This is a genomic window from Vibrio breoganii (assembly GCF_024346795.1).
Classification (GTDB): domain Bacteria; phylum Pseudomonadota; class Gammaproteobacteria; order Enterobacterales; family Vibrionaceae; genus Vibrio; species Vibrio breoganii.
In genome coordinates this window covers 749,726-1,211,098 of sequence record NZ_AP024864.1, presented here as the reverse complement: position 1 = coordinate 1,211,098, position 461,373 = coordinate 749,726, and the positions used below count along the sequence as shown (strand labels likewise).

At 45.9% G+C, this 461,373-nt stretch carries 426 protein-coding genes, 3 tRNA genes, 3 pseudogenes and 3 riboswitches (2 of these 435 only partly in view); of the genes and pseudogenes, 156 read left to right on the top strand and 276 right to left on the bottom strand.

Annotation, left to right across the window (positions count from 1 at the left end; translation table 11 throughout):
• The 5 genes from OCU35_RS05710 to OCU35_RS05690 all read right to left on the bottom strand — a co-directional run.
• Positions 1–164: the 5' end (the start) of a propionyl-CoA synthetase gene (locus OCU35_RS05710; RefSeq protein ID WP_017242735.1), read on the bottom strand. It extends 1,714 nt beyond the left edge of the window; only the first 164 of its 1,878 coding nucleotides appear in the window; its start codon is at positions 162–164; its stop codon lies off the left edge, out of view.
• Between the two features lie 13 nt (positions 165–177).
• Positions 178–1,629 carry a bifunctional 2-methylcitrate dehydratase/aconitate hydratase gene (locus tag OCU35_RS05705; protein ID WP_017030500.1) on the bottom strand — a complete coding sequence of 484 codons (1,452 nt, stop codon included), beginning with the start codon at positions 1,627–1,629 and terminating at the stop codon, positions 178–180.
• A 12-nt stretch (positions 1,630–1,641) separates the two neighbouring features.
• Positions 1,642–2,781, bottom strand: a complete 1,140-nt coding sequence (gene prpC / locus OCU35_RS05700) for a bifunctional 2-methylcitrate synthase/citrate synthase (RefSeq protein ID WP_261825820.1) — start codon at positions 2,779–2,781, stop codon at positions 1,642–1,644.
• Between the two features lie 77 nt (positions 2,782–2,858).
• Positions 2,859–3,746: a methylisocitrate lyase gene (prpB, locus tag OCU35_RS05695; protein WP_261825819.1), complete on the bottom strand. Its 888-nt coding sequence runs from the start codon at positions 3,744–3,746 to the stop codon at positions 2,859–2,861.
• 18 nt (positions 3,747–3,764) lie between these two features.
• On the bottom strand, positions 3,765–4,430 hold the full coding sequence (locus OCU35_RS05690) for a GntR family transcriptional regulator (RefSeq protein ID WP_017030498.1): 666 nt from the start codon (positions 4,428–4,430) through the stop codon (positions 3,765–3,767).
• A gap of 347 nt (positions 4,431–4,777) precedes the next feature.
• Here OCU35_RS05690 and pepT point away from each other — a divergent pair, with 347 nt between their 5' ends.
• From pepT to OCU35_RS05675, 3 genes are all read left to right on the top strand, one after another.
• Positions 4,778–6,007: a peptidase T gene (gene pepT / locus OCU35_RS05685; protein ID WP_261825818.1), complete on the top strand. Its 1,230-nt coding sequence runs from the start codon at positions 4,778–4,780 to the stop codon at positions 6,005–6,007.
• A gap of 134 nt (positions 6,008–6,141) precedes the next feature.
• Positions 6,142–6,684, top strand: coding sequence for a hypothetical protein (locus OCU35_RS05680; RefSeq protein ID WP_261825817.1), 543 nt, complete (start codon positions 6,142–6,144; stop codon positions 6,682–6,684).
• Between the two features lie 127 nt (positions 6,685–6,811).
• On the top strand, positions 6,812–7,075 hold the full coding sequence (locus tag OCU35_RS05675; protein WP_102381094.1) for a hypothetical protein: 264 nt from the start codon (positions 6,812–6,814) through the stop codon (positions 7,073–7,075).
• A 53-nt stretch (positions 7,076–7,128) separates the two neighbouring features.
• Here OCU35_RS05675 and OCU35_RS05670 read toward each other — a convergent pair whose 3' ends face one another.
• A complete protein-coding gene (locus OCU35_RS05670; protein ID WP_261825816.1) occupies positions 7,129–8,820 on the bottom strand; it encodes a class I SAM-dependent methyltransferase in 1,692 nt (563 codons plus the stop codon).
• A gap of 136 nt (positions 8,821–8,956) precedes the next feature.
• On the opposite strand from OCU35_RS05670, the gene arfB reads away from it, so the two are divergent.
• On the top strand, positions 8,957–9,367 hold the full coding sequence (gene arfB, locus OCU35_RS05665) for an alternative ribosome rescue aminoacyl-tRNA hydrolase ArfB (RefSeq protein WP_026012662.1): 411 nt from the start codon (positions 8,957–8,959) through the stop codon (positions 9,365–9,367).
• A gap of 85 nt (positions 9,368–9,452) precedes the next feature.
• Here arfB and OCU35_RS05660 read toward each other — a convergent pair whose 3' ends face one another.
• The 10 genes from OCU35_RS05660 to trhA all read right to left on the bottom strand — a co-directional run bounded on the left by OCU35_RS05660 (position 9,453) and on the right by trhA (position 19,413).
• Entirely contained in the window at positions 9,453–10,526 is a 1,074-nt protein-coding gene (locus tag OCU35_RS05660; RefSeq protein WP_261825815.1) for a saccharopine dehydrogenase, read from the bottom strand.
• 16 nt (positions 10,527–10,542) lie between these two features.
• Entirely contained in the window at positions 10,543–12,042 is a 1,500-nt protein-coding gene (locus OCU35_RS05655) for a Na+/H+ antiporter NhaC family protein (RefSeq protein WP_261825814.1), read from the bottom strand.
• A 111-nt stretch (positions 12,043–12,153) separates the two neighbouring features.
• A riboswitch (Lysine riboswitch) is annotated at positions 12,154–12,332 on the bottom strand.
• A 264-nt stretch (positions 12,333–12,596) separates the two neighbouring features.
• On the bottom strand, positions 12,597–13,007 hold the full coding sequence (locus OCU35_RS05650; RefSeq protein ID WP_017026933.1) for a VF530 family protein: 411 nt from the start codon (positions 13,005–13,007) through the stop codon (positions 12,597–12,599).
• Positions 13,008–13,301: 294 nt separating this feature from the next.
• Complete coding sequence (locus OCU35_RS05645) at positions 13,302–14,612, bottom strand: rhodanese-like domain-containing protein (protein ID WP_261825813.1); 1,311 nt, start codon at positions 14,610–14,612, stop codon at positions 13,302–13,304.
• Positions 14,613–14,632: 20 nt separating this feature from the next.
• The gene (locus OCU35_RS05640; RefSeq protein WP_102323014.1) at positions 14,633–14,959 is read right to left on the bottom strand and encodes a hypothetical protein; all 327 of its coding nucleotides are present in this window, start codon (positions 14,957–14,959) and stop codon (positions 14,633–14,635) included.
• A 38-nt stretch (positions 14,960–14,997) separates the two neighbouring features.
• Positions 14,998–15,582 carry a cytochrome b/b6 domain-containing protein gene (locus OCU35_RS05635; RefSeq protein ID WP_261825812.1) on the bottom strand — a complete coding sequence of 195 codons (585 nt, stop codon included), beginning with the start codon at positions 15,580–15,582 and terminating at the stop codon, positions 14,998–15,000.
• A 2-nt stretch (positions 15,583–15,584) separates the two neighbouring features.
• Positions 15,585–17,207, bottom strand: a complete 1,623-nt coding sequence (locus OCU35_RS05630; RefSeq protein WP_102547270.1) for a tetrathionate reductase family octaheme c-type cytochrome — start codon at positions 17,205–17,207, stop codon at positions 15,585–15,587.
• Between the two features lie 253 nt (positions 17,208–17,460).
• Positions 17,461–18,015 (bottom strand): DUF2301 domain-containing membrane protein, encoded by a 555-nt coding sequence (locus OCU35_RS05625; RefSeq protein ID WP_261825905.1) that lies wholly within the window; start codon positions 18,013–18,015, stop codon positions 17,461–17,463.
• 17 nt (positions 18,016–18,032) lie between these two features.
• A complete protein-coding gene (locus OCU35_RS05620; protein ID WP_065209966.1) occupies positions 18,033–18,710 on the bottom strand; it encodes a hypothetical protein in 678 nt (225 codons plus the stop codon).
• Positions 18,711–18,771: 61 nt separating this feature from the next.
• Positions 18,772–19,413, bottom strand: a complete 642-nt coding sequence (gene trhA, locus OCU35_RS05615) for a PAQR family membrane homeostasis protein TrhA (RefSeq protein ID WP_170961726.1) — start codon at positions 19,411–19,413, stop codon at positions 18,772–18,774.
• A 530-nt stretch (positions 19,414–19,943) separates the two neighbouring features.
• Here trhA and OCU35_RS05610 point away from each other — a divergent pair.
• On the top strand, positions 19,944–20,105 hold the full coding sequence (locus OCU35_RS05610; protein ID WP_017026944.1) for a hypothetical protein: 162 nt from the start codon (positions 19,944–19,946) through the stop codon (positions 20,103–20,105).
• Between the two features lie 63 nt (positions 20,106–20,168).
• Here the strand turns inward: OCU35_RS05610 and phnE (OCU35_RS05605) are convergent, their stop codons facing one another.
• The 4 genes from phnE (OCU35_RS05605) to phnD form a co-directional block, all read right to left on the bottom strand.
• The gene (phnE, locus tag OCU35_RS05605) at positions 20,169–20,981 is read right to left on the bottom strand and encodes a phosphonate ABC transporter, permease protein PhnE (protein WP_261825811.1); all 813 of its coding nucleotides are present in this window, start codon (positions 20,979–20,981) and stop codon (positions 20,169–20,171) included.
• 11 nt (positions 20,982–20,992) lie between these two features.
• Positions 20,993–21,793, bottom strand: a complete 801-nt coding sequence (phnE, locus tag OCU35_RS05600) for a phosphonate ABC transporter, permease protein PhnE (RefSeq protein ID WP_102481262.1) — start codon at positions 21,791–21,793, stop codon at positions 20,993–20,995.
• Positions 21,790–22,605 carry a phosphonate ABC transporter ATP-binding protein gene (gene phnC / locus OCU35_RS05595; protein ID WP_261825810.1) on the bottom strand — a complete coding sequence of 272 codons (816 nt, stop codon included), beginning with the start codon at positions 22,603–22,605 and terminating at the stop codon, positions 21,790–21,792. Before phnC ends, phnE (OCU35_RS05600) begins: the two co-directional genes overlap by 4 nt.
• Positions 22,606–22,753: 148 nt before the next feature.
• Positions 22,754–23,692 carry a phosphate/phosphite/phosphonate ABC transporter substrate-binding protein gene (gene phnD / locus OCU35_RS05590; protein ID WP_261825809.1) on the bottom strand — a complete coding sequence of 313 codons (939 nt, stop codon included), beginning with the start codon at positions 23,690–23,692 and terminating at the stop codon, positions 22,754–22,756.
• Between the two features lie 679 nt (positions 23,693–24,371).
• Here phnD and OCU35_RS05585 point away from each other — a divergent pair.
• The gene (locus tag OCU35_RS05585) at positions 24,372–24,890 is read left to right on the top strand and encodes an opioid growth factor receptor-related protein (protein WP_017026949.1); all 519 of its coding nucleotides are present in this window, start codon (positions 24,372–24,374) and stop codon (positions 24,888–24,890) included.
• Here the strand turns inward: OCU35_RS05585 and OCU35_RS05580 are convergent.
• Both OCU35_RS05580 and OCU35_RS05575 read right to left on the bottom strand, forming a co-directional pair.
• Positions 24,880–25,881, bottom strand: coding sequence for a succinylglutamate desuccinylase/aspartoacylase family protein (locus tag OCU35_RS05580; protein ID WP_261825808.1), 1,002 nt, complete (start codon positions 25,879–25,881; stop codon positions 24,880–24,882). The genes OCU35_RS05585 and OCU35_RS05580 overlap by 11 nt on opposite strands.
• Positions 25,882–25,912: 31 nt before the next feature.
• Positions 25,913–27,640 carry an SgrR family transcriptional regulator gene (locus OCU35_RS05575; RefSeq protein WP_261825807.1) on the bottom strand — a complete coding sequence of 576 codons (1,728 nt, stop codon included), beginning with the start codon at positions 27,638–27,640 and terminating at the stop codon, positions 25,913–25,915.
• 583 nt (positions 27,641–28,223) lie between these two features.
• On the opposite strand from OCU35_RS05575, the gene ptsG (OCU35_RS05570) reads away from it, so the two are divergent.
• From ptsG (OCU35_RS05570) to OCU35_RS05560, 3 genes are all read left to right on the top strand, one after another.
• Positions 28,224–29,633 (top strand): PTS glucose transporter subunit IIBC, encoded by a 1,410-nt coding sequence (ptsG, locus tag OCU35_RS05570; protein ID WP_017026952.1) that lies wholly within the window; start codon positions 28,224–28,226, stop codon positions 29,631–29,633.
• Positions 29,634–29,974: 341 nt separating this feature from the next.
• Positions 29,975–31,363 (top strand): SLC13 family permease, encoded by a 1,389-nt coding sequence (locus tag OCU35_RS05565; RefSeq protein ID WP_261825806.1) that lies wholly within the window; start codon positions 29,975–29,977, stop codon positions 31,361–31,363.
• Between the two features lie 174 nt (positions 31,364–31,537).
• On the top strand, positions 31,538–32,866 hold the full coding sequence (locus OCU35_RS05560) for a BamA/TamA family outer membrane protein (RefSeq protein WP_261825805.1): 1,329 nt from the start codon (positions 31,538–31,540) through the stop codon (positions 32,864–32,866).
• On the opposite strand, the gene OCU35_RS05555 is transcribed toward OCU35_RS05560, so the two are convergent.
• From OCU35_RS05555 to OCU35_RS05540, 4 genes are all read right to left on the bottom strand, one after another.
• Positions 32,850–33,296: a hypothetical protein gene (locus tag OCU35_RS05555; RefSeq protein ID WP_261825804.1), complete on the bottom strand. Its 447-nt coding sequence runs from the start codon at positions 33,294–33,296 to the stop codon at positions 32,850–32,852. The two genes, OCU35_RS05560 and OCU35_RS05555, sit on opposite strands and share 17 nt — an antisense overlap.
• Positions 33,297–33,306: 10 nt before the next feature.
• Entirely contained in the window at positions 33,307–34,647 is a 1,341-nt protein-coding gene (locus OCU35_RS05550; protein ID WP_017026956.1) for a hypothetical protein, read from the bottom strand.
• A gap of 210 nt (positions 34,648–34,857) precedes the next feature.
• Positions 34,858–37,572 carry a heavy metal translocating P-type ATPase gene (locus OCU35_RS05545; RefSeq protein WP_261825803.1) on the bottom strand — a complete coding sequence of 905 codons (2,715 nt, stop codon included), beginning with the start codon at positions 37,570–37,572 and terminating at the stop codon, positions 34,858–34,860.
• Positions 37,572–37,985, bottom strand: coding sequence for a MerR family transcriptional regulator (locus tag OCU35_RS05540; RefSeq protein ID WP_017026958.1), 414 nt, complete (start codon positions 37,983–37,985; stop codon positions 37,572–37,574). The genes OCU35_RS05545 and OCU35_RS05540 overlap by 1 nt, the downstream gene beginning before the upstream one ends.
• Positions 37,986–38,354: 369 nt before the next feature.
• Between OCU35_RS05540 and OCU35_RS05535 the strand changes: the two genes are divergently transcribed.
• Together OCU35_RS05535 and OCU35_RS05530 are read left to right on the top strand one after the other, a co-directional pair.
• Positions 38,355–38,708 carry a hypothetical protein gene (locus OCU35_RS05535; protein WP_261825802.1) on the top strand — a complete coding sequence of 118 codons (354 nt, stop codon included), beginning with the start codon at positions 38,355–38,357 and terminating at the stop codon, positions 38,706–38,708.
• A 94-nt stretch (positions 38,709–38,802) separates the two neighbouring features.
• On the top strand, positions 38,803–39,243 hold the full coding sequence (locus OCU35_RS05530) for a DUF411 domain-containing protein (protein ID WP_261825801.1): 441 nt from the start codon (positions 38,803–38,805) through the stop codon (positions 39,241–39,243).
• A gap of 649 nt (positions 39,244–39,892) precedes the next feature.
• On the opposite strand, the gene OCU35_RS05525 is transcribed toward OCU35_RS05530, so the two are convergent.
• The gene (locus OCU35_RS05525; RefSeq protein ID WP_261825800.1) at positions 39,893–40,813 is read right to left on the bottom strand and encodes a ParB/Srx family N-terminal domain-containing protein; all 921 of its coding nucleotides are present in this window, start codon (positions 40,811–40,813) and stop codon (positions 39,893–39,895) included.
• Positions 40,814–41,111: 298 nt separating this feature from the next.
• Between OCU35_RS05525 and OCU35_RS05520 the strand changes: the two genes are divergently transcribed.
• The 6 genes from OCU35_RS05520 to OCU35_RS05495 all read left to right on the top strand — a co-directional run bounded on the left by OCU35_RS05520 (position 41,112) and on the right by OCU35_RS05495 (position 47,163).
• Positions 41,112–41,411: a hypothetical protein gene (locus OCU35_RS05520; RefSeq protein ID WP_241902172.1), complete on the top strand. Its 300-nt coding sequence runs from the start codon at positions 41,112–41,114 to the stop codon at positions 41,409–41,411.
• A 49-nt stretch (positions 41,412–41,460) separates the two neighbouring features.
• Complete coding sequence (locus tag OCU35_RS05515) at positions 41,461–43,572, top strand: protein-disulfide reductase DsbD family protein (protein ID WP_261825799.1); 2,112 nt, start codon at positions 41,461–41,463, stop codon at positions 43,570–43,572.
• Positions 43,572–44,066 (top strand): protein disulfide oxidoreductase, encoded by a 495-nt coding sequence (locus OCU35_RS05510; protein WP_261825798.1) that lies wholly within the window; start codon positions 43,572–43,574, stop codon positions 44,064–44,066. Before OCU35_RS05515 ends, OCU35_RS05510 begins: the two co-directional genes overlap by 1 nt.
• An 8-nt stretch (positions 44,067–44,074) precedes the next feature.
• On the top strand, positions 44,075–44,800 hold the full coding sequence (locus OCU35_RS05505; protein WP_261825797.1) for a DsbA family protein: 726 nt from the start codon (positions 44,075–44,077) through the stop codon (positions 44,798–44,800).
• Positions 44,801–44,870: 70 nt separating this feature from the next.
• Positions 44,871–45,725 carry a DMT family transporter gene (locus OCU35_RS05500; RefSeq protein WP_261825796.1) on the top strand — a complete coding sequence of 285 codons (855 nt, stop codon included), beginning with the start codon at positions 44,871–44,873 and terminating at the stop codon, positions 45,723–45,725.
• Between the two features lie 169 nt (positions 45,726–45,894).
• Positions 45,895–47,163: an NRAMP family divalent metal transporter gene (locus OCU35_RS05495; protein WP_261825904.1), complete on the top strand. Its 1,269-nt coding sequence runs from the start codon at positions 45,895–45,897 to the stop codon at positions 47,161–47,163.
• A gap of 63 nt (positions 47,164–47,226) precedes the next feature.
• Here OCU35_RS05495 and OCU35_RS05490 read toward each other — a convergent pair whose 3' ends face one another.
• Positions 47,227–47,559, bottom strand: a complete 333-nt coding sequence (locus OCU35_RS05490; protein WP_261825795.1) for a DOPA 4,5-dioxygenase family protein — start codon at positions 47,557–47,559, stop codon at positions 47,227–47,229.
• A gap of 35 nt (positions 47,560–47,594) precedes the next feature.
• A complete protein-coding gene (locus tag OCU35_RS05485; RefSeq protein WP_261825794.1) occupies positions 47,595–49,592 on the bottom strand; it encodes a peptidase U32 family protein in 1,998 nt (665 codons plus the stop codon).
• Positions 49,593–49,820: 228 nt separating this feature from the next.
• Here OCU35_RS05485 and OCU35_RS05480 point away from each other — a divergent pair, with 228 nt between their 5' ends.
• Both OCU35_RS05480 and OCU35_RS05475 read left to right on the top strand, forming a co-directional pair.
• Positions 49,821–50,777, top strand: a complete 957-nt coding sequence (locus tag OCU35_RS05480) for an AEC family transporter (protein ID WP_017027581.1) — start codon at positions 49,821–49,823, stop codon at positions 50,775–50,777.
• A 729-nt stretch (positions 50,778–51,506) separates the two neighbouring features.
• Positions 51,507–52,379, top strand: a complete 873-nt coding sequence (locus tag OCU35_RS05475) for an aspartate/glutamate racemase family protein (protein ID WP_017027582.1) — start codon at positions 51,507–51,509, stop codon at positions 52,377–52,379.
• 382 nt (positions 52,380–52,761) lie between these two features.
• Here OCU35_RS05475 and OCU35_RS05470 read toward each other — a convergent pair whose 3' ends face one another.
• The 6 genes from OCU35_RS05470 to OCU35_RS05445 all read right to left on the bottom strand — a co-directional run bounded on the left by OCU35_RS05470 (position 52,762) and on the right by OCU35_RS05445 (position 58,178).
• The gene (locus tag OCU35_RS05470) at positions 52,762–53,613 is read right to left on the bottom strand and encodes an SDR family oxidoreductase (RefSeq protein WP_261825793.1); all 852 of its coding nucleotides are present in this window, start codon (positions 53,611–53,613) and stop codon (positions 52,762–52,764) included.
• Positions 53,614–53,700: 87 nt separating this feature from the next.
• Positions 53,701–54,006 carry a DUF3861 domain-containing protein gene (locus tag OCU35_RS05465; RefSeq protein ID WP_017027584.1) on the bottom strand — a complete coding sequence of 102 codons (306 nt, stop codon included), beginning with the start codon at positions 54,004–54,006 and terminating at the stop codon, positions 53,701–53,703.
• A 30-nt stretch (positions 54,007–54,036) separates the two neighbouring features.
• Positions 54,037–54,528 (bottom strand): DUF2798 domain-containing protein, encoded by a 492-nt coding sequence (locus OCU35_RS05460; protein WP_017030450.1) that lies wholly within the window; start codon positions 54,526–54,528, stop codon positions 54,037–54,039.
• 143 nt (positions 54,529–54,671) lie between these two features.
• The gene (locus OCU35_RS05455; protein WP_261825792.1) at positions 54,672–56,588 is read right to left on the bottom strand and encodes a TRAP transporter permease; all 1,917 of its coding nucleotides are present in this window, start codon (positions 56,586–56,588) and stop codon (positions 54,672–54,674) included.
• A gap of 81 nt (positions 56,589–56,669) precedes the next feature.
• Positions 56,670–57,602: a TAXI family TRAP transporter solute-binding subunit gene (locus OCU35_RS05450; RefSeq protein WP_065209985.1), complete on the bottom strand. Its 933-nt coding sequence runs from the start codon at positions 57,600–57,602 to the stop codon at positions 56,670–56,672.
• 162 nt (positions 57,603–57,764) lie between these two features.
• A complete protein-coding gene (locus tag OCU35_RS05445; protein WP_017027588.1) occupies positions 57,765–58,178 on the bottom strand; it encodes a GNAT family N-acetyltransferase in 414 nt (137 codons plus the stop codon).
• Between the two features lie 156 nt (positions 58,179–58,334).
• Here OCU35_RS05445 and OCU35_RS05440 point away from each other — a divergent pair, with 156 nt between their 5' ends.
• Positions 58,335–58,811: a YehS family protein gene (locus tag OCU35_RS05440; protein ID WP_017027589.1), complete on the top strand. Its 477-nt coding sequence runs from the start codon at positions 58,335–58,337 to the stop codon at positions 58,809–58,811.
• A gap of 2 nt (positions 58,812–58,813) precedes the next feature.
• Entirely contained in the window at positions 58,814–60,040 is a 1,227-nt protein-coding gene (locus OCU35_RS05435; RefSeq protein WP_261825791.1) for a DEAD/DEAH box helicase, read from the top strand.
• A gap of 566 nt (positions 60,041–60,606) precedes the next feature.
• Here OCU35_RS05435 and OCU35_RS05430 read toward each other — a convergent pair.
• The 9 genes from OCU35_RS05430 to OCU35_RS05390 all read right to left on the bottom strand — a co-directional run bounded on the left by OCU35_RS05430 (position 60,607) and on the right by OCU35_RS05390 (position 69,299).
• Positions 60,607–61,035: a hypothetical protein gene (locus OCU35_RS05430; RefSeq protein WP_261825790.1), complete on the bottom strand. Its 429-nt coding sequence runs from the start codon at positions 61,033–61,035 to the stop codon at positions 60,607–60,609.
• Positions 61,028–62,008, bottom strand: coding sequence for a formate dehydrogenase subunit gamma (locus OCU35_RS05425; protein ID WP_237334515.1), 981 nt, complete (start codon positions 62,006–62,008; stop codon positions 61,028–61,030). Before OCU35_RS05425 ends, OCU35_RS05430 begins: the two co-directional genes overlap by 8 nt.
• 75 nt (positions 62,009–62,083) lie before the next feature.
• Positions 62,084–62,692, bottom strand: coding sequence for a formate dehydrogenase FDH3 subunit beta (gene fdh3B, locus OCU35_RS05420; protein WP_017027593.1), 609 nt, complete (start codon positions 62,690–62,692; stop codon positions 62,084–62,086).
• 13 nt (positions 62,693–62,705) lie between these two features.
• The gene (locus OCU35_RS05415) at positions 62,706–65,561 is read right to left on the bottom strand and encodes a formate dehydrogenase subunit alpha (RefSeq protein ID WP_261825789.1); all 2,856 of its coding nucleotides are present in this window, start codon (positions 65,559–65,561) and stop codon (positions 62,706–62,708) included.
• 12 nt (positions 65,562–65,573) lie between these two features.
• Positions 65,574–65,774, bottom strand: a complete 201-nt coding sequence (locus OCU35_RS05410; protein ID WP_017027595.1) for a hypothetical protein — start codon at positions 65,772–65,774, stop codon at positions 65,574–65,576.
• A 15-nt stretch (positions 65,775–65,789) separates the two neighbouring features.
• Positions 65,790–66,389: a TorD/DmsD family molecular chaperone gene (locus OCU35_RS05405; RefSeq protein WP_261825788.1), complete on the bottom strand. Its 600-nt coding sequence runs from the start codon at positions 66,387–66,389 to the stop codon at positions 65,790–65,792.
• 8 nt (positions 66,390–66,397) lie between these two features.
• Positions 66,398–68,068 (bottom strand): 4Fe-4S binding protein, encoded by a 1,671-nt coding sequence (locus OCU35_RS05400; RefSeq protein ID WP_261825787.1) that lies wholly within the window; start codon positions 68,066–68,068, stop codon positions 66,398–66,400.
• A 130-nt stretch (positions 68,069–68,198) separates the two neighbouring features.
• Positions 68,199–68,852: a DUF3306 domain-containing protein gene (locus OCU35_RS05395; protein ID WP_261825786.1), complete on the bottom strand. Its 654-nt coding sequence runs from the start codon at positions 68,850–68,852 to the stop codon at positions 68,199–68,201.
• A 21-nt stretch (positions 68,853–68,873) separates the two neighbouring features.
• A complete protein-coding gene (locus OCU35_RS05390; RefSeq protein WP_017027599.1) occupies positions 68,874–69,299 on the bottom strand; it encodes a DUF3305 domain-containing protein in 426 nt (141 codons plus the stop codon).
• 131 nt (positions 69,300–69,430) lie between these two features.
• Between OCU35_RS05390 and OCU35_RS05385 the strand changes: the two genes are divergently transcribed.
• The 10 genes from OCU35_RS05385 to OCU35_RS05340 all read left to right on the top strand — a co-directional run bounded on the left by OCU35_RS05385 (position 69,431) and on the right by OCU35_RS05340 (position 77,948).
• A complete protein-coding gene (locus OCU35_RS05385; protein WP_261825785.1) occupies positions 69,431–70,282 on the top strand; it encodes a formate dehydrogenase accessory sulfurtransferase FdhD in 852 nt (283 codons plus the stop codon).
• A gap of 5 nt (positions 70,283–70,287) precedes the next feature.
• A complete protein-coding gene (locus tag OCU35_RS05380) occupies positions 70,288–71,151 on the top strand; it encodes a substrate-binding domain-containing protein (RefSeq protein ID WP_261825784.1) in 864 nt (287 codons plus the stop codon).
• Entirely contained in the window at positions 71,151–71,849 is a 699-nt protein-coding gene (locus OCU35_RS05375) for an ABC transporter permease (protein WP_017027602.1), read from the top strand. Before OCU35_RS05380 ends, OCU35_RS05375 begins: the two co-directional genes overlap by 1 nt.
• A 12-nt stretch (positions 71,850–71,861) precedes the next feature.
• A complete protein-coding gene (locus OCU35_RS05370) occupies positions 71,862–72,584 on the top strand; it encodes an ABC transporter ATP-binding protein (RefSeq protein WP_017027603.1) in 723 nt (240 codons plus the stop codon).
• Position 72,585: 1 nt separating this feature from the next.
• Entirely contained in the window at positions 72,586–73,155 is a 570-nt protein-coding gene (mobA, locus tag OCU35_RS05365; protein ID WP_017027604.1) for a molybdenum cofactor guanylyltransferase MobA, read from the top strand.
• A gap of 3 nt (positions 73,156–73,158) precedes the next feature.
• Positions 73,159–74,949, top strand: coding sequence for a bifunctional molybdopterin-guanine dinucleotide biosynthesis adaptor protein MobB/molybdopterin molybdotransferase MoeA (locus OCU35_RS05360; protein WP_261825783.1), 1,791 nt, complete (start codon positions 73,159–73,161; stop codon positions 74,947–74,949).
• Positions 74,950–75,135: 186 nt separating this feature from the next.
• Entirely contained in the window at positions 75,136–75,519 is a 384-nt protein-coding gene (gene gloA / locus OCU35_RS05355; RefSeq protein ID WP_065209997.1) for a lactoylglutathione lyase, read from the top strand.
• An 18-nt stretch (positions 75,520–75,537) separates the two neighbouring features.
• Positions 75,538–76,635, top strand: coding sequence for an alkene reductase (locus tag OCU35_RS05350; protein WP_102377214.1), 1,098 nt, complete (start codon positions 75,538–75,540; stop codon positions 76,633–76,635).
• A 74-nt stretch (positions 76,636–76,709) separates the two neighbouring features.
• On the top strand, positions 76,710–77,573 hold the full coding sequence (locus OCU35_RS05345; protein WP_102377213.1) for a DMT family transporter: 864 nt from the start codon (positions 76,710–76,712) through the stop codon (positions 77,571–77,573).
• A gap of 138 nt (positions 77,574–77,711) precedes the next feature.
• Positions 77,712–77,948 carry a hypothetical protein gene (locus OCU35_RS05340; protein WP_261825782.1) on the top strand — a complete coding sequence of 79 codons (237 nt, stop codon included), beginning with the start codon at positions 77,712–77,714 and terminating at the stop codon, positions 77,946–77,948.
• A 120-nt stretch (positions 77,949–78,068) separates the two neighbouring features.
• Here the strand turns inward: OCU35_RS05340 and OCU35_RS05335 are convergent, their stop codons facing one another.
• Positions 78,069–78,872 carry a crotonase/enoyl-CoA hydratase family protein gene (locus OCU35_RS05335; RefSeq protein WP_261825781.1) on the bottom strand — a complete coding sequence of 268 codons (804 nt, stop codon included), beginning with the start codon at positions 78,870–78,872 and terminating at the stop codon, positions 78,069–78,071.
• A 367-nt stretch (positions 78,873–79,239) separates the two neighbouring features.
• Between OCU35_RS05335 and OCU35_RS05330 the strand changes: the two genes are divergently transcribed.
• On the top strand, positions 79,240–79,479 hold the full coding sequence (locus OCU35_RS05330; RefSeq protein ID WP_261825780.1) for a hypothetical protein: 240 nt from the start codon (positions 79,240–79,242) through the stop codon (positions 79,477–79,479).
• Between the two features lie 80 nt (positions 79,480–79,559).
• Here the strand turns inward: OCU35_RS05330 and OCU35_RS05325 are convergent, their stop codons facing one another.
• The 4 genes from OCU35_RS05325 to OCU35_RS05310 form a co-directional block, all read right to left on the bottom strand.
• A complete protein-coding gene (locus OCU35_RS05325; RefSeq protein ID WP_261825779.1) occupies positions 79,560–82,301 on the bottom strand; it encodes a sulfide/dihydroorotate dehydrogenase-like FAD/NAD-binding protein in 2,742 nt (913 codons plus the stop codon).
• A 1-nt stretch (position 82,302) separates the two neighbouring features.
• Positions 82,303–87,279, bottom strand: coding sequence for a 2-oxoacid:acceptor oxidoreductase family protein (locus tag OCU35_RS05320; protein ID WP_261825778.1), 4,977 nt, complete (start codon positions 87,277–87,279; stop codon positions 82,303–82,305).
• A 248-nt stretch (positions 87,280–87,527) separates the two neighbouring features.
• Positions 87,528–88,559, bottom strand: coding sequence for an HlyD family secretion protein (locus tag OCU35_RS05315; RefSeq protein WP_017243388.1), 1,032 nt, complete (start codon positions 88,557–88,559; stop codon positions 87,528–87,530).
• Positions 88,559–89,020 (bottom strand): hypothetical protein, encoded by a 462-nt coding sequence (locus tag OCU35_RS05310; protein WP_017243389.1) that lies wholly within the window; start codon positions 89,018–89,020, stop codon positions 88,559–88,561. Before OCU35_RS05310 ends, OCU35_RS05315 begins: the two co-directional genes overlap by 1 nt.
• Positions 89,021–89,310: 290 nt before the next feature.
• Between OCU35_RS05310 and OCU35_RS05305 the strand changes: the two genes are divergently transcribed.
• Positions 89,311–91,011 (top strand): RluA family pseudouridine synthase, encoded by a 1,701-nt coding sequence (locus OCU35_RS05305; RefSeq protein WP_261825777.1) that lies wholly within the window; start codon positions 89,311–89,313, stop codon positions 91,009–91,011.
• Positions 91,012–91,014: 3 nt separating this feature from the next.
• Here OCU35_RS05305 and recQ read toward each other — a convergent pair whose 3' ends face one another.
• From recQ to OCU35_RS05290, 3 genes are all read right to left on the bottom strand, one after another.
• A complete protein-coding gene (gene recQ, locus OCU35_RS05300) occupies positions 91,015–93,177 on the bottom strand; it encodes a DNA helicase RecQ (protein WP_102329677.1) in 2,163 nt (720 codons plus the stop codon).
• 85 nt (positions 93,178–93,262) lie between these two features.
• Positions 93,263–93,634: a rhodanese-like domain-containing protein gene (locus tag OCU35_RS05295; RefSeq protein ID WP_102478100.1), complete on the bottom strand. Its 372-nt coding sequence runs from the start codon at positions 93,632–93,634 to the stop codon at positions 93,263–93,265.
• Positions 93,635–93,704: 70 nt separating this feature from the next.
• Positions 93,705–93,998, bottom strand: a complete 294-nt coding sequence (locus OCU35_RS05290) for a hypothetical protein (RefSeq protein ID WP_017027619.1) — start codon at positions 93,996–93,998, stop codon at positions 93,705–93,707.
• 203 nt (positions 93,999–94,201) lie between these two features.
• Here OCU35_RS05290 and OCU35_RS05285 point away from each other — a divergent pair, with 203 nt between their 5' ends.
• Entirely contained in the window at positions 94,202–95,866 is a 1,665-nt protein-coding gene (locus OCU35_RS05285) for an AMP-binding protein (protein ID WP_261825776.1), read from the top strand.
• 65 nt (positions 95,867–95,931) lie between these two features.
• On the opposite strand, the gene gltS is transcribed toward OCU35_RS05285, so the two are convergent.
• The 3 genes from gltS to OCU35_RS05270 all read right to left on the bottom strand — a co-directional run bounded on the left by gltS (position 95,932) and on the right by OCU35_RS05270 (position 98,550).
• Positions 95,932–97,146 carry a sodium/glutamate symporter gene (gltS, locus tag OCU35_RS05280; protein WP_017027621.1) on the bottom strand — a complete coding sequence of 405 codons (1,215 nt, stop codon included), beginning with the start codon at positions 97,144–97,146 and terminating at the stop codon, positions 95,932–95,934.
• A 294-nt stretch (positions 97,147–97,440) separates the two neighbouring features.
• On the bottom strand, positions 97,441–98,265 hold the full coding sequence (locus OCU35_RS05275) for a YeeE/YedE family protein (RefSeq protein ID WP_261825903.1): 825 nt from the start codon (positions 98,263–98,265) through the stop codon (positions 97,441–97,443).
• Positions 98,266–98,462: 197 nt separating this feature from the next.
• Positions 98,463–98,550: transfer RNA gene (locus OCU35_RS05270), tRNA-Ser, on the bottom strand.
• A gap of 217 nt (positions 98,551–98,767) precedes the next feature.
• Between OCU35_RS05270 and OCU35_RS05265 the strand changes: the two genes are divergently transcribed.
• The gene (locus tag OCU35_RS05265; protein ID WP_261825775.1) at positions 98,768–99,337 is read left to right on the top strand and encodes a UPF0149 family protein; all 570 of its coding nucleotides are present in this window, start codon (positions 98,768–98,770) and stop codon (positions 99,335–99,337) included.
• Between the two features lie 92 nt (positions 99,338–99,429).
• Here the strand turns inward: OCU35_RS05265 and nadA are convergent, their stop codons facing one another.
• From nadA to ybgC, 8 genes are all read right to left on the bottom strand, one after another.
• On the bottom strand, positions 99,430–100,491 hold the full coding sequence (gene nadA, locus OCU35_RS05260) for a quinolinate synthase NadA (RefSeq protein ID WP_017027633.1): 1,062 nt from the start codon (positions 100,489–100,491) through the stop codon (positions 99,430–99,432).
• Between the two features lie 116 nt (positions 100,492–100,607).
• Positions 100,608–101,387, bottom strand: a complete 780-nt coding sequence (gene ybgF, locus OCU35_RS05255; RefSeq protein ID WP_065210031.1) for a tol-pal system protein YbgF — start codon at positions 101,385–101,387, stop codon at positions 100,608–100,610.
• 15 nt (positions 101,388–101,402) lie between these two features.
• The gene (gene pal / locus OCU35_RS05250) at positions 101,403–101,951 is read right to left on the bottom strand and encodes a peptidoglycan-associated lipoprotein Pal (RefSeq protein WP_017027635.1); all 549 of its coding nucleotides are present in this window, start codon (positions 101,949–101,951) and stop codon (positions 101,403–101,405) included.
• A 35-nt stretch (positions 101,952–101,986) separates the two neighbouring features.
• Positions 101,987–103,336, bottom strand: a complete 1,350-nt coding sequence (gene tolB / locus OCU35_RS05245) for a Tol-Pal system beta propeller repeat protein TolB (protein ID WP_017027636.1) — start codon at positions 103,334–103,336, stop codon at positions 101,987–101,989.
• Between the two features lie 13 nt (positions 103,337–103,349).
• The gene (tolA, locus tag OCU35_RS05240) at positions 103,350–104,381 is read right to left on the bottom strand and encodes a cell envelope integrity protein TolA (protein ID WP_017027637.1); all 1,032 of its coding nucleotides are present in this window, start codon (positions 104,379–104,381) and stop codon (positions 103,350–103,352) included.
• A 13-nt stretch (positions 104,382–104,394) separates the two neighbouring features.
• Positions 104,395–104,838 carry an ExbD/TolR family protein gene (locus OCU35_RS05235; protein WP_017243395.1) on the bottom strand — a complete coding sequence of 148 codons (444 nt, stop codon included), beginning with the start codon at positions 104,836–104,838 and terminating at the stop codon, positions 104,395–104,397.
• 3 nt (positions 104,839–104,841) lie between these two features.
• Entirely contained in the window at positions 104,842–105,525 is a 684-nt protein-coding gene (gene tolQ, locus OCU35_RS05230; protein ID WP_017027639.1) for a protein TolQ, read from the bottom strand.
• Between the two features lies 1 nt (position 105,526).
• The gene (gene ybgC, locus OCU35_RS05225; protein ID WP_065210032.1) at positions 105,527–105,937 is read right to left on the bottom strand and encodes a tol-pal system-associated acyl-CoA thioesterase; all 411 of its coding nucleotides are present in this window, start codon (positions 105,935–105,937) and stop codon (positions 105,527–105,529) included.
• 259 nt (positions 105,938–106,196) lie between these two features.
• On the opposite strand from ybgC, the gene OCU35_RS05220 reads away from it, so the two are divergent.
• Positions 106,197–106,505 carry a hypothetical protein gene (locus OCU35_RS05220; protein ID WP_261825774.1) on the top strand — a complete coding sequence of 103 codons (309 nt, stop codon included), beginning with the start codon at positions 106,197–106,199 and terminating at the stop codon, positions 106,503–106,505.
• Between the two features lie 570 nt (positions 106,506–107,075).
• Here the strand turns inward: OCU35_RS05220 and cydX are convergent.
• The 6 genes from cydX to OCU35_RS05190 form a co-directional block, all read right to left on the bottom strand.
• The gene (gene cydX / locus OCU35_RS05215; RefSeq protein ID WP_017027641.1) at positions 107,076–107,186 is read right to left on the bottom strand and encodes a cytochrome bd-I oxidase subunit CydX; all 111 of its coding nucleotides are present in this window, start codon (positions 107,184–107,186) and stop codon (positions 107,076–107,078) included.
• A 13-nt stretch (positions 107,187–107,199) separates the two neighbouring features.
• Complete coding sequence (gene cydB / locus OCU35_RS05210; RefSeq protein ID WP_261825773.1) at positions 107,200–108,336, bottom strand: cytochrome d ubiquinol oxidase subunit II; 1,137 nt, start codon at positions 108,334–108,336, stop codon at positions 107,200–107,202.
• A 15-nt stretch (positions 108,337–108,351) separates the two neighbouring features.
• Complete coding sequence (gene cydA / locus OCU35_RS05205; RefSeq protein WP_017027643.1) at positions 108,352–109,941, bottom strand: cytochrome ubiquinol oxidase subunit I; 1,590 nt, start codon at positions 109,939–109,941, stop codon at positions 108,352–108,354.
• A gap of 342 nt (positions 109,942–110,283) precedes the next feature.
• Complete coding sequence (gene ruvB / locus OCU35_RS05200) at positions 110,284–111,294, bottom strand: Holliday junction branch migration DNA helicase RuvB (RefSeq protein WP_017027644.1); 1,011 nt, start codon at positions 111,292–111,294, stop codon at positions 110,284–110,286.
• A gap of 3 nt (positions 111,295–111,297) precedes the next feature.
• A complete protein-coding gene (ruvA, locus tag OCU35_RS05195; protein ID WP_017027645.1) occupies positions 111,298–111,912 on the bottom strand; it encodes a Holliday junction branch migration protein RuvA in 615 nt (204 codons plus the stop codon).
• 512 nt (positions 111,913–112,424) lie between these two features.
• Positions 112,425–113,828 carry an IS4 family transposase gene (locus tag OCU35_RS05190; RefSeq protein WP_261825357.1) on the bottom strand — a complete coding sequence of 468 codons (1,404 nt, stop codon included), beginning with the start codon at positions 113,826–113,828 and terminating at the stop codon, positions 112,425–112,427.
• Positions 113,829–113,957: 129 nt separating this feature from the next.
• Here OCU35_RS05190 and OCU35_RS05185 point away from each other — a divergent pair.
• Positions 113,958–115,129 (top strand): IS3 family transposase gene (locus tag OCU35_RS05185; RefSeq protein WP_261825059.1). Its coding sequence is split into 2 segments (ribosomal slippage): positions 113,958–114,228 and positions 114,228–115,129, totalling 1,173 coding nucleotides; the frame shifts between segments, so codons are not numbered across the junction.
• 79 nt (positions 115,130–115,208) lie between these two features.
• On the opposite strand, the gene ruvC is transcribed toward OCU35_RS05185, so the two are convergent.
• Positions 115,209–115,730, bottom strand: a complete 522-nt coding sequence (ruvC, locus tag OCU35_RS05180; RefSeq protein ID WP_017027646.1) for a crossover junction endodeoxyribonuclease RuvC — start codon at positions 115,728–115,730, stop codon at positions 115,209–115,211.
• A 71-nt stretch (positions 115,731–115,801) separates the two neighbouring features.
• The gene (gene aspS / locus OCU35_RS05175) at positions 115,802–117,577 is read right to left on the bottom strand and encodes an aspartate--tRNA ligase (protein ID WP_261825772.1); all 1,776 of its coding nucleotides are present in this window, start codon (positions 117,575–117,577) and stop codon (positions 115,802–115,804) included.
• A gap of 267 nt (positions 117,578–117,844) precedes the next feature.
• Between aspS and cmoA the strand changes: the two genes are divergently transcribed.
• Together cmoA and OCU35_RS05165 are read left to right on the top strand one after the other, a co-directional pair.
• Positions 117,845–118,570, top strand: a complete 726-nt coding sequence (cmoA, locus tag OCU35_RS05170) for a carboxy-S-adenosyl-L-methionine synthase CmoA (protein WP_017027648.1) — start codon at positions 117,845–117,847, stop codon at positions 118,568–118,570.
• Between the two features lie 61 nt (positions 118,571–118,631).
• Entirely contained in the window at positions 118,632–119,627 is a 996-nt protein-coding gene (locus OCU35_RS05165; RefSeq protein WP_017027649.1) for a ligand-gated ion channel, read from the top strand.
• 432 nt (positions 119,628–120,059) lie between these two features.
• Here the strand turns inward: OCU35_RS05165 and torA are convergent, their stop codons facing one another.
• From torA to torE, 3 genes are read right to left on the bottom strand one after another with little or no spacing between them, the layout of a single operon-like run.
• Positions 120,060–122,525, bottom strand: a complete 2,466-nt coding sequence (gene torA / locus OCU35_RS05160; protein ID WP_261825771.1) for a trimethylamine-N-oxide reductase TorA — start codon at positions 122,523–122,525, stop codon at positions 120,060–120,062.
• Between the two features lie 19 nt (positions 122,526–122,544).
• Entirely contained in the window at positions 122,545–123,729 is a 1,185-nt protein-coding gene (gene torC / locus OCU35_RS05155) for a pentaheme c-type cytochrome TorC (protein ID WP_026026095.1), read from the bottom strand.
• Positions 123,730–123,771: 42 nt separating this feature from the next.
• A complete protein-coding gene (torE, locus tag OCU35_RS05150) occupies positions 123,772–123,948 on the bottom strand; it encodes a trimethylamine N-oxide reductase system protein TorE (RefSeq protein WP_017027652.1) in 177 nt (58 codons plus the stop codon).
• Between the two features lie 530 nt (positions 123,949–124,478).
• On the opposite strand from torE, the gene OCU35_RS05145 reads away from it, so the two are divergent.
• The gene (locus OCU35_RS05145; protein WP_017027653.1) at positions 124,479–124,712 is read left to right on the top strand and encodes a TIGR02647 family protein; all 234 of its coding nucleotides are present in this window, start codon (positions 124,479–124,481) and stop codon (positions 124,710–124,712) included.
• A gap of 2 nt (positions 124,713–124,714) precedes the next feature.
• Positions 124,715–125,548, top strand: a complete 834-nt coding sequence (locus tag OCU35_RS05140) for an NAD-dependent epimerase/dehydratase family protein (protein WP_261825770.1) — start codon at positions 124,715–124,717, stop codon at positions 125,546–125,548.
• A gap of 261 nt (positions 125,549–125,809) precedes the next feature.
• Here OCU35_RS05140 and OCU35_RS05135 read toward each other — a convergent pair whose 3' ends face one another.
• From OCU35_RS05135 to cmoM, 6 genes are all read right to left on the bottom strand, one after another.
• The gene (locus tag OCU35_RS05135) at positions 125,810–126,844 is read right to left on the bottom strand and encodes an IS110 family RNA-guided transposase (protein WP_261825648.1); all 1,035 of its coding nucleotides are present in this window, start codon (positions 126,842–126,844) and stop codon (positions 125,810–125,812) included.
• 109 nt (positions 126,845–126,953) lie between these two features.
• Complete coding sequence (locus OCU35_RS05130) at positions 126,954–127,142, bottom strand: hypothetical protein (RefSeq protein ID WP_261825769.1); 189 nt, start codon at positions 127,140–127,142, stop codon at positions 126,954–126,956.
• 115 nt (positions 127,143–127,257) lie between these two features.
• Entirely contained in the window at positions 127,258–131,712 is a 4,455-nt protein-coding gene (gene mukB, locus OCU35_RS05125) for a chromosome partition protein MukB (protein ID WP_261825768.1), read from the bottom strand.
• Positions 131,709–132,401, bottom strand: a complete 693-nt coding sequence (mukE, locus tag OCU35_RS05120) for a chromosome partition protein MukE (protein WP_261825767.1) — start codon at positions 132,399–132,401, stop codon at positions 131,709–131,711. Before mukE ends, mukB begins: the two co-directional genes overlap by 4 nt.
• Entirely contained in the window at positions 132,382–133,734 is a 1,353-nt protein-coding gene (gene mukF / locus OCU35_RS05115; protein ID WP_261825766.1) for a chromosome partition protein MukF, read from the bottom strand. The genes mukE and mukF overlap by 20 nt, the downstream gene beginning before the upstream one ends.
• A gap of 8 nt (positions 133,735–133,742) precedes the next feature.
• Entirely contained in the window at positions 133,743–134,528 is a 786-nt protein-coding gene (cmoM, locus tag OCU35_RS05110; RefSeq protein ID WP_198588993.1) for a tRNA uridine 5-oxyacetic acid(34) methyltransferase CmoM, read from the bottom strand.
• A gap of 179 nt (positions 134,529–134,707) precedes the next feature.
• Between cmoM and elyC the strand changes: the two genes are divergently transcribed.
• The 5 genes from elyC to OCU35_RS05085 all read left to right on the top strand — a co-directional run bounded on the left by elyC (position 134,708) and on the right by OCU35_RS05085 (position 139,225).
• Positions 134,708–135,475 carry an envelope biogenesis factor ElyC gene (gene elyC, locus OCU35_RS05105; protein WP_017030405.1) on the top strand — a complete coding sequence of 256 codons (768 nt, stop codon included), beginning with the start codon at positions 134,708–134,710 and terminating at the stop codon, positions 135,473–135,475.
• Between the two features lie 88 nt (positions 135,476–135,563).
• A complete protein-coding gene (gene torD / locus OCU35_RS05100; RefSeq protein ID WP_261825765.1) occupies positions 135,564–136,211 on the top strand; it encodes a molecular chaperone TorD in 648 nt (215 codons plus the stop codon).
• A 151-nt stretch (positions 136,212–136,362) separates the two neighbouring features.
• A complete protein-coding gene (gene purR / locus OCU35_RS05095; RefSeq protein ID WP_017027661.1) occupies positions 136,363–137,379 on the top strand; it encodes an HTH-type transcriptional repressor PurR in 1,017 nt (338 codons plus the stop codon).
• An 832-nt stretch (positions 137,380–138,211) separates the two neighbouring features.
• The gene (locus OCU35_RS05090; protein ID WP_017027662.1) at positions 138,212–138,898 is read left to right on the top strand and encodes a TVP38/TMEM64 family protein; all 687 of its coding nucleotides are present in this window, start codon (positions 138,212–138,214) and stop codon (positions 138,896–138,898) included.
• A gap of 12 nt (positions 138,899–138,910) precedes the next feature.
• On the top strand, positions 138,911–139,225 hold the full coding sequence (locus OCU35_RS05085; protein ID WP_102426916.1) for a DUF7577 domain-containing protein: 315 nt from the start codon (positions 138,911–138,913) through the stop codon (positions 139,223–139,225).
• A 30-nt stretch (positions 139,226–139,255) separates the two neighbouring features.
• Here OCU35_RS05085 and OCU35_RS05080 read toward each other — a convergent pair whose 3' ends face one another.
• The 10 genes from OCU35_RS05080 to htpX all read right to left on the bottom strand — a co-directional run bounded on the left by OCU35_RS05080 (position 139,256) and on the right by htpX (position 147,328).
• On the bottom strand, positions 139,256–140,080 hold the full coding sequence (locus OCU35_RS05080; RefSeq protein ID WP_017030400.1) for an alpha/beta fold hydrolase: 825 nt from the start codon (positions 140,078–140,080) through the stop codon (positions 139,256–139,258).
• A gap of 115 nt (positions 140,081–140,195) precedes the next feature.
• Positions 140,196–140,732, bottom strand: a complete 537-nt coding sequence (locus OCU35_RS05075; RefSeq protein WP_102359429.1) for a DUF3833 domain-containing protein — start codon at positions 140,730–140,732, stop codon at positions 140,196–140,198.
• Entirely contained in the window at positions 140,729–141,301 is a 573-nt protein-coding gene (locus OCU35_RS05070) for a chalcone isomerase family protein (RefSeq protein WP_102539158.1), read from the bottom strand. Before OCU35_RS05070 ends, OCU35_RS05075 begins: the two co-directional genes overlap by 4 nt.
• Complete coding sequence (locus tag OCU35_RS05065; RefSeq protein WP_261825764.1) at positions 141,282–141,815, bottom strand: DUF2878 domain-containing protein; 534 nt, start codon at positions 141,813–141,815, stop codon at positions 141,282–141,284. The genes OCU35_RS05070 and OCU35_RS05065 overlap by 20 nt, the downstream gene beginning before the upstream one ends.
• A gap of 3 nt (positions 141,816–141,818) precedes the next feature.
• Positions 141,819–143,063, bottom strand: a complete 1,245-nt coding sequence (locus tag OCU35_RS05060; RefSeq protein ID WP_261825763.1) for an SAM-dependent methyltransferase — start codon at positions 143,061–143,063, stop codon at positions 141,819–141,821.
• Between the two features lie 24 nt (positions 143,064–143,087).
• Positions 143,088–143,822: a DUF1365 domain-containing protein gene (locus OCU35_RS05055; RefSeq protein WP_017030395.1), complete on the bottom strand. Its 735-nt coding sequence runs from the start codon at positions 143,820–143,822 to the stop codon at positions 143,088–143,090.
• The gene (locus tag OCU35_RS05050) at positions 143,819–145,102 is read right to left on the bottom strand and encodes an NAD(P)/FAD-dependent oxidoreductase (protein ID WP_261825762.1); all 1,284 of its coding nucleotides are present in this window, start codon (positions 145,100–145,102) and stop codon (positions 143,819–143,821) included. Before OCU35_RS05050 ends, OCU35_RS05055 begins: the two co-directional genes overlap by 4 nt.
• Positions 145,102–145,833 carry an SDR family NAD(P)-dependent oxidoreductase gene (locus OCU35_RS05045; protein WP_261825761.1) on the bottom strand — a complete coding sequence of 244 codons (732 nt, stop codon included), beginning with the start codon at positions 145,831–145,833 and terminating at the stop codon, positions 145,102–145,104. The genes OCU35_RS05050 and OCU35_RS05045 overlap by 1 nt, the downstream gene beginning before the upstream one ends.
• Positions 145,830–146,252: a nuclear transport factor 2 family protein gene (locus tag OCU35_RS05040; protein WP_261825760.1), complete on the bottom strand. Its 423-nt coding sequence runs from the start codon at positions 146,250–146,252 to the stop codon at positions 145,830–145,832. Before OCU35_RS05040 ends, OCU35_RS05045 begins: the two co-directional genes overlap by 4 nt.
• A 200-nt stretch (positions 146,253–146,452) precedes the next feature.
• A complete protein-coding gene (htpX, locus tag OCU35_RS05035) occupies positions 146,453–147,328 on the bottom strand; it encodes a protease HtpX (protein WP_102382451.1) in 876 nt (291 codons plus the stop codon).
• A gap of 310 nt (positions 147,329–147,638) precedes the next feature.
• Here htpX and OCU35_RS05030 point away from each other — a divergent pair, with 310 nt between their 5' ends.
• On the top strand, positions 147,639–147,800 hold the full coding sequence (locus OCU35_RS05030) for a hypothetical protein (RefSeq protein ID WP_017027674.1): 162 nt from the start codon (positions 147,639–147,641) through the stop codon (positions 147,798–147,800).
• A gap of 69 nt (positions 147,801–147,869) precedes the next feature.
• On the opposite strand, the gene bioD is transcribed toward OCU35_RS05030, so the two are convergent.
• The 4 genes from bioD to bioB are packed head-to-tail and all read right to left on the bottom strand — an operon-like array spanning position 147,870 to position 151,546.
• Complete coding sequence (gene bioD, locus OCU35_RS05025; RefSeq protein ID WP_261825759.1) at positions 147,870–148,547, bottom strand: dethiobiotin synthase; 678 nt, start codon at positions 148,545–148,547, stop codon at positions 147,870–147,872.
• Entirely contained in the window at positions 148,544–149,338 is a 795-nt protein-coding gene (gene bioC, locus OCU35_RS05020) for a malonyl-ACP O-methyltransferase BioC (protein ID WP_102321526.1), read from the bottom strand. The genes bioD and bioC overlap by 4 nt, the downstream gene beginning before the upstream one ends.
• 2 nt (positions 149,339–149,340) lie before the next feature.
• Positions 149,341–150,507, bottom strand: a complete 1,167-nt coding sequence (locus tag OCU35_RS05015; protein WP_261825902.1) for an 8-amino-7-oxononanoate synthase — start codon at positions 150,505–150,507, stop codon at positions 149,341–149,343.
• Positions 150,494–151,546 (bottom strand): biotin synthase BioB, encoded by a 1,053-nt coding sequence (gene bioB, locus OCU35_RS05010; protein ID WP_102321524.1) that lies wholly within the window; start codon positions 151,544–151,546, stop codon positions 150,494–150,496. The genes OCU35_RS05015 and bioB overlap by 14 nt, the downstream gene beginning before the upstream one ends.
• Before the next feature lie 150 nt (positions 151,547–151,696).
• On the opposite strand from bioB, the gene bioA reads away from it, so the two are divergent.
• Positions 151,697–152,974: an adenosylmethionine--8-amino-7-oxononanoate transaminase gene (gene bioA, locus OCU35_RS05005; protein ID WP_102464075.1), complete on the top strand. Its 1,278-nt coding sequence runs from the start codon at positions 151,697–151,699 to the stop codon at positions 152,972–152,974.
• A 136-nt stretch (positions 152,975–153,110) separates the two neighbouring features.
• Here the strand turns inward: bioA and OCU35_RS05000 are convergent, their stop codons facing one another.
• The 6 genes from OCU35_RS05000 to lrp all read right to left on the bottom strand — a co-directional run bounded on the left by OCU35_RS05000 (position 153,111) and on the right by lrp (position 160,606).
• The gene (locus OCU35_RS05000; protein ID WP_102481358.1) at positions 153,111–153,563 is read right to left on the bottom strand and encodes a hypothetical protein; all 453 of its coding nucleotides are present in this window, start codon (positions 153,561–153,563) and stop codon (positions 153,111–153,113) included.
• Between the two features lie 148 nt (positions 153,564–153,711).
• Positions 153,712–155,019: a serine--tRNA ligase gene (serS, locus tag OCU35_RS04995; RefSeq protein WP_102430045.1), complete on the bottom strand. Its 1,308-nt coding sequence runs from the start codon at positions 155,017–155,019 to the stop codon at positions 153,712–153,714.
• A gap of 84 nt (positions 155,020–155,103) precedes the next feature.
• Positions 155,104–156,450 (bottom strand): replication-associated recombination protein A, encoded by a 1,347-nt coding sequence (locus OCU35_RS04990; protein WP_261825758.1) that lies wholly within the window; start codon positions 156,448–156,450, stop codon positions 155,104–155,106.
• 9 nt (positions 156,451–156,459) lie between these two features.
• On the bottom strand, positions 156,460–157,062 hold the full coding sequence (lolA, locus tag OCU35_RS04985; RefSeq protein ID WP_261825757.1) for an outer membrane lipoprotein chaperone LolA: 603 nt from the start codon (positions 157,060–157,062) through the stop codon (positions 156,460–156,462).
• Positions 157,063–157,095: 33 nt separating this feature from the next.
• A complete protein-coding gene (locus OCU35_RS04980) occupies positions 157,096–159,999 on the bottom strand; it encodes a DNA translocase FtsK (RefSeq protein WP_390208875.1) in 2,904 nt (967 codons plus the stop codon).
• Between the two features lie 115 nt (positions 160,000–160,114).
• Entirely contained in the window at positions 160,115–160,606 is a 492-nt protein-coding gene (gene lrp, locus OCU35_RS04975; RefSeq protein ID WP_017027685.1) for a leucine-responsive transcriptional regulator Lrp, read from the bottom strand.
• A gap of 157 nt (positions 160,607–160,763) precedes the next feature.
• On the opposite strand from lrp, the gene ald reads away from it, so the two are divergent.
• The gene (ald, locus tag OCU35_RS04970) at positions 160,764–161,888 is read left to right on the top strand and encodes an alanine dehydrogenase (protein WP_017027686.1); all 1,125 of its coding nucleotides are present in this window, start codon (positions 160,764–160,766) and stop codon (positions 161,886–161,888) included.
• Between the two features lie 211 nt (positions 161,889–162,099).
• On the opposite strand, the gene OCU35_RS04965 is transcribed toward ald, so the two are convergent.
• Complete coding sequence (locus OCU35_RS04965) at positions 162,100–163,284, bottom strand: methyltransferase (protein ID WP_261825756.1); 1,185 nt, start codon at positions 163,282–163,284, stop codon at positions 162,100–162,102.
• 51 nt (positions 163,285–163,335) lie between these two features.
• Positions 163,336–164,310, bottom strand: coding sequence for an HTH-type transcriptional regulator CysB (gene cysB, locus OCU35_RS04960; protein WP_017027688.1), 975 nt, complete (start codon positions 164,308–164,310; stop codon positions 163,336–163,338).
• Positions 164,311–164,468: 158 nt separating this feature from the next.
• On the opposite strand from cysB, the gene miaE reads away from it, so the two are divergent.
• Positions 164,469–165,224 carry a tRNA isopentenyl-2-thiomethyl-A-37 hydroxylase MiaE gene (miaE, locus tag OCU35_RS04955; RefSeq protein WP_261825755.1) on the top strand — a complete coding sequence of 252 codons (756 nt, stop codon included), beginning with the start codon at positions 164,469–164,471 and terminating at the stop codon, positions 165,222–165,224.
• Between the two features lie 1,146 nt (positions 165,225–166,370).
• On the opposite strand, the gene pyrF is transcribed toward miaE, so the two are convergent.
• The 6 genes from pyrF to cmk all read right to left on the bottom strand — a co-directional run bounded on the left by pyrF (position 166,371) and on the right by cmk (position 171,840).
• Positions 166,371–167,063, bottom strand: coding sequence for an orotidine-5'-phosphate decarboxylase (gene pyrF / locus OCU35_RS04950; RefSeq protein ID WP_017027844.1), 693 nt, complete (start codon positions 167,061–167,063; stop codon positions 166,371–166,373).
• 249 nt (positions 167,064–167,312) lie between these two features.
• Complete coding sequence (gene lapB / locus OCU35_RS04945) at positions 167,313–168,482, bottom strand: lipopolysaccharide assembly protein LapB (RefSeq protein ID WP_017027843.1); 1,170 nt, start codon at positions 168,480–168,482, stop codon at positions 167,313–167,315.
• Positions 168,483–168,491: 9 nt separating this feature from the next.
• Positions 168,492–168,800 (bottom strand): LapA family protein, encoded by a 309-nt coding sequence (locus tag OCU35_RS04940; protein ID WP_026026115.1) that lies wholly within the window; start codon positions 168,798–168,800, stop codon positions 168,492–168,494.
• A 206-nt stretch (positions 168,801–169,006) separates the two neighbouring features.
• Positions 169,007–169,291, bottom strand: a complete 285-nt coding sequence (gene ihfB / locus OCU35_RS04935; RefSeq protein WP_017027841.1) for an integration host factor subunit beta — start codon at positions 169,289–169,291, stop codon at positions 169,007–169,009.
• A gap of 78 nt (positions 169,292–169,369) precedes the next feature.
• Entirely contained in the window at positions 169,370–171,040 is a 1,671-nt protein-coding gene (gene rpsA, locus OCU35_RS04930) for a 30S ribosomal protein S1 (RefSeq protein WP_017027840.1), read from the bottom strand.
• Between the two features lie 122 nt (positions 171,041–171,162).
• Entirely contained in the window at positions 171,163–171,840 is a 678-nt protein-coding gene (gene cmk / locus OCU35_RS04925) for a (d)CMP kinase (protein WP_017027839.1), read from the bottom strand.
• 200 nt (positions 171,841–172,040) lie between these two features.
• Here cmk and OCU35_RS04920 point away from each other — a divergent pair, with 200 nt between their 5' ends.
• Positions 172,041–172,355, top strand: coding sequence for a cupin domain-containing protein (locus OCU35_RS04920; protein ID WP_261825754.1), 315 nt, complete (start codon positions 172,041–172,043; stop codon positions 172,353–172,355).
• Between the two features lie 35 nt (positions 172,356–172,390).
• Here OCU35_RS04920 and sohB read toward each other — a convergent pair whose 3' ends face one another.
• Complete coding sequence (gene sohB / locus OCU35_RS04915) at positions 172,391–173,449, bottom strand: protease SohB (protein ID WP_017027837.1); 1,059 nt, start codon at positions 173,447–173,449, stop codon at positions 172,391–172,393.
• Between the two features lie 88 nt (positions 173,450–173,537).
• Between sohB and OCU35_RS04910 the strand changes: the two genes are divergently transcribed.
• On the top strand, positions 173,538–174,278 hold the full coding sequence (locus OCU35_RS04910; protein WP_017032443.1) for a YciK family oxidoreductase: 741 nt from the start codon (positions 173,538–173,540) through the stop codon (positions 174,276–174,278).
• A 100-nt stretch (positions 174,279–174,378) separates the two neighbouring features.
• Positions 174,379–175,065 carry an SDR family oxidoreductase gene (locus OCU35_RS04905; RefSeq protein WP_261825753.1) on the top strand — a complete coding sequence of 229 codons (687 nt, stop codon included), beginning with the start codon at positions 174,379–174,381 and terminating at the stop codon, positions 175,063–175,065.
• A 34-nt stretch (positions 175,066–175,099) separates the two neighbouring features.
• Here OCU35_RS04905 and OCU35_RS04900 read toward each other — a convergent pair whose 3' ends face one another.
• The 3 genes from OCU35_RS04900 to OCU35_RS04890 all read right to left on the bottom strand — a co-directional run bounded on the left by OCU35_RS04900 (position 175,100) and on the right by OCU35_RS04890 (position 179,765).
• Complete coding sequence (locus OCU35_RS04900; protein ID WP_261825752.1) at positions 175,100–177,046, bottom strand: DNA topoisomerase III; 1,947 nt, start codon at positions 177,044–177,046, stop codon at positions 175,100–175,102.
• A 106-nt stretch (positions 177,047–177,152) separates the two neighbouring features.
• Positions 177,153–177,701 (bottom strand): NAD(P)H nitroreductase, encoded by a 549-nt coding sequence (locus OCU35_RS04895; protein WP_017027833.1) that lies wholly within the window; start codon positions 177,699–177,701, stop codon positions 177,153–177,155.
• 60 nt (positions 177,702–177,761) lie between these two features.
• Positions 177,762–179,765, bottom strand: a complete 2,004-nt coding sequence (locus OCU35_RS04890) for an NADPH-dependent 2,4-dienoyl-CoA reductase (RefSeq protein WP_261825751.1) — start codon at positions 179,763–179,765, stop codon at positions 177,762–177,764.
• Between the two features lie 304 nt (positions 179,766–180,069).
• Here OCU35_RS04890 and sppA point away from each other — a divergent pair, with 304 nt between their 5' ends.
• The 3 genes from sppA (at position 180,070) to OCU35_RS04875 (ending at position 183,956) form a co-directional block, all read left to right on the top strand.
• On the top strand, positions 180,070–181,929 hold the full coding sequence (gene sppA, locus OCU35_RS04885) for a signal peptide peptidase SppA (RefSeq protein ID WP_261825750.1): 1,860 nt from the start codon (positions 180,070–180,072) through the stop codon (positions 181,927–181,929).
• 141 nt (positions 181,930–182,070) lie between these two features.
• Positions 182,071–183,096, top strand: a complete 1,026-nt coding sequence (gene ansA, locus OCU35_RS04880; protein ID WP_261825749.1) for an asparaginase — start codon at positions 182,071–182,073, stop codon at positions 183,094–183,096.
• 176 nt (positions 183,097–183,272) lie between these two features.
• The gene (locus OCU35_RS04875) at positions 183,273–183,956 is read left to right on the top strand and encodes a haloacid dehalogenase type II (RefSeq protein ID WP_102483573.1); all 684 of its coding nucleotides are present in this window, start codon (positions 183,273–183,275) and stop codon (positions 183,954–183,956) included.
• Between the two features lie 14 nt (positions 183,957–183,970).
• Here the strand turns inward: OCU35_RS04875 and OCU35_RS04870 are convergent, their stop codons facing one another.
• Positions 183,971–184,261, bottom strand: coding sequence for a YeaC family protein (locus OCU35_RS04870; RefSeq protein ID WP_017027828.1), 291 nt, complete (start codon positions 184,259–184,261; stop codon positions 183,971–183,973).
• Between the two features lie 48 nt (positions 184,262–184,309).
• Positions 184,310–184,714 (bottom strand): peptide-methionine (R)-S-oxide reductase MsrB, encoded by a 405-nt coding sequence (gene msrB, locus OCU35_RS04865; RefSeq protein ID WP_102483571.1) that lies wholly within the window; start codon positions 184,712–184,714, stop codon positions 184,310–184,312.
• A 348-nt stretch (positions 184,715–185,062) separates the two neighbouring features.
• Here msrB and gap point away from each other — a divergent pair, with 348 nt between their 5' ends.
• The 4 genes from gap (at position 185,063) to OCU35_RS04845 (ending at position 188,965) form a co-directional block, all read left to right on the top strand.
• Positions 185,063–186,058 carry a type I glyceraldehyde-3-phosphate dehydrogenase gene (gene gap / locus OCU35_RS04860; RefSeq protein ID WP_017027825.1) on the top strand — a complete coding sequence of 332 codons (996 nt, stop codon included), beginning with the start codon at positions 185,063–185,065 and terminating at the stop codon, positions 186,056–186,058.
• A 130-nt stretch (positions 186,059–186,188) separates the two neighbouring features.
• Complete coding sequence (locus OCU35_RS04855) at positions 186,189–187,073, top strand: D-hexose-6-phosphate mutarotase (RefSeq protein ID WP_261825748.1); 885 nt, start codon at positions 186,189–186,191, stop codon at positions 187,071–187,073.
• 108 nt (positions 187,074–187,181) lie between these two features.
• Positions 187,182–187,994, top strand: a complete 813-nt coding sequence (gene rlmA, locus OCU35_RS04850) for a 23S rRNA (guanine(745)-N(1))-methyltransferase (protein WP_261825747.1) — start codon at positions 187,182–187,184, stop codon at positions 187,992–187,994.
• A gap of 23 nt (positions 187,995–188,017) precedes the next feature.
• Entirely contained in the window at positions 188,018–188,965 is a 948-nt protein-coding gene (locus OCU35_RS04845) for a ChaN family lipoprotein (RefSeq protein WP_261825746.1), read from the top strand.
• Here OCU35_RS04845 and OCU35_RS04840 read toward each other — a convergent pair whose 3' ends face one another.
• Positions 188,966–189,406 carry a YcgN family cysteine cluster protein gene (locus OCU35_RS04840; protein ID WP_017032457.1) on the bottom strand — a complete coding sequence of 147 codons (441 nt, stop codon included), beginning with the start codon at positions 189,404–189,406 and terminating at the stop codon, positions 188,966–188,968.
• 178 nt (positions 189,407–189,584) lie between these two features.
• Between OCU35_RS04840 and OCU35_RS04835 the strand changes: the two genes are divergently transcribed.
• The gene (locus OCU35_RS04835) at positions 189,585–189,836 is read left to right on the top strand and encodes a YkgJ family cysteine cluster protein (protein WP_261825745.1); all 252 of its coding nucleotides are present in this window, start codon (positions 189,585–189,587) and stop codon (positions 189,834–189,836) included.
• A gap of 107 nt (positions 189,837–189,943) precedes the next feature.
• The gene (gene aqpZ, locus OCU35_RS04830) at positions 189,944–190,627 is read left to right on the top strand and encodes an aquaporin Z (RefSeq protein ID WP_119010860.1); all 684 of its coding nucleotides are present in this window, start codon (positions 189,944–189,946) and stop codon (positions 190,625–190,627) included.
• A 78-nt stretch (positions 190,628–190,705) separates the two neighbouring features.
• On the opposite strand, the gene recR is transcribed toward aqpZ, so the two are convergent.
• The 6 genes from recR to OCU35_RS04800 all read right to left on the bottom strand — a co-directional run bounded on the left by recR (position 190,706) and on the right by OCU35_RS04800 (position 196,285).
• Positions 190,706–191,305: a recombination mediator RecR gene (gene recR / locus OCU35_RS04825; RefSeq protein ID WP_017027818.1), complete on the bottom strand. Its 600-nt coding sequence runs from the start codon at positions 191,303–191,305 to the stop codon at positions 190,706–190,708.
• A 16-nt stretch (positions 191,306–191,321) separates the two neighbouring features.
• Positions 191,322–191,651: a YbaB/EbfC family nucleoid-associated protein gene (locus tag OCU35_RS04820; RefSeq protein WP_017027817.1), complete on the bottom strand. Its 330-nt coding sequence runs from the start codon at positions 191,649–191,651 to the stop codon at positions 191,322–191,324.
• Positions 191,652–191,722: 71 nt separating this feature from the next.
• Positions 191,723–193,903 (bottom strand): DNA polymerase III subunit gamma/tau, encoded by a 2,181-nt coding sequence (dnaX, locus tag OCU35_RS04815; protein WP_261825744.1) that lies wholly within the window; start codon positions 193,901–193,903, stop codon positions 191,723–191,725.
• 25 nt (positions 193,904–193,928) lie between these two features.
• Positions 193,929–194,474, bottom strand: a complete 546-nt coding sequence (apt, locus tag OCU35_RS04810; RefSeq protein WP_017027815.1) for an adenine phosphoribosyltransferase — start codon at positions 194,472–194,474, stop codon at positions 193,929–193,931.
• A 281-nt stretch (positions 194,475–194,755) separates the two neighbouring features.
• Complete coding sequence (locus tag OCU35_RS04805; RefSeq protein WP_102498929.1) at positions 194,756–195,106, bottom strand: YbaN family protein; 351 nt, start codon at positions 195,104–195,106, stop codon at positions 194,756–194,758.
• 117 nt (positions 195,107–195,223) lie between these two features.
• A complete protein-coding gene (locus OCU35_RS04800) occupies positions 195,224–196,285 on the bottom strand; it encodes a response regulator (RefSeq protein ID WP_241794175.1) in 1,062 nt (353 codons plus the stop codon).
• Between the two features lie 221 nt (positions 196,286–196,506).
• Between OCU35_RS04800 and OCU35_RS04795 the strand changes: the two genes are divergently transcribed.
• On the top strand, positions 196,507–197,382 hold the full coding sequence (locus OCU35_RS04795; protein WP_026012760.1) for a LysR family transcriptional regulator: 876 nt from the start codon (positions 196,507–196,509) through the stop codon (positions 197,380–197,382).
• Between the two features lie 76 nt (positions 197,383–197,458).
• On the opposite strand, the pseudogene OCU35_RS04790 reads toward OCU35_RS04795, so the two are convergent.
• From OCU35_RS04790 to fabB, 12 genes and pseudogenes are all read right to left on the bottom strand, one after another.
• Positions 197,459–198,295 (bottom strand): annotated as a pseudogene (locus OCU35_RS04790) (IS3 family transposase); the annotation flags it as partial.
• A 2-nt stretch (positions 198,296–198,297) separates the two neighbouring features.
• Positions 198,298–198,804: a helix-turn-helix domain-containing protein gene (locus tag OCU35_RS04785; RefSeq protein WP_261825025.1), complete on the bottom strand. Its 507-nt coding sequence runs from the start codon at positions 198,802–198,804 to the stop codon at positions 198,298–198,300.
• 81 nt (positions 198,805–198,885) lie between these two features.
• Positions 198,886–200,403, bottom strand: a complete 1,518-nt coding sequence (purF, locus tag OCU35_RS04780; protein ID WP_017032462.1) for an amidophosphoribosyltransferase — start codon at positions 200,401–200,403, stop codon at positions 198,886–198,888.
• Between the two features lie 31 nt (positions 200,404–200,434).
• Positions 200,435–200,926 carry a CvpA family protein gene (locus OCU35_RS04775; protein ID WP_261825743.1) on the bottom strand — a complete coding sequence of 164 codons (492 nt, stop codon included), beginning with the start codon at positions 200,924–200,926 and terminating at the stop codon, positions 200,435–200,437.
• Between the two features lie 63 nt (positions 200,927–200,989).
• Positions 200,990–201,580: an SPOR domain-containing protein gene (locus OCU35_RS04770; protein WP_017032464.1), complete on the bottom strand. Its 591-nt coding sequence runs from the start codon at positions 201,578–201,580 to the stop codon at positions 200,990–200,992.
• Complete coding sequence (folC, locus tag OCU35_RS04765) at positions 201,570–202,844, bottom strand: bifunctional tetrahydrofolate synthase/dihydrofolate synthase (protein WP_261825742.1); 1,275 nt, start codon at positions 202,842–202,844, stop codon at positions 201,570–201,572. The genes OCU35_RS04770 and folC overlap by 11 nt, the downstream gene beginning before the upstream one ends.
• 43 nt (positions 202,845–202,887) lie before the next feature.
• On the bottom strand, positions 202,888–203,811 hold the full coding sequence (gene accD, locus OCU35_RS04760; RefSeq protein ID WP_017032466.1) for an acetyl-CoA carboxylase, carboxyltransferase subunit beta: 924 nt from the start codon (positions 203,809–203,811) through the stop codon (positions 202,888–202,890).
• A 168-nt stretch (positions 203,812–203,979) separates the two neighbouring features.
• Positions 203,980–204,771 (bottom strand): tRNA pseudouridine(38-40) synthase TruA, encoded by a 792-nt coding sequence (gene truA / locus OCU35_RS04755; protein WP_102490001.1) that lies wholly within the window; start codon positions 204,769–204,771, stop codon positions 203,980–203,982.
• 67 nt (positions 204,772–204,838) lie between these two features.
• Positions 204,839–206,533, bottom strand: coding sequence for a FimV/HubP family polar landmark protein (locus tag OCU35_RS04750; RefSeq protein WP_241902097.1), 1,695 nt, complete (start codon positions 206,531–206,533; stop codon positions 204,839–204,841).
• A 215-nt stretch (positions 206,534–206,748) separates the two neighbouring features.
• A complete protein-coding gene (locus OCU35_RS04745) occupies positions 206,749–207,762 on the bottom strand; it encodes an aspartate-semialdehyde dehydrogenase (protein WP_017032469.1) in 1,014 nt (337 codons plus the stop codon).
• A complete protein-coding gene (locus tag OCU35_RS04740; protein WP_261825741.1) occupies positions 207,759–208,892 on the bottom strand; it encodes a 4-phosphoerythronate dehydrogenase in 1,134 nt (377 codons plus the stop codon). The genes OCU35_RS04745 and OCU35_RS04740 overlap by 4 nt, the downstream gene beginning before the upstream one ends.
• A gap of 167 nt (positions 208,893–209,059) precedes the next feature.
• Positions 209,060–210,271, bottom strand: coding sequence for a beta-ketoacyl-ACP synthase I (gene fabB, locus OCU35_RS04735; RefSeq protein ID WP_065210066.1), 1,212 nt, complete (start codon positions 210,269–210,271; stop codon positions 209,060–209,062).
• Positions 210,272–210,390: 119 nt separating this feature from the next.
• Between fabB and mnmC the strand changes: the two genes are divergently transcribed.
• Complete coding sequence (gene mnmC / locus OCU35_RS04730; protein WP_261825740.1) at positions 210,391–212,418, top strand: bifunctional tRNA (5-methylaminomethyl-2-thiouridine)(34)-methyltransferase MnmD/FAD-dependent 5-carboxymethylaminomethyl-2-thiouridine(34) oxidoreductase MnmC; 2,028 nt, start codon at positions 210,391–210,393, stop codon at positions 212,416–212,418.
• A gap of 94 nt (positions 212,419–212,512) precedes the next feature.
• Here mnmC and OCU35_RS04725 read toward each other — a convergent pair whose 3' ends face one another.
• From OCU35_RS04725 to OCU35_RS04715, 3 genes are all read right to left on the bottom strand, one after another.
• Positions 212,513–213,049 (bottom strand): NADPH-dependent FMN reductase, encoded by a 537-nt coding sequence (locus OCU35_RS04725; protein WP_017032472.1) that lies wholly within the window; start codon positions 213,047–213,049, stop codon positions 212,513–212,515.
• Positions 213,050–213,177: 128 nt separating this feature from the next.
• A complete protein-coding gene (locus tag OCU35_RS04720) occupies positions 213,178–213,444 on the bottom strand; it encodes a YfcL family protein (RefSeq protein ID WP_017027799.1) in 267 nt (88 codons plus the stop codon).
• Between the two features lie 3 nt (positions 213,445–213,447).
• Entirely contained in the window at positions 213,448–213,978 is a 531-nt protein-coding gene (locus tag OCU35_RS04715; RefSeq protein WP_261825739.1) for an elongation factor P hydroxylase, read from the bottom strand.
• Between the two features lie 216 nt (positions 213,979–214,194).
• Here OCU35_RS04715 and OCU35_RS04710 point away from each other — a divergent pair, with 216 nt between their 5' ends.
• Positions 214,195–214,818, top strand: coding sequence for a trimeric intracellular cation channel family protein (locus tag OCU35_RS04710; RefSeq protein WP_102367159.1), 624 nt, complete (start codon positions 214,195–214,197; stop codon positions 214,816–214,818).
• A 365-nt stretch (positions 214,819–215,183) separates the two neighbouring features.
• On the opposite strand, the gene aroC is transcribed toward OCU35_RS04710, so the two are convergent.
• Complete coding sequence (gene aroC / locus OCU35_RS04705; protein WP_065599515.1) at positions 215,184–216,269, bottom strand: chorismate synthase; 1,086 nt, start codon at positions 216,267–216,269, stop codon at positions 215,184–215,186.
• Positions 216,270–216,403: 134 nt separating this feature from the next.
• Complete coding sequence (prmB, locus tag OCU35_RS04700) at positions 216,404–217,336, bottom strand: 50S ribosomal protein L3 N(5)-glutamine methyltransferase (protein WP_017032476.1); 933 nt, start codon at positions 217,334–217,336, stop codon at positions 216,404–216,406.
• A 61-nt stretch (positions 217,337–217,397) separates the two neighbouring features.
• Between prmB and smrB the strand changes: the two genes are divergently transcribed.
• Positions 217,398–217,928, top strand: coding sequence for an endonuclease SmrB (gene smrB / locus OCU35_RS04695; protein WP_017027794.1), 531 nt, complete (start codon positions 217,398–217,400; stop codon positions 217,926–217,928).
• An 86-nt stretch (positions 217,929–218,014) separates the two neighbouring features.
• Positions 218,015–218,512 carry a fasciclin domain-containing protein gene (locus OCU35_RS04690; protein ID WP_017027793.1) on the top strand — a complete coding sequence of 166 codons (498 nt, stop codon included), beginning with the start codon at positions 218,015–218,017 and terminating at the stop codon, positions 218,510–218,512.
• A gap of 66 nt (positions 218,513–218,578) precedes the next feature.
• Here the strand turns inward: OCU35_RS04690 and sixA are convergent, their stop codons facing one another.
• A complete protein-coding gene (gene sixA / locus OCU35_RS04685; RefSeq protein ID WP_261825738.1) occupies positions 218,579–219,043 on the bottom strand; it encodes a phosphohistidine phosphatase SixA in 465 nt (154 codons plus the stop codon).
• Between the two features lie 204 nt (positions 219,044–219,247).
• Between sixA and OCU35_RS04680 the strand changes: the two genes are divergently transcribed.
• Both OCU35_RS04680 and OCU35_RS04675 read left to right on the top strand, forming a co-directional pair.
• Complete coding sequence (locus tag OCU35_RS04680; RefSeq protein ID WP_102381799.1) at positions 219,248–222,025, top strand: insulinase family protein; 2,778 nt, start codon at positions 219,248–219,250, stop codon at positions 222,023–222,025.
• Between the two features lie 127 nt (positions 222,026–222,152).
• Entirely contained in the window at positions 222,153–223,316 is a 1,164-nt protein-coding gene (locus tag OCU35_RS04675) for a threonine/serine exporter family protein (RefSeq protein ID WP_102329817.1), read from the top strand.
• Between the two features lie 221 nt (positions 223,317–223,537).
• Here OCU35_RS04675 and fadJ read toward each other — a convergent pair whose 3' ends face one another.
• Both fadJ and fadI read right to left on the bottom strand, forming a co-directional pair.
• A complete protein-coding gene (gene fadJ, locus OCU35_RS04670; protein ID WP_261825737.1) occupies positions 223,538–225,649 on the bottom strand; it encodes a fatty acid oxidation complex subunit alpha FadJ in 2,112 nt (703 codons plus the stop codon).
• On the bottom strand, positions 225,649–226,956 hold the full coding sequence (fadI, locus tag OCU35_RS04665) for an acetyl-CoA C-acyltransferase FadI (protein ID WP_261825736.1): 1,308 nt from the start codon (positions 226,954–226,956) through the stop codon (positions 225,649–225,651). Before fadI ends, fadJ begins: the two co-directional genes overlap by 1 nt.
• 413 nt (positions 226,957–227,369) lie before the next feature.
• On the opposite strand from fadI, the gene OCU35_RS04660 reads away from it, so the two are divergent.
• The 3 genes from OCU35_RS04660 (at position 227,370) to OCU35_RS04650 (ending at position 230,200) form a co-directional block, all read left to right on the top strand.
• Positions 227,370–227,951, top strand: a complete 582-nt coding sequence (locus tag OCU35_RS04660; RefSeq protein ID WP_017032484.1) for a sigma-70 family RNA polymerase sigma factor — start codon at positions 227,370–227,372, stop codon at positions 227,949–227,951.
• Positions 227,944–228,666 (top strand): DUF3379 family protein, encoded by a 723-nt coding sequence (locus OCU35_RS04655; RefSeq protein ID WP_102460789.1) that lies wholly within the window; start codon positions 227,944–227,946, stop codon positions 228,664–228,666. Before OCU35_RS04660 ends, OCU35_RS04655 begins: the two co-directional genes overlap by 8 nt.
• A gap of 283 nt (positions 228,667–228,949) precedes the next feature.
• Positions 228,950–230,200, top strand: a complete 1,251-nt coding sequence (locus tag OCU35_RS04650) for an outer membrane protein transport protein (RefSeq protein WP_102443233.1) — start codon at positions 228,950–228,952, stop codon at positions 230,198–230,200.
• A 417-nt stretch (positions 230,201–230,617) separates the two neighbouring features.
• Here OCU35_RS04650 and OCU35_RS04645 read toward each other — a convergent pair whose 3' ends face one another.
• On the bottom strand, positions 230,618–231,304 hold the full coding sequence (locus tag OCU35_RS04645; protein WP_261825735.1) for a DNA-3-methyladenine glycosylase I: 687 nt from the start codon (positions 231,302–231,304) through the stop codon (positions 230,618–230,620).
• 96 nt (positions 231,305–231,400) lie between these two features.
• A complete protein-coding gene (locus tag OCU35_RS04640; protein ID WP_261825734.1) occupies positions 231,401–233,536 on the bottom strand; it encodes a metallophosphoesterase family protein in 2,136 nt (711 codons plus the stop codon).
• Positions 233,537–233,772: 236 nt separating this feature from the next.
• On the opposite strand from OCU35_RS04640, the gene OCU35_RS04635 reads away from it, so the two are divergent.
• A protein-coding gene (locus OCU35_RS04635) for an IS3 family transposase (RefSeq protein WP_261825059.1) occupies positions 233,773–234,944 on the top strand; the annotation gives its coding sequence in 2 pieces (ribosomal slippage) (positions 233,773–234,043 and positions 234,043–234,944; 1,173 coding nt in all).
• 80 nt (positions 234,945–235,024) lie between these two features.
• Here OCU35_RS04635 and OCU35_RS04630 read toward each other — a convergent pair.
• The 17 genes from OCU35_RS04630 to OCU35_RS04550 form a co-directional block, all read right to left on the bottom strand.
• Positions 235,025–235,774 carry an MlaA family lipoprotein gene (locus tag OCU35_RS04630; protein WP_261825733.1) on the bottom strand — a complete coding sequence of 250 codons (750 nt, stop codon included), beginning with the start codon at positions 235,772–235,774 and terminating at the stop codon, positions 235,025–235,027.
• Positions 235,775–235,848: 74 nt separating this feature from the next.
• Positions 235,849–237,069: a c-type cytochrome biogenesis protein CcmI gene (gene ccmI, locus OCU35_RS04625; protein ID WP_261825732.1), complete on the bottom strand. Its 1,221-nt coding sequence runs from the start codon at positions 237,067–237,069 to the stop codon at positions 235,849–235,851.
• Complete coding sequence (locus OCU35_RS04620) at positions 237,069–237,545, bottom strand: cytochrome c-type biogenesis protein (protein WP_017027780.1); 477 nt, start codon at positions 237,543–237,545, stop codon at positions 237,069–237,071. Before OCU35_RS04620 ends, ccmI begins: the two co-directional genes overlap by 1 nt.
• On the bottom strand, positions 237,542–238,096 hold the full coding sequence (locus OCU35_RS04615; protein ID WP_017027779.1) for a DsbE family thiol:disulfide interchange protein: 555 nt from the start codon (positions 238,094–238,096) through the stop codon (positions 237,542–237,544). Before OCU35_RS04615 ends, OCU35_RS04620 begins: the two co-directional genes overlap by 4 nt.
• Positions 238,096–240,054, bottom strand: a complete 1,959-nt coding sequence (locus tag OCU35_RS04610) for a heme lyase CcmF/NrfE family subunit (RefSeq protein ID WP_017027778.1) — start codon at positions 240,052–240,054, stop codon at positions 238,096–238,098. The genes OCU35_RS04615 and OCU35_RS04610 overlap by 1 nt, the downstream gene beginning before the upstream one ends.
• A complete protein-coding gene (gene ccmE / locus OCU35_RS04605; protein WP_065210079.1) occupies positions 240,051–240,536 on the bottom strand; it encodes a cytochrome c maturation protein CcmE in 486 nt (161 codons plus the stop codon). The genes OCU35_RS04610 and ccmE overlap by 4 nt, the downstream gene beginning before the upstream one ends.
• Positions 240,533–240,739: a heme exporter protein CcmD gene (ccmD, locus tag OCU35_RS04600; RefSeq protein WP_017027776.1), complete on the bottom strand. Its 207-nt coding sequence runs from the start codon at positions 240,737–240,739 to the stop codon at positions 240,533–240,535. The genes ccmE and ccmD overlap by 4 nt, the downstream gene beginning before the upstream one ends.
• Before the next feature lie 3 nt (positions 240,740–240,742).
• On the bottom strand, positions 240,743–241,492 hold the full coding sequence (locus tag OCU35_RS04595) for a heme ABC transporter permease (protein ID WP_017027775.1): 750 nt from the start codon (positions 241,490–241,492) through the stop codon (positions 240,743–240,745).
• 27 nt (positions 241,493–241,519) lie between these two features.
• The gene (ccmB, locus tag OCU35_RS04590) at positions 241,520–242,188 is read right to left on the bottom strand and encodes a heme exporter protein CcmB (protein ID WP_261825731.1); all 669 of its coding nucleotides are present in this window, start codon (positions 242,186–242,188) and stop codon (positions 241,520–241,522) included.
• Positions 242,188–242,805, bottom strand: coding sequence for a cytochrome c biogenesis heme-transporting ATPase CcmA (gene ccmA / locus OCU35_RS04585; RefSeq protein ID WP_017032495.1), 618 nt, complete (start codon positions 242,803–242,805; stop codon positions 242,188–242,190). The genes ccmB and ccmA overlap by 1 nt, the downstream gene beginning before the upstream one ends.
• A gap of 154 nt (positions 242,806–242,959) precedes the next feature.
• Complete coding sequence (locus OCU35_RS04580) at positions 242,960–243,904, bottom strand: hypothetical protein (RefSeq protein ID WP_261825730.1); 945 nt, start codon at positions 243,902–243,904, stop codon at positions 242,960–242,962.
• A gap of 2 nt (positions 243,905–243,906) precedes the next feature.
• On the bottom strand, positions 243,907–245,046 hold the full coding sequence (locus tag OCU35_RS04575; RefSeq protein ID WP_261825729.1) for an outer membrane protein assembly factor: 1,140 nt from the start codon (positions 245,044–245,046) through the stop codon (positions 243,907–243,909).
• Between the two features lie 191 nt (positions 245,047–245,237).
• Positions 245,238–246,191, bottom strand: coding sequence for a transcriptional regulator LeuO (gene leuO / locus OCU35_RS04570; protein ID WP_261825728.1), 954 nt, complete (start codon positions 246,189–246,191; stop codon positions 245,238–245,240).
• 301 nt (positions 246,192–246,492) lie between these two features.
• A complete protein-coding gene (locus OCU35_RS04565; protein WP_261825727.1) occupies positions 246,493–248,631 on the bottom strand; it encodes a bifunctional 2',3'-cyclic-nucleotide 2'-phosphodiesterase/3'-nucleotidase in 2,139 nt (712 codons plus the stop codon).
• A gap of 328 nt (positions 248,632–248,959) precedes the next feature.
• Positions 248,960–249,035 (bottom strand) — tRNA-Arg (locus tag OCU35_RS04560).
• Positions 249,036–249,114: 79 nt separating this feature from the next.
• Positions 249,115–249,669 (bottom strand): RNA polymerase sigma factor SigZ, encoded by a 555-nt coding sequence (gene sigZ / locus OCU35_RS04555; protein WP_261825726.1) that lies wholly within the window; start codon positions 249,667–249,669, stop codon positions 249,115–249,117.
• Positions 249,670–249,723: 54 nt separating this feature from the next.
• Positions 249,724–250,422 carry a glutathione S-transferase family protein gene (locus tag OCU35_RS04550; protein WP_261825725.1) on the bottom strand — a complete coding sequence of 233 codons (699 nt, stop codon included), beginning with the start codon at positions 250,420–250,422 and terminating at the stop codon, positions 249,724–249,726.
• A 238-nt stretch (positions 250,423–250,660) separates the two neighbouring features.
• Between OCU35_RS04550 and OCU35_RS04545 the strand changes: the two genes are divergently transcribed.
• Positions 250,661–251,248: a YhgN family NAAT transporter gene (locus OCU35_RS04545; protein WP_017027760.1), complete on the top strand. Its 588-nt coding sequence runs from the start codon at positions 250,661–250,663 to the stop codon at positions 251,246–251,248.
• Between the two features lie 120 nt (positions 251,249–251,368).
• Entirely contained in the window at positions 251,369–252,472 is a 1,104-nt protein-coding gene (locus OCU35_RS04540; protein WP_261825724.1) for an alkene reductase, read from the top strand.
• A gap of 66 nt (positions 252,473–252,538) precedes the next feature.
• Here OCU35_RS04540 and OCU35_RS04535 read toward each other — a convergent pair whose 3' ends face one another.
• The 3 genes from OCU35_RS04535 to OCU35_RS04525 form a co-directional block, all read right to left on the bottom strand.
• The gene (locus OCU35_RS04535; RefSeq protein WP_261825723.1) at positions 252,539–253,663 is read right to left on the bottom strand and encodes a M20 family metallopeptidase; all 1,125 of its coding nucleotides are present in this window, start codon (positions 253,661–253,663) and stop codon (positions 252,539–252,541) included.
• Between the two features lie 66 nt (positions 253,664–253,729).
• Positions 253,730–255,097, bottom strand: a complete 1,368-nt coding sequence (gene dcuC / locus OCU35_RS04530; protein WP_017027757.1) for an anaerobic C4-dicarboxylate transporter DcuC — start codon at positions 255,095–255,097, stop codon at positions 253,730–253,732.
• A 270-nt stretch (positions 255,098–255,367) separates the two neighbouring features.
• Positions 255,368–255,814 (bottom strand): low molecular weight protein-tyrosine-phosphatase, encoded by a 447-nt coding sequence (locus OCU35_RS04525; protein ID WP_261825722.1) that lies wholly within the window; start codon positions 255,812–255,814, stop codon positions 255,368–255,370.
• 170 nt (positions 255,815–255,984) lie between these two features.
• Here OCU35_RS04525 and cobO point away from each other — a divergent pair, with 170 nt between their 5' ends.
• Positions 255,985–256,581, top strand: coding sequence for a cob(I)yrinic acid a,c-diamide adenosyltransferase (cobO, locus tag OCU35_RS04520; RefSeq protein ID WP_065598480.1), 597 nt, complete (start codon positions 255,985–255,987; stop codon positions 256,579–256,581).
• 31 nt (positions 256,582–256,612) lie between these two features.
• Here cobO and OCU35_RS04515 read toward each other — a convergent pair whose 3' ends face one another.
• From OCU35_RS04515 to apbC, 4 genes are all read right to left on the bottom strand, one after another.
• Positions 256,613–257,302 (bottom strand): aspartate/glutamate racemase family protein, encoded by a 690-nt coding sequence (locus tag OCU35_RS04515; RefSeq protein WP_261825721.1) that lies wholly within the window; start codon positions 257,300–257,302, stop codon positions 256,613–256,615.
• A 15-nt stretch (positions 257,303–257,317) separates the two neighbouring features.
• Positions 257,318–259,651, bottom strand: a complete 2,334-nt coding sequence (locus OCU35_RS04510) for an AsmA family protein (protein ID WP_261825720.1) — start codon at positions 259,649–259,651, stop codon at positions 257,318–257,320.
• A gap of 209 nt (positions 259,652–259,860) precedes the next feature.
• Positions 259,861–260,502 carry a uridine kinase gene (gene udk, locus OCU35_RS04505; protein WP_017027752.1) on the bottom strand — a complete coding sequence of 214 codons (642 nt, stop codon included), beginning with the start codon at positions 260,500–260,502 and terminating at the stop codon, positions 259,861–259,863.
• A gap of 143 nt (positions 260,503–260,645) precedes the next feature.
• Positions 260,646–261,719, bottom strand: coding sequence for an iron-sulfur cluster carrier protein ApbC (gene apbC, locus OCU35_RS04500; protein WP_261825719.1), 1,074 nt, complete (start codon positions 261,717–261,719; stop codon positions 260,646–260,648).
• Between the two features lie 239 nt (positions 261,720–261,958).
• On the opposite strand from apbC, the gene metG reads away from it, so the two are divergent.
• Both metG and OCU35_RS04490 read left to right on the top strand, forming a co-directional pair.
• Entirely contained in the window at positions 261,959–264,010 is a 2,052-nt protein-coding gene (metG, locus tag OCU35_RS04495; protein WP_026012843.1) for a methionine--tRNA ligase, read from the top strand.
• Positions 264,011–264,226: 216 nt separating this feature from the next.
• Positions 264,227–265,042, top strand: a complete 816-nt coding sequence (locus OCU35_RS04490; protein WP_261825718.1) for a hypothetical protein — start codon at positions 264,227–264,229, stop codon at positions 265,040–265,042.
• Here the strand turns inward: OCU35_RS04490 and mlc are convergent.
• The 3 genes from mlc to cydH form a co-directional block, all read right to left on the bottom strand.
• Positions 265,039–266,253 carry a sugar metabolism global transcriptional regulator Mlc gene (gene mlc / locus OCU35_RS04485; protein ID WP_261825717.1) on the bottom strand — a complete coding sequence of 405 codons (1,215 nt, stop codon included), beginning with the start codon at positions 266,251–266,253 and terminating at the stop codon, positions 265,039–265,041. The two genes, OCU35_RS04490 and mlc, sit on opposite strands and share 4 nt — an antisense overlap.
• Positions 266,254–266,351: 98 nt before the next feature.
• Positions 266,352–267,521, bottom strand: coding sequence for a patatin-like phospholipase family protein (locus OCU35_RS04480; protein WP_261825716.1), 1,170 nt, complete (start codon positions 267,519–267,521; stop codon positions 266,352–266,354).
• Between the two features lie 17 nt (positions 267,522–267,538).
• Positions 267,539–267,628: a cytochrome bd-I oxidase subunit CydH gene (gene cydH / locus OCU35_RS19210; protein ID WP_107504252.1), complete on the bottom strand. Its 90-nt coding sequence runs from the start codon at positions 267,626–267,628 to the stop codon at positions 267,539–267,541.
• A gap of 225 nt (positions 267,629–267,853) precedes the next feature.
• Here cydH and OCU35_RS04475 point away from each other — a divergent pair, with 225 nt between their 5' ends.
• The 3 genes from OCU35_RS04475 to OCU35_RS04465 all read left to right on the top strand — a co-directional run bounded on the left by OCU35_RS04475 (position 267,854) and on the right by OCU35_RS04465 (position 270,461).
• Complete coding sequence (locus tag OCU35_RS04475) at positions 267,854–268,441, top strand: outer membrane beta-barrel protein (RefSeq protein ID WP_017027746.1); 588 nt, start codon at positions 267,854–267,856, stop codon at positions 268,439–268,441.
• Between the two features lie 455 nt (positions 268,442–268,896).
• Positions 268,897–270,366, top strand: a complete 1,470-nt coding sequence (locus OCU35_RS04470) for a sodium-dependent transporter (RefSeq protein WP_017027745.1) — start codon at positions 268,897–268,899, stop codon at positions 270,364–270,366.
• A gap of 2 nt (positions 270,367–270,368) precedes the next feature.
• On the top strand, positions 270,369–270,461 hold the full coding sequence (locus OCU35_RS04465; RefSeq protein WP_261825715.1) for a MetS family NSS transporter small subunit: 93 nt from the start codon (positions 270,369–270,371) through the stop codon (positions 270,459–270,461).
• Between the two features lie 100 nt (positions 270,462–270,561).
• On the opposite strand, the gene OCU35_RS04460 is transcribed toward OCU35_RS04465, so the two are convergent.
• The 15 genes from OCU35_RS04460 to yceD form a co-directional block, all read right to left on the bottom strand.
• On the bottom strand, positions 270,562–270,981 hold the full coding sequence (locus OCU35_RS04460; RefSeq protein ID WP_017027743.1) for a hypothetical protein: 420 nt from the start codon (positions 270,979–270,981) through the stop codon (positions 270,562–270,564).
• A 227-nt stretch (positions 270,982–271,208) separates the two neighbouring features.
• The gene (gene ptsG / locus OCU35_RS04455; RefSeq protein ID WP_261825714.1) at positions 271,209–272,642 is read right to left on the bottom strand and encodes a PTS glucose transporter subunit IIBC; all 1,434 of its coding nucleotides are present in this window, start codon (positions 272,640–272,642) and stop codon (positions 271,209–271,211) included.
• A 441-nt stretch (positions 272,643–273,083) separates the two neighbouring features.
• Positions 273,084–273,854, bottom strand: a complete 771-nt coding sequence (locus tag OCU35_RS04450) for a TatD family hydrolase (protein ID WP_102367144.1) — start codon at positions 273,852–273,854, stop codon at positions 273,084–273,086.
• A 67-nt stretch (positions 273,855–273,921) separates the two neighbouring features.
• Positions 273,922–274,884, bottom strand: a complete 963-nt coding sequence (holB, locus tag OCU35_RS04445; RefSeq protein ID WP_261825713.1) for a DNA polymerase III subunit delta' — start codon at positions 274,882–274,884, stop codon at positions 273,922–273,924.
• Entirely contained in the window at positions 274,884–275,519 is a 636-nt protein-coding gene (gene tmk, locus OCU35_RS04440; RefSeq protein ID WP_261825712.1) for a dTMP kinase, read from the bottom strand. The genes holB and tmk overlap by 1 nt, the downstream gene beginning before the upstream one ends.
• Entirely contained in the window at positions 275,520–276,536 is a 1,017-nt protein-coding gene (gene mltG / locus OCU35_RS04435) for an endolytic transglycosylase MltG (protein ID WP_017027738.1), read from the bottom strand. It abuts the gene before it with no gap.
• Entirely contained in the window at positions 276,529–277,335 is an 807-nt protein-coding gene (gene pabC, locus OCU35_RS04430; RefSeq protein ID WP_017027737.1) for an aminodeoxychorismate lyase, read from the bottom strand. Before pabC ends, mltG begins: the two co-directional genes overlap by 8 nt.
• 112 nt (positions 277,336–277,447) lie before the next feature.
• Positions 277,448–278,698: a beta-ketoacyl-ACP synthase II gene (gene fabF / locus OCU35_RS04425; RefSeq protein WP_017027736.1), complete on the bottom strand. Its 1,251-nt coding sequence runs from the start codon at positions 278,696–278,698 to the stop codon at positions 277,448–277,450.
• Positions 278,699–278,795: 97 nt separating this feature from the next.
• Positions 278,796–279,029: an acyl carrier protein gene (gene acpP, locus OCU35_RS04420; RefSeq protein WP_017027735.1), complete on the bottom strand. Its 234-nt coding sequence runs from the start codon at positions 279,027–279,029 to the stop codon at positions 278,796–278,798.
• Between the two features lie 161 nt (positions 279,030–279,190).
• The gene (gene fabG / locus OCU35_RS04415; RefSeq protein ID WP_017027734.1) at positions 279,191–279,925 is read right to left on the bottom strand and encodes a 3-oxoacyl-ACP reductase FabG; all 735 of its coding nucleotides are present in this window, start codon (positions 279,923–279,925) and stop codon (positions 279,191–279,193) included.
• A gap of 24 nt (positions 279,926–279,949) precedes the next feature.
• Positions 279,950–280,873: an ACP S-malonyltransferase gene (fabD, locus tag OCU35_RS04410; RefSeq protein ID WP_065598733.1), complete on the bottom strand. Its 924-nt coding sequence runs from the start codon at positions 280,871–280,873 to the stop codon at positions 279,950–279,952.
• A gap of 78 nt (positions 280,874–280,951) precedes the next feature.
• The gene (locus OCU35_RS04405; protein ID WP_017032535.1) at positions 280,952–281,902 is read right to left on the bottom strand and encodes a beta-ketoacyl-ACP synthase III; all 951 of its coding nucleotides are present in this window, start codon (positions 281,900–281,902) and stop codon (positions 280,952–280,954) included.
• Between the two features lie 5 nt (positions 281,903–281,907).
• Positions 281,908–282,933, bottom strand: a complete 1,026-nt coding sequence (plsX, locus tag OCU35_RS04400; RefSeq protein ID WP_017027731.1) for a phosphate acyltransferase PlsX — start codon at positions 282,931–282,933, stop codon at positions 281,908–281,910.
• Positions 282,934–282,942: 9 nt separating this feature from the next.
• Positions 282,943–283,113 (bottom strand): 50S ribosomal protein L32, encoded by a 171-nt coding sequence (gene rpmF / locus OCU35_RS04395; protein WP_017027730.1) that lies wholly within the window; start codon positions 283,111–283,113, stop codon positions 282,943–282,945.
• A gap of 5 nt (positions 283,114–283,118) precedes the next feature.
• Positions 283,119–283,655, bottom strand: a complete 537-nt coding sequence (gene yceD / locus OCU35_RS04390) for a 23S rRNA accumulation protein YceD (protein WP_017027729.1) — start codon at positions 283,653–283,655, stop codon at positions 283,119–283,121.
• Between the two features lie 117 nt (positions 283,656–283,772).
• On the opposite strand from yceD, the gene OCU35_RS04385 reads away from it, so the two are divergent.
• Positions 283,773–284,372, top strand: coding sequence for a Maf family protein (locus tag OCU35_RS04385; protein ID WP_261825711.1), 600 nt, complete (start codon positions 283,773–283,775; stop codon positions 284,370–284,372).
• Here the strand turns inward: OCU35_RS04385 and rluC are convergent.
• A complete protein-coding gene (gene rluC, locus OCU35_RS04380) occupies positions 284,365–285,309 on the bottom strand; it encodes a 23S rRNA pseudouridine(955/2504/2580) synthase RluC (RefSeq protein ID WP_017027727.1) in 945 nt (314 codons plus the stop codon). The two genes, OCU35_RS04385 and rluC, sit on opposite strands and share 8 nt — an antisense overlap.
• Before the next feature lie 602 nt (positions 285,310–285,911).
• Here rluC and rne point away from each other — a divergent pair.
• The gene (rne, locus tag OCU35_RS04375; RefSeq protein ID WP_261825710.1) at positions 285,912–289,028 is read left to right on the top strand and encodes a ribonuclease E; all 3,117 of its coding nucleotides are present in this window, start codon (positions 285,912–285,914) and stop codon (positions 289,026–289,028) included.
• A gap of 239 nt (positions 289,029–289,267) precedes the next feature.
• Positions 289,268–290,827: a SulP family inorganic anion transporter gene (locus tag OCU35_RS04370; RefSeq protein WP_017027725.1), complete on the top strand. Its 1,560-nt coding sequence runs from the start codon at positions 289,268–289,270 to the stop codon at positions 290,825–290,827.
• Between the two features lie 66 nt (positions 290,828–290,893).
• Here the strand turns inward: OCU35_RS04370 and OCU35_RS04365 are convergent, their stop codons facing one another.
• The 4 genes from OCU35_RS04365 to OCU35_RS04350 form a co-directional block, all read right to left on the bottom strand.
• Positions 290,894–292,348 (bottom strand): MATE family efflux transporter, encoded by a 1,455-nt coding sequence (locus OCU35_RS04365; protein ID WP_261825709.1) that lies wholly within the window; start codon positions 292,346–292,348, stop codon positions 290,894–290,896.
• Positions 292,349–292,391: 43 nt separating this feature from the next.
• Positions 292,392–292,988, bottom strand: coding sequence for a LysE/ArgO family amino acid transporter (locus OCU35_RS04360; RefSeq protein ID WP_017032543.1), 597 nt, complete (start codon positions 292,986–292,988; stop codon positions 292,392–292,394).
• Positions 292,989–293,482: 494 nt separating this feature from the next.
• Positions 293,483–294,484 (bottom strand): GGGtGRT protein, encoded by a 1,002-nt coding sequence (locus tag OCU35_RS04355; RefSeq protein WP_261825708.1) that lies wholly within the window; start codon positions 294,482–294,484, stop codon positions 293,483–293,485.
• 17 nt (positions 294,485–294,501) lie between these two features.
• Positions 294,502–295,194 carry an iron-sulfur cluster assembly scaffold protein gene (locus OCU35_RS04350; RefSeq protein WP_017027721.1) on the bottom strand — a complete coding sequence of 231 codons (693 nt, stop codon included), beginning with the start codon at positions 295,192–295,194 and terminating at the stop codon, positions 294,502–294,504.
• Between the two features lie 147 nt (positions 295,195–295,341).
• Positions 295,342–295,409, bottom strand: a riboswitch (Fluoride riboswitch).
• Between the two features lie 188 nt (positions 295,410–295,597).
• On the opposite strand from OCU35_RS04350, the gene OCU35_RS04345 reads away from it, so the two are divergent.
• Positions 295,598–296,419, top strand: coding sequence for a MaoC/PaaZ C-terminal domain-containing protein (locus OCU35_RS04345; RefSeq protein ID WP_017243488.1), 822 nt, complete (start codon positions 295,598–295,600; stop codon positions 296,417–296,419).
• 1 nt (position 296,420) lies between these two features.
• Here the strand turns inward: OCU35_RS04345 and OCU35_RS04340 are convergent, their stop codons facing one another.
• A complete protein-coding gene (locus tag OCU35_RS04340; RefSeq protein WP_017027719.1) occupies positions 296,421–297,359 on the bottom strand; it encodes an endonuclease/exonuclease/phosphatase family protein in 939 nt (312 codons plus the stop codon).
• A 101-nt stretch (positions 297,360–297,460) separates the two neighbouring features.
• Here OCU35_RS04340 and OCU35_RS04335 point away from each other — a divergent pair, with 101 nt between their 5' ends.
• Positions 297,461–298,513 (top strand): aldo/keto reductase, encoded by a 1,053-nt coding sequence (locus tag OCU35_RS04335; protein ID WP_017027718.1) that lies wholly within the window; start codon positions 297,461–297,463, stop codon positions 298,511–298,513.
• A gap of 24 nt (positions 298,514–298,537) precedes the next feature.
• Positions 298,538–299,431, top strand: coding sequence for a hypothetical protein (locus OCU35_RS04330; protein WP_017027717.1), 894 nt, complete (start codon positions 298,538–298,540; stop codon positions 299,429–299,431).
• 45 nt (positions 299,432–299,476) lie between these two features.
• Here OCU35_RS04330 and OCU35_RS04325 read toward each other — a convergent pair whose 3' ends face one another.
• Positions 299,477–299,950 carry a DM13 domain-containing protein gene (locus OCU35_RS04325; protein WP_102329015.1) on the bottom strand — a complete coding sequence of 158 codons (474 nt, stop codon included), beginning with the start codon at positions 299,948–299,950 and terminating at the stop codon, positions 299,477–299,479.
• Between the two features lie 37 nt (positions 299,951–299,987).
• The gene (locus OCU35_RS04320) at positions 299,988–301,184 is read right to left on the bottom strand and encodes a benzoate/H(+) symporter BenE family transporter (RefSeq protein ID WP_261825707.1); all 1,197 of its coding nucleotides are present in this window, start codon (positions 301,182–301,184) and stop codon (positions 299,988–299,990) included.
• 138 nt (positions 301,185–301,322) lie between these two features.
• Between OCU35_RS04320 and OCU35_RS04315 the strand changes: the two genes are divergently transcribed.
• Positions 301,323–301,859 carry a helix-turn-helix domain-containing protein gene (locus tag OCU35_RS04315; protein ID WP_017027714.1) on the top strand — a complete coding sequence of 179 codons (537 nt, stop codon included), beginning with the start codon at positions 301,323–301,325 and terminating at the stop codon, positions 301,857–301,859.
• Positions 301,860–301,878: 19 nt separating this feature from the next.
• Here OCU35_RS04315 and OCU35_RS04310 read toward each other — a convergent pair whose 3' ends face one another.
• On the bottom strand, positions 301,879–302,769 hold the full coding sequence (locus OCU35_RS04310) for a DMT family transporter (protein WP_017027713.1): 891 nt from the start codon (positions 302,767–302,769) through the stop codon (positions 301,879–301,881).
• A 163-nt stretch (positions 302,770–302,932) separates the two neighbouring features.
• Here OCU35_RS04310 and rlmF point away from each other — a divergent pair, with 163 nt between their 5' ends.
• Positions 302,933–303,883: a 23S rRNA (adenine(1618)-N(6))-methyltransferase RlmF gene (gene rlmF, locus OCU35_RS04305; protein ID WP_261825706.1), complete on the top strand. Its 951-nt coding sequence runs from the start codon at positions 302,933–302,935 to the stop codon at positions 303,881–303,883.
• 85 nt (positions 303,884–303,968) lie between these two features.
• Here rlmF and ribB read toward each other — a convergent pair whose 3' ends face one another.
• Genes ribB through rpiB form a run of 11 tightly spaced genes read right to left on the bottom strand, consistent with a single transcriptional unit; the run spans position 303,969 to position 313,721 of the window.
• On the bottom strand, positions 303,969–305,075 hold the full coding sequence (ribB, locus tag OCU35_RS04300; RefSeq protein WP_261825705.1) for a 3,4-dihydroxy-2-butanone-4-phosphate synthase: 1,107 nt from the start codon (positions 305,073–305,075) through the stop codon (positions 303,969–303,971).
• 30 nt (positions 305,076–305,105) lie between these two features.
• Positions 305,106–305,948 (bottom strand): sugar phosphate isomerase/epimerase family protein, encoded by an 843-nt coding sequence (locus tag OCU35_RS04295; protein WP_017027710.1) that lies wholly within the window; start codon positions 305,946–305,948, stop codon positions 305,106–305,108.
• A 24-nt stretch (positions 305,949–305,972) separates the two neighbouring features.
• On the bottom strand, positions 305,973–306,884 hold the full coding sequence (locus OCU35_RS04290) for an AEC family transporter (RefSeq protein ID WP_038132834.1): 912 nt from the start codon (positions 306,882–306,884) through the stop codon (positions 305,973–305,975).
• 5 nt (positions 306,885–306,889) lie between these two features.
• Positions 306,890–307,663 (bottom strand): triose-phosphate isomerase, encoded by a 774-nt coding sequence (locus OCU35_RS04285; RefSeq protein WP_017027708.1) that lies wholly within the window; start codon positions 307,661–307,663, stop codon positions 306,890–306,892.
• Positions 307,660–308,295 (bottom strand): dihydroxyacetone kinase subunit DhaL, encoded by a 636-nt coding sequence (gene dhaL, locus OCU35_RS04280; protein WP_017027707.1) that lies wholly within the window; start codon positions 308,293–308,295, stop codon positions 307,660–307,662. Before dhaL ends, OCU35_RS04285 begins: the two co-directional genes overlap by 4 nt.
• 4 nt (positions 308,296–308,299) lie before the next feature.
• Positions 308,300–309,301 carry a dihydroxyacetone kinase subunit DhaK gene (locus tag OCU35_RS04275; RefSeq protein ID WP_102489740.1) on the bottom strand — a complete coding sequence of 334 codons (1,002 nt, stop codon included), beginning with the start codon at positions 309,299–309,301 and terminating at the stop codon, positions 308,300–308,302.
• Positions 309,302–309,311: 10 nt separating this feature from the next.
• Entirely contained in the window at positions 309,312–310,322 is a 1,011-nt protein-coding gene (locus tag OCU35_RS04270) for a 4-hydroxythreonine-4-phosphate dehydrogenase PdxA (protein WP_017027705.1), read from the bottom strand.
• Positions 310,323–310,340: 18 nt separating this feature from the next.
• Complete coding sequence (locus tag OCU35_RS04265; RefSeq protein ID WP_017027704.1) at positions 310,341–311,624, bottom strand: TRAP transporter large permease; 1,284 nt, start codon at positions 311,622–311,624, stop codon at positions 310,341–310,343.
• A complete protein-coding gene (locus OCU35_RS04260) occupies positions 311,621–312,193 on the bottom strand; it encodes a TRAP transporter small permease (protein WP_017027703.1) in 573 nt (190 codons plus the stop codon). Before OCU35_RS04260 ends, OCU35_RS04265 begins: the two co-directional genes overlap by 4 nt.
• A 56-nt stretch (positions 312,194–312,249) precedes the next feature.
• On the bottom strand, positions 312,250–313,233 hold the full coding sequence (locus OCU35_RS04255; protein ID WP_017027702.1) for a TRAP transporter substrate-binding protein: 984 nt from the start codon (positions 313,231–313,233) through the stop codon (positions 312,250–312,252).
• A gap of 38 nt (positions 313,234–313,271) precedes the next feature.
• Positions 313,272–313,721 (bottom strand): ribose 5-phosphate isomerase B, encoded by a 450-nt coding sequence (rpiB, locus tag OCU35_RS04250; protein WP_102430418.1) that lies wholly within the window; start codon positions 313,719–313,721, stop codon positions 313,272–313,274.
• A 419-nt stretch (positions 313,722–314,140) separates the two neighbouring features.
• Here rpiB and glpX point away from each other — a divergent pair, with 419 nt between their 5' ends.
• Entirely contained in the window at positions 314,141–315,148 is a 1,008-nt protein-coding gene (gene glpX / locus OCU35_RS04245; RefSeq protein WP_261825704.1) for a class II fructose-bisphosphatase, read from the top strand.
• Between the two features lie 97 nt (positions 315,149–315,245).
• Positions 315,246–316,220, top strand: a complete 975-nt coding sequence (locus tag OCU35_RS04240; RefSeq protein WP_026026198.1) for a sugar-binding transcriptional regulator — start codon at positions 315,246–315,248, stop codon at positions 316,218–316,220.
• 47 nt (positions 316,221–316,267) lie between these two features.
• Here the strand turns inward: OCU35_RS04240 and OCU35_RS04235 are convergent, their stop codons facing one another.
• Entirely contained in the window at positions 316,268–316,414 is a 147-nt protein-coding gene (locus OCU35_RS04235) for a hypothetical protein (RefSeq protein ID WP_017028962.1), read from the bottom strand.
• A 247-nt stretch (positions 316,415–316,661) separates the two neighbouring features.
• Between OCU35_RS04235 and OCU35_RS04230 the strand changes: the two genes are divergently transcribed.
• The 3 genes from OCU35_RS04230 to OCU35_RS04220 all read left to right on the top strand — a co-directional run bounded on the left by OCU35_RS04230 (position 316,662) and on the right by OCU35_RS04220 (position 321,442).
• On the top strand, positions 316,662–317,012 hold the full coding sequence (locus OCU35_RS04230) for a DUF3147 family protein (protein WP_261825703.1): 351 nt from the start codon (positions 316,662–316,664) through the stop codon (positions 317,010–317,012).
• A 302-nt stretch (positions 317,013–317,314) separates the two neighbouring features.
• Positions 317,315–320,548, top strand: coding sequence for a glycoside hydrolase family 3 protein (locus OCU35_RS04225; RefSeq protein WP_241794190.1), 3,234 nt, complete (start codon positions 317,315–317,317; stop codon positions 320,546–320,548).
• A 264-nt stretch (positions 320,549–320,812) separates the two neighbouring features.
• Positions 320,813–321,442, top strand: a complete 630-nt coding sequence (locus tag OCU35_RS04220) for a CAP domain-containing protein (protein WP_017032556.1) — start codon at positions 320,813–320,815, stop codon at positions 321,440–321,442.
• A gap of 146 nt (positions 321,443–321,588) precedes the next feature.
• Here OCU35_RS04220 and OCU35_RS04215 read toward each other — a convergent pair whose 3' ends face one another.
• Positions 321,589–322,656 carry a DUF1214 domain-containing protein gene (locus OCU35_RS04215; protein WP_261825702.1) on the bottom strand — a complete coding sequence of 356 codons (1,068 nt, stop codon included), beginning with the start codon at positions 322,654–322,656 and terminating at the stop codon, positions 321,589–321,591.
• A gap of 141 nt (positions 322,657–322,797) precedes the next feature.
• Here OCU35_RS04215 and OCU35_RS04210 point away from each other — a divergent pair, with 141 nt between their 5' ends.
• Positions 322,798–323,721 carry a LysR family transcriptional regulator gene (locus tag OCU35_RS04210; RefSeq protein WP_261825701.1) on the top strand — a complete coding sequence of 308 codons (924 nt, stop codon included), beginning with the start codon at positions 322,798–322,800 and terminating at the stop codon, positions 323,719–323,721.
• A gap of 198 nt (positions 323,722–323,919) precedes the next feature.
• On the opposite strand, the gene OCU35_RS04205 is transcribed toward OCU35_RS04210, so the two are convergent.
• Positions 323,920–323,996 (bottom strand) — tRNA-Arg (locus OCU35_RS04205).
• Between the two features lie 200 nt (positions 323,997–324,196).
• On the opposite strand from OCU35_RS04205, the gene folD reads away from it, so the two are divergent.
• Positions 324,197–325,051 (top strand): bifunctional methylenetetrahydrofolate dehydrogenase/methenyltetrahydrofolate cyclohydrolase FolD, encoded by an 855-nt coding sequence (gene folD / locus OCU35_RS04200; protein ID WP_017029469.1) that lies wholly within the window; start codon positions 324,197–324,199, stop codon positions 325,049–325,051.
• 60 nt (positions 325,052–325,111) lie between these two features.
• On the opposite strand, the gene OCU35_RS04195 is transcribed toward folD, so the two are convergent.
• Both OCU35_RS04195 and OCU35_RS04190 read right to left on the bottom strand, forming a co-directional pair.
• Positions 325,112–326,110, bottom strand: coding sequence for a lytic murein transglycosylase (locus OCU35_RS04195; RefSeq protein ID WP_261825900.1), 999 nt, complete (start codon positions 326,108–326,110; stop codon positions 325,112–325,114).
• 33 nt (positions 326,111–326,143) lie between these two features.
• Positions 326,144–326,431, bottom strand: a complete 288-nt coding sequence (locus OCU35_RS04190) for a YcgL domain-containing protein (RefSeq protein ID WP_017242502.1) — start codon at positions 326,429–326,431, stop codon at positions 326,144–326,146.
• A 177-nt stretch (positions 326,432–326,608) separates the two neighbouring features.
• Between OCU35_RS04190 and minC the strand changes: the two genes are divergently transcribed.
• Genes minC through minE form a run of 3 tightly spaced genes read left to right on the top strand, consistent with a single transcriptional unit; the run spans position 326,609 to position 328,363 of the window.
• Positions 326,609–327,271, top strand: coding sequence for a septum site-determining protein MinC (gene minC / locus OCU35_RS04185; protein ID WP_261825700.1), 663 nt, complete (start codon positions 326,609–326,611; stop codon positions 327,269–327,271).
• An 11-nt stretch (positions 327,272–327,282) separates the two neighbouring features.
• Positions 327,283–328,095, top strand: coding sequence for a septum site-determining protein MinD (minD, locus tag OCU35_RS04180; protein ID WP_017029473.1), 813 nt, complete (start codon positions 327,283–327,285; stop codon positions 328,093–328,095).
• A 7-nt stretch (positions 328,096–328,102) separates the two neighbouring features.
• On the top strand, positions 328,103–328,363 hold the full coding sequence (minE, locus tag OCU35_RS04175; RefSeq protein ID WP_017029474.1) for a cell division topological specificity factor MinE: 261 nt from the start codon (positions 328,103–328,105) through the stop codon (positions 328,361–328,363).
• 51 nt (positions 328,364–328,414) lie between these two features.
• On the opposite strand, the gene rnd is transcribed toward minE, so the two are convergent.
• From rnd to OCU35_RS04145, 6 genes are all read right to left on the bottom strand, one after another.
• A complete protein-coding gene (rnd, locus tag OCU35_RS04170) occupies positions 328,415–329,533 on the bottom strand; it encodes a ribonuclease D (protein ID WP_102498875.1) in 1,119 nt (372 codons plus the stop codon).
• Positions 329,534–329,630: 97 nt separating this feature from the next.
• Positions 329,631–331,313 (bottom strand): long-chain-fatty-acid--CoA ligase FadD, encoded by a 1,683-nt coding sequence (fadD, locus tag OCU35_RS04165; protein WP_102489753.1) that lies wholly within the window; start codon positions 331,311–331,313, stop codon positions 329,631–329,633.
• Positions 331,314–331,443: 130 nt separating this feature from the next.
• Complete coding sequence (locus OCU35_RS04160) at positions 331,444–332,292, bottom strand: alpha/beta hydrolase (RefSeq protein WP_261825699.1); 849 nt, start codon at positions 332,290–332,292, stop codon at positions 331,444–331,446.
• A gap of 2 nt (positions 332,293–332,294) precedes the next feature.
• Positions 332,295–332,840: a Slp family lipoprotein gene (locus OCU35_RS04155; RefSeq protein ID WP_017032563.1), complete on the bottom strand. Its 546-nt coding sequence runs from the start codon at positions 332,838–332,840 to the stop codon at positions 332,295–332,297.
• A 36-nt stretch (positions 332,841–332,876) separates the two neighbouring features.
• Complete coding sequence (gene tsaB / locus OCU35_RS04150; protein WP_261825698.1) at positions 332,877–333,578, bottom strand: tRNA (adenosine(37)-N6)-threonylcarbamoyltransferase complex dimerization subunit type 1 TsaB; 702 nt, start codon at positions 333,576–333,578, stop codon at positions 332,877–332,879.
• 23 nt (positions 333,579–333,601) lie between these two features.
• Positions 333,602–335,539 carry an ATP-dependent DNA helicase gene (locus tag OCU35_RS04145; RefSeq protein WP_102376673.1) on the bottom strand — a complete coding sequence of 646 codons (1,938 nt, stop codon included), beginning with the start codon at positions 335,537–335,539 and terminating at the stop codon, positions 333,602–333,604.
• A 173-nt stretch (positions 335,540–335,712) separates the two neighbouring features.
• Here OCU35_RS04145 and purU point away from each other — a divergent pair, with 173 nt between their 5' ends.
• Positions 335,713–336,546 (top strand): formyltetrahydrofolate deformylase, encoded by an 834-nt coding sequence (purU, locus tag OCU35_RS04140; RefSeq protein WP_017029481.1) that lies wholly within the window; start codon positions 335,713–335,715, stop codon positions 336,544–336,546.
• Between the two features lie 44 nt (positions 336,547–336,590).
• Here the strand turns inward: purU and OCU35_RS04135 are convergent, their stop codons facing one another.
• On the bottom strand, positions 336,591–337,166 hold the full coding sequence (locus tag OCU35_RS04135) for a VOC family protein (protein WP_017029482.1): 576 nt from the start codon (positions 337,164–337,166) through the stop codon (positions 336,591–336,593).
• Positions 337,167–337,374: 208 nt separating this feature from the next.
• Between OCU35_RS04135 and argS the strand changes: the two genes are divergently transcribed.
• The 8 genes and pseudogenes from argS (at position 337,375) to OCU35_RS04095 (ending at position 344,744) form a co-directional block, all read left to right on the top strand.
• The gene (gene argS, locus OCU35_RS04130) at positions 337,375–339,108 is read left to right on the top strand and encodes an arginine--tRNA ligase (RefSeq protein ID WP_017032568.1); all 1,734 of its coding nucleotides are present in this window, start codon (positions 337,375–337,377) and stop codon (positions 339,106–339,108) included.
• A 117-nt stretch (positions 339,109–339,225) separates the two neighbouring features.
• Positions 339,226–339,732: a helix-turn-helix domain-containing protein gene (locus tag OCU35_RS04125; protein WP_026026311.1), complete on the top strand. Its 507-nt coding sequence runs from the start codon at positions 339,226–339,228 to the stop codon at positions 339,730–339,732.
• 2 nt (positions 339,733–339,734) lie between these two features.
• Positions 339,735–340,571 (top strand): annotated as a pseudogene (locus OCU35_RS04120) (IS3 family transposase); the annotation flags it as partial.
• A 174-nt stretch (positions 340,572–340,745) separates the two neighbouring features.
• Complete coding sequence (locus OCU35_RS04115; RefSeq protein WP_261825697.1) at positions 340,746–341,759, top strand: manganese-dependent inorganic pyrophosphatase; 1,014 nt, start codon at positions 340,746–340,748, stop codon at positions 341,757–341,759.
• Between the two features lie 417 nt (positions 341,760–342,176).
• Positions 342,177–342,827 carry a hypothetical protein gene (locus OCU35_RS04110; RefSeq protein ID WP_261825696.1) on the top strand — a complete coding sequence of 217 codons (651 nt, stop codon included), beginning with the start codon at positions 342,177–342,179 and terminating at the stop codon, positions 342,825–342,827.
• Positions 342,828–342,901: 74 nt separating this feature from the next.
• Positions 342,902–343,876, top strand: coding sequence for a helix-turn-helix transcriptional regulator (locus OCU35_RS04105; protein ID WP_261825695.1), 975 nt, complete (start codon positions 342,902–342,904; stop codon positions 343,874–343,876).
• A gap of 74 nt (positions 343,877–343,950) precedes the next feature.
• Entirely contained in the window at positions 343,951–344,178 is a 228-nt protein-coding gene (locus OCU35_RS04100) for a hypothetical protein (protein ID WP_261825694.1), read from the top strand.
• Between the two features lie 218 nt (positions 344,179–344,396).
• Positions 344,397–344,744 (top strand): hypothetical protein, encoded by a 348-nt coding sequence (locus OCU35_RS04095; protein ID WP_261825693.1) that lies wholly within the window; start codon positions 344,397–344,399, stop codon positions 344,742–344,744.
• A 204-nt stretch (positions 344,745–344,948) separates the two neighbouring features.
• Here the strand turns inward: OCU35_RS04095 and OCU35_RS04090 are convergent, their stop codons facing one another.
• The 5 genes and pseudogenes from OCU35_RS04090 to OCU35_RS04070 form a co-directional block, all read right to left on the bottom strand.
• On the bottom strand, positions 344,949–346,469 hold the full coding sequence (locus OCU35_RS04090) for an ISNCY family transposase (protein WP_261825472.1): 1,521 nt from the start codon (positions 346,467–346,469) through the stop codon (positions 344,949–344,951).
• 326 nt (positions 346,470–346,795) lie between these two features.
• Positions 346,796–347,224: a bleomycin resistance protein gene (locus OCU35_RS04085; RefSeq protein WP_261825692.1), complete on the bottom strand. Its 429-nt coding sequence runs from the start codon at positions 347,222–347,224 to the stop codon at positions 346,796–346,798.
• Between the two features lie 1,004 nt (positions 347,225–348,228).
• Positions 348,229–348,328 (bottom strand): annotated as a pseudogene (locus OCU35_RS19205) (type IV pilin protein); the annotation flags it as partial.
• Between the two features lie 346 nt (positions 348,329–348,674).
• On the bottom strand, positions 348,675–348,935 hold the full coding sequence (locus OCU35_RS04075; RefSeq protein ID WP_017029606.1) for a DUF5062 family protein: 261 nt from the start codon (positions 348,933–348,935) through the stop codon (positions 348,675–348,677).
• Positions 348,936–349,026: 91 nt separating this feature from the next.
• On the bottom strand, positions 349,027–350,373 hold the full coding sequence (locus OCU35_RS04070; protein ID WP_261825691.1) for an MATE family efflux transporter: 1,347 nt from the start codon (positions 350,371–350,373) through the stop codon (positions 349,027–349,029).
• 98 nt (positions 350,374–350,471) lie between these two features.
• Here OCU35_RS04070 and OCU35_RS04065 point away from each other — a divergent pair, with 98 nt between their 5' ends.
• The 4 genes from OCU35_RS04065 (at position 350,472) to OCU35_RS04050 (ending at position 355,143) form a co-directional block, all read left to right on the top strand.
• Positions 350,472–351,413, top strand: coding sequence for a LysR family transcriptional regulator (locus OCU35_RS04065; RefSeq protein WP_017029608.1), 942 nt, complete (start codon positions 350,472–350,474; stop codon positions 351,411–351,413).
• Positions 351,414–351,822: 409 nt separating this feature from the next.
• Positions 351,823–353,253 (top strand): sodium-dependent transporter, encoded by a 1,431-nt coding sequence (locus OCU35_RS04060; protein WP_102546969.1) that lies wholly within the window; start codon positions 351,823–351,825, stop codon positions 353,251–353,253.
• Positions 353,254–353,437: 184 nt separating this feature from the next.
• Positions 353,438–353,580: riboswitch (FMN riboswitch) on the top strand.
• Positions 353,581–353,768: 188 nt separating this feature from the next.
• Positions 353,769–354,698, top strand: a complete 930-nt coding sequence (locus OCU35_RS04055) for a DMT family transporter (RefSeq protein ID WP_261825690.1) — start codon at positions 353,769–353,771, stop codon at positions 354,696–354,698.
• 16 nt (positions 354,699–354,714) lie between these two features.
• Entirely contained in the window at positions 354,715–355,143 is a 429-nt protein-coding gene (locus tag OCU35_RS04050; RefSeq protein ID WP_261825689.1) for an HIT domain-containing protein, read from the top strand.
• Between the two features lie 25 nt (positions 355,144–355,168).
• Here OCU35_RS04050 and OCU35_RS04045 read toward each other — a convergent pair whose 3' ends face one another.
• From OCU35_RS04045 to znuA, 4 genes are all read right to left on the bottom strand, one after another.
• Entirely contained in the window at positions 355,169–355,390 is a 222-nt protein-coding gene (locus OCU35_RS04045) for a FeoC-like transcriptional regulator (protein ID WP_017029612.1), read from the bottom strand.
• A 6-nt stretch (positions 355,391–355,396) separates the two neighbouring features.
• Entirely contained in the window at positions 355,397–357,670 is a 2,274-nt protein-coding gene (feoB, locus tag OCU35_RS04040) for a Fe(2+) transporter permease subunit FeoB (protein WP_261825688.1), read from the bottom strand.
• Positions 357,670–357,897 carry a FeoA family protein gene (locus OCU35_RS04035; protein ID WP_017029614.1) on the bottom strand — a complete coding sequence of 76 codons (228 nt, stop codon included), beginning with the start codon at positions 357,895–357,897 and terminating at the stop codon, positions 357,670–357,672. Before OCU35_RS04035 ends, feoB begins: the two co-directional genes overlap by 1 nt.
• 123 nt (positions 357,898–358,020) lie before the next feature.
• The gene (gene znuA, locus OCU35_RS04030) at positions 358,021–358,893 is read right to left on the bottom strand and encodes a zinc ABC transporter substrate-binding protein ZnuA (RefSeq protein ID WP_017029615.1); all 873 of its coding nucleotides are present in this window, start codon (positions 358,891–358,893) and stop codon (positions 358,021–358,023) included.
• Positions 358,894–359,062: 169 nt separating this feature from the next.
• Here znuA and znuC point away from each other — a divergent pair, with 169 nt between their 5' ends.
• The gene (znuC, locus tag OCU35_RS04025) at positions 359,063–359,848 is read left to right on the top strand and encodes a zinc ABC transporter ATP-binding protein ZnuC (protein ID WP_017029616.1); all 786 of its coding nucleotides are present in this window, start codon (positions 359,063–359,065) and stop codon (positions 359,846–359,848) included.
• Positions 359,841–360,626, top strand: a complete 786-nt coding sequence (gene znuB, locus OCU35_RS04020) for a zinc ABC transporter permease subunit ZnuB (protein WP_261825687.1) — start codon at positions 359,841–359,843, stop codon at positions 360,624–360,626. The genes znuC and znuB overlap by 8 nt, the downstream gene beginning before the upstream one ends.
• 348 nt (positions 360,627–360,974) lie before the next feature.
• Here znuB and sucD read toward each other — a convergent pair whose 3' ends face one another.
• From sucD to sdhC, 8 genes are all read right to left on the bottom strand, one after another.
• Entirely contained in the window at positions 360,975–361,847 is an 873-nt protein-coding gene (sucD, locus tag OCU35_RS04015) for a succinate--CoA ligase subunit alpha (protein WP_261825686.1), read from the bottom strand.
• Complete coding sequence (gene sucC / locus OCU35_RS04010; protein ID WP_102366783.1) at positions 361,847–363,013, bottom strand: ADP-forming succinate--CoA ligase subunit beta; 1,167 nt, start codon at positions 363,011–363,013, stop codon at positions 361,847–361,849. The genes sucD and sucC overlap by 1 nt, the downstream gene beginning before the upstream one ends.
• Positions 363,014–363,164: 151 nt before the next feature.
• Positions 363,165–364,379, bottom strand: coding sequence for a 2-oxoglutarate dehydrogenase complex dihydrolipoyllysine-residue succinyltransferase (odhB, locus tag OCU35_RS04005; RefSeq protein ID WP_102443020.1), 1,215 nt, complete (start codon positions 364,377–364,379; stop codon positions 363,165–363,167).
• Between the two features lie 13 nt (positions 364,380–364,392).
• The gene (sucA, locus tag OCU35_RS04000; protein ID WP_017026743.1) at positions 364,393–367,218 is read right to left on the bottom strand and encodes a 2-oxoglutarate dehydrogenase E1 component; all 2,826 of its coding nucleotides are present in this window, start codon (positions 367,216–367,218) and stop codon (positions 364,393–364,395) included.
• Positions 367,219–367,342: 124 nt separating this feature from the next.
• The gene (locus OCU35_RS03995; RefSeq protein WP_017026744.1) at positions 367,343–368,053 is read right to left on the bottom strand and encodes a succinate dehydrogenase iron-sulfur subunit; all 711 of its coding nucleotides are present in this window, start codon (positions 368,051–368,053) and stop codon (positions 367,343–367,345) included.
• A gap of 11 nt (positions 368,054–368,064) precedes the next feature.
• Positions 368,065–369,831, bottom strand: coding sequence for a succinate dehydrogenase flavoprotein subunit (gene sdhA / locus OCU35_RS03990; RefSeq protein WP_017026745.1), 1,767 nt, complete (start codon positions 369,829–369,831; stop codon positions 368,065–368,067).
• On the bottom strand, positions 369,832–370,179 hold the full coding sequence (gene sdhD, locus OCU35_RS03985) for a succinate dehydrogenase, hydrophobic membrane anchor protein (protein WP_017026746.1): 348 nt from the start codon (positions 370,177–370,179) through the stop codon (positions 369,832–369,834).
• Positions 370,173–370,553: a succinate dehydrogenase cytochrome b556 subunit gene (gene sdhC / locus OCU35_RS03980; protein WP_017026747.1), complete on the bottom strand. Its 381-nt coding sequence runs from the start codon at positions 370,551–370,553 to the stop codon at positions 370,173–370,175. The genes sdhD and sdhC overlap by 7 nt, the downstream gene beginning before the upstream one ends.
• A gap of 404 nt (positions 370,554–370,957) precedes the next feature.
• On the opposite strand from sdhC, the gene OCU35_RS03975 reads away from it, so the two are divergent.
• Entirely contained in the window at positions 370,958–372,247 is a 1,290-nt protein-coding gene (locus OCU35_RS03975) for a citrate synthase (protein ID WP_017026748.1), read from the top strand.
• Positions 372,248–372,606: 359 nt separating this feature from the next.
• Here OCU35_RS03975 and OCU35_RS03970 read toward each other — a convergent pair whose 3' ends face one another.
• From OCU35_RS03970 to OCU35_RS03945, 6 genes are all read right to left on the bottom strand, one after another.
• Positions 372,607–373,980 carry a carbohydrate porin gene (locus OCU35_RS03970; RefSeq protein WP_017026749.1) on the bottom strand — a complete coding sequence of 458 codons (1,374 nt, stop codon included), beginning with the start codon at positions 373,978–373,980 and terminating at the stop codon, positions 372,607–372,609.
• Between the two features lie 97 nt (positions 373,981–374,077).
• A complete protein-coding gene (locus OCU35_RS03965; protein WP_017032597.1) occupies positions 374,078–375,655 on the bottom strand; it encodes a glycoside hydrolase family 16 protein in 1,578 nt (525 codons plus the stop codon).
• A gap of 496 nt (positions 375,656–376,151) precedes the next feature.
• Entirely contained in the window at positions 376,152–378,281 is a 2,130-nt protein-coding gene (locus OCU35_RS03960; protein ID WP_017243836.1) for a carboxypeptidase-like regulatory domain-containing protein, read from the bottom strand.
• Positions 378,282–378,296: 15 nt separating this feature from the next.
• A complete protein-coding gene (locus OCU35_RS03955) occupies positions 378,297–379,643 on the bottom strand; it encodes a glycoside hydrolase family 16 protein (RefSeq protein ID WP_017032599.1) in 1,347 nt (448 codons plus the stop codon).
• Positions 379,644–379,786: 143 nt separating this feature from the next.
• A complete protein-coding gene (locus OCU35_RS03950; RefSeq protein WP_065210114.1) occupies positions 379,787–381,691 on the bottom strand; it encodes a glycoside hydrolase family 17 protein in 1,905 nt (634 codons plus the stop codon).
• Positions 381,692–381,784: 93 nt separating this feature from the next.
• Positions 381,785–384,544 (bottom strand): carbohydrate binding domain-containing protein, encoded by a 2,760-nt coding sequence (locus tag OCU35_RS03945; RefSeq protein WP_261825685.1) that lies wholly within the window; start codon positions 384,542–384,544, stop codon positions 381,785–381,787.
• 484 nt (positions 384,545–385,028) lie between these two features.
• Between OCU35_RS03945 and OCU35_RS03940 the strand changes: the two genes are divergently transcribed.
• Entirely contained in the window at positions 385,029–386,027 is a 999-nt protein-coding gene (locus OCU35_RS03940; RefSeq protein ID WP_261825684.1) for a LacI family DNA-binding transcriptional regulator, read from the top strand.
• A 49-nt stretch (positions 386,028–386,076) separates the two neighbouring features.
• On the opposite strand, the gene OCU35_RS03935 is transcribed toward OCU35_RS03940, so the two are convergent.
• Complete coding sequence (locus tag OCU35_RS03935) at positions 386,077–386,835, bottom strand: Nif3-like dinuclear metal center hexameric protein (protein WP_261825683.1); 759 nt, start codon at positions 386,833–386,835, stop codon at positions 386,077–386,079.
• 90 nt (positions 386,836–386,925) lie between these two features.
• Here OCU35_RS03935 and OCU35_RS03930 point away from each other — a divergent pair, with 90 nt between their 5' ends.
• Positions 386,926–387,702: a DUF1853 family protein gene (locus OCU35_RS03930; protein ID WP_261825682.1), complete on the top strand. Its 777-nt coding sequence runs from the start codon at positions 386,926–386,928 to the stop codon at positions 387,700–387,702.
• Positions 387,703–388,128: 426 nt separating this feature from the next.
• Here the strand turns inward: OCU35_RS03930 and pgm are convergent, their stop codons facing one another.
• Both pgm and seqA read right to left on the bottom strand, forming a co-directional pair.
• The gene (pgm, locus tag OCU35_RS03925) at positions 388,129–389,775 is read right to left on the bottom strand and encodes a phosphoglucomutase (alpha-D-glucose-1,6-bisphosphate-dependent) (RefSeq protein WP_017032607.1); all 1,647 of its coding nucleotides are present in this window, start codon (positions 389,773–389,775) and stop codon (positions 388,129–388,131) included.
• An 84-nt stretch (positions 389,776–389,859) separates the two neighbouring features.
• Entirely contained in the window at positions 389,860–390,420 is a 561-nt protein-coding gene (gene seqA / locus OCU35_RS03920; RefSeq protein WP_102321776.1) for a replication initiation negative regulator SeqA, read from the bottom strand.
• A 92-nt stretch (positions 390,421–390,512) separates the two neighbouring features.
• Between seqA and OCU35_RS03915 the strand changes: the two genes are divergently transcribed.
• From OCU35_RS03915 to OCU35_RS03895, 5 genes are all read left to right on the top strand, one after another.
• Complete coding sequence (locus OCU35_RS03915) at positions 390,513–391,283, top strand: alpha/beta fold hydrolase (RefSeq protein ID WP_102382368.1); 771 nt, start codon at positions 390,513–390,515, stop codon at positions 391,281–391,283.
• Positions 391,284–391,353: 70 nt separating this feature from the next.
• Positions 391,354–391,572 (top strand): DUF2788 domain-containing protein, encoded by a 219-nt coding sequence (locus OCU35_RS03910; RefSeq protein ID WP_017026761.1) that lies wholly within the window; start codon positions 391,354–391,356, stop codon positions 391,570–391,572.
• Positions 391,573–391,627: 55 nt separating this feature from the next.
• Positions 391,628–392,155 (top strand): flavodoxin FldA, encoded by a 528-nt coding sequence (gene fldA, locus OCU35_RS03905; protein ID WP_017032610.1) that lies wholly within the window; start codon positions 391,628–391,630, stop codon positions 392,153–392,155.
• A 223-nt stretch (positions 392,156–392,378) separates the two neighbouring features.
• Positions 392,379–392,825 carry a ferric iron uptake transcriptional regulator gene (fur, locus tag OCU35_RS03900; RefSeq protein WP_017026763.1) on the top strand — a complete coding sequence of 149 codons (447 nt, stop codon included), beginning with the start codon at positions 392,379–392,381 and terminating at the stop codon, positions 392,823–392,825.
• A 16-nt stretch (positions 392,826–392,841) separates the two neighbouring features.
• The gene (locus OCU35_RS03895) at positions 392,842–393,444 is read left to right on the top strand and encodes a prepilin-type N-terminal cleavage/methylation domain-containing protein (protein WP_102382369.1); all 603 of its coding nucleotides are present in this window, start codon (positions 392,842–392,844) and stop codon (positions 393,442–393,444) included.
• A 79-nt stretch (positions 393,445–393,523) separates the two neighbouring features.
• On the opposite strand, the gene glnS is transcribed toward OCU35_RS03895, so the two are convergent.
• Positions 393,524–395,188, bottom strand: a complete 1,665-nt coding sequence (glnS, locus tag OCU35_RS03890) for a glutamine--tRNA ligase (protein WP_102429293.1) — start codon at positions 395,186–395,188, stop codon at positions 393,524–393,526.
• Positions 395,189–395,335: 147 nt separating this feature from the next.
• Positions 395,336–396,829 carry an N-acetylglucosamine-specific PTS transporter subunit IIBC gene (nagE, locus tag OCU35_RS03885; RefSeq protein WP_026012907.1) on the bottom strand — a complete coding sequence of 498 codons (1,494 nt, stop codon included), beginning with the start codon at positions 396,827–396,829 and terminating at the stop codon, positions 395,336–395,338.
• A 261-nt stretch (positions 396,830–397,090) separates the two neighbouring features.
• Between nagE and nagB the strand changes: the two genes are divergently transcribed.
• The 6 genes from nagB to asnB all read left to right on the top strand — a co-directional run bounded on the left by nagB (position 397,091) and on the right by asnB (position 405,058).
• The gene (nagB, locus tag OCU35_RS03880; RefSeq protein ID WP_017026767.1) at positions 397,091–397,891 is read left to right on the top strand and encodes a glucosamine-6-phosphate deaminase; all 801 of its coding nucleotides are present in this window, start codon (positions 397,091–397,093) and stop codon (positions 397,889–397,891) included.
• A gap of 15 nt (positions 397,892–397,906) precedes the next feature.
• Positions 397,907–399,043 (top strand): N-acetylglucosamine-6-phosphate deacetylase, encoded by a 1,137-nt coding sequence (nagA, locus tag OCU35_RS03875; protein ID WP_261825681.1) that lies wholly within the window; start codon positions 397,907–397,909, stop codon positions 399,041–399,043.
• Between the two features lie 2 nt (positions 399,044–399,045).
• A complete protein-coding gene (nagC, locus tag OCU35_RS03870) occupies positions 399,046–400,266 on the top strand; it encodes a DNA-binding transcriptional regulator NagC (protein WP_017026769.1) in 1,221 nt (406 codons plus the stop codon).
• Positions 400,267–400,336: 70 nt separating this feature from the next.
• Positions 400,337–401,926, top strand: a complete 1,590-nt coding sequence (locus OCU35_RS03865; protein WP_065598327.1) for a cation:proton antiporter family protein — start codon at positions 400,337–400,339, stop codon at positions 401,924–401,926.
• Between the two features lie 121 nt (positions 401,927–402,047).
• Positions 402,048–403,205 (top strand): GGDEF domain-containing protein, encoded by a 1,158-nt coding sequence (locus OCU35_RS03860; protein WP_261825680.1) that lies wholly within the window; start codon positions 402,048–402,050, stop codon positions 403,203–403,205.
• Between the two features lie 188 nt (positions 403,206–403,393).
• Positions 403,394–405,058 carry an asparagine synthase B gene (gene asnB / locus OCU35_RS03855; RefSeq protein WP_017026772.1) on the top strand — a complete coding sequence of 555 codons (1,665 nt, stop codon included), beginning with the start codon at positions 403,394–403,396 and terminating at the stop codon, positions 405,056–405,058.
• Positions 405,059–405,125: 67 nt separating this feature from the next.
• On the opposite strand, the gene rfaH is transcribed toward asnB, so the two are convergent.
• The 4 genes from rfaH to htpG form a co-directional block, all read right to left on the bottom strand.
• Complete coding sequence (gene rfaH / locus OCU35_RS03850) at positions 405,126–405,629, bottom strand: transcription/translation regulatory transformer protein RfaH (protein ID WP_261825679.1); 504 nt, start codon at positions 405,627–405,629, stop codon at positions 405,126–405,128.
• A gap of 101 nt (positions 405,630–405,730) precedes the next feature.
• A complete protein-coding gene (gene hemH, locus OCU35_RS03845; protein ID WP_261825678.1) occupies positions 405,731–406,705 on the bottom strand; it encodes a ferrochelatase in 975 nt (324 codons plus the stop codon).
• A gap of 84 nt (positions 406,706–406,789) precedes the next feature.
• The gene (gene adk, locus OCU35_RS03840) at positions 406,790–407,434 is read right to left on the bottom strand and encodes an adenylate kinase (RefSeq protein ID WP_017029273.1); all 645 of its coding nucleotides are present in this window, start codon (positions 407,432–407,434) and stop codon (positions 406,790–406,792) included.
• A 178-nt stretch (positions 407,435–407,612) separates the two neighbouring features.
• Positions 407,613–409,514 carry a molecular chaperone HtpG gene (gene htpG / locus OCU35_RS03835; protein ID WP_102498731.1) on the bottom strand — a complete coding sequence of 634 codons (1,902 nt, stop codon included), beginning with the start codon at positions 409,512–409,514 and terminating at the stop codon, positions 407,613–407,615.
• A gap of 255 nt (positions 409,515–409,769) precedes the next feature.
• On the opposite strand from htpG, the gene OCU35_RS03830 reads away from it, so the two are divergent.
• Positions 409,770–410,615 carry a winged helix-turn-helix domain-containing protein gene (locus tag OCU35_RS03830; RefSeq protein WP_017029271.1) on the top strand — a complete coding sequence of 282 codons (846 nt, stop codon included), beginning with the start codon at positions 409,770–409,772 and terminating at the stop codon, positions 410,613–410,615.
• Entirely contained in the window at positions 410,615–411,139 is a 525-nt protein-coding gene (locus OCU35_RS03825) for a regulatory protein ToxS (RefSeq protein ID WP_017243841.1), read from the top strand. The genes OCU35_RS03830 and OCU35_RS03825 overlap by 1 nt, the downstream gene beginning before the upstream one ends.
• Before the next feature lie 81 nt (positions 411,140–411,220).
• Here OCU35_RS03825 and yfcE read toward each other — a convergent pair whose 3' ends face one another.
• The 5 genes from yfcE to OCU35_RS03800 all read right to left on the bottom strand — a co-directional run bounded on the left by yfcE (position 411,221) and on the right by OCU35_RS03800 (position 414,163).
• Positions 411,221–411,766: a phosphodiesterase gene (yfcE, locus tag OCU35_RS03820; RefSeq protein ID WP_261825677.1), complete on the bottom strand. Its 546-nt coding sequence runs from the start codon at positions 411,764–411,766 to the stop codon at positions 411,221–411,223.
• Positions 411,767–411,894: 128 nt separating this feature from the next.
• Complete coding sequence (locus OCU35_RS03815; RefSeq protein ID WP_065210124.1) at positions 411,895–412,305, bottom strand: CBS domain-containing protein; 411 nt, start codon at positions 412,303–412,305, stop codon at positions 411,895–411,897.
• Between the two features lies 1 nt (position 412,306).
• Positions 412,307–412,657 carry a P-II family nitrogen regulator gene (locus OCU35_RS03810; RefSeq protein ID WP_017029267.1) on the bottom strand — a complete coding sequence of 117 codons (351 nt, stop codon included), beginning with the start codon at positions 412,655–412,657 and terminating at the stop codon, positions 412,307–412,309.
• Positions 412,647–413,441, bottom strand: coding sequence for a DUF1538 domain-containing protein (locus tag OCU35_RS03805; RefSeq protein ID WP_261825676.1), 795 nt, complete (start codon positions 413,439–413,441; stop codon positions 412,647–412,649). The genes OCU35_RS03810 and OCU35_RS03805 overlap by 11 nt, the downstream gene beginning before the upstream one ends.
• On the bottom strand, positions 413,438–414,163 hold the full coding sequence (locus tag OCU35_RS03800) for a DUF1538 domain-containing protein (protein WP_261825675.1): 726 nt from the start codon (positions 414,161–414,163) through the stop codon (positions 413,438–413,440). The genes OCU35_RS03805 and OCU35_RS03800 overlap by 4 nt, the downstream gene beginning before the upstream one ends.
• Before the next feature lie 192 nt (positions 414,164–414,355).
• Between OCU35_RS03800 and OCU35_RS03795 the strand changes: the two genes are divergently transcribed.
• From OCU35_RS03795 to OCU35_RS03780, 4 genes are all read left to right on the top strand, one after another.
• Complete coding sequence (locus tag OCU35_RS03795) at positions 414,356–415,264, top strand: TIGR01777 family oxidoreductase (protein WP_261825674.1); 909 nt, start codon at positions 414,356–414,358, stop codon at positions 415,262–415,264.
• A 336-nt stretch (positions 415,265–415,600) separates the two neighbouring features.
• On the top strand, positions 415,601–416,455 hold the full coding sequence (locus OCU35_RS03790) for a co-chaperone YbbN (protein ID WP_017032621.1): 855 nt from the start codon (positions 415,601–415,603) through the stop codon (positions 416,453–416,455).
• A 136-nt stretch (positions 416,456–416,591) separates the two neighbouring features.
• Positions 416,592–417,515, top strand: a complete 924-nt coding sequence (locus OCU35_RS03785) for an SPFH domain-containing protein (RefSeq protein ID WP_017032622.1) — start codon at positions 416,592–416,594, stop codon at positions 417,513–417,515.
• A complete protein-coding gene (locus OCU35_RS03780; RefSeq protein WP_017032623.1) occupies positions 417,512–417,964 on the top strand; it encodes an NfeD family protein in 453 nt (150 codons plus the stop codon). Before OCU35_RS03785 ends, OCU35_RS03780 begins: the two co-directional genes overlap by 4 nt.
• 92 nt (positions 417,965–418,056) lie before the next feature.
• Here the strand turns inward: OCU35_RS03780 and ligA are convergent, their stop codons facing one another.
• Positions 418,057–420,084 (bottom strand): NAD-dependent DNA ligase LigA, encoded by a 2,028-nt coding sequence (gene ligA, locus OCU35_RS03775; protein WP_261825673.1) that lies wholly within the window; start codon positions 420,082–420,084, stop codon positions 418,057–418,059.
• A 77-nt stretch (positions 420,085–420,161) separates the two neighbouring features.
• On the bottom strand, positions 420,162–421,154 hold the full coding sequence (zipA, locus tag OCU35_RS03770) for a cell division protein ZipA (RefSeq protein ID WP_261825672.1): 993 nt from the start codon (positions 421,152–421,154) through the stop codon (positions 420,162–420,164).
• A gap of 180 nt (positions 421,155–421,334) precedes the next feature.
• On the opposite strand from zipA, the gene cysZ reads away from it, so the two are divergent.
• From cysZ to crr, 5 genes are all read left to right on the top strand, one after another.
• Positions 421,335–422,090, top strand: coding sequence for a sulfate transporter CysZ (gene cysZ / locus OCU35_RS03765; RefSeq protein ID WP_017029257.1), 756 nt, complete (start codon positions 421,335–421,337; stop codon positions 422,088–422,090).
• Positions 422,091–422,223: 133 nt separating this feature from the next.
• Positions 422,224–423,192, top strand: coding sequence for a cysteine synthase A (gene cysK / locus OCU35_RS03760; protein WP_017243846.1), 969 nt, complete (start codon positions 422,224–422,226; stop codon positions 423,190–423,192).
• Positions 423,193–423,443: 251 nt separating this feature from the next.
• Entirely contained in the window at positions 423,444–423,701 is a 258-nt protein-coding gene (locus OCU35_RS03755) for an HPr family phosphocarrier protein (RefSeq protein WP_017029255.1), read from the top strand.
• Between the two features lie 125 nt (positions 423,702–423,826).
• The gene (ptsI, locus tag OCU35_RS03750) at positions 423,827–425,551 is read left to right on the top strand and encodes a phosphoenolpyruvate-protein phosphotransferase PtsI (protein ID WP_017032626.1); all 1,725 of its coding nucleotides are present in this window, start codon (positions 423,827–423,829) and stop codon (positions 425,549–425,551) included.
• 40 nt (positions 425,552–425,591) lie between these two features.
• Positions 425,592–426,101: a PTS glucose transporter subunit IIA gene (crr, locus tag OCU35_RS03745; RefSeq protein ID WP_017029253.1), complete on the top strand. Its 510-nt coding sequence runs from the start codon at positions 425,592–425,594 to the stop codon at positions 426,099–426,101.
• Between the two features lie 107 nt (positions 426,102–426,208).
• Here the strand turns inward: crr and OCU35_RS03740 are convergent, their stop codons facing one another.
• Positions 426,209–427,114 carry a Dyp-type peroxidase gene (locus OCU35_RS03740; protein WP_017029252.1) on the bottom strand — a complete coding sequence of 302 codons (906 nt, stop codon included), beginning with the start codon at positions 427,112–427,114 and terminating at the stop codon, positions 426,209–426,211.
• A 15-nt stretch (positions 427,115–427,129) separates the two neighbouring features.
• Entirely contained in the window at positions 427,130–427,588 is a 459-nt protein-coding gene (locus OCU35_RS03735; protein WP_017029251.1) for a DUF2919 domain-containing protein, read from the bottom strand.
• A gap of 77 nt (positions 427,589–427,665) precedes the next feature.
• On the opposite strand from OCU35_RS03735, the gene OCU35_RS03730 reads away from it, so the two are divergent.
• Positions 427,666–428,007 carry a DUF2956 domain-containing protein gene (locus OCU35_RS03730; RefSeq protein WP_261825671.1) on the top strand — a complete coding sequence of 114 codons (342 nt, stop codon included), beginning with the start codon at positions 427,666–427,668 and terminating at the stop codon, positions 428,005–428,007.
• 4 nt (positions 428,008–428,011) lie between these two features.
• On the opposite strand, the gene OCU35_RS03725 is transcribed toward OCU35_RS03730, so the two are convergent.
• Positions 428,012–428,290 (bottom strand): winged helix-turn-helix domain-containing protein, encoded by a 279-nt coding sequence (locus OCU35_RS03725; protein WP_017029249.1) that lies wholly within the window; start codon positions 428,288–428,290, stop codon positions 428,012–428,014.
• 212 nt (positions 428,291–428,502) lie between these two features.
• On the opposite strand from OCU35_RS03725, the gene OCU35_RS03720 reads away from it, so the two are divergent.
• Genes OCU35_RS03720 through OCU35_RS03705 form a run of 4 tightly spaced genes read left to right on the top strand, consistent with a single transcriptional unit; the run spans position 428,503 to position 430,954 of the window.
• Positions 428,503–428,853, top strand: a complete 351-nt coding sequence (locus OCU35_RS03720) for an ArsC family reductase (RefSeq protein WP_261825670.1) — start codon at positions 428,503–428,505, stop codon at positions 428,851–428,853.
• Positions 428,854–428,862: 9 nt separating this feature from the next.
• A complete protein-coding gene (gene dapE / locus OCU35_RS03715; protein WP_261825669.1) occupies positions 428,863–429,999 on the top strand; it encodes a succinyl-diaminopimelate desuccinylase in 1,137 nt (378 codons plus the stop codon).
• Position 430,000: 1 nt separating this feature from the next.
• On the top strand, positions 430,001–430,696 hold the full coding sequence (locus OCU35_RS03710) for a M15 family metallopeptidase (RefSeq protein ID WP_102329376.1): 696 nt from the start codon (positions 430,001–430,003) through the stop codon (positions 430,694–430,696).
• 12 nt (positions 430,697–430,708) lie between these two features.
• Complete coding sequence (locus OCU35_RS03705; RefSeq protein ID WP_017032631.1) at positions 430,709–430,954, top strand: DUF2897 family protein; 246 nt, start codon at positions 430,709–430,711, stop codon at positions 430,952–430,954.
• Between the two features lie 72 nt (positions 430,955–431,026).
• Here the strand turns inward: OCU35_RS03705 and bamC are convergent, their stop codons facing one another.
• Complete coding sequence (gene bamC / locus OCU35_RS03700; RefSeq protein ID WP_017032632.1) at positions 431,027–432,073, bottom strand: outer membrane protein assembly factor BamC; 1,047 nt, start codon at positions 432,071–432,073, stop codon at positions 431,027–431,029.
• 54 nt (positions 432,074–432,127) lie between these two features.
• Positions 432,128–433,006 carry a 4-hydroxy-tetrahydrodipicolinate synthase gene (gene dapA / locus OCU35_RS03695; protein WP_017029243.1) on the bottom strand — a complete coding sequence of 293 codons (879 nt, stop codon included), beginning with the start codon at positions 433,004–433,006 and terminating at the stop codon, positions 432,128–432,130.
• 234 nt (positions 433,007–433,240) lie between these two features.
• Here dapA and OCU35_RS03690 point away from each other — a divergent pair, with 234 nt between their 5' ends.
• Positions 433,241–433,780: a glycine cleavage system protein R gene (locus OCU35_RS03690; protein WP_017029242.1), complete on the top strand. Its 540-nt coding sequence runs from the start codon at positions 433,241–433,243 to the stop codon at positions 433,778–433,780.
• 16 nt (positions 433,781–433,796) lie between these two features.
• Positions 433,797–434,264, top strand: coding sequence for a thioredoxin-dependent thiol peroxidase (gene bcp / locus OCU35_RS03685; RefSeq protein ID WP_017029241.1), 468 nt, complete (start codon positions 433,797–433,799; stop codon positions 434,262–434,264).
• A gap of 62 nt (positions 434,265–434,326) precedes the next feature.
• Here the strand turns inward: bcp and OCU35_RS03680 are convergent, their stop codons facing one another.
• Together OCU35_RS03680 and OCU35_RS03675 are read right to left on the bottom strand one after the other, a co-directional pair.
• On the bottom strand, positions 434,327–435,391 hold the full coding sequence (locus tag OCU35_RS03680) for an AI-2E family transporter (protein WP_017029240.1): 1,065 nt from the start codon (positions 435,389–435,391) through the stop codon (positions 434,327–434,329).
• 5 nt (positions 435,392–435,396) lie between these two features.
• Positions 435,397–435,612 carry a sulfurtransferase TusA family protein gene (locus OCU35_RS03675; protein WP_257744216.1) on the bottom strand — a complete coding sequence of 72 codons (216 nt, stop codon included), beginning with the start codon at positions 435,610–435,612 and terminating at the stop codon, positions 435,397–435,399.
• Between the two features lie 219 nt (positions 435,613–435,831).
• Between OCU35_RS03675 and bepA the strand changes: the two genes are divergently transcribed.
• The 3 genes from bepA to OCU35_RS03660 are packed head-to-tail and all read left to right on the top strand — an operon-like array spanning position 435,832 to position 438,096.
• Positions 435,832–437,289, top strand: coding sequence for a beta-barrel assembly-enhancing protease (gene bepA / locus OCU35_RS03670; protein WP_026012909.1), 1,458 nt, complete (start codon positions 435,832–435,834; stop codon positions 437,287–437,289).
• A 13-nt stretch (positions 437,290–437,302) separates the two neighbouring features.
• The gene (arsC, locus tag OCU35_RS03665; protein WP_261825668.1) at positions 437,303–437,653 is read left to right on the top strand and encodes an arsenate reductase (glutaredoxin); all 351 of its coding nucleotides are present in this window, start codon (positions 437,303–437,305) and stop codon (positions 437,651–437,653) included.
• Positions 437,653–438,096, top strand: a complete 444-nt coding sequence (locus OCU35_RS03660) for a DUF2069 domain-containing protein (protein WP_102366841.1) — start codon at positions 437,653–437,655, stop codon at positions 438,094–438,096. Before arsC ends, OCU35_RS03660 begins: the two co-directional genes overlap by 1 nt.
• Positions 438,097–438,170: 74 nt before the next feature.
• Here the strand turns inward: OCU35_RS03660 and OCU35_RS03655 are convergent, their stop codons facing one another.
• The 3 genes from OCU35_RS03655 to upp form a co-directional block, all read right to left on the bottom strand.
• Positions 438,171–439,790: a glycoside hydrolase family 43 protein gene (locus tag OCU35_RS03655; RefSeq protein WP_261825667.1), complete on the bottom strand. Its 1,620-nt coding sequence runs from the start codon at positions 439,788–439,790 to the stop codon at positions 438,171–438,173.
• 282 nt (positions 439,791–440,072) lie between these two features.
• The gene (locus OCU35_RS03650; protein WP_102430403.1) at positions 440,073–441,281 is read right to left on the bottom strand and encodes a DUF2066 domain-containing protein; all 1,209 of its coding nucleotides are present in this window, start codon (positions 441,279–441,281) and stop codon (positions 440,073–440,075) included.
• Positions 441,282–441,386: 105 nt separating this feature from the next.
• Positions 441,387–442,013 (bottom strand): uracil phosphoribosyltransferase, encoded by a 627-nt coding sequence (gene upp, locus OCU35_RS03645; RefSeq protein ID WP_017029233.1) that lies wholly within the window; start codon positions 442,011–442,013, stop codon positions 441,387–441,389.
• 303 nt (positions 442,014–442,316) lie between these two features.
• Here upp and purM point away from each other — a divergent pair, with 303 nt between their 5' ends.
• Positions 442,317–443,357: a phosphoribosylformylglycinamidine cyclo-ligase gene (purM, locus tag OCU35_RS03640; protein ID WP_102460853.1), complete on the top strand. Its 1,041-nt coding sequence runs from the start codon at positions 442,317–442,319 to the stop codon at positions 443,355–443,357.
• Positions 443,358–443,359: 2 nt separating this feature from the next.
• Positions 443,360–443,944: a phosphoribosylglycinamide formyltransferase gene (gene purN, locus OCU35_RS03635; protein WP_261825666.1), complete on the top strand. Its 585-nt coding sequence runs from the start codon at positions 443,360–443,362 to the stop codon at positions 443,942–443,944.
• 90 nt (positions 443,945–444,034) lie between these two features.
• Here purN and OCU35_RS03630 read toward each other — a convergent pair whose 3' ends face one another.
• Complete coding sequence (locus OCU35_RS03630) at positions 444,035–444,883, bottom strand: class II glutamine amidotransferase (protein ID WP_017029230.1); 849 nt, start codon at positions 444,881–444,883, stop codon at positions 444,035–444,037.
• A gap of 32 nt (positions 444,884–444,915) precedes the next feature.
• Positions 444,916–445,497, bottom strand: a complete 582-nt coding sequence (gene lpcA, locus OCU35_RS03625) for a D-sedoheptulose 7-phosphate isomerase (protein ID WP_261825665.1) — start codon at positions 445,495–445,497, stop codon at positions 444,916–444,918.
• A 278-nt stretch (positions 445,498–445,775) separates the two neighbouring features.
• On the opposite strand from lpcA, the gene fadE reads away from it, so the two are divergent.
• Entirely contained in the window at positions 445,776–448,241 is a 2,466-nt protein-coding gene (gene fadE, locus OCU35_RS03620) for an acyl-CoA dehydrogenase FadE (protein WP_261825664.1), read from the top strand.
• A 25-nt stretch (positions 448,242–448,266) separates the two neighbouring features.
• A protein-coding gene (locus OCU35_RS03615; RefSeq protein WP_261825663.1) for an IS3 family transposase occupies positions 448,267–449,438 on the top strand; the annotation gives its coding sequence in 2 pieces (ribosomal slippage) (positions 448,267–448,540 and positions 448,540–449,438; 1,173 coding nt in all).
• Between the two features lie 96 nt (positions 449,439–449,534).
• On the opposite strand, the gene dnaQ is transcribed toward OCU35_RS03615, so the two are convergent.
• Complete coding sequence (gene dnaQ, locus OCU35_RS03610) at positions 449,535–450,257, bottom strand: DNA polymerase III subunit epsilon (RefSeq protein ID WP_102334096.1); 723 nt, start codon at positions 450,255–450,257, stop codon at positions 449,535–449,537.
• Between the two features lie 57 nt (positions 450,258–450,314).
• Between dnaQ and rnhA the strand changes: the two genes are divergently transcribed.
• Positions 450,315–450,779, top strand: a complete 465-nt coding sequence (gene rnhA / locus OCU35_RS03605; protein ID WP_017029226.1) for a ribonuclease HI — start codon at positions 450,315–450,317, stop codon at positions 450,777–450,779.
• 15 nt (positions 450,780–450,794) lie between these two features.
• Here rnhA and OCU35_RS03600 read toward each other — a convergent pair whose 3' ends face one another.
• Positions 450,795–451,526, bottom strand: a complete 732-nt coding sequence (locus tag OCU35_RS03600; RefSeq protein ID WP_017029225.1) for a class I SAM-dependent methyltransferase — start codon at positions 451,524–451,526, stop codon at positions 450,795–450,797.
• Between the two features lie 38 nt (positions 451,527–451,564).
• Here OCU35_RS03600 and gloB point away from each other — a divergent pair, with 38 nt between their 5' ends.
• Both gloB and OCU35_RS03590 read left to right on the top strand, forming a co-directional pair.
• Positions 451,565–452,323, top strand: coding sequence for a hydroxyacylglutathione hydrolase (gene gloB, locus OCU35_RS03595; protein ID WP_017029224.1), 759 nt, complete (start codon positions 451,565–451,567; stop codon positions 452,321–452,323).
• 53 nt (positions 452,324–452,376) lie between these two features.
• A complete protein-coding gene (locus tag OCU35_RS03590; RefSeq protein ID WP_261825662.1) occupies positions 452,377–453,963 on the top strand; it encodes a LysM peptidoglycan-binding domain-containing protein in 1,587 nt (528 codons plus the stop codon).
• Here the strand turns inward: OCU35_RS03590 and OCU35_RS03585 are convergent.
• The 6 genes from OCU35_RS03585 to dnaE all read right to left on the bottom strand — a co-directional run.
• A complete protein-coding gene (locus OCU35_RS03585; protein ID WP_017029222.1) occupies positions 453,953–454,834 on the bottom strand; it encodes an endonuclease/exonuclease/phosphatase family protein in 882 nt (293 codons plus the stop codon). The two genes, OCU35_RS03590 and OCU35_RS03585, sit on opposite strands and share 11 nt — an antisense overlap.
• 125 nt (positions 454,835–454,959) lie before the next feature.
• Positions 454,960–455,298, bottom strand: a complete 339-nt coding sequence (gene glnB / locus OCU35_RS03580) for a nitrogen regulatory protein P-II (RefSeq protein ID WP_017029221.1) — start codon at positions 455,296–455,298, stop codon at positions 454,960–454,962.
• Positions 455,299–455,415: 117 nt separating this feature from the next.
• Positions 455,416–455,727, bottom strand: a complete 312-nt coding sequence (locus tag OCU35_RS03575; protein ID WP_261825661.1) for a c-type cytochrome — start codon at positions 455,725–455,727, stop codon at positions 455,416–455,418.
• 12 nt (positions 455,728–455,739) lie between these two features.
• A complete protein-coding gene (tilS, locus tag OCU35_RS03570) occupies positions 455,740–457,065 on the bottom strand; it encodes a tRNA lysidine(34) synthetase TilS (protein WP_261825660.1) in 1,326 nt (441 codons plus the stop codon).
• Positions 457,066–457,163: 98 nt separating this feature from the next.
• The gene (gene accA / locus OCU35_RS03565; protein ID WP_017029218.1) at positions 457,164–458,123 is read right to left on the bottom strand and encodes an acetyl-CoA carboxylase carboxyl transferase subunit alpha; all 960 of its coding nucleotides are present in this window, start codon (positions 458,121–458,123) and stop codon (positions 457,164–457,166) included.
• Between the two features lie 46 nt (positions 458,124–458,169).
• Positions 458,170–461,373, bottom strand: the 3' portion of a protein-coding gene (gene dnaE, locus OCU35_RS03560) for a DNA polymerase III subunit alpha (protein ID WP_261825659.1). 276 nt of this gene lie beyond the right edge of the window; the window shows 3,204 of its 3,480 coding nt (coding positions 277–3,480); its start codon lies off the right edge, out of view; the stop codon is at positions 458,170–458,172.

The window sequence follows — 461,373 nt, the reverse complement described above, 5'->3', positions numbered from 1 at the left end:
CAGGTATTCAGCTCGCCGTCAGCAAACCAGCGCTCAATGCCATTTTCATCATCAGATAAAATCTGAGTAGGAAACGTAAACCAATCTATCTGCTGAGCCTGTTCTTTCCAAAACTGCTGAGGGTTAGTCGCAGCATTGTTATATTCATCCTGATAGTTCGACATAGCCTGTCTCCAATTAGTTGATGACCAACAGATTCATGAACTCTTGAACTGGGGTTTGCTCTAAACGGTCAGCATCCTTACATAGTGCAAAGACTTTCTGACAGCTAGCTTCTGGGTAACGGGTACGCAGACTGCTCAAGAACTTCTGCTCAAGAACAGGGATGCCTTCTTCTCTGCGGCGACGGTGACCAATTGGGTATTCAACCTCAATTTTTTGCGTTGAGCTCCCATCTTTAAAGAACACCTGAATGGCGTTGGCAATAGAGCGCTTCTCAGGGTCAAGATACTCTTGGGTATAACGAGAGTCTTCTACAATGCTCATCTTCGAGCGAAGCTCATCTATGCGTGGATCGCCCTTATGGAAGCTATCCTCATAATGCTCTGCAATTAGGTCACCATGAATCATTGGCACAGCAATCATGTATTGCAGGCAGTGGTCTCTATCTGCAGGGTTTGCCAGCTCGCCCACCTTAGAAATAATGCGAATGGCCGATTCATGAGTGGTCACTTCAATACGCTCAATCTCATCAAGGCGCTCTTTTACCTCACTGTGCAAGGTCACCGCGGCCTCTACCGCCGTTTGAGAGTGGAACTCAGCAGGGAAAGAGATCTTGAACAGAACATTTTCCATCACGTAGCTGTTAAACGGCTGATTCACCTTAAACTGCTCACCCTTAAACAGAACATCAAAGTAACCCCAGCCTGGCGCAGACAACACAGTGGGAATGCCCATCTCACCCTTCATGGTGATCATCGCAAGGCGCACCGCACGCGAGGTAGCATCACCTGCAGCCCAAGACTTACGAGAGCCCGCATTAGGCGCGTGACGATAGGTACGCAATGCTCCGCCATCCGCCCATGCATGGGACAACGCATCAATGACTTGGTCACGATTACCGCCCAGCATTTTGGTCACCACGGCAGTTGAGGCAACGCGCACCAAGAGTACGTGATCAAGACCAACACGGTTAAAGCTGTTCTCTAACGCTAGAACGCCCTGGATCTCGTGCGCTTTGATCATTGCGGTTAGCACATCGCGCATGGTCAAAGGGGCTTTGCCCTCAGATATTGCTACCTGGCTTAAATAATCCGCCACTGCCAAGATTGCGCCAAGGTTATCCGATGGATGCCCCCATTCAGCAGCGAGCCATGTATCGTTAAAATCAAGCCAGCGCACAATACAGCCGATATTAAAGGCGGCAGTAATTGGGTCTAGCACATGAGAAGTACCCGGTACGCGCGCACCATTGGCAACCTGCATTCCCGGCACCACTGCGCCTAGATGCTTGGTACACTCAGGGAAGCGAAGCGCAAGCAAGCCACACCCAATGGTATCCATTAAGCAGTTTCGCGCGGTATCGTAGGCTTCACTGGACTCAATTTCGGTGTTCATTACATAGTCGGCAATGGTCACCAACAGTTCATCAGGGGCTTGGCGCTCATTAATATCTACATTGTTACTCATAATAAATTCCTTTTATTTACGCTTCTCAATAGGTAACCAGTCTTGATGCTCAGGGCCGGTATAATCTGCACTTGGTCTAATGATTCGGTTATTCTCACGCTGCTCGTAAACGTGCGCCGCCCAGCCCGTCAGTCGGCTTATCACAAAGATTGGCGTGAACAGCTTGGTGGGAATATCCATAAAGTGATAGGCCGAGGCATGGAAGAAATCGGCATTACAGAACAAGCCTTTCTCTCGCTTCATCACCGATTCAACGCGCTCCGACACAGCATAAAGGCTGGTATCACCCACGGATTCAGACAATACCTTTGACCAATGCTTAATCAGTGCATTTCGCGGGTCTGACTCGCGATAAACCGCATGACCAAAGCCCATGATCTTGTCTTTCGCTTCTAGCATTTGCAGGATTTTTTGCTCTGCTTCTTCCGCGCTTTTCCAGTCTTGAATCATCTCCATCGCCGCTTCATTTGCTCCGCCATGCAAAGGGCCACGTAAAGTACCAATGGCCGCCGTAATACAAGAATGAATATCAGAAAGGGTTGAGGCGCACACGCGAGCGGCAAAGGTTGAGGCATTGAACTCATGCTCTGCATACAAAATTAACGAACAGTGCATCACTTGCTTATGAAGCTCTGAGGGGGATTTGTCTGTGAGCAGCTTTAAGAAGTAACCACCAATACAAGACTCAGACTGATCTTCGGTGTCTACTCGCACGCCATCATGGCTAAAGCGATACCAGTAACAAATCATCGCCGGAAACAGCGCTAACATTCGCTCTGTGGCTTGTTGTTGCTGTGAGAAGTCTTGCTCTTGTTCAAGGTTACCCAATACCGAACAACCGGTTCGCATCACATCCATCGGGTGCGCCGTCCCAGGAATCAGCTCAAGGGCTTTCTTTAATGCATCCGGCAGACCGCGCTGCGCCACTAAGGCTGTTTTGTACTGATCAAGCTCGGTTTGGTTAGGCAGATGTCCGCGCAATAGCAGATGGGCTACCTCTTCAAATTCCGCATGCTTGGCTAAATCTGAAATATCGTACCCTCGGTAGGTAAGGCCCGTACCCGATTTACCCACGGTACATAATGACGTAACACCGGCCGATTGGCCTCGCAGTCCTGCGCCTCCAATTGGCGCGGTAGTTGTTAATGGCATAATCACTCCTTGTATCCCGTCTGCGCATTTACTGCTGTTCTATCACTACGCGCTTCAGGCTTTTCATTAATCCGGTATCACGATTGGCGAAATAGCTTATCCAGCTTGTCTTCAAAGTCGTGATAATTTAGGTAGTCGTACAGCTCTGCTCGCGTCTGCATATCCCCAAGCAGGGCTTCTTGGTTTCGTTGCTCTAACAAATGCATGTAGGTCATTTCTGCCGCTTTGTTCATCGCGCGGAACGCCGACAATGGATACAGCACCATGTCCACACCCACCTCTGCTAACTCGTCGCAGTGATACAGTGGCGTTTGACCAAACTCAGTGATGTTGGCCAAGATAGGCACTGCCTTTCCCGTTGCTGACTGCAGAGCCTTAGAGAAGGCTTGATACTGACCCAGTTCATTCATGGCCTCAGGGAAGATCATGTCTGCTCCCGCTTCAACACAGGCAATGGCACGCTCAATGGCTTTGTCCATGCCCTCTACTGCCAGTGCATCGGTGCGAGCCATAATCACAAAGTCAGGGTCGATGCGCGCATCAACGCAGGCTTTAACCCTATCCACCATCTCTTGCTGAGTAACGATTTCCTTATTTGGTCGATGACCACAACGCTTCTGCGCCACCTGATCTTCAATGTGTACCGCCCCTGCACCGGCTTTTTCTATGGATTTAATGCATCGGGCGATATTGAACGCCCCGCCAAACCCCGTATCTATGTCCACCAGCAAGGGTAAGTCACAGGCATTGGTCACACGCTCCACATCCACCAGCACATCGTTAAGGTCGGTAATGCCTAAATCCGGTAAACCGTAAGAGGCGTTGGCAATACCGCCACCCGACAGATAGATCGCTTGATGCCCCACCTGCTTTGCCATCAACGCACAATACGCATTAATGGTGCCGACGATCTGTAATGGATGGTTGTCCGACACCGCCTGTCTAAACTTCTTTCCTTGGCTCATTATCTTGTCCTCAATGGCTCAATCAATTTCAGATTCGAGTAGACGACGGCTACCAGAGATATGACGACGCATCAGTATCTCGGCCAGTTCCTCATCGCGGTTTCGAATCGCTTCTAAGATAAATTGGTGTTCTAGTAGCGCTTTGTGCGGATCGTTATGTCTTCTAGGAGACTGGTAACGATACATTCGAATTAAGTGATACAGCTCGCCGCACAACAGCTTTATCAAGTGCGAATTACGGCTGGCGTGAATGATTTGATGATGAAAATCGAAATCCCCTTGCTGCAGGGCATAGGACTCCCCATCTCGATTGGCAAGGTGATCGCCGTGCGCTTCAAGTAGCAGAGTTAATCGCTCTAGTTCTGGCTCGGTAATGTGCTTGGCGGCCAACCTTGCTGCCATGCCCTCTAACGACTCGCGAACACAATACAGTTCCACCAAGTGCTGCTTAGACACGCTAATAACTCGAGCGCCCACATGCGGGATGCGCTCAATCAGCCCTACCCCTTCTAAACGCATCAAGGCTTCACGTAATGGACCGCGGCTCACTTCAAAGCGCTTGGCGAGCTCTGGTTCTGAGATCTTACTGCCCTCAGCTAAGTCACCACTGACCACAGCTTCAATAAGAAACTCGGTAAGATTCTCTGATTTGGTTGAGTCTTTTACTAATTGGGGAATATTCATTTCCACTTCACATTGTCGACAATCTGTAATTTATGGTTAAAAAATAGGCTCATTAATCACTAATTACAATCAAATTGTTTACAATTTAGACTAAAGGCTAATATGAAACGCCTTGGACAATGCGCCAGATCACACTACTAGGTCAGGAACGTCTAGGCATTGCATGAGAGGTTTGAAGGGCCGCTTTATTGGATAATGGTTGTTCTAATGGGCAAAGACTGGATTGAATCCATCAACACCTTGCTTGTTAATTTTTCAAAACTTACTGAAAACTGATATATCGCAACTCAATTTGCCGCCACTAGCCTGATACTGTTGGGCTAAAGAACGAATAAGGTAGTAGAACAATGGACAACTTAGTTGAGCGCTTCTTGCGCTATGTAAGCTTTGATACTCAATCGAATGGTGCAAACGAGCAGTGCCCAAGCACGGAGGGACAGCGCGTTCTGGCACAGCAGATAGAAAGCGAACTGCGCGAGCTTGGCCTTAGTGATGTGCTTCTCGATGACAATGGCTACATTTCGGCTCGCCTTCCTTCTAATGTCGATTTTGATGTCCCTGCCATTGGCTTTGTTGCCCACATGGACACCGCGCCAGACGCTTCAGGTAAAGATGTAAAGCCGCAGGTTGTCGACAACTATCAAGGTGGCAAGATTGTACTGGGCGATTCAGGAGAGGTACTCACTCCGTCTCAATACCCTGATCTCGACAAACTGCATGGTCAAAGCCTGATCACGACTGACGGTACCACCCTACTGGGGGCAGACAACAAAGCAGGCATAGCCGAAATCATCACAGCAATGGCTTACCTTAAGGCCAACCCACAGATACAACATGGCGACATCTGCATTGGTTTCACTCCAGACGAAGAGATTGGTCGCGGAGCCAACTTATTTGATGTAGAAAGATTCGGCGCCGAGTGGGCCTACACCATAGACGGCGGCCCTGTTGGCGAACTTGAGTATGAGAACTTTAATGCGGCATCGGCAAAAGTGATTTGTCACGGTGTTAACGTCCACCCAGGCACCGCAAAGAATAAAATGGTTAATGCCATCAACATGGCAGCGCAATTTCAAATGCTGATGCCTAGTGAAGAAACACCAGAATGCACTGAAGGCTACGAAGGCTTCTATCACCTTAATTCAATGACTGGCGCTGTGGCTAAGGCTGAGCTTTCTTATATCATCCGTGACTTTGACCGTGATGGACTAGCAAGCCGTAAAGCCTTCATGCAAGCACAAGCTGACAAGCTCAATAGCCAACTCACTAACGGGCATGTTGAACTCGAGATTAGCGATAGCTACTACAACATGCGTGAGATGGTAGAGCCATACCCGCACATCATCGATATTGCCAAGCAAGCGATGATTGATTGCGATGTCGAGCCAAACATCAAGCCTATTCGCGGTGGTACTGACGGCGCTCGCTTATCCTTTATGGGCTTGCCGTGTCCAAACATCTTTACCGGCGGCTATAACTTCCATGGCATTCATGAATTCGTCAGCATTGATGGCATGAAACAAGCGGTGAAGGTGATTGTGAAGATTGCAGAGAATACGGCTAAACGCCCGCAGTAGAGTGCCTATCAGGTCACAGCACTCAAAAGTGCCCAGTTTTCGCTGGGCACTTTTCCATGCACTGTACATAAAAGACACTCTAGGTCGCTTTTAACGCTAATCTATCTGTATTCAATCACTAATCGCATCACTCTATGAACCACCCACTCTACAATAAGCTCATCCATTGGCATCAGCAGGCTCACCCAGAATATGTTGGTGACAATGCACCAAACCCCGACTCTAAACTAAGCCTAGAGCAACTGGCCTCTCAGATACTCGTTCCCATTGAAGCGCAGCTTGGCGAAGTCACTATCTCGTATGGCTTTAACAGCAGTGAACTAAACCGCTATATACAGCGCATGAGTCCTCGTGATACTGGCCCGAAAGAAGATCAGCACGCTGCAAGTGAGCTTAACCTAGCAGGGAATAGAATCTGCACTCGAGACGGCGCAGCCTGTGATTTGTGGGTAAAGGGCTTTGAAGACAAGATGCATTTGGTCGCGAAATTCATCACCGAGCACCTGCCCTTTGACCGTCTCTACTATTACGGTTCAGATAGGCCAATACACATTAGCTTTGGCCCAGAGCACAGTCGCTACATTCAATACCGCCGTACACGTGAAGATGGTAAACGTGTATTAGGTAAAGTGATTAAGTTCACAGAATCTGGCGATTATTTTGCAAGCTTAGATTGAGCAGTTTTCGTTCCAAAGTGGCGTGTAGTGGTAAGCATAAAATGGAACTCTTAGGTATTATATCTATCAAATAAACATGCCTGCGAATCCGCAGTGTCATGCTTTCAGATTGATAGAGAGGTTCATTATGTTTTCAGTAACGTTACTCCCAAGGGACTACAACTCTCAGCTTTGTTCGGAACTAAAGCGCACGCTATCTCAAAAGCTTCACGACTACTTCGACGCTTCTAGCGTGAAATTTTGGGAATCAAACGCAGAACAAATTATCTTCATTGAAGATGCAAAAGAAACCCCATGGGGCATCACCATCAACGCCAACAACCGCGTAGTGATTGAAGAGTTCCTAGACAATATGGAAAGCCCGGTTGAGTTTGAAGTACTAGAGGCGTAAGTGCTCATCTAGTGTTGATAAAGCCAAGGTTTGAAAATGCCTTGGCTTTCTGACTACCAATCTGAAATCAACAGCCTACTTTTAACGCCTTTAATTTGAAGGCTCATTGCTTCAAAGACTTCCTCGAAATCCCTGCAGGCAACAGGAATATTTGGTAAAGAGAGCGAAGCCTCGGTAAAAAAACGGCTCTGATCCTGCTCCGTCCCCCAAGCTAGTTCCCACCAGTTAAGTATTCTACCTCTAGACTGACTAAGACGAGTTGCACTAGGTACCCTATCACTTTTACTACGGTTCTCTTTCGCTAGCACTGGAAACAAATTCCACCTGTCATTATTAGGCCAATACGCAAATGGCAGACAATGATCGATATGATAATCACCAACTAACTTCCTTCCGCTCCAGATACTTTCAACCATATTAATATCTTGGTTTAACTCTTCGACTCTCTTTCTCACTAATTTTGTATCGTGTCCTTTGTCGTTCCACACTAAATATTCATGATACTTTTCAAGTGATATGTTTCTGTCCTTGTTTAGTTGGAAACTTCGCATCTCTGATACCCACTGGTTAACCACCAATGGTTCAATCCATGAATGGTATAAGCGTAAACACTCCCATAAACTTTCATCGAGAGAAAATGTCCCAAAACTAGCAAAATAATCTGAATCAAGAACCACCTGTTCTACTTTTTTCTTCCTATTACGTTCAATCTGAAAGTACCGATTAGAGGTATCCCCTTGGTACGTATGTTTTACCGGCCCTGCATTAATAGTATCGATACTATCTGAAATTGCATTACTTAATGCTATAGCTTCCTTCCCAAAAAACATTGAGCCTATAGATAAATCATCAGCAACCAAGTGAGTAATTTTCCTCCATCCATCATCTTTTACAAAAGCCAAATTCTTTTCTGAACTTTTCAGTTGTTGAATATTTGGCTTATCTATTAATCGCTTAAACTGGCGTATCCAATACAAAGCAACCAATCCGACAGGAATAAGTACCTTACCATCATGCCTATCCATCACTGCTCCTGGATGAGCGTCGGCGATCCTGAGTAAGGTACGCAATAGTGCTAACTTATATGTGGCTGTTTTTTTGTCGTTGACAATAATATGTCTAATCTTGGTTAAGTCGCCAGTTCCATCATCTGGCAATGAAAAAACGGCTGTTTGCCATTGAACATCAGCCCTTTTCAATGTGTCATTTTCAATATCAGAAGCGAATACCATTAATAGAGCAGAGCTTTTAGCAAATTGTTCTAGCTCTGTAATAGAAACAGGATAGGACATTCGACCATCTGAAAAATCACCATGTCTTAGTGAAATAATCAGCTTACCGTTCGGAGCCAACAAATTAGACAGTTTTCGAAAAGCCCTAGCACGAGAGGATTGGGGGACGTGCATCCACACACCACTTAGTAGAATCACATCAAATCGAACTCCAAGATTCACAATCTTTGTTAAACTCGGCAGAGAATCAGAGATCCACGTGACTTTGCTACCAGTATGCGCCTCTCCAAGTTTTCTCATCTCTTTTGACGGCTCTAAAGCATAGACATCACATCCAGTTTCACTCATATATAAGGCATCACGGCCTATACCGGCCCCAACATCTAGCACTTTATCTCCAGACATAGGCCAATAATGACGCCAACTATCGTGAACTTCTTCAAAAGTTGTTGTGGTATACTGTTCAAAGAATTTCTGGGCGAACTTATCGTAAATAGATGATTTATCAGACATAACTTTACTCTTTTCAACACTACTACCATTAAAGAGCAAAATCAGGACTGTTCCAATAGTTATTCCAAATTCTTCACGTAATTTCTATTAATTCTAACGAATTCATCTTTAACGCCTTACCAGCAGAGATAGCCATATGCTCCAGATCTCCAACACCGTATCCCTAGCCGATTGGGAAATCGAAATGACTGCCATTCGCGCTATGGGTGCAGGTGGTCAGAACGTTAATAAGACTTCGTCGGCAATACATCTGCGCTTTGATATCAATCGCTCTACCCTGCCTGCTGTGTATAAGGAGCGATTGCTTGCCCTATCGGACAGTCGCATTACCAGTGAAGGTGTGGTGGTGATCAAGGCTCAGGCGTATCGAACCCAAGAGTTGAACAAACAAGATGCGCTCAATCGTCTTCAAGAATTGATTAAGAGTGTCACTGTGGTGCAGAAAAAACGTCGACCAACTAAGCCAACCAAGGCTTCTCAAAGACGACGTATCGATTCGAAGAAGAAAAAAGGACAGACCAAGTCTTTGCGTGGTCGCATAGTCTAACCACGTTCATGCCGTATATGAAAAAAGAGGTAGATGCATTAGCACCTACCTCTTTCTCTATCTTAGTTAAGCTATAGAAACTTACTTACGCTTCAGCCAACACCGACTTCTCAGCAGAGCAATAGAACTCTTGTGCTCTAGCCCAGATACCTTCTGGATCTTTACCTTGGGTAAGGTCAATCAAGTGCGGTAGCAGTTGGCCTGCAAAATCTTCACTGCTCTCTTTTGGTAGAACCGTTGGCAGGTGGTCAACGGCTTGTACGCGAACACCGTCAACTACTGAGTCAATGATTGGCTTAGTGAGCTTAGTGCACTGGTTGTAGATCCTGATTGGGTTATCAGGGTTGTTTGGATCGCAGCTTACGTCACTGATCATGCTTAGGCGTGGTGATTCGCCTAGGCTCTCTTTAGTGAGGAATGGAGGCGTACCTTCTGCAAGGTAGGCGCAGTTCACTAAGATATCGTAGTCATTGATTGCGGTGAATGGACCACCCGCTTTAGTTTCTTCGATATCCCAGCCTTGTGCTTGAAGGCCAAGGTCTGTGAACAGATCCATTGCGCCTTTACCGCAGCGGCCGAACTGACCAATAACCAATACCTTCGGTGCTTGCTCGGCGCTCTTTAACTGCTCACTCAGTACTGCTAGATACTCAGAGCGGTCGGCATAGCTTTCAACGGCTGGGTAAACGTCACTGCTTTGTGTGTGATGAACATAGCCTGAAAGACCGATTGCCGCACCCACATAACCGGCCCAGTAGCCAAATGCACATACACGGCGACCTTGTGCATCACGCAAGAACTCAAGGTCTAGAACCTGACCACTGCCCTCTTTAAAACGAGAAAGGATCTGAACGGCTTCGTCTTGTCCTTTAAAGGCGTGAGCAAAATAGATGTGCTTGTGCTTTAGGGCAAAGCTTTCTTCTGCTAGCTCTTTTAGACCAAGAATATAAGCGTGCTCTGGCGCATCTACCCAAGAGTGTGTTTCCACCAGCTGACAGCCTACATCGGCGTAAGCTTGGTCTGGGAAAATGCGCGTTTCACTGTGTTCAACCGCAATCTCGGCACCTGCATCAATCAATGCTTTGGCGCCAGAGGGAGTCAGTGCAGTGCGACGTTCTCCTGGTTTTACTTCATCGCGAAGCCAAAATAGTGTTTTCATTTATTAAAATTCCTTCTTATACAGCAGGCACGACGCGCTGGATTCTACCCTGTCGACGTACCATAAAGGTAATGAGTGCAACCTGAAGAATTGCAATAGCTAGGATCGTGTATGGGCTACGAGTTATCTCTGCTAGCATAAAGCCAACTGACGCTGTAACACCAGTCAAAATTGCATACGGGAACTGAGTTCGTACGTGAGAGACGTGATCACAACCTGTCGACATCGAGCTCAGAATGGTCGTATCAGAGATAGGCGACGTATGGTCACCTAGCATACCACCACTTAGAGCTGCGCCAATACAGATGATTGGGTCAGCGCCTAGTGCGGAAGCCACTGGTACAGCAATTGGGATCAAGATAGCAAATGTGCCCCACGATGAACCTGTCGCGACCGAGATAAAGCTACCGATAATAAAGATGATCGCAGGCAACAAGAATACAGGCAGACGGTCGTTCATCACTTGGCTGATGTAATCACCGGTACCTAGTGTTTTACAGATATCGCCGAGTGTCCAAGCCAGTAGCAATATCATCAGGATCAACATGATGCGCTGCATGCCCGCAACAAAGGTATTGAACGCTGTAGAAGCGGTCATTGTCTTGGTGTAGGCGTAGTAGCCAATCGCTGTAATGGACGCAATCAAGTAACTCGTACCAAGGCTTGCACGAATTACTGGACCATTAATGGTGCCATGCAGATGGTAGTTGTAAGTAAATAACGCAATCAAAGAGCCAAACAACACCCCTAGCGGAAGAATAATCAACGTCATCGATGCTGACTTACCTTCTGTGCTTTTCGGCTGTACTTCTTCGACATCAGCAGACAAACGTGCTTTGGCTTCCGCCTCCGCCATTGGGCCCCAGTCTTTTTTCAGCATCGCATACACAGGCACACTGAACAACGCCAATAAGGCATAAAGCTGGTACGGAATCACTTGTAAGAAGGTGGTAAAGCCATCTACTTGCTGACCCATGTTGCTGTAGGCATTCTCAATCAAACCCTGCGAGTATACGCCCCAGCTAATGATAGGGATTAGTACGCACACCGGTGATGAGGTGGAGTCGATAATAAAGGCCAGCTTCTCACGGCTTAGCTTTAGCTTGCTAAAGATTGGCGAGAACATTGGACCTAAGATAAGTGAGTTACCAGAGTCGGTAAAGAACACACCGATACCCGTTGCCCACGTCGCCACCTGCGCCTTTAATGGCGATGAAATATAGCGTGTCGCCATAGTGGAGAACGCGGTCATCCCGCCGCTTTGCTCTACAAGGTAGATAAAGCCAGAGATGATGGTAATAACAATAATGATTTGCGCATTAGTGGTTTGAGCAAGTTGGGCAAACGGACCGTCCGTCAAAAACATCAATGCGGTGTCTACAGGGTTACCCTGAGTGATGATCAACATACCACTTATCACGGCAACGCCGAGGGCCAAAACAACATGGCGCGTGGTGAACGCCAGAATCAATGCCAATATAGCGGGAACGATGGATAGCAATCCATAATCAGCCATTCGTAAAATACTCCAAAAATGAAAAAATAATCGAATTAGAGGAAGGCTGTATTAGTGAGCACTGATAGACAATAGACTGGCGTTAAAGCAATAGAAAAGATGCAAGCGCATGACTGTTGTAGCTCCCCATCCCGACAGAGTCGAAGATGACAGTGTTATTCTTATTTAGAACAACCCCAGCAATGCGAGTGACCATCTACACTGCTTCGGCATCGACTCCTTTCGTTAAGCTTCAATGGGGTGTCAACCTCCACTTAACTACTCTTAGGCGATGCGCCTCTACGTATCATCGAAGAACAATATTCTTCGAGACCGCAGAATAAAAACATATTTTATAGGGCAACAAATATTTTAAACTGGCAAACGTGCGATGGATCACACAATCATTCCGCGTTCGCATATGGATTAATCAATATAGGCAAACGATTGCTTTAGCAGATTGAGATAGGACAAATTATCAGAGTGAATTACAGATACAAAAATAGCACCCTAATGAGTGCTATTTTGTGGTTACTCTCAGACATCTCTATTGAGTGCTTGTAGCACTACATCGCTTATCTGCGAGAGCGGTTTCTGCGCTCTTGTGCTTTTTTCTCTTTGAACGCTGATGCCGCTTTAGCTTGTGATGCCAAGATAGAATCGACAGTCAATTCCATTGGCTCTCTAGGCTCAATACCGTTTGCGAAGGTACGCATTCTTGGCGGCATTTCTTTCTCTTCTTCCGTTGGACGCGGCATGCGCTTGAAGCGAGACAGGTAAAACGCCTCTAGCTTCTCTCTTGCCCATTCACTTTTGCGAAGATACTTAACGCTACTGGCGACAGAGGGGTTAGTATGAAAGCAGTTAAAGCGCATCGCAGTATCAAGAATGTTCCAACCGTAATGGTCAACCAACTCTTGAACCATGTCTTCCAGTTTAAGACCGTGTAGTGGATTGTTTTGTAGTTCTTCTCTGTTAATGCTCATGTGCTGCTTACTCTGTTTGGTTTGGCTGGATTATAGCAATGAGTGAGGGTTGTTGTTAGGGAAATATGTGGGAGGTTCATAGGATAATGAGTGCGCTCTAAGATCCCACTGGGCTGGCAATCCAGATAAGCTATCGCTTTCTGGGATGACGAGATTCGGGATTGTGCGTTTAAAACACACACCCTCACAACGTCATTCCGGAAACCCGATAGGGTTATCCGGAATCTTAGGTTCCTCATAAGATGGCACGAGGAAAAACCTGTGGCTTGTGGCTTGTGGCTTATGACTTAAAACTCACAACAAACTAATGCCGTTGTCCACCACCACCCCTTTAAACGAGTCATTCAAGTACTTCACATTGGTGTAGCCTTTTTTACTCAGCAATGTATACCCCAATGCCGCTCTTGCGCCTGCTTCACAGTGCAGTATCACTAGGCCATCTTTTGGTACTTTGGCCAGTTGTTCATCAAGCTCTGATAATGGGATATTAATCGAACCTTTAATGTGACCATTTGCCACTTCATCAGGGTTGCGCACATCTATGATGGTGGCATTGCCTTTTTTGGCTGCGGTAACGAACACCGACTCTTCCACGGCGCCTGGTAGCATTTTTTTCTCGTAGACGAGCTCTGTAGGCAAGCCTTCAGTTTGAAGTGGGCGCTTGGCTAGAGTCCATTCTTGCATGCCACCTTGTAAGATCACGGCATTTTTATACTTCCAGAACGTTAAGATCTCGAAGGCTTCTATCGCCTCATCGCTGTCATCGTTATCCGCCACAATAATCACGGGTGCTTTCTTATCACGAAGGCCAAGTACGGTGCGTTTTGCCACTTCGAACTTGTCGGCATTCCACTTAGCATGCTGCTCGACAAGTTGGCTTGCAGGCATGTGCACAGCGCCTTTAACGCTTGAGGTTGGGTTTTCGCGCACATCTAAGATGACATGATGAATATCTAGGTTTTTCTCCATCCATTCTGGGTTTACGTGAGCAGGATACACATCCGCTTTCCACGCAGGGAAGCCTTCAACATACGCTTTAACATTGGTGTGCCCCGCCGCAACGGCAATCTTCAGCGCTGCAGGACTTAGCGGACAAGTCACACCGCCACAGTAAAACACCAACAACATCTCTTTATCACTAGGTAGCCAATCTAAATGGTCTTTTAGTTGGTTGGATGGCGTCGCCTTCGCAGTAGGCAAGTGGCCCGCGTTATACACGGATAACGGACGCGCATCGCCGATAAATACTGGCTTACCCTCATCCATTAGATCAGCTAAGGCATCGGTATCAATTACTTGTTCAGGTGGCAGCTTCACCAGCACTCTTTTAATTTGAGTCGCAACGTTGTCGTCATCAACCACCGCTTTAAACTTGGTGTTCACCGTAAGGTCTTTAAATGAATCAGCCTCCAACAATGTAGTCTCGTCGGTGTATTTTAATACCTTCACTTCTTTGGTTTTAGGGTTTAAATATTGGATCACCTTTGATGAGTGAATAATGGATTGGATCTTGCCCGTTACTTCGGCCGCGCTAGTTGCTATGGATACAGTCAGCAAAGGCACAGCCAATAGCAGCGAGGCAACCATTCGATTTGTAGTTAACATAGTCAATTCCCTCTTTTGCGTTAATCACAGGCAGCAAGTTCACCGCTGTCTGCTGCATATTTCATGGCAAAGTCTGCTACATCTGGTGCAATCTCTTGGAACTTGGCGCTGTTTAAGAACTCACTAGCCTCTGGATGTTTGCTACTGTATTTCTTGATGAACCGCGCTGCGTCTTTTTTAAAGTAACGCTTCCATTCCACCTTTAAGTGCTGGCTTGCAAAATCTTGACCGTTATAGCCAAACAACGGCCGAAGGTATTCAAGATAGGCCTCCTGCCCCTTTGCTGCGTCCGCTTGCACGCCACAGGAGAGCAAGCCAATCATTAGACCTAATATGAGCTTTTTCATTGTCATTACCTCTTATCACTTTATCTATTGTCTTTGGCTTACTCTTTCCCTGTGATCATGGCCTTTAGGTGGCTTGTTAATTTCTCACCTAGTGTGATCAGGTAAAGGTGCACAATAAGGAACGCCATCACGCTATAGGCACAAAATGTATGGACTATCGCGACTAGCTCAATGCTGTTCAAAATCCCTGCCGCTCTTAGCTCAGGGTAAAAAAAGAAGATAATGCCCGTTAGGATCTGCAAAGGCACAAGGACAAAAAGCACCAACAAATACGCCACTCGTTGCAAGGGATTAAACTTATCTTTGGCCGACATATGATGTGGGTGCTTATCTCCTTTAAATATTCCGAATAAATAAAAACGCACTACGCCTTCGATGCCTTTGTGCTCTGGCATAAACTGACGCCACTCTCCTGTGGTAAAAATCCAGGTAAATATCAGGATCACGAGTGCACCCCAAATAAACCCAGTCCAATGATGATATTCAGACGCGTTGCCCCAACCAAAAACTGATACTAAGCCGTGCAACTCTAAGCCAGAGACGATGAGTGTGAGAACCAGCAACGCCTGTGCCCAATGCCAAAACCGCTCGAACCGTTTAAATATGACTAAGGAATTACTCATAATTACTCTCCGAACTCTTTGTCAGCCTGCGCTTTGCGTCGGCGTATGCTTATTAATCGAACCATTAGGTGCAAGCCCACTCCTGCCAAACCGCCCCAAATAGCGATAGCCCCAAACCACTCAACGAATGTGCTTCTATCACGGCCAACTAGGTAGAAGTCATTTAACCCATTTAAACGGCTATCTCTGCTGTGACATTCTGAGCAGCGAACGGATTGCTCTGCCGGTGCAACCATGTGTTTGATTGGCCAGTAGCCCAGCGTCTCGATAAAGCCATAATCACCACTGAAATCCACCTCGTTTAATTTAGCTCCGGCTACCAAGGCTTTGTCCCAATCAAATTCGGTCCAAAAAGCGCCTGAACCTTTACGGCCGTAGAGTTTAATGGGCAACATCTTATTGTTCTGGGTATCAAAAGGCTGTTTGCCTTGATGGATCTTAAATGGCCAGATACGCGCGTCGGGGTCATCGTAATTACCGGTTGGCGGGTTAATATCTATAGGAGCCATTGACGGGTCAAAGGTATCTTGGAAGGTCATTTGCTCTAGTTCACCTTTATACCAACGGTATTCAGGAACCACATTTTTTCCCCAGGTAAAGGTCCCTTTTTTGCTCATATAAGCATGGTGTTCGACACCGTCAAATTCGGCATCAATCACATAGGGTTTTCCGTCTTTCAGGTCTCCTGCGGTTGACCAATCCCAAGACAATTTAGTGAGATAAGGCCCACGAGCCATTTCGGGAATATGGCATGAGGTGCAGGCAACTTTAGCGGTATGGTTATCAATTTCTCGGTTATCGTGAGGGGTGGCGCTATGACAGCTTTCACACGAAACATTATTGCCCATGCGATCTTCACGGCCCATGTTTAACTCATGGTCAATAAAGGCTTTGCGGTCATTGTAGCGACCAGAGATTTTATGGTCGTTGGTGGTGTGGCAATCTTGGCAGGCGAAGTCCAGCTTTTCACTGCTCATATGAACATCTAGCCCGAAGCTAGGGTCAATTAACGAAAGATCTGTGTCGCCGTGTTTTACGCCGTTACCGCCGCCTCCTAATGCATGGCACGCTAGGCAATTATCACGATCTGGCTTACCCACATTTTGTGCGACAAAGGCTAGGTCGACCGCTTTTTGTAGCTTTCCTCCTAGCATTTTATCTTCGTAGTAAGGGTGTCCAGATGAGGCGGCCGATTTCTTATAGGTTCCTGTGGTGTCATGACACACTAAGCAGTCCACATTCTCTGGCGCATCTAATTCAAAGTCGTCATTACGCCAGCCATAACCTGTGTGGCACTGAGTGCAGCTTTGGTTTCCACGTGCAGAGACACAGTAGTTATTGAAAGCGTTCTTTGCTTTGCCCACCATAATGCCATCCACTTTCTTCGCCCAGTTCCAGTGGAACGTTTCCTGCATCTGCTTAGACGCTTCGGTGTGACACTCCAAGCAGGCTTCAGTGACATCTGGGGCATAGTCGAATTCTTGATGAAGGCTTTCAAAGGTTGAATGATCAGCGGTGCTGGTCGTGGCTAAGTTTTCTTTAGGGGGGGCTTGCTGTGCTTCAGAGAAGGCACTGAAGGCAGGAAGAGAAAATACGATAAGAAGCAAAAACCATAACTTGTTCATAGGCCACAATACCTTTTGTGGGCCAGCTTCATGGGCAATTAATCTCTGTTGTGTTGCGTTATTCTTTATCTGCTTGAGAGATTAGATTGAGTATGAATAAGCCCGACTTACTTGCTACACCAAACACTAAATTAACTAATGCTAATGTAATAAATATACTACTGGATACTTATGTACGTACTCACATTGGTGGGTTTATGAACAGTTAGTTGATCTGCATCAACTAGGGTAATAATTACACAATACCGAGGTCTCAAATATCGTAATTAGCTTTGTTGCCAATATCAAAGTGCAATGGCATCTTCCATTTTGCTATTGCTAATACGGCAAAGATAAAACCGCTAAGACCGACTAATGGTGCAAGTATCGTTGGCTCTTTCATCCACAGTACTAACACCGAAGAGATTAACAGCAGAGGCACTAGGTTTAACCCTTTAACCTTAAAGCAGTAGGACTCTTTTAAGGCGATTCCAGAAAAGGTAATGAACATGAAGCCAATGTACAGCCATTCTTTGGTGGGCAGAACAATAAACAAAGCCAACCCGAGCCAACTCGACCATGCAATGAGGGCGCGAACTTTCTTGTCATAGACATGGATATTAGCGGCACTAAGAGCGGCCGAAACAGCAATGCACTTGATGCTCCACTCCCTCAGCAGTGGAGCCGTCTCCATTTCAAGCACACACAACAACTCGGCGCTAAACAAAGCAAGAAGCGACAATGCAAACAGCGTAATGCCCGATCTGTAGGACACTACGCTGATCTTATCTAACCCATCCAGGTGTTCTTTGTGTTCAGGATTCGCCATCAGTTTTTCTGTGTGATTCATTCCTTACTAAAAAAGATATCACTTGTTAGCGTATTTACCTTAACTACAAACACACTATCGGGATCGGATTCACGCTTAAACTGAAACCTGAACTGATCTATAGGGGTAAAAATGGGAAGGTCGGTACGTTCTGTTAGCTCGTAGCCACCGTCAAGATAGAGATCGCTTTGTATTGCAAGGTCATGTGCCCTTCTCTTTCTTGCGTCGCGGTTAAAGATGGGTTGAGTGGAAGCATTGCTTGGATATGACTCACCATCGTACTTTAATAAGCGCAGAGCTCCATCGCTCCATACCGTTATGTTTTTCCAGCCGTTAGTATCAGTATGAGAAATCAATACCGGCTTTTTGACCACGGTGAAGGTGTTCATTTTTTCAAACGAAGAATTGAACAGGTATGCAGAGCAACCGCCTGTACCGCAGAAGTATGGGTCTTGCATTAGCACAAAGACCTCGTCCTCGGTGTCACCATTGAGGTCGGCATAACCGTAATCAAACGGATAGCTTCTGTCCGTCAATCCCTCTGGTTCCAGTATCTGTTCAAATACCATTTTTTGTATGGGATCGCTGGGCGCTTCCATCGCCGTTAGCTGCTCCGGATCGGACTGACAGCCTGCCAACAAAGCAATAATGGAAAGCGTTGCAAACGCTGATATGGTGTTCATAGCTTTAGGCATAGTGTTTCCCCCTGTTTAAAAACTAGGATAAAACACTATATTGATCAACAAGGTATGAGTTTTAAACCGGCTGAACGTAGAAGTAAATGGCTAAGAAGTGGCACACCGCCCCACCCAATACAAAACAGTGCCAAATCGCATGGTTGAAAGGGATGCGTTTGTTGACATAAAAGATAATGCCGAGCGAGTAGATCAGGCCACCCGCCGCCAGTAGTGCCACCCCACCAGAATGAAGCGTTATCGCCAGTTGATACACCACTATGAGCGATAACCAGCCCATGACGATATAGCTGATTAAAGAGAAGCGCTTAAAGCGATAAACAAAGGCCAGCTTCATTACAATGCCCAGAATCGCAATACTCCAAATGACAACCATTAACCCAATGGCCAAAGGCGTTCGCAGACCTACTAATAAGAAAGGTGTGTAACTCCCTGCAATCAGTAAATAAATGGCACTATGATCAAAGGTTTTTAGCCATCGCTTGGCGCGTGGGTAAGGCACTGCATGGTATAGCGTAGAGGCGAGAAACAGCACTATCATACTCGAGCCGTAGATAGCCATGCTCGCGATAGTCATTGTATCCGCATCATGAGACAGCGCTTTTTGCAGTAGCAAGACTAGCGCGACAATGCCAAAGATCATCCCTACACCATGAGTAACGGAATTGGCGATCTCTTCATTCTTACTGTACTGATTGCTGATTACAATTGACATAACACAACACTGGTTAACTTCTCGGCTAATGAGTATGCCACTTTTAGCGTACACGTGTAAGCTTAAATGTTAGTTATCGGAAAATGAGGGAAATGTTCGTGTATACAGAAAAACCTAGTACGCCATCTCCGAGTTTTTTGTTGGAGATCTAAGGGTGTGCATGAGCTAGAAGCTGTCAGCCATCAGCAGTCAGAGGTGTCATCTCAAAGATTATTTGAAGTATAATCGATGCCTAAATTATCCCCGATACAGTCATCCTGGGCTTGATCCAGGATCTTAGTAAGCACAAGGCTGAAATATTACACACCCATAACACTTAACAAACACTTCGTACTTTACAGTACAAGAAGGACTTTTGAGTTCTAAGATCTAGGGAAAACAAATCTTGCAGCTTGCGGCTGACGGCTGACGGCTGACGGCTAAAAAAGGCAAATCCTAAACCTTTGTTTTCATATGAGGTTATTAGAAAAGTTTGGGCTATCCTTAAAACAGATTTCATATAAAGACGGATTAACTACATGAAAAAACTCATCATTGTCGCAGCGGTAATCATTGTTGGCGGGCTGTTCATCTGGAATAACGATACTGCATTGGCAAAAGTGTGCTCATCCATTGATGCGGTACAAAACCAATTCCCAGCAGATTGTACTAAGGCTCGTGCGCTGTCAGTGTTTGAGTAACAGCAATTCAAAAAGGGGCCGCTTATTAAAGCTGCCCCTTTTCTATATCAGCCTTGTTTAACTCTAGATCAAAGCATGTCTCGCCTTAGCAGAGATCCACTCCGATACGATTACCGTAACCAAGATAGCGCAGAAGATGACGGTTACCTGTGGCCAGGCTAGTACTGCCATTGATTCTTGAAGCTTCAAACCAATACCACCTGCGCCCACCAGTCCTAATACCGTTGATTCTCGAATATTGATATCCCAGCGAAACAGACTCGTGCCGATAAAGCTTGGCATTACTTGAGGTAGCACGCCGTAATCAAGTACTTGTAGCGACGAAGCACCCGTTGCTCGGATAGCAGACACTTGGGTGTCGTTCACCTCTTCTATTGCCTCGTACATCAACTTAGACACAAAGCCAATAGAGCGAAGTGCAATAGCGATGATACCTGCCAGTAAACCTGGTCCAAGAATCGCCACAAGTAATAATGCCCAAATAAGCGAGTTGATTGAGCGACTTGCGGCAATGATAAACAGCGCAATAGGTCTGACAAAAACCACGCTTGGTGTTGTATTTCGTGCGGCCATAAAGGCAACAGGGAACGCGAGCACTATGCCTAGTAAGGTGCCAAGGGTTGCGATGTTAAGGGTGTCCCATAGCGGTAGCCAAAGTTGCTCTAAGTAACTCCATCTTGGCGGCCACATGCGAGAGCCGATATCTGCGATTTGATTTGGTGAGTCAGTGACAAAGTACCAGATGGTATCTTGGTTCATTACCTGCCAAGCAAATACCACTAAGGCAACAAATGCCAGCCAACACACCCATTGGGTGAGGGTTTGTTTCTGATCGTATTTTTGCCACGCAGTAGGCATAGATTGTAAATTGTTCATCGTATTATCCCCTACTGTACGCGCTGACGAATGATGGTTGAGACGTATTCACACACCATTACGATGCCTATGATGATCAACAAAATGGCGGCGGCTGCGCTGTATTCATAGCGATCCATGGCCGTATTGAGCGTTGCGCCAATACCACCAGCGCCTACGATACCTATCACGGCTGATTCTCTAAAATTGATGTCCAAACGATACATGGATAAACCAATAAAGCGCGGCATTACTTGCGCTTGAACCGCATAGTTGACCTGTTGTAGCCAGCTAGCGCCGGTTGCACGCATAGCGGTCAAAGGTGCGGGGTCTATGGCTTCGATTTCGTCAGCAAACAGCTTAGCTAGAAAGCCGATGGTGGCAAACGTGAGGGTGACAAAGCCGGCAAAGGTGCCAAAGCCGAACAGGGCGACACACAAGATAGCGACGATGATCTCTTGAAAGCTTCGCGCAATCGCCACAAATCCGCGGCAAAAGAAATACACTGGCTTTGGTGCTAGGTTCTTGGCAGCGCCCAGCCCAAAAGGAATCGATAAGAGCACACCCGCTACCGTAGAGGTTAGCGTCATGGTTAAGCTTTCTACTAAGCCCTGCCAAATATTGTCCCAACGCCCTGCAAAGTCAGGGTTCATGAATGCAACGATAAAGCGCCAGCCTCTCTCGCTTCCCTCATAAATGCGCATCCAGTTAATGCTGATGGATTGGGTGGCAAGATAGAGGTAAATAACCACCATGGCAGTAATGCCATAACGAACCCAAGCACTTGAGATCAGCGGCGGCTTCTTCCACTGATTAGGGTAACTGCCACTCATGCTAACGCCTCGGTGAATGTCGCGTTAGCCATAGAAGGCTCAGCGTTTTCTTCCGTTGTTTCATTCCAGTCTTCTTGACCATAGATATTGGTCAATACGTTTTCATCAAGCTCACTTGGCTTGCCATCAAAGACTACTTCACCCGCATTAAGACCCACGATGCGCTGAACAAAGCGCTTGGCGAGTTCAACATCATGAATATTGATGATGGCTGGAAGCTGCTGCTCTTCGCAGATCTCACTGATCAAACGCATGATCTGACGGGCAGTTCTTGGATCAAGCGCTGCGGTAGGTTCGTCAATCAGCAATAACTTAGGCTTTTGAGCTAACGCTCTTGCAATTCCAACCCTTTGTCGCTGTCCACCAGAAAGCGCATCGGCGCGTTTATTGGCGTGCTCCAACAAGCCTACACGGTCCAGTAATGCGTAAGCCGCTTGTATATCTTCGCTTGGATAGCGACGAGTAAAGCTGCGCCAAAAACTTACATAACCTAAGCGGCCTGATAGCACATTCTCCATAACCGTCAAACGCTCAATCAAGGCGTACTCTTGGAATATCATCCCAATTTCTCGGCGAGCTTGCCTTAGGTTCGATGTTGAGAGTTTGACCAAATCTCTCTCCGAAAACAGCACTTGTCCGTCGGTGGGTTCAGTAAGGCGGTTGATACAACGAATCAGTGTAGATTTACCCGCGCCTGATGGGCCAATTAGACCCACTACCTCACCGGGTTCAACGGTAAGATTGACATTGGTAAGCGCCTTATCCGATGAAGAATAATGCTTGGTTAAGCCTTTTAGAGTTAATGTAGACATGACCTTCCTTTGGGGAGGTGATATCAATCGCACTAAATAACCGATCAAACTCGCTGATCACTGACTTAGTGTGATTGGTATTAAATAATGATGATGTGAAGCAAGGCCCAAACTCTATTTCGGGCCTTTTAGTGAGTGGTATTTCTGGTTAGCTACAGGTATAAGAAACCTGATTTGCCGTATCGATAGTGCGAATCACTTCCCAGTGCTCTTGGTAGGTAATTGGCACAAATTGCGCCTCGCCATTGCGTTCAAACTCTTCTTGCAATTTAGTCCCTTGCCAATCGAAAGTGAAAAACGCTTGCTGAATCTTTTCTTGAAGCTCTGGCGCTAGGTTATGCGCTGTTCCGTACGCTGTGGTAGGAAACGTCTGTGATTTATAAATCGATTTGATTTGCTGCTCATTCACCACGTCGCGCGACAACATACGATTTAATACAGAGTTAGCAATCGCTGCTGCGTCATAGTCTTTATGAGCCACTCCTAAGATAGAATTGTCATGGGCGCCAGAGAACGCTGGCTTAAAGTCCGCATCCGGCTTCAAACCATACTCTGCATCCAAGATAGCGGATGGCGCTTTAAAGCCAGAGTTAGACGTTTGCGAGGTGAATGCTAAATTCTTACCTTTAAGGTCTTCCACTTTCTCAATGCCTGAATCAGGGTGAGTAATGATTTCCATCTCATAACCAAACGAGCCGTCTTCCGCTGCCATCATGGTAAAGGGCGCGAAACCTGCACAGTTAACCGCTAACGGCGTTGAACCTGTGTTAAAGCCTGCAATATGTAGACGGCCAAAGCGCATTGCCTCAATTTGGGCTGCATTATTCTGTACTGGGAAAAAGCGAACATTTTTGCCCGTCTCTTTTTCTAGATGCTCAAGAAACTCGCTCCATACATCAGCATAAACCGCTGGGTCTTCAACCGGGGTATAAGCAAAGATAAGAGTAGAAGGGTTTACCCATTCGGCTTCATTTTGTGGAACGTCCGCAACTAGGTTGCCAGTGCGGTCTTGATAGCGTGAGTCCATTGCTGAAACCGCTGCAGAGAACATTAATGCAGTAGCTACTGCAGTCTTAACTAGTTTCATTGTACTTTCCTGTTGGCTAATAAACTTCGAAGAAAGTTAATCAATTTAGATGACAGTTAGGCGGAAACTAGATGAAAGATTTATTTATTAAATGAATCTTTCATGACTGATTAATCCATTTATTTTCAGAAGGTTACATTGACATATTTTATTACAAATAGTTTATGAATAGATGCATTTTTAAATAGCAGTGCAAAGAACGGTATTTCATTTTGCATATTTTATTACTTAACTAGAGAATTTACTCAATAAAACAGAAAGTGTTTCTTTACTTATTAGCTTCAATTATCTGCATATCGTTCCAATTCCAAACGGCCAATACACATCTCTAGTCACCCTCTGCAACACAAGGCTACTCTCTCCTGCCGTAGGTTTATCATTGAATCTCAAAAGGTCATCGACTGACATCTTGTAAGGCTTCATCAGAGCAGAACTGTTTATAGAGTGTCGTACGATATTAATTCACATCGTCATAATAATGATGGATAGAGAATTCTGTATACTATTTAACACACAAAATGAAACCGGTTTCATAGTAGGTAAATACCTTTTTGTAAATAGTTATTATTGATCTGCCTTATGAATAGATATTCTAATCTACAACGTTTAGCATTGACGCAATTCATTTATTTTGCGCTACGCTCTAAGTAGCTATTTTACATGGTAGTTTTAGTAAACAATGAAGACTGTTTGTCAGTTCATGCTCGGGTTGAAGTCCGATCATAAAGGAAGAAGAATTGAGCAAATCTGGGCATTGGACTCATTTTGGTTAGAATACGACCATGAGTATATTCAGTGGCTATTTCCTATTGATACCCCTAGCCGCTTTCACTCCCACAGTCCTATCGCCTGTCAGTCAACTCAGGATTACTTTTGTGCCTGTGAAGTATTACGTGAGGCGCAGCTTCATTCATTAGGCATGATGTTAGACTTTTTTGGAATGCGATTTTTTGGTAACTCTATTGTGCCCAAAGAGGACCTCAATATGCAGGACCACACATGGTTAAAGCCCATGGACCACAATCATTTGAGAATCACTCGAATCATTCGCAGTCTTGCACTGTTAGGCCAAGCAGAACTCAGTCAAACCTTCCAAATGGCGATGCTGAAAACCGCTCGTGAGCAAGGTGAAGTCAATGAAGAGACGCTCGGCTTTTGGCGCCAAGCGAATCTCATAAAAGAATTGGTTAGTGAATAAGACGCACAATCAGAGCCCCGGTTGCTCTCATTGGTTCAACATTAAAGCTCAACACGACGCCTGCTCTTGGCGCATAGTACCGTTTAACCTCTTTGCCGAACGAATCTGTTTGCACGGATAAGAGATCCCCTTCTTTCACTGGTTCAAGTAACTCCACCTGAGGCTGATAAAATCCACCAGTTTCAGCGCGAATGCTAGTCAGCTCTTTACCTTCAACAAACGGTGGTTCCGCTTCCAACGCTTCACCTTCTGTTAATACCTCATAATCGCGCAACACATTGAGCACTCCTTTTGTAGAGCGCTCCACCAATGGGTAATCACTGTAACGCCCCACCCCTACCTCTACGGTAATAGAGGGGATGTTATGTTCATTCCAAACTGTCTCCAAAATACCGGGGTCACCGGGATCGTCAAAAATGACATCTGGGTTCATTAAGCGCGCCATGTTGAGCGCATCATTAAGGCGATAGTCGGCAAATACGTACAAGGGATAGATGGTGCCACTGGTTTGTGTATGAAGATCTATGGCGAGATCGGCATTGGGCTTGAGTAAATTTTCCCACAGCTGATAGACATAGCGCTGCGCCTCATTGCCATTTTTATTTCCAGGGAAGAAACGATTGAGGTTGGCTGTAGAATGGTCAGGATCGTTTGAACTGTAATCTCGGCTATGACTAAGCATACCGGAAAGGTTCACTGTAGGGACAATCACCACCGAGCCTGAGAACTCAGCAGAGGCTAATTGAGATGCGACCTTTTGTGCCACCAGCACGCCATTATATTCATCACCGTGCACACCAGCGGTTATCATGAAACGCTTGCCTGGCTTAGAGCCCTTGTAGACCATTACAGGTAAATGTAACCATTGGCCTAAAGCATTGCTGCAGATCCGAAACCAAAAGGTGTGCTCTCCTGCGCTGAGATCTGACACATCTAAGCTCTGAATCACCTTTTTACCGTCAATAACATCTGCTAAGTATTCTGTTGCCATAATCTTCGTTATTTCCTTTTTGCTTGGTACTTTACTCTTCTAACCAAATTTGTTGAATGTCAGGCCAGCCCCAAGGGGTCATGTCAACGCCATGAAACAGCTCCTGAAAGCTCATCGACTGCAGGTGATGGAATAGTGGTTTAGCTATCGCTTCACTGATCAGGTAATTGCCAATTGGCTCTAATCGTTCAAGGTAATGTGGGGACTGAACGTCAGCGCATAGCTTACCTAAGCTCAAGTCTAGCCATTCGCTCGTTTTAGCGTCCATACAGCTTCTAAGTGCAATATCACTTTGAAACGCCAACAATGCTGATGTCGGCAGATTGTCGTCCAATAGTAGATTCATTAAGACGATATCTTGAGTAAACCCATCACTCATAGCGAGTTTGGCATACGCCTCTATGGACATTTCTTCGATTTCAACCTCAATGCCGTGTCTCTCAAGCACGTTGCTGATAGCCTGTGCACATACCCTAAGCCCGAAGTGGTTGTAGATAAGAATCGATAAACGCTGCACCTCTGTAGATTGCGCTCCCGCTATTGAATCCCATGGCTTCCAAAACGGGTAGAAATTTTCCGCTGGCACAAGATTAATAGGCACTTTGTTGTTCGTTATGTCTTTCCAAAGTGCTTCACCTTGTATCACATGACTTAACCAGCGACGTGTTTCTGTAGGCAATTTCTGAGTGGCATTTTGATTGAATACGGCAAGCAAGCAGCCATCTTCTATGCTCAACTGTTTTGTGGGCTCTAGAATTGGATCGGCATCATCTTCGCCTTGCTGAGACAGCAACTTATGACTGTACGACTCACCGCCATTTGTGGATTGCACATGCCAAATTGTCAGTTCATCGGTCAATGATCGATAGCCATGAAATGCCTCGTAAGCCCTTAGTTTCAGCCACTTATCACTTTGTTCAAGCAAAGTAAAAGGGCCAGAGCCAATCACAGCCTTCTGCTTTGCAATACTCTTGGTCACTTGTGTAGCCGGTTGGATGGAATACTTCACATCCGCCAACTTTGAAGCAAAGTCGATATCTCTAGCATTTAAGTAGAATTTGACCACTCTAGATTGAGGTGACTCTATTCGGGTCAGGTGCGATAGATCCTTCTTGTACCCATGTAACTTCCGATACGCATTGAAAAGATCGACAATCGCTTGCCCGTGTATAGGGCTGCCATCATGAAACTGCACCTTGGGCCTTAGATAAAATGACCAGATCTTGCCGTCTTCACTCATCTGCCAATGGTGGGCAATGTCAGCCGAAGTGATTCCTTTAGCGTCCTGTTTTACTAAGCAAGAATAAAGCTGGCGTACAAAGAATCGTTCGCTGTTTCGTAGAATGTTGTGAGGATAAAGCGCGCTAAAGGTGCGATTATAGGTCAGTTGCACATGCAGCAAGCCGTTGTGTAAGCCTGCGCCTGAAGATTGCTTCAGTAATTCGCCAAACAACTGCTGATTATCCTGCAGTACCTCTAAAGCCTCTTCAAACTGCTTCTGAGAGATAAAATCTATGGCGATTTGACGGCGAATATCGGCTTCAGAATAGAGTTTTTTTAGAATTGAACGCTGATTTCTTCCGGTTTTTGGTGTCCATTGTAGCCAGCCGTTTTTTTGCATGTCACCTAGCAAAGTCCGTGCATAACGCGTTGTTGTATATAGCATTTCTGAGACTTCATCCAGTAGCACCGCATTCTCTTCATGCACTGCGTAAGGCTCAAGTCGAGCAAAAAACCTCACCAATTTTACCGGCTTCATAGCACTCCTATTATTTTCTATTCCTTATTTAACCTAAAAATAGCCTATTCGACATAAAAATGAAGTGATAAATGCAATATCAGGAACATTTTCCTATCTTCCTAGCTGTTTTAATAACCTTAAAAATAGCGATACTGAATGTGTTCACTAACAAGACAACTCTTTAGAGGCGACGGTTATGAAAGCGACTTCACAACATATTTGCACTTTCAGCATTAGCACTCGGTTAATCGCAATGACAAAGAGTGAGATTCAAGTAGCTAAACCGTCCAAATCAATCAGCCCACTTCATAGCGGCTAACCCGTTTAAGGTGATACTTAATTTATCTGTGTTTTATGCTCCATCCCCCCCTTATAAACACAGATAGGCTAATTATCACCGCCCTTTTCAGAGCTTGGTTCTTCTTCAAGGATTGAAGATAACCGGCTCTTCTCGAGTTAAACACCAAAAGTTCACTCTCACAAATAAGCAACTACAAGCATATAAAAATCAGAGAGTTAGTTTTCACTAATACGTTTTGAGTAATGGTATTGAAAGCGTTATTTTTCGATGCCTAAAAATATAAAATAGAAGGGTAATCACATGTTCAGTAACTTTTTCGCCAGCCTGTCCAAGGTTGGTAAGGCACTTATGCTGCCTATAGCATCCATGCCAGCGGCCGGTATATTACTTGGTATTGGCTCAGCTAACTTTGCCATCATTCCACCCATTGTGTCACAGCTTATGGCTGAAGCTGGCGGCGCCGTATTTGGTAACCTGCCGCTTATTTTTGCTCTGGGTGTCGCCATCTCCTTTACCGATAACGACGGTGTAGGTGCCGTAGCGGCAGGTATTGGCTACTACGTTCTGATCGCAACCTTAAAGGTAATGGCAGGCGTATTAGGGGTCGATCACATCGATATGGGCGTATTGGGCGGTATCATTTCCGGTGCTGTTGGTGCGTACATGTTTAATCGCTTTTATACCATTAAGATGCCAGCGTATCTGGGCTTCTTTGCGGGGAAACGATTCGTTCCTATTATTACTTCCTTTGCGATGCTATTACTCGGTATTGTTCTTGCCTTTATCTGGCAGCCAATCGGCTTAGGCATTGACGCCTTTGGTCATTGGGCAACAGAGCAAAACCCAGTAATGGCATTTTGGGCTTACGGCACCGCAGAGCGTGCACTGATCCCATTTGGTTTACACCACGTTATTAACGTTATCATTCAACTGCAAGCGGGTGATTTCACCAATGCGGCAGGTCAAGTATTCCACGGCGAGATCCCTCGATTCTTCGCTGGCGACCCTAATTCCGGTAACCTTGCAGGCGGTTATCTGTTTAAGATGTTTGGCCTTCCTGCTGCTGCTATTGCTATTGGCCGTGCGTCTAAACCAGAGAACCGCGTCAAGGTTATGGGAATCATGGTATCGGCTGCGCTTACTTCGTTCCTAACGGGTATCACAGAGCCAGTTGAATTTGCATTCTTGTTTATCTCCCCTGCTCTATATGCAATCCACGCTATCTTGGCAGGGCTAGCTTACCCGCTTTGCATCATTCTTGGTGTTAAACACGGTTATAGCTTTAGTGCGGGTCTTATCGATTACGTCACCTTCTACGGTATCTCAACCAAAGGATGGATGATCATTCCTCTTGGCCTAGCCTATGCCGCGGTTTACTACGTGGTGTTTACTTGGTTCATCAAGCACTTCGACCTTAAAACACCGGGTCGCGAAGACACTACCGAAGAAGCGCAAGACGTTTTAGAGGGCGATGAGTTCACAAAAGAACTAGTGGCAGCCTTTGGCGGTAAGGGAAACATTGTTTCTGCTGATGCGTGTATCACTCGCTTGCGAATGCAGGTGAAGGATCAAGACCAAGTGGACGATGCCAGACTAAAAGCATTGGGCGCCGCTGGCGTGGTGCGTGTCGGTACAGGCGTACAAGCCATCTTTGGCGGCAACAGTGATGTCTTTAAAACACAAATGCTCGACTATATGAAAAACAACTAAATCGAGTTAATCAACTGAGTTAACAGTTTGTCCGTTTGGAGTGGAAGCTTGTAGGTGACCACTCCTTTTTTATGGCTAGATGCCTGTACTCCTTGATAGTGCATCTCTCTCAATTTGCAATCAATTCAGCTTGTTACACATCAATTGTGATGCCAATCTGATGTAGCACAATAAAATAACCACACTATTGATGCGGTTAACATTTCAGCAATACCTTCATTTCAAATCATCATAAAACGTGTGACCATTTATTAACCCAAAAGTGGTAGTCCCTACTCTTCGTTCTACAACCAATTCTTGATCATAAATACAACAAGAATGAGCTATTGAGGAATAATAATATGAACAGAAATGATAGTGTCCCTCTCCCCACTAACACCAGAGAGTGGTTTTTTAACCGTAATAGTCTGATTATCCTTGCCGATATCGTACTCTTCTTTGCCCTATATAAGTCTTTACCCTTTGAGCCTCAAGTGGTGCTCGGCATCAGTATTTTGGTATTTATCGCCGTGCTTTGGCTAACCGAAGCCTTGCACGTCACCATTACCGCCATTCTTGTGCCTATACTCGCCGTTGTATTCGATATCTTCGATACACAAACCGCGCTGAGTAACTTCTCCAACCCCATTATATTTCTATTCCTAGGAGGCTTTGCTCTCGCCGCTGCTATGCATGTGCAAGGCTTAGATAAGGTGATCGCTGATAAGGTTCTGATCTTGGCAAAAGGCAAGATGAGCGCGGCTGTGTTTATGCTGTTTGGTGTCACCGCCGGCTTATCCATGTGGATCAGTAATACCGCCACTGCAGCCATGATGTTGCCCCTAGTATTGGGCGTGCTTAGTAAGGTTGATGCCGATAAAGAGCGTAAGACCTACGTGTTTGTTCTGCTTGGTGTGGCATACAGTGCCAGTATTGGTGGTATCGCAACGATAGTGGGTTCGCCTCCTAATGCGATTGCCGCGGCTGAAGTTGGACTGACTTTTACCGAGTGGATGGCATTTGGTATCCCGGCGGCGGTTATCATGCTGCCATTAGCGGTTGCTACCCTGTACTTTGTCCTCAAGCCTAACCTGGAAGGCACCTTTGAGCTTAATAAAGAGCCAGTAAACTGGGACAAAGGCAAGATCGTGACACTGGCTATCTTCTCTTTAACCGTGTTCTGCTGGATCTTCAGTAAGCCTATCAACTCTATGCTTGGCGGTATTTCTAAGTTCGATACCATAGTGGCTCTTGCTGCCATAGTTTTGGTGAGCTTTGCACGAGTCGTTCATTGGAAAAACATTGAAAAAACCGCTGACTGGGGCGTACTTATCTTATTTGGCGGTGGTATCTGCCTAAGTAACGTACTTAAAGCGACCGGTACCAGTGTGTTCTTAGCAAACTCACTGAGTAGCTTGATTTCAGACTTTGGGATCTTGTTCATCATCGCCATCATCGCACTGTTTGTAGTGTTCTTAACCGAATTCGCCAGTAATACCGCCAGTGCGGCGCTGCTAATCCCCATCTTTGCCACAGTGGCAGAAGTGTTTGGTATGTCACCGGTCGTGCTTTCGGTGCTTATCGCCGTCGCAGCATCTTGTGCATTTATGCTGCCGGTTGCGACACCGCCAAATGCCATCGTGTTTGGTTCTGGTCATATCAAGCAACAAGAAATGATGCGGGTGGGTATTGTTCTTAACATTGCTTGTATTGGCGCACTTACCTTTATTGCTTCATTATTCTGGATATAAGCTTTTCGAAATTGAGGGGCGATCACTGAGATCGCTTCTCTTTTATTCGAAAACGCGCAAAAACTCTTCGTTTAACCACACTCTGTTGATACATTTCTTTAACGTTTAATGAATTCTTTGTAAGCTAGCATTAATACGATAATTTCCATTCAGAGCAGGATGCTCAGCCAATTGATGTCAAAGCCTTTCTTAAAACGCGTACCTAATATTGCGACTCAGTCACTGCTTGCGCTCGGTGTTTTTTCTAGCTGTGCCTACTCCGCTACGCCGGTGGGTATGAAATACACTATCCACCGAGCAGAAAACGCTGATAACACTAAGAATGCCATGGTTCTTCCCTACGCTTTCTCCACTGAGTCTATGGGACTCAATGTCGGTATCGGCGGCGTTGTACAGGGCGTTGGACAAGAGCAGATGGTCATTGGTGGTACTGGCTGGGCTGGCGCCGATAGCTATGGACTCTCAGGTGGACTATGGAACTATCGACCTTGGTTTGCAAAGCGGGCATTTATTTCCCTAGCTGGCATGTATGCCTACTTTCCAGAACAAAGAGCCTATACCAATGGCAACATAGCGTTTGAAGACCCTAGATGGGGCAGTTCTGGTTCAAGTCAGGATGACTACATTCAAGGTGATGGTTATTCCAACTGGTTAGATATAAAGGTTGAATACGTGTTGCCACTAGGCTCCGCGAAAGAAAGAGCCACTGTCGATTACTACTTGAGAAACGGTATGTTGGTCGATGGCCCAAAAAGTACCTATTGGAACCCGTTAGAAACCGGTACGACTATCTTACTCATGCGTCAGTTCAATCGTTATCAATCTTATGAAGATGATGCAGGGATTGAGCGAGAAGGTGACATGAGTGCATTCGAGTTTGGTATTCAATACGACAACACCGATTTTGCTCCAAACCCTTCCATGGGTAGTCGCCAATATTTGGGGTACTCCTATGAAGGAAGCATTGTCTCTCCCGACAATACTTGGAATTTTGTAGAGCTTGATGTCAGCAAATACCTTTCTATCGGTGAAAGTGATTGGGCTCGCCAACGCATCTTCGCTTTCAACTTTTGGACAGGATATTCACCCTCTTGGAATATTGTTGACGTAGACGGCCAGAGAAAAACTGTTGAAGATGGCGCTCCCTACAACGAGGGGGCAACGTTAGGTGGGCACGCTCGAATGCGCGGCTACGACTCAAATCGTTTCCATGATAAAGCAAGCCTATACGCAACCGCTGAATATCGTTACACCCTGCGTTATAACCCGATTAAGGAAGTCTCTTGGTTGAGGTTCTTGAACATCGATTGGTTCCAATTGGTAGCATTTGCCGAAGCCGGTCAAGTTGCACCAGAGTATGATTTGGGTGAATTGACCCAAGACATGAAACTCGATGCAGGTGTCGCGGTTAGGGCATTGGCGGCAGGTGTGGTGGTACGATTTGACTACGCAGTGTCAGAAGAAGGCAGTTACATGTGGTTTATGGTTAATCAACCCTTCTAAAGGCTTCTTTTTCGCTGGCACCAAAATGCAGCCAGCTGACCCAAAACAGGGGCAGTAAATAGATTGTCGTAGATACCATATCTAGATAGGTATGGTACTCCTGATGATTCATCAATTGCAGATAGGCCAGCAGAGAACCCACGGCGACCAACCTGCCCCACACTCCAACCTTTATGACTATGTGTACCACCAAGGCCAATGCCACTGCGGTATGCGTGCTGTAATCCGAATGAAACGCCGGCCAAATTCCTAGCCATTCATCGATAAATCTCGACCCGTACACAATACAAATGGTCACCATCAAAGCGGTGCAGCTTGCCTTGCGCTGTGGTGTAGGCTCTTGACGCAATAAAACTACACTCCATAGCGCAAGCAATGGTGTGTAGATATCGGCGATAAGCGCCCACTGTTGAAAGGTCAGGTTTAGCATGAGTCCTTGGTTACTGCAGAGGTTCTAGCTTGATGATCTTAGTGCGATCGAAAGTGACGCGGTAACGTGCCGTTCTTTCCTTAACACCACCTGGCTCCGTCTTTTTCTCATGGATCTTCACTTCAATGCGTCCACGACGAGAAATACTCACCTTGCGAGATTTGTTACCCGTTGAATACACATACATATCTCGGTTTTCACTTGGAAAGCATCGCATGATGGGACCAAGATCAATGCTGGTGTTGGTCTTGATCTTCTTAAAACCGTTGTACTCAAAGTTCTTCAGACTTACTGTTTCTCTAAAGAACAGCGATATGTTCTCACGGTTCGCAATAGCGACCTTAGAGTTGGGCTGAGAGTTAAACCATGTCTCGCCAGTTCCAATGCCTGTCTTTTTGTCTGGCATACCAAACCAAGAGACAACGCGGGGTTTATTGCGAATGATCTTCTCAAACACCCAGGCTTTAATGCTTTCCTTAAACACATCTCGCACAACATAAAGAGCGGCAAATGCCAACACAAACTGCAAATCGGTATCCAGACCCATTAAGCGAAACTGGAAGATCACCACACTAAAACCCAACATGATTAAACCGGTTGCGATAGCAAGAGAGAGGTAGCGCTCTTTCTCCCCCACTCGCTTGCTGCTGCTGTGCACGCGAAGAGGAAGCTCTAGCAGCTTCTTTTGTAGATCTGTTTGGTTAAATACTCGCGTCAGCTTCTCTTGGTCTTCTGGCTCTACACTTTTAACCGAGTAGATACCTTCATACATTTGAGTCACGCGGTATTCATCTTCTGCCATTGACAGCTGTGCTAGGTAATCCCTAGCAGCTGTTGCCCCTTTGATGTTTTGCAAAGTCGCAGTCTGGCGAAGCAGGTACTGCTCAAATTCGTAGGAAAGAATCGCATCCACTTTGCGAAAACGCTCAAATTTCTGGTCATCTTCAAGTGAGAAGCGACGAAACGAGGTCAAGATATTTGAGTGGCCTTTTGCCTTCTCGATGATCTCTTCTACTGCCTGCTCTTCTTTTTCTTGATTGGTTTTAAATGAACGGATGTCGTTGATAAATAAGTAGGCAAAAAGGCTAATTGAGGTCTTATAAGACTCGTATGGCAATTGCTCTTTTTCTAGGATCTTGATGTAAAGCAACATCAAGCTGATGCTTTTGCCTTTATGGAAGCGGCGAGTCTGAGTAAATGATTTATCGAAGAAATCTCCAGCCGAAAAGGTATCGCCCAGATCTATACTGCTGGGTATGACAAACTCTACCTTAGTTTCAGACTGTGAATCGGCGGCGAGCGTTTGCTGAAGTTCAATGCTCTTCTTTGCCGTTACCTTCAGATCCAACATTTATGCACACCATCCTTATTATGACACTTTTATTACAGGCCATTGTATCACTGTTCCCTCCACAAAGAGTATGTCAATTTTCAACAATAGGCACTTGAAATTGCTAATAAAAAAAAGCTGACACTGTCAGCTTTGATGATTATTTTGCGATTGGACTATTTTAGCCAAAACCACCACACAATAAAGGCGATAAGTAGTATGCCGATAATATTAATCATGATGAATACCTGCTGATGATTTTGGTGAGAACAATCTTAGTCGGTTAGCATTACTGACCACCGTAATGGAAGAGAGCGACATTGCCACGCCAGCTACGATAGGGCTAAGCAACATGCCTGTCAGTGGAAATAGCACACCGGCTGCAATAGGGATCCCTAGGGAGTTGTAGATAAACGCGCCCCACAGGTTTTGCTTGATGTTCTTCATCGTGGCCTTACTCACTTCGATCACTTGAGACACACCAAACAGTGACCCTCTCACTAAGGTGATATCCGCGCTTTCGATAGCCACATCGGTGCCATGCCCAATGGCAAAGCCCACATCAGATTGTGCTAGCGCTGGCGCATCATTGATACCATCACCCACCATGGCCACAACCAAGCCTTGCTGTTGAAGCTTAGTCACCCACTCTAGCTTATCCTGAGGTAAAAGCTGCGCATGGACCTCATCCACACCCGTCTCAGCGGCTACCGCTTGCGCGGTGTGTTCATTATCTCCAGTCAGCATTACCACCTTAATACCTAAAGATTTCAAGGCTGCAATCGCGGGTTTAGATTCTTTCTTTATAGGGTCGCTAATCGCTAACACAGTGGTCAGCTGATTATCGATGGCAAAATACACCACGGTCTGCGCCTGACGCTCCCATTCATCGGCAAGAGAAAGAGCACTATCGATAGCAATGCTGTGCTCGGCCATCAACCTTTCGTTGCCAAGTAGCACTGTATGGCCGTCAATTTCCGCTCGCACACCTAGACCATTCAATGACTGGAATCCCACTACATTATGGCTGTCCAGTTGTTGTGCGTTTTCACGGCAGTAATGAACAATAGCCGACGCCAACGGATGCGTAGAGCCCTGCTCAATGGCGTTTAAGTACCCCAATGTTGCCTCGCTTTCTTGAACCGTTCTAACCTTCACCACACTCGGCTTACCTTGTGTGATAGTGCCGGTTTTATCCAGCACCACAACATCGATAGCACTGGCTTTTTGCAAGGCATCACCGTTGCGAATAAGGCCCCCAAATTCTGCCGATTTTCCAATACCTATCATGGTAGAGATAGGCGTTGCGAGGCCAAGGGCGCAAGGACAAGCAATGATCAGCACTGAGGTTGCGGTGACTAGCATATTAATCACCGTTGGCGCTGGCCCAAAGTTGTACCACATCAAGGCTGTGACAATAGACAGTATCATCACGGTAGGCACAAATACGCTGGAAACGCGGTCCGCTAAATGGCTGATTGATGGCTTAGAGTTTTGAGCGTTAGACACCATCTCAATGATCTGAGCGAGCATGGTATCGCTACCAATCTTAGTCGCGACTATGGTGAGGTTTTGATCGCCATTGATGGTGCCTGCAGACACGGTATCGTCTACTGATTTGATTACCGGAATAGGCTCACCGGTTAGCATAGATTCATCGATAGACGATTCACCATCAATTACTTTGCCGTCGACAGGTACTTTTTCTCCAGCGCGAATCAGCAATGTATCTCCAATGATCACCTCTTCCACTGGCAAGGTAAGAGCTTTCCCATCTCGAATCACCACCGCCGTTTTGGTTCTCAAATCCAAAAGGCGCTTGATTGCTTGAGAGGTTCTGCCCCTTGCTTTTAGCTCCAAGGCTTGCCCTAGGTTTATCAAACCAATGATCATAGCCGAGGCTTCAAAGTAGAGATGACGAGCACTCTCGGGGAGCAAAGCTGGCATGACTACAACTATAATAGAGTACAGCCACGCTGAGCCTGTGCCCAATGCAATGAGCGTATCCATATTCGCGCTGCGATTAACAAAGGCTTTGCTCGCGCCAACAAAGTAGTGTCGACCGCTAAAATAGAGCACGGCTAGGGTCAATAAACCCACAATCAACCAAATGAACTGCTCACTGGGCGTATTCACCGTCATTGATCCGCCAAGCAAGCCATACAACATTAGGGGAACACCTAAGCCAAGGCCCAAAATGGTATGGCGAATCTTATCGCGATATTCTTGCTGCTCGGCCTGTTCACGCTCTTGTTCTGCTTGGGTTTCATCTAAGATGAGTGACGCGCCGTAGCCTGCTCCTTCGACTGTTTGAATCAAGCTATCTGCAGGCAAGCTCGAATAAATACTTGCGGTTCGATTGGCAAAGTTGATATTCACCGAATCCACGCCTTGCTTACTTGTTAATGCTTTTTCTATGGTCGCAACACAACTGGCACAGGTGACACCTGATAGGTTAAGGCGAGTTAGACTAGCCTCATCAACATCAATAACCTTCGCATCGGCTTTTTCAGATACTGGGTTATTTTCTTCTGTTGGCGCATCAGCTACAAGGGCATAACCTAAGCTTTGCAATGAAGATTGCACCTGCTCACTAGACAATAGGCTTTTCACCTCAATAGTTTGAGCTTCAATATCGACAGCAACGACCGCGTCTTTATCAAGCTCAACAAGTGCGTTGGTGATCTTCTTCACGCAGCCTTGGCAAGATACGTTCGCTACCCTGCTGTTAATCTGCGGCAAAGGTTTCTCGCTCGCTTTGTAACCTAGGTTTGCTATCACAGCTAAGATGCCTGCAATATCTAGCGTTGTGCCCACACGCGCCCATTTTTTATCTTCACTGCTGTCGATAGTGAATTGGCTGTCTAGTTCAAGGGCCGCTCGTTTTATCTTATTGATACAGCCGCCACAAGAGACACCTTCGAGCTGAAGGTTAAACTGGTTCATTACTTCTTCTCCTCAGTCCAAGACTCTATCAAACAACAAATGGAATCACCGGTTGGCAAGCTATCCGGTAGCTCTCCCCATTGTTCAAAAGTCTCTTTTAGCATGGTGACATGTTGTTGCAGTCTGAGGATCTGCGCCTCTGTCTCTACAATCTTATCCGCCATCATTGTTCGCACCTTAGGGCACGGTGAGCTGCCGTCTTCGGTGGAAGCCAATATGTCCTCAATCTCTTTCAGCCCAAAACCAAGATCCCTTGCTTGATGGATAAACTTCAGCCTCTGTAGCGCGTTTAGATCGTACTCTTTGTATCCATTGTCAGGATTTCGAGTCGCCGTGATCAATCCACGCTTGGTGTAATAGCGCACAGTATCGGGTGAGACATTGGCTGATTTAGCAAGTTTTGAGGTAATCATTGGCCATTTCCTAGTGTTCGATTTTCTAACTATAACCTTAGTGTAAAACCTAGGAGCTACACATAGGTCAAGAGTTTAATTTGTAAATAAGGCAAGAACAAAAATAACCGCGAATAATAGCCCCACTAATTTAAGCAATGGCCCTAGCGAACGCGTGCCACCCTCAGGTGCTTTGTTGCAACATCCCATGTGATGTCTCCTCGTTAAAGTAAGTTCCGCACCAGTCTAAAACCTGTGAGCAGGTCACAGGTCAAACTATTTAAGACGTTGATTTATGGTTGTTTAAGTTTCATCACTGAAACGAACATTTGTATTGACGAGAAAATTTAATATGAGCTATAACGAATAGGAACTTTACGGATACTGACCATGCTTAAACGATTTCACTCACACAGCATAATTGCAATAACACTGATACTGGCTCTGCTAGTAGCAGGTGTTTTTCCGTCAGTATCTCAAGTCCAGCCTATCGAGCATCACAACGCAGCAGCGCAAACATCAACGGATGCCGATTACTGTGAGGAGTCACACCAACAAGCCACAACTGGGTGTACTAGCGCCACGCATCAGTGTTGTGAGCAGGCTTGTGGCAGTTTAATTAGTTTGCCTTCATCCGCCCTATTGTTATCCAGTACTAGCCTTGATGAGACCAGCTACTCTTTAGCTTCTTCAGATATTCTGCCACCCTATAAGCAAGCCGTATTGCGGCCTCCTATTGTTTAATTCGCTATTCATCTAATCGAATTATCAGAGTGTCTTACACTTATCTAAACAATATTTAATTGCCCAGCGAGTCGCTTGGCAATGGAGCAATACAATGAAAACAGTTAACAAAGCAATCCTTACCGCATCTCTTCTATTCAGTGGCCTAAGCTTCGCGAGTAACAACATCGAGATGTACAAATCTCCAAGCTGTGGATGCTGTACGCAGTGGGCAGAAATCATGGAGCAGAAAGGGTATCAAGTGGATATCCAACAGCAAAAGGATTGGACTAACGTCAAGCGTGAGTTTGGCATGCCAGCCAAATTGCAATCTTGCCATACGGCGATTATTGATGGTTATTTAATTGAAGGACACGTGCCAGAAAAAGACGTAGCCCGCCTTCTTAAAGAGCGCCCACAAGGCATCAAAGGACTAGCAGCACCAGGCATGCCAATGCACTCACCAGGCATGGCAAAGCCGGGGGATGAGTACAAAGGCTTCGATGTTATCGCGTTTCATGCTGATGGCACGACGAGTGTGTATGCGGAGTATTGATTGGGGTTGTGTCCGTCATCCTAGAATTTGCGAAGCAAATATCTAGGATCTTGGGGGGCACGTTGCTGGCTTTGGTAGTCAATCAGATTCCAGCTAAAAGACTGCTGGAATGACGATAATTAGAGCTCAGGACATTGGGTTCTGGGTTCTGGGTTCTGGGTTCTGGGTTCTGGAGCATCGTCATCCTAGAATTTGCATGGCAAATATCTAGGATCTTAGGGTGCACATTGCTGGCTTGGGCACTACCTAAGATTCCAGCTAAAAGACTGCTGGAATGACGATAATTGGAGCTCAGGACATTGGGTTCTGGGTTCTGGGTTCTGGGTTCTGGGTTCTGGGTTCTGGGTTCTGGGTTCTGGGTTCTGGGTTCTGGGTTCTGGAGTATCGTCATCCTAGAATTTGCATGGCAAATATCTAGGATCTTAGGGTGCACATTGCTGGCTTGCGTAGTACCTAAGATTCCAGCTAAAAGACTGCTGGAATGACGGTGGTTAAGGTTCGGGACTTTCGGCTCTGGGCTCTGGGTTAGAGGCTTTAAACTTGAGGCTTGGAGCTCGCGGCTAGAAGCTTGGATAACCGTCATGGTCGAGCGCTCCTATCGACCATCTCTCCATATACCCACACCCCAGAACCCAGCCCCCACAGAACCTTACAACCCCTGCTTATACCCCAACATATAATTAAGCTTGCTCGTCTTGCGAGTCATCTTCTGAAAGCTTTTCTCATCGAAGCTGTCAAACTGCCCCATTGCCTTAGCAGACAAACCCGAACCGCCTAGGTTTTCGGTGTCTAAAGACAAAATGACGTCACCCGCTTCTTTCACCGCTTTCATGTAGCCTTGCTCAGTTGTCAGGTCATATTGGTTTAGGTCAAACACAGGCTTTAGCTCTTTAGCCCAGTAGAACTCAAGAAATGGCACGGGCTGCTTTGGCTTATTCCAGCTGACGTCGCGTGAGTAGTACATCAAGGCGCGGTATGGGTCATTGGCGAAATTGCTGATACCCATTTGCTGTGGTAATTCATCGTGGGTAATGGCTTTATTGTTTAGGTCATACAACCAGGCATTTTTGTCGGCTTCAAGTTCTGCCCAAAACGCCTGCATGTTTTCTAGGTGGCGATAGTCTTTATCAACAATCACGTGCACCTTGAAGTCACTGCCACCGCCTGACATATGCCAGAAGGTGTTGAAAGTGTGGTGGCCATCGGTTAGATAAATTTCGTTGTTAGGTGCAAGCACTATGGTTTTCATGTCTTTGCGCTTTTCACCTATGCCTTGCTCACAAACAAAGGACTCTGGGTTTGAAGGTACTGACTTTTCATCAAAAGATGTTAAGCCCTTCTGACCATTGGCCTCACAGATTTCATCAAACTGCTTTTTCACATCGTGTTGATAGCGGCCTAGCTTGTAGTAAATCTGATCGTAGCCCACAGATGGCTGTGTCGGCTTAAGCTCAGACAAGGTGACTTGGTAGACATCCCCCTCTTTTACCGAGGTGAGATCCTGAGCCCATACTGACGTTGCGCTTATCAACGTAGTCAGTGCAATAAGAGACTTGTTCAGACAATTCATTGTGTACCTTTGTGTTTGTGCCCACGTAGCTATGGAAGTGCTGTTATGGAAGTGTTGTTGTGCAAGTACCCTAAAATCAAAGCATTACGAACTTATGACAGACAAGTTGCATTTACATTATGCCAGTAAGCGCACCTACTATTAACTGATAAGCATTTGTATTTCATTGCCTGCCTAGAGTGTGTTAAGTTACGCCTAACGGACTCAATCAAGACTCTATAACGATATCGTGAAGCCCAAGCAGAAAAGGCACCTAACCGCAAAATACTCCCTACTATTGGTATGGTGGGTAATATTGGTGTGTCTGGCAAAAAATGTTGGCTTTATCAGTCTTTGTACCATTTCTCCCGAACAAATTGCCTCAACAGAGATCAGCCAACAAAGCAGTTCGTCATTAACTGAAACACCCTGCTCACTATCGGAAAAACTGTTAAGTTTTCATCAAGTCAGCATGGAAGACCTTGCTGTTGCATTATTATTAATTGCTCTGATTGGCATCTTCACCGTCACCAGCTCTTTTAAACCTGTGCGTCTCTTTACCGAGCCAACAGGACCTCCGCCGCGACTCTATCTCAGGCTTTGTGTATTTCGTGAATAAACAAAAGATGGTTATACACAACTATCACTTTGTTATTTATGGAAAAACTATGCTTAAAACTAAATTTATGACTAGCACTCTACTCAAGCCTTTGTTGAGGGGCTTGCTATTTCTATGGCTAATCAGCTTAACGCAGATAGTCTCCGCGACCGAGGTCAGTTCGGGTTGGATTACCTCTGCCGATCATCCCCCCGTTCAGGTACGTTTTGATCTCACAGGCCAAACTAACAGGGACACTCACACTGTTGAAGGCTTGCTAGAGGTTAAGCTCGATGATGGCTGGAAAACCTATTGGCGCACGGCAGGCGAAGCCGGTGTCGCGCCAAGTATCGACTATGCCGCATCAACGAATATTGAATCCCTAGAATGGCACTGGCCATTTCCAGAGCGTTTTTCGCTACTGGGAATAGAGACCTTGGGCTATCAATCCGATGTGATCTTTCCTATCACTTTGCATTTAAATGAGCTATCACAACCTGCAACATTGAATGCGACACTGACGCTTCCGTCCTGCACGACTATTTGCGTCCTCACCGACTACCCCATCACGCTTTCGTTTGTAGCCAATGACCTCACAACAAACGATAAGGCAATGCTCAGTTACGCCAAGGCCGTTAGCTCTGTGCCAAAGGATTCTCCTTTACTGAGCAACCTAGAAGCAAAATGGGACGAGGCAAGCTCTAAGCTAGAAGTTAGCGTAACCAAGACAACCCCTTGGCACTCCCCGGATGTGCTTGTGGATGGCAAAGCCGAGAATGTAGAAGATGCCAGCTTTAAGAAGCCGAGCATTACGCTAGAGGGCAACACACTGCATGCGGTGTTTGAGGTAACCAGTTGGCTAGGAGCACCGTCGCTTGAGAACGAAACCGTTTCGGTCTCCTTCTCAGATTCAGACTTTCTCGCCGAAGAACACATTGCGGTCAGCACTGGAGCGGTAAATTCTATTACTCCAAGTCTATGGCAGATGTTTATGTTCGCGGTTATTGGCGGCCTTATTCTTAATATTATGCCGTGTGTACTGCCTGTTTTAGGGTTGAAGCTTGGCTCCATTGTCAGTATGCAAGGCCAAGAAAAGCGTCAGATTCGATGGCAATTTATCGCATCAGCCCTTGGCATTCTGGCCTCGTTCTGGTTGATCGCGCTGTTTTTGGCCATCGTCAAACTAACGGGTGGCGCCTTAGGCTGGGGCATTCAGTTCCAAAGCCCATGGTTTTTAGGCTTCTTATTTGTGGTCACCGCGCTGTTTGCCATGAATATGTTGGGTTTGATGGAGGTACGCTTGCCTTCTGGTATTTCCACTTGGCTCGCAGGCAAGGGAGATAACTCCTACTCCGGACACTTTGTTCAGGGCATGTTTGCCACCCTACTCGCCACGCCCTGCACAGCGCCCTTTTTGGGAACCGCTGTAGCCTTTGCCCTAGGTGCTGACATAAGCACACTGTTTGTGATTTTCTCAGCCCTTGCTTTAGGTATGGCTCTTCCGTGGCTGCTCGTCGCGACTTTCCCGTCAATCGCAACGAAATTGCCTAAGCCCGGCGCATGGATGAACAAGGTGAAAATCGTGTTTGGTTTGATGATGCTAGTAACCAGTATCTGGCTGCTTTCGTTATTAGGCAATCATGTATCACTGCTATGGCTTATCGTCATAGGACTTAGCCTGTTTTGCCTGCTTATCGTTAAGTCTAAATCGGCCTACGGGAAAAACGTTGCAGCAGTCGTTGGCGTTGTTGGCATCATGACTGTGGGCGGAGGCTTAATTACGGCAAGTGTGACTGCCGATAGTTGGGCGACTCCCCTACCTAAAGTGCGCCAATGGCATCAACTCTCCACTCAAGATATAGAGCAATACGTTGCTGACAATAAAGTCGTGTTTGTGGATGTGACCGCGGATTGGTGCATTACCTGTAAAGCCAATAAGATAGGGGTGTTGCTACAAGAGCCAGTCTACTCGACTCTCGATAACAGCAATGTCATTCGAATGAAGGGAGATTGGACGCGACCGAGTGACAGAGTGACGGGGTTCTTAAGAAGTTATAACCGCTATGGCGTGCCATTTAATATCGTATATGGCCCAAATGCCCCGCAAGGCATTGCGTTGCCGACGGTTCTGAGCAGTGAAGCTGTACTCAAGGCTATAGAGCAAGCCGGAGGAAAGCTGTGATGAAGAAAGTGTTAAGCACCTTTAAAAAAGCACTGCTGTATATCCTGCTGTTTACTGTAATATCCGTTGCAGTGGATCTGTGGCGCACTCGAGATTTTACCTCTAGCGAGAGCCCAACGACGCACGCTACAGCGCTTTCAGGGAACACCATAGACTTAGACGTTCTTAGTCAAGATAAGCCCGTGGTCGTGTACTTTTGGGCAACCTGGTGCGGGGCGTGTAAGTTTGTGACGCCCACCATCAATTGGCTAAGCCAATACTATGACGTTGTCGCCATCAGCGCCTCATCCGGTGAAGCACGTCGCGTACAGGCTTACCTCAATAGTCATGATTATCAGTTTGAGAACATTAATGACCCTAGAAGTCAGATAAGTTCACGCTGGAACCTCAAAGTGACCCCGACCATAGCCATTGTTGAAAATGGCGAGATTAAAAACATTACTACTGGAATTACAACGCCTATCGGTCTACTCGCTAGACTGTGGCTTCTTTAAGGCATCTCATGAACATTAAAAATCTATTTATTGGCCTATTCGCTTCACTGCTTGTTTTTGTGGCACCAGTGAACGCCAATCAAGATACAACGTCACAAAAAATACAAGACATTGCAGACATGTTGCAATCACACCCTGAGTTGGTGGATAGCCTTCATGGCAACCTGCAGGCGTACATTGAGCAACAAGGTCAGCTAAAAGTGGTGCTAACTCAAAATCACGACTATCTCTACAATAACGACCTTCAGCCATCCATAGGGAATAAAGAAGCGCCCATAACACTGGTCGTATTTACGGACTACAGTTGCCCTTGGTGTAAGAAGTTTGATCCAGAGCTCTACAAGCTTGTGGAGAACAACCCAGATACGGTTCGTGTGATTAACCTCTATGTTCCCCTTAAGGAGCAAAGTAGCGTGAACTCGGCCTCTTTCGCATTGAACGTATGGCGTGAGAAGCGCAGCAGTTATGAAGAGGTTCACCAGTTGATGGTGGCAAAACCCGGCGCTCACAACCTCAACTCCATCAGCAAGGTAGCAAAGAACACCGACACTACGGCATTGATGAATGCGTCGATGAAAAGCGATGAACTCATCAATAAGAACCTAGAGCTTTTCCGTGCTCTAGGCATGCGAGGTACTCCTGCAATGCTCATCGGCGATGAGATGGTAAGCGGTTATCTTGATTACGATAAACTGCAAGCCATCGTTGACGACAAACTGTCGAAGCTTAACTAAGGTTACTGATATTAAGGGCTCATTGAGCCCTTTTTGTTATTACGAGAGACATAAGGAAAAGGAATACTAAGTGCGAATACTCTTTTTGACCGGACTTGCGATGATGGCGTTTGCTGCCAACTCTTTGCTTTCGCGCTTAGCACTGGTTGATGGAGCCATATCCGCAGAGGCCTTTACTCTCGTTCGCATCGTCTCTGGGGCCCTGACGCTCAGTGCAATATTGTTACTATCACAGGGAGCAAAGGGCTTCTATCATCAATGGCGCATCGGCCTCTATTCAGGCATATGCCTGTTCCTCTACGCTTTGCTTTTCTCGCTGGCCTATACCGAGCTCACAACGGGCATTGGCGCTCTCATTTTGTTCGGCTCTGTACAATTTTCTTTACTAGGTATGCACCTCTTTCAAGGACACCGCTTTAGCACTCTAGAATGGCTAGGGATTCTAGTCTCTTTTACTGGCTTTGTTTGGCTGGTAAACCCGTCTTCTTCAACACTTGTTATCTGGCCTATGCTAGCCATGTTGTTGTCGGGAATCAGTTGGGCTGGGTTCACTCTTCTAGGCAAACAAACGGGAGCCGCGCTGCCAGCAACCACCAAAGGCTTTATTGTTGCCTCGGTGATATCTATAGGCCTAATCCCTTGGGCGTTTGATACCCATACTATAAGCTCACAAGGCCTTATGTACGCTGTGATCTCCGGCGCTATCACTTCTGGGCTCGGCTATGTACTTTGGTATGCGGTGGTACCCAAGATATCGCTATTGAACGCGTCACTGTCACAACTCTTAGTCCCAGCCATCGCTATGATCATGGGCGTCTTATTCCTTCGCGAATCCTTAACCACTGAAAACCTAGTGAGCATGGGACTTATTTTAGGTGGTATCGCCCTCACCCTCTATCAACAGCATCGCCATTCAGGTGATTAACTCTTAGCTAACTGGCACACTAATTCTGCAACGATCGTACATTTAAGGAGCGCTTAATCCGCTAAAGTGCACATATCTCATTAATGGTGTATCTAATTATTGACACCTTAAGGTTATATGATATTTATAGTCGGTATTGACAATGGAAAATAACAACACGGACGTAGTAATGGAAAACGCAATACCCTCTCAACCCTCTCCATCTAGATTAGGCACATTAGCTCGCTCATTAGGCCCAGGTGTAATGGCTGCAGCCGCCGCTGTTGGTGGCTCTCACCTTGTTGCTTCAACCAAGGCCGGTGCTATCTATGGATGGCAACTCGCTATTTTGATTCTGTTGGTGAACCTTTTTAAATACCCGTTTTTTAAAGCTGGCGTTCAATATACGGTGGGTACAAAGACGAGCCTTGTTGAAGGGTATTCAAACCTAGGTAAGCCTTATTTGGTTTCGTTTGCGTTACTCAGTGTGATCTCGGCAATCGTTAACACAGCGGCGCTGTTGATGTTCAGTGCAAGCTTGCTGGCCTACTTCATCCCAGTTGATCTTTCTATGCCTGTGCTGTGTGTGATTGTACTGGTAACCTGCCTGACTATTTTGTTTGTGGGGCACTACAAGGCGCTGGATACCTTGTCTAAAGCGATCATGGCAGTGCTGACCGTGACAACTCTTGTTGCAGTAGCCATTGCCTTTGGTAACCCAGTTGAACCACAGCCAGATTTTGTATCACCGTCTCCTTGGACACTTGCTGCTATTGGCTTCATCGTTGTGACTATGGGTTGGATGCCCGCTCCTATTGAGATCTCAAGCTTGACCTCAATGTGGCTGAAGAGTCAGTGCCGCGAGCAAGAAGTGACAGCTAAGTCGGCTTTGTTTGATTTTAACGTTGGTTACATTGGCACTGCTGTATTGGCGATGGTGTTTGTGGCTCTAGGCGCGCTAATGCTTCACGGTTCTGGTGTGCAGCTTCAGGCGTCGGGCGTGGGTTTCTCGCACCAGTTAATCAACCTTTATGCGGCAACTATCGGTGAGTGGTCTCGCTACCTTGTGGCGGTGATTGCCTTCTTCTGTATCTTTGGTAGCACCATTACGGTTATCGATGGCTACTCTCGCGTAATCACAGAGTCTCAGCGTTTACTTCGCAAGAAAAAGACGATTCACCCGGCAGTGAATCAAGCATGGATGTTGATCGTCTCTTTATCGGCGCTGTTTATTGTGGTGTTCCTAGCAAAAGCACTGCTGCCTATGCTCGACTTTGCAATGGTTCTGGCCTTCATCACAACGCCATTCTTTGCGCTACTTAACTACATCCTAGTAACGCGTACCCAGCTGCCTGCTGAGTTAGCGGTAGGGCCAAAACTAAAAGCCCTATCTATCGTTGGATTGGTGTACTTGTTCGGTTTCTTAGCACTGTTCGTGTGGTGGAAGTGGTTCATGTAATCTAAACGCTCCCAAACAAAAAAGAGAACCACTATTGGTTCTCTTTTTTTATAGGTGTCTACATTAACTCAGGTTAAGCTCAACTGGCTCACCAAGCCAGCCGGCTCGCTCAGTGTGATCGATAACAAAGCTGCCCGCTTCAGGATGCAGAAGTACCGTTAGGCCTTGTCTGTGAGCATCTAGCCAAGTAATGATCTCATCGAACTCGTCATGAGAAAACAAGATTTGGTAGCTCCAACAAGGGTGCGGTCCTACCGGCTTGGTGTGTACTCGGCCAAGCTCAATATTGAACTTACTTGCAACAGGCTCGCGCAAACTCGTTGCTATCTCTAGGCTCGTTTCGTCAAAGTACACATGTGCATGGTAACGCTCAAACTCGCGACTCGGTAGCATCATTTCTTTTGATATCCTTATCTAGTTTAGTGAAGCAATTATACACCCTTGTGATATTGCTTATTGCCCGTTGGCGCAACTTTGCTATGAATAAACTGTGACGCGTCTGAGTCTGTCATTTTACTCTGCAGAGCTTGCTCGAACAGTGCCACTAACTCTTCTTTACCCACCAGCAATTGCGTCTCGGTTTGAATGTCTCGCAAATCAATGAGCACATCGGTAAACAGTTCGGGATAGTCTGATAGCAACTCAAGGTTAAGTACATTGTGTTCACTGTAGATGCTGTTGTGACTACCTTTGTGTTTTTGAACCACATAAGGGTTGTCTTTTAGATTGATGATTGAGGTACGTTTCTCACACTTTCTTAAACAGCCCTTGTTCACCTTTATTTTCTTACACCCTTCTGTTTGTTGGAACAAACATTGACGACTGGTGAGCAGCGTATTGGGATGATAGATACTGTAGAAGGTTCTGAAGTTTTCTGGTCTCTTAATATGACGAATCTGCTTCTTGCTTAATTCGTTAGAGATAAAAGCGCCAGAGGCTGCAAACTCTTGCTGCTGGCAATACATTGCAAACGAGTTGGTGGTGTTCATGTGAGGGCCGGCAACCCAACCAAGACCCAGTTGTTTAGCCTGATAGGCAACACCTGAGTTATTGGTGATCAGTAGCTCAGGTCGAACCGCTTCTAAAAACTCGATGGCCGCAGCAAAGTCATCACCAATCAATATTGCAGGAAAACACGGCTTCAGCCTTGGGTTTTCAGTGAACAGCTCAATCAAGCTCGCAAGCTCAGCCTTCATTCCCATTGGCAGCTGGAAATAGAAATCGGCATTATCGTTGCTGAGCAGCGCCAAGTCTTCTTCAGAAGAAAGCAATACAGACAGCTTAGGGGCCGCCATCTCTGGTCGATGATGGGACAACTTTTCAATCTGCGGTGTGTCGATAGCGCCTTTCAGGCTCGAGCCGTTGTGGGTAAAACCTGAAATATCAAAATCAGCGGTTTCTTTGGCGACGCGCTGAATAATCTCGGTCTTATCATCGTAAAGCTTGGTTTTCACCTGCTTTAGTTGCTCTTCAGATGTCACGCCATACACCTTAGAGAAGTGCGTTACTGCATTGTCTCTAGGGTTATCGATGTACATATTCTTGCCAAAGTCGGCCTGCAAAAACGCATTGGAGAAGTCGCGGTTAAACACGGTATACAGCTCAGTGGTATCACTAGATAGTGCTTCACCGTCACACAACCTATCGATTTGCTTGCGCCAATTATCCACCACAGTAAACACGTAATGAGACTTCTTAATACGCCCTTCCACTTTAAGTGAATACACCCCAGCATCCACGAGCGCTTCTAGATCACCAAACGCAGAGTTGTCTTTTAGATTAAGCGGGTAATCATTGCCCGTTTGCGTCGTTTCATACTGCTCACGACAAGGCTGGCTGCAACGGCCACGGTTGCCAGAGGCGCCATTGCGCGCAGAGCTGATGTAACACAAGCCAGAAAAGCCGATACAATAAGAGCCGTGTACAAACACTTCCATGAATACATCGTGCTTTAGACCAAACTGAGCTAGGTGCTTAATTTCTTTGATGTTCAGCTCACGTGAAAGGTTCACCCTGCTTGCACCCAACTGGTTTAAGAACAGTATTTGCCCTTCGTTGTGTGTGTTTAGCTGGGTCGACGCATGCACATCTAGTGCTGGAAAGTGGTGCTTGAGTAGATACGCCAATCCCATATCTTGCACAATTACACCATCAATCTTAGTGGTATTCAGCTGACTAAGCAGGCGCACTATGGCAGGGATCTCGCTCTCTAGGATAAGAACGTTGAGCGTCAGGAAGATCTTACATTGATGCTGATGAGCGAGTTCAAGTACCCCATTAAGATTATCTAGAGTCAGGTTAGTGGCTCTATTGCGCGCATTGAAGCGGTCAAGACCACAATATATTGCGTCTGCGCCCGCAGCGATTGCCGCCTTAATCGAGTCTAGATCGCCACCTGGTGCTAATAACTCAAACTGTTCTCTTTTCACATTGTCTTCCCGAGAAAAATCAGGCGCACATCTTACGTGATTAAAAACAAAAAGTAACCTTAGGTGATGAAATAGTAATCAACGATTATTGCGCTTTTGACCTCACTTCCTCGGATTTCACTTTGCCAAGCATGTGAAAAACATGGCATTATAGGCATCACTGCTTATTTGTATTACAAATTAACAGTAAACAGGTGCTCTCTTAAAATTTTATCTATGTAGGCTGTTATGGGACTTATTGACCAACTCGCTTTCTCTATTTCTGTTACCGGACCCATCTGTCTGATCTTGGTGATGGGAGTGGTCCTTAAGAAAATCGGCATAATTAATGACGCCTTCATCGAAAGTGCCTCTAACCTGGTATTCAAGGTTACCCTACCGACAATGCTGTTCTTAAGCTTAGTTGAAGCCGATCACGACTTTGCCACCAGCGCGTCACTGGTTGGGTTTAGCGTGGGAAGTAATGTGCTGTTCTTTGCATTTTGCACCGCTTTGGTAGGTGTACTGCTTAAGGGTAACGAAGACAAAGGCGTGGTGGTACAAGGGGCATTTCGTGCCAACACGGGCATCATCGCCTTAGCCTATGTCGCCAATATGTATGGCACAGAAGGGCTCGCAACCGCGGCTATCTATGTTGCCGCAACCACCCTACTTTATAATGTTCTTGCCGTAATCTCCCTGACACCTAAGGGCGCGCAAACGGGCGCCAGCGCACTGAAAACCATGACCAAGAGCATTACCAGCAATCCATTGATCATTTCAATTATGGCTGGCTTTGCTTACTCATTTATTGGCCTTCCCGTGCCTAAGGTCGCCTCTGATGCAGGGCACTACTTTGCCAGCATGACGCTCCCTCTGGCACTCTTGTGTACCGGCGGTTCGCTAAATCTTAACTCCCTAAAACATGAAATCACGCCAACCTGGATTGCCACAACGTTAAAGCTGATTGCAGCGCCTATCGTCAGCTGTCTATTAGCCTACGTACTTGGTTTTCGCGGCGAAGCGCTCGGTATCATCTTCTTCATGACCGCCTCGCCTACTGCAGCTGCAAGCTACGTGATGGCACGCTCTATGGGCGGTAACTCGACGTTAGCGGCGAATATCATTGCCCTTACTACGATATTATCGGTTGTGACTACCACCATTGGCTTGGTGATTCTAAATAGCTTGAATTTGTTGTATTGATGTTTGGTGGGTGGTCTAAGTCAGTAATATGCTCTCTACTCTCCCGTGTCATTCCGGCAGTCTTTAAGCCGGATTGCCGGCCCAGCGGATTGCCGGCCCAGCGGATTGCCGCCCAGCGGATTCTTAGAGAGAGCCCAATCCAGCAATGTGCTCTCTAAGATCCTAGATATTTACTGCGTAAATTCTAGGATGACGTTCGTGTTGTGTTTTGCACATTAATTATCGATCCTCAGACTCCCCTACGTAGCAAAATCTCGCACTCCTTTTTCGTACACGCCCCCTTCACCCGTCATTCCGGAATTTGCAGAGCAAATATCCGGGTTGCCGGCCCAGCGGAATCTTGGAGACTACTGAACCCAGCAATGTGCTCACCTAGATCCTGGATATTTACTCCGTAAATTCCAGGATGACAGTTTGTGTTGTGTTTGGTAATTAATTGTCGCGCCTCAAGCTCTCCACATGCGTCAGACATTCCCACTCATCAATATTGCACCATCTTTTTCGTACAATTGCCCTCTCACTCGTCATTCCGGAATTTGCAAAGCAAATATCCGGAATCTTAGAAACTACTTAACCCAGCAATGTGCACCCCAAGGTCCTGGATATTTACTTCGTAAATTCCAGGATGACGACTTCCAGCCTTTAGATGATTAGATCCTTCAAACGAGATTTATACGATTGCTTTTATCACCATAAACTACTCCGTATTCAGACGTTGGAGTAAAGAAGATGAAAAAATTATTATTCGGTGTCATCGGTAACATGGGTCCAGAGGCGGATGCATTGTTTCAGGATATCGTAGCGAAGAAAGAGATGGAGCATGGCGCTCTTAAAGATCAGGACCATATGGGTATGCTTGTGGTGAAAAACCCAGATATCCCAGATCGCTCTGAAGCCATCAATGAGGGCGGTGAAGACCCTGTACGTGAGCTGCTTAAATCTGCGCAACTGCTTGAGCGCAACAACGTGCGTTTTGCGGTAATGACTTGTAACACTGCGCACTACTTTAGAGAGCGCGTTCAGCAATGCACAGGCGTGTATATTGTCGATATGCTGAAAACCACGGTAGACACCATCAAAGCACAAGACCCTGAGTCTATTGTCGGCATTCTGTGTACTAACGGCACATACAACTCAGGTATCTACGACCAGTATCTAGAAGATGCGCACCTTGTGTTCGTTAAGCCAGACAGCTACGCACAAGAGCACTATGTGCACAGTGCTATTTACGGTGAAGTGACTGGTGAGAAAACACAATGCGGTCAAGACATTCGCATAAAGAATGGCATTAAATCTGGTGTATTTGAGCGCAATGCTGAGCTATTAGCAAAAGCGGTTCAACCTCTTGCTGACAAGGGTGTATCAACAGTGATTTTAGGTTGCACAGAGTTACCGCTAGTGCGTAACTTGTTGCAAAAACAGTTCCCAGACATCCACTTCATTGACCCTATGGAAGCGGTTGCTGACCGTGTTGTTAGCATCTACAACACCGCTGAAGAGCGCATGAAATCAAACTACATTCCAAAGGTTGGTTTGAACCCAGAGAAAATCAGCACCGATGAAGAGATTATCAACTATATCTTGAGCCACATCTCTTACTAAGCGGTAAAAACAAAAAGCCCCAGCTATCTCAATTTATGAGGCTGGGGCTTTTTAGTATCCAAATTGTGGTTACGAGTTATCACAACCGCAACGGGAGCAAACGCAGGGACGCTTCATCAAGCCTCTCCATAACCAGATAATGCCCCACAGACCACCGGTAAAAATGGTCATGATGAGGTGAATCCAATGCATAGGATGTGATGTTTCATGGGTTGTGCCCTCGTTACATGCAGGGCAAAACTTGGTTACTAGCGCCACTAATACTCTCCCAAAGTGTCAAATCATTAGCTATATATACCGCAAGTAGTGGGTATATCGCCATATTAAACTCGTTTACAAGGGCAATTTTGTCGCATTAATGGCCTGTAAGCGCACGATTTTGTTATCTAGACCCTTTCAAAGCACTAAAATAACCAGTCCAACTTATATGAGGTCTGCCTGCAGCGCGTTCATAATGGCTTGGGTTGTCCGCCTTACCCTCGCTGATCCCTTGGTAAATGCCCGCAATGACGGTTCCAATAAATTCACCAAGCTCCGCTATTCTGTCTTCTCGATACTCTGCTACTGACATAGGTTGGTACTCTAACTGGGTATCAAACGCGGTGCTGATGAAATCTGCCAGTTGGTATTGAGATAGGGATTCACCGTTAAGGTTGTAGGTCTGGCCGTTGTGTTTATCTTCTGTCAGCATCTTGGCGTAGGCATAGGCTAGCTCATCTCGCGTGGTGTAACCGCACTTGCCGTTGCCCGCACAATTGACAATGACGCCGAGTTTTTTATAGCTCTCTACATACTCAATGTCCGGTTCAATATAGATACCGTTGCGACCAATAACCCACTCTAAACCCGACTCTCTGACATCTTGCTCTGTCTGACGATTACTTTGAATAACCGGCGAAAAAGCAGTGCCCTGCTCTGCACCTTGCACACTGGTATATACAATCTTCTTCACACCGGCCTCTTTAGCCGCTGAGATAACATTGCGGTGCTGATCTATACGCTTATCGGGGGCATCCATCCCTGAGACGATGAGCAGTGTATCGACAGATTGTAGTGAGGCTTGCAACTCGGCTCGGTTTTCATAATCACCACGACGAACCTCAACGCCTAGATGTTTGGCTTTTTCTGGAGTGCGCGCCAGGGCGACGGCGTTCTCTTTTGAGATAAGAGTGACCAGTGCATAAACAATCGCACCACCGAGTTGACCGCTTGCTGCTGTTACCGCTATTTTCATATTAATTACCCGCCCGTCGATAGTAATTTTAATCCTAGTAGAAAAAGGCAAGGCACTGCTCATTCACAGTGCCTTGCCTATTGGTTTCTATGCACTAACCGAAGCCTTGATGGTGCTTTTCAAGTTCTGCATAAAGTTTTTGAAATGGGGCATAAAGTCCGCAAACAAAGGATGCTTTCTGTTTTGCATCATTACCGGCCCTAGCAAGCGAAGCGCTACTGCCACTCTGGTGGCTTCTTCTTTGGGTAGTTCACTGCCTTTATTAATCATTTCAACAACTTTGAACATATCTTCACGGTCTTGAAACTCAAATTGCAGTGTTTTGCTTTCTTCTTGCGTTACTTCTTCAATAGTAATGCGGTAGTTGTGATCTTGTCTGGTGATACGAGTCATAGGGTTACCTCATTGTTTTAATTAATATTTCTAGCTTTTTAAAAAACGTTCAACTTTCGGTTTGAGCGTGACCGATACCACGGCCATTAACAGCAATGCTAAAGGCAGGGCTCTTACTAAGGTGTCTAGCCAGGTACTCATCAGCATCGATGTATCAGCAATACCCACGCTATTTACCGCAGTGCTAAATGCCATTCCCGATTCCATAACCAATGCCATAATCAAGCCAATGGATATGTTGCGTACTTTCTCACTAGAGCTAGGAAGGAGGCGCTCAGCGAGCTTGGTCAGTAGCGCCATAAACGCAAAACCCAAAGGCATCACAGTCACCGCTGCGGTAAGAAAAGCTCGTATCCATTGAGCATAAAACAGTTCGCTATAGCCTTGATTTAGGTAAGTCATCAATCCGGTTATTGAACCGCCCATTAATGTCATCATCCCCATCATTGCGAGCACCTTCAAAAACAAAGGTGTGCGCTTTTCTTCTGAGCTTGTCATTGGCATTACAGCAATTGCATTCATGGATAATTCGCCCTCTCATTTAGTTGATATATGCAACTATAATTATTTAAGTTGATAGTGTCAACTAAATTTTATGACGACAATAAAAAGCCCCGACTCTAAGAGCCGGGGCTAGGTACTGTTTTGTTGGTCGCTATTAGATGCTAGCTAGCGTTTACCGCCTTATGGGAACGCCACTGAACCACCGCAATCCCAACAATGATCACTGCGCCCAATACCCCGACATTAAACGGGTTAAGAAGCAGTAATGGTATAGCGACAGCAGCTGCAATACGCTCCACCTTGTTGAGCGTTCCTAGTAAGTACCCCTCAATGGTGATGGCGATAGCCACGATAATGGCCAGGGTCTGCCCTACTGAAAGCATTAGCGCGACTATGCCTTCATTAGGATTGACCAAGTTAGTGTATGCCATCATGATCGGGATAATGAACAAGCCCCCTGCCAACTTAAAGGCTTCCACTGAAGACTTCATAGGATTGGCATTGGCCACGCCGGCCCCAGCAAACGCCGCTAGTGCGATTGGCGGAGTAACATTTGAGGTTTGCGATAGCCAGAATACAATCAAGTGAGCGGTCAGTATCGGCAATCCAAAGTCAGTCAACATAGGCACCGCCATAACGGCCAATACGATATACGCTGCCGTTACAGGTAAACCCATGCCTAAGATCAGCGCCACAATACTGATAAGTCCAAGGGCGATAATCATGTAACCGCCAGAGAAATCCATCACAAATTGAGTAAACTGAAGTCCAATACCGGTTTGTCCCACCACCCCAACAATAATACCTGCTGCACCACACGCCGCAGAAATTGGCAACGCTAGCAACGCACCGTTCTTCATACCCTCAAAAAACTTCTTTAGGCCGATTCGGCTATGCTTACGCATGCTTGCCACCACTAAGATAGCCGCACATCCTGCGACACCTACCAAAAGTGGTGAATACGCCATCATGAGTAGCGTAGTGATTAATACCAGCGGGATAAGATGATGAGCACCATGCTTCATTACCGCGATCACCGCCTCTGTTTTACTCACTGCCTGCAGGTTCAATTTACACGCCATAAGATGTACATAAAGCAAGGTACAGAAGAAGTACAAAATCGCCGGTGCGATGGAAGCAAACATGATCTCGCTATAAGGCACGCCAGTAAATTGCGCCATAACAAACGCACCTGCCCCCATAATAGGTGGCATGATTTGTCCGCCAGTCGACGCCGCTGCTTCAATTCCTGCTGCTTGTTCCGATTTATAGCCAAGCTTTTTCATCATCGGAATGGTGATTGAGCCTGTGGTTACTGTGTTGGCGATCGCTGAACCTGAGATTGACCCCAGCCCCGCCGAAGCCAATACTGCCGCTTTTGCAGGACCACCTCGGTACTTACCAGCAATGGCAAACGCAAGGTCGATAAAGAACTTACCTGCGCCCGTCACCTCTAAAAACGCGCCAAATAGCACAAAGATAAATACGGTCGTTGCCGCGATGCCCAGTGCTGAGCCAAACACGCCGTTAGCCGAGAATATTTGGAACTGTATCAGCTCTTGTAGGGAATAGGTTTTAATTGAGATGGCACTTGGCAGCATGTCACCAAACATGCTGTAGCTAAGAAATAGCACAGCGATAAGCACCATCACCCAACCCACGGTGCGGCGACAGCCTTCCATTAGTAAGGCAATTAATGCGCCGCCGGCAAACATGTCGGCTGGCTGTAACCCATAGAAGAGGTAATTGATATCGTTGTAGTCAAAAATTGACATACGGTAGCCCGCGAACACAACAACCGCACAGAGAACCAGGTCAATACAGCGACCCGCCAAGTAAAACTTGCTTCGGCGATTACTGATTAACGGGAAGTGCAAAAAGATAAGCACCAGCACCCAGCATAGGTGTATTGGTCTAAAATAAGTGGCTGAAATAGTTGAGCTTATTCCCTGCCAGATTTGAAACACTGATAACGCAACAGCAATCAGTAATATTGAATAGCCAAAGAATGTTGTCACTCTTTCATAGGGCAAGTTAGCACTAAGATCTTGGTTATTTTCGTTATTAGTTACATCCATAACGGCGCCTGAAAGAAAAAATAGATAAGAATTAGAAGCACAAAAAAGCAAGCATCACGCTTGCTTTTTTGTTGGGTGGTTTTACTTAGAAACAGAGTCTAGGTATTTCTTCGCACCTGGGTGTAGAGGTACACCTTGCAGGCGAGAAGCGTTCTCTGGAGTAGTCATTTCAGCCATCTTAACCACCTTACGAATGTCACCCATATTCTCATAGGCAGCCTTGGTTAGGTTGAAAGCCATGTCATCGTCCATATTCGCGTTCACCACCAATACGTTCCAAACACTTAGCGTAGAGACTTCGCCAACGTTGTTGTACACATCCGCTGGGATATCATAAGAGCTGTATGCTGGGTTAGCCGTTACAAACGCTTGGCTTTCTGCATCAGAGATAGAAAGGACTTTGATTTTATGCGTTAGTGCAACTTGCGTTACTGCACCAACACCTTGACCACCTACGATGAAACCCGCATCTACTTGGCCATTAGCCAATGCGTTAGTGGTTTCTGAGTAGTTTAGGTATACCGCCTTGATGTCTTTCTCAACATCAATACCGATAGACTCAAGAAGTGCTGCTGAGGTTACCGCTGTACCACTGCCTGGAGCACCTAAAGAAACACGCTTACCTTTTAGATCAGATAACGAGTTAATGCCTGACTTCTCTAAAGTAAGGGTATGAACTAAGTTTGGGTAAAGCGCAAAAAGCGTCTTTACTGGCATTTTTGAAGGGAATTTACCCTGACCATTGTAGGCATCTAACACAACGTTACCCATTGCAATCCCTGCAATCATGTCGCCACGTACAACCTTAATCGTATTTTCTACAGAAGCAGCTGTTACCTCTGCTTTTGCATTTACTTCAGGCACATGTTCAGACCAGACTTTCGCCAGTGCGCCACCGAATGGATAGTAGATACCGCTTTGACCACCGGTACCAATTGAATAGTTTTCAGCACTTACTGATAGGGGAAGTAAACACACTAAAGCCAACATTAAGTTTCGTTTAAACACAACCATCTCCTTGATTATTAGTCCAAAACGATTGGGTTATTGTTATTCAAATTTACCCATATCGTCGCATATACCTTACTAGTGGACTAACACAAGTCAAAATATTGATTGGCTGAATGTGACGCTAGTTTTACTAAATGTGGCTTTAGACAGTTTATGGAGAATATTTCAGTTCAGGCTAAGCTGCATAGTTTGATGCTCTATGCCCACCTCTTCATAGCGCTCACCTATGGGTTCGAATCCCAGTTTTTGATAAAAATCTAGCGCATGTACCTGAGCGCCCAAGTAGACTCTCGAAAAGCTTCTAAGGCGAGCTTCATCCACCAAAGCCTCCATGATGCTAGTGCCTAATCCCTTGCCTCTGTGGCTGATAAGTACGGCAATGCGGCCAATATGACCATCTTCGAGCATGCGCCCCGTTGCGATAGGTTCATCATTGTCATAAACCAGCGCATGTACCGCCTCTTCATCTAGACCATCAAAGTCTAGGTTAGTATCTATGCCCTGCTCTGCGGTAAACACGGTATTTCGAACAAGAAAAATCTCATCTTTTGATTGCCAATCTACAATCTCTACTCGCATTATTTAGTTACCTCTTTAACGTCGATTTCTCATTACAAGTTATTAGCGTTTTTTCCACAATAACCAGAATCACAAACTAATATTTATATACATTCATTTGTCTGTGTTATGGTGCACGCCATTTGCACCCTTCACTTAACTCCATTAGGAACTATTTTGACTAATAACGATATTTTGCGCCGTATCCGCTACACCTTCGACTTCAACGATAATGAAATGATCGAGGTGTTTAACGCCGCTGATCTTACTGTTTCCCGTGAACAGGTTATTAATTGGCTCAAGAAAGAAGAAGATGACTCTTTTTGCAAAATCATCGACAAAGAATTAGCTCAATTTCTTAATGGCCTGATCAATCAAAAACGCGGTAAGCGCGAAGGTGCTCAACCTGAGCCAGAGTCACGCCTTACCAACAACATGATCTTCATGAAGCTTCGTATCGCTATGAATATGAAGGCTGAAGACATTCTTGATACATTGAAGCTTGTCGACTTTAGACTGAGCAAACACGAACTAAGTGCCTTTTTCAGAAAGCCTGACAACAAGCATTACCGTGAGTGCCAAGACCAGATCCTTCGTAATTTCTTAATGGGTCTTCAACTTCACCTACGCCCGAACAGCACCACCCAAGATTGATTATGCCGTTTTCACAGTTAACCCTATGTTCTGAGCTAAGCGAGACTCTGCAGGCCAATTTTACGACGCCTACCGAGGTTCAAAGCCAAGCTATTCCTGCAATCCTAGGACGCAAAGATGTGCTCGCTATTGCTCAAACAGGCAGTGGTAAAACACTGGCGTATGGCCTTGCGATACTCGAACAAGTCAGGCTGCAGCCTTGTAGCACCCAAGCCATCATTCTTGTTCCGACCAGAGAACTGGCTACTCAGGTGTGCGACACTCTAGAACCGTATGCCAACACCGTCGATATCACCGCGCTATCTCTGTGTGGTGGCATTGATAAAGAGTGGCAAAAAGAGCAGCTGCTCTTAACCCCTGAAATACTGGTTGCGACTCCGGGAAGACTGCTGGATCTGTTAAAAGATCAGTCAATAGACGTCAGCAGACTTAGCGCGTTCGTGCTTGATGAAGCAGACAGATTACTAGATATGGGCTTTTGGCCAGATATTCAAGAGATTGTTTCTCTTCTTCCGCCAAAGCGTCAAACCTTGATGTTCTCTGCTACCTTCTCAGAAAAGCTAGAGACTCAAGCAAAGGAATTACTGCATTCGCCAAAGCGAATTCAAACCAGCGTCGCCAATAGTGTGGTCGGGGGCATTGAAGAAACGCTGTACTTGGTAAATAAGGGCAGCAAAACCAATGCCTTGATTGCCCAGCTGAAACAGCATAACTGGTCGCAAGTCCTTGTGTTTATTGGCGCTAAGGATAACGCGGATGCTTTGTGCAAAAAGCTGACTAAAGCGGGCATTTCAGTCGCCGCTTTGCATGGCAATAAATCTCAGCAAGAGCGCGAAGAAACACTAGAGCAGTTTAAACAGCGTAAGGTGAATGTACTCATTGCGACCGACCTTCTGGCTCGCGGTATCCATGTGCAGAGCCTACCTGTTGTGATTAACTTTGAGCTGCCATCAAACGCTGAGATCTATGTGCACCGCGTCGGACGCACAGCACGCGCCGGTGAGCAAGGCGTGGCTATCTCTTTAGTGTGTCATGGTGAAACAGAGTACTTAAGCGCTATTCGCCAGCTGACGCTTCGCGAGCTTCCTCTTGAAGAGCTTGAAGGGTTTCCTGTTACCGATAAGCCCTCTTCTGGGCAAAGTAAACGTGCCCCAAGAGATAAAAAGGCGAATCGTCGTACGAATAGTAAGAAGAGCGTTAAGCAGTTTCAGGGGAAGGGTAAGAGATAATTTTTCCAGTTATTTCGGACTCAAGCTGTACGATTGGATTAGTCGGCATTGTGCGCACTAAGATCCCAGATAAGCTCCGCTTTCTGGGATGACGCTTATTACTTCTAGTGGCTACAGTTCATAACACTGCACTCCTGACGTCATTCCAGCAGTCTTTCAGCTGGAATCTAAGAAGCTACATAGCTCAGCCTTGTGCAACCTAAGATCCTAGATATTTACTTCGTAAACTCTAGGATGACGACTTTTGTTTCTTGTGCATCCAGTTCATAGCACTACACTCCTGCCGTCATTCCAGCAGTCTTTTAGCTGGAATCTAAGAAGCTAAATTGCTCAACTTTGTGCAACCCAAGATCCTAGATATTTGCGATGCAAATTCTAGGATGACGACTGTTGTTTCGAGCTGGCGTAGTACATAAAGGCACAAACCCCACGTCATTCCGGAATTTGCAACGCAAATATCCGGAATCCTAGAGAGTGCCTTCGTGGGCCATTCACACCCAATAATCATAAAAACACACCAGTGCATCACACTGGTGTTTCTGATTTCAAGCGTTATCAATTCAGCACTAAGTCTGAGAAAACTGATGCAGCGATTTTGCTTGAACCACAGGCTTGTTCTCTTTCAATAGGCGCATGCCTTTGAACATTCGAACGAACCACACCGCAATGGCTATGGCGGAAATGATGCCACCGGCAATAGGGATAAAGTGTGCAATCTCAACTAATGCGCTGTTACGTGCCCAATAATCGTTAATCCCAATAAGCACACCGTTTGAGGTCGCGACCGTCACTATCAGCACTACAAAGAAAGTCAAAAACAGGAAGAAGCTTCTGATCAAGCTGTAGTAATGAGAAATCACTACATCACTGTCTTCGTCCTTATCTAAGCGATACCCTGCATACACGATGGCAATGACGCCCGACAGCAACAAGGTGAATGGAGTAAGAATACTGCCTATATAGGCATACCAAATGCCTTTATGATGATCATTCATTGCTCACCCCATCCTTTTTGTTTGCTCCCTTAACTGGAGCTTCTTCCAATTGATCTTTTACCTCTTCAAACCATTGGTCATGGTGCTCTTTAGCCCAGGTTTCGTCTACCTTACCGGTGACCATACCTTCTAGCGCACCTTCCATGCCAAACAAGCCGATATAGATATGGAATACAAAGCCACAGATCAATACAAGAGCCGAGATCATGTGTACTAGGTTTGCAATCTCCATATCACGTCTGGTCTGGTCAAAGATAGGGAAGTCAAGGATGACCCCACTGGTTGCGGCAACCGCTCCGACCACTATCAGCATCCAATAAATGATCTTTTCACCACCATTGGAGAATCCTGCTGATGGATGTGAGCCTTTATGCTTGCCGAACATGCCACCCATCTTCATAAACCATTGCATATCGGTTTTGTTGAAAATAGATTTACGCCACCATTTCACTAAAATGAAGATAAGCAGGATATAGAAGATTGGTCCTATGTAGTTATGGTATTGCTTGGCCGTCATAATGACTAAGCCCCATAGCTCGCTCGGGATAAACGGCTTCAAGAAGTGCTTACCATAAACCAACATCAACCCACTAAAGGCAAGAGTCAAAAAGGTAAAGGCCATTGTCCAGTGAAGCGCCCTATCCATTCGAGACCAGCGATTGAGCTTTCTGCCAGTGCGCGGCTTACTGAGCATGAGTGGTCCAACTAAGAAGTAGGCCAATACCACCATCATGATACTGCCAAAGATAGCGACCGCGGCCGCTGGAGACATCCACTTCTCTTTTAGAATGAACCACGTTTGTCCAGGCACACTAATTAACACACCGTGCTCAGGAGATTTTGAGGTTGTCGTACCCTCAACGCCTCCTTTCACATCTCGCCAATAGTCTGCACCAGCCAGTTGCACCATTTCTTTTTCTGCTGCGGTGTTCGCCTTTTGTTCTTCTGCGTAGCTTGATGTACTCACTAACATCAAAACACTGGCGAAAACCGTTAACAGCAACAAAGTCCATTGTTTCGCTAACTGCATCTGAATTGCTCCCTCTAACTAGCTTTTGGTCGCATCAAACGCTATATCTTCACCATCGCTCCATCCAGCGCCTTTAGCTCCGCGCTCAACAACGCGCTGACGGAAGATATCGGAGACCACTTCAGCATCACCCGCAAGCAGTGCCTTGGTAGAACATAGCTCAGCACACATAGGCAGTTTGCCTTCTGCGATACGGTTAGCACCGTATTTTGCGCGCTCTTCTTCAGAGCCGTTCTCTGTTTCAGGTCCACCAGCACAGAAGGTACATTTGTCCATCTTACCGCGCTCACCAAAGGCTGAGGTATGAGGGAATTGCGGTGCGCCAAATGGGCAGGCAAATAGACAGTAGCCACAACCAATACATAGGTCTTTATTGTGCAGCACTATGCCATCTTCGGTGTACTCAAAGCAGTCTGCAGGACACACCGCCATACACGGCGCATCGGTACAGTGCATACACGCTACAGAGATTGAGCTTTCGCCCGGTTCACCGTCGTTTAGTGTGACTACGCGGCGACGTTGGATACCCCATTCCAAGGCATCATCGTTTTCGTTCTTACATGCAGTGACACAACCGTTACATTCGATACAACGCTTGGTATCACATAGAAATTTCATTCTAGCCATAATTTAGGTTTCCTTACGCTTTTCGAATATTACACAGAGTTACTTTGGTTTCTTGCATCTGAGTAACTGGGTCATAACCATAGGTGGTTGCAGTGTTTGCTGCTTCACCTATGACATAAGGAACCGTGCCTTCTGGGTAACGTTCGGTAAGGTCTTCACCCTGGAACTTACCACCGAAGTGGAATGGCATAAACGCCAGCCCTGGAGTGACTCGTCGGGTCACCATAGCTTTCACATGCACTTTACCTTTCTCGGCACCCTCAACCCAAACCATGTCACCATCTCTGATGCCGAGGTCATTCGCGTCTTTAGGGTTCACCTCAACAAACATTTCTTGTTGAAGCTCAGCTAGCCATGGGCTAGAACGTGTTTCTTCACCACCACCTTCGTACTCAACCAAGCGGCCTGAGGTAAGAACAATGGGATACTCTTTCGATTTGTCGACATCCTGAATACTCTTATACAAGGTCGGTAGTCGATAAATAGACTCGCTGTCGTCCCACGTTGGATAATCCTTCACAAGGTCTCGGCGCGGCGTATACAGTGGCTCACGGTGCAAAGGCACTCTATCAGGGAATGTCCATACAATGGCGCGCGCCTTAGCGTTACCAAATGGGATACAGCCGTGCTTGATGGCGACTCGCTGAATACCACCTGACAAATCTGTTTTCCAGTTTTTACCCTCAGCAGCCGCTTTTTCTTCTGCTGTCAGATCATCCCACCAGCCTAAGCTTTTAAGTAGCTTATCGCTAAACTCAGGGAAGCCATCTTGCAGCTCACAATCTTTCGAATAGCTGTCTTCTGCCAGAAGGTTTTCACCCTCAAACTCAACCCCGAAGCGCGCGCGGAAGTTACCACCGCCTTCGGCTACTGGTTTAGATGTGTCATACAGGATATGGGTACCTGGATGCTTCATGTCTGCTGTACCCCAACAAGGCCAAGGCAGTCCATAGGTTTCACCGTTTGCAGGACCACCTTCGGCGGCCAGCGTGGTTTTATGGAAGGTATGCCAGTTTTGTTGGTGCTCTTTAAGGCGCTCAGGACTTTGACCTGTGTAGCCAATCGTCCACATACCCTTATTAAATTCGCGAGTAATGTCTTCAATGGACGGCTCGTTACCCTCAACGGCAATGTTTTTGAACAGCTGTTCTGAGAAACCTAGCTTTTTCGTCAACAAGTACATGATTTCGTGGTCAGGTTTCGACTCAAACAAAGGCTCAACGACTTTGTCACGCCATTGCAGCGAACGGTTTGATGCGGTCACAGAACCATGAGTTTCAAACTGAGTAGTCGCCGGTAACAGATAAACACCATCTGTTCGGTCGTTCATCACACCCGCAACTGTTGGGTATGGGTCAACGATGACCATCATATCCAGCTTCTTCATTGCAGTACGCATTTCAGGACCACGAGTCTGCGAGTTAACCGCATGCCCCCAGTAGAACATGGCGCGAATATTATCGTTCTGCTCAATGTTCTCTTTGTTTTCCAGTACGCCATCTATCCAACGAGAAACAGGAATACCCATGTTATTCATTGGTAGCTTGCCGCGATATTTGTTCTGGTCGAAACGCTCTTGTACCCAGGTGTACTCAAGATCCCACACCTTGGCCCAATGTTTCCATGAGCCAGGTGCCAAACCGTAATAGCCTGGTAGAGTGTGTGATAGTACGCCAAGGTCAGTTGCGCCCTGCACATTATCGTGACCACGGAAGATGTTTGCACCGCCACCTGATTTACCCATGTTACCTAGAGCAAGCTCTAACACACAGTAAGCGCGAGTGTTGTTGTTACCTGTGGTGTGCTGAGTTCCCCCCATACACCAAACAATACAACCAGGGCGGTTGTCCGCTAGGATCTTCGCGGTTTTGTACATTTGGTCTTCAGAAGCACCCGTTACACGCTCAACTTTATCCGGCGTCCAGTTCGCTACCTCTTTGCGGATTTCTTCCATACCAAACACACGTTGGCGGATGAACTCTTGGTCTTCCCATTTGTTTTGGAAGATATGCCATAGCAAGCCCCAAATAAAGGCAACATCAGTACCCGGGCGAAGTGAAATATAGTGATTGGCTTTAGCGGCCGTGCGTGTACGTCTTGGGTCGGCAACCACTATCTGACAGTTGTTTTTTTCTTTTGCTATCAAGATGTGCTGCATGGCGACGGGGTGCGCCTCTGCAGGGTTTGAGCCTATGAATAGCATCGACTTACAGTTGTGCATATCGTTGAAAGAGTTGGTCATCGCACCATAACCCCAGGTATTGGCTACCCCAGATACTGTGGTGGAGTGACAGATACGTGCTTGGTGGTCAACGTTGTTGGTTCCCCACAGCGACGCCATCTTTCTAAACATGTAGGCTTGTTCGTTGTTGTGCTTGGCACTACCCAACCAATACACCGAATCTGGGCCTGATTCTTTACGAATTTGCAGGGCTTTGTCGCCTATCTCATTGATGGCTTCATCCCAGCTCATTTTCTTCCACTTACCACCTTCAAGTTTCATTGGGTACTTGAGGCGTTTCTCACCGCGACCATGCTCACGAAGCGCTGCCCCTTTAGCGCAGTGCCCGCCAAGGTTAAATGGATGATCGAACGCAGGTTCTTGTCCTGTCCATACGCCGTTTTTCACTTCGGCATAGATACCACAGCCAACAGAGCAGTGAGAACAGATGGTACGCTTGATTTCGACGTTAACGTCTTTGTTTTCAGTGTTGGCTTGTGCCTTTTTCATCATACCGGGAGCAAAGATCCCCGCTCCCACCACGGCACCACTAGCGGCCAGAGATGAGTTTTTCATGAAGGTACGACGGCTAACACCGAACTTTTGATTAGGAGTTGAGGTGCTGTCAGAGCGCTTGGTTAGTTTCATAGTCTTAGGCTCCTAGAGTGAATCATAATAGTCGCGGATGTGCTGGGTTTCTTTGTAACCCTGCTCATCTTTCGATTGTTCGTTATTCACATCAATCGGGTTCGCCTGAGCTGTTGTTGTCGCCGTGCTAAGTACTGCACCTGCTACAACGCCGCCCCCTAAAGCCTTTAACGCTTTACGACGATGACTATCAATTTCTTTGTTGTTTTTCATGACTCCATCCTCAACCTAATCCAGTTCACTCGAACGAACAGCAATGCTCTGCTCACTCAATGCTACGGCTTCCAGCTCCAAAAAGGAGGCAAGAAGGCTTGCTACAACCACGTAAAACCCAGCCGCGTTTGCGCTCTGGATTTGCTTAACTAAATCTTTATACCAAGTGCCAATGTGCCGATTAAAAAACACCCCTTGTTGCGGAGAGTTCTCTTCTACCAACATCGCCATCACCTCGCAGATGGCTGCAATGTGATCCTCCGGCTCTTTCACGCTGTCGTTTCTCTCAAAACCCAGCGCGGTAAGATCTTGCCTTAGGGCTATTAAGGGTTTCTCCATCAAGGCACCACTGAGATGCCAAGAAGCGAAGGGCATGACCTCCCCTCTTCCAACCCCTATAAATAAATCTTGGTATTCTTCTTCTAATTCTTGTTGCGTCGCTTGGCTTGCTGCTTGCTTCAGTGCCTGCCAATCGGCACTCATTTGACTATTACTGTCTTCCGTTTCTATTTCAGCTAACCACTTAAGCAAATCGCTGTTTGGAGGCTGTCTGAACAAGGTAGCAAGTAACAAATAAATATCGGCGCGCGGTGCCTGTAGTGCTTCTTGATTCATGCTTACCCCTAATATTTTAGCTGTTTTGTAGGATCTTTCGCCATTTCTTCAAAAACATCCGCAACTCGGCAGTCTTCACACATGGCAATTCGACGGATCGCATTGTCATCAGAGAAGTGAGAGTGACCCTTTAATTTCCCTTGAAGCATGGTAATCATTGACTTAGGAGCGAATGGCTTTTGACAACGTAAACAGAGCGCTGGCTCATCTTGGTGTAATACGGTGACATTGGTGCGTTGCTCCTGATCCCAGTTCATTCTAGGGGTCAAAGCGAGTGCATCCTCAGGACATGCTCCCTCACACAATCCGCATTGAACACAATCTTGCTCGATAAAATTGAGTAAAGGCAGCTTGCCTTCGTTATGGATAGCCGTGGTTGGGCAAACCGCTACACACGCCATACACAAGGTGCACTTATCTGTATCGCACTCAACGGTGCCATAAGGCGCTCCTGCTGGAAGTGCGACTTGCTGCTGAAGTGGCGAGAAAGATTTCGCCAATCCATCTAATGCTTGAAATAGTCTCGAACGCTTGTCGCCCTCAAGCTCGCCAACGGCAACGCCTAACGGTTGCTCAATCAAGTTAGGAGCTTGGCTTCTCAAATCTTCTAGGTACAAGATATCAACGCAACCGGCGTTAATACCCAGTTGCCTTAACAGGGTTTGCGCCACAGCCACTTCTTCACCCAACACTCTAATAATAGTGGCTGGCATTCGACGACTGGCGGCGAACAATACCTGAGTCGCGCCGTTGGAAAGAGCCGCAAACCAAGTATCTATGCCCACAGAAGGGAGCTCATTCACCACAATGGGGATGACATTCTCAGGCAGTGCTCTAAGCGCCATGAGGTTATAGGTTTCATGCTCTTCACTGCAAAACAGGATAATAGGCGACTCGCCACCTTGCTGTTGGTAGTTCTGCAGCGTTCGCTCTATGTAGCCCTGAGTTTCTTGAGGGTACGGAAGTGCGTATTCAATCGCGCCGGTGGGACAAGAGGTAGCACAGGTTCCAACCCCTTGGCAGAGGTATGGATTGATCTCTATTCTATGCCCAATCTCATCGCTCCCCTCGCTGGTCAAAGCACCAGCAGGACAGGACAAGATACAGCGTTCGCACCCTTTAACACCGCGTGAGCTGTGCGCGCACTTATCGGTATCTAAACGGAAAAATTTGGGCTTATCAAAGGTGCCAACCAAAGCATTAATTTCTTCTGCGGCATCTTCAAGTTTGGGATAGCCTCTTCCCACAGGGAAATAACCCACAGGAGGCACTTCATTATCAATCAAGGCTTGCGGGCTCAAATCTAAAATCAGATCAAAGTACTGCTGCCCAATTGCAACGGGCGCAAGGTCTACCTCAGATAATGAGTTGGGTTGTGATAGGTAAATTGAAAAACGCCCCATATACCCGCTAAGAGACGCTGACGAGAAGTAATAAGGGGTTATGTCACCTTGCACAGGTGAGTTTGCTGGGGTGGCGAAAGTCACCGAACTTAACCCAGAAAATTGCAGCTGAAGTGATTCAAGGTCTTCAGCGGCCGCAATAACCAATAAAGCACCGTGACTTTCATAACTGACGGTGGGTGGAATAAGGTTTGAGAGCTCTAACGTATTGTTAAAGGCGTAGTTTCGCGCTTGGCCATTGCTTGAGGTCGATTGAGCCAAAAATTCCTTTAGCATTCGCATCCTGTGAGTTAGTGAATAAGCTCAGCTTACTGTTGTGAATAGTTTGCTTAAGGATTGCAGATATTTTGTAGAATAATATTAAACCCATAGAAATTTTGAGGCATTACGCAGGAAAATTTATTAACTATGTGATTTTCTTGGCAATTTTATTTGCATCCTCTCTAATTAGTGCAGATTCACCCTCATCGGAGTTGTTATCGAGACCTGAATGTGTTTCTTTTTTGTTAACTAACTGACTCTCTACAGTCTCAATTTCAGCATCACTTTCTTCAAGCTTGCGCTCTTGGCTTTGCTCGTCAGTAGTGAGCAATTGCGACTCCTCGGTAGGCTCAAGGTCTTCCGCTAACTCCTCGAGCTGCTCCACTTTCTCGCGCGTCCAATTACGAAGTTTACTGGCGACATCGGCAGATAGCGGTTTTATCTGACTAAAGTCTTGGGCGTAGTCATTGAGTTCGTCAACCTCACTAAATTGCCCGCTGAAAAAGAGGCTACGCAACGCTCGCTTCTTTAACTCTGGGGCGACATCTGAAGCCAACAGCGCAGACATGGCATTGCCCTTTTTCTGTTCTTCTGTGACTTCTGTTTCATCGTCTGATGTCGGTTCTTGCTGTGCTAGCTCGCTCGAATCTATGGACTCCAAATTGGCTTCGTCGAGCTCTAGTTGCTCTTCAACGATCGCCTCAGATTCCACCTCAAGCTGAGGATTGTCTATTTCTTCCTCAAGCTCGGCAGGCGCTGAATGCTTATGCAGCAGTCTTTCAAACAATCCACGGCTCATACTGACACTCCTGATCTTCCACTATCGACTGGCACGGCCCGCACCTTTACGTTTCTTGCGTTTGTGCTCAATCAATTCTCCATGACGAGCAAGATAGGCCTCCATCCACGCCTGCACCGCCAATGGCAAATCTAACGATAGCACCAGATAGTCGCCATCAAGAAAACTGCCTGCTACGCTTTGTGACACAGTAACTGAAACAAGGCTTAGCGATTCGGTATCGTTTTCCAACACCACGAACAATTTGGGGTTTTGTGAATTTAGGTTAAAACGGTAATCGGTTCTCTCATCTCTAAACAGTTGGATTTCAGCATCGATACCCGTCTCACTCTTCGAAGGGTCTAAAAATATCTCTTCGATGTTCCAATTGCTGGTTTGCCACTTAGAGTTTTGTGTTTGATGTAGAATAATCTGACATCTAATGGGCCAATTATCTTCCGTTTTCATTGGTACCTCGTTAAGCTAAGTCATTATTATTTAAATAGTTCTACCCGAGCCAGCTCGAGTAACTGAAAGATGGGCTTTGCCCCCTCACCTTTCTACACAACACTGTTCTAGTATAGAAAAAGGAATTCTGGATGCCTAAAGCGCCCCATTTTGTTGCCGTTGGCCAGCCCCCGTCTCAAACCCAGAGCGTGACTGTTTTTGATGAATATGGAGAGCCACTGAGCAAAGATATTGCTTGCGAGTGTCCCTTAACCGTTCTGCTCAACTGGCGAGAGATAGTGACACTAATGACCCTTGGGTCTCACCCTGGTGCTCTGGTGCTAGGTTATCTTAAAAATCAAAGCTTTATATCAGACCCTACCCAACTTGATTCCGTGTTGATAGATTGGGAGACAAACAGTGTGGCAGTGGTCACCAAAGAAAATACAGACTTCCTAGAAAAAGCCTTAAAAAAGAAAACCGTCACCTCGGGCTGTGGACAGGGCACCATGTACGGCAACGTCATGAAGAGCCTAGAGAACTATCAAGTGCCACAAACAAAAATCAAACAAAGTGCCCTTTATTCTACGCTGATGGCGCTGACCCATTACAACGATACCTACAAAAAGGCCGGTGCCGTTCATGGCTGCGCCGTGTGCAGAGAAGGAGAAGTGGTTTCCTTTGTGGAAGATGTCGGCCGCCACAATGCGGTGGATACGCTAGCGGGTGAGATGTGGCTTAACCAAGATACGGGTGACGATAAGATTTTCTACACCACAGGTCGACTCACTTCAGAAATGGTCATCAAAGTCGCTCAGATGGGTATCCCTACCCTGCTTTCTCGCTCTGGCGTTACTCAAATGGGTCTGGAATTGGCAAAGCGATTTGGCATCACTATCATCGCCAGAGCCAAGGGACTGCGCTTTCAGGTCTACCACGGGGTAGAAAAAATCGAATTCGACGGCAAGCATGCTGATAATGAAGACATCAACAAGGATCGATAAGACTCATGTTTCTCAAACCTTTATTTCAACGCATTCAAAAGCTCCAACACACTCAAAAAAGGGCAGCGTTGCTGGCTGCGCTATCTTCATTAATCCTTGTTACTGCTCCAGCACATGCAGACTCACAATCGCTGCGCATGGCAACCACCACCAGCACCTATCACTCAGGTCTGCTGGATTATCTGCTGCCTACCTTTACCAAGGACACTGGGTACGAGGTTCAATTATTGGTGACGGGATCAGGTAAAGCATTAAAAATGGGAGAGATGGGGGATGTCGATATCGTTCTTACCCACTCACCAAAGGCCGAAAAAGCCTTCTTGGATGCAGAATTTGGTGTCGATGCTCGCTCGGTCATGTACAACGATTTTGTCTTGGTCGGCCCTAAAGATAACCCAGCTAAGCTTAGCGAAACGGATACAGCAGCCAGCGGCTTAACTAAGATTGCCGACAGCAAGTCGGTCTTTATTTCTCGTGGCGATGACTCTGGCACGCACAAAAAAGAGCTGTCACTGTGGGAAGCGGGCAACGGTACGCACGAGTGGGATAACTACCGCTCTATCGGTCAAGGCATGGGGCCGACATTGAACATGAGTTCGGAATTACAAGGCTATACTTTGACTGACAGAGGCACTTGGCTTGCTTATCAAGAAGCGCTCGATCTTGCGATTTGGGTGCAAGGCGACCCTGCCCTATTCAATCAATACCAAATTATTCGCGTTAACCCGAAGCGCTATCCTGACCTAAACATTGACGGTGCTAAAGCGCTCAGTGATTGGATCGTTAGCGACAAGGCTCAAGACTTGATTGACCAATTTCAGGTCAAGGGGGAGAAACTGTTTACTGCTGATGCGAAAACGTCCAACTAATGAATATTGGTGACACTACAATAGAAGCCATTAAGCTGCTTCTTAGCCTCGACCCCGCGCTGTGGAAGGTAGTTTCTATCTCCTTCAGTGTGTCGTTGTTCGCCCTCAGTTTATCCTTACTGCCTGCCATCGCTATTGCACTACTACTGGCCTATGCCCCTTTTCCTGGGCGAAATATTGTCACTTCAATAGTTAACACACTGCAGGCGGTGCCGACCGTGGTCATCGGCTTATTGCTGTATATGACACTGTCTCGCTCCGGCCCCATGGGCGACTGGCAATGGCTGTTCACACAAAAAGCGATGATACTTGGACAGATACTCATCGCAATGCCTATTCTTATCTCTATGCTCCAAGCAGGGTTTCAAAGCGTCGATATGCGCAACGTCGAAACCTCCATTACCTTAGGGAAGTCCTATCCTCAGGTATTTAGAGCACTGTTATGGGAAACACGGTTTGCGTTAATTGCTGCCATTGTGACCGCATTTTCACGAATAGTCACAGAGGTCGGATGTTCCATGATGGTCGGGGGTAATATCCTAGGTCATACACGTAACATACCCACAGCAATTGCCTTAGAGAGTTCAAGAGGTGCATTTTCACAGGGTGTGGCGTTGGGTATAGTGTTGCTACTGCTAGCACTGATACTCAATTTTGTCTTAACGTCTTTGCGCGGGCAAAGTCATCTTCGAGTCTAGAGGCGAGAATCAATGTCAATACAACTAAGAGCCCAAGATTTGTCTAAGCGCTATGATGATCGGGTTCTGTTTCACATCCCTAGTCTAACTCTGGGCCCTAGCGATGCCATCTATTTAAAAGGCCACAATGGCGTTGGTAAAACAACCTTACTGAAGATTCTTGCCGGTTTGACAACCCCAAGCAGTGGCACGATAAATGGCAATGAGATTTCGACATTCCATCGATTATTCAAACGAAAACTGTTCAGAGATGTGGTGTATCTGCATCAGTCGCCTTATATGTTTGATGCAAGCTTGGTGGATAACATTCGCTACGCCCTGCCCCTTACGTCACAACAAGGTTTAAACAGTCGAACTCGAGCGATTCACGCCTTGAGGCAAGTAGGCTTAGAGTCCTTGGCAGACGAACACTGCTCGGTGCTTTCTGGGGGTGAAAAACAACGCCTTGCCATGGCGAGAGCTTGGATTGTCAACCCGTCTATATTGTTGATGGACGAGCCCAGTGCGTCATTGGATTTGGAGTCTACGCAAGGCATAGTTTCTCTTGCCAAAGACCTGCTAGATCGAGGCTCAAGTATTGTTATCACCAGTCATCAGCAAAACGGGCTAACCAATCTCTGTGATACTCAATGGAGCATAGAGAATCAGGGCCTCACAGTGACTCCTCATCTTCGAATTATCGATGAAGAAATCAAACACATCGAACCCATTTCCCACAATATTTCAGGAAACTAATATGAATTCAATAAGCTGGGTCGTCCTAGCCGGAGGCCAAGCCACTCGTATGCAAGGTCAAGACAAAGGGTTAGTGGAACTCAATAATAAACCACTGATCGAATACGTTCTTGAGGTTCTCAAATCCCATAGCGACTCTGTTTACATCAATGCCAACCGCAGCCAAGAGCGTTATCAAGAATATGCGCCGGTTTTTGCCGATCAATACCAAGGGTTTGTTGGCCCAATGGGCGGAATTCACGCTGGGTTAACCCATGTAGACAGTGAATGGGTGGGTTTTGTACCATGCGATTGCCCCCAAATTTCTCCCACTTTGATTCAGCGTATGCAGCAAGAAATAAACGAGGAAGACGAGATATTAGTGGCCCATGATGGTGACTTTATACAGCCCGTCTTCACTGTGTTCCGTCGTAGCGTATTAGAGCGACTGCAGCAGTTCCTTGATGATGGTGAGCGTAAGATCATCCTCTTCTACGATCGCTGCAACACAAGACAGATCGACTTTAGCGACATCAAAGAAAGCTTTGTGAATCTTAACTCGAAGCAAGAATTACTTAAATTTAAGCAGTAACCCATGAAAATGATTCGTAACACGCCAATTCTTGGCTTTGCCGCGTTTAGCGGTACGGGGAAAACTACCCTACTTGAGCAGCTTATTCCTTTGCTCACTAGCGCAGGTCTTAAGCTTGGCGTTCTTAAGCATGCCCATCACAATTTCGATATCGATCAAGAAGGCAAAGACAGTTATCGCTTGCGAAAGGCTGGCGCGACGCAGATGTACATCAGCTCGCGTTATCGCAACGCCATGATCACTGAAACCCCTGACGAAGAGGCAAGCTTCGAACACCTTTTAATGCAATTTAAGCATGATGAACTCGACTTGATCCTCATCGAAGGATTTAAGAGTCAATCGTTTCCAAAGATTGAATTGCGCCGTGAGGCTTTGCACAACCCGTGGATGTATCCAAGTGATGACAACATCATCGCGGTTGCCACCGATATCGTTTTAGATTGCCCACTGCCGAAGTTTGACATCAACGACCTGGAAGCTATCGCAGAGTTTATCGCCGCTAGAGTGAAATCTGGCGACAAAGTAAACAAGAAGCAAAGTGAAGAGAGTGTTGCTGCGTGTTGCGATACCCTCTCACCCGCGTTTCTTTCTGTAGAGCAAGGAATAGAGCGTATATTGGATGCCGTCTCTGAGATAGAGGGACATACCCGCGTAGAAGTGGATCACGCCCTGCAGCATATCTTGGCCGAAGATGTAGTATCGAGTATCAACGTTCCGCAACACACTAATTCAGCAATGGATGGCTTTGCGATTCGCGATGAAGATGTGTCTGTTGAGCGCTTTAAGCTCGTTGCCGAAGTGATGGCAGGTCAAAGCTATCCGCATCCATTGCAAGCAGGCGAAGCGGTTAAGATCATGACTGGCGCGCCAGTGCCTAGTAATGGCACCACCGTTGTTATGCGTGAGCAATCCGACACCTTCACTGAACAAGGTACTGATTTTGTCACCTTCAATGGCGCAACAATCAAGCCAGGGCAAAATGTTCGCTCCGCTGGAGAAGACCTTGCCGAAGGACAAAGTGTCTTTGAGAAGGGTTGCAAAATAGGCGCAGCTGAAATGGGCATGATTGCCTCGCTAGGCATCAACCAATGCTTGGTTAAGCGTAAGCTCAAGGTGGCCATATTCTCCACCGGTGATGAGGTGCAACACCCAAGTCAGCCGCAAAGAGAAAACTGCATCTACGATTCAAACCGTTATGCCCTGATTGGCCTGCTCACACAACTGAACTGTGAAATCTTAGACCTTGGGATCCTTGAAGATGACCATCATCAAATCGAAAAGGCCGTCTCAGAGGCGGCGCAGAGTGCCGATCTAGTGCTGACCACAGGTGGCGTCTCTGTAGGTGATGCTGATTACATCAAGGACGTGCTGGAGCAAAACGGTAATATCGACTTTTGGCGCATCAATATGCGACCAGGCAGACCGCTCGCCTTTGGTAAGATTGGTGAGACGCCATTCTTTGGTCTTCCGGGTAATCCTGTTGCGACTATGGTTTCGTTCATTAACTTTGTCGAGCCGGCTATTCGCAAAATGCAAGGCGATCAGAAATGGGCACCCACTAAACTTCGCGCATTAGCGAGTGAGTCATTGCGCTCTCGTCATGGGCGTACTGAGTTTACGCGAGGTGTTTACAGCCTAAATGAGCAAGGCCAACTGGTGGTTCGCTCCACCGGTAAACAAGGTTCAGGAATACTGCGCTCAATGAGTGAAGCTAACTGCTTGATTGAGATTGAGCCTTTGTATGCCAAAGTTGAACAAGGTGAATTGGTTACCATCATTCCTCTGACTGTCTAATTCTCTTCCTTCAAAGGATTTCATAAGGGTTTCGATTTATCGAAACCCTTTTTATTATAAATTTTCATTATAGTTTGGATAATCAATGATAATTTCTTATCTTTAATTCCCTTAGGTATAGTGAGCTTAATCGAATTCCACTCATACCAAGCATTGGTCAAATACCGATGCCAACGAGGATAAGTCATGAAATTTCTACACACTATGCTTCGAGTTGCCGACCTAGATAAATCCATCGAGTTCTACACTAAGGTTCTAGGCATGAAGGAGCTTGAGCGTCACGAAAACACAGAGTATCGCTACACGCTAGTGTTTGTTGGCTTTGATGACAAATCAAGCTCAACCACTATTGAGCTTACCTATAACTGGGATACTGACGCGTACGACCACGGCAATGCATTCGGTCATATCGCTCTTGGTGCTGACGATATCTACGCAGCATGCGATAAAATCAAAGCGCTGGGTGGCAATGTCTCTCGTGAACCAGGTCCAGTAAAAGGCGGCGAGACTCACATCGCTTTCGTTAAAGACCCTGATGGCTACGCAATCGAACTGATCCAACTAGGCTAAGTTGAGAGGAAAATAATAATGACTAACGCACTATTCCAACCGATTCAACTGGGTCCACTTTCTCTCAAGAATCGCATTGTAATGCCACCAATGACTCGCTCTCGCGCAAGTCAGCCAGGTAACATTGCTAACGACATGATGGCTCAATACTACGCACAACGTGCAGAAGCGGGCCTTATCGTTGCTGAAGGCACGCAAATCTCAGCATTGGGACAAGGCTATGCTTGGACTCCTGGTATCTACACTGAAACGCAAATTGCTGGCTGGAAAAAAGTCACTGACGCTGTACATGCGAACGATGGCAAAATCTTCGCTCAGTTATGGCACGTAGGCCGCGTAACGCACCCTGACAACATCGGTGGCGAGCAGCCTATCTCATCTTCTGCGCTGAAAGCAGAAAATGTAAAGGTGTTCATCGACAATGGTACTGATGCACCGGGTTTTGTTGACGTTGTTGAACCACGTGAGATGACAAAAGCGGATATCGAAATGGTGGTTGAGCAATACCGTCAAGCAGCCCTTAACGCTATCGAAGCGGGCTTTGATGGTATCGAACTGCACGCAGCAAACGGCTACTTAATCAACCAGTTCATTGACTCAGAAGCAAATAACCGCACTGATGAGTACGGCGGCTCAATTGAAAACCGTCTGCGCTTCCTTGGTGAAGTGGTAACTGCAATGTCTGAAGCCATTGGTTGTGATCGCGTTGGTGTACGTCTAGCGCCATTTACTTCATTAAACGGCACTGTTGATGCAACACCGGTTGAGACTTACGTTGCAGCGGCAGCGCTTCTAGACAAGCTGAACGTCGTTTACGTGCACATTGCCGAAGTCGATTGGGAAGATGCGCCAGAAACACCAAAAGAGTTCAAAACTGCCGTTCGTGAAGCGTACAAAGGCGTGCTAATTTACGCGGGTCGTTACGATGCTGAAAAAGGTGCTGAAGCTATCCAAGAAAACACTACCGACATGGTTGGTTTTGGTCGCCCGTTTATTTCAAACCCAGACCTTCCTAACCGTATCAAGAAGGGTTATCCTCTAGCTTCTCATAACCCAGAAACGTTATTTGGTGGTGCAGAGCAAGGCTTAACCGACTACCCCGTCTACCAAGCTTAATCATCGCTCAACACAATCAAAAACCCTGCGCTCTCGCAGGGTTTTATCGTTTTTAAGCCTACATTAGGATAACCATGAATCTTAAGGCCCTCAAAGGCGAGTTGTTTCTTGTATTGGCAACTATTCTAGCCGCAATAGGTTGGATAGCCTCTAAACTCGTTATTCTCGAAGTTCCCGGCGAAGTGTTCATTACCAGTCGTTTCCTGCTAGCGAGCTTAATTCTCTTTCCCTTCTGCTATAAAAAAGTTCTCGCACTCAAGCTAAAACAGATTATCTCTTTGCTTGGTGTAGGCTTCGTCCTAGCGCTGTCTATTCAAGTTTGGGTTTACGCAGTCTCTATCTCAACCACGCTTGCTGAAGGTGCCTTTATCATGAGTCTTGCCATGATAATTGCCCCATTCGTATCCTTGATATTATTTCGAGTTAAACCCAATCGAGCCTTTTGGGTTGCCTTACCTATCGCTATCTTAGGCATGGCTCTGCTGACCCTTGCCAACGGTTGGCAAGTGGATAGAAGCCAATGGTATTTCTTATTGGCTTCGGGGCTGCTGTCGCTGCACTTTGTTTTAAACAAGCGTGTGATCACCAATCTCAACCCATTGACTTCTATCTGTGTGCAACTGTTTGCGGTTGGATTAATTGGCGCCATCTCGGTGGGCATTACTCAGCCAGAGGCTTTCGAACTGAATCGACATGTCTTATTTTGGTTTGCGGTATCGACACTCATTGCCACCTCGATTCGTTATCTAGCACAAACGGTCGGCCAGTTCTCAGTCAAGATGGAAACAGCATCACTGATCATGATTTTAGAGCCCGTTTGGACACTGATGCTGAGTATCAGCATGCTAGGAGAAGTCGTAGGTACGCAAAAGATGATAGGTGGAGGCGTTATCTTCTTGTCGCTTCTGGTGTATATCAAGCTTTCGAAGAAGGGATAAGTGCCGTTTTACACGGCACACTGATTAGAACTGTCATTTTCCCGCGCCCTTGCTGGTAATTTTGCTAGTTCAATGATCAAGGCCTCAAGACTAAAGTTACCTTACTAACAGCAGGCAATGATATCTTGAGACCAAGCAATGAGCAGTTCATCTATCGCACTTTATGCAATGCACAGCAATGGCAGTCTGACCCTAGCCGATACCTTTATGGGTTCGTATGGTAAATGTGCCTCTCTTTTCTCTCAGATGAGCAGTGAATATGCTGAGGAAGGCAGAAATAGCTATCAAGTGCTATTACTCGACGACAATGAGTTAGTCGTATCGGCAAAGTTACTGCGTAACGTGAGTGACGGCACTGTGCTGCTATTCGCTTGAACTTGAACTTGAACTTGAACTTGAGCTTAAGTTGCACGCCCTAAACGTCATTCTGGAAATTACACAGTAATTATCCAGAATCTTAGAGACTCCTTTCCCCTACAAAATAAAAACACTGCCTTATTTGAACTTCCTCGGCAAGTAATCCGGCTTATCATCAGGATTACGCTCTCGCTTACCCGCAATGACTCTGTTCTTCCCCATCCCAACCTTAATCTGATACCAAGTCTCGAGCAGTAGCGCCTTGCCTTGACTCGACCACCAGGTGTTATGGTAGAGCTTCTTATTCGCGGCTAATACATCTGGAGAACGGTTAATGCACTCCAAGGCTAGTTGATAGGCACACGTATAGGGATCGTCTGCGATCTTAGTGACTAGCCCGTACTCTTTCGCCGTTTGGCTGTCGATCTCTTTGGCGGTCATGGCCATCTCTAGGGTATGGTCTTTACGCATTAACTCCCGAAAGGCGATAGCCCCGCCCATATCAGGAATGAGTCCCCACTTGGCTTCCATGATAGAAAAGGTAGCATCGGGACTCGCTATACGAAAATCCCCTCCACTAGCTAACTGCAACCCGCCCCCCCAACAACGACCATGGATAGAAAATATCACCGGACACGGGATATCGCGCCAGCCCAAGGAAAAGCGCTGAGCATCATTGGCACGAGTTGGCCACCACTTTAAGAGCAAAGAAAGCGCACCGCTTTTACTGGTTAATAAAGACTTCACATCAAGCCCAGAGCAAAAATCACTGCCTTCGCCTCTAACGATCACTGCCCTCACCCGTTTATCGTTTTTCAACTCGCGCGTTATGGCATTCACCGCTTTGAACATCTCCATATCAATGGCGTTGAGTTTATCAGGACGATTAAGGCTGACTATTGCAATCTGATTATCATCAATAGTGCAGGTCACTCGAGACATATCGCTTCACCTTACATAGTGGTCAAACCACTAAGTTATACAAATTATTAACATTTTGAAAGGCGTGTATATTAATTTTCATACATAAGGCATTAGTTTTATATGCTTTTTCCTTTCAAAAGCACCGCCCCTACAACCCTACTCACTCTCAAATACTACACAGCATTTACAATACGATTACTTTTTCAGCATGTAGCGTGATCCACTCTAAAGATAAAGAATTCCGCCCTATTCATCATGATGTTATGTGATGAGAAAAACACATAAACCCGATGAATAAAGAGATAATCCCTACCAGAGTTTTCCAAAAAACCACACAACACCATGGTCCTTTTGATTGTGCTCTAGATTAGCAGAGGTAATTAAAATGAAGATTTTCTACGAAACAAAACGGGGCAAACACAAAGGGCTTATACAACAGCCCCATCGACATAGAAATGGCAAGTTTGCGGTCAGCAAGGCAAGGTTTGATGAAGGTTATACCTATGTCGAAAGCACTGAAGATATCTATAAATACTTGCGACAGGGCTACAAAGTAAAAGTGAGTAGTGTTGAACCTCTTACCGCGCCAAGTCTGGTTGGCCTAGCCTCCCTTACTATCGAATAGATCATCATTTTTATCTCACCGTAAACAAAGCCGCCCCTAGCAGTCATCCTATTTAGGGGCGGCTTGTTTTCTACTGCCTATCACTCCGGATCTATTAGCTTGTGGTCAATCTGACTTTGATACTCTTGCGGCTTAAACTGATTAAACCTTGGCAAGAACTTGTCCCAATCAATAATGTGACTGTCGATTTCAGGGCCATCAATACACGCATGTTTACGCACTAATTTTCCATCGAGCATCACCGGCACCATACAAGCGCCGCACATGCCAGTCGCGTCAACCATAATTGAATTAAGACTCGCCACACAGGGCACAGAAAAATCCTTAGTGAGCTCACTCACCGCGCGCATCATCATAGGCGGGCCAATGGTGATCACCTCTGAAACCTTAGCTTTCGTGGTGCCTTTATGGGCAAGCATCATCTGCTCAAGCGGTGTGGTGACAAAGCCTTTGATGCCAAGACTGCCGTCATTACTGGCATAGACAATTTTTAGGTGCTCGGGATAGCGCTCACGCAATCTCTCTAATCGACCACCAGGCTCTGTCCAAAAGCTGTGCGACTTGCCCCTAAAACCAGAGATCAGCGTCACCTGATTACCTATCTCTAGATGGGCCCTCAAGATAGGAAATACCGCAGGTAAACCTACCCCACCCGCGGTGAAAACCACTCTTCCCGAGTGTTCTGTGACCTTACTGGCTTGACCTAAAGGGCCCGCCACTGCGCAGAAGCTGTTGCCAACCTGCATCTTATTGATCAGTTTAGAGCTGCTTCCTAGTCCCTGAATAACAAGGTCAATAGTTCCTTCAGCCGCGTTCCAATCAGCTAATGTAAGCGGTATCAACTCACCTTTTTCATCACTCAATACTCGTACAAACTGCCCCGCCCTAGCGGACTGTGCAATCAAAGGCGCTTTAATGGTGAACTCGACAATCTCTTCGGTTAACTGTTTCCGCTTAACGATCTTGGCTGGCGTCTGACCCAATTCGGTATAACGGCTGGCACTCTCAACGAGACCTTGCAACTCTTGAGTATTGAAGTCCAAATTTGCCATTATCTCGCGAGCAGCGGCCTGCCCATCACCTGCCGCCTTGATGGCCGTTGAACCGCCCCTTGTAGCATCACCGCCGCTATACACCCCCTCTATTGAGGTTTGCTGCGAGTCTTTGTTCAGCAGTAAGGTTCCCCATTTTGAGGTGTTGAGATCAGGGTTGGCGTCTTTCACAATAGGGTTAGAGCTATTGCCTAAGGCCATAATGGCAAAGTCCACCTTGATGAGCTCTTGCTTGCCTGTCACTTGAGGGCGACGGCGACCTGACGCATCAGGCTCACCTAATTCCATCACATCTAACGTGGCACTGCTGAGTACATGATTTTTATCACCATGAAACTCACACGGCGCACGCAACTCTTTAAGTTGTATCCCCTCTTCTAGGGCGTGATGAAGCTCCTCAACTCTAGCGGGCATCTCTTGCTCAGTTCGACGATAGACGATGGTGACATTAGCCCCTAATCGACATGCCGTGCGCGCGGCATCCATTGCGGTATTGCCGCCACCGAGAATCATCACCTCTTTATTTTTCATCTCAGGTAGCGGTGTTTCGTAGTCCACTAGGTTGGCATGCATAAGATTGACGCGGGTCAGAAACTCATTGGCTGACATTATATTAAGTAGGTGTTCGCCGGGGACATTCATAAACCTTGGCAAACCGGCGCCGGTTCCCACGAAGATCCGCACAAATCCCGCTTTTTTTAGATCGCTTAAAGCCGCGGTTTTACCCACGATATAGTTTGTGACAAATCGCCCGCCAAGGGCCTTGATCTTATCAACCACATCGTCAATCAATTGGTTGGGCAATCGAAACTCGGGAATGCCATATCGAAGTACCCCGCCCAAGGCATGGAAGGCCTCAAACACAGTGACAGGATGACCTTCCTTAGCCAGCAAGTAGGCATTAATAAGGCCCGATGGCCCAGAGCCCACAATAGCGATGGGCGGCTTGGTGGCCATGACCCAAGGGTTGTTGGTTATTTCCCCTGTGCCGCCTGCATCTTTGAGCTCGCGTTCACGCTGAGGCAAGAACCACTCTAGTTGACCGATCTCAATGGGCTTATCGTTGTGTGTACAAACCCCTTGGCATTGCAATTCTTGTGGGCACACTCGCCCAGTGACGTTAGGTAGAGGATTCGCATCTCGAATCAGCTCAAAGGCTTCTTTCAACCGGCCCTCTCCCATCAAATTGAGTACCTGCGGAATATGGATCTTAACAGGACAGCCGCCTTCGACTTCCGCTTTAGGAGCGCCTTGCTGGTCGCATTGAAGCACGCCGATTTCACATGGGCGGTCTTCACATTGCTTGTCTCTCAGTACCTCAAGCCAAACAAATAGCTCAACCTCACGCAGGCTATAACCCAGCCCCATATAGCCAAGGTAACCCTGACTGACTAAGTCAAAATCCTTACGTCTTTCTTCGGCAGGACGCACATAAGGGGGAATATTATTACTGCCAGGCCACCCCTTTGATAAGCCCTCAAACATGGGATACCGAGCACTAAGGTGTCGGTCGATGCCTCGCACAAATGCGCGTTTTTGTTTAAGAGGCACTCGCCATAAATAGCGCTGCAACGTGATACTGAGTTCGTCATCTATGAGCAGCAGCTCCCACAGCTTTTCTACAAATGAAGCCGAGAGTTCTCCATACTTCAGCGCCGCTTGAATTGCCTGCATGCTCTCATCAATCACCATTTGCTGAAAGCGCTTGGGGTCTTTGCGCATTCGCTGCTCTAGCAGCGTTTGTTGCGCCTTACTGATTGTCGAAACCATGCTACACCTCCGAAGTCTGCGAGACATTAACGTGAATGATCTCGGCGTCACACTCATCAGCAATGCGCGAGGCTCGCTCAATAAGCTCGTTGGTAATCATCAGACTATCAAAGACGTTGGGAATCACTCGGCTGACTATCTTTGCCTTACCCTCTTCGATGATAGTGGTCTTTTCAAACAATTCCGGAAGCTGTTGATAGCAAGTTTTACAGTCCGTACAACTTGCCATATCGGATTTGGCAATACTCACTAATCTATCCACTGCCCCTTTTACAGCAGGCGTTGTATCCGTTGACTCGATTTGCGTCACCGGAATTTGCACCTCGTTATCTACGGTAAGTGCCAACTCTGCCAATCCGTTAGCTATGGTGTCTATAGTTTGCTCATTGCGCTCAACCGCTTGTTCATAGCGCGCTTTCCACTGGGCAATCTCTGCTTGGTGCTCTGCCTGCACCTTAGCTATTTGCTGTCCGCTCAGATACTGCAGCATGTGCCAGTTATTTAACCGCTCTTCGGTGAGTGCGACAATGGAGCTTGATACCGTGAGTTGGATTAGATGCTGCGAGCTATCTACAGACCAGATAAACGGCGTTTTATCTGCGCGCTCACTCACGCTCATGCCAACGTAATCGGCCAGTTCAATGAGGTTTCGCTCACTGGTAGCAAGAGAGAAATGCTTTTTAAAGCGTCCCTCAAACAAGGCAAAATCTGCAGGAGTGAGCGCCGTTTCTAGAAGCTGAGTCATTCCATCATCATCTAGATAGGTGATCATCTGCTGAGTCCAGTCTTGCTGGATATCGGGATTACCCTCTAGCGAAAGCCGTTCAGCCAATGTTTCTCCCTTGCGTGGATCGTGCACAAATATTGGGTTCATTCGGCTCTCAACGGCAAAGCGTGAATGCCTAGTGCTGGCGTCATCGGCGATTCCGTGCTCGCCCATGCAAGGGGTATACACATCAAACAAAGCAGGGGCATCTTGATAATTGAGATACTCCACTAGGTTAGACATAAAGTGCCCCTGTATGGCTGTCGAGGTTTGCACCACCAAGACCTGTGGATGGAACATCGCGATGATACCTAACTCTTTTCGCGCCTCTTGCTTACCACTATGTGCGCTGCCCACTCGGCTCAAGTCTGAGTCTTGAGCAGTAAAGCTTGCGGTTGAGGCTTGTCCTCCCGTATTGGAGTAACTCCCCGTATTAAGCACTAACACCTTAATTGGCGTAGAGGTTGTCAGCAGTCGAGATAGCGCGCCAAAACCAATGTCGTAGGTGGCACCATCCCCGCCGATGCTGAACACTGTGGGCAGTAGATTGAGTTCATCACTAGAGAGCTGTTGCCATTCTAAATAGTTAAGCTGCTTATCGTGGATGCTAGGATCATACAGGTCTTCCACTTCCAACTTGGCACAGCGTAGCGCTTTAATCTGCTCTAGCTGATTGGCAACCTCGCCCTCAAATAAGCCTTTTGCGAGTGCTGGCGTATCTTGGAACAAGCTGTTTACCCAAGGCACCTTATAAGGATTGGATGGGAAGGTGGACGCATACACACTGCTACAGCCGGTGGCATTGGCAATCAGCGCATCGGCCGGTCCGTCACCTGTAGGTCCATGTTCAAACTCATACAGGCGTCGCTCCAATACCTTAACCGTATCTTCAATTCGCTGAGCACGATCAGGCTGCTGCTCGGTTTCAAACAGCTGACGATGCTTACTCTCTAGCCTATCCAATAAGCTTTCTAGTTGTGCACGGTGTGCCTTATTGCGACGCTCTGCCATGGCTCGGTTGATTGAGGTTACCAAGCGAAGGGCTGTGACTTCCCCGCAGCCACGGCACGCGCCGTGACCGGCGCTCATTGCATAGTAATTGTCTCTATCCAGTAATAAGCGCTTAGGCTCTTGGCCATCGATAAATCGAATCGGCGTGTTTGGAAGCGCTGCAAGCGTTTCGAAGCTGTGATGGAGTTGCTCATTGAGCTCAGTGGTTTGACGCACCTTTTGCAGCGCGTTAGGACCGCACACATCCACACACTCCATACAACCACTGCACTTACTCGAATCTATAGCAACCGAATACAATCCTCCGCTACCGGGCATGGCTTTTTCCATAGCATCAAAGAAGGGCTTAGTACGCGCCACTGGCATAGATTCTAATGCGATACACACACTCGCAAATTGCTGTTGAACCTTGCCATCATTGAAGGTCATGCTATCAAGCATTGATGCAATGGCTTTATGCAGAGGAAGAGATTCCTCTTTAGAGTGAGTGCGATAGTAATGTCTTACTGCATCACTCAGTTTAGGTACCTCGGCTTTCAGGGCTGAGATTTGCGCTGGAGGAACAGCAAGGGTCTCTATCGCATTATTGATAAGGTCATGCACCTCATGCACCGCATTCGGTATTGCGCTATCTGGACAGGCGATGGTGCACTCCATACAACCCGTACACTTATCAGGATCAAACAAAGGCACATTCAAACGGAACAATCCCTTGTTCTTGGTTTTTGCGCTAGAAGGCGGCATAAACATGCCCGAGCCCGGGATAACCGGCGCTTCAGCAATACTGCCATCGGCATAGTGTTTACCTGCAATGCTATCAAAGTAATCTTGGTCAAACAGACAGCTGCTGGCACGAGTTGTTTTATCATCTAGAGTGACTTGGGCGCTGTTTTCGCGACTAGGAACGAACTCCTCGTAATCTTGATAGCAGACCTGTTTAGTGGCATGCATACCCTCGCGAATCACAGCCATGTTGCTACTGACCACTGCTTGGCCTTTGCTGGCAAACTTCTTGGCTATTTGCTGCTCGATTCGGTTTAGCATTGCCTCTTCATCAGCACTGCCTATCACTTGGCGAGCATGCCCACACAGCGCGCCAATGAAGGCGATACCCATCATACGGATCTCAAGATCTCGGCTAGGGGCTTGCTCTTTGGCTACCTTAAAGGCATCCACAATAAAGAAGTCGATATTGTTCTGGCGAATGTACTGTCTGGCGGCTTCTGGGATCTCTTTCCATACTTGCTCTGGAGTATGGTGTGTTTGCAGAATAAAGGTGCCGTTTTGGGTCAAACCCGCTAACGGGTTGGTATGCATAAAGACCTTGTGATCAGGGGATAGAACCACCTCTACCTCTTGCAGTTCCGCATTAGTGATCTTTATCGGCTCTGGTGACAAGGTAATGAAGAAGTTGGTAGGCGCGCCGCTCTTTTCTGAACCGTATTTAGGCATGGACTTAGAGTGCAGCTCTAATGCGCCAGCAAGGATATCGGTTAATAACTTGCCCGTAGCAATAGTGCCGTAGCCACCCACTGAGTGAAAACGCGTACGTATCGCCTCAAATGGAAGCAATTGGGGATTCTCGTCGGTGGACAATGCCATCAACTCAGTCTCTGGATAGGCGTCCTTGAGTCTTCTTTGTATGACCTGTAATTGCTCAGAGGCTTGGTTATCAAAAAACTGACTGCCAAGGTAGAAGAAAGGCTTACTTTGCACCGCTTGCATATTTGCAAATGCCGCAACGAGGTGACGAGGCTGCAGATCGTGGCCACCTAGCCCAAAAACGCCAGTGCTGATTTGCGGTAGCTCACGAAGAAACGGAATGTTCTCATGGCGATGACTGTCAGCGTTTTCTCTTGCTTTAAATAAGGCTCGAGTGACGCGCTCAGTTAATTTGGTTTCATCACAACGCTCTAATATGGTCACGGCTTTCTTGCCAGTTAATACCTCTATGAGCTGCGCTTCAGGGAAAGGTTGCAGCTGCTTAATACTGACCACCCCTACTTTTTCGCCCTTACCTCGAAGATACTCGGCCACCGCTTCAGCATCGTCTGTCACTGAGCCCAGACCTAAGATCACATAATCTGCATCTTCACATTGGTATTGCATGACAGGGGAATATTGTCTGCCGGTAAGCTGGGCAAACTCGCGCATCGCTTGCTTGATAAACTTAGGCACATCCGATTGAAAGTGGACCCTATGATCAACAATCCCGGCTTGATAATCGGGCTGATTTTGCACACCACCAGTCAGCCCAGGGTTATGGGTATCCATTAGCGCCGGCACTCGTTGACGACTGCCCTTTTCATAGCTGTTAACCCACACTCGTCGCCATTTTTTGTGCAGCTCTGCTGGGATAAAGTCCAATGTATGGGCGATTAACCGGCCTTCTTTATCTTGCTCTAGCTGCGCTTCATTGGCCTTTAGATAATCTTTGATATCCCGCAATTTATCGGGCCAGAAGTCATCTTGATGCTTGTCTAAAAAGACATTGAGTTGCCAAATACGCCCCTTAGCACCATACAGCATCTGCTGTGCTACGGTTGGCGCTTGAATGCGCTCTGAAGGATCGCCTAGGTAGGTTTTTAACAGCTCAGGCTCAGGTAGCCGTACTTCGCTTTGAATATGACTGGTGGCAAATCCATCCATGCAGTTGGCAACCGGTATTAGCGAGAGCGCACTGACTCGATAAGAGATGGCGGCAAGATCGGCCGCTTCTTGAGCATTACTGGCAAACAAAGTGGTGTAGCCCGCAGACAGCAGCGCATAGACATCATCGTGTCCCGCCATCACATTCAAAGAGTGTCTGGAGACTGAGCGCGCTGCCACATGCAGTACGAAGCCTGCGGCCTTTTTACCTACCGTGACATAGTGGGATTCCAAGCCATACAAGATACCTTGGCTTGAAGAGGCATTTGAGATGTATTTGCCACCTGTAAGCGCAGCACCCAATGCGCCACTTTGCGCAGAATGCTCCCCCTCAGGCTCGAAGAAGAACGGATGCTGTCCCCATACATTCATTCCGCCTTGAGCGCGAAACGCTTCATACAGCTCTGAGATTTCAGTTGAGGGGGTGATGGGGTAACCAATAACGCCGCCGCAAACATAATCCATAACGTGAGCAACCGCTCCGTTGCCATGAATGACGGCAGGTGTACCGGGATAAGATGGGTATTCGATGGTCTTTGATAACAAGGACATGCGCTGTTTCTCCTAAACAGGTGGACAAACAGACCGCACAGAATTGCGGTGTTATTTACCCACAAACTAAGTCAAGATCACGCATTTCGCCTCAAATTTTCTTCCACATACGACAAAGGCACATTTGCGTGCTGATTAAATTCTACACCGCAAATATGCCTTATGCTGTCTATTCACTCACAAATTGTAGGGTTTTATTTGATACTCAACAAAAACTCTCTATTTATTGATTGAATATTCTACTTTCACTATAGCGCGCTAAGGTAAGCCTTCAATGATTTCAGCCTAACTGTTGCCCCGCCAATGATATCCATGAACCCTAGAATTGGGTGCGGTTTAGTGGCAGAAATCCACGCTGAACCCGTTGCACCAATGGGGATGTTGTAGCCTTCTGGCTCTTCAAATTCAATGATGACAGTACGGCCATGAGCACCCGCGTTATTTCCTACGTGTTGCTTTACATTCTGCGCGCCGTTTTTCACTGACACTGTCGCCTCGCCAGTACCGCTGGTAATACTGTGTACCTTGCCTCGGAATACTTCACCAGGGTGAGAGTTAACATAAAACTCGGCAAACTGACCCTCTTTGATGTAGCGATAGGTTTGGTCGCTGACACGCATCTCCATAAACTTCTTGCTGGTGTCATAGATGTGCATGTTACCCGTGCGAGTGCCTTTCGAGATATTGACAACACCAATCTGACCATCAAATGGAGCAACTACTTGGTTCATTTCATTAAGCCATTGGTTCTCTTTGATCTGGGCGTTAATGGTTGCAATCTCAGCGCGCAGCTCTGACAGGCGTGAATAACCTTGCATGATGGCGTTTCTTACGTCATCACGCTCTGCTTGGCTGCTGTACTCTTCAAGCTTCATCAGACGTGCCATTGTGGTTTCGTCTGTTTTGATCTGGGTTTCGGTTGCAGATATTTGATGCTTAATCGCTTGGATCTGAGCCTCAAGACCTTTGATTTCTTCAACAGAATCTGTGGCTTCAAGGGTGTAAAGCAACTCGCCCTTCTCGACCACTTGGTTATGGTTAACCATAACGTTTTCCACTTTTTGACCCACTAAAGGACTTAATACCGCGTGCGGCGCTTTAACGGTACTGCTGTCTGTCAAATCAACAGGCGCCCAGAAACGACTCACGGTAAACAGTGTCATTGCTAAGAAGGCACCAAATGCAGTGATCATGGTTGCATTGCGCAGGTTCCACTTAATAACTCCGGCTTTAACCAGAATCCACATAATGAATACATAGGGAAGCATGATCTCTTTCATTATTTAGTCTCCTCAGCTGACAGGTTGCCTTTTTCTACACCACGACGAATCACACCACTCAATGAGTTACCAATGATGTCCCAGCGAGTAAACGCAATCACAATCGCCAATACCCACCAAGTCTTGCTAATAAACAAACCACACAAAGATAAAGCAAATACCACATTGGTATGTGCGCTGTTGCGATGCTCACTCTCGTGAACTGCAACCTCGTGCAATTGCCATAGCAAATAAGCGACGTAAGCAAAGATAGAGATGGTCACAACGAAGATGAGACCCATGAAGATTTCAGAATTGAGGAGTTTAATGATGGAAGGATTACCATCGACAAACTCGCTGGCCGGCATAGATTTACCGTGAATGTTGGATAAGGTAGAGAAAAATAGGGAAGTTGCAACAGCAGCACTGAGTACTCCAATTGCCTTCATTAGCCACTTTAAAACACCGAACAATCTTTTCATTACTCACTCTCACTTTAGTTGGGCTCTAAAAATACGTATGGTAGTGACTACGTATGGCGCCCTAACTTCAAAGAGTGTTGGCCATCTCCCTATTCCGTAATCCCCACAACACAGTCACAATAAATAACCTTGAGGATTACCTCCAATTATTCATTTCTATACCTGATATGCATGAGGAGTATATTGAATAGAAAAACGCGCTATGCTGGTAGATGAGGCCGGTATTCAATACAATCTGCCCATCGGCTCTATATCCAGCCTCCGTTTCGCATTAAGGTACCGTTAAACCCATGAGCATCGACCCGCTTTTCACCCAATTTGAACAAGCCTCCTCTTCACTACCGATGCCGGAGCGATTCACCTTTCCCTTTTATTATGATCCGAACCCGCTGACGATCATCGCCTGCGAACGGCTACAAAAGAGCCTGAGTTCAAATGCTCGATTTAATGAGCTTTTTTGCCTGCAAGACGATCAGAGCCTAAATACAGAACTAAGTCCTTCTGCTAGGGGCAAGATGTTTGGTGTGTTGGTGGTAAAAAACAGTGCAGGAGAGCTAGGGTTTCTCAGCGCTTTTTCTGGCAAAATTGATGATACGAACCATCATCAAGGGTTCGTACCGCCGGTGTACGATATGCTGGATGATGACGGGTTTTATAGGGATGAGTTAGAAAAGGTCAACGAGGTTTCCAAAGAGCTAAAAGCCTTTGTAAGCACCTGCAATATCGAGCCCCTAAAACAGCGGCTTTCATCGCTGATTGAAGAAGAGTCTTCTCAAATAAAGGGGCTGCAAGCTGATATCGCAGACAGTCGAAAGCGTCGCAAAATCGAGCGCACCCAAGCGCAAAGCACCCTATCAGAGCTGGAGTATCAAGAGCTTGAGAAAAGCTTAGCTAAGCAGAGTGTGGCGCAAAAGAATCAGTTAAAGTGGCTCAAGCAAGAGTGGGCAGATAAGCGAACGGCACTGACTGAGACAATCACTCACATTGAGCAAGCCATCGCGGATTTAAAAGCCCAACGCGCAGCTTTGTCTAACCAACTTCAGCACAAGATCTTCGCCTATTATTCTTTCTTAAATGCCGACGGACAACGTCAAGATCTGAACCAAATATTTGCCCAAACCGCCTATAAAGTGCCACCAGCGGGAGCCGGAGAATGCGCCGCGCCCAAGCTAATGCAATACGCCTATCTTAATGATTACACGCCAATCGCTATGGCGGAATTTTGGTGGGGTCACTCACCTAAATCTGAGATTCGTCAGCACAAACAGTTTTATCCTTCGTGCATGAGTAAGTGTCACCCGATCCTCTCGCACATGTTACAGGGCTTAGAAGTCGACCCTAATCCGCTGCTAGAAAATCCTGCACAAGATAAGCCTTTGCCTATCCTCTATGAAGATGAGCACATTGTGGTGGTGAATAAGCCTGAAGGGTTTCTTTCTGTGCCTGGTCGACACATTCAAGACTCAGCGTTTTACCGCATACAGCAAATGTATCCCGATGCCGAAGGCCCCTTTGCCCTGCACCGCTTAGACATGGCAACCTCAGGTTTGTTGGTGTTTGCCCTCACTAAGCGTGCGAACAAATCCCTGCAAAAGCAGTTCATCTCTCGTGAAGTAAAAAAACGCTACGCGGCCTTAATTGATGGGGAACTACAGGAAAAAGAAGGGGATATTAGGCTGCCTTTATGTGGTGACCCTTATGACAGGCCAAGGCAAATGGTGTCGTATGAGGAAGGCAAGCCTGCGCACACTCGCTATCAACTTCTAGAAACCATTGATGGACACAGCAAGGTCATGCTGTATCCAGAAACAGGTCGCACCCACCAGCTACGAGTTCATTGTGCTCACGCCGAGGGGCTTAACATGCCCATCATTGGCGATACCTTATATGGCCGCAAAGACAAAAGATTGTATCTGCATGCACAGCAGCTCAGCTTCACCCACCCCGTTACTAAAGAGTGGGTCACCTTTGAGGCCGATATTCCGTTCTAGCGACTAACTCGCTAGCGTAGCCAGCTGCTGCTGGTAAGCAAAGTGGCCGACGACACAGCGCAAAGTGCCGTAATCGTATTTGGCATCAAAGTGCTCAAACAGCGGCTTTAGCTTTGCCTCAGTGAGACTATTGAGCTGCTTAATGGCAGCGTCAAATTCTTCTAGTTCAAAGGGTTCAATATCAATCACTTGTTGCAGTTGGCATGCCCCAAGCTCTATGGCTGATGCTAGATGACTCATCACGGTGTTGAGTGCAATTGCGCGCTCTTTTGCCACCAATTCGGCATCTTTCAACGATTGAAATAACTCAAGGGTGGTTTGCTCTGTGGCGCTTAATGTAGGGAGTTGTTTAGGCTGCTGATTCATCAGTGTGATAATCGGCTCGCCATACTTAGCAACCTTGGCTTCACCAAAACCTGATATCTCACCTAGCGCATCCAATGTGGTGGGTCTCTTTAGGGCAATATCAGCCAAGCTGGCATCGTGACAAATCACATAGGCTGGGACGTTTTGTTCCTTGGCGAGGCTTGCACGAAGCTCTCTTAGCTTCTCAAACACCTCAGCATCTTGAGCAGAAAGCGCACTGCTTTTTTTCGGCCCACTGGATTTTTTCTTTTTAGCCTTGCGAAGTTCACGTAGCTCTATGCTTTGCTCACCCTTTAGCACTGCGCGGCACTGCTCGGTCAGCCTTAGATTGTTATACATACCCTCAACAGTCAGGTAATTCATTGCAATGAGCTGTCTAAATACCCCCTTCCACTGCTCAGCGGTAAGCTCAGTGCCAATACCAAAGGTAGATAGGGTGTCGTGACCAAAGCGCTGGATCTTGTCATCACTTTTACCAAGTAGCACATTCACTAGATGCGTCACACCAAAGCGCTGACCTGAGCGATACACAGTAGAAAGCGCCTTTTGCGCCGCCTGAGTACCATCCCATGTTTTAGGTGGGTTTAAGCAGTTGTCGCAATTGCCACACGCCTGCTCTAGTGGCTCACCAAAGTAACCTAACAAGGTCTGACGGCGACAAGCACTCAGCTCGCAATATCCAAGCAATGAATTGAGCTTGCCCACCTGCACTTGCTTGTATTCTTGATTGCCATCAGAGTTTTCCACCATCTGCTTTTGCATAACAAGGTCTTGCAAACCATAAGCCATCCACGCGTTTGCTGGCATTCCATCACGCCCCGCACGCCCAGTTTCCTGGTAGTAAGACTCGATACTTTTTGGCAGGCTAAGGTGCGCGACAAATCGCACATCGGGCTTATCTATACCCATACCAAATGCAATGGTCGCCACAATGATGACGCCGTCTTCTCGTAAGAAGCGCTGTTGGTTTTGATTCTTTTGCTCGACAGACATGCCCGCATGATAAGGCAAAGCCACGCGCCCCATATCAGAAAGCCAGGTTGCGGTTTCCTCGACCTTTTTGCGTGATAGGCAGTAAATGACTCCCGCATCTTGGGCATGATTGTTCTCAATAAAATCCCATAATTCATGCTTCGCGTTGGCTTTTTCACTGACATGATAACGAATATTAGGGCGGTCAAAACTATGCACGAATACCTTGGCATCAGCGAGATGCAGCTGTGCGATAATTTCTTGTTTGGTGCGCTCATCGGCCGTTGCGGTTAAGGCGATGCGAGGCACATTAGGAAAGCGCTGCGGTAAGATGGACAGTTTTTGATATTCAGGTCGAAAATCGTGTCCCCATTGACTTACACAGTGCGCTTCATCAATGGCAAATAACGATAAGCTCGATTGCTCAAGAAGGTTAAGAGTGCGCTCCATAAGCAGACGCTCTGGAGAAACATAAAGCAGTTGTATCTCACCACGCATTACCGAGGCTTCAACTTCCAGCTGCTCATATTGATCTTGAGTGGAGTTTAGAAAGGCGCACGCCACGCCCACTTGTCTTAGGGCGTCCACTTGATCTTTCATCAAGGCAATCAGTGGCGATACAACCACACCGACACCCGAACGCACCATTGCTGGGATCTGGTAACAGATAGATTTACCGCCACCAGTAGGCATCAGGGTCAGAACATCTTGTCCGTGCACCACGCTCTCGACTATGGCTTGTTGTTGGTGACGAAAGCTGTCGTAACCAAAAACAGAATTTAGTACATCTATAGGCTGGGGTTTAGTGGCGTGCTCGAACTGACTCAATGCTGAAGATCCTGAGGGTTAAATGAATAAAAAGGATAGCGAAGAGTCAGCCAAAAAGCTGTGGGTAATAGTATTAAATCACCTTCTATTCAGAAGACGATTCTTGCTTCACTGACAACATCATTTGCAATCCGCCGCCATTATGCACGTGTTTATACCCTTTCGTCAGTAGTATTTGTTTAGCATTACCTGAGCGGTTGCCGCTACGGCAATACACTACGATATGATCATCCCTATCCACAAAAGAGAGATCGGCTCTCGATAGATCAGCGACGGGGATATTCACAGCATTGTCGAGATGCCCGCCGTTGAACTCTTGCGGCGTTCTCACATCAATCACGGCTGCGCCAGAGTCAATCCACTCCCACGCCTGCTCTGCACGCTCTGTGGCGAAAGCCCCTGTGGCAAAGATCATGCTAGGGATAAGTAGCGACAGCGCCATTAATCTCTTGATCATAAAGCTCTCCTGCTTCGCTTTAGGAAAATAAGCTCCAATCTACTCTAGATTCCACCCATTCCGATGAAATCTAGTAGATCTCCATCACCCAAGAGCCCAGTTTTTTTTCCTGCCAAAGCTCGATAATCATAGGTTCTAGTGCCGCAATCACGCGTTTCAGGTCTTCAGGCGTTTTGCTGTCGTTAAACCACCCATTGATTGAATCTAAATTGAAGGCAAGCTGCTTCAAATTACCAGAATTGGTGAGCAGTTCTTCACCATTAGTAGCTTGTTCTTGTTCGGATAACTGTATACGAGATTCAAAATACTGATCCCCTGCCCTGTACAGGTTCCAACCGTCTTCTCGTGTGGCTAAAAGTCGCATATTTGATTCCCTATCTTTTTCTCATAATAAGCATAATCACAACACACCTATCTTGCTAATCAAAGGATGTACTTCACACACTGGTGGTTTGAGAGATGAAAATTCTCGATGTCTTTACCGAGCGCAAGTTTATGAGGTAAAACAACAAAAAAGAGCAAGAAGTTAGGTAAAATAGAAGCTTATCAACATCAATAATTCGCACTATGACAACATCGAACAAACCTTGGTTAAACACCTACCCTCAAGACGTACCAGAATTCATCAATATCGACCAATATGCCAATATCAACAAAATGTTCAAAAAGCCATTTGAACAATTTGCTGACAACACCGCATTCGTCAATATGGGACACTCTCTTACCTACCAGCAGCTGAATGACAAAAGTGATGCATTTGCGGCCTACCTGCAATCAGAATTGAAGGCAAAGAAAGGCGACAGAATCGCGCTAATGATGCCCAACCTACTGCAATACCCTATTTGTATTTTAGGTGCACTCAAAGCAGGGCTGGTCGTGGTAAACGTCAACCCCCTCTACACGCCTCGTGAGCTTGAACATCAACTGCGAGATTCTGGCGCCACCATAATAGTGGCGGTGACGAACTTTGGTGACAGCTTGCAGCAAGTCATCAGTCGCACTAGCTTAAAGCATGTCATTCTTACCAGCATTGGTGATGAATTAGCGCCTCATAAGCGAACTTTGGTTAATTTTGTAGTGAAATACGTAAAGAAGATGGTACCTAAGTACCACCTTCCAAGCGCTATTTCACTGAGACGAGCACTAACCCATGGCAAACGCCTAGACTTTAATCCGCCAAAGATTGAGCAAAGCGACCTTGCTTATTTGCAATATACTGGTGGAACCACAGGCCTTGCCAAAGGCGCAATGCTCACACACAAGAACGTGATGGCCAATGTGCTGCAGGTGTTCGGACACTTCGGGCCACGCACAGCAAAAGACAAAGAACACGCCGTCACACCCCTGCCGCTTTACCATATCTTCGCAAACTCAGTGAGCATGATGCTGATGATGTATATGGGGGGCAGCAATCTGTTGATCACTAACCCTAGGGATTTAAACACCTTTGTTAATGATCTCAGTAAGTACCCGTTTACCATGATATTTGGCCTGAATACCCTCTTCGCAGCCCTAATTAATCATGCAAAATTTAAAGAGCTCGACTTCTCTAACGCTGAGTTCACTATTGCTGGCGGCATGGCGACACAAAAACACATCGCCGATGAATGGCAAGCCATCACTGGGATGCCAATTATTGAGGGCTACGGCTTGACCGAGTGTTCGCCAGTAGTTGCCGGTGGCGTCCATACTCAGCAGCAATTTGTACCGGCCATCGGAGTCCCTCTACCTAGCACAGAAATGAGAATCGTAGATGATGGCGGAAATCCTTTACCCACCAACCAAGTAGGTGAGATTCAAATCCGCGGTGACCAAGTCATGGCTGGGTATTGGAAACAAGACGCGGAAACCAAGGCTGTGCTCACAGAGGATGGCTGGCTAAACTCCGGCGATATCGGTCGCATGGATGAAGACGGCGTTTTCTATATTGAGGATCGCAAGAAAGACATGATTCTAGTGTCGGGCTTCAACGTATTCCCAACAGAAGTTGAAGAAGTTGCCACACTGCACCCGAAGATCATTGAAGCGGCTGCCGTTGGCGTGCCTGATGACGTTGCCGGAGAACGCGTTAAGCTTATCGTGGTCACTAACGGCTCGGTTTCTGTAGACGATATTAAGAAACACTGTCGCCAGCATCTAACCGGTTACAAGATCCCGAAGGTCATCGAGTTTAGAGAAGAGTTACCAAAAACCAATGTAGGCAAGATTTTGCGCCGAGAGCTGCGCGACTGATTGCCAAAGAAATGTCATTAACAGCTAGAACGCAGGCCTAGCTCTCTAGGCCTGCATTTGACTGTTTACAAACCTACGAAGAAGCTGATCACTAGCGCATTCACAATATCGATAAAGAAACCACACACCAATGGCACCACGATAAAGGCCTGCGGACTCGCACCATAACGACTGGTTACCGCGGTCATATTCACAATCGCAGTCGCGGTAGAGCCAAGGGTAATACCCCCAAAGCCTGAACAGATAACCACCGAGTCGTAGTTTCTGCCCATCAAGTAGTAAACCACTAGGATAGTGAATAGTAGAGATAGCAGAATTTGAGCTGACATAATCACGGAAATGTAGCCAAACATGCCGTCTAGATCCCAGATATGAAGCCCCATCAACGCCATAGTTAAGAACATACCAAGACAGATATCAGAGATCATAGCGAGCCCTTTACGACCATCTTCGATCTTCTCTTTAGTTTGACGTTTCTGGAAAAGAGCCCTTCCTATATTACCGATCAAAATACCGGCAATTAGGCAACTCACAAATAACGGTAATTTATAGCCAGCCGCTTCAATAGACTCACCGATAGTGTAACCTAACATCAAAGTGACATTTAAAAATAACCAAGCCCGTAGCACACCGTAGTGACTCAGTTCTATAGTTGCTTGTTTGTCTTGAAACGCACCCACAGCAACGTCTTCTGAATTTGACGGGCTCACCTTGTGCTTATTCAGCAGATAGTTAGCGATAGGGCCACCAATAACACAGGCTGCGATTAGGCCAACGGTGTTTGAAGCTACGCCTAACTCCATTGCATTACTGATGCCGTACTCTTCAACAAATGTTGGCGCCCAAGCGAGAGTCGTACCAACGCCACCAATCAGACTAACCGAGCCAGACAACAAGCCTGCCTTCGGATCCAAACCAAACGCTGTGGCTACCGACATACCAACAACGTTCTGCAGTACGATAAAGGTGCCAGCAAGCACCAACAAGATGAACAGCGGTCGTCCACCCTTGATAAGGGTTTTCAGGTCCGCTTGTAGGCCAATGCCTGCAAAGAAGTACAACAACAAAAAGTCTCGAACTTCTAAAGTAAACGTGACTTGAATGTCAAAGACATAATAAAGAACAGCAACGGTTGCCGCACACACAAACCCGCCGATAACCGGTTCAGGTAGGGAATATTTCTTCAATACCTCTGAGCGCTCAATAATCGCTTTACCAATAAACAGCAATGCAATGGCGATGGTAAAGGAGACGAGCGGTGGTACTAATACTTCTGACATAAATTAATCTGTTCCTTGGCAATGAATGCAATGACATATGAAATACAACGATAAGCTACAAGTGTAATGTAAACCTCAAGAAAATCCTTAACTTATCTATATCAATTGCTCAAAAGAGAAACTAAAGAAGAATATATAACTGAGATTTCTCTAGGGTTAGTCGCGCGAATTTTAAGCAAATATCAATGCTTCATATATAAAAGGAAATTGCGTTCACATATAAACGTGGATGATGGGTTTGACAGCAAAGTAGCTAGGCTGTCTGTAACTGAGTAAACGGCAGTTGCCAACAGCCTACCGTTTAAGCAAAGTGCCAGTATAAATACCAACGATAATAGACAGTACGGCTACGACTCCCGCTGGAGATAGCGCAGGGAGAGCGACAAGCAGTTGTGTATCATTACCGCCTCCCGCCAATACCGCCCCAAAACCCATTAAACAGCCTGAGCCCAAATGCCATAAGTAACGCTTCATCTTCGCGGTTTGTAAACGAAACGACTGAGTCGCGATAGCAGCGATTAACATGCCTAATACCAAGCATGCTATAAGCATAAATCGCTCTGCGCTTGGCCAAAGATGTTCTGCGTCATTCCACACGTAAAAACTCACATCTTTAAGCAGACCACTTGGCGTCCAATGGGGTTCGAAGACAAAAATGCAGCCAGCCATAAAACCGATAGCCAACATCGACAGCCACAGTATTTGACTCGCTTTATTCAATCGAAATATAAACAACCCAAGCAGTATCGAGCCAACAATGAGAGCGCTGTATTGCATCGCCACCGGCATCTCGTATCTATTGGGCTTGATATCAACCATCAAAGTAGAAAAAACAATCCAAGCCACAATCCACCCTGCGATGGTCGCGAGCATAACCAGTTGTCCGCGAGCCAAACGACTGATCGTAGACACCCCACACCCTTGATTAAGAGCTGCACCCAAACCAAACAGAAAACCACCCACGGCAAAGTGCCAAGTAGGGAGATAAGTAGTAAATAGGTTTTGTTCAGTAACAACGTAGATAAGGCCAATGGAAAGCCACGAGAATGTGCCACTAAAGATAATAGCGATGAGAAACATCGGATTGCCATCACGAGCTTCTTTAACACCGCGCACCATGCAAAGCCCTGTAGTCTGAGCTAGGTATCCCAGTATTCCAATCAGTATTAAGGACAGGTATAGCAAGAATGCTCCGATATCTATAGAAGGCGATTTGATTAAGATAACTATAGTAGAGAGGAGAGGATAAAATAGAGAGGTGTTTTTTGAAGCGTCAGAAACGAAAAAAGGCCTAATAAATCAGACCTCTTCGAATGTGGCGGTGAGTGAGAGATTCGAACTCTCGATACGTTGCCGTATACACACTTTCCAGGCGTGCGCCTTCAGCCACTCGGCCAACTCACCGTATTTGATTGGTTGACTGCGTCAGTCAACGAGGCGCTAATTTAATGATTTGTCGGCGGTTGGTCAAGTAGAATTCAGGGCTTTTTGTTTAGTTTGCGGTTGTTTGGACAATTATTGTGTAGTTCGATGAAAATTGAGGCATTTAGGGCAATTTAGCAGTGCAGTTGGATTTAAAGGCTTGCTACACTATGCAAAACCTTTTTTACGGATAGCCATTTTGGATTTAGCACAAATTATTGCTCAGCCTGAGCTGGAAGATCGTCTTCTTCCTTATCATCAAACCCTTGGATTTATAACTGCAATGGCGGCTGCACCGAACGTGCTTGATCCAGCTGAATGGATTGCCTACCTATGGGGTGGCGAAGAGAGCGCTCCGTTTACCGATGGTGAGCAGCTAGAGTCATACCTGGAGTCAGTCATCAATGCTTGGAATGCGGCGCGTCCTGCTCTATTTGAAGGCACATGGCAATGGCCGGTGGAATGTGACCTTAGCGATAAAGAGATCGTAACTGAAGCGACCAAAGAGTTCTGTGAAGGCTTGCTACAAGGCTGGCAATTGGCTCAGGATGATTGGCAGACGCTGATGCCTCAAGATAGCCAAGATAATGCCCTTTTAGGCGGTGTATTGCTGTCAATTAGCATGCTTTATGATCCAGAGACCTCACTTGCTACGCTTTCTGAGGAAGGTATGAATGGTCTTGACCAGTTTGCTGAGATCTTCAATGCTATGCCTGCGATGCTGTGCGGGTTGACGCAGCGCGGTGCTAGTTTGGCGGAAGTGCAATAAAATATTAGCTGTCAGCTGCAAGCTATCAGCTGTCAGAAATAAAAAACCTCGGCAATTGCCGAGGTTTTTTTTTTTTGAGCGTCACATTTTGGTTAGGCGTTGCCTTTTACCTTGATGTTTAACTGCTCTGCAAAATCTAGCATGCGATTTAGCGGGATAAGAGACTTCACACGCACGGCTTCGTCTACGAAGATCTCGTGCTCTGCACCGCCCTCTTTTAATGCTGATTCAACCGCTTTAAGACCATTCATTGCCATCCAAGGGCAATGGGCACAGCTGCGGCATGTTGCACCTGCACCTGCTGTGGGTGCTTCGATAAGCTCTTTCTCTGGCACCAACTGCTGCATCTTAAAGAAGATGCCTTTGTCGGTGGCTACAATCAGCTGCTTGTTAGGGAGCTCTTTTGCGGCTTTGATTAACTGGCTTGTTGAACCAACCGCATCAGCTAGCTCGACAACACTTGCAGGAGACTCAGGGTGCACCAAAATAGCAGCGTCTGAATAGACTGCCTTCATGTCTCTTAGTGCTTTTGCTGAGAACTCATCGTGAACCACACATTCGCCATTCCACAGCAGCATTTCTGCGCCTGTTTGGTTGGCGATGTAAGAACCAAGGTGACGGTCTGGGCCCCAAATAATTGGCGTGCCTTCAGCGTCTAGGTGCTCAACGATCTCTAGTGCAATACTTGATGTTACTACCCAGTCAGCGCGTGCTTTAACCGCCGCAGAGGTGTTAGCGTATACCACTACTGTATGGTCAGGGTGCTCATCACAGAACTTAGAGAATGCGTCTTCTGGACAACCTAAATCTAGAGAACATTCTGCTTCTAGTGTTGGCATCAGGATGGTTTTCTCTGGGGTCAGAATTTTCGCTGACTCACCCATAAAGCGTACACCCGCAATGATCAAAGTCTTTGCTGAATGACGGTTACCAAACTTAGCCATCTCTAGAGAATCGCCTACAAAACCGCCGGTTTCTTCGGCTAGGGCTTGGATCTCAGGATCGGTGTAGTAATGGGCAATCAATACCGCATCTTTCTCTTGAAGAAGGGTTTTGATGCTCTCCTTGTACGCCTGCTTCTGATCTTCGTTCAGAGGTACTGGTTTAGGAGGAAATGGGTAAATTGTTGGTGCTGTTTCTAATATTTGGCTCATTGCAATGCTCGGGCAACTTCCTTTAACTTCGGGCATTGTACACTGCTTTGAGTGTGCTTGCCAAAAGCAAAAAAGCTCAGCAAATAAATGCTGAGCTTAACGATTATTAATTGAGGTTATTTCAAGTTAGACAGTTTCTTCTTAGCCGAATTAGCCGACGAGGTATTCGGGTATTCATCAACCGCTTGCTGGTAGTATTTTTTCGCTGCGCTAGTGCTGTTATTTCGGCTCGCAATATCCCCTAACTTAACCAATGCATCGGCACGTTTGTTAGAGTCTTTATAGGCAACGACAGCAGCAAATGCTTTCGCAGAATCTACGTCTTTCTTCTTCGAAAAGTAGAGTTGTCCTAACCAGTAGTTCGCGTTAGGCGAGTACACTGATTCAGGGAAATCTTTCTTAAACTGCTCCAATGCAACGGTCGCTGCGTCATAGTCTTTGTTCTTCAAGATCAGGTCAACGGCGCTTTGATACGCTTTTTGTTCGTCTTGGTTTGAAGAATATTTACCGGCTGGGGCTGACTCGGCATGCTGTGCTGGGGCTTGTTTGGCTTTGGCTAGTTCAGAACGAACCTTGTCTAGCTCTATAAACAACTCTCGCTGTCTATCAATAAGCTGACGCATTTCGTGGTTGTTACGTTCTAATTCACCACGCAACTCACTCATATCAAGTGACATCTCGTCTACTTGCTGCTGTAAATTGGCTTGTACTCGGTTGCTGTTTCGTAGCAGACGCTCCAAGCGCTCTGTCTCGGTTTCTTTAGCGCTGGATGACGACTTAGATGTCGACGCACTGCTAGAGTTGAGATCAGAAACGGGAGCCGGTGCGGCGAATGAAACACTCGCCGCACTTGCTAGTAACGTAAGCGCAACTGCTCGCTTGTAGTTACTGATCATGTTTACTTCCTAAGATTAGTAAACTAGAACCGCACGACGGTTTTTCGCGTACGCTTCTTCAGATTGACCAAGCTCTAGAGGCTTCTCTTCACCGTAGCTTACGATAGAAAGTTGGTCTGCTTGAACGCCTGATGCTTGAAGGTAATTAGAAACTGCGTTAGCACGACGCTCGCCTAGTGCGATGTTGTACTCAGGAGTACCGCGCTCATCAGCGTGACCTTCGATAGTTACTTTAACGTCTGGGTTTTCGCTTAGGAAAAGAGCGTGCGCAGATAGCATCTCTTCGTACTCAGAGCTGATAGTAGAGTTATCGTATGGGAAGTAAAGAGTAGTGTTTTCGCGTAGTGCTTTTTCAGCCATTTCGCGCTCTTCAGCTAGCTTCTCTTCTTCAGTCATTGGAGAAACAACAGTTGTGTCTGTAGTTTCAGTTGCGTTCGCTTGAGCTTCTTGGTTAGTAGTTTGTGCATCAGAAGCGTCAGTTGCTTCGTCAGTAGAACTACAAGCTGTAACAGCTAGAACAGGTAGTGCGATTAGCAGCCCTTTAAAAACCTTGTTAAGTTGCATGTTAAGTTTTCCTTATTGTATAAAAAGTAACGTCGTTACAAAAACGGTGACCAGGCGGGTGCTCTTACACGCCCATTGGTTGCTGGTAGTCTGGCTTTAAACCGTCCATCAATTGAAACCATCGATAGCACATTGTTTTTATTATACATTGAGCTGTATATCACCATTCCTCCATTTGGAGCTATGCTCGGAGACTCGTCGAGTAGTGTTTTTGTTAACACTTGAACGGCTCCGGTCTCCAAATCCTGTTTTGCCAAATTGAAACCTGAAGAAGACTGATTCACCATAATCATGAAACGTCCATCAGGAGTAATCTGGCCTCCCAAATTTTGGCTACCCTGCCAAGTCAATCTCTTCGATGCCCCGTTATCTAAATTTACTTGATAAATCTGAGGCTTACCACCTCTATCAGAGGTGAATATAAGAGATTGACCATCTGGATGCCAAAATGGTTCTGTATTATTTGATCTACCACGAGTTATCTGCTTCAACTTACGTGATTTCAAGTCCATGGTGTAAACCTGAAGAGCGCCGGTCTTTGACAATACCAGTGCGATTGACTTTCCATCAGGAGAGAATCGAGGTGCACCATTGTGACGAGGGAACGAGGTCAGTTTCTCGCGCTTGCCCGTGTAGATGTTCATTAAGAAAATTTCAGCTTGGCCATTTTGGAAGCTTACATAAGCAAGCTCTCTTCCGTCTGGCGACCATGCTGGAGACATTAGCGGCTGCTTAGAACGCAATACTAGGCGCTCGTTATAGCCATCGTAGTCGGCAATGCGCAGCTGATACGGGTATTTGTCTTTATCGTTAACCACAACATAAGCAATACGCGTCAGGAATGCGCCGCGATCGCCAGTGAGCTGCTCGTACACTAAGTCTGAGATACGGTGAGCGTATTCGCGTAAGCGAGGGCCTGGAACGGTCGCTTGTTTGTTGAACAAAATATGATCTTTAGACAGTACCAAGGTACCGTCTTGTAGCGATTTAGCCTGACCATCTGTTAATGCGCCGCGCACTACATCAATAAGCTTGTACTGTACCTTGTACTTGCCGTCACCTGCATCAGTAATAGTACCGGTTAACAGCGCATCGACACCCATTGATGTCCATGCCGAATAGTTTACGTCCTTATCTTCATAAGGCGTCTGTGGCATTTGATTGGTCGCAACAGGGCTGAACTTGCCACTACGCTGAAGATCCGAGGCAATCACCGCAGACACGTCGTGTGGCAGCTTACCTGGACCGTCCCATTTAAATGGCACAATCCCAATTGGGCGTGCAGAGTTGACGCCTTCTGTAATAACTAACTCAAGTGAGGCATGGGCAACAGATAGCCCCATACTGCACATCATCAATAGACTTACAAATAATCGTTTAATCACCAGGTTTTCCTTCTTAAGGTGCAACGGTTAAGTTAATGCTCTTCAATTTATCTATAGCAGCCTTGTCGCTTGGCAGTGGGAAGCTCCCTACTTTTGAAACTGCTACTTGTGCGGCGCGACACAGGCCTGAATCTCCAGACAAAGTTCTTAGGTCGCTTACAATGAAGTTAGAGCCTGTGTTAAGCAATCGCAAATTCACTCGGCACTCTTTTCCTCTAAAGGAATCATCTAGCAATAATTCTCGCTGAATCATTTGCTTATAGATCTCACCCATTCGGGTGACTTCATCGGTTATGGCTCTGCTACGCGCGGTTGAATTGGTTTGCTGTTCCGCTTCAAGACCTGAGAAAATATCGCTCAGTGCCGCTTCTTGTTCTTTACGTTCACGCTCAAGTTGCGCTAAACGAGCTTGTTCTTTCTTGGCTTTCTCAGCGGCTTCTTTAGCAGCCTTCTCTTGAGCCAGCTTTTCTTGTTCCGCTTTACGTGCTTTTTCAGTGGCTTCTTTGGCTGCCTTTTCTTTCGCTACCCTATCCGCCTCTGCCTTCGCCGCTTTCTTACTTGCTTCTGCCGCCGCTTTTACTTTAGCTACTCGTTCTGCTTCCGCTTTTTTGGTGGCTTGTTCTTTTTTCTTACGCTCAGCTTCGGCAACCTTAGTGCGCTGCTCTTCTTCCTTGCGCTGTTTCTCTTTTAACTGACGCTGCTTTTCAGCTTCACGTGTTTTTTTCTCTGATTCTGCTTTCTCTTGGGCTAGACGACGAATGCGCTCTTCTTCGGCTTTGCGATTCTTCTCAAGTTGCTTGCTTTGCTCTTTCAACTTGCGAATACGCTCTTGCTCAGCCTTTGAGGCAGCCTCACGCTGTTGGCGAATCTGCTGAGCCTGCTTTTGAATAGCATTGGGGTCAATAACCACCGCCTCCACCATATTGGGTGTAGGTTCTGGTTTCGACATATTGAAGTTAGTTCCCCAGATCAAGGCTATCACCAGAAGCAAGTGTACTGCTGCTGAAATGATGAGCGATCTGGTGAACTTTTTATCTTGTTTCATCGTTTACTGGAATCTATCCCTTGATGTCCGTCAGCAAGCCAACCTTGGCTATACCTGCTTGGCCTAATTCGTCGAGAACCAGAACTACCTCAGCGTATGGTGTTGAAGCGTCACCACCCACCGCTACGGGTGCGTCAGGTGAAATGGCGCGCTCTGCTTTGACTCGAACAATCACCTCGTCAAGGCTCATACCACGCTGTACTTCTTCATCATTAACACTAAGGCCTAATTCGCCGTCAGCGGTGATCTCGATGATGATAAAGCTAGCTTCGCTGTCTCCAGCAAGTTCTGATGCAGGTGTCGCGCTGTGCGTTTTAGGCAGCTCAACATCCACGCCCTGTGTGACAAACGGCGAGGTCACCATAAAGATAATCAGCAACACCAGCATGACATCAATGTAAGGAACTACGTTGATTTCTGCGGTGAGTTTGCGTTTTTTAGGTTGATAACCCGCCATTGATTAGTTCCTTTCGCTCATCGCTTGACGGTGCAAGATAGCGTGGAACTCTTCAGAGAAGGTGGCGTATGAGTGCTCAAGCTTGCCAACGCGGTTACTAAGGCGGTTGTAGAACATCACCGCTGGAATCGCAGCAAATAGACCCATAGCCGTTGCAATCAAGGCCTCTGCAATACCAGGGGCTACCATAGCTAGCGTAGCTTGCTTTACCTGACCTAGTGCGATAAACGCATGCATAATGCCCCATACCGTACCAAACAGACCGATGTATGGGCTGATAGAGCCTACCGTTGCCAAAAATGGCAGGTTGGTTTCTAGGTTGTCGACTTCTCGTGCCACTGACACACGCATCGCTCTTCCAGTACCTTCCATAATGAAGTCTGGTGAACCTGCGTTAGTGCGGCGAAGACGAGCAAACTCGGTAAAGCCTGAGTAAAAGATTTCTTCAATGCCTGATAAGCTGTCTTTACGCGCTTTCACTTCTTGGTATAGCTTGCCAAGATCTTTACCTGACCAAAATTTGTCTTCGAAACGGTCTGTACGAGCATAAGCCTCGGAGATAACCTTACTGCGACTGATGATCATTGCCCATGAGGCCACCGACATGCCAACCAAAGTGAGCATCACCAGCTGAACTAATAGGCTTGCTTCTAGGATAAGATCAATAAAATTGATTTCTGCGGACACTTTACGATAACTCCGTGATCATGAAACTGGGTATGGCCTGAGGCCTCATATTGGCGGTATTGATACATGCTACCTTAACCATAGCTTTGCACAATACTCTGCCTTCTAGATTGACTATCTCCTGACAAAAATCGAGAGATGCGCGCTTTAATTGAGCAATGTGTGTTTGGACCGTCAATTCTTGGTCGAGTTTCGCACCTTGCAAAAAATCGATATCCATATGTCGAACCACAAAACCTAGATTCTCTTGTAACAACACTTCTTGCGACACGCCAATGCTTCTTAGCATTTCAGTTCGTGCGCGTTCGAAGTACTTCAAATAATTGGAGTGATACACAATACCACCCGCATCCGTATCTTCGTAGTAGATTCGTATCGGCCAAGTGAACGGCGCTTTATCGGTAGACGACATGCCCTAGGTCCCTGATTTCTTTGCCTGTAATATACACAATGTAACTTTTTATTTTTTAGGCAACACGTTTTTTTTGATGGATGCACGGCTTTCGTGAGCTAAGTGGCCAAAATTTGACTAATGTCGCAATATTTAGACACATTCTAAGGGGGGATTAGGGGTAGCTGCTAGCCGTCAGCCGTCAGCCGTCAGCCGTCAGCCGTCAGCCGTCAGCCGTCAGCCGTCAGCCGTCAGGGTCATCCTAGAAAGTTCGGAGAACTTGTCTAGGATCTTGGGGGGTACATTGTTGGCTATGGCACTCTCTAAGATCCTGAATCAAGTTCAGGATGACTGGGGGGAATCAGCTCTCAGGGTCATCCTAGAAAGTTCGGAGAACTTGTCTAGGATCTTGGGGGGTACATTGTTGGCTATGGCATTCTCTAAGATCCTGAATCGAGTTCAGGATGACTTGGGGGAATCAGCTGTCAGCGTCATCCTAGAAAGTTCGGAGAACTTGTCTAGGATCTTAGGTGGTACATTGTCGGCTATGGCACTCTCTAAGATCCTGAATCGAGTTCAGGATGACTGAGGGGGAATCAGCTCTCAGGGTCATCCTAGAAAGCTCGGAGAACTTGTCTAGGATCTTGGGTAGCACATTAGATGGCTATGGCACTCTCTAAGATCCTGAATCAAGTTCAGGATGACTGGGGGGTAATCAGCTCTCAGGGTCATCCTAGAAAGCTCGGAGAGCTTATCTAGGATCTTCGGGCGTACATTGCTGGCTATGGCACCCTCTAAGGTCCTGAATCGAGTTCAGGATGACTTGGGGGAATCAGCTATCAGGGTCATCCTAGAAAGCTCGGAGAGCTTATCTAGGATCTTCGGACGTACATTGCTGGCTTTGGCACTCTCTAAGGTCCTGAATCGAGTTCAGGATGACTGAGGGGGAATCAGCTGTCAGGGTCATCCTAGAAAGTTCGGAGAACTTGTCTAGGATCTTGGGTGGTACATTGTCGGCTATGGCACTCTCTAAGGTCCTGAATCGAGTTCAGGATGACATTTGCCCTATTTCACGTATTGCATACTTTGCCATTTGCACAGAACGTAAAAAAGGCCAGAGCTGAATATCAACTCTGGCCTTTTAGGATGTCAGTTAAGCTTAGTCTTGCTTATCTTGATCCATCATTTCTGTGTGCTCTAGCCATAGAGCATTGATGATGCCGAAAGCACAAGCTAGCAACACACCCAAAATCCAAGCGAAATACCACATATCTTGTCCCTTCTTAGTAGAGTGAATTCTTGTTTTCTTCGATGAACTTGTCATCTAGACGACCAAACATCTTGTAGTAGGTCCAACTGGTGTAAGCCAGGATTACTGGAACCATAACAAAGGCTACTGCCGTCATAAGGTTAAGAGTCAGTTCACTAGAGGTTGAATCCCACATCGTTAAGCTGTGTGCCGGGTTAAGGCTTGATGGCATAACGAACGGGAACATCGCTAGGCCTGCAGTAAAGATTACGCCAGCATTGCCCAAGCTTGAGAACAAGAATGCAAAACCGCCCTTCTCAGCACGAGAGGCAAGCAGCGCAAACAGTGGCATCGCCACGCCTAGTGCAGGCGCTAGCCAAAACGCAGGGTACTCAGCAAAGTTCTTCATCCAAGCACCCGCTTCTACTACTACGTCTTTTGCAAGAGGGTTCGATGCGCCGTTGTGGTCCATTTGACTTGTGATCACATAGCCGTCCATACCTTGAACCCAGAAACCGCCTAGAACAAACAGCACGGCTGTAGCAATACCAGCAAGTTGAGCTAGGTTACGAGCACGTACATGCACGTCAGCTGTGGTTTTCATCTGCAACCATGTAGCGCCTTGCAGCAGTATCATCGACAAGCTGACTAGACCACATAACAATGCAAATGGATTCAGTAGCCCGAAGAAGCTGCCGTGGTAGGTGGACATCATGAACTCATTCAGTTGGAACGGTACACCCTGCAACAGGTTACCAAAGGCAACACCGAAGATAACCGGTGGCACAAAGCCACTGATAGAGATACAGATATCCCAAGTCTTACGCCATTTTGGCTCTTCTATTTTAGATCGGTAGTCCAAGCCGATTGGGCGAAGCCACAATGCAGCGAGAGTTACGATCATCGCAAAATAAAAGCCAGAGAACGACGTTGCGTACACTAGAGGCCATGCTGCAAATAGAGCACCACCGGCTGTAATTAACCAAACTTGGTTGCCATCCCAGTGGGGAGCAATTGAGTTGATCATTACACGGCGTTCGGTGTCAGTTTTACCTAGGATAGGTACAACCGCACATACACCCATATCAAAGCCGTCAGTGACCGCAAACCCGACGAATAGCACGCCGATCAGCACCCACCATATAAATCTTAAAACTTCGTAATCAAACATAATTACACTCCCTTATTATGCTTCAACTTGACGACCGATTTTCGCTTTCGCTTCATCGTCGTTGTCTTGTTCAAAGTGGTAGCGACCTGTTTTCAGGCTGCTCGGTCCTTTACGTGCAAATTTCACCATCAAGTAAACTTCTGCAATCAAGAACACAGTGTAAAGAGCCAAAATAGCGGCCAGTGATGCCCATAGTTGGCCCATGGTCAATGCAGAGGCAGCAACATGGGTTGGAAGTATTTCACCTACCGCCCATGGCTGACGACCAAACTCGGCAACGAACCAACCTGCTTCAATCGCAATCCACGGAAGCGGAATGCTGAATAGTGCAGCTTTAAGTAGCCAAGGTTTTTGTTCGATCTTCTGACGACAGGTCTGGTAGAACGCCATACCAAAGACAAACAGCATGATGAAACCACACGCAACCATGATGCGGAACGACCAGAATAGAGGCCAAACCGTAGGGATTGAATCATCAGCCGCCGCTTGGATTTGTGTTTCTGTTGCGTCTACTACGTTGTCGGTGTAACGCTTAAGCAGCAAGCCATAACCCAAGTCGTCTTTCACCTCATCAAAGGCTGCCATGTTCGCGTCAGATTTGTCACCTGCGCGCAGCTTTTCAAGAAGGTCATAAGCGAACATACCGTTGCGGATGCGATCGACGTGCTCTTCACGAAGGTCGCGAAGGCCTGTCACTTGCTTATCAACTGAACGTGTTGCGATGATACCCATGACATAAGGGATCTTAATCGCGTAGTCGGTTTCCATTGTTTCTTGATTTGGAATACCAAATGCGGTGAAGGCTGCAGGTGCTGGCTCGGTATGCCATTCAGCTTCAATAGCGGCAAGCTTCACTTTCTGTACGTCACCAAGCTCATAGCCTGACTCATCGCCAAGAACGATTACAGATAGGATTGCTGCCATACCAAAAGAGGCGGCAATAGCAAATGAACGGCGGGCAAAAGCAACGTCACGTCCCTTCAATAGGTAGTAGGAACTGATACCAAGAACGAACATTGCGCCAGTGGTATAACCGGATGCTACGGTGTGAACGAATTTCACCTGAGCAACTGGGTTAAACACTACTTCAGAGAAGCTCACCATTTCCATTCGCATGGTTTCAAAGTTGAACTCCGCGCCCACTGGGTGTTGCATCCAGCCGTTTGCGATAAGAATCCACAGTGCAGAGAAGTTTGAGCCCAATGCAACTAGCCAAGTTACCGCCAAGTGCTGACGCTTAGACAGTCTGTCCCAACCAAAGAAGAATAAACCAACAAACGTGGATTCTAAGAAAAAGGCTACCAAGGCTTCAATGGCAAGAGGAGCACCAAAGATATCGCCTACATAGTGAGAATAGTAAGACCAGTTTGTTCCGAACTGGAACTCCATGGTAAGGCCTGTAGCGACACCTAGAGCAAAGTTAATACCGAATAACTTACCCCAGAACTTGGTCATATCTTTATAAATCTGCTTGCCTGTCATCACGTAAACGGATTCCATAATCGCAAGCAAGAAAGCAAGACCTAAAGTTAATGGTACAAACAGGAAGTGGTACATTGCTGTCAACGCGAATTGCAATCGCGACAGATCAACGACATCTATCATAAGAACTCCTTGGGTGTCTTCCTAGACACTGGTTCAACCTAAAGCGCAAAGTTAAAAATTAACAGGAGCTGTTAATTAACTGTATCAATCATTAATTCCCTGAAAACTAACGGTTAAACAGTTGTTAAGCATCCTCTAATATATCTGTGGGTTATATTATCGGTTTAGTTTGTTGGTTTCAAAGGCTTTATTTCAGAAAGTTTCCTTGATTTGAATCAAGAATAGTGAATTGAGATGGGTCATTTATTGAGCGGTAAGAGGTGAATATGTAACCAAGGTTATGAGTTTGGAAGGGTTATTGTCTGACAAATAAAAGGGGCATTACAGCCCCATAACTATTCGTCAATCTTTTAGATCAAATCCAAAATGTAAGTAGGCACGATCTGTAACAATTCGACCTCGAGGTGTTCTTTGTAGATAACCCTGCTGAATTAAATAAGGCTCTAATACATCTTCAATAGTATCTTTTTCTTCACCGATAGCGGCTGCCATATTATCGAGCCCTACTGGACCACCATTAAACTTCTCAATAATGGCCAGCAACAATTTGCGGTCCATGTAATCAAAGCCAAGGCTATCGACATCTAACATGTCCAAGGCTTTGTCTGCGATACCCGAATCGATATGCCCATCACCCTTCACTTCGGCATAATCTCGTACACGCCTTAGTAAACGGTTAGCGATACGCGGAGTACCACGAGCACGCCTTGCAACTTCAAGAGCACCCTCTTCTTCCATCGACAAATTCAAGCAATCGGCACTGCGCTGAACAATGTGCTGCAGATCTTCAATCTTGTAGTATTCAAGACGCTGAGTAATACCGAATCGATCGCGCAGTGGCGAGGTTAACGAACCTGCTCGTGTGGTTGCGCCAATCAAGGTGAAGGGTGGAAGGTCAATCTTGATAGAACGTGCCGCTGGGCCCTCGCCTATCATGATGTCTAACTGATAATCTTCCATCGCAGGATAGAGGACCTCTTCGACCATAGGACTCAAACGGTGTATTTCATCAATAAACAACACATCGTTTTCTTCTAGGTTAGTTAGAAGCGCCGCCAAATCACCGGCTTTCTCTAACACTGGACCTGAAGTGGTGCGGATGTTAACGCCCATCTCATTGGCCACAATGTTAGCAAGTGTGGTTTTACCCAAGCCAGGAGGCCCGAAGATAAGCAGGTGATCCAAAGCTTCATTGCGCATTTGAGCCGCTTTGATGAAAATCTCCATCTGACCACGCACGTGGTCTTGGCCTCGATAATCTTCAAGCTTTTTAGGACGAATGGCGCGATCTATCGCTTCTTCGTCTCTAAAGGTAGGATTTTCCGGTGCAATGAGTCGGTCAGCTTCAATCATCTATTATACCATCGCTCGCAGAGCTTCTTTGATCAGGGATTCGCTGGTCATATCAGGCTTGGCAATCTGCGAAATCGCTTTGGATGCCAATTGCGGTTTGTAGCCCAATGCCAGTAGTGCACTCACTGCTTCATCAATGGCGCTTTCGTCGCTAGACAGACCTTTATCCATTGGCGCAGCGTCAGTGGCCGGCGTAAATAGGTCGCCCGCACCCCAGCCTTTAAGACGGTCTTTCATCTCAACGACCAAACGCTCGGCTGTTTTCTTACCCACACCCGGCAGTTTAACCAGAGTAGAGATGTCTTCGTTCTCAACACAGCTAACAAACTGACCCGCCGTCATACCTGATAAGATACCCAGCCCAAGTTTAGGACCCACACCATTAGCTTTAATCACTTCACGGAATAGAGCACGCTCATTCACGCTGTTGAAACCATACAAAAGCTGCGCGTCTTCTCGCACCACGAAGTGAGTATAAATAATCGCTTCTTGGCCAATTTCCGGCAGCTCATAAAAACAGCTCATCGGCATTTGTACTTCATAGCCAATCCCACCCACTTCAATTAAAAGCTCTGGGGGCTGTTTTTCGATAAGGGTTCCACGTAAGCGTCCAATCACTGTCTATTTCCAATCACTGTTTACAATGTTATTGATGATAATAAATAACTGGACGGATAGCCAGTACTCCGGACAAATAGCGGGGGGTGAGCTGTCAGCTTTAAGCTTTCAGCTGACAGAAAACAACCGGAGAAACGTCATTCCCGCATGTCTTTAGCGGGAATCTGGGAACGCAGTGACTTTCAGATTGCCGATAAAAGACCTCGGCAATGACGGTGTTTGAAATGAAGACTGATGGCTGAACGCATACGGCTGACAGCTGTAAAACCGTCATTCTAGCAATGATTAGCGAGGGACGCCAAACCTTCAGGTCCCCGATAAAAACGCTCGGGGACGACGGTGGTTGTGTTGAATACTGAGGGCTGAATACTATAAAAATCGTCATTCCCGAGGTCTCTTATCGGGAATCTAAGAACGAACTCACTCAAAGATTGCCGATAAGAGACCTCGGCAATGACGGAGGTAGATCAAGCTTCGAGCTTCAAGCTTCAAGCTTCTAGCCTGTCTCTTGATCACAAGTCGAGTCCTTTGAGCATTTCATAGGATTCGACTAGTTGCATTAGCTGTAACCAGCCATCCCATAATGCTACAACTCCCACACGACCATTCCGTTTACTATCATGCCAGCGACCTAACTTGGCGAGGGCGTAATATCCCCAATGCAGTGAAGGGGGCTCTGTTGGTATTGGCTTAGTTTTGTGCGCCGCTTTCCATAGTATTTTCCAACTGACGTTACTGAAATAAACCGTGCATGGAATATTCTTCGCCTCTTCCTTGTTTTGCGTCAGTTCCCGTAACTGAAATAAACGTACTGCGATAAAGGCTTGAATAACGGCTACACGACGTAAATTATCACGACTTTGCATACGCAATCTTTCTACTTGTGTACCTTCTGATTTCCAGATTTTATGAAACTCCTCTATGCGCCACCTTAGTTCGTAGTAGCGAGCTATTTGACGAGCTTCTTCGGGAGTTGTCACTGGTTCGGTCGTATAAAGTACCCAGCGTAATTTACCTTTTTCGCCGTTGGGTTCGACTTCTTGGCAGACCACGGCATTTACAGTGATAGTGGCTTCTGCTTTAGCGCGTTGAGGCTTTTGCAACGTCACCGATGTATGGCTCAATGCTATCGTTGCGGTTCGCGCTCGACGTCCACCTTTTTGTTGAATATCTATGGTGTAGTGAGCGCTTGGTTCAAGGGCATCGAGCACTGTAAAAAGCTTTTCATCAAAGCCGACTAAGCGTCGATTATCACTTGCTCGTACGACAAAGCGGTGACCCTGGTTGATTTGATAGTCTAGATATTCGTACATATCCGCTTCACGATCACAAACATCAATGACATTGTCGAGCGTTTCAAGTCGTGATGAAAGTTGTTCAACATTATGCTGCCATTTATAACTCTCTTTTTCACTACGCTCTCTGCATTGTAACTGGTGGGTTTGTTGTACTTGCTTACTCTCTCGGTACCAATAGTGTTGATAAGCCAAACCCAGTACTTGTTCGCTCTGAGCATCCAACATCAATGTAGAATGAGCATAGAGTGTTCGCCCTTTATTGCTGTGGCGTCTGTCGCTCCCTGAATTGACTTCGCCAAGTTCTTCACAAACAGAATGGCGGTAGCTCAGACCAGTAGTATCTTGGAGTGCTAAGACTAAAGGGCGCTGACGAACTAACTCGTCAGTTTGAATGTATCCAGCCTCAGCAATGGCTTCAGGGCTGATACTATCGTTTCGAATGAAGCGGTAAGCACCTTCGATACTGGCAGGGTCGTCACAAGAGCGGCTCACCGATTTACCGGCGTTTTTAGCTAGATCACTGGCTACTTTAACCAGGCGGTTGGTGCGACGAGGATCGCCAAGCTGTGCGCGACCAAAAATAAATTCAGCCCAGTGTTCAGAGTTGGAAGTAAACATAGAAAGTGTGACCTAATAAGCTAAAGGAAGTATTAGATCACACTGAGATTAGATAACAAGACTTGTGTATGAAAGTCAGGCTGATACGACCTCGATAAAGTAGACACCTAATTTAAGGTATTAGGTGTCATGCAAATAAAACCAAGAAGAATATTTTCAGACGAGTTTAAAAGAAACGCTGTTCAAAAATCCCTGAGGTCTCCAGATACAGTAAAATCTGTCGCAATATCGCTAGGAATTCATCCCGCTGTTTTAAGTAAATGGAGACAAGAATTGACATCATCTAAGAAAACTTCAAACCCTTTAAGAAACGAAGGTCCAGAGCACTCTTTGGTTGAGTTAGAACGAGAAATCGCTCGTCTTAAACAACAACTTGAAAGGGCTGAAATGGAGAATGATATGTTAAAAAAGGCGAAGGCTTACTTCGACAGTCGAAAAGAATAAAGTTTGAGTTTATCGCTAAGCACCATAGTGCTAAACGGCCAATTAAATGGCTGTGTGAACTCTTTGAGGTGTCTCGTGCAGGCTACTATAAATGGCTGAACAGTGAGCCTAGCGAACGCTCTGTAAAGAACCGCTCTCTGTCTGAGTTCCTTAAGGTTACTAGTGACAAGCAACACTGCATTCCCGGCTACAGGAAGTTGTGGAAGTTGGCGGTAGAGAATAGTTTTGTGTGTAGCAAAGCTAAGGTTCAGCGCTTGCTACAAGCTATGGGATACCGCTCTACGGCTTGTAAACGCAGTTTTGGTCGCGCAGCTAATAGGTCGAGTAAGATTACTGCCCTTAATATACTTAACAGAAAGTTCAAAGTCGCAGAGCCCAATCGTGTTTGGACATCTGATATCACTCAAGTTAGGTGCCGAGATGGTTGGCAGTATTTATGTGTAGTTCTCGATTTGTATTCAAGAAAGGTGGTTGGTTGGGGAACAAGCAAAATTAATAATGCTGACTTGGTCATAAAGACACTAAATCGAGCATGGGAAGCGAGGAAACCAAATGGTGAAAAGCTATTGTTTCACTCGGATCAAGGAACACAATATACCGCTGAATGCACCTTACTTTGGCACTATAGACGCAACATTACCGTTAGTATGTCAAGAAAAGGAAACTGCTGGGATAATGCGTGTACAGAGAGCTTCTTCGCCCAGTACAAAAAAGAGTGGATGAGTAACCTTGGAGAGATATCTCGCCAGCAAATGATCACTCAAAGTCGACTTTATATTGTTAATTATTATAATTCAGTGAGAAAACATGGGACACTCGATGGAGTTAGTCCCAATGATTTCGAGCTAGTAAAGTAAAGCCCCGTGTCTACTTTTACGGGGTCATATCAATCTTGAAGCTTGCAGCTGACAGCTGACAGCTAATAACTGACAGCTTTCATCGATACCTTCCACGCCTAGCCGAGGTCGCTTTCCCCGCCAATGCCACCAGCGTTTTGTTGGTGTTGGCGTGGCATATTGCGACGCCTAATGCATCGGCGGCGTCGGCCTGTGGTTTTGCGGGTAGTTTTAGCATTTGTTGAACCATGTGCTGCACTTGGGCTTTGTCAGCACCGCCATTACCTACTACCGCTTGTTTGATCAGTCTCGCGGCATACTCATGAACTTCTAGGTCAGCATTTACTGCAGCAACAATGGCACTGCCCCTCGCCTGTCCTAGCTTTAAGGCAGAGTCGGCGTTTTTCGACATGAAGACTTGCTCGATAGCAAACACGTCTGGCTGGAACTGAGTGATGATTTCGCTCACCCCTGCATAAATTTGCTTTAGCCTACCCGGCAGTTCTTTTTCCGACATTCGGATACAGCCGCTGCCTAGGTAATATAAGTGCCTACCATTTTGACGAATAACCCCATACCCAGTAATTCTAGAGCCTGGGTCTATTCCTAAAATAATCGTCATTGATGTTTTCTATCCCTCAAACAAAAACTCCCGCGATATAAGCGGGAGTTTAGACTAGTTAGACGCGAATGTTATTCGCTTTCTTTTTTCGCAATTTTCACTGCAATAGAAAGCTCTTCTAGCGCTGCTGGGTTCGCAAGGCTAGGTGCGTCTGTTAGTAGACAAGATGCATTGGTGGTTTTCGGGAATGCAATCACGTCACGGATGTTCTCTGTACCACATAACAACATCACTAGACGGTCAAGACCGAATGCTAAACCAGCGTGTGGAGGCGTGCCGTACTTAAGGGCTTCTAGTAGGAAACCAAACTTAAGCTGTTGCTCTTGTGCATCAATGCCTAGGATGTCAAACACTGCTGCTTGCATCTCTGCATTGTGGATACGTACAGAACCGCCGCCCACTTCGTAGCCGTTGATAACCATGTCGTATGCATTAGAGTTTGCAGCCGCAGGGTTCGCTTTTAGCTCTTCTGCCGTTACGCCAAGAGGAGAAGTGAATGGGTGGTGCATTGCGTGCAGGTTGCCTTCACCGTCTTCTTCAAACATTGGGAAGTCAACAACCCAAAGAGGTTTCCAAGCTGCTAGGTCAGTTAGCTCTAGATCAGTACCGACTTTAAGACGCAGTGCGCCCATCGCTTCAGAAACAACGTTCACTTTATCAGCACCAAATAGGATGATATCGCCACTCTCAGCGCCAGTGCGCTCAAGAATACCGTTGATCACTTCCCCATTTAGGAATTTAGCCACTGGAGATTGGATACCTTCCATGCCTGCAGCACGGTCGTTCACCTTCATCCACGCCAAGCCTTTCGCACCGTAGATACCAACGAACTCAGCGTAGCCATCGATTTGCTTACGAGTCAGCTTAGCGCCGCCTGGTACGCGAAGTACTGCTACACGACCTTTCTCGTCGTTTGCAGGGCCAGCGAATACCTTGAATTCAACATCTTTAAGAATGTCAGCAACATCAACAAGCTCAAGAGGGTTACGTAGATCTGGCTTATCAGAACCAAAGCGACGAATAGCTTCAGCAAATGGCATTACTGGGAATTCACCAAGGTCAACGTTCAGTAGCTCTTGCCACATGTCGTGAACCATTTTCTCTGTGGTTGCACGCACTTGGTCTGCAGACATGAATGAGGTTTCAATATCAATCTGAGTAAATTCAGGTTGACGGTCCGCACGCAAATCTTCATCACGGAAACACTTAACGATTTGGTAGTAACGATCAAAGCCAGACATCATCAGCAGCTGTTTGAACAACTGAGGAGACTGTGGAAGCGCATAGAAGTTGCCTTTGTGAACACGGCTTGGTACCAAGTAATCACGTGCACCTTCTGGCGTGGCTTTAGTCAGAACAGGTGTTTCGATATCTAGGAAGTCGTTGTCATCCAGGAAACGACGCACAAAGCTTGACGCTTTAGCACGAAGCTTAATACGGTCACTCATCTCAGGGCGACGTAGATCGATGTAACGATACTTAAGACGCTGCTCTTCAGAGTTGTTTTGGTTGAAATCCAGTGGCAACACGTCTGAACGGTTGATGATTTCTAGGCCTTTAGCGATGATTTCAACTTCACCGGTCGCCATGTCGTTGTTTACTTGGCTGTCAGGACGAACGCGAACTTCACCGGTTAGCTTAATGCAGAATTCGTTACGTAATTCGTTTGCTACAGCAGTAGCTTCTGCCATATCTGGGTCAACAACTACTTGAACGATACCTTCACGATCTCGCATATCGATAAAAATAAGGCCGCCTAGATCACGGCGACGGTTTACCCAACCGCAAAGTTCTACAGTTTGTCCTGCTAGGGACTTGTTCAGTTGACCACAATAATGGCTACGCATATTGAATTTCCCGACTCTTTTCTAATAACTAATAAGTTTCTGTCGAGACAATAAGATCTCGACGCAATTAACCGATATTTATACTCGGAAATAGCCTTAAAATCGACAGGCAAAGCAACTTTTTCTGCATGAAAGGTGGGCTTTGCTCTGTTTTTGAGCAAACAAAGGCAAAAACAACAAGCTTTAACGCAATTGAGCTAGATTAATGACAGCTCGGTGCCTTTTCTCTAAACTTACGCATGTTATTACTTACACACCAAGATCCCGATGAGCACAGATAAGATTTTTTCCGCTCCAATTGAAAAGATTGGCGACTTTACCTTCGATGAACGCGTAGCAGAAGTGTTCCCAGATATGATTCAGCGTTCTGTACCTGGATACAGCAATATCATATCGGCGATTGGCATGTTAGCTGAGCGTTTTGCCACAGAAGGGTCGAATCTCTATGACCTTGGCTGCTCTCTTGGCGCCGCCACCTTATCTATGCGTCGTAACATCACCACAGATAACTGCAATATCATCGCGGTAGATAACTCTTCGGCAATGGTGGAGCGTTGTAAGCTGCACATCAATGCCTATAAAGCTAAGACTCCTGTCGATGTACGCGAAGCTGATATCCGAGAAATCGTCATTGAAAACGCCTCTGTTGTGGTCTTGAACTTCACACTGCAGTTTTTATCTCCAGACGACCGTCAGGCGCTGCTTGAAAAGATCTACAAGGGACTGCTGCCGGGCGGCATCTTAATCCTTTCTGAGAAGTTCATCTTTGAGGATCAAACCTCCCATGAGCTGCTTATCGATTTACATCACGATTTTAAACGCGCCAATGGATACAGCGAGCTAGAAATTAGCCAGAAACGCAGTGCTATTGAGAACGTGATGCTTCCTGACAAGATTGAGACTCACAAACAAAGATTTGCTGACATTGGCTTTAGTAGCAGTGAGGTTTGGTTCCAGTGCTTTAACTTTGGTTCTATGTTCGCTATAAAGTAAATCCGACGTTACACGGTAATCGCTCTATAATTTGAAGATCAAGTTGATGGAGCGACTGCCGATGCGAACGATTGGAATTTTTATATTAGCGCTATTTTGTATAGTTCCTACTACCCTCGCCTCAAAGGGCTTACCGCCCGGTGATCTGCCCCTAAAAATAAACACTGCGCTATTTGTTGCTGACGTAGATGGTATTGATACCTCGTCACAAAGTTTTGATATTCGCCTTTTTTATCGCTTAAGTTGGCTAGACAGCCGCGAAGCTCACCCCGGCCCAGAGCCCATTACAAAAGACTTAGATGAGGTTTGGCACCCTCAGTTTCAGATCGTCAGTCAGCAAAAGATCTTCTTTCACAATAAAGACAGCGTCACTATTACCCCTGAGGGTCAAGTATCCTTCTTGGTGGCCAGCTGGGGCAGTTATTCGCAAGCCATGCGCCTAAACCGTTTCCCTTTTGATATACAAGATTTCAATTTCCATCTGGTTGCCCCTGGATACAATCCAACTGAAATTGAGATGATTGATATTGAAGAGTTCTCAGGGATCGCTAGCAGCTTGTCCCTTGCGGACTGGCGTATTCTGGACTGGTTTGCTGAAACAAAAGCCTATCGCCCTTATCAAAATGACACCATCAATGTCGCGGGCATCAATTATGGCTTTGTTGCAGAACGACTCAGCAGTTATTACATCCTGAAAATGATCCTACCCTTAGCTTTGATTGTGGCCATGTCTTGGGCAGTGTTTTGGATGGATCCACTCAATGTCGCCAGTAACGTAGGTATTGCGATAACCTCAATGTTAACCTTGATTGCTTATCGTTTTTCAGCGGACACCATCTTGCCTCGTCTGCCTTATTTAACCAGCTTAGATTATTTCATCTTGGCATCGACTATTTTGGTGTTCGCCAGTCTGCTGCAATGCATTGCAACGTCTGCCTTAGCCAAGGAAGGCAAGTTAGCGCTAGCCCACAGGTTAGATATCATTTCTAGAATTACCTTCCCTGCTCTATTCGGGATTGTCGCACTTGAAACCTTAGTCTTTAGGTTCTTTGTTTAATATCTGTATATGATTGCGGGTGCTTCCAAACTATATGCCTAAAATATGCACAAACACACATATGCAAAAACCTAAAATTCGTTGCATTTTGAAAATGCAATTTGCAAAACAAGTTAAATTTTTAAGTATAATCCTTATATAACAAAGGTTTAATAAATAATTTTAAAAGTTGGCACGCATAGTGCATTAGTGACAGTGATCCTTTTAAGCCAAGGATCACCTAGCCAACTGACGTTGTTAGTGAACGTAGTTTTTTGTTCACAAGAATACAAGCCGATCGCACGTTTTTTCGTGGTCGGCTTTTTTTTTGTTCGCAGTTTGGCCTCGTATCAATCACGCTAGAACCAACATACTGAGTCAGTGTTCAGAATCAACAGATACAAAAAAACCACCGAGTGTCATCGGTGGTTTTCATTTCAATCATAAAAGAGGTTAAGAAACCTCTAGTGGTCCCCCAAAGGCGGTAACCGGTGGTACCTCACCCTTGAATTTCTCAATATTCACCAAACAGGTATTGGCGGATGTTGCTTGTGCCAGCTCTGATGATGGGATGTCTTGAGTTAGGGTATTGGGATCGCCATAGGTATCTATTGCGCCTATTTTCTCATTGAGAGGTCCGTACCACGCGCCCTCTTCAATTCGAATCACACCTTCAGGGTAGTGATCACTCACTACTGCGCCGGCAACAAGCTGTCCGCGATCGTTAAATACGCGAATCAAATCGCCATCTTTAATGCCTTTTGCTTTGGCATCTTTAGGGTTTAGATAACACGGCTCGCGTCCCTGAACGGCATAAGTTGCTCGGAACTCTTCAGATTCACACATTTGTGAGTGAAGACGTTTATCTGGGTGACAAGACTGTAGCCAGAACGGATGTTTATCTGAACCAGGCCCACCATGAGAGCGCTCTGATTTCTCAAACCACATTGGGTGCTCTTGGCAGTGCTCATAACCGTAACGTCCGATAGTACGGCTGGTGATCTCGATAAAGCCAGATGGAGTACCTAGGGCACTGATCTCTGGATCTTCACGGAAATCTGCGTGGCGCGTCCAAGGTTGACCCTTGCCAAAGTCTAGGAAGCCTTTCTCCCAGAACTCTTCAAATTCAGGCAGGTTAAACTTAGGGTTAGATGCCTTACAGCCATCGTATAGGCTCTTCACCCATTCCATTTCAGACATGCCGCGAGTGTAGTCTTTTTCACGTCCCCAGCGAGCGGTAAGCTCAGTCATGATGTCAAAGTCAGTTTTAGACTGGAACAGCGGGTCGACTAGCTTATGCATCGCCACCAGACCACGACCTGAGTATGCGCCATAGCCATCAATATCGTTACGCTCAAACTGAGTACACGCAGGCAAAACGATATCTGAGAAACGGCACGTAGCAGTCCAAGCAAAATCGATAGTCACCATGGTTTGAAGGTTTTTGAACGCCTTCTTCATGTTGTTGCGATCTTGGTGATGATGCCAAGGGTTGTTGCCACTAATGACCATCATTTTGTAGGCAGGAAGGGTGACTTCACTGCCATTCGCCTGAATTTTCTTACCCGGCTCTAGGAGACAATCAATCCAACGAGCCACAGGAATAACGCTGCTGTAACCGTTGTAGTCCTTGTTGGTGTACTTAGGCTCTTGGCCAGTATCGATATTCAGCGGATATGAACCTGGCGCACCGAAGCCTGTAGAGGAGACCCCGATACCAGAGTAATGGTGACCATAAGAAACACCACCGCCCGGCAAGCCAATTTGGCCAATCATAGAGGCGAGTACAGCACCCATCCAGTACGGCTGTTCACCGTGCTCTTGACGCTGTATACACCAACCAAACAAGATCTGAGTGCGACCGCTTACTAGCATGCGCGCAAATTCACGAATCTTATCCGCTGGAACGCCACAGATTTCCGCAGCCCATTCCGGCGTTTTTTCTACCTTATCTTTGGTTTCACCCATTATATAAGGAACGAACTCTTTGAAGCCAAGACAGTACAGCTCGATAAATTTCTTATCGTACAGATCTTCTGTATACAGGGTATGCGCCATGCCTAGCATGAAGGCCACGTCAGTTTGTGGATTCACATACAAGTGATCATTGCCAAGGTATTGCTGTGTCTTGTTCTTAACCGGATCCACTGAGATCACATTGATCTCTTTCTTAGCGACTTTCTCTTTCAGTTGCTCAAGATACTCAAACGACTCATGAGTTTCACACGTCCAACCTACCTGAAGGTTCTTAACTGGGTCGTTTGCCCAGATAATGATGTTGTCACTGTTCTCTAAGATAAGCTCCCAAGACGTACCTTGTGCGTACACCTCGGTAGAGCCCAGCACATATGGCAATATGGTTTGACCTGCACCGGTAGAGTAATCCCCTACCTTCTTCACCGAGTAGCCGTGCAAGCCGATAGCGCGCTGCATATGGTTGTTACAGCTGTGCATTTGGCCGGTTTGACGCCAACCTGTTTGCCCCGCATGCAGTGCCCAAGGGCCGTAGTCTTTTTGAATACGCTCAAGCTCTCGATAGAAGAGATCAAGCGCCTCATCCCAAGTAACGCGAACAAAGCGGTTGTTACCACGGGTATCTGTGGCGTACTTGTGCTTCTTCAACCAATCTAAGCGAACCATAGGGTAGCGGATACGCGATGGGCTATAGATAATCCCCTTGATGCCGTTCAGCATCTCGGTGGGGTATTTATCCACTTCTAACGGTTTTATCTCTTGAACCTTACCGGCCCACACTCGAGCGCGAAACGCGCCCCAGTGAGAACCCGAAGTCTTCCACACACCTTCTGTTTCTGAAGCGGCGCTAGCTGAGCTTGATACTAATAAGCTTGGCCCGATCACCGATGCTGCAGCGCCTGATGCACCTAAACCTTTCAGAAAGCTTCTTCTTGATAATGACATTATTTCTCTCCGTCCAGAATTAGTGATGCTCATCTGAGAAGTCAGATGAATGTTTCTGTAGGTATTTCAATACCAAGGCTTCACTATCAGTATCTAGGTTTACGAATGCTGACATACCATTGAACATGCCCGGCCATGCATTGGCACTGAAGTGTGCGGGTGCAGGCTGTGTATGACAGGTTGAGCAGTTTACGGTATATGACTCACCCGCACGCTCCCAAATTGGATCGTAACTTTCTATTAGTGCTTCTGGTTTCATCCAAACTGTTGCGATAACTCGGCTCCATGGCAAACCGGTTAGCTCATCTTCTTTCTCTTCAAAGCTTTGCACGATAGCATCGCTTTGTGCCGCTTCTTTAAGTAGAGAGCCCACCGCGATATTCATACCAAAGTCTTCTTGAATCACTCGCCCAAAGCCTTTGTCTTTACGCCAGCCACTAATTTCAACTTGTAGCGCTTTGTCAGTGACTTGAAGAACCTTAATTTGCGACGCTGGGTTCAATAGACCGGCTTCAACAGAAAGGTCTTTGTCTTCGTATAAAGGAAGGTGACGAACAGACACATAAGAGGAGTCTTTAGAGTAAGAGGTTGAATGTGCAATCTGTTCTAGCTCACCGACCATACCACCTGAGGTATCCATATTTTCAGGCAGTTTGTGAGCAATACCTTTGTGACAATCCAAACAGCTTTGGTCTCGCTCAGCCGCTTGCTTCATTTGAATTCGAGCCGTTGGAGACATCAACTCGTAATCCATTGATTCGTAGTTGTGACAGTTTTTACATTCCAAAGACTTGTTGGCTGAAAAACGGTCCCACTCATGACGAGCCAGTTCAAAGCGACGCGCTTCAAATTTTTCTGGGGTATCTAAGTCCCCAAAGATCTGCGCATACACTTCTTTAGACGCTTGTATCTTACGCGCTATCTTAGCGGTCCACTCGTGAGGAACGTGACAATCTGGGCAGGTTGCACGAACTCCCGAATGGTTTTTCCAGTGAACCGTTGTTTGAAGCTCTTCGTATACGTTATCACGCATGGTGTGACAGCTTATACAAAACTCCTCTGTGTTGGTGGCTTCTAGTGCGGTATTAAATCCGCCCCAAAAGATAACCCCGGCCAAAAAGCCGCCTAGGGTGAGTACGCCTAAACTTATGTGTTTAGCAGGGCGCCCCATCGTTTTCCATAGTTTAACGATTAGTGACTTCATCTTACTCTCGCTCTTAAATCAGTTTTCTTAGTTGCATCTTGCTTAACCATGAATGCCAGGTGGGCCCCATACAAAAACTTGAAGCATCCAGACCACAAAACCGTACCCGCCTACTAACACCACACTTAGAACCGGGAACAGAACGACTGCGATGAAAAGAAAGGCTTTCCACTCAAGTGAACTTTTCTCTTCTTCTTGGATATTATTCATATCACTCATACACATTGCCTTGATTGTTGTTATTCATTCACCACAGCAATGCCGTGGCGAGCCAATACTAAAAATTTAGACCATATCCTTGATCTATCCAGTTGTTGCGATTGATATTTCCTATCAACAAGAGTTATTCACAGCTTGAATAAGCAACAGGATCAATAATCAAATTTTTAAAGCGCGCAATTTGACGCAACTTAAATTGAAAGTAAATGTAAATAACTAATTTAATTTACTTTACTCTGCTGTTTGATGCTTTTTTTGCACATCGCTCTTTTTTGATTTCTAGAGCGGTTATCCACAATAATTGTGGATAAAAAGTGTAAAGTCTTGTCCGGTCTGGGCTGACAGAGAGTCAATGTTAAATTTGACTTTTTTTACGCGACAATGACAAATCTTTTAAATTTCCTTCAGAAGCCCCTTTAGTGATGAACAATTGAGCGGGCGTAGGATATAGATAACGTTTTTTACTGTTTGTTGTTGATTCACTGCTGTTCCAGTCCTACTGTGGAAGAAAGTATCAAAAAGGAATAAGCATGAAATTCAACCAACTATTGACCGATGAACTAAATCTACTTCTTCAATTCGATTTAAGCAGTGCTGCAACCGGTATCAAAGTACACAGCGACGCAGAAGAACATGTGCAACTGGCAGTCAAAAGACTTTTCGATAAGGGTTTATGCACTCTAAATGATGGTGGTTATCTAACGGATGAAGGCATCGAAATCGCAGAGCACGCCGAAAAAGTATTGAGAGCACTTAGTCACTAAATATGACTGCAGTCTTAATTATAGGCGCAGGTTGGCTTGGCCGCCCATTAGCCAAACAACTTAGCGCCTCAAATCACGCCGTTCACGTGACAAATTCGAGTCATGAAAGCACAGAAGAAAGCCTTGAACTCGGTTTATCTGCTCACCAATTACAACTTCCCCTACCCTCCATACAATCCCTAGCATCACTCATTGAGCAATTGAAAATAGAGGTGGTTATTGGGTGTATTACCCCTGGTTTTAGGCGCAGTGCAACTCCCGATTGGGACAGTTATGCCAATAACTGGCAGCAAATCTGTGAAGCAGCAAAACAAGGTGGCGCCCGCAAAGTCATCATGATTAGCTCTACCGCGGTTTACCCTTCTCTATCGAAAGATATGAAAGAGGAAGATGCGAGCCTAGAGTTAGCCCTTGGTGATAATGATTTTTCCGACAAAAGCCTCGCCCTGTTGCAAGCCGAGCAAAGAGTCATAGACAGTGAAATGGATCATGTGGTGATCCGTTGCAGTGGATTAGTTGATGAGATTCGCCATCCCTCACGCTTTGCCACGCGATTACGTTCAGTGAGTCGCCATGCTCCTGCAAACATGCTGCATCTGGTGGATGCGGTTAGTGTGGTTGAGTTTGCGATGAATCATATTGGGCATGACATCATTAATGCCTCCACGCCCAATACCTGTGATAAAGCGCAGTTTTATCAGGCCGCCATTGAATCAAAGGAGCTTGATATTACCTTACCTGAAGTTGTGGATACGCCGGATAAGCGAATTGATAGCTCTAAATCGGTAGGTCTTGGGTATCAGTACCAGTATCAGCATACGTTGGATTTACTGTAGGTGATTTGAAGATCTATTAGGCTGGGCATTTTCTAAGATACTTATATGGACTCCCTCGGTAAATCAACAAAGAATTTGGAAAACAAGTATAGATGCGCACTTATATACGGGCTTTATTGAGGAGCTACCTCGCCCTAAAATGTAGTCGCACCAATAGGCTATTTCTCGATATCGGCAAGTTTACTGCCTCGAATCTTATCTAGCTCATACTGGTCGGTCTTACCTGTCTTACATCGCTCTTCGTTGACTATGCTCGGTCTATCATGCCAATTTAATTGGCTGATAGTCCGAATCATTCTTTAATAAAGCATAAGCGGTTCGAACGGTTTTGTTCGCTAAAGCAATTGCAGCGATCTTTTTTCCTCGTCGTTCGACAAGTGCTTGTAACCACTGTTCTTTGTTTGTTGTCGCTGGACGGTTTAATACATGAGTGATAACGGAAAGCGCTCCTTGAAATAAAACTGAACGAAGTCGCTTATCCGCACTGTACCTAGATATATGTCCAATACGTTCTTTCCCGCCGGAACTGTTCTGTTTAGGTGTTAGCCCTATATTAGCGGATGCTTCTCGGCCATTAGAAAAGTTTTCACCTCGCCCTAATCGTAACGCTAACCCTAGCGCCCCTAAGGGCCCGACCCCTTCTAGCTTCATCAGCTTTTTGCAAATATGATGCGACTTAACCAAAGACTCGAGCTGCCTATCTAGTTCTTGCAAGTGTTCAATTTGGCCCAATAAATGTGACCATGACTTGTGTAGCGCGGTTCTAAAACTATCAGGTAAAGAGTTATCAGCATCTTCCAGGATGAAAGGGATTTCCTTTCTTAACTTAGATAGGCCTTGCGGTAGAATAATTCCGAACTCAGCTAATACTCCTCGCATCTGGTTACTTTGTGCGACTAATTGAACCTTAGCCAAGTGTCGCATACGCTCTAACGATTGAAGTGCCTGCTCCTCAGTTGAGTGAATATGAGTACCATGGATGTGCTCTTGCTGTGCTGCAACACCAATAGCTAAAGCATCATTCCTATCTGTCTTTTGCTTGGTTTGAAAAGCTTTTACTGCTCTGGCATTGATGACTTTTACAATGTGGCCTGCGCTAATTGCGAATCGAGCCCAGTAGTGTGCACTGCCACAGGCTTCCATAGCCACGAGGGCTTGTTTTTCATTTATCAGAATTTCTTTGAGTTTTGCTCGACTGACTTCGCGGTTATAAATGACTTTTCCGTTAGGGCAGAGTTTGCAAACTTGGAATACATTCTTTGCTAAATCAATAGCTAATAGATTAGGATTAGTCATGTATGGACTCCTTTGGCTAATCTTTAGTCGGATTAAGACCGTAGCTCCTCAAGGAGAGGGAGTCCATACATCTGGATAACCACGTTGTGGTTTCCAGTATGACGAGTTTTTACGCTTTGCTGAGATGAGTTGTTTCTAAGGTACTGGATAGCCACTTTGTGGTTTCCAGTATGACGGGTTTTGCGCTTTGCTCAGATGGATTGTCTCTAAGGTACTGGATAGCCACAGTGTGGCTTCCAGTATGACGGGTTGTTGCGCTTTGCTCAGATGGGTTGCCTCTAAGATGCTGGATAGCCACTTTGTGGCTTCCAGTATGACGGTTGTTAGGCAGTGTGTATCCACTTAAACTAGCGTCATCCTGGAAAGTTCGCAGAACTTATCCAGGATCTTATAACGCACACTCTCCGCAATAGCTAAACCACCTCAGCCTCATCAATAGGCTCAGAACCCACAGATTGCTGACCAAAGCCACGCAGGCCAACCACATGCACATGCTCGTGGTCTTTGAAGACCTTACGCACTAGCTTATAGGTCGTACCCTTCTCAGGACTGATGTTTTCAGGAGCGGCAATCAACAATTGCATATTCAAGCGATCACACAGCTCAAACAGGGTCGCAATGGATTTTGCATCAAGACGGGCTGCCTCATCCAAGAACAGCAGGCGACAAGGAACAATATCCTTACTGCGTAAGCGGCGTGATTCTTCTTCCCAACTCTGAACCACCATCAACAAGATAGATTGACCAGTACCGATCGCCTCACCAGTAGACAGTGCGCCAGACTCGGCCTGTAGCCAACCCTCTGAACCACGGTTTACCTCAACACCCATTTCTAGGTAGTTACGGTAATCCAATAGTTCTTCACCCATCACCTGCGGCGAGCGTTGTCCCATGTCGATATGAGGATTCACACGTTGGAATAACTTAGCCATGGCTTCGGAGAAGGTCAGTCTTGAGTTATCAAACAATTGCTGATGCGTCTTGTCTGGACAAGCCAAGCTATCCAACAAGATTTGATGACTCTCACGGATCTGCACATTCAATCGCACACCCTTAACCTGGCCAAAGTGAATGTTGGACAAGCCTTGGTTCAAGATACGAATACGGTTTTGCTCACGCTGTATGGTTTTCTTGATAATGCTCGATACCGACTCTGAGCTAATTGCCAAGCGGTTCTCACGCTGATTCAGCTCTTCAGTCAGACGGGCAAGCTCTACCTCCATCTCTTCGATCGCTTCTACAGGATCATCAGTGTGGATGATGTCCTGACGAATACGCTCTCTTAGGTATTGGTAGACCGCGATGTAGAACAGCACCTTGCGCTCAGGGTAAGCCGTATCTTCCGATGCACGCAGTGAATCACGCAAATCATCTTCATTGGCGACAGCCAAGCGAAGCGCACCCAAAGACTTATCCGACATAGAGCGAAGCTCGCCCTCCGAAAGATACGCCAGTTCACGTTTGTGCAGTCTGCGTTCTACATCATGTTCTCTTGCAAGCTTAAGCACTGAACACCAGCCAGCTTTTGCCGTGACAACAAAGGTACGTAGCTCTGAGTACTCTTTCTGTTGCTTCTTAAGCGCTTTGGTAGAAGTACGAAGCTCCATCTCAGTGGCTGTCAGTGTTTTTTGCATCTGCGCTTGAGCGATGCGAGAGGTTTCAATGCGTTGATGTAGGCTTTCTTTGCGCGTTTGTGCACGCTCTAGGATACCCTCATCGAGCGTAATGCCCGCATCCGTCAACTCTTGGCGGAACTCTTGAACGGTTTCCGATTTCGCCTGGTGCGAACTTTTCAGTGTTGCCAGCAGCTGATTGTACTGCTGGAACTGTTGCTGAGCTTGTTTGAAGCCTTCACGAGCGCGATCTTTCTCTTGCTCTGCAGTCGCAAGCTTCAGCTTCAGCTGCTCGCTTAGCTCACTGCTTTTATCAAGAAGCTTCACCGAGTCAGCATAGGCAAAGTGCGCTTTGCGCCCCAATACATTCGATAATGCAAAGGTCTTTTGCTTGTTGAGCTGTAGTGCTTGATCTAGAGCTTCATATTCCGCCTGAATAGCATCAAACTGCTCTGGATCCGCCTCAAGCGAACTAGCAATCGGCTCAAGCTTTTGTAGCGTCTGACCGAACTGGTCTAGGTAGCGCTTGCTCTCAGACAATAGTTCTAGTTTTTGCTCAACTTCTTCTAAACGCTCGCTCAAAGACTCGTCTTCAAGCAAGTGCAGAGACGGCGCAATCTTATCCAGCGCTGACAACGCCTTCTTCGCTTTCGCTAATGCCGCTTTGTGCTCCGCTTCTGCAGATTGCAGCGCTGATAGTTTTTCGATTAGAGCACTGCGCTGGCTACGCAATGTACTAATGCTTTGCTCTGGATCGTCCTCGAATGCCACTTGAGCGTGGTGTGCCACAAAGTCATTGTACGCTTGGTACAGACGCTGTGCTTTTTGCGCATCAAAAGAGGCTTTCGCATAGTCTTCGATTAATTGGTCGCGCTCTTCACGAAGTGTCTCTAAACGAGATTCACGTGCCGCTCGGCCAAACAGAGGCACTTTAGGGAAGCGTGAGAAACGCAGCTGCTGTTCGCTCACTTGAACACACACTGCACCTTCAAACTCTTCCACCTCAAACTGACTATCATCGAAGGCATCGACATCACCCTCTAGGATATACACGTCATCAGGGCAGTCATCAAACTCCACTAGACGCTCTTTCACACCGCTCATGTCCGACACCACGATAGCGTGACGAGCCGGACCATACATGGCGCTAAAGTACGGAGCATCTTCTAGGGTGATGTCGTCATAGATTTCAGAAAGAAGCACACCGCCTACGCTGTCGGCTAGAGCCTTAAGGCGAGCGTCATTGGCACCGCCTGGTGCGCCTAATGCTTCAATCTCTTTCTCAACTTGAGTGCGGCGAATCGCCAGCGCATCCTTACTTGATAGTAAGGCTTTCTCAGATTCCAATACTGACTGCATTGACGCCATCACAGACTGTGCACTGTTCAGCTCAGCATCGGTTTGGTCACTTAGCTGAGTAAGCGCATCGCTCGCCTTGATCCAGCGAGGCGCTATGGATTCAAAGCGTTGGATCTCAGAATTGATTTGCTGTTCGTTACGGCGCATCTCTATCAGGTTTTCACGACCCGATTCAATGCTCATCTCTGAGGTCTCAATAGCCCCAGATTGGCGCTCGTATTCCACTTCAAGGTCGGCTTCATCAACCAGCAAGGTGGCAAATTGCTGCTGATATTCACTCACCAATGCGCGAGCGGCTTGCTGCTTCGCAACGGCTTTGGTCAAATCTTGCTTTTGTGACTGCCAGTGAGAAAGCTGCTGCACATCATTATTCGCGCTCACCGCTTTTGCTAATGCATTCTTCGCAAAACTGGCAGCGTCACTGCGCCCACAGTTGGCATCAAGACGTTTAACCAATTCAAAGGCTTTATTGAACTGCTCAACGCCCGCTGAATTAATATCTAGCTTATGTTTTAGCGATAGGATCTGCTGCGTTTGTGCTTGCTGCTGCGCCGTTAGCTCGGCAATTAATGCAGGGATCTGTTCAACAGACTCAATGTCTAAATCACAAAGCGTGCGTGTTTCTTCAAGAGCTTTTATGGCTTGTTGATATTGCAATGCGCGTGTCTGCTGAACATCAAGGGCTTGTTGATAATCAGCAAGTTGAGACTTAAGGCTATCCACCTCTTGCTCTGTCAGTTCGCTTTGCTCTTCGGCGGTGATAAGGGCTTCTTGAGCCTCTTCCACGACCATGATTTGCTCTTCAAGACGCTCACTAAGCTCAATCAAATCTTCTTCATAACGCGCTATTTTTTGCTGTTGCTGAAGGGCGTTTTGAACCAGTTGCAGGTAATCAATAGCCGACTGATGGTCTTGCTCTAATGCTGAGTGCTCTTCTAGCACTGCCTCAAGTTGCTGTTGAGTGCTATTCAGTAGCACATTGTTATCAATGATCTGCTGACGATTGCTAAACAGTTCCGAGCGTAAACCTAAAGTGGCTTCTAGCTTTGAACGACGCTGATTGGCATGGCGCATGTAATCTGCTGCCACATAGTTGGTCGACTCAGTGAGTAGATGCTTAAACAGGTCACGATCCGCTTGAGTGTTTTTGATCGCTTCAAGGGTGATGCGGTTTTCACGCAGCGCCGATTCCATATCTTGGAATGCTTTCTTAACGCCGCCATTTTGTGGCAATAAGTAGTCACGCAAAGAACGGGTAATGGTGCTTGAGATACCACCGTATAGCGATGCTTCAATTAGGCGATAGAACTTTGAGCGATCACTTGAGTTACGCAGTTTCTTTGGCACAACGCCAAAATCAAACATCTGCGCATGGTAGTCAGTAATAGAGTTGAAGGCCTTAAACTGAGCACCCTCTATTTGAGCGACACGCTCTTTCACCTCATTTAACTGACACACCTTCGCCTGAGTCTCATTGACTGTCTCGATAAACAGCTGTGCTGCTTTAATTGAGCTTGGCAGTCCTTGAATCACAAATGGCTTGATATCCACTTTCTTGTCACGGCCCGCTATCTGCTGCAACTTAACTGCAAATACCAGGCGCTGATTACGTGAGTTGACTACCTCTAGAGCGGAGTAACACACACCCGGCTGCAACTTACCGTATAAGCCTTTGTCTCGAGAGGCTTGCGAGCTGCCCGCTTCCGTGGTGTTTCTAAAGTGCAGCAGGCTTTGATCTGGGATCAAGGTGGTAATAAACGCCGCCATAGTGGTGGACTTACCCGCACCGTTACCGCCAGAAAGTGTGGTCACAAGACCATCGATGTCAAAGGTACGCGCAAAGAAGCCGTTCCAGTTCACCATCGTCAGTGATTGATATTTTCCTCTTTCAATCATGCTTGTTCCTCACTCTCAGACTCATCTAGCAGGGTTCCTTGCTGTACTTCTTCTGAAGGTACGGCCTCACCATCTCTAATTAAACGCATTTGTGCTTGCTGAACATCGTCACCAACACGAACATCAGCGCCAAAGCGGAATACCGCTTCACTGATGCGGAATTTATCACCCTCGCCAATCGGCAGAAGCATCCCAAGACGCTTCAAACGACGCAGTGACGTACGAACCTTGTCGTACAGCTTTTCTTTATCCAGATCGGTACCTGTTGCCTTGTTGGTCACAAACTTCATGAGTGTCTTGTGATCGGCAATAGACAGCAGTTCTTCGAACATCTCTTGGTTGCTAAAGATGCCTTCTTGAGCCAAGCGCTCAGGACTTAGGTATAAGAAACACAACACCTTGCCCACCAGCATATCCAATTCAGATAGCACGCTGCGGTTAATCAATGTTGTTGAGCGAGGACGCAAGTAGAAAAAGCCTTCTGGGGCGCGCACCAGTTCTGTGTTGTAGCGTTGATAGAACAGCATCAGATCCGTTTCGAAGTCGCACAAAAGCGCGTGGTTATCCATATCGTCTTGAGTAATGTGACGACCAGAGCGAAGCAGGCTATCCAATATAGGAAACAGCGGATTTGCAATCGCTCGTACCAGGTTCTCTGGCATATACATATCAGAATTTGTTGATGACATTTGCTTGTACCTTTGCACCATATTCGTTAATCGACTGCCAATCTGGCTGAATGGCCGCGTAGTCTTGTTCTGAGTAACCCAAGCGTACGGCTTGGTCGACTACCATTCGGGCCAAATCAAAATGGCTCGCTTGTGGGTGAGTGGCAAGATAGTTGCGCAGTACCTCACCGAGGTCGATTCTCGCTCCCTGGTTTTTATGATTTTTCAGCATACCTTTAACCTGCTCAGCTAACTCATTGGTTACCTGTAGCATCTCTTGGTACTCCACCTCTGGCGGCAATTCGCCTAACGCTTCATCGTTCTTGAGCACCATAGATTCATCTCTTAGGTCTCGTAAACGCTCAGCATCCGCAAAGGTCAGCAGCCATGCGTTCGTTCCAAAGTCTTGAATAGACTGGCGAAGTCGTTGGCTAAAGGCGCGGTTTTTATCCATATCGATAGCGGTACGAATAAATTTATGTACGTGGCGGTCATACCCAATCCATAGGTCGATGGATTGCTGACCCCAACTAATAATTCGGTCGAGTTTGACCTGCAAGCTAAACAATACCGCATCGATATAGTCCAGCTCTTCATTGCCATATACGATTTGTTGCAAGGTCAATAGCTGAGACTGCAGCTCATCGCCGGCAGCCTGCAAGGATGATTGCAGCTCGGTTAAGGTATTTGAGGTTGCCGATAGCAAGTTCTCACATTGACTGATGGCCTCGCGCCAATCTTGATTCAACAGCTCGGCTATTTGCGTTTTTACTTGGCCTTGCTCTTCATCCATAACCCTTTGGTTAAGGTCAATCTGATCAAAGATTTCAGCTACCGAAAACTTAAGCGTGCCATAGATGTCTCGGCGCCAGCCTTCAGAGCTCGGCTCCTCTTCTGCAATGGTGACGGCATTTGTGAGCTCTTTACCGGCTAATGTCAGCTGAATGGATAACTTAAGCTTAGAAAATTGGCGATGCCTCAAGTAATACTCAGAAATACCCACGGCCAAAGGAGACAGACGATAGATACTGCTGCCTTCTTGTCCTTCGCTGGTAAATCGACTGAGTAGTCGTTGTGCCACCAAGCTGTTGATCGCGTTATTGGCCTTGAATGCTGCGTTGCCTGAGCTTTCAGTGCCATTAAATTCGCGCTGAACAATGGCAAATGCATCGTGCAGTTCGCCTTCACCCAGCTCTTCATCAAAACGTTCTTGACTTAACAGGGCGATACCGACCAAAAAGCTCAAGTGCTCACTACTTAGATTAAGGGAGAAATCGTGTTGTTTAACCCACCCGACCAACTCATCTACTGTGACTTGGTCGCTTTGTTGCCCTTCTTGGGAGAGTTGACTCATCCAGTTCCCTACTGTTGTTCCTTCTGAACCCATACATGAATGTATCTTCCTAATGAAAGGTAGGGTTCAGTTCTGCATAATTGCTGTTCAAGTTGCATCAGATCTTCTTGACTGTAATCACCCACATACTGAGTAAATCCAATATAGTCATGAAAAGATCGGATCCCAGATTTACCACAAATGCGCAAATCGCACTCTTGTAGCCATTGGTATACGTCTTCTGGTAACAACCCTTTCTGAGGTTGCAACTTAAACCGTTTACGATGGGGCATTCCCTGCAATACATGAGGTATGTTGCCGCAAATTACGTTTTTCATCACCAATCCGTGGTGGTTATAAAACATAATCGAAGCCATGCCGCCTGGGGCTACATGACTCATTAATTTTTGAAGCGCTTGTTTAGGATCTGCTAGCCATTCCATTACCGCATGAAACAGTATTAAATCCACTGGCTGTTCGAGATGTTGATCCAACTCTTGAACCGGCGCATGAATAAACTGATACTGCTCTAGCAAGCCCTTTTGCGCAATATCTTGCTTAGCTAACGAAAGCATTTCGTTAGACACATCACACAAAATAATGTTGTGGCCTTGCTGCGCCAACTTTTGTGACATTTGAGCTAACCCACCGCCCGCATCAAGTACGGTAAGAGGTTTCGAGTCGCCACCAATCTGGGTTATGATTTGCTGCAAATCTTCCCAGACGATAGTCTGACGTATATTGCCTTTGTCCGAGCCATAAATATTTTCGGCAAATTTGTGGGCAATATCGTCGAAATTACGATCTTGTGTCACTTTTAATTAAGGTATGATGTTATTTAAGAGTGTTTCGTATTGTGTCACAAGGACGTCAAGAATAAAGCGCTGTCGTTGATTTGACTCTTCGATCGACTAAAAAAACGACCAAATGCGGGGCATTTATTCCCGTGACACATTTTTTGCCCCACCTAACCTAGGAATTGGTTTATCCCAACATGTTTGAACTGAAAAAAATCATCACTGCTTTTCTTATGCCACTGCCTGCAATGTTACTGGTTGGCTTCGTAGGATTGGCACTCGTTATGTTTACCCGAAGGCATAAAGCTGGTTGTATTTTCATCTTTATCTCACTGATATCGATCTTTACTATTTCATTCCAGCCAGTCTCAACCTCTCTTCTTAAGCCTTTAGAACGAAAATACACCGCCTTTTTACCACCATCAGAGAGCCTAGATTATGTCATGGTCCTTGGCAGTGGGCATGTGGTTGACGCTGAGATTCCGCCCACTTCAGAGTTAAGCCGAACGGCGTTGATGCGCCTGAGCGAAGGCATTCGTATTTTGCGTATGTACCCTGGCGCAAAACTTATTTTGTCTGGCTACGACGGAGGCTCAGAAATGAGCCAAGCGCGCATGATGGCAACGGTCGCTTTAGCATTGGGCGTAGCAAAATCTGACATCATTCTATTAGAGACCGCTCAAGATACCTGGGAAGAAGCAAGGCAAGCCGCAGGATTTGTGGGTCAAAAGAGCCTAGCCCTTGTGACTTCGGCTAGCCACATGCACCGAGCCTTAGGAGAGTTCCATAGCGCCGGTCTTGAGCCGTTGCCTGCACCTACTAATTACTTGGCACAGTCGAATATCAATCAAGCCTGGGTCAAATACACGCCTCAGGCTCGTTATCTCGAGCAAACTGAGCGCTATTGGCATGAAACCATGGGAATTTGGTGGCAGAAGATACGAGATCTTGTCAGCTCCAACTAACTGATTCATAATTTAAGTTACTATTTAACACGATAAGGCTATCTATACAGATAGCCTTTTCATTTGTGTCAAAGAAACGGATTTATCTATGCAAGAACTAAAACAGTTCAACGAACAACGCGCTGAAATCTACTGGTGGTTTTCAAGCCTGTTCTCTAAAGAACTGACAGAAGAAGACTTGAAGGCCTATCAATCTGCTGAAGTACGTGGATTTCTAGGTGGGCTGGCCGAAAATGAAGAACTGGTTAAGTCTGTAGAACGCGTTGTTGACGCGCTCAACCGCCTTCAAGATAGAGAAGATGCTCAGCTGGAACTCGCTGCAGATTTTTGTGACTTATTCTTAACGTCAGATAAGTATGCTGCACTGCCTTACGCCTCTATCTATCTGGATGACAGTAAACTGCTCAATGGCAAGCCTGCTCAAGCTATGGCGCAGCTAATGCTGGATAAAGGCATTGAAGTGGATAAGAACTTCAACGAACCTGCCGATCATCTCGCCTTAGAATTGGACTTCCTTGGTAACCTAATTATTCGCTCCAATGAGCTAGAGCAAGAGTCTCACCTTGAGCAAGCACTAGCTGAACAAAAGGCGTTAATAGAAGAGCATATCCTTTCTTGGATACCGCAATTTTCTGAAAACTGCACTCAATATGATGAGTTTGGTTTTTATTCTTCCGTCGCCGAATTGCTCGTTAACTTCTGTGAATTAGATTGCCGCTATCTGGGCAATGAGTAATAGATTCACATTATGGCCATAAATGCATTGTCAGCACTTGCATTTATGGCTAGACTGCCCGGCGCAATCGTTTGCAGTATAGGCCAAGAGTGCTAACCTCTTCCTAACATTCCATTTTCAATAACCCTCGGTTTTCTTTACAAGGTATAGCATGGCAACCATTAAAGACGTCGCAAAGCTAGCTGGTGTGTCCACTACCACTGTTTCCCACGTGATTAACAAAACTCGTTTTGTTGCAGAAGCAACGCAAGAACGTGTAATGGACGCAGTAAAAGAGCTTAACTATGCACCAAGTGCTGTAGCTCGTAGTCTTAAATGTAACACCACTCGCACCATTGGCATGTTGGTAACTCAGTCGACGAACCCATTCTTTGCAGAAGTGGTCGACGGCGTAGAAAGCTACTGTTACCGCCAAGGCTATACCCTTATCCTATGTAACACTGGTGGGTTATATGAGAAGCAGCGTGACTACATCCGCATGCTTGCAGAGAAGCGTGTCGACGGTATTTTGGTTATGTGTTCAGACCTGACTGAAGAGCTGCGTGGCATGCTAGATTCTCACCCTGGTATTCCGAAAGTAGTTATGGACTGGGGCCCAGAATCATCTTCTGCAGATAAGATCATCGATAACTCAGAAGAAGGTGGCTATCTAGCAACTAAATACCTTGTCGAAAATGGTCATAAGCGAATTGCTTGTCTGACAGGTCAAGCTGAGAAACTGGCGTGCATCGAGCGTATTTCCGGTTATAAGCGTGCTCTAAAAGAAGCGAACATCGATTTTGACGAGAAACGTATTTTCGAAGGCAACTTCGAGTGTGATACAGCCGTTGAAACTGCCGACAAGCTGTTTGCTATTCCAGAAGAGCAGCGCCCTACTGCTGTGTTCTGTTTTAACGACATCATGGCACTAGGCTTGATCAGTCGCCTAAGACAGCATGGTCTATTGGTTCCTGAAGATATTTCGATCATTGGCTACGACAATATCGACCTTGCAGCCTACTTTGCACCTCCACTGACTACGGTTCACCAACCTAAGCGTCGTGTGGGCAAGACTGCATTTGAGATCCTTCTTGAGCGTATCAAGGATAAAGATCACGACCGCCGTGTCTTTGAAATGCACCCAGAGCTGATTGAACGCGCGAGTGTGCGTAATCTTAATGCTGGATAAGTTGTAGAATATTTAAGAACGGCAGCCCTAGGGCTGCCGTTTTTGTTTGCTAAGTTAAATCCTTACCAATAACAAAAGTCATCCTTGAACTTCCAAACCCGTCACCCTCGAGTGCTTCTATCGAGAGTCTACTACCTCCGGAACTCTTCAGGTTCCCGATAAAAGCATTCGGGAACGACGAGCGGGGTTTGAGGTTGTATTTTTACTCTGTAATTTGAGTCAGCTCAGTATTAAACTGCTCGCCCAAAGCCCACCCTACAGAACACACCAAAGCCCCAAAACACGTCACCCTCGAGAGCTTCTATCGAGGGTCTACTACATCGGTAGTTCTTCAGGTTCCCGATAAAAGGCTCGGGAACGACGGTGTGTTTTGGATGGTGCGTTTGTGCTGTCATTTGAGTCCGCTCAGTATCAAAACAAAGCACTCAGAACCCCCAAACACGTCACCCTCGAGTGCTTCTATCGAGGGTCTACTCTCTGCGGAACTCTTCAGGTTTCCGATAGAAGCGATCGGGAACGACGAGGGGTTTGGATGGTGCGTTTGTACTGTAATTTGAGTACGCTCAGTGTCAAAACAGAGCACCCTACAGTAACCAAACACGTCACCCTCGAGCGCTCCTATCGAGGGTCTGCTACCTCCGGAACTCTTCAGGTTCCCGATAAAAGCACTCGGGAACGACGGGAAGATCGATGGTCAAATTCACTCGCGAGCAACGAGCATACGCACACGACTTAATACAAGCACCACCTTCTCACCTTAAAATAATTAATTTGAAAGTTTTTTATTGCTCGTCGTGTCTCTATACTTACTCAGGATGATAAGGGCAGAATCATGAATAAGAAATTGATAATCGGGCTAATTTTAGTGGTTGCTATCGTGTTACTTGGTGCGAATTTTGGTCAATATCTGACCCTAGAAAATGCCAAAGCACAACAACTGGCATTGAACGCTCAAATCGAAGAAAACTTCGTGCTTTCTGCTGCTCTGTATTTTATTGGTTATGTGTTCATTACCGCCTTTTCTATTCCTGGCGCTGCCGTGGTGACGCTGTTAGGTGCCGCCCTGTTTGGCTTTTGGAGTAGCTTATTGTTGGTATCTTTTGCTAGCACCATTGGCGCTACCTTGGCGTTTTTGAGTAGTCGTTACTTACTGCGCGATTGGGTTCAAGCGAAGTTTGGCTCGAAATTAGAGACCATCAACAAAGGGGTCGAAAAAGACGGTGCGTTCTATCTATTCTCTTTGCGTCTTATCCCTGTGTTCCCATTCTTCTTGATCAACTTGCTTATGGGACTCACTCCCATTTCTATCGCTAAGTTTTATGTATTCAGCCAGTTAGGCATGCTTGCAGGGACTATGGTGTATCTGAATGCGGGTACACAATTAGCAGAGATAGATAGCTTGTCAGGTATCGTTTCACCCACCGTATTAGCTTCATTCGCATTGTTAGGGCTATTCCCGCTGATAGCTAAATGGGTTATGGGCAAAATCCGTCCGCAGAACGGCTCAAGCACGGCATAACTGAGGAATACAATGAAACTATTTGTCGCGCAAAATCCCCCACAAGCTCACATACTTTGTGAGCTTTTGCTTAGTCACAACATTCAGGTTGAAGTGCGTGGTGAGGGTATGTTTGGCCTGCAAGGCGAGCTTCCAATGGACGATTCTAGCCTGCCCTATCTTTGGCTAATTGACCATCATAAGCAAGAACAAGCGAAAGAAGTGATTGCCGAGTTTGAGCGTAAGGGAAGTCATTCAAAAAATAGCGAGTGGCGCTGCGCTGAATGTGGAGAAGTCAACGAAGGGCAATTTGCCTTGTGTTGGCAGTGTGGCAGTTCTATGAGTTAGCTAGGTAGTAACTAACTCAAATCAACACACCTATGCTGGTTTGGTGTTAACCATAGATTGGATAAAGGCAATAGACTTCTGATTAAACTCTTGAGGGCGCTCCACATTGCACACATGGCCGCAGTCCTCAATCTCAACCAATTGGCTGTTTTGATGAACAGACACCATCTCTTTAACTGGCTTAATGAACATGTAGTCCTTATCGCCCATCAAATAGAGTGTTGGAATATCGAGTTCTTTGTCTTTGAAATAGCGCATAACCGGGTTAACGTCAGCCGCTAGCTTAAACCAACGTTTAAACTCTTTTTGGCATAACTTTCTCGCTTCACGAACGAACATTAAACGAGACTCAACCTGACCTTTCTGTGGCATCACGATCCAGGCAAACAGGCTATATAGCCACATATAAGGGATGATGTTCTTAAACAAGCCCCCTAGTTTTACCAAAATCTGTGAACGGGTATCAAAGCGTGTTACCGCGCCCCCCAACACCATAGACTTAACGCGCTCTGACGCCATCTCCGCCAAGGTACGCACAATAATGGTCCCGAGTGACATACCAACAAAGTGTGCTGACTTAATCTTCAAATGATCCAAGACATTTACAATGTCTTTAGTCACGGTCTCGAAGGTGTAGCGTTTGCTAATGATGTCTTGAAATAGGGTATTGGATTTGCCATGACCACGAAGGTCAATAAGCAGAATGTTGAAGTGCTCTTTGTAGGCTTTGATTTGCTTAAACCAAATAGAAGAACTGCCACCTGCACCATGCACAAACACCACCCATTCCTTAGAGTCAGGATGATGGTAAGTTTTATGAAATAAGAGTGGGTTAGATTCAGCTATTGCAGTCATTAATCACTTTGTAAATAAAGCCTATAGTGGCTCAATAGTATCATAATCAATCACAACACTGGCGCATCAGCCGGCGCAATTTGTAACAAACGGTGATCTGCTGCACAAGTTAGGCCTAATCATTACGTTGGAAAAAGAGCGTTAACGTGCCGAACTCAATACCGAATTTCCTGATGGAAGTTAAATTAAACAGATGCTTCTCGTCTTGGCGGTAAAGCCAGTCATCAAAACCCACCACAACCGTTGAGTCACCGCGAGGCAGCTCAAAATCATAGGTCCAGCGAAGCGCATTACCCACCTCTTCACCGCTGGCAACACCTATGATGTCATCAGCCCTGCCCTCGTAGGTTCCATCCTCTAGACGAGTAATGACCCAAATACGTGTCGATTCTTCACCATCATCAAACACAAAATCCTCGTTCAGGGTTAGCACGTTTCCCTCAACGCTTCCGTTCAAATCAACTTCAAAACGACGGGTTTGCTTGCCACTGCGGTCTTGCACCATTCCCCAGGCAGTAACGCTGCCTTCAAAGTAGCCAAACAGGTCGAATTTAGGGCCGTCCTGTTGGTAATCACTAAGGTCAGCGCTACAGCCCATGATATGAAGAACGCCTATAAGTGCTAAAAACGCTTTAACCTTTCGAGAGATCATCGTTGATTCATCCCTATCAGTTGCTGACGATGCTTAGGATATTCGGTATTTGGAGAAAGCCAGATAGCAAGAAAGGCATCATTCAAAGCCTCATTGGTAATGGTGCCGCGAAGCTGAGTGGCACCGTCTTGCGTAATGTATAGAAACGAACCTGTTTGCCCGTCTGTGATATACACCAGTTGTTCTCCTGTAGCTACATCTGGATAGATAGCATCTAGCCTCTCGGTCCATTGTTCAGAATCCGTCGGAGAGTAGCCAAGATGAAGCCATTGTTTCTTGGTTTCTTTAAGAAGATGCTTCTTGGAAATGTTTCGCTCGTAGGTGATAGCCAACGCAATAGGGTGAGGCGTGATGTCATTGTCTACAGTATAAACACCGTCGGGTGCACGAAGCTCCGAGGTATACACATCAAAGAACATAAAGTTAAGATCAGCTGAGCCCACCGTCGGCCAATGAGTCCATCCATTAACAACGTCGATGTTGTTGGAATTGTCTTGTACCTCAGAGGCTACTGCTCCAAATGATGTTAAGCTGGTTAGCAACAAGGCTTTAAGTGTGATGAGTCTCATGATGGTTATGTCCCTTTCCTCGTTTATCCAACGCTTTAAGGGAGTAGATGATCAGTGCAAAAAGTAAGAACCATTCTATGGTCAGAACAACGAAAGTCAGTCCGTCAGAATATGGCCATTGCACCGCACCTAGTTTCAACCCTGCAAAATAACTGCCGGCTGCTCCGAGCGCTCCTACCATACTTACGATAGAGAGAGGGAAACGGGTCAAAACTGTTTTCATTTGGTAGGCATACCATATAAAAATCACCCACAACAACATCAGCCAGGCTGGAATCCATGCCTGTGGAAACAAGAACAAGCCGATAAGGCCATGAAAGGTATCCAAGATGATGCCGGATATAACAAACGCCGATAACCAAGCAAGGTTGATCTCTTGTTTCTTCACCGAATAAACAAGCGTTGCTCCCACAGTAAGGAGCAATAGAAAAAAGGCGTTCTCTCTGCCAATGACAGCAAGGAACCACAGGCTTTGAAACCATATGGATTTAACCAGAAGCCCCTTATCCATCATCAGTTACTTTGGGTTGCGAAATGTTAGGTGAACGGTACTGATGCGTTGGGCGAGAAAACCGCCTTCGCAGTAGCACAGGTAATAGCGCCACATACGCATGAAGCGTTCATCATAACCAAAGCTTGCTAACTCTTTTTCAGACAGGTTAAAACGATGCAGCCACTCGCGAAGGGTCTTGGCGTAATCCATCCCTATGTCATGGAGATCATGCAAAACCAACTGGCTATGTTTAGTGGTTTGTTGCAATAAGTGGGTAACTGAAGGGAGGAAGCCGCCAGGGAATATGTATTTTTGGATAAAATCAACGCCCTTGCTGTACGATTCAAAACGTTGATCGGCAATGGTGATCGCCTGAATCGCCATAAGCCCGCCAGGTTTAAGAAGGCTCTGACACTTGTCGATGTAAGAAGGTAAGAACTCTCTCCCCACCGCTTCGATCATCTCAATGGACACCAGTTTATCGAACTGACCCTCAAGGTCTCGGTAATCCTGCTTCAAAAGAGTAACTTGATCAGACAGCCCTTGCTCCTGCACTTTTTGTGCTGCGTAGGCAAACTGCTCTTCTGAAATAGTGGTGGTCGTGACATGACAGCCATAGGTTTTGGCCATGTATATCGCCATACCGCCCCAACCCGTACCAATTTCAATGACCGTATCACCCGACTGCAACTTCAATTGCTGACAAAGCCTGTCCATTTTATTGATTTGAGCTTGCTCTAAGGTGTCTGAGCTGTTGTTGTAGACCGCCGCAGAGTAGAGCATGTTATTGTCTAGAAAACGCGTGTAGAGCTCATTGCCCAAGTCGTAGTGTGCCCCAATATTTTTCTTAGAATTGATGTGAGTATTTCTGTTTAGCCAGTGACCCACCTTATATGCCGCTCTTTTGAAAAGGCTTTGCTTGCTGTTCATGTTATCGAGAGAGTTGAGATTTAGTGCCATCAACTTCATCACTGCGGTAAGGTCGCTACTGTCCCACCATCCATCCATATACGCTTCTGCCGCAGCAATACTGCCACCGCTTAGCATTCGAGAATAAAAATCCGGATGGGATATTTCAATAGCGGCGTGAAAGCTCTCAGTTGCACAACCAAACTCTAAAGACTCTGAAACAGATTGCGATTCAAAGCGTTCGATGATGGTTAATCTGCCATGTTGCAGCTTTTGTAGGTGGTTAAGAAGAAGCGCGCGAGCGGACCGCTGTAGAGGCGAAAGATCCTTTTCGATAACCAAAGATTGTGAATCGTACATTGTGAAAAGCCTCCTGCTTTCTCATTATTTATTTTTTGCTGGATGCGGGTAGATGGGTACTTTCTTAATCCACAACTTCAATGCGTGCCAGTAAATGCCTGTGAGTACTTTTACTGTCAAAATCGGGGTACAGATCAATTGTTTAAGAAGATTTCTACTATTGAAGGCTCTCGCCTTCATTGACAGAGTCGCGTCAAACTCTTTGTTCTCTCTGTGGCACTCTAGATGAACCATCAACTTTTCTGAAAGTGGTTTGAGTCGCCACACATATTGCTGCTCTACAGGATTAAAAGGCGATACATGAAACGCCTTATCATGTTTCCAGTTTTCTCCGTTTTCTCCCTCATCGGCATCAATGGCATAGTAGTGTCGCTCGTTCCATGGCGTATTACTCACCTCAGCCAACAGCATCTGCCATTGCCCTTTACTATCATAAACATAGTAGAAATTGACGGGACTGAAGTAGAGGCCGAGATAACGAAGGTGGACAACAGCGACCACCTTACCGCTAAAGCGTTTTCCTGTTAGCTCAAACACCTTATCTTGAACCGCTGATTTTAGGCATCCCTCTCCTACGTAATCGCTACGATTAAAGCGAGCCCAGTGCCACCACTTTTCTCCAAATCCCCATACTGAATTTTTCAGTGACTGGAATTCATCGACATCGATGCTGGGCATAAACAGCGGGTAATTAAGGGCATGTTCTGTGGGAGAGAAGCGTCTATGCCTCACCGTGCCCACTAAAATTGCGCTGTTCATGCTGCGCCTTTCTCTTGAGTACGCGCTTGCATTGCTTCAATACCTTTCACTACCTGAAGTGCACTGTGCACGCCATCTTCATGAAAGCCATTGCGCCAATATGCACCGCAGAACCAAGTAGCATTATTGCCTTGAAGCTCTTCGCTACGCCCCTGCGCGGCAATTGACTCTCGAGTAAATACTGGGTGGTGATAGATGAAGCTACGTAAGATTTTGTTTTTATCAATATTCGGGCTGTTGTTCAGAGATACGCAGAATGTGTGCTCTGACTGAATGTGCTGCAAGATATTCATATCATAGGTTAGGGTCGGTAATCGGTTCTCTTGATCTTGGTCACCGGACAAATAGTAGTTCCACGAAGCCCACGCTTTATTTCGCTTCGGTAGTAGGTTGGTATCAGTATGCAACACCACTTCATTGGCTTGATAGCGCATGTCCCCCAGCACATCAGTCTCTAGCTGAGTTTGCTCCTCTCCTAGGATCTTCAGCGCCTGATCGCTGTGGCAAGCAAAGATCACCTGATCAAATTGCAGCCATTCGCCGTTTACTAATAATCGAACACCCATTGGCGTTCTCTGCACTTTTTCAACGGGAGAATTGAGCAAGATCTTATCGGAAAACCCTTGAGTTAACGGCTCAATATAGGCTCTAGAGCCCCCTTCTATCACGTACCATTGCGGTCTATTTTTGATATCAAGCAGGCCGTGATTGAGGAAAAAGCGCAAGAAGAAAGAAAGAGGAAATACGCGCATGTCTGCAAGGGTGGATGACCAGATCGCCGCGCCCATTGGCAAGATGTAGTTTTCACTGAAGTAGTCACTAAAATCATGTTGTTCAAGAAAAGAGCCGAGCGTTTGATCTTCAAGTGAATCATCACCTGCCAAGGATTTTGCAAGTTTATTGAAGCGAAGGATCTCAGAAATGAACGAGTAAAACTTGGGATTAAACCAGTTTCGTTTTTGAGCAAACAGTGTCGACAGAGCATGACCGTTGTATTCCAGCCCATTGCCATCGTTGCGTACGCTAAAGCTCATCTCGGTTGGGTTTCCACGCACACCTATCTCGTTCATCATCTCGATGAAATTGGGGTAGGTACGGTCGTTGTAAACGATGAATCCGGTGTCTACGGTATAGGGCTTACCTTCAACTTCAACGTCCACCGTCGCCGTATGACCACCAATGTAGTCATTCGCTTCAAATAAGGTTACGTCATGATCTTTATGTAGGCGGTATCCACAAGTGAGTCCAGATATCCCTGTACCTATGATCGCTATCTTCATTACTGTTTGTCCTTAATCAGTGTCTTGGCAAGATGATGCTGCATTGAGTACGGCAAGCTTCCCAAAATTCTCAATATCCACGTAAAACGCTTAGGAAAATAGATGTTGGTTTTGCCCGACTCTATGCCTTCTCGTACCGCCTTAGCTGCCTCGTTTACTTCAATCATCATCGGCATTGGAAAGTCGTTCTTGTCGGTGAGTGGGGTTTTCACAAAGCCCGGGAATACCGTGCTTACCTTGATGCCCTTAGGGGCGAGGTCAACGCCCAGCGTGCGAGACATATAACTCACCGCCGCTTTTGACGCGCCGTAGGCTTCGGCGCGAGGTAGTGCCATCTCGCTTGCGATAGAGCCCACAATCACCAGATGATGACCTGCAGTAAAGTGATGCTGGACGCCTTCGATGGCATTCGCCAGTCCGATGACATTTATGGTGAATACGCGCTTTATCAGGGCGGCATCCATTACCCCATCATCAATGTATTCACAGTCTCCAGCATTAAGCACCCAAGTATGTGGAACCGGGTCCAAATCCTGAAGGGCCTCCTTACACGAGTTAAGGTCGGTAAGATCAAATTGAAGTGGTTTTACGTGACTACCCAGAGAGGCGAGTTCCTGCAGTTTTTCAGCGTTTCGTCCGCACACATAAACGATCTGCCCAGACTCAGCATAATCTTTGGCAAGCTGCTGCCCTATCCCAGAGGTGGCTCCGGTAATCAAGATTGGGTTCATGATTGCCCCAACCTTTTTTTGATGGTCTTAATCACTGAACCCAGCACAGGGAGATTCTCATAGAGCATTTCTCCCATATCGAAAAAGTCACGATGATGAATCACCTTGCCATCGCGAAACTCCAAGTGGCTGATGCCTTGCACTGCGACCTCACTGCCTCCCTTTAGCTTGGGGTGGCGCAAACGCATAGTCCAAATGATGAACCCTGCATCGCCCGCTTGATGCTTACTCAAAATATCGAATCGGCAATCAATCACGTTCTGGTACAAGTTATCAAAATAAGACGAGAGCTCATCCCAGCCGTTTAGCTTATGGGCGGAGTCCTCAAAAATCACATCTTGATGATAGATTCGAGTAAGACTGTGTAGGGTGTCTTTACTCAGACTTTGATATACATCTGCAACAGTATCAATGTTCATCGTCCATTTCCTAATGGCTGTGACAGGGCGTCCCTCCCCGTCTGGTTTATTCAACCTTTATAACCTGATATTCGTTGGGTCTAGTTAAAGGTAGTGTATTTTGCGAAAACTTACCTTAACTACGTGTTTTACAAAGCATTAGATCAAAAAAAAGCTTGGTTTTTACACCAAGCTTTTTAATCAATATTCTTGCTAGCAAATTAGAACTGCTGAGTATTTCTCAACGCGTCAATTCGTTTGTCCAACGGTGGGTGAGACATAAGTAGCTCTGTTAGAGAGCTTTTACCGTTAATACCAAAGGCCATCATAGAGCCCTCGAGTTGAGGTTCATGGCTTGTTTTAAGACGCTCAAGAGCGGCGATCATCTTATGCTTACCTACTAAGTGCGCTGCACCTGCATCCGCATGGAACTCACGCTTGCGGCTGTACCACATGGTGATGAAGCTTGCTAAGAAACCAAACACTAACTCCAGTACCATAGACACACCGAAGTACACCATCATGTTAGTGCCGCCTTCTCCCTCATCACTGTTGTTATTGGCAACCATGTTGGCAATAAAGCGAGATAGGAAGATAACAAAGGTATTCACTACACCTTGCATTAGCGTCATGGTGACCATGTCACCGTTAGCAATATGGCTTACTTCGTGCGCCAGTACCGCTTCAGCTTCGTCTTGGGTCATGCTGTTTAGCAGTCCCGTAGACACCGCAACTAATGAATCATCACGCTTAGCACCGGTTGCGAATGCATTAATGTCTGCAGAATCATAGACGGCAACAGTTGGCATACCAATACCTGCCTGTTGTGCTTGACGAGAAACTGTCTCTAATAGCCAGTGCTCTGTTTGGTTGCGCGGGCTTTCTATCACCTGTCCACCCACAGAACGCAGCGCCATACTCTTTGACATCATCAATGAAATGAAAGAGCCACCAAAACCAAAGACTGCGGCCAACACGAGTAGACCTGATAGGCTACCGGATTGTATGCCAGTAAAAGCATAAACAAGGTTTAACACCACACTCAATACTGCAATTACAGCAAGGTTGGTCAGTAAAAATAACGCTACGCGCTTCATTCATTTTCTCCAAAGTAAGAAGCTAGAACAGTGTAATTATGGTTCCAATCCGAGACAGTAGACAAAGAAAGATCATCTTTGTTCCCAGAGGGGTATCTCAATTGGATTTGCAAGTTTCTGCTACCACATTCTATATATGTGGACGCGAAGCGAAAACTCAATAGCAGTAACAATTTGCGACAAAATGAGAGTTCTGTTCGCAATTGACGATTTTTTTAGCAAAGTGTCTTGCGTTAAATCAATGAATGGGTATAAATGTTAGCCAAGATATTTATTTTTTAACCAATCATTAACAAAAAAGGAGTGAGTTATGGCTGATGGTACTAATCATGAAATGGCGTTGGACATACTTCGTTGTCACCTTGGAATGAGCAAAGAAGAAGCCCTCGAAGAGCTAGGCATTTCCGATGCTGAATCTGTAGAGCAACAAGTATTAAACGCGCAATCGCAACTAGCTCGCGACACTAAATAGCTTGATACGAATAGAAAAAACGCCCTCTTTTTAAGAGGGCGTTTTGGTATTCAGTGATCACAAATACGTTTATATGATCGAATCAAGATTGATGTATTTGCTGAGATCTTTTTTCTTAACCCCACGCATGTACGGAATTTCACCAATCTTGGGTGCGCCAATTTGCGACTCTAAGAACGTAATAATGTCGCGGTAGTGCTCTTCACAAGGGTTCACTCGGTTGGCCACCCAGCCCAAAACCTCTAAACCATCGTTTTTGATTGCTTCTGCAGTCAAAATAGCATGACTTAAACAGCCTAGCTTCACGCCTACCACTAAGATTACAGGCAACTTCTCATCGGCAACCCATTCAGAAAGATAACGATCGTCTGCGATAGGCACTCGCCAACCACCGGCACCCTCAACCAATACAAAATCGGCATTTTCCTGATGCTGATGCAGTTTCTCAGAAAGGGGCGCTGTGTCGATTGGTTTATCGTCGATTTTCGCCGCTATATGCGGAGATGCCGGTGTCATTAACGCAACTGGGTTCACTTCATCGTAAGCAAGCTCAATACTAGCCGCCGATTGTAGATACAAGGCATCAGAATTGCGAGCACCCTCAGCGGTCATCTCACAGCCTGCAGCAACAGGCTTAAAGCCGATGGTCGACAATCCTCTTGCATTAAATGCTTGCAACAAAGCTCGTGAAACAACCGTTTTTCCTACATCCGTATCCGTTCCAGCAACGAAAATTGTCTTGTTCATTTCTTTATTAGCCCTAGGCAAACTTGGTAAGTTGCCGGTAATTTGAGATTGGTCTGAAATAATTGTTGATAGACCTGCTCTAGCTTAACCAATGAGCTTTTTTTGGTTAATCCTTGTGAGCGGCCACCTATTTGAGTCGCACCTATGCCTTTTAGATCTTTCATTAGCTCAAAGGCACTATGGTACCAATAGGTCATTTTTGCCAAGTCTACTTGAGAGCCATCACACTTCGATTGAGCCAACGCAATTTTTATTGCCTTTTCAGATACAAACTGCTTCACATGTTGATACTGATCAACATAGCTCCACGCCTGCTTTAATTCATACAGCGATCCCTCAACCAATGTAGAGAACAAGACATGCCCTCCCACTTTACACACGCGTTTTGATTCTCGGATAGGAACACTTAAATCCTCGCACCACTGCAACGCTAAACTCGAGACAACGTAATCAAAGCTATCATCAGCAAAGGGAAGAGCTTCAGCATCACCTAAGTAATAGGTAACCTGCTTTCCACAACGTAATCTAGCCTGATCTAACATTTTGTCCGAGAGATCTAACGCCACAACCTCAGCCCCTCGCTGCAGTAGTTTTTCGGTGAGATAACCTGTACCGCAGCCTACATCCAGAATCTGTTTACCTATCAGGCTTGCCGGCAGCCTTTCGAGTAACTTCTCTACCACGTCTCTTTGAAATCGAGCATGCTGGTCATAGTTAGAAGCTGCACGACCAAATGCGCTGGCAATGGCCTGTTTCTCTGGCGTAGCAATCAACACTCCATTTGAGCCCATGACTAACAACCCTCCTTGGCATACTGACATTCAAATTGCTTTAGCGATTGAGCAAGTTTGCTGATCTGTTCAAGCTTATGATTGGCCGATAATGTCACTCGAATTCTGGCCTTTCCTTTTGGCACTGTGGGCGGTCTAATTGCCGTTGCCCAAAGCCCTTGCTGGCGCAAGTAACTTGCCATCAACATGGCTCGGTCTGCAGAGCCTGCTAAGTAGGGTTTGATTGGCGTTTGTGTCTCTATAAAACCCGGAAGGTCACCGAGCAGGCGCGAATAGGTATGTTGTAAATCCGATAATTGGTCACGACGCCATTGCTGAGTGCGAGTGAGCTGTATCGCTTTAGTCACTGTGGCGGCCTGTGCCGGTGGCATCGCCGTTGAATACACAAAGTGACGCGCATACTGACGCAAATATTCGGCTATGGATGAGCTGCACAAGATCGCTGCGCCTTGCACGCCTAACGCCTTACCAAAGGTCACCACCAGCAATTGAGGCTTTATTGAAGACTCTGCGCAGCTGCCTTTGCCTTCCTTGCCTAACACCCCTATGCCATGGGCATCGTCAACCATCAGCCAGCAATTTTGTTTGTGGCTCTGAATTTGAATATCAGCCAGTGGGGCTTTATCCCCATCCATACTAAATACCCCTTCAGTGACCACTAAACCTGAGCCATTGCGCTCAATCAGATCACTTAAGCGCTGAGTACTGTTATGAGTGAACCGGTATTGGGTTGCGGGGCTTAACATGCCAGCCTCCATCAGAGATGCGTGATTGAGTTTGTCTTGATATAAGCAATCACCCTTTTCAAGCAACGCAAAAAGAGCGGCTTGATTGGCACTAAACCCTGAATTAAACAATACCGCCTGTTCATATCCAAGCCAGTCACATAAGGCATCTTGCAGTTGCAAATGTGCGTAGGAAAACCCTGTCACCATAGGCGAGGCGGCGCTGCCTACACCGTGACGATCCACCGCCGTTTTCCACGCCTCTTTCAAGGTGTTGTCATTGGCAAGCCCTAGGTAATCATTACTAGAAAAATTAACGAAGCCCTGCTCAGCGATTTGGACCTGTGCTGTATTTCCGCCATGAACAGGGGTGAGGGTTCTAAGTAGCCCCTGTTCACGTCTTTGTTGCAGTGCGCTCGTGATCCTCGATTCAAACAGTGGCATCGTAGAAAAGATCATCTTTTGTCGGTCTTGCAGCCACCCTTTCAGTGACCTGCTCGAGCAATTCATGCTCTTGGATCTGATCAGGTTTCTGGCTGGTTGCTAGTGTATTGATACCCAACTTTTTAAATAGCTGCATATCGCTATCTTCATCAGGATTCGGCGTTGTTAGAAGCTTGCAACCATAGAAAATGGAGTTAGCACCCGCCATGAAACACAGCGCCTGCATTTGCTCGTTCATGTTTTCACGGCCAGCCGACAAGCGCACAGCCGATTCAGGCATCATTATGCGAGCAATGGCAATCAGTTTGATGAACTCAAATGGGTCGACATCGTCAACGTCTTGCAGTGGTGTGCCCTTTACTTTCACCAGCATATTGATAGGAACGCTCTCAGGGTGAACCGGCAAGTTCGCCAATTCAGCCAATAGACCTGCGCGATCTGCAGTGCCCTCGCCCATGCCAATAATCCCTCCGGAACAGATTTTCATTCCGGCTTCACGCACATGGGACAAGGTATCTAAGCGGTCTTGGTAGGTTCTGGTGGTGATGATGTTGCCATAATACTCTGGCGAGGTGTCTAGGTTGTGGTTGTAATAATCAAGCCCTGCAGTAGAAAGCTCTGATGCCTGCTCAGGCGTCAACATACCTAGAGTCATGCAGGTTTCTAAACCTAAAGACTTCACGCCCTTAATCATATCGGTCAGCAAAGGCATATCGCGGGCTTTAGGGTTCTTCCAAGCAGCGCCCATGCAAAAGCGAGTAGAACCTGAGTTTTTCGCCTTCTGCGCGGCTTCTAATACTCGCTCTACTTCCATTAAGCGCTCTTTATCCACGTCAGTGCGGTAATGGGCACTTTGTGGGCAGTATTTACAATCCTCGGGGCACGCCCCTGTTTTTATGGAAAGCAATGTACTGACTTGAACATAGTTATGTTGCTGGTGCTGACGGTGAACGGTCTGTGCTTGATACAACAGATCCATAAACGGGAGATTAAGTAGTGTCTGGACCTCTTCAACTGTCCAATTATGACGAACTTCCACGCTGTTATCCTTTTCTAAATTCATTGTCTAAACGGCATTATTTTTAATGCTCTGTTGCTTGGCTAGTCTAACCTGAAGCGATACACTGTCAACACAGCAAGGATAACTTTGTTTACTAACGAACATTAATTGAACAATTTGAGCTCTTTTATGGATTTAAGCTTCGACAAGCAACACCTTTGGCACCCGTACACCTCAACTCTGAGCCCTCTCACCTGCTACCCAGTGTCATCAGCATCGGGTGTTACATTGCGATTAGAAGATGGCACCGAGCTTATTGACGGTATGTCTTCGTGGTGGTCTGCAATACACGGCTACTCACACCCAAAGCTAAATGCAGCGGCTCACCAGCAAATTGATACTATGTCCCATGTGATGTTTGGCGGCATTACCCATGAGCCCGCCATTGAGCTTGGGAAAAAGCTACTCGATCTTGCACCCAAAAATCTCCAGCACATCTTTCTTGCTGATTCGGGTTCGGTGGCAGTGGAAGTAAGCCTCAAGATGGCACTGCAGTACTGGCACACCTTAGGTGAGCGTCGCCCCAAGTTTCTCACCCTACGACACGGTTATCATGGCGATACCTTCGCTGCGATGTCGGTGACCGATCCTGACAACTCAATGCATTCACTGTACAAAGGCTTTCTACCTGAACACATCTTTGTGGACTCCCCTCAGTGTGGCTTCTTTGATGATTGGGATGAAGCCGATATAGCGCCAATGCTCGATGCCCTTGAGGTTCATCATCGCGACATAGCCGCCATCATTTTAGAGCCCGTAGTCCAAGGCGCAGGCGGAATGCGTCTGTATCATCCAAGCTACTTAAAACGCGTGCGAGAATTGTGTGACCACTACGGCATCTTGCTCATTGCTGATGAAATTGCCACTGGATTCGGCCGAACAGGAAAGATGTTTGCGGTAGAGCATGCTGGCATAGAGCCAGACATTCTATGTGTAGGTAAGGCTTTGACCGGTGGCTATATGACCCTGTCAGCAACCCTTGCTACACCTAAGGTTGCTAATACTGTCTGCGGAGGAGAGGCTGGGTGCTTTATGCATGGGCCTACCTTTATGGGTAACCCACTCGCCTGTGCGGTAGCCTCTGCCAGTTTAGAGATACTGCAATCAGGTCTTTGGAAGCAGCAAGTGGCTTCCATAGAACAGCAGTTTTCTCAATCACTGTGTACGTTATCGCACTATGAGCTTGTAAAGGAGACCCGTTACCTAGGTGCTATCGGTGTGGTAGAGACACATAAGCCGGTCAATATGGAGAAGATCCAAGCACACTTTGTTGAGCAGGGAGTGTGGATACGCCCCTTTGGCAGGCTGATTTATATTATGCCACCCTACATTATCAAGCCGAATGAGTTGCAGAGGTTGATAGAGGCTATTGAAAGCGCGGTACAAGATAAGGGGCTGTTTTTATAGCTAACCGAGCGATTGTCATCCTGAAAGTTGCGAAGCAACTGTCCAGGATGTTAATTATTACTGAATCTAAAATTGTGCGTCCTAAGGTCCTGACTTTCGTCAGGATGACGCAATTATATAAAGTAATCTAATGCTGTTAATCGTCACCAAGGGCTCTATAGATCTTACCGACAATTGCCTCTGAAATCATGATGGCAAAGACCACACCGAAGAAGGCAACGATACCGTTGTATGGGCCACTGAATACCACTGAATCCCCGAACACAAAGTCTATAGCAGCAAGCATGACGAACTTTGAGCCCACCAGGATAATGTAGGTGGTGATACCACGATACACCTTAGGTGCAGTGCCCGGCTTAGACTTAAAGTAATTCGCTAGCTTATGCTCTAAACCAATGGATAGCTTCAGTAGTAACTGCAGCAATATCGCCGCACCTAGCGAAACAATAAATGAGGAAATATTGACGTACTGCCAGAACTCATCCAGTAAATTAAGTACGGTCAAATCGACCAAAATCGCTAAGGTATAACCGACAAATAGTTTTTGGGGAGTGCTAAAATACTCCAAGCCTTGTTTTTTCTCTTCCATAAGAACCTCCTACAAAACAAAGATTTACAATCCATTAACACATATTCAAAGTAATTAATCCATTACTATTTGTTTAATAGAGAGATCCATTTTCACTAGGCACAAAAAAGCCGGCTAACAAGTAGCCGGCTATTCATACAATCAGCAATTAACCAATGTGAGTTTGACCACCCATGTATGGTTGAAGTGCAGCAGGGATCTCAATGCGACCATCTGCTTGTTGGTAGTTCTCTAGGATCGCTACCATGGTACGACCTACTGCTAGGCCAGAACCATTAAGTGTGTGCAGAAGCTCTGGCTTCTTCTCACCCTTACGACGGAAACGCGCTTGCATGCGACGTGCTTGGAAATCAGCAGTGTTCGAGCAAGAAGAGATTTCACGGTACGTTTTTTGTGCAGGAACCCAGACTTCTAAGTCATAAGTCTTACGAGCGCCGAAGCCCATATCGCCAGTACAAAGCACCACTTTACGATAAGGAAGCTCTAGCAACTGAAGCACTTTCTCAGCGTGACCGGTGAGTTCTTCCAAAGCATTCATTGAATCTTCTGGACGCGTGATCTGAACAAGCTCAACCTTGTCGAACTGGTGCATACGGATCAAACCGCGTGTATCACGACCGTAAGAACCCGCTTCAGAGCGGAAGCATGGCGTGTGAGCCGTCATCTTGATTGGCAGGTCTGCTTCATCAACGATGGTATCACGTACCATGTTAGTCACTGGAACCTCAGCAGTAGGAATAAGAGAAAGCTTACGAGGCTCTTCGTCATTCACTTTTTCTGTTAGTGGCTCAGTGTGGAATAGGTCTTCACCAAATTTAGGTAGCTGACCTGTGCCAAATAGGCTTTCTGAGTTCACTAGGTACGGTACATACATTTCTGTGTAGCCGTGCTCATCCGTGTGCAGATTCAGCATGAACTGCGCAATAGCACGGTGAAGGCGAGCAAATTGGCCCTTCATCACGATGAAGCGTGCGCCCGTGATTTTGGTTGCGCTAGCAAAGTCTAGACCACCAGCCATCTCACCAAGATCGACATGATCTTTTACTTCAAAATCGTACTCTTTTGGCGTGCCCCAACGAGAAATTTCTACGTTCTCGTTTTCGTCTTTGCCGTTTGGTACAGAATCATCTGGAAGGTTAGGTACAGACAGCGTGATGTCTTCTAGCTGAGCTTGAACTTCTGCTAGTTCGATTTTCTTCGCATCTAGGTCAGAACCAAGAGTACCGATCTGTTTCTTGATCTCTTCAGCGCCCTCTTTATCGCCAGCTGCCATTTTTTGGCCAATTTGCTTGGAGATAGAGTTACGTGAGGATTGCAAGTTTTCAACATCAACCTGAATAGCTTTGCGCTTTTCTTCTAGTTGGCGAATGGTATCAACGTCTAAGGTAAAGCCTCGACGCGCTAGTTTTGCTGCTGTTTCGTCCAGCTCTGTACGAAATAATTTAGAATCTAGCATTGCTAATCCTGCGTGTAGTTAACGATAACTCTCAAGGAGCTAAAAAGGGTAAAATTTCAATCGAACAAAGATATCTAAAAAACACTACTTTTTGTAGCGCTTTCGTGTGCTTTTTTCGTCTAAAGAATGGAGATAGTTCAGCTTTTCAGCAATTTTTGTTTCTAGGCCACGATTTTCTGGGAAATAGTAGCGAGTCTCGCTCATTTCTGGAGGGAAATAGCATTCCCCTGCCGCATAAGCGCCAGGTTCATCATGAGCATAACGATACTCCTCACCATAGCCTAATTCTTGCATCAACTTAGTCGGTGCATTACGGAGGTGGTGTGGCACTTCTAGCTCTGATGTGTCGTCTGCATCTTGCAACGCTTGTTTCCACGCTGTGTAAACGGCGTTACTCTTTGGCGCGCACGCTAAATAGACCACGGCTTGCGCCAGAGCCCTTTCGCCTTCTGCAGGACCTATGCGTGTAAAACAATCCCACGCGCTAATCGCCACTTGCATGGCACGGGGATCAGCATTGCCAATATCCTCAGATGCAATGGCTAGCAAACGCCGAGCAATATACAAAGGGTCACAACCCGCCTTGATCATACGAGCACTCCAATACAAGGCCCCATCAGGGTTTGAGCCTCGAATTGACTTATGCACCGCAGAAATCAGGTCATACCAAATATCGCCTTTGTTATCGAAGCGTGCGACCTTAGAGCCTGCTACCTGTGCGAGCAGTTCAAGGTCTATTTGCTTAATGCCGTTTTTCTCTGGCGCCATATCAAACAACAGCTCTAAGTAGTTCAGCGCCATACGCGCATCACCGCTGACAAGTTCCGCTAAGCGCTGATCGCTCTCACCGATAAACTCCGCCTTAAGCTTACCTAAACCGCGCTCATCATCGTTTAAGGCCTGCTGAATCACTTGCTCGATATCTTGCGTATCGAGGGAGGCAAGCTTATACACTCGCGCTCGCGATAGCAGTGCGTTATTGAGCTCAAAGGAAGGGTTTTCGGTGGTTGCCCCGATAAAGGTCACCGTGCCATCTTCAATATGCGGCAAAAAGGCGTCTTGCTGGCTCTTGTTGAAGCGATGCACCTCGTCGACAAACAAGATAGTGCGATGTCCCGCCATCTTGTTGTCACGTGCCTTTTCAATGGCGGCTCGAATGTCTTTCACCCCAGAGGTCACGGCAGACACGCGCTCTACCCTAGCATCGGCATAGCTTGCGGATACCTCTGCTAATGTGGTTTTGCCTGTGCCGGGTGGGCCCCATAGGATCATGGAGTGAAGCTGTCCTGCCTGCAAAGCACGATATAAGGGCTTACCCGGGCCTAAGACATGTTGTTGACCTATGTATTCCTCAAGGGTTCTTGGGCGCATGCGCGCAGCAAGGGGACGAAAATCCTCCCCCGTTGAGAAATCAAATTGCATATTGCTCATGATATAGGTTTAGTTACGCTGGTCGTCAACTTCAACCCCATTTGGGATTTCAAATACGAAGCGCGACTTAGCCGGTGTTTGGGCACGGTAGTCATTAAAGGTAAACTTACTGCGCTGACCATCTTGCTCCACCACGTTAAAGCCTGAGATTGCTCCCGCTTTGTTGATGTCAATTTGAAACTGGCCCTGTGTAGAGGTTTCGTCCGTTGGCGTTAAGGTAAAGCGATCGCCATTTTGAATTACGTTGTATTTGTCCCAATCGCTGGCTTTATTGCGGGTTAGCAGTACAAACGGCGTTTGCTCTGTGGCTTGCTCTTGCCAGTAAATACTCACTTGTTCAATAAACGGGCTGTAGTACCACAGTGTTTCGCCATCAGACACTAATACGTTTTCGTCGGGTGTATTGGTGGTCCAGCGAAAGAGGCTCGGCCTTGCGATCTCAACGGAACCCGTGCCTTCCATAACGACTTCATCATCTGGGCTCACAACGGTTTGTGAAAACTGCGCAGTAAAGCCATCGGTTTTATCAAGGCGTTGTACAAGCTCTTGCTGAGGGTTGGCAGACACAGCGCCTGAAACCAACACCAATAAACTTACTAATATTTTCTTCATACTACTCTCTGAATACTGGGCCAAGAGGCCCTATTACATATCTTTAATTGGCGGCGGTGCAAGTACCTCTCGGTTACCATTATGCCCCGGAGCCGATACGATACCTTGCGCTTCAAGTTGTTCTACTATGCGAGCAGCTCGGTTGTAACCGATCTTAAATTTACGCTGCACGCCTGACACAGAGCCACGACGCGTCTCAGTAACATGCTCAACCACCTGGTCAAACAGCGGGTCCGTGTCCTCTTCCCCTTCCATTTTTTCACCCGGAAGCAAGGTTTCTGGCGACTGTTCACCCTTAGTGATCTCATCGATATACTGAGGTTTACCTCGCGCCTTCCAGTCATTCACTACCGCGTGCACATCATCATCTGAAGCGAACGCGCCGTGTACACGAATGGTATGGCTAGAGCCAGGTGGTAGATACAACATGTCACCCATACCTAGCAGCGACTCTGCGCCACCCTGATCTAGGATGGTTCGTGAATCAGTCTTGGTCGATACCGTAAACGCAACACGCGTCGGAATGTTCGCCTTGATCAGGCCTGTAATCACATCCACCGATGGACGCTGCGTGGCCAGAATAAGGTGAATACCCGCCGCACGCGCCTTTTGCGCGATACGAGCAATCAGCTCTTCAACCTTCTTACCCACCACCATGATAAGGTCGGCAAATTCGTCAACCACCACCACGATGTAAGGCAGTTTTTCAAGCAATGGCGCTTCTTGATCCATACTGTCGCCCGGTTGCCACAGTGGATCATGGATTGGATGTCCTGCATCCGCCGCCATTTTCAGCTTCTCGTTAAAGCCTTTCAAGTTTCGTACGCCAAGGGCGGACATTAGCTTATAACGGCGCTCCATCTCACCCACACACCAGCGAAGGGCATTCGACGCATCCTTCATATCTGTAACCACTTCGGACAACAGATGAGGAATTCCTTCATAGATAGAAAGTTCTAGCATTTTCGGATCAATCATGATGAAACGCACATCATCTGGTGTTGATTTATACAACATACTCAGAATCATGACGTTTACACCTACAGACTTACCCGAACCTGTAGTACCGGCTACTAACACGTGCGGCATCTTAGACAAATCAGCGACAACCGCATCACCGGCAATGTCTTGACCCAGCACTACCGCTGTTGGCGATTTATTCTCGATAAACTGCGGGCTACAAACCACATCGGACAAAAATACCGTCTGACGAGTCATGTTTGGAAGCTCTAAACCCACGTAAGGCTTACCAGGAATCACTTCAACGACACGCACTGCTAATGCAGATAGCGAACGCGCCAAATCCATGGACAAACTGGAAATCCTAGACACTTTGACCCCTGGCGCAAGGTCTAGTTCAAATCGAGTGATAACAGGTCCAGGGAAAATACCTACGACCGCTGCCTTAATTTTGTAGTCCGCCAGTTTGGACTCAACAAGACGCGCTATGTTTTGCAGCGCTTCTCTATCAATATGGTTTTCACGCTTTTCAGGATGATAAAGCAGTTCCAACGTCGGCATTGGACTGGTTGGCACGGGTAGGTCAGCATCTTTACGAATCAAGAATGGATTTTGAGAGGCCGCTTGTCTGGCTTTCTCATCGGCTATTTGTTTAGCAAAGGCTTCGGCATCCGTTAACTCTTCAACGATGACTTCTTCATCTTGTTCTTGCGCTTGTTCTTGTTCAGAAGCGGCAGTCTGCTCTTCCACCTCATCAAGGGATTCCATAGAGATGCTTGGCTGTGGCTTTTCTGCTTCTTCGACAATATCAAAGTCAGAAGAATCTCCGACTAGCTCTGCGTCATGATTGTGTGAATGTTGCTGTTCATCTTCAAGTAGCGGATCACGGTCTAGCGTTGGAGGCTGGAAGCTTGGCTTCTCTTCTACTATCTCTTCCGTGGCAGAAAAATGCTCTTCCACCTCAGGAATCACCATTTCTGGAGTTGGATCTTGGTTAGATTCTGGGGCCTGAGTAACTGTACCTATTGTCGGTTCTTCAGTATCCGCGTAATCATTCGCCAGTTGGGCATCGCGCTCAAGCTGATCTATCGGCGCATTGAGGTTGCTGGTTCTATCGAAGGTAAAGGTTTCGTCTTCGCTGTCCTCAGGCATATAGATCTTGTATGGGGTTTCTTCTGCAAGCGCTTCAGTAGATGGCGCGAGCAACGGATCTTCTGTTATCGGACTCTCAGTATTCTCTAACGTAGGTTGCAGAGCTTCTGGAGAAGTATCTGCATAAACCAATTTTTGATCGTCAAGGCGCGTAGGTTCAAGCACTTGCTCTTTGTCACCACGGACAAAGTTCAAGCAAGAGGTCACGCACCATAAGGTGCCCTGACCGATGCGTTCAACAATCGATAGCCAAGAGATACCGGTAAACAGAGTAAAAGAGGCGCCCCAGAAAAATAGCAGCGCAAGGGTACTGCCTAGGCTGTTGAGCGTTGGAAGTGCCAGACTGGTGATCACATCACCCACCACGCCACCGGATGAGAAGTACCAGATGTCATCAAAGTTCAGATCCGCTAGGCCACAACTGGTTACAATTAACAGTGCACCGCCAAGCAACCTCGTGCCCCATAGCATCAAATCTACAGGTTCTGTGTCTGTGCGTTTACGAAATACAATCCAAGAAAGTAGAACGATAATGGCTGGTACAAAATAGGCCAGAACGCCGAAGGTGAATAACAATGTATCACCTATCCAGGCACCCATTAGGCCACCCGCATTCTTCACTTCCCCACCCCACGCCGTTTGCGACCATGAAGGATCTGCTGGGTTAAAGGTAATCAGTGATACTGCCATAAGGACAGCAAGCAATACGCCAATGATAAGACACCCTTCTCTGAGGCGTTGAATGCCGGTGAGATTGGGTTTGGCCTTGTGAGGAGACTTGTGAACTACTGTTCGAATTTTGGGATTTCTTTTCAACATATCCATTGCATGCGGGTCTTAGTCGGATAAACGACACGAGCGACTAATGTCGCCCGTGATTATCTTCATTTAAACACATGCTGAGGTAAAAACCCAAATAGAACCTCAGGGAATCAGCAATTTAGCGAGTTTTGATCACTAGGTTATTGCTCTGCTTCACTTCTTCCATGACGACATAAGTACGAGTGTCATTCACACCCGGCAGGCGTAGCAGGGTGTCGCCTAGCAATTTACGATAGGCACCCATATCAGATACACGTGTTTTCAATAGGTAATCGAAATCACCTGAAACAAGATGACACTCTTGAATGTCGTCTAGCTTTTGTACTGCAGTATTGAACTGCTCAAATACATCTGGCGCACCACGATTTAGGGTGATCTCTACAAATACCAGTAGAGAGGCATCTAAATATTGGGGGTTAAGTTGTGCGGTATATCCTAAAATATAACCTTGACGCTCAAGACGTCTTACCCTTTCCAAGCAAGGGGTTGGCGACAAACCAACACGCTTAGACAGTTCTACGTTAGAAATTCGGCCATCTTTTTGCAGTTCATTAAGAATATTTCTGTCTATACGGTCCAGTTCCTTGGACGGTTTACTCGCTTCTAACATGGTTTTGTTCCACCTTTTTACTTCCTTGCAACAATATACACTACAATATTAAAATATTCAGCATCAAATTTTGAATAAACGGTTCTATACTAGTTGATAACACCCCACATAAGCAATTTATGCAGTTACTATAACTAGAAAACAATAAGGAGTCAGGATGATAATTGGTATCCCTAAAGAGATTAAGAACCATGAGTACCGAGTTGGTATGGTCCCAGCCAGCGTGAGAGAAGTTATCTCTAACGGACACCAAGTTATAGTTGAAACGCAAGCCGGCAGCGGCATAGGTTTCAGCGACGATGACTATATCGCAGCAGGTGCATCCATTCTTCCAGCCGCAACGGAAATCTTTGCTCAGGCAGAAATGATCGTGAAGGTAAAAGAACCTCAGGCCATTGAGCGAGCAATGCTTCGCGAAGGGCAAATCTTGTTTACTTATTTACACTTAGCTCCTGATTTTCCACAAACTGAGGAACTAATCAATAGCAAAGCGGTATGCATTGCGTATGAAACCGTGACCGACCGCTTAAATCAGCTACCTCTTCTTGCACCAATGTCAGAAGTTGCGGGCAGAATGTCCATCCAAGCCGGTGCACAAGCCTTAGAGAAATCCAATGCTGGCAGAGGCCTTTTGCTGGGTGGAGTACCCGGTGTTGAGCCTGCAAAAGTGGTGATCATTGGCGGTGGTGTTGTTGGCTCAAACGCCGCTCGAATGGCTGTCGGTATGCGTGCTGATGTGACTATCCTTGACCGAAACATTGATACGCTTCGCGCTCTTGATGAAGAGTTCCAAGGACGTGCAAAAGTAGTTTATTCCACTGAAGAAGCACTAAGTCGTCATGTATTAGAAGCCGATTTGGTTGTGGGCGCGGTATTGATTCCAGGTGCTGCAGCGCCAAAACTTGTTACAAAAAAACACATTGAATCAATGAAACCTGGTGCCGCTATCGTGGATGTGGCCATTGACCAAGGTGGTTGCTTTGAAACCTCCCATGCAACGACTCATGCTGATCCAATCTATATTGTCGATGATGTGGTTCACTATTGCGTAGCAAACATGCCTGGCGCGGTAGCTAGAACCTCTACCTTTGCCCTCAATAACGCGACCCTGCCTTATATCATCAAACTGGCAAACAAGGGTTATAGACAAGCGCTTACTGAAGACAAAGGCTTCCTGAACGGCCTTAACGTCATTCATGGTGTCGTGACATGTAAAGAAGTCGCCGACAACTTCAACCTAGAATATGTTGAGCCTAGCAAGGCGATAGCACTATTTTCTTAATAACGCCGGACACCCATTGCCGAGGTTTCTTATCGGCAATCTCTTGGTTGTGAAGATCCCCGATAAGAGCGCTCGGGGACGACGGGATTAGACTGTCAGCTATCGACTAGCCATTATCCTGCGCGTCATTGCCGAGGTCTTTTATCGGCAATCTCTTGGTTGTGAAGATCCCCGATAAGAGCACTCGGGGATGACGGGATCAGACTGTCAGCTATAACACCGCGTGTATGAGAATATTACGCGGTGTTATTTTTTTTTCGCAAAACTCCGTTAGATGAACCTTATAGCCGTGCTCTTGCAGATAGAGAGATTTATCTAGGATAAGCCACATCTCTAATGGTCGATGAAAAGCCATTTGCACTAAGCTGAGCTTTTCCATTCGCGCAAAACGCGCCTCTCCTAGTCTTTGATAACGCTTAAAATCACAATCGGGTAACTGAAAGCCCTTTCGCTGCGCCGCCCACTCACAAAACTCAATGAACCCAAGCTGCAACTGAGACTTCTTGACGCTTGGAATGGGTTGATATTCGCTCAAGCCTAGCTCTTCTCGTAAAAGCTCATCCAGCCCAAGTCGATAACTCATTTCTTGATATCGATGGCGCTCCACTCTCTCGCCGCCGGTGACCGTTTCCTGTAAAGGAATACGCAGCTCTGACTTGGATAGTGCTAAAGCTGACTGCTTTCCCAAACTCGAAAGAGGCTGATACTGCTCATCCTGTATTAAGTGATAACAACAAGGCGCTATTGATAGCGCGGCTAACTGGTGATCCATCGCGTGCTCCATCAAAGAAACATGTAAATCGCCGCAGGCATGCAAAGCGACGGCATGTTGCTTGTGATTAAATATATGTTGATGGTCACAGTTAAAGGCATCACCCTGAATAAAGGTGACAGGAAGATTTTGCTTGTGAGCCTCGGCCTGTCCAAGCTCACAAAGTGGCTGTTGCCACTCAAAACTGGTCACCGCCTGCCCCGAATGATGCGCGAGTATTCGCCCTAAGAATCCCTTACCGGCACACCACTCTAACCACTCCGCGCCTGAATGCGCTGAGAGCGCCCGAGAGCCCATAGCCGTGATTTGTTCTAGCTTTCTTCCGGGTATTCCAGTGGCAAGATGAGAATCAAGCTCTAGTGGCGTTGTCGATGAGTGCTCAAGCGTCACTAAGGGCTCTATATCCTTAAGTTCGGGTATAAATGTTTGTAGCTGCTGATACACACTCGATACGTCGTGCTTTAGGGAATGAGCATCGGACGCAGATAAACCGTCAAGCCAGGTTGCCAATGGCGTATCCGCAAATCGGTGTTGTCGAGAGCGACTCTCGTGAAAAGGCTCAAAACGCCAAAAGTGTTGGCATTTAAGCAATAGATGATCGAGCGGTGTAAAGTGTGTGAGCATGCTTCCCCCTAAGGTGTTTATTTTAGAGGGAAGCGAATCAATTAGGAATGTTTAACGGACCGGAAGCTCAATATCCTTGAACATTTCAGTGATTTCATGATTGTTTTTCAACGAAATCGCCTGCTCTACCACTGGACGGGTTAAGTGCGGCGCGAAACGCTCCACGAAATCGAACATGTAGCTACGCAAGAAGGTGCCTCGTCTAAAGCCAATACTGGTGGTGCTTGCCCCAAAGATATGACTGGCATCAATCGCCACTAAGTCTTTATCTTGCTCTTCATCGATGGCCATACTCGCGATAACGCCCACACCGATCCCCATGCGCACATAGGTTTTGATGACATCAGCATCGGTGGCGGTGAATACGATTCGTGGTGTTAAACCAGCATTGTTGAAGGCTGCATCTAGCTCCGAGCGCCCGGTAAAGCCGAAGACATAAGTCACTAGTTGATATGCGGCAAGGTCTTCAATGGTCACGTTCGCCTTATTGGCCAGCGGATGGTCACGCGTCACCACTATTGAGCGATTCCAGTGATAGCACGGTAGCATGATGGCATCATGGTAAAGGTGTAGAGCCTCCGTCGCGATAGCGAAATTGGCAGTACCCTTGGCAATGGCCTGAGACATCTGTGAAGGTGTCCCTTGGTGCATATGTAGGGAAACCTTAGGATATCTCGCGGTAAAGCCTTTGATAACATCAGGAAGTGCGTAGCGGGCCTGAGTATGGGTGGTAGTGATGTTCAAGGTGCCCATTTCTGGATGGGTGTGCTCGGAGGCGACGGACTTTATCGATTCCACACGAGATAAGATCTCTCGAGAGATTTTGACAATGTCTTCGCCCGCTGGGGTCACCTGAGTCAGGTGCTTACCGCTTCGTTCAAACACTTGTATTCCAAGCTCATCTTCAAGCAGTCTCACCTGCTTACTGATGCCCGGCTGAGAGGTATAAAGACTCTCCGCGGTGGCAGACACATTGAGATTGTGATTAACCACTTCCACTATGTATCTTAATTGCTGTAGCTTCATGCTATGCCTCGTATTCCTTTACATATAATGATTAGTTATAACGTTTTTGGATTAGTATGAAAAGTAGTTTCATTGATATTCATGATATAAGGTCACTATAGACACAGCGAAACAAATTTCTTAGGCTACGGCATCGCTGTAATGACAATGGATCTCTCATGTATCAACACCTTCTCGAACCCATTCACCAATTTCTCAACTGCACTACTCCAACACAATGGATAGAGGAAGCAAAAAAACCTGAGCGATTGCCTGTAGTTCTTATCGACCACCTGCTGTGTGAATTAAAAGCCGGTCAGTCCGCCATGTTCCTGATCCGTAAATACGCGGCAAACAATGAGAGCAAACAGCAGCTGTTGGAATGGTTCAAGCCCTATGAAGAATTTGCCTACAAGGGTATTGGTGACCTGAATACCTTAAAAGGTAAAAGCAATATCTCAAAAGGCATTATTGCTCAATCCGATTCACCGTATAGCCAAGACCTTATCGATAAGATGGTGTTGCTGATCAAAGAAGAGCTACATCACTTCTATCAAGTGCTAGAGATCATGGATAGCCGCGACATTGAGTACAACCATGTACCCGCCAGCCGTTATGCGAAGGGTTTGCTTAAGCATGTGAAGACCTATGAACCACAGACACTCATTGATAAGTTGATTATTGGCGCATTTATTGAAGCAAGATCGTGCGAGCGCTTTGCTGCTCTGGCGCCACATATGGATGATGATATACAGAATTTCTATATCTCTTTATTGCGCTCAGAAGCTAGGCACTATCAAGATTATCTAACCTTAGCTCAGCAGATTGCCAGTGAAGACATTAGTGAGCGAGTAGAATATTTTGCGAGGGTTGAGGCTGAATTAATTACTACACCGGATGTTGAGTTTAAATTTCATAGTGGTGTGCCTGTTTAAGAACAAATAGACAGTAATACTAGTTAAATCGTCATACTGGAAACCGCGACGCGGTTATCCAGTTATCTTAGAGAGTGACAGTGGTGGGCGTTGAGCTATCAGCTATCAGCTATCAGCTATCAGCTATCAGCTATCAGCTATCAGAGTCATCCTGATGTAAATCAGGAACTTAGGAAGCACTTTTTCTAAATTTAGAACTTTCTAAGATGCTGGATAAATACTTTGTATTTTCCAGCATGACGGGAGCGCACTAATTTTGTCTATCTTACGCTCGTCATCCTGATGAAAATCAGGAACTTAGTGAGCACCAATTCTAAGTTTCGAACTTTCTAAGATGCTGGATAAATACTTTGTATTTTCCAGCATGACGGGGATGTACTAACTTTGCCTATCATACCCTCGTCATCCTGATGAAAATCAGGAACTTAGTGAGCACTTGTTCTAAATTTCGAACGTTCTAAGATGCTGGATAAATACTTTGTATTTTCCAGCATGACGGGGATGTACTAACTTTGCCTATCTTACGTTCGTTATCCTGATGGAAATCAGGAACTTAGTGAGCACTTGTTCTAAATTTCGCACTTTCTAAGATACTGGATAAATACTTTGTATTTTCCAGCATGACGGGGCGAGCTAACTTTGCCTATATTACGCTCGTCATCCTGATGAAAATCAGGAACTTAGTGAGCACCAATTCTGAGTTTTGAACTTTCTAAGATGCTGGATAAATACTTTGTATTTTCCAGCATGACGGGGATGTACTAACTTTGCCTATCATACCCTCGTCATCCTGATGGAAATCAGGAACTTAGTGAGCACTAATTCTAAGTTTCGAACTTTCTAAGATGCTGGATAAATACTTTGTATTTTCCAGCATGACGGGAGCGCACTAATTTTGCCTATCTTACGCTCGTCATCCTGATGAAAATCAGGTACTTAGTGAGCACTTATTCTAAGTTTCGAACTTTCTAAGATGCTGGATAAATACTTTGTATTTTCCAGCATGACGGGTACGTAATAACTTTGCCTATGTCATCCTAGAAAGTTCGGAGAACTTATCTAGGATCTTGGAGAGCACATTGCTGGCTGAGGTACTTTCTAAGGTCCTGATTTTCATCAGGATGACATTTGCCTTTAGCTAAATAGTTACGCTAAAGTCGCGTTGATCTCTGCTAGCACTTTTGCAGGGTCTGCGGCTTGGGTGATTGGGCGGCCGATAACAAGGTAATCAGAACCTGCTTGAATCGCGTCAACTGGGGTCATGATGCGTTTTTGGTCGCCAACGGCTGCGCCTGCTGGGCGGATGCCTGGTGTCACTAATTTAAACTCTTTACCTAGTTCAGATTTCAAGAAGCTTGCTTCTTGGGCTGAACATACCACGCCGTCTAAACCGCTGTTCTTGGTTAGGTGTGCAAGGCGCAATACCTGATCTTTTGGCTCAACGTCTAGGCCAATACCTGCCAAGTCTGACTGTTCCATGCTGGTTAGCACAGTAACGCCGATCAATAGCGGACGATCTTTACCGTAAGGTTCCAAGATTTCACGTGATGCGGTCATCATGCGCTCACCGCCACCTGCGTGAACGTTGACCATCCATACGCCCATTTCAGCTGCAGCGCGAACCGCTTTAGAACAAGTGTTTGGGATATCGTGAAATTTCAAATCCAAGAATACAGAAAAGCCTTTTTGATGGAGTTGTTTAACAAACTCAGGGCCAAATAGAGTGAACATCTCTTTGCCGACTTTTAAGCGGCATGAGGCTGGGTCGATTCGGTCTACAAAGTTTAAAGCGTCATTCTTGTTGTCATAGTCTAAGGCAACGATCACTTTTTGATCCATCGAAAGGTCTCCTAGTATGGGCATGGGGGATAAAGCGCGCCTATTCTAACCTTGTCAGACAGAGATTGTTAGAGTGAAACGTGATTTTATACCAATCACACTAAGTAAGTGATCAGAAGTAGCTCAGGGAAAATGCTCGAGAACAAGGCAGGATTTTTCGATAAGTAGTTATTCTACAATCAAAAATTCTAACGCAGTTATCGAGTATTTTAACCAGCTAGAATGACCAGTTATTTAGTACGATTGGTATTATTCGCCGTCTAGGCCTCGGATAGGCTTGATGCTACCCCAGCTGCGGCAAGATGGGCAATGCCAATGAAGGGCATGAGTTGAATAGCCACATTTGCGGCATCTGTGATGGGGTTTCACCTTCAATTGCTCACCAACCATGGTTTGCAGGGTGCTTAAGCTGTCTTTAGCACGGCCCTCTTCCGCCTCTGCAATATGGTAATCAATTAAACGGTAGAAGCCCTTCATAGTAGGGTTCTTGATGAGCTGTCGAGTCAACAACGATTGAGCGGCGCCTGTGCCTTCATGCTGAGCGACCACTTGTGCCAGCATGAGCTCGACGGACACACCCGCTTTCTTGTCGATACATTTACGAAGAAACTCTAACAGTTCAGGCTCTTGACCCAGGTGGTAATAGCAATCGGCGAGGTTTGGTAGCACCTCACTGATAAAGTCGACATCCTGAGCTAACACCGACTCTAGATACTTAATGGTCTTGGTGTACTCTTCCGTTTCCATGTAGATGCGGCCAAGTGATATGTTGGCACGCACACATTTAGGGTCTTCCGCTAGCGCTTTCTTATAGTACTGAATGGATTTGGCGCGCTTACCAAAGGCCTTTTCATTCAATGCCAATTCACACCAGTAATGAGAAATACTGGTGCGCATTTTTCTGCGCCCCATCTTCACCAACATGCTAGCGTAGTGGATAGCCTTGCTCCACTCCTTGGTTTGTTGATAAATCGCTACCAATTGCTGCAGCGCCTGTTCTCTATGATCAGGCTCTTCCACCAATTGCTCGTAGATTTTTTCTGCGCGATCTAGAAAACCCGAGACCATGTAGTCTTTGGCCAACTGCTGCAAAGCAATGTTCTTTTGTTCAATGGTCAGTTCGGTACGCGAGATGAGGTTTTGGTGAATGCGAATCGCTCGGTCAACCTCGCCACGTGAGCGAAACAAGTTACCCAAAGCAAGGTGAGTATCTATGGTTTCGTCGTCGACCTGCAAGAGTTCGATGAAGTGATCCACCGCTTTATCTGATTGCTCAGATAACAGCAGGTTTAGACCATGAACGTACTGTCTGGATATTTGGTTAGACTGTCTCTGGTTATCTTGACGTGCACTACGCTGGCCCATGTACCATCCATAGGCTGCTGCAATTGGTAAGAGTAGAAACAGTAACTCAAGCATCCAATAAATTTACTTCTCTGTTTTGATTGAAGCGGGTACGGACGGGGTAGTCGGTGCAGAAGTCGCCACTTGAGGCGTTAGCTTCTTCAGTTTTCTATTTAGCTTGCGCACTTGAAGTTGAGATTTGAAATGCATACTGCCAAAAACCAGTCCTGAGATAACAAAGCCAGTTACGAATACGATACCAATCAGCGTAGAGAGATGAAATTCACCTTCCGCGAGCAAGTAGTTAAATGTCACCACTTCTTGGTTTTGAGCGCCTAGAGCCAGCGCAATAAGAAACAGAACTAACACTAACGCTATCTTTAGAATTTTCACTAAGACTACCCTTTTAAAATCAGTGTAATAACAGTGATTATGCAGTAATTCGACACTCTACACCATGCTAATTCGTAAATTATCATCGACTTGAGTATTCAATAATCAAATTGTGAATTCGCATCAACTTGAGGTGTATCAACTGAGTAGCACAACGAAAAAAACGGCACTCCATTATGAAGTGCCGTTTTCATTACTCTTTATCACTATAGACTGTCGTTAACGCGCTCACGCAACTCCTTGCCTGGCTTAAAGTGCGGAACGAACTTTCCGTCCAGCTCTACCTGATCGCCAGTTTTAGGGTTACGACCCATACGCGGCTCACGATAGTGAAGAGAAAAACTACCGAAACCACGAATTTCAATTCGCTCACCCGTTTCTAGAGTGTCGGCCATATGCTCAATAATTTCTTTTACTGCGTCTTCAATTTCTTTGGCAGATAAGTGTGTCTGCTCAGCACACAGTCTCTCAATTAATTCAGACTTTGTCATAGTTTCCCTCATTCACAAATCAAAAAAAGGGAGCCGTATGGCCCCCTCTTAGCGATCATCTTTTAGTTAAAAAAGTGATTATTCGCCTTTAGCAGCCTTGAATGCATCTGCCATAGCGTTACCGAACCCGCCGTCTTCAGCTTTGTTCAGTGAAGCCATTGCTTCTTGCTCTTCAGCTTGATCTTTAGCTTTGATAGATAGGTTGATTACGCGGTTCTTACGGTCTACACCGGTGAACTTAGCTTCAACGCTATCGCCAACACTTAGGATCAGAGACGCATCTTCAATACGGTCACGAGATACTTCAGAAGCACGGATGTAACCTTCAACGCCGTCTACAAGTTCAATTGTAGCACCTTTTGCGTCTACTGCAGTTACAGTACCGTTAACTAGTGCACCTTTTTTGTTGTCAGCAACATAGTTGTTGAACGGGTCGTTTTCCATTTGCTTAACGCCAAGAGAAATACGCTCACGCTCTGCATCTACTGCAAGAACAACAGCTGAGATTTCGTCGCCTTTCTTGTAGTCACGTACTGCTTCTTCACCAGCAACGTTCCAAGAAATGTCAGACAGGTGAACTAGACCGTCAATGCCGCCTTCTAGACCGATGAAGATACCGAAGTCAGTGATAGACTTGATCTTACCAGTTACTTGATCGCCTTTCGCTTGAATTTCAGCGAATGACTGCCAAGGGTTAGCTTTACATTGTTTTAGGCCTAGAGAGATACGACGACGTTCTTCGTCAATCTCAAGAACCATAACCTCAACTTCGTCGCCTACGTTCACAACTTTAGAAGGGTGGATGTTCTTGTTAGTCCAATCCATTTCAGAAACGTGTACTAGACCTTCAACGCCTTCTTCGATTTCTACGAAGCAGCCGTAATCAGTAAGGTTAGTAACGCGACCAGTTAGCTTATGAGTCTCAGGGTAACGCTTAGCGATTGCTACCCATGGATCTTCGCCAAGTTGCTTAAGACCTAGAGAAACACGAGTGCGCTCACGGTCAAACTTAAGAACTTTAACTAGGATCTCGTCACCAACGTTCACGATCTCAGATGGGTGCTTAACGCGTTTCCAAGCCATGTCAGTGATGTGAAGTAGACCGTCTACGCCGCCAAGGTCAACGAATGCACCGTAGTCAGTAAGGTTCTTAACGATACCTTTAACTTCAGTACCTTCTTGTAGAGTCTCAAGAAGTTCGTCACGCTCAACACTGTTTTCAGATTCGATAACAGCACGACGAGAAACAACAACGTTGTTGCGCTTCTGGTCAAGCTTGATTACTTTGAACTCTAGCTCTTTGTTTTCTAGGTGAGCAGTGTCACGGATAGGACGTACGTCTACTAGAGAACCAGGTAGGAAAGCACGGATACCGTTTAGTTCAACAGTGAAACCGCCTTTAACTTTACCGTTGATGATACCAACAACAGTTTCAGCTTCTTCGTAAGCTTTCTCAAGTACGATCCAAGCTTCGTGACGCTTAGCTTTCTCACGAGAAAGTTGAGTCTCACCGAAACCATCTTCAACAGCGTCAAGCGCTACGTCTACTTCAGAACCCACTTCAACTTCAAGTTCGCCAGCAGCGTTCTTGAATTGTTCTGCAGGGATAGCAGACTCAGACTTAAGACCAGCGTCAACAAGAACGAAACCGTTCTCGATAGCTACTACAGTACCTTTAACGATGCTGCCTTGTTGGAATTCAGTTTCGTTTAGAAACTCTTCAAAGAGTTGAGCAAAAGATTCAGTCATTATTTGATCTTCAATATTTAAACGTCCACGGGCATCCTACCGCGTGGGGTTGATAAATTCGCCAGTCATCATCCTTGCGACCAACGTTCCATAAAGCCCTGATTACCTTAATAAAGGTGAAATCAAGACAGTTTAGATTCGATAAATTGTAAGGCTTTTTCTACCACTTCTTCAATAGAAAGTTCTGTAGAATCAAGCACTAAAGCGTCTTCCGCAGGACGTAAAGGTGCAACCGCTCTGTTGCGATCGCGATGGTCACGTTCTTGGATCTCGCTTAAAAGGTGGTCAATACTAACGCCTAAGCCCTTGCCTTGCAACTGATTAAAGCGTCTTTGTGCTCGTTCCTCAGCGCTGGCATCTAGGAAAATCTTTGCCACTGCACTAGGGAAAACCACTGTCCCCATATCACGCCCATCGGCAACCAAACCTGGTTCAGTTTGAAACGCTCGCTGACGACGCAACAAGGCCTCTCTAACTCGAGGCAGAGCAGCAACTTTAGAGGCTGCCATTCCTGTTTCTTCTTTTCTTAATTCGCTTGAAACATCTTCACCTTCCAGTACAACCTGAACAAGGTCGCCCTGAGCGATAAATTGCACATCTAAGTGCGTCGCTAGTGGTACCAAGGCATCTTCTGATTCAATATCAACACCATGGTGAATTGCCGCTAGCGCTAGGACACGATAAATCGCACCTGAGTCGAGTAATTGGAAGCCTAACTTTTCAGCCAACATCATACATAAAGTGCCCTTACCCGCCCCACTTGGGCCGTCTACGGTAATGACAGGAGAAAGAGAAGACATATTTACTCCAGATGTTTTTCTTGTTGTTGTGGGTCTTTGCCCTAAGTGCGTCTCTTTGAACGCGCGGCATATTATAGAGGTAATTACCCCACTCTGCGAGTAATAACACAGAAGATTATACAAGGATGGCTCACAGGCTAGGTAGCATGCAGGGCGATGAGTTAGCGCTATAATAAAATAGTCATAAAAAGGGAGTTTTTATGCCTAATTTATTCTCAGATATCCCCGATAATTTGCCCAACGAGTTATTTAGTGATCTACTCAAAAGTGAACACACCCGTATAGAGCGGATTATCTCTCATGGACACACTTCACCAGACACAGGTTGGTATGACCAAGAAGAACACGAGTGGGTGATCGTATTAAAGGGAGAAGGTGAGATTGAGTTTGAAAGTGGGGAAACGATAAAGCTAGGCGTTGGGGAGTATCTCAATATCCCTGCTCATCAAAAACATAGGGTGGCCTGGACCACCCATGAAGAGCCAACCCTATGGTTAGCGGTTTTCTATCACTAGTACTTAAACCGTTAGCCGCCTAGGCGATTGTATCGCTAAACAATTGGGCGTTGACCACGCTGAACCCATTTTAGCAGCACTGAATCTGTCGCTTCTGCAGCCGCTTTTCCAAACTTGTCTGCTAGCTTCTTCTTCTGCACGTAATGAACCGCTAGTACGGTTTTATCCTTACATGCCTCTACCACTAAATCGTCAGATGTTTGCACCTTATCGATCAAACCAAGGTCAAGGGCTTGGCTACCATACCAATGCTCACCCGTTGCGACTTTCTCTAGTTCAAGTTCCGGACGACGTTCGCGGATGAAATCTTTAAACAGCACATGGGTTTCTTCCAGTTCTTGCTTAAACTTCTCGCGCGCTTTATCGGTATTTTCACCGAACATTGTCAGAGTACGCTTGTACTCACCTGCGGTCATTTGCTCAAACTCAATATCGTTCTTTTTCAGAAGCTTATTAAAGTTAGGGATTTGAGCGATTACACCGATTGAGCCCACAATCGCAAACGGGGCACTGACTATCTTATCTGCCACACAGGCCATCATGTAACCGCCACTAGCTGCGACTTTATCCACCGAAATGGTCAATGGAATGTTTGCTGCTTTGATGCGATCTAACTGTGAAGCCGCCAGACCATAGCCGTGCACCATGCCACCGCCAGACTCTAGACGAACCAATACTTCATCACCTTCACGAGCACACGCCAGTATGGCGGTGATTTCTTCACGAAGATTAGTCACCTCTTTGGCATCAATACTGCCAATAAAGTCCAATACAAATAAATGCGGTTTACGCTTAGTGTCTAGCTCGCCACCTTTAACCGCTTCTTTGATCTCTTTACCGCGCGCTTTCTCTTCTTCTTTACGCTTCTTTTTCGCCGCTTTATCACGAGCCTTGATAAACGCTTCATCGTGCAGATGATGTTCCATCAGTTCGATATTTTGCTCATGTTGCTCAGATAGGTTGGTCACCTCTAGTGATCCCTTTGCGCCTGATTTAGTTGATGCTGATTTTGCAATCACCAAAACCACAATAATCGCGGCGACAAACGTAACAATTTTGGCCAAAAACAAGCCGTAATCTAACAAAAATTCCAATGTCTTATCCCTGAAGATGAATATTGTTGTATTGTAACGTCCTATTCATATTCGTTAAATCAAAACCGCATACAAAAGGACTCAGATTGTGGATTACGCAGTAGCAACTGACGCTTTAAAAGACAAAGTTATTCTAGTAACCGGTGCTGGAGACGGCATTGGTAAACAAGCCGCTCTCTCTTACGCCCAGCATGGCGCGACCGTTATTTTGCTTGGTCGCACCGTGAACAAGCTAGAAAAAACGTACGATGAAATTGTTAATGCAGGTTATGCCGAGCCGGCTATTGTGCCATTGGATATGCAAGGCGCCACCAAACAGCATTACATTGATATGGCTGAAACCATTGAAGGACAATACGGTCGCTTAGACGGCTTACTGCACAATGCAGGTGTGCTAGGCATGATCAGTCCGTTTGACCAAATTGAAGAAGATACCTTTGACGAAGTGATGCAAATCAACGTCAAGGCTCAGTTTTTGATGACCCAAGCCTTACTGCCATTAGTGAGAAAAGCAGAGTTTGGGCGCATTGTATTTACCTCATCGACAGTCGGCCACATCGGGCGTGCGTTATGGGGCAGTTATGCCATTTCCAAATTTGCGACCGAGGGCATGATGCAAGTCCTTGCCGATGAACTCAGCAACACTAATGTGCGCATCAATGCTATCAACCCTGGCGCTACTCGCACCTCAATGCGCGCTGGCGCTTATCCGGCAGAAGATTCAGCAACCCTTAAAACGCCACAGGATATCATGCCGCTTTATCTCTATTTGATGAGTGAACAATCTCAAGAAATCAGTGGTTTATGTGTAGACGCTCAACCTAAATAGTTGAGATAACTCACAAGGTACGTTTTGTAACTCGACCTTAGCTGACTCGCGACTATAGAGATGCTAAAGATAGACTAAGCTTGTGCAATAAGGAGTAGCTATGCGTACCGTTTTGATTACCGGCGCCAATCGAGGGATTGGCCTTGGCCTTACCATTGCGTATTTGAAAATAGGGGCGAACGTTGTCGCCACCTATAGAAACGAAGCCTCCAGTGAAGAGCTTCTTAATCTTTGTGAAAAGTACGATAACTTGCGCGTAAGGCATTTAGATGTCACTGATTACGCTGCCGTTAACGCATTCAAGAACGAATTTGAGCAGCTAGACCTGCTGATCAATAACGCGGGTTACTACGGTCCTAAAGGCTGCAGCTTCGGTGACACCGATGTTGACGAGTGGCGAAAGGTACTAGAGATCAACACCATCGCCCCTTTGAAGCTAGTAGAGGCATTATATCCTGTACTTGAAAAGAGCAGTGAGAAACGCATCGCAATCCTCTCCTCTCGTGTCGGCAGTATGCAAGAAAACACCTCTGGTGGCGGTTACATTTATCGTTCGTCAAAGGCAGGGGTTAACTCTGTAGTAAAAAGTCTGCACAACGATTTAAGCCCACAAGGCTATACCGTTTTAGCGCTGCACCCAGGCTGGGTAAAAACTCGCATGGGCGGACCCAATGCACTGATTGATGTGAACCAATCAGTGGCAGGCTTAGTTGAAGTGATAGAACGCGCTGGAGAGGAACAATCCGGCGGTTTCTACAACTACGATGGTCAAACTATCGCTTGGTAAGCCCTTGGCAAACGCTTTGTAATCACACAACTCGTTATTTAGCGCCGCCTTTCGAGTAAGGTTTCTTCTTACTGGCGCGGCGTTTTTTAAAGGCTGGTTTTTTCACTTCTGGTAAAGAGCGTAAAGAATCTGGGACAGGGCCTGATTTTGCAGTATCCATCAGTTGAGACAGCTGCTGCTGCAGTTGACTAATAAAGGGTTGATACGCCTGCTTTTTCTCTGCCATATCTTGTAGCTGTTTTTCCCAATTCGCGGTCAAATCTGGATAAGTTGAGAGGTCTGGCAACGCTTGCACTAGGCCTCTTCCCGCAGGGGTGCTCAGTACTGATTTACCACTTCTCATCAAAAGAGCGCGCTTAAACAAGGTGTCTAGAATACCAGCGCGAGTAGCCTCTGTACCTATGCCATCCGTCTCCCTTAAGATTTTCTTTAATGAATCGTCTTGAACAAATCGCGCAATACCCGTCATCGCCTGAAGTAGTGTCGCTTCCGTAAAATGCTTGGGAGGCTCAGTTTGCTTTTGTTTGATCTCGCCTTCTCGGCAAGTCAGTTCTTGCCCCTCTTGCAGCGCTGGAACTAACGGCGCCTGATCTTCCTTACTTGCACCTTGGCGGGCGGGAAACAATACCTTCCAACCGGGTAGGATTAACTGACGACCCGAGGCCACAAACTTTCCACCTTGGATATCAAACTCAAGCTTAGATTCTGCGTATTCCGCCGATGGGTAAAACTGCATCAGATATTGGGTTGCGATTAACTGATACACCTTAGACTCTTGCGCTGGCAAACTGCTCACCTTTTTCGGTGTTGGTATGATGGCATGGTGCGCATCAACCTTGGCATCATTCCATGCCTTAGAACGCAGAGACAGGTTGGCGTTTTCCACTGCCACTTTGTGCTCTGATGAGTTTGCTAAGATTGCAGCACAAACCGAGGACGCTTCTTTAAAATGCTCTTTAGGTAAATAACGGCAGTCCGAGCGAGGGTAAGTAATTACCTTATATTTTTCATACAGAGACTGACAAAGATCGAGCACCTGCTGCGCACTCATGCCGTAGCGTTTAGAGGCATCAATCTGCAGGGCACTCAATGAATACGGCAAAGGCGGTGCTTGTTTGGTCTTTTTCTGCTCTGACTTGACCACTTTAGCGGGCTGGCCCTTGATTCGGTGGGCTACATTTTCCACCAAAGCGCGGCTTAATACGCGGCCATCTTCATCTTGCCATTTTTCGCATGCCTCGCTTGGCACCCATTTAGCCCTGATGTCATAGGCTTGGGAGTTGTCTTGATATGGTATCAAGGCGTGTAAGGTGAAATAGTCTCGTGGTACAAAGCGTTCAATTTCCAAATCGCGGCGCACAACAAGGCCGAGTACCGGTGTTTGCACTCGACCAACGGACAAGACTCCATTATAGCCAGCTTTTTTACCTAACAAGGTATAGGCACGTGACATGTTCATCCCATACAACCAATCGGCACGCGAGCGAGCTAAAGCGGATACGGATAAAGGGACGAATTCTCGGTTGCTGCGCATACTAGAGAGCGAGCGCTTGACCGCCGCAAGGTTTAAATCGCTGATCAACAAGCGTTGGGCGGCTTCTTTTTTGGTTTTACTCACCTTGCAGTAGTCAAAGACTTCATCCACCAGCAATTGCCCTTCTCTATCGGGGTCGCCAGCATTAACGATTTGTTTCGAGGATTTAAGAAGCTTTTTGACCACAGCAAGCTGTTTAGCAGCGCTTTTGCGAGGACGTAATTGCCAAGCATCGGGAATGATGGGGAGATCCGCTAGGTCCCACTTTTTATAACGAGGATCATAAGCGTCGGGCTCAACTTGTTCGAGAAGGTGACCGATACACCAAGTGACAACGTCGCCATTTCCACATTCAATGTACCCTTGCCCATTCTTATGGGGTCTGGGAAGTGCGGCGGCGATTGCGCGACCTAGGCTAGGTTTCTCTGCTACAAAAAGTCGAGTCATAAGGAAATTAACTGAAAATAGATTACTGGATAAATATACATACCCAGTAATCTAAGTGCAAGAATGATAAAGGGATTATCCTTGCTAAATGACGCTCGAGATAGGGCTATAGATATTCGACGAACTTATCAAGATCTCGCTCGGGCGCCTTGGCTGGCGTGCACTCTGATGTACCTAAATATAAAAAGCCGACTATTTTATCTTGTCCTTCAACACCAAACGCTTTAGCAACATTGGGATCAAACATCCAAGTCCCCGAACGCCAAAAACCCTGAAAACCTTGTGCGACCGCGGCCATTTGCATCGCCTGTACAGCGCACGCAGCCGACAAGTACTGCTCAAACTCTGGCACTTTTGGGTGTGGCTTGGTTTTCGCAATTACCGTAATCACCATAGGCGCTCGAAATGGCGCCTTAGAAAGCTTCTCTATTACGGCTTCCTCAGCCTTCGCCACAGTTGCTGCTGATACCAAGATATCAGCCAGCTTTTGCAGCCCTTCACCTTGTGAGATAACAAAGCGCCATGGGGTAATAGCCCCGTGATCTGGCGCCCTTAAACCGGCTCTTAAGATATTCTCTAGTACCTCTCCACTTGGAGCAGGGGCAGACAGTCTCGCGATTGAGCGACGGTTTAATAATAGATCGAGTGCTTCCATGTATTTTTCATTCCAGAATCAGTTTTACATTACTCGAATGAGTGTAACATCTAAATGAGACTAGATCTTAATTGCAATCTCAAACCCTTGACGAATAGCGCGAACCGCATCAAGTTCACCGGCTTCACTTGCCCCACCAATGACGTGAACGTGGCCTTCTTTTTCCGCCCATTTATCTTCAAAGGGTCTTACTGACTCTTGTCCAGCGCACACCACCACACTATCGACATCTAGGGTTTGCGATTCTCCCTTAACAGATAGATGCAGTCCGGCCTCATCCAGTTTCTCATAGTTAACCCCGCCCAGTAGATGAACACCGCGTTTTTGCAGGGTCGCTCTGTGTACCCAGCCGGTTGTTTTTCCTGGTCCCTTGCCAACGGTGCCGTCGCGGCGTTGCAATAACCACACTTCTGTTTTGGAATGGATCTCAGGGAAAGGATACAAACCACCGTCATGCTTGTACTCTTGGTCTATGCCCCATTCATGCATCCACTCTTGCAGAGAGTAACGACTAGGTTCAGTGAGCATGGTCGCTACATCAATGCCTACGCCACCGGCGCCTATCACCGCGACCTTGTCGCCGACATAGCTTTTCTCGCGAATTAACGTTTGATAGTCATACACCTTGGTGCTTTCTGCCAAGCCTTCAATCTTGACCTGTCTTGGCTTAACGCCCGTGGCCATGATCACATCGTCGTATTCTTTCAGCACTTGCTCGGTTGCTTCCATATTCAGAAGCAAATTCACGCCATACTTATCCAGTTGGTTGGCAAAGTAGCGAATGGTTTCTCTAAACTCTTCTTTGCCTGGGATCTGCATCGCCAGTCTAAATTGACCGCCGATCCTATCGCTCTTCTCGATAAGGTCGACTTGGTGCCCGCGCTTGGCACAATACAAGGCAGCACTGAGTCCTGCAGGCCCCGCGCCGACAACCGCTACACGCTTGCTTTGCTTAGCTTTTATAATGGGGTATTCGGTCTCGTAGCACGCTCTAGGGTTGACCATACAACTGGCGCGCTTGCCCTTGAAGGCATTGTCTAAACAGGCTTGGTTACAGCCAATACAGGTATTGATTAATTGCGGCTCGCCATCTGCAGATTTGCGGATGAATTCAGGGTCAGCAAGGAAGGGCCTTGCCATTGACACCATGTCCGCGGCGCCTTGCCCGATGATTTCTTCAGCCTGCTCTGGGCTATTGATTCGGTTGGTTGCTATGACAGGGATAGACACATGCGGTTTGACCTTGTTGGTCACCCAAGTAAACGCGCCTCTTGGCACAGAGGTGACTATGGTAGGAATGCGCGCTTCATGCCAGCCAATGCCAGTATTGATAATTGTGACACCGGCTTTCTCTAGCTCTTTAGCCAGCAAAATCACATCATCTAAGGTGCTCCCCTCCTCGACCAAATCCAGCATCGAGAGGCGGAAGATAATAATAAAGTCGTCTCCTGCAGAGCGACGAATAGCCTTCACTATTTCAAGGGGAAAGCGCATACGGTTCTTATAACAGCCACCCCAGTCATCGGCGCGCTTATTGGTACGCTTACAGATAAACTGATTGATGAGATAGCCTTCAGAGCCCATCACCTCGACGCCATCGTAGCCCGCCTGCTTCGCAAGAGCTGCACTGTTGGCGTAATCTTCGATAGTATTTTCGACCTGCCTAGAGCTCATCTCACTGGGTGCGAACTTAGCAATAGGAGCTTTAGCTGGAGTAGAGCTTTGAGTTAGAGGGTGGTAGCCGTAACGCCCAGCATGCAGCAATTGCAGGGCAATTTTACCCTCATGGCGATGCACCGCTTCGGTGATCACCTTGTGTGCCTCAGCGTGTTTTGGTCGGCTAAATTGTGCAGCCGTTGGATAGAGACGACCACGCAGGTTAGGAGAGAAGCCTCCGGTTACTATAATACCTACTCCGCCTTTGGCACGCTCTTCATAAAAAGCCGCCAGCTTTTGCAGGCCTTTTGCACTGTCTTCAAGCCCTGTGTGCATTGAGCCCATTAAAACTCGGTTTCTTAATTGGGTAAAACCTAGGTCAAGTGGTCGAAGTAGGTTTGGGTACATAGCATCCCCTGTTTGCTTAATTCATCCTGGTCTGACCACGATAAAACGGGTTCCCTCATATGGCAAATATATTTTTACAATTCCGCAACATTCGTTAAGGTAATCACAATCTTTGCGATTAACGTATACCATATCTAAGAGTGCAGAATAATCTGTCACAGCAAACCTGTAGGTCTATGATTTTATTTGACTCTTTTGAGCAATATTTCGCACTGAGAGGTTTGTGATTGGACTGATTATCACTTAGCATTAAGAATCATTTCCCCTAAATCTCTGATTGTTGAAGGATCAGGCGGAGAACACAATGAAAACACTGTTTCGCTTCATAGGTAAGATAATAAAAGGCATTTGGAAGGTCATCACTTTCATTCGCCTCGCTCTCGCCAACCTTTTATTCATCGCAGCTATCGTCTTTATTTACTTCAGCTTCTCGCAAATTAGCTCAAAAGATGACGTTGCTCCTGTCGAAAAAGAGCCAAAAGCTCTGGTACTGAATATTTCAGGGAAAATCGTAGAACAACGACGCTTCGTCAATCCCATGGATTCATTAACAGGCTCGCTACTAGGTAACGAGATCCCGAGAGAAAATGTGCTCTACGACATCAGAGAGACCATTCGCCATGCCGCTTCAGATGAAAACGTTTCAGGTCTCGTTCTCAGCTTGAAGAAAATGCCAGAAACCAATCTCACCAAGCTGCGTTATATTGCCAAGGCTCTTAACGAGTTTAAGGCAAGCGGAAAGCCTGTTTATGCCATTGGAGATTTCTACAACCAGAGCCAATATTATCTAGCGAGCTATGCAGATAAGATTTATCTGGCTCCAGATGGTGGAGTATTACTTCGCGGATACAGCTCATATTCTCTTTACTACAAAACCCTGCTAGAAAACCTCGACGTTACGACGCACGTTTTCAAGGTGGGAACTTACAAGTCCGCAGTTGAACCCTTTACCCGCAACAATATGTCTGCACCCGCCAAGGAAGCGGCTGGCGTATGGTTAGGTCAACTTTGGGGAGCCTATGTCGATGATGTTGCCAGCAACAGAGGCATTGAGAAATCGGTTCTGAACCCAAGTATGGACGCCTTCTTGAAGGCGTTTGAACAAGCGGACGGCAGCCTAGCTCAGTTGGCAATGCAACTCGGTATGGTCGATGAATTAGCGACTCGCCAACAAGCAAGAGACGCGATGATCGAAGCCTTTGGTGGCGATGATGAAAACGGTTTTAAATCCGTTGGTTATTACACCTATAAAGACGAAGTGATCCAAGAACCCGTACTTACCGATAATGAAATTGCCATCGTTGTCGCCAGTGGCGCCATTATGGATGGCCCGCAGCAAGGTAATTCGGTGGGCGGTGATACAACAGCCGCACTGATTCGAAAAGCTCGCCTAAATGACGACGTCAAAGCTTTGGTACTTCGCGTTGACAGTCCAGGAGGTAGCGCTTTTGCGTCTGAGGTAATTCGCAATGAACTGATTGCATTCAAGGCAACAAATCGTCCAGTCGTTGTGTCTATGTCCAGCCTAGCAGCATCTGGGGGATATTGGATTTCGATGTCTGCCGACGAGATCATGGCGCAACCAACAACCTTAACCGGCTCAATTGGTATCTTTAGTGTCGTGACCACCTTTGAGAAAGGCTTTAACAAATACGGGGTCTACAGCGATGGACTTGGCACTTCTCCCTTCTCTGGTATTGGTATTGCTACCGGTCTAAACGATGGAGCGAAGCGGGCTATGCAATTAGGTATCGAAAATGGTTACCGACGCTTTACAGGCCTTGTGAGTGACAACCGAGGCATAGAAGCAGACGCTGTTGAAAAAATAGCGGAAGGTCGCGTTTGGACTGGTCAAGATGCGGTGGATAATGGCCTTGTGGATTCTATCGGTGATTTTGATGACGCCATTGCTCGCGCAGCAAGCTTAGCGGAGATAGATACCTACTCCCTTAATTGGCTACAGAAATCTTTGTCACCTGCACAGCAGTTTTTGCAAGACTTCAGCAAACGAATCTCAGTCTCTTTGGGTCTAGACGTTAATATGTGGCTTCCTAGCGCACTGCAGCCTATTGCTTCGCAAGTTCAGCAAGACCTTAGCGTGATGCAACAGTTTAACGATCCAAACGGTTACTACACCTTGTGCCTGCCCTGCCAAGTGCAATAGACGTTTAAATAGTAAGCACTAACCACCAAAGCCCAGTATTACGCTGGGCTTTGTTATATTTGCAGCAGTGTCATATTGCTTGAGTCCTTAAATCCGCTATACTTCGCCCCAATCAGTTACCCGTCAAAAGCACCTGTTTTTATGCCTCAGCAGAACACACGTAAACACATTTATATCGCGTATACCGGTGGTACTATCGGTATGCAAAAATCCGCGAACGGCTATGTACCGGTAGCAGGTTTCATGGAATCGCAACTTGCTGGTATGCCGGAGTTCAATCGTCCAGAGATGCCAGAGTACACTATCCATGAGTACGCACCGCTTATCGACTCTTCCGATATGACCCCTGCTGATTGGCAACAAATTGCCGACGACATCAAGAATAACTACGACAAGTACGATGGTTTCGTGATTCTGCATGGTACCGATACCATGGCGTACACGGCGTCAGCTCTGTCGTTTATGTTGGAGAATCTTGGCAAGCCAGTAATAGTGACAGGGTCTCAGATCCCCCTCGCAGAGCTGCGCTCAGATGGTCAAGCCAATTTACTTAATGCCCTGCATATTGCTGCCAACTACCCCATCAATGAAGTGACCTTGTTCTTCAATAACCAGCTAATGCGTGGCAATCGAAGCACCAAATCCCATGCCGACGGTTTTTCCGCATTTACCTCGCCAAACCTGCCTCCTTTACTTGAGGCAGGTATCAATATTCAGGTGAGCTCTATTGCAGAAGTGAATAAGAAGCCCGTCGGTGAATTTAAGGTACACACGATAACTCCTCAGCCTATCGGCGTTATCACTATGTATCCGGGTATTTCTCATGAGGTGATCCGCAATACATTGCGCCAGCCAGTGAATGCCATGATCTTACTGACCTTTGGTGTGGGTAATGCCCCGCAAAACCCGCAGTTGCTGGCACATCTTAAAGAAGCGTCAGAGCGTGGCGTTATCGTGGTTAACCTCACCCAGTGTTTGGCAGGCAAGGTAAACATGGGCGGCTACGCAACAGGCTGTGCTCTGGCTGACTCTGGAGTGATCAGTGGCTATGACATGACTCATGAAGCGGCGCTGGCTAAGCTTCACTTCCTTCTAAGCCAAGGCTTGGACTACGAAGAGATCAAGGTTCAGATGCAACGAGTACTGCATGGTGAGATGAGTTTATAAGACTAGAGTCTTTTGGCTTGGTTTTTGTAGCGACCTTTCTTTAAGTAAAATAAGCCGACCAATATTCGTTGAGTCGGCTTGCTTCTGCCCTACTCATCTTTTGTCCTATCTGCCTTTAACTGTCATCACAGTAAGTGCTATTGTCACCCTATCCAACAAAATAGGGTCAGTCGGTTATGCGCGATACAGTCTTATTTGATATTAACGAAACGGTTCTAAGCTTGGCGCCACTCAAACCTAAATTTGCAACCTACTTCGGCAGTGCAGATTATGCCGACACCTGGTTTTCTATGTTGCTGCATAGCTCAACGGTCGCCATCGCTACTAGGGTCAAATCCGATTTTGCGACTCTTGCAAAAATTGCCCTGCAAACATTAGCCTCAAAAAAACAAATATTGCTAAGTGAAGCCCAGCAAACCGAAATATTGTCGACATTTGCGAATCTTCCCGCTCATACAGATATAAAACCGGCACTAATTTGGCTTAGAGACAATGGTTATCGCACCGTTGCCCTATCCAACTCGTCCTCTAAATTAATTACCACACAGATAGAGAATGCCGGACTTACTGAGTACTTCGACCAAGTCATCTCCGTCGAGGAAACAGAAAGCTTCAAGCCGTGTACGGATGTATATCATTATGCGGCGTCAAAGGTGGAGCGTTCGGTCGAAGACCTTAGATTAGTGGCAACCCATGATTGGGATACTCATGGGGCGATGACGGCGGGAATGCGCGCCGCTTACATTAACCGAAGCGGCGCCCTCTATCATCCGTTGTATAAAAAGGCTGAGGTTGTTGCTGACAATATGCAGCAACTGGTGGAGCAGATAGTGAACATTGACAATAAGCTGAAGGCTTAACAAACCACCACTAGTTAATCGACTTTAACTTTAGTGATTGTTTCTTCATTGTTAAACTGACGCTTCAATTCACTCTTAGATTTAAAACTGATTTCTCCGCCTGCCGCCACCGTCATGTGCTGCGCCTCGGTATTATTCTTACTTTGGTACAGCATTACCGCCTGCTGACAGTAGGCTCTTTGCTCTTCACTAAGCGCAGTCCCTTCAGGCCAGCGGCCAGTTTCTACAGCAAAGCAAAGCCTTTGATATGCCTCTGGAGTAATGGCATCGACCATTTGCTCTAAATCCGGTTTAGTTTGACTCATTGTCTCCCTCCTGCGTTGTTTTATGTCGTAACAAAGTTACCACAATGATTAACCTTGCTCATTATCCTTGTTGAACACTAAGGATATCGAGTTCACACAATAGCGTTCTCCGGTGCTAATAGGGCCGTCAGGAAACACATGTCCCAGATGGCTATCACACTTCGCACAGCGGATCTCTACGCGTTTCATGCCGTGACTGTTGTCTTCCAGATAGCGAATCGCTTCATTGGATACCGGTGCATCAAAACTTGGCCAACCACAACCCGAGTCGTATTTGTTGTCTGATTTAAACAGCAAAGTCTTACAGCAAGTGCATGCGTAATCGCCGGTCGCTTTGTTGTGCAATAGTTTTCCACTATAAGGCGCTTCAGTGCCCTGCTCTCGACACACACGATATTCTTCTTCTGATAATTCCTGACGCCATTCTTGGTCTGATTTTTTATTATCACTCATACGTAAAACGAGTCCCTGCTTCCCTATTTAAAATTTATCATGACTTTTTGGCAGTGGATCACTTGCCTCGTCCGATGTTGTAGCACATACTTTCTTCCACTTATGTGAAAGAGATAGAAATTCGCGCTTCAATATCAGTTTTTTGTTGCGCAACACGCACTTATTGGACAGTACCTCGTCAAATGAGTGCAATAAACGACCATCTGCAGGGCTAAGTGCGATAAGAAAGTATTTTTTTTTGACTTTAAACAAAATAAGCATGATTATCGGTTGCAGAAGGAAACTGAGTTTTGTAATTTTACTACCAGTTTAAAATTAATCTGACATAAAAGTTGTGGAGCAACAATAATGACTATCAAAGTAGGTATTAACGGTTTTGGCCGTATCGGCCGTTTCGTTTTCCGTGCAGCACAAGAGCGTAACGACATCGAAGTAGTAGGTATCAACGACCTAATCGACGTAGATTACATGGCTTACATGCTTAAGTACGATTCAACTCACGGTCGTTTCAACGGCACTGTTGAAGTTAAAGACGGCAACCTAATCGTTAACGGTAAGACTGTACGTGTAACTGCTGAACGCAACCCTGAAGATCTTAAGTGGGACGCAATCGACGTAGACGTTGTTGCTGAAGCAACTGGTCTTTTCCTAACTGACGAGACTGCTCGTAAGCACATCACTGCTGGTGCTAAGAAAGTTGTTCTTACTGGTCCTTCTAAAGACGCAACTCCAATGTTCGTTAACGGCGTAAACTTCGACACTTACGCTGGTCAAGACATCGTTTCTAACGCTTCTTGTACTACTAACTGCCTAGCGCCAATCGCTAAAGTTCTTAACGACAAGTTCGGCATCGAGTCTGGTCTTATGACTACAGTTCACGCTACTACAGCAACTCAAAAAACTGTAGATGGTCCTTCTGCTAAAGACTGGCGCGGTGGCCGTGGTGCTTCTCAGAACATCATCCCATCTTCAACTGGTGCTGCTAAAGCTGTAGGCGTTGTACTTCCAGAAGTAAACGGCAAACTAACTGGTATGGCTTTCCGCGTACCAACTGCTAACGTTTCTGTAGTTGACCTAACTGTTAACCTAGTTAACGGTGCTTCTTACGAAGCTATCTGTGCTGCTATGAAAGAAGCTTCTGAAGGCGAAATGGCTGGCGTTCTTGGTTACACTGAAGACCAAGTTGTTTCTCAAGACTTCATCGGTGAAGTTTGCACTTCAGTATTCGATGCTAAAGCTGGTATCGCACTTAACGACAAGTTCGTTAAAGTTGTATCTTGGTACGACAACGAAATCGGTTACTCAAACAAAGTTCTAGACCTAATCGCTCACATCTCTAAGTAAGCATTAGCTAAGAAATTTGCATGAAGGCGGCTCTTGAGTCGCCTTTTTTTTGTCAAAAATTTAGGGCAACAACTACAACTGCACATTCAATCGTGCATCACAATACGCCCTAATTTAGTGAGAACTCAATATGGATGTATATCAACTACCCGCAATAGCGGTCCTCTCTGACAACGTCACTATCGCTGAGCAAGACGAGCTTAAGATTGTTCGCGTCATTCACGAAAAAGCGTCTGCTGCCATCGCGCTTCACGGCGGTCATGTCATCTCTTACAAGCCACAAGGCCAGCAAGACCTTATCTGGATGAGTGAACAAGCCATTTACGATGGTAAAGCAGCATTGCGTGGTGGGATCCCTGTTTGCTGGCCATGGTTTGGCCGAATTGCAGCACCTGCACATGGGTTTGCTCGCACCTCACAATGGAAACTTATCGAGCACAGAGAAAATGAAACCGGCGTTATTGTGAGTCTAGGTCTCAGCACCTCTGAAGAGACGCTAGCAGTATGGCCACATCAATTTGAAGCTGTGCTGAACGTAGAGATTGGTAACGAGCTAAAGGTTAGCCTTGTTATAACTAACACAGATGAAGCCGACTGGCGCTTCTCTGGCGCGCTTCACACGTACCTTAATATCTCTGATATCCATAACGTTGAAACACGTGGCATGGGTCCTGAGTATATCGATAGCCTAAACGAAGCGAAACTGACTCAAGGCGGCGACGTACTCACCCTTACGGATACCATCGACAGAGTTTACACTCAGCCAAAGCCACTCATCACCTTGAGCGATCCTGGCTTTGAGCGTGAGATTGTCATTGAAAACCAAGGCTCAAACTCAGCAGTGATCTGGAACCCTTGGGCCGAGGGAGCGCAAGCAATGAGTGACATGCAAGACGATGGTTACAAAACCATGCTGTGCATTGAAGCTAGTCAGCATGCCCCAAGTATTGAGTCAGGCACGGTTGTTAAGCCTGGTGAGAGCTACACGCTGTCGACTACTATCGGTTGTAAGTAAACGCCTGTGAGTGACTCTAGATTCATTGCTAGAGTCACTTCTTATAATCATTGTCTCTATCATCGATAGCGACTACTATCTGCATACCATTTTTTGAATCCAGTTATTATGATCTACGCCTGCCCTCTTTGTTCACAACCTTTAGCCCTAGAATCTCGAACGTTTAAATGCCCTAACAATCATATGTTCGATAAGGCCAAGGAAGGCTACGTAAATCTGATGCCCGCTCATCACAAGCATTCAAAGAACCCAGGTGACAGTAAAGAGATGATGCAAGCCCGCAGAGTCTTTCTAGAATCCGGTCACTATCAAAACCTGCAGCAGCAACTAGCCTCGACGGTCAATAAGTGCGTAGAAAACATCGAAGCTCCAGCGGTATTGGATATCGGCTGCGGTGAGGGCTACTACACCAACGAAATCGCCCAAACCCTTATCGATACTGCTCAAGTCTATGGTTTGGATATCTCCAAAGTAGCCGTTCGCTACGCATCTAAACGCTACGCAAATTGCCATTTCAGTGTTGCATCAAGCTATAAACTGCCCTTTAGCGACAACAGCCTAGACGTCATTGTTAAGGTCTATGCACCTAGTAAACAAGAAGAACTGCTGCGCTGCCTAAAGCCTAATGGTCTATTAATTACAGTGACGCCCGGCGCAAGACATCTATATCAGCTTCGCGAACGTATATATCAAGAAGTCCGTTTGCACGAAGAAGAAGCCGATGAATTTGCAGGGCTAGAGTTAGTGGAACAAACTAAACTCAATTATCAGATGCAGCTAGAAAAAGGGTTAGGGTTTGAGCTTCTGCAAATGACACCCTTCGCTTGGAAAGCGTCTAAGGAATTACAGGCAGAGCTTAAAGACTGCGATACCTTTGAGTGTGAAGCGGACTTTAATATTCAGGTTTACAGGGTGAGTTAACCCAAACAGGCAGGAGAGCCGATATGTATGCACATAGAAACACCTTAGTTTTGCTCTCCTGTTTTCTTTGCCTCCAAGCCCTTGCTAAAGAACCGAACTCTGCTGTCACTACATTTTTTGACTATCAGCTTTATCAAAAGCCGTCCAATTCAATAACTCTATCCTCGCTTCCCTCACAGGTCTTAAACGCAGATGTTGTCCTCGTTGGTGAGTGGCACTCTCATTCTGCCGTGCATCGTTTTCAGTCAGATCTCTACCGATTGTTACTTGATAAGAACGAAAACGTGGCTCTCTCTATGGAGCAATTCAGCCGACCTGCGCAATCAACTCTCGATCAGTATTTGAATGATGAAATTGGCGAATTAGCGCTGATTGCTCATGGAAATGCGTGGCCTAATTACACCAGTGACTATCGCGCTCTTGTTGAGCAAGCCAAAGCGGCGAACATGCCTGTAATTGCGGCAAATGCCCCACGAGATATTGTGCGTTGTATCGGAAAGGTCGGCCCTGACTACCTTAATCAGCTCGATAGTAAAGAGCGCAAGTTTGTGGCGGCGCAATTGGATACTTCTGATAGGCCCTATAAGGCAAATTTCACCGAGATGATGGAAGGGATGGATAAAGATGTCGTAGAAAAGATGTACGCGGCTCAGGTTTCATGGGATGAGACCATGGCGGAGAGTATTGCTATGCACATTAAAGACAACCCTGAACATCAGGTGATGCATACGGCTGGAAAGTTTCATGTTGAGAATGGGATGGGCATTGCCTACTCACTCAACAAGCGAATGCCGGATCTCAAAATTGCGCTGATTACACCGGTGACAGAGGTTTCAGATATATCAAAACAAAGCCCCTTCCCTGAGTACCAATTATTAGTTTTACCTTTACCCGAGCAGGTTGTTAGCGGAGCTCTCAATCATGGCATGTCCACACATCCGCATTCGGATGCGAAGACAGATTGTGAGTAGTTACTTTCTATTTGGGTGATTAAGGATGTGGTCTTCCCAATCCACAACATCAATCTCATACACTACTTTGTTGCGAACGCTTTCGCCTGCAGCGTGCATGGCTGATTTTGAACCTGTGATCAACGGGTGCCATTCAGGCAAGTCTTTATTTTCTGACAATAAGCGGTAAGCACAGGTTTCTGGCAGCCAATGAAACTCGTGAATCTTGTCGCGTGTGAGCTTTAAGCACTCTTCACCAGACTCAAAACGATTGGCATAGTCTTTACAGCTACAGGTTTTGCTGTTTAACCAGCTACAGGCCACATTAGTGTAGTAAACCTCGTCGCTGTCTTCGTCCATAAGTTTGTGTAGGCAACATTTACCACAGCCATCACATAGAGCTTCCCACTCTTGTTCGCTCATCTGTTCTAGTGTTTTTGTTTGCCAAAATGGAGAAGTCATCTTAAATCTTACCGTCATAAACTTGGAGGCGTTTTATACCTATTCATCGCTTAAAATACAAGCAAAAGCGATAATCAAGCACTTACATGAATACTTTTCATCCGAGTGCAGAAACTTCTTTCAATCTTAGTAAAACTGTTGATAATCCCCCTTCACTTTTCTTGTAAGGCTCAACTGTATGGAATGTCGTCTTTATTGTGGTGCCTGTTGTATAGCGCCAAGTATCTCTAGCAGCTTTCCACTGCATCCTAACGGCAAGAACGCCGGTGAACGCTGCAAACAACTGACCGAAGATAACTTGTGTAAGCTTTTTGGTAAAAAAGAGCGCCCCGACGTTTGTCATGGTTTTAAAGCAGCAGAATGGGTCTGCGGTGATACCCGTGAACAAGCGCTTTTCATTCTCAATGATCTAGAAAGCTGTACTGCGTAAAGTAGCTTTTGTCAGAGTTCTTCGTTTTGTATCCCTATAAAATTTTCCACACTTAGAAAAAACCGACTACCTTTATTAAGAATCAAACACTTATAGAAGGGATTCTTATGAATAAGTACTTAGCCGAACTGATTGGAACATTTTGGTTGGTATTGGGAGGGTGTGGTAGTGCTGTTTTAGCGGCTGGCATTCCCGATCTTGGTATTGCCTTTGCAGGCGTTGCATTAGCCTTCGGTCTTACTGTTGTCACTATGGCCTATGCTATTGGCCATATCTCAGGTTGTCACCTAAACCCTGCGGTGACTATTGGCCTTTGGGCTGGTGGTCGCCATGAAGCCAAGGAAGTCGTCCCCTACATCATTGCACAAGTTATTGGCGGCATTATTGCCGGTGGTGTGTTGTATGTGATTGCGACGGGTAAAGCAGGCGCCGATATTGGCGGGTTTGCTACGAATGGCTACGGCGATTACTCGCCTATGGGCTATGGAATGACCGCGGCACTAGTGACTGAAATCGTTCTCACTGCCGTCTTCCTATTCGTTATTATGGGGGCGACCGATGGTAGAGCTCCGGCGGGCTTTGCACCTCTTGCTATAGGCCTATGTCTCACACTGATTCACTTGATCAGTATCCCTGTCACCAATACTTCAGTAAACCCTGCGCGAAGCACCGGGGTGGCAGTATTTGTTGGGGACGCGGCAATCAGTCAGTTATGGCTATTCTGGGTAGCACCTATTATTGGCGGTATTATCGGCGCTATCATCTACAAAGCAGTTGCTGGCAAAGAGTAGTAATACCAATCACACTAAGTGAGAAAGCATAAAAAAGGCCGCTTAGTCTGCACTAAGCGGCCTTTTAACATCTTGTTATTAAAGCTTGTGTCGCCCAAGGAGGGAATGAGACAAGGTGGTGCCATCCACTAGGTCCAGTTCGCCACCGACAGGTACGCCATGAGCGATCCTAGAAGCATTGACTTGGTGAATATGGCATAGCTCAGCAATATATTGAGCTGTGGCCTCACCTTCAACCGTTGGGTTAGTCGCCAATATCACTTCGGTGACTTCGCCTTCCTGAAGCTTAAAGTCGAGCTTATCAAGCCCAATATCACTAGGACCAATTCCATCAAGGGGAGAAAGATGCCCCATCAACACGAAATAGAGTCCTGAATACTGACCTGTTGCCTCTACGGCTGCAATGTCAGCTGGGCTTTCAACCACACATATTTGGCCTGTTTGCTGCCGTTTGGGGTTGCTACAGATATGACAAACATCGTTTTCCGTGAAGGTTCGACATTCGCCACAGTGACCCACTTCAGTCATTGCCTGACTGAGGGCGTCCGCTAGCTTAACGCCACCACTTCTATCTCGCTGCAATAAATGAAAGGCCATACGCTGCGCCGACTTGGGACCCACCCCAGGTAGACAACGTAAGGCCTCCATCAACTGCTCCAGCATGTTACTGGTACGCATTGATTAGTTCTGTTTCTTAGAAAGGCATTTTCATGCCTGGTGGTAGTTGCATACCGCCAGTCACAGAAGCCATTTTTTCTTTTTGAGTCTCTTCAACACGACGAGCTGCATCGTTAAATGCTGCTGCAATCAGGTCTTCAAGCATCTCTTTGTCGTCTTCCATCAAGCTCTCATCGATGTCAACGCGACGCACATTGTGGCTACCAGTGATAGTCACTTTAACTAGGCCTGCACCAGACTCGCCAGTTACTTCCATTTGTGCGATCTCTTCTTGAAGCTTCGCCATACGATCTTGCATTTGCTGGGCTTGCTTCATTAGGTTGCCCATACCGCCTTTTCCAAACATTCTGAATCTCTCTTTGATATCGGTATTGATAATTACTAGTGAAATGGGGATTACCCTAACCCATTTCAACCCTATATTGGACGAACACTCTCTCTATCCAGTTCCGCTGAAAAACGGGCCTCAATAAACTTTATATGCTCATCGCTCTCTAAACTGTTAAACGCCTGCTCAAGCTTTTGTTGATACAGGGTTTCTCGTAGCTCTAACGGTGTTTGACCTTGCTCATCGACTTGTACCGTTATCTCCCGATGTTGCCCTGTCACGTCAGCAAGCGCCTGCATCAGCTCGCTGCGAGATTTGTCTCCGTCGAGATGTTGCTGGCTCGGTCTTAAATGCAAGACAATCCCACCCTCGCTTTCCTCAAAGTGCGAATTCAAGGCTAACTGTTCCACTAGCTTAGCGGTATTCAGCTTAGCTATCAAAGCGCTCCAGCTGTCTTGTGCGACAGATTCATCCACCAGTTTGGACACCATTTCGGGTGTCTTCTCATGCTCCAACGCCTTTTTCAACAATGCCGGTGTTAGGCCTGGCTTTATTTCTTTGGGTTGAGAAGACTCTGACGCTTGCCATTGATATGGCTGACCACTGGTATCGACTTTTTCCTGCAGCACGGACTCTGAAGGTGTCTTTGGCGGGTGCTTTTGAGTCACTCGCTGAAGTACGCTTTCTTTCTTGCCTGTCTGTACTGCCTCACCCTTTTTTGAGCGATCGCCTTGTACTGATGTTTTGCTTTGACGCTTAGAACGAAGTTGATGACGAAGACCTACCAGCGGGCTCTGAACCGAAGTTTGTGGCTCGTTCGTTGTGTCATGACCAACAGGCTCCGCTGGCTGAACTAGGTTTGAGGCACCTTGGTCCTGCTGAGCCGCTGGTTCATATCCTGAGTGCACAGGAGGTACATCAGCCCTAGGCGGTTGCTGTATTGAAATAGGCGGTTGTTGTGTAGAAATAGGCGGTTGCTGTGCAGAATAAGGAGCTTGTTGCAACGGTTCTGCAGGGCGAGGCTCAGATGAAACCGGTTTAGCACCCCCCTGCTCTAACACCTTTTTCGCTTGTTGAACCGGCGATGGCCTTTCCGCTACCGGCGCAGTATCCACTATAGGTAAGGACTGTGTTGCTTCACTGCTGATATTGCTTTGCGTAGAGATAGTGTTCGCTGCAGGCTTGTCAGCTGGGCTAAACGCTAGCATTCGCAGCAAGGTCATCTCTGCCCCTGCTCGCTCTGTTGGTGCCATAGAAAGCTCACCACGCCCTTTTAAAGCGATTTGGTAGTAAAGCTGAACCTCTTGCGGAGAGATTTGCTCAGCAAGGTGTTGAACCCGCTCAGCGTCCATATGACCCGCATCTAAGGTGGCAGGAAGCGCTTGATACATAGCGATGCGATGCAATTGCATTGACAGCTCTTGCAACAAGCCATCCCAATCAACGCCATTGCTGGCAAGCTGATTTAATGCCTCTAGGCTTTTCGATGCCTGCTTATGAACAATGGCATCAATCAGATATAGCGCTTGTTCGCTATCTAGAGTGCCGAGCATTCGCGACACTTGCTCTGTCACTACATTGCCGTTACCTAAAGCAATGGCCTGATCAGCAAGGCTCAAGGCATCACGCATACTGCCATCTGCAGCATGGGCAAGCATACCTAGGGCACGATCTTCTCTGGCAATACTTTCTTGCTCTAGAACGTGCTCAAGCTGCTGATGAATATCATCAACAGTAATAGGCTTAAGATGAAATTGAAGGCATCGAGACAGAATCGTCACTGGCAGTTTTTGTGGATCCGTTGTCGCCAACAAAAACTTCACATACTCAGGTGGCTCTTCTAGGGTTTTCAGTAGTGCGTTAAAACTATGCTTTGACAGCATATGCACTTCATCTATCAGGTAAACCTTAAAGCGACCTCTAGCTGGCTTGTATTGAACGTTGTCCAATAAATCGCGAGTATCTTCAACCTTAGTTCTGGAGGCAGCATCGATTTCCAACAGGTCAACGAATCGACCTTGATCTATCTCCACACAGCTTTGGCACGTGCCACAGGGTGTTGAAGTGATGCCAGTTTCACAGTTTAAGCCCTTGGCTAGTAGGCGACCAATCGTCGTTTTACCTACACCACGAGTACCACTGAACAGGTAGGCGTGATGCAAACGGTTTTGATCCAATGCATTTTCCAACGCGGTCAAGACGTGCTCTTGCCCTACGACTTCTTTAAATCGCTTTGGACGCCATTTACGTGCTAACGCTAAATAACTCATTAATTATCCTGATAGATGAGAAGGATTAGTGGCCATCAAACTCGCATAGGCTAAACACTTCGATGCCCATTTTTTCAATGCGCTTATCACCACCAATCTCTGGCAGGTTGATAACAAAGGCTGCGTGTTCAACGATGCCACCAAGTTGGCGAATCAGCTTGGTTGTTGCTTCGATTGTGCCACCGGTAGCAAGCAGATCATCAACCACAAGTACCTTGTCACCTTCGGTGATCGCATCGGTGTGGATCTCCAGTACATCGGTACCGTACTCTAACTCATAAGATTGAGAGATAGTGTTACGAGGTAGCTTGCCTGGTTTGCGCACTGGAACAAAGCCAACACCCAATTCAAGCGCTAGAGGTGCACCAAACAAAAACCCACGTGCTTCAGTGCCCACCACTTTAGTAAAGCCCATGCCTTGGTAGCGTTCGATAAGCATCTCAATCGTGGCTTGATACGCTTTTGCATCTTCCATCAAACTGGTCACGTCACGAAATAAAATACCTGGTTTCGGGTAGTCTGGAATGCTTTTGATGCTGGCTTTGATCAGGGCTTGCTTTTCAATATTCATAGTTAATTCTTACAGTTTAATTCAGACCCTAACCATAGTCGTTCACCCCTGATTTCGCATTGCTAAAACGCTGAGTATGAGCACTCAGGCTAGCCTAAATCATGGTGATGAACTGACGCCAATTTGCGTATGGGTTGAGTGCGATTGATATCTCTCTAACCAAAGTATAACCAGAGTCTCTGACCATAGTGATTAGATTGATATAAGTGGACGATATGGTAGTGATTTTATCAATTTTGAGCAAGCCACACTTTGGTATGCCTCAAGTTTTCGTTCTTGAGTTACTCAGCAGGCTCGGGAAGACGGCTCAACCACAGCAGTAATACTGCCATTATGGCCACCAACAGCAGTCTCACCCAGTTAATTGGCGCTAGAGCAATAGATAAAGCGAAACTAAACAAAATCAGCCAGTACGCTTTGCGCTTAACCGAGCGCTTTACGCCACGGGTATCTCGCCAGTCTTCGATAATAGGACCAAAGGTTGGGTGAGAGAGAAGCTTTTGATTAAGGCGTGGAGAGCTCCTCATAAAACAGGCGCTGGCAAGCAGCACAAAAGGAGTGGTCGGTAACAACGGCAACACAACGCCGATTATCCCTAACACAAGGCACACTATCCCTAGGGAGATTAACATCCATCTTTTTATTGGGTTTTGGGGGATAGCCACTACTGCAAAGCCTTGTCCACGCATAAGTCTACAAAGAGAATATCTGAACTAGGCAAAAAAAAGAAGTTGAAGCTAGGTTTACGACTAATTCGCTTTGCTTTCGATGACAATTTGACAGTTAGCGTTCGCTAGACCAGACAGCTTCAGACTATTTTTCCCCGTTGTGGAAAGGGGGAACTGTTCCTGATGCAACACCTTATCGTCACCCAAGCTTTGTTGAGTTGCGAGTGCATGGTTTGCATTCGAAGTGCTCCAAACGCCCGCAACACCTGCGCTGATCACCTTAAATTCACGGTTTGAAAAATCAGCAAGACCGACTATCGCATTGATGGGTTCACCGCAATCAGCATAGCGAATGGCTTTTTCAAGGTTATTCACTAGATCTTGGATATGAAAAACCTGTGATTCTTGGCTACGGATATAATCATTGAACAAGGCTCGAACCAATAAGGTTGTTGACACCCCAAACTGCTCGGCCGAGTCAGAATCAAGAACGTAAAATAGAAACTGCCCATTCATGCTCCATGCGTAGTCATAGACGATGGGCATGGATTCAGAGCTTTGTAGTACCCGAAAGTGGCAGTTCCACACGCCTTGGCTTGTTTTCTGCTCAGGAACTAAAGCCTGCAACAAGTCACGGGATATATCAGGATGATTATCTAGGTACTCTAGGTGCCAATGCAATTCCTGGTCTTCTGGCAGTTCACCTTGAGGATTTAACTGAAACCATTGGCTGGTAAAGTCTCTTGCGCCCAATGCGGAATCTTTCGCCTCTTCAAGGGTACTCTCTACCGTCGATAGAAGATGAGTAGGGTTGACGATAGGTTTAGTGACGAAGTCTTTTATGCCGAATTTCAAAGCCTTTGCCACCACCGACATCTTTTCCGTACCGGAAATAACAATCAGGGGCAAAGAGGGATATTGATGACTGGCTTCTTCCACAAACTCCATACCATTTAACAACGGCATCTCAATATCGCAAATCACCAAGTCGGGTACATGTTTCGCAAGATGCTGTAATCCCTCAAGACCATTATCCGCTTCAAAGACGCGATAGTTTTGGGTCTCAAGTAGTGAACGTACTAAATTTCGAAATACGGCATCATCATCCAATATAAGAACGTCTGCTGCATATTTTTGATTCATCGGCAGCTCCACTAAGGTACTCTCTTGGTGCACTTTATACTCTTTAAGTCTACTTCAATTGCTATAACATTAGATGTCCGTTTAAATAATCACAAAGATAAATGACTTATTTTGACGACAAATTGTAAAAACTGTTTGATAATAAACACTAAATCACCTGACCCAATAGGGTTGTTACCCCCCTTTGAAAGTGAGCGAATATCTAGATCATGAAAGATACTATGAAACTTGATGACCTCAATCTGTTCCGCCAAGTCGTGGAGCATGGAAGCTATACAGCCACCTCTCGAGCCACTCGCATACCCGTTGCGACCATTACTCGAAGAATACAAGCGTTAGAAGACGCAATTGATTTACGGCTGCTGAACAGACACGCTCGCAAATTAACACTAACAGAAGCCGGCCAGCGCTTTTATGAGCAATGCGGCCCTCTACTAAAGCAAATTTCAAGTGCTGCAGTAGAACTGGGTGAAGAGTGTCGCGGTGCGGCAGGTCGCTTGAGAGTCTCCTCTCCTGCTAACCTAACTAAGCGTATGTTGATGCCGTTGTTTGAAGGCTTCATGGATACCTACCCTGATATCCAGATTGACCTTAGCATGACCAACCGCGCTGATGAACTTGACCCTACAGAGTGGGACATGATTTTTCGTGTGGGCCCTCAACGAGATTCAAACCTCATCGCTCGTAAGCTTACCGAAGTTAAAGACATCTTAGTTGCTAGCCCTGAGTATCTGAAAAACAGCTCAGCGTCATTGCAACATGCAGAAGACCTTACCGATCATGCCCTACTAAAAGGCTTACCCCTTACCCACTGGTCATTGCTCAATACTCACGGTGAGACTGTAGTGAACAAAGCGAAAGGTCGACTAGAAGCAACTGACCTTAATGTAGTGAGACATGCCTGCTCTGCGGGTGTCGGGATTGCTTTGATTCCCAACGTAATGGTGAATCATCACATCGAAAGTGGTGGCTTAGTACAAGTGTTACCAGAATGGGCAGCAAACCCACGTGATATCTTTATGCTGTATAACCATAAAGACCATATCCCAGAGAAAACACGACTACTGATCGACTACATCAGAGATTACTTTAACTAAACCAGTGTTGGTTGAAATTGAAAGTATAAAAAAGGCCCAGCATGATGAAGTGACCCCGTAAAGTTGGACATTTCTGTTAAGCGGCTTTTAAGGCCTGATTTCGATATTCCGTCGGAGTCAGGCCTTTTAGTTTCACTTTGATGCGCTTTGTATTGTAATACTCGATGTATTCGTCAATATGTGCGATTAAGTCATCGGCATCTTCAAAGTGTTGATTATGGTACATTTCTGTTTTCAGTAAGGCAAAGAAGTTCTCTGCTACTGCGTTATCTAAGCAGTTTCCTTTTCGTGACATACTTTGAGTTAATCCCTGCTCAGCGAGAGTTTTCTGATACTTCCTATGCCTATATTGCCACCCTTGATCGCTATGCACTATTGGCTTAGCGTCTTTGGCTAAGGTTGCAACCGCCTCTGTCAGCATGTCAGTGACCAGAGGTAAGCACGCATTTTTCGCAACTTTGTAAGCCACAACTTCCTGCGTAAACAGATCAACGATTGGTGATAGGTACACCTTCTGCTGTTGAACTTTAAACTCAGTGACATCAGTTACCCACTTTTCATCAGGCTTCGTTGCACTGAAGTCCCGTTTAAGTACATTTGGAGCGGTTTTTCCAGTTTCTCCTTTGTAAGAGCGGTACCGCTTAGGTCTGACCGTTGATTTCAAGCCTAGTAATCCCATCAGGCGTTGAACTGTCTTATGGTTAAGCCTGACGTCGTATTTCCTTAACTCTAAATGAATACGACGATATCCATATCTCCCTTTATGGTCATGATATATTTTCTCAATCAACTGTTTTTCATCTTGATAGCTTTCGGCAGCGTTGTTCGACTGTGCATGATAATAGAAGCTACTTCTTGCTAATTTAAGGGCATGCAAGAGATGTTGTTGTGGATATTGATTTTTAAGAGCTAGAACTACTTTCGTTTTTTCTTTGTTCGACGATGCTTCTCCTGTTCCAGCTCCTCTAACTTTTTTAGGACAGCATTCTCAGCTCGCAAGTACGCTAACTCCTCTTTGATCTCTTCCAGTGTTTTCTCATCATCGCTCTTGTTTTGAATAAAAGGATGCTTACTCATTGCGGGTCGTCCTCTGCTACGTTCAAGCCCCTGGAAACCATATCTTTCATACTGTTTGAGCCAAACAGCGAGTGTGCCAGAGGAAGAAAAATTTAAAACCGCACTAGTGTGACTGATAGACCAACCATTCGTCCACATATGAGTCAAAGCTTGGAGCTTAGTTTGCCCATTCTTTGCAAAACCATGAGGGATAAATGCCTGAGAGCCATGGATATCGAATACTTGTGCCCAGTAACGTATTTGGCGTGATGGTATAGAATGAAGACGAGAAAGCTCCTGAGAACTTTCGCCTTGTAGATATTGTTTAGCTATTGAGCATTTCAATGCTCGGTTGTATTTGGACATAAAAAGACCCCCAATAATTGGTATCCAACTATTGGGGGTCAGTTCATGATGCTGGGCCTTATTATTCGAACTGAAGAAGCATTACGCGCCTTCGTTATACATCTCTAGGTTTGCTAAGTCTTGAGCAATGTTTTGCTCAGTTTTTGCATCGTCAGAGCGCAATGAATCAAGAAAGTCTAAGTACTCTTGGTCCACATCACCTGTCACGTATTGGCCACTGAATACAGAGGTCTCAAACGTCTTAATATCAGGGTTGCCCTCGCCTACTGCAGCAACAAGGTCTTCTAGTGATTGGAACATCAGTCCATCAGCGCCAATAAGCTTAGAAATCTCATCCACTTCACGACCGTGAGCAATCAACTCATTAGCGCTTGGCATATCGATGCCGTACACATTCGGGAAGCGTACTTCTGGTGCCGCTGAAACGATGTAAACCTTGTTTGCACCTGAATCACGAGCCATCTCGATGATCTGCTCGGATGTTGTACCACGAACAATAGAGTCATCAACTAACAGTACATTCTTGCCTTTGAATTCAGAGCGAATTGCGTTCAGCTTACGACGTACTGATTTCTTACGTTGCTGCTGACCTGGCATGATGAAGGTACGACCTACATAGCGGTTTTTAACGAAACCTTGACGGTATGGCTTGCCAATAATCTGAGCAATCTGCAATGCGATATCACAAGAGGTTTCAGGGATTGGGATAACCACATCGATATCCAAATCATCCCATTCGCGCTTGATTTTCTCACCTAGCTTATTACCCATTTCAACGCGAGCACTGTATACAGATACTTTGTCGATGAATGAGTCAGGACGAGCAAAATAAACGAATTCAAAGATACATGGGTTCAATTGTGGGTTCTCTGCACATTGCTTAGTGTACAGTTGTCCATCAAAAGTAATGTATACCGCTTCACCTGGTGCTACATCACGCATGAAATCAAAACCTACAGCATCGAGTGCTACAGACTCAGATGCCACCATGTATTCTGTGCCACCTTCAACTTCACGTTTACCAAGGCATAAAGGACGAATGCCATTTGGATCGCGAAATGCAACCATGCCATGACCAATGATCATTGCCGTTACGGCATAGGCGCCACGAATAGTCTGATGTACACGCTCAACCGCATCAAATACGTCTTTCTCAGTAATGTTGAATGTCTTGGTCATATCAATGTTATGAGCCAGTACATTTAACAGAACTTCTGAATCAGAGGTTGTATTTACATGACGACGATCTTGTTCGAAAAGCTTTTGACGAACTTCAGCAGCGTTTGTTAGGTTGCCGTTATGAGCTAACGTGAGACCAAAAGGAGAGTTCACGTAAAAAGGCTGTGCTTCAGACGCACTTGAACTACCTGCAGTAGGGTAACGAACGTGTCCGATACCTACCGAGCCTTGTAAGCGTTGCATGTGTTTGGCTTCAAACACATCCTTAACTAGACCGTTTGCCTTACGCAGACGAAAACGATTGCTATCTATGGTAATAATACCCGCAGCATCTTGTCCACGATGCTGCAAAACCGTAAGCGCATCATAAATCGATTGGTTAACAGGAGTTGTGCCTACAATTCCAACAATACCACACATGTCTAAACCCTCAGTATTGGCCAGTTTAGCTTTATATCACGCCGGATAAAAAGCTAGACGTTTCTTTAAGATGTTCGAAAAACGGTGCGATCAGACGACTGAACTCTGGAATCAATTGCGATTGCTTCCACCAGTCGGAATTCGACAAACTGGTAAAGGCATCCATAAAAAACAGTACTGCAGCAACGATTAATACGCCGCGCAAAGTACCAAACACGACCCCAAGCACGCGATCTGTTCCCGACAGACCTGTCTTTTGGACCAACTGCCCTATGGTGTAGTTAATGACTGCACCAACGACTAGCGTTGCCACAAACAGAGCGCCAACTGCAGCTCCATTTCGGACCATGTCATCTTGGATGTTTGTAAAGTACACCGCTAATCTAATGTAGTACTGGCTGGCAATAAAAAAGGCGCCAAACCAAATCACTAACGAGAGCGCTTCCTTAACAAAACCTCGTACCAAACTGATCAGCGCAGAGATGCCGATCACACCTAAAATAGTAAAATCTATCCAATTCATGAGCTTTACTTCCTCATGCTGGCGCGCATTCTAACAGAAAAATGCGCGACGCAAACGTTTTCTTTATGGTTTTAGTGGCTTAAATGTCTGAATCTGGCCAGAAGCGCCAGTGATCTTTTTCAATTCAGGCAGTTGCGATTCTAACTTGGAACGTGATACATCAGGACCGACTATCACACGGTAAAAATCATTCGCTTTTACAACGCTCGCTCGGTAACCACGGGTGCGGAGATCTTTTGCCAAGGTTTCCGCATTCTCGGAATTTCTTAAAGAAACGAGCTGGATAATCCAACCACTGTCTTGATAATTGTTACGCTCTTCAACCTTACGCTCTTTTACCTCAACCACTTCAGGTTCAGGTTTCACCTCTGGTTTAGGCTCAGCTTTTGGCTTGGTTTCTGCCACTTTCACTGGCTCAGAGCTTTCATGAATGATCTCTTCGACTGGCTCAGGTGGTAGTGATACATCCTCTTCGACAGGATCTAGGATCTCGAAGGACTCAACTTCTGATTCAAGCTGAGGCTTGATTGGAATGGCAACAAACTCTTCCTTGTAGTGAAGCTTCTCACCATCTAACACATCAGGGAGTACGATAACCCCGACGGCAACGAGTACTATGGTACCGACTAAGCGACTTTGAAATTTACTCGCCATTGTTTCTCCTTGTTTGCCAGTGTTCCAACACGGCCCCTACGGTAAAAAATGATCCCAATACGACGACGATGTCCTCTTTGCCTGCATCACTCATAGCTTGCTCAAACGCTTCCACAGGGTTTTCAAATCCTACGGTGCCCTTATCCAGATATTGACACAGCTCATCGGCTGACGCCGCTCTAGGGCCTTCTAGCGAAGCAGGATACCAATGCTGCGTGCAGCTTGAGAGCGCTTCGATTGTGGCTGCCACATCTTTATCATGAAGCATTCCAACAACCGCTCTTATTTTTTGCTGTGGATAGCGCTGTTGCAATTGAGCAACCAAGTATTCGGCAGAGTGCGGATTATGAGCAACATCTAAGATGACGGTTGGCTGTTGCGATAAATACTGCATTCGTCCCGCAAGCTTGGCATGCTTTAGGCCGTTAACAATATTCACATCGGTTAGGTCTAAATCAGACACGCCCAACGCCATCAAAGCGGTAGCCGCATTGGCTAACGGAAGATTCGGTTTTGGTAAGTCGGTGACATCAAAGCTGCCAGACTGCCAATGCCATAATTCGCCGTCTTCTTTATACGAATATTGATATTCAACCTGATAAAGCGTCGCACCGATATCATCGGCATGAGCGGCTACTGTCATCGGTGCATTAGGCTGACCACAGATCGCCGGCTTGCCCGCTCTGAAGATGCCCGCTTTTTCAAAGCCAATGACGTTGATGTCGTCACCAAGCCAGTCAACATGGTCCACCGCTAGGCTAGTAATGATACTGACGTCGTGATCGACGATATTGGTTGCATCTAGACGACCGCCTAAGCCCACCTCAAGAAGCACTACATCGACTTTTTGCTGCTGGAATAAGTGCAAAGCAGCAAGCGTCGCGTATTCAAAAAAGCTGAGGCTGATGTCGCCTCTTAATTTTTCGATAACATCAAAAGCAGCAACGTGAAACTCGTCTGCAAGCTCTGCACCATTGATTCGAACGCGTTCGTTGTAACGAATAAGGTGCGGAGAGCTGTATACGCCAACGCTATATCCAGCGTCGAGCAATATGGCTTCCATAATGGCACACGTTGAGCCCTTGCCATTGGTTCCGGCAACGGTAATCACTTTGGGAGCAGGCTTAGTCAGGCTAGGCGTCGCTTTCTGGGCTACTTGAGATACACGGTCAAGACCTAGGTCTATCGCACTGGTATGAATGGACTGTAAATAATCAAGCCACACCGTTAGGGATGATGTGGCTTGTGGGATATGTGAACTCATCTATCTATATAACGCTAATTACTGGCAGATAATGAGTACTGTACTATTTTTCTGGCGCTACGGGTACTTCGTATTCAGCCTCTTTTGGGCCTTCGTTAACAGAAACCACTAAAGGTGATGAATGGTTAGTCAACTTGGCCAATAAGCCACCCACTCTTTGACGCATTTCACGGCGATCAACGATCATGTCAATACCACCATGCTCAAGTAGGAACTCACTGGTTTGGAAGCCTTCAGGTAGGTCTTCACGAACCGTTTGTTCGATAACACGACGTCCTGCAAAACCGATAACTGCGCGAGGTTCACCAATATTGATGTCGCCTAGCATCGCGAAGCTTGCTGATACGCCACCCATAGTTGGGTCAGTCATAATAGAAATGAACGGCAAACCTTTCTTTGAAAGTCGTTCAAGAGCTGCACTGGTTTTTGCCATCTGCATCAGAGACATTAACGCCTCTTGCATGCGAGCGCCGCCACTTGCAGAGAAACAGACTAAACCACAGTTGTTTTCAATTGCAGCGTCGACAGCGCGAACAAAGCGTGCACCCACAACCGAGCCCATAGAGCCGCCCATGAATTTAAACTCCATCGCACACGCTACAACAGGCATACCGTGTATAGCACCCTTCATTGCGATCAATGCGTCTTTCTCGCCACTGCTCTTTTGGTAAGTAGTGATACGATCTTTATAGCGCTTAGTATCTTTAAACTTCAGTTTATCCTGAGGCTCTAGCTCTGCACCTAGCTCTTCACGGCCATCTGCATCTAGAAAACTGTCTAAACGGTTACGTGCAGAGATGCGCATGTGATGATCACACTTAGGGCAAACCTCTAAGTTACGCTGTAGCTCTGCTTGATATAAAACTTGTTCACAAGAGGTACATTTCGTCCATACACCTTCAGGAACATTCGCCTTGCGAGACGTTGAAATACTGCTTTTGTTGAAAATCTTCTCAAGCCAACTCATGAAAGACCTTTTTCATTAAGCTCTCGCCGCAACGGCAAGAGGTTGATAATTTGCAAGGATTAAACCATAGATCCACTCTAGTGTAGATAAAAAACTGGTTGTACCTATCCCTTACTACTCAATTATTACCGCAAAATGACATCAAATTGACGCTATATTTGCGTTTCATCACAATTCTTCGGGTAAAAACAGCGGTCCCATAGGCAATTCAGGAATAGCGAATTCCTCTGGGTAGTCCACTTTTACCAAATATAATCCGTGGGCTTTCGCCGTTGCTCCTGCTAGGGAGCGATTTTTCTGCGCTAATAACCACTCAATCCATTCACTCGGCTGCTCATTACGGCCTACCACCAGCAAGCTACCGACGATATTTCGCACCATGTGATGGACAAAGGCATTCGCCTTGATATCGACAACGACATAGTGGTTATGACGAGTCACGTTAATGTGCATCATGTTGCGAAACGGACTGTGCGACTGACAATGTGCCGCTCTAAATGACGTAAAGTCATTTTCACCTAGCAAGAACTGGGCAGCTTGATGCATTTTGTCTACATCAAGGTCGCCATGATAATGGCTCACCCCTTTTGCTAGGATTGCAGGGCGCAAGGCATGGTTATAGATAACGTAGCGATAGCGCCTTGCTGTGGCACTGAATCGTGCGTGAAAGTCTTCAGAAACCTCTGTGGCCCAACGTACGGCAATATCACCTGGCATGTTAGCGTTTACGCCCATTTGCCAAGCCAGCATCTTACGAGACGCTGTAGTATCAAAATGCACTACTTGTCCGGTGCCATGTACGCCAGCGTCTGTGCGACCTGCGCATTGAACCTCTACTGGGTGATTCGCCACTATGGAGAGTGCTTTCTCTAAACGCTCTTGAACAGAATCGAATTCATTCTGTCTTTGCCAACCATAATATTTTGCACCATCGTATTCGATGCCTAGGGCGATTCTCATCAGTCACAATCCAGTTGAAATTTGGGGCGGGCAGTATAAACGATGCACGTTAACCTCACAAATTTCATTAAGAGCGAATAGACTCCAATAGCTGCTGAGCGCGCTGTTGCTCCTCTTGCGTGCCCTTTTCCAACACCCCTTTTAACAACTTACTGGCATGGTTTAGGTCGTTCATTTGAATGTAAACCGTAGCAAGATCTAACTGACTTGCGACTTCTCCCTCCAAATCAACGTCTTTTAGCTCTACCTTGCCAATCACATCGGGGAATTCATCAAGCCCAACCCTAAGGTCTAGCTCTTCTTCATCTGGGTTTGTCGTAGGCGCAGAGTCTCCCTCGGCGATCACTTCATCGATAGTCTTATAAGGGCTATGAGGCTTTTGTTCTACTGATGGCTCATTCTCAACAGGTATCTGTTGCGACACAACGTCTTCAGTAGGATTAATCTCTTGTGATTCAGACTCTAACGACGATTGAGGGACTGACTCTTCATCTGCAGGCTTGGGTTCAGAAATCTTATGAGTATCGTCTTCAGCTAACAGCTCTAGCGCTTCTTTTCTAGCATCAGCTAACGCCTCTTTCTCACCATATTCTGGCAAGTCTTCGTCATGAACAACCTCTTCTGGCTCGACTTCTGATTGAGAGTTGGGTTTAACGTCCGCTTCTGGCGATTCGTCATGCTCGCTCTCTTCTTTATCCGCCAAGATCTTATCAAGCTCTTGCTCAAACTCTTTATCTAAAGGATTTACTGTGCCTTGCTGAGATTCAGTATGTGTAGATTCATCATCAGCTGCTAATACTTTTTTCGCTTCAACAGGTTCTACGTTTTCAATCTCAGGCTCATCATCACCCCGTGTAACAGGCGCTGGATTTAATGCCTTAGGCGCTGAGGGCTCTTTGCCGATTTGAGGAACAGGTCTTATGGAAAGGGTTAACTTAATGATCAGCAACATGATCAAGGCTGTGACTGCCGCCGATAGCGCCACAATCACCCATACATTAGTGAGTAAGGTTGTGTCGTCTTGGTTGGTTATTGTTGCGGGTGTATTGCGCTGCTCAATGAGTATTTTCTCAACATTGGCTCGACGCTCAGACTCGAGGTCTAACTGACCTTTTAACTCGACGACATCGGTACGGATGGTGCCGATAGCCCTAAGCAAATCCTGATTATTTTGTTGCAGAGAATTATATTCACTTTGCGACGATTGTAATTGCTTCTGCAAAAACTCTATTTGATTTTGCTGAATTTCTCGCGCTCCGAGGTCTTCAACATTAATCTGAGTAGGTGCATTTTCACTGGCCACCTTGGCAAGATAACTCGCTTTTCGCTCATGAATTTTGAATAAACGAACCGCTTCTGCAACGCTCTGCTTTTCTACTTCAGCATCCGTTGGAATCGTGATCGTGCTACCAGGTTTCAGCAAATGAATGTTTCTATCTTCAAAGGCGGTGGGGTTCGCTCTGTAGATAGCCAGCACCATCTTATAGACAGATTGCTGCTCGCTGGTTCTTACCGTTTGGCCAATAGACCATAAGGTCTCGTCTATAGCGGTAGGGCCATACGTTCTTTGAGTGGAAAGCCTGTTTTGGTCGCGATTTAGCGTCGTGCCATCAAGGGTATCTGGAACAATATAGGTAGGAACCGCTTGCAGTTTCCCGTTCGGACCAACAAGGCGAATTTCTTCAGCATGTGAAGCAACTGAGAACAGAAGACAAGCTATTACAATAAGGGTACGACGATACAATTCCATTTGAGAGCGCAACTAGATTTACCTTAGGCGATGAATAGTTCTAATTTGCTAAAATTTACAACAAAAGACAACAACAGCATGCCAATTTACGTTAAAAATGTGTTGCAAATACCGCTAATGGTTAATCATTGAGCTTTATCTTGCCTAAATAGAAAAAGCCAGAGATGAACGAGTCAACTCTGGCTTTGTCAATCAAACGAGCATTACTTCATAGAAGCAGTCACCGTTTAGAAGTAATCGCGAATCAATAATTCAGCGATTTGTACCGCGTTAGTTGCCGCACCTTTACGCACGTTGTCAGCAACAACCCACAAGTTAAGGCCGCTTTGATGACTAATATCATTGCGTACACGACCGACCATAACGTGATCTTTGCCGCCAGCATCGCGTACCTGAGTTGGGAAGTCTTCACCTTGGAAAACCTCAATACCCTCTGTTTGCTCAAACAGCTCGATAGCATGCGCAGCATCAATAGGAGCGCGCGTTTCTACGTGAACGGCTTCTGCATGGCCATAGAAAACAGGAACACGAACACAGGTAGGGTTAACCATGATTGAAGGGTCATTGAAGATCTTTTGTGTTTCCCACACCATCTTCATTTCTTCTTTGGTGTAACCGTTATCCATAAACGCATCGATCTGAGGGATACAGTTAAATGCAATTTGCTGAGAAAACGTTTCAGGTTCTGCAGGAATACCATTAAGTAGCTTCGCTGTTTGGCCTGCGAGTTCATCAATGCCTGATTTACCTGCACCCGCAACTGACTGGTAGGTCGACACGTTAATGCGTTCAATGCCTACTTCATCATGAATGGGCTTCAAAGCCACTAGCATTTGGATAGTAGAACAGTTTGGGTTTGCAATGATGTTACGGTTACGGAACTCAGCAATCGCCTCAGGGTTCACCTCAGGAATAACGAGAGGGATGTCGTAGTCGTATCTGAACTGCGAAGTATTGTCGATGACGACAACCCCTTCATCTGCCGCAACAGGTGCCCAGCGCTCAGACAATTCACCGCCCGCTGAAAATAGAGCGATATGAACTTGAGACCAATCGAATTCTTCAACGTTTTGTACTTCGATGCTCTTACCGTTAAAACGGTAGCTCTTACCCTTACTACGCTCACTGGCCAGTAAATGCAGATCTCCTACTGGGAAATCTCTCTCTTTAAGCACTTCTAGTAGTGTTTCACCCACAGCACCAGTCGCGCCTAAAATAGCCACATTAAATTTTTGACTCATTTACTTACCTCTACCTTAAAACCTAATTCTTGCAAGGGTTGCAGATTACAAGACGCATCACCGGTCAGCGTCACCGCGCCATACTCTCGGCGGTCCCAGTATTCTTTGCGCATTTGGTCAAATGCACCCGTTTTCCCAATCTTTCGGCGAAACAGGGCATCGTCTTTGCGCACATCATAGATCAATTGTGTGATGTTGTGCAGTGTTGCTTCATCCCAAGGGCGAGATAAGTGCATTTCAGGTACTGGCGCGATGGGCAAAAGATCGGCAGCATTGGCAGAAAGTGGGCTCTCGATTAACTGACAAAAAGAGTTAAAGATCATAGTCGTGCCGCGGGCTTTACCCTCTAGGCCATATCCAGCAACGTGTGGCGTAGCAAAAGCCAGCAATGGAAGAAGCTCAAGATCGACCTCCGGCTCAAACTCAAACACGTCCAACACTGCAGTGAAGCCATCATTGCGTTGTAGCCTCTGTTTTAGCGCAGAATTATCTACAATCGGTCCACGAGCTGCATTAATCAAAATTTGATCAGTACGCATTGCCTGCAAACGCTCAGAGTCAATGAGATGATGTGTTGGGTACTCGCCGTCTCGGGTGATCGGCGTGTGCAGAGAAATCACATCACTTTGCTCTAGCAATTCTTCTAACGCGGTAAATTTACGAGTGTCACCTTCAGCCTCTTTTATTGGGTCGTTAAGCAGCACCTTAATACCGATGCCAGAAAGGCACTTCGCTAAATAGCTACCCACTTGCCCTGCACCTATGATGCCGACCGTTTTCTCAAAGATTGAGAAGCCTTGTTGCTGAGAAAGCACCATCAATGATGAAATGACATATTCCGCCACACCCACCTTGTTACAGCCAGGGGCGTGAGTATAAGCAACGCCCTTTGCCTCGAGTGCTTTTTCGTCAAGGTGATCATGTCCTGCCGTTGCAGTACCCACGAACTTTAGCTTGTTGGCTTTAGACAACAGCTCACTGTTCACTTTAGTGACAGAGCGAATCATCAGGGCATCAACGTCGACTAGGTCATCCGCATTGATAGTACGTCCGGATAACGCGATAACCTCGCCTAGCTGACCAAATAACTCTTTGGCGTAAGGCATATTTTCATCAATTACAATTTTCATTAACAGGGCTTCAAAGTGATTGGCAGGGTTATAGATTAATAATAAAAGGCCCGACAAGCAAAGCCTGTCGGGCCTTAAAATAGTTTGTTGGGCTACACAAAACCAGATTCCCGACCAGTGTGCTGACCCAGAAAAGCGCTCGGGAGTGGCATGTGCCCTAAGCGGGATTAGCCTTCGTACTTTTTGAACACTAGCGTTGCGTTCGTGCCGCCGAAACCAAAGCTGTTAGACATCACTGTCTTAAGCTCTTGATCGCGCTTCTCAGTCACAATATCAAGACCCGCAGCTGCTTCGTCTAGATTTTCAACGTTGATGCTTGGCGCAACAAAGCCGTGCTCTAGCATCAGTGCAGTGTAGATAGCTTCATGTACACCTGCCGCACCTAGTGCGTGACCTGTCATTGCTTTCGTTGCTGAGATTGCTGGGCTGTTGCCACCAAATACTTCTTGGATTGCGCCTAGCTCTTTCACATCACCAACAGGAGTCGATGTACCGTGAGTGTTCACGTAGTCTACAGAATCAACATTCTGCAGCGCCATCTTCATGCAGCGAACCGCACCTTCACCTGATGGAGCCACCATATCGTGACCATCAGAGTTAGCACCGTAGCCGACAAGCTCGCCGTAGATTTTTGCGCCACGAGCAAGAGCGTGCTCTAGCTCTTCGACAACCATCATACCGCCACCACCAGAGATAACGAAACCATCGCGGTTTGCATCGTAGGTACGTGAAGCGCGAGTCGGCTCATCGTTGTATTTAGTAGACAGTGCACCCATCGCATCGAACATCATCGACATGCTGTAATCAAGCTCTTCACCACCACCAGCAAAAACAACATCTTGTTTGCCTAGTTGGATAAGCTCCATAGCGTGACCGATACAGTGAGCTGATGTAGAACATGCAGAGCTCATTGAGTAGTTAACACCTTTGATTTTGAATGGTGTTGCTAGGCAAGCGGATACTGTAGAACCCATGGTACGAGTTACCATGTAAGGACCGACACGCTTAACGCCTTTTTCTCTTAGGATATCGATAGCCGCTACTTGGTTTAGTGAAGATGCACCACCAGAGCCTGCAACAATACCTGTGCGCTCGTTAGAAACCTGCTCTGGAGCCAGGCCTGAGTCAGCAATGGCTTGTTCCATAGAAATGAATGCGTAAGCTGCCGCATCACCCATGAAACGCATTTGCTTGCGATCGATATGTTCTGCTGGATTAATCTTCAGACTGCCCCAAACTTGAGAACGCAGCCCTTTTTCTTTAAATTGTTCTGAGGCTTCAATACCAGATTTGCCAGCTTTTAGAGACTCTAGTACTTCTTCGACGTTGTTACCGATGCTGGAAACAATACCCATACCGGTGATCACGACTCGTTTCATGTGACATTCCTATAATTCATAATTTCCGCTAGATGATAACCAGAAAGGCCGGATAAAGTGGTCAGCTTTCCTAGATATTTGTACAATCTCTACAGTTAACGACTCATTCTATGATCAATATGCCCAAAATTAAACATGCACAGCTGGATTGGAACGACTCCGGCACCCCTATCTCTGAACAATTCGATGACGTTTATTTTTCCAATAATGACGGGCTTGCTGAGACTCGCTACGTCTTTCTTACTCAAAACCATATCCCAGAGCGATGGCACAAATATGACCAATCGCGATTTGTCATCGCTGAAACAGGTTTTGGCACCGGTCTAAACTTTTTGGCGGTATGGAAAGAGTTTGAGCAATTTAGAGCAGAAAATCCACAAAGTAACCTGACTCAACTGCACTTTATCAGCTTTGAGAAATTCCCCGTTACCTTGCATGACCTCAAGCAAGCACACAAAGCGTGGCCTGAGCTGGAAAAGTACGCTACCGAACTTCAGCAGCACTACCCTATGGCATTGCCTGAATGTCAGCGCCTGATCTTAGCCGATGGTGCCATTACCTTAGATTTATGGCTCGGTGATATTAAAGATAACCTGCCTCGAGTCCCCACTTATCAAGAAGGCATTATTGATGCCTGGTTCTTGGATGGATTCGCCCCGAGTAAAAATCCAGAGATGTGGAATCAAGACCTGTTTAATGGCATGGCCAAAATAGCTAAGCAAGAGTGTAGCGTTGCCACCTTTACCGCAGCTGGATTTGTGCGTCGAGGCTTGATTGAAGCGGGCTTTGAGATGAAAAAAGTGAAAGGCTTTGGTCACAAGCGCGAAATGATTGCAGGCTCTATGGTCAACAAGCAGCCTTACGTCAACCTCTCGCCACTGTTTGAGCGCCAATCTGCAACTGAAAAAGCAGAGCACCTTGGGGATATTGCAATTGTTGGTGGTGGCATTGCCAGTGCTTGCTTAGCATATTCATTGATTCAGAAAGGGGCGAGCGTCACCCTCTATTGCAAAGATGAATCTCTCGCAGAAGGCGCATCAGGAAACCGACAAGGGGCGCTCTACCCTCTTCTCAATGGCAATAACAATGCGGTGTCTCAAGTGTTTGCCAATGGCTTTACCTTTGCGAGACAGTTTTATGATCAGATTGCGAATAAAGTGGATTTTGACCATGACTGGTGCGGAGTGACTCAGCTTTTTTGGAATGAAGCAGAGCACAAAAAACTCTCTCGCTTAGTGCAAGGGCAATATCCACAAGAGCTAATCAAGTCATTAAGCCCGCAGCAAACCCGTGAAACAGCGGGCTTAGATTGCTCCTTTGGCTCGGTGCTTTATTCTCTTGGCGGATGGTTATCCCCTCAGCAATGTACTGAAGGCGTATTTAAACTGCTCAGTGAGCAAGGAAAACTGACTCTCAAGCTAAGTCATGAAGTCACCGACTTAACTGAACAAGACCAAAAATGGCAATTAGCGACTAACAAAGGGACGTTTGAGCATTCTGTTGTTGTGATTGCAAATGGCCATCTGTTCGACCAATTTACTCAAAGCCAATCAATACCATTGGGTAAGGTAAAAGGACAAGTCAGCCATATTCCTACCAATGAGCATCTGCAACAACTAAAAACAGTGGTTTGTTACGATGGTTACCTAACGCCAAAGAGTCCGTTGGATAAACATTGTATTGGTGCCAGCTATGATCGTAGCGACTTGACCACAGCGTTCGATCCACAGGCTCAGCAGCAGAATGCCTCTAAGCTAAAGCAATGCATACCGGAGCAAGCGTGGACAACAGAGGTCGATATCAGCGACAACGACTCTCGACAAGGGGTTCGCAGTGTTTCCCGAGATCACCTTCCTTTTGCAGGAAATGTGGGACAGTTTGAACTGATACTCGAGCAGTATGCAAACTTGTATAAGCGAAACAGCGCCCAACCAACCCCTGTCAGCCAGTACACAAATCTGTTTTGCTTATTAGGACTGGGGTCGCGCGGACTAACATCGGCTCCAATGCTGGCTGAGGTATTGGCTTCTCAGATCCTTGGACTGCCGTTGCCTATGTCTACCGATATGCTTGAAGTGGTGCACCCCAGTCGGATGTGGGTACGAAAGCTTAGAAAAGGCAAACCCATTCCTGGGCTCGAAAAATAAGATCTAGAAAGAGATATAGGTTTGGATAATAAAATGGGCTCACACTTTATTCAGAGTTGAGCCCATTTTTGTTTTCATTCGATGCGGGAGAAGTTTACGCGACCTCTGCCACCAAGGTATCGACCGCTTCTTGAACCTTCCCTTTGAGCTCAGTCTCCTTGAACTCATTGCTCTCGACATCAAAAACATCGTAAAAGCTTGGGATAGACAGTGACGCTTTCACGTCAGCGCCAAAATACGGTGCTGAGCCTACTGCGCTTGCCAGTACACTCTGTGCACCACCAGGGCCCGGTGACGTGGCTAAATACACAACAGGTTTGTTCTGGAACACATTGCGCTCGATGCGAGTCGCCCAGTCGAATAGGTTTTTGTACGCTGCAGTGTAGCTGCCGTTATGTTCCGCAAACGAGACAATCACAGCGTCAGCGCGGCCGATCTTAGCAATCAGCTTTTGTGCCGACTGAGAATGACCAATTTCTTTCTCTGTATCTTCGCTGAACAGCGGCGCAGGGAAATCAATTAGGTCAATGACTTCTACATCGGCACCAGGAATTTGCTGAGCGGCATAAGCGGCTAGAGTTTTGTTGATAGAGGTTGAGCTTGTGCTGGCTCCAAACGCGACTACTTTCATGATGACTTCCTATTTTAACTGTCTCTTAGTGTTACGTTCATAATAATAAGATCAGAGCATTTGACCATAGAGTCAGTTGTAACAACTTCATCAAAAAAATTGAACAAGTAAACGGGTCGAGTTAAAGACTAAACGATCGCCTTTGATAAGCCATCCCACATGTCTGCCACGATAACGCGATCAGCTGGAGTCAGCTCAGATTGCGCATCCGCCAAACTTTGTTCAATTTTTTGTTTGAATACGGCGACTTCAGTAACGGCTTCATATTCGCAATCAGCGGCAGCAAGGGAAATGTGACCACGCAGATAACCACCAGCAAACAACTCATCATCCGAGGCTGTCGCTACGGTTTGGTCAATAGTGTCAAGGAGTTGTTCTTCGAGTTGTAAAATCATGGTTTAAAGTACCTTAAAGTCTTCCTGAGTAAGTGAAGGGACACTGTAATGTTCCCGAAGCGCATTAGAAAGCATCTCGACCCTAGTTGGCAAGCCTTTCTCTAAAATGTCGATGACCTCTGCATGCACTTTTTTCATAAAACCTAATCTATCTGGCTCAAACGCGCCGTGCAAGTTGTCACAGCTGACTTGAAACCGAAACCCGGCGTTTTGTGAAAGTATCCACTCATAGGCCTGTGGCCTGATTTCCACTTTTTCGAATTCCGCCTGTGTATTGGCGTCGCGACCATCTGGCTCATACCAATAGCCGAAATCTTCAATAAGTCGTCGCTCGGGCCCTGCTACGCACCAGTGCGCGATCTCATGCAATGCAGAGGCATAAAAGCCTCTAGCAAAAATGATGCGATGATGGTGATTTGATTCATCCGCAGGGAGATAGATCGGCTCATCTCCGCCGAGTTCTAGCTTGGTATTGAACGAGCTATAAAAAGTATCGTTAAATAGAGTGATTAGGTCTGAGTACTCGTGAGTCATAGCGAGCTTTGGTCGTTGTATCTATGTAAAACAATATTGTCTCTTTTTTAAGGCGATAGGTAAACCCGCAGTAATTCGCCCGCCATTAGATTTAGTAATCTGACAAACGATTGCGTCGGTACAAAATCTCATTCGTCACCGTTCGGATTTCGCTCTACACTCACGCCTAATTTTCCCGCCTACCAGCACAACTGGTCACGATTAGAGTCTCACAACATGCTACTAAGTGCTTTGTATATCATTGGAATTACAGCAGAAGCTATGACAGGCGCATTAAGCGCAGGTCGACGTAAAATGGATTGGTTTGGAGTAATGCTAGTAGCAAGTGCAACAGCCATAGGCGGCGGAACAGTCCGTGATATTTTGCTCGGCCACTACCCACTAAGCTGGGTGAAAAATCCAGAATTTTTAGTGATTACCTGTATTGCAGGCATACTCACTACTGGATTTGCCAAATGGGTAATCAAACTCAAGGGAGTATTTATTCGCTTAGATGCTCTGGGACTGATCGTGTTTAGTATTATCGGTACTAAGGTGGCGATGGGCATGGGACACCATGCGCTTATCTGTATGGTTTCAGCCTTGGTGACTGGCGTTTTTGGCGGGCTTTTAAGAGACTTAATCTGTCGTCAGACACCTCTGGTATTGCACGAAGAATTGTATGCCTCAGTGGCACTAATCGCATCGGGCTTGTACCTAACCCTACTTGAATTCGGCATTAGCGATGTTACTGCGACAATAACCACCTTGATTGTGGGCTATCTACTAAGAATGGCAGCCGTGCGATTCAAATGGCGCCTACCTTCATTTCATCTTGAAGCAGAAAGCTCACTGCACTAGTGGCTTAAATCACATATACGCTCGTATGTTCATCACAAAGCGTAACATTGCAATAATTTTACGCTCTACTCCGGCCTTACTTTTCCTCCTAAATTTACCGATTGCTAGAGTGCACCGAAGGTGAGTGGCGCTTGTCTGAGCGAAGCGAGTTTAGCCACGCTACTCGTAGTAATTGGTAAATTTAGGAATAAGGAAAAGTAGCCGCGGCATTTTTTGGGTACTTTTTGTTGCTGCAGACAAAAAGTACCTCGCCGGTCAAAGGCGAAACCATTGCTAACCGTTATGAACAAAGCTGAATTTGTGACACCAAACAAAAAGGCCCCGAACATTTCTATTCAAGGCCTTAGTACTCATCAACGTTAACTTTAAATCTTCGGCGTCTCTGTAGAAACACCAAAGTTTTGCCCACGATGACGAAGCAAATGATCAAGCACCACAATCGCTAGCATAGCTTCAGCAATCGGCACTGCGCGAATACCCACACATGGGTCGTGACGACCTTTAGTGATTAACTGCGTCGCTTCACCCTGACGGTTGATAGTATTACCCGGCACGGTAATGCTCGATGTCGGCTTAAGTGCAATGTTGGCAACAATATCTTGGCCAGTTGAGATACCACCTAAGATGCCACCAGCATGGTTTGATGCAAAGCCATCCGGTGTTAGCTCATCGCGATGCTCGCTGCCTTTCTGTGCAGCCACTTCAAAACCATCACCAATTTCAACGCCCTTAACAGCATTGATACTCATAAGTGCATGGGCAATATCGGCATCTAGGCGGTCAAAGATAGGCTCGCCCAAACCAACAGGTACGCTCTTTGCGACTACCTGAAGTTTTGCGCCTACAGAATCGCCGTCTTTTTTCAGATCGCGAATCAGTTGATCAAATTTTTCAACCGCTGCTGCATCTGGAGAAAAGAACGGGTTGTTTTCAATCTCATCAAAATCGACATTCTCAATCTTTACGTCACCCATTTGAGTGAGGTAAGCCTTGATTTCAACACCAAACTCTTGCGCTAGGTACTTTTTCGCTACCGCACCTGCGGCTACACGCATGGCTGTTTCACGAGCAGAAGAGCGACCACCACCACGATAATCACGCACACCATACTTTTGATGGTAAGTGTAATCAGCATGACCTGGGCGGAATTTGTCTTTGATCTCAGAATAATCTTTTGAGCGTTGATCGGTATTTTCGATCAACAGACCAATTGAAGTGCCTGTCGTTTGCCCTTCGAACACGCCAGAGAGGATCTTCACCTCATCCGGTTCGCGACGAGCGGTAGTATAACGAGAGGTACCCGGACGGCGACGGTCTAGGTCTTTTTGAAGGTCTGCCTCTTCTAAGGCTAAACCAGGAGGGCATCCATCGATGATACAACCCAAAGCGATACCATGGCTTTCGCCAAATGTGGTTACGCGAAAATGCTGGCCAATGCTGTTTCCTGCCATTACTTCCTCATTGTAAGTCTGTTTTGTGCGAGCTAATGTCTTTCATACTCGCCTTATCACACTCTATTGTAAAGATCTTTGACAACAAAAAACGGCACCTGCATGGGTGCCGTTATTCAATTTAGTTCTTAAAACTAGTCGATATACAGAGCAAATTCGTCTGCACAGTCAACGAGCTGCTCGCGAGTTAACATGAATACGCCATGACCACCGTTCGCAAATTCAATCCAAGTGAATGGAATTTGTGGGTACTGTTCTATCATGTGAACCATTGAATTGCCCACTTCACAAATCAGGATGCCATTTTCTGCTAAGTAATTAGGAGCATTAGCAAGGATACGACGCACCAACTTAAGGCCATCAGTACCCGCCGCTAAGCCTAATTCAGGCTCATGCTTAAATTCCTCAGGCAGACTGTTCATGTCTTCTTCATCCACGTATGGCGGATTAGTCACAATCAGGTCGTATTTCTCTTTAACCAAATCGCGGAACAAGTCTGAACGAATTGGCGTAACTTGAAGCTCTAGGCCGTGATCTTGAATATTTTGCTCTGCCACTTCTAGCGCATCAGAAGAAATATCAATCGCATCAACTTCGGCATCAGGGAAGGCATGCGCACACGCAATAGCAATACAACCGCTACCCGTACACATATCCATGATACGAGTTGGCTGGTCGACCAACCATGGCTGGAAATGACTTTCGATCAACTCACCAATTGGCGAGCGTGGCACTAGTACTCTTTCATCAACAAAGAATTCCATACCGCAGAACCATGCCTTGTTAGTCAGGTAAGCGGTTGGAGTGCGTTCGTTAATACGCTGAATGACTCGCTCTACGACACGTAAGCGTTCACTACTAGTCAGGCGCGAGTTTAAGACATGCGAAGGCACATCTAGGGGTAGATAGAGTGAAGGCAGGATTAATTGTACAGCTTCATCCCACGCATTATCTGTGCCGTGACCATAAAATAGTCCCGCCGCGTTGAATCGACTAACTGTCCAACGAATCATGTCTTGCAGTGTGTGAAGTTCCGACACTGCTTCATCTACAAAAATCTTATCCAAAATTTTCTCCAAAAAGCGCTACAATACTGCCCAATCAAAGATAGATCAGAAAACTAATCCCATGAACAAATCCGATAAGCCAAGTGATGATGACTTTGCTTTGTTTAAAGAAGCAGTACAGGGCGTTAAAAAGTTGCAACAGGATACCATAATCCAACCGCCAAAAAGAGAGACAAAGCAAAAACAACAGCAAAGGTTCAGTAGAGAAGCCAAAGACAACGAATTTTTCTTCTCTGATGAGTTCGAACCTATGCTCAGTGACGACGGCCCTACCCGTTATGCGCGAAGCGATGTGTCTAAATACGAAGTGAAGCGATTGCGACGCGGCGTTTACGTACCCGATGTTTATTTAGACATGCATGGCATGACTCAACAAGAAGCGAAGCGTGAACTTGGCGCAATGATTGCGCACTGCATCAAAGAAAACGTGCACTGTGCCAGCGTGATGCATGGCATTGGTAAGCATATTCTCAAACAGAAGGTTCCATTGTGGCTGGCGCAGCACCCTGATGTCATGGCTTATCACCAAGCCCCTCTCGAGTTTGGCGGCGCGGGTGCCCTGTTGGTATTGCTCTCTATTCCGGAAAAATAATGATCCTTTGCTCCCTCGTTGCGTAATCAATGTTGCATGTATCCAAAGCATTTGGATATTCAACAAGACAACACGAGGGATACGTTATGTTCACACAACTCGCAACAAAAGCAGTTTGGTTGGTCGGTTTACTGGCGCTAAGTTTTAATATCTATGCTGGCCATCACGGCATGAAAAAAGACATTGTTGATGTGGCGGCAAGCAATGACGATTTTTCAACGCTAGTCGCGGCGGTTCAGGCAGCAGGACTGGTTGATACGCTGAAAGGCGAAGGCCCATTCACGGTATTCGCACCCACCAACGAAGCGTTTGCCAAATTGCCCGACGGCACAGTGGAAATGCTACTAAAACCAGAAAACAAAGATAAGTTGGTGGCAATCTTGACCTATCACGTGGTGGCAGGAAAGGTAATGGCAGCCGATGTTGTGAAACTGAGTGAAGCACAAACAGTGCAAGGTGGCACGGTGATGATTAAAGTGATGGACGGCACCGTAATGGTAGACAATGCCACGGTAACCGCGACCGACATCAAGGCATCAAACGGCGTTATTCACGTGATCGATACTGTGATTATGCCTAAATAAGTAACCACACTATTAAAAACGGCGACCTGAGGTCGCCGTTTTTGTGTGTGAATTTTTATAGGCAAATTAAGGTGCAATATGCCACATCAACTCGCCATTACTGCTCTCAAGATCAAAGTCTATGGCAGCAAAGCCCGAGGTTGGAAACATAGGCGCGCTCATATCATTAACAAACTCAGCGGTTAGATAGCCCACCAAAGGCAAGTGCGAGACAAGAAGAATGGACTTCGGCTGCTGGGTGTCTGCGATTGCACATACATATTGATATACGTCATCGGACTGACCATAAGGGGTAATATCCGCACATTCCTCAACCTTTGTCGCTGAGAATTGATCTTTAATCACATCCCACGTCTGCTGAGCTCGGATGTAAGGGCTGACTAACACGAGATCAAAATGGGACACACCCTGCCCTACCACAGCTTTAGCGACCTCTAATGACTGCTGTTCTCCACGCTGAGTCAGAGTACGTTCGGCGTCGCTTATGGCAAAGCTTCCCGCCTCTCCGTGGCGCATGATAAATACGTTCATTTCTATCCTAAACTTGTGACTGCCTCATGAAAGAGTACACCATAACCCATAGGGTTATCTCTGATTGAGCTAGCATTTCAATAAAAATTTACTTTTTAGGTTTGCTAGACGTCATTGCTCCGCCATACTTGATATACAAAACAATAGTTTACCTCGATAGAGATTAACATCTCTGGACGTGAGTAACTCAAAGGAGAGCGTTAAGTGCATCAAAGCCCGAATGATAAAAACAGCTATCGTCCCTTAACCCTAAGCAATCAACTTAAGGTTATCTTGGTTCAGGCTCCCGAAGCACTCCGTTCATCTGCCTCACTTGCGGTAAGAGTAGGCCACTTTGATGACCCTGCCGACCGTGAAGGGTTGGCGCATTACCTTGAACATATGCTCTTTCTTGGCACTAAGGCTTACCCTAAAGTCGGCGAGTTCCAAACGTTTATAAGCCAGCACGGGGGCAGTAATAATGCCTGGACCGGTACTGAGCACACCTGCTTCTTCTTCGATGTATCCCCAGACTTCTTTGAGCCTGCTCTATCCAGGTTCAGCCAGTTTTTTATTTCTCCGCTGTTTAATCAAGAAGCCTTGGACAAAGAAAGACAAGCCGTGAACTCTGAGTACCAGATGAAGATCCATGATGATTCTCGCCGTTTCTATCAAGTACAAAAAGAACTGGTGAACCCTGCTCATCCGTTTTCCAAATTCTCTGTGGGCAACGAAGAAACGCTAAGTGACAGAGAAAGTGGTTCAATCAGAGACGAAATCATTCGCTTTCACGATGAAAAATACTCAGCCGATCTTATGACCGCAGTACTGGTTGGCCCTCAATCTTTGGATGAACTTGAAGAATTAGCCACTGGCTTGTTTTCTGATATCCCCAATAAAGACTTTAATGGTAAGACCCTCACCACCCCATTGCTCACCGAGCAAGAGCAGCAACTGTATATCCAGATAGAACCGGAAAAAGAAGTGCGAAAGCTAAGCCTCTCCTTTTCTTTCCCCAATATGGATAAGCATTACGCCACCAAGCCTCTGTCTTATTTTGCCCACCTCATTGGTTATGAAGGGCCGGGAAGCTTGACCTTAGCCCTTAAAAATAAGCATTGGGTGACCTCTTTAGCTGCCGGTGGTGGAATCAGTGGTGGCAACTTCCGAGAATTCACTATCGGCTGTCTGCTCACACCCGAAGGGCTTGATCATATTGATGACATCATTGAGATGATCTTTTCCTACATGAAACTGGTGTTTGAAGAGGGTATTGAAGATTGGCGTTATCATGAGAAGCAAGCGGTTTTAGAATCGGCATTTCGCTTCCAAGAATCGGTGAAACCCATGGATCTGGCCAGTTATCTGGTTATGAATCTACAACACTACCCCATTGAAGAGGTGCTGTACGGCGACTATCGCATGAGCGATTTCGACCGTTCACTAATCGAAAGCTTTGTCCCGTATTTTTGCGTAGAAAACCTCCGCGTTTGGGTGACCGCCAAAGGGCTTGAGTATGACAAAGAAGCGGATTGGTACTTTACCCCTTACTCATCTAAGAAATTAAGTTCCGAGCAAGTTCATCGCTGGAACAATCCACATGCTAATGATGAGTTTGCACTTCCGAGTAAAAATCCGTTTATTTGCTACGACTTAGACCCAAAACCACTCGAAGAACGCAAAAAGCTACCAACGCTCATTGAAGAGTTGCCTGGTTTAAGGCTTTGGCACCTTCAAGAGCCGGACTTTCGCGTACCCAAAGGATCACTGTACATCGCCATTGACAGTCCATGCTCTGTTAAAGACCCGCAAAGCATAGTGAAGCTGCGCCTGTGTGTTGAGCTGTTCATGGAGGCTTTGTCTCGCCAGTCTTATCAGGCTGAGATTGCAGGCATGAGCTACAACATTTATGCCCATCAGGGGGGCTTAACCCTGACTATCTCTGGCTTTAGTGAAAAACAGCCTCAGCTATTGAAGATGATCTTGGAAAAGTTTGCCACTCGAAATTTTGAGCAGCAACGCTTTGACACCATTAAAGCTCAGATCCTTCGAAAATGGCGAAATGCCAGCAAAGATAGACCACTTTCACAGCTGTTTAATCAATTATCGGGGATCTTACAACCTAACAATCCACCCGCGGCTATACTTGCTGATGCCCTTGAAGAAGTGACCATTGATCAACTTCCAGAATTTGTCTCTATGCTATTGGGCAAACTCTACGTAGAGATGTTTGTGTTCGGCGATTGGACTCAACAAGCGGCCCATCAAATCTCTGATGAGTTGAAGAATGCATTACGTGTAGAAAATCAGGTATACAAAGAGTCACTGCGCCCTCTAGTGAAGCTGGGCAATCAAGGGACTTTCCAGCGAGAAGTTAAATGTAATCAAGACGACTCTGCTGTGGCTATATATCACCAAGGTAAAGACTCTAGCCCGACGTCAATTGCCACATTCACCCTAGCCAATCATCTAATGTCGTCGGCATTTTTCAATGAAATCCGCACCAAGCAGCAACTGGGTTACATGGTGGGAACAGGAAACATGCCACTAAACCGCATTCCAGGCATTGTCCTCTACGTTCAGTCACCCGTTGCCGCTCCTATAGACCTTGTCGCTTCTATCGATGAATTCTTGAATGCGTTTTATATGGTGCTGTTGGAGCTCACCGAAGCGCAATGGCAAAACAGTAAGCAAGGACTACTCAATCAAATAATGGCGCCGGACAATAATCTACGAACTAAAGGTCAAAGACTGTGGGTCTCTATCGGCAATAAAGATAAAGACTTTAATAACAGAGAGATTGTGGTGGATAAGATTCGCGATCTTACTCGCGCAGATATGATTCGCTTTGTTGTTGAACAGCTCAAGCCAAGAACGGCCAACCGCCTTGTCATGCACACGCAAGGAAACCAACACCACGATGCCCCGCCATTGAAACTAGGTAAGGAAATAGGCTCTATTGAAGAGTTTCAGCTGATGCCTAAAGATGTGGAGCTTGGCTAGGGTCTGTTGACCTTAGCAACGAATTGAAATATCGACAGAAACAGTATCAAAGCTAAGCGCATGCTTTGGCTTTGATGCTGTTTATCTGTTACATTCGCGACATTCTTAATCATCTTTGTTAGTAGCCATGCCCCAGCAAGAAATGTTCGACAAAATAGTTGAATTTGGAAACACTCTGCACAAGAGTGGATGCCCACCCTATAAGGTAGAAAAATTCACTCAACATTATGCGAAACAACATAACGTTCAAGTTATGCTGCAGGCACTACCAACATCGATTAATTACCAGTTTCCCGAAGACAACAATAAAGTCATTATGAAGCGCCTACCGCCCGCTTCTATCGACCTTAGCCTTCTTGCTCAAACCATACAACGTCTGCGAAGACCTAATGGCGCAACCAAGAAAGAGCCTTTTCGCTACCCTATCTGGGCGGTTGCTCTGGCAAATATGTCCATTCCACCAGCCTATCTGATGCTTATCGGCAGTACGCTTGAGGCGATCATCTGCTCACTCTTTCTCGGGTTTATGGTTTGGGGTTGTCAAATGGTGCTGCGTGGGCGTCGTACCATCGCGGTTGAATTTATTGCGGCGTTACTCACCGGTATCTGTGTCGCTGGATTGAGTAGCCAAGGGCTCCCCATTCCCGTGTATGCATTATGTATCGCCGCGATCGTGCTATTCGTGCCCGGCTTGTCCATTGCCAACTCGCTCGAATGTCTCGCCTTCAACGACCTTGTCTCGGGAACCAGTTTACTTGGGCAAAGTGCACTGACCTTAATAAAGCTCTTTATCGGTATCTTCATGGGCGTTCAGGTGGGCGAAGCAATATGGGGAATGAGTGACTCTCTGACTTATACCAATGATGTGCCAGTGTGGATGCATATCGCAGGCTTACCCATTATATCTATTGCTATCGGCATCATATTCAATGCACAGCCAAGAGACATGCTACTAGGGCTGCCTGTTGCTGTACTTGGTATGTGGGGACCGTATTATCTCGGTTTTGGCAGTGGCTGGATTGTAGGGACTTGGCTAACCACTGTCATTATTACCCTCTACGGCACATGGATCGCAAAAAAGATGAACCTGACCGGTTCCATCTATATTCTGCAAGGCATAATTATCCTAGTACCCGGTAGCCGAGTGCTGGTCAGTGCCAGTGAGTCCGTGTTTGAGCAATCGATACTGCCGATCCCTAGCATTGGATTATCAGCATTGTTCATGTTCTCTGCGATTATGGCAGGGCAGATTACGGCGTATTCCATTTATTCGCCGAAGATTGAGAGGTAGATAGGTAGCAATGTGCACCCTAAGACCCCGGATAAGCTTCGCTTTCCGGGGTGACGCTTCTTTTTCTCGTCATCCTGATGAAAACTGGAAGCCAGCCCAACAGGATCTTTGTACGCACAATAATGATCCCTAACTACCGAACCAAAAAAAAGGCGTAACCCTTAATAAGAGTTACGCCTATTCAATTCGCTTATTGTCTCATCCCAAAATGGGCTTACCCGTCAGCTATAAAACCTCTCACCAGATTCCAATCTATCTAGCAAGCCCTGACACGGTTTAAATCGCTCACCGTATTTAAGCTCAAACTGGTTCATCTTCTCGATCAAGTTCTCCAAGCCATAGGTATCAATAAATCGGAACGGACCACCGGTAAATGGCGGGAAGCCAATACCAAAGATGGCGCCAATATCGCCGTCTCTCGCGCTCGCTATAATCCCTTCATCAAGACAGCGTACCGCCTCATTCAGCAATGGAATAGTGCATCGAAGGGCAATATCTTCTTCAGATAGACTGCGGGAAGGCGTCAGTTTCAATAATCCATACACGGATTTATCCACCTTCTTGTCCTTGCCTTTGTATTGATAGAACCCTTTGCCGACTTTTCTACCCTTGCGACCATCATTAAGCAGGGTATCGAACAGATCTGGGCCTTGGAATCGCTCACCTAGTTCTTTGACTAGGATGGGCATGATCTTGGCACCAATATCCACACCTACCTCATCAAGCAAGGTTATTGGGCCTACAGGGAAGCCAAAGTTGAGCAAGGCATTATCAATATGCTCTATTTCTTGCTCTGCCATTAATACTTGCGCCGCTTCGTTCATATAAGGTGCAAGAATACGGTTCACATAGAATCCGGCGGTATCTTTGACCACAATCGGCGTTTTGCCTTGCTTACGAGCTAGGGCTACCACAGTGGCCACAGTTTCATCTGAGGTGGTTGCATGGGGTATCACCTCAACCAAAGGCATCTTCTCTGCTGGGCTAAAGTAATGCAGGCCTACGATATTTTCTGGCCTATGAGCACCTTCGGCTATCTGATGAATAGGCAAAGATGAGGTGTTAGACGCAAAGATAGTGTTATCTGAACACTCACTCTCAATCTCTTTCACCATACTTTGTTTTAACGCAAGGTCTTCAAATACGGCTTCGATAACCACCTGAGCTTTATTAAACCCTAGGTAGTCCGTTCCGCCGCGAAGCTGAGACATTTTAGATTGCAGCTGTGCTTTAGAAAGAATGCGACGCTTGCGCTGTTTGTTTAAAAGCTTGTAGTTGTAGCCAAGCGCATTAAGCACACCATCTTGAGACACATCTTTAAGGTTTACGGGTAGCTTGGCTTTCGCCAGTGAAACATGCGCAATCCCCGCTCCCATCAGACCGCCTCCAAGGACACCCACATGATTAACCTTTGCAGGCGTAGCATTGCCAAAGTTCTCTTTCTTCATTTCTGTCGTAGCAAAAAACAAAGAACGCAGCGCTTTAGATTCAGAGGTCATCACTAGCTTGCCAAATTCAAGCGCTTCTTTTTCAAGCCCCTTAGCAAAGCCTTTTTCTAAGCCAAACTGCATCACTTCAAGAATCTTGTCAGCAGCGGGATAGTTTCCACGCGTCTTTTGATTAGTTTTCTTTGCAGCTTGATCAAAAATCACTTTACGACTCAAGCCAATGCTGGAGATGAGTTTCTCTTTGGCTGGCGCTTTGCGTTTGGGTTTAGATTTAGCGGCGTAGGTCTTCGCGACATCCATCAAGATACTCTGAGGAACACTGGCATCTACAAGGCCCAATTTCTTTGCCTTCTTCGCTCTCACTTGTTTGCCAGTAAGGATCAAGTCAAGAGAGGCCATAAGACCAATCAAACGAGGCAAACGCTGAGTGCCCCCTGAACCAGGTAACAAACCCAGTTGAACCTCGGGCAAACCTAAGCGAGTAATATCATCATCACTGCACACTCTATAATCACACGCTAATGCTAGCTCTAGTCCACCGCCAAGGCACGGGCCATGAATGGCTGAGACCACAGAGAAGGGAAACTCACCCAATCTTGCAAACATCTTCTGACCCGTCGTTGCAAGCTCTGTTGCTTGCTCTGCGGTGCTACAGGCATCGAGCATACGCACATCGGCGCCAGCCACAAAGTTATCGGGTTTAAGGGAGTGAACAATCAGGCCTTTGATCTCTGATTTCTTCGCTTCAAGCTGCTCCAAGATGTCGTTCATCTCGTCAGCGAATGCCGCTTGTAGGGTGTTCATCTTCTCACCCTGCACGTCAATGGATAGCCAAGCTAGTTGCTCTGAATCTATGGTTAGATTAAATGTTTTAGTCTCGCTCATTATTCCACCTCCAAGATCATCGCAGCACCCAGTCCGCCCGCCGCACATGCGGTATTAAGACCTAACCCGCCCCCTCGTCGTTTGAGCTCTCTTAGGGTTTGCGTAATCATACGAGCGCCGGTAGCAGCAAATGGGTGACCATAAGCAATAGAGCCGCCCAGCACATTAAACTTATCCATATCGATTTCGCCAATCGCCTTATTTCTGCCTAGCTTTTCTTGTGCAAACTTATCACTGGCAAACATCTTCATATTCGCCAGCGCTTGAGCGGCGAAGGCTTCATGCATATCGATAAGAGTCAGGTCATTTAATGAAATACCAGCACGGTCTAGTGCTATCGGTGTTGCATACGAAGGTCCCATCAACATGTCTTTCTCAACGCCAGTGGCTGAAAACGCATAGGAGCGAATGTACCCTAGAATCTCTAGGCCGAGTGCCTTCGCTTTACTTTCTGTCATCAGCATTATCGCAGCTGCTCCGTCCGTAAGCGGCGTAGCATTGGCTGCCGTTACCGAACCGAACTGACGGTCAAAGGCGGGTCTTAATTTGGCGTAGCCTTCAATGGTGGAGTCAAAGCGAATGTTGTTATCGGTATCAATCCACTTCTTATAAGGTTCGGGATAGGCTGTCATCACCTCATCACGGATCTTACCTTCATTCCACGCCTCTGCAGCAAATGCGTGGGAGCGATGCGCTAATGCATCTTGATCCTGTCGAGAGATAGAATGGGTCTTTGCCATTTGCTCTGCCGTTTGTCCCATCGACAATCCGGTAGAGTATTCAGCAACAGCGGGAGGCACAGGCATCAAGTCTTTCATCTTGAAGCTGCTTACGATTTTGAGCTTTTGTGATAGCGAGCGAGCTTTGCTCAGCGCTAAGAGATTTGAGGCTAGAGATTTGGTCACGCCAATTGGTAACACTGATGATGAGTCTGCGCCACCAGCAATGCCCACCTCGATATTACCCGCGAGAATCGACTCTACAACATTCGCTGTCGCTTGAAAACTGGTCGCACAAGCGCGTGTCACACTGTAGGCATCAGTATTAATAGCCATGCCTGTACCCAGCACAATCTCACGCGCAATGTTCGGTGCAGCCGGCATTTGGATGACTTGACCAAAAACGACCTGCTCTATCATTGCCGGGTCGATCTCTGTACGGGCAAGCATTTCGCTTACCACCATTTTGCCAAGATCTAATGCAGGCACATCTTTGAGTTCTGTGCTTTGTCTCGCAAAGGGCGTTCGAAGCCCAGCGACTACTGCCACCCTATCTCCCTGCCGGGTCGTCAACTGTTGTAATCCCATCACACATCCTTAGTTAAGAGGTCAGACCTCAACCATTGTAATCAGAATGTTAATGAAATCAAAAGATAAAATGAGCAAACTAGATCTTAAGCAAAAAAAAACCGCACTCAAGGGTGCGGTTATAAAGTACTGTTAATACAGTGTACTACTCACTGTATCGTCAAATCTCACTAAAAAATGGTGAATAGCCAAAAGGCAAAAGGTTAAGTGAGAGATTGAAGTCAGTCTAAAAGGAAACTGTCACTTGAGTGGGCTTACATTATGCGATTGTCTCCAATATGCAATTGGTATGTCCGACCAGATGACGGGGTGTACTATAGGGAAACTGAGCATTCATTCTTTGAAGTAGATCAATTTTTCTCTTGTTATAGTTACAGTGAATGTAACAAGCACGCATAAACCAAGGAGGTTGTGTGGCAATACTGCGGATTTTCGACAAAAAAGAAAAATCTCGAAAGAAAAGTTCGACCTCTCCGGTCGACTCTAATATGGATAAACAAAGAAAATACGAAGCGCTCGTACGCGCTTATCATCGAGACCTATTTCGCTATGCATACTGGTTGTGCAAAGATCGCTCTGTTGCAGAAGATCTTGTGCAAGAAACCTGTTTAAGAGCATGGAAGGCATTGGACTCTTTGCAAGACGACAAAGCCGCTAAGTCTTGGCTCATCACCATACTTCGACGAGAAAACGCTCGACGTTTCGAAAGAAAGCAGCTTGATCTTGTTGATATAGATGATCCTGGCAACGAAGGGCACAGTAGCGATGATGGCTTTCATCAAAGTGAGTGGCTTCAAGCTCAGATAATGCGCCTTGACCTCGAATATCGAGAACCGTTGTTCCTGCAAGTAGTCGGTGGATTCAGCGGAGAAGAGATCGGTGACATATTAGACCTAAACAAAAATACTGTGATGACTCGCCTTTTTAGGGCTAGAAACCAGCTTAAAGAGTTACTTGATTCATCAACTTCAAATCAGGGGAGGCAAAATGGATGATTTAGAATTTCGCCGCCGCATCATGTCTGACCCGAAAGCGCGAGACGAAGACTTACTCAGCGCCATCGCAAATAGTGACAGCAATGCCAAGTTTGCTGATGACGTATTAAATCTGGACGCGAGAATCGAGCAGGCGATGCGTGTTGATGTGCCGGAGAATTTGGCTGATAAGATTTTGTTTAATCAGAGTACTGAAGACAACGTAGTGCGCCCAAGCTTTGCCAAACGTAGTCTTGCTATCGCAGCTTCTGTCGCATTTGCAGCCGGGATTATGATCGGACAGCTCAATTGGTCAGCAAATATTGTACCTGTTGCCCATGCAAGCCTTGCCGATGAAGCCATGCAGCATGTGATTACAGAAAGCCCGTTTACAGACAATCTCGATGAGCAGGTTAACTCTAATCAAATCAATACCAAGCTAACACCATTTGCGTATCAATTTAGTGAGAGCTTCCCATACCACGTGTACTACTTAAACCATTGTGGTTTTGGTGAAAGTAACGCTTTGCACATGGTTTTCCAAGGTGAAAAAGGGCGAATCACCCTCTTTATTACCAATATCAGCTCAGATCATGCAGTGAACTTTAGCGAAAAACAAATGTCCGGCACTGTAGTTCCCATTGGCACTGCTTCTATGATACTCGTCGGAGACAGTGACGAAGATGTTGCAAGTGTTGCTGAGCGGTTAGCAAGTATCATAAAGCCTATCTCATAGCTACAATACCCCAATGATTTCAACCCCTTACAACTCATAATTGTTAAGGGGTTATCATTTTTTACCTATTTTTCTTATCAATAATTGATTTAGAGCAATAACTCTAAGAATCGCGATATTACACAGATATTGCACCATCTTGCTCTCAAAACTAAACAATTTAGCCATTTTGGGTAGTGGTCTGAGTTGTTAAAATTATAATAATCAATAGTATCAGCCGACTTCGACAAAAAGACCCGGTTGATGCGCTAGGATTTTAGCGTAAACCATAAGGAAATATTTCATGAATAAGACGCGTATTCTTAAACGCTCTCTACTTGCAGCAGCAGTGATTGCTTCAACTTCTCAAGCACACGCAGCAGGCTTTCAACTTAACGCACAATCAGCGACAGGTATTGGTCGTGCATTTGCAGGTGACGCAGTAATCGCAGATAACGCGTCTTCTATGGCTCGTAACCCAGCGACAATGGCCCTTTTTGATAAAACTTCTTTGTCTCTTGGTTTTGAAGCGATCATTACTGATATTTCTGTTAAAGATGTACAAGGTTTTAGCCCAGATGCAGGCGGCTACGCACCTCTACCTAGCTACGACGATGTAGGCGGTACATCTGTTGCCCCAAACATTCACTTGATCGTTCCTGTAAACGACAAGTTTGCATGGGGTATCAACGCCTACTCTAACTTTGGTACTAGCACTGATTTCTCTGGTAGCGACTATTGGAACAACTCAGCATTCGGTGGTGAAACAGACATCCTAAGCATGAATATTGGTCTTTCAGGCTCTTATCGTCTAAATGAGCAGTGGAGCTTTGGTGCGGGTCTAGACATCATCTACGGTAAAGGTACTATCCGACGCGGTGCCCAAGAGCTAGGCGCGCCACCGGCTATTCAAGCTGTAAACATACAAGATGCTGACGGTTGGGGTGTAGGCTTCAATGTGGGTACAGTTTATGAGCTAAACGAGAATAACCGTTTTGGTTTGTCTTACCGTTACAGTCCAGAAATCACCGCAGAGGATGACTACGGACAAGAACTAACACTCCCTCTGCCAGATATGGCTGAATTCTCTGGCTACCACCGTATTACAGATACAGCATTCGCAGTACACTATTCTGTACAATGGATTGGTTGGAGCGCATTCGATAAGATTGACTTCGAAAACCTAGATCCTACTCAGTCAATCGCTGGCATCCCAGGTGGCGGTAGTTATTCTAAACCATACGAATGGCAAGATGGCTGGCACTTTGCAATTGGTGGTACTTGGTATGTAAATGACAAGTTTACTCTACGTACTGGTTACATGCATGACACTAGTGCTCAAGACGAAATCACGTCAATCTCTGTACCTGACTCAGATCGTAACTGGATCTCTGCTGGTGCAACATACCACTTCAGCGATAATTCAAATATGGACTTTGGTATTACCTACCTAATCGGTTCTGATGAAGAAGTCTCTGAAGAAGGCGGCGCGCTACTAGCTACAACTCGCGCAGACGCAATCCTAGTAGGTCTACAGTACAGCCACAGCTTCTAAGCTAAGTCTGACTGAAACCATCTAAATGAAAGGTGTTGAGCTTAGGTTCAGCACCTTTTTTGTGTCTGATGACTTCTCACGCTCTAAAGTCAGAGATCCCCGATAGAAGCGCTCGGGGATGACCCAGATTATTCCTTGTTCACACTACTAGCCTAGAAAAACGCGTCATTGCCGAGGTCTCTTATCGGCAATCTCTGGTTTGTGCAATCACAGATCCCCGATAAAAGCATTCGGGGATGACCCGGATTACTCCCCGTGAACACTACTAGCCTAGATAAACACGTCATTGCCGAGGTCTCTTATCGGCAATCTATGATCTGTGCGTTCCAAACCCTACAATAAAAGCTTTAGTAGATGATGAGGCATCGAGAATCCTAGCGACTAGAACCTAGGGCCCAGAGAAGCATCTCCCCGCCGCTAAACCCTATTATCCCCACAACTAAACGCAATCACCTGACTTATCTCACTCAAGCTTCTGCCCGACTCTTGTTGCCAGTGGGAAAATGCTTTGTTAGCGGCAGCGCGTGATTTTTTGGTGTCTCGACCACCATCAATAATGCCGTAGTTTCGCAGGTAACTTTCAACATCTGAGGATAAAATGAAGGTATCTACGCCCATTTGGCGCAGTGCGTATGGGCCGGTATTGCCACCTAATCGCGCGCCGTGCTTTTTCAAATGATCCCATAGGCCTGTGATGTTTTCTGATGGCCATTCGGATACCATCTTGGCGAATGAGCCGTGTGTCAGCCTTGCGTCCATCAACATCTCAGCATTGGTTTTAATGGTCATTACCTTGCCAAAATGTCGAATAATCTTGGGATCTTTCGCCTTCGTTTCCCAATGCTCATCGGATAGCATCAAAAGTAGCTCTGGTTTAAAACCAAAGAACAGCTCTTCAAAATTTGGCCACTTGTCTCTAACAACCTTCCATGACATCCCTGACTGAAACACCTTGAGACTAAAAATAGACAGCCAGCGGTCATCAGGAATTTTCGCTATTTCTTCGTTAGAAAAAGGGACAGAAAGTCGAGCTTCAAGTTGAGCTCTGCCACCCTTGCGTTTAGCGGCGCGCTGATAGATATCGGAGAATTTTTCGAGATGCATAAAACAAAACCTAGCGAGTTCTTTACTAATATTTGAGAAACAAAAAAGGGCGAAATCAAACCCGTTGATTTCGCCCTCGGTGTTATTTTGTTTAAATTACAGCATCGCTTCGCGGTCTGCTACCTTCTTCAGGTCGATAATTTCGCCCAATTCAGTATCAATTAGGAAGTGGTCACTCGCTTCGCCCGTCGCGAAACGGTCAAGGATGTAGAATAGAGTACCAAAGCGCACCTTGAATACCTGTCCTACCGGGGTATGCCCCTCAGAACCTGCCGGCAAGCGAATCTCAGTATCCATCTCAGACAGCTCATCACTCAGCAGTTTGTACTGGGGTAGACGTGACTGTTTGATATCACGGAAAGCTAATTCATCAGCGTTACGCAGACGATAGAAGTCTGTAGCCAGTTCAGTACCGTTCCACTCAGCAAACGACATTAGGCTCATGCCATGCTGATTGGCTAGCGCAGTCGCCTTCTCTTTTGCTTTAGTCCAGTCTTGCAAGAACTTGTCTAGGTCTTCGTTGGCAAATGCATCTGCACAAGGGATATCTAATGCTGCTTTCAGCTGACAAACCGTAATATCTGTCTCGAGCTGAGATAGGGTTAGCATCTGCTTGCCATCCATATTAAACAGCATATTCTTCAGATCTTGTGGCCATTCATTTGGCAAGAAGCGCAGTCGAGTTAGCTCTTTAATATGCCAGTCTGTTAGCTCGTAGTAATCTTGAGAATCAAGGATCTCACGAGTCCATGCGTCTTCTTTACCCATAGCAGTTAGATGAGCGTGCTCTTCAGCGTAGTGCTCAAACAGCTCATTAAAGCGAGGAACTTCTTCGATAATGACGGTTTCTACTTCAACTTGACCTTGAGGAAGGATTTCAAGAACCTTGTAAGCCGGAATATAACCCGCTAACGACGGAGCTTGAATGTTGAACAAGGTATAGGTTTCACCACCAATGTTGTACTGCTTTTTGCCCGTATCATTGAAGTGCATATGACCACCCACGTGGATGCCTAGACCCGTTTGCGCCAGTGCTTTTGACGTATCATCTTCTGGAACACGCTTAAGCTGGAAGTTGCCTTCGCCAAAGATGTCTTCAATCTCTTCTGAAGCGCCGTTAAAGAAGTCTGTCATAGGGAAGTGGCTAAACGAGATAAGTACCTTGTTTTGCTCTTTTGCCGCTTCAACGGTATCGGCTATCCACTCAATCACGTGCTCTTTGTGAGTCAGCATCATGTTGTAACCAGCGTTACTAGAGCCGTCAAAGTCGTTGCCGTTTTCGGAATTGTCAGCAGTGCCTGCCTTTGGTCGGTATACGTTAGCATCAATAGCCATCAACCAGACACCCTCAATAGGTTCAACTAGGTAGGTCGTATCTGGAACCATTGAACATGACGTGTAGCCTTCTTTCTTGTAGTCGCCGCCTGTGCCTTCATGACAAATCTCGAAGAAGCGGTTTTCAAACTTAGACTCTACATAAGCAGTCTCATAGCGATAATGATCACGAGCGCCTTGAGATGAGTATGGCGTTTCAAAATAGAAGTGGTCTGGCGTTGGATGGAAGCCATGTGGTGCTAGGATATCCATGATCTCCTTATAGCCCCACTCTTGTACCTCTTCAGTACATACTTGTGGTAAATCCCACTCACCATGGATGATGGTCCAGTCACCCGCATAACCGTCACAGCCATTTGAACCACGGCTGTAGATGCGTTGTTCCTTACCACCTTCACCAAGATAGTCGCGCTTGCCGTTTGGAATGCTAAATGGACGCGTTGGATCGTGGTTGCCAGGGGCTGCAAAGAATTCTAAGTCATATTTTTCGGCGTAGTGATCAAAAATCTCAACCAAGCCACGCATGTGCACAGGCTGGCCGTCATCACTAAAGTCGCCAGGTAGCGCAACGTGCTTAATTCCACGCTCCACCACATCATCAAGCGCTGCAATCATCGCAAAATAGTTTTCATTGAAAAGACGCGTTGATTCCATCTGAGATTGCATGGTGCGGATCGTGGCACCCTTGCCAGTGATACTATTGTACAGACCATCAAATGAGCCATCCTTGAAATCACCGTACACATCATGAAAATGGATATCAGGCATAAAGGCAATCTTAACACCGGAGACTTCTGCAGGTGGCTTATCTCTGTCTGTAGTATCGTTTGAGCTATCGTTACACCCAGCTAGTAAAACAGCACTGGCAACAGCCAGAGCACTTAGCTTTAGTTTCATGTTTTCCCCAATAATGGTTGTCTATAAAATCCATGGGAGACTAATTGAATAAAATGAACAATTAGGTGAATTTTAATTACGGGAAAATGACAGGATGTAAGAGAAGGTAAATGGGAAAAGCAAGTTAAATCAGAAGGATAGGGATAACGGCTCTAGGACTTGGGCTCTGGGACCTGGGCTCTCGGAGCTGATACGACCTCGATAAAGTAGACACCTAATTTAAGGTATTAGGTGTCATGCAAATAAAGCCAAGAAGAATATTTTCAGACGAGTTTAAAAGAAACGCTGTTCAAAAATCCCTGAGGTCTCCAGATACAGTAAAATCTGTCGCAATATCGCTAGGAATTCATCCCGCTGTTTTAAGTAAATGGAGACAAGAATTGACATCATCTAAGAAAACTTCAAACCCTTTAAGAAACGAAGGTCCAGAGCACTCTTTGGTTGAGTTAGAACGAGAAATCGCTCGTCTTAAACAACAACTTGAAAGGGCTGAAATGGAGAATGATATGTTAAAAAAGGCGAAGGCTTACTTCGACAGTCGAAAAGAATAAAGTTTGAGTTTATCGCTAAGCACCATAGTGCTAAACGGCCAATTAAATGGCTGTGTGAACTCTTTGAGGTGTCTCGTGCAGGCTACTATAAATGGCTGAACAGTGAGCCTAGCGAACGCTCTGTAAAGAACCGCTCTCTGTCTGAGTTCCTTAAGGTTACTAGTGACAAGCAACACTGCATTCCCGGCTACAGGAAGTTGTGGAAGTTGGCGGTAGAGAATAGTTTTGTGTGTAGCAAAGCTAAGGTTCAGCGCTTGCTACAAGCTATGGGATACCGCTCTACGGCTTGTAAACGCAGTTTTGGTCGCGCAGCTAATAGGTCGAGTAAGATTACTGCCCTTAATATACTTAACAGAAAGTTCAAAGTCGCAGAGCCCAATCGTGTTTGGACATCTGATATCACTCAAGTTAGGTGCCGAGATGGTTGGCAGTATTTATGTGTAGTTCTCGATTTGTATTCAAGAAAGGTGGTTGGTTGGGGAACAAGCAAAATTAATAATGCTGACTTGGTCATAAAGACACTAAATCGAGCATGGGAAGCGAGGAAACCAAATGGTGAAAAGCTATTGTTTCACTCGGATCAAGGAACACAATATACCGCTGAATGCACCTTACTTTGGCACTATAGACGCAACATTACCGTTAGTATGTCAAGAAAAGGAAACTGCTGGGATAATGCGTGTACAGAGAGCTTCTTCGCCCAGTACAAAAAAGAGTGGATGAGTAACCTTGGAGAGATATCTCGCCAGCAAATGATCACTCAAAGTCGACTTTATATTGTTAATTATTATAATTCAGTGAGAAAACATGGGACACTCGATGGAGTTAGTCCCAATGATTTCGAGCTAGTAAAGTAAAGCCCCGTGTCTACTTTTACGGGGTCATATCAGAGCTTGAAGCTTGGAGCTTGAAGCTCGAAGCTCGAAGCTTTTAAAAACTAAAACTCCTCATCCAAATAATCATCCAAGAAATCTTCTTCCTCTTCGTCAACGGCTTCGTGGTCTGCAACATCGGCTTTGTAGGCACGGCGCTGTAGGTAGGCATCTCTGGATAACGCATAAGGATCAGGGGAGTTATTCAGCAACTCTTCTTGTGCTACTAGTGCAGAGCGAGTTTCCATGCCCTCAAACACCCATTTGCCGAAGCTTGCCCAAATGTTGAGGTACGAAAGTGTTGGATAGAGGCCATCGGCAAAATCCCCTACTTCGCGCAGCGTGTACGGGCCATAGCCTGGGAACATGAAGTACCAACCACTTCCTAATCCCCATTTACCGAGGACATCGCTGAACACGCGATCTTCTTCTTTCGCAATACCGCCGTGTGCTGCGGCATCATAAAGCCCAGCAACACCAAAGGTGGTATTAATCCAGAAGCGATTAAAGTGATTAAATGCGAGGGTGCCGTTACCCATCAAAAGGTTATTCACCACACTTGAGGGCTCGTCTAGATGAGCAAGGAAGTTGCTAATGCCGGTTCGAATAAAACTAGGAGTGTAGCCAGTATAGGCAAGGGATACAGGGCGAACAAAGTACGGGTCGAGGATGTCATAGTTGAAATCCCACATGGTGCGGTTAAAGCCTTCAAAGGGATCATTGGGATGAGACACGGCTCGTCCTTCGCTATCCCCTTCAGGATTGGAAGCACAGCCTATCATCAATGTGACAATCAAGATCCAAATTCGACTCATATAGGACATCCGTTCCCTGTCGATTCAATTAGTTAGGTGCAAAGGCCCTGCCTTTGCACCCTCAATCACTAGAACTAGTATTGACTATTAATGACTAAATTAACATCTTCCCCTTTAGTCGTCACTTCACTCTCACCATACCAGTCACCACCTTTGGTAGAGACATTGCCGTCGGTATCAATACGCGCACGTACGATGAACTCTTCTAGGTCCGACAGGTTGTTGCCCTCAATCATGCTATTTCCATCATCCATCATGATCATACGAGGGAAGGTGCCTAAGCCATAGCGCGCTGCTGCCACAGGCATCGGTGAACCGTCCGCCCTATGCACAGATACGATCAACACGCCTTGCTCTGGCAATGCCACATTTTCTGATAGTGATACACCGATACGCACCAGACCTGGGGCGGCTTCGCCTTCTGTGCCAAGGCTACGCTGGGCACTACTAATGCTTCGCTCTAGCATCTCGTAGCGACTATCGTCAGGGCCAATAAGCTGCTGCATGGTTCTCCAGTAACGAATTGCGCCTGCATAGTCTTGTTTCTCAAATGCGCTAAAGGCAAGCAGTGAGAACACGCGTAAATCCACATAGTCTTTGCGCAGCAGATCATGAAGAAGACGCTCTGCTTCAAGTTGATCTACTTCATCACCAGATAGGGTGAGTGCTTGCGCGAGGCCTAGCTGAATATCAGGGTTCTCAGGCTCTAACTTACGCGCTCGCTCCATTGCGCCAATAGCAGTTTGGATATCACGATTGGCCAGTCCAATTCGGCCTAATAGTAGCCAGCCAGTCGCATCATCACTGTTCCTATGCAGGCTAGTTCTTAGCGCTAAAGTAAGATCTTTAAGCTCATCGTCGCTCATTGGTTGCCCATTGGCATCCATTAGCTTCTTGCTAAGAGCCGGTAAGTTTGCACTTACTTCCTGCCAATGTTTCACATCATTGATTGCGCCAAACTTAGCATAGAAGCCATAAGAAACGCCCAATAAAAGAACGGCAGATACCACGGCAACAAGTACTGGAGAGGCCAGTTTTGTTGACGCTAGTTGCTGATCTTGAGGAATATCATCAAGGAGTGCTTGCTTCAAATCGACGATCAGCTCGTCTTTATCAACAACAATACCTTCTTCATCTTCAACGCCAAGCTCAGCAACACGCTCTTTAAATATCGCTTTGTTAAGCTCATCACGACGCTCTGCATCATTGACCGCTTTTTTGCGAACCAGTGGAATTACAATTAGTGCCGCCGAAAAGAGGACAATAACTAGGGTAGAAATCCAAAACAACGTCATTATTTGTTGTCTCCATTGTCTTCTTTAAGCAATGCATCAAGGCGTTGCTGCTCTTCTGCACTCAGTGGTGTGCTCTTTACAGCCTTGGCTGGTTTGCGTCGGCTTCTGGTGAGAATGAAACCAAAACCAATTAATACTACGCACAGTGGTCCGAGCCACAAAATAGCCGTTGCTGCAGTAAACGGTGGCTGATAAGTCACGAAATTACCGTAACGTGCCACCATGTAATCGACAATCTCTTGCTTAGACTTACCCTCTTTGGTCATCTCATACACTTTCTCACGAAGATCGAGGGCGAGCTCTGCATTAGAGTCACCAATAGTGTTGTTCTGACATTTTGGGCAGCGAAGCGTTTGATTGAGCTCGTGAAACTGCTGCTCTTGCTCTGGAGAATCAAATTCATGAATCTCAATAACAGCAAACGCAGTCATACTCATCATCATTGAAGCAACTAAGGCAATTAACCACTTTTTCATGATTTCACCTCATCAAGCATCTCTTGATACATAGGACCTAGTTTTTCACGCCAGTTGGTTGCATTCACATCACCCACATGGCGATAGCGAATTACGCCATTGGCATCAATTAAGAAGGTCTCTGGCGCGCCATAAACCCCTAAATCAAGTCCTAGCATTCCTCTGCCATCGAACAAGCTAACCATGTAAGGATTGCCCAGCTCTCTTAACCATTTGATGGCTTTAACGCGATCATCTTTGTAATTCAAGCCAATGATCTTCACGCCTTGAGAGGACAGCTCATTAAGATACTGATGCTCGGCATAACAAGTCGGGCACCAAGTTGCCCAAACATTAAGAAGCAAAGGTTGTCCGGTAAATATTGCCTGATCGTGTTGAAGACCTTCGGTTTCTAAGTCTTCAAGCTTAAACACAGGCACTTGCTTTCCAATCAGTACTGATTCCAGCTTAGTAGGATCATCGCCCCCTGCGTTGCGAGTTAACTGGGTAGCAAACACCATTGCTAACACCATAAACATCACTAGAGGTACAAATAATACTTTCTTATTCATTACGACTCCTTTTTCACCGCTTTATTACGAAAGCGGTAGCGTCTATCACTGATGGCAATAGCACCGCCGATAGCCATTAACAAACTACCAGCCCAGATCCAACGAACGAATGGCTTGTAGTAGATACGCACAGCCCATGAAACGCCATCATCAAGCTTCTCACCCATGGCGATATACAAGTCACGAGTCACACCAGCATCAATGGCCGCTTCTGTCATCATAGAGCGAGCTGTGGTGTAGAAACGCTTCTCTGCGTGTAGCGTATTGATGTGCTTACCATCTTTAGTGACATCAAAGTCGGCAATATAACCGTCGTAGTTAGGGCCGTCGTTATCACGCACTTTATCAAAGTAGAAGTTATAACCTTGAATCTCGAAGTTATCCCCCGGAGCAAGACGCACATCGCGTTCGATGCTGTAGTTTTGCACCATAGCGATACCTATCACAGTAACTGCCAAACCAATATGCGCTGACATCATCGCCCAGTGGTTGCGAGGTAGCTTAGTGATACCCTTTGCAAACGAGTGACGGTGTGTCGCTCTGGTATAAAGCTCAAACGAGTGTAAACAGATGATCCACAGCGCCATCACCCAGCCAAGGTATGCAAGACCAGTAAAGCGCTCACCCAATAGCGTCACCATTACCGCGCCCAATACTAGCGAGATAACCCCACTGATCACGATTGGCTTGGTAAAGTTCGCAATGCTGTCACGCTTCCAGCGCATCAAAGGACCAATACCCAATAGGAAGGCAAACGGCACCATCAGCCAAGTGAACAAGGTGTTGAAGAACGGCGCACCGATAGACACCGAGCCAAGGCCAATTTGTTTGTGTACTAGCGGTAACAACGTACCAACAAGCACCACAACCAGAGCAGCTACGAGTAACACGTTGTTCGCCAGCAGTGCGTTCTCACGAGAGACTAAATCAAAGTTGCCACGTACACGTACTGATGAACCTTTCAGAGCAAACAGTAATAGAGAGCCGCCGATAACAAAGACCAAGAAGCCTAGAATGAACATGCCGCGAGCAGGATCAGACGCAAAGGCGTGCACTGATACTAAGATGCCTGAACGAACCAAGAAGGTGCCGAGCAAACTTAATGAGAAAGCAGAAATCGCCAGTAGCACTGTCCATGCTTTGAAGGTTCCGCGCTTTTCAGTTACCGCTAATGAGTGCATCAAAGCCGTACCCGCTAGCCAAGGCATAAACGAAGCATTCTCTACTGGATCCCAGAACCACCAGCCGCCCCAGCCAAGCTCGTAATAAGCCCACCATGAACCTAGTGCAATACCCACAGTTAAGAAAGCCCATGCCGCAATTGTCCAAGGTCTTGACCAACGCGCCCATGCAGTATCAAGTCGACCCGTCATTAGTGATGCGATAGCAAATGAGAAAGCGACAGAGAAACCCACATAGCCCATGTACAACATTGGCGGGTGGATAATCAATCCAGGGTCTTGAAGCAGTGGGTTAAGGTCTCGCCCATCGACAGGGAAGTAAGGTAATGTCCTATCAAATGGGTTTGAAGTGACGATGATAAACAGCAAAAAGCCCACAGTAATCAGGCCCATAACCGCGAGTACGCGAGCCACAGACTCTTGAGGCATACCCTTACTGAAGGTAGCAACAGCAACCGTCCAAGCCGCTTGAATCAATACCCAAAGTAGTAGAGAGCCTTCGTGCGCACCCCAAACAGCAGTAATGCGGTAGTACCAAGGCAGGCTACTGTTGGAGTTATTCGCGATATACTGCAACGTAAAATCGTTGTGATAAAAAGACCAACACAAGATGTAAAACGAAATCGCTAGCAGGATAAACATACCCCAAGACAAAGGTCTTGCGGTGTTCATCAGTAACGCATTGTTTTTAGAGGCGCCCCATAAAGGCAACACACTCAACAATACCGCCATCGCGAGTGAAACGATGAGAGCAAAATGCCCTAACTCAGCAATCATTGAGCGCTTCCTTGTTGTTGTTCTTGAGTGTACTCAAGAGGCTCGTGAACCACCTTCATTGCTTCAGCAACCTCAGGTGGCATGTATTCTTCGTCGTGCTTCGCTAATACTTCAAAGGCTTCAACGGTATGGCTATCCGTCAAAACGCCTTGAGCTACGATGCCCTGCCCTTCACGGAACAAATCCGGCAAGATACCATCGTAAGTCACCGTCACTGCTGGGCCAATATCCGCAACATCAAAAGACACACGTAGCGACTCTGAATCGCGAGATACGGTACCGGCGACAACCATGCCACCAATACGTAGACGCTGGCCGACTTCTGGTTTTTCACCGTTACTCTTACCGTTTACGATCTCAGTCGGCGTATAGAACAAATCCATATTCTGATTTAGTGCATACAGCATTAAACCTATCGTAGCTCCCAAACCAACCAACAGAGCGACAATTAAGCCCATTCTCTTTTTACGTCTAGGATTCATAGTGTGTTCTCCATATTTTTAGCCGCATCGATACGCGCTTGGCGATCCATCCGATTTTTAACCTCTTTTAAAGTCGCTTTACTGTCTAAGCGACTCGATAGAAAAATCAAACCTAGGGCGCCAAACGTGATGGCAAAAGCACCCCAAACGTAGGAGGCATAACCTCCCATATAAAATAAGTCCGACAGGGAATCAAAATGCATGCGTTACCCTTTAGCAAAAGTACGTTTAGCGAGTTCTTGCACCCAAGGTCTGTGTCCCTCTTTTTGCAGAATCGCGGTTCTAAAACGAGTCATGGTCACTGAGCCAAAGAAGAAGGCAAAGCCGAAGATGTTGAGCAGCAATGGCCATAACATGTCATTGGAAATTGATGGTTTTTCAAATTTGGTGATGGTGGCGCCTTGATGGAGTGTATTCCACCACTCCACAGAGAAGTGAATAATGGGCAAGTTGATAACACCTACCACAGCAAGTAAACCAGCCGCTTTTGCTGCTGTCTTTTGGTCATCAAAGGCGTGATAAAGTGCAATAACACCTAAATAGAGAAATAGAAGCACGAGCTCGGAAGTCAGGCGTGCGTCCCATACCCACCAAGTGCCCCACATAGGCTTACCCCAAACTGCACCTGTTACTAGTGCTATAAAGGTAAACACAGCGCCAATTGGTGCCATTGCTGAAGCGGCGATACTGGCTAGGCGCAACTGCCAAACCAGACCAATAAAGGCCGCAATCGCCATCGACATGTAGGCGCCCATTGACCAAATTGCTGAAGGCACATGAATATAGATGATTCTGAAGCTATCACCTTGTTGATAATCACTTGGCGCGAAAGCCAGTCCCCACACTGTTCCCCAAACGAGACAAACTACAGCTAACGCTGTAAACCAAGGTTGCAGGGTTCCGCATAGGTTATAAGTTGCTTCAGGTTTTGCGTAAGGATGGAGCCACTTCCACATGTTTTTTACTCTCTGAGAAAATTAAGGTTAATTTACCGATACGCGCAATGCTGCGCTAGTTGCGAATGGCGTTAATGTTATCGAGCCCACTAACATGGCCGCTAAAATTGCGATTTGGCCGTTGTATGCAACGCCTAACCCTCCAGAGTCAATTGCAGAGGTAGCAAAAATTAGTACCGGAATATACAAGGGTAAGATCAAAAGACTCAATAAAACACCGCCTTTTTGTAGCCCAACGGTCAAAGCAACACCAATTGCCCCCAAAAAGCTTAAAGTTGGGGTGCCGAGCAGCAAGGTAATCAATACCGCACTCCAAGACTCCCAAGTCAGGCTTAGCAGTACAGCCAATAAAGGGCTGATGAGAATCAAAGGTAAGCCAGTCAAAATCCAATGCGCGATCACTTTAGAGATAACCACTAATGGCAATGGCAGTGGCATCAGCATTAATTGCTCAAGCGCCCCATCCTGATAGTCATCACGAAATAGTCGTTCCAAAGATAAAAGCGCCGCCAATAGCGCTGCAACCCATACAATGCCGGGAGCAATACGCATCAGCAAATTGGGCTCAGGACCAATACCAAGTGGGAAAAGGGTAATAACGATGATAAAAAACCACAATGGGTTAAAAACATCTGCGCGACGCCTAAACGCAATCAACAGCTCACGACGAATAATGGCCCACATATGCTTAAACATTAGTGACCCAACCTTATCTTGCGTAGCTTGCTGTTGTTCTCAAACATATCTTGGTGGGTAGTCAACAACACCATACCTCCCTGCTCCGTATGCTGAAGAAACAGCTGTTCAAGGACCTTCACTCCTTGCTTGTCTATGGCCGTCAGTGGCTCATCAAGGATCCAGAGTGGGTGCTTGCTTAACCATAGTCTTGCCAAAGCAACTCTGCGTTGTTGTCCCGCAGACAACTGGGCTACTGGCACATCTTCTCGCCCAGCAAGACCGACTTTGGTTAGTGCTTGCCAAACTTCATCATGGGTATAGGAATGGCCACTGATATTGAGATAAAACGAGAGGTTCTCAAAGGCACTCAAATCGCGCTTGATACCCGTTTGGTGTCCCAAAAATAGTAGGTCTTGGTGGAAACTGTCTCGGTCAGCAAAGATGGATTCATTCTTCCATGCAATATCGCCGGCTTCTTTATCACCTAAACCAGCAATAATTCGAAGCAGCGTCGTTTTACCCGTACCATTTCGCCCTTCGATCTGAATCAGATCTCCGGCCTCTACAGTAAAAGACAGGCTTTCGAATAAAATTCTTTCATCGCGAATTGCAGTTAATCCATTTACTTCCAGCATAGCCCGCCAGTACCTATTCCAAAGAAATGGCATAGTAACACAGGCTTATTATGGCCAACCAATGTAAACGATTAATTAGTAAGCGTTTCTTCACAGAAAAGTGAAGTATGTCGTCAGGATTTGAATCGGGTCATACTCTCAACCCTTAATGCCCTTAGTATGAGTAGGTCATTACCATATTTACTAGGTTTCGTTCTGGTCCTGCTACTAACTCAAGGCTAGTGCCAAATGAGTCAGCAAAGTTCCAGTTCATACCAACAACAGCAGCGTATTGCGAAGAGCTACTCTGCTCTAGAGAGTAACTTAACCCTTCAAGCCCTAAAGCATCGTCTTCCGCAACTCGACCTTCCGTATTCATATAAGCGGCTCCCACATATCCGTAGATGGCGCCATAGCCCTCAATGGGAAACAACTGGCCGATACGAGGACTGAACACCACGGTTTTTGCAGTAGTACGGCCGTCATCGGTTTTGGATTGAGTCATACTCAGCGGCATCACATAGGTAAACCCGCCAAACTGACCCACAAAATTCGCCGAAAAGCCCCAGTTTGTTCCTTTAATATCATCAATCTCAAAGGTGGGTATCTCTATCACCTCACCTATCTTGTCGCACAGTTCACCACCCAATCTTGGATCCGCTTGGCAATGCTCGGAGAAGCGTTCAAATATAGATGTCGGTATTGCAACGCTAAGAGCGGTTTGTCCTCGAAAGCGACCGCCATGCACCCCCACCTGCAAATTAGGCAAAACCCATGCAGCTGCTCTTAATTGCAAAGTCGCACTTTCAATCTCAGGGTCTCCCCACGTTACCTGAGAAAGGTCATACTTATCGCTTAAATTGTTGTCTCCGTAGGAGACCTCAAGGGAATGGATATCGTAGCCTTGCTTCGCCACACTAGGGACCAACGAGAGCGAAAAAGGCAGTGGTAGATGGTAACCAAGGTCGATTGCCTGCTGAGCATGAAACGGCAACATACGGTCGTACTTTTTATTCAGGTGCTCTTGCTGCTGCTGATCGGGGAAATCAACACGAGCAGAATCAGCCTGAGCTATCGCACTCAACAGACTAAGAATGATTAAGCAAAACAAGAAGCGCATACTCAAAACGCCTCTGTAAAGGTGAGATAAAACCCCACCTCATCTTGATTTGAGAAGCCCAAGTCTGCGCGAACATTCATCCTTGGTTGCAACTCATAGCGATAACCCACCCCATAAGTCACAACCCAATCCTGATACAGATCACTTGCTTGCTCACCAATAGAGCCCGCTCCAAGCCATAACGTGACACCGTGTCGGCTCAAACCGTCACCGTCTCTAAACGTATGACGATACTCCACTGTATTTTCTGTGGCATTAAAGTCTCGAAAGTGACCTAAGTAGGTGCCTCGCATGAAATCCATACCGCCAAGGGTTGCCATATCGTAATAAGGGACGTCGCCATCACTTAATTCGATTCGGTTCAAGAACGCAAAGGTGGATCCCATTCTTGGAGTAAGGTAGAAGCGATAATCAAAGAGGGCTTTTTCATACTCAGAATCACTACCCCAATCTGGAGAGTAGCTTGAATATTCTAGGTTAAAGAAGTGGCCACGCCTCGCGTTAACCGCCACATCTCGGCTATCCCACTGAATGGCAGCGCCAATGCCGAGGCTTAACGGTAAGTCTTTGAAGCGGTTAAAGTTGGGGTCTTGCAGTGCTGAGTCTGGGATCTTATCTTCAGTGGGTGAGAAGTACTTCAATCGTAAGATCGGCCCAATATAAAGCTGGTCATAAACCCGAAATGTAAGGTCAGCGTTATATTTGACGAATTCGAGATCCACCAGCAAGTCATCACTTGCCTTCTGCGAAGTGCCCGCTTCATAACCGATACCCCAGTAATAGAGACTCTGATGGCCCGCATCCAAGTGTCCAAAATAACGAATATCGTCATCCGCAAAGAAGACCTTTTGCTTTGAGCGAACCCCAAAGCCAATCCCCTCTTCAAGCTCGTTGGCAACCCCTACCAAGGTAATAGACGAGCGTTGTAGCGCATCATCGTCTTCTGTCTTAAAGGAGAAGAGTCCGCCAACGGCCAGCATTAACCCAGTTTCTGGCATATACCCCGGCCCGCCAAGGATAGAAAACATCGGACGATTAGGGTCTTTAGACTCAGAGCTAGAGGCAAACGCGTGCCATCCCCACAAAGGGCAGCATAAAGTTAGGAATAGGAATGCTTTAGTAGAGAATGAGCATCGACGCATATTGAAACACAGACAAAAGATCCATGTTAAAAGCTGTAGTGATATTCATCTAATCACATGTTTGCATTTCAGGTATGCGTGCACATCATATCGATACTGCTTATTGCTGTATAAACATGACGACTTCCTAGAAACTAAAAAGCCCCATCAAATTTGATGAGGCTATCTTTGGCGTTTTTATCTAATCAATCTTACTTGGCAATAAAAGGCAGCGAATTCTCAAATACACTTTGAATTTGTTCTTTCATCCAAGTGTGAGAGCCATCTTTTTCATTCGCTCTATGCCAGTTCAAGTAGGTATTGAATCGGTCATCTTTGCCCGGTAATGGAAGCATACGAATATCGAACTGACTTCCTGCTTGTTCTATTACGCGTCTTGGAGCAACTGTGATTAAATCCGTATTGGCTACCACTGCCATCACCTCGTCTAAGCTGCTCGAAAGGTATGTTGGCTTTTGGCTCAATGCTTTGATTTTTTGAACTCGTGACTGCATGTTTGCGGTTACTGCCATTTTCTCTGCTTGTAAGAACTCGAAGCAAAGGTTTGAATATTGAGTCAGACGTGGGTGATTGTTAGCAAACACCACAACTAGCTCATCGGATACTAGCAAGCTATTGGTAAAGCCCTCTGTCATTACAGACTCTACATCAATAACAAAATCAACGTTTTGATTAAGGGAAGTCGTTGTCTGACTCGCTTCTGAAATCAGAGACAAAGTTATACCGGGTGCTTGCTCTGATACCAGGGTAATCAGATTACTCAAGTAGCGCTGATCTTGCGGTGCACGAAGCACAATATGGTAGTTGCGGCATGATGACTCAGCCACAAAACGACTGTTGGGTAGTTCATCTCTAATAATATGCATAGCATGGCTCAACGAACTCTGAAGTTGTTCAGCGCGAACGGTAGGCACAATGCCACGACCCATGCGCTCAAACAATTCATCATCAAACAAAGCACGTAAACGCGATAATGCGTTACTTACGGCTGGTTGAGACATGTTTAAGATCCTTGCTGCGCGAGTCACGTTCCTTTCAGCCATCACAGCCTCAAATACAACAATAAGGTTAAGGTCTACTTTCCTTAGTAGCGATATAGTATCGGGGTTGGTCGAGGTAAATGTGGGGGTAAGGGTTGCCTGCATGATCAATTCTCTCTGTGTCTAAGCCAAATATGTACGCGACTACCGTTTTATTATTTAGGGTGTGGCATCGCTGTACAGAGAATGAACTATAAATGAGGCTGATGATTTATATGGAATAGTCGATATAACATTTCGGGAAATATCATCACTTAACAGTAAATCAATATAAAACAAACAGTTACAACCTGACCTTATTCTGTTGTTATTTGATAAATGAAACATGAGAAACAAAAGTGTAACTAAATACAACAAGGGCAGACCTGCTGGCCTGCCCTAAGTTATTAATTAGCCATAAAAACGATTACTCAAACGTATAGGTGTACACGCTATAGCCTTCGTTATCACCAACATTGCCAGTTTCGTTAGTGAATTCAATTGAATCTACTTCATCAGAAAATGCTTTTGCTCGTGGCGATGATAAGAAGTTCACTGTCAGGCCTTGAGAACCAATCAAGCTAAAGTTTTCAGCATTAACAAACTCATGCTCAGGAACCGCTTGTTTAGAGTCCGCTTTCTCGGCAAGATGCTTCAGATATTGATCAACTAATTCACGGTTAGTGTAAGCCGCATCCTTAAGAACCTCTTCTGCATTGTCAATGCCAGGGATCCAGTCATTAGAAGCACGGTAGTTGTTCGTTACAACATAAACAATCTGCTCATCAAGCAACTCTTGGCCATCATAAGTTAACTCGCCAATGCGACGGCTATCCTGCGAATCTAACTGAGGCTTGCCGTCGATAAGCGTAAGCTCACCTTGGTCATCAACTAAGTATCGAGGTGACTTTGTCACATCAATAGTATAGTTAAGCCCAATACTATTACCTTCTGCGTCCCAACCTGCGTAGAACACATCGTAGTTATAGCTACGGAACATTTGATGAAGTAAGTAATCACCGTCGTTCTGTACAGTTTTGTACTGTTGAGAAGCAATGGTTTCTAGCCACTCTTTAATATCCGCAACCGTCAACTTCAAGATAGAAGGCGTGTTGTTGTCGAATACGTAAAGGTCGGCAACACTGGCATTCGTCAGTTGGTCGCCATTGATATCGGTATAATCATCACTGCCACCGCGACCACCTTTAAACGGTGCAGAAACAGACATTAGAATCGAACCAGGCTCAAAATCAAGATCTGGAGAACCTATTTGGCTTAGACCCCAATGGTACTGAGCTTCGTTAACGATCTGCACAGATAGATCCGGTACTACCGCAGAGAAAAAGCTATTGATCTTCTGAGAGATAGCGAGAATTGGCTCTGCCATATAGTCTAGAGTAGCAGTATGCTCGGCTGCCACTTCGTCCACTACAGCTTGGTGCTTTGCACTCTCATCTTCTGGCAATGCGCGAAGCTCTGTTGTGCTTTGTTCATAGTTTACAGTCCAAGACTTACCAGCATCACGAGTTTCCAGTACCAGATCAATAATGCCCACATGGTTACCCCAGAAGCCCGGCATTACCGCTGGCTTGCCAAAGATTTTACCGGCAGGTGCATCTACACCATCCATACCATCATAACTGCCTGATGTAGTTGGGAAGTTATTATGATCATGGCCAAACATGATTGCATCAATGCCATCTACCCTAGCCAACTGCCATGTAGCATTCTCGATGAACTCACCATCTTGATCTCCGCCAGTCAGGCCTGAGTGAGGAATTGCAACGATAACATCAGCACCCGCTTCTTTCATTATAGGCACATAGTATGTTGCGGTTGCTTGGATATCAGATACAACCACGTTACATTCTAGGTGACTAGCATCCCAGCTCATGATTTGCGGTGGAGTAAAGCCGATAACCCCCACTTTTACATTATATTCTTCACCGTTTCGCGCGACAAAGGTGCGGTCTAACATGACATATGGTTGGAATGCAGGCTCAGCAACATTCAAAAACTCTGCGCCAAGCTGCGTACCAACAACATCACACGTATTCGATTGAAAATGCTCGATCGTTAAAAGGGTTTCATCATACTCAAATACGTTTGATACAACATAAGGGAAGTTTGCATCCTTTGTTGCCGCAGCAAGGAAATCTAAACCGTAGTTAAACTCATGATTACCAATGTTGGCGGCATCGTAGTCCATCAAGTTCATTGCTTTGTAAACTGGATGAGTATGTTTATTAAAGTAGTCATTATCTTGTGCAAACTGATTTGCAATGTAATCTGCCATTGGGCTACCTTGAATAAGGTCACCATTGTCAAACAACATGCTGTTTGTCACTTCACTACGCGCATCCTCAATAATCAATGCGGTACGAGCAAATCCGTAGCTCGGTTCCTCTTTATTCGCGAAGTAATCAAACGGCATCATGTTTCCATGAAGGTCCGTAGTTTCCATCAAGCGAAGATCCACTATTGCTCTGGAGTTACTTGAACTATTACAGCCGGCAATTACCAGTGATAAAGCACTGCATACTGCAATCTTTTTGGTCAAAGACATTAATTCCTCGTTTATTTTCGATATAAAAATCGAGGGGAATAATAGTCGTATTTTTTAGCCAAGCTATGCATTCACTCAATCAATGTGTTTCTAGTTATTAATCAACCCCGCCAATTATTTAGAGTTATAGCTCTAAATAATTACTATATAGCATCACCTTAACGACACTTAACGTCAAAGATTGCAATGCAATCGGTTGCGTCAGCGTTTGCATAGAGTGTACCTTTTGAAATAACTTTTTCTGCAGAAAAGAAATTGTAGGGGATAAAAGTAGTATTTCGGCAGTATGTATTAGGGTTTAGGCAAGGCTAGGGGAAATGAGGAAAAGTGGCGTCCCCTACAGGATTCGAACCTGTGTCTAAGGCTTAGGAGGCCCTTGTTCTATCCAGCTGAACTAAGGGGACGTAACAATATGTTTACCATAGCTTTTCTATGGCAACAATCCTAAGTCTTTCGGATGGTGCTTTTTTATTCAATCAAAGGCTAACACTTTGAACACGATCGTGAACGCGCTCCATTCTTGGTATGAATATCGACGAGCTCCCCCTGCTCATTGACTGAGAAGTCGCAGCATTGGTTGAAGACCTCAAATAAAAGCTTTCGCCCCTTTTGTACTCGTGATTTTAGCGTTGAGTAAGCCACACCTATCTGCTGGGCGTACTCTTTTTGCGATAGTCCTTCTATCTCGATAGCAGTCAGCAGTTTTGCCTCTTCTTCAGGTAAGGCTTGAATGAAGGGATGTACACAATGGGTCATCTGTTGATAGAGGCTCTCCTCGATATTTTCATACCAAAGATCATCAGGGTTGAAGTTGTCTTTTCTAGCTCTCGCTCGGTAAAAATCAATGATTGCTCGATTCGCTACCTGAAAAAGCCACGGCTTTAGCTTGTTCACATCTTCAATGCGATGCAAATTTTGGTGGGTCTTTAGCATGATATCTTGTAGCAGATCATCAACATCATCGGCATTTGAAACATTCTTCAATAAAAACGCCTTGAGGCTCGCCTGATATTCAGACCAAATAGCTTCTATCTTCATTGTCATCCTTTATGCATCAAAGCCCCTTTATAAGAGGCTTTGTCTACTTTGTTTTTAGCAGCAGCTAGTCTGTGTGCCGCACCCTTTTGGCTGAACAATATTTTGATTGTCTGCAAGATAGGTGTTGTTTAAGTAAAAGGCCTTAAATGCCGTTTCAAAGTCTTCTGACACCGTCTGCTCAACCAATCCCGAATTCAGCACGTTCCTTTGCCATGCCTGAGTCTTGGGTAAACCGCAAAAAAAATCGTAGCCGCTGTGTTGTTTGATAATATGCGCTCTATGCAGCAAAGGCAGCCATGCGATATCAATATTGCTTAATTGGTTTGATTTAAAAAAGGCGAAATCAGAGTCCAACTTTGCCTCTACCTTGTTAAATGCCGCGATTAGCTTTTCAGAGCGTTGCTCTAAGATGTCCGCACTCTTGCTACTCATTGCTCCACATTGAGGAAGATAATGCTTTGTACCTAAATAACTCCATGCTCTATCTAGCGCACGCTGCTCATTGCTCACATTCTCTTCAAGTGGGCCATATTCATCTTCTATATATTCAACGATAGCATCAGACTCAAACAATGCCGTACCCGACTCCGTAATCAATACAGGAACCTGTCCATTAGGAGAAAGGTCTAAAAACCACTGTGGCTTGTCCTTAAGACTAATGTATTCAATCTCAAACGGAATGCCTTTGGCCGCTAGAGCACCTGTCACTCGTTGAACAAAAGGGCAGATTTTAAAACTGACAATCTTTAACATGTTTTACTCTCTTAATAGTTATCTAACCTCTATAAGACGGAGTGGGTAAGGAAAAGACGACAACTATCTGAGCTTTTTTCTGAAACTAGCCTCTTATTTAAGCTAACTATCTGACAAAACAAGGACTATTCTTCTGTACAGGTAGACACATCTTGTTTCATAATCTCGGCCTTCTAAAGCAAAATGTGATCGCAAAAGGTCAACAGGGCCTAATCGACCCCAGCTATCAGGACATTGAATGGATACTATATCAGCCGCTGTGATGCTATTTCTTATCATGGACCCTATGGGCAACCTGCCCATCTTTACGTCATTACTAAAACATATTGATAAGAAACGACGTCGCCTAGTATTGATTCGTGAGCTAGTGATAGCGCTCGTGGTAATGTTCCTATTCCTATTCGCAGGCGAACAGATCCTCACCTTCCTTGGATTGGATAAAGAAGCCGTATCCATTTCTGGGGCTATCATTCTATTTTTGATCAGTCTAAAAATGATTTTTCCGCCAGAGGGTGGCCTTGGTGCGAGCTTAGGGGCAGGTGAAGAACCTCTGATAGTACCGCTGGCTATTCCTATGATGGCTGGCCCCTCTATCATTGCGACCTTAATCCTACTTGCTCACCAAGATCCACACCGCATGATGGATTGGTCGTTAGCTCTGGTTGGTGCTTGGTTGGCCTCTGCTGTGATCTTAATGTTCTCAGAGCTATTCCAGCGTATCGTTGGCGAAAAGGGCCTAAAGGCTGTTGAGCGACTAATGGGAATGCTACTGCTAATGATCGCGGTTCAGATGTTCTTGAACGGCATTGAGAGCTACCTCGGTTAACCTCTAAACCAAATCGATTATTGCAAAATGAGTAAAAGTATTTTGCTCATTTTGCGGTTTAAGACAATAGTGCGCGCTGATAGTCTAGCCTCAGTTTCCAATCCATTAAGGAATTGACCCATGACTTCAGCACTATTTGAACCTATCAAACTTGGCAACATCACCCTCAAGAACCGCATTGTAATGCCTCCAATGACTCGCTCTAGAGCGTCTCAACCAGGCGATGTTGCAAATGAGATGATGGCAACCTATTACGGTCAGCGCTCTCAAGCCGGCCTCATCATCTCTGAAGGCACTCAGATCTCGCCTATGGGCAAAGGCTATGCTTGGACTCCAGGTATCTATAGCAAAGAACAAATTGCTGGTTGGAAAAAGGTTACCACTGCAGTACATGGCAATGGTGGAAAGATCTTCGCTCAGCTTTGGCACGTAGGTCGCGTCACCCACCCAGATAATATTAATGGCAACCAGCCTATCTCTTCTTCAGCAATCAAGGCTGAGAACGTTAAGGTATTCATCGATAATGGTTCAGATGAGCCGGGTTTTGTGGATGTGGTTGAGCCAAGAGAAATGACCACTGCAGATATCAAAGATGTAATCGCCGAGTTTCATCAAGCAGCGTTAAATGCACTAGAAGCGGGCTTTGATGGCATCGAGCTTCACGCAGCCAATGGTTACCTAATCAATCAATTTATCGATTCTGAGTCGAATAACCGAACCGATGAATACGGTGGCAGTCTAGAGAACCGCTTACGCTTTTTGGACGAAGTAGTGACAACACTGGTTGATGCTATTGGAGCAGACCGTGTAGGCGTGCGCCTCGCACCGCTGACAACCCTAAATGGTACAGTGGATGCAAACCCAGAGCATACGTACACCGAAGCGGCTAAGCTATTGAACTCGCATAATATTGCCTACCTACACATTGCAGAGGTGGACTGGGACGACGCCCCTGATACCCCTAAGGCGTTTAAGCTTGCGCTGCGCGAGGCGTTCAAGAATACCTTGATCTACGCTGGTCGCTATAAAGCCGACACTGGCGCAAAAGCAGTCGAAGAAGGATTGGCAGATATGATCGGATTTGGCCGACCATTTGTGGCAAACCCTGATCTGCCAGAGAGAATTCAAATCGGTGCACCGCTAGCACAGCACGATCCAAATACCTTGTTTGGCGGCGGTGAAAAAGGACTCACTGATTACCCGACGTTCAGTCAAGGGAAATAACAAAAAGCCCCTATTGCCACTGCTCTTTCGAGTCACAGCAATAGGGGCTTTTTCCAAATTTAGTCTTTATAAACGATTAAGTACGTTTACTAATAGGTCGAGCCTTGGCTTGATAGAATCAATCAGAAGATACTCTTTATCCGAGTGAAGACCAGCGCCAGACGGCCCAAAACCATCCAGAGTTGGCGTGCCTACGTTGGCGGTAAAGTTACCATCTGATCCGCCACCTGCGTTCTCCCAGCCGTAAACAAGATTCAGTTTATCTGCCTCAGCACTCACCAGTTCAATCATCTCTTCCGTCGCAGCAGTGGGAATCATAGCGGGTTTAAAGGCCAATCGCTTAACCTCCACGCGTGCGCCTTCCTCAAACGGTGTTGCTGCCATCTGTTCTAGTTTTTGATGGATAGTTTCTGCTTCTTCATTATTCCAGAAGCGTAAGTCGACAATCGCCTTAGCGTGATCAGGAACCACATTAACAGCCACTCCCCCTTCAACCGTACCCACGTTCATTGTGGTGCCCGTCTCTAGGTTCACCATATCTTTAATAGCCAATGACCAGTGGCTTAGCTCGTAAATAGCCGACACGCCATCTTGCAGCGCCGAGCCTGCGTGGGAGGCAACGCCATGAAAGGTCAGCTCATATTTTGCATTACCTTTACGAGAGCGGATCAGGTTACCGTTTGCTCGCGAGGCCTCACACACTAGCACTTTATTACTCTTACGGGCTAAAGACTCCACCCACTCTCGAGAATATCGCGAACCAATCTCTTCATCGCTGTTCAGCGCAACAAGAATAGAAAGCTTATCTCTTTGTTCCGAAGACAGCATTTGCAGTGCATACCATGCGCTTAGGATCCCCGACTTCATATCCGTCACACCAGGGCCATAGATCTTCTCACTATCAAAAGTAAAGGGACGCGTCGCTATTGTGCCATCGGGAAATACCGTATCCATATGCCCACAAAGCATGACATCGTAACGCTCAGCATTGGGCTTATTGGTGATTTCTAGACAAGGGCCTGCATCGCTATCAACGCTACGTCTTGTAACGTTAAACCCTATTTGCTCAAACATAAGAGTCAGCACATCCGCTACGTTAGCGATGCCCTGCACGTTCGCACTGCCACAATCTATATTAACCAGCTTGGAAAGCTGCTCAATATAGGTATTTACGTCAAAAGAAACTGTCATGATACACCTCGAGAGAGCTCTCTAATTGAGAGTAGAGAGCTTATTTGAATTGATTACGCTGTCAGATTACGCCGCCATAGGTACAAGGAAAATGGTACCAATAATAACGGTGGCAAGACCACACATAACGGGAACAAAGGTACGCTTTACCACCTCAAATGGGCTGATATTACCCATACCAGAGGTTGCTACAATAACACCAGAAACAGGAGAGATTGTGCGGCCTAAGTTAGAAGCTTGAAGCATTGGGATAATAAGGAACGCTGGGTTAATACCCATTTTACCCGCTAACGCTGGAGCCAGTTCAACAAACGCATAGAATGGCGCATTACCAGAACCGGTAGCGATGGCTGCGGCAACTGTTAGCCCCGTCAGCAATAGCATTAGAGCAATCGCGCCTGCACCTGCGTTATCCGCTAGGTGAATCAGGTTATCGATAGCGCCAATAGACATTAGGCCTTGAGCAAATACACCGGCAGCCACCAGTAGCATTACCACGCCTTTAAACGCATCAGCCATACCCGCATAGCAAGATTCAAGATCTTCAAGGGTTTGCTTACCGTCAAAGCGCTTCACCACGTAATCTACTACAGCGCCGATAAAGATAGACAGTACAACGATGGTATAGATATCTAGCGAGAGGCCAGGAATCGTGCGTCCGTTGAACAAGAACACACCTAGGATTGGCAAGAACGGCAAAATGGCATAGAACGCAGGGGCATTCACTTCCATCTCTGAAAGGTCTAGCTTCTCCATTGGCGTATTTTGCTTTTTATCTAGATATTTGTTCCAGAAGTAAGCCGCAACCGCCATAACCGCGATAGCACTGATAGAAACTGGCAATACCGTTTGGAAAGCAAAGATATCTAATGCCATGCCCGATTTTTCAGCGGCAATAACCACGTCACCAGAAGTAGGAGACAAGATGATCGCAGCAGGCGATGCACACACAGCAACAGCGGCTGGACGTGAAATACCCATCGCCGTCATCATAGGGAACAAAGTCGCCATCAATAGCACACCAAGCCCTGTTGCAGAACTTACTGCCAAAGACATCAAACACGCCACGATATAAGCCGCTACCAATAAAATGTAAGGCGATTTGATGAACGAAAGAGGTTTAGAAAACTGCTTTACCACCACATTGTTTGCGCCAATGTGTGTCATGTAAGAAGCGAAACCACACAGCAACATGATCTGCAGTCCTAGACCACCCCCACGGTACTGAAGCATATACTTCACAAACTCAAGTGCATCCGTAAAGGTATTCCCCGTTGATGCAACCTTAGCAGGCAATACAGTGTGACCTAGCAGACCAGTAATAATAAGGAGTGTAAGGCCAGCGGTCAGCAGCACACCTGCTGCTCGATAACCTTTAATAATGAAATAGCCGACGATTACTGTGGCGACCAATCCAATGAGAAGTTCTAACATGTCGATAAACCTTGCTAATGTTCAAATTATCGACGCAAGTTAGCAGAGGCATTGCATTTAAAAGGGGATATAAATCAACTTTTGATACACTTTTAGCGATCAAATTTACATTTGGTTACATTCGTGAGTCGTATCAATTTTTCATTGCTTTCAACTACAGTAAATTCAACCCGCTGATTACATAATAAAAACAAATTGCTCCCACTTATACATCATCCCTGTTGCAAAAGGGAAACCTACTCCGGCTTCCCCTATTACCATCAGAGCAAGTTACAACTGAGAAAGTATTTTGTCGCTGCCACTTTCTATGAGATCAAGCACACGTTCAAACCCTTGTTCACCACCATAATAAGGATCGGGAATTTCATCAGTCTCTAGGTCTGCACCTTTAAGAAACAAAGCCAATTTGTATTGATACTCGCTAGGACAGATACCTTGAAGGTCTGCGAGGTTTTGTTTGTCCGCTGCCAGTATTTGGTCAAAGTAATAGAAATCTTCTTGCGTTACACCTCGAGCTCGTTTTCTACCAAAGGAATAGCCCCTGCTCCGCGCTGCCGCCTCTGCACGACTGTCCGGCTTTTCTCCATGGTGATAATCAATGGTGCCTGCCGATTCTACCTCAATCAATAAGCCGTTATTTTCGGCTCTCGTTCGCAGCACGGCCTCTGCAGTTGGACTGCGGCAAATGTTTCCCATACACACAACCAAAATCTTCATTGCGATCAATCCTTCTTTTATCAGTAGAACTATGTTTATCATAGCCTTAACTCGGGATCAGCAAGTCTCAATACCGAGTATTTTTAACCATTGGCAGAATGCTCTATTAACACCATCATTCTGTGTCGCAGTTATGACGGCAATATGTCAGCAATGTAACGGGAAGGACAATGACTCAACAACAGGATCGCCACCAGCAACGTCAGCAAAAGCTAAAAGAAAAAGTCGATGAGAAGATAGCTGCGGCTACGGAAGAAAAAGGGCTAGTGTTGGTCATAACCGGTAACGGAAAAGGAAAGTCCACATCAGGCTTTGGCACTGTGGCTCGCGCTGTAGGACACGGTTTTAGCTGTGGCGTGGCGCAGTTTATCAAGGGCACTTGGGATAACGGCGAACGAAACCTTTTAGAGCAGCATGGAGTGACATTTCATGTAATGGCGACAGGCTTTACTTGGGAAACACAAAACAAAGAGGCAGATACTGAAGCCGCACAACTGGTATGGCAAGAATGCAAAAAGATGCTGCAAGACCCAAGTCTCGACGTGGTGCTGCTCGATGAGCTTACCTATATGGTCAGCTTTGATTATATAGATTTGGACGAAGTGATTAACGCCATTGAACAGCGCCCAACCCAGCAATCTGTGGTCATCACAGGTCGTGGAGCGCACCGCTCGCTAATTGAATTGGCTGATACGGTATCAGAGGTGCGTAATGTTAAGCACGCCTTCGATTCTGGCATCATGGCTCGCAAAGGTATTGATTGGTAGGTAAGAGTGCGCTCTATTGATTTCTGCTCTTTTAGGTCAGGGACCACTCTACTGCGGAAGAAGCGTGAATCAGCGTGGTATCAAACAAGGGGACATCTGTGTGTTCCTTGTTAACCAGCAGCCCAATCTCTGTGCAGCCGAGAATCACGCCTTCGGCTCCTCGAGATTTTAAGTCTGTAATTATATCAAGATAGATCTGACGAGATTCAGGCAAGATCTTACCTTGGCACAATTCATCATAGATGATCGTATGGATCTGTTTGCGCTGCTCTTCATTGGGCACTAATACACAAATAGCCTGATCAGTCAGTCGCTGCTTATAAAAGTCTTGCTCCATGGTGAAGGCGGTACCCAGCAATGCAACCTTATCGATATTTTCTTGCTTAAGGGTTCGCGCGGTCGCATCCGCAATGTGGAGTAGAGGAATTGAGATAACCTGCTCAATATCCTCTGCCACCTTATGCATGGTATTCGTGCAGATCACAATCGCTTCTGCACCTGCGGTTTGCAATGAAAGTGCAGCTCTAGACAAAATCTTAGCCGCTTGCTTCCACTCTCCTTCTCGCTGAAGCTTTTCTATTTCGGCGAAGTTGACGCTATACAGCACGAGCTTCGCCGAATTTAGACCACCTAGGTGCTGCTTTACTTGAGTATTTAACAGCTGATAGTAGGTCTGAGTGGACTCCCAACTCATTCCTCCTATTAAACCTAAGGTTTTCATTGTCATTTGCCTCGATTAGAACAATTTTTTCAGCAATGAATCCGTGATGTTCTTAGTCTCTTCATCACTGGCTTTATCACCCAGTAGTTTTTTCAAACCGCGCTCAGTTTCTTTTCTAGCTTTCTCTTCAAGCTTCTTCTTATTGCGTTCGATCTCTTGCTGCTGCAGGGCCGCCAAGTCTAAGCTCACTTTAGGGCTCGCCCAACTTCCCTGTATACGCAATGGAATAGTCAAATCGGTCAGATCATCAATGTCTTTACCGCCCTGCCCTTCAAGAGAACCCACTACCGAGGTCTTCGCTAAGATATCCATGGTCTCTTTTAGGTAGTTCGCATCACCACTCGCTTTGATGCGCAATAAAGGTGACTGTACCGACACACCAGACAGTGTTGCCACCCCTTTATTCAGCTTAACCACTGCATTCATAGCGCTAAAGTCTGTTTTCTTGGCCTCAGTTTCCTTTGGCACTTCTTCACCCTTGAACTTGGCATAGTTAGTACGAATAATTTGCGCCACATTAATGCCATTGATCGCACCATCTGCAAACTTGACCTGTATGGTGCCGGCTAAGTGCTTCTTCAGTTCATCCGGGATAAGGCTTTTACCCTTCAGGTCTATATCGATATTACCCGTGCCTTCAAGAGTGTTGTTATCCGCTACATCCACCAGTAAAGGGCCAACCTTTACGTTCTTAACCGCTGCATCGATGTCGTAGCTCGCAACAGGCTGCTTCGCATTGACTACGGCTTTGGCATTGATACTGCCTTGGTAAAGCCTTGCTTTTAAAGAACGCAGGTTAAACACGCCACCTTTAATGGCAATATCCGCAAAGGCATTTTGCATCTTAGCGTTACTGGCCTGCAGCTTATCAATGGTGATATTACCTGCAACATCTACTGTCTTCAGTACAGATAAATCCGGTTCTTGTGCTGCCTGTGGTGTTTGATTTGATGATCCTGACGATGCCTTTTCTGCTGTCGCAGGCTGCGTCGAATCTGCACCTGTCCATTCATCAACATTGATGTTCGGACTATGTAGCTTAAAGCGAACCTTGGGAATATCCGCTAACACAACGCTAGTAGTGCCATCAAATTGCAGGTCGTTGGCAGCCAGCTTGTTTAGAATTAGCGACAATTTATTCTTGGTAAGATCAAATTCGATGTTCGAGTTGATATCTAAATTGATAGGGTTTTGCGGTAGCGCGTCTCCTGCTACTTTACCTTTCACGTCAAAGCCATTGATATTGACCTTGGAAATCGCCTCATCAACCAACAGACTCCCCATCATTGTAATATTGCTATCCATACCCGCAGCATTACCAATTACGGCTAACTGAAAACCACCTGGTTCTCCAAACCTAAATGACGACATACCCAGCCTAACGGTTTCGATATCCAAATCTTTACCCTTTAGTGGAGTTTCTAAAGCAAGATCTTTAATACCAAAGGTCGCGAGGTCTTTTTCCAGCTGAGCTTTTACTGTGCTGGTAAGATCAAATTCGTTGCCCGCAGCATTACCTTTAGCCAGCAAGGATATATTTGCCCACGCACCCAATTTGAACTCATCCACTTTCAATTCAAAGCTGGCAAGATCAAAGTCAGGTTGTGAGAAGCTTCCGCCGACTTCAATGTCTTTAACTTGGTAATCGGTAAATTCTGCATTGGTTTTTGCGTTCGCTTTACCGGATAGTGCGAATTTCTGTTGGTTGTTTACCCCAGAGAAGCTAAAGCTTACTGGTGTCCATTGGTCAAATTTAAAGTTAGCCACCTGCAGGTTGACGTTCTCCAGCTTGGTATACAACTTAGCCTGGTCGTCTTTGATCTCAAGAAAGGCATTTTCAATGTTTGCCCCTTCAAGTGAGATAGTCCATGGTTCTGCGGGTGCATCGGTAGTTGCGGTCTCAGTGCTTGTCTCAGTAGTGGACTCAGTAGCGACTGATTCGTCAGTTGCTTGTTGAGATCCCGTTAAGGCATCGAGGTTACTGCTGCCATCGACGTGAGTTTCCATATAGAACTCAGCGCCAACCAAGGTGACATTTCCTACTCTTAGCTCTTTATCTAGCAATGGCAGAACGGAGATATCCAAGCCGACTTGGTCGACTTTTAACATGTTAGGGGCACTAAACCCTTCCGGGTTACTTAGCGTGGTTTTACCAAGAGAGAATCCAATAGAGGGAAAGAACTGCCAACCAATATCCCCTTCAATGGTTAAATCAAGGTTGGTCTGCTTCTTAGTTTGCTCCACCAGCATGGGTTTAAATTGATTGGGGTCGACAAATACTAGCAAGGCGACGACGGCTAATACGACCAACACGATTGGTGTGATGATAAATAGTGACAGCTTTTTCATCTTTTCTTCCCTGTAACCTGATTTTTCTATGCGCTTGCTGGGTTTGGCAAACGTTAGATACAAAAAATGGCACATCCGTGCCATTTAATTCTTAACCAAAACTTGCCACTTGTATGTAACGTCAGCCTAAAAAATACTGTGCTTATTCTTTAGGTGTAATGAAACCGTGTGTGCCAAGTCTATTAAAGCGACAACTAGTCAGTAAATTACTAAGATTTCAATAATTTAGCAATATGTGCTTTTAATACATCAATCGCGATACGGTTTTTACCACCACGTGGAACAATGATGTCGGCGTATTGCTTTGACGGCTCAATAAACTGCATAAACATTGGGCGCACTGTTTTTTGGTATTGGTTCAGTACGGACTCCATAGTGCGGCCACGTTCTTCAACATCACGCTTCACACGGCGTAGCAAACAAATATCCAAAGGAGTGTCCATAAATACGCTTGCATGCATGATCTTGCGAAGACGAGGGTCTGTTAGTAGCAAGATACCTTCAAGGATAATAACTTTTTTAGGTGTCATGGTTTTCGTGTTGCTAGTGCGAGTATGCTCTGTATAGCTGTACTCTGGCACTTCAACCGCATGGCCATCAGCCAGTTGCTGAAGATGCTCACACAATAGATCGTGATCCAATGCCTTTGGATGGTCGTAGTTGGTCTTTACGCGCTCTTCCATGCTCAAATGACTTTGGTCATTGTAGTATCTGTCTTCCGTGATTACACCGATTTGATCTGGGCCTACCTTTGCACGCAGCTCGTTATAGATAGTACTAGCAATAAGGCTCTTACCGGACGCCGATGCACCCGCGATGCCGACGATGACACATTGATTATTTTCAGACATTTACTGATCCTAACGAAAAACAGAATTTAAACCGTGTAATTATAGGGATTGATAAACTTTGATACCAGAAATAAGCTCATAATCCCTGAAGGTTGGGCATAATTTAGTCAGCCATTAGCAAATGCGGTACACAATGCGCACAATTATTTTACTTCAACAAAACTGATGCGTTCAGGCTGGGGTTTACCGTGCCAAAATAAGCGACTCACCACTTGTTCTGCCAGTTGTAAATAACCTTGCGCTTGCTCTGCTGATTCAGGGTTTACCACAGAAGGCACCCCCATATCGATGTCTCGGCGAACGTTAAGGTGCAATGGCAATTGACCCAATACTGATATCCCCTTTTCTGCGGCTAATTTCACCGCGCCACCACTGCCAAAGATGTCTTCATGTGAGCCACAATTGCTACACACGTGATAGCTCATGTTCTCGATAAGCCCTAATACTCCAACCTCGGCTTTCTCAAACATGGCGATACCTTTTATTGCATCTGCCAGCGCCAAGTCTTGCGGTGTTGTCACCACTAATGCACTGGTTAATGGTATCTCTTGAGAAAGGGTCAGCTGCAGATCGCCCGTGCCCGGTGGCATATCGATAATCAGATAATCCAACTCTGGCCATTGCGTTTCTTTAAGCAGTTGCATCAACGCCTTCGAAGCCATAGGGCCACGCCAAACCGCTGCATCATCACTTGAAATCAAATAGCCAATGGATTGAGTAAAAACGCCGTGCGCTTCTAACGGTTTCATCCACTTATTGTCGATGATTTCTAAGTTTTTGCCCTTAGTACCGAACATCAACGGAATAGAAGGACCGTACACATCAGCGTCCAGCACGCCTACCTTAGCGCCTTGCTTGGCGATAGCCAGAGCCAGATTTGCGGTAGTGGTGGATTTGCCCACTCCGCCCTTTGCCGATGTCACGGCAATGATATTTTTAATGCTGGTTAGGCTACTGACAACCTTGCTCTCAAGCGGGCGTACTCGGGCTGAAACATAAAACGTGTACTCATCCCATTCAGTTGGAGCATCGTGCTGTGATATCCAATCGCCAACCGCTTGCGTTAAAGACTCCACCAAAAAGGGGATCTCTACATCAATCGCTTTGTCCTTTTCGTCTACGGTCACCACGCCTTGAGTCGCCGTCCACTCACTCACAAGTAACGGATGCTGAAATTGATTCAACCAAGCGTGAAGACCCTGTATTTCTTTATTCATTGATGCGTCCTTTTCTAGTTATGAATACATCTTAGCGCTAATATCGCGCTGAATTAACAGGATTCTTCCACCTATAACAAATTATCGACATATACGCGGTTATTTTCAGCAATTACCTAGGTTTCCTTACTTGTTACTAGGTAAACACAATGCAATTTATCCGTGAGATCCTTTTCGTTATTGCTAGCTTACGGTAGTATAAGCGCCTACAAATTTAACCTATCTGCGAAAAGTTAAGTATGACTACTGAATTAAGAAAAATGCTCGTCACTTGTGCGCTACCGTATGCCAATGGTTCAATCCATTTAGGCCATATGCTTGAGCACATCCAAGCTGATATCTGGGTGCGTTACCAACGCCTACGTGGTAACACGGTAAACTTTGTGTGTGCCGATGATGCGCACGGTACCCCTATCATGCTTAAAGCCCAGCAGATGGGAATTTCGCCAGAAGACATGATCGCAGCGGTAAGCGAAGAGCATCAAAAAGACTTCGCAGGTTTTGACATCAGCTTTGATAACTATCACAGCACTCACAGTGAAGAGAACCGTGAGCTGGCGTCTAACATCTACCTTGAGCTTAAGAAGAATGGCTTTATCTCTAGCCGTACTATCTCGCAGCTGTTTGACCCAGAAAAAGAAATGTTCCTACCGGATCGCTTCGTTAAAGGCACCTGCCCTAAGTGTAAGTCTGAGGACCAATACGGCGACAACTGTGACAACTGTGGTGAGACCTACAGCCCAACAGAGCTTATTAATCCTAAGTCTGCGGTATCTGGTGCGACTCCAGTAATGAAAGACTCAGAGCACTTCTTCTTCGACCTTCCGCAGTTTGAAAGCATGCTAAAAGAGTGGACTCGCTCTGGCTCTTTACAAAGCGAAACCGCGAACAAGATGCAAGAGTGGTTTGAATCAGGCCTGCAACAGTGGGATATTTCTCGCGATGCACCTTACTTTGGTTTTGAAATCCCAGGCGAGAAGAATAAGTTTTTCTACGTATGGCTTGACGCACCTGTGGGTTACATGGCGTCTTTCAAGAACCTTTGTAGCAAGCGTGATGACCTAGATTTCGAAGAATACTGGAAGAAAGACAGCACCACTGAGCTGTATCACTTCATCGGTAAAGACATCGTTTACTTCCACAGCCTATTCTGGCCAGCCATGCTAGAAGGCGCAGGTTTCCGTAAGCCAAACAATGTTTTTGTGCACGGCTACGTAACGGTAAACGGCGCAAAAATGTCTAAATCTAAAGGCACCTTCATTAAAGCGAGCACTTACCTAGATCACCTAGATCCAGAGTGTCTGCGCTACTACTACGCGGCTAAGCTAAACAGTCGTATTGATGACCTAGACCTTAACCTTGAAGACTTCACTCAGCGTGTAAACTCTGATGTTGTAAACAAGATCGTTAACCTAGCGTCTCGTAATGCTGGCTTCATCACCAAGCGCTTTGAAGGCAAGCTGTCTCAAGACTTTGCTGAGCCAGCGCTATACAAAGAGTTTGCTGACGCCGCTGACCGTATTGCAGAGCTGTACGAAACTCGCGAATTTAGCCGAGCTATACGCGAAATCACTGCACTGGCAGATAAAGCAAACCAATACGTTGATGAAAAAGCACCTTGGGTTGTTGCTAAGCAAGAAGGCCAAGACAAAGAGCTTCAAGACATCTGTTCTGTGGGCATTAACCTGTTCCGTGTGCTAATGGCTTACTTGAAACCTGTTATGCCAGAGCTTGCAGCTCGCACTGAAGGCTTCTTGAATCAAGAGTTGACTTGGGAAGGTGTCGCAACGCCTTTGACTGATCACGAGATCAGCAAGTTCAAAGCGCTATTTAACCGTGTTGACCCTAAAAAGGTAGAAGCAATGGTTGAAGCATCGAAAGAAGATGCGGCAGCTGAAGCAGCGGCCAAAGAACAAGCAGAGCAAGCTAAAAACGAAACTGAGCTGACTAAAGAGCCAATCGCTGATGAAATCGAGTTCGATGATTTTGCCAAGGTTGACCTGCGCATCGCTAAGATCGTTGAGTGTGAATCTGTGCCTAAAGCGAACAAATTACTAAGACTGGTACTGGATCTTGGTGGTGAAACTCGTCAAGTATTTGCTGGCATCAAATCAGCCTATCAGCCAGAAGACCTCATTGGTAAGCACACCGTAATGGTAGCAAACCTTAAACCTCGTAAAATGAAGTTTGGTATGTCTGAAGGTATGGTATTGGCAGCTGGCCCTGGTGGTAAAGATCTTTGGATCTTAGAGCCTCACGAAGGTGCACAGCCAGGCATGCGCGTAATGTAAACGCCGTACTGTCACAAAGTGGTTCAATACTAAAATACCGGCCTTAATGGCCGGTATTTTTTTGCGCCAAACCAGTGCAATATCGCCCTCAAGTAACGCAACTTAATTCACACTTCATATGCGACTCGCTGTTTTTATTGACGAAAGCGCACAAAATCACTCTGGCATAGATACTGCATTACACTTATTTGGCTCGTAGCTTTTAGGGAGTAAGTTATGTTCATGATTATTGCAGCCAGTCTCAGCGCTATCATCGTGCTCTATTTATTGATGCGACACGGCAGGCAATCCAAACTCAATGACAATCGCTATCGGTTAGTGTGCGAACTGCGCAGCGTTGCCGAGCAACTGCGCGAGCACAGGCACCTTGCCCACACTCATCTTAGCTTTGAACCTATACCCGATAACCATACCGTTGAGATTGAGAAAAACATCAGTAACTCACTGCTCTTCCTCGTCGAAAAAAGCTTTGTTAATGACCGTCCAATGTTTCGTCTTTTGATGAAACAGATACAAACCTTGTTGTTTGAATGGCGCGATATGACGCCATCTAAGGGCCAAATGAGCCACGGTAAAGCCATACGCGCTACCTTGTACCTCATTGATGAAATTGTGCTAACTTGGTTGGTAGAGTCCGATCAGGTGGAATTGAGTGAACAATATTCACGGCAGTGGAGCCACGTCATTGATTCATTGGAGGCATTGACCCAGTTTAGAATGCTGGTGAGTGATTCTAGAGATGAGCTGCAGTGTGAGCGTCTGAACCTGAAGGCACAGGTACTGCTGCGTAAAATAAATCGATTGAGCTTACTGTCACCCTTGGGCGTACATGCTCCGAGTACCAGTCAGGCGGCAAGACAATTGACTGAAATCATCTCTGCCCATGGTCATATAGAAGAGCTGGATGAACGAGAACTTTATCAGCTAACAAGTACGTTATCACTGACCATATTTAAAGTGTATGACCAGATATTAATTGAGCTTAGTGAGCAGATTAATCAGCCTTTGCCAGCTAAAGAGGTTAAGGCCTAGCCCTCGACCACTTTCATCAAGAGTACACCATCATATAGGGCTTGCTTAATCAAGGCGGCACCCGGCATGGTGGCATTCTTGATAAAACGACTTGGTACAATTTCTAAGTCTTGACGATAGATAGGCAGGCTTTGCTCCTGCACGCAGCGTTCAATCTCAGGCAAGATGATGCCTTTGGCTACGTTGATGTCGCCACCAATAAGCACCTTCTCTGGGTTAAACATATTCACCACCAAAGACACCGCCATACCTAGACGCTTTGCTAGCTGTATGATGATCTTCAGAGCTACTTCATCGCCATTATTGGCCGCCATACAGATATTGATGACCGATAGGGTTTCTAGCTCTAAACTGGTTTCATCACCGGCGGCTATGGCTTCTTGGGCCTGGCGAAGCAGCGCATGAGAGCTGGCTACCGTTTCCAAGCAGCCTCTATTACCACAGTGGCAAGGGTAACCATTCGGATCGACTTGGATATGGCCAAGCTCACCTACGTTCCCCAAGCGACCCTGAAGGACTTTGTCCTCAAGGATAATCCCTGCACCAATACCATTGTGAATAGAGATCAGCACAGAGTTCTTGTTCTGCTGAGAGTTACCAAATAACTTTTCAGCCAGTGCCCATGCACGCGTATCGTTGGCAATAAATACAGGCAAGCCTGTCGCTTTATACAACGCAGGGCCAAGCTCAAGATACTTCACATCAAAGTGAGGCATCTGCAACACTAAACCACTTTCAGAGTGAACAAGACCCGGTAGGGTAATCGCAATACTGGTCATGCGCTCTAGTACTGCTCCCTTGTCTTCGAAGAACTGAGTAATCTCAGACAACAGACGCTCAAGCATCTCATCTTGATGACGCTCTTCAATATCGATGTACTTTTCAGTGATCACCTCGCCGCCTAATTCATGCAGTGCGATGGTTAAGTAACCTCGGCCTAGACGAAGCGATAAGAACTGCCAACCTTCATTATTGGTTTGCAATCCAACAGCAGGGCGACCACGACTTGTCGCCTCTTGCACAACCGTCTCATGGATAAGATGGGCATCGATAAGCTCGCGGGTGATCTTAGTGATACTCGCTGGTGCAAGAGCGCTCAGCTTAGATAGGTCGATTCGGGAGATGGGACCAAATTGATCAATTAGTTGATACACCTTGCCGGCGTTAATCTGTTTAATATGGTCAATGTGGCTTGGTTGAGCCGTGTACATAGAATTTCTCCCCAATCGTGAGGTTCTATTTTTTTACAGCTCGAAGTAAATGTGAAGCACTGTTATCTCAAGGCGTGAGCATGCTCACCCATTGAATGCTAATTAACGCGTGCGCCTTTCTTTATCTTTCTTTTTCGAGTGCTCTGATACTCATCAATGAAGCGATATCCCGAGTTTAATCCCTGCTGATAGTCAAAGAGTAGGTCCTCGGTACTGCTCATCAGCGACGAACTGCGCAGAGGTTCTTCTGGGATGATCTGCATCACGTAGCAGTCTTCAGGTGGGTTAGAGATAAATTCTTGAGTCAACGCATAGGTTTGATAGTGCACCATTAGCATATCGGCTAACCCTGCATCGAGTCGATTGCCTAGCAAATGAGACAATCGATAGACGTTGTCCGCCCCGAATAACCATCGACCTCCATTGAGTAGCTCTAAACGCGACATGGGTTTTCCAGATCCGCTTTGACCCACTCTCTCATCGATAAAGTCTTCAATACTCTTTTTGCCTTGATCGAGCTTGTCGTTCCAAAAGCTTTGAATATTGTCTATCGGACTGCGATACCAGACCTCTTTGTCATGCGCCTGCGCAGACTCTGCTCCTTCTTGCCCTGTAAGCAAAGGGTGTTCTGGTAACTCGGTTCGAATTACCACAATACTGCGAGCGCCTTGCCTCCAAGCTTCTTGAACCGGTACCGACGCTGAGACCCCCCCATCCACAAATTCCTTACCTGCTACAGAAATGGGCCTAGATACAAGGTTAGGTATCGCGCACGTTGCCCGTATAACATCTAGCCAATCGGTCGCAAGCATAGGGAGATAGTCATCGTGGAAATTGTCTGCTCGTGTCACTGCAGCAAAGGCCTCTCTTCCAACGAGCATTTCTTTCCCCATATCAATATCGAGTTTATAAGGAGGAGAACAAATCTTACCGAGCGCCCAATCGAGCCCAATATAATGTTTTTGCCTGATAAAACTGAAAAGATTGAAAAAACGATCGTCAGTGGTGAGGTCTAAAAGGAATGATTTGCCGATTTCGGGTTGCCGGCAGAGGTACGCACAAAGGTTGAGCGCGCCAGCAGAGGTGCCATAGAAGGTGTTAAATGGGTCAAAATTGGAATACAAGAAGGCATCTAAAACACCGGCGGTGAAGATACTACGTTGTCCTCCTCCCTGTGCAACTAGCGCATTTTTGCCATTAATATACTCAGCAAACATCTCTTGCTTGTATAAGGCATTGTTACCCCAAACTAACCCACTATTGTCCATTTATTCACCAAATGAAATTAGCTAAACACCGCCACTAATCCATAAGCGATAAGTATTGCAAAGATTGAGGTTACTATTGTTATGGTAAATTTCAGATCGGTACTCATTCTCTCACCTTATAGATATTCGACAGTCCCTAAAGATAATAATACCTAGGGTTAACATAAGTTTTAGCATTCCTCAGTTTACCTCTCAAGACTTAGCGAAAAGCCGTGCAGAATTATGCAGTTACTGTCACAATTACAACTACGTAACTTAGTCGCTACATTAGCGAGAGTGTCGATCGTTGACACTAAGTAAACATGCTCTAGATTGACAAGGATGACAATACTATGAACAGAAAGACCCTCACCCTATTGGTACTAGCCTGTGGTTATCCTGCTGTATCTCAAGCAAACATCCACATTACCCCTATGGTTGGCTACAGCATGGGTGGTTCGTTTGATACCGAAGAGAATGGCAGTTTTGATATCAAGGAAGCCGTCAACTACAACATTGCGATTGAAACTAATGTCGATGCAGGGCGCTTAGGCTTACTCTATTCTCAACAAGACTCTTCAATTGAAGACGTTAATCTTGATACCACACTGCGCTACTTGCACTTTCAAAGTGCCGTCTTTTATCCATCAGGAGACAAGTGGAACTCCTACATAGGTCTGAGTTTGGGTGGAACACAAATAGATGTTCAGGGCGCAAGCAATGAATACAAATTCTCTGCAGGCTTCTATGGCGGTGTCGAATACAAATTCACTGACAGTTTTGCTCTGCAAGGACAGGTTCGCTACTTAGGAACCTTGGTTGATGGGGATTCCATTACGGTATGTAACTCTTCTAGCGATGGTACAAGCTGTAAGTATGCGTTCTCCGGTGACTGGATGAGCCAAGTTCAAGCCAACCTAGGCTTTAGATTTAGCTTCTAAATCGACACATAATCACAACAATATATTAACGAGCGAGAGATCCTTGGTTTTTCGCTCTTAAATTAACATTTAGTCATATCCTCTAACTTAAAGCATTTATTTAATTGATGACAACGGTCAGAAAGTCATTTGCAGTACAATCCATTAATAAGCTCCCTATCACCAGCAATTCTGCGATCATTCTTCCCATATATGAGCCTTATTATATCTTGCCAGACAGAATATCTCACGGTAACCTGCCGTTATGACCCAGAATATTCTACTAGTTTTAGAGTCTGGGCAGTAAATTCTTAAAAATAAACCACTACTTATTAAGCGTTGAACCAGAACTAATGACTACCTTATCGCATTGATGCGAGGTGATTATTTTATACACTCTGGTTATTTAAGCAAAAGAGACTCTTAACTCTCAATTAATATTTGCAACTCTTCATAAGTAATTACAAGGAGTAATTATGAAACGAGAACAATGGGGTTCCCGTACCGGATTTATCTTAGCCGCAGTAGGCTCAGCAATCGGTCTAGGTAATATATGGCGCTTCCCGTATATGGCCTACGAAAATGGCGGTGGCGCATTCTTTATCCCTTACCTTTTCGCCATGTTAACGGCCGGTATTCCATTTATGATTATGGAATTCAAGCTGGGTCAAAAATATCGTGGTTCTGCACCTGCAGCACTTCGCTCTGTCAATCCAAAGTTTGAATGGTTGGGCTGGTTCCAAGTTGGTATTGCAGCATGTATCGCTGTTTACTACGTTGCTGTTATCGGTTGGTCGATCTCATACCTTGGCATGTCTTTCAATCAGGGTTGGGGAACCGACACTAACGCCTTCTTCTTCAGCGAGTACTTGAACCTAGGTGATAACTCACCGTCTAACCTTGGCTCTATCCAATGGAAGATTGCGGGCACCATGCTTCTAGCTTGGGCTATCACCTATTCAGCCATTGCAGGTGGTGTTAAGTCTGGTATCGAACGCGCAGCTAAAATCATGATGCCAGTATTGTTCATCATGGTATTAGTGCTAATCGGTCGCACTATCTTCCTACCGGGTGCACTTAACGGCATCAACTACCTGTTTGAACCAGATTTCAGTAAGATCATGGATCTTAAGGTGTGGGCAGCGGCTTACGGTCAGATTTTCTTCACCCTAAGTATCGGCTTTGCAATCATGCTTGCTTACTCTAGCTACCTGCCAGAGAAATCAGACATCAATAACAACGCCTTTATGACGGTATTGATTAACTGTGGCTTCTCTATCCTTGCGGGTATCATGATCTTCTCTGTATTAGGCTTCATGGCACATGAACAAGGTAAAGAGCTCACAGACGTGGTTTCTGCTGGTGTAGGTCTTGCCTTCGTTACATTGCCTGCGGCAATCAACGAGCTACCTGCTCCTTATATCCTAGGTCCACTACTGTTCCTAGCACTGACTATTGCTGGTTTAAGCTCGCACATATCAATCATTGAAGCGGTAACATCGGCAATCATTGATAAGTTTAAGCTAGAACGTAAAAAAGCAGCGACATTGGTGTGTGGTATTGGCGCGATAGTCTCTCTAGCGTTTGCTACCAACGGTGGTTTGCTACTGCTAGACCTTGTTGACTACTTCACTAACCAGATTGGTATCGTACTAAGCTGCTTCATCGAAGTTCTGTTGATTGTATGGATTGTTAAGACCGCAACGATTCGCAACTATGTAAACTCAGTCTCTGATTTCCAAATTGGCGTTTGGTTTGATGTTTGCTTGAAGTTTGTAAGCCCAGCAATTCTAGCGCTAACACTATTCAACACATTGAAAGCAACCCTAACAGACGGTTACGGCGGCTACGCACAATCTGATCTGCTACTACTAGGTTGGGGACTACTCGCTCTTCTCGTTATCATTGGTGTAGCGATTAACGTACTAAGCAAAAAGGAAGCGTAATTATGACGACTAGCGCAATCATTATGATGGTTCTTGGCCTTGGGATTACTTGGGGTGGCGCAGCCATCTGTATCCGTAAGGCAATGAAAAAGTAGCAATAAAAACGAGTAGCTGACAGTTTAAAGCTGTCAGCTATCAGTAATGAAAAAGCCGACATAGTTTATGTCGGCTTTCTTGTATCTGTTTGCATAAAAATTAGAAGCGGTAAGTCACACCTATTGCGGCACCAAATTTAAGCTTCGATTTGTCTTGAATCTGCCATTCTGGTGCAACCTGTCCAAAGGCATTCCAATTTGGCGCGAAGTTCCAATCCAAGCCTAGCGGTACTCGAAGACCCCAATCGTCATCCCATTCGTACCAGCCACCAGCCCCGACATACCAATCAAAAGGAACATCTTGAGAAAAGCTGCCTTTGGCAAAATGGTAATCAAACGCCATTCCATCATTGCCTACAGTTAAGTTAAATCTGTCTTCAAATTTAACTACCGCACTTAGGCCCTGATCAAACGCCATACCTACTTTAACATTAGTAGGACCGGCTGCTTTCGCTGCTCCAACATAGGTTGCTACCCCAGTAAGAACTGCCGTGACCAATGCTAACTTCCCAATATTCACTTTATGTATCCTTGATTATGTGTAACTTCGCGAATTTTAACCTTATTTTAGCGCTCTTTGTCAGCGATATGTGATGAAATCTGTAAAAGTGCGTTTCGTAACACATTTTTATTTCTAGTAACACATTCAGCCCTTGTATACCAAGGGTGATTAGAGCATCGCAGTTTGTTCAAGATCAAAAAAAGGAGGCCTAAGCCTCCTTTTTGTATCATGGTTATATGTGGATATTAACCGTTGTTACGAATCCACTCGTCCATGTCTGTTTTAAGGTTGTCAGACTTAGTACCGAAGATAGCCTGTACACCACCTGAAACAACAACTACACCCGCTGCGCCAAGTTGCTTAAGCTTATCTTGGTCAACGTTATCAGTGTCAGCCACTGCTACACGTAGACGTGTAATACAAGCATCAAGACCTGTGATGTTCGCTTTGCCACCGAATGCAGCAACAAGCTCGCCTGCTAGTTCAGAACCAGTTGCAACTGAAGCTGCTTCTTCTGTTTCGTCTTCACGACCAGGAGTTTTAAGGTCCATAGCAGTGATAACAGCGCGGAATACGAAGTAGTAGATTGCAGCGTAACCAAGACCAACAGCAACCATTAGACCCATCTTCTGAGCATTACCAGAAAGAACGATGAAGTCGATTAGACCGTGTGAGAATGATGTACCGTGTACAAAGCCTAGTACGTTAGAAACAACGTATGCAGAACCAGCTAGTAGTGCGTGAATTCCGTAAAGTACAGGAGCAACGAATAGGAATGAGAATTCGATTGGCTCAGTGATACCTGTTAGGAAAGAAGTCAACGCAGCAGAAAGCATGATACCCATTACTTTAGCGCGGTTTTCAGGCTTAGCACAGTGTGCAATAGCGATTGCAGCAGCTGGTAGACCGAACATCTTGAACATGTAACCGCCAGCAAGTTGACCGAAGCCATTACCTGCAGCACGAGATGCTTCATCAGCAACTAGGTAACAAGTTAGAACACCGTTTTGAGCTACGCCGTTTCCGTCAACACAAGAACCTGCTTCGAAGAAGAAAGGTACGTTCCAAACGTGGTGAAGACCGAATGGGATTAGTGAACGCTCAACGATACCGTAGATACCAAATGCTAGCTCAGGGTTTTGTTCAGCTGCCCAGTGTGAAAATGCACCGATTGCAGAACCGATTGGTGGCCATACGATAGAAAGTAGGATACCAAGACCAATAGATAGGAAACCAGTGATGATTGGCACAGCACGCTTACCAGCGAAGAAGCCAAGGTACTCTGGAAGTTGGATGCGGAAGAAACGTGCAAATGACCATGCAGCAACACCACCGACTAGGATACCACCTAGAACACCAGTATCGATTTTCTCAACGCCCATAACACCAGCCATAACGCTAAGTGTTGCAGTCATGATGCCGTAACCAACGATAGCAGCTAGACCTGCTACACCGTCGTTATCTGTAAAGCCAAGTGCCACACCAACAGCAAATAGCAGAGCCATTTGACCGAATACTGAGCCACCCGCTTGTTCCATTAAGTTAGATACAACGTCTGGAATGAAACCAAGGTCAGCGGCGCCGACACCTAGTAGAATACCTGCAACTGGAAGTACTGATACTGGTAGCATCAGAGACTTACCAACTTTCTGCAAGTTCGCAAAAAGGTTCTTAAACATGTTTATGCTCCTGAAAGATTATTAGTATTTTGTCGGGTCCCATCGACTTACCCCCGTAGTCCGAATGATGGTTCCCATCGAAGAAATGTAACCTCTACGATTATATTTTTCGTCTCTAAATATATATTGATGCGCCTCAACTTTCCTCACTGACTAAAATCTAAGTTTTCAAAAGCCGTTATGGATCACATTCGACAACACGAACAATAAACAAACAAATGCATCCTAAGTAACTGTATTTAAATAAAAAAACTACATTAAAAATGACGTTATTCACTAATGTACGCGCTTTCAAGTACTTATTTTTTATACGGAAACTTACTACAACAGCTATGTGAAGTCGATTTTAAACACATAACATAATAAACAACACATATGGTAATTATGCTAAGTTATCGCATCATTTTAGACCAAAGAGGTGAAATACGCACAAAAACTAACTTAGCGACGCAAAAAAAGATCGGCGAAATTTTGCGTAGTTTTTTCCGCTACCTGACCTAATGAAATGCCTTTTAGCTGCGCAATATAGCTTGCAACTTCAACTACATAGGCAGGTTGATTCTCTTTTCCTCGGTGAGGCACTGGCGCCAAATACGGAGAATCTGTTTCAATAAGCAAACGTTCTAGAGGTAATTTTTTAACAACCTCTTTTAATTCAATAGCTTGACGAAAAGTCACGATCCCTGACACTGAAATGTAGAATCCGAGTTCCATCGCAGCTTCTGCAAATGACTGGTCTTCAGTAAAACAGTGGATAACCCCACCGCACTTTTCTGCCCCACCGTCACGCAATATTGCGAGTGTCTCTGCTCGTGCCTGTCGCGTATGGATAATCAAAGGCTTGTTTACTTCAACCGCTAGCTCAACTTGTTGTTCAAATCGTTCGATCTGTAAGTTCTTGGTCTCTGGCTTGTAATGAAAATCAAGACCGGTCTCACCAATCGCTACTACCTTTTCATGTCGAGCAAAAGAAGCAAGCTGTTCAAGGTCAAATGCGCTCTCCACATCAAGAGGATGAACCCCTGCAGAAGCATGAACCTGTGGAAAGGGAGTAATGAGCTCGATCATCTTTGGAAAAGCGTCAAGGGTCACTCCAACCGATAACAGTTGCTTGACGTTTGCTGCTTTCGCTTTAGCAATGACGTCGGCTACACCAGTGTGCAAGTCTTGATAATTCAGCTTATCAAGATGGCAATGAGAATCTACAAACATATAACACCTATAAAAAAACGCGCTATGCGCGCGCCTTGTAAACAATAATTTTAACTAGTACGAATAATCATCTAGTTTTCGTTTCAATGAGCCACTGACTTAATAGTAGTTCTTTATTAAGCCCAGTATGAAGGGTAAGTTGCTCAATAAACTTGGCGAGTCTTCGTGTCATGTCAAACACCTGCTGATAATCTAAAACTGATTTGAGACGTTTTAATTGAGGGTGGTTTTCTACCGTAGGCAGTTCAACAAAATACCCTTTCTGCAGCTCGATCAAAGCCAATGACAACAAACTCAGCTTAGCGAGCGTGTCCGTAGAACACTTATCTACGAAGGTTTTCGGTAATGCAAAGTCCTGCTCAATAAAATCCGTTAACGCAGCCAATGTAGAATCAAACTCCGCGCCTTGCCCTTCATCAATAAATGCTTTTAGCTTTAATGGAGCGCCTAAGCACAGCTGATAATACAGCTCAGGCACCTCAGAGATCCCATTAGCCGTTAGCCATTGCTGATATTCACTCAGCACAGGTGTTTTAACGTGCCAATGCTGACAGCGACTCTTAATCGTAGGCAACAAGCGATGAGGTGCATGGCTTCTTAAAATAAACACACAGCTATCAGGTGGGCTTTCGAGTGTCTTCAATAACGCATTCATCGCCTGCTCTGTCATTGATTCAGCAGGCTCTATAATAATGACTCGTTGGCCACTCAATTGGGACGACTCTAGAGCATAGCGATTCCCTTCACGGATCTGGTCCACTGAAATGGTCGCTTTACCCTCAGCGGGTGCAATTCGATGTAGATCAGGGTGTGTCCCAGCTTGAAATAATGCACAGCTGTGACAAAAGCCGCATGCCTCTACTTCACTACTGTTGCACAATTGCACCTTGAGCAATGCTTCAACCAGTGATTCTTCACCAAGACCTTCCGTTGCACTAAACAGCAAAGCGCCAGGCAATGAGCCATGTTGCATGCTCGCCTGCAAATTCGTCCAAGTTTCAGATAGCCATGGGTACTGAACACCATTCATTACTCGTGACTTCCTAACCAATGAATTAGTGCTGCTTCAATATCACTGGCCACTTTATCAATCGGCTGCGCAGCATTAATGATTAAAATCGAACTATCGCTGTTAGCCAATTCTAGGTAGCGCTCTCGTGCTCGCTCAAAAAACGAAATATCCATTTTTTCAATGCGATCCAAATCGCCACGGCCGCGCGCACGCTCTAAACCCAATCGCGGCTCAATGTCCATGTATAGGGTAAGATCGGGTTTAAAATCACCTAAGCTAATCTGCTTCAATGACTGCATTGTTTCTGCTGGGATCTGCCGGCCGCCACCTTGGTATGCCTGAGATGAAAGGTCATGACGATCTCCCACCACCCAATTACCTGAGCTCAATGCAGGCTTGATGACAGTTTCTACCAACTGTACTCGAGCGCCATACATAAGAAGTAATTCGGTGATATCTTGAATCTCTTCTGCTTCATGCTCTTCTTTGACCAAAGCACGCATTTTTTCCGCTAAAAGAGTACCACCAGGTTCTCTTGTTGAGACGATATTCTCGATACCTGACGAGGTTAACACCGACATAATACTCGCTATAGCGGTACTTTTTCCGGCGCCCTCTAGGCCCTCAACAACAATAAACTTACCTTGTTCCATTTATTTACGTGCCCTTAGCTTTCTTAGATATTCTTGAACAGCGCGGTTATGATCTCTTAAGTTTTTAGAGAAGACATGCCCACCATCACCACTTGCTACAAAGTACAGATACTTGCTGTCATCCGGGTCAACAGCTGCGGCTATTGCCTCTTCACCGACCATAGCAATTGGCGTTGGTGTCAGACCGTACATGGTATAGGTGTTGTATGGTGTTGGCGTTTGTAAATCACGCTTACGAATATTGCCTTTATACTTATCACCCATACCGTAGATAACGGTCGGATCTGTTTGCAATCGCATGCCAATATTCAAGCGATTAACAAACACAGACGATACTAACGGGCGCTCTTCGGGAACCGCCGTTTCTTTTTCAATAATAGAGGCTAGGATAAGCGCTTCATAAGCGTTCTTCAGAGGCAGTTTGTCTTGGCGTTGACCCCAATATTGTTCTAGAACACGGTTCAACTGTGTATGAGAGCGCTTCATGATGTCCAAATCTGACATGCCTACCGTATAGTGGTAAGTCTCAGCCAAGAATAAACCTTCGAGTTTCTCTCTATCAATCTGCAGGGCTTCGGCTATCTCAGCCTCAGTCATGTCTTTGGTCGTGTGTATAAGGTGGGGCGCCTCGTCGAACATTGCGCGCCATTCTTTAAAGGTGCTTCCTTCAACAAAGGTGATGCTAAATTGCATCTGCTGCCCATGGACCAAATCTAAAAGGGTTTGTTTAAGGGTAAGATTCGGCTGTACCTGAAAGGTGCCCGCTTTAACCTGAGTGAGTTCAGGGTGCGCACGACGCAATAAACGAGAAAAGTCGCTTGGTTCAATCCAGCCGTCTTTCTCAAATCGATTTAACAACGAATTAAATGAGGTTCCCGACTCGATAGTCACTAGAGTGGGCTCATCAATTTTCACTGATTGGTTAACATAGCCGTCGAGTTGGTTCCAAACGTAGAACAAACCCGCTCCAGCCAAAAGAATGCAGATGATACAAAGGGTGATGATTTTTTTAAGCACTATTTATACTCTCCTGAAAGTCGCGTGTGATTATACCGACTGGATAGGATTTATGTGTGATTTTTACGACAGGAGCGATACCTAACAAGGAATTACACATGAAAACTTCATCTGCGGTCAATAAGTGTCCCATTTCAAACTCACCAAACAGCACCTTCATACCCAACATCTGAGCATCTTGGATAACTAATCGGCGAATGACACCAGACACACCACACTTTTCCATACTAGGGGTATAGAGCGTCTTACCTTTAACCCAAAATAGATTTGCCATCGTTGTTTCTACGATATGGTCATTAAGGTCAAGCACTACCCCGTCAAGGTGGCCTTGCTGTTCAATATCGGCCTTTAACAGCACTTGCTCTAATCGATTGTTGTGTTTATGCCCGGCTAATAGGGGATTAATTCCCAGTTTGTGCTCAGCAACGCCTAGCTCAACGCCTTGCTGTTGCCATTCTTTGTAGTGTGCAGGGTAGCCAAATTCACTGATGGTCACTAAAGACTCGGTAACTCCCGCAGGACTATACCCTCTACCGCCACTGCCTCGACTGACGTGGAGCTTCACGCCCCCTAAGCCTTTTTCTATTGCCGCCTGCTCCACCCATGCCCGCACTTGTTTCCAATTAGGCTGAGAAATTTGTAGCAGCTGCAAACAGGCTTGCATCCTTTCTACATGCAAAGACCAAAAAAGAGGCTTTCCATCAATCGTTTTGATTGTGGTAAAACCGCCGTCTCCGTAATTGAAGCTTCTGTCACTGGCCGAGACAGTGGCTTCTTGGATTCCATTTATCCAATACATGCACTCTTTCCATAGGTTACTAACAATAAAAAAGGCCAGAGCCAGTTTCTTTGAAACTGAGTCTGACCCAAACTATTCTAGCTAACTATTTGTTCTATGGTATCTAGGATTATTAAATCTTTTTGAAGATTAATGAACCGTTCGTACCACCAAAGCCAAATGAGTTACATAGAGCATATTCGATATCAACATCTTGAGCGACGTTTGGCACCAAGTCGATACCTAGCTCTGCAGCACGCTCATCCATATTATCTAGGTTGATTGTTGGCGGAACTTTTTGGTCACGAAGAGCCAATGCTGTGATAATAGCTTCAACAGAACCTGCAGCACCCAATAGGTGACCAATCATAGATTTAGTAGAAGAAACCTTCACTTGCGCAGAGCCTGCATCACCTAGAGCGCGTTTAACGCCTTTAAGTTCTGCAACATCACCCGCTGGAGTCGAAGTGCCGTGTGCATTGATGTAGCCAATTTGCTCACCAGTCACACCCGCATCACGCATTGCCGCTTCCATTGCTAGTGCACCGCCAGAACCATCTTCACTTGGAGAGGTCATGTGGTACGCATCGCCACTCATACCGAAGCCAACTAGCTCACAGTAGATGTTAGCACCGCGTGCCTTAGCTGATTCGTACTCTTCCAGTACCATCATGCCAGCACCATCGCCCAATACGAAACCATCGCGCGCTTTGTCCCATGGACGAGAAGCTGCTTGTGGGTTTTCATTATTAGTTGATAGAGCCTTAGCTGCACCAAAGCCTGCGATACCCATTGGAGTAGACGCTTTTTCAGAGCCACCCGCAACCATCGCATCAGCATCACCGTAAGCAATCATACGTGCCGCATGGCCGATGTTATGCAAACCAGTAGTACAGGCTGTAGAGATAGCAATGTTAGGACCACGAAGGCCACGCATAATAGAAAGGTTACCTGCAACCATGTTTACGATGGTTGACGGAACGAAAAATGGGCTCACTCGACGTGGGCCTTTGTCGTTCATAACATGGATACCGTTTTCAATCAGACCTAAACCACCAATACCAGAGCCAATCGCCACGCCTACGCGAGTGCAATTTTCGTCAGTGATTTCTAGGCCAGAATCATCAAGAGCTTGGATACCTGCTGCGATACCGTATTGGATAAATAAATCCATTTTACGAGCATCTTTTTTAGACATGTACTCTTCGCAGTTAAAGTCTTTAATAAGACCTGCAAAGCGTGTTGTGAATTCGGTGGTGTCAAAGTGTTCGATATTTGAAATACCGCTTTGACCAGATAGCAGGGCTTTCCAAGAAGATTCTACGGTGTTGCCGACCGGTGACAACATACCCATGCCAGTGACAACTACACGACGCTTGGACACGATTTTTACTCCGGGTTAGATTAGTTAGATATTGATTTTAAACAATAAGGGAACTGAAATGAATCAGGCGGCCAAGATAGACCGCCTGAGAAGAGAATTACTGAGCGCCAGTTACGTAATCGATAGCAGCTTGAACAGTAGTGATTTTCTCTGCTTCTTCATCAGGAATCTCAGTGTCGAACTCTTCTTCTAGAGCCATTACTAGCTCAACTGTGTCTAGAGAGTCAGCGCCTAGATCGTCAACGAAAGATGCTTCGTTCTTAACTTCAGCTTCGTCAACACCTAGCTGTTCAACGATGATTTTTTTTACACGTTCTTCAAGATTGCTCATTTTTTATTTCCTATACATAAGTCGCTTAATGCGATGTTTTGCGTAGTTTATTCGAAAGTTAAAAAGTTGCAAGGGCATCCTTGCTGGTCAAACCACAAATTTGTGAATTTAACCGATTTTAATGGCACTTTTGACATATATCACGCCAAAAATGCGCAAAATTACACCATGTACATGCCACCATTGACGTGCAATGTTTCACCTGTGATGTAAGCAGCGTCTGGAGAGGCAAGGAATGCCACAGCAGCTGCAATCTCACGAGGATCACCTAAGCGACCCGCTGGCACAGAAGAGAGCGTCGCAGCGCGTTGCTCATCATTCAATGCTTTTGTCATATCAGTTTCGATAAAGCCCGGTGCTACAGTATTGACCGTTACTCCACGAGAAGCAACCTCACGTGCCATAGACTTTGTAAAACCAATTACGCCCGCTTTCGCTGCCGCGTAGTTTGTTTGTCCAGCGTTGCCCATAGTACCAACTACTGAACCTACATTGATGATTCTACCGCACTTTTTCTTCATCATGCCACGTAGAACGGCTTTAGACAAACGGAAGATTGAGGTCAGGTTAGTGTCCATGATATCTGTCCACTCGTCGTCCTTCATGCGCATTAGCAGGTTGTCACGTGTGATACCTGCGTTGTTCACTAGAATATCAAGAGGACCAAATTCTGTGGTGATCTCTTTAAGAACTGACTCAATAGACGCAGGATCAGTCACGTTAAGTGCCATTCCCTTACCTTTGTCACCTAAATACTCGCTAATCGCTGCAGCACCGTTTTCGCTCGTTGCTGTACCGATCACTGTTGCACCACGTGCAACCAATGTTTCAGCGATAGAACGACCGATACCACGGCTAGCACCAGTAACTAGTGCGATCTTTCCTTCAAGGTTCATTATTCGTTATCTCCGTTAAGAATCTTATTTCGCCGCTTCAAGGGATGCAGTGTCATTGACCGCTGCAGCCGTTAGGCTTTTTACAATACGTTTAGTTAGACCGGTTAGTACTTTACCTGGACCTAATTCTAGAAGTTTTTCAACACCTTGCTCGTGCATCTTCTGCACACCTTCTGTCCAGCGTACTGGGCAGTATAGCTGACGCACTAGTGCATCTTTGATCTTTGCAGGATCCGTCTCAGCAGCCACATCCACATTGTTGATCACTGGCAGCGTTGGTGCGTTGAACTCAATATCTTTAAGTGCTTCAGCCAAACGATCCGCTGCTGGCTTCATAAGTGCACAGTGTGATGGTACAGAAACAGGAAGAGGCAGTGCACGCTTAGCGCCTGCTTCTTTACACAGTACACCCGCGCGCTCTACAGCCGCCTTGTTACCTGCGATAACCACCTGACCTGGAGAGTTGAAGTTAACCGGTGAAACAACCTCACCTTGCGCCGCTTCTTCACATGCCTTGGCAATCGCATCATCAGCAAGACCAATAATGGCGTACATTGCGCCCGTGCCTGCTGGTACCGCTTCTTGCATCAATTGACCACGTAGCTCAACCAATTTAATCGCTTCTTTGAAGTCAATAACACCCGCACATACTAGCGCTGAGTATTCACCTAGGCTGTGACCCGCTAATAGCTCAGGAGTCGCTAGGCCTTGATCGTTCCAAACGCGCCAAACTGCAACAGAAGAAGCCAGTAGTGCGGGTTGAGTGCGATGAGTTTGGTTCAAATCTTCAACTGGGCCGTCTTGGATAAGCGCCCAAAGGTCGTAACCTAACACCTCTGAAGCTTCTGCAAATGTTTGTTTAACAATATCAAACTGCTCGCCAAGTTCAGCTAACATACCAAGGCTTTGAGAGCCTTGACCTGGAAATACAATTGCAAATTTGCTCATAATTCGTCCTTTAAGCCTTGCTAAATATTGAAAAAGAAGTGCAAAGGCACTTCTTTTGGTTAATCGAACGCGCTTAGATTAAAATTTAACCAGCGCAGAACCCCAGGTGAAACCACCACCAAAGGCTTCTAGCAACAGCGTCTGACCACGCTTAATTCGACCATCTCGCACTGCTTCATCCAACGCTGTTGGAACTGTTGCAGCCGAAGTATTGCCGTGGCGATCAAGGGTCACTACCACCTGATCCATAGACATAGACAGTTTCTTTGCCGTTGCGGTAATAATTCTTAGGTTTGCTTGGTGTGGCACTAACCAATCCAAGTCTTCTTTACTCATGTTGTTGGCTTTTAGCGTATCGGTAACCAAACGAGAAAGTTGGGTTACTGCCACCTTGAATACTTCATTGCCCGTCATGTGTAGCCACTTATCGACTTCACCACCACGAACTGGCATTTCAAGACTAAGCAGCTCGCCATAACGGCCATCAGCGCCTAAATGCGTCGATAGGATGCCCTGCTCTTCGCTTGCACCTAACACCACAGCACCTGCACCATCACCAAACAAGATAACCGTTGAACGATCAATCTCATCCACTGATTTAGACAGAGCATCAGAGCCAATAACTAAGATGTTTTTGCACATGCCTGAACGGATGTGTTGGTCTGCTATTGATAGTGCGTATACAAAGCCCGTACATGCAGCTGCCACATCGAACGCAGCACAACCAGGGATCTCTAAGAGTCCTTGGACCTGACACGCTGAAGATGGGAATGCATGACTACCACTTGTAGTAGCAACAATGATGAGATCGATATCTTTCTTATCGATACCGGCCATTTCAATTGCATTTTTAGCGGCAATAAAGCCCATATCCGCCACCGATTCATCGGGAGCAGAGATGCGACGTTCTTTGATACCTGTACGAGCAACAATCCACTCGTCGGCAGTATCTACCATTTGTTCTAAATCTGCATTGGTGCGCACTTGGGAAGGCAAATAGCTGCCTGTGCCTAATATTTTGCTATACATGAAGACTAATTTTGCCTCTCGAGTAAAACGGTTTCCAAACGGTCACTTATACGACTGGGTACTTGACGTTTGACCTCGTGAACTGCCTCTATGATTGCATTGATGATAGCAGTTTTATCCGCACTTCCGTGACTTTTAATGACAATGCCGCGCAATCCTAGCAAACTTGCCCCGTTATACTGGTCGGGGTTCAGCTGTTTTAGCTCAGAAAACAGCTCAGAGAAGAATAATTTTGAAATCCAAGCTCTTAGCTTAGACGACAGCATATGACGTTTTAGCCTTTCAAGGAATAGATTTGCGACTCCTTCAGACGCTTTTAGGCATACATTGCCTACAAAGCCATCACATACCACTACATCCGCTTCATCGTGTAATAATTGATGAGCCTCGATAAAGCCGGTGTAATTAATTGATTTTACCTGCTGAAGCATTTCAGCACAGTTTTTTACCAGATCATTTCCCTTAATCTCTTCCTCGCCCACATTCAATATCGCCACTCTTGGTGCACGTTGCAGGTGTTCTTCAGCAAGTGCTGAGCCCATCACCGCAAATTGAAATAGCGTGTTCGCATCGACGGAGACATTTGCGCCAAGATCCAACAACCATACTTTTTGGCCACTACGGGTAGGTAAAGCAGAGATCAGTGCTGGCCTTTCAATGCCGGGAAGTAACTTTAGACGATAACGAGAGAGTCCCATCAAGGCACCTGTATTTCCTCCGCTCACACAAGCCTGTGCAGTCTGATCTTCAACAAGATCGATGGCTCGACGCATAGAAGTGCCTACGCTACGGCGCATGACGGAAGAAGGTTTATCGGTGTCTGCAATGACCTTATCGGTATGCTCGATATGAATTCGGTCTTTGGGGTAAGAACCCAATGTAGAGAGGTGGGGAATGAGGACAGATTCGTCGCCCACTAATATAACTTTCAGCTCTGGGAAAATAGACAATGCCTGCACGGCGGCAGGCACTGTAACATGGGGACCGAAATCCCCACCCATTGCATCAAGTGCAACGGTAATCGTTTGCAAAAGGCAACCTTACTTGTTGACTACCTTTTTGCCACGGTAGTAACCTTCAGCAGTCACGTTGTGACGTAGGTGAGTTTCACCTGAAGTTGCGTCTACAGATAGTGCAGCTGTAGTTAGCGCATCGTGTGAACGACGCATGCCACGCATTGAACGTGATTTTTTGCTCTTTTGTACGGCCATTGACCCTACTCCTTTGTCTTTGCTTTTAAGCTTTTTAAAACTTCGAACGGGTTTGGTTTATCTTCCTCAATTTCTTCAGGAATATCACCAAAAACCAAGTTATGTGTATTTACGCTACAGTCAGAAACATCATGCATTGCTATTTGAGGCAAATTTAGAAGGAACTCGTCTTCAACTAACTGTATGAGATCGCATTCACCGTACTCGTTCAGATCTACCAAATCGTACTCTTCCGGGGCTTCCTCTTCGGTCTTTTCGCCCTTATTAGGGGTATAGACGAATTGGACTTCACAAACATGTGTGAAGTTCTCATTGCAGCGTTGACACTCTAAATCGACTTCGACGTTAGCTTTACCAGAGATAACGACCAATCGTTGTTCATCTAAGTCAAATGACAATGTGACTTCTGCGTCGCGTTTTACGCCTTCGACCGACTCGGCCAAGCGCTTGAGCAGACTGACTTGGATGATGCCATCATAGTCTAGTCGTTTCTGAGCAGCTTTACTCGGGTCAACCGTTCGCGGTATTTTTACCTTTTGCATAGGGCGCGAATATTATCTCTCAATTTATATTTAGTCAAAGGAAAACAGAAAAAACTTACTCAATTTTTGTACGTCGATTATTCTATAGCAATCAATACTGACCCATAGATGGAATTCATGAGCGAATATCAAATTGTTTTAGCCTCAACATCACTCTATCGAGCTGAAATTCTGCATAAATTATCTCTTTCTTTTACTCAGCTTAGCCCAGATTTTGACGAAACCGCTCAGGACAATGAAACACCCGAGCAACTCGTTGCCAGACTGGCCGAAGGAAAAGCGAAATCTTGCGTCCTACCCGATGGCAATCACCTCGTTATTGGCTCCGACCAAGTGTGTGTGGTCAATGGCCAAATCGTCGGTAAACCGCATACGGTAGAAAACGCGATTCAACAGTTGCACGCTCAAAGCGGCCAAACTATTACGTTTTACACTGGCCTTGCATTATACAACAGCAAGCAGTGTCACACTCAAGTGGTTGTTGATACCTTTAAGGTTCATTTCAAAACTCTAACAGACATTCAAATCAAGCGTTACGTTGAGCTGGAACAACCTCTCAATTGTGCTGGTAGCTTCAAGAGCGAAGGACTGGGCATCGCTCTATTTGAAGCTTTGGAGGGTAAAGACCCAAATACATTAATTGGGCTACCACTCATCGATCTTATTACTTTGCTCGAAAACGAAGGGGTTTCTGTATTAGGTAACGCCGCTACTTAACACGTAGCCCTTCGATAGCACGTTGCAGTTTATTTTCCATTGGTGCAGAAATGTCCATTTCCTTTTCTGTACCTGGATGGATAAATTTAATATTTGCCGCATGTAAGAAAAGACGGTCAAGACCCACCTTCCCAGTGAAAGCATCAAAACGGCGGTCACCATAGCGATCATCCCATGCAATTGGATGACCTACATATTGAGTGTGTACACGAATCTGATGCGTACGCCCGGTGATAGGGCTCGCCTGTAGCAAAGTCGCATTGTTGAGCTTTTCAATTATCTTAAAGCGAGTTTCTGACGCCTTGCCGTTCGGGTTTACACGCACAATGCTGTTCACTTCATTCTTGAGAAGTGGCGCAGTTACTTTACGAATGCTGCTCTTCCACTCACCCATCACTAACGCGAAATAGTACTTCTGTACAGTCTTCTCACGAAATTGAGCTTGTAGATGACGCAATGCCGAACGCTTCTTAGCGATTAATAGGATTCCAGAGGTATCTCTATCAATGCGATGCACCAACTCTAAAAATCTCGCTTCTGGTCTAAGCGCTCGCAAGGCTTCAATAGCGCCAAACTTCAGGCCACTGCCGCCATGAACCGCGGTGCCCGATGGCTTGTTAAGAATCAGCACATGCTCATCTTCATACAAAATGCAGTGTTCGAGCTCTGACACCTTATTCAGCTTAGTGCTAAGGGCCGGCGCTTCTTCGGTAGCAGGCAAGGTCACAGGTGGGATCCTGACGATATCACCCGCTTGCAGCTTGTATTCTGCTTTAACACGCTTTTTATTTACACGGACTTCTCCCTTACGCACGATTCGGTAAACCATGCTCTTAGGGATCGCCTTCAATTGATTGCGCAAAAAGTTATCAATGCGCTGTCCAGCCATGTCGGAATCTATGTCAACAAACTGTACTTGGGTTCTAATTTCACTCATTCCCTTAGTCTAACATCCTAAAGTGCTGTAAATCACATTTTTCTCTACTAAAATGGATAACTGAAACAAGCTGTGTTCCTGTTTGTTGGTTATTTAAAAACCTGTGTACAACATTAAGCCGTCACAGTTTTGTCATTTTTGCTGACATTTATTAAACAGTTTAATATCAGCTACTTATATGTACAGCCTTCGCAGTTTTTAGATTTATTTCTATCCTTTATCTGTTTGTCGATTGCTGTGTATTAGTGACACTGTTATAGTTCGTCAATCAATATGCCCTCTTGGTTATTTTTTACACTTTTCTAAGGTGCAAATTGATAAAAAGACGAAAGTCGATTGTTCATTTCCCAGTGCTGCGTAAGGCATAAGACATTGATAATGAACAAACTTATCGCGCGACTTTTACCTATCGATGCAGAGATCGACTGCAATTACTCGCAGATCATGTTTTTCTGAAGAGAAAAATGTGATGGCTAAAGTGTCCCCGAGCATCCCTTCCAGCCGAGAGGCTGCATTGATTGACCATGGGATCAGACACCATCGATAGAAACCATTGCGATAAACACAATTGAAATAATTAAAGAATCACAACGAGATTTCGAATGAAAAGAATGTTAATTAACGCAACTCAAAAAGAAGAGTTGCGTGTCGCCCTCGTTGATGGACAGAAGCTATTCGATCTAGATATCGAAAGCCCTGGCCATGAATCAAAGAAGGCGAATATCTACAAAGGACGTATCACACGCATCGAACCAAGCCTAGAAGCGGCGTTTGTTGACTATGGTGCAGAGCGACACGGTTTCCTCCCTCTAAAAGAAGTTGCTCGCGACTACTTTCCTGCTGGTTACACATACCAAGGCCGTCCAAGCATTAAAGAAGTGCTTAAAGAAGGCCAAGAAGTCATTGTACAAGTAGAGAAAGAAGAACGTGGTAACAAGGGCGCAGCCCTAACTACCTTTATCTCTCTTGCGGGTAGCTACCTAGTACTGATGCCTAACAACCCTCGTGCAGGCGGTATTTCTCGTCGTATCGAAGGTGACGAACGCACTCAACTTAAAGCAGCTCTAAGTACATTAGAACTGCCTCAAGGTATGGGTTTAATCGTTCGTACAGCAGGTGTTGGCAAAAGTGCTGAAGAACTTGAATGGGATCTAAACGTACTTCTTAACCACTGGACTGCAGTAAAAGAAGCGTCTGATGCAAATCAAGCGCCTTTCCTGATCCATCAAGAAAGTAATGTTATCGTTCGAGCTATTCGCGACTATTTGCGTCGTGATATTGGCGAGATCCTTATCGATAGCAACACTATCTTTGAGCGTGCTCAAGCGCACATTCAATTGGTTCGTCCCGACTTTATCAATCGTGTTAAAAAATACGAAGGTGAAGTACCACTATTTAGCCACTACCAAATTGAAAGCCAAATCGACTCTGCGTTCCAACGCGAAGTTCGTTTGCCTTCTGGTGGCTCAATCGTTATCGACCCAACGGAAGCGCTAACCTCTATCGATATCAACTCTGCTCGCGCAACAAAGGGTAGCGATATCGAAGAAACCGCACTGAACACTAACTTAGAAGCGGCCGATGAGATTGCTCGTCAGTTGCGTCTACGTGACCTAGGTGGTCTGGTTGTTATCGATTTCATCGATATGACTCCAGTACGCCACCAGCGTGAAGTAGAAAACCGCCTTCGTGAAGCTGCGCGTCTTGACCGCGCTCGTGTACAGATTGGTCGTATCTCTCGCTTCGGTCTTCTAGAGATGTCTCGTCAGCGTCTGAGCCCTTCTCTAGCAGAAGCCAGCCACCACATTTGCCCTCGTTGTTCGGGTACCGGTGTTGTACGTGACAATGAATCTCTAGCGCTATCTATCCTTCGTTTGGTTGAAGAAGAAGCACTGAAAGACAACACAGCTCAAGTACTTGCTGTTGTGCCTGTGCCTATTGCTTCTTACTTGATGAACGAAAAACGTCGTAGTGTTAATCACATCGAGCGTTGCCAAGAAGTTAAGATCCTTATTGTTCCTAACTCAGACATGGAAACGCCTCACTTTGAGGTGGTTCGTGTTCGTGAAGGTGAAGAACAAAGCCTGCTTTCATACCTATTGCCGAAGAAACTAGACGCAATGAAAGAAGCAGAAGCTCGCGATGCTGGTGAAGTTGAAGCTGCACCTCGACGCATTGAAGAGCCTGCACTACAAGGTTTCGCTTCTCCTGCTCAATCAGCAGCGCCTGCGCCAAAACCGCAAGCAGCACCGGTTGCGGCAGCACCTGTGGCTACTGCTCCAGCTAAGCCTGCAGCACCTGGCCTATTCTCTCGCATCATCTCAGCTATCAGTAAACTGTTCAGCTCAGAAGAAGAAGTGAAAGAAGAGAAACCGGCTGTTGAAGAAAGCAAGCCAAAACCGCAACGTCGCGATCGCAACGATAACCGTCGTCGCAATAACCGTGATAACCGTCGTCGTAACAACCGTCCAAACCGTAACAAGTCTGAGAACGAAGAGACCACGACAGAAGCACCTCGCGACCAAGCACCTCAACAAGATGCACCTCGTAAAGAGAACAAGCGTAAACCTCGTAAAGAGAGAAAAGCGCCAAGCAAAGTTGAAGAGCAAGGTAAGCAAATTGCCGAGCAAGCTCAGCAAGAGCCTGAAGCGAAAAACGACAAAGAAACCAAGACAAGTCAGGTTAAACAACGTCGTCAACGTCGTCAGATGAAGAAACAAGTACGCGTTAAGGATCAGCAAGCAGAAGCGAACCAACAGGACGTAACTGCGGAAGCTCCAGCGGCTAAAGTGTCTAAACCTGAAGCAGAAAAACCAGCGAAGAAGCAACAACCGAAAGGCAAAGTTTCAGCTGAAGACAATGCTCAAGGCGAAAACGCTGAGAAGAACGAAGCACCACAACAACGCCGTAACCGCCGCTCTCCGCGTCACCTACGTGCAAGTGGCCAACGTCGTCGTCGCGGTCGCGATCGCAGACCTAACCCATTCCGCCTACGCAAAGGTGGTGTTGCCTCTCCAGAGATGGCAATGGGTAAAGTGATGCCTAAGTACGACTTGCCTAAGCCGAAGAAGAAAGCGCCTAAAGTTGAAGAAACAACCGTTAGCGTAATCGGTGGTGTTGCTTTCCCTGAAATGTCTATGGGTAAAGTTATCGTAATGAAAGCCGCTCAACCTGTTAAAGCAGAACAACCTAAGGTAGCACCTAAAGTTGAAGAAGCTAAGGTTGAAGTTGCTAAGGTTACTGAAGCTAAAGTTACTGAAACCAAGGTAGAGCAAGCGAAACCTGTAGTGGCTGAAGCACCAGTGGCAGCACCTATCGTTGCAGAAACTGTTGAGCAACAGCCTGTTGAACAGCAGCCTGCACCAGTAGTTGAAGCTCCTGCACCAGAAGCCGTAGTGGTTGAAGCAACGCCTGTTGAAACTACACCTGTAGAAGCAGCGCCAGTGGAAACAGCAGAAGTTGTTACTCCTGAGGTAGCGAAGCAGCCAGAAGTGAAAGCTGCGCCTGCACCAAAAGTACCGCAGTCTGCTCCTAAAGCGACAATGAGCTTTAAGGGTCACGCAGGGTCAGGAATGACAAGCGCGCCTGGTCCACAGGAAACACGTGAAATTACTGTCAAGGCAGCCGATTTCCGTAGCGAACGCTTACAAGGCAAAGCCGGTGGCAGTCAGTCTGCTACTGCTAAGGCAACGGCCGGAACCACTAAACCAAATTACTAATTTGGATTAGCTAGAAAAGAGTCAGCTTTATGCTGGCTCTTTTTTTTATTGGATATTACTGCAGTTTCTCATCCCTTGATTGCACTTCAACCTCGTTTCCGTTAGCATTCGCCGACGAAAATTATAATAGCAAGCATGAATGTGTTACCTGGTGTAACCATATTCCGCAAATATCCACTATCACGACTATTCTTTAAGTCTCCGGTCGTGAACCCAAACCAAAAGATGAAATAACACAAATGTTTGAATCTCCACAGTTTTCAGCTCAAAGCGTCAAGAATGACGTTTTGTCCGGTCTAACCGTAGCACTTGCATTGGTACCCGAAGCGGTAGCCTTTGCCTTTGTTGCAGGTGTTGACCCTATGGTTGGCTTATACGCTGCCTTTATCGTTGGCTTAATCACTTCTATCTTCGGCGGTCGTCCAGGTATGATCTCTGGTGCGACAGGCGCAATGGCTGTTGTAATGGTAAGCCTTGTTGCCGTGCATGGTGTTGAGTACCTATTTGCCGCTATCATGCTTACCGGTTTATTGCAGGTGCTTGCCGGCATATTTAAGTTAGGTAAGTTCATCCGCATGGTGCCTCATCCAGTAATGATTGGCTTCGTGAACGGCTTAGCGATTGTTATTTTCCTTGCTCAGTTGGGACAGTTTAAAGCACCCGATATTGCCGGTGTAATGACTTGGCTTCCTGCTGGTCAAATGACGATCATGCTAGGTCTTGTTGCACTGACTATGGGTATCATTTTCTTCCTTCCTAAGCTGACCACAGCCATCCCATCTTCTTTGGTGGCCATAGTTACAGTAACCCTAATTGTTCAATTTGGCGGTCTTGATACGCGCACTGTTGTTGACTTCTTGCGTGCTATGTCTGGTAACGATGCGGCAACTCTTGCAGGCTCCCTACCGACATTCTCAATTCCTCAAGTACCATTCAATCTTGAGACACTGAAGATCATCTTGCCTTATGCCATCGTTCTAGCAGCGATTGGTCTAATTGAATCACTACTGACGCTAACGGTTCTTGATGAAATGACAAACACCCGTGGTAAGAGTAACCGCGAATGTGTGGGTCAAGGCATCGCAAACCTAAGCTGTTCAGTATTTGGCGCTATGGGTGGCTGTGCGATGATTGGTCAATCTATGATCAACATTAACTCAGGTGGTCGTGGTCGTCTTTCTGGTATCGTTGCCGCAGTTGCACTACTGATATTCATCCTGTTTGCTTCAGCGCTTATCGAGATGATTCCACTGGCTGCGCTAGTTGGCGTTATGTTTATGGTAGTTATCGGCACCTTTGAGTGGGCAACATTCAAGTTGGCACGCCGCGTACCTAAGCAAGATTTCTTTGTTATTGTTCTAGTAACTGTTGTAACAGTGCTGACTGACCTCGCCGTTGCGGTTGCAGTGGGTGTTATAGCTTCGGCTCTGATGTTTGCTTGGCAACATGCGAAACACATCTATGCAAGCAGCCAGACCAATGAAGAAGGCTCAAAGGAATACCGCATTCACGGCCCTGTATTCTTCGGCTCTGCGGCTAACTTTTTAGAACTGTTCGATGCACACAACGACCCTGTCGACGTGATCGTTGATTTCGCTGATTCTCGCGTTGCTGACCACTCAGCGATCGAAGCCATTGAAACTCTGGCTGAGCGCTATTCCGCTGTTGGCAAAACGCTACATTTGCGCCATCTTAGCCAAGACTGCCGTGCATTGCTGCACAAAGCAGGTAGCCTTGTAGAGATCAACGTAAAAGAAGATCCTAGCTACAAGGTTGCAACTGACGTCCTAGCGGGCTAACAGCGACAAAATACAAAAAAGCCTATAGGGAGACTCTCTATAGGCTTTTTTTAACTCCGCGTCTTATTACTTTTGCTCTGTTGCCAGTTCATCATTCTTCGCAAGCTCTTCCATTACCACAGCATCATGAGTACAAAACGGCTGCATGTTAACGCTGTGCAACCCTTCATCTACCTCATCCTCAACAGCCGCCTCCTTGTTCAGCTGATGGACATGAAACCTAAGAGCGGCCAGCGCAATCAAGCCAAAGACGATATTGCCCACCGCCTGTCCGTACAATACGCCTAACGCGTCAAACCAAGCCGAGCCAATATAAACGAAAGGGATAGTACCAACGGTCGCCTTACCTACATTAAGAGCCGTGGAATACAAAGGCTTACCAAGATTGTTAAACGAGGTGTTCGCCACAAATTGAGCGCCATTGAACAGGAACGTCACAGCGACAAAGGTGCAGAAGGTTCGAACTAACACATCAGCATCACCCGTTAAGTTAAAACCGCTGACTATAAAGGATTGAAGGAGGTATAAGACAAGACTTACGGTAACGCAGTAGATACTGACTACGATTAAAGAATTCAACAGCGTTTCTTTCACCCTATCGATGCGATCAGCTCCATAATTCTGCCCAATGATAGGCCCTACCGCGCCCGATAACGCAAAAATAGCGGCAAACACTACCGGTGTCAGACGCCCAACAACCGCAAAGCCTGCCACAAAATCCTCACCATATTGCGCAATGGAACTGGTGACGATGGCATTGCCTATTGGGGTAGCGATATTGGTAAAGATAGCGGGTAGCGCAATGACAAATATCGCTCGTTGGCTAATGAGCCACTGCTTATATCGGAACTTGCCAACCAAGTCGTGGTGTTTGATCAGTGGGGCTAAGGAAAAAGCCAGTACCGTAAATCGAGACACGACAGAGGCCAAAGCTGCGCCTTCTACGTTCCACATAAACACGAAGATAAATATAGGATCAAGAATTGCGTTAACCACCCCGCCCCATATAGTCGCCATCATAGAGCGTTTGGCATCTCCTGCAGCACGTAATGCGGCACCAGCAGCCATACCAAGAGCCACAATGGGCGTACTTGGCAGTAAGATATACATATAGTCTTTGGCATGCTCAAATGCCGCGCCCTTCGCGCCAATGAGCTGCAATAACTCAGGGATGTAATAGGCCATCACGCCAGTAATTACCGCGTTGACCAAAAAGGCCGTCACCAAAACATTGATAACAAGATGACGAGCACTTTGAACGCGCTTTGCGCCAAGCTCTTTCGATACCAAGGCGCCCATCGCAATGGAGGTACCAATAGATATTGAGGTGGAGAAAAAGATGATTGTTCCAGCAAAGCCCACCGCCGCTGCCAGTTCAATCTGCCCTAGCATACTGATGAACATCATATCTAGGAGGTCGACAATAAATAGCGACATTAAACCAATGGAACCGGCCCCTGACATTGTCAAGATATGCCTCATGGTTGAGCCTTCGACGAATTTCGCTTGCTGCTGCGCCACTGTCACTTCCTTGTCGGTTGTTAGGGTCTGTTGACCTAGAAGTTTATCGTAATAATTCGATAGCGAGTATCAGCATCACAGCGCCCACCGCTCCCTCAAGTACTTTCCAAGTATGGGCTTTTTTGAAGTAAGGGGTTAATAATCTTGCGCCGTATCCCAAACTAAAGAAGAAAACAAAGGATGCACACACCGCCCCGATACCGAATAAGTGTTTATCTGCGCCATATTGAGTCGACACTGAACCCAATAAAACCAAGGTATCAAGATAGACATGGGGATTGAGCCAGGTAAAGGCGAGGCAAACGGCGAGGGTTTTACTTAATGAGGAAGGTGCTTTAGCGGTTGGGTCTAATGTATGTTTATTCTTAAAGGCAGACCACAGACTGCTAGTGCCATACACAATCAAGAATAATGCACCGCCATATCGCGCAATATCTTCCACTTGAGGGTAAGCCTTCACTACCACAGAGAAGCCTGCGACACCGGCACTGATCAGCAGAGCATCTGAAACGGCGCATACCAAGCAGACCCAAAATACATGCTGCCTAAGCAAGCCTTGCTTTATGACAAAGGCATTTTGCGCTCCGATAGCCAAAATGAGTGATAGACCAATAGAAAAGCCAGCCAAAAACGCAGACATTGATTCATCCTTGAATACTACAGTGTGACAACTCTACAAGTGAACTTGTTAATTTACAAAAGGAAAAAGAGCAAACCCATCGGAAAGAGTTTGCTCTTTGTGCCCACAAGCAAAAAGCAATGAGCGGTATCACTAGTTGTCTTGGTATCATCATAATTTCTAGCCTTCAGCTGTTAGCTGTTAGCTGTCAGCTGTCAGCTGTCAGCTGAAAGCTCAATGGTGATAACAATAGATATCAATCTGGCGGTAGAGATCCATCTATTTGAGCATAAGACTAGAAGTTAGCTGCTATTCATGACAACGCATGAGTAGAACAAGAGGGATGGTCAGCTAACTTCCAGAATTATTTATTAATACCAATCACACTAAGTAAGTGATCAGAAATAGCGAAGGAAAAATACTTGAGAACAAGGCAGGATTTTTGATAAGTAGTTATTCTACAATCAAAAATTCTAACGCAGTTATCGAGTATTTTAACCAGCTAGGCTGACCAGTTATTTAGTACGGTTGGTATAAACTCTTTTTGCTTTTAGCGCTTCATCAACCGCTACTGCAAGAGCCACAGATGCACCCACCATTGGGTTGTTACCCATACCGATGAAGCCCATCATTGCAACGTGTGCGGGTACTGAAGAGCTACCTGCAAACTGAGCGTCAGCGTGCATGCGACCCATAGTATCTGTCATGCCGTATGATGCAGGACCTGCTGCCACGTTATCAGGGTGAAGAGTACGACCAGTACCACCACCGGATGCTACAGAGAAGTACGCTTTACCTTCGCGATTACATTCTGCTTTGTAGATGCCCGCTACAGGGTGTTGGAAGCGTGTAGGGTTAGTAGAGTTACCAGTAATACTTACATCAACACCTGCACTGCGCATGATAGCGACACCTTCACGTACATCGTCAGCACCGTAACAGATGATCTCGCCGCGTGGGCCTTGAGAGAAACGACGGCGTTCTACTTCATTAAGCTCGCCAGTATCGTAGTCGTATTGAGTTCTTACGTAAGTGAAGCCATTAATGCGTGAGATTAGGTAGGCTGCATCTTTACCTAAACCGTTAAGGATAACTTTAAGCGGTGTAGTACGTGCTTTGTTTACGTTAAGTGCAATCTTGATTGCGCCTTCTGCTGCCGCAAATGACTCGTGGCCAGCAAGGAAAGCAAAACAGGTGCTTTTTTCATCTAGAAGACGAGCGGCTAGCGCGCCGTGACCAATACCAACTTGGCGTTGGTCTGCCACACTGCCTGGTTTACAAGACGCTTGTAGTCCTTTACCAATGGCATTTGCCGCTTCAATTGAAGTCTTGCTATCAGTGAATAGAGCGTAAGCGGTACCTACAGTGTACGCTTCAACTGCGCTTTCAAAAGCGATAGGCTGAGTTTCCATGACTTGTTCACGGGTATCGATGCCAAATTCTTTACAATAAGCGAACGCTTCTTCTAAAGAGTTCATGTTCATTTCGGTTAGTAGAGCTTGAGTTGCGTTGTTCATGATTCAGTCCTCTTCGCTTATTGTTGACGTGGGTTAATAGTTTTAACAGCTTCGTCGAAACGACCATACTGACCACTAGCTTGTGCCAGTGCTGTCTCAGCATCAACGCCAGCGTTGACTGCTTTCATGAATTTACCAAGGTTCATGTATTGGTAACCGATGACTTCATCGTTTTCATCAAGACCCATTTTCGTTACATAACCTTCTGCGATTTCCATGTAACGAACGCCTTTCGCTCTAGTTGAGTAGCTAGTACCCACTTGGCTACGAAGAGTTTGACCTAGGTCTTCTAGTGCTTCACCCACTTCCAGACCGCCATCTGAAAATGCTGATTGAGTTCGACCGTAGGTAAACTGAAGGAAGATTTCGCGCATTGCCACGTTGATAGCGTCACACACTAAGTCAGTGTTCATTGCTTCAAGAATGGTTTTGCCGGTAAGAATTTCTGATGCCATTGCTGCTGATTGAGTCATACCTGAACAGCCAATGGTTTCGATTAGAACTTCTTCAATGATGCCTTGCTTTACGTTGAGAGTAAGTTTAGCAGCGCCTTGCTGAGGTGCACATGCACCTACGCCGTGGCTTAGACCAGAGATTGCAATAACCTCTTTAGGATTGATCATACGGCCTTCTACTGGAATAGGAGAAGAAGCATGTAGGTCGCCACGTTGAATTGGGCACATTGATTGAATTTCGTTTGTGTAATGCATAATGTTTTCCGCTCTAACAAATGAATAAAGTTGGGAAAACAGTGCGAGAAAGGATTGGGTGCAAGATGGATTAGATACGCCCTACCAAACCGAGTACTACAAGGTACTAGCCTCAAAGGTCATAAAGACCATGAGTCACTGTTTCCGATTTTGGTAGGAGTCATTAGCCGACTGGTCGGCGGTTAAGTAGGTGGAACCCCATCACCTGTGCCACTAAATTTAAGTCAAACGAGCGAGTGTCACAATAGGCATAAATGCAATCTAACATTACAACTATGCAACTGGTTAACTACTTAAGATCGAGAGCTGGATAAAATTTACGTTATTTCAATAAGATAGTTTTAATAATGCTTGCTAACATTCATGAATAGACAAGTAAACCGTACTTAGGGATAAGCAATTAATGTCACAAAAAACCATTGAATATAAAAATCTGCCGAGCAATCTGCGCATTTTGGGCAGAACTTTATTCAAATCTCAATCCCGTTCCGCTATCCCACAGTTACATTACACCGTAAAAGATTTTCACTTTGACCAAACGCACCTACAAAGCTACCAACGCTATTGTGGTTTTACTCATGCGCAGCTGCCCTTGCCCTATTTATTTGTTGCCAGCCAAAAGGCGCAATTGCATCTACTCACCGACAATCAGTTTCCGCTGAAGACATTAGGGTTAATCCACACTGGAATTCGTTTTTATCGACATAAGGAGATCGATACTAGAGCAAACTACGATGTCACTGTTTCGGTTGGCCATGTTGAAAGCAAGGCTCGAGGCATAGAGTTTGAGTTATGTGTACAGTTTTTTGAAAATGATGAACGAATGTGTGGGTTCGATAGCCGCTATTTTTCCATCACGAGTAGCCAGCGAGGAAATAAGCCTGCGCCAATAGCGGACGACTTTAGTGCCTTTCAGCATATTGCTCGGCTGAAGATAACAGAGCAAAGCGTTCGCGGGTATGCACGGGTATCGGGCGACTACAATCCCATCCATTTGCACAGGCTGACATCCGCACCCTTCGGCTTTAAGAAACCCATCGCCCACGGCCTCTATTTATTGGCTCGCTCGCTAGTGTCTCTGGATATTGCGCCAGCAGAGGTCGAAGTCAACTTTAAGCGCCCTGCACTGCTGCCCATTGAAACCGAATTAGTTCAAACGGGCAATCAGGCATTATTGCTTAATCCAGAATCAAAACCGCTGCTTGATATAAAGTGGACTAGCTAATCTAATCTCGCTCTGTGAGTGTGATAGTCACAATGCCATGGTCGCTGGCCATACGGTCGATGGCATAGATAGGGTTTACAAGATGACTATCAGAGACCTGATAATGACTCACCTCAAACAAACAAGACGCACTATTGCGATCAAATTCCTCTGAAAGCATGATGTAGTCTAGGACGCTGCCTTTTGCGCCATAATAGTGTGTGGCTTGTATTGGTGGCTCTTGTGCTAAAAGGGTCTTCGAATCGCCAAGCCCTGTTGTTTCATCATCGCGAGTCGTATGGAAACAAGAAAATTCGGCACTGGATAAATCTCGATTAAAGTCTCCCATCAATACCTGAGGGTAACCTTTGCTGCGCTTACGCTGGGCAAAGAAAGCATCAATAAAACGAGCCTCAAGCCCCCTTTGCATGGTAGAACGCCAACTCTCAATCGGCTTCAAGCCGGGGTTTTCGACGCTAAGGGCTTTGGGCCGCTGAGACTTAAAGTGCACCACCACACAATCCACCTTACCAATAACCGGCAATTCGATAAGTGCATGCAAGGGGGCTCGGCTAAAAGCAAAACCTAACTCTGCCGATGCCGTAGGGTCAGATTCAATCGCAGAGACCGACAGCAATGGATAGCGAGAAGCAATGCCCACCACTGGCTCTGAATGGATAAAATCACTCTCGACCTTTGGCTCATCAATCACCGCAAAATACGGATAACCGATGCTAGCGAGCTGCTCTTCCAATTCAACGGCACTGAAGATCTCCTGAAAACCAATCACGTCGGCATCCGAAGCCTCTATTTGCTGGAGTGTCCAATGTTGTTTGTCCTGCCAATGGGCAAAGCTATAGATGTTTTCGAAGTCGTAATACGCCCCCGGAGGCGCTAGGTAATTAAACAGGTTGAAGGTCGTGATCTTAATTTGATGTGGGCGCAAAGAGCATCCATCCATTACAGTTGCCAGAAAGCTTAACTCCAAGATAACTCAAGTTACTGGTTTCAGCGAGTGCCATAGAGTATCTTAAAGAGATAATCAGGATGAGGAGAGCCCACATGGAATACGCCAAACTTGGCCATAGTGAACTGCAAGTATCGCGCGTCTGCTTAGGTAGCATGACTTGGGGAGTGCAAAACAATCAACAAGATGCCGATGAGCAAATCAGTCATGCCCTAGCGCAAGGCGTCAATTTTATCGACACCGCAGAAATGTACGCCATCCCGCCTACTCCAGATACTTATGGAAAAACTGAAGCCATCATTGGTGACTGGATCGCTCGCAATCAAGCTAAGCGTCAAGAGACTATTATTGCCACAAAAATTGCAGGGCCCGGCATGCATTGGGTTCGCGATGGTGGCCCTATTACTGGCGAAGCCGTTATTCAATCGGTAGAGAATTCGTTAAAGAGGCTGCAAACGGACTACATTGATCTTTACCAACTGCACTGGCCAAACAGAACCTCTCCTCACTTTGGTAAGCAATGGCCAAATACCTTCAGCTTCGCAGACGTTGACGTCAGCTCACAGCGCTCACAAATGCTAGAGATCTTACAGGCGCTCAACGAATGTATTACCGCAGGTAAGATTCGCCATTGTGGGCTATCCGACGAAACGACTTGGGGCATCAGCACCTATCTAGAGCTTGCCGAAAAACACAGCCTACCTAAGATGGTTTCCATACAAAACGAGTTCAGCCTACTGTGTCAAAAGGATTGGCCCTACTTGATTGAACACTGCCATCATGCGGATGTCGCTTATCTACCTTGGTCACCGTTGGCTAGTGGTTTGTTAACCGGGAAATATGCCAATGGCGCTCGCCCTGAAGGCAGCCGCTGGAGCTTAATGAACTCAAATAACATCTACCGAAGCACTGAACTCGCACACAGCGCCGTAGCGCAGTACGCTGACATCGCCAAAGACATCGGCATTACTCCAGCGCAACTGGCGTTAGCTTGGTGTAACAGCGTTCAGGGGGTGACCTCTAGCATTATTGGCGCGACGAGCATGTCTCAGCTAAAGGAAGACCTAGCAGCCTTCGAACTGACTCTGGATAATGAAACTCAGAAACGTATTGCCAACGTCATCAAGCAAATTCCTGCTCCTTATTAATTGACCAAACTCGAGCCCAGAAAAATGAGTGAGTTAACACCTTTAAAAAACGACACTGCTGCGCCTTCATCTCCGAAATCAAACCGCGCACTCCTTACCGTAATTACTCTGCTTCTCACCATTGGCGCAGTGCTAAACTTTGCGGATCACTACGCCGATATCAAACTCAACGAATCCTTAGAACAAGGCGTTGTCGCCTTTGCATCGGTGCGCAGTATTCATGCTGTCATATCTATGCTGAAAGGCACTGAAATCAGCGTCCCATTCCTTACAGTGAGTGTTGGGGAGATTCTATCGCCCGCAACAGAGATACTGCAGTCGACTTCTACCGTACTTACCACAGCTTTAGCATCGCTGGGCTTACAGAAAATCTTACTGGATGTGTTTTCAGCCAAATTGGTCAATATAACCATAGCCATCAGTGCCTTTGCCTATTTGGTTACCTTGTGGGTATCGTCTTTTAGTCGATTTTTGAAGTTCACACAGTCGCTATTTTTTGTCCTCTGTCTGACTCGATATCTGCTAGTAGGAACACTATTGCTCAATAGCCTAGTCGATACCTTGTTTTTAAATGAACAAACAGAACAGATCACCCAGCAGACCGATTTTATTGCCACAGATTTGCATCAGTTTAATCAGCAGTTGATTGACGGAAAGGCAGCAGAGTACGAGGAAGATGATAGCCTACTGGGCAGCGCGAAAAGAACGTGGAATAACGTAACCAATGGCTTTGAACAAACCAAGCAAGAGATGCAACAAAGCTTTGATGAACTTCAGGAAAAAACAGAGTCTTTAGTCATCAATCTACTCACCCTGATTGCAATGTTCACGCTAAAAACCATTTTGATCCCCATAGGCTTTTTGCTACTGCTGAAAAACCTGTATTGGAGTCTGATTAAGCGCTTATCACCTATTTAATTACTCGCTTCCCCCCTGAATGTTAGGGGGAAGCGAGTATAAGACCTAGTCTCTGTATTTGGCGGAGGTAATAAATTCGCCAAAGCTTTCACACCAAATAATCACGGTCGTGTAATCTTCAAGGTCGATGGACTTATCGACAGTGAGACTAAAGCCGTTAAAGCTTTTTACGTCTCCCACCTGCACCATCTGTGGTTTTAATTGGTTGAATTTGGCTTCTGTTTCTACATAGTCTGGAGAGAGGTACAACTTGTAGTCAGGGCCCGGCGCTAATTCACCCACAAAGGAGATTTGCTCTGCGCTAAGCATCACCTTTCCTTCTCCCCAATGGAAAAAGTCGCTGTCTTGGCGCTCTTTATCAAAGCTTGCGGTAAACTCAGCCTTATCAAAATGCTGAATGATTTGTTCCGTTGGTGCCGGTGGGGCGGTCAAAATCGGCAGTGCATAAATACCAAGGGCAAAACCAAAGCCAATTGCGATACTATGAGTAACCAATAACAATACTTTTTTCAACGCCATCAATCCTTGTACAAAGGGTTCACTAACTCATTCAATTCTAGGCATATTCACGGCGACTTGCTGAAGAAAGTGCATAAGCGGTAATACCCAATAACAATCCCCAAAAAGCACTACCAATACCCATAAGCGACACGCCAGATGCGGTCATTAAAAAGGTAAGCAAGGCTGGCTCTCTTTCACTCGCGTCATTTAGCGCAATAGCAAGGCTATTACCTATGGTTCCCACTAGAGCGAGTCCGGCTATGGTAAACACTAAGGTTTGCGGAAAGACCGAAAATAGCGTCGCTACCGTTGCCGCAAATAGCCCAGTGAGCAGATAAAACAGGCCTGCCCATACCGATGCCATATAACGCGTTTTAGGATCTTCGCCCGCTTCTTTTCCCATACATATAGCCGCAGTAATGGCAGCCAGATTAAACGCAAAGCCACCAAACGGTGCCATCAGCACGCCCATGAATCCGGTGGTTGAGATAAGTGGAGACGATGGCGTCTGATAGCCATTCGCCCTCAACACAGCAATACCCGGCACATTTTGTGAGGCCATGGTCACCACAAATAAGGGAATCCCTATGCCTATCAGCGCAGATAAAGAAAACTCAGGGGAAATCCAAACAGGAGCGGCCATTTCTAACCTGATGCCCTCTAATCTTAATGAGCCCTGAGTCAAACTTATGGCGACTCCTATCAACAGCACTAAGGGAATGGTATACAGAGGAACACATCGTTTTAGAACAAGATAGCCAATGAGCATACCCCCCACCAGCAAGGGGTCGATGGCGATTCCCGTAAACACATTTAGACCAAACTGCAATAAGACTCCGGCCAACATGGCAGAAGCGATAGAGCTTGGTATATGGCGAGTCAGTTTTTCAAACCAACCCGTTAGGCCGCACACCAGTATTAGGGTGGATGAGAACAGAAACACCCCTATCGCCTGATTGAGACTAACGCCGTCTAGTGAGGTTGCCAGTAATGCCGCCCCAGGTGTCGACCATGCCGTTAATATGGGGGTTTTATAAAAGAGGGATAAGCCTATAGTGGTCACCGCCATCCCTACACCTAGCGCCCACAGCCATGAACTGATTTGCTCAGCACTGGCACCCGCTGCATTAGCAGCTTGAAAGATAATGACCGCAGAGCTGGTATAGCCGACCAACACCGCAATAAACCCTGCGGTAACATGAGATAGATTAAAGAAGCGATGGATCTTCTGACCATACTGACTGACGTGCATACCCTTGCCCTTCCCCTATTACTATAAACAGCATCCTTTGTGCGCAATAACGCACAAATCAAAAGATAGCACTTGTGCGCTATAACGTACAGCTCTAAACTAATAAAGGATAAGCAGGGAAAACGAGCGTGGTATCAAGTGTCAGAACAGCTATTTAAGCAGCAAGTGGGAAAGAAGTTAAAATCGATTCGTCTGGATAAACAGCTTAGCCTAGACGCTGCTGCAAAGCTCACTGGGGTGTCCAAAGCAATGCTTGGGCAGATTGAACGAGGTGAATCCAGCCCTACCATCAACAAGCTTTGGCAAATTGCCAGTGGGTTAGAGGTGTCCTTCTCTTCTTTCTTTGCCACAAACAAAGAACTGCGTCAGCACACCCAAGCCTTTCCCAACGACAGTAAGATGAAGGTTGATACGCTGTTTGGCTATCAAGGCGATACCCAGTTTGAGATGTTTGAAATACAGCTTACAGACTTTCACCAGCAAGACTCTACACCTCACAGCCATGGGGTCATTGAGCATATTGTCGTGTTATCGGGGGAGCTCGCTATGTGGTTCGACGGTGACTGGCACCCATTACAGCAAGGAGAGTGTGTTCGATTTTTTGCAGATCAAGCGCACAGCTACAAAGCCATAACTGAAACCGTGCGCTTTCAAAATATTGTGTACTACCCCTAGCCCTAGCTATAACGCTAGATTATGAGGCTACATCGGTAGCTATGTCCGCAGCCTTATCGGTGGGCTTTTTTCTTCTGCGCCAGCGGATGGGCATTAACGGAACCACAATCATCGCAATACCAATGATAGTCAACAGGTCTGGGATCTCGTCAAACCACATGATCCCAAACAGGGTAACAAAAACCAGACCTGAATATTCTGCCAAGGCTATCTGACTTGCAGGGGCTTTTTTATACGCCACAACCACCAGCGCGTGATAGCTCAATACAAAAAAGTTGATCGCTAAGATCCAAAACAGGTGACGAATTTCAATGGGACCCCAATTCGGTAGCGCCAGTAAAAACGCTCCAGGGATCGTTAAAGCGGTAGTCCAAAACAGCGTCGACACCACTGACTGAGAAACCGGCAAGCGCTTGATTAAGATATTGCCTACCGCCATCGCCAAAGCACTACCCAAGGCAATAATCGCCGCCCAATGAAAATGCTCAGGTCTTAACACCACCAGCACGCCAATAAAGCCAATACCCGTTGCGATCACCTTCTTCATCGGAGGCATCTCTTTCAAAAAGATGATCGACAATGGCAGCATCATTAACGGGGCCACATAAAACATCGCGTTCGCCGTTGCCAAGGTTAAATGGGTAATCGCCACCATAGCGCAGCCGCTGCCAATCAAAATAAATTGCGAGCGCCAAAAGTTAATCTTGCCACAACCCTGCATACGCTCTTCCCTTGGTAGGCGCAGCCATAATGGCGCAATGATCAGCAGGCTCATGATCTGCCTGATCAACACATACTGAAAGGTGGGCACCTCACCATTAAGGACCTTAAGTGAAACATCCGAGAGTGAAGCTAAGAAATTGGCAAAGACCAATAATAAGATGGCTTGAGTGACCGAGTTACCGCGCATAGTGCTCTAACATAGTGAAGAATGGCAAAGAGGCGCGAAGATATCAGTCTTTGTGCGATAGATCCAATTGTATGATTAATTAAGCTTGCGCTAACATTAAGCTAAGCTTGTGCTAAAGTAGCGACCGCAATGCAGACACCCAATACCGAGTATCGATATCCTGATGAAAAATAACAAAGTTACCGCAAAAAAAGCTGTGAAAGCCGGTCTTCATCCGCGAAATAAACACCACGGACGTTACGATATCGATGCCTTGGTAAAAGCACTCCCAGAATTAAAGCGTAAAGTGACACTCAATCCTAAGGGAGAGCAAACCGTAGACTTTAGTGACCCTGAAGCCGTGCTAACCCTTAATAAGGCCTTGCTGGCGCACCACTATCAGGTGAAGTTCTGGGACATCCCAAAGGGCTATCTATGCCCGCCGATCCCAGGACGTGCCGATTATGTGCACCGCTTAGCAGACTTATTGGATACCACCGATAACACCATCAATGCTCTCGATATCGGCACAGGGGCGAGCTGTATTTACCCTATTATTGGTGCCACGGACTACCAATGGCACTTTACTGCGTCCGATGTTGACCCAATATCCATCAAGGTCGCCACCGAGATTGCCAAGCTAAACCCTCATCTGTCGAAGAAGATAGTCCCGCGCCTACAAAAAAATGCTGACAATATCTTCAAAGGAGTCATTAAAGAGGGCGAGTACTATCACCTCACCATGTGCAACCCACCCTTTCACAAATCTTTAAAGGATGCGGAGCAAGGGACAAAACGAAAGGCTGACAATCTTGCAAAGAACAGAGCCAAGCGCGGCTCAGAGGCTATGAATAAAAAAGGCCAGCCAATAAAATCAGCGCCACAAGGACTCAACTTTGGTGGCCAAAAAGCGGAGCTTTGGTGCCCGGGCGGCGAAGAGGCCTTCATCAAAAACATGGCCGTAGAAAGTGCCCTATTTAAAGAGCAAGTAGGCTGGTTTAGTACCCTTATATCCAAAAAAGAGAACGTCGCACCGATGCAGAAGGTACTTGGCAAACTAGGTGCGAGCGAGGTCAAGGTTGTTGAGATGTCTCAGGGACAGAAAATCAGTCGATTTATTGCTTGGCGATACTAGGGTCTGTTGACCCTAATTTACTCAAGGCATAAAAAAGCCAGTAAGCAATAACTTACTGGCAAATACAACTACCCGAATTTGGTTTTTACTCGGTAATGTAATCCACTACCTCTAAGCCGAAACCAGACAAGGCGTGATACCTTTTATTTGAAGATGAGAGTAGCTTCATTTTTGATATTCCAAGATCCGCTAATATCTGAGAGCCAACACCCACCTGACGTGACGTATCCACTGGCTTGTGCTTAGGAGTAGCCTCGCCTTCCGCTTGCATTTGAATTGACTTGATCTTTTGTATCTTAGCCTCTGAGGTTTGCTCTTGGCCTAAAATAACAACCGTACCACCTTCGTTAGCTACCTTCTTCAAAACCTTATCTATTGGCCAAACAGGCTGCCCTGCATGGGTAGACAATAGTACGTCACTGAGCTGATCGTATACGTGCACTCGCACTAGAGGCGCTTCCAAATCTGAGCCACTACTTAACGCATAATGAATCTGGTTATCTATGGTGTCTCTGTAGGTCACCATATCAAACTCACCAAACTCAGTTGGCATCTTACATTCAGCAATACGTTCAATCGTCGTTTCTTGAGTATTTCGGTACTCAATCAAGTCCGCAATAGTACCGAGCTTAATATTATGTTTTTCCGCAAACACTTCTAATTGAGGACGGCGAGCCATTGTGCCGTCTTCATTCAAGATCTCTACAATCACAGAAGAAGGCTCAAATCCCGCTAGTCGAGCTAGATCACAACCCGCTTCAGTATGCCCTGCACGGCTAAGTACCCCACCGTCTTTAGCCGCCAAAGGAAAGATATGCCCAGGCTGGACAAGATCGGATGCTACCGCTTGCTTTGCAACAGCAGCCTGAATGGTTACCGCTCGGTCTTCAGCAGAGATGCCCGTTGTCACCCCACTAGCAGCTTCAATAGAGGCGGTAAATGCAGTTGCCCAAGGTTCTGTTGGGTTTTGCACCATAGGAAAGAGATTAAGCTTGTTACAGCGTTCCTGAGTCATGGTCAGGCATATCAGGCCTCGGCCGTGAGTGGCCATGAAGTTGACATCTTGACCTGTCACACACTCGGCAGGGAGCATGATGTCACCCTCATTCTCGCGATCTTCATCATCCATTAAGATCACCATCTTACCCTGACGATAATCTTCGATAACTTCTTCTATTTTACTGATAGGCATTACTAGGGTCCGTATCTGGTTAAACTGAAACTAATTACTGGCTAACTGGCGAATGTAAGAAATACTTTCGTCCAATACTCGAGTGATCTCTTCAATGCTCTCAGGGGAGCGACCACGCACAGGGAAGGTATCCTTACGTCTATGCATTCTTAGTGGCTTTTCAATACTGAATGGAACACACCTATTACTCAATGACTCGACAATAGGCTTAAAATTGATCATACCTTGACCTAAGGCTGGGAAGGTAAACTTATCATCATGAACCGAGACATCTTTCACATGAAAATGTCGGCAGAATGGCATGGCAATACGTGCCTCTTCACTTGGGCTCAGGTTGGGAGCCAAAGAAACGCTGTTTCCTGGATCAAAGTTAAGCGCTAATGCGGGGTGAGACACTTCACTAAGTATGCGCACGCCATCATCAGCGCTAGTGAAGGCATTAAAGTTATGATCCCCACCATTCTCGATACAAATAACACATCCATGCTCTTCGGCATAAGGAGCTAATTGCTTGAGGTTATTGATAATAATATGGCGATCACCGATAGGCCCAGTACATGTATTGAGGTATTTAACACCTAAGTGATGAGCAAAGCGTATACGCATTTTAAACTCTTCTAGTGCATTGGGCGAAGCAAGGTTCATGGTACAGCCTAAGGCTTCTGTTTTAAGTTGCTCTTTCTCCAATAGAGAGAGCAAATAGTGAGCATGAGCCTCAGAGAACATGTCACTATCGAGCTGGCCTACGTATCCTTGATTAAAGGCAAACTCTACATATCCAACCCCTAGGCTTTTGATCGTTTTTAAAGAGATCTTCAAATCATGCCCATCAAAAATAGCGGTATTAATCGCCAACCTATCTAAAATACTCATTTTCTATATCCTTATATGTTTCGCTCAAACTAAACGCGAAACAATGACTTCCCAAGCAAACACCGACAACAGAGATAACCCCGTCGATCCGACAATGACACTTGCTGTGGCTTCCCTCGCGACTTGGTAGCGTTCTGCCAATAAATAGACATTAATTCCGGTGGGTAAACTACAAAGTAACACCAACACCTGCATTTCAAGTAAATCCAACTGTAACCAAAAGTAGCTGATGCACAGCACAATGAATGGGAATCCAATCATTTTCACAAACAACAACATAGTGACTTTCTGTTGTAATAGCTGTTGAGTGTTGTAAAAACTCAAGCTCGCTCCCAACACTAGTAAAATGATAGGCAACGCATACATTCCAACATGATCTACCGCACTCAGTAGATAAGACGGCAAAGGAATGGAAAGCAAGTTGATCAAAGCACCCGTTACAATTGCGATAATGATGGGGTCACTAGCAACCTTTCGATAGCTGTAGAACCCAGCCTCACCACTGCGAATCATCAATATATTAAAAAGAGGCAACACCAAGACTAAGTTGATGAATACCACGCCCATTAATATCAGCTCGGCCTCCGTTCCGTACAAAGAAAAGATCAACGGAACGCCAACACCAACAGCATTAGGATATAACGCTGAGATCGACTTTATGTTTGAACAGGACGATGTTTCATCGCAGGTCTTAGCAAGAAATAACCGCATCAGCACAAATAGAGTGAACATGGCCAATAGGTAACTAATCACCAGATTCAAAGATGGCAAGTGATCAAAGTCAGCCTTCACCATTGAACCAAAAAATAGAGTGGGCGTTAAAAAAGCAAATGCAAAGCTTCTTACCCAACCCACTCTGGTTTCGTTAAAGGCGTGAATGAATTTAGCCAACATAAAGCCGACTAATATCCATCCAATTAACTGCACTTGTTGCATCTAATTTAGTTCGCTTTGCTTTGCGCTATTTCTAGCAAATGGCAATACCCATCGGCATTCCAAGCAGTACGGCCCACAAACAAGCCATCGATATTCGCTTGGTCTAGTAGTTCAGAGGCGTTATCAAGATTGACACTGCCACCATAAAGTAGAACCATTTTTTGCGAAATTGATGAACCAAACTCAGCGCTCAAAGCATTACGAATCGCTAAGTGCACTCGCTCTGCTTCCTCTGATGTCGCAGGGATACCCTGCTCACCTATCGCCCACACCGGTTCATAAGCAATAATGACATCTGCAACTTGCTCTTTTGGCACTTCGTATAAGGCAATCTTCACCTGCCTAATGACTGACTCTGCTGACACACCCCAACGCTTTTCATCGTGAGTATCGCCCACACACACTAAAGGGGTTAAGCCATGCTTGAGACTAGCAAGTACCTTTTTGTTTACTCGTTCATCCGTTTCACCAAACATCGCGCGTCGCTCAGAATGGCCAATTTCAACCAGAGTGGCTCCACAATCTTTTACCTGTATGGGTGACACTTCGCCTGTATAAGCGCCTTCATCCTGCCAACAGATATTCTGTGAGCCGATGCGAACACCTTTATCATTCAGTTGCTCACTCACCTGTTGAATATATGGAAAAGAAGGGATCACAAAAGGTTGAACCGACTCCGAGCACGCTTTTACCGCAGGTGCTACCGCGGATGCCCATGCATCCGCCGCAGCGCTGGTTTTGTTCATTTTCCAACTAGTGCCTATCCACACTTTTTTCATGCTGTCACTTGCTCCGTAGCAAACTCAGTCATAAATTGAAGAATAAACGCCATAGACACAGCACCAGGATCTGGGTGTCCTAGAGAACGTTCACCCAATGTTTTTGCCTTACCCGTTGTGGCAATCATATCTTTAGTCGCTTCTACACCTTGCTGAGCGGCAGCGGCAATGGCAGGTAAATTCTCTGCTAAATCGCCTTTGCGAGACTCAGATTCCTTAACTGCAGCCACCAGTGCATCAATCATGGTTTTATCGCCAGGTTTCGCGCCACCACGCTCATACACACCCTGTAAACCTGCTGATAAAAATTCAGACAATGTTTCAGCGTTTAGCTCGGTCGCGCCTTTAATTGCTTTTGCACCTGAACGGAACAAAGTACCAAAGATAGCGCCAGAAGCACCGCCCATAGTCGCCATCATTGTGGAGCCGATTTTTAACAGTAGCTTGCTCACATCAGCAGGTTGATAGCTCTCATCTGCTAGCAGTTCTTGGACCGCTTTGAATCCACGTTCCATACCAATGCCGTGGTCACCATCACCAATGGTTTGGTCAAACTTAGTTAACACCGGCTCACTCGCTACCATTTGTTTAGCAACATAAGCCATCATTTCTTTTGCAATTACTACGTCCATTGTCTTACTTCCTTAAAGCAAATGAGTCACAAGGTTGGTTGTATAGTTCTTTCAGCTCTGCATCGAGCTTGAGCAGGGTCAGTGAATACCCTGACATTTCTTGAGAGGTACAGTAGTTACCCACTAGCGTGTCGTGTACTGTGATACCACGTTCTGCCAATAGTTTGTGCGCTTGGCGAGTTGCGATAAGTAGCTCCATATAGGTCGAAGCACCCAAGTTATTCACCAGAAGGCACACTTCATCGCCGTTTTGATAAGGCAGGTCATCACACAACTGGTCAATGAGCTTAGTTACGACTTCGTCGGCAGTGCTCATTTTCTCTCTAGCAACACCTGGTTCACCATGGAGCCCCATGCCGATTTCAAGCTCGTCATCAGGCAGTTCAAAATTAAAGGTATTGGTTTGAGGTACCGAGCCGGCAGAAAGGGCCACACCAATTGAACGTGTGTAATCACGAGCACGCTCAGTCACTTCAACGACTTTGTCGAAATCGTCATAAGCTTCCGATGCAGCACCCGCAATTTTCAATACATAAAGATCACCCGCGGTGCCACGACGTTCTTCTATTTTCTCCAGTGGCGCAGAAGCCACATCATCCCATACGCGAATGGTATGCGTCTTGATATCATCGTCATCAGCCAGCTCAGACGCGATATCAAAGTTCATGTTGTCGCCAGCATAGTTGCCATAGATATAGATAACGCCTTTACCGTTATCTACCGCCTCTGTGGTTTGCAAAATTACGTTTGGTGGTGGTGCTGCAAATATGTCGCCTAAGGCAGCTGCGTCCGCTAGACCTTTACCCACATAGCCTGCGAACAATGGTTCATGGCCAGAGCCGCCCCCCGTCAAAATAGCCACTTTATCGCTAGGTAGGTCAGTACGAATCGCGCCCGTGATACCGGGTAGGCCCTCTAGCTTGCCACTCATTGCCGCCAACAAACCCTCATATTGCTCTTGAGCAACTACCATTGGGTCATTAATCAGTTTCTTTGGCTTTCTCATGATAGTTTCCTTACGCAAATTTCTTCTGGTAGGTCGTCGCCATCTTCACTGTTGTGATCAAGGCATTTTCCATAGCGGCTGTTGATGCAATATTTTTTCCGTAGATATCAAATGCACTGCCGTGGTTTGCTGTAGCGATTGGTAGCGGAATGCCGCCTTGTACTGTAACGCCACGGTCGAAGCCCATCATTTTCAAAGCAGTAGCACCTTGGTCGTGATACATAGACACTACCGAGTTCATGTTTTGTTTTTGCACAATCCACATGGTGGTATCACCAGGGTATGGTCCAAAGGCTTGGATCCCTTTCTCTTTCGCTTTCTCAATCGCTGGCGTGATAATGGTGATTTCTTCATCGCCAAATAGGCCGCCTTCCCCACCGTGCGGGTTTAGAGCTTGTACTGCAATCTTCGGCTCTGGGAAGCCTGCTGACTTAAGAGTACGATCCATCAGCTCGATGGTTTCTAGTACTGACTCCACACTTAGATTGTCCACCACATCTTTAAATGGGATATGAGAGGTAACTCGACCCGCCCAAATGTCATCAACCACATTCACTTCACAGCCAAAATCTTTGTAATCAGTAAGCTCTGCAAACCAAGACAACTCGTCACGATGCGCTAGACCCGCCATATGCATTGCTTGTTTGTTCAGAGGAGCAAAACAGATTCCGTGAGTTTTTCCAGCAAGAGTAAGATCTACAGCTATCTTCAAAGAGTCCAATACGTATTGACCACCCTGCGCGGTCGCCTTGCCGTATTCAATGTCATCTGCATGAGAGTTCTTGAATGTCAGTAGCGCTGGCGTATTGTTTTTAAACTCGGCTTCTTCAAAGCTTGATACTAGCTGGTAGTCAAAGCTTGCCTGCGCCACATCCATGCCTTTACGTAATTCGTACTCTTCAGCAATAATTAATATGTTAGCCAGCTCTCTATTCTTTTGTTCGCTTAGCACTTTAACCGCGACTTCCGGGCCAATACCTGATGGGTCGCCTAGCACTAGAGCAATAGTTGGTTTCGTCATTTTCATTTGTCCTTAAATTTAGTTGTATAGGTAATTTACAAATCCAATAGAGATTGCGGGTACGTAGGTCGCGAGCATCAATACCGCTACTAATACTGCGATGAACATCGCGTTCACTTTTGTCACGGACCAAATATCTTTCTTAGCAATCGAACAGGCCGTAATTAATACACTGGCGACTGGTGGCGTTTGCTGTCCGATCGAGATATTCAGAGCCAACATAATGCCAAAGTGGATAGGATCGATTCCCAATTGGTGAATCAGAGGTAACACAATCGGTACTGTTAGGATGATGGCAGCTGCGCCATGCAAGAATATGCCAACGACCAGTAACATTAAGTTCAACATCATAAGAACAACATATTTGTTCTCTGAAATGCTAAGGATGCCAGCAGCCATTGCTTGAGGAACTTCTTGCTCTGTTAAAAACAGGCCTAATACAGCTGACGTCGCAACTAACAACATCACGACTGATGTACCAGTAACACCTTCCATTACTGCTTTGTAGAAGGTTTTCAACGACATTTCTTTGTAGATGAAAACTGAGATAACAAGTGCAAGCAGTACGGCAATACCTGCAGCTTCTGTTGCTGTCATAAAGCCTGATAGGATGCCACCAAGGATTGCAAACGGTAGAGTCAAAGCCCAAAAAGCATCTTTAAACGCGACCCAAAGCTTACGTAAGCTAAATGAATCTTCTCGAGGCAAGTCATACTTAACGGCGTAGTAGTAACACACACCGAACATACCTGCTGCGCCCAATAAGCCAGAAATAATGCCCGCTACAAATAGCTGTGAAATAGACACATCAGCCATTGCGCCGTAGATAATCATTGGTAGCGAGGGTGGGATAATGACAGCAAGTGATGCAGAAGAAGACGTCACAGCAGCAGAGAAGCTACCTGAATAACCACGCTTTTTCATCGCTGGAATCAAGATCGAGCCCAATGCAGCCACATCAGCAACGGCCGAGCCTGAGATTTCCGCAAAAATCATCGACACGCCCACGTTCACCATAGACAGACCACCACGCACGAAACCAACAATAGCATTAACAAAGTTAATCAATCGCAGTGAAATACCACCAGTGTTCATCAATGCACCCGCAAAAACGAACAATGGAATAGACAATAGGGTGAATTTCGAACCACCTTCAAACATCGCTAAAGCAGCGTTGTAAATTGAATCAATACCTGAGGTTGCAACCATACCAACCAAAGCAACCGCACCAATTGCAATGCCAATAGGTACATTGATCATCACAAGGGCAATCAAACAAACCAAAACTAAAATCGAACTCATTTCACTGTCTCCATGACATCGGCCATCTCTTTCTTAGCATCGCGAATGGCTTCTTCTATTTCTTCGCCTTCTTGAGTCGTGCCCTTGCTAACCATTTCCCACGCTTTAGGGAAAGAGCAAAGCTGCGCCACTACAAACAAGACTGCGCCAATAGGAAGTGCTGACTGAGCAAATGAAAGCGGAACAAATTCCAGACTGGTTAAGGTCTCATCGCCGAAGATTTGCAAGATGTAATAGCTTGCCCAGGCAATGGTGACAAAAAAACTGATAACAATAAGTTCACTAAGCAAAAAGAGTGCTTTACGGCTGGTCAGTGGCAAGCTTGCTATAAAACCACCAAAGCCCATATGAGATCGTTTAAGTGCGCAAAGCGCAGAACCGTAGAAACTAAGCCAAGCCAATAAAATGGCAGATACTTCATCGTACCAATACAAAGAAGCACCACTAAAACGGGAGAATACCGCTGTAATTATGATTGCGCTTAACGACAATAGAATCGTTGCTGAAACAACAATGAGTACTTTTTCTAAAACATTGGATATGGCATTTATACCGCTTCTAAATGACATCTTGTCCCCCAAAAGAAAGAAAAAGTCATGCCCCTTACGGGACATGACTTAAATGGTTATTGCGCGCTTGATAGTGCTTTTGTCAGCATAACATCGCCGTTATTTACGTTTTTCTTGAAGTCGTCGTAGATTGGGCCACTTGCATCAACAAATGCCTGGCGATCTGCCACATTCAGCTTCATACCACCAGCCACTAACTTGTCTTTCAGCTCGGTTTCAAGTTGTGCAGCCTGGGTGTAGCCCCATTGTTGAGCAGCCTTAGCTGATGCTTCCAAAATATCGCGAACTTCTTGAGAGTGCTTACCGTAGTGTTTTGCACCCGCAGTCAAATACGCTGGCGTGTAAACGTGATTAGTCACACTTACGTAGCTTTGAACTTCATTTAGCTTAGCGGCATAAATGTTAGTGTATGGGTTTTCTTGACCATCAATAACGCCTGTTTGCAAGCCAATGAATACTTCACTGAAGCTCATAGGAGTTGGGTTTGCTCCCCAGTTCTTAAACATTTTCACACGCCAAGAGCTGTTTGGAGTACGAATCTTAAGGCCTTTCAAATCAGCTGGTGTATTGATTGGGCGCTCACTGTTAGTGATGTTACGGAAGCCGTTTTCCCAAAAACCAATAACGCGATAGCCTTTCTTTTCAGCCGCAGGCGCGATATAAGGCCAGAACACTTCTTGCTCAATTTTTGCTACATGTTCACGGTCAGAAACAAGGAAAGGTAATTCAAAAAGTGCCATTTCTGAAACATGAGTAGGAAGCGTTGACGTCAATAGAGCAAGGTCAATCGTACCTAGCTTCAATTTTTGTTGAACATCTTTGTCTTTACCTAATTGGGCAGCACCGAAAAACTTCAAGTTGTAATCGATACCTGCTTTATCAAACTCTTTGTTTGCATAGTCAGTAAAGTATTCTGTCGTGTTGTACTGAAGAGAGCCTACTTGCGCACTGGTCGCTACTTTCAGGTCTTTAGCGAACGCTGTTGAAGACATCATTACTGCTACAGCTACTGCACTTGGTATTAGAATAGTTTTTTTCATTGTATGTTCCACGTTAGTCCATTAATTAAGCAAATTGATTAAGCGATAAATTCTTTCTCTATCTCCTTGATTCGATTTACTTTTGGGGTTGATGGTCCATCAGAGAACTCTGATTGGAGCCATGTATCTAGGATGCTCTTCGCCAATTCACTGCCGATAACTCTTGCACCCATAGTAATAATTTGTGCGTCGTTGCTCTTACGCGCACGTTCTGCTGAAAAGGTGTCATGACATAAGGCCGCTCTGATCCCTGGGACCTTATTTGCAACGATTGATACGCCAATACCCGTGCCACAAAGAATGATGCCTCTCTCGTGTCGCCCTTTACTTACCGCCACGCTGACTTCCTTAGCTACATCAGGGTAAAGAATTCCATCTTCTGGAGCGGCTCCATAATCAACGAATTCAATTCCCTTTGCGCTCAGGTGTTGCTTCAGTATTTCTTTGAGTTCTACTGCTGCATCATCACACCCTATTGCAATCGACATCCCAACCTCACTGTTCATATGTTCCGTACAAGTTACAAATGATAGTAAACAAGTTGTTACAAACCGCAACATACCGCGAGTTACAAACGCGATAATTATCACAAAAAAACAACAATGCCGTGCGTGTCTGTGATTACGATCAAATAAAAATCCTGCATATACAAGCTGTCCATTTATTAATCAAATATCATAGGCATGCTATATTTTCTTTATTTTTCAGTTATTTAATAACGAAAGATAGATAATGGAGCGCTCAGTTATAAATCAATGGCCAATTGTGTATTTACCGTTGAAATGCTCAATAGGACGCATATAGAGCATCAAAAAAAATTAACATTCGTTGCTTTTTATATTAGTGAACATTTGTTAAGTTATATGAACATATGAACACACAGCTAACTATTGTTAAGGACACGACAATGAAACCAGAACTATCCATAGCCTTTTCTCAGGTCACAGAAGGTGCAGCATTAGCGGGTTACAAATGGCTGGGAAGAGGAGATAAGAACTCAGCGGACAACTCAGCCGTTGAAGCGATGCGTTATCTACTGAATAACACCTCTATCGATGGCAGGATTGTCATAGGAGAAGGCGAGATTGATGATGCTCCAATGCTCTATATTGGCGAAGAGCTTGGTTTAGGTGGCAGCGCTGTGGATATTGCAGTGGATCCTATAGAGGGAACACGAATGACAGCGATGGGACAATCTAATGCTATCGCCGTTTTAGCTGCCGGCGAAAAAGGCAGCTTTCTTGAGGCGCCCGATATGTATATGGAGAAGCTTGTAGTGGGTCCTAAAGCCAAAGGTAGTATCGACCTACACCTTCCTCTACAAGAAAATCTACATAACGTAGCAAAGGCACTGAACAAAGATTTAGAAGAGCTTGTTGTTGTGACCCTTGCCAAGCCTCGACATGAAGCTGTTATTCGTGAAATGCAACAACAGGGAATCCGCGTGTATGCATTTCCTGATGGTGACGTCGCCGCTTCTATCCTGACGTGTATGCCCGATAGTGATATTGACCTTATGTATTGTGTTGGCGGTGCTCCAGAAGGCATTGTGACCGCCGCCGTAATGAAAGCGCTAGATGGAGACATGCAGGGTAGATTGCTCCCACGACATCAAGTCAAAGAACAATCTGATGACAATATCCGCCATGGCAATATCGAAATTAAACGCTGCATTGAAATGGGTGTTGAACCAAACCAAGTATTGGCTCTCAATGATATGGTTAAGTCAGACAATGTGATCTTCTCGGCAACGGGCATTACCAAAGGTGATTTACTTGATGGTGTTTATCGTGATGGTGACCTAATCACTACGGAAACACTCCTGATCCAAGGAAAGAACCGAACCATTCGCAAGATAAAGTCAACACACGACATTAAGCACCTAGATGCAAACCTCGCCGAACTGGTGTGCTAATAATGTAAATTGCCTACTTTTTTACTAAAGTAGGCAATTTACCTGTTGTTAACTTATTAATTTTATTATTCTTTGTGTTATGCAGTAAAAATACTGAATGGACGCTATGAAAATCGAACAAACAGAAGAAACGAACCTACTCACCGAAATTGCTGTCGCCTATTATCAAGATGGCGCAACGCAAGAAGAGATCTCTAAGCGATTTGGACTAACCCGAGTTAAAGTGGGTCGACTTCTAAAGCGAGCTCGAGACATTGGTATCGTAGAGATCACGGTTAAGTACCATCCGGTTTTCAGTGCTAAATTAGAAGAAAAACTAAAAGAAACATTCGGCTTAAAGCGAGCTTTAATCGCTCTAGATCAACCCAGTGAAGAAGAACAACGAACACTGATCGCCAGCGTAGTTTCTACCTATCTCTCCTCTAGCCTAAACGACAACATGGTCATCTCTGTTGGACAAGGAAGAAACGTATCTGCGGTATCTGAGCATATTGGCATAGTCACCCCCAAAGAGTGCACCTTCGTTGCCAGCATCGGTGGTATTCACCCTAGAGGTGGCATGTTAAATGCCGATCATATATCTCGACAGTTTGCGAAAACCTTTGGTGGTGTGAGTGAAACCCTTTATGCCCCGGCCTACATCTCAGATCCTGACCTGCGCAATACTCTGATGAACGACATTACCGTTCGCCAAACTATGGATATTGCTCGTAAAGCTGACGTGGCATTGGTCGGTATTGGTGATCTCGCTGAGAATAGTTATATGGTTAACCAAGGCTGGTTTTCAGTTCAAGAAATGGTGGAGGCACGAATCCAACAAGGCGTTGTCGGAGAAGTGGGGGGGTATGACTTTTTCGATATTAAGGGAGAGGTTCAAGATACTAAAATGAGTAACCGCGTTGTAGGTTTAACTATTGCTGATTATCAAAAAATACCAGAGGTTATCGCGATCGCAGCAGAGAATAGTAAGCCACTCTCTATCTTAGGCGCTTTGCGCACTGGCGCCATTGATGTTCTTGCCACTAGCGTAGCAAACGCTATCACGATTCTAAACCTAGAAGCACAACAGTAAACACTTAAGACGCGCGGGTATCTACGCGCGTCTTTCTTCACGACTTGCTATGCAATCCACTGCAAACTTAGCAACACCACACCCGTTGCAAACAAAGAAAACAAACCTACCACACCACAAATTTCATCAAAACGCATAGCGACTGTGGATGACGCATTCTTAGTATTGGTATTCACTACTGTTGCTGAGTTCATATGCACCTTCATTGTTGTAATATTTCAGATTGATGCCGACATTCTAACCAGTTATGTGATCAGCATCAATATTATATGTAACAAAAGTACAAATACCTCATTTATCTAGTTACAAACAGATCATCGTTACGTTTCGATATCAGCCACCTTTATCTTAAGCTCAGAGGGCCTTGCAAAGGTGCCAAATAAATCAGGTTTAGTGCAAGAAGGTTTCTATAATTCATAGATAATCCTAAGGGGATAAAGCATGTATTGGATCATCACTAAATACCTCATCACCGCAGGCTTAATCGTGTTCATCTCAGAGGTGGCCAAGCGCAGCGATAAACTGGGTGCGCTGGTTGCAGCATTGCCTACTGTCACTATCTTGGCTCTAATCTGGATGCACATTGAGGGATTACCTAGAGAGAAACTCGCCAATCATTCCTTTTATACCTTTTGGTACGTCCTCCCCACTCTTCCTATGTTTTTGCTCTTCCCTATCCTTATAGAAGGTTTTACGTTTTGGATTTCATTGCTGTTATGTGTCGGACTTTCCCTATTCTGTTTTGGCGCAGTGGCGCTTCTGGCAAGGTTTGTAGGTGTACAATTACTTTAACCTTATGAAATGCGTTAAAAATGAATAACATAGACACTTTAAATATTTTATGTAAGCGCTTACATAACTAGCTGAAAATAACTCTAACCCGGATCATGTTTTGACACACTCTGTCATTTGATTTGCACTATTTCTAGGTCACTCACATTTAAAATTAATCATACAAGTCAATGGGTTACAACTTTAATTGGCGCACATTTATACAATTAAATTCACTTTAATATCATGCATAGAGCGTATGAATGTTACCCCCGCATATCAATGCTCTACGGATATCATTTACCTCAATGACGAGACCAATAATGAAAACAAAAATAAATTTACTCTCCAGTGTAATTTCGGCCACATTAATCTTAGGTTGTACTTCTTTGGGCGCCAAAGAAAGCGCTTTCACAATTCCCCACTTTGATGAATGGCCCCAAGTAGACAGTGTTGTTAAAACCAACCCCGGCATAGAAAATCGAGTTCAAAAAATTCTAGCGAAAATGACGCTGGAAGAAAAAGTGGGCCAGATGGTTCAGCCCGACCTTCGCGAAGTCACTCCAGAAGAAGCCAAAGAATATAAACTGGGTTCCTTGTTAAACGGTGGCGGGGGTTGGCCAAATGAGGACAAATACGCCACAGCAGAAGATTGGGCAAAAGAGTCAGATAAATACTGGTTTGCTCTAAAAGAAGCGTATGCCGATAGAGGCTTCGATATCCCGTTCATTTGGGCAACCGATGCAGTACACGGTCACAACAACGTATTCAAGGCGACGGTATTCCCGCACAACATTGGTCTAGGTGCCGCCAGAAACCCTGACCTTATTGAAGAGATCGGTCGTGCCACCGCAAAAGAAATCGTGGCTACCGGTCTAGATTGGACCTTTGCACCAACGGTTGCGTCTCCTCGAGATTATCGCTGGGGCCGAGTCTATGAAGGCTACTCAGAAGATCCTGAGGTGATTTACGCTTATGCAGGCCGTATGGTTACCGGTCTTCAAGGTGGTAAAAACGGTATCAAGACCGACAGTCACGTCATCTCTAACGTGAAACACTGGGTTGGCGACGGCGGTACCCTTGATGGTGTTGACCGCGGCGAAAACCACTACAGCGAGGAGTATTTAAGAAACATCCATGCTACCGGTTACTTCTCAGGGCTAAATGCTGGCGCTCAGGTAGTCATGAGCTCATTTAACTCTTGGCACAACCCTGCTAACTACGACCAAACGGGTACGGGTGAGTACAACTATAAGATCCACGGCAGTAAGTATCTTCTCAATGATGTACTAAAGGACGAAATGGGCTTTGACGGCATCATTGTTACCGACTGGAATGGTCAAGGTGAGATCAACGGTTGTACCGCTGCAAACTGTCCAGAGGCAGTGAATGCGGGTAACGATGTATTCATGGTGACCTCTCGCAACGATTGGAAGTCTTTCTACCACAATGTCATTCAGCAAGTGGAAGATGGCATTATCCCAATGGAACGTATTGATGACGCGGTTACCCGTATTCTGCGTGTGAAAATGCGCGCGCAGCTTTGGGAAAAACCACAACCATCGCTTCGTACCTATGCGGGTAAATCTGACATCTTAGGTGCGGATGAGCATCGCGCATTGGCGAGAGAAGCCGTGAGCCAATCACTCGTTCTTCTAAAGAATAACGACAATATTCTGCCACTTTCACCTAATCAAAAATACTTGGTTCTAGGTAGTGCGGCAAATGACATTCAAAAACAAACCGGTGGCTGGACACTGACTTGGCAAGGCACAGAAAATGAAATCGAGCGCGATTTCCCTGGTGCTCAAACCATGCTGATGGCCATGCGTGAGCTAGTAGGTGAAGAAAATGTCATTACTGATATTAATCAAGCCGATGAAGACACCACGGCAATTGTTGTGTTTGGTGAAGACCCATACGCTGAGATGTTTGGTGACATTAAGAAGAACCAAACCCTTGAATACGCCACATTAAAATCCAAGTATGGCGAAGACTTAGATCTCATTCGAGAACTGAAACAACAAGGCAATCCTGTGGTTTCTGTGTTCTATTCTGGCCGTCCATTGTACGTCAATGAAGAAATCAATAAATCAGATGCATTCGTTGCAGCATGGCTTCCGGGTACAGAAGCAGGAGGCATCACCGATGTACTCTTTGCTCAAGACAACCATGGTTTCACCGGTTCATTGTCTTACTCTTGGCCTAACCTAAAATGCTCGACAACCATCAACCGTCACGCACCAAACATTAAAGACTACGTGACTCCAGAAACAGAGCAAGACATTGAAGGCGAGCACAAGCCACTATTCCCTTACGGCTATGGCTTGACCTACTCTAGCAATACCGAAGATCAAGACTTGGATAACTTGCCTCTAGATCCTCGAGAGTTTGGCTGTGGGCAGGACAAACCTGACGATGGCATCGCTACCGAGCCTCTAGAAATCTTTGGACGTTCAAGCTCTGGTGAGTTTGTTGCAAGAATGTCTGGCGATAATACCGGTTGGGCTGGCGTTGATGTTTCAAATGGTTCAGAAACCACCATTGGTAACCTAACGACTCACCCTATCAACTACATGCACCAGCAAGATGCTATTAATGTGACTTTCTCAGGAGAAGGCGCGCGTCAACTGTACATGCAAACCTATGACGAGCAAGGTGAGGATAGAAACTCATATCTCAATGCGGATGCAACGCTGCAGTTTGATATCGATGTGAAGAAAGAAATACCTGATAACTTCATTCTATCAATGCACTGTGAGTGGCCTTGTTTTGGCGAAGTGGAAGTCGGAAAAGTTCTACCAAAACCACTGGCAGACCCATCACAGAGCAACTGGCAAACCATCAAGATACCTTTGCAGTGTCTTGCTGATGAAGGCATGAGCTTCCCAATGATGAATACCGCATTCCTGCTGTACTCAAACGAGTCTCAAGAATTCGAATTTAACCTTGGTGAAATTCGCTTTGTACCTCGTTCAATCGATCCTGCTGAAGATGCGCTAACTTGTGAAGAAATAGCAGGTGAAGTATTGCCTCCACTTGATCAAGACGTTGTCGATGTAAGCGCGCTTTGGCCAAACCTAACCGACTACAAGGTGAATACGGATGACTGGCAAGGTATCGAAGGTCATATGACTTATCAAAGACTGTCGAATGGCGATTTAAGCGTTGCCTACGATGCAACAAGTCCAGAAAGCTACAAAGGTATTGTCTTCGTTCAAGGTGAGCCTCAGAACCTAGAAAACTACCTTGATGGCACGCTAGAGTTTGAGCTTTATGTAGAAACCTATGGTACTCCAGCCAACGAGGGTGAAAATGCCACTCAAGGCTTAGTGATCAAGATGGAATCTCCAGAAGGCCCTGGTGATGACCTACTATTGCCTCGCGCTGATTACCCTGTGGGCGAGTGGCACAAGGTCTCAGTACCAATGTCACAACTTAACACTGGTAGCTTAAACATTAACAATGTGAATACCCCACTCGCTTCGCTACCGTCATGGAATGCTAGCCAAGCTGGATTTACATTCACAGTGAGAAACATTGAGCTAATTAAGTAGCTATTGGTTAGTACTTACTACTAAATCAAAAGGTCAGGTCTATTATAGACTTGACCTTTTTCTTTTTTGTCTGGTTAAAAAACACTCTTTCACAATAACTCCATAAATCAATCACCTAGAATCGGCCCCATTTTTGCTTTGTCAGAACAACGTAAGAATCACCCTGCATATATTGATGTGCTCAATAATCGAGCCGTATAATGGCTCGTGTGAACACGTTTTAATCAAAGTACAGGTGCTGTACAAGGTAGTTTAGGTACAACAATGCGATATATACCGATCATCCTTTTGTCGACTCTTTTAATCGGTTGTGGCTCAGGTTCGAGTTCTACGAGTAACTCCGAGCCCAATTCAGAAACAGACCCAACAAACGATCCCATAGCGACGGTTCCCGATAGTGACGGAAGCACACCAGGAAACGAGGACGGCTCAGAGCCAGAATCAACGTCACCCGACGAGCAAACCCCAGAACAAGATGACTTCGCAAGCTTGATGCTAACTGCAGTCAATCACGCCCGCTCAATAGAGCAAAACTGTGGCGGAACCATCATGCCAGCAGTACCTGCCCTAAAATGGAATTATGACTTAGAAGCAGCCGCATTCAGGCACTCAAGTGATATGGCTAATGGCGATTTCATGGATCACACAGGCTCGGATGGCAGCACACCCGCAGAACGCGTCGCAGATACCGGCTATTCAGCCAATGCATGGGCGGAAAATGTCGCCGCTGGGCAAAATTCAATAGACGACGTCATGGCATCATGGATGAGCAGCGCTGGCCACTGCCAAAATATAATGAGCAGTAATGTCACAGAGATGGGCGCAAGCGCAGTAGAAAATGCAGATACCCAATACGGCATCTACTGGACACAGGTGTTTGCTAATGCTTGGTAAAGTTGTGAGGTGATGCGTTCCAACCAGATTTTCATAAATTGCAATTAAGCATCATCAGAAAGTAGTTATTCCTGTTGGTTAAGCAGATACAAAAAAGCAGTGAAGAAGAACTCCACTGCCTTTTCTTTTTTACGACGCTTTTTTGATTACTGAGTAACAACAGTCGCTGTAGGTAAATTCATGAACGCTTCGATTTCAGGCTCGTACGCTCTCAAGACAATATTCCAAGGCTTCGCTGCGTAAAGATAGTTTTCAGCACCTTCTTTACACTCTTTCGGGCCAACCGTCACTTCAATCTGACCCGTTTCATCACCTTTGATTGTGTTGCTTTCATCGGCCATTAAGAACATATCTTTGCCGTAAATAGTCAGGCTGTAAAAACCGTTAGCGTTAGTATCCACAACAGGACCTTCAAACGTCACTGTGCTGCACTCTAGATCTTTAGGGCCAGGGATCAATTTATATGATGCACGTTCTTCGGCACTCAACCCCCAACCTGCAGCACTAATTAGCGTGTATTTTTCCCAATCAGCGATTTTGTAGGTTGTTTCAACCATGCCACCTGAGCTATCCATCGGACTTTTTGCAAACTCTTGCTTTAATGCTGTACGCGTAGCAAGCAATTTATCTAAGTCGTACGAAGGTAGAGGGTTTGCATTAGTAGCGGTGACTGAGAGTTCATTTGAAATAACGTCAATTTGCTCTTCAGCATCAGCGTTATCTTCGACACCAATACGCACTAATATACCAACATGGTTATCAAACTTTTCAGAAGAGAAAGTGTACTCACCACCTTTAGTAAGATGAACCGGTGTGGTGTGCGTATCAAGGTTGATAATTTGCGCAGTGACTAGACGGCTGTTATCAACTGGCAAGTTAAGCGTAAACCCTCCTGTCGTATCGACGATAGCCGCTGTGTATAACACATTCACGTTTGGAGTCGTTAGGATTTGGTTGTTCACACTTGCAATGCTAGGCGTATTGAATGTGTTAAGACCATTTACTTTTACTAGGTTGGCTGCAAAATCCATCCCTTCAGACCAAATGAATTCTTCTGATGTCAAGCCTGTTGCTTCAGGGCGTGTGCCCCAATCAGACGTATCCACAACCGTCTCGGGAGCGACAAAACCTACAGTGTTATTCGAGTCGTCAGAAGACGTGCAACCGAACAGAAATACCGAAGCGACAGACAAAGCAATCATTGATTTTTTCATTATTAAGACCCTATTTTCAGTAAAAGATGCAACGTCCTGTCGCTGGAAGTGCCGTCATAATATAAAGTCACTTGTTAATTGGATATTCATTAGATTTGCATTTAGTCTTAAGCTGTACTTAATACCTAAGCAGAGCATAAGATGACAAAAGATAAACTGAAGAACCTAGATTTAAACTTACTCAAGTTATTCTCTGTCGTTTATCAACAAAGAAACTTAAAGCGTTCATCCGAACTGCTATTTATATCCCCACCAGCCGTCAGTCAAAACATCAGTAAATTAAGAAATCATTTTGACGACGAACTGTTCATCAAGGCCACAAAAGGCTTTGATGTGACTCCTTTTGCAGACAGTTTATTCAAGGCACTGACACCCATCATGGAGCAATTATCAGTTGCATTGAATGAACATCATCAATTCGATCCCGGCAATCTAGAAGGCACTATTACCATTGAAATGGGACAACAAATCCTACCCTGGCTACCCTCCCTACTGTTTTCACAGATCGCGAACGTGTCTCCCAATGTCGCCTTTGCCGCTCACAACATCACTCAAGACACGCCTAGAATGATTCTAAGCGAGCAAGTCGATATGGCGATTCAGTTTCAATTTGCCCACATGAGCAAAGATATCTATGAGATGCCCTTGGTCGATGTCGAAGTGTTTGCAATGGTAAGGGAAGACCATCCTCTGAAAGAAAAGGCCGTTGAGGTTGAAGCGCTACTCAATTACAACTTTGCTTTAATTGAAATGCCGTTATTTAACCAGTTCCATTCTTCACTCATTGAAGCCTCAATGGAAAAACGTGGTACGCCTATAAAAGTCATGTATCGGAGCACTTCAGCCAGTAGCGTGAAACAGGCAGCACTGCACTCCGACCTGATTTTTCCTGCGCTTGGCAACTACGCTAAGCATTGTGGTGAGGGATTACGCGCTATCCAAGTCACCAACATACCCGAAGTAAACAAATTAACCTTATGCGCCTACATCCACAGAAAAAACCGCAAAAGCAAAAAGCATCTTTGGTTGTATGAAATGGTCAAATCAAAATTACAGGGCGATTAGGCGACGACTTTAGTATTGATATAGCCACCATGGCAGCCAATAATTCAATATATAGACTTGCAGTTGGTGCGTATCAGAACGACAGAAGTTTTAGGGAGGTTCAAATCCTTTCATCTCTAACCAAGAGCTAACTAGACTATGAACAGCAAAAACGAAAAAGGCCTGACAACTTAAAAAGTCGTCAGGCCTTATAGAATGTGGCGCGCCCTGTAGGATTCGAACCTACGACCACATCCTTAGAAGGGACGTGCTCTATCCAGCTGAGCTAAGGGCGCGCTATGGGGAAGGATTATACGAGTTGAGAATCAATGGTCAACGGCTTTATTGAACATTATGATCTAAGTGCCGAAAAAAAAGTCAACGTTATACATTGTGGATATAAAATACCCGACGCAAACGTTTGCTATGTAGCAAAACTGTTTCGTTTCTGCGACAATGCGCCAAAATGTTGAACCGCCTTAACTTAGGGATCGTCATGACTGCTCAAAACATTGATGGAAAACTGATTTCTCAAACCGTTCGTTCTGAAGTTTCAGCGCGAGTAAAAGCTCGCACTGAGGCTGGATTACGTGCACCTGGCCTAGCTGTTGTTCTTGTGGGTCAAGACCCTGCATCTCAAGTTTATGTGGGTAGTAAGCGCCGCGCTTGTGATGAGGTTGGCTTTGTGTCGAAGTCTTTTGACTTGCCCTCTACCGCTACCGCGCAAGAGCTTTTAGAGCTGATTGACCAGCTCAATGCTGATAATGAAATTGACGGTATCTTGGTTCAGCTTCCACTTCCAGCGGGCATTGATTCTACTGAGATCCTTGAGCGTATCACTCCAGAGAAAGACGTAGATGGCTTCCACCCTTATAACGTGGGTCGTCTTGCACAGCGTATGCCTAAGCTTCGCTCTTGTACGCCAAAGGGTATCATCACTCTGCTAGAGCGTTACAACGTACCAACACACGGTAAGCATGCGGTCATCGTGGGTGCATCTAACATTGTTGGCCGTCCTATGACTCTTGAGCTTCTGCTAGCGGGCTGCACAACTACAACCTGTCACCGCTTTACTAAAGACTTAGAAAGCCACGTGCGTCAGGCTGACGTGCTTGTGGTTGCGGTAGGCAAGCCTAACTTTATCCCGGGCAACTGGGTGAAAGAAGGCGCGATCGTGATTGATGTAGGTATTAACCGCCTAGACAATGGCAAGCTAATTGGTGACGTTGAGTATGATGTTGCACGCGAGAGAGCAAGCCTTATCACTCCAGTACCAGGCGGTGTTGGCCCAATGACAGTGGCAAGTTTGATTGAAAACACCATGATTGCCTGCGAGCAGTTTGGTAAATAAGCTTTAAGACTGCACAAACAAAACAAAACAAAAAGAGCGAGGATAGTCCTCGCTCTTTTTTTATAATGATTTCAGCTGATCTGCTAAATGACTCACCGCCAAACCAAAGTAGTAGGAGCGGTTCCATTTCATTAGCACCTGATAGTTGTTGTACACCAAGTACACTCGCCCCGACGATGAGTCTGGCGCTATCAGCCAAGCATCAATATCCTTTTTAAGCTTAGGTAAATCATGCCCTTGCAGGTTGCGAACACCCAACTCTTGCCACTGCGCCAATGTTTTGGATTGTTCTGGCTGTCGCCCAAAGAGGCTATCATCTAGAGACTCAGATAAGGTCACCTGACGACCCCAGGTATAGGTATCATTCCATCCAGATTGCTTTAGATAATTAGCAGCAGAGGCGAACACGTCGGATTCATTCTTCCAAATATTCTTGGTGCCATCGCCATTACCATCAGCCGCGTAATTTAAGAAAGAACTTGGCATAAACTGAGGCTGACCCATAGCGCCAGCCCACGATCCTTTCATATTTTTCGCGGTGATATGACCTTCATCTAAAATGGTTAGCGCCGCCATCAGCTCATTGCGAAAAAACGTCTCACGGCGCCCTTCATAAGCCATAGTGGTCAAAGCATCAATCACATTGTAACCGCCTGTTAGCACGCCAAAGTTACTCTCAACGCCCCATAGAGCAACGATAAACCTTGGCTGGACGCCGTAAAGTTCACCGATGCGCTCAAGCTCAGCTTGGTGTTTGCGATACTTCTGCTTGGCCTGTTTTACCTTCCACTTTGGTACAGCTCTAGGTATGTACTCATCCAGAGTAATTTTGTTTTCTGGCTGAGAACGGTCAGCCGATACCGCACGAGGCTTAAACTGCACATTAGCAAAGGCACTTTCTACAGTTTTAGACGTAATCCCCTGCTCTGCTGCCTCACTTTTTAGCGCAACAACGTATTCATCAAAGCTGACATCTCGTTCAGGTATCTGCGTATTCGCTGATACTGAAAAACTACTTGCTAGTAAGATAAGCCCAATGCTTTTTGCGCACTTCAACATCCTTATCATGCTATCTCTATTCCTTTATGCGTGTTAATCAGCCGAATCGTCTTGCTCTTTTTTACGTCGCTTATAGGCATCCAATTCATTTTCTACTGGAGGTGGCAACTGCAGGAAGAAGCCATCGCTTAGAAGTGACTCCTTTACTTTATCGACATTGACAGTGGCAAGACCGCGCTTCGCGAGATTCACTACCATTACCATGGTCGGCTTACCGAACATCTGCATCAATTGATCCGGCACTGCAGAAAAATCATCTTTCTTAGTGATGTAGAGGTACATCCCCTGTTTTTTGTTACTTTTATAGATTGCACAAATCATATATCGCCTTGATCTATCGAGTTCATATCCAAGCTTAAACAGCTAAAGTGTCAATTTTAAAGACTTTGTGTAATTTTGAGCTTAAAACCAACATTTGACAACAAGTTACTTGTTCGTTGTCACTATGATAGATAACATAACAGGTAACTGTTTGATTATATGCCAAGGCTAGGTTAGATGTCTCAAACTCCAGATCTAAAGGGAAGCAGTTTTCCACTTACTGTGCTTCACATGTATGAGCACGACACTGATTCAGCAATTCGTTATTTAGATGAAAAAGTGGCTAAGGCCCCTGCCTTTTTTAAAGCTGCTCCACTGGTCGTTAACCTGTCTCAGGCAAACTCTGAGCTCGATTTAGCTCGTCTCAAACAAGGCATTATTAATATTGGTATGGTGCCTGTGGGCGTCACCGATTGCACCAACAAACACCTCGAAAAGCTAGCAAGAGAAGCTGGGCTTGCTGTTATGACTGGCACCAACCGTCCAGATAAAGCACCCGTAGCCATTACGCCAAGCAAAATAATTCGTACTCCAGTGCGTTCTGGACAACAGATCTATGCCAAAGACAGCGACCTAATCATCCTGAGCCATGTGAGCGCGGGTGCCGAGGTGATTGCTGACGGAAGCATCCATATTTATGGCACTTTGCGCGGACGTGCTATCGCAGGCGCGAGCGGGCAAGCGGCCTCAATACTTTGTCATAACATGCAAGCAGAATTAGTCTCCATTGCTGGAAACTATTGGCTTAGCGAACAAATAGAATCTCACTTCTGGGGAGAAAAAGTGATTTTGGGTTTAACGGACCAAACCCTGCACTGCGATCTCCTCAATATTAAATAAAGGATAAAATGATGGCACGTATCATTGTTGTTACTTCAGGAAAAGGCGGCGTAGGGAAAACCACCTCCAGTGCCGCTATTGCATCGGGTCTAGCCCTGCAAGGTAAGAAGACCGCTGTTATCGATTTCGATATCGGTCTACGAAACCTAGACCTTATTATGGGCTGTGAGCGTCGCGTAGTGTATGACTTCGTTAATGTCATCAACGGCGAAGCGACACTAAACCAAGCACTTATTAAAGATAAGCGCACAGAAAACCTATTCATTCTGCCTGCATCGCAAACTCGTGATAAAGACGCACTTTCTAAAGAAGGCGTTCAGCAAGTATTGAATGACCTGGACGAAATGGGCTTTGATTTTGTTATCTGTGATTCTCCTGCGGGTATCGAGCAAGGCGCTTTAATGGCACTGTACTTTGCCGATGAAGCGGTTGTAACGACCAACCCTGAAGTATCATCAGTACGCGATTCAGACCGCATCCTAGGTATTCTTGATTCTAAATCACGCCGCGCGGAACAAGGCCTTGAGCCTGTGAAGACGCACCTGCTACTGACTCGTTATCATCCTGCTCGCGTAACTCAAGGTGAGATGCTAAGCGTGGAAGATGTAGAAGAAATCCTTCACATCAACCTACTAGGCGTGATCCCTGAGAGCCAAGCGGTACTGAATGCGTCTAACAAGGGCGTGCCAGTTATCTTTGACGAGCAGTCTGATGCAGGCATGGCTTACCACGACACAGTACAGCGTCTACTAGGTGAGCAAATCGAGTTTCGATTCCTTACGGAGCCGAAGAAAGGTATCTTCAAACGTCTATTTGGGGGTTAATTAATTTATGTCTTTACTAGAATTTTTCCGTCCAAAAAAGAAGACGACGGCTAACGTTGCCAAAGAGCGTTTGCAGATCATTGTTGCAGAGCGTCGCAGTCATGACGACCCAGCGCCGTCTTACTTGCCAGAGCTTAAGGCTGATATCTTGAAGGTGATCAGCAAGTATGTAGACATCGATCCAAACATGGTGAACGTCTCTTTTGAGCACAAAGATGATGACATCTCAGTGCTCGAATTAAACGTGAAGTTACCAGAAGAAGAATAGTTCTTACTCTGATAGAAAAAGTAAGGCGATGATTTCTCATCGCCTTTTTTATTAATTCAATTTCTTGAGCAAGCGCTCACCAAGCAGAGGTTTACGCCAGCCCTGCATTAAATCAGGGGTAGACTCTGGCGCCATGTTCTTACGCCATACCCACGAAATAAGTTGGTTCACTTGCTTCTTAGAGGCTAAGAACTCAGGGGCAAGATGCGAGTCCTTCACCACTTTGTTCACTTCGTCTTTCAATGACTTGAACGTCTGCTTGTAGTTCGGTAGATCCACCAAGCGATCAATCTTTTGTGGCCACTCTGCTTCTGGCGTGCTTTGCGCCTTACGCACAATATTGGCAATCACAGCGCTATAACGACGTACCGAGCGTACATCACACTGCTCTCTTTCCATATCACGTGCTGAGGTGAGGCTAAAGCGAGCAACAGCCAGCAGATCGACTTCTTTAAACACAAAGTTAAGTGCCAAGTCTTTACGCAGTGCCGTTTCATAGCGCCATGTTGCCAACGGCTTAAGAACGCTAAGCTGCTGTGGAGACAATTGCCATGCGCCCTTGATATCAAGATACGCTTTCTCTGGCTCATGATGACGAATACGCTTAGACACCTGAAGCTCAGACTCTTGCATCGCATTCTGCCAGTAACCCGACTCCTTAAGAGCCGCTTGCAGCTTTTCAAACAAAGGCTGCAGATAGAACACATCCGCGGCTGCATAATCCAACTGCTTTTGCGTCAATGGACGAGCCAACCAATCTGTACGCGATTCGCTTTTATCCAGCGCTACTGACAAGTATTCGTTCACTAAGGTCGCAAAGCCTGTCGAAAGGCCGTGCCCTAAAAATGCCGCCATGACCTGCGTATCAACCATAGGCGTAGGGACGCTCTGGAAATGGTGTTGGAAGACTTCAATATCTTCACCACACGCATGCAATACCTTAAGCACAGAGGTGTCTTGTAGCAGCTCTACTATCGGAGTGACATCATCAATAACGGTGGTATCTATCAAGCTAAGAAGCTCGCCATCGTACATCTGCACCAAGCCAAGCTGCGGGAAAAAGGTACGGGTACGGACGAATTCGGTATCCAACATCACCGCTTCTTTTTGACGGGCTTGTTCGCACGCCTGTGCCAGAGTTTGAGTGTCTGTCACTATCTGATAATTCAAAATAGTCTCTTTATATTTCCATAATTAAAAATGCCCCTGCATTGCATGCGCTGATTGCGTCTGCTCTGCAGGGGCTTATGTTCAATATCGGTTTCGTTTAAGCCGATTTTGCTTCTTTAGCGTCAGTACGTAATTCACGACGCAAGATCTTGCCGACGTTTGTCTTTGGCAGATCTTCCATAAACTCAACAATCCTAGGTATCTTATAACCTGTTAGATGCTGACGACAATGGTTAATTAGTTCATCCTTGGTTAAAGATGGGTCGCGTTTAACTACGCAGATCTTAACCACTTCACCGGATACATCGTGCGGTTCGCCAATCGCGGCAACTTCTAGCACCTTACCATGCAGAGCAACCACGTCTTCGATCTCGTTTGGATAGACGTTGAAGCCAGACACTAAAATCATGTCTTTCTTACGATCGACAATGTGCAAGAAGCCTTCGTCATCAAACTTAACAATGTCACCCGTTGATAGCCAGCCGTCTTGAGTAATCACTTCACGGGTTGCTTCTGGACGTTTCCAGTAGCCCTGCATAACCTGCGGGCCACGGACTTGCAGCTCACCCACTTCAGTATTTTCTAAAGGCAAGCCTTCGTCATCAACGATACGAACCTCTGTAGACGGTACAGGTAAACCGATAGCGCCGTTGTAATCGACCATGTCGTGTGGACAGCCCGATACCAGTGGAGAACATTCTGTCAAACCATAGCCTTCCAGCAAAAAGACACCTGTGGTCTTTTTCCATTTATCCGCCACCGCTTGTTGAACCGCCATACCGCCGCCAACAGATAGCTTCATACGGCTAAAGTTCAGCTCGTGGAAATCTTCATTGTTGACCAAGGCATTGAACAAGGTATTGACACCGGTAATCGCGGTGAACTGTACCTTCTTCAGCTCTTTCACAAAGGTCGGAATATCACGAGGGTTGGTGATTAACAGGTTGTTGGCACCCAACTCTAAGAATAGCAAGCCGTTCACTGTCAAAGCGAAGATATGATAAAGCGGCAACGCCGTAACCACTAACTCTTTACCTTCTTCTAGCTTAGCGGCGTATGCCCCCTTGGCTTGCAGTACATTGGCAACCATATTGCGATGCGTCAGAACCGCACCTTTGGCCACGCCAGTTGTACCACCTGTGTATTGCAAGAAGGCAATATCTTCACCACTCATAAATGGCTTAACATATTGAAGGCGACGGCCTTTATGCAATGCCTTTTTGAATGAGATAGCACCAGGAAGATCGTATTTTGGCACCATGCCTTTCACGTACTTCACGACAAAGTCGACAACCGTACCTTTGGCTGTCGGTAGCATTTGTCCTAGGCTCGTCAATACCACGTTTTTCACAGAGGTATTGTCAACGATTTGCTCAAGAGTGTTCGCAAAGTTAGAAACAATAACAATGGTTTCTACTTCGGCATCATTCAACTGATGTTCAAGCTCGCGAGGGGTGTAGAGTGGATTCACGTTCACTGCAATACAGCCGGCACGAAGCACACCAAACAACGCAATGGGGTATTGCAGTAGGTTAGGCATCATCAAGGCAACTCGATCGCCCTTTTTAAGCTTTAATTCATTCTGCAAATACGCAGCAAATGCACGACTTCTTTCTTCTAATTTACGATACGTCATTACCGACCCCATATTGAGGAAGGCAGGTTGATCCGCAAACTTTAGAACACTGTTTTCAAACAGCTCGACCAAAGATGGGTAGGTATCTGGGTCAATCATTTCTGGTACATCAGAAGGATATCGAGAGAGCCAAGGTTTATTCACGTTATTACTCCTGAAAAAATAGCAACGCATTATATACGACTATCAGGTTGAATTTCTTTGTTTTATTGGGATTCCATTACAGGATAGCTGGAAAATCCAAAGGCGTTCAAATGGTGTTCACAAAAGCACACTAACCGAACAAAATTAGAGCGATTATTGCCTCAGAAATAGACCTTGGACAGGTTAAGTGGCAGTGATGACCACCCTTAATGTGTGAAATTCGCGTCGTTGGGGAACAAATTGAGCTCAAATGGGTAAAACCCGCATCACCCAAAATGAGTAGATTTGACTTAGGAAGAGCATCAACAACCTGTTTCGCATGCGCTTCTGTCATCCGATACAGGGATTCTGCCTTGAGTTTTTTATCGTGTCGCCAGCGCCAACCCTGCTCTGTTTGCTCAGAATCTCGCTCTACCAGCGGAGTGATTTCATCCGCGTTTAAAACATAACGCTTAGCGCGCAGCTGCACCATTTCCTGAAAACTTTCAAAGAAACGCGCTGGTTTTTTGCTGACTCTTTGCCGGCTCAGCACACCCTTTCTCAATCGTTCTAAACTGTTTTGTGGCGGCTCAGATATCGGGCCATAACCCTCGATTTGAACCAAGTGATCAATATTCTCCGGAAAAGCCGCGGAGTAACAACTCGCGATAAGCGCACCCATTGAATGCCCGACTAAGGTTAGCGGGCAATCGAGTTCTTTGTTAAGCTCAGTGATAACTTGATGTAGGGAATCAATATAGTCATGAAACGGATAATAGCCGCTACGCGAGTGGGAGCTATAACCGTGGCCGGGAAGGTCTAAAGAGATAAGCTGGATATCTGGGTGTAGCGAGCGCATTACGTCTATTAAAGGAGTGAATGACGCCGCATTATCTAGCCAGCCATGTAACATCAAAACACAATGTGAGGGGCTCTGTGGTTCATGACACAAAGCCGATAGCGAGTAGTCACTAACCTCAAAGGTGCGTTCTGATAACACCGTTACTCAACACTCTGCACGACGTGTCCTGTTCTAGGTCCATAGTTGACCTCGCGACAGTACAGCGAACGACAAGGGAACATGCTCAGCGGTTCATCATGCACAATCAGCTTTTCTTTGATTTGCCATAGATGGTAGCCGTCGGCATTAAGCACAGGGAATCGATATTCATACTCTCCTACTTTGCCACTCTCATTGCCGGCAGGCTTTCCTAGCACAGAGATCAAACGCCCTTTGGCGAAGGTTACAGGGTCAATAAAGCCATCCACGTAGGCAACAAAGCGCCCTTCAGGCTCTACATTAATATCCGGCTTGCCATCTTTGGCTATGGGTAGGTTCACGATTTCAAGGCGTGTTTTTGCCTCAAGATTCGTGATCTTAGCAATCACACCGCCAAGTCGTACTTCGGAGACCTCTTCGGGTGCGCTGTTCACCCAGTTACCGTAGTCGGTCACTATCTTTTCGTTGCTCGAAACAAGCGAGTCAGGCAAAGAGCTGCAGCCCGCCAACACTAAACCCAAAAGAAGAGCGGTTAATACTCGATACATACAGTCTCCGTGTACAACGTATCTAACGTGATGTGGTTATTCTCGACCCGGAAGCTTTTTCCAAGCCACCTTATCACGTAGATAAACAGGTGACGCTTCTTCCGCCCCCACTTGATTGCCATTGGCAAGCTCGTGCTGAGCCAAAATAACGATATCTTGTGATTCAGGGTATAGTAGACCGCTGTCAGTGCGCTTAAGTTCAAGCTGATTTAATTCTTCAGCGTACGCTTCCCAGCCCGTGCCCACTTGAGCCCAAACCAGTTCGCTTTTTGCAGTTTGCTGAGCAAGCTCAGCTGGAGGAATCACACACTCTTCATCTTCGATGTGCCAAACGCCAGATTCCATACGACTGAATCGACCCCAGTACACCTCACTCATGCGAGCGTCAATGGCAGCCGCCACGTTGTTTGCTTGAGTGGTACGATACGCACCTTGAGCCATTGCTTGCAGGGTAGAAACCCCCACCATAGGCAAGTCAGCACCAAAGGCTAGGCCTTGAGCAATACCAATACCAATTCTAACACCCGTAAAACTGCCAGGGCCTTGGCCGTAAGCAAGGGCATCTAAATCACCCAGTTTCAAACCTGCCTCAACCAAGAGTTGATCCACCATTGGCAAGATCTTGGTGGTGTGTTCACGAGGGGCAACCTCACCTTTAGATAACACCTCTCCGTCAACCATAATGGCTGCAGAGCAAAACTCGGTTGAGGTATCTAGTGCTAGAATTTTCGCTTTCATCTATTACTCAATTATTCGCTGTACTATTCAGCCTCGATCACGACATCGGTCGAAGGCTGTAAGAAATTTATAATGTTCGAAACGCTACGAGTGCGCGGTATCGGTGGCAGACTGGATAAAAACATCTTACCGTAATCGCGTGTTACCAAGCGATTATCGCAGATAATCAATGCACCTCTATCGCTTTTATCTCGAATTAAGCGCCCCACCCCTTGCTTCAATGCAATAACAGCATCAGGGAGTTGCACCTCATAAAAGGGTTCGCCACCGTTGAGTTTACAGTCCTCAATGCGCGCCTTTAACAGCGGGTCATCAGGGGCGGTAAACGGCAATTTGTCGATAATAACACAGCTTAACGCGTCACCTCTAACATCTATCCCTTCCCAAAATGCTCCGGTGGCCACCAGCAAGGCATCGCCCAGTTCAGTAAACTCTTTTAATAACGCCTGCTTACTGCTCTCCCCTTGCATTAGCACAGGCAAGTCTAGTCGTTGTCTGAAGCGTTCAGTGAGATCTTTCATCATGGCGTGCGAGGTGCATAAGAAGAAACAGCGCCCTTTGTTGGTCTCAATAACCGGCGTCAATATAGACACCAGCTTTTGCGCCATTTGCGGGCTGTTTGGCTCAGGCAAATAGCGAGGCACGCACAACCTTGCTTGTGACTGATAATCAAAGGGACTGCTCAAGGCTAAACTGTTTTTCGCCTTTAATCCCAAGCGAGAGGTAAAGTGCTGAAAGTCGCCCGATACCGACAAGGTCGCCGAAGTAAACACCCAACTTCCGCCATGTGCATCCACTTGCTCTTGAAACTTATTAGCGACTGAAAGCGGTGTAATGTTCAATGAAAAGTGTCTTGGGGTGCATTCAAACCAGTAGGAATACCCCATGATCGAGGTATCGCAAACCCGCGTTAAGCGGTTTTGTATCTGAGTGACGCGATCAAACGCCGTATCTAAAAGCTGGCTGCGACCTAGCGCCATTTTGAGCACATCACGGCACAGCTGCAGTGCGTCTTGCAGGCGCTCCATCTCTCGTTGTAGCTTTTGATTTTTCAGCGCGTCGCGCCAGTTGCCACGAAAGCCGGGCTCACCCAGAGAAATACGCATCTCAGAGGCCGAGCTCACCAGTTTATCCGCCACCTTTTGTAGCTGACGCATGTCTTTGGCTTCCGTGCGATAACCAATCTCTATGTCTTTGGCTAAATCCGCAATCTGCTTAGAGCTAATAGACTGACCAAAGTATTGGCTGGCAATATCTGGGATTTGATGTGCTTCATCGAATATGAAGACCTCCGCCTCTGGCAACAGCTCACCAAAGCCGGTTTCCTTTACCGCCATATCCGCCAAAAACAGGTGATGGTTCACCACCACAAGATCAGCCTCGAGCGCTTTATTGCGTGCCTTAAACACAAAGCAATCGCCGAAACTCGGACATTCCTTCCCTAAGCAGTTTTCATTGTTAGAAGTAATATCTGGGATAATTCGGCTGTCTTCGGCAAGGTCTTCACATTCACCAAGGTCGCCGCTTTTTGTTGATGAGGACCAAGAACGAACCTTAACCAATTGGGTCAGTAATTGCGGATCGGAATGGTGGCCGTGACTCTCGACAATCTGACGGCTCAATCGGTCAAGGCACAAGTAATTGGCGCGGCCTTTTAACAGCGCAATACGACCCGTAAAGCCCAGTGCATCTTTCATCAATGGCAGGTCGCGGTGAAACAGCTGTTCTTGCAGGTTTTTCGACCCCGTAGAGACGATGGTTTTCTTACCGCTCAACAATGCAGGAGCAAGGTAAGCAAATGTCTTTCCAGTACCCGTGCCCGCCTCAACCACCAGTTGAGACTGCTCTTTAATAGCTTGATGGACATTTTCTGCCATCATGGTTTGCTCATCACGCGGCTGAAAGCCTGAGATCGCTTTACCTAGTGCGCCATCGGCAGAAAAAACAGTACTGATATTCACAAAAGGGGCCTTGTTGATTGAGCGAAAAAATAATTATGTCAGCTTTTACCCATTGGTGCGACTGTGAGCTTAGGGTGCTGGGCAATTTAGCCACCCGTGGAATTTGCAAGCAGGTGAAAAATTGGATAATGTCGAAGCAGACCTATTTTCATCATTTTTATTAAAGAGTCATCATGGAAAGAAAGACCCTACTCACCCATTGCTCTGACGAGCCAGGGCTGATCGCGAAGATCACCAATATCTGTTACAAACATCAACTGAACATCATTCATAACAATGAATTTGTAGACAACACCAGTGGTCACTTTTTTATGCGTACTGAGCTTGAAGGCAACTTCAACGATTCGGTATTTATGGAAGACCTAACGTTTGCATTGCCTCAAAACGCCAGCAAGAAATTGGTGGATTCAAGCAAGAAGAAGGTAGTGGTGTTGGTCACCAAGGAATCGCACTGTATAGGCGATATCTTGATGAAAACCTTTGATGGCAGCCTAAATGTGGATATCACCGCAGTGGTCAGTAACTATGACATCCTGCAGCCATTAGTAGAGAAGTTTGATATCCCGTTTCGTCACGTGAGCCATGAAGGGCTAAACCGTGAAGAGCATGAAACGAAAGTGAAAGAAGCCATCGATGGCTTTGACGCTGATTACCTAGTGCTGGCCAAATACATGCGTATCCTAACGCCAAGCTTTGTTGAGCATTACCACAATCGCATCATTAACATTCACCACAGCTTCTTGCCGGCCTTTATTGGTGCTAAGCCTTATCTTCAGGCTTATGAGCGCGGTGTGAAAATCATTGGTGCAACGGCGCACTTTGTGACCAACGATCTAGACGAAGGCCCAATCATCAAGCAAGACGTGATCCCTGTGGATCATAACTTCAGTGCTCAAGATATGGCACAAGCAGGTCGTGACGTTGAAAAGAACGTGCTGAGTAAAGCGCTAAATAAGGTAGTGAACGACCACGTATTTGTTTACGGCAATAAGACCGTTATCTTGTGATCTTCTTTGACTGAACCCCGCCCGGGGTTCAGTTTCTAACCTTGTTACGCTTGCTCTGATTCTACTATTTTCTTTAGCGGATGCGGATGCAGTTTGATACACACTCCGTCTTTCTTAAACGCTACAGTAGGATTGGCTAAACGCTCCCCTTCACCCTTCGGGCTAGACAGCTTCATCTTCATCCCTGTTTCAAGGTTAAAGCTTGGGAATCGCTGCTTGATATCTTGCAGGTATTCTTGCGCATCGACTTTATCTGATGGAATCACAAACTCGATGTGCTCCCAATCTTGAGAAGGATAGATCTTACCCTTTGCGGGATAAGGAAGCTCTAGGCAATCAATAGACCAAGCACCGGCGGTGATTGGGGTATCAAAGGCAATCACTACGATAGGTCTGCCATTGATTTGTGCCTGTGAAATGGTCGCGCCTAGCTCTGACCACGCCTCGTGAGCAAGCTTAGCAAGAGCCGAGTCATTGATTCTAAGGGCAATATGATCCGCCTGAAATTGGCTAAGGTCTAACCCTAGTTCTTGTCCCAAAACGGCTATCTTTTCAGCAAACGCATCAACCCTATCTAGCATCTGTTGTGGGTGCAGATTTGCCTGTTGTAATTGCTCCATATTCCCTACCCTTTGGTCATTTAATCCGGTTTTGGCAGAAGTTTACCTGCAACAGAGAGTTTTGCTACAGATTAATTGGATTGCACCCTTTGAGAGCACTTTTAGATCAGCGCTGATCTTGTTATCATTACCCCCATTTTTGTGAACTACGGCACGAAAGCACTTATTATTAGCTTTCTTGACACTCCTTGAATTGAAGGAATTGCGTGTGAATATCCAAGCACTTATTAACGACAAAGTATCTCAAGCACTAGAAGCAGCAGGCGCGCCAGCAGGCAGCCCAGCAGCAGTGCGTCAATCTGCAAAAGCTCAGTTTGGTGACTACCAAGCGAACGGCGTAATGGGCGTTGCAAAGCGACTAGGTACAAACCCACGCGAATTTGCTCAAAAAGTGCTTGAGCACCTAGACCTTGATGGCATCGCTAGCAAAACTGAAATCGCAGGCCCAGGTTTCATCAACATCTTCCTAAGCGAAGAGTTCCTAGCGAAGTCTGCAAAAGCAGCACTAGCGGATTCTCGTCTTGGCGTTGCATCAGAAGCACCGCAAACTATCGTAGCGGATTACTCTGCGCCAAACGTGGCCAAAGAGATGCACGTTGGTCACCTTCGTTCAACCATCATTGGTGATGCTGTAGTTCGTACGCTTGAGTTCTTGGGACACAAAGTGATCCGTGCTAACCACATCGGTGACTGGGGAACTCAGTTCGGTATGCTTATCGCAAACCTTGAGCGCGTTTCAGAGCAAGATGGCGAAGTTTCAATGAAACTGTCTGATCTTGAAGCCTTCTACCGTGAGTCTAAGAAACTGTACGACGAAGACGAAGAGTTCGCGGTTAAAGCTCGTAACTACGTCGTTAAGCTACAAAGTGGCGATGCGTTCTGCGTAGACATGTGGAAGAAGTTGGTGGACATCACCATGCAACAGAACCAACTGAACTACGACCGTCTAAACGTATCTCTAACTCGTGACGACGTGATGGGTGAGAGCCAATACAACGACATGCTAAAAGGCATCGTTGCTGACCTTAAAGAAAAAGGCCTAGCGAAAGAAGATGACGGCGCGCAGGTTGTATTCCTAGACGAGTACAAGAACAAAGACGGCGAGCCTATGGGCGTTATCGTTCAAAAACGTGACGGTGGCTTCCTATACACCACAACCGACATCGCTTGTGCAAAATACCGTTATGAAGAACTAGGCGCGAACCGCGTACTTTACTTCATCGACTCACGTCAGCATCAACACCTAATGCAAGCTTGGACTATCGTTCGTAAAGCTGGCTACGTGCCAGAAGACGTTTCTCTTGAGCACCACGCATTTGGCATGATGCTAGGTAAAGACGGTCGTCCATTTAAGACTCGTGCTGGCGGTACTGTTCGTCTAGTTGACCTTCTTGACGAAGCTGAAGAGCGCGCAGGCAAGCTTATCGAATCTAAGAACCCAGAGCTTGCAGAAGACGAGAAGAAAAACATCGCGTCTACTGTTGCTATGGCTGCGGTTAAATACGCTGACCTTTCTAAGCACCGTACCACTGACTACGTGTTCGATTGGGACAACATGCTGGCATTTGAAGGCAACACAGCGCCGTACATGCAATACGCTTACACTCGCGTAGCGTCTGTATTTGCAAAAGCTGGCGTGTCTATGGACGACCTGCAAGGCGATATCATCGTTACTGATGAAAAAGAGAAAGCGCTTATCGCTAAACTGATGCAGTTTGAAGAAGCAGTACAAGCTGTTGCTCGCGAAGGTCAGCCTCATATCATGTGTAGCTACCTATTCGAACTAGCGGGTCAATTCTCTAGCTTCTACGAAGCATGCCCAATCCTAGTAGCAGAAGACGAAGCGGTTAAGCAAAGCCGTCTGCAACTAGCAGCGCTTACAGCGAAGACCATCAAGCAAGGTCTGTCTCTACTGGGTATTGAAACTCTAGAGCGCATGTAATTCATCGAACTATCGCGGCTTAAAGTTAAGCCACTTTAGAACGAGACAAACGAGAAGGCTTGAACATCACGTGAACTGACCCCCAATAGTTGGACACCAATTATTGGGGGTCTTTTTATGTCCAAATACAACCGAGCATTGAAATGCTCAATAGCTAAACAATATCTACAAGGCGAAAGTTCTCAGGAGCTTTCTCGTCTTCATTCTATACCATCACGCCAAATACGTTACTGGGCACAAGTATTCGATATCCATGGCTCTCAGGCATTTATCCCTCATGGTTTTGCAAAGAATGCGCAAACTAAGCTCCAAGCTTTGACTCATATGTGGACGAATGGTTGGTCTATCAGTCACACTAGTGCGGTTTTAAATTTTTCTTCCTCTGGCACACTCGCTGTTTGGCTCAAACAGTATGAAAGATATGGCTTCCAGGGGCTTGAACGTAGCAGAGGACGACCCGCAATGAGTAAGCATCCTTTTATTCAAAACAAGAGCGATGATGAGAAAACACTGGAAGAGCTCAAAGAGGAGTTAGCGTACTTGCGAGCTGAGAATGCTGTCCTAAAAAAGTTAGAGGAGCTGGAACAGGAGAAGCATCGTCGAACAAAGAAAAAACGAAAGTAGTTCTAGCTCTTAAAAATCAATATCCACAACAACATCTCTTGCATGCCCTTAAATTAGCAAGAAGTAGCTTCTATTATCATGCACAGTCGAACAACGCTGCCGAAAGCTATCAAGATGAAAAACAGTTGATTGAGAAAATATATCATGACCATAAAGGGAGATATGGATATCGTCGTATTCATTTAGAGTTAAGGAAATACGACGTCAGGCTTAACCATAAGACAGTTCAACGCCTGATGGGATTACTAGGCTTGAAATCAACGGTCAGACCTAAGCGGTACCGCTCTTACAAAGGAGAAACTGGAAAAACCGCTCCAAATGTACTTAAACGGGACTTCAGTGCAACGAAGCCTGATGAAAAGTGGGTAACTGATGTCACTGAGTTTAAAGTTCAACAGCAGAAGGTGTACCTATCACCAATCGTTGATCTGTTTACGCAGGAAGTTGTGGCTTACAAAGTTGCGAAAAATGCGTGCTTACCTCTGGTCACTGACATGCTGACAGAGGCGGTTGCAACCTTAGCCAAAGACGCTAAGCCAATAGTGCATAGCGATCAAGGGTGGCAATATAGGCATAGGAAGTATCAGAAAACTCTCGCTGAGCAGGGATTAACTCAAAGTATGTCACGAAAAGGAAACTGCTTAGATAACGCAGTAGCAGAGAACTTCTTTGCCTTACTGAAAACAGAAATGTACCATAATCAGCACTTTGAAGATGCCGATGACTTAATCGCACATATTGACGAATACATCGAGTATTACAATACAAAGCGCATCAAAGTGAAACTAAAAGGCCTGACTCCGACGGAATATCGAAATCAGGCCTTAAAAGCCGCTTAACAGAAATGTCCAACTTTAAGGGGTCACTTCAACGTTCAGGCCTTTTTATTTGCCCTCAGTAAAGCCTTCCGCACACTAACCTACTGAAATAAAAACGAAATATAGATGACATTTATCTGCAATGAATAGTGTTTAGCTTATGGTCTTCATTAGTTAAACCTAAAAGGAATGTCCGTGAAACTTACACCTGTAGTTGCAGCTCTAATTATGTCCGCCAGTTCAGCAAGCTATGCTTTTGATCTGCAAACACCTGCCAATAACGATACCGACAACTTGGTGTGGACGGGTCACTTAAGCCCTGATACCGATACAGTAATGTCGGCGCTACTTGCAGCTCACATCTACGGTGGCACCGCGACAGTTCCTGAGCAAATCAACCCTGAGTCAGAGTTCGTTCTTAACTACTGTAAGGCTGAGTCTCCTCGCGTTGAATCAGACTATTCCTCATACCAAGTAGGCTTGGTGGACTTTAACCAGACTACGCAGTTAGCACCCACTATCGATCAAAACTCCATTGTGGCAGTAATTGACCACCACGCTATTGGCGGCTCACCAATCAATACCCCACAAATCGTAGCCATGGATATCCGCGGCTGGGGCTCAGCGGCAACTATCTTGGCTGATAACGCCGAAAAGCTTAACGTTACCCTACCTAAGCATCTTGCGTGTGCAGGCCTAGGCGCAATCCTATCTGACACTGTCGTATTCCAGTCTTCAACCACTACAGACTACGATAGAGAATTTGCCGACAAACTAGCGAAAATTGCAGGCATTGAAGACCTCGAAGATTTCGGCCAGCAGATGCTAGTGGCCAAATCAGACCTAAGCCACCTATCATCAGAAACCATCCTAACTATGGATTACAAAAACTTTGAATATGGCGGTAAAAAGGTAGGCATCGGCGTAGCAGAAACCCTAACGGCTCAACAGTTGATTGACCGCAAGGATGAACTGCAATCAGCGATGAAAACTTACAAAGAAGCCAACGGACTGGATCACTTGTTCTTCTCTATCACGGATACCAAAGACAAGAAAGCCAACCTACTGTGGGTTGATCAAGGTGATTACCAAGTTATCAAGACTGCGTTTAATGTTAAACCAACCTCTGACATGTTGACTCTGGATGGCGTAACTTCGCGCAAACGCCAGATTGGCCCAGCGATTCAGAAGGCGCTTGAGAGTTTGTAATAGAAGCTTTCGCTGAGCGAATAGAAATTAGAAGGGTCTGAATGTTATGCTCAGACCCTTTTTGGTGTTTGGAATAGATGAGCTAACTCGGAAATGGACAGTTCAGAGTTACGGTCAATTAATTATTTCGACTTTTTGCAATGCTTCTAGTATTTCAACCATTCTGCCGGCCTACATTTTACTGGCCAAAAACTCTAATCCAACTTTTAGAACTCCTGTCGCAATAAGACCGAACAGCCACTCTCAACCCAATAGAATCTCCTCCATTTCAGCTAGGAAATTCTCAATGAAAATACACAAACTACTGTTGCTGACGACGTTAGCAAGCTCAGTTGCCTTTGCTCAAAACGATCAAGCGGACAAGGCCTCGAAGAACTCGCTAATCCAAACACAGCACTGGCGAGTCTTACCTTCAAGATGCAATACGCATCTGGCGACCACGGTGAACAGCATACAGGGGTATTCCAGCCTTCGATGCCCTTTCCTCTAGATAATGGCGACAAGATCCTGTTTCGCCCAGCCATTGCCTATACTGCCAATGACCTAGATTACAGTGACTCAAGCGGTTTCAGTGATATCTCTTTCGACCTTGCTTATGCACCAACACTTGGTGACGGAAACCTACTCGCTGTGGGTGTATTCACTCAACTGCCGACGGGAAGTAATGGCTTTAGTGAAGAACAGTTTGCTGTAGGTCCTGAAATCCTACTCGGGAAGATAACCCAAAACTGGGCAGCGGGCCTGTTCCCTAACCACCTATGGGGTGTATCAAACAACGGTCCTTATGAAGATATAAACCGCACCTCAATGCAGCTTTTTTTAATTGGCCTGCTAGACAACGCTTGGTCTGTCGGTACCACACCCGTGATGACTTACGACTGGAATACTGACCAAGCAAAGATCCCATTAAATATCACGGTGCGAAAGACTGTCATGCTAGGTAACCGACCATGGCAATTTGGCCTTGAGGGTAACTATTACATAGAGAAAGCAGACAAAGATCCTGACTTTATGCTCAGCCTTAATATCACGCCTGTAGTCACCAACCATCTGGCCGATATTTTCTAATTTGATTTTGGGCAAGGAAGCCTGCTATATCCTCTGCTAAGTTTAAATCTTTAAAGGTTTAATAAGGCGCAAACTTGAGCTCATCTCTCGCGATACATCTTGTTGATAAATCTATGATTGCCAGCCTACACAAAGTGGCAGAACAACAGCATATTCAGCTCAGCCAAGAGTTGATCCCGGCGGATTTCTTTATTGACGCTAGAGAGCAACACCTCCCTGATACAGTGTTCAAGTATCTTATCTACCTTCTGTACTCAAAGCTTACCCCTCATCAGTTTTTACAAGCGGTTGAGACCGTCATCCGTGACGACATTATTCCACAGGTGAACCAGAACCTCGGGCACTACTCCACGCTTGCAGAAGCTCTAGAACAGCATGTAATGTCTGCATCTCAACTAATGTCGGGCACCCATTTGGATAGCAAAATCCTAGGCAATGAAACCTGGTTAACTCAACCTGCTGAATCACACAAAATATGGAACGAACCTGTAGAGATCTTTTCTATCATCTTTTTGAGGCTGATGGTGGAAAGCTTTATTGGGAAAAGTCGGAAAGTAGAGAAACTGGCGCTAAGTACCCCAGAGCAGCCCGTCATTTTAAGTGAGCCTGAATTTAAGCACTGCAGCGCATTTCTTGGGCGATCCGTTACTGGTATCGCTCTTCCAAATGAACTTCTACATCAGAAGGTCCAATCCAATACTAGAGAAAGCCAAATCCAGTTCGACCACACCAAGAATCCATTCTTGATTCGGTTTCGCATCGCGCTATCACCTTATGTCAACTTTGGTCGAGTGCCTATTGAATTAGCCTGTGAGCTATTAGATGTAGGGGCAAGAACCTTGCAGAGAATGCTAGCAGCAGAATCTACCTCCTATCGCGCTGAGCTCGATTATCTGATCTTTGAGAAGGTAAAGCGCCTACTTAAGCAGACAGATTTCTCCGTCACCGATATCGCTTATCAATTTAACTATACCGACTCTTCCAACTTCGCCAGAGCCTTCAAGCGTTATGTTGGTGTCTCTCCATTGGAATATCGCCGAGTGTCGTAAAAGGACCGATCGTCGATTTTCAAATCCTTAATATAAGCCCTGTTCCCGAAACGAAATTCCTAAACGAGGTTTATATGAAAAAGTTTATTTCTGCTCTATTTCTAACTGCTGCATTTACTTCAACTGCTTTTGCTAGCATTGGTTCGAGCGCTTCTGGCCCATTGGTCGAGTGTGAACTAAACAAAGGCACTTCAGTAATGACGGGCGTAGCTTGTGAGCATGCGAAACTGAATCAAGACGCTATCGACAAGCACCATCCACATGGCGACCCATCTGAGCGTCGCGGCGGTAGCACTCACTAATCTTCCCGCCTTGGTGACATTATCATCTGTTCATTTCCACTCTTTAAGTGGTTTTGGCGAGCCTAATTGGCTCGCCTTTTTTGTGTTTTTTCCTCACCAAGTTAGCTAAGAATAGGAAATCTATTTAGTTATAACGCTGTCGTAAAATGACCGATAGATCGTTTTCAGATCATTAGTATAAGCCCTGTTCCCAAACACAATCCCTAAACGAGGTTTATATGAAAAAGTTAATTTCTACTGTCCTATTAGCATCTGTATTTACTGTACCTGCAGCTTTTGCATCAAATCCAAATACTGACCATATCACTGATACTCACACTAGCTTTACTTGGGAAGATCCAAGTGAGAAACGTGGTGGTGGTTACACCTGGGAAGACCCAAGTGAAAAACGCGGTGGTGGTTACACTTGGGAAGACCCGAGTGAAAAACGCGGTGGTGGCTATACATGGGAAGACCCAAGTGAGAAGCGCGGTGGTGGCTATACATGGGAAGACCCAAGTGAGAAGCGCGGTGGTGGCTACACATGGGAAGACCCAAGCGAGAAAAGAGGTGGCAGTTTTGCTTAACACCCAAGTTAAAGACTAGATTCATGTTTGTAAAATTGAGTCTGTCTCATAGAACCACGTCACATCAAATCGAGAAATGGATTTCCAATATCATTTTAAGAACTGGGTATATGGTTTATGTCATTACTGAGGGATCTTGACGGGATAAGTACCAACCGATTCTGTCATGCTCTTACATTCTAGTCAGGATTGATACTTGCTGCCTTACACGTCGATATTCAGAGATTGTGATTTCTTAATTCTAAGCTCTCTAGTGTTGAGGTTTTCTTCTTTCCAGATGTTTTTAATCGTGCCGATACTCACTGTGATGTCGTGTTGTTTTAACTCTTTCATCAGTTGCATCAATGTCGCATGAGGGTTTAACAGCGTCAGCTCAATAATTTTGTCTTCCGCATGCTCCGATATACGCTGCTTGTTGCGCTTGAGGGGTTTATTGATCCGTTTCAGACCTATAGGCCCTTCCTCTGCCATAATTTTCTGATAGGTGTACAGGGATTGACGGGAGCAACCAAGGATACGGGCTGCTTTAGAGATACTACCGAGCTGTTCAACGAGCTCTAGTGCTTCTATTTTTCGCTGAACCTCCTTGCCATATTCACTGCATTTACGAGGCTCAACCAGCTCCGTAATATCTAATCGGCGGTGGCCAAAATAAGCGGAGAATGTGCCGTCGAACTGACATCGGATCTCTATTTTTTGATTTTCAATGGAGTAGCGGATTGGCGAGTCGATAACATACCTTTTGTTGTCAAAGCCGAACGTGTGATCGCGTCGTATTGTTCGATACTCTTTCTGCACGCAGATGCTATTCAGATCCAAGTTAGGTGGTAAGCGCTTGAAAGCAGAGCGAGAACTTTTGGGTTGAACTCGAACCTTTTTATCCCAGTAATTAGGGATGAACTCTTCTTGTAGATAACGATTTGCGCTCTCCATGTCGATGATTTTGCGTACTCGTAACTCTGGTACGAGCCTATCTTGGAAGGTATCGAATGATCGTTCGATACGCCCTTTCCCTTGTGGTGAGTTTGCAAAGATAATTTCGATACCGAGCTCGTCACAAGCTCGTTGCATCTGAGAGAAGTTACTTCGCTTGGGACCACCGAAGATACCCGCTCTATCGACGTAGAGTGTCTTAAATACCCCTCGTTTCTCAATATAAGCTCTCATCACCCTCATACAGCCCTCGGTGGTCTCAGAGGGGAAAAACTGAGCATGAATATCACTGGTGGCGTCATCAATCATAGCGATCAAACAAGATTTCTCATCACCAAACCAGCGGTGAGGGCTCCCATCCATTTGAAGCATTAATCCCGGTAATTCCATACGCTCTCGATACTTTCTGACTCGACTTCTGCGTCGCTTTGCACGTTTAACATGATGGATATCGTGAGCCCAAGAGCGTAAGGTCTCACGCTTAATGGCGATACCTTCGTTCTTTCTTAGGACTTCAGAAAGATGCTGCAGATTGAAATCGAAGTACTTGGTTTGTATGAGGTTTTGGACTTCTTTCTTGAGCGATTCTGGGATTTTATTGGCTGGAGAACGCCCTCGATTTCCATGAATGATGAAGCGAATACCTTCTTTCCGATATCGACTAAGGTAACGTTCAACAGTTCTCCGAGACTTGTTGAGCAAAGTAGTAGCACTGTTGATGCTGATTTTTCCATCGACAATTTTACAGATAATATCGACAGTAAATTGGGATTTAGAATCCATATAGAACATCCTTCGCTCCCTCTAAAGCTCCATTGATTACTTTAAAAGGTAAGCTAAATGAGTTCCGTCAGAATCCCTCGGTAGTTAACGTAATGACAAAGTCGCTTGGTAATTAAGGTACGACAGAATCCCTTGGTGATCACACTGGGTATATGGTTTATCTAACAAGCTTTTGGACAAAGGCGAGTTGGTGAGATTAGGAGCTTGTTAGATTTCGGATTAGCTGAGGTATTGAAAAGTAACGCTAAGTTAACGAGCCAAAAACCATGGCATATACTTTCACGAAGTGAAAATGCCAAGCGTTTTTGGTCACTGTTAAACGCCTTGTTATAACACTACTCTGGCGGTTTCGCTTTCTCTCCAAGGTGCTGGGTAAACCTTAGTAAATAACCATCTAGATCTTGTATTAGAAACTCTCGTTCACCTGATAGCTTTTCACCAATGTCATACCATGTTTCTTTTAAATCACGGAAAAAACGTACGTTAGCTTTCTTCAATCTTTCAACTAGCGGTTCTAAGTCTGAAAGCTCTATTTGGAAGTTTACTCCACGTCCTAATGGAGTAACTAACTCACCTGTAATCCACCCTGAATCCGTGATTTGTTCGAGCATGATCTGAACCTGTTCTTGTTCAAGGTATACAAAGTCAGGATTTTCTCGCTTAATACGCACAGAGAAACCAAGCACATCGACGTAAAATGATAACGACGCTTCAAAATTGCGTACCGATAATTCGGGAACCATAGGATTCCAGTATTCTTCCATAATCTATCCTTGCTATATGCTGTAATACCGCTTGTGTTATAACATTCTTAATAAGAGGTCTGCTCGTTTTTCTGCTTGCCTAACTTTCATTCAGGCTAGCATAAACCACTGAAATATAAAGCATATGCATCACTTTCAGCATTTTGTCTTTACATAAAAACGAGCGTGCGTGTTATCTCTTTTTCACAATGTTCGTTATCTCAGATAGGACAAGCAATAAGCCTATAATTAACAATGGCTTATTGATTTTTCTATCGACAAAACGAGACTGAATCCTCGACAAAATAAGCCATTTTTATACTTTGCAGTCAGATAAACCTAATAAACTGTACAAACAGTTACGTCATAAGACTGACACTGACATAGCTATTCCTACACATTAGAAAAACTTACTTCGATTGGTAGTAGTAAAATGTGTAGAGTAAATGGTCTAAGCGGTTTTGGGGCATTTTCGTGTTTCATGCCCCCTAGGCACACCTTTGGACATAAATGAGCTACAGCTTTAGCTAAACTTGCCGTTAACGGATTAGCCGAGGTATTGCAAAACCACTAATGTAGTGGCCACACTTATTCAGCCACTACATGCAGACAAACTTGGTCGCTGTTTGGGTTTGCTACCGTTTAACAATCTTCTGTATTAATCAGCACTCGCGGACGAACACCTTCTGTAGAAGCTCTTTCATACTGAATATGACAAAGGAAACTTTGGTCATGCTCACCAAAGTCGGCAAGGTATATGCGAGTATTCCAATTACCTTTAACATCATAATCATCCTCCAATACCCACTCCTTCCCTTCAAAACCCTCAACAAACTCTTTTAATGTCTCGTCGTCTGCTCTCATATAACCGTAGGTGATTTGAGTTCCTGGATATCCAATTTCAGTGCCATCTAAATCTTCTTCCGTCTCTACTCCTTCAATAGCCGTTTTGCTATAGACTAAACTATTCGCATCTTGAATCGCACCTATTGCACCTTCTAGCGCAGCAATTCTTGAATCAATTTGTAAATCTAAAAATCTTGGCATTGCCGTTACGGCTAAAATACCTAAAATCACGATGACTACAACCAATTCAATTAGGGTAAAACCTTTATTTTTTGACATAAAAATCAAAGCCTTGTAAATAGAATTAACAAATAAGCTACTTGAATTTTCGACATAAAAACTCAAAGTGGGAGGGGATCATAACTTGTCCAAAAAGTAAGCTGAAATTACACCTAGACATACCTAATATAACTACACGTAATTTAGTGTGTGTGATTGTAGTGACACACTGAAATTGGCCACATTGTTAGAATTCTAGGTATGAGGAAAAGTAAGTTAAATTGCAGGGTTTGAAACTGAGTTCAATCCCTCTCTAGCTCACAATGGGGCAAAACCTTGTTATCCAGAAAAACAAAAACCTCTGCATGTATGACTACAAACAGAGGTTTTTCATTGTTAATTGCTACTACTTCAGAGGGTCATTATCCGGCAACACGCTGTGCATCCAAAGCGCTAAGCGGTGCTTGATGTTAGGACCGTCTAGCTTATTGTCTGGCAATGGCGTGATTTGATTTACGCCTACTAGAAACAGGTACACACCTTGCGCCTTTAATGGTCCTGTCGAACTCGGCAAATCAATGCCTTGCATCTTTGCCATCTTCAAACCGACTTCTATTGCCTTTTTTACTAGCTTGTCTTCATTGTGAATTTTTGCGGTTTTTGACATATCGAGCTCATCCTTTGCGTTGATTTACAACTGAGTATATCAAAGGCTAAGAGACTCACGCTCACGCAAATCTCAAGTTGAGAAGTGAGTCTCAGGCCGCTTGCATTAACGTTCGATTGCTAGAGCGTCTGGTTTCATAGATGAGCTGCGCTAGTAAAAGCACACCGGTAACGCCAAGGCCGACACCAATACCACCCCAAATACCGGCTAAACCATAAGCCTTCATCAAGTACCATGCGGCTGGCAAGCCAAATGCCCAGTAACCGATTGCCGTCATTATGGTTGGCACCATCACTATCTTCATTCCGCGAAGCAGGTTAATGGCGAGTAGCTGCCATGCATCCACCACAAAGCATAATGCCACTACCCAGATCATCGACGTCAACAAAGTGGTCAGTTCATGACTGCCCTCTGCATCCAACTGGAATAGATTAGCAATGGCTTCAGGCCACACGATAAAGCCAAAGGCGATCACAAAGCTCAGCACGGTTACTGCTACAAAGCTCTTCTTGGCGATGGTTTTGATGCCATCGTAATTGTTCGCACCGTACTCTTTGCCCACCAAGATGGCAGAGGCTTGTGCAAAGCCAAAGTTGATGTTCCAGGTAAAGGACAAGCACTGCAGTAAAATTTGGTGTAATGCTAAAGATGCCACACTAATCATACCCGCCATCAAGGTGCCACCATAGATAAGGCCGTGCTCCAGCATGCCCGCTAAGGCAATTGGCATACCCATAGACAAAAGCGGTCCCATGAGTCTTGGGGTGTACTCGTGCATATTTTGCCAAGGTGCAAAGCGTTGGTATTTGCTTTGACGAAATACCCAAGTGCCGTAACCCACTAATACGAACCAAGCTGCGATTGCAGTACCGTAGCCAAGGCCTGCAATACCCCAATCTAAAGTAAAGGCAAGGAAGTAGCTGATTGGCACATTGATGATTACCGTCAGAATCGACATCACCATCACTGAGCGCACATCACCAAAGGTGCTAGTAAGCCCGCGCAGAACAAGCAAAAGCAGCGTTGGCAACATTGCCCACTTCAATGCGCTCAGATACAGCATTGCGATATCTATGACTTCTGGTGATTGTTGAGCTTTCGCTAACAGTTGAGGTGCATACAAGAAGCTAAAACTCAGTGTGACCGCTAGCAGAACAGAAAGCATCACTGCGCCTTTGACCGCAAAGCGGATCTGCTGCTGGCCAAATTCAGGGCGCGCAATACTCTGCCCGTAAGCGATGGCAATCAAATTGGCGACACAACCCACGATGCTGCCTGCCATAAGAAAAACAAACGAATACACAGAGGCACCCAATCCACCAGCGGCGAGATCGGCAACACTGATTTGTGACATCATCCAAACATCGGTGAGTACCAATGCCATAGCGATGAGTTGGGATAATGTCAGCGGCAATGCCAGTTTAAGAATGTTTTTCATACAGCCCTCTATGATTTGGGCTCAAAGTACTGCTAATTGAGCTAGGATTCAATTAACATTTATGTCAGTTGGCATTACCTGAGATCATGTGAAGAACTATGAAGCCTTATCCCGATATCCCTTACTCCCACAACAGCTTGAAAACCTTTGAGGCCGTTGCCCGCCACCTGAGTTTTACTGAGGCAGCGGATGAGTTGAATGTCACCCAAAGCGCCGTCAGTCGTCAGGTCAAACAGCTCGAAGAAGGCCTAGGTGTCGAGTTAATTGTGCGAGGGCATCGAAGCATCGACTTAACGCTGCAAGGCTCAGAGTTGTTTGCTGTGCTTCAGCGGAACTATCAGAGCGTACAAACCTTAATACAGTCTTGGCAACCCAATCAGCAGCAGCGAATCGTAATTAAGGCCGCGCTCAGTTATGCCACTCGCTCATTGCTCCCAAAGATACAGCAGCTGCAAGAGCGCTACCCTGAACATGAGATCGTGGTGATTCCCACTATTGATGAAGATGAAGCCCTTAAATCCACTGACTATGACTTGCTGATTCTTAACACTCGGATTCCCCACCAATATAAGAAGCGCTCTGATGTGGTGTTTTTAAGAGATGAATACATGGCGCCAGTGTGCTCTCAAGAGCTGTATTCAAAAGAAGGTAGCCTGCAATCTCTACTCACGATGCCACGATTGCACCCCACCCTTGACCATCATGACTGGAAAACCTGGCTAGCCCGTGTCGGACACAAAGACAGCGCAAAGATACGCAACACCACCTTCTTTACTCTGGATTTGGCCTTGAGTGCTTGTTTATCTAGCCAAGGAGTGACCGTGAGTGACCTGCTATTGATCTTGCCTGAGCTGGAACACGGCTATTTAGTTTGTCCTAGCAATGCACAAATCCAGCCTAGTGCTTGGCAATACTTCTGCCATTGCCGAGGTACTTCCGACATTGTTAAAGAAATTCATCAATGGATTCAAAGAGAAACGGCAAAGGAGTTGAAGACATTAGAGAGGTTAAGCAGAGAATTTGGCTGGAATAGCGTTTAAACGCAATTATAGGCAACTAAAGTGAATATAAATGCAGAGGTAATATCTAAATAACCAAGCGATAGATTTGAGTTCGTAAGCCACAGAGCTGTTCAAGAACAAGAGACTTTAAGACAGAAAGTGGCGCTAAAACACGTAAAGTTCTTTGAACGACTCAAGCGGAAACATTTTTCAGAGAGGTGTTTTTAGGGGCAATCAGCTAATGATTGTGCAATAAACTAGCGATTAACTGCAATTATGCGATCAATGCCCGATAAATGTACTTTTAAGGGTTTCAACTTTACTCACAAACTGGTTAACTTGCCACTCTTAGAGCGTCACTCAAAACTTATATGGTGTAAACCTTTATTTACACCCCTCTTTTTAAGGCGCCGAGTAGTAAAAACACAACATTAAATTTGGAGTAATTGTGGCGACTGGAAATGCATCAGCAGCCCCTCGTGATAACTGGGGTTCAAAACTTGGATTTGTAATGGCAGCGGCTGGTTCAGCTGTTGGCCTTGGTAATATTTGGAAATTTCCGTACACAGCGGGTGAGAACGGTGGTGGTGCATTCGTACTTATCTACCTAGCATTCGTAATCATTATTGGTTTCAGCGTAATGCTGACTGAATTTGCAATCGGCCGTCACACTAGCCGTTCTGCTGTAGGCGCATTTAAATCAACAGATAAGCGTTGGAGCTTTGTTGGTGTTATTGGTGTACTAAGTGGTCTATTGATCATGGGCTTCTACCCTGTTGTAGGTGGTTGGGCTCTAGCGTACATCCCTAAAGTGGCTACTGGCCTACTAGACACCCCTGAAGCAATCGGAGATAGCTTTGGTGGCTTCATCTCTAACCCAATCCAACCACTATTGTGGATGGGCGCATACCTAGTGCTTAACATTGTTATTGTGAGCAAGGGTATCTCTGGTGGTATCGAGAAAGCAGGCAAGATCCTAATGCCTTTGCTATTCCTTATTCTTATCATCGTAGCGGTTAAAGGTCTTTCTCTACCTGGCGCAAGCGCAGGTCTTGAGTTCCTATTCAAACCAGACTTCACTCAAGTAGATAGCCAAACTGTTCTAGCTGCATTGGGTCAAGCGTTCTTCTCCCTATCTCTTGGTATGGGTTGTATGATCACTTACGGTAGCTACCTGAAGAAGAAAGAGAACCTTGTTCAAACTACAGGTATGGTTGTAGGTATGGATACTGCGGTAGCTCTACTTGCAGGTATCGCTATGTTCCCAGCAATGTTCGCATTCAACATGGAACCAGCGGCTGGCCCAGGTCTAGTATTCGTTGTTGTTCCTCAGCTATTTGCTGAAATGGGTGGCACAGGTCTTATCTTTGCACTTATCTTCTTCGTTGGTCTAACGGTTGCTGCACTGACTTCTTCTGTATCTCTACTAGAAGTAGTTGTGTCTTACCTAATCGACGAGAAAGGCATGAAGCGTGTTAACGCTGTACTTTCTGCAAGTGCAGTAATGGCAGTGATGTGTGTGTTTGCTTCTCTATCACTAGGTGGTCTTGGTCCTAAGCTGTTCGATACAGGCGTATTCGACATCTTCGACCTACTAACTGACAAAGTATTCCTAGCGGTTGGCGGTATGTTCATCTGTATCTTCGCAGGCTGGCGTCTAAACCGTGTTGACCTAGAGAAAGAAATTACTAACGACGGTAAAGTATCTTTCCCACTATTCGGTCTATGGTACAACCTAGTTAAGTACATCATCCCTGTAGCAGTTGCTGTAGTTGCAATCGCAGGTATCCTAAGCGGCTTTGAAAGCGGCAAAGGCCCAATCATGATTCTTGCAATCGCTATCATTGGTTTGACTGCGGTAGTTTCTAAGAAGCTGTAATTGAGATAGCTGACAGCTTTAAGCTATCAGCTATCAGATAAAGATTTGAAGAGACCCTTATGGGTCTCTTTTTTTTGTCTGCAGATGAATCCAAGTAGCTGTTGCTTTAAAAACTGACAGCTGACAGCTAAAAGCTTTCAGCTATAAAAATCCATTTTCTCATCGTCTAAATTTTGCTACCTTAAACAGACTTCAGGGCGGGGCGAAATTCCCCACCGGTGGTAAAAGCCTAGCTTGAGCCCACGAGCGCCTTCACTACGTGAAGGAACAGCAGATCTGGTGTGAATCCAGAGCCGACGGTTACAGTCCGGATGAAAGAAGTGACACAATTGATTAGCGTATTGACCACCAAGCGAGCTCTCGCCTTGGTGTTAAATGCGTTTATTGCAAAACTGCACTCAAGATGCGTCTTGGGCAGTTTGGCGCATCATATTGCCTTACCTCTTAGCTCTGTTCACGTTTTTAGAAATCTAACCAGATAGCGCGTCGCTACTGGTATGAATTTGGAGATCCTCGTGGCAGGTATAGTTTTTGTAATGATCGCGGCTGGTTTATGGGCTGCTGATACCCTATTTCGTTATCCTCTTTTAGAGACTAACAGCACCCTACAGATAGTGTTCTTTGAACACATAGTGTTAGTGGTGATGATTGCCCTATTGCAAATTGCAGTGCCTAGATGGCGCTTTGCCTACATCAAGGGCTCACTGCTGCCCTTTATCTTGATTGGTGTACTTGGCTCAGCCATTGGCACCCTCGCCTTCACTAAGGCGTTTACCCTGATGAATCCGACTATAGTGATCTTGCTGCAGAAGCTTCAGCCTATCGTGGCTATTTCGCTATCGGTTATCTTGCTCAAAGAGAAGCTACAGAAACACTTTGTCCTGTGGGCGAGCGTTAGTCTTATCGGCAGTATCGTGATGATTGCGCCAGATATCATTGAGCTATGGTCAGAAGGCTCAGTTTGGCATTATGACCCGAAATTGATTGCCATCTTGCTTGGCTATGGCTCAGCATTGCTCGCCGTTGTTGCCTGGGGAGCTTCCACTGTGTATGGACGCAAGCTAACGATGATGGGCTATAACACCATGCAAATCATGTCAGGTCGCTTTGGCCTTGCTCTCGTTGCACTGACCGTTGCGATGCTTTGTTATGGTGAACACTTCACCCTATCTGAGGGCAGTTTTGTTAGCTTGTTTTATATGGTGTTGCTGTCGGGTCTACTGGGGATGTTTATCTATTACAAAGGGCTTGAAAGAATACCTGCGCGATACGGCACAATTGCAGAATTGTTCTTTCCTGTTTCCGCTGTTGCCATCAACTGGGTGGCGTTTGATGCTACATTAACTCCACAACAGATCACAGGTGCAGTAATGCTAGTGGGCGGCGCACTGATGATGAGCCGCGAGCCTAAACAAGCACTACCGGCAGAGCCTGTTACCGCATAATGACAAGGGATTATCGATGGAATTTCAACTTCATCCGCAGTTAGCAAAAGATACCAATATGATTGGTGAGTTTCCTCTGAGCTTAGCGCTGTTGCATAAAGATAACTGCGTGCCTTGGGTGATATTGGTGCCCAAGAAGCATGAGCTTAAAGAGCTTCACCACCTGCCAATGCAAGAGCAGCAACAATTCTTGATAGAATCACAAACGGTGATGCAGGCACTAGAAGCGTTATTTTCGCCCGATAAGATGAACCTTGGGGCTCTGGGCAATATGGTGCCGCAGCTGCACGTTCATCATATTGCGCGCTTTAAGACCGACCATGCATGGCCAGGGCCGGTATGGGGAAACACCAAGGGTGAATTTAGACGCGACCTGGAACAACTGCAACTGCTAGAGCAGATCAAAAAAAAGCTAGGCAACTGCGAGCAGTTTAAACCTAGCTGATTGGAAACTTAGCGTGTAGCGACGTTTACATTTGAACGTTTAAGCTAATACCTTGATTGATGGTATAGCGCACGCCCTTTTCTTGACCCTTGATGGTGTCAAACATGCGGGTGACCTTACCTTTGTTCACCCACACTTGAAGCATTGCGTCTACACCGTCTTCAGACAGACCGAAGTGATTAGCAAGCACGGCTCTCTCAGTAGTGCCGTGCTGTTCAAGGTAGGACTTGAGTTGCTGTAGTATCATAGTCGTCTACGCCGCAGATTCTTGTTCTTGGAACTGCTGTTTGCTGCCATGGTGCTTCAACCCTAAGTAGGTTGCCACCGATACGATCATCACAGCCAGTATCCAAATAGCGCTCTTTCCAGGATGAGCTGAGAAGTTCATTACTTGGTTGTAAAGCACTGCTCCAAAGTAACCCAGTCCCATAGTCCACACGGCAATAAAGCGTGCATATTGAGCACCAAACTCACGAACGTACGCACCCATCGCTGCTACACACGGTGTGTACAGTAGGATAAACAGCAGGTAAGCAAAGGCTGCATGGCCGTTAGCAAATTTACCCTGTAGGTTCGCAAACACCGACTGGTCAACTTCTTGGTCATCCGCCACGGCTTGAGTATCTGTCAGGTCACCGACTTCGATACCTAGCGGGTCACTAAAGCTCAGACCGCTTAGGTTCTCAGGAATCGACATTACTGCCTCTTCTAGACTCGCCATTAAATCAAACTCGGCTTCTTCATTAGAAGGTGAGGCGTATAGGTTGTTCAATGTCCCTACCACGGCTTCTTTTGCGAAAATACCTGTGACAATACCTACCGTTGCTGGCCAGTTGTCTTGCTCGATACCCATAGGTTCAAACACAGGAGTGATGACTTGAGCTGCCTTAGATAGAACAGAGTTCTCGCTGTCTTCGTTACCAAAACTACCATCAGTACCAATAGAGTTTAGGAAGCTAAGAATAGTCACAACCACAACGATGGTTTTACCTGCGCCAAATACAAAGCGCTTCAGTTTTTGCCATGTCTTGATAATTACGTTACGCAGACGAGGAATTTCGTAATCCGTCATTTCCATAACGAAGCTGTCATTGCTACCAGGGTAGATAGTGTTCTTCAGAATAAACCCAGTAAATACCGCGGCTAGAATACCAATCACATACAGCGCAAATACCACGTTTTGACCAGCACTTGGGAAGAACGCCGCTGCAAACAACGCGTATACCGGCAGTCGAGCACCACAAGACATAAACGGAGCCATAGATGCCGCTAAACGGCGCTCACGCTCTTGGTCTAGTGTACGGCTTGCCATAATCGCGGGTACGTTACAGCCAAAGCCTAATACCAATGGAACAAAGGCTTTGCCCGGCAGGCCCACTTTCTGCATGACTTTATCCAGTACGAATGCCGCACGAGACATGTAGCCAGAGCCTTCCAGCAGGGTTAGAAATAGATAAAGTCCGGCAATAACAGGGATAAAGGTTGCTACGGTTTGGATACCACCACCGACACCATCGGCAAGCAGAGTCACCATCCATGCAGGTAGAACTGGATCTAGCAGCGCATGAGTACCATCAACTAATACCGCGCCAAAGGCGATATCAAAGAAGTCGATAAACGCGCCACCGATGTTAATAGCAAACATAAACATCAGGTACATCACGCCAAAGAACAGCGGCACACCAATCCATTTGTTCAAAACCACGGCGTCAATCTTTTCGCTTAGGCGACGAGTGATCTTGCCTTCTGTCGTTCTGAAGGATTTAGACAGCTCATGTAAGAAGGTGAACTTTACATCAGCAATGTGCAGGTCAATATCCATATCAAGAGAATGACGTGCTTGAGCGGTCGCATCTTTTACTTCCGCAGGTACTGTGTGCATGACAAGCTGATCGTTCTCTAGGGCGCGAATAGCCAGAGCACGATTACTCACCATGTCGTTTTCAAACTGATCTTGAATATCAGACACGACTTCTTCAAATTGAGCGCCGTAGTCCAGTGCTAGAGGTTCAACCTCAATACCTGTCGCCAACATCTTGTGCAGGTCGGCTTTAAGCTTGTTGACCTCGTTGATACGAGTTGCTGTCACTGCCATAACCGGGCAGCCAAGCGCTTTAGATAAGCCTTTAATGTTGACCTTCTGACCCATGCGAGTCAACGCATCCATCTTGTTTAAGATAACAATCATAGGACGACCTAACTCACGTAGCTGTAGGGTTACGTATAGGCTTCGCTCTAAACAAGTGGCATCGATAACATTGATGATAACGTCAGCAGGCGTCGATAACACAGCGCGAGAGGCAATGGTCTCATCCAAGCTGTTGTTGTCATTACCACTGTCCAGAGCATAGATACCCGGAAGGTCTGTCAGGCTAAACTCTTCGCCAGCCAGAGAATAAAGACCGGTTTTTTTCTCAACGGTCACACCAGCCCAGTTACCGACTTTTTGGTTTGCACCGGTGAAGGCATTAAAAAGTGTGGTTTTACCGCTGTTTGGATTACCAACGGTCAGAATTGAGTAGTCCACTATGCAACCTCTACTGAAATTTGTTCTGCTGTAGATTTACGAATCGCAACGCTAACGTCTCGAACTCTCACCTGTAGTGGGTCGCCCATAGGCGCTTTGCGTACTAAAGTAACTGGCGTATTGGGAAGAATCCCCATTACCATCAGTTTTTTACGAGTAGAGCCATCTAATTGTTGCAGAGAAGAAATAGTGGCTTCTTGTCCTATTGTGAGTTCAGCGAGCTTCATAATCTAAATGCCAATCGTTATCATTTGCGTAGACTTTAACACAACTTGTTACAAAGTCACCTGTTCTAAATCAAAAAAAAGCGCCCTTTAAAAAAGGACGCCCTATGAAAGTTTCAATATTACTTATTTCAAACACGTCTCAAACTGACCAGATAGTTGCTTTAAGAAAGCAAAATAAGCACCTGGTTTATCTTCAGTATCTGTTGCCAATGGATCTAGCTCACCAGTATTCACATCACTGCCTCGCGTGACGGTTTCAATCACGGCTGGTGTATATTGCGGCTCACTAAAGACACAGTAGACGTCCCCTTCAGCTAAACGCGTTTTTATTTGGATAAGAGTTCTTGCTCCCGGCTTTCTTTCTGGGCTTACCGTAAAGTGACCTAAATGATTTAAGTCGAAGAACTCCTCAAAGTAGCCGTAGCCGTCATGGAAGACAAAGAATCCATGATCCCGTACAGGCTCAAGTTGTGCATTGATCTCGCTGGTTGTCAGCTGCAGATTACTCATGAAGGCTTCAAGATTGTCTTTGTAGTAAGTCGCATTGTCAGGGTCTAGCTCGATCATTTTACTCGCAATGGCTTTTGCAACAGTCCCTGCTTGCTTTGGACCTAACCAAAAGTGCGGATCAGTATTGCCATGATTATGACCATCATGATCGTGATGCCCTTCTTCATAATGACGAAGGTCCAGATCTGGAAGTTGACTAATGGTCAATACTTTATCTTGGCTTTCCACAATAGAAGACATGAAGCTTTCAAGTTCAGGCCCAAACCAAATCACCAGATCGGCATCGCGAACCTTTTTCACATCTGACGGACGCAGTGCGTAATCATGTGGTGACATATTGGTACCCAGTAGTACTGACGATGAAGACGCGCCTTTGGTGATCTCTTGGGTAATAAGGTGTATCGGTTTAATACTATTTAGCACCTCAATAGCTTGGGCACTAGTAACAAAGCTCAATGAGAGCAGGCATAAAAGTAAACGTTTCATCGATGCGGTTCCGTTGCAATAGCCAAATTTCTGCGCAAATGTTACTTTATATCATTCGTAATAAGCAAACGATAAGTATGTTTGCGCACTATTATTTTACTTTACTCTTTGGGTGAACACGGGTAGAAAACCCGGTTTGCACTCCAACCCATACATAGGCCTGAATGCTATGACCCAACTCGTCACCCTAAAAGACGTGACTGTTCAGTTTGAACAACGAAAGGTATTAGATAAGATCAACCTTTCAATTAATGAGTCAGAAATCACCACCCTAGTCGGTCCAAATGGCGCAGGTAAATCCACCCTAGTGAAAGTCATACTGGGACTGCAAAAAACAGATTCAGGAAAGGTCACTAAACAGAACAAGCTACGTATTGGCTATGTTCCGCAGAAGCTAAAACTTAATGAGACCTTGCCTCTTACGGTTGATCGTTTTCTGCGTTTGGCAGGAAAATACAGTCAGCAGGAGCGCCAAGATGCCCTCGCCCTTGTGGGTGCGAGCCACCTTATTCAGGCTGATGTGCATAAGCTATCAGGCGGGGAAACGCAGCGAGTGCTCTTGTCTCGAGCCCTTTTGATCAGACCGCAATTACTGGTACTCGATGAACCAGCTCAAGGAGTGGATGTACAAGGTCAGGTTGACCTTTATAACCTCATCGATACCATTCGTCATAGATTTAACTGTGCGGTGTTTATGATCTCTCATGACTTGCATTTAGTGATGGCCAAAACCGACAATGTGATTTGCTTACAGCACCATATCTGCTGTTCAGGCACGCCGTCAGCGATCTCTAATCATCCAAGTTATTTGCAGATGTTCGGCAATACCCCTGAATCCAGTCTCGCACTTTATCAACATCATCACGACCATCATCATCATGATCTCTCTGGCGATCCAGTGACAGGAGACGCGACCTCATGTCACAACCACAAACACGGACATACCCATGATTGAGTTTTTACTGCCTTCAATGCTCGCAGGCTTTGGTATCGCAATTATTGCCGGCCCTCTTGGCTCTTTCGTCGTTTGGCGAAAGATGGCTTACTTTGGCGATACCCTAGCTCATGCCTCTCTAATGGGATTAGCTTTGGGCTTCTTATTAGACATTAACCTCTATTTGGCACTCGTTGTGTGCTGTATGGCACTAGCCATAATTCTGGTCACACTACAGAGACAACAACTCGTCGCAACCGATACCTTGCTTGGTATTCTTGCGCATAGTGCGTTATCCCTAGGTCTTATTGCGGTGAGCTTCTTGGACAACGTGCGTATCGACTTAATGGGCTACCTATTTGGTGACCTTTTGTCGGTGAATAACTATGACGTCATGTTTATTTATATGGGCGCTGCTGTGGTCATGCTGCTATTAGTGGCATTTTGGCGACCACTGCTTTCCAGCACCGTAAACGAAGAGTTAGCGGCAGTTGAAGGGGTGAATATCTCACTGATGAGACTGCTGATCATGCTGATGATTGGTTTAGTTATCGCCGTGGGTATGAAGTTTGTTGGCGCCTTGATTATCTCTTCGCTACTGATTATCCCCGCAGCAACCGCAAGGCGTTTGTGCCGCAGTCCCGAGCAGATGGCGATCATGGCCTCTATTATCGGCATGATCTGTGTATGTACCGGATTGAGCATGTCTTGGTTCTACGATACACCTGCGGGTCCTTCGGTTGTGGTTAGTGCGACTGTGTTGTTTTTGTTGGCGCAGTTTAAGAGGCAGGCAGGATAGAAGCGGGGTTAAAGCTGTCAGCTATCAGCTATCAGCTATCAGCTATCAGCTATCAGAGTTTTCAATACAGCGAACATCGTCATACTGGAAAATACGGAGTATTTATCCAGTATCTTGGATAGTGAAAAATTCAACTCCGTGCTTACTAAGATCCTGCTGGGCTGGCATTCCAGTTTTCATCAGGATGACTGTAATTTAACTATTATCATTCGTATCAACCTTGTGTCATCCCGGAAAATGACTTTGTCATTTACCCGGGATCTTAGTGAGCACAAGTATTCACCACCAACAAAAAAGCCTCTGAACAATCAGAGGCTTTCGCGTATTTACATCAAAGGAAAAGCTAGATTACCAACCGGTGATCTCGCGTAGGCCTTTGCCGATGTCTGCAAGGCTTTTCACTGTCTTAACTCCAGCCGCTTCTAGCGCTTGGAATTTGTCTTCAGCTGTACCCATGCCACCAGAGATGATTGCACCAGCGTGACCCATGCGTTTGCCTGGAGGCGCTGTAACACCTGCGATGTAAGACACTACAGGCTTAGAGACGTTGTCTTTAATGAATGCCGCTGCTTCTTCTTCCGCTGTGCCGCCGATCTCACCGATCATCACGATAGCTTCAGTTTCAGGATCTTGTTCAAATAGCGTCAAGATATCGATGAAGTTTGAACCAGGAATTGGGTCACCACCAATACCAACACAGGTAGACTGGCCAAAGCCTTCGTCTGTGGTCTGCTTAACCGCTTCATACGTCAGCGTACCAGAGCGAGATACGATACCCACTTTACCTTTCTTGTGAATGTGTCCTGGCATAATACCAATCTTACACTCATCAGGAGTAATTACGCCTGGGCAGTTAGGACCAATCATCACAACGCCAGCTTCGTCTAGACGAACCTTAACATCAAGAAGGTCAAGCGTAGGTATGCCTTCCGTGATAGTCACGATAAGCTTGATGCCTGCATCGATAGCTTCAAGGATTGCATCTTTACAGAACGGCGCCGGTACGTAGATGACGGATGCTGTTGCACCAGTTGTTTCTACTGCATCACGTACTGTGTTGAACACAGGTAGACCAAGGTGAGTTTGACCGCCTTTGCCCGGTGAAACACCACCGACCATTTGCGTTCCATATTCGATCGCTTGCTCTGAGTGGAACGTACCTTGACCACCAGTAAAGCCTTGGCAGATAACTTTAGTATCTTTATTAATTAGTACAGACATTATTTGCCCTCCGCTGCAGCTACTACTTTTTCCGCTGCTTCAGTCAGAGAGTTTGCAGCAATAATGTTTAGACCACTTTCTGCCAGTTTCTGTGAGCCTAGAGGGGCATTGTTACCCTCTAAACGAACTACTACTGGAACCTTAACGCCCACTTCTTCAACTGCACCGATGATGCCATCAGCAATCAGGTCACAACGTACGATACCGCCAAAGATGTTGACGAGAACCGCTTTAACATTGCTATCAGATAGGATGATCTTAAACGCTTCAGTTACACGCTCTTTAGTCGCGCCGCCGCCTACGTCTAGGAAGTTAGCAGGTTGGCCGCCGTGTAGGTTTACGATATCCATCGTACCCATAGCTAGGCCTGCGCCGTTTACCATACAACCGATGCTGCCATCTAGCGCAACGTAGTTCAGTTCCCACTGAGCTGCGTGTGCTTCACGCTCATCTTCTTGAGATGGATCGTGCATTTCACGAAGCTTAGGTTGACGGTACATAGCGTTTGCATCGATGTTGATCTTGCCGTCTAGACAAAGCAGGTTGTTCTCTGCTGTTACAACTAATGGGTTGATCTCTAGAAGTGCTAGATCGTATTGAGCGAACATGTTGCCAAGACCCATGAAGATCTTCACAAACTGTTTGATTTGGTCGCCAGAAAGGCCCAACTTAAACGCAAGCTCACGGCCTTGGTAAGACTGAGGACCAACCAAAGGATCGATAGCCGCTTTGTGAATCAACTCTGGAGTCTCTTCGGCTACTTTTTCAATCTCTACGCCACCTTCAGTTGAAGCCATGAACACGATACGACGTGAAGCACGGTCAACAACAGCACCAAGGTAAAGCTCGTTAGCGATGTTAGACGCTTCTTCAACCAAGATCTTCGATACTGGCTGACCATTCGCATCTGTTTGGTAAGTCACTAGGTTTTTGCCTAGCCACTTTTGAGCAAACTCTTTAACACCATCTTTGGTATCGTGCAGTTCAACACCGCCCGCTTTACCACGGCCACCAGCATGCACTTGGCACTTGACCACTTTCTTTGCTGTGCTAATGCGACCTGCTGCTTCGAACGCTTCTTGTGGCGTATCGCAGGCATACCCTTCTGGTACAGGTAGCCCAAATTCAGCAAACAGTTGTTTAGCTTGATATTCATGCAAATTCATTAGTATCTTCCATTCCTTTTTAAACGAGTGCTGAGCGCTCGCCTAAATAATTTCCTCTCGCTAAAGATTGCTCTTTAACAGGTGTAGGGTACTTCTTGAGCTATGACCCGAAGGTCTAATAAGGGTGCCAAGGGGCACCCCTAATTCTTAATTAAACATCCAATAGAAGACGTGCTGGATCTTCTAGTAGTTCCTTGATGGTTACCAAGAAGCCTACTGATTCACGGCCATCAATCAAACGGTGATCGTAAGACAGAGCCAGATACATCATTGGTAGGATTTCAACCTTGCCATCGACAGCCATTGGGCGATCTTGGATCTTATGCATACCCAAGATAGCGGCTTGTGGTGGGTTGATGATAGGTGTCGACATCAGAGAGCCAAACACGCCACCGTTAGTGATAGTGAAGTTACCGCCAATCAACTCATCAACAGTTAGCTTGCCGTCACGGCCTTTGATTGCCAGCTCTTTAATGCCCTTTTCAATCTCGGCAAAGCTGAGTGTGTCACAGTCTTTTAGCACTGGAGTCACTAGGCCACGCGGTGTAGATACCGCCATGCTGATATCGAAGTAGTTATGATAAACAATATCATCACCATCGATAGACGCATTCACTTCTGGGTAGCGTTTCAGTGCTTCTGTCACAGCTTTCACGTAGAAAGACATGAAACCTAGGCGAGTGTCATGACGCTTCTCAAATGAGTCTTTGTACTGTGCACGAAGGTCCATAATTGGCTTCATGTTCACTTCGTTGAACGTCGTCAGCATTGCTGTGCTGTTCTTCGCTTCTAGCAGACGGTTTGCAACTGTCTTGCGCAAGCGAGTCATAGGCACCCGTTTTTGCGTACGAGCTGCTGCAGGTAGCTCAGGCTCAGCAACGGCTGCAGGTGCCGCTTTTGCTGCTTTAGCCGCGTTCGCTAGGTGTGCATCGACATCTTCACGAGTAATACGACCGCCAACACCTGTGCCTTTCACATCGGATGGGCTAAGGTTGTGTTCAGCTAGAAGACGACGTACAGCAGGGCTCAATGCCTCATTGCTCTCTTCTGTCAAAGACGCCTTATGACGCTTATCTGGAGAGGCTTCTGTATCTTCAGTGCTGTCTTTCGTTGGCTCGCCAGCAACAGCGCCAAGTTTGATCTTTGCAAGAAGTTGCTTTGAAAGAACTGTTGCACCTTCTTCTTCGAAAATTTCTTCAAGAACACCCGCTTCTGGAGCGGGTACTTCAAGGACAACTTTATCAGTCTCGATATCAACCAATACGTCATCACGCTCTACTCTTTCACCTGGCTTTTTGTGCCAAGTTGCAACGGTAGCATCTGCAACTGATTCAGGTAAATCAGGAACCAGAATTTCAATTGTCATTTGTTGGGCTTCCTTATTCTTCTAGTTCTTTATCAATTGTAAGAGCGTCATTGATTAACGCTTTCTGTTGTTTCAAGTGAACTGACATATAACCAACCGCTGGTGATGCAGAGGCAGGACGACCTGCATAGCTAAGGGTTGTGTTAAATGGCGTTGCTGCTCGGAAGTTGTGCTGGCTCGAATACCAAGCACCTTGGTTTTGTGGCTCTTCTTGACACCAAACGAAGTCTTTCGCTTCGGGGTAAACCGAGATCACTTCACGAAGGTCCGCTAGCGGGAATGGATATAGCTGTTCAATACGAACAATCGCTACATCATCAAACTCACGCTTACGTCTCTCTTCTAGTAAGTCGAAGTAAACCTTACCCGAACAGAATACAACGCGGCGTACCTTAGCGTTATCTAACTCATCCACCTCAGGAATCACCGATTGGAAGGTTCCTTCCGCTAGGTCTTCTAGAGACGACACACACTGCGGGTGACGCAATAGCGACTTAGGTGACATCACAATAAGAGGACGACGCATTGGGCGCACTACCTGACGACGCAGCATGTGATACACCTGCGCAGGGGTCGATGGCACAACAACCTGCATGTTCTGTTCAGCACACAACTGTAGGTAGCGTTCTAGGCGAGCCGATGAGTGCTCTGGGCCTTGCCCTTCATACCCATGAGGTAGCAATAATGTAATACCACATAGACGATTCCACTTTTGCTCACCAGAAGAGATGAACTGGTCAATCACTACCTGAGCGCCGTTGGCGAAATCACCAAACTGAGCTTCCCAAATAGTCAGGCCACCCGGCTCTGCGGTGGTGTAGCCATACTCGAATGCCAATACTGCTTCTTCGGACAATACTGAATCGAACACTTGGAACGGGCCTTGCTTATCATGGATATTCGCAAGTGGAACGAAGGTGCTGGCATCTTCTTGGTTGTGCAATACCGCATGACGGTGGAAGAAGGTTCCACGGCCTGAGTCTTGACCTGAGATACGGATGCGTTTTCCGTCATCCACTAAGGTGGCATAAGCTAATGTTTCTGCCATACCCCAGTCGATGGCTTTCTCGCCTTCGACCATGGACTTGCGGTCGTTATAAAGCTTATTTACGCGACTTTGCAGTTTGTGGCTATCTGGGTAATCACAGAGCTTGTTGCCCAGTTCTTTAAGGCGAGTCAGCTCATACTTGCTGTCCCACTCCATATCCCATTCATGGCCTAGATAAGGAGACCAATCCACTGAATGCAATGCCATTGGACGCCACTCTTTTACCACCACTTCACCGTGGTCGAGGGCATCTCGGTATTCATTCACCAGTTGCGTCGCAGTATCGATACCAATCTCTTCGCGCTCCATCATCACATCAGCGTACAGCTTACGTGGCGTTGGGTGCTTTTTGATTTTTTGGTACATCAACGGCTGTGTTGCATTCGGCTCATCGGCTTCGTTGTGACCATGGCGACGGTAACAAACAAGGTCGATAACAACATCACGCTTAAACGTGTTGCGGTAATCAAGGGCAATGCGCGTTACAAACGCTACTGCTTCTGGATCATCAGCATTCACGTGGAAGATCGGTGCCTGTACCATCTTAGCGATATCAGTACAGTACATGGTTGAGCGCGTATCACGAGGGTTAGAAGTTGTGAAACCAATTTGGTTGTTCACAACGATACGAACCGTGCCGCCCACTTGGAAACCACGCGCTTGAGACATGTTAAACGTCTCTTGCACCACACCTTGACCTGCGATTGCAGAGTCACCGTGGATAGTAATTGGTAATACCTTTGAACCATTCTTGTCACCAAGACGGTCCTGACGAGCACGTACTGAACCAATAACTACTGGGTTAACGATCTCTAGGTGAGAGGGGTTAAATGCCAATGCTAAGTGAACATTACCGCCTGGAGTGGCAAAGTCAGCTGAGAAGCCTTGGTGATACTTAACATCGCCGGTACCCCACGTTTCATCGTGCTTACCCGCAAACTCATCAAACAGGTCCTGAGGTTTTTTACCCAGAACGTTGACTAGCATGTTCAAGCGACCACGGTGAGCCATGCCCACAACGACTTCACGCATACCACTGCGACCGGCATGACGAATCAGCTCTTTAGTCATAGGGATAAGTGCGTCACCGCCTTCTAGAGAGAAGCGTTTTGCGCCTGGGAATTTAGCGCCAAGATAGCGCTCTAAGCCTTCGGCTGCGGTAAGTTCGTCAAGATAGGTGATCTTCTCATCAAGAGTAAATTCTGGTTGAGATTGAACCGATTCAAGGCGTTGCTGAACCCAACGTTTCTGTTCTGTGTTGGTCATGTGCATGTATTCTGCACCGACGGAGCCACAGTAAGTTTTGTTGAGCGCTTTATAGAGGTCTTTTAACTGCATGGTTTCTTGCGCTACCGCAAAAGAACCGACGTTAAAACTTTCGTTGAGGTCGTCTTCGGTAAGACTGTGGAACGCAGGGTCTAGTTCAGGCTGAACTGGGCGTTCCCACAAGCCTAGTGGATCCAGATTGGCCGCTTGGTGGCCTCTAAATCGATAGGCGTTAATAAGTTGAAGTACCCTTACTTGTTTTGCATCGACATCAGGATCACTTACTTGGACATTATAATGCTTAGTCTCTTGTGCAAGTCTGCGAAAGTAGTCACGAACACGCGTATGAGATTGCTCCCCTTGCTCTGATGCCTGCACTGGCAGTTCATCAAAAACGCGTTTCCATTCCTCACTCACCAGATCTGGGTCACTTAGATAAAGTTCGTAGAGTTCTTCTACGTACGTTGCATTGGCGCCTGCCAAGTGTGAAGACTCGAGCCATGCCTTCATCACACCGTTATGCATATATTCCCTTAACCTGTAGATTAATACTTATTGTTTCGGTCTTTGCCGAACTTCTGCCCAAACCTAAATGTTTGGCTATGACGGGCTAAACAGTAAACTCTGAAAAGCCCGTAATTTCAATAATCTATACCGAACGATTGACCAACATTGTCTTAATATGCCCAATCGCTTTGGTAGGGTTCAACCCCTTAGGACATACACTGACACAGTTCATGATGCCATGACAACGGAAAACACTAAATGCGTCGTCTAGATCGCTCAGTCGTTCATCAGTTGCCGTATCTCGGCTATCAATTAACCAGCGATAAGCCGCTAAAAGACCCGCAGGACCAATGAACTTATCCGGGTTCCACCAGAATGATGGGCATGATGTGGTACAACATGCACACATGATGCACTCATACAAACCGTCAAGGTGTGCACGCTCTTCTGGAGACTGTTTATGCTCACGCGATGGTGGCAATTCGCCGTCTGAAATCAAGAACGGTTTCACCTTGGCGTAATTGTCATAGAACTGAGTCATATCAACAATCAAGTCACGCACAACAGGCAAGCCTGGTAGCGGACGAATCGTCAAGGTATCGCCTTTTAAGGCAGACAGTGGCGTGATACACGCCAAACCGTTCTTACCATTCATGTTGAGGCCATCACTGCCACACACACCCTCACGACATGAGCGACGGAAAGAAAGCGATGGGTCTTGTTCTTTCAACAAGATCAACGCATCCAACACCATCATGTCCGACCCTTCTTCCACGTCTAGCGTGTACTGTTTCATGTAGGGCTTGCTGTCTACGTCTGGGTTATAGCGATAGACAGAAAAATTCAGGTTCATATCTCGCTCCCTTAATAGGTTCTAGCTTTCGGTGGAAACGCTTCGCGATGCACAGGTTCCATGTTCACGTCACGCTTAGACATGCTCTCCGTTTCCGGGTTATAGATTGAGTGACATAGCCACTGCGAATCATCACGGTCTGGGTAGTCAAAGCGAGCGTGTGCGCCACGGCTCTCTGTACGGTAGTTCGCAGCAACAGCCGTTGCTACAGCGGTTTCCATCAAGTTGTCTAGCTCTAGACACTCAATACGTTGTGTATTGAATTCTGTTGATTTGTCGCTAAGGTGCGCATCTTGCAGACGCTCACGGATAACACGCAGCTCGTCAAGACCCGTTGCCATCGCTTCACCTTCACGGAATACCGAGAAGCTGTTTTGCATGCAGCTTTGCATGTCTTTACGAATCTGAGCAGGGTCTTCGCCGCTAGTGCTGTTTTCCCAGCGCATAGTACGAGCCAGAGAAGCTTCAATATCCGACTCTGAAACTGGACGTGCTTCTGATTGAGCTGCCAGCGTATCGCCAAGGTGCAGACCAGTAGCTCGGCCAAATACCACCAAATCAAGTAGCGAGTTGCCACCTAGGCGGTTAGCGCCGTGTACTGATACTGATGCAATTTCACCACAAGCGAACAAGCCTTGTACTTCAACATCAGAACCGTTCGCATCTAGCTTGATTGCTTGACCAGACACCTGCGTTGGTACGCCACCCATCATGTAGTGACAGGTTGGGATAACCGGAATCGGTTCTTTTACTGGGTCAACGTGAGCAAAGGTGCGTGATAGTTCACAGATACCTGGCAGACGTGACTCGAGTACGTCTTTACCTAAGTGATCCATCTTCAGCTTAATGTGTGGACCCCAAGGACCATCACAGCCACGACCTTCACGGATCTCGATCATCATTGAACGAGCCACTACGTCACGACCAGCTAAGTCTTTCGCATTCGGAGCATAACGCTCCATGAAGCGCTCGCCGTCTTTATTAAGAAGGTAACCACCCTCACCACGACAACCTTCGGTCACAAGTACACCTGCACCTGCAATACCGGTTGGGTGGAACTGCCACATCTCCATGTCTTGCATAGGGACGCCTGCACGAAGTGCCATACCAACACCATCACCGGTATTGATGTGAGCGTTAGTGGTGGAAGAATAGATACGACCTGCGCCGCCGGTCGCTAAGATTGTGGCCTTCGACTTGAAGTAACACATCTCGCCAGTTTCCATGCAGATAGCCGTACAACCCATGACTACGCCGTCTTGGTTTTTCACCAAATCAAGGGCGTACCACTCACTGAAAATCGTGGTTTTGTATTTGATGTTCTGTTGGTATAGGGTGTGCAGTAGTGCATGACCTGTACGGTCAGCTGCCGCCGCAGTACGTGCAGCTTGCTCGCCACCGAACTGTTTTGACTGGCCGCCAAACGGACGCTGATAAATTGAACCGTCTTCAAAGCGAGAAAATGGAAGACCCATTTTTTCTAGCTCAATGACAGATTCTGGACCGTTCTTACACATGTATTCAATAGCATCTTGGTCACCAATGTAATCCGACCCTTTAACGGTGTCGTACATGTGCCATTGCCAATTGTCTTCATGTGAGTTACCCAGAGCAACGGTGATACCACCCTGCGCTGATACTGTGTGAGAACGAGTAGGAAATACTTTTGATAACAATGCGCAAGTCAAACCTTGCTCAGAGATTTGTAGTGCTGCACGCATGCCTGCACCACCAGCACCAATGACTACTGCATCAAATTCGCGAACTGGAATCGTCATTTATGCCCCCCAAAGAATAAATAGGCCAGAGAAGAAATAACCTAGTAGCACTGCAATGAGAACCAGTTGCAGACTACCGCGCAATAGCGCCGGTTTAATGTAGTCGGTCAGTACCTGCCATAAACCAATCCATGCATGAATCAGAATGCAGAACAACGCGATCATGGTGAAGATCTTGGTGAACAGTCCACCAAAGAAGTTGCTCCACTCCATATACCCTATGTCACCTGAGATCAGGAAAAATCCACATAAGTAGATGGTGTAGAGGGTCAGGATGATTGCGGTTGCACGAACCAGCAGGAAATCATGGACGCCATTGCGTCCAAATGAAGATACGTTATTTACCATACGATTATCCCCGCAACGAGTGCTAGAACGCCGGTAATGATGAAGGAGATCTGTGCACTTTTAGCACCGCTCTCTAGTTCTTCAAAATACCCTAGGTCTTGGCAAAGGTGTCTGATACCGCCCACGATATGGTAGAAAAGCGCAGTTAGTATTCCCCACAAAATGAATTTAACGAAGAAGCCATCAACGTAACTGGCCGCCTCCATAAACCCTTTAGGTGATGACAGAGAAATGGAAAGTAACCAAAGTAAGATTCCGACAGCGACAAAGGTGATAACACCAGATACCCTGTGCAGGATCGAAGCAATGGCAGTGATCGGGAAATGAATCGTCTGGAGGTCCAGATTGACAGGTCTTGTTTTTTTCTTGTCCACGGCGTGCTCACTCAGCTCCTTTGAGCAGTTTTACAAATTGTAAACATTTGGGCTTCTTTAGCAGAAATTTAACAAAAACTTACATAACTATGGGTCGCCCCTGAATGTTTTGTCACTTTGTTAGTCTATAAAATAGAAAACTCTCCCTTAGCAAAGCCGATATCATAGGGAGATGAAACAAAGATATAGCTTAGATTTCAGCGCCACTATACGACCGTTAACAAACCAATACAATTGCATTAACAAATAATGTTACATAGACCCAATTTTTATTAATTCTACGTATAGAAACCTAAACAAGTGCACACAAAAAGGTATATAAATTGACTTCTCGCCCGAAGATCAGTACAAATTTGGTGCACCATTGAATCAAGATGGAAAATAAAATAACAAAGGAGAATGTTATGGCAGATAAGCAAGCGACTCTGACTATTGAGGGTCAAGCGCCTATCGAATTGCCGATTATGAAGGGAACCGATGGCCCAGACGTGATCGATGTTCGTACATTGGGAAGCAAGGGTTACTTTACCTTTGACCCTGGTTTTCTTGCCACTGCATCTTGTGAATCTCAAATCACTTACATTGATGGTAACGCGGGCATTCTATTGCACCGTGGTTTTCCAATCGATGAATTAGCAAACAACGCGGATTATTTGGAAGTTTGCTACATTTTGCTGTACGGAGAAGCCCCAACTCGTGAAAAATACGAGGATTTCAAGAAGATTGTAACGCGCCATACTATGGTGCATGAGCAAATCGCAAGCTTCTTTCACGGCTTCCGTCGCGACGCCCACCCAATGGCGGTAATGTGTGGGGTAGTTGGTGCACTAGCGGCCTTCTACCACGATTCACTAGACATTAATAATGATAAACACCGCGAGATTGCGGCATTCCGACTGTTGTCGAAAATGCCAACACTAGCGGCAATGTGCTACAAGTACAGCATAGGTCAACCATTTATTTACCCAAGAAACGACCTAAGCTATGCAGAAAACTTCCTTCATATGATGTTCGCAAATCCTTGTGAAGAATATGAAGTAAACCCTGTTGTTGCTCGTGCTATGGATAAGATCTTTACCTTGCACGCTGACCACGAACAGAATGCTTCTACGTCGACCGTTCGACTGGCTGGCTCTTCTGGTGCTAACCCATTTGCGTGTATCGCAGCGGGTATTGCATCTCTATGGGGACCTGCTCACGGCGGTGCAAACGAAGCTTGCCTACACATGCTTGAAGAAATCGGCAGCGTAGACAAGATTGAAGAATATGTAGCACGCGCGAAAGACAAAGATGACCCATTCCGTTTAATGGGCTTCGGTCACCGCGTTTACAAAAACTACGATCCACGCGCAACAGTAATGCGTGAAGCGTGCCACGATGTATTGAAAGAGCTGAACATTAAAGATCCTCTGCTAGATGTAGCAATGGAACTTGAGCGTATTGCTCTATCAGACGAGTACTTTGTAGAGAAGAAACTGTACCCTAACGTAGATTTCTACTCAGGTATCATTCTTAAAGCGATTGGTATCCCAGTATCTATGTTTACGGTTATCTTCGCTATCTCTCGTACCGTTGGTTGGATTGCACACTGGAGCGAAATGCACAGTGATCCGCACAACCGCATTGGCCGCCCACGTCAGCTATACACTGGTGAAACGCAGCGCGAGTTTAAGCCTCTTCACGAACGTGAATAGTCCAGCTTAAGCCACAACGATCAAAAGCCGTATTTCGATACGGCTTTTTTCGTTTTCGGGCTACACATAAGCTCTCATTTAACTCACAACAATCGACCGTTTACTGCCCTACTCTCAGCGCCAGAAACAAAAAAATCGCCTCATAGAGGCGACGCTAAATAGCATTATTGTGTCTTACCAATCACAACACATAGCTTAGGCAGATAACTAGGTTACACGAGACCACAGCTCGGTTTATGAGCCATAAACCTTGGTTTGTTGTTTGTGACTGATCCCCCATCAATCACAAACTTATCTACATCGCCTTAGACTAAGTAAACTATAAGAAATTAACTAAAATCAGACAGTCTCAGCCGGCATTACCACCATACATCCGCTTGAATACCAACGATAAAATCACTTTCCAGCTTAGTCGAACCATCAGGCTGATCCACTTCGTTGGTCCAAGACTCAGGTAGGTAACTCGCGAGGAAACGAATCTCAGGCGCGACACCGTATGGCGTTGCCATAATAAATGTCGGTGCGATAGTAAACTTGCTTTGCGTCCACGATGAACCACCCCAGTTGTTGTAGACATAACCGAGCTCACCTTGCAGATAGAAGTATTCGCTAATTGGCATCGTTGGACGCACCATTGCCGAAACCCAGTAGTTGTAGTCAGATTCTGCGCGAGCATCACCCTCCGCCATATGGTTGTATTGACCTTGAACAGAAGGGAATAAGCTGAGTCCATTGTCGAAGGTGTAGCGACCCCATAGCAATACACGCCCAGAGGTATCATCATCTTCTAAATGCGTGATCAGATAGGTAGCATCCCCTGCATCACCCCAATCATTATGTTGACCTTGAGCTAAAGAACCTGGTCCATAGGCGTTGTAACCCGTGATCGTACCGCCCAGCAAGTTACCAGCACCTAGACCTTTACCACCTTGAACGATTAATTTGGAATCTCCATTACCCGGTAACCCAAAGAAGCTGTGCATGGTGTAGGTAAAGGTTAAATCAAAGCCCGATTCTGCCCATTCATTCCCTTCTTTATCCCAGTTATCCGGCATACCTTTGACTAACGCAGAAAGTCTAACGTCACCGTATGAAACGCCAATATGAAGCGCGTGTAATAGGTTATTAAGGTTAGTAGTGTTGTTACCAATTACCGCAGAGTCGTCGTTCCAACGATCAAATTCAGAGTCTGAACGGTCACTAGCGATATAAGCCAAGTCCCACAACGACTCACCGATCTCATATCTGACAATACCTGCACCAATGCCCGACATATCTGAGTAAAAGAAATCGGTCATAAAGATGTAGTTGTCGACCTTTCCATATTCTCGACCACCACCCCATACAACGCCGGATGAAGACATGCCCGTAAATTCAACATAGCCGTTATCGATACCGGCGCCTTTTGCTTCTGCGCTTGTACTAATCCCCGCCTCTTCATCAATGGTTCCAAAACCTAGATTGATCTTGAAGCTTTTATCCTCATCCCATGTCCAGGTATTAGCAAATTGTGCGCTAAAATTGTTGTCGGCTTCGATACCTAGACGTCCTAATGTTTCTTTTTGTCCCGCGAAGTTTGAACGCTTGAAATCATTTTCTGCACTCATCAAAACACCAGCTCGGAAATAACCGTGGTATTCAAACCCTTCAACCGGATTTGCAAGCACTGTAGGAGCAACTGCTAGTCCCGTTAATGCTGTAACTAAACCCAAAGCGACCTTTGACATTTTCATATAAACTCCATTTACTTTTAGCCGAGCTTTATGGCGCGGCAATTCATCAATTTGATTGCAAAATGAGAAGGACAGACCGCCTGCCCTTCCAATTTAGTTAGCGTTCAAAACGCACGTTATCCATCATTAGCGTCATCTCACCTTGAGGCTCAATAACCAGCAAGTTTATGATTTTGCTCATATCTACTTTGTTTCCTGCAGCGAAGCGGTTGCCTCCGTTCGCAAGATCTGACAACTTAATTCGCACTTCTTGCCACTGTCCTTGAGAAGGTAGTGACACGCCTAGGTCGCTGACCTTTGGCCAGCCGCTGTCTATCTTCACAAGCAGTTCAGAATCACCAGGGTTTGATTCAACAAGCAGGTCGAATACCAACTCACCACTTGCTAGCCAATCACTCAGATCCACTTCTGGTGTTTTGAAGTAGGTGTTACCACTGGCACCCGATTTTTCAATGCGCAATACCTTTCCTTTGCTCGCATCATCAACAAAGCTCGCATTGATGTTGGCGTCAGGATCATATCCGCTTAATACAAGAAGAGGGTTAATCTGCTCAGAAAAGACTTCGAGCGAATTTCCTTTTCCGTAGTTGGCATCAGCCACTAAGATTTTCGGCGTTTCATGGCCTTTGGTGATTTGAATGCTCTCATCACTCGTTGCACATCCACGACCTGTTTCTACGTCGTTTGAGCATTGATAAACTCGAACATAATCAACGGCTAAAGTTTGTGGGAAGGCTGAGGCATCAATGCCACCTTCATTGGTATTCCCAGACCAAGCACCCCCTACCGCAAGGTTAAGTAGCAGGTGAAAACGCTCGTTAAAAGGCGCAGAATCCGGCGCCGTTACTAACTGTCCATTCTCTTTATATTGGCCATACCAGCCGTCTTGTGTTTGGGTAGCGTAGTGAACATCATCGACGTACCAACGGATTTCGCCTTCTTCCCATTCAATGGCATAGGTATGAAAAGCATCCGCAGGGCTTGCGTTGTTTGGTAAAACATATTCGGTACCAGTGTGTACATTCTCAGGCCAAGCTCGGCCGTAATGTAGAGAACCATAAATGCGGTTTTCAACCTCACCCTCAGCCGCATCCTTTTTATCGGTTGGTGTCTTGAGGTTGACCGCTTCCATGATGTCTATCTCGCCCGATGCCGCCCAAGTACCGTACTTCCAATCACTTGGCAACATCCAAATCGCAGGCCAGGTTCCTTGACCGGAAGGCATGAGAGCTCGAATTTCAAAGCGACCGTACTTCCAGTCACCCTTGTTTAAGGTTCTAAGGCGTGCAGACGTATAAGGAAGGGTCGCTTTAGCGCGCATGTCGCCATCGGGATTGTTTGGACCAGTAAAACTGCCTTTCTTCGCAACAATATGCAGAACACCACTATCAACAAACGCGTTCACTTTACGGTCGGTATAACATTGCTGCTCATTGTTACCGCCACCCCAGCAGTTTTCTTCAAAGCTCCACTTAGATTTATCGATTTCGGTGCCTGAGAATTCATCATTCCAAACCATCTGCCAGCCTGTATCTGGTGTTTTTGATGTATCTACCAGTTGGTCTGGAGTAATCTGCACTGGAGCACTGCTTGAGCTACAGCCTGCTAATATAAGTGGAATCAAACTTGCCAACATTGTTCGGTTTATAGTTTTGCTCACGATTTCTAACTCCATGTTCTTAGACTTCCTACTATTTCGATTGATGGTCAAACCTGCCACAATGTAAGCGGTTACATTTGATCGACGAACGACACTAAAAAATCTTTCTCTAGCCCTAACAATCCTTGCCTGCAGTGGACTCGATAAACGCTCGTCTACCTTATGCCTACAATTGCCCTTGGAAAAACACTTACTTACTTTTGTTTGCTTAAAGTAAAATGTAAGCGGTTACAAAATTATATCAAGTACCACCGTTCTGCTTTTTGAATTAGCGCACGCTTTCGCTTTTTATGCTGAAATAATCAATAGAAATAACATTTTTATGTCTAAGAGGTATCACTCTAGAGGCTATTATTCATTAGAAGAAAATTAGCTCAAGTGAGGCTTCAAGGTGGAGCTTAGCGGAGGATACGTATCGATAAAATAGACGGATCAAATATGGTACTCTCAAAAAAAATTGCCACTCGTTAATAATTAAGTGGCAACTTTAAAGGTCACATTTGATGTTACGTTAATAGAAATAGATATTATCTAAGTAGACGCTATCGCTAGTTGTTCCCCACAAAGCCATGCCTAACTGCTGCATTGCTGCTTTGTTGTAGCTTGCATCCGCCCCAAGTGCATCAAAGCCGAGTTCCACTGTCACCCATTGACCATGTTGAACATTATTTAAGTCATAGATTAGTGGACCGCTTTGCGACAGTAATTGGAACTGAGCCTTAGTAACACCAGAGGTTGCATAAAAATCAAACCTCAAGCCTGTCATTGCGGATGCATCAACAGGCTCCTGCACTCCATACTGTATTCCCGTAACACCTCCGCTAGTTCCATCTGGCGTTATTTGAAATTTGGCGGTCGCATTACCACCGATATTTATCATCGAGTGCACAGGTGGATTCCACCATGGATCAGACCAATAAGTGATGTAGTGAGGACTATCCAAGTTATCACTAAATAGTGAAATAACCTCGTTGCTAGATACATTAGGAGTTGGGGCTGCTGTTACTGGTCCTGGATTAAGTGCGGACAGTGTAAGGTTTAGTGACGCTGCACCTGAGTCAACCGTATGCAATTGCTGCGTCACCCCATACCCGTCTGCCACAGCTTTTACTTTTTGCACTCCCTCTGATAACACTAGAGTGGCAACACCACTGCTATTGGTCATAACTTTGTATGCCACGTCATGTTCACCATCAATGCCGACGATTACTTCAGCATTTTGCAATGCTGCACCAAAAGTATCCTTAACTGAAACATTTAAGTCATAGCTATTCGATTGACCTGAGAAGTAAATATTATCAACAAATATCGCTTTCCCAGCTTCACCCCAAAGCTGAATACCGGCCATCTGCATTTGAGCTGTATTTAATGCCCCATTGCCATTTATAGCCATATCTAAGAACGGTATTTGTAGTGACAACCATTGACCCGCCTGTGGGTTATCTATGCTATAAGTCGATGAGCCATCACCTGACACTAGTTGAAGCATTACCCGATTAATACCAGGCTCAACATATAAATCCATATTCCAGGTATTGTGTTCTGATACATCGACCGAGCCATATTCGATACCGTATTGAATACCTACTACCCCACCTTCTGCTCCTGAGCCTAAGATTTCATAACGCGCATAGTTGTTCCCTTCAATGCTTCCTGCCGAATAAAATGGCGCATTCCACCAATTTTCATTCCATAGAGATACAAATTTATCCTCAGAAAGACTGTCACTAAATATAGAGAACACTTCACTATCAATGGCTTCTGGAGTCGGTGCAGGTACGCTTGGTTGACTTACACTGACTTCCTTAGTGATAAAAGACACATCACTCAGCAATACAGAACTCGTCTGATCACTTGTAAATACAAGGCCAAACCATTTTAAATCGTAGGTTGTAGGTATTGGCACCTCGAACTGTACCCAACCATTAGATAATGGTACACCTGAGCTAATCGGATAGTCGGAGCTAAAGTCTGGAATGCCAAACCCTTGAACATTAACCTGAACAGTTGTGAACGTTGTGGTCTTAAGAGCAAATTTTGCATGAGTATAACTAGAGGTATCGATAGCATTAACTTGCTCATTACCCCATGCGATCCCTGCACCATTTCCCCAGTTTGTGCCGCTGTCTATCTTCAACACTTTAGGATAATCAGGATCATCCGACACATCTTGAACCAAAGCTCCAGAGCCCCAAGTGTCGCCCCAGTATTGCATGTAATATGAATCATCATTTTGTGAGTGAAATATAAACATTTCTTCTGGTGCAGGAATAACCTCTTGTGCTTCTAAGTCCATTACTACAGATGAGTCATTTCCGGCAATCAAGACTTGGCTCTCAGTCGAATGATACCCGGTTTTATTCACTGTAATTGTATGCACACCATCTTCAACTTCATAAGTCACTTCACCTTGTGCGTTGGTATCCTTATATTGGTTCCCAATCTTTACAGATGCTTGAGTTAGGTGGCTTTGTAGATTAGCGTCTCGAATCGCAATGGTTAATTGACTCAGTTCAGGCGTTGGCGTTGGGGAGCTAGGCTCATTACCTGAACTAGAACCACTACTATCGCTATCACTGCCACACCCAAACAGAGCGGTCATTACGCAAGCGACCCCTATTTTTTTCATACTATTTTTCATGATTGATATCCCTATCTAATTCAAGATTTTGCAGAAACTATGACGTGAAACTGCCAAAAGAAATAAGCCGAAAATGAACGGTAAGCTAGAGCTACCTCCTGAGCTGCCACTGCTAGGTGTCGGCTCAATAGGAGGGCTTGTTGCATCTTCTTTACTTCGAACTCGGACAATCATTACGGCTCTGCTGTTTAATGACTCATCCGTAACATGCTCTAGCAATACTCCAATTTCGTAGTCGCCATCGAGCATCGATGAAGGGTCAAATGTCAACGTTTGCATCTCCATTACAGGGCTAGGAATATCGTCTACTTGCCAGTAAAGGCTATAATCTGCCTTCTGCTCGTCCAATAGATCTATATCAACGGTCACTGAAGCTTCGCCTGCAAAAGGCTCTATCACATCAACGCTTCCATTACCTTGAGTTAAAGTAAGCTGAAGTTCTGGTAGGGGTATAGCCGGAATTAACTCATCAGATTTAGGAGTTTGTTCATCACAGAACTTTGCATCATTACCTTCCGAAAATTGGCAATGCGCTATGTAATCGATTTCCATCGTGGCTTGTTGTAGGTTGGGATCAATACTCCCACCTAAATTACCACCCATGGCGACATTAAGTAGCACGAACATTGGCTCTTGGTACTGACGACAACCTTGAATATTTTGGCTGACAACCAATGTATCATTCATATAGAAGTCAATTTTATCGGGTGTCCACTCCACTGCATATTTTTGCCACTCTAGGACATCAGCTGCACCTTGAGGGTATGGATGACGGTATTCACTGCCGCAACCTGAAGCATTATAAAAATTAGTAATGTAGCTGGTTGGTTGATTAGAGAACCATTCCCAAACATCAATTTCTCCTGCTCCTGGATTAGGCCAACCGACATTATCACCATCCCCTTTAATAGGCTGCTCTGCAATGCGGTTTTCTAGCATCCAAAACGCAGGCCAAGTGCCTCGTTCTAGATTATGGAAGCGTATTCTTGACTCAATACGACCATATAAAAATTCTCGTTTGTCTTTACTATTTAATCGTCCGGAGGTCCAAGACTTAGTTTGGCCTCCAAGTGTTGGGCAACTGTGCAGTTTTTTTCGAGCTATGATTTTTAATGTGCCATCAGACACGTCATAATTTCGTTCGGATGAATAGTCGTCAGCGGTGTAGCACTGGACTTCATTGTTATAATTGGCTTGAGTTTGTGCAGTCCAATTACGCCAATCAACCCCGTCACCTTCAAAAGAATCTATCCACTGGACTTCCCATCCGGCGCTTGCTGGTGCAGAGAAACCTAATGTAAGGCCAAGTGCTAGCAACATGGTTGAGGAGGTTTTTTTTCTGTTAATAAGCGAATCTAGCATCGCATTCTAACCTTTTATCTGATTACGTCGTTTGCTTCAGAATCTAAGCCAGTGACGTATAAATGAGTCTATAAGTAGCGACGAGTGCTTGGGCACTTCGTCGCTTACAATATTCAAATCATGTAACTAATAACAAAGGAGAACTACTCATACCAAGAGATGTTTCTAACCTCTATATTGCTCTTGGTTGGCGCGCTTCCTCCGGATGTTTCATAGAGATCAGAGATAGTAAATGGCGAAATCACTTGGTTAAGGTCAGGTGTGCCAGAAAACTCACTAAGATTGACGTTGATTGTTTGCCAATCGGTAGTTAAGGAATAACCTTGACCTGCATTAAAGCGAATCCAGTGATTGCCACCCCCCTCTGTTTGGAAACCCAAATAGAAACCAAATTGAGCTAATACACTTTCACCGCTCTCTACGCCTCTAATTTGGAAACTCATTGATTGATATCCAGAAAGGTTACTCGTTTGACCTGCAATACCAACACCTGCGCCCCATCCCCAGACTGCTGCCAATGCTGGGTCTGCCGCAACCGTTAGAACTCCTGTCGTTTCATCTACACCCGCCCATGCCGTGATTGGGTTATCCCAACCATAAGCGGCAGCTCCTGAGTACAAGGCAGCGCCCAATACCTGAAACTCACCTTCTTCTGGCGGCGCAACAGCAGCTTGAAACGGAGGTGGTAGAACGGTATCCATTAAAGTAATTTCATCGCCAGAAAAGCTAGCTTGGAAAGACGAAACATCACCACGAGTTAGACCTAGATTATTTAGCGTGTCGACTTTGTCCCACGCTACATATTTAACGTTCCCATCAATATCAATTAGGCCAAAGTGTTTTTCTGAGTGCGTAGGATTATTAGGGTCACCTTTCCACGGCTCATCAAAGGCTTGGAAGAAGAACAGTGAAGCACCGAAGTCATTGGAAAACTCTCGCATAGCGTCGTAGAACAGCTTCTGCTTATATTCGTCAGCTGCTTGAGTTCCACCTTCTCCAAACATTTCTGAAGAAACGGTTGACCAGCCAGTCTCACCAATATGAATCGGCTTGGTAGGATCCACACTATTAATAAATGTTTGTGCTTGAGCTAGTTGAGAAATACTGCGGCTGTGCGCTTTGGTCATCGCAGAAGCAATCTGCTCCTCTTTAGATAAAGATTGTTCACTAAGAGGGACCTTCCATTCCTCTTTAAAGATTGGGTCATAATGCGTGTCATGATGCGCGTACGTATGTAAAGAAACATAATCAATCGCTTGAATCAGTGCTTTAATATCGGTCTGATCGTTGTTGTTACCATTGGCATCATCACCCGCCCAAACAGCAAAATTATCAGAGCTTGTGATCCACAAATCATCTGTATCACCACTTTGCATCTTCCAAGATTGCAAATCATTGACGTGGTCAAGGATAATGCTAGGCACAACATGATATTCAGCCCACGCCACCATGGCTTCGTTACCTACCGCTATTACCTTGATAATATCTGGATACGCTAGAGCTAATTCCTTCGCTTTGGCAATTTCATCCGCATTAACAGGGTTTTCTTGATCGTGTATTACTTCATTACCCGTCCAAGAGTTCAGTGCGTCAATCCACACCCCTAGCATCACGTACATTTCAAATGATGAATCCTCTTGTTGTAACTCATCAATGGCTTGCAATAAGTTTTCAGTATTGCTCTTTCCATCTAGCCCAGTGAAGCCTTGGGTGTTATATGTACGCAATACTTTTATACCCATTGCGGACAATATTTTCATATCTTCTTTATGTTCAGCAACAGAAGGAACCTCTGCTCCTGACTCGCGAGTGGTTGTGCGCCAAGCACCATAAGAAACCGCTAGGTATTCAGGGTTTCCTAGCAGAGGCTCACCATTTCTCGCTGTTGGGAATGAGGTAGGGACTGGCTGCGGGGCCAGTTCAGCAATATCATTATCACCGCCAGCATCCGGAGCATTACCACCAACACTCAGCTGCTCATCGCCACAGGCAATGAGTAGGCAGGACAGTACTGTGGTTGCGAAAATCTTAAAATTAGACCGTCTCATTACTACTTCCTTATAAATCTTTACTCAACTTAAGAGACTTAAATTACATTCATAAAAAACGCCACATAGATCTATATCTATGTGGCGTTAGGGTTATTTAATCTCTAATCGAACATTATCAAACGACACTTGCGTTTGGCATCCATCTACGGCACCACACACACCACCAATAGCTAGGTCTAGTCCCCACTCAGGATTGTCACCAACAACAAAGTCGTAGCTATATTCGCTCCATACTGTCGTCAAATTAGGGATATCAAAGATATCTGTCTTAGAAACACCTGCTGAGCTTGTCGTATACAGCAACCCATTGGCAACACTACCATTTGCAGTGAAGCCTTTAGCTTGGAAAGACAAAGTAATTGTCTGGCCTGCGGTCACTACGCCCTGACCGACTTTTTCAGCTTTAATCCTCGCTTCATTTCCCGTCGCAGCGGCAACAGTAACGGACTGGTCTTGAACAACAACACTACCACCACCAACTTGGAACCAAGGGGTTAACAGGTCATCAGTAAAATCACCATTCACAATGAGATTACCGGTTCCATCATCAGGTGGCAGAATTGGGCCTTCTTCTGGGTTATCTGGTGTTTCCCCGGTTCCTTCCTCGGGCACTACAGCAATATTGTCTAAGAAAAGGTCGACACTACAGGTTGCTACCGCACCACAAACTCCCCCAATAGTGAAATCTAAGCCTGCAGATGTTCCTGCACTAACGACCATTTCTTGAGAGTATGATTGCCATTCAGTAGTAGGCGCAGGCATATCAATGACCTCAGTACCAACAACTCCATCACCAATAAAGTGGATAATTGCATTCGCTACACCACCATCAACGGCTTCACCACGATAAGAGAACGAAACAGTAATGGTTTGGTTTGGATTAATGTCGCCCGCTCCAATTCCATTAGCTTTAATCCTAGATTCAGCGCCATTTCCTGCTTGTAAACGCGCGGCACCGCTATCGATAGATACACTTCCGCCGCCAATCGAATACCAAGGGTCAATAGAACCGGTTTCAAAATCACCATTCACAACGACATTACCTTCAACATCTACTGGAGGTAATACCGGCCCTTCTGGCTGTTCTGGTTCTTCTGGAGCAGAGCTGCCTGCCGATGAGAAGATTACATTGTCAACGACATAAGATGCACCATCACCCGAGCCCCATGCAGGGAACATCATAACGAGATCTATTGCGCTTAGGTTCACGCCGCCATCGGCTAAGTCACTTAAGTTAAAGGTATAACGTTTCCAAACATCCAATTCTGGTACATCGGCTAGAGTAAGCTCCAAGGCTCCACCACCAGCGGATTCAACCTTAAACTTCCAATCAATTGCACCATTGTCATTGGTTAACTTCAGGTCAAATGATACTGTACCAGTGTCTTGCCACGCAGAGACATCAACGGGAGCACCACCTACCGCTCCATCGCCATCTCTAGAGGTAAAGCCCACGACCGTAGCCCCTACAATGTTGAACTCTGTTACAGCGCCATAGTTATCGTCACTATCCGTAATGACGGCTGGGGCAGTGCCGCCACAGCAATCCCATGCTAACCACGCAGGATTAGCAACATCATTGAAAATGACAAAAGACTCTCCATCGTCTACCGGTGGTTCTTCTGGATCAACAGGCGGCTCTTCTGGATCAACAACTTCGTCGACTTCAACAAATGTCATATCGGCCCAGTAAAATTCCTTGTTCGCAGCCTCTGCCAAGAAATCAAAGAATATGGACTTTTTGTCAAAGCTATAGTTTGGGTCTAATACACCGCCATTTAAATCATTAAAATCAAACTCAAGCTTTTCCCACTCGTTTACAAGCGAAGTTTGAACTAACACCTCAGCTAATTGCTCTGGTACTACTGAGTTTTCGACTTTGAATAACACCGGTATACCTGCTTCTGCAGAGAACACCCATACGGAAACAATGCTTCGTTCAGGTGTTATGTCAAGAACAGTAATATCACCAAGAGTCGTTCCAGCCCATATCTCTGCACCTGCTGGTTTGATCGTTTTTATCAAGGTTCCTGCAGGTAATGTTTCACTCGATGGATTGGCAGCCGCTTGCTCTGATGCTGCACCACCAAAATCTTCCATTGCAACCACTAGATCTGGCTTGTAGCCTTCATCAGACTCATTTGGAATAATCGGGTCGGAAGGGTTTTCTGGCTCAGACGCATCACCGTCAACAAATTTAACATTATCAACTCGGTATACTGCCCCCTCACCCTCTTCCCATGCAGGGTTAATCAGAATCTTATCGATATTGGTTAAATCAAGGCCTTGATTAGACAAATCCGCAAGAGAAACTTGAACCTTGGTCCACATACCAATTTTTGGTGCAGGGATAGATAACTCAACGGCTTCGCCATTACTTTCTTGATCTCCGCCGTTACTTTCTAGTTTCACAATCCAATTTACATTGTCACCAGGGCTGTTTCGTAATTTGATCTCAAATTCAAGCATGCCTGCAGATTCCATGTCACTGACATCGACACCCGCAAGTCCTTCAGCACGAACAAACCCTAATACTGCTGGTTGCTCACCGACTCTAAACTCTGTCGTTAACCCGTACTCATCAAGCTCCATCGGATAAATTGGCGTTGTTCCACCGCAACAATCCCATGCAGGCCACTTGGCATTCACGGAGTTTTCAAATACGACCATATCACTACCTGATGGCGGCGTTGGTGTTGGTAATGTTGGTGTTCCAGAACCATCAGGACTATCTGCGGATGCTCCTGCTTGTGAACTAAGGGATTCATCGCCACATCCCATCATAGCTAATGCTATAGCGGTAACGAGAGCTAGATTTGCGACTTTAAAACGTCGATTACTCACTTCCATTGCGTTTCCTTGTATTCATCAATTTAACTGTCCAAGTAGCGATATCATTGACCGCATGAATATTGTAAGCGGTTACAAAAGAGCAAAAAACGCCCCAAATAGATACCAAAAGAGTCACTAGCAATCCATAAAAGCCTATGAAAAAGAGGGTTGATTGCAAAAACTTAACAAACCATAAACCTTAATTTAGAGAATGTAACCTCCAACCCTCTCAAATTAAGAACCACATCACAGATATGTAAGCGGTTACAAAATGTTTTGCATTAGTTGAAAGTAAGGTGTCTAGTAGCGTATATTAACAGCTTGTAACATGTGTGTGCTTATACCTAGCCTAAGCAATTATTTGGCTGAATTAAGCATAAGGTATGTTTATAATTAGACTATCCGAGCAATTCAACTCAACGATGAATGTTCGTTCTTTCTTGAAATAGCTAGGTTTACAAAATTATCACTGTTTCGAGAAGTAAATTAACGGGTAATAAAATTGGCAACGATAAAAGAAGTTTCAGCGCTAGCAAAAGTCTCAACAGCAACCGTTTCTCGAGTTCTCAACGGGCACGCTTATGTGAAGGAGGCTAACAAGCAGAGAGTCTATGAAGCGATGAAGGCTTTGAACTTTCAGCCAAACGCGTCTGCCCAAGCCTTAGCATCCAACAAAACCAATAGTATTGGCATGCTAGTTGGCTCCTTCGACAGCCCCTTTTACGGTCCTCTAATGCATCACGTTGAACAGCAGGTGCGTGAGAAAAACATGCACCTGATCGTAACCAGTGGTCAAGAGTCCTTAAAAAAAGAACAAGACTCCATCGAATTCCTCCTTGCTAAACAAGTCGACGGATTGGTTCTTCATTCCGATAAGCTCTCCGATGACACACTGATTAGCTTGCTGTTACGCCATCCCAATACGATGATCGTTAACCGTCTTGTTCCTGAGATTGCCGAGAGCTGTATCTACATTAACAATGAGCAAGGTGGCATGGTTGCCACTCAGTTTTTGGTAGACAATGGTCACACTGAAATAGCCTGTATCAGCGGCCAAATGAGTAAGGTTGATAGTAGAGACCGCTTGCAAGGGTATCGAAACGCGCTTGGTGCTTCCGGGCTTCCTTACAATCCAATGTATGTGATCGAAGGGCGGTTTGACCATCAGGGAAACCACGATGCAGTAAGACGATTGCTTGATCGAGCACCGAAAATCACCGCCATCTTCTGTCAGAACGATAATATAGCGTTGGCGGTTTATGATGTATGTGCGGAGCGAGGTATTACTATTGGTAAAGAGTTATCTGTTATCGGCTTTGATAACGATAGCCATAGTCAGCACGTGAGACCGAGACTGACGACAATAGATTATCCTGTTCATCGAATTGGTGAGGTGGCAGCGAAAGCCTTGCTAGCACGAATCGATAACCGTAAATATTCGCCGTCTAATAGCCTGGTACCAGAGTTGGTTGAGCGAGATTCAGTCTGTAAGCTCAAGTAAAAGGGTAGCCCGCAAGTGATTGCTAGTGCTTAGGGGATACCCGTTGCCATTAAACCGGGTTATTAATATCAATAAAGGTGACGTCTAGCCCGTGCTCTGCGGCTAGCCATTCACCCAACGCTTTAATGCCATAGCGCTCTGTAGCGTGGTGACCCGCTGAGAAGTAATGAATATCTTGCTCGCGTGCCACAAAGGTGGTGCGCTCTGAGATCTCACCTGAAATGAAGGCATCCAAGTCGTTGTCTGCAGCCAATTGAATGTAATCTTGACCACCACCCGTGCACCAACCAACAGTTTCAATCATTTTATCGGCGTTTTCAGGCGCGATATGCAGTGGCTCTCTATCTAGCGCTTTGTCGATGCGCTTGGCAAATTCCGCACCGCTCACTGCTTGCTTCAAGCGGCCGTGCATCGCGACAGATTGAGCATGCCCCTCTAACCCGCCTTCAACATCAATGCCCAAAAGCTGTGCTAGACGAGCGTTATTACCCAGTTGTGGATGAATATCCAATGGCAAGTGATACCCATAAAGATTGATATCGTTCTTGATCAATGAGTGAATACGGCGCCCCTTCATACCCACTATCGGCTCAGGCTCACCCTTCCAGAAATAACCATGATGAACAAGGATAGCATCAGCACCTAACTCGATAGCCTTATCGATAAGCGCTTGAGAAGCAGTCACTCCAGTAACGACTTTATTGATGGTTTTGCTTCCTTCAACCTGAAGTCCATTTGGCGCGTAATCTTTAATCAGTTCAGGGGAAAGCTTGTCATTAAGAATGCGTTGCAGTTGTAAATTGTTCATTTTGCTTCCAAATAATTGAAAATACGTCTGATATGTAGCAAGTTAAACAAACAAATGTCTGCTCGTCTAGCTACTAGGGTCTGTTAGCCAATGCCAAATACCTATGTTGATGTCTCTACATTATCTCAATTCGCTGATTGGATAGCGACAACACCGCCACTGTTGCATGGTGATGAGGTTATTGTAGAGGAGCTTCCTTTTCAAACCCTCTGCGCTGAGAAAATGCATACCTATACGGGTAACCCTCGGCTCGGGTTTATCTATCAGTATTTGTGTGAGCAACTGTTCATACACCACCCTTCCCTATCCATCACCACCACTGAACTGCAGCTCAGTGATAATGGAAGAACCATTGGCGAGCTGGATTTTATTCTGCACAACCACCAGCACGATAGATTTGAGCATTGGGAGGTCGCCATTAAGTTTTATCTGCTCCATGAGGATAAATGGTACGGCCCTAACGCCATAGACCGACTTGATAAAAAGCTTAAACATATGTTGGAAAGGCAGCTTCAGCACACACAATCAGACATCTTTATCCGTCAATATCCACAATGGAAAGACCTTTCACAACACCTGTTAATGCAAGGACGCTTGTACATTAATCCTTTTGAGGCTCACACTGTGCCTACGCATTGTGAAGGGAAAAAGATAAACACCTCGCAGATCGTGGGCTATTGGTGTCATCAGAATCAAGCTCATCAAATAGATGAAAAACTGTATCGCTTAGATAAGCCTCTTTGGGCTGCGGGTAGAACCGAAAACTCTCCATTATTGGATAGTATTCAAGGCAAGATCTTGCACTGTCAGAGTGAATCTGGACGCTTTTGGTTTATTGTTCCTGATGACTGGCCCAATAATATCTAGTCAATTGTAGAAACTGTGATTTCATATTCAAAACAGTCAATAACGAGTGCAATTAAATCGTTTTAATACAACAATTTAAATGTTGCACATCCACTTACTCATAAAGAAACATCGCATAAGCGTACAGACTCATATTGAATCCCAGCCTGCATAGGCATACAGTCTCGCTGATTCAAAACACTTGATACATATGCGGTTCATCTAGGAGTTTCCATGACCGAATTGATTGAAGCCATATCTGTTTTTATGCTGATGCTCTGTGCACCAATCTTGCTTGTCACTTTATTTCAGAGAAAGCAAAAAAATAAGCAGGTATAAACAACCTACAACCGATTTAACACCATAAAAAATCCCCACTGTGCGCAAACACAATGGGGATTTATTTATTCAGGCTTAAGCTATAAAACGTCAGTTCTAAGGCTTAAATTATAGGCCTGCTGCCTTGAATACTTGGTTCACAATCTCTTGTGCTTCAGTTTCAATTAGCTTCAGGTGCTCAGCACCCTTAAAGCTTTCACAGTAAATCTTGTAGATTTCTTCTGTGCCTGATGGACGCGCTGCGAACCAGCCATTGGCTGTCGTCACTTTAAGACCACCAATTGCCGCACCGTTACCTGGAGCGTGAGTCAAACGAGCAGTGATTGCATCACCGGCTAGTGTATCCGCAGACACCATTTCAGCTGATAGCTTCTTAAGTACGTCTTTTTGTGGGCCATTGGCAACCGCTTGAATACGGTTGTAGCTAGACTCACCATGCTTAGCCGCTAGTTCGTTGTAGTATTGCTGTGGGTTCTTGCCAGTTACTGCAGTGATTTCTGCTGCAAGAAGACATAGGATGATGCCATCTTTGTCCGTAGCCCAAGGTGTGCCGTCTTTACGCAAGAATGACGCGCCCGCGCTCTCTTCACCACCAAAGCCAAACTTACCTTCGTATAGACCATCTACAAACCATTTGAAGCCAACTGGCACTTCGCATAGCTCGCGACCAAGGTCAGCAACAACGCGGTCGATGATTGCGCTTGATACTAGAGTTTTACCAACAGCAACCTCAGCGCCCCAGCCTTCACGGTGGCGATATAGATAATCGATACATACCGCTAGGAAGTGGTTAGGGTTCATTAGACCTGCTGGAGTCACAATGCCGTGACGGTCATAATCTGGGTCGTTACCAAATGCCAGCTCATAGTCGTCTTTCAGTGCTAGAAGACCAGCCATTGCATAGGGAGAAGAACAGTCCATACGAACCACGCCGTCTTTGTCCAAAGACATAAACTGGAAGCTAGGGTCTACTGCTTCGCTTACTAGAGTTAGGTCTAGGTTGTAAGCCTTCTGGATTTGACGCCAGTAATCGATGCCTGAGCCACCTAGTGGATCAACACCAATCTTAAGATTTGCTTTTTGGATTGCTTCCATGTCAACAACGTTCACTAGATCAGCAACGTAAGGAGCAACCAAATCTTTCTCAACGAATAACTCGCTCGCTTTTGCAGCGGCAATGCCTACACGTTTCACATCAGCTAAACCTGCTGCGATGATCTCGTTTGCGCGATCTTCGATAGCTTGAGTTAGCTCACCCTCAGCAGGACCACCATGAACTGGGTTGTACTTGATGCCGCCATCTTGTGGTGGGTTGTGCGACGGAGTAATTACAATGCCGTCTGCTTTTGCATCATTAACCAAGTTGTAAGTAAGGATTGCGTGAGAGATACCCGGAGTTGGCGTGTAGCCTTCGTCTTCTTGACAGATAACTTGCACACCGTTTGCCACTAATACGTCGACAACCGTTGCAAATGCTGGCTCTGAAAGTGCGTGAGTATCTTTACCCACGAATAGAGGACCAGTCACACCGTTGCTTGCGCGAACTTCAGCTACTGCTTGAGCGATAGCTAGAATGTGGTTTTCGTTGAACGTAGTCTTGTCAGCACTACCACGGTGTCCAGAGGTACCAAATGCTACCTTATGATCCGCGTTGCCTGCTTCAGGTTGAAGTAGGTAATAGTTAGCTACCAACTGAGGGATGTTGTGTAAATCTTCTTGCTGAGCCTTTTGCCCAGCGCGAGGATGCATAGCCATTGTGTTATTCCTTTTTTATAGTTCTTCAAATATTAAAATGCCCGCAAAAAGGGGGAAGTTCTTTGCAGGCATAATTCCTTGGGATTAAATTGAGCGAGCCACTCGCTCTATTAACTCGGCGGGGAATGACATTCTCACCATCAACTGCTCAACCATCTGACGTTTACGGCTGGTGTTGTTATTGGTGATCACCCAAAAAGGTGACCCAGGAATGGCTCTTGGTTTGGTCGTGGTGCCACTTGCCAAGAGCACTGCTTCGTTATCTGCGAAGTAAACGCGTTTGCGACCCTTAACCTGAGTCGCTTCGGCGAATCCATCTTTATCAATTCGATGAAGTGCAGATAATACAAACATAAATCTATCAATCGCTTTATCTAAAGCGGCAAATTCATCAGAGATAAGTTCACTGCGAATCTGCTTGATAGGGTCAATCGATTGCGACGGTTTACCTACGATGATAGGTGTAGCCGCGCCTGTAGGCTCAATATCTGTTTCTGGCTTTGCCTCAACAGACTCTGCTTCTAGCTTGGCTATACCATCCACATCTAGTAAACGTCGTAGAATATCGGATGCACTCTCTCCAATGCGTTGGGTACGGCTCGCGATAAATCTATACAGTTCTTCGTCAACTTCGATGGTTTTCATTCGCTTTTCACAATCTTATTAGTTTAAACTGCGCCAGATTATACCCAGTTATTGAGTAAGTCTCTACGGAAAGCAAAAGGGAATTGGAGAAAATGTCGAGCCAGTTACACTATAAGATCCAAGGTCATGGTAAACCTATACTTTTGATCCACGGTTTGTTTGGAAGTTTGGATAATTTAGGCCTCCTCGCCCGCGATCTCAGCCAAGATCACCAAGTGATTAGCGTGGATCTGCGCAATCATGGGCGATCCTTGCACAGTGATGAGCATACTTATGCCGCACAGGCCGAAGATATTCGTCAGTTAATGGATGAATTAGCGCTAGATGAGTTAACCGTGGTTGGCCATTCGATGGGCGGTAAGGTAGCAATGAAATACGCCTCAATTAGCCCAGTGAACATCAAAAGATTGATTGTATTGGACATGGCCCCTGTCGCCTACAATGTGGATCGACACAGCAATGTGTTTGCGGGAATTCAAGAAGTCGCCAAACAGAAGCCAAAACTGCGCTCTGAAGCTATGAGTCTAATGGCCAAGCACATCGAGATGGAAGGTGTAAGGCAATTCTTGAGCAAGTCATTATATAAAGACGGCGATACCTTGGATTGGCGCTTCAACCATCAAGCACTTAAGTCACAATATTCTGAGATCATGACCTGGTCAGTCCTAGATGAAAACCCTTTGCCTACCCTCTTTATTAAAGGCGCGGATTCGGATTACATTCAAGGTGAACATCAGCCTGAGATAATGGCCCAGTTCCCGAACGCCAAAGCACATGTGATTGCAAATACAGGACACTGGCTGCATGCCGAGAAACCGGACATGGTGTTGCGCGTTATTCGCAAGTTTATTGCACAAAATTAAGGGTCAAGGGTAAACAGATATAAGCTGACTGTGATATAGTTCCGCGATTGATAAAGCATAAAGGGATGCCATGCTCTACGATTACATAAATCAGATTGAATCCATTGGACTTGATTTGTTGTTTGCCTCCGTATTTTTACTCATCGGTCTCGCAATCAAAGACGTTCTAAAGCAGGGTAATGTCCCTCCATTTGGCCGTCGTATCGTATGGCTTGTGTTGTTTTTAGGTTGTGCCGGTTTCATTATCAAGGGGCTTATTCAGCTCTCTTGGGAAGGCTCGGGTATATAACCTACAACTCACTTTATAAACGCATCCGATTACATCTAATATAGGTACTGATTCTATGGCAAGTGTAGGTCTCTTCTTCGGCAGTGATACTGGTAATACAGAAGCTGTTGCAAAGATGATTCAAAAGCAACTAGGTAAAAAACTGGTTCACGTTCAAGATATTGCAAAGAGCAGCAAAGAAGACATTGATAACTTCGATCTGCTTCTGATCGGCATTCCAACCTGGTACTACGGTGAAGCTCAATGTGACTGGGACGACTTCTTCCCTGAACTAGAGGGTATCGACTTTAGCACTAAGCTAGTCGCTATCTTTGGTTGTGGTGACCAAGAAGATTATGCTGAATACTTCTGTGACGCTATGGGTACCGTTCGCGATATCGTAGAAGGCAAAGGTGGCACTATCATGGGTCACTGGCCAACAGAAGGTTACGAGTTTGAAGCATCAAAAGCACTTGTTGATGACGACAACTTCATCGGCCTATGCATCGACGAAGACCGTCAGCCAGAATTGACTGACGAGCGCGTAACAAAGTGGGTTAATCAAATCCACGCTGAGATGTGTCTTGCTGAACTAGAAGACTAATCTTGTACAGATTTTGAAATTTTGAAAAAGGGGCCTTGTGCCCCTTTTTTGTACCTGTTATTTCACCAGTTACAAATTTGTAAATATTTATCACATACTATTCGTGACATCCTTCCGTTTTATGACCAAAAGAAATAACCATCATAAGTACATGGTTTATTGTTCTGGTTCCTTCCCATATAATGAACATTAGAGTAAGGCTCAGATTTTTATAGGAACATGCATGCCAGATAATAATAAAGCCCTAAAGGAAGCAGGGTTGAAGGTCACTTTACCACGCTTAAAAATTTTAGAGCTACTTCAGCAGCCAGGTTGTCAGCACATCAGTGCGGAAGAGCTGTACAAGAAATTAATAGATATCGGTGAAGAGATTGGTCTTGCTACCGTTTACCGAGTTCTCAACCAATTTGATGACGCAGGCATTGTTACTCGTCACCACTTTGAGGGCGGCAAGTCAGTATTTGAACTGTCTACCCAGCACCACCATGACCACCTTGTTTGTCTAGATTGTGGCTCAGTGATTGAGTTTAGCGACGAAGTTATTGAAGAGCGTCAGCGTGAGATTGCAAAACGTTACAATATCAATCTGACTAACCATAGTCTTTACCTATACGGCCGCTGTGCCAATGGTGACTGTAAGGCTGATCCTAAGGCGCACACGCCTAAGTAGTAGAGTCATAAACAAAATGTCTATCAGTAAAAATGGATTTACGCTGATTGAGTTGGTTGTTGTTATCGTGATAATCGCGGTGCTAGCTGTAGTGGCTGCCCCGCGATTTTTAGATCTTAACTCTGACGCGCGAGAATCGATGCTTCAAGGTGCGGCTGCTGAATTCCAACAGTCTATTAATTTTGCGCATCAAAGATGGGCGCTAGAAGGCAGAGGCACAGAATCCTACGCCAATATGCCTGGATATGCCGAAGGCACAGATGCCACTGAAGGTAGCAACAGCATAGACAGTCATCTGGATATGAATGATGTTGGGTATCCACTGGGCGTTGATAAAAATGACCCTATGGGAGCACCCTTTAATATTGGTAAGGGCGACAAAGCCTGTTATTTGTTGTGGGATAGGCTTCTGGACTCATCCCTTACTGCGACTGATAGTGTCGCCCAAGCTGAAGAGTATGATTTCTACGCTATTCGGCAACAAGATGACAATAATTATTTTTCTAAGTGTGTTTTTATCTTCACCAAAGACGGTTATGACCCCGACCCTGAGTCAGCTAAGCATGTCATCTGGTATGACTCTCGAACAGGTGATGTCTCTTACGTTCTAAACGATTGACTAAAGTTAGCCTCATAAATCAGACATAAAAAATGCCAGCATCTAGCTGGCATTTTTGTTTTTAATACAAAAGCATTAATTAGCTATTGTTTGCCCAAGTATCACGTAGACCGACTGTGCGGTTAAACACTAAGTTCTCTGCAGTGCTGTCTTTGCTGTCCACACAGAAGTAGCCTGTGCGCTCGAACTGATAACCCGCTTCTGCTTCAGCGCCCACTAGGCTAGGTTCAACAAAGCCTTGCTTCACATCTAATGATTCAGCATTAATCGTTGCTTTAAAGTCTTCCGCCGCTGCTGGGTTTGGTACCGTAAACAAGCGATCGTATAGACGAATCTCTGCAGGAACACCTTTGTCAGCGGATACCCAATGGATAACACCCTTCACTTTACGACCGTCCGCTGGGTTCTTACCTAGCGTCTCATCATCATAAGTACAGAAGATAGTAGTGATGTTGCCTTGCTCATCTTTTTCGATGCGCTCAGCCTTAATCACGTAAGCGCCACGCAGACGTACTTCTTTACCTAACACTAGGCGTTTGTACTTCTTGTTCGCTTCTTCACGGAAGTCATCAGCCTCGATCCACACTTCACGAGTGAAGGGGACTTCACGACTGCCCATTTCAGGCTTGTTTGGGTGATTAGCAACGTTTAGCGTCTCAACCTGACCTTCTGGGTAGTTTTCAATCACGATTTTAACAGGCTCAAGAACAGCCATTGCACGAGGTGCATTCTCGTTTAGGTCATCACGAATACAAGACTCTAGTGAACCAAACTCAATCATGTTCTCTTGCTTAGTGACACCAATACGCTTACAGAATTCACGGATAGACGCAGGCGTAAAACCACGGCGACGCAAACCAGAGATGGTTGGCATACGCGGGTCATCCCAGCCATTGACCAAGTTTTCAGTCACTAGTTGGCTCAGCTTACGCTTAGACATAACCGTATATTCAAGGTTTAGGCGGCTAAACTCATACTGATGTGGCTGAGTCTCAATGGTAATGTTTTCCAAAACCCAGTCGTACAAGCGACGGTTATCTTGAAATTCAAGGGTACACAAAGAGTGAGTAATTCCCTCTAGGGCATCCGAGATACAGTGAGTAAAGTCGTACATCGGGTAAATGCACCACTTGTCAGCGGTTTGATGGTGATGAGCAAAACGCACACGATATAGAACCGGATCACGCATCACCATGAATGATGAGCTCATATCGATCTTAGCACGCAGACACGCCTCACCTTCTTTGAAGCCACCATCACGCATTTTTTCAAATAACGCTAAGTTCTCTTCAACGGTGCGGTTGCGATATGGGCTTTCTTTACCCGGTGCTTTCAACGTACCGCGGTATTCGCGGATTTCATCAGCGGTTAGCTCCTCAACATAAGCTAGGCCCTTGTTGATCAACTCAACAGCATACGCATACAACTGATCAAAGTAGTTTGACGAGTAACAGATATCGCCAGACCAGTCGAAACCTAGCCATTGAACGTCGTTCTTGATTGAATCAACGTATTCAATGTCTTCTTTTTCAGGGTTGGTGTCATCAAAGCGCAGATTGCACTGGCCCTGATAGTCTTGAGCAATACCAAAGTTTAGACAGATCGACTTAGCGTGTCCGATATGCAGATAACCGTTTGGCTCTGGCGGGAAACGAGTATGCACGCTGTTATGTTTGCCATCCGCGATATCTTTATCGATGATTTGGCGGATAAAATTCGATGGTCGAGCCTCAGCTTCACTCATCTACAACACCTCATGGTTCAATTTTGAAATTCTTCTACGCCCTACATTGTATTCGTCTAAAGAACTAAATCTAGATGTTTGTGTTATGAAAGGTAAAAAAAATGCCTCCCGAGGGAGGCATTGGCACAATAATCTAGGAGTTATTGATTAAGATGGAAGCTGTACAGTTGTTAGGTCAGCATCTGCAGGGATTTGTTTCATCTCACCTGCTACGATTTCTGCTAGTGGACCTAGGATAACTTGAACGTTATTTGAACCTAGTTTAACCACACCCATTGCACCTAAGTCTTTCAGTTGCTTCTCGTTGATTACGCTCGTGTCGTTTAGAGTTAGGCGTAGACGAGTGATACATGCATCAATTGAAGAGATGTTGCTGTGACCACCTAGTGCTTTAAGGTACTGCTTCGCAAGCTCAGAAGAGTTTGAAGAACCCACAGTTGTTGAAGCACCATCTTCGTCATCTTCACGACCTGGAGTCTTAAGACCGAACTTAACGATTACTGTACGGAACACTGCGTAGTAGATTCCGAAGAATACTAGACCTTGAAGGATTAGCATGTACCAATCTTTCGCTAGTGGGTTACGGCTAGATAGAACCATATCCACAAGACCTGCTGAGAAGCCAAAGCCTGCAATCCATTCCATTGATGCTGCGATGTATACAGAAACACCCGTCAAAACAGCGTGCAGAACATACAGTGCTGGCGCTAGGAACATGAATGAGAATTCTAGTGGCTCAGTCACACCAGTGAAGAAAGAAGCGAAACCTGCAGCAATCATGATAGACGCTACTTTTTCTTTGTTCTTAGATTTTGAAGTGTGGTAGATAGCCAGTGCTGCACCCGGTAGACCGAACATCATGATAGGGAAGAAGCCCGCTTGGTACATACCAGTAACACCTACTGTTGCAGTACCTTCTGCAAGAGACTTAGCGCCACCTAGGAAGTTAGGGATGTCGTTAATACCTGCAACGTCGAACCAGAATACTGAGTTCAGTGCGTGGTGAAGACCAACAGGGATAAGTAGACGGTTAAAGAATGCATAGATACCAGCACCTACAGAACCCATACCTTGAATAGACTCACCGAAGTGTACTAGGCCATCGTAGATTGCAGGCCACACGTACATAAGTACGAATGCCATTACGATACCAGCAAAAGAAGTCAAGATAGGAACAAGACGCTTACCAGAGAAGAACGCTAGTGCTTTATGAAGCTCAACGGTCGAGAAGCGGTTGTAGATCTCAGCAGAGATAATACCGACTAGGATACCTACGAATTGGTTTTGAATCTTACCAAATGCCGCTGGAACTGCGTCGCCACTAATACCCTGAATCTGTGCTACTGCACCAGGAGATAGAAGAGTAGTAACAACGTACATCATTACTAGGCCAGCCAGTGCTGCTGCACCGTCTTTATCTTTAGACATACCGTAAGCAACACCTACAGCGAATAGCCAAGACATGTTGTCGATAATTGCCGCGCCCGCTTTAATAAGGAAGCCAGCTAGTGCACTGTTGCCACCCCAACCGGTCGGGTCAATCCAATAACCGATACCCATGAGTATCGCTGCTGCTGGTAGCGTAGCAACCGGCACCATTAGCGCCTTACCTACCTTCTGAAAATATCCAAGAATGTTCACGTTACTTCTCCCCCTGAGGAATCTGAAAATAAGCTTAAAACTTTTTTTAGCTGATTAATTTAGTCCTCTTCATCTTAATGGCTTAAATTTGCGTCGCAAATTAAAACCCCATAAAACGTGAGCCATGTCATAGCAATCTGTGTAGACAGCCTGTTTTTGTTAGGTAGATCATAAAACTTATTTCACTATTAAAAATAACGAACATTTTGAGTATACTAAGGACAATTAAACAGAATCTTAAATCTTGGCGAGGTATCCACCGTGAGGCTCATCCCACTAGAAACAAGCGCAGACGTCGGTCGTTGGTCTGCTCGACATATTGTCAATACAATAAATAAGTTTAACCCAACCGCTGACAGACCTTTTGTGCTTGGCCTACCTACTGGTGGAACACCGCTGAACACCTACAAGTACTTAATTGAAATGTACAATGCAGGAAAAGTGAGCTTTAAGAATGTGGTGACCTTCAATATGGATGAATACGTTGGCTTGCCTAGCGATCACCCAGAGTCATACCGCACCTTTATGTATGAAAACTTCTTCAAGCATGTGGACATTCAAGAGCAAAACATAAACTTGTTGGATGGCAACACTGAAGACCACGATGCCGTGTGCAGAGCTTATGAGGCTAAGATTAAATCTTATGGCCGAATTAACCTGTTCATGGGTGGCGTGGGTCATGATGGTCATATCGCATTTAACGAGCCGGCATCGTCTCTTTCATCACGTACACGCATTAAAACGCTGACCGAAAAAACACGTATTGCTAACTCTCGCTTCTTTGATGGTGACATTAGCCAAGTGCCTAAGTATGCACTGACTATCGGTGTTGCGACGCTTCTCGATGCAGAAGAAGTGATGGTGTTGATTACTGGCCACAATAAAGCTCAAGCACTGCAAGCTGCAGTAGAAGGCTCGGTGAATCACCTATGGACAGTAAGCGCAATGCAGATGCATTCAAAAGCCGTTATTGTCGCTGACTCTCCAGCTTCTCAAGAATTGAAAGTCAAAACCCTTAAATATTTCCGCGAGTTAGAAGCGGAAAACATCAAAGATCTTTAATTAGGAGCAGCAAGTATGTATGCATTAACGAACTGCACCGTTTTCACGGGTAGCGACATTTTAAATAACCACGCGGTTGTCATCGAGAACGACCGTATCAAGGCGGTATGCCTTGAAGAAACATTAGACGCAGGCATTGAACGTATCGATCTACAAGGCGCTAACCTAAGCCCTGGCTTCATCGACCTGCAATTAAATGGCTGCGGTGGTGTGATGCTCAATGATGACATCTCCCCTGAAACGATGCAGATTATGCACGAAGCCAACCTGAAGTCCGGTTGCACCAGCTTTCTACCCACACTGATCACCTCTTCAGACGAGAGTATGCGCAGCGCTATCGAAGCTCAGCGTAAATATCAGGAACAAAACAAGCATCAGTCACTGGGTCTACACCTTGAAGGTCCTTACCTTAACCTTGCAAGAAAAGGCATTCATACCGAGTCATACATTCGTCAATCGGATGATGAGATGATCGGCTTTATTTGCCAGCATTCAGACCTAGTGGCCAAGGTAACCCTAGCCCCAGAACAAAACAGACCTGAGCACATCAAACAACTGAAAGAAGCTGGGATTGTTGTTTCTATTGGTCACACTGCCGCAACGTATCAAGAAGCGCGTGATAGTTTTGAGCAAGGCATTACCTTTGCCACTCACCTATTTAACGCTATGACGCCAATGACAGGTCGTGAGCCAGGCGTCGTTGGTGCAATATTCGACACTCCAGACGTATATGCGGGCATTATCGTTGATGGGCATCATGTTGATTATGCTAACATCCGTATCGCTCACAAACTTAAGGGCGAAAAGCTGGTACTAGTAACAGATGCAACGGCTCCAGCAGGCGCTGAAATGGACCAGTTCAATTTCGTCGGTAAGACCGTGTACGTTCGTGATGGAATGTGTGTGGGTGAAGACGGTACATTGGGCGGTTCTGCACTTACCATGATTGAAGCCGTAGAGAACTGCGTTAAGCATGCAGGTTTATCTCTCGATGAAACACTGCGCATGGCAACACTCTATCCCGCCAAAGCAATGGGCATGGAGCATAAACTAGGTCGCGTAAAACCTGATATGATTGCGAACCTTACCATTTTCAACAACGACTTTAACGTTAAAGCGACCGTAGTAAACGGTCAATTTAAACAGGGATAATTATGACTGGCGGACAAATTGGCAACGTAGACCTAGTAAAGCAGTTGAACAGCGCAGCTGTTTATCGACTGATTGATCAACAAGGGCCTATATCACGCATTCAGATTGCTGAATTGAGCCATTTAGCGCCAGCAAGTGTCACTAAGATCACTCGTCAGCTATTGGAATGTAATTTAGTACAAGAGGTTGCACAGCAGGCCTCTACTGGTGGCCGACGAGCAATATCCCTAACCACACAAGTGACTCAGTTCCACTCTATCGCAGTGCGTGTTGGCCGAGATTATATTCAATTGTCTTTGCATGACCTGAGCGGAGAGATCCTAGCGCAAAGTGAATCGGCAATTCAGTACAGCGACCAAGAGCAATTGGTTGGGCAAATATTCGATAAAATTAAGCTTTTCAAAGCCAGCAACGAAGGTATCTCTCATAACCTGATTGCGATTGGTGTGATTTTGCCTGGCTTAGTAAACCCAGATGTAGGCGTTGTGCAATACATGCCTAACACTAAGATTGATAACCTGCCTTTAGCGAAAATTCTGAAAGATGAATTTAAGACTGAGTGCTTTGTCGGTAATGATATCCGAGGTATGGCTCTTGCTGAGCACTACTTTGGCGCAACCCGTGACTGCAAAGATTCCATCCTAATTAGTGTTCACCGTGGAACCGGTTCCGGCATTATGGCTGGAGGTCAGGTGTTCCTAGGTTCAAACCGAAACGTCGGCGAAATCGGTCATATTCAAGTGGACCCTCTTGGCGAGCAGTGCCAGTGCGGTAACTTCGGCTGCCTAGAGACGATCGCTGCTAACCCTGCGATTATCAAAGGTGTGAAAGCACGTTTGGCACAAGGCTATAACTCAACGCTCGCCGATGAGCCTCAAGTCACAATCAATGCTATCTGCAAGCACGCACTCAGTGGCGATGCACTAGCAACACAAAGCATCGTACGCGTAGGCGATCAACTGGGTAAAGCGGCGGCCATTGTGATTAACTTGTTTAACCCGCAAAAGATAGTCATTGCAGGTGATATTACCAAGGCAAAAGAGGTATTATTCCCCGCAATTCAAAGGAACGTAAATAGCCAATCGCTAACGGCGTTTCATAAAGACTTACCTATTGTCTCCTCTGAACTAGAGCAGTATCCGACAATGGGGGCGTTTGCTATTGTTAAACGAGCCATGTTAAATGGCATATTGTTACAAAAATTGATGGATTCTACGCAATAAGTTCAATCATCTCAGACTCGTTTGTGGTTGAATATGCGCCAATTTCTCAACCACTTTCGAGACTGCATAAATGGATATAATGCTCATTTTTGGTGCTTTTGTTGCCGGCTTTGTCGCACAGCGCTGTAACCTCCCTCCCCTTGTCGGTTTTTTGCTGGCTGGTTTCACCCTGAATGCCTTTGGTTTCGAAAGCAACGATGCAATCAATCAGCTTGCTGATCTTGGTGTCACCTTACTGCTGTTCACTATCGGCCTAAAGCTGGATATTAAGGTGCTACTGTCCAAAGAGATTTGGGCTGGCGCTACCCTGCACAACCTCGCCTCTACCGCCTTTTTTACGTTCTGTTTAGTGGCATTGCAGGTTATCGGTGTAAACCTTTTCGCTGATATGTCCTTTGCGCAGCTCATCATCTTAGGCTTTGCACTCTCTTTTTCTAGCACCGTATTTGCCATCAAGGCCCTACAAGATAACGGTGAACTAAACTCCGTCTATGGCACCATTGCCATCGGTATCTTGGTTATGCAGGATATCTTTGCGGTGGCTTTTCTGACCGTATCTACCGGTAAGGTCCCAGAATGGTACGCCATTATCCTATTTGCGCTGCCGTTAGTCCGCCCTCTTTTCTACAAAGTATTGGATAAAGTGGGCCACGGAGAATTGCTGGTACTGTGCGGTATCTTCTTTGCCTTAGTTGTGGGTGCTGGGCTATTTGAATTGGTTGGCGTAAAAGGCGATCTCGGTGCGCTAATTCTTGGAATGCTGCTTGCCGGACACAAGAAGGCGTCTGAGCTTTCCAAATCTTTGTTTAATTTGAAAGAGATGTTCTTGGTCTGCTTCTTCTTAAACATTGGTCTGTCCGAACAACCGACCGTGGCTGGATTGATTCTGGCTCTGGTATTCATGCTGTTGTTGCCAGTTAAGGGAGTACTGTATTACCTCATCTTAGACCGATTTAAGTTTCGAGTTCGAACCTCGCTACTCGCATCACTCACGCTGTTTAACTTTAGTGAGTTTGGCTTGATTGTCGGCGGTTTAGCCTACAAACAAGGCTGGATATCCGGTGACATCATGGTTTCTATCGCCCTAGCCGTATCGATTTCTTTCATTATTGCTGCACCCCTTAACCGCTTTAGCAATAGCATCTATCGTCGCAGTGCCAGCTGGCTTAAAGAGCACAGCGACGCCAAGATTAATATTCGCGACCAGTTTATTGGCGTTGGTCAGGCTCAGGTTATGGTGCTGGGTATGGGTCGTATCGGGACGGGTGCCTACGATGAACTCACAGAGCGCCACGGCGATATCTGTTTAGGCGTAGAAATACGAAATGACACAGCCGATCACCACCAACGCCATGCTAGAAACACCATCTGTGGTGACGTGACCGACTCCGATTTTTGGGAACGCATCCAGAAATTGGACCAAATAGAATTGGTCTTACTGGCCATACCGAATAACCAAGGTAACCGCTTCGCCCTAGAGCAGTTACGACTTCGAGGCTACCAAGGGAAAGTCGCCGCCATTGCTGAATATCAGGACCAAGTTGAGCAGTTTATTGAACTGGGTGCAGATGCGGCATTCGACATTTATCGAGAAGCGGGTAGCGGTTTTGCACGGCACGTGTGCGATACATTATCCCCCAACTTCACACCCATCAAATAGCACGAAATCGAGCCCTCATTGAGGGCTCGATTTACTTTATTTCATTGATAATAAGGAATATTCCCGTTTAGGCTCAGACTTGTTCTATTATTGATACAAAGTCTTTTTCGAGTGAGAGTGTGTGACCCTAACCTCCAGCATTGGCGTTCCTCGTGGTTTTAGTACCTATGTAGCAGAGCACAATAAAAAACAGTTAAAATTCTGGCTGCCTTTGCTCGCACTATTCATGCTGTTGCTAGGTGTTGGCATGCCTCTTTGGGAGGGACAAAGTTTTTTGCTGGCAACAGAAAGCATCAATTCGTTTTTTCACTTCTACATGGTTTATGTGCTGCCATTAGCCTTTTTACTCGTCAGGTTCATCCTGATAAAGTTGCCTACAAATAACAAAATCAACCTAGTGTGCTTGTTCGTGGTTTCTAACCTACTCGTAGCGCAGCATGCAGCGATGATTACCCTCTCCATCACACTTGCCCCTCTCTCGGTAATATTGGTAACCGCTATGGCAAAGATGATGATCCTGCGCGTCAGAGAAATCGTTTATGTGTGGGGCTTTAGCGTAATCACAGGATTCTTAATTGTAGAAATAGCTCAAGACGTACCCATTGCCTCTTTCCACTTATATTTCTCTATTTCTATCATGCTCACTTGGGTGCTCTACTTAGGCAGTGATCACTATAAAACCAAGTTACAAGCCTTCATTTACGACAAAGAACAATGGAAAGCAAAAAAACAAATCACCCTACAATTAATGGAGTTAGAAGCGCAGAAAAAAGAGCTTCAGCAATTGATTGGTAAAGACGCCCTTACCGGAATATTCAATCGCGGTTACTTCGACCAACATTTAAGAGACGAGATTAAGAGAACCTCTCGCTCATCCGCGCCATTAGGATTGCTAGTGGTAGATATCGATCACTTTAAAATGGTTAATGACCAGTTAGGGCACCATACCGGTGACGTCTACCTAACAAAGGTAGCAAAAGCGTTAGAAAGCATTGCGAAGCGACCAGCAGATGTCGTTGCGCGCTACGGCGGTGAAGAGTTTGTGCTTTTGCTCCCTGATACGGATAAAAAAGGGTTGGAAATACTCTCTCAGCACATCCTAAGCAGCATCAATGGGCTGGAAATTCCTCACCCTATTCAATCACACCTTACCGTCAGCATCGGCGGTTGTGAGTTTGATTCACACTCTATGGATAAAGTGGCGTTTTTTGAACGAGCAGATCAGGCTTTGTATCGAGTCAAATCCAACGGACGCAATAACTACTTTATTGCCAACTAGCCCCATCCCTACACTGATTTTGTCTAATAGTTAACTTGCATTAGACGCCATCTAACAAAAAGACCTTTTTATTAAACAAATTCAACATTAGTCACTCTTTGATTATTAAAATGTTGATTAGTGGGTTGCTTTTTTTAGCGACAATGGCAAATTGAACACATACGGAAATGAATTTGTAAGGAAGATATATGTGTTCGGTATTTGGTATCCTCGACATAAAAAGTGATGCAGAGAAACTTCGCCCATTGGCGTTAGAGATGTCGAAGAAACTTCGTCACCGCGGACCTGACTGGTCTGGTATTTACTCATCAGAAAAAGCGATTCTAGCGCACGAGCGTTTGGCGATTGTGGGTCTAAACAGCGGCGCGCAGCCTCTATACAGCCCAGACAAAAAGCTAGTGCTAGCGGTTAATGGCGAGATCTACAACCATAAAGAAATCCGAGCACGTTACGAAGGTAAATACGACTTCCAAACAGATTCAGACTGTGAAGTTATTCTAGCCCTTTATCAAGATATGGGTGCTGACCTACTTGAAGAGCTAAACGGTATCTTTGCGTTTGTTCTTTACGATGAAGAGAAAGAGACTTACCTCATTGGTCGTGACCATATTGGTATCATTCCTCTATACCAGGGCCATGATGAGCACGGAAACTTCTACGTTTCTTCAGAAATGAAAGCACTTGTACCAGTGTGTAAAACCGTCAGCGAATTCCCTCCAGGTTGCTACCTAGAATCAGGCGCACTCGCTCCAACTCGCTACTACATCCGCGACTGGAACGAATACGCAGCGGTTCAAGGCAACTCCACCAGCAAAGAAGACCTGACAAAAGCGTTAGAAGATGCCGTAAAACGTCAGCTAATGACAGATGTGCCATACGGCGTATTACTCTCAGGTGGTCTAGATTCTTCTATCACTTCTGCTGTCGCAAAACGTTTTGCTGCAATGCGTGTTGAAGATGATGACCAATCTGAAGCTTGGTGGCCACAGCTTCACTCATTTGCTGTTGGCTTAGAAGGCGCGCCGGATCTTATTGCCGCTCGCGAAGTCGCTGACCAGATCGGTACTGTACACCACGAAATGACTTACACAATCCAAGAAGGTTTGGATGCGATTCGTGACGTGATTTACCACATTGAAACGTACGATGTGACAACGATTCGAGCGTCAACGCCAATGTACTTATTAGCGCGCAAGATCAAGGCAATGGGCATCAAGATGGTACTTTCTGGTGAAGGTGCCGATGAAATCTTTGGTGGCTACCTGTACTTCCACAAAGCGCCAAACGCACAAGAGTTCCACGAAGAAACAGTACGTAAACTACTGGCGTTGAACATGTTTGACTGTGCTCGTGCTAACAAATCACTGGCAGCATGGGGCGTTGAAGGCCGCGTACCTTTCCTAGACAAAGAGTTCATTGACGTAGCGATGCGTCTAAACCCAGCAGACAAAATGTGTGGCAACGGTAAGATGGAGAAACACATCCTGCGTGAGTGTTTTGAGCATTACCTACCAGAATCTATCGCATGGCGTCAAAAAGAGCAGTTCTCTGATGGCGTTGGCTACAGCTGGATTGATACCTTGCGTGAAGTCGCTGAAGCTAAGGTAACGGATCAGCAAATGGAAACCGCTAAGTTCCGCTTCCCATACAACACTCCTTTAACTAAAGAAGGCTATGTATACCGCGAGATCTTTGAAGAATTGTTCCCGCTACCGTCAGCGGCTGAGTGTGTTCCTGGTGGACCGTCTGTAGCGTGCTCTTCGGCTAAAGCCATTGAGTGGGATGAATCGTTTAAGAACAACGCTGACCCTTCTGGTCGCGCTGTTAAAGCGGTACATAACGAGGCTTACTAAGTCATTAGACTGGTTAACGAGAAAAGGGCGCTATTTTAGCGCCCTTTTTGGTTTTAGGTTCTAGGACCTAGGACCTAGCCTCAATATCCTGATTATCGACCTGAACCTCTACTTTCTTATTGATCATCGTAATCAACAAAATAGAGCGCTTCTCACCATCAGCCTCATGGTAAATCGCATCGACGCCAGCGAACTGTCCTGACTTGATAATAACTTCATCGCCTTTTTGAAGTAAGTCAGATTCAATCTCAGCGTCTTCCTGAGAGCCCTCGAGTTGCTTAAGGGTATACACTAGGTCACCTTGCAACTCTGTAGGGTAAACGCCATTGCGGATAAAGTCGGACACACCACGTGTTGAGCGCACAGTGGTAAACGAAGGCCCTACTTCAAAATCAAAGCGTACAAACATGTAGCTTGGAAACAGAGGCTCAGATCTCTTCTGACGCTTACCTCGAACCATTTTTTCTACAGTGATCTTCGGGTAATAAACCTCAACACCTTGATTTTCAAGGTGCATTTGCGCCCGCTCTTGATCACCGCGCTTACAATACAATAAATACCAACGTTTCATGGCTGCTACCTTTTATCTGATACTAGGCTCTGCGCCAAAATTTTAACCTTGGTATTCTATCAGCTCACCTACAGACATGAAATCCGACCGAGCATGAGTGCTCATTCGCCGTTCAGTAAACGCGCATTTACTAGGCTCGCCATCAATTCAATGTGCTTGTCGCTATCATTGAGACACGGTATATAGTTAAAACTTTCACCACCCGCCTCTTTATAGATATCACAGCACTCTTCAGACAGCTCCTCTAATGTCTCAAGACAATCCACAGAGAAAGCAGGTGCTATGATATCCAGCTTTTTAATTCCTTGATTGGGCAACTTCTCTAGGGTCTTATCGGTATATGGCTGTAGCCATTCTTCGCGACCAAAACGCGATTGATAGGTCATGCCCATTCGGTCTGAGCCTAGTCCTAGTTCTTGCGCTAAAAGCTCAGTGGTCTTCTCGCAATGTTGAGGGTAGACATCACCATTGTCAGCAAATCGTTTCGGTATGCCATGATAAGAGCAAAGTAAGTAATCACTCTCTCCACGCTCACGCCAAGACTCTCGTACAGAGTCGGCCAAAGCCTTAATATAAAGCGGGTGATCGTGATAGTCGCCAATCACCTCAAAGGAAGGCACCACCGTCATCTGTTTGAACGCCTTACCCAGACCATCAACAACAGCAGCGGTTGTGGTTGCAGAGTACTGTGGGTACAAAGGTAGCACTATCACCTTTTCAACGCCCTGCTCAAGCAGTGACTGCATGCCATACAGCAAGCTTGGATTACCATAGGTCATCCCAAGCTCAACTGGAACATTGAGGCTTTGCTTTAACTTACTCGCTTGCCTGCAAGAGAATACCATCAGGGGTGAACCTTCACTCATCCACACCCCTTGATAAAGCTTGGCTACCTTGGGAGCGCGAATGGGCAATATCACGCCGTGCAGCAATGGGCACCATAACCAACGCGTCATATCCACTACACGCTTGTCGTGCAGAAACTGACTTAAGAATCGTTTAATGGCTTTAGGGGTTGCTTCATCTGGGGTCCCTAGATTAACTAATAACACCCCTGTTTTAGATTGGTTTTCCATAACGTCCTGACATATAAGCAATAAAAAAGGACGACCAACTGGTCGTCCTTCTAGTATCTAAATTCGCTTAACAATAAGCAATGATTAAGATAACGCTTTTTCGATGTCAGAGCTTACTTCTGCAACTTGCTTAGTACCATCGAACTTAAGGTACTTAGTGTTACCTGCTTCTGCTTCTTTACCGTAGTACTGAACTAGCGGAGCAGTTTGCGTGTGGTATACACCTAGGCGAGCGCGAACAGTCTCTTCTTTGTCGTCATCACGAACAACAAGAGCTTCACCTGTTACGTCGTCTTTACCTTCCTCTTTAGGCGGGTTAAACACAACGTGGTAGGTACGACCTGATGGAAGGTGAGCACGACGACCGGCCATACGCTCAACAATCACATCGTCAGCTACGTCAAACTCGATAACGTAATCAACATCAATACCCATCTCTTTCAGGCCATCAGCCTGAGGGATAGTGCGTGGGAAACCATCTAGTAGGAAACCTTTCTCACAATCGTCTTGTGCAATACGCTCTTTGATAAGACCCAGAATGATATCATCAGAAACCAATTGGCCTGCATCAATTACACCTTTAGCTTTTTTGCCTAACTCAGTGCCCGCCTTGATAGCAGCACGTAGCATGTCACCAGTAGAAATTTGTGGGATACCGTATTTTTCCATGATGAACTGAGCCTGAGTGCCTTTACCTGCACCAGGAGCACCTAAAAGAATGATGCGCATTGTTTTTCCTCTTTAATGTTCTTCTTTTATACCGAAGCTCACAAACCGACAACAAACAGTAAGCCACTGATTTTGTTGTAAGTTTCGGTATAACTCTACTTTTAGTAATGATTAAGCCCAGAATACTATCATAATTCTGGGCTCAATGTTCAGCTTTGCGACTAATCCGTGAGATTGACTATTTAATCAACAATTGGTTTACCGCGCTTAAAAATTGGCTTGGATCTTCTAGAGAACCACGCTCTGCGAGCATCGCTTGACCAAGCAAAAGCTCAACATAGCGACCAAAGGCGATCTCATCAGCGGTATCGGCCATTTGCTTAACTAGATCGTGCTCCGGGTTTAGCTCTAGGATGTACTTCACCTCAGGAGCGGCTTGACCTGCAGCCTCAAGAAGCTTAGCCATCTGCGTGCCCATTTCCATATCATCGGTCACCACTACCGCTGGAGTACTTGCAAGCTTAAAGGTGGTACGAACCTCTTTCACGCGATCACCCAGGTACTCTTGAGTTCGCTCAACTACAGACTTAAACTCTTCTTCCGTCTCTTTCTGCTTCTCTTTCTCTTGCTCGTCTTCAAACTTGCTAAGATCTAGGCCAGCTTTGGTGATTGACTGGAATTGTTTGCCGTCGAACTCTGTTAGGTAGTTCATTAGCCACTCATCGATGCGATCGTACATCAGCACAACCTCAATGCCTTTCGCTTTAAATTGCTCAAGGTGCGGGCTGTTTTTCGCTGCGGCATAGCTGTCAGCAGTAAGGAAGTAGATCTTATCTTGACCTTCTTTCATACGCTCAACATAGCTTGCAAGGCTTACAGACTGTTCGTTGCTGTCGACTTCTGTTGAAGCAAAACGCAATAAACCCGCGATCTTCTCTTTGTTAGAAGCATCTTCTGCAGGGCCTTCTTTTAGCACTAGGCCAAATTCCTTCCAGAAAGACAGGTACTTGTCATCGTCTTTCTTCGCCAATTTCTCTAGCATAGTAAGAACGCGCTTAGTACACGCATTACGCAGTGACTGAGTCACCTTGTTGTCTTGCAGGATTTCACGTGACACGTTCAGTGGCAGATCGTTTGAATCAATCAAGCCCTTAACAAAACGCAGGTACGAAGGCATGAACTGCTCTGCGTCATCCATGATGAATACACGCTGAACATACAACTTAAGACCGCTCTTATGGTCACGGTTCATCATGTCCCAAGGTGCTTTTGAAGGAACGTACAATAGGCTTGTGTAATCGTTCTTACCTTCTACCTTGTTATGGCTCCATAGCAATGGATCAGCAAAGTCATGCGAAACATGCTTGTAGAACTCTTTATATTCTTCATCGTTGATGTCAGATTTTGCTCGAGTCCAAAGCGCTTGCGCCTTGTTGATTTGCTCCCACTTGGTTTCGTCTGTTTCTTTGCCTTCTTCATCCGTTACCTTGGTAAGAATAGAAACAGGAATACCAATGTGGTCAGAGTATTTGCTGATCACATCACGTAGACGCCATTCAGATAGGAATTCTTTACCTTCATCACGCATATGAAGAATGATGTCAGTACCGCGGCTTTCTTTGGTAATGTCTTCAATGGTGTAGTCACCTTCACCCGCTGAGTGCCACTGCACGCCGTGGTCAGCCGATAGGCCTGCAGCACGTGTACGTACAGTTACTGCATCCGCCACGATAAAGGCAGAATAGAAACCAACGCCAAATTGACCAATAAGCTGTGAGTCTTTTGATTGGTCTTCAGAAAGCTTAGAGAAGAACTCCGCAGTGCCCGATTTTGCGATTGTGCCTAGGTGTTCAATCACATCATCACGGCTCATACCAATACCATTGTCCGATACGGTCAGTGTGTTGGTCTTCTCATCGAAAGAAAGCTTCACACCTAGATCGGCATCGCCTTGGTATAAGTCAGGCTGAGATAGTGCTTGGAAGCGCAGCTTATCTGACGCATCTGACGCGTTAGAAATAAGCTCACGTAAGAAAATTTCTTTATTTGAATACAGTGAGTGAATCATAAGGTGCAGCAGTTGCTTTACCTCTGATTGGAAACCTCGAGTTTCTTTATTAGCTGACACAGTCTCGCTCATTTTGACTCCATACTTTTATGTTTACTCATAACCGCACCAGGTTCGAATTTGCTGATGCTTGTACTCATAAGGCATGAAATAAGGGTGAGAAGTGCAAATTCAAGGTCAATTAGTATAAAAAAACTGTTTTTTAGATAAAATTTTATTATGCTATGGCGGTTATTCGCTCTAAAAGGCGATATATCTCACACTTCATATGGAATGAGTGTGATGGGTTACGGAAGCGTGTGTCAGCGAAAATCAAAGAAGATCTAAATGAGTAAAATCGGTATTAAATACGTACTAGCCCAGAAGTATATTTTTGATCCAAACAGCAACTCACTTGTCGATCAATCAGATGACGATAGTTTAGTGCGACTTGGTAGTAATGAAAGTCGAATCCTCACCCTACTTTGCGAACATCCAAATGAGGTGGTTACTCGTGACCAACTGCATGAATTTGTTTGGAGAGATCAAGGTTTTCAAGTTGATGATTCTAGCCTAACTCAGGCAATTTCTACGCTTAGAAAAATGCTAAAGGATTCCACCAAATCTCCACAGTTTGTAAAGACTGTGCCGAAGCGTGGCTATCAATTGATTTCGTCTGTCGAGCGCGAAACCCCGACTCCTCAAACCGAGGAAAAAGCCGCTACTCCTGCAGCAGAGCCGGCTCTTGCTTCGATCACTACATCGCAGCTAAAAGAATCTAAAGCCGAGCAAAACACCAAGAAACAAGCGTTCTGGTCAAATTGGGATACAAACACCCGAATTTTACTGTTAGTGGCGATTTTATTGCCAATTATTGCGCTGATGATCCCTAATTCTTCACCCTCTACATTCCGTGCCGTCACGGTAGTAAATGATGTACCGGTTAAAACAACCGAGGGCCACCCTGATCTGACTAACTGGATGGAAAGCATCGAAAGCTGTGTAGACCATTACATGACCGCTTATACGGATGAGTCCGATCCTGTTGAAGTCATTGCAACGGCAAGCCAATCAGAACAACTCTATTTAAGCTACATTCACGGTCCACAGTTTACCTCTGAAAATAGCACTGTCCGTCTTGTTGGCAAACAGCAAGACCTTGCCAAGATCTGCGCAAAAGGAGGCCGTAAGTAATGAACCAACGTGTAGCATCAATTTTATTAGTGATCTCTGTGGTATTCAGTGGTTGGTTATACTGGGGCAGCGACGTCAAGATCGAACAAGTGCTGACCTCTCGTGAATGGCAAACAAACCTTGATACGTTTGTTTACTCTGATCTCGCTGACGATAGCATTGGGCCTCTGAACAAGGTTCACATTATGTCTAATGTGAAATACCTACCCAATGGCGACTATATCCGTGCATCACGTATCCAGCTGTTTAATGACGTCAATGTTGTATCATTTACGATGAACATTACTGAGTCAGGTCTGTGGCAATTAAGTGATAACTACCTGCTGATCGACCCTAAAGAGTTTAAAGATTCTGCAGCCATCGATAGCAAAGATTTCACTGAACAACAGCTTCGAGTGATAAAGCAGCTGTTTATCACTGATGCCCAACAAAGCCGTCGCGTGGACATCATCGATGACAACTCAATCTTGCTGACCAGCCTAGGGCATGGTTCTCGAGTGTTGGTATCGACTCCGACGATGTAAAATAAAAAAGGAGGCTAAGCCTCCTTTTTTTGACCCTAGGTCCTAGGTCCTAGGGCCCTATACTCCTAGAACCCTAAATCCCTATATATTCGTTTCCGCCAACACATCCCCATCAAAGCTAACAACGCTGAGTTTGTTATCTTCAAGCAACCCGTAGCTTGCTACATTGCCACCTTTAGGCAAGGTTACAGAGCCAGGATTAAACAGGGTGTACTCGCCCATTGATGCGGCTACAGGCAAATGAGAATGTCCGTGCGCGAGAACATCACCGCTTTTGAGTGGAGGTAGTCTATCTTGGTTGTACAAGTGACCATGAGTTAAAAACAGTCGCTTGCCGCTTTCTAGTAATACAATGGCAAAGTCACTCAGTACAGGGAAATCAAGCAGCATCTGATCCACTTCGCTGTCACAGTTACCTCTTACTGAAATAATGTCGTCTTTATACTTATTAAGAAGTTCCGCTACCTGCGCTGGCGCATAGGCTTCTGGAACTGGATTTCTCGGCCCATGGTTTAGGATATCGCCAAGCAAGATAAAATGCTGCGCACCAGAGGCGTGATAAGCTTCGACAGCTTTTTTTGTTGAGGCTAGGCAGCCATGTAAATCAGAAGCAAAAAACAGTTTCATATTGAATTACTCTATCGTCTTTCATTGCCCGAGAGTGTAACAATGCCCTCTGTTTTTCTCCAGAGGATAGCGCCTGAAGTTGGTAAACAGCTGTTACTTCACTCTTATGCTAGGCTCTTGTTGCTTGGTTAGAACTCCGAATCTAGCACCATGCCCTTCACAACAATATTGTTGTAGCTCACCATCCCAAGCACATTGCCATCTAATACAACCGGAGCCCGACTAATTCCAAATCGCTCAAACAATCGTGCGCAGTATTTGACGTTCATATCTGGTGATACACACAACGCAGGCTTACTCATTATCTCATAGACATTAGTTCGAGCCGGTGAACGATTCTGAGCCAATACTTTCTTGGCAATATCATTCATCAACACCAAACCATATTCGTCATCCTCATGGCGTTTATTAACGATCAGTGCTTTGACCTCGTTTTCACGTGCTATGCCGATTGCTTCCTGAACCGTCATTAAGCCATCAACAATGGCATAGGTTGCAGACATGACATCCTTTACTCTGCGGCTGGTGTGACTTTTCATATCATAGTTCCCTCTCTACTATCTTGGTTAGAGTCTCAACCTGATGGGCGACTCCAACGGCATCCTCTACATCTATCTGTACTGCAATACCCTGTCCTGATTCTTGGTCAAATTCACCAATATCGCTGATCTTCTCCAAAATACGGCGCGATAAGTGCTCTTCAACCACAAACAACAGTACGTCCTTTTGAACCTCAAGCGTCAGCCCTAAGAAGGTACGCTTTTGATTCAACCCTTCACCTCGAGCATTACTGATCACAGTCGCACCCGTTGCACCCGCAGACCGAGCGGCATCAAGTACCGCATCCGTACGGATATCCTCAACAAAGGCTAGTATCAATTTAAATCGCATTAGAATCCTCCTTAATAGGATGGCGCTGGTTAAGCCAGCGTGTAATCTGCGCATACCCCATTACGGTAATAATTGGGAATAAACTGGCAAAGGCAATAAGCCCAAAGCCATCAATCAGTGGGCTTCTACCTGGCACCGTCGAGGCGAGCCCTAAACCTAACGCGGTCACTATGGGCACAGTGACGGTTGATGTGGTAACACCGCCACTGTCATAGGCAAGGGGAATGATCATGGATGGAGAGAAGTAGGTCTGTACGATAACGATCAGATAGCCCACTATGATGTAATAATGAATCGGGTCTCCGGCAACGATGCGATAACACCCTAATGTAATGCCAATCGCGACCCCTAGCGCCACCGCCAATCGCAAGCCGTTTACCTTAATGCTGCCACCGGAAACCTGATTGGCTTTAATGGCCACCGCGATTAACGAGGGCTCGGCTATGGTGGTACTAAAACCGATGCAAAAGGCAAACAGGTACACCCAGTAATAATCAAACCAATGCAGCAAACCTGACTCAGATAAACGCATCTCTTTTAAGAAGTCAGGCATGGTTAACTGCATGGCCATGGTTTCACCTAACGGAAATAGCGCCGCCTCTAATCCAATCAAAAACAGCGCTAGTCCCACAATCACTAATACGAAGCCGAGCAATACTGAGGGCAAATTTCGTATGGGTCTGCGCAGAACCGCCACCTGAAAACCAAATAAGATCACACCAATGGGGAAAACATCCATGACTGTAGAGGCAAATACTTCAAGGGTATGCGCTAGAGTAATCATGACAGCCACATCCCATACAGCATGACGAAGATCATGGGCAGCAAGGAAGCAAATGCGATTAGCCCAAAGCCATCCACCATGGGGTTGCGGCCCTTGATAGAAGAGGCCAACCCCACGCCTAAAGCGGTGACCAAAGGTACAGTGATGGTCGAGGTTGTCACCCCACCCGAGTCATAGGCAATGCCGATGATGCTTTGCGGGGCAAAAAAGGTCAGCGAGACCACCAGCAAGTAGCCACTGATGATCAAGATATGGATGGGCCAGCCCTTGAGAATTCGATACACCCCAAGCACCAAGGCGAACCCCACCGACAGCGCGACGGTTAATCTAAGGTGGAAGGTATAATCCTGCATGCTGTCATCATTAAACGCGATCACCCCTTCTTTCGCCGCCACCTCTGCGGCCTCCATTGCTACAGCCGTAAGAGCAGGCTCCGCTATGGTTGTGCCAAAACCAAGACAAAAAGAGAAGAATATCAACCAAGCTACACTGCCCTTACGTGCAAACGCCTGCGCCATCGACTCTCCGATGGGAAACAGCCCCATATTGAGCCCAAGCACAAATAAGGTAAGTCCGAGCACCACCAGTAGCATGCCGAACAGAATAGTAAAGAAGTGTGGGAGGGGTTGTTGCAGGATAACTAGCTGAAAGAATGCCACCACCAAAACGATGGGCGTCAGATCTTTTGCACTATCAATGAAAGATCGTAGGAAGACATTCATCTGCTTGCGTTATTCCTTACGTATTAAAGAAATTAAACCGTGTGTTAGTCTTATAGATTAACTATGGTCAATTATCCGTGGCCTAGGTGTGACGTAAGGCTCGAAATGTAACGTCTATAATTATAGGCTCTTTCAGCCTAGCGCTGGATTTACACATAACGTCGACTGGCAATTACTCTACTTGGAGCAGGTATGCACATATTGATTACTGGTGGTACTGGGTTTATTGGTCGCGCATTGGTCAAACAACTCATCCCTCATCAAATGACTATCTTGACTCGTGACAGTGACAACGCTGCGCAGCAATTAAAGCACGTAAACCCTAATTGCTTGCACTTTGTGCAGTCTCTTGATCACCTGCAAGACCTTTGTGACTTTGATGCAGTGATTAATCTGGCCGGGGAGCCGATTGTGAATAAGCGCTGGACTGATCAACAAAAGAAGCGTATTTGTGACAGTCGCTGGGACATCACTCGTCAAATCGTCGACCTCATCAAACGCTCTTCAAATCCGCCTAAGGTATTTATTAGCGGTTCTGCAGTCGGCATTTACGGAGATCAAAACCAAATTCGAGTCGACGAAGAAACCCCATATAAGGCTGAGGGTTTTCCGCATTGCGTCTGTCAAGAGTGGGAGGACATCGCCAATCAAGCGCGCAGCGAGCAAACCAGAGTCGCGCTACTTCGAACAGGGATCGTATTAGGCCAAAATGGGGGCGCATTAGAAAAAATGCTATTGCCCTACAAGCTTGGTCTTGGCGGCCCATTAGGTGCTGGTCAGCAATATATGCCGTGGATTCACATTCAAGATATGGTGAGAGCCATTCAATTTCTACTCGAAACCGAGATCTGCTCTGGCGTCTTTAATATGGTGGCACCGCACCCTGTCACCAACAAAGAATTTAGCCAAACATTGGCAAAGACCCTCTCAAGACCGCACTTTTTATTTACACCTAAATTTGCCATGCAGATGGCCTTAGGCGAATCCAGTTGTTTACTGTTTGATAGCGTCAAAGCCAAGCCCAAACGACTCACTGAAATGGGCTTCACTTTCAATTACTCAAGGGTTCAACCAGCGCTGTCGCAAATTTTGTCACACTAACTTTTTACAATTTTTTCTACAAAATCGCCGTTTCGCCATAAATTTGTAATAAAAGGTGTGCAAAATACAGCCTGTTATGATTAATCATGTTTAAGTTTCAGAGGACAGTATGTCTTTAAACAAACTCAACTGGTTAAGTGTGGGGGTTGTGGTTCTTGTTTTAGTGCTAATTTAACCCATACACTAACCAAGCCTACAGAAACTCAGGTTCGCTCCGTTAATTAATGAGATTAGCGAGAATGGCCTGAGTTTTTTGGTTTTCATAAACAAACACCTTGAGATTGCCTAAAGTAACCCAATCTATAAGATACTCATCATTAGTCTAGGGACACATTCATGCATTCAGAATTCATCGTCGAAATGAACCAACAAAACTTCCAACAAATCTTGGAAGGCTCAATGAACACACCCGTTGTGGTCTACTTTTGGGCGCCGATGAGTCAAGAGAGCGCTGATCTTGTTCCACAAATCCAGCAACTTGCACAGCAATATGCCGGCGCCTTCACCCTAGCCCTGCTCAACTGCGAGCAAGAGCAGCAAATTGCCGGACAGTTTGGTATTCAGGCGCTGCCGACTATCGCTTTGTTTAGTCAAGGCCAAGCCATTGATGGATTAGGTGGACCGCAGCCAATTCAAGCCATTGAGGCCATGCTACAAAAACACCTGCCAAGCCAAGATGAGCTTAATCTGCAAAAAGCATTGAGCTTGATGTCAGAACAGCAATACACAGAAGCACTCGTTCTGTTTGGCTCTTTACCTGAAGAGTTGCAAAATAAGGGTGAAGTAAAACTGGCTAAAGCTGATTGCCTAATCGCAACCGCGCAATTTAGCGAAGCGGAAGCTGTGCTATCTCATATCCCGCTAGAGTATCAAGACAACTACTACAAAGGATTGATGGCGAAACTAGAGCTTCACGCGCAAGCGGCAAACAGCCCAGAGATACAAGCCCTAGAGACTCAGCTAACCAATGACGCTGAGAACGCTAAAATCGCCAACGAACTGGCGCTGCAATACCATGAAGTGAACCGCAGCGATGAAGCCCTTGAGTTATTGTGGACATTTATTTCTAAAGACCTAGGTGCATTGGACGGTGAGATGAGAAAAACCTTTATGGATGTTCTGTCTGCATTAGGACAAGAGAATGCAACGGCTAAACAATATCGTCGCCAGTTGTACTCTATTCTTTACTAATCTTATTGAATAATAAGGCTCTTTTTTCTGTTCAAGGCGTGACGTTTTCACGCCTTTTTTAATCTATTCGCACAAAATATCCCCTAGAAATAGAGTATAGTTAGCGTTCTACTACTTCATCGTTAGGAAAGTAAGCATGGACTCTACTCTCATTACCATCGCCATTTTTATCGCATTGGCCGTTATCTTAATTGCTGCTGGGATCAAAACCGTTCCTCAGGGAAGTCACTGGACCGTAGAACGCTTTGGTCGCTATACCAAAACCCTACAGCCAGGACTGAACCTTATCATTCCCTTTATCGACTCCATTGGTAATAAGATCAATATGATGGAGCGAGTAATGGACATCCCAGCTCAAGAAGTCATCTCAAAAGACAACGCCAACGTCACCATAGATGCGGTGTGCTTCGTACAAGTATTTGATGCGCCTAAAGCGGCCTATGAAGTCACTGAGCTAGAGCACGCTATTCGTAATCTTACTCTTACTAATATCCGTACTGTGCTTGGCTCGATGGAACTCGACGAAATGCTCAGCCAAAGGGATATGATCAACACCCGCCTACTATCGATTGTCGATGAAGCGACTAACCCTTGGGGCGTTAAAGTCACTCGTATTGAGATCAAAGATGTTCAACCACCAGCCGACCTCACCGCTGCCATGAATGCACAGATGAAAGCAGAGCGAAACAAGCGTGCCGAAGTCCTTGAAGCCGAGGGTATTAGACAAGCGGAGATCCTTAAAGCCGAGGGTCACAAACAATCTGAAATCTTAAAAGCAGAAGGTGAGAAGCAAGCCGCAATATTGCAAGCTGAAGCTCGCGAACGTTCGGCTGAAGCAGAAGCAAAAGCGACACAAATGGTTTCTGATGCGATTGCTGCAGGTGACATGCAGGCCGTTAACTACTTTATCGCACAAGGCTATACCGATGCGCTGAAATCCATTGGCCAAGCGGAAAACGGAAAGGTCATTATGTTGCCGCTTGAAGCAACAGGCTTAATGGGCTCCATTGCTGGCGTTGCTGAGATGTTTAAAACTGCCGATGACAAGGGTAAATCGTGATAGAGCTCCTGCAACAAGTTAACCATTGGCATTGGCTAGCATTTGGCCTGGCACTACTGTGCTTTGAAGTCTTAGGTACTGCTGGCTACTTTCTTTGGCTTGGCATCTCTGCTCTTATTGTTGGCGCCATTCTTAGTGCCCTTCCTCTAGGATGGCAGATGCAGTGGATGAGCTTTGCAAGCTTTGGCCTCATCACTACTTGGCTTTGGTGGCGCTACCAGAAAGGCAAAGATAAAATCGATGAAAAGACGACTACTCTGAATAAACGCTCACAGGCCTTGATTGGTCAGTTCACCACCTTAGAGCAAGACTTCCCCGCTGGTAAAGGTCGCCTAAAACTGGGCGATACCTCTTGGACAGCCGTGGCCGAACAAAGCCTAGAAGCGGGCACCGCTGTTGAGGTCCATAAGGTCGAAGGCATTATCTTGCACATTCGCCAAAAGAGTTAATATGCTTTAACTCACGTATTACAAAGCAAATAAAAAAGGCTTCTAAGGTGATGAACATCTAGAAGCCTTTTTAAAGCAGACAATACTCAGTATTAGCTAATGCCGTGCTGTTGCATTAAATCAATCAGCCCTTGCTCATCTTGTATTTCAACCCCAAGGTCTTGCGCTTTTGCTAGCTTAGAGCCTGCCGCTTCACCAGCAAACAAGATATCCGTATTTTTCGACACACTGCCCGTTACCTTAGCCCCTAGGTTTTGCAATGCAGCCTTAGCATCTGAGCGGGTAAGTTGGGATAGTGAGCCCGTTAGCACGACCGTTTTACCTGCTAAAGGTAATTCTTCGGCATTTGCCACGTCCTTAATCTCAGCCCAGTTGATGCCGCTCTCGATAAGCTCGGCAATCACCGCTTGATTTCGCTCTTGAGCAAAGAATGCCTTAATGTGCTCAGCCACAATGGCTCCAACATCGGGCACTTCCAGCAACGCTTCAACGCTTGCTTGTTCAATACGCTCAAGGGTCTTAAAGTGCTGCGCTAAGTTGGCTGCGGTTGCCTCTCCTACTTCTCGAATGCCTAAAGAATATAAGAATCGAGGTAGGGTCGTTTGTTTTGATTTTTCTAGGGCGTCTACAACATTTTGCGCCGACTTTGGTCCCATACGGTCAAGAACCGTAATTCGACCTGCACTTAGCTTGAAAAGGTCGGCTGGTGTTTGCACCATTTCTTTTTCGACTAATTGCTCAACGACCTTGTCGCCTAAGCCATCTACATCCATCGCTTTACGCGATACAAAGTGCTTCAGTGCTTGCTTACGTTGCGCAGAGCATACCAAGCCACCGGTGCAACGAGTCACCGCTTCACCTTCGGTACGTTCAGCATCGGAGCCACACACTGGGCATACCACTGGGTAGACAATCTCTTTGGCATCATCTGGGCGTCTATCTAACACCACGCCGGTGATTTGAGGGATCACATCACCCGCACGGCGGATAATAACCGTGTCTCCCACCATCACGCCCAAACGCTGGATTTCATCGGCGTTGTGCAAGGTGGCATTGCTGACCGTCACGCCACCAACAAATACAGGCTCAAGCTTAGCTACTGGCGTAATGGCGCCGGTGCGCCCTACCTGAAACTCCACATCATTGAGTGTTGTAAGCTCTTCTTGTGCCGGAAACTTGTAGGCAATAGCCCAACGCGGAGCACGAGCGACAAAGCCAAGTTGCTCTTGCTTTGCTATTTCATCAAGCTTGATCACTACGCCATCTATCTCGTAATCAAGGTCATCTCGCGTCTCAAGAATGTATTGGTAGTAAGCAATCACGTCATTGAGGTTTTCAACCTTACGCACCACAGGGCACATAGGTAATCCCCACTCTTTGAGCTGCAAGAAGCGTTGATAGTGGCTGTTTTCCAGCTCGCCTCCCTCAATAACGCCCACGCTATAGGCATAAAAACCCAAAGGACGTTTTGCCGTAATGCGCGAATCTAACTGACGCAAACTACCCGCTGCTGCGTTTCTTGGGTTAGCAAACGGCTTTTCGCCCTTCGCTATCGCCTGCTCGTTAAAACGGTCAAAACCCGCCTTAGGCATAAAGACTTCACCGCGCACTTCAAGTCGCGTTGGATAGCCTTCGCCCTGCAGTTTTAAAGGGATAGCGCTAATGGTGCGAACGTTCTGAGTAATGTTTTCACCCGTCGTTCCATCACCACGGGTTGCCGCTTGAACTAACACGCCATTTTCATACATCAAACTCACCGCTAGGCCGTCAAGCTTAGGCTCGCAACTGAACGCACCAAGCTCACTGCTATTCAGTCTATCTTGCATGCGTTTATGAAACGCCTTGAGCTCCGAATCATCAAAGGCATTATCTAGAGATAACATTGGCACTTGATGGGTGACTTGGGTAAAGCCTGACAATGGCGCGCCGCCTACCCTTTGCGAGGGTGAGTCCACCGTGACTAATTCAGGGTTACCTTCTTCTAATTCAATGAGTTGACGCATCAAGCGATCGTATTCTGCATCAGGGATCTCAGGGCTATCCTCAACATAGTAACGCACCGCATGATAATGCAGTGCCTCAGATAGCTTAGCGTGTTGTTGTTGAATAGAATCTGGCATAGGGATTTCTCAAAAATAGGGAAAAGAAAAGGCTCTATGGAGAGCCCTTTATGTAATCTTGTTTATAAACCAAAGAGTTAGACTATATTGCTGGTCTCTTTTTGTTTTTGTCTTTGCACAAACTCCTGAATCTGACGCTTAAAGGCATCAATACGATCGCGGGTCATTAGTGAGCGTTTATCATCTAATACGTGCCCACCTAGATCATCGGCAATCATTTGTGCAGTATGCAGCATGATCTTAAAGTTCTGCTCAGGATCGCCATAGCTTGGCAAGGTCATAAAGAACGAAATACCTTCTGTAGTGAAGGTCGCGGGGTCATCGTGAGACAATGTGCCCGGTTTAAGCATATTTGCGACACTGAATAACACTTTGCCCGTACCTGACATATCCGCATGGCGGTGATAAATGTCCATAGGACCAAAATGAAGACCGTTTTGTTCCATGCTGACAAACAAATCACTGCCGACAAAGATCTGGTTTGGCAAAGCCTTAACGTGCAAAACCAATACTTCGAGTTCTGGTTCTTCAGGTTCAGCAGCAACAGCAACTGGCGTAGTTTCCGGCTCAACGGCTATCACCTCAGGCTCCACACTCTCTTCTATCTGCGGCTCTTTAGCAACAAAGGCAGAAGATGGCTCGTCTTCATGCTTAGAGTAAGCATCAGAGCTAATGGTAATCGTTGGTAATTCATCCGTATTAACCGCGACAGTCGGTCTGATTGTCTCAACATCATCGTGGTCATGGTTGTCTAACAGTGGATCACCGATATCATCATCGAAGCTAGAAAAGCTTGGCTCTTTCTTGCCACTCTTTTTCTTCACTTTTACCACATCGAAGTCATCTTCAATCACCGGTGTCTCTGTTGCCGGACTCTTAGGAGTCACAACCTCAGACTCAGTTGAGAACTCGCTAGAGAGATCTGTTGAAGACTCGTTGGCTAATTTACTTAATGGTTTATCCGAAAACTTACCACTTTGTTCGCGTTTATTCGTCCATAAACCATGAATAAGTAGACCCGCTATCGCTAGCACACCTACAACTATCAGTACGATTCGCAATTCCTGCATTTTTTGCTCTCTGCTTTACCCTGGTGAGACACCGAGATTGAGTTACTTAAACTACTTTAACAAAACTCTCCTAGAGAGTTGAATCTTTTAATAAAATCTATTCACTTTATGCTGTGATTTTGAGCACGCTTTTCTTATATTAGGCATAATTCGCGACAATCTCCGTCATAGGAAGACAAAATGCATCAAAATTTGAACCCAATGTCAGGCTTCGGTTACTTTTTCTCCGGATTTAAATTGGCATTACAACCTGGTTTGCGCCGCTATGTATTTATGCCACTACTGATCAACATCCTTTTGGTCGGTGGCGCACTCTTCTATCTATTTAGCAATCTCAATCAATGGATTGAGCAATGGCTTGGCGCTTTACCTGAGTTTTTAGATTGGCTTCGTTACCTACTATGGCCATTACTTGCTATTACTATCCTAGCAACCTTTTCCTACTTCTTTAGTACTCTAGCAAACTTTATTGCCGCCCCGTTTAACGGGTTATTGGCTGAGAAGGTAGAACAAAAGCTCAGTCCCGAGGGAATGATTGACCAAAGTGTGGCAGACCTTATTAAGGATGTACCTCGAATATTGGGGCGTGAATGGCGCAAGCTTGTTTATCTTATGCCTAAAGCATTAGGCTTATTCTTGCTGCTACTCATTCCCGCCTTTGGTCAAACTATCGCTCCCTTTGTATGGTTTATCTTTACCTCATGGATGCTGGCCATTCAGTATTGCGACTACCCATTTGATAATCATAAGGTCGACTTTAACTCTATGCGACTTGCGCTAAAACAAAAGCAAGGTAAATCCTATGGTTACGGTTCGATGGTGGCGCTGTTTACCTCCATCCCTCTCTTGAACCTGGTTATCATGCCGGTTGCCGTGTGTGGTGCTACATTAATGTGGGTAACAGAATTCAAACAACATCAAAAAGTTAGCTATTAGTTATAACCTTTTATTCCTTTATAACAAGATAGTTGCATCTTATTCTAGGATTGTAGAAGCAATTTGCTCGAGTCATCAACAGTGTATGGCTCGACCTCAATGACATAGCGCGTCAACGCACAAGGAAGCAAGCATGAGCAAAATTTACGATGACAATTCACTCACTATAGGTAACACGCCTCTCGTTCGTTTAAACCGCGTCAGCAACGGCAACGTTCTCGCTAAAATTGAAGCACGCAACCCTAGCTTTAGTGTTAAGTGTCGTATTGGCGCCAATATGATTTGGGAAGCAGAAAAAGCAGGCACGCTAACCAAAGGCATTGAACTTGTAGAGCCTACCAGTGGTAATACGGGTGTTGCTCTTGCTTTTGTTGCAGCAGCACGTGGCTACAAACTGACGCTAACCATGCCTGAGTCAATGAGTCTTGAGCGTCGTAAGCTACTTAAAGCGCTAGGTGCAAACCTTGTTCTTACCGAAGCAGCTAAGGGCATGAAGGGTGCTATCGCTAAAGCAGAAGAGATTGTGGCTGAAAGCCCAGAAACCACTCTGCTTCTTCAGCAGTTCAACAACCCAGCAAACCCTGCAATTCATGAACAAACCACAGGCCCTGAGCTTTGGGAAGCTACTGACGGCGAGATTGATGTATTGGTTTCTGGTGTCGGTACTGGTGGTACAATTACCGGTACTAGCCGTTACATTAAGCAAACGAAAGGCAAGGCAATCACTTCTGTTGCTGTTGAGCCCGCTGAGTCTCCGGTCATCAGCCAAGTGCTTGCAGGCGAAGATGTGCAGCCTGCTCCACACAAAATTCAAGGTATCGGCGCTGGTTTCATCCCTGGCAACCTAGATTTAGAGCTAGTAGACAAGGTTGTGACTGTCACTTCAGATGAAGCTATCGATATGGCACGCCGTTTGATGGAAGAAGAAGGTATTTTAGCCGGAATCTCTTCAGGTGCAGCGGTTGTTGCTGCTAATAAAATCGCGGAACTCCCTGAATTTGTTGGGAAAACTATCGTAACCGTACTACCAAGCTCTGGTGAGCGTTACCTCAGTACTGCGTTGTTTGCTGGTATATTCACAGAGAAAGAGAATCAGCAATAAGCACAAAAAAAGTGTGCCCAAATCAAGTTTTCAACCAAAAAAGCCCCTTTTAGGGGCTTTTTTATTGATTCGCGGTCAGCATTTGGTAATATTTCTAGGCTTTATTTTTCGCTTCAAAATAAAAGAAGCACGAATTTAGGCTACACATAAAAGTCATAAGAACTTACGTAGTCAAAGTCATGAGCCAGTTTAAACAATAAATAGGCGGCTCAGACTTCAAAACATAATCTAATATCAACGGGGTATATCACATGTATGAGAAGCAAGTAGAAATCACTGCAGAAAACGGTCTTCACACTCGTCCAGCGGCGCAGTTTGTTAAAGAAGCAAAATCATTTGATGCAGATATCACTGTGACTTCTAACGGCAAAAGCGCTAGCGCGAAAAGCCTATTCAAGCTTCAAACTCTAGGTCTAGTTAAAGGCACTATGGTTACTATCTCAGCTGAAGGTCCACAAGCTACTGAAGCTGTTGACCATCTAGTAGCTCTAATGGATGAGCTACACTAAGAGACTACTGTTTCAAAAACTAAAGCCACTTCGTTGTCAACAACCAAGTGGCTTTGTTGAAATAGCGTCTATGTAAGCTAAAAATTAGTAATCCGCCCACTTATAGACCAGTTTAAGGTAAAGCTATGATCTCAGGTATTCTAGCGTCTCCAGGTATTGCTTTTGGTAAAGCACTACTTCTTCAAGAAGATGAAATCGTTCTAAACACACAAAAAATTTCTGCCGACCAAGTCGATGCAGAAGTTCAGCGTTTTTATGACGCTCGCAACAAATCAGCAGCCCAACTTGAAATCGTCAAGCAAAAAGCCCTTGAGACTTTTGGCGAAGAAAAAGAAGCGATCTTTGAAGGTCACATCATGCTTCTTGAAGACGAAGAACTAGAAGACGAAATTCTTGCTCTTATTAAAGGCGAGAAACTGACTGCAGATCATGCGATCCATTCCATCATCGAAGAGCAAGCTGTTGCGCTTGAGTCTCTAGATGACGAATACCTAAAAGAGCGTGCTACGGACATCCGTGATATCGGTACTCGCTTTGTTAAAAACGCACTAGGCATCAACATCGTTTCTCTAAGCGACATCGATGAAGAAGTTCTTCTTGTTGCTTACGATCTAACGCCATCAGAAACAGCACAAATCAACCTAGATTACGTTCTAGGCTTTGCTTGTGACATCGGCGGCCGTACGTCTCATACCTCTATCATGGCTCGCTCTCTTGAGCTTCCAGCGATCGTGGGTACTAACGACATCACTAAACGAGTGAAAAACGGCGACATGCTAATTCTGGATGCGATGAACAACAAGATCATCATTAATCCAACTGAAGCTCAGCTAAACGAAGCAAAACAAGTTCGTGATACTTTCCAAGCGGAAAAAGCCGAGTTAGCAAAACTGAAAGATCTACCAGCAATCACTCTTGATGGCCATCAAGTAGAAGTGTGCGGTAACATCGGTACAGTTAAAGACTGTGACGGCATCAACCGCAACGGCGGTGAAGGTGTTGGTCTGTACCGTACAGAATTCCTATTTATGGACCGTACTGCTCTTCCTACTGAAGACGAGCAATACCAAGCCTATAAAGAAGTTGCTGAAGCAGCGAACGGTCACTCTGTGATCATCCGTACTATGGATATCGGTGGTGACAAAGACCTACCGTACATGGATCTTCCTGAAGAAATGAACCCATTCTTAGGATGGCGTGCAATTCGTATCAGTCTAGATCGTCGTGAAATCCTACGTGATCAAGTTCGTGGCATCTTGCGTGCATCAGCACACGGTAAGCTTCGCATCATGTTCCCTATGATTATCTCTGTTGAGGAAATCCGTGAACTGAAAGCAGCTCTCGAAGAATACAAAGCAGAACTTCGCTCTGAAGGCCTAGCGTTTGACGAAAACATCGAGATTGGTGTTATGGTTGAAACTCCGGCTGCAGCGGCAATTGCTCACCACCTAGCGAAAGAAGTTTCTTTCTTTAGTATTGGTACAAACGATTTAACTCAGTATACTCTAGCAGTAGACCGTGGTAATGAGCTTATTTCTCACCTATACAACCCACTATCACCGGCTGTTCTAACTGTGATCAAGCAGGTGATTGACGCTTCTCACAAGGAAGGTAAGTGGACTGGAATGTGTGGCGAACTAGCGGGCGACGAGCGTGCAACACTTCTTCTACTAGGTATGGGCCTAGATGAGTTCTCTATGAGCGGCATCTCTATCCCTGCAGTGAAGAAAGTAATTCGCAACGCAAACTTCGCGGAAGTAAAAGCAATGGCAGAAGAAGCTCTTCAAATGCCAACTGCCGCAGAAATCGAAGCGCACGTTGAGAAATTTATCGCGGACAAAACAAACTAATAATATAATTTAATAGAAATTAATTGCTTAGGAGCATGTAATGGGTCTGTTTGACAAACTTAAGAAGCTGGTATCGGACGAAGGCAACGCTGCAGGTTCAATCGAAATCATTTCACCTCTTTCTGGTGAGATCGTTAACATTGAAGATGTGCCAGATGTAGTTTTCGCTGAAAAAATCGTTGGTGACGGCATCGCTATCAAACCAACTGGCAACAAAATCGTTGCACCAGTGAATGGTACAATCGGTAAGATCTTTGAGACAAACCATGCGTTCTCTATTGAATCAACTGACGGTATCGAGCTATTCGTTCACTTCGGTATCGACACTGTTGAACTGAAAGGTGAAGGCTTCACTCGCATCGGTTCAGAAGGCCAAGAAGTTAAAGCTGGTGATACTATCATCGAGTTTGACCTTGCATTCCTAGAAGAGAAAGCGAAATCTACTTTGACTCCAGTTGTTATCTCTAACATGGATGAAATCAAAGAGCTGAACAAGCTTTCTGGCGCTGTAACTGTTGGTGAAACTCCAGTTCTACGCGTAACTAAGTAACTTCTACTTAGATTCAAGTGAATAAAAACGCAGCCAATGGCTGCGTTTTTTTATGCTTATCAATCAGTAATCAGCCCAACTCGCGCTTGCGGTTAGGCATGAATCGATTAAGACAGAGCCAGTTGCTTCAACATCGTCTGACTCGGCGCAAAGAAGTACGCACCTGTGACTGCTTTTGTGTAATCCAGTAGCGCATCGGTAGTGCCATCGACTTGTCCATACATGCTCTCAAGCATATCAGTGAAGTTACTTAGCGTATTACAGTAAGCGATAAAGAGTAACCCGTGATCACCAGAGACAGAGCCATACGGCAAGCTGTGACGGACAATCTTCAAGCCCTTGCCTTCTTTTTTGATATCTACACGTCCTACGTGAGACTCAGCCGGCACGTCTTCAAGCTCTATCGAATCTTCTTTAGTTCGACCAATCTTTTGTTCTTGTTGACTGACAGACAGGGCATTCCAAGCAGGTAGGTTGTGCTCAAAGCGTTGCACCATTACATAGCTGCCGCCTTCAAAAGGACCTTCACTTAAAAGAGCCACTTCAGATCTTGCATCCCCTTTCGGGTTTTCAGTGCCATCAACAAAGTCCGTCATATCGCGCGAATCTAGGTAACGGTAACCGTAAGTTTCATCAACAATAGTGACGTCATTAGCGATCTCTTGCATTAACTTACGCAGTAAGAAAAAGTGCAGGTCGTGACGGTGCGAATGGCAATGCACCAGTACATCGACGTCTGTTGTCGGTGCTTCAATATCGCCACACTCTAAGCGAGGAAACGGAATCAGTTCGCTCGGTACGTCTTTAGAAATGCTCTCACTCCAAAATTGGTGAGAAAAAGCAATGCTACTGGTTAAATGTGCACCGGGTTGATTGAAATTGATATCCCCTACCCAGTCACCCATCTGTTGCAGTGCGTTCAGTACTTTGCTTTTATCTCCGGTAACCTTGATAAGCACGTATAACGCAAATGGGCCCGGTTCTGGCACTATGGCCGCTTGAGGTTGAATCATTGTAATTTCCTTAGACTAATTATCCGAAATGCTGTCAAAACAATCTTTTACTCGTCGGCTGTTGAATAGATAAATAATAATCCAACTCAATCCAACGACTGATAGGGCTGCGCCCCAAGTAAACTGACCATGTTGCAAAGAAATATAGTGCAACTCGAGTGCCAACTGGACGATAGAGAGTAGGATGGTCGTCATACGACCGAGGCCAATCAATTTGTTTAGCCATCTTCTATCCGGGTTTCTTAACCCAATCACCCACATTAACAGCAGGCTCGGCACTCCCATACACATCATAATATATAGACTGAAAGAGTTAGGATAGATCATCGAAAGGATATCGCTTCCTTTATCGCGAGTGACTCCTGCCATCACAAACACTATCCAGCCTCTGGCTAAGAACAACCAAGCAAACCAAAGCCAAATTGGCGCTTTTAGATAGCCATTCTTGTCATATTCTTCAATTAAATAACGCACATTATCCACTTTCTATTGAAGAACTTATTTATAATTAAGGGCATAATTAACTCTGGCACTTCACTTGCAAAAAACTTATGAAAAAGAACAATACGACAATCTCTTCAGAAACCCAACAACAAGCGATGCAGGTCGCTAAATCTACCCAAAAACCTGGGCAAACCAAAGAGCAAACCAAGCTCATTGCGTTGGGAATAGAAAAGGGTATCGCTGAATATAAAAAACGTCAGAAGCAAAAGGCGCGTGAAGCCGACAAGCAAAAAAAACGCAGTCAAAGGCAAAAACAAAGCGCGACTGAATCGGTAACCGGTGATGTGGCAGAAACAGAAGCCCCATCCAACTCAAGTAAATTACCTTGGGCACTATTAGTCGTCAGTTGGATAGGTTTTATTGCTTATGTTGTGCTTACTGCTGCGTAGCGTATCAAGACAGGTGAGAGCGGATTTCGGTGGTATTGCCTGCCACCCATTGCTGGTCTAGCGGGCCCCAATCGGACACTTGATAGTAGCCATCATTGTGGCGACAACCATCCTGAACAAATTTCAACGAGATGCCGATCCCCGGCAGGGCCTTCAAAACATCTTGGATCGTGCGACGTGGCCAACCTGTGCATTCTATTAATTTGGGAACATTTGGACGCTCCATGCTTGCAACCAAATGAGCTAAATATATACGACGAGCAAAAACAGGATTCAATTCCATTGATACCTCCTACAACTGTTTTCACCAATTATTGCCAATATGGGCGAGAACGACTTGAGTCTGATCAAACAACATTGACTCTTTATTCGCTTTTGTGAATTTTTTTACACAATTCATCGCTTATGTGCGCTACTTCAAACCGAGTTAGGTATACAAGATGTTGGATTTGTTTGGTAGGATTCAAGTATCGATAAACGCACTAAGGACAGATCATGAGCGTAATCATGTATGGTATCCCAAATTGTGACACCATAAAAAAAGCCAAGAAGTGGCTTCAAGAACATCAAATAGAATTCACCTTTCACGACTATCGCAAACAAGGTATCACTACCGAAATCGTGAGCGAGTTTTGTGACTTTTTTGGTTGGGAACAAGTGCTCAATAAGCGCGGCACCACTTACCGACAACTGTCTGACGAACAAAAACAAACCCTAGACCGTGACAATGCCATTGCCCTTTTGCTTGAGCATCCCGCCATGGTCAAACGCCCTATCATACGCATTGGCGATCTTCTGCATATTGGCTTTAAAGCCGACCAATACGACAACATTTTTCATATTTAAGGAATTAGGATGAACTCAAGTCCTGTTTTAGACTTGGCTATCGACTTGATGAGCCGTCAATCTGTCACTCCAGAAGATGCTGGCTGCCAACCTCTGATGATTGAACGTCTTAAAGCGCTCGGCTTTGACATTGAAGTCATGCATTTCGAAGATACGCTCAATCTATGGGCTCGTAAGGGCTCAGAAGCGCCCTTGTTTGCCTTCGCTGGACACACTGATGTGGTGCCAGCAGGAAACCTCAATGACTGGCACACACCTCCATTTGAGCCAACAGTAAAAGAGGGCTACCTATACGGTCGTGGCGCAGCAGATATGAAGGGCTCGCTGGCTTCTATGATTGTTGCAGTAGAGCGCTTTATCGCTGAAAATCCTGACCATAAAGGCTCTATCGCCTTTTTAATCACATCAGACGAAGAAGGCCCGTTCATCAACGGTACGACCCGAGTCGTTGACACCCTTGTTGCTCGTGATGAAATCATCGACATGTGTATTGTGGGTGAACCTTCAAGCACAGAAAAGGTGGGTGATGTTGTTAAAAACGGTCGCCGAGGCTCATTTACGGGTGAATTGACCGTTAAAGGTATTCAAGGCCACGTCGCCTACCCACATATTGCGAAGAACCCGATTCACCATGCTCTTCCTGCGCTAACTGAGTTAAGCCAAATAGAATGGGACAATGGCAATGAGTTCTTCCCGCCAACCAGCTTCCAGATCCCAAATCTCAATGGTGGTACGGGCGCGAGCAATGTCATTCCAGGCGAATTGCATGCGATGTTCAACCTAAGATACAGCACTGAGATCCATCATGAGCTGATCAAAGAGCGCGTCTACGAGGTGCTGAACAAGTATGACTTTGACTATGACCTAAAGTGGACGCTAAATGGCGAACCCTTCCTAACAGATACCGGTGACCTATTAACGGCTGTGGTTGATGCTGTCGCTAAAGTGAACGGCGTAGAGCCTCAACTTCTTACCACAGGTGGAACCTCCGACGGTCGATTCATTGCCAAGATGGGCACTCAGGTCATTGAACTGGGCCCAGTGAATGCCACCATTCACAAGGTGAACGAATGCGTGAAGGCGGAAGACTTAGATCTACTGGCTGACATGTACCAAAACGTTCTGGTTAACCTACTGGGTCAATAATATGCAAAAGACTAGCGACTGGGATCACCGACAGCTTACCGGGCTGAGCCAATCACACCTTACGATTCTGAGTCTCAATGAGCGTGAGGTATTGGTTCACAAGGATGTTGAATCGGCGCTTCTATCGCTGGTTGCTCTTGCCAAAAAAGCAGGGTTCGAGATTGCAATAGCCAGTGGTTATCGTGACTTTGCAAGGCAACGCCTGATATGGAACAACAAGTATCTGGGTCTGAGACCGACTCTAAGTAGTGATGGTCAAGTGCTTGATGCCAAGTCTCTCTCTATAGAGGAGCGCATTCATGCCATATTGCGTTGGTCTGCGCTTCCCGGGGCAAGTCGCCATCATTGGGGGTGTGATTTTGATTTGTACGCCCACAACCTTCTGCCTTCCGATACCAAGCTTCAGTTAGAACCATGGGAATACTTAGAGGGACATCAGGCACCGTTTTATCAGTGGTTGCTTAGCAATGCGCAGCAACTGGGGTTCTTTTTCCCCTACTCTAAAGACAAGGGGGGCGTAGCAATCGAGCCTTGGCACCTTAGCCACCAGCAAACCTCTAACCTTGCCTTAGAGCAACTGACCCAAAGCATGCTTGCTGAAACCCTAGAGCAAAACCCAATAGAGGGAAGCCGCGAGGTATTAAAGCACCTCAATAGCATCTACACTCAATATGTTACCAACATTTCAACTACGTAGGACATCTCACGCATGTTTTTAGATTTATTGTTCAACCCTTGGGTAATCATTACCATCGTAGTTAGCGTTATTGTCGGTAATATTGCAGCACTTAAATACACTGCAAATATGAAGGTAGGTACTATGTCTAGAGATCAGAAAGACGATATTGAACGACTCAAAGAGTTGGATGAAGAGCGCCAGAAGAAGGTCAATGAACACCTGAAAAAGAAAAGCCCAGGCCAATCTAATGATGATGGAGAGAGTGGCGGAGAATAACGCTTTATCGCGAACAAAAAAAAGGAGCTATCACATGTGTGAAGCTCCTTTTTTAATTTCAGTATCAGAGACTTAGTTCGATTCTGATTCTTTTGGTTCAGTGCTTTGCTGCATCATAGTCGCCAACACTGGAATCATCTCTTCTAACATAGGCTCTGTAACAGGCTTACCAGAAGCATCGGTAATGTTAATGGAGGTTCGGTTACCTAAATCACCCAACAGGAATGTGTAAGTCTCTCCGTTATAGCTCAGTGGCTTGGTGCCTACACTTTCCCAGAAATCATCACTTGGTGGCGCATACAAGGCCTTAATTTCACCTTGAGATTGATTTCGCTCATCAATACTAAAGCCCATAATTGGCAGCAGTTCCGGGAAGCGCTGCCAGAAAGCATCATAGGGTGCACGAGCAATGATAATAGGCAGACCGCTGCGGTCTTTACCCATGCTCAGAGGAATCACTTTAACCAATTCTAGCGCTTGTTTTGCCGCTTCTTCACGAACCACTTGATCGTAGCGAGACATCACCAAGTTCGTCATCAAGGTGTTGTATCGTTCTTTATTGGTGTAGCTCACCGCCTGCTCTTGACGGCCTTCTTTCCAAGCAATCAAGCTAATGCGGAAGCCATAGCGAGAATTTTTTTCAAATCGTTCAATGAGGTAGCGACTGCTGAGGGTTTCTTCCTCATCTTCCTCTTCCCACACGATCCAATCGGTTTCGATAGTGCTGTCTGTCGATTCTATAAGCTTGATATCGCGCGTTGACATCATATCTTGAGCCGTCTGCCAAACCTTGTCGCGTTCATCTTCAGTTAGCAGCCAAAGGGTAATAACCCCATCACGCTGCTCTGTACGTGCACCAGGGATGAGCTCTAGAACTTGCTGAGGAGGTCGAATATCGACTTCTCTACCCGTGCCACCAATGTATTCACCTTCAGGGATCTGATAATTCGGATACTCTTCGAGTTGCTGATCTTCGGGCGAGACAAGGACATCAAGAGGCTTTGCATCTAGATACTTAAAGTCGTCTTTTGCTTGACGACGCTCTGCTGCACTACCTGCACAACCACTTAAAATAGCGACAGCCAGTGAACTGAGCACCAGCTGATTAACAAACTTCATTAAAACTCCTGACTCTTCACGCCTACGTTGAGGCGTGAATCGTAGATAATAGATTTAGCTGATATTGGCTTGTGCCAATGCTGCCTTAACCACTTCTTGGCCGGCTTCTGACAACGGCGTCATTGGTAAACGTAGTCCGCCATTCTCAATCAAATGTAACTCATGGGCAGCCCATTTTACAGGGATTGGGCTCGACTCAACAAACAGTCCAGAATGCAGACCCATCAAACGTTGGTTGATGATTTCCGCTTCTGCATAGTTATTTTGCTCAGCTAGCTTAAACATGTCCGCCATATCGCGTGCGGCAATGTTATTGGTCACAGAGATAACGCCGTGTCCGCCTAGTTTAACGAAATCTAGACCCGTAGCGTCATCACCACTAAGTAAGATAAAGTCTTCGCCACAAAGTTCCCTATGTTTTTCAACACGAGAGAGATCGCCAGTGGCATCTTTAACTGCAACAATCTTGTCAATCTTAGCCAGGCGAGCAACAGTTTCAGGTTGCATATCAACACCGGTACGACCAGGGACATTGTACAAAATGATAGGCACAGCGCTCGCTTTAGCGATGGCTTTGAAATGCTGGTACAAGCCTTCTTGAGTAGGCTTATTGTAATATGGCGTGACACTTAAACAACCTGCAATACCAGAATTGTTAAGTAAACGACTAAAAGTGATAGCTTCGTGAGTGGCGTTTGCTCCAGTACCTGCAATGACGGGAATACGCCCATCAGCAAATTCGACTACCTTACTAACGACCTTCACATGTTCTTCAACGGTAAGCGTTGCCGACTCACCTGTAGTACCCACTGCAACAATCGCAGAGGTGCCAGCATCAATATGATACTCAACCAAGTTCTTGAGGCTTTGGTAATCCACTTCACCATCGATATTGAAAGGCGTTAATAAAGCAACGATACTTCCTGAAAACATGATTCACTCCCTAAATTTCATTGATATCGCATGGTACTTGATAGAGATTAGATAACACAAGCGGATAAAGGCTTAGCCGTGAATTATTTACCATTTATTTGCATACAGTTTGACCCTGTCGACCTCTAAAAATCGGCAGATGTTAATCATGTTAGATTTTCTAACATTTACCAACACAACTGCAATTGTTTCCGTGTATGCTAATAAGATTATTGTCAGTCGAAGGATCACACTATGGCGCAGCACCTAGTCATTACTGCCGTCGGTACAGACCGCCCAGGTATTGGCAACAAAATCATTCATTTAGTCTCAGATCTAGGCTGTAACATCATTGACAGCAGAATAGCGCTATTTGGCAATGACTTTACCCTAATCATGTTGATTTCCGGCACGGTCTCACAGGTCACTCGAGTGGAGCATTCACTTCCACAATTAGGCCAAGAACATGACCTCATCACCATAGTTAAACGTACTTCACCTCACCAAGAGATAGCACAAGGCTTTACTCTAGAGGTGAATGTTCAGGCAACGGATAAGATTGGTCTTACAGAGAGAATCACCCACTTCTTTGCAGATAGAGAGATAGGCATTAGCTCGCTAAGCGCCCGTACTCTGAGTAAAGAAAAAACCAAACAGGGTGAAGACCAATTTCAGATCTCGATAACGGCTTTTCTATCAAATGAATACAATTTGATGCAGTTGCAAGAAGACTTTACTTCTCTTTGCGACGACCTCGGCGTCAAAGGAACTCTCAACTTCATTAACAACGGATAATGTTTAAGGAACTTCAATGCAAACATTAACGGCTGGTACTCCGGCACCAGATGTGACTCTTTTAGACCAAGATGGCAATGCCGTCTCACTGAAAGACCTTAAGGGACAAAAAGTCCTGTTTTACTTCTACCCTAAAGCGATGACCCCAGGTTGCACCGTTCAGGCTCAAGGCCTTCGTGATGTAAAAGCAGAGCTGGATGCACACAATGTGTTAGTGCTTGGCGTTAGCATCGATCCTGTGAAACGACTAGGCAAGTTCATTGAACGTGACAACCTCAACTTCACTCTACTATCAGATGAAGACCACTCTGCCGCAGAGGCGTTTGGGGTTTGGGGAGAGAAGAAGTTCATGGGCAAGGTCTATGACGGCTTGCACCGTATTAGCTTCCTTATCAATGAGGAAGGTGTCATTGAGCATGTGTTTAACAAGTTCAAAACCAAAACCCACCATGAAGTGGTGTTGGACTATTTGAACCAAGCCTAAAAACAAAAAGCCAGTCCTAATGACTGGCTTTCTTTTACCTCACACTAAGTGATGGTTTAACGCTACTCTACCGCATCCAAATTAGGGTGAGTGAAGGCATTCACCACCGCTTTCACTAGGGTCGCCAAAGGTATCGCGAAGAAGATCCCCCAGAATCCCCACAAGCCACCAAACACCAATACCGAGATAATAATCGCGACTGGGTGCAGGTTTACCGCCTCTGAGAATAGAACCGGAACCAGCACATTGCCATCTAAAGCCTGAATAATGCCGTAGGCAATCAATAAGTAATAAAACGGTGGTGTGAGTCCCCACTGGAACAATCCAACGATGGCAATGGGCACAGTCACTGCCGCTGCGCCAATATATGGAATCAATACTGACAGACCTACCGCAACGGCAAGTAGTGCTGAGTAACGCAGGTCCAGAATCACAAAGGTCACGTAGCTTACGCCACCCACAATCAAAATCTCTAATACCTTCCCGCGAATGTAGTTTGAGATTTGGTCGTTCATTTCATGCCATACCTGATAAGCCAGGTTACGGTTTTGAGGAAGCATTCCGCCCAACATGCTTAGCATTTCTTCTTTATCTTTTAACAAGAAGAAAATCAGAAGCGGTACCAAGATTAAGTAAACGCCTATCGTGGCTAGGCTGACTAAAGAGGCAAGCGATCCCTTAACTATGCTCTCGCCCAGACCAACGAATTTGTTTTTCATGTCAGCAAACACAAACTCAACATTGGTCACAGTCGCCAGTTCCGGATAACGCTCTGGAATACTGTTGATGTAATTTTGCAGTTCGAGATACATGTTCGGTACATCATTCATTAGATTACCGATCTGTTGCCAAATGGTAGGAACAATGCCGATAAAGGCGACCAATACTAAGCCGATAAACAACAACAAGACTAAAATTACGGCAAAGGTTCTAGGGATACCAAACCGTATAAGCTGCACAACAGGCCACTCTAGGAGGTAAGCCAATACAATAGCCACCAATAAGGGTGCAATAAGGTGGCCAAAGAAATAGATGGTAATGAAACCAAATAAGATGATCGCAACTAGGCTAACAGCGTGAGGGTCTGAGAATCGGCGTTTATACCATTGCTTCATCATATCAAGCATGGGGTCTACTCTTTAGTTATGGTTAAGTAATAATAGTGAGGGGCTTTCCTCACATCCACGAGCATATCGTGGCGTAAAAAATAGGCCTGCATATCATTTACAGAGCTCAGCTCCATCACCAAAAAGGTCAGGGTCTGAGATGGTTTGAGGTCCCTGCTGGCGCGTTTCGCCAGTAACAAGCTCATTGGGCATCGCTCATCAGTAAGATCAATGACTTTCATCGACATAATAAAGCGACTTCTGTTTATTCTAAATACGTCTATTGTAAATCTTTTTTAGTTCAAAACCACTATTATCCCGTGCTAACCTAGTGTACAAATTGTTAATAGCTCTCGTTAATGCGCTTTCCAAGAAACCAAATGGGAAATGCAGAGTCTACAGTTGTATACCCTTTCAAGAACCGAACAGGACCTGACGTTAAACAAACGATGAATGCCTCTATTTTGAAACGTGCACCTTCAGTATTAGCTATGCTTCTGGGGGCAACGTTGAGCCTTAGCTCGCCCAGTCTAGCCAATACCTCAGACTTGCCTGATATAGGGACAACTGCGGGTGGCACCTTGACCATAGACCAAGAGCGAAACTATGGCGATGCCTATATGCGCATTCTTAGGGCGAGCCAACCTGTCATCAATGACCCTGTTTTATCCGAGTATATTTCAAGCTTGGGGTATCGCCTTGTCGCAAACGCAGAAGATGTAAAGACACCGTTTGAGTTTTTCCTAATACGAGACCGAAACATTAACGCGTTTGCCTTTTTTGGCGGACACGTTGCTATCCATACCGGCCTTTTCTTACATGCTAACTCAGAGGGCGAACTTGCTTCAGTAGTGTCGCACGAAATCGCTCACGTTACTCAGCGACACTTAGCCCGTCGTATGGAAGATCAAGCCAGAAAAAACCCAGTCACCCTAGCCGCTCTTGCCGGTTCTATCTTATTAGCTATAGCTGCGCCTGAAGCGGGTATCGCTGCGTTGACCGCAACCCAAGCTGGCGCAATGCAAAGTGCAATCAACTACACACGAAGCAACGAAAAAGAAGCAGACCGTGTAGGCATGAATACGCTAATCAAAGCGGGTTACGATCCTCATGCTATGCCTAGCTTTTTTGGTCGTCTAGCAGATCAATATCGCTACGCAAGTAAGCCACCACCAATGCTACTGACTCACCCATTGCCAGAGGATCGTATTACTGACTCACGATCTAGGGCGGATGCCTACCCTATCAATCCTGCTGCTCCCTCTTTAGAGTTTCATATGGCCAAGGCGCGCGTGGTGGCTCGGTATGTGGGGATAAGCAGTGATGGTGCAATGGACTGGCTTGAACGAAAAGAAAAGTCCGCCTCCAAGGCCATGAAACCGACTTACGAATATGGTAAGGCGTTGGTTTATCTCGATACCAAACAGCTCGATAAGGCTGAAGAGTTGTTACTGTCACTTCAGAAGCAGTTCCCACACAGCAACTTTGTGTTGGATGCGTTATCCGATCTCAACATTGAGAAGAAAACACCTGAAAAAGCCGAAGCGCTTCTCAAAGAAGCACTAAAGATCAAGCCTCGTAACCCAGTGCTGCAGATCAACTTAGCCAATGTAATGATTGAAGCTGAGAAAAATGAGCAAGCGGTTCGCATGCTGCAAAGATACACACACGATAATCCAAATGATACTAACGGCTGGCACCTACTCAGTAAGGCACACGCCAACTTAAGTGACCCTGCAAATGAACTGGCTGCCCGCGGAGAGCTGTACGCGCTGAACGCCAACTGGAATAGAGCGATTCAAAGCTTTACCCAGGCAGCTCAAATATCTGAATTAGGCAGTCTTCAACAAGCACGTTTTGATGCGCGCATTGATCAACTTTTACAACAACGCGACCAATTTATGGCGCTACAAAATTAGAAAAGGAAACTTCATGTCTGTTGTTATTTATCACAACCCTCGCTGCTCAAAAAGCAGAGAAACGCTCGCACTGTTGGAAGATAATGGGGTTGCTCCAGAGGTTGTGCTTTATCTAGATGCTGATTTAGACATTGAAACGCTGCAAGGCCTATATGCTCAGCTTGAACTGCCTAACGTACGTGCAATGATGCGTACCAAGGAAGCGATTTATAAAGAGCTCAACCTTGGGAGTGATTCTCTTACAGAGCAAGACCTGTTTAAGGCGATGCTTGAAAACCGCAAGCTTATTGAGCGCCCAATAGTGATTGCTAATGGCAAGGCTCGACATGGCCGCCCACCACAACAGGTGCTAGAGATCCTATAATGCCAACCACATCCCCTGCTGAAATGGCGTCAAAAACAAGGTTATGGTTACGAGTGGCTCAAACGGGGCACTTTGCGCTTTTGGCTTGGGTCATACTTTGGCATAGCCTCATATCTCCACCACTGGAATTCAGTCCGTGGTTTTTGACTATTGCCTGGGCACTGCCTTTGCTCTTCCCTATTAAGGGAATATTGCAGCAAAAGCCGTATACCTTTGCTTGGGCAAACTTCGTGCTTCTGCTGTATTTCCTGCACTCACTCACCTTGGTCTACGTGGATGAGGGCGAGAGAATGCTGGCCATTGTGGAGGTGCTGCTAACCAGTATCGCGTTTATCGGCAATACCGTGTATAGCCGATTGCGAGGTAGAGAATTAGGCTTAAAGCTGAAGAAGCTCTCTGAATACAAGCAAGAAGAGCAAGAGCGTTTTGGTCGCGAGCGTTAAGGTCAAAAAGTACAACGAAGCCCCATCAGTCGATGGGGCTTTTTCTTAGAACGTCTAATTAGTACGCACGCTAACTATCCGCCAGTAGGCTCATAGCTAAACTCTTCAAAGTCAGCATGACAGCCAAACCCACTAATATCAGCACAATGAAGCCCAACAAAGGCCCCTGTAAAGAACCCTCGCCCGTCAATATAGTCATCCGATAAACGCCAAGCATCGAGTACTAAAGGCAGCTTTTGCCATGCCTTGCCATCAAATGAAAAGCTGTATTGATAAGTTAAGCCCTCGATGCGCACACTAAGCCAAATATTACGGACATCATCTGGGATCTCTATGGATTCATTATCATAGAAATGATAACTGACCGCCTGCTTGTCCACTTGCATCACTCGCAAACAGCGACGCTTGCGCTCTTCATCAAACTCAACCGCTAAGTAGGTCCAGTTACTGGTGTTGTAGTAACAGCATAAGCCCGCTGATTGCTGGAAGTTAGTCGGCTCGAACTCCAGCTTGGTGGAAGCAATAAAATCATGGTGACGCCAACGCGTCGCTACCGTTGACTGCTCAAATGTCGACAGCAAGCTATCATTGCCACGCAAGCGTAAATACCCCTGTCTTTCATTCAAACTCCCCATAGATTCGGTAAACGGGATCCTGAGAGTTTGCCAGTGGGTGAGCAAGGACTCAGCAGAGAAGTCATCATAAATAGACTCACTCTCGGCAGGAGAAGTAACGGTAAGGTTCAACTCTGGTATTTCTAGCTTCGCATGCTTTCCACCCACCACCGAGGGCCAGCCATCTATCCACTCAATACGGTCAATACCTGTTTCTCTTCCTAGAGAACACGCCCCTCGCCCCCACCTAGCTAGCCTTGGTCTGCCCGCAAACTTTAACGGACGACTCACTAGGTAAGTAATAAACCACTCACCATCAGGCGTTTCAACCAAGGAGCCGTGCCCCGCTTTTTGCAGTGGATTATCGGGCGTATGCCAAGTAGATAGCAATGCACCGTGCGGAGAAATCTCGTACGGCCCTAGTAGATGCCTAGAGCGAGCCACAGTCACATGATGCTCAAAACTAGTACCGCCTTCTGCGGTAAGGAGATAGTAGTAGCCCTCTTTTTTATACAGATGAGGGGCTTCTGTGTACTTTAGGACCGTACCATTGAATATGGGCTGTCTATCGCTCACTAATCTTTGTGAGGCAACATCATATTCTTGCACCACTATCTCATTGATAGGATCGCTATGATTTCTCGGCCCCCAGGTGCGATAAACGTAGTACTTTTTGCCATCATCAGCATGAAATAATGAAGGATCAAACCCGCCATTTCCCATCGGAATAGGCTCACTCCAAGGCCCCTCTATATTTTCGGCCGTCACTAAATAATTGCGACCATTTTTCCATGGTGCATCTATCACCTTTACATCGGTATAGAGTAGCCAAAACTTGCCGTCAGCATAGCTAAGAGCCGGAGCCCAAATACCACCAGAGTCAGGGTTACCCTTCATGTCGAGCTTCTCAACGGTATCCAAAGGCATTGAAGCCAGCTTCCAGTTTTTTAAATCCTTAGAGTGAAATATTCGAACCCCTGGAAACCACTCAAAGGTCGAGGTGGCAATGTAGTAGTCATCACCTGCACGACATACACATGGGTCAGGGTGAAACCCTTTTATTATTGGATTGCTAATCATTTCGAGTCCTCTTCAGCATCATTCCACTCAAGTTACCGGTAACAGTTGATACTTATAGTATTCGGTGTAAAACGGTTTTGATGGGATGGCCGTTGGATAAGCAAAAAAACAGAAATGAGAAATAAAAAAACGAAAAACTCAGAAACCTAAGGGAAGGATTAGCAATAGACCCCGATGAATCTAACCAGTCTTATACAAGGAACGAAGCAAGAACAGAAACAACAAAAAAGCCAGTAGCAAGAGCTACTGGCTTATCAACAAACGCATTATTATTGGTTTATTCTATGACTGCCATTCATACATCAATACTTCAGGCTTAGGTTCCACAGACTCTTCAGTAGTAGGCTTAACCTCTTCAGCAGCTTGAGATTCAGTGTTGTCAACTGTTGTCGATTCTGCACCTGATTGCGGTGCGTCTAGCGTAGATTCAGCCTGTGCTTCAGTTGCAGGTTCTACTGGCGTAGGTTCTACTGCAGCTTCAACTTTCGTTACCTTGTTGCTACGCAGAATCTGGCGGTCAAAGTCCGCTGCGTCAGTAATTAGGTTCACACGAAAATCAACCGAGCTCCCCATAACATGCATAAGCTCTACTGACGCTACGCTGGAAAGGTCTTCTAGCATGCGCTCAATGTTAAAGAATGACTGAGCTTCAGCTACGCCTTTAAAGTTCACGACAACTGAAGATGCAATCTCTCCACTGGCCTTAGCTGAACTCTTTTGAGCGTAATAGCGACCAAGATCCGCAACAAATGTCTCTGTTACTTGCTTGTTTGTGCCCGAGGCTTCGCCCGTTACTGGAGACAAAGAAGCATCAGCAATGAACTGAGGCTTGTCATCATACAAGGTCCAACGCAGGTTCTGCTGGCTACCATTACGAGTAATTCGCGCCACAACCACTGCATCAACGTCATAGCGACGACTGCTGTCAGAGATCTGTTTGGTAAAGTTACCCCATACCTCAGTTGGCTGAATGCTAGTTACATCATCAATGTCGCCCACAGGCACCGTAATAGGCAGGCCTTTTTGAGCGGCAACGTATCTTAGATTCTCAATAGAGGTTCTTTGAGACTGTTCCCAGCTAATGGTGCGATCATACCCGTTGTCTTCAACCACCCAGACTAGCAAACGAGCGCGCTCGTCAGGCCAATATGGCAAGTCTGCTTGAGCAAGCAATGCTTGAATCTGTTTAGGGTTGAACGACATCTTTAGAGTAGGTTGTCCACCTTTCTCAGACGGTGTAATCGTTGAAAGAAAGCGGCTACTTTGAGTAATAGCTTTCTTCACTACCGCATTATCCAAAGAGGCAGCGTCACCAGTTGCTCGAACGATAACATCTCTCATGCCTTCGCGACGAGCCAACTCTTCACCGCTGTATCTTGCATCTTCTTTCTGTTTAATCACCACTGCTTCGGTATCAAACACATTGACCTTAGTGACTGCAAACGCAGAAAAAGACGTTAACGCCGCTAGCATACAAGCCAAAAATCGCATAAATAACTCAATAATATGAAGTAGTTAGAAAATAATAAGCAAAGATTGTAAAACCAACAAGTAGAGTCACTAGAAAGCGCCCCATTCTTGTTGGTTTTTTGGGTATTATTTAGTACCGAAGATCTTGTCGCCAGCGTCGCCTAGACCAGGAACAATGTAGCCCTTGTCATTCAAGCACTCATCGATCGCAGCTGTGTATAGCTCGATATCAGGATGAGCTTTTTCTAGTGCTTCAATACCTTCAGGCGCCGCTACAAGCACAAGTGCCTTAATAGTCTTACAGCCTTGTTCTTTAAGCAGGTCGATGGTGGCAATCATAGAGCCACCCGTTGCCAGCATTGGGTCAACAACCAGTGCAATTCGCTCATCAATGCATGACGCTAGCTTATTGAAGTATGGAACAGGCTCTAGGGTCTCTTCGTCGCGGTACACACCAACGACACTGATTTTTGCACTAGGTACGTGCTCTAACACGCCGTCCATCATGCCAAGACCTGCACGCAAAATTGGCACTACTGTAACCTTTTTGCCTTTAATTTGGTCAATTTCAACTGGGCCATCCCATCCATTGATCGTTACGCGCTCAGTTTCGAAGTCTGCCGTCGCTTCGTATGTGAGTAGGCTACCTACTTCTGTAGCTAACTCTCTAAAACGCTTGGTGCTAATGTCCCCTTCGCGCATCAAACCCAACTTATGTTTCACAAGAGGGTGTCTTACCTCAACGACTTTCATGCCTTTCTCCAGTCTAAAATCAACAAACCTAGGAATTATATACCCAAACGACACCAAGTTACGAGTCGCACAGCCCTCTAGGCGCAATTAATCCCAACTAAAGAATGCAATTTACGACTATCTAAAAAGTGAGCCTGTATTGCTAGGTAACAGATTACTTTAATTGCAAAATAAATCATCATCTAGGGGCTCAAATCAATAACAATCAGAAATAACCGCGCAAACGTTTGCTATTGTCGATTATCCCTTGTTAGAATAGCGCCGATTTTTCTTCCCTAACTTTTTCTAAACGAGGAATTTCCCGTGAGTAGTAACAAGGCTTCTCTTAGCTACAAAGATGCTGGTGTAGACATTGACGCTGGCAACGCACTGGTTGACAAAATTAAGGGTGCTGTAAAACGCACACGTCGTCCAGAGGTCATGGGTGGCATTGGTGGCTTTGGCGCATTATGCGAACTGCCAACCAAATATAAGCAACCAGTACTGGTTTCGGGTACAGACGGCGTTGGCACTAAATTACGCCTTGCACTAGATATGAAAAAGCACGACACCATCGGCATCGATTTGGTTGCTATGTGTGTGAACGACCTGATCGTTCAGGGTGCTGAGCCTCTATTTTTCCTAGATTACTACGCGACAGGGAAGCTCGACGTAGACACTGCTGCTGATGTAGTTGCTGGTATTGCTGAAGGCTGTGTACAGTCTGGTTGTGCACTTATCGGTGGTGAAACTGCAGAAATGCCTGGCATGTACGAAGGCGACGACTACGATGTTGCTGGATTCTGTGTTGGTGTTGTAGAAAAAGAAGACATTATCGATGGCACTAAAGTGGCAGCCGGTGATGCTTTGATTGCTGTAGGTTCAAGCGGCCCACACTCAAACGGTTACTCTCTAGTTCGTAAGATCCTTGAGGTGTCTAATGCAGATCTAAACCAAGATCTTGAAGGCAAGCCACTGGGTGAGCATCTACTAGAACCAACTAAGATTTACATCAAATCAGCACTTAAAATGATCGAGAAGCATGATATCCACGCTATCTCTCATATTACCGGTGGTGGTTTCTGGGAAAACATCCCTCGCGTTCTTCCTGAAGGTACTAAAGCAGTTATCGACGGCAACAGCTGGAACTGGCCTACTATCTTCAACTGGCTTCAAGAGAACGGCAACGTTACCACTCACGAAATGTACCGTACATTCAACTGTGGTGTTGGTCTAATCGTTGCTCTGCCTAAAGATCAAGCAGAACAAGCGGTTGCTCTTCTTAATGAAGAAGGCGAAAACGCTTGGGTTATTGGTCAAATCGCTGAAGCAAATGGCGAAGAAGAGCAAGTAGAGATCCGTTAATCATGACTAGAATCGTCGTCCTTGTTTCCGGAAATGGAAGTAACCTTCAGGCCATTATGGATGCCTGTGCAAACGGTGACATTCAAGGTCAAGTCTGTGCTGTCTTTAGTAATAAAGAGCAAGCCTATGGCCTTGAACGAGCAAGAACAGCGGCGATTCCAGCCCATGCTTTATCTCACAAGAACTTTGCTGACCGTCTAAGCTTTGATATGGCTCTGATGAAGCAAATCGACGAGTACCAACCAGATTTGGTGGTACTTGCTGGTTACATGAGAATTCTCAGTGATGAATTTGTTGAACACTACCTCGGCAAGATGATCAACATCCACCCTTCACTGCTTCCCAAGTATCCAGGGCTTCACACCCACCAGCGCGCCATTGATGCAGGGGACTCAGAGCACGGAAGTACCGTTCACTTTGTGACCCCACAACTCGATAGTGGCCCGATCATTGGTCAAGTCAAAGTCACCATCACGGCTAATGATGATGCCGATAGCCTTATGACTAAGGTACAAAAAGCGGAACATCAACTCTACCCGGACATAGTCCGACAGGTAATTTCTGGTGAGATAAACTGGAAAAGTTAACATCTAGAAAGCAGCCTTTGAGCTGCTTTTTTTATGTCTAAAGTGGACAGACTGCAAAAACAACAAAGGCACGTTTATCGTGCCTTTGTTTTATTCTTCTAGTACTTGTGTGGGTGCCTGACTGGCTGGCTTTGGTGCCGCGTAAGCTACATCAACCAATAAGTCTGAGTTACCCGCAACAACCTCACCATTTTGAAACAGCGTAAACTCGCCCGGTTTCAGCCTGTGCCAAGTTTCGTTATCGGTGAGAGGCTGGGTTGCAATCACTGACACGACATCGTTGAGTGTTGTTTCTTCTTGGAAGTTAATGGTGACGTCTTCGTCGATAAGAGTCGCCTTACCAAAAGGAGCGCGCCTGGTAATGTAATAAAGATGGTTGGTGCAATACGCCATCACATACTCACCATCGCTCAGCAGCATGTTAAACACGCCAAACTCTCTTAAGCTATCACACAGGGTAACCATGTAAGCAAAGACGGGCTGCATGTCTTGAGGGGGCTCAGGGAAGCGTTCCTCTAATTTATGCATTATCCAGCAAAAAGACAGTTCACTGTCTGTTTTTCCTACCGGACGATGTCGACCGGTGTGCATTTCATGATAATCAGATAATTGCCCATTGTGTGCAAACGTCCAATATCTGCCCCACAACTCTCGAGTAAATGGGTGGGTATTTTCTAGATTAACCGCCCCTCGGTTCGCTTGCCTTATATGGCTAACCACTGCGCAGCTCTTGATAGGGTAGCTTTGTACTAATTCTGCTATTTTTGAATCACAGCTGGGGTTTGGGTCTTTAAAGGTGCGAAAGCCCTTCCCTTCATAGAAAGTAATCCCCCAGCCATCGGTGTGAGGTCCTGTGTTCCCCCCACGCTGAATCAAGCCAGTAAAGCTAAAACAGATATCTGTTGGCACATTAGCGCTCATGCCAAGCAGTTCACACATAGTAATCTCCTGCTAATAAATCCTCAGTGTCCTTACTGAGCTTCCATCTCTTTTTCAATTAATTGAATGATGATATGGATGATCTTGATATGTATCTCTTGTATACGATCGGCATAGCCAAAATGTGGTACTCGCACTTCAACATCAGCGGTACCCGCCATTTGACCGCCGTCTTTACCAGTCAAAGCAATGGTTTTCATTCCCTTTGCTTTGGCCGCTTCAATAGCTCTTAGTATATTGGCTGAGTTACCAGACGTAGACAGTCCAAACAGCACATCCCCCTTCTGGCCTACGGCCTCTACATAGCGAGAAAACACCGCTTCATAGCCGAAGTCATTGCTCACGCAAGAAAGGTGGCTAGGATCAGAAATTGCGATACCAGGGTATCCTGGGCGGTCTTCTCTGTATCGTCCTGTTAACTCTTCAGCAAAGTGCATAGCATCACAATGAGAACCGCCATTACCACAAGACAAAACCTTACCACCAAGCTTAAAAGAATCCGCAATGGTTCTTGCAGCTTTCTCTATCTGAGCAATGTTCTCATCATCCGATAGAAAAGCTTCTAGTACTTTAGCAGCTTCATTTAATTCACCCTTAATAAGGTCATGGTACATGGCAGATTTCTCCTGATTAATAACGCCATTGTTATAGCATCGAATGTAACAAGAAAAGTTTAGCAGTGTCGAGACTCTTACTCGCAGATTTCCAACTCAATAGGCTCAATGGCTACTATTTCACCGACAAATCACTTTTGATGCCGCTCGCGACTCAACTCACAAAACACCACCAATAACACTTTACAAATAATTAACATTTGCGATACTAATTTGAACTGGTTAGACCTCTTACCTATTATTAAGGGGTAACACTGCTTAATGGAGATGCTTCTTACATGGAAATACTTGTTGCTCTACTTACCCTAATCGTGGCGTCAGGCATCTGCCTGTATCACCGTACATCACTGTTTTCTGGGTTTCTGGCCAATACAACAGCCTTGATTATCTGTTCCATCCTATCGGGCTTCTCCTTCATTGCTTGGGCTGCTCTACTGTCTGTCACCGCGTTTATGATGTTCGATAAATGGCGTCAGGATATCGTGACCAAAAAGGTTTTAGCTTTATTTAAAGGCATGTTGCCACCTATGTCCCAAACCGAAAAAGAGGCGCTTGATGCCGGCACAACCTGGTGGGAAGCAGAGCTGTTTCAAGGCAAGCCTAACTGGCAGTTCTTAAAAGACATTCCAAAATCTGAGCTTTCTGCAGAGGAAAAAGCCTTTCTCGATGGCCCAGTGAATGAGCTGTGCTCAATGATCAATGATCATGAAATTACCCATGAGATAGCCGATATGCCTCCAGAGGTATGGCAATACCTGAAAGACCATAAGTTCTTTGCCATGATCATCAAGAAGAAATACGGCGGCCTTGAGTTTTCAGCCTACGCTCAGGCGCTAGTGCTACAAAGACTGGCCGGTACTTCTATCGTTGTTGCCTCGACCGTTGGCGTTCCGAACTCTCTTGGCCCGGGTGAACTACTGCAAATGTACGGTACCAAAGAGCAACAAGACCATTACCTACCGCGTCTTGCAAAGGGCAAAGAGATCCCGTGTTTTGCATTAACCAGTCCAGAAGCAGGCTCAGATGCGGGCGCTATCCCTGATTTTGGTGTTGTTTGTAAAGGTGAATGGCAAGGTAAGAAAGTGCTGGGTATGCGCCTGACTTGGAACAAGCGCTACATCACGCTGGCACCCGTTGCTACCGTTTTGGGCTTGGCCTTTAAGCTGAGAGACCCTGATGGCCTATTAGGTGACAAGGAAGACCTCGGTATCACCTGCGCCCTGATCCCCACCAACCTTGACGGCGTCAAGATTGGCCGCAGGCATTTCCCACTAAACATTCCATTTCAAAACGGCCCTACACAAGCAGAAGACCTGTTTGTACCTCTAGATTTCATCATTGGTGGACAAGAGATGGTGGGCCAAGGTTGGAAAATGTTGGTGGAATGTTTATCAGTGGGACGTGCAATCACCCTACCGTCAGCTAATACCGGTGGAATCAAGACCAATGCTCTTGCTATTGGTGCGTATGCTCGTATTCGTCGTCAATTTAAACAACCTATTGGCCGAATGGAGGGGATTGAGGAGCCGCTCGCTCGCATCGCAGGTAGTGCATACCTACTAGAAGGAGCAAACCTACTAACCATGGGTGCCATTGATAATGGCGCTAAGCCGTCGGTTATCTCTGCCATTGTTAAGTATCATTGTACTCACCTAGGTCAAAGAGCATCCATTGATGCGATGGACGTCGCCGGCGGCAAGGGCGTAATGCTCGGCCCCTCTAATTTCTTAGGGCGTGCCTACCAAGGCGCTCCAATCTCCATCACAGTGGAAGGGGCAAACATACTGACTCGCTCATTGATGATATACGGACAAGGCGCTATTCGCTGCCATCCTTATATCCTTAAAGAGATGGAAATGGCCTATTCTGATGCACCGAATGCTTTAGCGCAGTTTGATAAGGCTCTATTTAGCCATGTTGGCTTTGCTATGAGTAACCTATCTCGCAGTCTAGTTTTCGGTGTCACTGATGGCTTAGGCTCTGACGCGCCCACCAATGATGAAACCAAACGCTACTACCAAAAGCTTAACCGCTACAGTGCAAACCTCGCGTTTCTTTCTGATGTCTCTATGGCTTTCCTTGGGGGTTCCTTGAAGCGTAAAGAGCGCCTATCTGCACGCTTAGCCGATATGCTAGGACAGCTCTATCTATGCTCTGCAATGCTCAAGCGCTTTGAATTAGATGGTAGCCCTAAAGAAGACCTGGCACTGGTGCATTGGACCGCTCAAGACAGCTTATTTAAGATTGAGTCTGCGATGCATGACTTCTTAGTGAACTTCCCTGTGAAATGGATGGGGCTTAAGCTGCGTGTGCTGTTAATGCCAATTGGGCGCGTGCGCAAAGCACCATCAGATGCTCTGGATAGCGAGTTAGCTAAGATACTGCAAACACCGAGTGCGACGCGCTCTCGACTTGGACGTAATCAATACCTAGAGCCATCGAAGTACTGTGTTCAAGGGCAATTAGAGTTAGCGCTAACCGTCGTACTGCAAGCTGAGCCTATCTTCGATAAAGTGTGCAAAGCTCTTGAACAGCGTAGGTCTTTCACCCGACTAGACCTTATTGCGAAGCAAGGACTCGAAGCTAACGTGATCAGTCAGGAAGAAGCAGAGATCTTAATAGAGGCGGAACAGCACCGACTTCGCAGTATCAATGTCGATGACTTTGACCCGCTAGAACTGCCAGCTAACTCGGTAAAGTCGCAACAAGTCTTAAGTGAAACTGATACGACCTCAATAAAGTAGACACCTAATTTAAGGATTAGGTGTCATGCAAGTAAAACAAAAACGAGTATTTTCAAACGAGTTTAAAAGAAACGCAGTTCAAAAATCACTAGTGTCTCCAGATACAGTAAACTCAGTCGCCAAGTCATTAGGTATTCATCCTAGGCTTTTGAGTAAATGGAGGCGCAAATTGACATCATCTAAGCAAACTTCAAACCCGATTAAGAACGAAGGTCCAGAGCATTCTTTAGCTGAGCTAGAGCGAGAAGTCGCTCGTCTTAAAAAGCAGCTTGAAAGGGCTGAAATGGAGAATGACATGCTAAAAAAGGCGAAGGCCTACTTCGACAGCCGAAAAGAATAAAGTTTGAGTTTATAGCTAAGAACCATAGCGCCAAGCGACCGATTAAGTGGCTTTGCCATCTCTTTGAAGTCTCTCGTTCAGGGTATTATAAGTGGTTGAACAGTGAACTTAGTGAACGGTCTGTAGAGAATCGTTCATTATCTGATTTTCTCAAGGCTACCAGCGACGAGCAGCACTGTATTCCTGGTTATCGGAAGCTTTGGAAACTTGCGATTGAAAACAGCTTTGTGTGCAGCAAAGCGAGGGTCCAGCGCTTACTACAAGCTATGGGCTATCGTTCTCGGGCTTGTAAACGCAGCTTTGGTCGCGCAGTGAGTAAATCAAATACCATTAACGCTTTTAATCTGCTGAATCGAGAGTTTAAAGTCGCCGACCCTAATCGTGTTTGGGTATCCGATATTACTCAGGTTAGGTGCCGGGATGGTTGGCAATACTTGTGTGTAATTCTTGATTTGTACTCAAGAAAAGTTGTTGGTTGGGGAACGAGCAAAATAAACAATGCTGACTTAGTCATAAAGACATTAAATCGAGCATGGAAGCTCAGAAAGCCGGACGGTGACAAATTACTATTTCATTCAGATCAAGGAACCCAATATACGGCTGAGAATACATTGCTTTGGCATCACAAACGGAACATTACCGTGAGTATGTCTAGGAAAGGAAATTGCTGGGATAATGCGTGTGCAGAGAGCTTCTTTGCACAGTACAAAAAAGAGTGGATGAGTAACCTTGGAGAGATATCTCGCCAGCAAATGATCACTCAAAGTCGACTTTATATCGTTAATTATTATAATTCAGTAAGAAAACATGGGACACTCGGTAGAGTTAGTCCCAATGATTTCGAACTAGTAAAATAAAACCCCGTGTCTACTTTTACGGGGTCATATCAAACTGAGGCCTAGGACCTAGGACCCAGGTTCTGGGTTCTGGGTTCTGGGTTCTTTAAAGCGCTACTACCAACTTGGCTCACCAGAGAGCAGTGTCAATCTTTCCGCATGGGCTGCTAGCTCATCATCACTGGCCTTGATGACTCTAAGCGGGGCTCTTCCCGATGCCGCGCGCTGAATACTCTCTCCACCAGCCTCACCACTGCTATCACCGCCAAACTGAATCGCTGTTTGACCACCGGTCATAAACAAGAACACATCTGCCAGTATCTCGGCATCGAGCAAAGCGCCGTGCAATACACGTGCGGAAATATCGATGGTGAAATGCTTAGCTAGTGAGTCCAGGTTTTTGCGCGCTGGCATGTTTGGCATGCGCTTAGCCATTGCCAAGGAATCGGTAATTTTGCAGTAGTCTTCCGTTTTTCCGATAGAAGGGTCTAGCTTGCTAAATTCATTATCCATAAAGCCGACATCGAAGGGCGCGTTATGAGCAACAAGCTCAGCCCCATCGATAAACGCTAGAAACTCTTTATGAATATCTTTGTATTCTGGTTTATCTCGTAAGAATTCATCGGTAATACCGTGGACTGCAATCGCATCTGGCTGAATCTCACGGTCTGGCTTGATATAGACATGGAAGTGACGCCCCGTTAGCTTACGGTTCACTATCTCTACAGCACCGATCTCTATGATTCGGTGACCAAGGTAGGTAGGACCGCCTTCACGGTTCATACCTGTGGTTTCTGTATCGAGCACCACTATGCGGCGCGAATTGTTACTAGTATTCATAATTAAAACTGTGTCAGACTAATAGGAAGGCCTCTATACAGACAATCATATCAAATCATGAATAAACAGGTTGAGATTTTCACAGATGGATCTTGCTTAGGCAATCCAGGTCCAGGTGGCTATGGCATCGTCATGCGCTACAAAGAGCACGAAAAACAGATAGCCAAAGGCTTCACACTGACGACCAACAACCGCATGGAAATGATGGCAGCCGTTGAAGGGCTTAAGCTTCTTAAGGAGCCATGTACGGTAGTCCTTACCACTGATAGCCAGTATGTACGCCAGGGGATTACTCAGTGGATTCATAACTGGAAGAAACGTGGCTGGAAAACGTCGGATAAAAAACCCGTAAAAAATGCTGATCTATGGCAAGCGTTGGACAAAGAAAACCAACGCCACCAAGTAGAATGGAAATGGGTAAAAGGTCATGCAGGGCATAGAGAAAACGAAATTTGTGACGAGATTGCTCGTCTAGCAGCAGAAACTCCTACCGATGAAGATACCGGTTATCAGCCTTCTTAAGCTAAACAGGTAATACTAGGCTTTAGGGTTAACTCGGCAATTTAACCTCACTGGAGACAGGCGACGCTTCAGTTTCCAATGGGGTTTTATCGGTTTAAGCGGGTACGTTCTCTTGCGAGCCACGATAAAGTATTGACTGCAAAACGGCATACTCCAGCCCCCTATCCCATTTTCTATCCAAGTCCATATCGCACGTTGCTTTTTCGACGGTATCAATCCATAACTGTCCATGTGCACCACTTGATAATTAAGTACACTGAGCCAGTCCTGAACCCGATACGGCGTAAACATTCGCCCGCTCCAAGGCAGATTATTCTTTCGCCATGGCATCAAGCTATTCAACCCCGATAAACTGATTGGATTAAAGCCTGTCAGTATTAGATAGCCATCATCGATCAACACGCGGTCTACTTCTCGCAATAAGCGATGCGGATCCAAGCAATAATCAAGTTGATGCGCCATTAAAACAACGTCTATGCTCTTCTCTAGGAAGGGTAAATCATAAGCATCGGCTACGATGCTATGAATTGGGTTTACTATATCTAGGTTGATTTGATGCTGAATGTTACAGTTGCAGCTGGTAATCTCACAACTTAAACCGCCAAGCTTAAGCATATGATAGCCAAATAGTTTTGGGCACCACTCATCCAAACGCATTTGAATCGCATCGCGCACCCAAGCATGTTTAGGCAAGTCGTCCCAAGAATGGGGCTGATTAATTTTCCGTGATACCCGAGCTGGTCGCATTCAGCAGTCATCCGTACAGAAACAATAGGAATATCTTAATGTTAGTCGTAAAAAGCATACCCGCATTTAATGATAATTACATCTGGCTTATTCACAATAAGCAAGGTCAATGTGCGGTTGTTGATCCCGGTGATGCTACTCCAGTGCTGTCTTACCTAAAAGAACACCAATTGGAACTCACCACAATCTTAGTCACCCATCACCACGCTGACCATATTGGTGGAGTATCGGAGCTCAAGCGCGCCTATCCAGACACCATGATTGTAGGTCCTAAAAATGATGCTGTGGCAGGTCTGACGCACTCGGTTGATGCAGGACAGCAGCTAGACCTATTTGGCGAGCGTTTCTTAGTTCTGGGCTTACCTGGGCATACTCTAGGGCACATAGGTTACGTAGGGGATGGCAAACTTTTCTGTGGTGACGTGCTGTTCTCTGCCGGTTGCGGCCGCGTGTTTGAGGGAACGCCCGCTCAAATGTGGCAATCTCTACAAAAACTGGCTGCCCTCCCAGTAGAAACAGAGGTATACAGTGCTCATGAATACACCTCAAGCAACCTCTCATTTGCCATGGCGATTGAGCCAGGTAACCCGCAGTTACAAATTTACAGAGAAAAAGTAAATCAGCTCAGAGCTCACCAAAAACCAACATTACCGACTACTATTGAACAGGAAAAATGGATTAACCCTTTTTTGAGGGTAGAAATCCCAGAGGTTGTCAATTCTGTGTCACATCGTACAGAAGATCTTAGCCCACAAGGCGTGTTTACCGCCTTACGTAAATGGAAAGATAGCTTCTAATTCAGTAAACTCGGACAAATTTTTATATTCAGCACCAAAGGAAAGGCTTTTTAATGAGATTGAAATACAGCTGGATACTGGCTCTGCTACTTGCAGGTTGTCAGGCTCCACAACAGCCCACGGATAAGGACGTCTCAGAGCTTCCTCCTACAACAGAAGAAAGCCAAGCTGAACAGACACAGCCCATCGATGGCTCTACGGACGCAGAAACGCTACCTGTAGAAGAAACAGAAAAAGCTCCGGAGCTCACAGCCCAACAACAAGACGATCTTTGGAAGCGTATTGGCATGCAATTAGAGCTGCCCGTCGCCGACGATAAGATGGTTGATTACTACCGCAACTGGTACATCAAACACCCAAGTCATTTAAGAACCGTCTCTAAAAGAGCCGAACCTTTTCTGTATCTGATCATCGAAAAGATTGAAGAACGAAACATGCCGCTAGAGCTGGCACTACTGCCTGTTGTTGAAAGCTCTTATGATGCCTTCGCCTACTCTCATGGTAGCGCAGCGGGTCTATGGCAGTTCATTCCAGGTACAGGCAAGATGTATGGCCTAGAGCAAGACTATTGGTACGATGGTCGTCGCGATGTGGTTGCCTCAACCGATGCTGCTCTAAATTATCTGACCTACCTTAACGAAAGATTTGACGGCAACTGGAACCACGCCATCGCATCGTACAACAGCGGTAGCGGTCGTGTTAGCAGCGCCATTCGCAAGAACCGAAGAGATGGCAAACCAACCGACTTTTTCTCACTGCAACTGCCAAAAGAAACCAGTGCTTATGTTCCTAAGCTAATGGCGATTGCCGATATTGTGGCAAACCAAGAAAAGTACGGCGTGAAGATCCCACCGATTGCCAACAAACCAGTATTGGTTGAAGTGGATCCCAAAGAGCAACTTGATCTCGGCATTGCCGCGCAATATGCCGGTATACCAGTGAAGGAGCTCCAGAGCTACAACCCAGCTTACAATCAATGGGCTACGGCTCCTGAAGGGCCACAAAAGCTGTTGATCCCAGCGGAGCAGCAAGAGCAATTCTTAGCCAAGGTTGAAGAAAATCGTGGCAAGGGTGTCAAACTGGTTCGCTACAAAATTCAGCCAGGTGATAGCTTAGGTGTTATTGCACAAAAACATAACACCACCATAAAGGTCATTCAGAATGCCAACGGCATGTCTGACTCCAATATTAGGGCGGGACGTTACTTGTTGATTCCGACCTCTACCCAGTCAGACAGCACCTATGCCCTAAGTGCGGACAACCGTCTAAAACAGACCCAATCGCGCAACCGAGGCGACTACAAGGTCTCTCATACGGTGAAATCGGGCGAGAGTTTCTGGACCATAGCTAAAGAACATAATGTATCAGTACAATCATTGGCAAAGTGGAACGGTATGGCACCGAAAGACACGCTACGTATTGGTCAGAAGTTAGTGGTGTGGAAACAGGGTGAGCAAGGCGCTGTAATGCGCACCGTTTACTACAACGTCCGCAGTGGGGACAGCATTAGCACTATCGCCAGCCGATTTAAAGTGCGCTCTAGTGACGTGATCAAATGGAACAACCTGAATAAATCTGACTACCTGCAGCCCGGGCAAAAGCTCAAGCTGTATGTGGATGTCACTAAGGTTAGCGTTTAACCTCTGTAATAGAAAAACTCGCTAGCATTGGATTATGATCGGAGGCGTCACTAGTGGGCGCCTCCGCTTTTTTTAGGTCTAAGCCACGATAGTAGATATGATCTAACACATGTCCCCCCATAAACTCGGTTCGTTGGTCGGGCTCAAATTGTGCTTCTTTAAGATTTGCCGATGACATAATCTTCGCCAATTGCTCAAGCCTTGCATCGCTCCAGGTATTAAAATCCCCGCCCACAATGACAGGTCCATTGTGTTGCTCAAGCTTACTTGCCAATAGTTTTAGCTGCTTTGAGTATGCCTTAGTGCCAATAGTAAAGTTGATGCCGTGCAGATTGCCTACCGCAAGCACTTCCCCATTAGACAAAGGATAGGTGGCAAAGAGCGCTGACTTGGGGATTTGTATCCAGGGTTCTGCGTCTAACTGTGCACAAGCACGAATAGGATAGACTTGAGTAATATTAAATACACCCGCGCTAACATCAAATGATTCAAAGGCTTTCACCTGCTGTCCTACCCAATCCAGTTGATATAACCAAGTCCTAAATTCATCAGTAAAGCTAACTTCTTGCAACAAACCCAGCTGCTTACCTTTGAGCAATTGGGTCAGTTCGGATTGCCAATCATCTTTATTTTGCTTGTAGATATTCCAAACCAACACATCGATGCGTCCATTATTATCAATAGCCTCACCACTTTGCTCAAATACAGAACATTGAAATGCACTTTCCGTTTCGGTATCGGTGATCCCATCCGCCATAATCAAATGCTCGGAATCAGGCAGGCTAATTGGAAATTCAATCGCGAGCACTGCTGTGGTCAACAGCACAGCGATAACAGGTGCAAGCAGCCACCTTTTAGAGGGTGAGGTCATAGTGTGAGATACCTAGCTAACAAGGTGTGAATGGTTCAGTTTTATAACCTTATACTAATTCTTATCTCATAGAAAAGAAAAGCCCCCGCACAATGGCGAGGGCTTGCAGTGATTTTTCAGCGCGATTAAATCGCGTCTTCGTCTTCTTCGCCTGTACGGATGCGAACAACACGCTCTACGTCGGTCACGAAGATTTTACCATCGCCAATCTTACCAGTTTGCGCGGTTTCAACGATTGTATCAATGCATTGCGCCGCAACGTCTTCTGATACAACAATTTCCAGCTTAACCTTAGGAAGAAAATCAACCATGTACTCAGCACCACGATAAAGCTCAGTGTGGCCCTTTTGACGACCGAAGCCTTTAACTTCAGAAACCGTCATCCCTGTAATTCCAACCTCAGCTAGCGCCTCACGCACATCATCAAGTTTAAAAGGTTTAATGATCGCATCAATCTTTTTCATTCCTACTCCCTAATTCGGTCAAGCCTATGACAAGTCCAAGTATTATCAACGATTTCTAGCAAATTACCATATAGGAATTGTGCATTCTTGAGCTTAAAAGAGTAAAAAGTGTTGCTATTATTTCATCGAAGAATAATAAGCCGCTAGATTCTCCATATCTTGATCACTGAGCATTGACGCTTGCGCCTGCATAACAGCTGCTAGACCACCATTGCGTTGCTTCGCCTTGTAGGACTTCAATGAGGTCACGATATATTTGGCATTTTGACCATTGAGATTAGGATAGCCGTCAATAACGGTCTTACCGTCAGCGCCATGACATGCAGCACAAATTTTCGCTTTCGCTTTACCTGCTTCAATATCAGCAGCCTGTGCTGTAACCCCTACCAACGACGTTAATAGAGCCGCAACAATGAGAGACTTCTTCATAATTACTCCTTGTTAATTATGTTTTTTCCAATAAAAACGGTGACTTGAGCCTGCGTATCCTCTGCATACGAATGAATCGCCGACCGCAACTACCTCTTCGTTATACATCAAAATAGGTGTCTGCGATCGTTTCCATGGCGGAATTTGATACTCCTGAAACAGTTTTTTTAGTTTTCGGCTCCCAGAGCGCTCATCTGGGTGAGCGGTTAAGCCTCCAGGATTAAACTGAATCCACACTTTTTCACCCTGCTCTGGTGCTCGCACAAGTAAGCCAATGTCACTATGGCTACTGACCTCTACAAGGCCTAACCCCTTGGGTAACTCCAAGGCTGTATCAATAACAATAGCGGATTGCCAGTACGACGCCTCTTTACTCTGCTCAACCAGAAATAGACTTTTTTGAAAGCGTCTTACGCTCACCTTGCCGATGATTAATTTAGGATTGGCGTCTTGTGACGCGTTAATGACCTCTCGGTAAATCAACCCTAGTTGTTTCTTGCCGGGCATGGGAAGACCAGATTGAGCAAACCAGCGTCTTAGCAAGCGATTACGTATGGCTTCTGACGGTTCACATAGGGACTCAGCATTCAGGCTATCATCAGCGTTGAGAACGCTTTGATACTGCTGCTCTAGAAGCTCATCCAATAGCTGTTCTTGTTCAAAACAGAGCTGCGCACTTCGCAATGCATTGGCTTGTATTTCTGGCCAGCGTCTTGATAAAGCGGGAATCACTTGGTGACGAAGAAAATTTCGATCAAACTGCGTGTCTTGGTTACTTTCATCTTCTACCCAATCAAGATTCTGTTGCTTGGCAAAGTCTTCAAGCGCTTCTCTCTTCAGTGATAAAAATGGGCGCACCAACACAGCCCCACCAAACGCAGATTTCACACCCATGGCTGCCAATCCCTTAGGACCACTACCACGCTTTAGTGCCAATAGCATGGTCTCTAACTGGTCATCAGCATGCTGAGCTGTAAGGAGTAAATCATTTTTGCTTAGGTGTTGAGACAATAGCGTATAGCGTGCTTCTCTCGCCTGGGCTTCAAGGCTCTGCTTACTGTGTATGTCTAGATTGGCAAACTCCGCATAAAAAGGGATTCTGGCCTCTTCACACCATGTTTTACATTGCTCCAGCCAATGATCAGCATTGTCACTTAATCCGTGATGAACATGGACCGCGCGCACCTCTAGCTGTGGATTCTGTAATTGATAATGAGACAAGCACGCCAGCATTACTCTAGAATCTAGGCCGCCACTTAGCGCAAGCACCAATCGGCTAGAATCCTCAATAAGACAGGCAGTTATCACATCTGAAAAGGTTTCAATAACAGACTTCACGATGTTCCCTTAACGAGTAAAATCAAAACAAGCAGAATCAAAAAAGGTGAGCCAAGCTCACCTTTAACAATAAATCATTCTCAACCTAGTTGCCTAGATTAGCAGTAGCCGTAGCTCATTAGGCGGTCATAACGACGCTCTAAAAGCTCTTCGTTATTTTTGCCTTCCAGCTCTTTAAGCTGAGCAATCAGCGTGCTCTTCACGTTCTCTGCAGTATGCACAGGATCGCGATGCGCGCCACCTAGAGGCTCAGAAATGATTTCATCAATCAAGCCAAGCTCTTTCAAGCGAGGAGCAACTAGGCCCATAGCTTCAGCCGCTTGCGGGGCTTTATCTGAGTCACGCCATAAGATTGAAGCACAGCCTTCTGGAGAAATCACTGAGTACGTTGAGTATTCAAGCATGTTGACATAGTCACCCACACCGATAGCAAGAGCGCCACCTGAGCCCCCTTCGCCAACAACGTTACAGATAACTGGAACCGTTAGTCCTGCCATCACTTTAAGGTTAGTTGCGATGGCTTCAGATTGACCACGCTCTTCTGCACCCACACCAGGGTAAGCACCTGCAGTGTCGATAAAGGTAATGATTGGCATCTTAAAGCGTTCAGCCATTTCCATTAGGCGCAATGCCTTACGGTAGCCTTCCGGCTTAGGCATACCAAAGTTACGAATCACTTTCTCTTTGGTTTCACGACCTTTTTGATGACCGATGATCATTACAGGGCGACCATCTAGACGAGCCATACCACCAACGATAGCCTTATCATCAGCAAACGTACGGTCACCGCACAGTTCATCGAACTCAGTGAATACGTTCTCAATGTAGTCATACGTATAAGGGCGCTGTGGATGACGAGCTAGCTGAGCTACCTGCCATGCACCTAAGTCACCAAAGATCTTTTTCTTCAGCTCTAGGCTCTTCTTTTCAAGGGAAGCAATCTCCTTGTTCAGATCAACTCCCTCTTCTCCACCGTGTCGACTTACATCGCGCAGGGCTTCAATCTTTGCTTCTAGCTCTGCAATTGGCTTTTCAAACTCTAGAAAGTTCAAAGTCATCTAGCATTCCTTCATTCTTTTGAGCTGAAGACAGCGTGTTCTGTCATCAGTTAAATTCGAGTTCCACTTGGTCATTACCAAGCAACTGCTTTAAATCGTCTATCAGCGTATCGGTTGGCGTCACTCGCCATTCCACTCCCAAAGAGAGCTTAGCTCTTGCGTCGCTACGTTGATAATAAATATTGACTGGGATAGTACCAGCGCGATGCGGTTCCAACACTCGACTAAAGCGTTCAAAGAACTGGGCATCGATTTGAGACTCAGAGATCGAAATACTGAGTCCTGAGGCGTATTTTTCACGAGCATGGCCAAGATCCATAACCTCGCGCGCCGTCATTTTAAGGCCACCATTGAAATCATCAAAGCTGACCTGTCCAGAAACCACTACAATTCTATCTTTTTCTACCAATTCTGCATACTTTTCTAACACATCTGAGAAAAGCATCACCTCCATTCGGCCAGAACGGTCATCAAGAGAAAGAATACCGATACGTGTTCCTCGCTTAGTCGTCATCACTTTAGCCGCAATAACAAGACCTGCTAAGGTCACCGATTGGTCTCGTCTTGTAGGAGTCGCATTGTTCAATCGACAACTGGTGTATTTAGCCAGTTCACGAAGATACAGATTAATTGGGTGACCCGTTAGGTACAAACCAAGGGTTTCGCGCTCCCCTTCTAGCCATACCTTCTCTGGCCACTCAGGAACTTGAGCGTACGCCTGCTCTACATCTGAGTGAGTGTCCGTTAATACGCCAAACATGTCGCTCTGACCAAAGGCCTCAGCCTGATGGTATTGGCCTGCGGCTTTCACTGCGGCATCCACCGAAGCCATCATAGCGGCTCTGTGCGGGCCTAAGCGGTCAAGTGCACCGGCTTGTATCAGCTTTTCAATAACGCGTTTATTACACTTTTTAAGATCGATGCGAGCACAAAAGTCGAACAGGTCTTTAAAGTGCCCATCTTTGTTTCGAGCTTCGATGATACTCTCAATAGGGCCTTCGCCCACGCCTTTGATAGCACCTATACCATACACAATTGCACCAGTTTCATCGACATTGAAGCGATAAAGGCCTGAGTTCACATCTGGCGGAAGCAGTTTCAGCCCCATGCGAAGACATTCATCCACCAGTCCAACCACCTTTTCGGTGTTGTCCATATCAGCGGTCATTACCGCGGCCATGAACTCTGCTGGATAGTGCGTCTTCAACCACAGAGTCTGATAAGAAACCAAAGCATAAGCCGCTGAGTGCGATTTGTTAAAACCGTAGCCTGCAAACTTTTCTACCAAGTCGAAGATCTTCATCGACAACTCGCCATCGACGCCGTTGTTCTCCGCGCCCTCTTTAAAGATGTAGCGTTGCTTTTCCATCTCCTCTGGCTTCTTCTTACCCATCGCACGGCGAAGCATATCAGCCCCACCTAGCGTATAGCCTGACAGGATCTGAGCGATCTGCATGACCTGCTCTTGATAGAGAATGATGCCGTAGGTTGGGTCTAGCGTCTCTTTCAGTGACTCATGTTGCCACGTTTCATCTGGGTAAGAGATGGCCTCACGACCGTGCTTACGGTCGATAAAGTTATCTACCATACCCGATTGCAGCGGGCCTGGGCGGAACAGGGCTACCAATGCAATAATATCTTCGAAACAGTCCGGCTGAAGACGCTTGATAAGGTCTTTCATACCTCGGGATTCTAACTGGAATACTGCCGTAGTTTCGGAGTTCTGCAGTAGCCTAAACGAAGCCGGATCATCTAGTGGAATGGATTCGATGCGAATGGGTTGTTGGCCGCTTTTTTCCAAGCGAGGATTCACTAACCCCAAAGCCCAGTCGATGATGGTGAGCGTACGCAAGCCTAAGAAGTCAAATTTGACCAAGCCTGCAGTTTCTACATCGTTCTTATCAAACTGAGTAACAGGGAATTGTCCCTCGGCATCCGCGTAGATAGGTGCAAAATCGGTAATCGTAGTTGGAGAGATAACCACACCACCGGCGTGCTTACCGGCGTTACGTGTACAGCCCTCTAGGATGCGACACATATCGATAAGGTCTTTAACCTCTTCATCCGCCTCGTACAACTCACCCATCTGCGGCTCAGCATCAAATGCTTTCGCCAGAGTCATACCAGGATCTGGTGGTACTAGCTTGGAAATTCGGTCGACAAAGCCGTATGGGTGACCCAATACACGGCCTACATCGCGGATAACCGCTTTTGCCGCCATGGTACCAAAAGTAATGATCTGCGAAACCGCATCACGCCCATAGAGCTCCGCTACGTGGTCAATAACCTGATCACGCTTATCCATGCAGAAGTCGATATCGAAATCGGGCATAGAGACACGCTCAGGGTTCAAGAATCGCTCAAACAGCAGGTCATATTCTAGCGGGTCAAGGTCGGTGATCTTGAGTGCGTAAGCCACCAATGAACCGGCACCTGAACCACGGCCAGGGCCCACAGGGATGTCGTTATCCTTAGACCACTGGATAAACTCCATTACGATCAAGAAATAACCGGGGAAGCCCATCTGGTTGACAACTTCAAGCTCAATCTGCAAGCGCTCGTCATATTCCGGGCGCTTTTGCTGCCTAATAGCAGGATCAGGGAATAGAAACTCTAGACGCTCTTCAAGGCCTTCTTGGGATTTGTGCACCAAGAAGTCTTCAATGGTCAAATCACCCGTTGGAAAGTTCGGTAGGAAATACTCTCCAAGGCGCACGGTAACATTACAGCGCTTAGCGATCTCAACACTGTTCTGCAACGCTTCAGGGATATCAGAGAAGAGCTCACACATCTCCTCTTCTGTACGCAGGTATTGCTGAGCACTGTAATTTTTAGGGCGACGAGGATCTTCTAGGGTGTAACCGTCATGGATAGCAACACGTATTTCATGGGCATCAAACTGGTCTTGGTTCACAAAGACCACTTCATTGGTTGCCACGACAGGCAACTGAGTTTGCTCAGCACACTCAAGCGCAAAGTGGAGATAGCTCTCCTCATCAACGCGACCGGTTCGCGTCAATTCTAGATAAAACCGATCTGCAAAATGTTGCTGATAAAACCCAACGCATTGCGCAGCAAGGTCATGATTGCCTTTGAGCAAGGCTTTACCTACCTCACCACTCTTACCACCAGAAAGGACGATCAAGCCTTCATTTAGCTCAGCAAGCCACGCCTTATCAATGACGGGCTGATGCTGAACGTGTCCTCTAAGGTAAGCCTTTGAGATCAACAGGGTAAGGTTTTTGTAGCC

Coding starts and splice junctions, on each gene's coding strand:
- OCU35_RS05705 (WP_017030500.1), bottom strand. CDS start 1,629: ATGAGTAACAATGTAGATATTAATGAGCGCCAAGCCCCTGATGAACTG.
- prpC (WP_261825820.1), bottom strand. CDS start 2,781: ATGCCATTAACAACTACCGCGCCAATTGGAGGCGCAGGACTGCGAGGC.
- prpB (WP_261825819.1), bottom strand. CDS start 3,746: ATGAGCCAAGGAAAGAAGTTTAGACAGGCGGTGTCGGACAACCATCCA.
- OCU35_RS05690 (WP_017030498.1), bottom strand. CDS start 4,430: ATGAATATTCCCCAATTAGTAAAAGACTCAACCAAATCAGAGAATCTT.
- pepT (WP_261825818.1), top strand. CDS start 4,778: ATGGACAACTTAGTTGAGCGCTTCTTGCGCTATGTAAGCTTTGATACT.
- OCU35_RS05680 (WP_261825817.1), top strand. CDS start 6,142: ATGAACCACCCACTCTACAATAAGCTCATCCATTGGCATCAGCAGGCT.
- OCU35_RS05675 (WP_102381094.1), top strand. CDS start 6,812: ATGTTTTCAGTAACGTTACTCCCAAGGGACTACAACTCTCAGCTTTGT.
- OCU35_RS05670 (WP_261825816.1), bottom strand. CDS start 8,820: ATGTCTGATAAATCATCTATTTACGATAAGTTCGCCCAGAAATTCTTT.
- arfB (WP_026012662.1), top strand. CDS start 8,957: ATGCTCCAGATCTCCAACACCGTATCCCTAGCCGATTGGGAAATCGAA.
- OCU35_RS05660 (WP_261825815.1), bottom strand. CDS start 10,526: ATGAAAACACTATTTTGGCTTCGCGATGAAGTAAAACCAGGAGAACGT.
- OCU35_RS05655 (WP_261825814.1), bottom strand. CDS start 12,042: ATGGCTGATTATGGATTGCTATCCATCGTTCCCGCTATATTGGCATTG.
- OCU35_RS05650 (WP_017026933.1), bottom strand. CDS start 13,007: ATGAGCATTAACAGAGAAGAACTACAAAACAATCCACTACACGGTCTT.
- OCU35_RS05645 (WP_261825813.1), bottom strand. CDS start 14,612: ATGTTAACTACAAATCGAATGGTTGCCTCGCTGCTATTGGCTGTGCCT.
- OCU35_RS05640 (WP_102323014.1), bottom strand. CDS start 14,959: ATGAAAAAGCTCATATTAGGTCTAATGATTGGCTTGCTCTCCTGTGGC.
- OCU35_RS05635 (WP_261825812.1), bottom strand. CDS start 15,582: ATGAGTAATTCCTTAGTCATATTTAAACGGTTCGAGCGGTTTTGGCAT.
- OCU35_RS05630 (WP_102547270.1), bottom strand. CDS start 17,207: ATGAACAAGTTATGGTTTTTGCTTCTTATCGTATTTTCTCTTCCTGCC.
- OCU35_RS05625 (WP_261825905.1), bottom strand. CDS start 18,015: ATGGCGAATCCTGAACACAAAGAACACCTGGATGGGTTAGATAAGATC.
- OCU35_RS05620 (WP_065209966.1), bottom strand. CDS start 18,710: ATGCCTAAAGCTATGAACACCATATCAGCGTTTGCAACGCTTTCCATT.
- OCU35_RS05610 (WP_017026944.1), top strand. CDS start 19,944: ATGAAAAAACTCATCATTGTCGCAGCGGTAATCATTGTTGGCGGGCTG.
- phnE (WP_261825811.1), bottom strand. CDS start 20,981: ATGAACAATTTACAATCTATGCCTACTGCGTGGCAAAAATACGATCAG.
- phnE (WP_102481262.1), bottom strand. CDS start 21,793: ATGAGTGGCAGTTACCCTAATCAGTGGAAGAAGCCGCCGCTGATCTCA.
- phnC (WP_261825810.1), bottom strand. CDS start 22,605: ATGTCTACATTAACTCTAAAAGGCTTAACCAAGCATTATTCTTCATCG.
- phnD (WP_261825809.1), bottom strand. CDS start 23,692: ATGAAACTAGTTAAGACTGCAGTAGCTACTGCATTAATGTTCTCTGCA.
- OCU35_RS05585 (WP_017026949.1), top strand. CDS start 24,372: ATGAAGACTGTTTGTCAGTTCATGCTCGGGTTGAAGTCCGATCATAAA.
- OCU35_RS05580 (WP_261825808.1), bottom strand. CDS start 25,881: ATGGCAACAGAATACTTAGCAGATGTTATTGACGGTAAAAAGGTGATT.
- OCU35_RS05575 (WP_261825807.1), bottom strand. CDS start 27,640: ATGAAGCCGGTAAAATTGGTGAGGTTTTTTGCTCGACTTGAGCCTTAC.
- ptsG (WP_017026952.1), top strand. CDS start 28,224: ATGTTCAGTAACTTTTTCGCCAGCCTGTCCAAGGTTGGTAAGGCACTT.
- OCU35_RS05565 (WP_261825806.1), top strand. CDS start 29,975: ATGAACAGAAATGATAGTGTCCCTCTCCCCACTAACACCAGAGAGTGG.
- OCU35_RS05560 (WP_261825805.1), top strand. CDS start 31,538: ATGTCAAAGCCTTTCTTAAAACGCGTACCTAATATTGCGACTCAGTCA.
- OCU35_RS05555 (WP_261825804.1), bottom strand. CDS start 33,296: ATGCTAAACCTGACCTTTCAACAGTGGGCGCTTATCGCCGATATCTAC.
- OCU35_RS05550 (WP_017026956.1), bottom strand. CDS start 34,647: ATGTTGGATCTGAAGGTAACGGCAAAGAAGAGCATTGAACTTCAGCAA.
- OCU35_RS05545 (WP_261825803.1), bottom strand. CDS start 37,572: ATGAACCAGTTTAACCTTCAGCTCGAAGGTGTCTCTTGTGGCGGCTGT.
- OCU35_RS05540 (WP_017026958.1), bottom strand. CDS start 37,985: ATGATTACCTCAAAACTTGCTAAATCAGCCAATGTCTCACCCGATACT.
- OCU35_RS05535 (WP_261825802.1), top strand. CDS start 38,355: ATGCTTAAACGATTTCACTCACACAGCATAATTGCAATAACACTGATA.
- OCU35_RS05530 (WP_261825801.1), top strand. CDS start 38,803: ATGAAAACAGTTAACAAAGCAATCCTTACCGCATCTCTTCTATTCAGT.
- OCU35_RS05525 (WP_261825800.1), bottom strand. CDS start 40,813: ATGAATTGTCTGAACAAGTCTCTTATTGCACTGACTACGTTGATAAGC.
- OCU35_RS05515 (WP_261825799.1), top strand. CDS start 41,461: ATGCTTAAAACTAAATTTATGACTAGCACTCTACTCAAGCCTTTGTTG.
- OCU35_RS05510 (WP_261825798.1), top strand. CDS start 43,572: ATGAAGAAAGTGTTAAGCACCTTTAAAAAAGCACTGCTGTATATCCTG.
- OCU35_RS05505 (WP_261825797.1), top strand. CDS start 44,075: ATGAACATTAAAAATCTATTTATTGGCCTATTCGCTTCACTGCTTGTT.
- OCU35_RS05495 (WP_261825904.1), top strand. CDS start 45,895: ATGGAAAACGCAATACCCTCTCAACCCTCTCCATCTAGATTAGGCACA.
- OCU35_RS05490 (WP_261825795.1), bottom strand. CDS start 47,559: ATGATGCTACCGAGTCGCGAGTTTGAGCGTTACCATGCACATGTGTAC.
- OCU35_RS05480 (WP_017027581.1), top strand. CDS start 49,821: ATGGGACTTATTGACCAACTCGCTTTCTCTATTTCTGTTACCGGACCC.
- OCU35_RS05475 (WP_017027582.1), top strand. CDS start 51,507: ATGAAAAAATTATTATTCGGTGTCATCGGTAACATGGGTCCAGAGGCG.
- OCU35_RS05470 (WP_261825793.1), bottom strand. CDS start 53,613: ATGAAAATAGCGGTAACAGCAGCAAGCGGTCAACTCGGTGGTGCGATT.
- OCU35_RS05465 (WP_017027584.1), bottom strand. CDS start 54,006: ATGACTCGTATCACCAGACAAGATCACAACTACCGCATTACTATTGAA.
- OCU35_RS05460 (WP_017030450.1), bottom strand. CDS start 54,528: ATGAATGCAATTGCTGTAATGCCAATGACAAGCTCAGAAGAAAAGCGC.
- OCU35_RS05455 (WP_261825792.1), bottom strand. CDS start 56,588: ATGGATGTAACTAATAACGAAAATAACCAAGATCTTAGTGCTAACTTG.
- OCU35_RS05450 (WP_065209985.1), bottom strand. CDS start 57,602: ATGGTTGTGTTTAAACGAAACTTAATGTTGGCTTTAGTGTGTTTACTT.
- OCU35_RS05445 (WP_017027588.1), bottom strand. CDS start 58,178: ATGCGAGTAGAGATTGTAGATTGGCAATCAAAAGATGAGATTTTTCTT.
- OCU35_RS05435 (WP_261825791.1), top strand. CDS start 58,814: ATGCCGTTTTCACAGTTAACCCTATGTTCTGAGCTAAGCGAGACTCTG.
- OCU35_RS05430 (WP_261825790.1), bottom strand. CDS start 61,035: ATGAATGATCATCATAAAGGCATTTGGTATGCCTATATAGGCAGTATT.
- OCU35_RS05425 (WP_237334515.1), bottom strand. CDS start 62,008: ATGTTAGTGAGTACATCAAGCTACGCAGAAGAACAAAAGGCGAACACC.
- fdh3B (WP_017027593.1), bottom strand. CDS start 62,692: ATGGCTAGAATGAAATTTCTATGTGATACCAAGCGTTGTATCGAATGT.
- OCU35_RS05415 (WP_261825789.1), bottom strand. CDS start 65,561: ATGAAACTAACCAAGCGCTCTGACAGCACCTCAACTCCTAATCAAAAG.
- OCU35_RS05410 (WP_017027595.1), bottom strand. CDS start 65,774: ATGAAAAACAACAAAGAAATTGATAGTCATCGTCGTAAAGCGTTAAAG.
- OCU35_RS05405 (WP_261825788.1), bottom strand. CDS start 66,389: ATGAATCAAGAAGCACTACAGGCACCGCGCGCCGATATTTATTTGTTA.
- OCU35_RS05400 (WP_261825787.1), bottom strand. CDS start 68,068: ATGCTAAAGGAATTTTTGGCTCAATCGACCTCAAGCAATGGCCAAGCG.
- OCU35_RS05395 (WP_261825786.1), bottom strand. CDS start 68,852: ATGAGCCGTGGATTGTTTGAAAGACTGCTGCATAAGCATTCAGCGCCT.
- OCU35_RS05390 (WP_017027599.1), bottom strand. CDS start 69,299: ATGAAAACGGAAGATAATTGGCCCATTAGATGTCAGATTATTCTACAT.
- OCU35_RS05385 (WP_261825785.1), top strand. CDS start 69,431: ATGCCTAAAGCGCCCCATTTTGTTGCCGTTGGCCAGCCCCCGTCTCAA.
- OCU35_RS05380 (WP_261825784.1), top strand. CDS start 70,288: ATGTTTCTCAAACCTTTATTTCAACGCATTCAAAAGCTCCAACACACT.
- OCU35_RS05375 (WP_017027602.1), top strand. CDS start 71,151: ATGAATATTGGTGACACTACAATAGAAGCCATTAAGCTGCTTCTTAGC.
- OCU35_RS05370 (WP_017027603.1), top strand. CDS start 71,862: ATGTCAATACAACTAAGAGCCCAAGATTTGTCTAAGCGCTATGATGAT.
- mobA (WP_017027604.1), top strand. CDS start 72,586: ATGAATTCAATAAGCTGGGTCGTCCTAGCCGGAGGCCAAGCCACTCGT.
- OCU35_RS05360 (WP_261825783.1), top strand. CDS start 73,159: ATGAAAATGATTCGTAACACGCCAATTCTTGGCTTTGCCGCGTTTAGC.
- gloA (WP_065209997.1), top strand. CDS start 75,136: ATGAAATTTCTACACACTATGCTTCGAGTTGCCGACCTAGATAAATCC.
- OCU35_RS05350 (WP_102377214.1), top strand. CDS start 75,538: ATGACTAACGCACTATTCCAACCGATTCAACTGGGTCCACTTTCTCTC.
- OCU35_RS05345 (WP_102377213.1), top strand. CDS start 76,710: ATGAATCTTAAGGCCCTCAAAGGCGAGTTGTTTCTTGTATTGGCAACT.
- OCU35_RS05340 (WP_261825782.1), top strand. CDS start 77,712: ATGAGCAGTTCATCTATCGCACTTTATGCAATGCACAGCAATGGCAGT.
- OCU35_RS05335 (WP_261825781.1), bottom strand. CDS start 78,872: ATGTCTCGAGTGACCTGCACTATTGATGATAATCAGATTGCAATAGTC.
- OCU35_RS05330 (WP_261825780.1), top strand. CDS start 79,240: ATGAAGATTTTCTACGAAACAAAACGGGGCAAACACAAAGGGCTTATA.
- OCU35_RS05325 (WP_261825779.1), bottom strand. CDS start 82,301: ATGGTTTCGACAATCAGTAAGGCGCAACAAACGCTGCTAGAGCAGCGA.
- OCU35_RS05320 (WP_261825778.1), bottom strand. CDS start 87,279: ATGTCCTTGTTATCAAAGACCATCGAATACCCATCTTATCCCGGTACA.
- OCU35_RS05315 (WP_017243388.1), bottom strand. CDS start 88,559: ATGAAAGAGATCATGCTTCCCTATGTATTCATTATGTGGATTCTGGTT.
- OCU35_RS05310 (WP_017243389.1), bottom strand. CDS start 89,020: ATGAAAAGATTGTTCGGTGTTTTAAAGTGGCTAATGAAGGCAATTGGA.
- OCU35_RS05305 (WP_261825777.1), top strand. CDS start 89,311: ATGAGCATCGACCCGCTTTTCACCCAATTTGAACAAGCCTCCTCTTCA.
- OCU35_RS05295 (WP_102478100.1), bottom strand. CDS start 93,634: ATGATCAAGAGATTAATGGCGCTGTCGCTACTTATCCCTAGCATGATC.
- OCU35_RS05290 (WP_017027619.1), bottom strand. CDS start 93,998: ATGCGACTTTTAGCCACACGAGAAGACGGTTGGAACCTGTACAGGGCA.
- OCU35_RS05285 (WP_261825776.1), top strand. CDS start 94,202: ATGACAACATCGAACAAACCTTGGTTAAACACCTACCCTCAAGACGTA.
- gltS (WP_017027621.1), bottom strand. CDS start 97,146: ATGTCAGAAGTATTAGTACCACCGCTCGTCTCCTTTACCATCGCCATT.
- OCU35_RS05275 (WP_261825903.1), bottom strand. CDS start 98,265: ATGGTGCGCGGTGTTAAAGAAGCTCGTGATGGCAATCCGATGTTTCTC.
- nadA (WP_017027633.1), bottom strand. CDS start 100,491: ATGAGCCAAATATTAGAAACAGCACCAACAATTTACCCATTTCCTCCT.
- ybgF (WP_065210031.1), bottom strand. CDS start 101,387: ATGATCAGTAACTACAAGCGAGCAGTTGCGCTTACGTTACTAGCAAGT.
- pal (WP_017027635.1), bottom strand. CDS start 101,951: ATGCAACTTAACAAGGTTTTTAAAGGGCTGCTAATCGCACTACCTGTT.
- tolA (WP_017027637.1), bottom strand. CDS start 104,381: ATGAAACAAGATAAAAAGTTCACCAGATCGCTCATCATTTCAGCAGCA.
- OCU35_RS05235 (WP_017243395.1), bottom strand. CDS start 104,838: ATGGCGGGTTATCAACCTAAAAAACGCAAACTCACCGCAGAAATCAAC.
- ybgC (WP_065210032.1), bottom strand. CDS start 105,937: ATGTCGTCTACCGATAAAGCGCCGTTCACTTGGCCGATACGAATCTAC.
- cydX (WP_017027641.1), bottom strand. CDS start 107,186: ATGTGGTATTTCGCTTGGATTTTGGGTGTGTTGCTAGCTTGTGCTTTC.
- cydB (WP_261825773.1), bottom strand. CDS start 108,336: ATGTTTGATTACGAAGTTTTAAGATTTATATGGTGGGTGCTGATCGGC.
- cydA (WP_017027643.1), bottom strand. CDS start 109,941: ATGATAGATGTCGTTGATCTGTCGCGATTGCAATTCGCGTTGACAGCA.
- ruvB (WP_017027644.1), bottom strand. CDS start 111,294: ATGATTGAAGCTGACCGACTCATTGCACCGGAAAATCCTACCTTTAGA.
- OCU35_RS05190 (WP_261825357.1), bottom strand. CDS start 113,828: ATGTTTACTTCCAACTCTGAACACTGGGCTGAATTTATTTTTGGTCGC.
- ruvC (WP_017027646.1), bottom strand. CDS start 115,730: ATGACGATTATTTTAGGAATAGACCCAGGCTCTAGAATTACTGGGTAT.
- aspS (WP_261825772.1), bottom strand. CDS start 117,577: ATGCGTAGCCATTATTGTGGTCAACTGAACAAGTCCCTAGCAGGACAA.
- cmoA (WP_017027648.1), top strand. CDS start 117,845: ATGAGCACAGATAAGATTTTTTCCGCTCCAATTGAAAAGATTGGCGAC.
- OCU35_RS05165 (WP_017027649.1), top strand. CDS start 118,632: ATGCGAACGATTGGAATTTTTATATTAGCGCTATTTTGTATAGTTCCT.
- torA (WP_261825771.1), bottom strand. CDS start 122,525: ATGTCATTATCAAGAAGAAGCTTTCTGAAAGGTTTAGGTGCATCAGGC.
- torC (WP_026026095.1), bottom strand. CDS start 123,729: ATGAAGTCACTAATCGTTAAACTATGGAAAACGATGGGGCGCCCTGCT.
- torE (WP_017027652.1), bottom strand. CDS start 123,948: ATGAGTGATATGAATAATATCCAAGAAGAAGAGAAAAGTTCACTTGAG.
- OCU35_RS05145 (WP_017027653.1), top strand. CDS start 124,479: ATGAAATTCAACCAACTATTGACCGATGAACTAAATCTACTTCTTCAA.
- OCU35_RS05140 (WP_261825770.1), top strand. CDS start 124,715: ATGACTGCAGTCTTAATTATAGGCGCAGGTTGGCTTGGCCGCCCATTA.
- OCU35_RS05135 (WP_261825648.1), bottom strand. CDS start 126,844: ATGACTAATCCTAATCTATTAGCTATTGATTTAGCAAAGAATGTATTC.
- mukB (WP_261825768.1), bottom strand. CDS start 131,712: ATGATTGAAAGAGGAAAATATCAATCACTGACGATGGTGAACTGGAAC.
- mukE (WP_261825767.1), bottom strand. CDS start 132,401: ATGTCATCAACAAATTCTGATATGTATATGCCAGAGAACCTGGTACGA.
- mukF (WP_261825766.1), bottom strand. CDS start 133,734: ATGAGTCAACTCTCCCAAGAAGGGCAACAAAGCGACCAAGTCACAGTA.
- elyC (WP_017030405.1), top strand. CDS start 134,708: ATGTTTGAACTGAAAAAAATCATCACTGCTTTTCTTATGCCACTGCCT.
- torD (WP_261825765.1), top strand. CDS start 135,564: ATGCAAGAACTAAAACAGTTCAACGAACAACGCGCTGAAATCTACTGG.
- purR (WP_017027661.1), top strand. CDS start 136,363: ATGGCAACCATTAAAGACGTCGCAAAGCTAGCTGGTGTGTCCACTACC.
- OCU35_RS05090 (WP_017027662.1), top strand. CDS start 138,212: ATGAATAAGAAATTGATAATCGGGCTAATTTTAGTGGTTGCTATCGTG.
- OCU35_RS05085 (WP_102426916.1), top strand. CDS start 138,911: ATGAAACTATTTGTCGCGCAAAATCCCCCACAAGCTCACATACTTTGT.
- OCU35_RS05080 (WP_017030400.1), bottom strand. CDS start 140,080: ATGACTGCAATAGCTGAATCTAACCCACTCTTATTTCATAAAACTTAC.
- OCU35_RS05075 (WP_102359429.1), bottom strand. CDS start 140,732: ATGATCTCTCGAAAGGTTAAAGCGTTTTTAGCACTTATAGGCGTTCTT.
- OCU35_RS05070 (WP_102539158.1), bottom strand. CDS start 141,301: ATGAGACTCATCACACTTAAAGCCTTGTTGCTAACCAGCTTAACATCA.
- OCU35_RS05065 (WP_261825764.1), bottom strand. CDS start 141,815: ATGATGGATAAGGGGCTTCTGGTTAAATCCATATGGTTTCAAAGCCTG.
- OCU35_RS05060 (WP_261825763.1), bottom strand. CDS start 143,063: ATGTACGATTCACAATCTTTGGTTATCGAAAAGGATCTTTCGCCTCTA.
- OCU35_RS05055 (WP_017030395.1), bottom strand. CDS start 143,822: ATGAACAGCGCAATTTTAGTGGGCACGGTGAGGCATAGACGCTTCTCT.
- OCU35_RS05050 (WP_261825762.1), bottom strand. CDS start 145,102: ATGAAGATAGCGATCATAGGTACAGGGATATCTGGACTCACTTGTGGA.
- OCU35_RS05045 (WP_261825761.1), bottom strand. CDS start 145,833: ATGAACCCAATCTTGATTACCGGAGCCACCTCTGGGATAGGGCAGCAG.
- OCU35_RS05040 (WP_261825760.1), bottom strand. CDS start 146,252: ATGAACATTGATACTGTTGCAGATGTATATCAAAGTCTGAGTAAAGAC.
- htpX (WP_102382451.1), bottom strand. CDS start 147,328: ATGAAGCGCGTAGCGTTATTTTTACTGACCAACCTTGCTGTAATTGCA.
- OCU35_RS05030 (WP_017027674.1), top strand. CDS start 147,639: ATGGCTGATGGTACTAATCATGAAATGGCGTTGGACATACTTCGTTGT.
- bioD (WP_261825759.1), bottom strand. CDS start 148,547: ATGAACAAGACAATTTTCGTTGCTGGAACGGATACGGATGTAGGAAAA.
- bioC (WP_102321526.1), bottom strand. CDS start 149,338: ATGGGCTCAAATGGAGTGTTGATTGCTACGCCAGAGAAACAGGCCATT.
- OCU35_RS05015 (WP_261825902.1), bottom strand. CDS start 150,507: ATGCCACTGTTTGAATCGAGGATCACGAGCGCACTGCAACAAAGACGT.
- bioA (WP_102464075.1), top strand. CDS start 151,697: ATGGATTTAAGCTTCGACAAGCAACACCTTTGGCACCCGTACACCTCA.
- OCU35_RS05000 (WP_102481358.1), bottom strand. CDS start 153,563: ATGGAAGAGAAAAAACAAGGCTTGGAGTATTTTAGCACTCCCCAAAAA.
- serS (WP_102430045.1), bottom strand. CDS start 155,019: ATGCTAGATTCTAAATTATTTCGTACAGAGCTGGACGAAACAGCAGCA.
- OCU35_RS04990 (WP_261825758.1), bottom strand. CDS start 156,450: ATGAGCAATATGCAATTTGATTTCTCAACGGGGGAGGATTTTCGTCCC.
- lolA (WP_261825757.1), bottom strand. CDS start 157,062: ATGAAGAAAATATTAGTAAGTTTATTGGTGTTGGTTTCAGGCGCTGTG.
- OCU35_RS04980 (WP_390208875.1), bottom strand. CDS start 159,999: ATGGATATGTTGAAAAGAAATCCCAAAATTCGAACAGTAGTTCACAAG.
- lrp (WP_017027685.1), bottom strand. CDS start 160,606: ATGTTAGAAGCGAGTAAACCGTCCAAGGAACTGGACCGTATAGACAGA.
- ald (WP_017027686.1), top strand. CDS start 160,764: ATGATAATTGGTATCCCTAAAGAGATTAAGAACCATGAGTACCGAGTT.
- OCU35_RS04965 (WP_261825756.1), bottom strand. CDS start 163,284: ATGCTCACACACTTTACACCGCTCGATCATCTATTGCTTAAATGCCAA.
- cysB (WP_017027688.1), bottom strand. CDS start 164,310: ATGAAGCTACAGCAATTAAGATACATAGTGGAAGTGGTTAATCACAAT.
- miaE (WP_261825755.1), top strand. CDS start 164,469: ATGTATCAACACCTTCTCGAACCCATTCACCAATTTCTCAACTGCACT.
- pyrF (WP_017027844.1), bottom strand. CDS start 167,063: ATGGATCAAAAAGTGATCGTTGCCTTAGACTATGACAACAAGAATGAC.
- lapB (WP_017027843.1), bottom strand. CDS start 168,482: ATGCTTGAGTTACTGTTTCTACTCTTACCAATTGCAGCAGCCTATGGA.
- ihfB (WP_017027841.1), bottom strand. CDS start 169,291: ATGACAAAGTCTGAATTAATTGAGAGACTGTGTGCTGAGCAGACACAC.
- rpsA (WP_017027840.1), bottom strand. CDS start 171,040: ATGACTGAATCTTTTGCTCAACTCTTTGAAGAGTTTCTAAACGAAACT.
- cmk (WP_017027839.1), bottom strand. CDS start 171,840: ATGTCTTCTCTTTCTCCTGTCATTACCGTAGACGGCCCAAGTGGGGCG.
- OCU35_RS04920 (WP_261825754.1), top strand. CDS start 172,041: ATGCCTAATTTATTCTCAGATATCCCCGATAATTTGCCCAACGAGTTA.
- OCU35_RS04905 (WP_261825753.1), top strand. CDS start 174,379: ATGCGTACCGTTTTGATTACCGGCGCCAATCGAGGGATTGGCCTTGGC.
- OCU35_RS04900 (WP_261825752.1), bottom strand. CDS start 177,046: ATGACTCGACTTTTTGTAGCAGAGAAACCTAGCCTAGGTCGCGCAATC.
- OCU35_RS04895 (WP_017027833.1), bottom strand. CDS start 177,701: ATGGAAGCACTCGATCTATTATTAAACCGTCGCTCAATCGCGAGACTG.
- OCU35_RS04890 (WP_261825751.1), bottom strand. CDS start 179,765: ATGTACCCAAACCTACTTCGACCACTTGACCTAGGTTTTACCCAATTA.
- sppA (WP_261825750.1), top strand. CDS start 180,070: ATGAAAACACTGTTTCGCTTCATAGGTAAGATAATAAAAGGCATTTGG.
- ansA (WP_261825749.1), top strand. CDS start 182,071: ATGCCTCAGCAGAACACACGTAAACACATTTATATCGCGTATACCGGT.
- OCU35_RS04875 (WP_102483573.1), top strand. CDS start 183,273: ATGCGCGATACAGTCTTATTTGATATTAACGAAACGGTTCTAAGCTTG.
- OCU35_RS04870 (WP_017027828.1), bottom strand. CDS start 184,261: ATGAGTCAAACTAAACCGGATTTAGAGCAAATGGTCGATGCCATTACT.
- msrB (WP_102483571.1), bottom strand. CDS start 184,714: ATGAGTGATAATAAAAAATCAGACCAAGAATGGCGTCAGGAATTATCA.
- gap (WP_017027825.1), top strand. CDS start 185,063: ATGACTATCAAAGTAGGTATTAACGGTTTTGGCCGTATCGGCCGTTTC.
- OCU35_RS04855 (WP_261825748.1), top strand. CDS start 186,189: ATGGATGTATATCAACTACCCGCAATAGCGGTCCTCTCTGACAACGTC.
- rlmA (WP_261825747.1), top strand. CDS start 187,182: ATGATCTACGCCTGCCCTCTTTGTTCACAACCTTTAGCCCTAGAATCT.
- OCU35_RS04845 (WP_261825746.1), top strand. CDS start 188,018: ATGTATGCACATAGAAACACCTTAGTTTTGCTCTCCTGTTTTCTTTGC.
- OCU35_RS04840 (WP_017032457.1), bottom strand. CDS start 189,406: ATGACTTCTCCATTTTGGCAAACAAAAACACTAGAACAGATGAGCGAA.
- OCU35_RS04835 (WP_261825745.1), top strand. CDS start 189,585: ATGGAATGTCGTCTTTATTGTGGTGCCTGTTGTATAGCGCCAAGTATC.
- aqpZ (WP_119010860.1), top strand. CDS start 189,944: ATGAATAAGTACTTAGCCGAACTGATTGGAACATTTTGGTTGGTATTG.
- recR (WP_017027818.1), bottom strand. CDS start 191,305: ATGCGTACCAGTAACATGCTGGAGCAGTTGATGGAGGCCTTACGTTGT.
- OCU35_RS04820 (WP_017027817.1), bottom strand. CDS start 191,651: ATGTTTGGAAAAGGCGGTATGGGCAACCTAATGAAGCAAGCCCAGCAA.
- dnaX (WP_261825744.1), bottom strand. CDS start 193,903: ATGAGTTATTTAGCGTTAGCACGTAAATGGCGTCCAAAGCGATTTAAA.
- apt (WP_017027815.1), bottom strand. CDS start 194,474: ATGAATATTGAAAAGCAAGCCCTGATCAAAGCCAGCATCAAAAGCATT.
- OCU35_RS04805 (WP_102498929.1), bottom strand. CDS start 195,106: ATGTTAATCTCCCTAGGGATAGTGTGCCTTGTGTTAGGGATAATCGGC.
- OCU35_RS04800 (WP_241794175.1), bottom strand. CDS start 196,285: ATGAATCAAAAATATGCAGCAGACGTTCTTATATTGGATGATGATGCC.
- OCU35_RS04795 (WP_026012760.1), top strand. CDS start 196,507: ATGAAACTTGATGACCTCAATCTGTTCCGCCAAGTCGTGGAGCATGGA.
- OCU35_RS04785 (WP_261825025.1), bottom strand. CDS start 198,804: ATGTCCAAATACAACCGAGCATTGAAATGCTCAATAGCTAAACAATAT.
- purF (WP_017032462.1), bottom strand. CDS start 200,403: ATGTGTGGTATTGTTGGAATTGTAGGCACAACTCCTGTTAACCAATCG.
- OCU35_RS04775 (WP_261825743.1), bottom strand. CDS start 200,926: ATGAATTGGATAGATTTTACTATTTTAGGTGTGATCGGCATCTCTGCG.
- OCU35_RS04770 (WP_017032464.1), bottom strand. CDS start 201,580: ATGGCGAGTAAATTTCAAAGTCGCTTAGTCGGTACCATAGTACTCGTT.
- folC (WP_261825742.1), bottom strand. CDS start 202,844: ATGAGTTCACATATCCCACAAGCCACATCATCCCTAACGGTGTGGCTT.
- accD (WP_017032466.1), bottom strand. CDS start 203,811: ATGAGTTGGCTTGAGAAGATTTTCAACAAAAGCAGTATTTCAACGTCT.
- truA (WP_102490001.1), bottom strand. CDS start 204,771: ATGAGAATCGCCCTAGGCATCGAATACGATGGTGCAAAATATTATGGT.
- OCU35_RS04745 (WP_017032469.1), bottom strand. CDS start 207,762: ATGAGTCAAAAATTTAATGTGGCTATTTTAGGCGCGACTGGTGCTGTG.
- OCU35_RS04740 (WP_261825741.1), bottom strand. CDS start 208,892: ATGAAAATTGTAATTGATGAAAATATGCCTTACGCCAAAGAGTTATTT.
- fabB (WP_065210066.1), bottom strand. CDS start 210,271: ATGAAACGAGTCGTGATCACCGGTATGGGTATTGTTTCCAGCATCGGT.
- mnmC (WP_261825740.1), top strand. CDS start 210,391: ATGCCCAAAATTAAACATGCACAGCTGGATTGGAACGACTCCGGCACC.
- OCU35_RS04725 (WP_017032472.1), bottom strand. CDS start 213,049: ATGAAAGTAGTCGCGTTTGGAGCCAGCACAAGCTCAACCTCTATCAAC.
- OCU35_RS04720 (WP_017027799.1), bottom strand. CDS start 213,444: ATGATTTTACAACTCGAAGAACAACTCCTTGACACTATTGACCAAACC.
- OCU35_RS04715 (WP_261825739.1), bottom strand. CDS start 213,978: ATGACTCACGAGTACTCAGACCTAATCACTCTATTTAACGATACTTTT.
- OCU35_RS04710 (WP_102367159.1), top strand. CDS start 214,195: ATGCTACTAAGTGCTTTGTATATCATTGGAATTACAGCAGAAGCTATG.
- aroC (WP_065599515.1), bottom strand. CDS start 216,269: ATGGCAGGAAACAGCATTGGCCAGCATTTTCGCGTAACCACATTTGGC.
- smrB (WP_017027794.1), top strand. CDS start 217,398: ATGAACAAATCCGATAAGCCAAGTGATGATGACTTTGCTTTGTTTAAA.
- OCU35_RS04690 (WP_017027793.1), top strand. CDS start 218,015: ATGTTCACACAACTCGCAACAAAAGCAGTTTGGTTGGTCGGTTTACTG.
- sixA (WP_261825738.1), bottom strand. CDS start 219,043: ATGAACGTATTTATCATGCGCCACGGAGAGGCGGGAAGCTTTGCCATA.
- OCU35_RS04675 (WP_102329817.1), top strand. CDS start 222,153: ATGCCCCAGCAAGAAATGTTCGACAAAATAGTTGAATTTGGAAACACT.
- fadJ (WP_261825737.1), bottom strand. CDS start 225,649: ATGAGCGAGACTAAAACATTTAATCTAACCATAGATTCAGAGCAACTA.
- fadI (WP_261825736.1), bottom strand. CDS start 226,956: ATGGGATTACAACAGTTGACGACCCGGCAGGGAGATAGGGTGGCAGTA.
- OCU35_RS04655 (WP_102460789.1), top strand. CDS start 227,944: ATGGATGATTTAGAATTTCGCCGCCGCATCATGTCTGACCCGAAAGCG.
- OCU35_RS04650 (WP_102443233.1), top strand. CDS start 228,950: ATGAATAAGACGCGTATTCTTAAACGCTCTCTACTTGCAGCAGCAGTG.
- OCU35_RS04645 (WP_261825735.1), bottom strand. CDS start 231,304: ATGCATCTCGAAAAATTCTCCGATATCTATCAGCGCGCCGCTAAACGC.
- OCU35_RS04640 (WP_261825734.1), bottom strand. CDS start 233,536: ATGAAACTAAAGCTAAGTGCTCTGGCTGTTGCCAGTGCTGTTTTACTA.
- OCU35_RS04630 (WP_261825733.1), bottom strand. CDS start 235,774: ATGAGTCGAATTTGGATCTTGATTGTCACATTGATGATAGGCTGTGCT.
- ccmI (WP_261825732.1), bottom strand. CDS start 237,069: ATGACGTTGTTTTGGATTTCTACCCTAGTTATTGTCCTCTTTTCGGCG.
- OCU35_RS04620 (WP_017027780.1), bottom strand. CDS start 237,545: ATGAAAAAGTGGTTAATTGCCTTAGTTGCTTCAATGATGATGAGTATG.
- OCU35_RS04615 (WP_017027779.1), bottom strand. CDS start 238,096: ATGAATAAGAAAGTATTATTTGTACCTCTAGTGATGTTTATGGTGTTA.
- OCU35_RS04610 (WP_017027778.1), bottom strand. CDS start 240,054: ATGATTGCTGAGTTAGGGCATTTTGCTCTCATCGTTTCACTCGCGATG.
- ccmE (WP_065210079.1), bottom strand. CDS start 240,536: ATGAATCCTAGACGTAAAAAGAGAATGGGCTTAATTGTCGCTCTGTTG.
- ccmD (WP_017027776.1), bottom strand. CDS start 240,739: ATGCATTTTGATTCCCTGTCGGACTTATTTTATATGGGAGGTTATGCC.
- OCU35_RS04595 (WP_017027775.1), bottom strand. CDS start 241,492: ATGTGGAAGTGGCTCCATCCTTACGCAAAACCTGAAGCAACTTATAAC.
- ccmB (WP_261825731.1), bottom strand. CDS start 242,188: ATGTTTAAGCATATGTGGGCCATTATTCGTCGTGAGCTGTTGATTGCG.
- ccmA (WP_017032495.1), bottom strand. CDS start 242,805: ATGCTGGAAGTAAATGGATTAACTGCAATTCGCGATGAAAGAATTTTA.
- OCU35_RS04580 (WP_261825730.1), bottom strand. CDS start 243,904: ATGCGCTTCTTGTTTTGCTTAATCATTCTTAGTCTGTTGAGTGCGATA.
- OCU35_RS04575 (WP_261825729.1), bottom strand. CDS start 245,046: ATGCGTCGATGCTCATTCTCTACTAAAGCATTCCTATTCCTAACTTTA.
- leuO (WP_261825728.1), bottom strand. CDS start 246,191: ATGCAGGCAACCCTTACCCCCACATTTACCTCGACCAACCCCGATACT.
- OCU35_RS04565 (WP_261825727.1), bottom strand. CDS start 248,631: ATGTCTTTGACCAAAAAGATTGCAGTATGCAGTGCTTTATCACTGGTA.
- sigZ (WP_261825726.1), bottom strand. CDS start 249,669: ATGAAGATAGAAGCTATTTGGTCTGAATATCAGGCGAGCCTCAAGGCG.
- OCU35_RS04550 (WP_261825725.1), bottom strand. CDS start 250,422: ATGTTAAAGATTGTCAGTTTTAAAATCTGCCCTTTTGTTCAACGAGTG.
- OCU35_RS04545 (WP_017027760.1), top strand. CDS start 250,661: ATGGATACTATATCAGCCGCTGTGATGCTATTTCTTATCATGGACCCT.
- OCU35_RS04540 (WP_261825724.1), top strand. CDS start 251,369: ATGACTTCAGCACTATTTGAACCTATCAAACTTGGCAACATCACCCTC.
- OCU35_RS04535 (WP_261825723.1), bottom strand. CDS start 253,663: ATGACAGTTTCTTTTGACGTAAATACCTATATTGAGCAGCTTTCCAAG.
- dcuC (WP_017027757.1), bottom strand. CDS start 255,097: ATGTTAGAACTTCTCATTGGATTGGTCGCCACAGTAATCGTCGGCTAT.
- OCU35_RS04525 (WP_261825722.1), bottom strand. CDS start 255,814: ATGAAGATTTTGGTTGTGTGTATGGGAAACATTTGCCGCAGTCCAACT.
- cobO (WP_065598480.1), top strand. CDS start 255,985: ATGACTCAACAACAGGATCGCCACCAGCAACGTCAGCAAAAGCTAAAA.
- OCU35_RS04515 (WP_261825721.1), bottom strand. CDS start 257,302: ATGAAAACCTTAGGTTTAATAGGAGGAATGAGTTGGGAGTCCACTCAG.
- OCU35_RS04510 (WP_261825720.1), bottom strand. CDS start 259,651: ATGAAAAAGCTGTCACTATTTATCATCACACCAATCGTGTTGGTCGTA.
- udk (WP_017027752.1), bottom strand. CDS start 260,502: ATGTCTGAAAATAATCAATGTGTCATCGTCGGCATCGCGGGTGCATCG.
- apbC (WP_261825719.1), bottom strand. CDS start 261,719: ATGAATAAAGAAATACAGGGTCTTCACGCTTGGTTGAATCAATTTCAG.
- metG (WP_026012843.1), top strand. CDS start 261,959: ATGACTACTGAATTAAGAAAAATGCTCGTCACTTGTGCGCTACCGTAT.
- OCU35_RS04490 (WP_261825718.1), top strand. CDS start 264,227: ATGTTCATGATTATTGCAGCCAGTCTCAGCGCTATCATCGTGCTCTAT.
- mlc (WP_261825717.1), bottom strand. CDS start 266,253: ATGTACACGGCTCAACCAAGCCACATTGACCATATTAAACAGATTAAC.
- OCU35_RS04480 (WP_261825716.1), bottom strand. CDS start 267,521: ATGGACAATAGTGGGTTAGTTTGGGGTAACAATGCCTTATACAAGCAA.
- cydH (WP_107504252.1), bottom strand. CDS start 267,628: ATGAGTACCGATCTGAAATTTACCATAACAATAGTAACCTCAATCTTT.
- OCU35_RS04475 (WP_017027746.1), top strand. CDS start 267,854: ATGAACAGAAAGACCCTCACCCTATTGGTACTAGCCTGTGGTTATCCT.
- OCU35_RS04470 (WP_017027745.1), top strand. CDS start 268,897: ATGAAACGAGAACAATGGGGTTCCCGTACCGGATTTATCTTAGCCGCA.
- OCU35_RS04465 (WP_261825715.1), top strand. CDS start 270,369: ATGACGACTAGCGCAATCATTATGATGGTTCTTGGCCTTGGGATTACT.
- ptsG (WP_261825714.1), bottom strand. CDS start 272,642: ATGTTTAAGAACCTTTTTGCGAACTTGCAGAAAGTTGGTAAGTCTCTG.
- OCU35_RS04450 (WP_102367144.1), bottom strand. CDS start 273,854: ATGTTTGTAGATTCTCATTGCCATCTTGATAAGCTGAATTATCAAGAC.
- holB (WP_261825713.1), bottom strand. CDS start 274,884: ATGAATGGTGTTCAGTACCCATGGCTATCTGAAACTTGGACGAATTTG.
- tmk (WP_261825712.1), bottom strand. CDS start 275,519: ATGGAACAAGGTAAGTTTATTGTTGTTGAGGGCCTAGAGGGCGCCGGA.
- pabC (WP_017027737.1), bottom strand. CDS start 277,335: ATGTATTGGATAAATGGAATCCAAGAAGCCACTGTCTCGGCCAGTGAC.
- acpP (WP_017027735.1), bottom strand. CDS start 279,029: ATGAGCAATCTTGAAGAACGTGTAAAAAAAATCATCGTTGAACAGCTA.
- fabG (WP_017027734.1), bottom strand. CDS start 279,925: ATGAACCTTGAAGGAAAGATCGCACTAGTTACTGGTGCTAGCCGTGGT.
- fabD (WP_065598733.1), bottom strand. CDS start 280,873: ATGAGCAAATTTGCAATTGTATTTCCAGGTCAAGGCTCTCAAAGCCTT.
- OCU35_RS04405 (WP_017032535.1), bottom strand. CDS start 281,902: ATGTATAGCAAAATATTAGGCACAGGCAGCTATTTGCCTTCCCAAGTG.
- rpmF (WP_017027730.1), bottom strand. CDS start 283,113: ATGGCCGTACAAAAGAGCAAAAAATCACGTTCAATGCGTGGCATGCGT.
- yceD (WP_017027729.1), bottom strand. CDS start 283,655: ATGCAAAAGGTAAAAATACCGCGAACGGTTGACCCGAGTAAAGCTGCT.
- OCU35_RS04385 (WP_261825711.1), top strand. CDS start 283,773: ATGAGCGAATATCAAATTGTTTTAGCCTCAACATCACTCTATCGAGCT.
- rluC (WP_017027727.1), bottom strand. CDS start 285,309: ATGAGTGAAATTAGAACCCAAGTACAGTTTGTTGACATAGATTCCGAC.
- rne (WP_261825710.1), top strand. CDS start 285,912: ATGAAAAGAATGTTAATTAACGCAACTCAAAAAGAAGAGTTGCGTGTC.
- OCU35_RS04370 (WP_017027725.1), top strand. CDS start 289,268: ATGTTTGAATCTCCACAGTTTTCAGCTCAAAGCGTCAAGAATGACGTT.
- OCU35_RS04360 (WP_017032543.1), bottom strand. CDS start 292,988: ATGTCTGCGTTTTTGGCTGGCTTTTCTATTGGTCTATCACTCATTTTG.
- OCU35_RS04355 (WP_261825708.1), bottom strand. CDS start 294,484: ATGAACAACGCAACTCAAGCTCTACTAACCGAAATGAACATGAACTCT.
- OCU35_RS04350 (WP_017027721.1), bottom strand. CDS start 295,194: ATGCATTACACAAACGAAATTCAATCAATGTGCCCAATTCAACGTGGC.
- OCU35_RS04345 (WP_017243488.1), top strand. CDS start 295,598: ATGTCACAAAAAACCATTGAATATAAAAATCTGCCGAGCAATCTGCGC.
- OCU35_RS04340 (WP_017027719.1), bottom strand. CDS start 297,359: ATGGATGGATGCTCTTTGCGCCCACATCAAATTAAGATCACGACCTTC.
- OCU35_RS04335 (WP_017027718.1), top strand. CDS start 297,461: ATGGAATACGCCAAACTTGGCCATAGTGAACTGCAAGTATCGCGCGTC.
- OCU35_RS04330 (WP_017027717.1), top strand. CDS start 298,538: ATGAGTGAGTTAACACCTTTAAAAAACGACACTGCTGCGCCTTCATCT.
- OCU35_RS04325 (WP_102329015.1), bottom strand. CDS start 299,950: ATGGCGTTGAAAAAAGTATTGTTATTGGTTACTCATAGTATCGCAATT.
- OCU35_RS04320 (WP_261825707.1), bottom strand. CDS start 301,184: ATGCACGTCAGTCAGTATGGTCAGAAGATCCATCGCTTCTTTAATCTA.
- OCU35_RS04310 (WP_017027713.1), bottom strand. CDS start 302,769: ATGCGCGGTAACTCGGTCACTCAAGCCATCTTATTATTGGTCTTTGCC.
- rlmF (WP_261825706.1), top strand. CDS start 302,933: ATGAAAAATAACAAAGTTACCGCAAAAAAAGCTGTGAAAGCCGGTCTT.
- ribB (WP_261825705.1), bottom strand. CDS start 305,075: ATGCCTATCAGTAAAATAGAAGAAGTTATCGAAGATTATCGTCAGGGT.
- OCU35_RS04295 (WP_017027710.1), bottom strand. CDS start 305,948: ATGAGTATTTTAGATAGGTTGGCGATTAATACCGCTATTTTTGATGGG.
- OCU35_RS04290 (WP_038132834.1), bottom strand. CDS start 306,884: ATGCAACAAGTGCAGTTAATTGGATGGATATTAGTCGGCTTTATGTTG.
- OCU35_RS04285 (WP_017027708.1), bottom strand. CDS start 307,663: ATGAAAAAAGTGTGGATAGGCACTAGTTGGAAAATGAACAAAACCAGC.
- dhaL (WP_017027707.1), bottom strand. CDS start 308,295: ATGGACGTAGTAATTGCAAAAGAAATGATGGCTTATGTTGCTAAACAA.
- OCU35_RS04275 (WP_102489740.1), bottom strand. CDS start 309,301: ATGAGAAAGCCAAAGAAACTGATTAATGACCCAATGGTAGTTGCTCAA.
- OCU35_RS04270 (WP_017027705.1), bottom strand. CDS start 310,322: ATGACGAAACCAACTATTGCTCTAGTGCTAGGCGACCCATCAGGTATT.
- OCU35_RS04265 (WP_017027704.1), bottom strand. CDS start 311,624: ATGAGTTCGATTTTAGTTTTGGTTTGTTTGATTGCCCTTGTGATGATC.
- OCU35_RS04260 (WP_017027703.1), bottom strand. CDS start 312,193: ATGTCATTTAGAAGCGGTATAAATGCCATATCCAATGTTTTAGAAAAA.
- OCU35_RS04255 (WP_017027702.1), bottom strand. CDS start 313,233: ATGAAAAAAACTATTCTAATACCAAGTGCAGTAGCTGTAGCAGTAATG.
- rpiB (WP_102430418.1), bottom strand. CDS start 313,721: ATGTCGATTGCAATAGGGTGTGATGATGCAGCAGTAGAACTCAAAGAA.
- glpX (WP_261825704.1), top strand. CDS start 314,141: ATGAAACCAGAACTATCCATAGCCTTTTCTCAGGTCACAGAAGGTGCA.
- OCU35_RS04240 (WP_026026198.1), top strand. CDS start 315,246: ATGGACGCTATGAAAATCGAACAAACAGAAGAAACGAACCTACTCACC.
- OCU35_RS04235 (WP_017028962.1), bottom strand. CDS start 316,414: ATGAACTCAGCAACAGTAGTGAATACCAATACTAAGAATGCGTCATCC.
- OCU35_RS04230 (WP_261825703.1), top strand. CDS start 316,662: ATGTATTGGATCATCACTAAATACCTCATCACCGCAGGCTTAATCGTG.
- OCU35_RS04225 (WP_241794190.1), top strand. CDS start 317,315: ATGAAAACAAAAATAAATTTACTCTCCAGTGTAATTTCGGCCACATTA.
- OCU35_RS04220 (WP_017032556.1), top strand. CDS start 320,813: ATGCGATATATACCGATCATCCTTTTGTCGACTCTTTTAATCGGTTGT.
- OCU35_RS04215 (WP_261825702.1), bottom strand. CDS start 322,656: ATGAAAAAATCAATGATTGCTTTGTCTGTCGCTTCGGTATTTCTGTTC.
- OCU35_RS04210 (WP_261825701.1), top strand. CDS start 322,798: ATGACAAAAGATAAACTGAAGAACCTAGATTTAAACTTACTCAAGTTA.
- folD (WP_017029469.1), top strand. CDS start 324,197: ATGACTGCTCAAAACATTGATGGAAAACTGATTTCTCAAACCGTTCGT.
- OCU35_RS04195 (WP_261825900.1), bottom strand. CDS start 326,110: ATGTTGAAGTGCGCAAAAAGCATTGGGCTTATCTTACTAGCAAGTAGT.
- OCU35_RS04190 (WP_017242502.1), bottom strand. CDS start 326,431: ATGATTTGTGCAATCTATAAAAGTAACAAAAAACAGGGGATGTACCTC.
- minC (WP_261825700.1), top strand. CDS start 326,609: ATGTCTCAAACTCCAGATCTAAAGGGAAGCAGTTTTCCACTTACTGTG.
- minD (WP_017029473.1), top strand. CDS start 327,283: ATGGCACGTATCATTGTTGTTACTTCAGGAAAAGGCGGCGTAGGGAAA.
- minE (WP_017029474.1), top strand. CDS start 328,103: ATGTCTTTACTAGAATTTTTCCGTCCAAAAAAGAAGACGACGGCTAAC.
- OCU35_RS04155 (WP_017032563.1), bottom strand. CDS start 332,840: ATGTATCGAGTATTAACCGCTCTTCTTTTGGGTTTAGTGTTGGCGGGC.
- tsaB (WP_261825698.1), bottom strand. CDS start 333,578: ATGAAAGCGAAAATTCTAGCACTAGATACCTCAACCGAGTTTTGCTCT.
- purU (WP_017029481.1), top strand. CDS start 335,713: ATGGAAAGAAAGACCCTACTCACCCATTGCTCTGACGAGCCAGGGCTG.
- OCU35_RS04135 (WP_017029482.1), bottom strand. CDS start 337,166: ATGGAGCAATTACAACAGGCAAATCTGCACCCACAACAGATGCTAGAT.
- OCU35_RS04125 (WP_026026311.1), top strand. CDS start 339,226: ATGTCCAAATACAACCGAGCATTGAAATGCTCAATAGCTAAACAATAT.
- OCU35_RS04110 (WP_261825696.1), top strand. CDS start 342,177: ATGCAATACGCATCTGGCGACCACGGTGAACAGCATACAGGGGTATTC.
- OCU35_RS04100 (WP_261825694.1), top strand. CDS start 343,951: ATGAAAAAGTTTATTTCTGCTCTATTTCTAACTGCTGCATTTACTTCA.
- OCU35_RS04095 (WP_261825693.1), top strand. CDS start 344,397: ATGAAAAAGTTAATTTCTACTGTCCTATTAGCATCTGTATTTACTGTA.
- OCU35_RS04090 (WP_261825472.1), bottom strand. CDS start 346,469: ATGTTCTATATGGATTCTAAATCCCAATTTACTGTCGATATTATCTGT.
- OCU35_RS04085 (WP_261825692.1), bottom strand. CDS start 347,224: ATGGAAGAATACTGGAATCCTATGGTTCCCGAATTATCGGTACGCAAT.
- OCU35_RS04075 (WP_017029606.1), bottom strand. CDS start 348,935: ATGTCAAAAACCGCAAAAATTCACAATGAAGACAAGCTAGTAAAAAAG.
- OCU35_RS04070 (WP_261825691.1), bottom strand. CDS start 350,373: ATGAAAAACATTCTTAAACTGGCATTGCCGCTGACATTATCCCAACTC.
- OCU35_RS04065 (WP_017029608.1), top strand. CDS start 350,472: ATGAAGCCTTATCCCGATATCCCTTACTCCCACAACAGCTTGAAAACC.
- OCU35_RS04050 (WP_261825689.1), top strand. CDS start 354,715: ATGGAATTTCAACTTCATCCGCAGTTAGCAAAAGATACCAATATGATT.
- OCU35_RS04045 (WP_017029612.1), bottom strand. CDS start 355,390: ATGATACTACAGCAACTCAAGTCCTACCTTGAACAGCACGGCACTACT.
- OCU35_RS04035 (WP_017029614.1), bottom strand. CDS start 357,897: ATGAAGCTCGCTGAACTCACAATAGGACAAGAAGCCACTATTTCTTCT.
- znuA (WP_017029615.1), bottom strand. CDS start 358,893: ATGAAACGTTTACTTTTATGCCTGCTCTCATTGAGCTTTGTTACTAGT.
- znuC (WP_017029616.1), top strand. CDS start 359,063: ATGACCCAACTCGTCACCCTAAAAGACGTGACTGTTCAGTTTGAACAA.
- znuB (WP_261825687.1), top strand. CDS start 359,841: ATGATTGAGTTTTTACTGCCTTCAATGCTCGCAGGCTTTGGTATCGCA.
- sucD (WP_261825686.1), bottom strand. CDS start 361,847: ATGTCTGTACTAATTAATAAAGATACTAAAGTTATCTGCCAAGGCTTT.
- sucC (WP_102366783.1), bottom strand. CDS start 363,013: ATGAATTTGCATGAATATCAAGCTAAACAACTGTTTGCTGAATTTGGG.
- odhB (WP_102443020.1), bottom strand. CDS start 364,379: ATGACAATTGAAATTCTGGTTCCTGATTTACCTGAATCAGTTGCAGAT.
- sucA (WP_017026743.1), bottom strand. CDS start 367,218: ATGCATAACGGTGTGATGAAGGCATGGCTCGAGTCTTCACACTTGGCA.
- OCU35_RS03995 (WP_017026744.1), bottom strand. CDS start 368,053: ATGAACCTGAATTTTTCTGTCTATCGCTATAACCCAGACGTAGACAGC.
- sdhA (WP_017026745.1), bottom strand. CDS start 369,831: ATGACGATTCCAGTTCGCGAATTTGATGCAGTAGTCATTGGTGCTGGT.
- sdhD (WP_017026746.1), bottom strand. CDS start 370,179: ATGGTAAATAACGTATCTTCATTTGGACGCAATGGCGTCCATGATTTC.
- OCU35_RS03975 (WP_017026748.1), top strand. CDS start 370,958: ATGGCAGATAAGCAAGCGACTCTGACTATTGAGGGTCAAGCGCCTATC.
- OCU35_RS03970 (WP_017026749.1), bottom strand. CDS start 373,980: ATGAAAATGTCAAAGGTCGCTTTGGGTTTAGTTACAGCATTAACGGGA.
- OCU35_RS03965 (WP_017032597.1), bottom strand. CDS start 375,655: ATGGAGTTAGAAATCGTGAGCAAAACTATAAACCGAACAATGTTGGCA.
- OCU35_RS03960 (WP_017243836.1), bottom strand. CDS start 378,281: ATGAAAAATAGTATGAAAAAAATAGGGGTCGCTTGCGTAATGACCGCT.
- OCU35_RS03955 (WP_017032599.1), bottom strand. CDS start 379,643: ATGCTAGATTCGCTTATTAACAGAAAAAAAACCTCCTCAACCATGTTG.
- OCU35_RS03950 (WP_065210114.1), bottom strand. CDS start 381,691: ATGAGACGGTCTAATTTTAAGATTTTCGCAACCACAGTACTGTCCTGC.
- OCU35_RS03945 (WP_261825685.1), bottom strand. CDS start 384,544: ATGGAAGTGAGTAATCGACGTTTTAAAGTCGCAAATCTAGCTCTCGTT.
- OCU35_RS03935 (WP_261825683.1), bottom strand. CDS start 386,835: ATGAACAATTTACAACTGCAACGCATTCTTAATGACAAGCTTTCCCCT.
- OCU35_RS03930 (WP_261825682.1), top strand. CDS start 386,926: ATGCCAAATACCTATGTTGATGTCTCTACATTATCTCAATTCGCTGAT.
- pgm (WP_017032607.1), bottom strand. CDS start 389,775: ATGGCTATGCATCCTCGCGCTGGGCAAAAGGCTCAGCAAGAAGATTTA.
- seqA (WP_102321776.1), bottom strand. CDS start 390,420: ATGAAAACCATCGAAGTTGACGAAGAACTGTATAGATTTATCGCGAGC.
- OCU35_RS03915 (WP_102382368.1), top strand. CDS start 390,513: ATGTCGAGCCAGTTACACTATAAGATCCAAGGTCATGGTAAACCTATA.
- OCU35_RS03910 (WP_017026761.1), top strand. CDS start 391,354: ATGCTCTACGATTACATAAATCAGATTGAATCCATTGGACTTGATTTG.
- fldA (WP_017032610.1), top strand. CDS start 391,628: ATGGCAAGTGTAGGTCTCTTCTTCGGCAGTGATACTGGTAATACAGAA.
- fur (WP_017026763.1), top strand. CDS start 392,379: ATGCCAGATAATAATAAAGCCCTAAAGGAAGCAGGGTTGAAGGTCACT.
- OCU35_RS03895 (WP_102382369.1), top strand. CDS start 392,842: ATGTCTATCAGTAAAAATGGATTTACGCTGATTGAGTTGGTTGTTGTT.
- glnS (WP_102429293.1), bottom strand. CDS start 395,188: ATGAGTGAAGCTGAGGCTCGACCATCGAATTTTATCCGCCAAATCATC.
- nagA (WP_261825681.1), top strand. CDS start 397,907: ATGTATGCATTAACGAACTGCACCGTTTTCACGGGTAGCGACATTTTA.
- nagC (WP_017026769.1), top strand. CDS start 399,046: ATGACTGGCGGACAAATTGGCAACGTAGACCTAGTAAAGCAGTTGAAC.
- OCU35_RS03865 (WP_065598327.1), top strand. CDS start 400,337: ATGGATATAATGCTCATTTTTGGTGCTTTTGTTGCCGGCTTTGTCGCA.
- asnB (WP_017026772.1), top strand. CDS start 403,394: ATGTGTTCGGTATTTGGTATCCTCGACATAAAAAGTGATGCAGAGAAA.
- rfaH (WP_261825679.1), bottom strand. CDS start 405,629: ATGAAACGTTGGTATTTATTGTATTGTAAGCGCGGTGATCAAGAGCGG.
- hemH (WP_261825678.1), bottom strand. CDS start 406,705: ATGGAAAACCAATCTAAAACAGGGGTGTTATTAGTTAATCTAGGGACC.
- adk (WP_017029273.1), bottom strand. CDS start 407,434: ATGCGCATCATTCTTTTAGGTGCTCCTGGTGCAGGTAAAGGCACTCAG.
- htpG (WP_102498731.1), bottom strand. CDS start 409,514: ATGAGCGAGACTGTGTCAGCTAATAAAGAAACTCGAGGTTTCCAATCA.
- OCU35_RS03830 (WP_017029271.1), top strand. CDS start 409,770: ATGAGTAAAATCGGTATTAAATACGTACTAGCCCAGAAGTATATTTTT.
- OCU35_RS03825 (WP_017243841.1), top strand. CDS start 410,615: ATGAACCAACGTGTAGCATCAATTTTATTAGTGATCTCTGTGGTATTC.
- yfcE (WP_261825677.1), bottom strand. CDS start 411,766: ATGAAACTGTTTTTTGCTTCTGATTTACATGGCTGCCTAGCCTCAACA.
- OCU35_RS03815 (WP_065210124.1), bottom strand. CDS start 412,305: ATGAAAAGTCACACCAGCCGCAGAGTAAAGGATGTCATGTCTGCAACC.
- OCU35_RS03810 (WP_017029267.1), bottom strand. CDS start 412,657: ATGCGATTTAAATTGATACTAGCCTTTGTTGAGGATATCCGTACGGAT.
- OCU35_RS03805 (WP_261825676.1), bottom strand. CDS start 413,441: ATGATTACTCTAGCGCATACCCTTGAAGTATTTGCCTCTACAGTCATG.
- OCU35_RS03800 (WP_261825675.1), bottom strand. CDS start 414,163: ATGAATGTCTTCCTACGATCTTTCATTGATAGTGCAAAAGATCTGACG.
- OCU35_RS03795 (WP_261825674.1), top strand. CDS start 414,356: ATGCACATATTGATTACTGGTGGTACTGGGTTTATTGGTCGCGCATTG.
- OCU35_RS03790 (WP_017032621.1), top strand. CDS start 415,601: ATGCATTCAGAATTCATCGTCGAAATGAACCAACAAAACTTCCAACAA.
- OCU35_RS03785 (WP_017032622.1), top strand. CDS start 416,592: ATGGACTCTACTCTCATTACCATCGCCATTTTTATCGCATTGGCCGTT.
- ligA (WP_261825673.1), bottom strand. CDS start 420,084: ATGCCAGATTCTATTCAACAACAACACGCTAAGCTATCTGAGGCACTG.
- zipA (WP_261825672.1), bottom strand. CDS start 421,154: ATGCAGGAATTGCGAATCGTACTGATAGTTGTAGGTGTGCTAGCGATA.
- cysZ (WP_017029257.1), top strand. CDS start 421,335: ATGCATCAAAATTTGAACCCAATGTCAGGCTTCGGTTACTTTTTCTCC.
- cysK (WP_017243846.1), top strand. CDS start 422,224: ATGAGCAAAATTTACGATGACAATTCACTCACTATAGGTAACACGCCT.
- OCU35_RS03755 (WP_017029255.1), top strand. CDS start 423,444: ATGTATGAGAAGCAAGTAGAAATCACTGCAGAAAACGGTCTTCACACT.
- ptsI (WP_017032626.1), top strand. CDS start 423,827: ATGATCTCAGGTATTCTAGCGTCTCCAGGTATTGCTTTTGGTAAAGCA.
- crr (WP_017029253.1), top strand. CDS start 425,592: ATGGGTCTGTTTGACAAACTTAAGAAGCTGGTATCGGACGAAGGCAAC.
- OCU35_RS03740 (WP_017029252.1), bottom strand. CDS start 427,114: ATGATTCAACCTCAAGCGGCCATAGTGCCAGAACCGGGCCCATTTGCG.
- OCU35_RS03730 (WP_261825671.1), top strand. CDS start 427,666: ATGAAAAAGAACAATACGACAATCTCTTCAGAAACCCAACAACAAGCG.
- OCU35_RS03725 (WP_017029249.1), bottom strand. CDS start 428,290: ATGGAATTGAATCCTGTTTTTGCTCGTCGTATATATTTAGCTCATTTG.
- OCU35_RS03720 (WP_261825670.1), top strand. CDS start 428,503: ATGAGCGTAATCATGTATGGTATCCCAAATTGTGACACCATAAAAAAA.
- dapE (WP_261825669.1), top strand. CDS start 428,863: ATGAACTCAAGTCCTGTTTTAGACTTGGCTATCGACTTGATGAGCCGT.
- OCU35_RS03710 (WP_102329376.1), top strand. CDS start 430,001: ATGCAAAAGACTAGCGACTGGGATCACCGACAGCTTACCGGGCTGAGC.
- OCU35_RS03705 (WP_017032631.1), top strand. CDS start 430,709: ATGTTTTTAGATTTATTGTTCAACCCTTGGGTAATCATTACCATCGTA.
- bamC (WP_017032632.1), bottom strand. CDS start 432,073: ATGAAGTTTGTTAATCAGCTGGTGCTCAGTTCACTGGCTGTCGCTATT.
- dapA (WP_017029243.1), bottom strand. CDS start 433,006: ATGTTTTCAGGAAGTATCGTTGCTTTATTAACGCCTTTCAATATCGAT.
- OCU35_RS03690 (WP_017029242.1), top strand. CDS start 433,241: ATGGCGCAGCACCTAGTCATTACTGCCGTCGGTACAGACCGCCCAGGT.
- bcp (WP_017029241.1), top strand. CDS start 433,797: ATGCAAACATTAACGGCTGGTACTCCGGCACCAGATGTGACTCTTTTA.
- OCU35_RS03680 (WP_017029240.1), bottom strand. CDS start 435,391: ATGCTTGATATGATGAAGCAATGGTATAAACGCCGATTCTCAGACCCT.
- OCU35_RS03675 (WP_257744216.1), bottom strand. CDS start 435,612: ATGAAAGTCATTGATCTTACTGATGAGCGATGCCCAATGAGCTTGTTA.
- arsC (WP_261825668.1), top strand. CDS start 437,303: ATGTCTGTTGTTATTTATCACAACCCTCGCTGCTCAAAAAGCAGAGAA.
- OCU35_RS03660 (WP_102366841.1), top strand. CDS start 437,653: ATGCCAACCACATCCCCTGCTGAAATGGCGTCAAAAACAAGGTTATGG.
- OCU35_RS03655 (WP_261825667.1), bottom strand. CDS start 439,790: ATGATTAGCAATCCAATAATAAAAGGGTTTCACCCTGACCCATGTGTA.
- OCU35_RS03650 (WP_102430403.1), bottom strand. CDS start 441,281: ATGCGATTTTTGGCTTGTATGCTAGCGGCGTTAACGTCTTTTTCTGCG.
- upp (WP_017029233.1), bottom strand. CDS start 442,013: ATGAAAGTCGTTGAGGTAAGACACCCTCTTGTGAAACATAAGTTGGGT.
- purN (WP_261825666.1), top strand. CDS start 443,360: ATGACTAGAATCGTCGTCCTTGTTTCCGGAAATGGAAGTAACCTTCAG.
- OCU35_RS03630 (WP_017029230.1), bottom strand. CDS start 444,883: ATGTGTGAACTGCTTGGCATGAGCGCTAATGTGCCAACAGATATCTGT.
- lpcA (WP_261825665.1), bottom strand. CDS start 445,497: ATGTACCATGACCTTATTAAGGGTGAATTAAATGAAGCTGCTAAAGTA.
- fadE (WP_261825664.1), top strand. CDS start 445,776: ATGGAAATACTTGTTGCTCTACTTACCCTAATCGTGGCGTCAGGCATC.
- dnaQ (WP_102334096.1), bottom strand. CDS start 450,257: ATGAATACTAGTAACAATTCGCGCCGCATAGTGGTGCTCGATACAGAA.
- rnhA (WP_017029226.1), top strand. CDS start 450,315: ATGAATAAACAGGTTGAGATTTTCACAGATGGATCTTGCTTAGGCAAT.
- OCU35_RS03600 (WP_017029225.1), bottom strand. CDS start 451,526: ATGCGACCAGCTCGGGTATCACGGAAAATTAATCAGCCCCATTCTTGG.
- gloB (WP_017029224.1), top strand. CDS start 451,565: ATGTTAGTCGTAAAAAGCATACCCGCATTTAATGATAATTACATCTGG.
- OCU35_RS03590 (WP_261825662.1), top strand. CDS start 452,377: ATGAGATTGAAATACAGCTGGATACTGGCTCTGCTACTTGCAGGTTGT.
- OCU35_RS03585 (WP_017029222.1), bottom strand. CDS start 454,834: ATGACCTCACCCTCTAAAAGGTGGCTGCTTGCACCTGTTATCGCTGTG.
- glnB (WP_017029221.1), bottom strand. CDS start 455,298: ATGAAAAAGATTGATGCGATCATTAAACCTTTTAAACTTGATGATGTG.
- OCU35_RS03575 (WP_261825661.1), bottom strand. CDS start 455,727: ATGAAGAAGTCTCTCATTGTTGCGGCTCTATTAACGTCGTTGGTAGGG.
- accA (WP_017029218.1), bottom strand. CDS start 458,123: ATGACTTTGAACTTTCTAGAGTTTGAAAAGCCAATTGCAGAGCTAGAA.